We start from the raw sequence: 461,373 nt of genomic DNA, 5'->3' as shown, positions 1-461,373 counted from the left end.
ACTGGCCTCGCATATGCCTCGCCGCGCGTCGAGCCCGTCGGCGCCCAGGAAGACCTTGTCCGCGGTGAGCCGGGACAGGGCGAGTTCGGCGAGCGGGCCGACGAAGCCCTGGCTGACGTGGCGCAGCGTCCCCGCGAGCGTGATCAGCTCGATGCCGTCCACCTCGGCCAGCGCGCGCAGCGCGGTCAGTCCACTGGTGATGACGGTGAGTTCGGTGCGGGCGCGCAGATGGTGGGCGAGCCGGCCGGTGGTGGTGCCCGCGTCCAGGATGACGGTGTCGCCCTGCCCGATCCGGGCGGCCGCCCACCGGCCGATGCGGTCCTTCTCGGCCACCGCGAGCCCGCTGCGCTGCCCGAGCGTCGGCTCGGCGGTGTGTCCCGCGCTCATGGCGCCGCCGTAGGTGCGGGCGATGGTGCCCTGCTCGGTGAGCAGGGCGAGGTCCCGGCGGATGGTGGAGGGGGTCACCTCCAGTGAGCGCGCCAGCTCCTCGACGACGACCGTGCCATCGGTCCGGATCGTGCGGGCGATCAGTTCCCGGCGGTCAGCGGCGCGCAGTCGCCGCTGACCCTCCCCGTTGGATGTCATTTTCGCCTGCCATCCTCTCCGCGACTCCCCGCGACTCTGCGTGACTGGGGGAGCACCCTATCAGTCTGCGCATTCCGCGCTGTTTCGTCGCGGGTATGGGCCAGACTCTTGCGTGTTACGTGCAAGCATGCGAGCGTTCCGCTCACAACACGCATGTAACGGGAGGGTCCATGAAGGCGGAGAGTGTGCCGGTCGACGTCGGAGCGGGCAGCGAACCCGCGTCCGACGATCCGTACGCACTGCGGGCGCGCGACGTCCTGGAGCCGCCGAGCGACCTCAAGGGCACCGTCAAGCGCCTCGGGCCCGGCATGATCCTCTCCGCGGCGGTGGTCGGCTCCGGTGAACTGATCACCACCACCTCGCTCGGCGCCAAGGCCGGATTCGTCCTGCTGTGGCTGGTGATCGCGAGCGCGCTGGTCAAGGTGTGGGTGCAGATGGAGCTGGCCCGCTGGACCATCCTCACCGGCAAGACCGCGCTGGCCGGGTACAGCCAGGTCGCGCCCCGAGTCGGCCGGGTCGGCTGGATCAACGTGCTGTGGATCCTGATGGACTTCGCCAAGATGCTCCAGCGCGGCGGCATGATCGGCGGCGCGGCGGCGGCGTTCAGCATCCTCGCCCCGATCGGCGGCGACCCGCTGGGCCGCACCTCGCTCACGGCGTGGACCGTCATCGTGATCGTCTCCGTCGTCGCCCTGATGTACACCAACCGCTACGGGCTGGTGGAGAAGGCCGGGTTCATCACCGTCGTGATCTTCACGCTCTCCACGGTCGCCCTCGCCGTGGGACTGCCCTGGACCGAGTTCCCCTACAGTGGCGCGGACCTGGGCTCCGGGCTGACCCTCTCCATCCCGGCCGGCACCCTCGGCTTCGCCGTCGCCATGTTCGGCATCACCGGGGTCGGCGCCGATGAGATGACCACGTACACCTACTGGTGTCTGGAGAAGGGCTACGCGCGCTGGACCGGCCCGGACGACGGCACCGAGGCGCGGGCCAAGCGCGCCGAGGGCTGGATCCGGGTCATGCGGACCGACGCCCTCGTCTCCTGGCTCATCTGCACCCTGTGCACGCTGTCCTTCTACGTCATCGGCGCGGCCATCCTGCACCGGCAGGGCCTGGTGCCCGAGGGCAACGAGATGATCAGCACCCTGTCCCGGATGTACACCGACACCCTCGGCCCCTGGGGCAAGTCCCTCTTCCTGGCCGGTGCCATCGCCGTCCTCTACTCGACGATCATCGCCTCCACCGCGAGCGTGCCCCGGCTGTGGACCAACACCCTCGGCCTGCTCGGCCTGCTCGACTGGAAGAACGTCACCACCCGCAAGCGCGCCATCCGCGTGCTCACCGTCGTACTGCCGCCGCTGTGGGCCGCCAGCTTCCTCTACATCCAGGAGCCGGTGCTGATGGTGCAGGCCGGGGGGATCGCGGGCGGCGTCTTCCTGGTCGCGGTCGTCATCGCCGTATGGCATCTGCGCGCCACCGAGGTGGCCCCGCGCTTCCGCCGCAATCCCGCGCTGAACTGCGCACTCGTGCTGAGCAGCGCGGCCATCGGCGCACTCGGAATCTATTCGGTCCTCGATGTCTTCGGCCTCGGGATGGGGAGTTGAGCCAGACCATGGGACACGACGTCCTGGTGACCACGCCGAGCTTCGGCCAGCACTCCCGGGCCCCCTGGGAGGTGTTCGAGCAGGCCGGTGTCCCGGTGCGCACCGCGCGCGCCGCGCATCCGCTGGCGCAGGCGCAGCTGATCGACGAGGCGGCGGGCGCGGACGCCCTCGTCGTCGGGCTCGACCCCGTGACGGCGGCCGTCCTCGACGCGGCCCCCGGGCTGAAGGTCATCGCCAAGCACGGGGTCGGCGTCGACAACATCGACCTCACCGCGGCCGCCGCGCGCGGTGTACGGGTGGTCAACGCGCCCGGCACCAACACCACCGCCGTCGCCGACATGGCCGTGGCCCTGCTGCTGGCCGCCGTACGCCGGATCGTGCCCGCCCACGCCTCCGTCACCGGCGGCCGCTGGGACCGCTTCTTCGGTCCCGAACTGGCCGGTCGCACGCTCGGCATCGTCGGCTTCGGCCGGATCGGGCAGGCCGTCGCCCGGCGCGCCCGGGGCTTCGACATGGAGATCGTCGCCTACGACCCGCATCTGCCGGAGGGCGTTTTCGCCGAGCAGGGCGTACGCTCCGTACCCCTGGACGACCTGCTCGCCCTGAGCGACGCCGTCACCCTGCATCTGCCCATGCCCTCCGGCGGGCCCCTGCTGGGCCGTGCCCGGCTGGAAGCCATGAAACCCGGCTCCTGCGTGATCAACACCGCGCGGGGCGGGCTCGTCGACGAGGGCGCCCTCGCCGAACTGCTCCACAGCGGACACATCGCGGCGGCCGGAATCGACGTGTTCGCCACCGAGCCCCCCGCCGGAAACCCGCTGCTCACCGCGCCGAACACGGTGCTCACCCCGCACTGCTCGGCCTTCACCCACCAGGCGAACGCCGCGATGGGCAGCGCCGTGGCCGCGGACGTGGTGCGGGTGCTGCGCGGCGAGGACCCGGTGAACCCCGTGGTGTGACGTTCCTTCCCTACGCCCCCTATCGACCCGACCAGAGAAATCGAGAGAAGCTCCAGACCATGAACACTTCCCCCGCCGACTTCGCATCCCGGCTCCGCGCACGTGAGCGGATCCTCGGCTACTGGGTCGTCCTCGACAACCCCGTCGGCACCGAGCGGCTGGCCGGGCTCGGCTACGACTACATCTGCGTCGACGCCCAGCACGGTCTGCTCGACTACAAGGGCACGCTCGGAGCGATGACCGCCATCGACGCCCGCGGCACCGCCGCCGGAATGGTGCGCGTCCCCGCCAACGACGGCTTCTGGATCGGCCAGGCCCTGGACGCGGGCGCCCGCGGCGTCATCGTCCCCCTGGTCAACACCGCCGAGCAGGCCGCCGCCGCGGTGAGCGCCTGCCGCTACCCCCCGCTCGGCGTCCGCAGCTACGGCCCGATGCGCTCCGGCCTGCGCGTCGGCCCCGTCCCGGCCGAGGCGAACGAGCAGGTCGCCTGCGTCGTGATGATCGAAACGGCGGAGGCGCTGGGCAACACGGAGGAGATCTGCGCGACGGAGGGGCTGGACGGCGTCTACATCGGCCCGTCCGACCTCACGATCGCCCTCGGCGGCCGCACCTCCACGGACACCTCGGTGGCGGAACGGTTCGACGCGGCCCTGGCGAAGGTCGCGCAGGCCGCGGAGGCGGCCGGGATCGCGGCCGGAATCCACTGCCCGGACGGCGCCACGGCCGCCAAGCGGCTGGCCCAGGGCTTCACGTTCGCCACGGTCAGCTGCGACCTGGTCCACCTGGAACAGGCCGCGGCGGCCCACCTCCGCGACGCCACCGCCTGACCCCGACCGGGGCCCCCGCCGGGGCTACGGCTCGACGCCGGGGCTACGGCTCGACCCGCAAGGGCGGGGAAGCCAGGCCCCGGGCCCGGGGGAGCAGCACCGTCCGCAGGGCGACGGCGGGGGAGAGCAGACGGGACGGCGGCGCGGCCAGGTGGGTGATGTCGCGGAACGCGGCGCCGACCACGGGGTCGACGGCCGCCCGGTCCGCCAGCCGTCCGAAGTACCAGGTCTGCACCCGCTCGGCGGCGCCCGGCGGCGTGGTGTCCGAGCCCGCCGCGTACGGGCGGTCCGCGCCGATGGCGGTCAGCCAGGCGGTGTCGCCCGCCCGGGCGACGGCGCGCTGGGCGGCGGCCGCGAGGCCGGGGCGCACCCCGCCGTCGGCCAGGGCGCCACGCAGCGCCAGCCCGCTCAGCGCGGCGACGGACATCCCCTGCCCGTAGATTGGGTTGAACGTACAGGCGGCGTCCGCGACCACGACGAACCCCTCCGGTACCCCGCCCGGCGCGTCGTAGTGGCGGCGGCGGTTGGAGGTGTCGCGGAAGCCGTACGGCGGGGACACCGGCTCGCAGGTGCGCAGGTGCTCGTACAACTCGGGCGCGCCGAGGGCCTGTACGAAATCGAGCACGGCAGGCCCCTCGGTCGGCGGATGATGTCCGCGCACACCGGCGAGGGTCAGCAGCCAGTTGCCGCCCTCGACCGGGGACCAGGCCGCGCCACGGGGGCAGCCGGGGCGCGGCTGGATGACCACGGACATGTCCAGCGGCTCGGCGGGTCGGAACATCTGCGTGGAGTAGCCGATTCCGGCGTCGACGATCTCCTCGCGCGGTGCTCGGCGGCCCAGTTCGTCCAGCCACCTCGGGGTCCGCGAGCCGCGCCCCGAGGCGTCGACGACCAGATCGGCGGAGAGCTCCCGCTCGGCGCGCCCGGTGTCGCGCGAGCGCAGCCGCACGCCGGTCACCCGGTCCGCGCCGCCGAGCAGTCCGATGGCCTCGGTGGCCTGCAGCACCTCCACCCGGGTCCCGGAGCCCGCGGCCCGGGCCAGCACGCTCGTCCGTACGGTGGTGTCGAAGAGCGGACGGGTGCAGCTGATCATGGTGTGTCTGCCCTCGTGGAACCGGCGGTGCCAGCCGTTGGAGGCCCGGGTGATCACATCGCGCGGCGCCTCCAGCAGCCGCGCGCCCGCCGCCCGCAGCTCCGACGTCGCTCCGGGGAGCAGCTCTTCCAGGGCCCGGCAGCCGCCGCTGAGGAAGACATGCAGATGGCGCCCCTGGGGGACGCCCTTGCGGAAGACGGGCTGCTCCGGGTAGCGATCGCGCTCCACGATGGTGACCGTGTCCGCGTGGCCGATGAGCGCGGCGGCGGCCAGGGTTCCCGCCAGGCCGCCACCCACCACTAACGCGTCGCCCCTGCCCATCCGCCGCCTCCCGTCCACCGTGATCGTCGCGGCCCAAGCCTGGTGGTACCGGACCTGGGCCGTCAACCACACACGGTTACGGCTCGACCACGATCTTGCGGCCCTGGCCGGAGCGGAACTGCTCCAGCGCCTCGGGATACTCGGCGAGCGGCATCCGGTGGCTGATGAAGATCTTCGGGTCGAGGACACCGGAGGCGAAGAGCCCGGCAGCGCGTTCGTAGCTGTGCAGCACCGCCATGGAGCCGGTGATGGTGATCTCCTGGTTGTAGATCTTGTACGGCTCGATGGTGGCCCGGGTCGCGTAGTCGGAGACCCCGAACTGCAGGAAGGTGCCCGCCTTGGCGACCCGGCCGAGACCGTCCTGGATGGCGGCCTGGTTGCCGGTGGCGTCGATGACCACGTCCCAGCCGCGCGACTGGTCGAGTTCGTCGGCCGAGGCCGCGGCCCGGGAGCAGCCGAGGGTCTTGGCGGTGGACAGCCGCTCGGGGTTGACGTCGAGGACGTCGACGCTGGTGGCGCCGGTCCGCTTGGCCAGCTCCAGCATCATCAGCCCCATGGTGCCGGAGCCGTAGATGAGCACTTCGGCGCCCAGATTGCCATGGAGAACGTCGTAGCCGCGCACCGCGCAGGACAGCGGCTCGATCAGGGCCGCGTCGCCGACGTCCACGTGCTCGGGGAGCCGTACGCAGTTGGCCACCGGCGCGACGGCGAACTCGGCGGCGCCGCCGGGGACGCTGACTCCGATGGCGTTCCAGTTGTCGCACAGGTTGCCCCGGCCGATGCGGCAGTAGCGGCATTCGTGGCAGTGCAGGGAGGGGTCGACGGCGACGCGGTCGCCGACCGCCACCTCGGTGACGTCCTTGCCGATGCCCACGACCTCCCCGGCGAACTCATGGCCGGGCACGATCGGCAGGGTGGGCGCGAACTCCCCCTGCAGGATGTGCAGATCGGTTCCGCACAGCCCACAGGCCGCCACGTCGACGACGACCTCGCGGGGCCCCGGGGCCGGATCGGCGACCGTGGCGACGGTGACCTTGCCGGGTGCTTCGATGACGGCGGCCCTCATTTGACTGCTCCTAGCGACAGGCCCTGGACGAGTTTGTCCTGGGCGGCGAACCCCGCGGCCAGCACCGGCAGGGAGATGACGATCGACGCGGCGCACACCTGGGCCAGGAACAGCCCCTGGCTGGTGACGAAGCCGGTCAGGAAGGCCGGTGCGGTCTGGGCGACCACGCCGGTGAGCACCTGGGCGAACAGCATTTCGTTCCAGCTGAAGATGAAGCAGATCAGCGAGGTGGCGGCGATGCCCGGGCCCGCGATCGGGGCCACCACCCGGGCCAGGATGGTCGGCAGCCGGGCCCCGTCCATCTGCGCGGCCTCGATGATGGACACCGGGATGTCGGCGAGGAAGGACTGCATCATCCACACGGCGATCGGCAGATTCATCGACGTGTAGAGGATGACGAGCAGCCACACGTTGTCCAGGAAGCCGGTGTTCTTCGCGAACAGATACACCGGCAGCAGCCCGGCCACCACCGGCAGCATCTTGGTGGACAGGAAGAAGAACATCACGTCGGTCCACTTGCGGACCCGCCGGATCGACAGCGCGTACGCGGCCGGAAGCGCCAGCACCAGCACGAAGAGAGTGGAGAAGAGGGACGTGCCCAGCGAGTTGAGCAGCGCGGGCCAGGGGCTGGCCCCGCCGTCCACGCCGAAGAACGCCTTGTAGCCGTCGAGGGTCAACGGGGCGGCCGGCGAGGGCGGATTGGTGGCGGCGTCGCTCTCGGAGTGGAACGAGGTGAGCAGCATCCACAGGACCGGCAGGACGAACAGGATGCCGATGAACCAGGCCAGCAGGGCGAGCGCGGTACCGCGGCGCCGGGCCCGCCGGGCGGCCGGCGGAACCGCGGTGATGGCCGCGGGGGCGGTCAGGGTGGTCATGCGCGGGACACCTCCTCACGGAAGAGGGACGACACCACGCGCAGCGCGAAGGTGGCGATGATGATCGTGCCGATCACGACCAGCACACCCGCCGCCGATGCCAGCCCGTACTCGTGGGCGTTGTAGAAGGTTTCGTAGATGGTGTAGGGCAGGTTGGCGGTGTCGAGACCGCCGCGGGTCAGGGTGAACACGGCGTCGAAGTTCTGCACGATGTAGATCGACCCGAGCAGGGTGCCCAGCTCCAGATAGCGCCGCAGATGGGGCAGGGTCAGAAAGCGGAAGATCTGCCAGTTGCCCGCGCCGTCCAGCCGGGCCGCCTCGATCATGTCCAGCGGCCGGCTCTGCAGCCCGGCCAGCAGGATGAGCATCATGAACGGTGTCCACTGCCAGATCAGCGACGCCTCCACGGCCATCAGCGGCATATCGCTGAGCCATTCCGGCTGGGGCCCGCCCAGCCAGTTCAGGACGCCGTTGAACAGCCCGTACTCGGGGTTGTACAGCGCATGCTTCCACAGCAGCGCCGAGGCCACCGGCACCAGCAGGAACGGCGCGATGAGCATCGTGCGGACGAGCCCCCGGCCGCGGAACTTGCGGTCCAGCAGCAGCGCCAGCGCCAGCCCCAGCACCACGCTGATGATGACCACGGTGGCGGTCAGCAGCACGGTGGTGAGGATCGACTCGCGCAGCGCGGCGTCGCTCGCCACCGTCTTGTAGTTCTCCAGCCCCGCGAATTCACGCTTGTCGGGGCGGAAGGAGTTCCAGTCGAAGAGGGAGATCACCAGCGTCGCCACGAACGGCAGCTGGGTGACCACGATCAGGAAGATCAGCGCGGGCATCAGCGGTGCCCGGGTGGCCCACTCCCTGGCCCGGTTCCTCGGCGGCCGGCCGCTGTTGGGGGACGCGGCGGCCACGGTCGGTGGGCGCTCGCCGCGAACGGGGACCGCCGTTGTCGGATTACTCATCTCGGTACTCCTCGCCCACCTTCTCGGCCAGCTTCTGCGACGTCTTCAATGCTTCGTCGACGGATTGCTTCCCGGCGATGGCGGCGCTGATCTCCTGGGCGACCTTGGTGCCGAGATCCGCGAATTCGGGGATGTCGACGAACTGGATGCCCATGGTCGGCCGCTCCTGCACCCCGGGGTCGCGCGGCTTGGCGCTGGTGATGGCCTTCCGGGTGACCTCGGAGAAGGCGCCGGCGGAATCGCGGTAGTCCTGATTGGCGTAGGTCGAGGCCCGTTTGCCCGCGGGCACGTTGGACCAGCCGAACGTCTTGCCGACCAGGTTCTCGTACTTCTTGCTGGAGGCCCAGGAGATGAACTTCCACGCCTTGTCGGAGTTGCGCGAGGCCTTCTGGATGCCCCACGCCCAGGTGTAGAGCCAGCCCGAGCTCTCGGTCTTCTCCACCGGCGCCTGGACATAGCCGATCTTGCCCTTGACGGGGGACTTGGCGCCCTCCAGCGACCCGGCGGCCGAGGTGGCGTCGTACCACATGGCGCTCTTGCCCTGGGTGAGGTTGTTGAGGCACTCGGCGAAGCCGGACTGGGAGGCACCGGCCTCACCGTGCTTGCGCACCAGGTCGACATAGAACTTGGTCGCCTTGACGAACTCCGGCGAGGTCAGCCGGGCCTTCCAGTCCTTGGTGAACCAGGTGCCGCCGAAGGTGTTGACGACCGTGGTGAGCGGGGCCATCAGCTCGCCCCAGCCGGGCAGCCCGCGCAGACAGATGCCGTTCATGCCCTTGCGGGCGCCGTCGGCCTTGGCCGCGAGATCCGCCACCTGCTTCCAGGTGGGCCGCTCGGGCATCTTCAGATGCTTCTCGGCGAAAATATCCTTGCGGTACATCAGAAACGACGACTCGCCGTAGAAGGGCTCCCCGTACAACTGGCCGTCACCGGCGGTCAGGGACTCTCGCATCGGCGGAAGAATGTCCTTCTGGTCGAACGCCTTGTCCTTGGCGACATGGTCGTCCAGCGGCATCAGCCAGCTGTTCTCGGCGTAGAACGGCACCTCGAAATTGCTGATGGTGGCGACGTCGTACTGCCCGGCCTGATTGGAGAAGTCCTGACTGATCTTGTCGCGGACATCGTTCTCCGGCAGCACCGTGAACTTGACCTTGATGCCCGTTTCCTTGGTGAAATGCTTCGCGGTCAGCTTCTGCAAATCCATCATCTGCGGGTTGTTCACCATCAGCACATTGATGGTGTTGCCGCCGGAGCTGCCGCCGCCCATACCGGCGCACCCCGCGAGGAGCGCGCCCGCGGCCAGGGCCACGACCGGTATCCGGGCAGCACGAAGTGTCAGGACTGGCATAACGGGTCCAATCGGAGGGACGTGGGAGAGGGAGACGTGGGGACGGGAAGGGGGACGGTGGGGTCAGACCCGGAGGATCTGCGGGCCCAGCAGCGAATACCGATGGGCTTCGGTCACGGGCAGCCCGGTGTCGGTCACGATCGTCTCGAAGTCGGACACGTCGGCGAACCGGCAGAAGCTGACCGCCCCGAACTTGGTGTGCACCCCGGAGAACACCTTGCGCCGGGACACCCGGACCACCTGCGCCTTGACCTGGCTGACCGCCGGATCAGGGGTGGTGAGCCCGTACTGCCGGGAGATGCCGTTGGCGCCGATGAACGCCAGATCGATGACGAAGCCGGACAGCATGTGCGTGGCCCAGTGGTCGACGGTGGCCATCGTGCCGCCGCGGACCCGGCCGCCCAGGAGCAGCACCGTGGTGTTCTCGCGGCCGGCGAGCCCGCTCGCGGTCGCGAGGGACGCGGTGATCACGGTGAGCGGCCGGTCCCGGGGCAGGGCCTCGGCGATCAGCTGCGGGGTGAAGCCCTCGTCGATGTAGACCGTCTCGGCATCGCCCAGCAGCTCGGCGGCCGCGGTCGCGATCCGCGACTTCTCCGGGACGTGCATGGTGGTGCGGAACGCGAGGGTGGTCTCGAAACCGGCGCTCTCCACGGGGTACGCGCCGCCATGGGTGCGCCGGACCAGACCGTGCTGCTCCAGCACCCGCAGATCGCGGCGCACCGTCTCCTTGGACACTCCGAGGTCCGCCGCGAGCTTGCCGACGTCGACGACCCCGGCACGCCGCGCCATGTCGAGGATCCCCCGACGGCGTTCCTCCGCGTCCACACCGCATCACCTGCTTCTTCTTCGGGCTTGGCGAGAAGTTTTACAAGCACGCAACCGGGGTGGCCAGGCTTGGCACGGGACAGATCATGACCGGATGTGCCCGTTTCACGAACGTTATCTCAGCAGGTCGGATCCGGTAAGCGGGCACGCGGCGAGGAACGCGGACGCCTGAATCGGCGCGGGGCGGGCCCGTTTCGTGCCCGCTTTCGAAAAGTTGGCCGAAACGGAGCCCGTTCGGGCGCGATCAGGGTCTAGGGAAAGCCCGTTCGGACATGTGCTACGCCGTCGCCGGCAGCCCCGAGGCGTCGAGAATCCGGCTCGCCACATGGACCGAGTCGACCAGCGGATGCAGCGCGAGGGCGCGCAGGGCCGCGCTCCGGGCGGCGGCGGTGCCACCGGCCCCGGCCGCGCCGGTCGCCTCAGCCGCCTCGATCGTCGAGCGCTCGACCGCCTTCAGCGACAGCATCAGCCCCAGCTGGTCCGGAGCCACCGCACCGGTGGCCAGAGGGCGCGCCCCGCACGCGTCCACCAGACAGGGCACCTCCACCACCGCGTCCGCGTCCAGCCCGGGGACGGCCGTGCGGTTGGCGACGTTGAGGATCATCGTGGTGCGCTCGTCGCGGGCGATGGCCCGCATCATGGCCAGCGCGATCCGCTCGTAACCCCCGCCGTCCAGATCGCAGGAGTCGCGCTCCCAGCCGCCGGTGGCCTCCCGGCTCTCGGCCAGGTACGTCACCTCGCGCTCCAGCCGGGTCCGCTCCCAGGCCGCGAACGCCCCGCCGTCGGCGGTGCGGGCCGTCTCGTAGAACCGGGCCTGCTGCTCGCGCAGGAACTCCCCCCGGGTGGCCGGGGCCAGCAGGATGGAGGCCACCGCCTCGCGGTTGAAGTAGTAGTAGTGCAGATATTCGTTGGGCAGCGCGCCCAGGGTCCGCAGCCACTCCGCCCCGAACAGCTTGCCCTCCTCGAAGGACTCCAGCGCTCCGGCGTCGGCCAGCAGCTCGGGCATCCGGTCCCGGCCGTCCACCACCACGCCCCGCAGCCAGCCGAGGTGGTTCAGGCCCACGTAGTCGTAGACGGCCCGGTCCGGATCCGCGCCCAGGGCCCGCGCCGCCCGGCGGCACAGCCCGGCCGGCGAGTCGCAGATGCCGATGACGCGGTCGCCCAGTACCCGCCGCATCGCCTCGGTGACCATGCCCGCGGGGTTGGTGAAGTTGATGACCCAGGCGTCCGGGGCCACGGCGGCGATCCGCTCGGCGATGCGCGTCGCCACCGGCAGGGTGCGCAGCCCGTACAGCACCCCGCCCGCGCCGACGGTCTCCTGCCCGAGGACGCCCTCGCCGAGCGGGATCCGCTCATCGCGGGCACGGCCCTCCAGACCGCCGACCCGGATCGCGGAGAACACGAAGTCGCTGCCGCGCAGCGCGTCGTCGAGGTCGGTGGTGGCCCGCACCACGGGGGCGGCGGGGCGGTCCTTCGCCTGCTCGGCCAGGACCGCGCCGATGGCGTCCAGCCGGTGCCGGTCGGTGTCGTACAGCACCAGCTCGGTGCAGCGCCCGGCGGCGTCCCCGGTGTCCTCCAGCAGGGCCCGGTACACCAGCGGCATCCGGAAACCGCCGCCACCCAGCACAGTCAGCCTCATACGGTCACTACCTCCACATCGGCCTCGCGGAACACATCGAGCGTCGCCGGATCGGCGGTCTTGTTGGTGATCAGGGTGTCGATCTCCCGCGGGCCGCAGACCCGGGCCAGCCCGGTGTCGCCCGGGAACTTGCCCGCCGTGACCAGCAGCACCACCTCCCGGGCCGAGGCGAGCATGGCCCGCTTGACGGGCACCTCCACATGCGTGCTGTCCAGCACGCTGCCGTCGGACAGCACCCCGCTCGCGCCCAGGAAGAGCCGGCCCACCCGCAGCTGCCGGATGTTGGACTCGGTGAGGAAGCCGACCACGGAACGGTAGTTGGCGCGCACCTGCCCGCCGAGGAGGATAAGCGTCACCTCGGGGTCGTCGCGCAGCTCGTCGTAGATCGCCAGATTGCTGGTCACGATGGTGATCGGACGGCCGCGCAGCAGCCTGGCCAGGTGCAGGGTCGTGGTGCCGATGTCGAGCAGCAGCACATCGCCGTCCACGACCAGCTCCGCCGCGCGCCGGGCCACGGCCGCCTTCTCCTCCGGTTCGTCGACCGCCACCTCGCCGAACGGGCGCTCCTCGTCCGGGGTGGGCGCGGCCACCGCGCCGCCGTAGACCCGCGTCAGCCGGCCGGCCCGGCCCAGTTCGGCGAGGTCCCGGCGGGCCGTGGCCTCGCTGATCTCCAGACGCTTGGCGATCTCCCCGATCGGCAGTACGCCCTGCTCGCCGAGGATGCTCAGCAGCTTCTCGTGGCGGGTCTCTCGCAGCATGGTGGCAACGTACTCCAGGTGAGCGAGTCTGCGCGACTATGACCGACCTCTTGCACAACGCCTCTCCGAGGTGCATGGTGTCGCTCATCCGACGTCATGACGAACAAGGAAAGGCGCGCCGGTGAGCCCCACGTCCGCAGCCCCCGGTCCGATACAGCCGATCGACCCGCTCGCCGCGCTGCGCACCCCGGGCGACCCCGAGCACGACGTCTACCTCACCGGCACCGTCTTCCTGGACATCATCTTCACCGGCCTCGACCACGCCCCGGTGCGCGGCACCGAGTCCTGGGCCCGCGGCATGGGCTCCAGCCCCGGCGGCATCGCCAACATGGCCACCGCGCTGGCCCGGCTCGGCCTGCACACCACCCTCGCCGCGGCCTTCGGCGCCGACGTCTACGGGGACTACTGCTGGGAGAGCCTGGCGCACGCCGAGGGCGTCGACCTCACCCACTCCCGGCGCGTCCCCGGCTGGCACTCACCGGTCACCGTGTCCATGGCCTACGAGGGCGAGCGCACCATGGTCACCCACGAGCACCCCGCGCCGCCGCCCGCCACCCGGGCCGCGCCGCCCCGCTCCCGGGCCTGTGTGACCGCCTACGAGCCGGGCCGCCAGGAGGACTGGGTGCGCCAGGCGCACGCCCAGGGAGCCAAGATCTTCGGCGATGTCGGCTGGGACGAGTCCGGCCGCTGGGACCTCGCCGCCCTGCCCGACCTGCCGTACACCCACGCCTTCCTGCCCAACGCCACCGAGGCACAGCGCTACACCCGCACCGACACGCCCGAGCGGGCGGCGCGCGCCCTGGCCGAGCTGGTGCCGATCGCGGTGGTCACCCGGGGCGCCGGGGGCGCGGTCGGCATCGACTCCCTCACCGGGGAGAGCGCCGAGGTGCCGGGCCTCGCGGTGGAAGCGCTCGACCCCACCGGAGCGGGCGACGTGTTCATCGCCGGTTTCATGACCGGAACGCTCGCGGGCTGGCCGCTCGCCGACCGGCTCGCCTTCGCCAACCTCACCGCCGCCCTCTCCGTCCAGCACTTCGGCGGCTCGCTCGCCGCGCCCGGCTGGGCCGAGGTGGCCGCGTGGTGGGACCGTACGGCCCAATCGGCGGACCGCGAGCTGGTGGCGCGCTACCGCTTCCTGGACGGCCTGATCCCGGCCGGGGTGCGCGACTGGCCCCGGCTGCGGGCCCTGCCCACCATCGGCTTCCGGGCGGCCGACGCCCGCGGGGCCTGACGCCCGTACGACGCGTACTTGCCGCACGACGCCCGCCGCACGACGCCCGCCCGAAGGAGAACCGCATGGGATGTCCCCGCAGCGGGGCGCGCCACCGGCCCCCACCACGCGCCTTACCCGTCGCCCTCGCCCTCGGCGCCACCCTGCTCGCCGCGGGCTGTGTGCCCGGCACCGACGGCTCGGGGGCCGCCGGATCCGGGACCGGCGCGGCCACCGCCGTACCCGACCCGGGATCGGCCGGAAAGACCACGCTGACCGTGTGGGACCAGGAGATCCGCGGCGGCACGAACGGCGAAATCACCCAGCTGAACCGGGAGTTCGAGAAGAAGTACCCCAATGTGCGGATCAAGCGGGTGGCGCGGAGCTTCACCGATCTGAAGACCACGCTCAAGCTCGCCGTCTCCGGCAACAACCCGCCCGACGTCATCCAGGCCAACCAGGGCTACCCGGACATGGTGTCCTTCGTCCGCGCCGGGCTGCTCGCCCCGCTCGACAACTACGCCGGGATCTACGACTGGAACACCCGCTACCCGAACACCCTCCTGGGCCTCAACCGGGTCTCCGTCGACGGCACCGATTTCGGCCGCGGACGGCTCTACGGCATCTCCCAGACCGGCGAGTTCGTCGGCCTCTACTACAACAAGGACCTGCTGCGGAAGGCGGGCCTGAAACCGCCGAAGACCTGGGGAGAGTTCACCGAGGGGCTCGCCCGGCTCAAGGAGCGGGGCGAACTGCCCGTCCAGTTCGGCAACCTCGACAAGTATCCCGCGATCCACACCTTCGGGGTGCTCCAGGACCAGTACGCCGCCGCCGCGGTCCGGGACACCGTCCTCGGCCGCGGTACCGGCTTCGGCACCGCGGCCACCAAGGAGGCTGCCGCGACCCTCACCGACTGGATGAGGCGCGGCTATCTGCCGAAGGGCGCCAACGGCCTCGGATACGACGACGCGGCCAAGAAGTTCGCCTCCGGCGACGGCGCATACCTGATGACCGGCACCTGGCTGCTGGCCGACCTCAAGAAGACGATGGGGGACAAGCTCGGCCTCATGCCCCCGCCGCCCGCGAAGCCCGGCGGCGCCCCCGTCACCACCGGCGGGCAGGGCCTCGCCTGGTCCATCACCTCCCGCTCCCGCCACCCCGAAGTGGCCGCCGCCTACCTCGACTTCCTCACCAGCGCCCACGCCTCGGACGTCATGACCCGGCACGGAGTGCTGCCCGCCGTCCCCGGCCCGGCCGCGGCCAAGGTCGCCCCGGACACCGTCGACGGCCAGATGATCGACGGCTGGAAGCGGCTCAGCGCAGCCGACGGCCTCGTCCCGTACCTCGACTACGCCACCCCCACCTTCTACGACACTCTCTCGGCCGCCCTCCAGGGCGTCGTCAGCGGCAAGACCTCCCCGGACGACCTGGCCGCAACCCTGCAGCGGGACTACGGCGCCTTCCTGCGCACACAGCGGCAACGCCACGCGGCGGCGACGCGATGAAGACCACCGCCCTGACCAGGCAATACCGCCGCCGGGCGCCCGGTGAGCCGCGCGCCGTCGGCTACCTCTACATCCTGCCCGCGCTGCTCGTGTACGCCGTCTTCCTGCTCTACCCCTTCGGGCAGTCGGTGTGGCTGTCGTTTCTCCACTGGGACGGGCTGACCGCCGCCACCCCGGCCGGTTTCGACAACTACCGCGACCTGTTCGGCGACCCCGCGCTGCGCGCCCCGTTCGCCCACGCCCTGCTGCTGCTCGTGTTCTACTCGGCCCTGCCGGTGGCCATGGGGCTGCTGCTGGCGGCCGCGATGTCCCGGGTGCGGATCCACGGCATGACCTTCTTCCGCACCGTCCTGTTCCTGCCGCAGGTCCTGGCGCTCATCGTGGTCGCGGTGGCCTGGCGGTCCATCCTCGCCCCCGACGGACTGCTCAACGACACCCTGCGCGCGGTCGGTCTCGGCTCGCTCGCCCGCCCCTGGCTCGGCGACTACACCTGGGCGCTGCCCGCCGTCGGGGTCATCGGGACCTGGGTGGGCACCGGGCTGTGCATGGTGCTCTTCCTCGCCGGGGTCCAGCGCGTCCCGCGCGAGCTGTACGAGGCGGCGCGGATGGACGGCGCCGGGCCGGTCCGGGAGTTCTTCGCCGTCACCCTCCCGGCCTTGCGGCCGCACCTCGCGGTGGCGCTGACCCTGACCATCATCGCGGGCCTGCGCAACTTCGACCTCATCTACGTCACGACCAGCGGCGGCCCCGGGAACGCCACCTCCGTACCCGCCTACGAGGTGTATCACCGGGCCTTCGAGACCAACCAGGTCGGCTCGGCCGCCGCCGTCGGCGTGGCCCTCACGGTCCTGATCTTCACCCTGACCGTCACGGTCTCCCGGCTCGTGGAAGGGCGGCGGGCATGACCACACGCCTGGAACGCGGCGTCACCTACGCGCTCCTCACCCTGTTCGCCGTCCTCTCGCTCGTCCCGGTGGTCGGTATCCTCGCCACCGCCTTCGGCTCGCAGGGCTCCCTGGACACCGGGTTCTCAGCTCCGTGGGACGGGCTCCACTGGGGCAACTTCGCCGATGCCTGGAGCCGCGGCCACTTCGGCACCTACCTCGGCAACTCGGTCCTGGTCACCACGGTCGTGGTCGCGGCCACCACCGTGCTGGCCGTGCTCGCCGCGTACGCCTTCGGAGTGATGCGCTTCCCCGGCTCCACCCTGCTGTTCTACCTCTTCGTGATCGGGCTGACCCTGCCCCAGGAGGCTCTGGTCGTCCCGCTCTACTTCGATCTGCGGTACGCCGGACTCACCGACACCTACTGGGCGTTGATCCTGCCGCAGACCGCCCAGTCGCTGGCGTTCGGCGTGTTCTGGATGCGGACGTACTTCCGGGGCAGCGCACGGGCGGTGATCGAGGCGGCCCGGCTCGACGGGGCGAACAGCTGGACCACGCTGTGGCGGGTGCTCGTCCCGATGGGCCGCCCGGCGATCTCCACCATGGTCGTCATCACCTTCATGTGGACGTGGAACGAGTTCCTGATGGCGCTGGTGATGGTCAGCGACGAGGCCCATCGCACCGTCCCTCTCGGCCTCGCCTTCTTCCAGGGGCAGCACAGCGCGGACGCGGCGCTGCTCGCGGCGGCGTCGGTGCTGATCGCGCTGCCGGTGGTGGTCGTCTACGTGGCGCTCCAGCGCCGGTTCATCGAGGGCATGCTGGGCGGCGCGGTCAAGGAGTAGCAGCCGTCGCGGGCGTACGGCTGACCGGGAGGCCCAGCCCGGCGACGGCGCGGGCGAAGACGACGGCGTCGTGGATCGCCGCCCCGCCCGTGTCGTTGTTGAAGTACGCGTAGACGTCGGCCTCGCCGGGCCAGGTGTCACGCACCCGGCGCGCCCACGTGGCGAGCGCCCGGCGGCCGTAGCGCGGCGCGGGCTCGGCCCGGCCGCCGTGGAACCGTACGTACCCCCACGCCGCGGTCCGCCACAGCGGGGCGGCCGGGCGCGAGCCCACGTCCGCCCAGCACAGCGCGGCGCCGTGGCGCTCCAGCAGCGCCCGGATCTCCTCGGTCCACCAGGAGTCATGGCGCGGCTCGACCGCCACCCGGGTACCGGCCGGGAAGCAGGCCAGACAGATGTCCAGCAGGCCGGGGTCGGCCCGCAGGGTCGGCGGGAGCTGGAGGAGGACCGGGCCCAGCCGGTCGCCGAGACCTTCCGCGTGGGACATCAGCCGCGCGATTGGCTCCTTCGGGTCGCGCAGCCGCTTGATGTGGGTGAGATAGCGGCTGGCCTTGAGCGCCATCACGAACCCGCCGGGTGTGCGGTCCCGCCAGGCGGCGAACTGATCGTGCTCGGGAAGCCGATAGAACGCGTTATTGCTCTCGACCGTGGTGAAGCCCCTGGCGTACTCCTCCAGCCACAGCCGCTGCGGGCAGCCCGCGGGGTAGAGGACACCGCGCCAGTCCTTGTACTGCCACCCCGAGGTGCCGATCAGGACGCCCATGCGCGCTCAGGCCTCGCCCGGATGCCACGTCGGCCACTGCCCGGGCCGGTCGGCCCAGTGGACCTGATCCGGGTCGTCGAGGTCGATGCCGGGGAAGACCTGCCGGACGCGCGGCGCGAACTCTTCCTTCTCGAGGGGTTCGCACCCCACCCCCCGAATCCGCACCCGACGGTAGCGGCTGTCGGAGTCGAATGATTCAACGTAGACGGGGTAACCGGAATCGTCCCGTTTTGTGGCGTGCTCCATGCCTCCAGGGTGCCGGAGCCGCCGCCGGTTTGCGGCCCGCGGCATTGTCCGCTTGATTCGAAGGAGAGGAACCCGTGCCGGGGGTGAGCGATGATCTTCACTGACCGGGTGGACGCCGGACGGCGCCTCGCCGAGCGGCTGAGGCCGCTGGCCGAAGAGAAGCCCGTGGTGCTGGGGCTGCCGAGGGGCGGCGTGCCGGTGGCCTTCGAGGTGGCCCGGGCGCTGAACGCCCCGCTGGACGTGATCATCGTCCGTAAGCTCGGCGTCCCCTTCCACCGGGAGCTGGGCTTCGGCGCCATCGGCGAGGGCGGGGTGCGGGTCGTCCACGAGGCGATCATCCGGATGAGCCGGGCGGACGAGGAAGAGATCGCCGACGTCGAGCGGACCGAGCAGGCCGAGCTGACCCGGCAGGCCCGGCGGTTCCGCGGCGACCGGCCGCGGATCCCGGTGGAGGGCCGTACGGCGATCATCGTGGACGACGGGATCGCGACCGGCGCCACCGCACGCGCCGCCTGCCGGGTCGCGCGCGCCCAGGGCGCGGCCCGGGCCGTCCTGGCCGTCCCGGTGGCGCCGCCGGACGCGGTCGCGTCGCTGCGCGAGGACGCGGACGAGGTGGTGTGCCTCTCCACGCCCCCGGACTTCTCCGCCGTCGGCGAGTGGTACGAGGACTTCTCCCAGACCGGCGACGCCGAGGTGGTGGACCTGCTGACCAGGTCGACTGGACAGCGGGGGGAGGCGCATCCTGGAAGGTGACGCAGGAGGTGATCGTGATGGAGACGATCGTGGGATGCGACATCCAGATGGAATTCCGTGAGATCGGTCCGCTGACCGAAGCCGTCATCCGGCTGCGGATGCACGACGGCACCGAGATGCTCGCCCAGGGCCGCGCGAACCGCAACCCCGACGACCCGGCACAGCCGCGGGTCGGCGAGGAGATCGCGGCGGCGAGGGCGCTGAGCAACCTGGCCCACCGGCTGATCGGCAAGGCGGGCGGCGACATCGAGGAAGTCACCCACAGCAAGGCACACCTGGTGATGTGACCGATGGCCCCCGGTGGCTTCCCGGTCACCGGGGCCCGGGTGGAGCGAGGGTGAGGAATTGCCGGGGAATGCGATCAATGTCCCGGAGACATAAGGGCGTCCAAGCGGGGAAGGGGGAGCCGAAAGAGAGCGGATACGACCCCGGGAGGTCGCTCATGGCGCAACGGAACGACACGACGACGCCCAAGCCCCGGAGGTCCCGGCCATGGTGCTTATGCGCACTGGCCGTCGGCGCGCTGGCCGTGGTGACGGCCTGTGGCGCCGACACCGGGGACCAGCGGTCCGGGCCGCCCGGCTCCTCCGGCGCACCGGACGGCGGTGAGCCGGCCGCCTCGTCCGTCACCCAGTCGGCGGCGTCCCGGTCGGCGGCGCACACCGGGCGCGCGGCGCCGGTGACGTCCGCCTCGCATCCCGACCCGACGCGCGCCGTGACGCGCCCCGCGTCCTCGGCGGCGGTGGCGCACACCACCGCGTCGCGCCCGGGCGCCCAGCGCGTTTGCCCCACCGAGCGCCTCAAGCTTTCCCTCGGGCGCAAGGACGTGGGCGCGGGCAATGTCTACATGCCGCTGGTGCTCACCAACACGTCCACCGCCACCTGCACGCTCACCGGCTTCCCCGGGGTCTCGCTGCTGGACTCCGCGGGCTCCGCGATCGGCGACCCCGCCGCCCGGCGCGGCGCGTCGCGCTCCACGGTCTCCCTGCCGCCCGGCGGCAGCGCCTCCGCGATGCTGCACACCCTCAACGAGGGCACGGCCGACAAGCCCTGCTGGCGCACCCCCGCCCGGATCCGGGCCTACCCGCCGGACTCCTACACCTCCATGACGGTGCCGGCGCGCTCCTTCCGCGTCTGCGGCGGCGTGTTCGAGGTCGAGTCGATCCACTCCGGAAAGGGCGCCTGACGGCCCCGAAAGCGCACCTGACAGTGGCATACCGAGCCCCCCGGCGGGCGCGCCGGATGTGTCCGAAAATCTTGACAAGCCGGGCGTCCGCTGGCCGTGTTCACCCTTTCGCAATCAATAGGGGTAGGTCACCATAGGGATGCCTCACGTGAGCCGGTGTGGAACGTCCTTAAGGAGGGCGGTGTCATGGAGCGAGTCGCGACCGAGGTCGAGACGGCGCTGCTGGACCTTTCGGGAGCGACACTGGAAGACCTCGACCGGGACGAAGGGATCGCCGCGGTGGCTCTGCGGCTGATCGGTGCCGTCCAAAACCCGGCGACGGCAGCCAATTCCGCCAATGCGGGACAGAATTGCGTGAGTTGACCGACTCCCGCCATCACTTATCGGCGGAGTGCTTCACCGAATTGGCCGCGGGTTCGGGAAGCGCGGCATCGGTTGCCGAGCTGAGATCCGGTCAGCGCAGCCGCGCGATGCTGCTGTTGCGGGCGCTGGTCGACGTGGCCGCCGCACATCCCGACCTCCCCGGCCCGCTGCCCCCCGTCGACGACGCCTGGCGACTGCTGATACGCGCCGAGCGCCGCTCCCCGGCCGCCGTGGAGCGGCTGTTGCTGCATCCGCAGACCGGGGTGTGGCTCAGCCGGTGCCTGCGGCTGTTGCGCGGCCGGGAAGCGGCGGACGCGCCGCTGTGGAGCGAGACCGGCTATCTGTACGCGGTGGCGGCCTCGGCCGCCCTCCTCGCGGGCATCGACTTCCGCATCGCGGTCGTGGTGCGCGACGGCGGGGTGATGCTGCCCGCGCTGGGATTCGCTCTCCTGCCGGACCCTGCCACGGACCTCGCCGAGGTCGTGGGCACGGGGGAGGGGGCGGTGGTGGTGGCCGGGCCGCACACGGTGCCGCTGCCCGGTTCCGGCTTCGCGGGGGACGCCCCGGGGTGGTACGGCCTCCGGCGGTTGCACGGTGACCACCAGGGGCACATCTGCTCGCCGTTCCTCGACGATGTCGACCCCTATCGCGACTTCTTCCGCCGCAGACCGCCGGACCGGCTCTCCGAGGACGCGTGGGAACGCTGGCAGGAACGTTTCGCGGGCGCCTGGCGGCTGCTCGCCGAGCAGCGCAACGTGGACCCGTCGGGGGTCGCCGCCTGCGTCGCCTCCGTGGTCCCCGTACCGTACGCGGCCCAGCCCGACCCGTTCAGCGCCTCGTCCCCGGAGGCCTACGGCTGCGTCCTGATCAACGCCCCCGTGGCCGAGCCGGACCTGGCCGCCGCGCTGGTGCACGAGGCCCAGCACATCAAGCTCAGCGCCCTGATGGACCTGGTGCCCCTGATCGAGGGCGGCCGGGAGGAGGTCCACCACGCGCCGTGGCGGCCGGATCCGAGGCCGCTGCGCGGACTGCTCCAGGGGGTGTACGCGTTCCTGGGCGTGACCGGCTTCTGGCAGGACCGCCGGCACCGGGCCGAGGACGGGCCCGCCAAGGACACCGCCGCGTTCGAGTTCGCCCTCCGCCGGGTGCAGACCTCCCACGGGCTGGAGACGCTGCGCACCCACGCCGAGCTGACGCCCCTGGGCCGGAGCTTCCTCGATCAGGCGGCGGAGCGGCTGGCCGGCTGGCTCGCGGAGCCGGTCCCGCCCGTGCCGCGGCGGCTGGCGGAGGACCTGGTCGTCGACCACCGGCTTGTGTACCGCATGCGCCATCTGCGGCCCGAACCCGCGCGGCTCGCCCGGTGGGCGCGGGCCTGGCGGACGCGCGGGGCGCCGCCCCGGGAGCTGCCCCCCGCCTCGGTCGAGCCCGCCCTCGCGGAGGCGGTGGCGCGGACGGCGCTCGCCAGGCTCCGGTTCGCCGAACCGGAACGGCTCCGGGACCGGAAGGGCGGCGACGACGCCCCGGACGGGGCCGACCTCGCCTGGGTCATGGGCGACCGGGCGGCCGCGCTGCGCGGCTACCGCGGGCGGCTGGCCCGGGCCCCGGACGACATCGCCGCCTGGGCCGGGCTGGCCCTCACTCTGCCGGACGGCGCGGCCAGGGCGGCGCTGCTCCGCGCTCCCGAAGTGGCCCTCGCCGTCCACCGCGCGCTCCGGGACACCGGCGGCGCGGCGCCCGATCCGGTCGCTCTTGCCACCTGGATCGGGACGGCGGCCTCTCTTTGAGCCTGGGCGGTCAGAAGGGGATCGCCTCCACATCGCAGTCCGCGCGGATGCCCCGGGCCGCCGCGACCGTGGCCGGGTGGCCGGGGGTCAGGACGGTGCGCATCCGGGCCAGGGAGTCGTTGTGCAGCTCCTCGGCCGACCGCCCCTCGCCCAGCGCCCGCAGATCCCCGGACAGGTTGACCGCGCAGGCCAGCGTGGTGGGGTGGTCATCGCCCAGCCGTGACCGGCAGGCCGCGAGCGTTTTGGTGTCCAGCTCCCGGGCCTCCTGGTAGTCCGCCAGCGTGTAGTGATCGCTGGCCAGGTTGATCGCGCAGGCCAGGGTGATCGGGTGGTCCGTCCCCAGCGCCTCGACCAGCACGGGCATCGTCTCCTTGTTGAGCGTGAGCGCGGCCTCGGTCTCGCCCAGCAGCCGCAGGGTGACGGCCAGGTCGATGGCCGCGCTCAGCGTCACCGGGTGCCGCGGCCCCAGGGCGGACCGCATGTCGTCCACGCACTTGGCGCCCAGCTCGCGGGCGCCGTCGAGGTCGGCGGTCTGGCGCAGATCCATGGACAGGTTGAGCGAGGTCGCCGCGATGTGGAGGTTGGGCTCGCTGTAGCGCAGCTGGTACCGCTCCAGGACCTCCCGGGTGATCTCCAGCGCGCCCTCGTGGTCACCCGCCTTGCGGCGCGCGACGGCGAGATTGCGCAGGGCGTACACGCCGATCGGCGCGTTCTGCGGAAGCAGTTGACGGACCCGGGCGCAGGTCTGCTCCAGCATGGTGCGGGCGGCGATGTAGTCGCCGCTCTCCCGGACGTCGATCGAGAGATTGGCCTCCAGCAGGATCGTCAGCAGCGAGTCCTCGCCGAGGACGACCTCGGCGAGGTCGCGGGCATTCTGGTCCACCTCCCGGGCGCGCGCGAAGTCACCGGCCGAGCGCAGCGCCAGGGCGTAGTCGTTGGCGGCGGCGATGGTGTACGGATCCTCGTCGCCGAACAGCCGCAGGGTCCGCCGCCAGCGGTCCTCCTCCAGCTCCAGCGAGTGCGTGTAGTCGCCCTGGTAGCGGGCGTCGCTGGCAACGGCTCCGAGGGTGACCAGCGTGTTCTCGTGGTCGTCGCCCTCGCTGGCGCGCTGCAGTTCGAGCGTCCGGCTGTTCAGCTCCCGGGCCTGCCCGAAGCGGCCGAGCAGGCGGAGGACATGGCCGAGCGTGCGGGAGATGGCCAGCGTCTCCGGGTTGTCCTCGCCGAGCGAGGTCCGCCACTTCTCCCGTACCCGGCTGCCGAGTTCGAGCGCGCCCTCGTGGTCGCCCCAGACGTGGAGGAACCGGACCAGGTTCCGCACCATCTGGCGCACCCATTTGTCGTCGCAGTCCATCGCGCGGGACGCCCGGACGTGCGACAGCAGGTCCGCGTAGCGTCCCCAGTTGGCGGGCGAGACGTCATTGGGGTCGCCGTAGGCGAGCAGCACATGGGCGCTGTGCCGCATGTCGGCCTGCTGCTGCGGGGACATCTGGCCGATCAGCACCGCCTGCACCAGCCGGTGCAGTTCGATGGTGTTGCTGCGGTGATTGATCTTGATCAGGGCGTAGCGGTTGATCTCCCGGATCGCATGGCCGAGTTTGATCGGATCCTGGAGCACTTCCGACAGCTCGGGGGAGAGGGAGACACCCCGGATGCCCGAGAAGAGCCGCCGGGAGATCGGCTCGGGGGCGAAGAAGGAGCACATCTGCAGCAGTTGGAGGGCGCCCGGGTGGTGCTCGGCGAGCCGGCGCAGCGACATGTTCCAGGCGGCGGCGACCGGTTCGGGATAGTCGACCGGGACCCCGGCGGCCAGCAGCTCGTTGCGCCGGGTGCTGACATCCGCCCGCTCGTCCTCGAAGACCTGGAGGTACTCGTCGACCGGCATCCCCGTCTCCGAGAGCCACGCCGCCGCCTGCTCGATCGCCAGCGGCAGATCCCCCAGGGTCTCGGCGATCCGGTCGGCCTGCTCGTGCGGCAGCTCCGGCCCCCGCCGCAGCAGCAGTTGGATGCTCTCCTCGCGCTCGAAGACATCCACCTCGACGGTACGGGCGGCCCGCGACCACTGGGCGTTCCGCGACGTCACCAGGATCCGGCCGGGCCCGCCCGCGGGGAAGAACGGCCGGACCGTCTCCAGCTCCTCCGCGTTGTCGAAGACCAGGAGCCAGTTGCGGCAGGGGCGCCCGGTGCGCAGCGCGTCCAGCACGCTGGGCACGGCCGTGTTCGCCTCCATGCCCGCCTGCAGCCCGAGCCGGTCGGCGAGCTGCACCAGCGCCTGGCGGATCTGCTCCGGGCGCTCCGCCGGGATCCACCACACCGCGTCGTAGTCCGCGGCGTGCTGATGCACGTACTCCAGGGCGATCTGGGACTTTCCGACCCCGCCGAGACCGTGCAGCGCTTCGGGAAGCACGGCGGCCGTTCCCTCGCTGCGCAGCCGCTCGTGCAGCGTGTCGAGCAGCGCTCGCCGTCCGGTGAAGTTGTTGTTCCGGGGCGGCACATTGCCCCAGATGGCCGGGGGATCCCCGGCGCGGCGCTCCTCCACGGCGGGCAGGGACCGGGCAGCGGTCACGGACACGAAGGTTCCTCTCGAATGCTCCCCCGCCGTACCCGGCGTGCCGTGCGCCGGCGGGGGTGGTGAATCGTCGGCTTGGGACGACGGACGGGGTCGGGGAGTCATGGAGTCGGTCACGGCAACCTCGGGTACCACATTTCCCCAGTGGGGTACGTCTTCAAAGGGCTCCGGGCGGCTTTCGCCCGTGCGGGGGAGCGCTTGGCGCGCGAGGACAAGGGCGCGAAAGGAGCGCGCGCCTTCGAGATAGGGCCCGGAAAGGGCCTGGTAGACCTGTTCCTGAAGGCGTATGTACGGCATCAGGCGCTCGGTGTCGGGCAGGTCCCGCACCGGCCCCGAGGGGTGGTTGAGCAGATCGCGCAGCAGATGCAGCGGCTTCCAGCGGCGGCCCAGCCGGTCCAGCACGCTGCGCAGGGTGTACAGCGACTCGTCCCGTAATCCGGCGGACAGCAGCAGTTCCCGCACCCCGTCGTGGAACTCGTAGCCGATTCCGGTCTCGTCCAGCGGGTCGGCGGTGCCGACCTTGCGTAACAGCCCGCCCAGCAGGATTTCGGCCAGATCGCCGGGGCTGCCCTCCGGCTGGTGGATCCCCTGCACGAACTCCATCACGGGAATGTTCAGGGGGGCCGCCGCCAGCCGCGCCGCCAGCCGGAAGGCGCTCGGCGAGGCGGTGGAGCGGAAGCGGAAGACCCGGTCCCAGGCGCTGGGTTCGGGCTCCGGATCCCAGGGCTCGGCCGGCGCCCCGGGCAGCAGCGCCAGCGTGTCATGGCCCCGCTCCGACGGACGGCCCACCAGCCGCGCCCAGTTGCCCAGCCAGCGCGCGTCCAGCTCCAGCACCGGCACCGGGGGTTCGCCGCCCGGCCAGGAACCGCCGCCGCTCCGCCGCCAGGTGCCGTTGGGCGCGCCGGGCTCGGGGACCCGTACCCGGACCCGCTCCGGCGCGATGCCCGTGTGGTGCCAGCGGCCCTGACGCAGCACATGGAGAACGGCGACCGACGCGCGCCGGGCCCAGCGCCCCAGGGCGCGCTGCGCGCTCTCATCCCCCCAGGCCGCGCCGATGCCGTCGGTGAGCACCAGCACCGCCCGCTTCCCGCGCGGGGACATGCCGTCCACCGGGGAGTCGTGGTGGTCCACGGTCAGCGGGTGATCGGTGTTCATCCGGTGCACCCGGACGCCCCGGAAGGCACCCGTCCGCTCCAGCACGGTGACCAGCCGCGCCGCCGTGCGCCGCCACACCACCATCGAGCTGCCGCAGTCCAGCACCAGGACCGCGTCCATCCAGCGCTCCTGGACGGGCGCGCACTCCGGCAGCCACAGCCCGTCGCGGGCGGCCCGCTCGGCCGTGGCCTCCTCGTCGACCTCCAGCTCGACCGGCGAGGGCGCGGTGCGCTTGAGGGGGCGCAGCGCCCGGGAGACGGCGCGCTCGGCGACCAGCGGCCCGGCGGCGGTCAGCCGGGGCGCGGGCACCATGACGTCGGTGACCAGCGCCGGTTCCGTCCCGTCCGGGTCCTCCGGCGCGTCGGGCACGTCGACGAGTTCCACGGGCTGCGGCGCCGAGACGGCCGGTTCGGGCGCGGGCGCAGGCCGCTGCCCGCTGTCCTCCTCCGGCGGCTCGGGGGGCCGGTCGTCGGCGGGCGGCGGAGTGTCGCCTCGCGGGGGCGCGGGGAGCGGGCCGGACGCCGGCCGACCGGGTCCGCGGTCCGTTTCGGCCTTGCAGACGGCCAGCCAGAAGGCATCGGCGATCTGCTGCCAGTCGAGGTCCCGTGGGCCGTGCTCACCGGACCCGCCGCCTGGGTCCTGTGTCATGTCGAGCCTGCGGCGTCCAGCCGGTGCCAGACGGCGCGCAGTAGCTCCTCCCACTCGGGCCCCGGGGTCTCGGAACGGGCCGTCACCAGATACACCGCGTTGAGCAACTGGTCGGCGGCGAGCCCGCCTTCGTGCCGGCTGCGCTCCAGGAACATGTCGATGAGTTCCCGGGCGCGCGGGTCGTCCGCTCTGCCCAGGTGCGCGGCCACGATCGCGGCGAGCCGGTCGGCGTCCGGGTCGGGCAGCCGCAGCTGGAGACAGCGGCGCAGGAAGGCGGGCGGGAACTCCCGCTCCCCGTTGCTGGTGATGACGACGATGGGGAAGGCGCGGCAGCGCACCCGGCCCGAGGCGATGACGGTGCTGCGGTCGGGGTCGTCGGTGAGGACCGATACGGCCGGGCGCCGCCTGCGGATGCGCACCAGCTCGGGGATGGAGTACTCGCCGGCCTCGAAGATGTCGAGGAGGTCATTGGGCAGATCGATGTCGCTCTTGTCGAATTCGTCGATGAGCAGGACGCGGGGGAGGCGGTGCGGCAGCATCGCCGTGCCCAGCGGGCCGAGTTGGAGGAAGTCGCCGATGTCCTCCGGTCCGGGTTCGTGTCCGTCCTCCTCAGCCGTCTGTCCGGCCGCCGCGGCGTGCACACGGCCGACGGCATCGTAGCCGTAGAGACCCGACCGCAGGGTGGAACGCGTGGTGATCGGCCAGCGCAGCACCCGGCCCAGGCCCAGCTCCCGGCTGATGCGGTACGCCAGCGTCGACTTGCCCGTGCCCGGGCGGCCGGTCACCAGCAGCGGACGCCGCAGGATGAGCGCGGCGTTCACCACGTCCGCCTCCTCCGCCTCCGACCGCAGGCCGAGCGGAGTCGCGCCGAGCCGCCGGGCGGTGTCCTGCACGTCCTCCGGCGGCGCCGGGGGCTCGGTCGGCGGCTCGTCCGGGTCGGATAACGCGCCGGTCGTGCCGTCACCGTCGTAGCCGTCCACCGGACCGGCCGAGACGCCGCCGAAGGTGCGCCAGGGCGGCGGGGGCGGAAGGATGTCCTCCAGGCTGACGTCGTGCAGCGGGCGCCCGGTGCCCTGGTAGATCCACCAGGGGCGCGGTATGCCGGCCGGCAGGGGACCGGAGGCGGAGCCCTCGCCGCCCGGGATCCGCCCGTTGTGCCGCCGTGCAGGCTCTGCGTCGCTCATCGACTGCCCAACCCCTCGTCCGGCCCCGTCATGCGTCCCTGCGTCTCCACGGGCCGGGTCGGGTCGTCCCAGACGAGCACCACATGCTGCCCCGGGTGATGCTCCCGCTCCGCGGAGTCGATCGTATGGGCGTCCAGACGTAACTTTGTCACGGCTTCGCGGAGCCGTGCCAGGTCCCCGCTGGCCTCGTCCGATTTTTGTCTCAAGTACTGGACGAACGCCGGATCCCGGGTGGGCCGGCGATCCCACGCCACCAGCGGGATTCCCGCCCGCCAGGCCGCCAGCGCCTCGTACGAACCCTCACCGGCGCCGCCCGGCGGCGAGTTGAGGATCAGCGCGACGACATGCGGATCCGCCTGGAGCCGGGCCAGCAGCGCGGCCGGATCGCCGGAGCGCGGACTGTCCGGATCCTGGCCCTCGACGACGAGCTGTCTGGCGAGTTCGGGCCGCCCGGAGAAGAGCTGCCAGCGGTGGTTCCACGGGCGGTGCCAGCGTCTGGTCTGGCTCCGCTCCAGACTCCGCACCACCACCGGATAGTCCATGCACAGCGGAGTGGCCATCGTGCTGTCCAGCTCCTTGCGCCACAGGTGCACCGGCAGATTCAGATCGTCGGGGCCCAGCAGGAACTCCAGATGGATGCACCGGGCGTCCTCCCACTCCTCCTCCGCCGCGTACACCAGCTCCTGCACGGCCCGTTCGGCGGTGGCGGCGGTGACCTGGGTGACCGGGCCGCGGACCGGATGCCAGCCGCTGGGGTCGTAGCTGTGCCAGGACGACAGCTCGTAACGGCCCGGCTCCTCCTGCGGCAGCAGCCGGATCACCAGGTACGCGTCGTCCGGCTCGGCCGGGGCGGCATGCCCCACCTGCTGGCGCAGTGATCTCAGCTGCGAGGTCAGGTCCAGCTCCCGCGCCTGCTCATCGGCCCACGCCCGCAGCGCGTCGGCCCTCCGCAGCGGCTGGGCCGACGCCGCCAGATACTCCACCAGGGCGAGCCCCGGCGGCAGCCCGTCCGGCCGCGCGTTCATCCGGCTCAGCTCCTCGAAGGCGTGCCAGGGGCCGCTGACCGCCGGGACGTCCTGCAGCGGACCCGCCGCGGCCCGGCACAACTGGCCCAGGTGCCCGAACTCCAGATCCTCCAGCAGCGACCGCAGCCCACCGGCGGCCGGGGACGGCAGCACCGGACGGGCCGTCATCTGCTCCACGACCGAATCGAGGCGGTCCATGGCGTCCGTGCCCGGCGCCATCACCGCGAGCGAGGCGCGCAGCGCGCGCATCATCCGCACGTTCTCCAGGCACTCCCGGGCCAGCTCCACCAGGAAGTAGTCGGTGACGCGATGGCCGCGCACCGGGACGGACGTGGTCTCCATTTCCATCGCGACCAGGTCCAGACACAGTGCGCGCGAATCCGGATCCGTCAGACAGCGGAACTCCTTCAAAGCCGACACCAAATGATTGACCGATCTGAGGCCGCCTTCCCGCGTGGCCGCCATGCCGTGCCTCCCCCGTACCCGCATCACCGGTCCCCGCCGCCGATGATCCCGCCGGAGACCCTGCCACAGGCAAGCGCCGCCCGCGCGGACTCCGGACAACTTGTATGCCCCGCACGCCCCCCGCGACACCCTTCCCGCCCCCCGGGAGACCTCAGGCCAGGCCCAATTCCTCGACGCGGCGGCCGAGTTCGGCCGCCGCCGGGGCGTCGGGGGCCAGGACGTCCACCACGGACACCAGCTCGCCCAGGGCCCGGTGCGCCTCGCAGGTACGCAGCAGGGCCAGGGCCTCGGCGCGGCTCGCCGACTGCCGGGCTACCGCGGTGCCGACGGTGGGCAGCTCGTCGAGCAGCTGCTGCCAGCCGGTGGGGGAGGACAGACCGGGTACCTCCAGCAACAGGTCCGCGAGACCGCCGAGTTCCTGGATGGTGAGCTTGGCCCGGCGCCGGGCGGGCGCGCCGGGCGCCGCCTCCGCGCCGGGGAGCCGCCCGATCAGTTCGAAGGCGAAGGCGGCCGCGTGCCGGGAGGCGACCGGCTGCCAGTGCTCGTCGTGCGCCACGCCCTTGTCGCCCAGCAGATCGGAGACGCCCCGGATCACCAGCGCGTCGAGGTGCTGGTTGACGTACGCGCCCGCGAGGAAGCCGAAGCCCTCCATGTCGACCGCGATCGCGTCCCCGGCGACGGCCGCGAGCCGGAGGCCGACATCGGAGCGCTCGTGCCCCACCACCCGGCCGCCGGCCGCGATCGGCTTGACGTGGGCGCGCGGGCGCGGCGCGCCGCCGCCGGGCAGGATCCGCCGCTGCCAGTCGTCGGCCGCGGCGACGCTCCGGGCCAGCTGCACCAGTCCGTAGGCGGGCTGATGGGTCTTCTGCCGGGGCAGAAACCCGGACTCGGTGTCCTTGCCGGTCTCGTAGTCGTACACCGCGTCGGCGGCCACCACATCGCCGAGCGCGACATCCTTGACGCCGCCCGCCACGCCGACGAACAGCACGGCCCGCGGCGCGAAGAGCGCCGCCGCCCGCTCGACCAGCGCCGCCGCGCCCGGGTTCCCCGGACCCGTCATATGGATCGCCACCCGCCGCCCGCCGGGCCGGGCCGCGGAGCGGTGGACGCCCGTCTCGAACAGGGAGCCGCGCTCCGCCCGGACCGGACGCGGATCGTCCAGATGCGCCCGTACGGCCCGGTACTCGATCTCCAGCGCGGTCAGGACGACGACGTCCGCCCGCCCCGTTCCCCCGGTGTCGCCAGCCCCCACGGTTCCCCCTCGAACGACATGAACACGACCGTGCTGAAAACCCTACTGGCCGTCAGCTCCCCGGCTGGAGCTGATCCACGCCCAGGGCGCGCAGCTTGCGGTACAGGGTGGCCCGGCCGATGCCCAGGGACTCGGCCGCGCGTGCCTTGTTGCCGCCGTGGCGGCGCAGCGCCTCCAGGATCGCGGTGCGCTCGGCCCGCTCCATCCCGCTGAGCCGCCGTGCGGCGGGCGGCACCCGCAGGCCCGGCGGCAGCTCCGCGCGCCGCACCGGGCCGGTGGCGCGGCGGTGCTCGGCCACCTCCCGTACCACCTGGGACAGTTCGGCGACGTTGCCCGGCCAGTCGTGCTGTTCCAGGGCCCGGCGCGCGTCCAGGCTCCACGACAGCGGCGGGCGGCCGGGGGAGGGGCGCCCGGCGAGCCCCGGCAGCAGTACGGGGATGTCCTCGACGCGCTCACGCAGCGGCGGCAGGGCGACGGAACGGGCCGTGAGCAGGTCCAGCAGCCGCCGCAGACACGGGCCGACCATGGTCCCTGGGGTGTGCGTCGCCGTCAGCGGCACCTCGGGCCGCCGCGCCAGCAGCGAGAGCAGCGCGGCCACATCGGGCTGGTCCAGCCGCTCGGCGTGCAGCAGGAGCAGCGGGGGCGCGCCGTCACCCTCCGCCAGGGCGTGGCACCAGCGCGGTACGGCACCGGGCGCGCCCTCGGCGGCGTCCACCACCAGGGGCGCGGTGGCGCCGCGCCAGGCGAACAGGGCGCGGGCGAGCGAGGACTTGCCGACGCCCGCCTCCCCGGTCAGCAGCAGCGGCTCCGCGCTCACGGCCAGCCCGGTCGCCCGCGCGACGGCCACCCGCCACGGCCCCGACGTACCGGCCAGCCCCGGCAGCCGCTCCCGGCCGACGCCGTCCTGCCCCGCCGTACGATCCGTCCGCGCCGGACCGGCCGCCGGACCAGGGCGGGCCACCGCCACCGCGCCGATGACCTGGCCGTCGCCCTCGCGTACGACCGGCGTCATACGGACGACGAGCCCGGCCCCGTCCGGCACCGGGAACTCCCGCGGCCGCCGCCCGTCCGCCGCCCCCGCGTCCAGCAGCAGCGCCGTGGCCCGGCGCTCCAGCCGGGCCAGCGTCTCGTCCGACAGCAGCCGCGCCGCCCCGGGGCTGACGATGCGGCTGCCGCCGTCGAGCGCCACCACCGCGCGCCCCTCCGGTGCCTCCCGCAGATACGCGTCCAGCAGCAGCCGCTCCGGGGGCCGGGCCCGGCCCAGCAGCTCCGACTCGACCGCGAACGCGGTGGCCTCGGCGAGCGCCGCGCCCGGATGGGGCGCGCGGTCCTCGCGCAAGGGGGCCAGCGCCGTGACGGTCCCGGCCGGGCGGTCCGCCCCCGGCTCGTACACCGGAACGCTGACCGCCGACAGCCCCTGCCACAGGTCCAGGACGTGCTCCGGCCCGTGCACCTCCGCCCGTCGCCCGAGGCGTAGCGCGAGCACCGCGCTGTTGTGCCCCACCGCCCGCTCGGACAGATCGCGACCTGCCGCCGGTGCGGGACCGCCGCCCGACCACAGCACCCGGCAGCGGGAGTCGGCGAGTACCAGCGCCGTGTCGCCGCCGGCCAGGGCGGGCAGGACACGGTCGAGCACCGGACACGCGGTGGCCAGCAGCGGGGAGTGTGCGGGTACGGGGGCCGGTGGCGGCGTCAGATCCCGCCGTACGCCCAGGAACCGGGCCCGCCGCCACGCCTCGGCCAGCTCGTCGGGGATGTCCTCGCCCGGCGGCCGCCCGGCGAGGAACCGCTCCCGGGCCCGTCGTACCAGGGCGAGAGCCGGGGCGGCCGGGGTGTCGTCGATGCTCGTCACAGGGACCTCACCGTATACGGGCCGGGTGTCTCGTATTGAGACACCTCCGGCGTCCCCTCCTGGACCAAGATCATCAAAACTGGCCGGGATCGGCGAAGGACCGGCCACCAGGAGAGGAGCCTCACCCAGTGGACACCGTCGAGACCGACGTACTGGTCGTCGGCAGCGGCCCGGCCGGAGCCGCGACGGCGCTCGCCCTGAGCACCTACGGCGTGCCCAACATGATGGTCACCCGGTACGGCCGCCTCGCGGACACGCCCCGCGCGCACATCACCAACCAGCGCACCATGGAGGTGCTGCGCGACCTCGGCGTCGAGGAGCGGGTGCGGGACCGGGCCACCCCGCAGCACCTCATGGGGAACACCGTCTTCTGCACCAGCCTCGCGGGCGAGGAGCTGGGGCGGCTGCGCTCCTGGGGCAACGACCCGCGGGTCCAGGCCGAACACGAACTGGCCGGCCCCAGCCCCATGTGCGACATGCCGCAGCACCTCATGGAACCCGTCCTGGTGGACGCCGCCGTCGCCCGGGGCACCGCGCTGCGCTTCGACACCGAATACCTCGCACACGAGCAGGACGACGAGGGCGTGACCGCGACCGTACGGGACCGGCTGCGCGGCGACACCTACCGCGTCCGGTCCCGCTACCTGGTCGGCGCGGACGGCGGGCGCAGCCGCGTCGCCGAGAACGCCGGGCTGCCCACCGTCGGGCGGATGGGCGTCGCGGGCAGCCTCAACATCGTCTTCGAGGCGGACCTGACCGCCCTCACCGCCCACCGCCCCTCCACGCTCTACTGGGTGCTCGCCCCCGGCGCCACCGTCGGCGGTATCGGCGCCGGGCTGGTGCGCTGCGTACGCCCCTGGACCGAGTGGATGGTGGTGTGGGGGTACGACCTGGAGGCCGGTCCGCCGGACCTCACCGAGGAGTTCGCGCTGTCGGTGGTGCGCCGCCTGCTCGGCGACGACGAGATCCCGGTCCGTATCACCTCGACCTCGGCCTGGACCGTCAACCACCTGTACGCGGAAGACTACGCCGACCGGCGGGTGCTGTGCGCGGGCGACGCCGTCCACCGCCATCCGCCGTCCAACGGCCTGGGCTCCAACACCTCCATCCAGGACGCGTACAACCTCGCCTGGAAGCTCCGCCACGTCCTCGACGGCACCGCCGCTCCTGCCCTCCTGGACAGCTACTCCGCCGAGCGGGCCCCGGTCGGACGGCAGATCGTCGAACGCGCCAACAAGAGCATCGGCGAGACCGCGCCGGTCTTCGAGGCGCTGAACGTGCTGTCCACCGCCGACCCCGAGCAGATGTGGCGCAACGTCGCCGCCCGCAAGGACGCCACCGCCGAGGCGGAGAAGCAGCGGCAGCGGCTGCGGGAGGCCATCGCCGCCAAGGTGTACGAGTTCAACGCGCACGGTGTGGAGATGAACCAGCGGTACGCCTCGGCCGCCGTCGTCCCCGACGGCACCCCCGACCCCGGCTTCGTCCGCGACCCGGAGCTGTACCACCAGCCCTCCACCCGGCCCGGCGCCAAGCTGCCGCACGCCTGGGTCACCCGCGGCCGTGACCGGTTCTCCACCCTGGACCTCGGCGGCCACGGCCGGTTCACCCTCTTCACCGGCATCGGCGGGGACGGCTGGCGGCAGGCGGCCGAGGCCGCGGGCCGCGCACTGGGCATCGAGGTCGCCACCGTCGTCATCGGGCCCGGTCAGGAGTACGAGGACCCGTACGGTGACTGGGCCGCACTGCGCGAAATCGGCGACGGCGGCGCCCTGCTGGCCCGCCCCGACAACTACATCGGCTTCCGCCACGCCACGGCCTCGCCGGACGCGGCGGGCTTGCTGACCGGTGCGCTGAGGCAGATCCTCGGACATGCGCGCCCCGCACACCAGGAGGCCCACTGACGGTACGCGGCACACCCGGCGTACGAAGCGAAGGGGAGAGGCATGGCCACCGACTTCACCGAGGACACCGCGACCGAAGCCGTCATCGACAGCTTCGCCGCCACCCCCGACCCACGGCTGCACACTCTCCTCACCTCCCTGGCCCGACATCTGCACAACTTCGTGCGCGAGACCGAACCCACCCCCGAGGAGTGGGAGGCGGCGATCGGCTTCCTCACCGAGACCGGTCGTCACTGCACCGACACCCGGCAGGAATTCATCCTGCTCTCCGATGTCCTCGGGATCTCCACGCTGGTCGAGACGATCAACGGGCGCGGGGCGGAGGGGGCCACCGAACCCACCATTCTCGGCCCCTTCCACCTGACCGGATCGCCGCGCCGTGACCTCGGTGACACCATCGATCTCGTGGGCACCGGCGAGCCCTGCGTCGTCACCGGCCGGGTGACCGGCACCGACGGCACCCCGCTGCCCGGGGCCGTTCTCGACGTCTGGCAGGCCAGCGACCAGGGCTTCTACGATGTGCAGCAGCCCGGCGTCCAGCCGGAGGGCAACGGGCGCGGGCTGTTCACCGCCGACGCCGAGGGCCGCTTCTGGTTCCGCACCTGCGTACCGAGTCCGTACCCCATCCCCACCGACGGGCCGGTCGGCGCCCTGCTGCGCGCCACCGGCCGGCATCCGTACCGGCCCGCGCACATCCACGTCATCGCCGAGGCCGCCGGGCACGCCACTCTGACCACCCATGTCTTCGTGGCGGGCAGTCCGTATGTGGAGTCGGACGCGGTGTTCGCCGTCAAACGGAGCCTGGTGCAGGACTTCACCCTGGTCGACGACCCCGCCCTCGCCACCCGCTACGGTGTCAGCACCCCCTTTCGTCGCGCCGACTTCGACCTCGTACTGTCGCGTGCCGCCTCATGAGCGGTGTGTACGAGGCCGAGGCCGTCGGCCGATACAACCGCCCCTGATGGGTGACGTCCCCCAGCGCCCCTCATCATGGGGAGCCCCCGTTACCGAGAGAAACCTTAGAGAGATGACTGCAACACCCCTCGCACTGCTCCGGCGCATGCGAACCAAGCGCCCGAACCGTGGATCGGGTCTCCGCCTCCCCATGCCCGTCGGTGCCGGTGCCTTCAGCTGCGAGGTCCTGGACCCCGTCGGCCAGCCGCTGGGCGGTGTCGAGGTCACCATCACCGCGACCCGCGGCGCGGGCAAGCAGGCGATCAAGGCCACCACCGACCCGCACGGGCTGTTCGTCGCCACGCTGGAGCCGGGCGAGTACTCGGTGCTGCTCACCGGCAGCGGCCTGGAGCCCCATCGCCTCACCACCGAGGTCAGGCCGGGCGTATGCGCCGACCCCGAGCGCATCCCGATGCAGCCCTCGCAGCAGCTCGAACTCCCGCCGCCCGGCACCTGGCTGTTCGACCCCCCGCACACCGCCATCCGCTTCATCGCCCGCCATGTCGGCATGGCCAACGTGCACGGCCGCTTCACCCGCTTCCGCGGCGGCATCCATGTCGCCGAGCGCATCGAGGACTCCCGCATCGAGGTCCTCATCGACGCCTCCAGCATCTCCACCGGCAACAACACCCGGGACAACCACCTGCGCTCGGCCGACTTCCTCGACGTCGAGAACTACCCGGACATCCACTTCGTCAGCAACCGCTTCACCTGGCGCAGCGGTGCGAAGTGGAACATCCAGGGCCCCCTGACGATGCACGGCGTCAGCCGCTCCGTCACCCTCGACACCACCTACCTCGGCGCGGTCAACGGCGGATACGACCAGGAACTGCGCTGCGCGGCCCGCGCCACCGCCGAACTCCACCGCGAGGATTACACCCTCAACTGGCGGAACATGCTCGCCCGCGGCATCGCGGTCGTCGGACCGACGGTCAAGCTGGAACTCGACATCCAGGCGATGTACCGCAACCACGAAACCCCGACCCCGCCGGAGTAGACCCTCGGCGGCTTCGACGGGGCGCGCCACATTGGCGCGCCCCGTCGCCGTATCGCGCGCTGAGCCTTCTCCCGGCCGAGGGGGCGCGCGGGGTCAGCCCTGGCCGTGCTCGGTCCACGGACGGAGTTTCTCCGGGTTGCGCACCGCCCAGATGTGGGTGATGCGGCCGCCGTCGAGGCTGAACGCCGCCACGGTCACGGTGACGCCGGAGTGCTGGGCGACCAGTCCGGGCCGGCCGTTGACCGTCCGCTCCAGGAGCGTCAGCCCAGAGGCCTTGCCGGCGATGTGGGCCAGGTACTGGGCGATGCGCTCGCTGCCCTCGATCGGGCGAAGGGCGGTGCTGGCCAGTCCGCCACCGTCGGCGATCATCGTGGCGTCGGGGTCGAGGAGGCCGACGAGGGCTCCGATGTCCCCGGCCTCCCACGCCTCCTTGAAATGCCGCACCAGACCGGCCTGCCCGGCCGTCGGCGCCGCCGGACCCCGCGCGGCGCGGATACGCCGCCGGGCCGAGGACGCCAGCTGCCGGCAGGCCGCCGGCGTACGGCCGACGATCTCGGCGACCTCGGCGAACGGGTAGCGGAAGACGTCGTGAAGGATGAACGCCACGCGTTCGGCCGGGGTCATCGACTCGAGTACGACGAGGAAGGCCATGTTCACCGACTCGTCCAGGGCGACCCGCTCGGCGGGGTCGGCCCTGCCGCCACCCGCCGACCCACTGATCCACTCCGCACGGTCGGGCAGCGGCTCGGGTATCCATTCGCCGACGTAGCGCTCGCGCCGGACCCGGGCCGAGCCCAGCAGGTCCAGGCAGATACGGCCGGCCACCGTCGTCAGCCAGGCGCCGGGCGACTCGATGGCCTCCCGCTGCCGCCGCGACATCGCGTACCAGCGGGCGTAGGTCTCCTGCACGGCGTCCTCGGCCTCGGTCAGCGAACCGAGCAGCCGGTAGGCGATATTGATCAGCCGGCGCCGCTCGCCGACGATCGCGCCCAGGTCCGGCTCGGACCGGTCATGCCCTGGCTCGGGTGGGGTGTCCATGGCCGCGACCGCTCCCTGATTCCACTCGTCCGCTTCCGCCTCGCCGCTTCGGTCCGCCTCCGCTCCCGGCGCTTCGCCTCACATTTCGCGGGCCCGCGTCGTCGGACTACCGGGACATTACCGATCAACGCCGCGAGGCGGAGAAGGGAATCGCGCCATGGCCACCGGACAGACGACGGCAGAACAGCGCAGCCTCACGTTCCTGCGGGTTGCGATCGCCCTGCAGACCCTGGCCATCTTCTTCCAGGCGGTCACCGCCGGACTGCTGCTGTCCTCGTCCCACGGCGAGGTGCTGCACAGCGCCGGAGCGCGCGTGATGTACGGCGCGTCGATGCTGTACGTGCTCGCCGCGATCCTGGCGTGGCGGCCGGGCGGCGGGTCGCCACGCCCCATCCTGTACGCGTCCGGCTTTCTCGTGCTCGCTTCGGCGCAGGTGGTGCTGGGCATCGCACACGTGCCCTCGCTCCATGTCCCCCTGGGCGTGCTGATGTTCGGCCTGAGCGTACTGGCGCTGGGCCAGGCGCTGTCCGCCCGGTTGCCGGAGCGCTCCGGCGGGGCGGGCAGGCGCGCGTAGTCCCCAGGAAACGTGACGGCGCCCGCAGGGCATAGATTGGGCGCACCGGCTGACGACGAAGGTGGTATCCGCGATGAGTCTGTACGACATTCCCCTGCGCACCCTGTCCGGCGAGCCGACCACGCTCGGCGCGCATCAGGGTGCCGCGGTGCTGGTGGTCAACGTGGCGTCCAAGTGCGGGCTGACGCCGCAGTACGAGGGGCTGGAGCGGTTGCAGCAGCGGTACGCCGGGCGCGGCTTCACCGTGCTGGGGGTCCCGTGCAACCAGTTCGCGGGGCAGGAGCCGGGGACGGCGGAGGAGATCGAGACGTTCTGCTCGACCACGTACGGTGTCTCCTTCCCGCTGCTGGAGAAGACGGACGTCAACGGTGAGCAGCGGCATCCGCTCTACGCCGAGCTGACCCGGACGCCGGACGCGGCGGGGGAGGCCGGGGACGTGCAGTGGAACTTCGAGAAGTTCCTGGTCTCGCCGCAGGGCGAGGTGGTCGGCCGGTTCCGGCCGCGGACCGAGCCGGAGGCGGCGGAGGTCGTCGAGGCGATCGAGGCCCAGCTGCCGCGCTGACGTCGGAGAGGCCACCGGCCGGCGCCCGCTGCGACGCTCGCGCGTCGCAGAGGGCGCCGGCCGGCGGCTCACCCATGACGCCGAGCGCTCAGCGTTCGGCGGCGAATGCGGCCAGCCAGGCGAGGGGGGCGTTCCAGTTGATGGCCACCTCGTTGGTGGAGTACGAGCCGATGTCGTCGATGTAGCACTTCGCGGGCGCGCACCCCGCCAGCTTCTCCTGGGCCACCGGGTCCTGCAGTGCCGCGTTCGGGCCGCCCGCGAAGGAGCCCGCGGGCGGGTGCGGGAGGGAGGCGTCGTACTGGTGGGCCCAGAACCGGTGGTGCTGGTTGGCGGAGGCGTGGTCGCCGTAGCCGGTGACGTAGGACTGGCCGAGGGCGTTGCGGCCGAGGAGGTAGTCCAGGGCCTCCAGGGCGCCGGTGCGGTAGCGGGGTTGCTTGGTGAGTTCGTAGGCGATGGCGATGACGCTCGCGTTGTTGGCCACCTGGCTGTTGGAGCCCCAGACGTAGCCGTCGGTGGGCAGGGGGACGGCGTATCCCTGGCGGCTCATGGTGGCCAGGTAGCCGTCGGCGGCGGTGACCACGGAGGCGCGGACGCGGGCGAGGTCGGTGGCGGGCAGGTTGTTCGGGACGGTGGCCAGGGTGATGCGGCCGAGGGCGGCGGTGTCGGGCCAGGCGAACCCGCCCGCGGTGAACACGTCGCCGGCGGTGTGGAAGGGCGAGGAGGTCACCGCGTCCCGGTACCGGCTCTCCTTGGTGGTGGCGTACAGCTCGGCGGCCGCCCAGTAGAACTCGTCGCCGACCCGGGTGTCCCCGTAGGCGCCGCCGCCGGTGCTGTCGGAGTCCGGTGCGAGCAGGTCGGGGTGGGCCTGGGCGGCGGTCCAGGCGCGGCGCGCCGAGGCGAGGCAGCGGGCGGCGAAGACCGCGTCGTAGGGGGCGTAGACGCGTGCGCACTGCGCCGCGGCGGCCGCCAGGTTGAGGGTGGCGGCGGTGGACGGCGGGTGGAGTTCGCGCGGCTGGGAGTCCTGTTCGGGGCGGGTCGGCAGCCCGGTCCAGGCCGCGTCATGCACCTTGTGGAAGGCCATGCCCGCGAGGGGTTTCCCGTCCGGGACCTGCATCCGCATCAGGAACTCCAGCTCCCAGCGCGCCTCGTCGAGGACGTCGGGCACCTTGTTGCCCCGCTCCGGCACGCGCAGGGTGGAGTCGCCGAGCGCCGCGGCGTGCCCGGCCCGCTTGGCGCGCTCGAAGGAGTTCACCAGCTGCCAGGTCGCGATGCCTCCGTTGACCACGTATTTGCCCTGGTCACCGGCGTCGTACCAGCCGCCGCGGACATCTCGCGCGTAGTCGCACACCCCGGGCTGGCAGGGCACGCTGGTGTCGCCCGTGTTGGGCGCGACACCCAGGTGCCCGGCCGGGCGCGCGTACGCCGCGCCGGCGAGCCGGGCCTCGATGGGGGTGCCGCTGCGCTGCTGGTAGAAGAAGGACATCGCGTCCGCGCGCAGCCCGTCGTACAGGCCCGCGCGGATGTCGAACGGATCGCTGGTCCGCCCGTCCACGGTGAGGGTGTAGCCGGTGCCGGTTCCCCGGTACGAGGAGAAGTCCACCAGCTGGGTGGAGTCGCCGGAGGCGGCGTCGGCGCCGCCCGCGGTGGTGGTGCCGGAGGCGGCCGTCGTGCCGGACGCGTCGCGCAGTTGCCAGGGCAGGGCGGTGGTGCTCGCGCTGACGACGGTGGCGCGCTTGGGGCCGTCCGGCAGATAGCCGAGCTGGTTGACGTGGACGGCCGAGGGCGCGGCCACGGCCGCCTGGGTGGTGGGCGCGGCGGCGAACAGCAGCGCTCCGGCCAGCAGGGCGGCGGCCGAGCGTGGGAGAGGGGACTTGGGCATGGTGGAGGGCCTTCCTGTGGGGAAGTTGGTGGTCTAGGAGTGGTAGACCGTGGCTTCTCTGGACGTCGAGCCGATGCCGTTCGCACCCTTGAAGATCCGCTGTCCCCAGCCGGTGAGCGCCGCGGCGTTGAATCCGGTGGCCATGTCGAGGTATTCGACACCGCCGCTGTTGCCGCTCCAGGACCAGCCCAGATAGCCGACGCCAAGCGCTTGGGCGTTCGCCATGATGGCGTCCTCATCGGGGTTGCCGTCGGAGTGGTTGTGGCCGAACTCGCCGACGACGAGCGGCAGTTGGGCGTTGGCGAAGCGGGTGAGGTAGTCCTTGACCTCGGCGGCGGTGTCGAAGACTCCGTACATGTGGACGGAGAACACGGTGTTGCGGTCCGGGTCGGCGGCCAGGACCGAAGCCGCGTTGTCGCGCATGGTGAAGCCCCAGTCCTGGCCCCAGTTGGGGGCGTCGGCCATCAGGGCGTGATGGATTCCGGCGGTGCGCAGTTTCCGGATGGCGGCCTTGGTGTCGGCGGTCCACGCGGTGGCGCCTGTGTTGCCGTACGGCTCGTTGCCGAGGTTGACCACGACGTAGCTCTCCTGGCCCGCGAGGGCGGCGCGCACGCTGATCCAGTAGTCGGCGGCGCGGGAGAGGGTGATGGCGCCGCCCTGCTCGCCGTAGCCGGTGGTGTCATGGGCTTCGAGCACGCAGATGAGCCGGTCGCGTTTGCACTGCGCGACGACGTTCGCCACATCGGCGGTGTCGTTCTTGGCCCAGCGGTCCCCGGTGGACAGCACCACCCGCACGGTGTTGGCGCCCAGCGCCTTGATGTCCGAGAGGGCCTGGGGGGTCCGGGAGGCGTACCAGGTGTGGGCGTGGTTGACGCCGCGCATGACGAAGGGGCTGCCGTTGCCTTCGACCAGCTTGCCGCCCGCGACATGCAATCCGCCCGCGACGGGTAATCCCGCGGCGGCGCGGGCGGGTGGCGCGAGGGAGGGCAGGGACAGCAGCAGGGCGGCGAGGGCGGCGAACACGACGGCCACGACGCGGGGGGTGGCACCGCCGGGGGCGGTCGTACGCATGGGCGACTCCTGGTGGGGGAGCGGTCGGGCCCGGGCGATTGCCCCGAGCATGACAACGATGTCTGAGAAGCCGTGAACGGATTGGGAGCGCTCCCAAGTTATGTAGCCAGGGCGCCGCGGCGCGTCAAGGGCTGAGGGACCGAACGGGCGTACCGGCCCACGGCTCCGTCTGCCCGTCCTGTCACATCCGCCGCGGCCCGTACGTCAGTGTTCTGATGACATCCGACGACGAGAGAGGGCCGATGGGCGGAAACGCGTTCCTGGCGGAGAGCTTCGAGGCACACCGCGGCCATCTGAGGGCGGTGGCCTACCGCATGCTGGGCTCGCTCAGCGAGGCCGACGACGCCGTTCAGGAGGCCTGGCTGCGGCTCAGCCGCTCCGACACCAGCGAGGTGGCGAACCTGGGCGGATGGCTGACGACGGTCGTCGGCCGGGTGTGCCTCGACATGCTGCGCTCGCGCACCGCACGGCGCGAAGAACCCCTCGGGGCGCATGTGCCGGACCCGGTCCTCAGCGGTACGGGCGGGGTCGACCCGGAGGACCAGGCGCTGCTCGCCGACTCGGTCGGCCTCGCCCTGCTGGTCGTCCTCGACGCCCTGGCTCCCGCCGAGCGGCTGGCATTCGTCCTGCACGACCTGTTCGGCGTGCCGTTCGACGAGATCGCGGCCATCGTCGACCGCACCCCGGCCGCGGCCCGTCAGCTCGCCAGCCGCGCCCGCCGCCGGGTCCGGGGCGCGGCGCCCCTGCCCGACCCGGACCTGGCCCGGCAGCGCGCAGTGGTCGACGCCTTCCTCGCCGCCGCGCGCGAGGGCGACTTCGACGGGCTCATCGCCGTGCTCGACCCGGACGTCGTGCTGCGCACCGACTTCGGCGCCGCCGCCCCCGTCGCGTTCCGCGAGGTGCGCGGCGCGGAGGGCGTGGCCAACCAGGCGCTCACCTTCGCCCGCGTCGGCGGCGAGGATTCCCGCCCACGGCCCGTGCTGGTCAACGGGGCCGTCGGGGTGGTCGGGACGCGCGCGGGCAGGCCGGCCTCGGTGCTGGGCTTCACGGTCACGGACGGGAAGATCGCCGCGATCGACATCCTCGCCGATCCGGAGCGGCTGGCCCGGCTCGACCTGACCGTCCTGGACTGAGGGCGCCGGGGCGCCCCCGCCCGACCGGCCGGGGCACCCTCGAGCGGCGGCCGGGGGCGCGACTCAGGCCGCCGCTGACCGCCGCTACCGCCCCAGGATCCGGTCGACGTCGGCCATCTGCCCGGCGGTGAGCGGTCCCTTCGCGATCGCGCCCGCGTTCTCCTCGGCCTGGGCGACCGTGCGGAAGCCAGGGATGGGGATCGTCCGCGGGTCGCGGGCCCAGATCCAGGCGAGGGCGCCCTGCGCGAGGGTACGGCCGTCGCTGGTGAGGATGGACCGCAGGGCGTCGACCCGCCGGAGCCAGGCCGGGTCGGCCCCGGCGTTCGCGGTGAACCCCGGCAGCCAGGCGGGCGGCGCGTTGCGGATGTCCCCGCTCTCCAGGGCGCGTCCGGCGGTGTGCTTGCCGGTGAGCAGGCCCATGGCGAGCGGGCTGCGGTTGATGCTGGCGAGGCCGGACTCCGCGCAGAGGGCGAGGAGCCCGGGCGCGTCCTGGAGGACGTTCAGGCGGTGCTGGACGGCCGCGCAGTGCGGGCCCTCGGCGAAGACGGCGGCCCGGGCGGGGTCGTCGGTGCTCCAGGCGTACGCGCGGATCAGTCCCTCGCGTACGAACTCCTCACACGTCTCGCGCAGCCGGGCGGCGCGTTCCGGGCCGGCGTCGGAGATGTGGAGCTGGTACAGGTCGATGTGGTCGGTGTCCAGGCGCCGCAGGGAGGCGGTCAGGGCCCGGCGCGCGTGCTCGGGGGAGTCGTCCTGTCCGAGGCGGGTCCGGGTCCGCTCGTCGAAGACGTTGCCCCACTTCGTGGCGATGACGACATCGGCGCGGTGCTTGCCGAGGGCGCGGCCGAGTACGCGTTCGCTGTGGCCGGTGCCGTACGCGTCGGCGGTGTCGAAGAAGGTGACGCCGAGGTCGAGGGCGCGCCGGATCGCGCGCACGGACTCGTCGTCATCGACCCTGCCCCAGCCCAGTGGCTGCCCGTCGGTGGACTGCCACTCACCGCCGATCGCCCAGCAGCCGAAGCCGAGGGCGCTCACCTCGATGCCGCCGCGGCCCAGTGTTCTGTTGTGCGCCATGGTCTCCATGGCTGTGGACTGTAGGAGTTGGAGCGCGCTCCAAGGCAAGCCCCGGGCGTGGAGCGCGCTCCAGGGCAAGCCCCGCGCGGACGGGAGTCAGCCGTGCAGGGCGAGCGTGTGGCGGGCCGTGGCCGCCATCGCCTCGTCCACCATCCGCCCCTCGAACCGCACGGCCCCGGCCCCGCGCGCCTGGGCCTCCTCCACCGCCGCGATCAGCCGGGCGCAGCGGGCCAGCTCGTCGGGGCCGGGGGAGAACGCCTCGTTGACGACCGGCACATGGGAGGGGTGGATCACCGCCATCCCCTCGTATCCCAGGGCGCGGTTCTGCTCGGCGAAGCGGCGCAGCCCGTCGAGGTCCGCGATGTCGGTCCACAGCCCGGTCACCGGGTGGGGGCGGTCCGCGGCGCGCGCGTCGAGCAGTACCCGGGCGCGCAGTTCGCGTGTCTCCTCGCCCTCCGGGCTCCAGCGGTAGCCCACGGCGCGCTCCACGTCCCCGCCGGGGCCGGTGAGCGCGCCCAGGTGGGCGACGCGGTCGGCGGCGCGGCCGATGGCGTAGGCCTCGCGCAGTCCGCGCGCCGTCTCCAGCAGGGGGACGAGCGCGAAGTGGCCCTCGGGCAGGCCGTGGTGGTGCTCGCACCACGCCAGCATCCGGTCGGCGGCCGTCACGTCGTCGGCGTGGGCGACCTTGGGCAGCACGATGCCGTAGAGGCCGGGGCGGGCCACGGCGCGCAGTTCGTCGGCGGCCTGCCAGCCCGCCGCGCGGTCGAGGGAGTTGACGCGGACGAACAGCCGCATCCGGCCGGTGGCGGCTTGCGCCGCCGCCTCGTCGATGGCGCGGGTCACCGCGTCGAGCGCCGCCGCTTTGCCGTCGTCGGGGACCGCGTCCTCCAGGTCGAGGATCGCGGCGTCGGCGCCCGCCGCCCGGGCCTTGGGCAGCCAGTCGGTTCTGCTGCCCGGGACGAACAGCAGGGAGCGCAGGGGGACCCGGGCGGGGGCACACGGTTCAGATGACACCGTCGTCCTCCAGTTTCGCCAGCCGCTTGTCGTCGATGCCGAGCCACTGCCCGTAGACCACGGCGTTGTCCTCGCCGAGCGCCGGGCCGGTGCGCCACACGGCGCCGGGGGCCTGGCGGAAGTGCGGGATGACCGCCTGCATCCGGACCGGGCCGAGGTCGGGGTCGTCGACGGTGATGATGTCCTCGCGCTCGGCGTAGACGGGGTCGGCCGCGATGTCGGCGGCGGTGAAGACGCGGGAGGCCACCACCTCGGCGCGTTCGAACTCCGCCAGGCATTCGGCCGAGGGACGCCCGGCGATCCATTCGCGCAGCGCCGTGTCCAGCCGGTCGCGGCCCGCGTGCTGCTGCTCGACGGTGGCGAACTCGGCGTCCGGCAGGCCGAGCAGACGGACCACGTTGCGCACCGAGCGGGTGGTGGCGGAGGTGACGGTGAGCCAGTCGCCGTCCGCGCTGCGGTAGGTGTTGATGACGGCGGCGGGCGCGACCGCGAGCTGGTTGCCCGCCCGCTCGGGGGCCGTGCCGAGCTGGTCGTACGCGATGATCTGCCACTCCACGAGGCGGTAGAGGGGTTCGAAGAGGGCCAGGTCGATCCACTCGCCGTCGAAGTCCGGGTCGGTGTTACGGCGGTGCAGCGCGGCGAGCACCGCGAACGCCCCCATCAGACCGGTGACGGCGTCGCCGTGCGAGAAGCCGGTGTGCACGGGCGGGCCGTCGGGGAAGCCGGTGAGGTGGACGACCCCGCTGCGGGCCTCGCCCATCTTGCCGAAGCCGGGGGCGTCCGCGCGGGAGGAGGTGGCGCCGAAGCCGGAGATCTGGAGCAGGATGGCCCGCGGGTTGAGCGCGTGGACGGCCTCCCAGTCCAGCCCCCAGGCCCGCAGCCGCCCGGCGCGCAGCGTCACGATCACCACATCGGCCCAGGCGACCAGTTCCCGGGCGACTTCCCGGCCCGTCTCGTGGTGCAGATCGAGCGTCACGGAGCGCTTGTTGCGGCCCGCGACCTTGAACCAGAGCGGGACCCCGTCCCGGCGCGGCCCCATGGCCCGGGCGGCGTCCCCGTCGCCCGGCGGCTCGACGTGTACGACGTCGGCCCCCTGGTCGGCGAGCATGCCCCCGGCGAGCGGGCCCGCCACGACATGGGCGAACTCCACCACCTTGAGTCCCGCGAGCTGTCCCTGCCGTGTGCTGGTGTGGTCCTCCATGCGGTTCAGGCTGCGGGCTGGGGGATATGCGGGTCCAGCATTGAACGGGCATCAATTCATGCGGATGTCGCAATAACGAACAGGATGCCCAGCCAGGGACCAGCCGGCCGGGGATCAGTCCGCCTCCTCCCACACCACCCCGTCCGGGAGCCCCTGGCCTGCCGCCCGGCACGCCTCCAGCTCCTCCAGGAAGCGCCCCGCTCCCGGCGGGAGCGCCCGGTGCGCCGGGAGGACCACGTACAGGCGGCGCTCCAGCACCGGGGTGACCAGCGGGCGGCGGACCACGGGGCCCGGCGGGATCAGGGGGTGGACCAGGGCGGGGAGGGCGGAGACGCCGAGACCCGCCGCCACCAGACCGCCCACCGTGGCCACGCTCGACGCCTCGGCAGCCGGGGCCGCGTCCCGGCCCGCCCGGGCGAAGGCGGCGTCCGTCATGCGGCGGACGCTGGAGTCCGTACCGACCGCGAGGAACGGTTCGCGGCCGAGCTGGTCCCAGGTGACCTCCTCCCGCTCGGCGAGCGGATGGTGTTCGGGGAGCACCGCGTGGAAGCGGTCGCGCACCAGGGGCCGCAGCCGGATGCCGCCGGTCGCCTGGTGGCGGGGGACCGTGCTCACGGCGAAGTCGGCGTCGCCGTCCACGACCCGCTGGAGCACCGAGCGTTCCAGGCCGTCCAGGAGCCGTACGGTCATCTCGGGGCGCCGGGCGCGGAAGGCGGAGATGACCGGGGGCAGGAGGACGGCCGCCACCGAGGGGAGGGCGGCCAGTGACACCGCGCCGCGCTCGCCCGCCACATAGCGGCCCAGCTGGGCGAGGCCCGCCCGGTGCGCGGCGAGGATCTGGTCGGCGATCCGCAGCGCCTCCGCCCCGGCCGGGGTGAGTTCGACGTTGCGGGTGTCGCGTTCCAGCAGCCGCATGCCGAGGGTGCGTTCCAGATCGGCGACCGCACGGCTCAGGGAGGACTGGGACACATGCAGTTCGGCGGCGGCCGCGGTGAAGCTCACCGCGCGGGCGACCGCGGTGTACGCCGTGAGCTGGCGCAGGGTGACGTCCATGGTCGGCGAGCGTATGCGCGACCGCCGTCCGGGGGAACTGTTGCGCAGAACGCATGGATAGATCTGTGTTCGATGCTGGACGCGGATCTTTCGCCGCTCCGACACTCATCGGCAACACCTGACCGGACGAGGAAGCGAGCGGCCCATGCTGGCAGCCCTGGGATTCTGCACGATCGGCGGCTTCCTGCTGCTCACCATGTTCAAACGGGTCTCGGTGCTGGTCGCCCTCGTGCTGACACCGGTGGTCACCGCGGTGGCCGGCGGCTACGGGGACGAAGTCGGCCCGATGGCGCTCGACGGGCTGTCCCAGGTCGCCCCCACTGGCATCATGATCGCCTTCGCGGTGCTCTACTTCAGCCTGATGATCGACGCGGGCCTCTTCGAACCGCTGATCCGCGCCATCCTGCGCATCGCGAAGAACGACCCGGTCAGGGTCGCCGTCGGCACCGCCGTCCTGACGATGTGCGTCGGACTCGACGGCGACGGCGCCTCGACCTTCCTCATCACCATCTCCGCCCTGCTGCCCGTCTACCGGCGGCTCGGCATGAGCCGGCTCGTGCTGGCCGGGGTCGTCGCGCTCGGCGCGGGCGTCATGAACATGATCCCCTGGGGCGGGCCGACCGCGCGGGCCGGCGCCGCCCTCAAGCTCGACACCTCCGACGTGATCACCCCGCTGCTGCCCGCCTTCGCCGCGGGCATCTGCTGGGTGCTGCTCGCCTCGTACGCCATCGGCCGCCGCGAACGCACGCGCCTCGGCACGCTCGGCCGGGAGCCCGGCCCGGAGCCGATCCCGGAGCCGACTGCGGCGACGGCCACCGGCGACGGCCCGGGCACGCCCCGGGTGGCGGCGCGGGCGGGCACCGCGCTCACCGTCTTCAACTTGGCTCTCACCCTGGCCCTGCTGACCTGCCTGGTGCTGGAGGCCATGCCGCTGCCGGTGCTGTTCGTGCTCGCGTTCGCCATCGCGCTGCTGGTCAACCACCCGCGCTGGGAGGACCAGCAGGCCCTGCTGGAGAAGCACGGCAACAGCGTCGTCCTCGTCACCACCATGATCTTCGCCGCCGGTGTGTTCACCGGCATCCTCACCGGCACCGGCATGATCGGGAAGATGGCCCACGCGATCGTCGAGGTCATCCCCGACGGCCTCGGCGGGCATCTGCCCGCGCTGGTGGCCGTCACCAGCATGCCGCTCAGCCTCGTGTTCACCCCCGACGCCTACTACTTCGGCATCCTGCCCGTGCTCGCCGGGACCGCCGACTCCTTCGGCACCGACCCGGCCGAGGTCGCCCGCGCCGCCGTCCTCGGCCAGATGACCACCGGCTTCCCGCTCTCCCCGCTCACCGCCGCGACGTTCATCCTGCTCGGCATGAGCGGCGTGCAGCTCGGCGAGCACCAGCGGTTCATCTTCCGCTGGGCGTTCGGCACGACGCTGGTGATGACCGCGGTCGCCATGGCGACGGGCGCGGTGCCGCTGTGATCCCCCGCTCCGCGTGGGCGACCGTGACGCCCCGAGGAGGAGCCTCCGCGATGCCATCCGTACGCCACCGGCGTAACGCCACCCTGCTGCTGACCACGGCCCTGGCCGCGGCGTCCCTCGCCCCCGCCACCGCCGTCGCGGACGCGGCCCCACTGCCCGGATTCCACCACCTCACCTCCGTCCGCTACGACGGCACCGGCGACGATCTGCTCACCGCCGGGCTCGGCTTCGAGGGCTTGCGCGGCCCGCTGCCCGCCCCCGCCGACCCCGACCGGCCCACCACCGCCGAGCTGCGCCGCCAGGCCATCTGGGCGTCCGCCGGGATGTCGGCCGGCTCCGGCGGCGGACTCGGGCGGCTGTACGGGGCCAACATCGACCGGGGCCGCCCGCTGCCCGGCGACGGCCGGATCGCGGGCACCGAGTACCGGGCGGTGGCGGGGCGCGGCGCGGACAGCGTGAGCTTCGTCGTCCAGGTGCCGGACACCTTCGACCGCGCCCGGCCCTGCGTGGTGGCCGCGCCCGCGACCGGACTCGGCGGCGTCTACAGCATGGTCGGCACGGCCGGGGCCTGGGGCCTGCACCGCGGGTGCGCCGTCGCCTACACCGACAAGGGCATGGGCCCGGCCTTCGACGACCTGCACTCCGGCACGGTCATGGCCTACGACGGCACGACCGGGCCGCGTACGGAACTTGACGACCGCAGCGCCTTCGACGCCGGGCTGACCGACGCCGAGCGGGCCCGGTTCGACGCCGCGCGCCCGTATCGCGTGGCCTACAAGATGGCGCACTCCCGGACCGATCCGCAGGCCACATGGGGGCGCGATGTACTGCGCTCGGTGCGGCTCGCGCTCGCCGTCCTGAACCGCGACCGGGCAAGCGGCGCGCCCCGCGGCGGCTACACCGCGGCCACCACCACGGTCCTGGCCACCGGCGTCTCCAACGGCGGCGGCGCGGCCGTCGCGGCGGGCGAGGACGACCGAACCGGGCTCGTCGACGCCGTCGTCGCCTCCGAACCGCAGATGAACCTCGCCCCGCTGAACGGCATCCGGGTGCGCCAGGGCGGGCGCGCCGTCCCCGCGGCCGGTCTGCCGCTGATCCGGTACAACTCCCTGGCCTCGCTGCTCCAGCCGTGCGCCGCCCTCACCGAACCCTCCGCGCCGGGCTATGCCACCCTGGACGTCCCCGCGGCGCGCCGCCGGTGCGCGGCGCTGGTCGGCGACGACCCCCGGCTCATCACGCGCCGCGACGCGCGGCGGGCGGGGGAGGACGGGCTGCCACGGCTCGCCGCACGGGCCCTGGTACGCGCCGGATACCAGCCGCAGTCCGGGTACTTGCAGCTGTCGCACTACGATCCGCAGACCCCGGCCTCGTACGCGATGAGCTACGCGCGCGCCTCCGTGGACGACGCGCTGTGCGGATACGGATGGGCGCGCACCGACGACTCCGGCACCCCGGTGCCCTACCGCCGCTCCGAGCTGGCCGCCGCCTTCGGCACCAGCCCGGGCCGGGCGCCCGCCCCGGGGACGCTGATCGACGAGAACGCGCCCGGCGGGCCCGTCGCCGACAGCAAGTCCCGTGGCGCGGACGGCCGTCACGACTACAACCTGCGCGGCGAGCGCTGCGTGTACGGGCTCGCCTTCCCGCAGCCGGGCGCCACCGATGGACGGGGCTGGGCGGCGCGGCTGGCCGCCGGGCTCGACGCCACGCGCCGCAGCGGCGATCTGCACGGCAAACCGGCGCTCATCGTGCACGGCCGGGACGACACCAGGGTGCCCGTGAACCACAGCTCCCGGCCGTATCTGGGGCTCAACGCGCGTACGCAGCACGGGACTTCCACGGTCAGCTACGTCGAGGTCACGCACGCCCACCACAGTGACGCCCAGACGCCGGGGCTGGACAACCGGTACGTCCCGCTCGGGTACTACTACCAGCAGGCGCTGGACGTGATGTGGCAGCGGCTGCGGGGGCGGGGCGGGGAACTGCCGCCCAGCCAGGTGGTGCGGACGGTGCCACGGGGCGGCGAACCGGGACACGCCCCCGAGCTGACCCCCGCCAACGTGCCCGCGATCGCGGCCGATCCGGCGGCGGGGGACCGGGTGCGGGTGGTGCGGGACACCGTACGCGTGCCGTAGGACGGGGCCGGTGGTCCGTCACGCCTCCGGCGGCGTGGGGGACCACACCCCGGCGGCGGTCCCGTCGCGCACGTGCCGCTCGTAGACGGCCACCTTGGTGTGGATGACCTCCAGGCAGGCGCCGAGTTCGCCGATCCTGGCCCGTACGTTCTCCTCGTGCTCACGGAGCAGTTCGAGCCGCTCGGGCTCATTGCCCGGGCCGAGGCGGACCAGTTCGGCGAATCTGCGGATCGTCGCGATCGGCATACCGGAGGCGCGCAGCCGGTCGCACAGCGCGAGCCAGTCCACATCCGCCTGTGCGTAGAGCCGCTGCCCGCCACCGGAACGGGGGATCTCCCGCAGGAACAGCCCCTCGCGCTCGAAGAACCGCAGCGCGTGCACACTCAACCCGGTCGCCTTGGCGACAGCGCCGATACTCAAGCCGTTGCTCATCGGCGAACCATACCTTGACCTAGCGCGCGCTCCAGCTTTTAGCGTCCTGTGCATGATCACGAAACAGCGTGGGCTCCCCTCCGGATTCGGCGCCCACAGCACCGCCACCGACGTTCTCGCCGGGATCGACCTCACCGGCGCCACGGCCCTGGTCACCGGCGGATACTCCGGGCTCGGCCTGGAAACCACCCGCGCGCTGGCCCGCGCCGGGGCGCGCGTCATCGTCCCGGCCCGGCGGCCCGACACCGCCGGGGAAGCCCTGCGGGACATTCCCGGGGCGGAACCCGGCGCGCTCGATCTGGGCGACCTGGAGAGCGTGCGCGCGTTCTCCGACCGCTTCCTCGACACCGGGCGCAGCCTCGACATCGTCATCAACGGCGCCGGTGTGATGGCGTGTCCGGAGACCCGCGTCGGCCCCGGCTGGGAAGCCCACTTCGCCATCAACCACCTCGGGCACTTCGCGCTCGTGGGCCGCCTCCGCCCCGCGCTGGCCCCCGGCGCCCGGGTGGTGTCCGTGGCGTCGTCCGGCCACTTCCTGAGCGACATCCGCTGGGCGGACCCGCACTTCCGCACCGGCTACGACCGCTGGCTCGCCTACGCCCAGTCCAAGACCGCCAACGCCCTCTTCGCCCTGCACCTGGACCGTCTCGGCGCCGACAGCGGTCTGCACGCCTATGCCGTGCACCCCGGCAGCATCCTCACCCCGCTCCAGCGCCACATCCCGCGCGACGAATGGCCCGGGCTGGGCTGGGTGACGCCGGACGGCGAGCCCGCCGACGGCTTCAAGACGCCGCCGCAGGGCGCGGCGACGGCCGTCTGGGCCGCGACCTCCCCGCTGCTCGGCGCCCACGGCGGCGCGTACTGCCAGGACTGCGACATCGCCGAGCCGGCCACCACCGACGACATGCTCGTCGGCGGGGTGAAGCCCTGGGCCACCGACCCCCATGCCGCCTCGCGGCTGTGGGAGCTGTCCAGCGAACTCACCGGCGTGGATGCGTTCTGAGTCCGGCCCGGATTACGGAGTGAGTGCTCACTCATTGACGGAGTGAGCACTCACTCCGTACCCTTCGGAGGTATGACAGAGACCTCTCCCACGCCGCCCCGGCGCCGCGCACCCGCCATGGACCCCGATCAGCGCCGCAAGATGATCATCGCTGCGGCGCTTCCCCTGGTCGTCGAATACGGCGCCGCCGTGACCACCGCGAAGATCGCCCGGGCCGCGGGCATCGGGGAGGGCACGATCTTCCGTGTCTTCCCCGACAAGGACACCCTGATCGCCGCCTGCGTGGCCGAGGCCACGCGCCCCGACGACGCCGTCGCGCACCTGGAGGCGATCGACCTGGACCAGCCGCTGAGCGCCAGGCTGACCGAGGCGGCCGAGGTGATGCGCGGGCACATGGCCCGTATCGGCGCCGTCGTCGGGGCCCTCGCCGCGACCGGCCGGCTGGAGCGCGGGGCACCCCGCCGGCCGGGCGAGGGCGGCGAGCTGCCGGACCGTGAGGCGGGGCTCGCCGCACCGCGCGCGGCCCTGGCCGCCCTGCTGGAGCCGGACCGGGAGACCCTGCGGCTCGCCCCCGAACGGCTCGCGGACTCCTTCCAGTTGCTGCTCATGTTCGCCGGGCGGCCGGGCGTGCGCGACCCGCTGACCACCGACGAACTGGTGGACCTCTTCCTGCACGGCGCGCTCGCCGGGCCGGGGGAGGCCCGGTGACCGCGTCCGACGGATACGCGCACCTCACCTCCCGCCGCCGGACCCTGATCACCCTGGCCCTGCTGGGGTGCGCCTTCCTGGCCATGCTCGACGGCACCGTGGTCGGCACCGCCCTGCCCCGCATCACCGAGCAGATCGGCGGCGGCGACAGCTGGTACGTCTGGCTCGTCACCGCCTACCTGCTGACCTCCTCGATCAGCGTCCCCGTCTACGGCCGCTTCTCCGACCTGTACGGCCGCCGCCGACTGCTGCTGGGCGGACTCGCCCTGTTCCTGGCGGGCTCACTCGCCTGCGGCCTGGCCGGTTCGATGGAAGCGCTGATCATCTGCCGCGCCGGTCAGGGACTGGGCGCCGGGGCCCTGCTCACCCTCGGCATGGCCCTGATCCGTGACCTCAACCCGCCCTCCCGCACGGAGGGACTGATCCGCATGCAGACGGCGATGGGCACGATGATGGTGCTCGGCCTGGTCGGCGGCCCGATCGTCGGCGGTGCGCTGGCCGACCACGCGGGCTGGCGATGGGCCTTCTGGCTCAACCTCCCCATCGGCCTGGCCGCCGCGGCCGTCCTCGGCCTGGTGCTGCCGGACCGCCGCCCCGCCGGGGCGCCGTCCGGACGGCTCGACATCGCGGGGGTCCTCCTCCTCACGGCCGGTCTCTCCCTGACCCTGACCGGCCTGAGCCTGAAGGGCACTCCCGACGGCGGACGCGTCCCGTCGTGGACGGATCCCATCGTGGCGGGGTGTCTGCTCGGCGGGCCGGCGCTGCTCGCCCTGCTCGTTCCCGTCGAGCGCCGCGCGTCCGTACCCGTGCTGCCGCTCCGGCTCTTCCGGCACCGCGCCTACAGCGCCCTGCTGACCGGCGGGTTCTTCTTCCAGGCCGCCGCGATGCCGGTCGGGATCCTGCTGCCGCTGTACTACCAGCAGGTCCGGGGCCACTCCGCGACCACCTCCGGGCTGCTGCTCCTTCCCCTGATGGCCGGCATGGCGCTGAGCAACCGGCTCACCGCCGCCGCCATCCTGCGCAGCGGCCGCCCCAAACCGGCGCTCCTGACCGGGGCCGGGCTGCTCACCGCCGGGACCGCCGCGTTCTTCGCCCTGGACGGGGCGACACCGACGGCCCTGATCTGCGGCTGGCTGCTGATCGCCGGGCTCGGCACGGGACCCGCGATGGGCGGCATCACCCTCGCGACCCAGAACTCCGTACCCGCCGCCGACATGGGCACCGCGACCGCGGGCTCGGCCCTCGCCAAGCAGATCGGCGGCACCTTCGGGCTGGCCTGCGCACAGTCCCTGATGGGCTCTCACGGCACGGCCACGGCGAGCGCTTCGGCGATCGGCTCCACGGTCGCCTGGTGCGGGGCGGTCGCAGGAGTCCTCGCCCTCGCGGCGGTTTTCGCGATGCGCGACATCACCGTCCCCACCCCACGGGGCCGCGGACTCACGCCTGCCCCGCGAGCCGGTGACCAGGCGGCGGCGATGCCCGCCCGGAGCTGAGTTCGTGTCAGCGGCCGGACGGCGGTGCGCGGTGGGGCTCTATCATCGTCACTCCGCCCCTGGCCGCCGACGTCAGTGTGGTCAGGGCCTCGGGGACGGCGTCCAGCCCTATGACGTCGGTGACCAGCAGATCCGGCCGCAGCGTCCCGGCATCGACCATCTCCATCATCGGCCCGTAGGCGTGGGCGGCCATGCCGTGGCTGCCCAGCAGCTGGAGTTCGAGCGCGATGACCCGGTCCATCGGGAGCATCGGGTTTCCGGCGGCGGGCGGCAGCAGGCCGATCTGGACGTGCCGGCCGTGGCGGCGGAGGCTGCTCACGGAGGCCGCGCAGGTACGGGGCGAGCCCAGCGCGTCCACGGAGAGATGGGCGCCGCCGCCCGTCGCGTCCGCGACGGCCTCGGCCACCGAGCCCAGGGTGGAGGACGCGTCCACGCAGACCGCCGCGCCGAAGCGGGAGGCCAGGGCGAGCGCCCGGGCGGAGATGTCGACCGCGACGACCCGCGCCCCGCAGGCCGCCGCGATCATGACGGCGGACAGTCCGACCCCGCCGCATCCGTGCACCGCGACCCATTCGCCCGGGGCGACCCGGCCCTGGGTCACCACCGCGCGGAAGGCGGTCGCGAAGCGGCAGCCGAGCGAGGCGGCGGTGGTGAAGGGCAGTTCGTTGCGGATGCCGACGAGGTTGACGTCGGCGTTCTCGACCGCCACGTACTCGGCGAACGACCCCCAGTGGGTGAAGCCCGGCTGCGTCTGCCGCTCGCACACCTGCTGGGCGCCGTCCGCGCACGCGGCGCAGCGTCCGCAGGCGCAGACGAAGGGCACGGTGACCCGGCGGCCGGGGCGCCAGTTCAGGACCTCGGGGCCGATCTCCTCGACCGCGCCCGCCAGTTCATGGCCGGGGACGTGCGGCAGCCGGATGTCCGCGTCGTGGCCCATCCAGCCGTGCCAGTCGCTGCGGCACAGCCCGGTGGCCTCGACGCGGATCACCACGCCGCGAGGGGAGGGGGTGGGATCGTCGACGGTCCGTACCTCGGGCCTGCGCCCGAAGTCGTCGAACACCACAGCACGCATGAACCCGCTCCCTCGCTCGAACTCCCGGTGGGGTCGCCCGAACCTACACCACGGTGCTCAGCGCTTGTCGCGCTGTCCGTCGGCGAGCTGCCGGGACGTCTGCCCGGCCCCGGCCCCGCGCTGGGCGCGCTCGGCGAGGGTCGGGAAGAGGCCGCCGAGGGCGCTGCCGAAGCGCAGCTCCAGCGGGGCCACGTTCACCTCGGCCCGGTTCCGTTCGATCCCGCGGAGCGTGGCCGCCGCCACCCGGCCGGTGGTGATGGTGCGCACTCCGGGCGGCGTGGAGGCGCCGGAGTCGGCGAACATCCCGGCGTCGCCGACGAACCCGGGCTGCACCAGCGTGACCCCGACGCCCGTGCCGTGCAGGTCCTGCCGCAGCCCGAGCGCGAACCCGCGCAGCCCGAACTTGGCCGCGTTGTAGAGCGCGGCGCCGGGGGACGCGGTACGGCCCGACAGCGAGCCGATCATGACCAGCTGGCCCGAGCCCGCGGCCACCATCCGCGGTGCCATCAGCCGGGACAGCAGCAGCGGGGCGCGCAGATTGACGTCGAGGGCGCGGTCGAGGTGGTCGGTGTCGTAGCCGAGGACGTCACCGCTGGAGGGCAGCGCGGCGTTGGCGATGAGGACGCGGGTGTCCGCCGCCTCCGCCTCCTCGACGAGCCGCTCCAGATCGGACCGGTCGGCCAGGTCGGCCACGATCGCACGGGCGCCGAGCCGCTCGGCCAGCGGCCGCAGCACCTCCTCGCGGCGCCCGGTGAGCAGCAGCTTGGCGCCCCTGGCGGCGAGGGCCCGGGCGAGGGTCTGCCCGATGCCCCCGGTCGCTCCGGTGAGCAGGACGGTGGTGCCGCTGATCCGCATGCGTTCTCCTCCGGCGACGCTGACGTGGTGGGCGACGGCGGCACGCACCATCGCCCACGCCGAACCGTACCCGCCGGTAGACCTTCACGCGCCTCCGGGATCCATGCCGCTGGCCCGGGCTATCGCCTCGACCTCGCGGCGGTCGCGCTCCTGCTGGTCGCCGAACTCGACGACCAACTGCAGCCCGTGCGGCCCCAGCAGACTGGTCAGCTCGGCCAGCTCCCGTCCGAGAGCGGGGGTGAACAGATCCCGGTCGAGCGCGGTGAACGGCACGTCGATACCGGTGGCGCCACCCGAGGACCGGCCCACGATGGCCTCGTTGACGCCGTGCAGTATACGCAGCAGCAGATCGTACGACGCCGGGTCGAGACGCGACTGAAGCTCGGCCAGGTGAAGCGCGAACTGCTTGGCGCGCTCCAGGAATTGCTCTTCGTCCATCCCACCATCGTGACGAAACTCCTCGCCCGGTGCCCCGCGAACCGGGGATTCTGCGGTCAAGGCTGATGATCACGGGTGATCGTGCTGCCGAGCCCGTACACTCGGCGCGCGTTGTCCGCGCCGAGGAGCGCCGCCACCCGCCCGGCGTCGCCGCCCGACCAGGCGCCCTCGCGCACCCACTGGGTCAGCAGCCCGGACAGCGCCTCCCGGAAGAGCCGGGCGCCCACCACGTACAGCTCGGGCAGCCCGTAGGCGTCGGTGGAGAAGAGCACCTTGCCGAACGGGGCCAGCTCCAGCATCTCGGCGAGCACCGCCCCGGCCCGCGCCCCGGTGTGGGTCAGGGACAGGCCGACGTCGGCGTAGACATGCGGGAAGACGGCGGCGAGGTAGGCCGCGCCGCGGTGGTACGGATAGCCGTGCAGCAGGATCAGCGAGCAGCCGGTGGGGCGCACCGCGCGGATGAAGTCGGTGAGCGCGAGCGGATCGCAGCGGTCCAGCCGCAGATCCGGATCGCCGAAGCCGGTGTGCAGCTGGAGCGGCAGCCCGGTGTGGGCCGCGGACCACAGCAGATGGCGCAGCAGTACGGGGTCGGTCACCCGGGCGGCGGGCGCGCCGCCCTCGGCACGGTGGGCGAGCCAGCGCTCGGCCGCGGTGTGCACGGCGGCGGGGGCGGGCGGGTCGGGCTCGAAGTGGAGGCCGTAGCGGTAGGCGGCCACCGATTTGAAGCCCGCGGCGGTACGGGCGGCCTCCCGGATCCCGTCGGCGAGCCCGGTCAGGAAGTCGTCGGCGCCGCGCGAGGTGTCGGCGGTCCGCTCCGCGAGGTGTTCCAGCCGGACGATCTCGTGCGCGGTGCCCCCGGCCGCCGCGGCCAGCTCGTCCGGGGCGGTGAGGTCGCCGGGGAGGCCGGTGTCGACGAGGAATTCGGTGATCCCGGCGGCACTCAGCAGCCGCCGGTTGACCTCCCCCGCCCCCAGCTCCCGCCGCCGGGCGAGGTAGCGGGCGGGCGGGCAGTGCGGTTCCAGATCGAGCAGCGGCGGGCACCAGCGGCGCAGCGCGAAGCCGAGCTGGCTGTCGAAGAAGGTGGTGCCGAGCGCGGCGGGCGCGTCGGACTCGGTCAGGAACGCCTCGAACGCGGCGGCGTCCAGTTCGCGGCGGGCCACCCCATGACAGTGGTGGTCCACCAGCGGCGGCAGAGACGGCCCGGTCGGCGCCGTCCCCTCGGCGGAGTGCATCGTTCAGTACCGTCCCCGGGTCGCGGCCGCGATCTCCTGCGGGGTGGCCTTCTCGAACAGCGCCGCCTCGGCGCGGCGTACGGCGGCGATCGACTCGAAGAGCGGATCGCCCAGCGCCTCGCGCAGTACGCCCGAGTCCTCGAAGTGTTCCAGCGCGGTGAGCAGCGAGGTGGGCAGCCGCGGCTCCCGGCCCGTCCGCGCCGGGTCGCCGGAGACCGGTGGCGGCAGGGTGAGCCCGGCGTCGAGCCCGGCCAGTCCGGCGGCGATGACCGCGCCCGTCACCAGATAGGGGTTGGCGGCCGGGTCGAAGCATTTGATCTCGGCGTTGGCCGCGCCCGGGTCGTCCGGGGCGCCGGTGATGAAGCGCAGCGCGGCCTCGCGGTTCTCCAGCCCCCAGCACTGGTACGCCCCGGCCCAGCGGGAGGGCTCCAGGCGCAGATAGCTCGCGGGGGAGGGGGCGCCGATGGCGAGCAGGGCGGGCAGGGCGCGCAGCACTCCGGAGAGGAACGCCTCGCTGGTCGCGGTCATGCCATGCGGTCCGTCCCCGTCCCGGCACAGATTGCGGTCGCCCTGCCACAGACTCAGGTGCAGATGGCCGCCGTTGCCGACCGTGCCCGCCTCGGCCACCGGGCCGAACAGCGGGGTCAGCCCGTGCCGGGCCGACACCCCGCGAATCGTCTCGCGGACGAGGACGGCGAGATCGGCGGCGCCCACCGGGTCCGAGGGCGCCACGGACACCTCGAACTGCCCGGCCGCGTACTCCGGATGCAGTTGCAGCACCTCCACGCCCTGGGTGTGCAGCGTGCCGAGCACGTCGGCGAGGTAGCCGGAGAGGTCCACCAGGCGCGCCATGCCATAGGCCGGGCCCGCACCGGCGTAGCGCGGGCTCGGGGTGGCGCCGTACGAGGCGGAGTCGTACGGGGTGACGTCGTACGGGCCCGGGCCGGGCGTGTCGCGGGCGGGTCGCGGGGCGCCGGTGCCGCCCGTGGTGACGACCCACTCCGTCTCGAACCCCATGCGCAGCGCGATCCCCCGCCCGTGCGCCCGCTCGGTCATCCGGCGGGCGAACAGCCGCTGGCAGGCGGGGTGTTCCAGGCCGGACTGGGTGTAGCGGTCGGCCGGTGCCCACGCCCAGCCGGGCTGGGCGGCCAGCACGGTGAGCCGGCCGAGATCGGGGAAGAGCCGCAGATCGCCGTCGGGGCCGCCGATATGAGGGCTCGTCGTCATGGAGTCGTCCACGAGGTACACGTCGAACACGGGGGACATGCCGACGCCACGCCGCGCGCCATGGGCGAGCCGCCCGGTGGGCACGGACTTCACCCGGGTGAGTCCCGCGTTGTCCACCCAGGTCAGCGCGATGCCATGGATGCCCTGCGCGGTGAGCCGGTCGGCCTCCTGCCGCGCCCGTGCCTGTGCCTGTTCACGATCGCCCGTCCCCATGGGCTGCCTCCTCCGCCGCGGCCTGTACGCCGAGACTATTGCCTGCGGAGGGCATTATGGTGACGGATTGTCCCGATCGCATACGGGGTGTGACGGTGGGATATGCCTTCCCCATAACCGTCGCGAACGTCCGGGTCCGCCTCAGCGCCCCAGGTGCCCGGTGATGTCGCGCAGGACGACACGCGCGGCGGTCGGCCCGGCGTTGAGGTACCAGGGGTCGTCGTCCACGGTGACGGTGTGTCCGGCGCGTACCGCGTCCAGCTTCTTCCACAGCGGATTGGAGAGATAGGCGCCCGCGTCCGTCTCCCCGGGCCGACCCTGGACGGAGTAGAAGATCCAGTCGCCGTCCATCTCGGGGATCCGCTCACCGCTGAGGTCCTGGGAGATGTCGTCGAACGTCTGCGACGCGGGGCGGCCGAGCCCCATGTCGTCGGCGATGGTGCCGGTGAAGGACGTCGCGCCGAACATCCGGACCCGGTCCGGGGTGAACCGCACCATGGACAGCTCGGTGTCCTTCCCGCCCAGCTTCCCGCCCTGCCGCGCGGCGTCCTTCTCGAAGCGGCTGACGATCGTGCGCGCCCGGTCGCGCTCGCCGACCGCGTCCGCGACGGTCAGCAGGTCCTTCTTCCAGTTGACGCCGCGTCCCTTGGTGACGACGGTCGGGGCGATGGCCGACAGGGTGGGGTAGAGGTCGCCCTGGGTGCTGTTGACCAGGATCAGATCGGGCTCGGCGGCTGCCAGCTTCTCCAGGGCGGGGGAGGAGCGGGTGCCGATGTCCGTCATCTTCGCGAGCGCCTTCGCCCGGCCGGGGAAGGCGTCGCGCAGATAGTCCGGGACCAGGCCCGCGTTGTCGGCGCGGGTGGTGGCGGCGGGCACGAGGCCGAGGGTGAGCAGATCGTCGAGCTGTCCGGTGCTGATGACCGCGATGCGCTTCGGCTTCGCCTCGACCGGTGTGCTGCCGAGTGCATGGGTGACGGTGCGCGGGAAGCTGCCGTCCGCCTGCCGGGCGCCCGGCCGTCGCTCGGACGCCGAGGACGAGTCCGCGGACTGTGCGGGGCCGCAGCCGGTGAGGACGGCCGTGGCCAGGGCGGCGGCGAGCAGGGGGAACAGGCGGTGGGTGCGCACGAACGACTCCAGAGGCTTAGGTCAGGCTTACCTTACCGTGCCCCGGTGGATGTGCTCAGAGCCCCCTCACGGGGCCGGTGCTCTCCCGCCGGTGTTCTCCTGGAGGATGTCGGTCAGGCAGGCGAGATACATCTCGATGGCCTGGGCGGGCTCCCGCACCCGCTTCCCCGACAGTTTCCCGATCTTCTCCAGCCGGTACAGGAGCGTGTTCCGGTGGATGTGCAACCCTTCCGCGGCCCGCACCAGATGAAAGCCGCCCTCCGCCCAGCCGATCAGCGTCTCCCGCAGCGTCGGCCAGTCCGGCTGCCCGCGCAGATCCCCCAGCACGGCATCGGCGAACCGCGCCCGCCCATGGCGGGGAACGGATCCCAGCAGATGCGGTATCCGCAGCTCGGAGGCGGTGAAGACGCGGCCGCCGGGGGAGACGGCCGGTCCGGTGCGCAGCGCGGTGGCCGCGCCCCGGTAGGAGTGGTGCATCCCGGTGGTGCCCGTGCCGGGCTCGCCGACGGCCATCCGCCCGTCCAGGCCGTGGCGCTCGCGCAGCAGCGACAGCAACTGGTCGCAGGCGTCGGCGAGCCGTCCCGGGGCCATGCGCCCACCGTGCGCGGCGGCCAGCACGACGTACCGCCCCGCCGCCTGCTCGCCCGCCACGTCCTGCCGGTCCCGGAACACCTCCCGTACGGTCCGCAGCACCGTGATCCGGGACACCGCCGCGCCCTCGCCGCCCGCGCGCACCTCCAGCAGCAGCGCGGCCCGCGCCGCGCCGGGGGCCAGGCCCAGCTCCACCGCCCGGGCGTCCACCGCCCCGGCGTCGACCACCTCCGGGTCGTAGAGCGCGACATCCCGTACGAAGTCGTCGACCGCCCGCTCATGGAGCATGCGCGAGCGCAGCAGCGCCGCCTCCTCCAGCAGGATCTCGGCCTGCCGCCGCACCACCAGGCCGAAGCGGTCCACCTCCGCCGGCTCCCCGGTCAGACAGACCGTGCCGATCACCTCCTCCCCGACGGTGATCGGCAGGCTCATCCCGTGCCGCACCCCGCGCATCCGGCTCGCCTGCCCCGCGGTGTGGGTCGCGGGCCGCCCGGTGCGCAGCACCTCGAGCGACGCCTCGTGGACGGTGCCCACGCGCGAGAGGTCGCCACAGCCGATGACGACCGCCCCGGGGTCGGTGATCAGCACGTTGAAACCGGTGATCCGGCCGATGTCATGGGCGATCTCCTGAGCCAGCTGCGGGGTCAGGACGGGGTGGCCGCTCAGAGGGTCCATGGGCGGATCGTACAAGCGAACCCCTCAAGCGGTGGATCAGTTCGTGCGACTCCTACGATGACCCCGCGACCCGCACTGCCTACCGTCTTCCGTCATCAGCACCGGGCGCCTCGCGACCGCCCGGCCATCCGTCCTCCTCCCCAGGAGCACGCCCTTATCGGAGACGGCCCATGAGCACCGCTTCACTCGAAAAGTCCCGTCCCACCCGCACCCACTGGCTCATCACGCTCTACGCGGGCGGCGGCGAGTTCTGCGACGGCTACATCCTCAGCATCATCGGCGTCGCGCTGCCGCTCCTCACCGCCGACTACCACCTCACCTCCTTCGACGCCGGGGTCGTCGGCTCCGCCTCCCTGGTCGGCATGTTCGCGGGCGGCCTGGTCTTCGGCTATGTCACCGACCGGGTCGGACGGCAGAAGGTCTACCTCTTCGACATCGCCGCGTTCATCGTGCTGTCCGCGGCCCAGTTCTTCGTCACCGACCCATGGCAGCTCACCGTGCTGCGCTTCCTCATGGGCATCGCCATCGGCGCGGACTTCGCCATCGCGGGCACCATCGCCTCCGAGTTCGCACCCCGCAACTCCCGGGGCCCGCTGCTGGTCATCATGGTGACGATGTGGTCGGTCGGCGCCGCCGTCGCGTACGTCATCGGCTGGGCGATGATGTCCTCCGGCCACGACGACTGGCGCTGGATGCTCGCCAGCAGCGCCATCCCCGCCGCGCTCATCCTCCTGCTGCGCTTCGGCACCCCCGAGTCCCCGCGCTGGCTGCTCAGCAAGGGGCGTACCGACGAGGCCCAGGCCGTGCTGAAGCAGATGCTGGGCCCGGGCGCGAGCCTGGCCGACCTGGAGGCGGACACCGCCTCGCGCACCCGCTACGGCGACATCTTCCGCGGCGCCTATCTGCGCAGGACCGTCTTCGTCAGCGTCTTCTGGGCCTGCCAGCTCCTGCCCATCTACGCCATCACCACCTACGAACCCACCATCCTGGCCTCGTTCGGACTGGCCGACGGCAACGATTCCTACCTCGGCGCGGTCGTGGTGCAGATCTTCTTCGTCCTCGGCTCGCTGTCCGGCATCCTGGTGGTCAACAAGGGGCGGCGCACCCTGCTGCTGTGGAGCTTCGGCCTCTCCGCCATCCCCCTGCTCTGCCTCGCCGCCTTCGCCCACCCGTCGCCGGCCGTCGTGGTGGTCCTCTTCGCCGCCTTCGGCGTGGCGTGCTTCTCCAGCCAGTGCCTGCAGGCCATCTATCCCTCCGAGCTGTTCCCGACCGGGGTGCGCGCCACCGCCAACGGCTTCGCCACCGGCATCAGCCGGGTCGGCGCCGCCATCGGCACCTGGGGAGCGCCCGTCGTCCTCGCCCACAGCACCCGGCTGGCGATGCTCCTCGGCGCGGTCATCTGCGCCATCGGCTGGGCCGCCTCCTACGTACTCGCGCCGGAGACCAGCGGGCTGACCCTCGCCGACGCCAGCGCGGCGGACCGCGACGGCGACCCGCGCGGCCGCTCCCGCCTCCGCCGCGACACCGCCGCCCCGACCACACCGCGGTCCGCGGTGAAGGAGACGTCATGACCGCCCCCGGCACAGCGCCCTCCTCGGTCACGATCGTCGGCGGCGGAGTCATCGGCCTGATGTGCGCCCACTACCTCGGCGCCGCCGGGTTGCGGGTCACCGTCCTGGAACGCGACCGGCTGGGCAGCGGCGCCTCCCGCGGCAACGCCGGGGAGGTCTGCCCCGACCTGGTGGAACCGCTCGCCGCCCCCGGCGTCATCGGCACCGCGCTGCGCGGGCTGCACCGCCCGGACAGCGCCCTGGCCGTGCATCCGTCGACCAGCGCCGAACTGCTGCGCTTCCTCGTCCGCTTCGGGCTGCGGGCCACCGCACGCCACTACGACCGCGGGGCGAGCGCGCTCGGCGCGCTCGCGAAGGGCACCTTCGGGCTCTTCGAGGAACTGGAGGCGCTCGGCGTGGACGGGGAGGCGCACAAGGACGGGTTCCTGTTCGCCTTCCCGTCCCGCGAGTACGCCGCCAAGGCGCTCACCGCCTTCCGCCGGCTGGACGCGCCGATCGCCGCGAGCGGGCTGCTCACGGGGGCCGCCCTCGCGGGCACCGAGCCCGCGCTCACCGAGGGCGCCCGGGCGGGGTTCGTGGTGGACGGCCAGTGGTCGCTGGACCCCGGGCTCTTCGTGGACCGGCTCGCCGAGCGGCTGCGCCGCCAGGGCGTCGAACTGATCGAGGGCGCCCGGGTGTCGGCCGTCACGGACCGGGCCGGGCGCGCCGAGGTGCGGACCTCGGCGGGGACGTACCGGAGCGACGCGGTGGTCGTCGCCGCGGGCATCTGGTCCCGTCAGCTGGTCCGCGGGCTGGGCGTGGACATCGACCTGGTGGCGGGCAAGGGCTACAGCTTCTCGGTGGCGGCCGAGCCCCCGCCGTCCCGGCTGGTCCACCTCGGCGCGGCCAAGGTGGTGCTCACGCCGATGGGCAAGCGGGTCCGGGTCGCCGGGACGATGGAGTTCGAGCGCGACCCCGACCGGTTCCGGCGGCGGCGCGTCGAGGCCATCGTGGCGGCCGCACGCCCGTATCTGCGCCACGCCGACTGGGACGACCTCCAGGAGGAGTGGGTGGGCCCGCGCCCGATGACCCCCGACGGGCTAGCGCTGATCGGTCCCGTGCCCGGCCACTCCCGGGTGCTGCTGGCGACCGGCCACAACATGCTCGGCCTGATGCTCGCCCCCGCCACCGGCCGTCTGGTGGCCGGGTTGCTGACGGGGGATGCGGATCCGGCCGTTTCCTCCGCGTTTGATCCAAAAAGGCGGGTTCGCCGCTATCCTTGGCGTGTACATGGCATTCAGCCCGTCAAGAGGAGAGTCCAGTGATGAGACGCAGGACCGTACTCGCGAGCGCGTTAGGCATCGGCGGCGGCCTTCTGCTGCCGGGAACCGGGGTGGCCCACGCGGCCCGTACGGACTGGTCGCGGGCGGTGGTGGAGTCCACCATGGCCCGCTACCCGGACCCGGTCTCGCTGGGCGGCTGGGGCTACACCCGGGGGCTGTTCCTGCTGGGGGCCTACCGCGTCTACCAGCGGGTGGGGGAGCCCTCGTACCTGGCGTACATCAAGGCTTGGGTGGACAACTTCGTGGACGCCGAAGGCCATATGAGCCGCACCTTCGACAACCTCGACGCCATGCAGTCCGGCAACCTGCTGCTGATGCTCCACCGGGAGACCGGCGACGCACGCTACCGGACCGCCGCCGACCAGATCCGCGACCGTATCACCAGCTATCCGCGCACCGCGGACGGCGGCATGTGGCACGCCACCGGCAAGACCAACGAGCTGTGGGGCGACGGGGTCTTCATGGCCCAGCCGTTCCTGCTGCGGTACGGCATCGCCTACGGGGACAGGGCTTACGCGTACGACGAGGTCCCCCGGAACCTCTCGGTGTACTTCCGCCACCTGAAGGCGTCGAACGGGCTGATCTACCACGCCTACGACGCGGACGGCGACGCCCCCTGGAACCCGGACGCCACCACCGGCACCTCCGCCCACTTCTGGGCCCGGGCCATCGGCTGGACCGCGATGACCCACATCGAGGTGCTGGAGATGCTGCCCGCCGGCCATCCGCGCCGCGCCGAACTCATCGGCAACGTACGGCACTTGGCCAAGGGGTTCCTGCGCTACCAGGACCGGGCGACCGGCCGCTGGTTCCAGGTCGTCGACAAGGCGAGCGAGCCCGGCAACTGGACCGAGACCTCCGCCTCCAGCATGTACACCCTGATGCTGCACGCCGCCCTGGGCCACGGCTGGATCCGCGGCGACGGCTACGCGGCGGCGGCGCGCCGGGGCTACCAGGGCGTCCTGGACAAGGTGACGGTGGACGAGGACGGGCGGACCAGCATCACCGACATCAGCGAGGGAACCAACGTCGGTGATCTGGCGTACTACCTCGGCCGCAAGCGCAACACGAACGACCTGCACGGGCTGGGCGCCTTCCTGCTGATGAACGAGCGGATCGCGTAACGACGCGCGCGTGCGGCCGCGCTCCGCGGAGCGCGGCCGCACACAGCGGCACGGCGGCCTACTTCAGGTCGACCTGGAAGACCTTGTCCGCGCCGTCCGGCTCCCCGCCGTTGTTGTCGGCGTTCGTCGTGGACAGCCACAGCGTGTTCTTGCCGGGCACCGTCTCGACGGTGCGCAGCCGCCCGTAGGAGTTGGTGTAGTACGCCTTCGGGGTGCCCGCGCTCGTGCCGTCGACCGGGATGCGCCACAGCCGCTCGCCCTTCAGCGCGGCCATGTACAGCGCGCCGTCGGCGTAGGTGACCCCGCTGGGGGACGCGTCGCCGACCGACCACTGACGCTTGGGGCTGGTCATCCCGGAGGTGGAGCAGCTGCCCTCGCAGGTGGGCCAGCCGTAGTTCTTGCCCGCCTCGATGAGGTTCAGCTCGTCGTACTTGCTGTTGCCCAGCTCCGCCTCCCACAGCCGGCCCTGCGGGTCCCAGGTGAGGCCCTGCGGGTTGCGGTGGCCGAGCGAGTAGACGAGGGTGCCGAACGGGTTGCCGGGGGCGGGCTTGCCGTCGGCGGTCATCCGAAGGATCTTGCCGTTGAGCGAGTCCTTGTCCTGGGCGAGGTCGGGGGTCTGGGCCTCCCCGGTGGTGGCGTACAGATAGCCGTCCGGGCCGAACTTGAGGCGCCCGCCGTTGTGGTACTTGTTCTTCTTGATGCCGGTGACGAGCGCCTTGTATCCGCTCAGTGAGGTGCCGTCGTAGGTCATGCGGGCGATCCGGTTGCCGTCGGACGCCGTATGCATGAGATAGACGTAGTGATCGGTGTTCCAGTTCGGGGAGACGGCGAGGCCCATCAGCCCGCCCTCGCCGCCGGTGGTCACCACATTGGGAACCGTGCCCACCTGGGTCTTGGTGCCCGACTGGGTGAGCTTGAAGACTTTGAACGAGTCCCGCTCGGTGATGAGCGCCGAGCCGTCCGGCAGCCAGCTCAGCCCCCAGGGGATCGACCAGCCCGACGAGACGGTCGTGAGGGCCGAAGGGGCCGAAGAAGCCGAATCGGCGGCGGCCGGTGCGGCGTTGCCCGTGCCCGCCTGGGTGAGCAGCAGCCCGGCGGTGAGCGCGGTGGTGGCGGCCGCGGCCACCAGGGTGTTCCGACAGCTCTTCATCGCGTTTCCTCCTACTGGAGCTTGTACGCCTTGAAGTTCCGGGTGAGCAGATAGGTGGTCTGCAGGCCGCTGCTGTTCAGGCTGCGGTAGATGCCCCACTTGGGCCGCAGGTAGTTCTTGCCGCGCCACAGGTCCAGGCCGGTGCGCTTGTGCGAGGCGACCTTCCTGCCGTCGGCGGTGGTCACCGACCAGTCGGCGTACGCGCCCGAGTCGGCCGCCTTGACCTCGACCGACACATCGCTCCACGTGCCCTGCAGCGGCGCCATGTCGGCGGCCCCGGCCTCGGTCAGGTTGTCGTCGTCGTCCGAGGTCCGCATCTCGACTTTCGGGCCGTCACCGTGCTGGTGCAGCGACATGGTGAACAGCGGGGCCGCCACGTCTCCGACCTTGATCTGCATGATGTGGGTGAAGCCCGTCGTCGCGTCGAGGGTGTCCGGCACGTACATCTGGTACTGGATCCGCCAGGTCTCGTTCTTCAGGATCTTGACGGCGGAGCCGTCCTGCTTCATGCCCCGGACCTCGTTGCGCTGGCGGTCGGTGCTGGTGTCGACGTCCTTGGGGTAGTGGATGTCGGTGCGGAAACCGCCCTGGTAGGGGTAGATGTGGGTGGTGCCGGGGTGGGAATCGGCGCGGTCGTCCTCGGCGCCCTCGAAGGCGCTGGCGACACTGGCTCCGGCCGCGGGGTGCCACTTCAGGCTCCAGGACGCGGCGGGGGCCTGCGGAGCGCGCTCGGTGCCGTAGGCGACCGCGGCCGGGGCGATCAGTGCCGCGGTGGCCGCGAGGGTGAGGGCGGTGCGCGGTAAGAGCGGTGGGCGCTCCATCAAGGATTCTCCTGTCTGATCCTTGTTCATCAACTTCTTTGGGCGTGACGGCGCATCGCGGAAGGTAGGAGGTATGGCGCGATGAGTCAAGGAATGGTGTGGACCAAGGAGGCGCCCTGATGGGGGATCGGCGCTGAAATACCGTCACCCACCTGCGTATTCCGCTTAGTTGGTCGAGATATACGTGGCATGTCCATCCAGATAGGTCGGAGGAATTCGGCGCATGCTTCTTGACCGGACACCGACAGGGCGGTGACGCTGCAACAGCACCGCACCCGACCGCAGCCCTGGTGAGGAACCCCATGGATCACAGACCGCGCCGGCGCCTCGGCGCCTGGCTGGCCGCCGTCCTGCTGGCCATCGGCACGCTCTCCCTGGCCGGTCCGGCCCCCGCCCGGGCCGATGTGGTCAACCCCCGGCAGCAGTGGCTGCGCGACGCGCAGGCGGGTCTCTTCCTGCACTGGGGCATGCGCACCTCACCCGGCTACACCAGCTGCTCCGCCTGGGAGAAGGCGGTGACCGACGGCGGCTGGAGCGCCGGCTACTGGGTGAACGAGGCCAAGAAGCTGCACGCCAAGTACCTCGTCCTCGCCTCCTTCCACAGCCGGCTGGGATACGCGCGCGCCTGGCCCTCCGCCATCCCGGGCAGCTGCTCCACCAAGCGGGACTTCCTGGGCGAGCTGATCGACGCGGCGGGCAAGCAGGGGCTGAAGGTCATGCTCTACATGACCGACGATCCGCAGTGGCACGACGAGGGCGGCCACGAATGGCTCGACTCGGCGGCGTACTCCGCCCACAAGGGCAGGGATGTCGACCTGACCACGCGCGACGGGTTCGGTGAGTACTCGTACGACAACTTCGTCGAGGTGATGAAGAACTACCCGAAGCTGTCCGGGTTCTGGATCGACAACGACAACGACTACTGGCTCGACCACGGCCTCTACGAGAAGATCCGTGCCGACCGCCCGGGGTGGCTGCTGAGCAACAACAACGAGGACACGCCGATCATGGACACGGTCAGCAATGAGCAGAAGACCGGCATGACCCCGGCGTACGACTACCCGCAGGCCATCTGGACCCCGCAGCCGCGGCTCACCGAGGCCTGCTTCAAGCTGCCCAGCAGCGGCGCCTGGTGGTACAGCGGCACCGACTCGGCGGTGGACACCGGGCTCACCCTCGGCCGGCTGATCAGCAACTCCGGATCCTCCGTGAAGTCGCTGATGGCCGAAACAGCCCAGGTGAACGGGAAGTTCCCCAGCAAACAGGAAGCCTTCAACAACGTCGCGAAGAGCTACCTCGACACGATCTGGGGCTCGCTGAACGGCACCGAGGGCGGCGGCTACGCGTACGGCGGGCTCCAGCCCGGCTCCTGGAACGACGGGGCGCACGGGGTGACCACGGTCAGCAGGACCGACCCCGACCAGCACTACCTCCACGTCCTCAGCAAGCCGTCCGGCTCCACGCTGACCGTGCGGGACAACGGCTACCGGGTGTCCGGCGTCACCGACTTCCGCACCGGAAAGAAGCTGGCCTTCAGCCAGGGCGAGGGCAAACTCACCATCTCCGGCATCACCGGCTGGGACCCGTACGACACCGTCCTGAGCGTCCGCACCGACGGCAGGCAGGGGATCGTGCCGGCCGGCTCCATGACCGCGAGCGCCGGCGCCTCGGCGAGCGGCCACCCGGCCTCCGCCGTCCTCGACGGCGATCCGCAGACCTACTGGGACAACAACACCAAGCTGCCCGCCACGGTCACCTTCGATCTGCGCTCGGCCAGAAGCATCCGGTATCTGGCCGTCAACCAGCGGGAGTGGTCGGTCGCCTACGCCCGGTCCGACACCGAACAGTCCGCCCGGATCCGCGACTACCAGGTGCAGGTCTCCAGCGACGGCACCACCTGGGGCAGCCCGGTCAAGACCGGAACCCTGCCCAGCGCCCGCGGTGTGCAGTTCATCGACCTCCCCGCGGCCACCAAGCGCTACGTCCGGCTCACCGTCAACAGCACCTGGGCCGCCGCCACCGACACCAAGCGCTACCAGAAACTGCTGATCGACGAGGTGCGCATCGGATCCGGCTACCCGAAGGGCACCTCATGACGCGATCGGCGCGGTTACGGTTCGCCGCCATCACGGCGGCCGGAGCCTGCCTGCTCGCCGCGGCTCCCCTGACGGCCACCGCCCAGCCCCGACCCGCCCACCGTACGTACGACGTGCGCGACTACGGCGCCACGGGGGATGGGACGACCCTGGACGACGACGCCATCGACCGGGCGATCGACGCGGCCGCCGCCGGTCCCGGCCGCGGCACCGTGCTCTTCCCGCCCGGCACCTACAAGTCCCGCACGGTCCACCTCAAGAGCGACATCACCCTGCACTTCACCAAGGGCGCGACGCTGCTCGCCGCCGCGGGCGGCATGGACGACGCCGAGCCCAACCCCTGGGACGCGTACCAGGACTTCGGCCACAGCCACTTCCGCAACGCGCTGCTGACGGGCGAGAACATCCACCACCTCGCCATCACCGGCTCCGGCACCCTCGACGGCGAGGGCCTGGGCACCAGCAACACCCTGGACCCGGGCGTCGGCGACAAGATCCTCTCCCTCAAGCGCTGCGCCGGCCTGGACATCAAGGACGTCACCTTCACCCGGGGCGGCCACTTCGCGCTGCTGCTCAACGGCTGCGACGGGGTACGGATGACCCGCACCAAGGTGCTCACCAGCACCGACCGGGACGCCGTCAACCTCATCAACAGCCGCCACGTCGACATCGGCCACTCCCGCATCGAGGGCCGGGACGACGGTGTCGTCCTCAAGAGCGACTACGCGCTGGGCCGGACCTACACCAGCCATGACATCCGCGTCCATGACTCCGATGTGCTGTCCACGGAGAACAACGCCCTCCAGTTCGGCTCGGAGACCTGCGGCGACTTCCGCGACATCCGCTTCGACCGGCTCCGGATCGGCGGCGGGGGCAAGGCGGCCATCGGCATCGTCTCCATGGACGGCGCCGACATCAGCGACGTCCGCTACTCGGACATCACCATGACCAAGGGCGCCACCCCCGTCTTCATCAAGATCGGTGACCGTAAGCGCTGCCCGGGAGCCCCGCCCGCCGGACGGATCCACGACATCGCCTTCACCGATGTCACCGGCACCGGGCTGACCCACCCGGTCACCGGCGTCGACTACACCAGCACCATCACCGGAGCGCCCGGCGCGGACGTGGAGGACATCACCTTCGACCGGGTGCGGCTCACCGTGCCCGGCGGCCACCCCGCCTCCGACGCCGAGCTCGTCCCCGGCGAATACCTCACCGACTACGTCCCCAAGACCTACGGAGTGCGCCCCTCCTACGGCTGGTGGATCCGGCACGCCAAGAACATCACCTTCACCAACAGCGCCGTGCGGACCGACTCGGGCGACGACCGGCCCGCGTTCATCGCGGACGACGGGGCAGCCATCACCCTGGACCGGGTCACCGCCCAGCGCGGCACCGCCAGCCCGTACGACGTGGGCTTCAGCGGCGTCACCGGCCCCGTGGTCCGGCACAGCACCACCACCGACGGCGAGGCGCTGCGGATCAGGACCACCGGCTGACCGCGCCCGCCCCGCCCCTGGCACCTCCTCAGGACCGACCCACCCATCGGAAACCGGAAGGCAGGTCAGCACCATGAACGAGACCGTGCGGCAGAACCCCACCACGGCGGACCGGACACCGCCCGCCCCGGAACGGACCGCCTGGCAGACCCCCGACTACGTGGTCGTCGAGACCGCGCTGGAGGTCACCGCCTACTCACTGAACGCCCGCTGACGGCAGCCGCCATGCGCGTGCGTGTGCTCGGCACCGCGGCGGGCGGCGGCGTACCCCAGTGGAACTGCGCGTGCCCCGGATGCTCCGGGGCACGCGCCCACCCGGAGCGGCGCCGCCGCCACGCCTCGCTCGCCGTACGGGCCGCCGAAGGCCGCTGGTACCTCGTCAACGCCACCCCCGACCTCGGCGAGCAGGTCGAGGACTGCCCCGAACTCCACCCCGGGCCCGAACCGCGCCACACCCCACTGGCCGGGGTCATCCTCACCGACGCCGAACTCGACCACACCCTCGGCATCGCCCGGCTGCGCGAGGCCGACGGCGTGGAACTGCACACCACCGCCCCGGTGCGCCGGGCCCTGCTGACCGGACTCCACCTCGGCGATGTGCTCACCCCCTACACCCGCCTCGACTGGCACGAGCTGCCGGCGGAAGGCCCCCGCCCGGCCGCCGCGGACGCCGAATTCACCATCGGCGCCGTCCCCGTCTCCGCCAAACGCCCGCGCTACGCCACCGAGCTGGGCGGAGCGGACGACGACGCCTGGGTCGTCGCCCTGCACTTACGGGACCGCGCCACCGGCCGCTCCCTCCTCTACGCCCCCGCCCTCGCCGCCTGGCCCGACACCTTCCAGCGGGCCGCCGAGGAGGCCGACTGCGTCATCGTCGACGGCACCTTCTGGGACGACGAGGAGCCCCGGCGCAGCGGCTTCGGCTCCCGCACCGCCACCGCCATGGGCCATCTGCCGATCGACGGACCCGGCGGCACGGCGCGGCGGCTCGCCGCACTGAACGCCCGCACCCTGTACACGCACCTCAACAACACCAACCCCCTCAACGACCCGGCCGCGCCCCAGCACGCGGTGCTCGCCGGACGGGGCATCGAGGTGGCCGCCGACGGGATGGTGATCGAGTTATGACCCGGAGCCTCGAGGAGCGGCTGCGCGCCGTCGCCGAGGAGCGCTACCACGACCGGCACCCCTTCAACCTCCGCATGCACGCGGGCGAACTCACCCCCGCCGAACTGCGCCGCTGGATCCTCAACCGCTTCCACTACCAGCGCCACATCCCCGTCAAGGACGCGCTCATCACCGCCAAGCTGGACACCCCGCGGCTGCGCCGGATGTGGCTGCGCCGGATCCGGGACCACGACGGCGCGGCCGACGGCGAGGGCGGCATCGAGCGGTGGCTGCGGCTCGGAGAGGCCGCGGGCATCGGCCGGGAACGGCTGCTGACCGGCGCCGAAGTGCTGCCCGGGGTACGGCTCGCGGTCGACGGCTACGTCAACTTCTGCCGTCTGGGCACCCCGCTGGAGGCCGTCGCCGCCTCGCTGACCGAACTGTCCGCCCCCGGCATCATGCGCACCCGCATCGAGGCGTTCGAACGCCACTACCCGTGGATCGAGCGCGACGGGCTGCGCTACTTCCGCGACCGGGTCGGCCAGGGCAGCCGGGACAGCGCCGAAGCCCTCGACCTCGTCCTCACCTGGGCCTGCACCCCCGAGGACGAGGAGCGGGCGGTCGCGGCGCTGACCTTCAAATGCGAGGTGCTGTGGTCCCTGCTGGACGTGGTCGAGCACGCCGACACCAAGGACACTTCGGGAGACACCGCGGGGGACGCGGGGGAGGGGACATGACGGCCCCGGCCGCCTGGCGGCCCGCCCTGGCCCCCGCGGTGCGCCTGCGCCACGACCGGGTGCGCGAGGTGGACCTGCTGGTGCTGCCCGAGCGCGTCGTGGTCCTGCGCGGCACCGCCGGGACCGTGCTGCGGCTGTGCGACGGTGACCGCGACCTCGACACCATCGTGGCCGAACTCTCCGAGCGCTTCCCCGGCGCCCCCGTGGCCACCGACGTCCCCGCGTTCCTGGGCCGGATGCACGAGGAGGGCTGGATACGGTGACCACCCACCCCCGGGGGAGCGCTCACCCCCGCCCCTGGGCGCTGCTCGCCGAGCTGACCCACGGCTGCCCGCTGCACTGCCCCTACTGCTCCAACCCGCTCCAGCTGGTGCGCCGCTCCCGGGAGTTGACCGGTGAGGAGTGGGAGCGGGTGCTGCGCCAGGCGGCCGGGCTGGGCGTCGTCCACACCCATCTGTCCGGCGGCGAGCCGCTGCTGCGCCGGGACCTGGAGGCGATCGTCGCCGCCGCCGTGTCCGCCGGGCTCTACACCCAGCTCGTCACCAGCGGCGTGGGACTGGACGAGGCCCGGCTGACGGCGCTGACCGGGGCCGGGCTGCACAGCGTCCAGCTCTCCGTCCAGCACGCCGACCCCGAAGCCTCCGACCGGATCGCCGGACACCGCTCGTTCGCCGCCAAGGAACGGGCCGCCGCGCTGGTACGGGAGGCGGGCCTGCCGCTGGGCGTCAACGTGGTCCTGCACCGCGACAACCTCGACGCGCTGGACGCGCTGATCGACCTGGCCGTGGCCTGGGGAGCCGACCGCGTCGAACTGGCCAACACCCAGTTCTACGGCTGGGCCCTGCGCAACCGCGCCGCCCTGCTGCCCACCCGCGACCAGCTCGCCCGGGCCCGGGAGGTCGTCGCACGCCGGCGCGAAGAGCTCGGCGGCCGCACCGAGCTGGTGTGGGTCCTCCCGGACTACTTCGAGGGCGTCGCCAAGCCCTGCATGGGCGGCTGGGGCGCGGTCTCGCTGACCGTCGCGCCCGACGGCACCGTCCTGCCCTGCCCCGCGGCGGCCGCCCTGCCCGGCCTGGACCCGCCGAACGTCCGCGACCACGCGCTGGAGTGGATCTGGGACCACTCCGCCGCCTTCAACCGCTACCGCGGAGAGGAGTGGATGGCCGAACCGTGCCGTAGCTGCTCCCACCGCGCCGAGGATTTCGGCGGCTGCCGCTGCCAGGCGTACGCGCTCACCGGGGACGCGGCCCGCACCGACCCGGCCTGCGTCCACTCGCCCGATCATGGCCTGATCCGCTCGCTGACCGGCCCCGCTCCGGCCATGGAACCCCCGCTCCGGGGCTATACCTACCGCGGGTACAGGAGGGGGTGAGACCGCGCGGGTTTGGCAGGGCCGTCCCCGCTTCCGTACAGTTCGGCCGTTACCCAGGGAAAACAGAACGAGGAAGCGGCAGCGGCGATGACGGTGACTGACGACGGCCGGGCCGAGCGGACGGAGGCCGGGCACACCGGCGCCGTGCCCACGGAGCCGGGGGAGCCCGGGACCCACGCGGAGCCCGGCATCGACCCCGGGCGCCTGGCGACCTGCCTGAGCGTCCTGGAGGAACTGGACCGGCTGCCCGTCGACCACCCCGACGCCATCACGGTGCGCCGGGCCACCGCCGGCATCTACCGCACCGTCAAGCAGCGCAGGCGCCAGGAGCGGCGGGCTGCCAAGACCGCCAACGACAAGACGGTGACCGAGGCCACCGCCACCGGCGCCGCCGACCGCATCGACGACGAGACGCTGGGCCGGGCCCTCAGCAGTTCCGTCACCACCGAGATCGCGGGCATCCTGGCGCGCCCCCGCTCCTGCTACGTGTGCAAGACCCGCTACGTCGAGGTCGACGCGTTCTACCACCAGCTCTGCCGCGACTGCGCCGCCGAGAACCGGGCCCGCCGCGACGCCCGCACCGACCTCACCGGCCGCCGGGCGCTGCTCACCGGCGGCCGCGCCAAGATCGGCATGTACATCGCGCTGCGGCTGCTGCGAGACGGCGCCCACACCACCGTCACCACCCGCTTCCCGAACGACGCGATCCGCCGCTTCACGGCGATGCCGGACAGCGCCGAGTGGCTGCACCGGCTGAAGATCGTCGGTATCGATCTGCGCGACCCCGCCCAGGTCATCGCGCTGGCCGACGAGATGTCCGCCGCCGGGCCGCTGGACATCCTGATCAACAACGCCGCGCAGACCGTGCGCCGCACCCCGCAGGCGTACGCGGAGCTGATAGCGGGCGAGTCGGCGCCGCTGCCCGCCGGGGAGCTGCCCGAGTCCGTCGTCCTCGGCGCCTTCGGCAGCGGTTCCCAGACGGCGCTGCCCGGACCGCGCACCGAGCGGGACGGCGCGCTGACCGCCCAGGACCTCACCGCCCTCGCCCTCACCAGCGGCTCCGCCTCGCCCGCCCGGATCGAGGCGGGCACCGCGATCGACGCGGGCGGGCTGGTTCCGGACCTGGACGCCACCAACACCTGGATCCAGCGGGTCCACGAGGTGGACCCGGTCGAGATGCTGGAGGTGCAGCTGTGCAACGAAACGGCGCCCTTCATCCTGGTCAGCCGACTGCGCCCGGCGATGGCCGCCGCGTCCGCCCGGCGCAAGTACGTGGTCAACGTGTCCGCGATGGAGGGCAAGTTCGGCCGCGGCTACAAGGGCGCGGGCCATCCGCACACCAACATGGCCAAGGCCTCGCTCAACATGCTCACCCGCACCAGCGCCCGTGAGATGTTCGAGACCGACGCCATCCTCATGACCAGCGTCGACACCGGATGGATCACCGACGAGCGGCCGCACCCGGACAAGATGCGGCTCGCCGCCGACGGCTTCCACGCCCCGCTCGACCTGGTGGACGGCGCGGCCCGGGTCTACGACCCGATCGTCCGCGGCGAGCAGGGCGAGGACCTGTTCGGCTGCTTCCTCAAGGACTACGCGCCGACCACCTGGTAGGCGGAAGCCGCCCGGCAGGTCCGGGCGGGCGGAAGCCGCCCGGCAGGTCCGGGCGGCCCGTCAGGCCTTCGCGCCCGTCCCGCCCGCCGCGGGCAGACGGCGGCGGAAGGCGCGCTTCCAGCGGCGGACCGTACGGCGGTAGCGGGCCCGCAGCCGGATCCGGGTGCGCTCCCAGGAGCGCGCGAACCGGCTCGACGCCAGCTCCTCGAAAAGCCGCTCGTAGCGCTCGGCGATCGGCTCCGGGTCGTACGTCCGCGCGCTCTCCAGCGCCGCCGCGGCCATCGCGCGGCGGCCCGGCTCGTCGTCGATCAGGTCCCGCAGCGCCTGCGCCAGCGCCTGCTTGTCGCCCACGGGCACGAGCCGCCCCGTGACCCCGTCCTCGATGATCTCGGCGGGGCCGAGCGGGCAGTCCGTGCTCACCACCGGCACCCCGCAGCGCATCGCCTCCACGATCGTCATCCCGAACGACTCGGCGTCCGAGGCGACCGCGACGATCGACGCCTTCGCGAACTCCTCCTCGATCGGCGAGTACGGCCCCATCAGCTCGGCGCTCCCGGTCAGCCCCAGCTCCTCGATGCGCTCCTGCAGCTGCTCCTTCTGGGCACCGCCGCCGTAGATCCGCAGCCGCCAGTCCGGATGCTTGGGCGAGACCTCGGCGAAGGCGTCGATCAGCAGGTCGAAGCGCTTGCCGCGGACCAGCCGGCCGGCCGCCGCGATCACCGGCGCGGTGCCCTCGGAGGGCTCGGCCGCCGGTTCGGGGACGCTGTTCGGGATCGCCAGGGTCCGCGCCCCCGGCAGCGGCATCTTCGCCCGGTACACCGCCGCGTCCGCCTCCGTCGTGGTGACCACGGCGTCCAGCGTGCGGTAGAACGGCGTCAGCTCGGCCCGCAGCTTCTTGCTGTGCGCCTCGTACCGCAGGTGCTCCTGCGCGATGCGCAGCGCCTTGCGCGGGCCGAAACGGGCCAGGTACACATTGACGCCCGGCCGGGTGCCGATGATCACGTCGGCGTCGCAGCCCTCCAGATACCGGGCGACCCGCAGGTCCATCAGCCGGTTGTACTGGTGGTTCCGCTTCTCGTGGACGGGAAAGTCCCGAGTGGGCTCGGCGAACAGCGGATCTTGCGCGTCCAGGCCGCCGGGACGCGTGTCGACCAGCGGCACCAGCCGCACCCGCGGATCGAGCGTGAAGCGCGGCGTCGCGCGGTGGCGCATCATCGACGCGATCTCCACCTCGTGGCGCTCCGCGAGCGCCGCGGCGAGATTCAGCGTGGTGCGTATCGTTCCGCCGATCCCATAGGCGTTGTGCAGCAGGAATACGATCTTCATGCGGTGTCTCTCCGGCCGGTGGCAACACCGGGGCGCGATCCCCCCGGGACGTACTGGGTACCCTGTCCCGGCTCGGTAAGCCGGTCGCGTGAGAAAGGTGAGAGCCGGGTAAGAACCGCAGCTCCGAGGGGGCGAGGGCGATCGCTCCCGGGCGGTCTTGGCAGACTCGTCCTGTGACCAACACCGTGCTGCTCGCCGAGGACGACCGTGCCATCCGCAATGCGCTGGAGCGCGCCCTGATCCTGGAGGGATACCGGGTCACCGCGGTGTCCGACGGCGTCGAGGCCCTGGCGGCCATCCACCGCGAGCACCCGGACGTGATCGTGCTGGACGTGATGATGCCGGGCGTGGACGGCGTCCAGGTGTGCCGGGTGCTGCGCGCCGAGGGCGACCGCACCCCCATCCTCATGCTCACCGCGCGGGTGGAGACCGCCGACCGGATCGAGGGGCTGGACGCGGGCGCCGACGACTACGTGGCCAAGCCGTTCGAGGTCGAGGAGGTCTTCGCCCGGCTGCGCGCGCTGCTGCGCCGCGTCGCCCCCATACCGGAGCCCGCGGCGGACGACGCCGCCTACGACGCCACCCTCGCGGTCGCCGACCTCCGGCTCGACCCCTCGGCGCGCCGGGTGTGGCGGAGCGGTACGGAGCTGGAGCTGACCCGCACCGAATTCGACCTCCTGGAGTTGCTGGCCCGTAACGCGGGCATCGTCCTCGACCATGCCACGATCTACTCTCGCATCTGGGGCTATGACTTCGGCCCCGGATCGAAGAACCTGGCCGTGTACATCGGCTATCTGCGCCGCAAGGTCGACCAGGCCGGGCGCGCCCCGCTCATCCACACGGTGCGCGGCGTCGGCTACACCCTGCGGGAGGAGTGAACGGTGCGCTTCCGCCCCCGCCGTCGGCCGCGGCCCAGCCTGCACACCACCTTCGCGCTTTCCTTCGCGGCGCTCGCGTCCGTGGTCACCCTCCTGGTGGGCTTCCTCAGCTACGACGCCGCGGCCGGGCTGGTGCGGGTCGACCAGAAGTCCGCGTTCACCGACGTCGTCCGCGATCTGCGCACCCAGGTCCGGGGCCAGAAGGTGGTCCTGCGGCAGTACCCCTCCGAGGTCCCGGTGCCCTACGGGCTGCGCGACGACCTGCGCCGGATCAGCCGCATGGACGTCCAGGTGCTGGGCGGCCGGGGCAGCGTCTACGACGAGGGCAAGCCCCCGCTGCCGGTCGGCGACGAGGACCGGGAGACCGCCGCGGACACCACCCCGGGCACCATGAGGCAGCGCAACATCTCCATCGGCGAGGACCAGTACCGGATGGCCACCGTCGCGCTCGGCGACGGCCGCGGCGCCGTCCAGGTGGCCCAGCAGATCAGCGACACCGAGGATCTGCTGCAGGAGCTGCAGAAGCGCACCGCGCTGTTCGTCGTCGCGATCATCATGGCCGCCGGGGTGGCCGGCTGGTGGCTCGCCGGACGCATCACCCGGCGGCTGGTACGGCTCACCCGGGTCGCCGAAAGCGTGGCGGCCACCGGACGGATGGAGGTGGCGGTCCCGGTCGCCGGGGACGACGAGGTGGGCCGGCTGGGCCGGGCCTTCGACGGCATGCTCGGCCGGCTCGCCCGCTCCAAGGACGACCAGCGGCGCCTCGTCCAGGACGCCGGACACGAACTGCGCACCCCGCTCACCTCGCTGCGCACCAACATCTCGCTGCTGAGCCGCTTCGAGCAACTGCCGCCCGCCGCGCGCGAGGAGCTGCTGGCCGATCTGGCGGGGGAGACCCGGGAGCTGACCGACCTCGTCAACGAGCTGGTGGATCTCGCGGCCGGCCAGCGGGACGACGAACCGCGCACCGAGGTGTCCCTCGACGAGGTCGCCACCAAGGCCGCGACCCTCGCCCGCCGCCGCACCGGCCGCGAGATCACGGTACGGGCGGAGGGCGACACCCTCGTCGAGGGCCACCCCGGCGCCCTGCTGCGCGCGGTCTCCAACCTGGTGGAGAACGCCGCCAAGTTCGACCGGGAGGGCACCGGGCCCGTCGAGGTCGTGGTGACCGGGCACCGCGTCGAAGTACGCGACCGGGGCCCCGGCATCGCCGAGGAGGACCGGACGCGGATCTTCGACCGCTTCTACCGCGCCCCCGGCGCGCGCAGCCTGCCCGGCTCCGGGCTGGGGCTCGCCATCGTGCACGAGGTCGCCCTCGCGCACGGTGGCACGGTCTTCGCCCGCCCCCGCCCCGGCGGCGGCGCGGTGCTCGGCTTCACCGTCGACGGCCCGGAGGAGCCGTAACGGCACCACCCGCTACGGCTTGCGGGCCACTCCGGCCCACATGTTGATGTCCGCGCTGCGGATCTCGTCCGGGCGGTCGCCGGGGCCCGGCTTCCAGTCGTGCGGCTCCGAGACGCCCGGCTCGACGAGCTCCAGGCCGTCGAAGAACGCCTCGACCTCGCTCCTGCTGCGGGTCGTGAAGGATATGCCGCTCTCCTTGTACACGGCGATCACCTTCTGCCACTTCTCCGCGTGGAAGTCGGCCGTGGAGTGCGTCAGCATCAGATAGCTGCCCGGGGCGAGCGCGCCCATCAGCTCCGCCACGATCTCGTACGGCTTCTCCTCCTCCGGAATGAAGTGGAAGAGCGCGTTCACCGACAGCGCGATCGGCTCGCTCAGATCGAGCGTCTCGTTCAGCTCGGTCGCCGACATGATCCGCCGCGGATCGCGCACATCGGCCTGGACGTACGCGGTGCGCCCCTCGGGTGTGCCGCGCAGCAGGGCCTGGGCGTAGGCGAGGACGATGGGGTCGTTGTCGGTGTAGACGACCCGGGCGTCCGGGGCCACGCTCTGCGCGACCTGGTGCAGGTTCGGCTCGGTGGGGATGCCGGTGCCGATGTCCAGGAACTGCCGGATACCCGCCTCGGCGGCCAGCCAGCGCGTCGCCCGGTGGATGAAGCCGCGGTTGATCGTGGCGTTGAGCTTGACGGTCGGGTAGACCGACAGGACCTTGCCGGCGGCCTCCGCGTCGACCTCGTAGTGGTCCTTGCCGTTGAGATAGAAGTCGTACATCCGAGCCGGGTGCGGCTTGGTGGTGTCGATCTGCTGGTCCGGGGCGAGTCCGTAGTCGGTCACGCCGCCCTCCGTTCCGGTGCGGTACCCGCCGAGGTGGTCAGGTTGGGGTCGGGTCGGGTGAGAAGGAAATCCGCGGCGCCGGCCTTGGCGCCCTGGATGAACCTCTCCATTTCATGGTGGGTGTAGATCAGGGCAGGGCCGTCGGGGTCCGTCGACTGCCGCAGGGCGATCCGCCCGTCGTGCAGCCTCAGGGCCTCCACGCACGCACCGCCGTTGGGGCCGCTCCAGGGCTTGCGCCAGCCTTCCGTCGCCAGGCGGGTGGCCGGCATGCCGTTGTAGACGTCTTCTACCTGATCCACAGTCACAGCTCCTTGCGAATCTCACGGAGAAAGGTCTCCGTGCGGCGCGCCGGTGTGGCCTGGGTGCCCATCCGGTCGAGTGCCTCCAGATAGGCCGCCACATCGGTGCGCTGGTCGAGATAGCCGGCGCCGGTCAGGCCCTCGGCGTAGACGATGTCCGGCAGCTCCGGGATCTGGAACCGGAACAGCTGGAAGGGACCGCCCATGCCCGGATGCGGCCCGGAGGCGAACGGGACGACCTGCAGGGTCACGTTCGGCATCTGGACGGTCTCGATGAGGTGGTCGATCTGGGCGCGCATGATCTGCGGCCCGCCGATGTGCAGACGGAGCACCGTCTCGTCCATGACGGCCCACAGATGCGGCCCGTCGGGTCTGGACAGCAGCTCCTGACGCTCCATCCGCAGGGCGACCCGGCGGTCGATCTCCTGGTCGGTGCCCTGCGGAAAGCCGATGCGCAGCAGTGTCCGGGCGTAGTCCTCCGTCTGCAGCAGGCCGGGCACGAAGTGCGGTTCGTACGCGCGGATCCGGCTGGCGGCGCCCTCCAGGCTCACATAGAGGCTGAACCAGTCCGGCAGCACATCGCGGAACCGGTGCCACCAGCCGGGCTGGTTGGCCTCCTCCACGAGCCCGAGGAAGGACTCCACCTCGTCCTGTCCGACGCCGTAGGTCTGGAGAAGCTTCTCGACGTACGGGAGCTTCAGGCCGACTTCGGCCTTCTCCATCCGGCGCACCGTGGTCTGGTTGACGTGCAGCGCCTTGGCGGCCGCGTCATAGCTGACTCCGGCCCGCTCACGGAGGTGCCGCAGCCGCATGCCGAGGACCATCTGCCCGACGGTCGGGGCAGACCGCGCTTCACCCACGTCGTTCCTCCTCGGACGGTGTGTTGTGCGACTCAGTGTGCCATGCTCGCCATGGGCGGCACAGACTGCGTCGGTCATTCTGCATTTTGCAGAACGCGTCTTGCCAACTGATGCTCGCAGGAACGATAGTGGCGTCAGTGACGGGTCCCAACGTGGGTGCCCTGTCGCGTACTTATGGCATTCACGTACGGCATTCACGCCCCCACAGGTAGACGGACGGAAGGCACATGGCCGTGGCATTGCGTCAACGCTCGACGATGGCCCCTCACATGAGCTCCGCCGGTGTCGACACGGTCCTCCGTCAGGAGACCTTGCAGCTGCCCGCCCGGGGCGCCTCGGTCGGCGCCGCGCGCCGGCTCGTCCGGAGCCTGGTGCCCGGCTGGGGCTTCGACGAGGACGTGTGCGGCGCGGCGGAGCTGGTGATGTCCGAGCTCTTCACCAACGCCCTCGTGCACACCGCGAGCGAGCAGATCCTGTGCGTACTGCGCGCCCAGGAGCGGCGCTCGCTGTACGTCGAGGTCGCCGACCAGGGCGGCGGCCCGCTCGGCCCCATGCCCCGGGAGGCGGGCGTGGAGGACGAGAGCGGCCGCGGCCTGGCGCTCGTCCGCGCCCTGACCGAGGCGTGGGGCGACCGGCCGGGGGCGGCCGGCGGCCGCGTGGTGTGGGCCCAGCTCAGCGCGATGGCCCGCTGACCGGTCACGTTCGGCGCTCCTGCCCACCACACCGCGGCGGTTAGCATCGCCGCGTGCACACCGTCCCACGCCGCCTGCTGCTGGCGCTCGCCGCGGGCGGGCTCGCCGGCTGTTCGGACCCCGGGCCCTCCGCCCGGGTGCGGCTGGCCACCGGCCCCCGGGGCGGGCCGTACGCCACCTTCGGCAGCAGACTGGCCACCGAGGCGCACCGGGCCCACCACGGGCTCACCGTGCGGGTGCTCACCACCGCCGCGAGCGTGGAGAACCTGCGCATGCTCGGCGACGGCCGGGCCGACACCGCGCTCACCCTCGCCGACAGCGCTGCCGACGCCGCCGCGGGGCGCGGCACCTTCCGGCGGCGGATGCCGGTCGCGGCCCTCGCCCGGCTGTACCTCAACTATCTGCACCTGGTCGTGCCCGCCGACTCCACGATCGAGCACCCCGCCCAGCTGGCCGGGCGCACGGTCTCCCTCGGCGCCGCCGAGTCCGGCACCTCGACGACCGCCGGACGGGTGCTCGCGACGGCCGGGGTACGCGACGTCCGCGCGGTACGCCTCGGGCTCGGCGAATCCGCCGACGCGCTCCTCAGGCGGGACGTGGACGCCTTCTTCTGGTCCGGCGGCGCCCCCACCTGGGCCATCGCCCGGCTCGCCCGACGCCGCCCGCTCCGCCTGATCCCCCTCGGCGGGCTCGCCCGCGCGCTGCGCGGCGCGCACGGCCCCGTCTACGAGGAGGTCTCGATCCCGGCCGGTGTGTACGGGACGCGGGGGCCGACCCCGACCGTGGGCACGCCCAGCTATCTCGTATGCCGCTCCGGGCTCGCGGACGGCACGGCCCGCGCGCTCACCGGGGTGCTCTTCGAGCGCCGCGACCGGCTGGCGGTGCCGGACGCGCCGGGCAGCCGCCTGGACGAGCGCTACGCCATCGGCACCGGCACGGTCCCCCTCCACCCGGGCGCGGCCGCGTACTACCGCGCCGCCTACGGCTGACCGGGCAGCCGCAGCTCCACCACCAGGCCCCGGGGCTCGGCGGAGCGGAGGGTCAGCTCGGCGCCGCAGGAGCGGGCCAGTTCGGCGGCGATGGCGAGGCCCAGACCGCTGCCGGGGACGTTCCCGTGGTCCGGTGCGCGCCAGAAGCGTCCCGGGGCCGCCGCCAGCTGGTCGGGAGTGAGCCCGGGGCCGTCGTCGGCGATCCGCAGCGCTCCGGCGGCGTCGAGCGAGACGGTGACCGTGCCGCCGGACGGCACGAACTTGGCCGAGTTGTCCAGCGCGATGTCCGCGATCCGGGCGGCCGGGGCGGGCAGCGGCGGGGCGTCCGGGCCCGCCGCTTCGACGTCCACCACCAGGGTCAGCCCGCGCGCCGCGTACACCTCGCGCCAGGTGCCGAGCCGCGCGGCGAGCGCCGTGGGCGGGACCGGCTCGGGGGCGGCCGTCCCGGCCTCCACCCGGGCCAGCTCCAGCAGGTCTTCCAGCAGCTCGGCCAGCCGGTCCACTTCGGCGAGCGCCTCGGCGTAGTCGCCGGTCCCGGATTTCCGCAGATGCGGCTCCAGGTTCTCCAGCCGCAGCGACAGCACGGTCAGCGGGGTGCGCAGCTCGTGCGAGGCGTCCGCGACGAAGGCGCGCTGCCGCTCCAGGGCGGTGGAGACCGCGTCGGCCATGGCGTTGAACCGCCGCTCCAGCAGCCGCAGCTCGGCGGGCCCGTGGCCGCCGTCGCGCACCCGGGCGTCCATCCGGCCCTCGGCGATGGCCCGGGTGGTGACGTCCAGTTCGGTCACCGGCCGCAGAATCCACCGCGCGAGGCGGCGCGCGGCGATCAGGGCGCAGGCCACCGCGATCAGCGAGCCGCCCGCGACCGCCGCCCACATCAGGGCCACCTCGCGCCGGGCGGTGGCCGTGGCCACCCGCATGAGCACCACGCCGGAGACCTGGGCGTCCCGGCCGACCGGCTCGGCGATCACCACTGCCTTGGGGCCGAACGGGGTGACCAGGGGCAGGCTGCCGGTGGTACGGCCGGACAGCGCCCGCTCGGCGGGCCCGCGCTCCCAGGCCCCGCCGCCCGCGACCCGCTCGCCGTCCCGGCCGCGGATCTCCACCGCGGTGCCGTACAGCTGGTGGTAGCGGGCGACCTCCTGGACGAGCCCGGTGGTGTACCCGTCCCGGATGGCCTGGTCGGCGAGTTCGGCGAGGCGGGTCGCGTCGGCGCGCCGCTCCAGCAGCAGCTGCCCGGTGCGGTGCGAGGAGTACGCGCGGGCGAAGGGCACCGCGAGCGCGGCCACCAGGCACGCGATGAGCACGGTGTAGACCGTCAGGATCCTCAGGTGCATCCGCCGGTTCCCAGCCGGTATCCGGTGCCGCGCAGCGTTTCCACCAGCTCCGGACGGCCGGTCTTGGAACGGATTCCGGCGATGTGGACATCGAGAGAGCGGGACGCCGACAGCAGCAGGTCGCCCCAGACCGCGTCCAGGATCTCCTCGCGGCTGCGGACGACACCGGGTTCGCGGGCGAGCAGCGCCAGCACGTCGAACTCCCGGCGGGTGAGGGAGACGGGACGGCCGTCCACCTCCAGCTGCCGGGTGGCCAGGTCGATGCGTACGCCGCCGACCGCGACCACCGGGCCCGCCGCCGTGAGCGGCCGGGTTCCGCGCCGTACGACGGCCTCCATGCGCGCGATCAGCTCGGCCGTGCGGAACGGTTTGACCAGGTAGTCGTCGGCGCCGCCGCGCAAGGACCGGACCACGTCCCGCTCGGCGGACCGGGCGGTGACCACGATGACCGGGACGGCGGAGGCGCGGCGCAGCCTGCGCAGCGCCTCCAGCCCGTCCATGTCGGGCAGCCCCAGGTCGAGCAGGACGAAGTCGGCGCCGTCCTTGAGCCGGAGCGCGTCGTCGGCGCGCCCGGCGCGGACGACCTGGTGCCCCAGCCGGTCGAGCGCGGAGGTCAGCGCGGCCGCCAGCCGGTCGTCGTCTTCGACCAGGAGAACGTGCATGGCACCTAAGAATATGCGGCCGCCCGAAGGCTCAGACAGCGCTCTTCCGCAGGCCCTCGGCGGCATGTTCCCCGGCCGCTTCGCGGGTGAGGGCGGTGTCCCGGGTCTCGCGCATGGTGAGGTAGACGACGAGCGAGACGGCGGCGCAGCCGGAGACGTACCAGTAGAAGCCGGACTCCGCACCGGCGTTCTTGAACCACAGCGCGACGTACTCCGCCGTGCCGCCGAACAGCGCGTTGGCCAGCGCGTACGGCAGTGCCACGCCGAGCGCCCGGACATGGGTGGGGAACAGCTCGGCCTTCACCACCGCGTTGATGGAGGTGTAGCCGGTGATGATGACCAGTGCCGCGAGCGAGAGCAGCAGCGCGCCGAGGAAGGTGTCGGTGTGCGAGAGCGCGGTCATGATGGGCACGGTGCCGAGCATCGAGCCGATGCCGAAGGTGATCAGCAGCGGCCGGCGGCCGATCCGGTCCGACAGCGATCCGGCCACCGGCTGGAGCAGCATGAACAGGAACAGCGCGCAGAAGCTGACCAGCGACGCGTCGTTCTTGCTCAACCCGGCTGTGTTCGACAGGTATTTGGTGAGATAGGTGGTGTACGTGTAGTACGCGACCGTGCCGCCCATGGTCAGCGCGATGACCAGCGCCGCCTCCTTGCGGTGGCGCAGCAGCTGGCGGAGGGTCCCGCGCTCGGCCCCCTGGTCGGCGCCCTCCTCCTCGGTGTACGCCTCGGTCTCCAGCAGATTGCGCCGCAGCCAGAAGACCACCGCGGCGCCCACGGCGCCCACGATGAACGGGATGCGCCAGCCGTAGGAGTGCAGCGCGTCGTCGGACATGGTGTGCTGGAGCACGATCTGCAGTCCGAGGCCGATGAGCTGGCCGAGGGTCATGGACACGTACTGGAAGCTGGAGACGAAACCACGGCGGCCGGGCTGGGACGCCTCGGTGAGATAGGTGGCGCTGGCCGCGTACTCGCCGCCGACCGAGAGGCCCTGGAGCAGCCGGGCCACCAGCAGCACGAACGCGCCGAAGTAGCCCACCTGGTCGTAGGTCGGCGCGATGGCGATGAGCAGCGCGCTGGCCGACATCAGCGTCACGGTGAGGGTGAGGGCCGCCTTGCGCCCGCGCCGGTCCGCGTACCGGCCCAGCAGCCAGCCCCCGATCGGGCGCATGAAGAATCCGACGGCGAAGATGCCCGCGGTGTTGAGGAGTTGCGCGGTGTCATTGCCCTTGGGGAAGAAGGAACCGGCGAAGTAGGTGGCGAAGCTGGCGTAGACGAACCAGTCGAACCATTCGACGAGATTGCCGATCGAGCCGCCGAGCACGGCTCGCCAGGGGGTACGGGGGTGTTGTGCAGAGCCGGTGTCGCTCACTGGGCCTCCAGATACGTGCGGTAACGGGCCGGCCGCCAGTGGGGCGGTCGCCGCGCAACGCAGCGTCGGTGCGGACAGGGGGCGGCGTACAGCCTCCGGACCGAGAGCTAACGTCCGGTTAACACACCGTCCCGCGCCGGACCTTTCCCCGCCGGGCTCCGTCCCGAACCGTTGACGTCTTCTGGGGGCCGCGGGATTGTGGTGGCTCCTGTTTGCTTGTGTTCGAAGTTTCGGACTTCGGGAGGCGGCCATGCGTGGCGTGTCAGCACCGGGCGAGTCGTACGGACGCAGGAGATTCCTCAGCGGGGCCGCCGCCGTCGGCGGGGCCGCGGCCCTGGCCGGGTGGCCCCGCCCGGCGGCCGCCGCACCGGCGGCGACCTGGGAGGACGTGATCAACGGCTCCTTCGGGAGCTACGGCGCCTTCGAGGCGGAGTGGAACTACCTCTACCCGTGGGGCTCCGACCACAACGGCAGCGCCCGGATGTACGGCAGCACCACCGACCACAACCACATCACCCTCGCCTCCGGGGTGCTCACCCTGAAGGCCACCCGCATCACCTGGGACGAGGGCACCAGCGGCTCGTCCCCGCATCTGCCGATCCGCTACCACTCGGGCGCGGTGCACGCGAAGAACCAGATCGTGGTGACCGACCAGTTCCCCGACTACGAGGTCAAGGGCGAGTTCCAGGCGCCGAGCGCGGCCGGGACCTGGCCCGCCTTCTGGCTGACCGGCGTCAACAGCTGGCCGCCGGAGAGCGACATCCTGGAGTTCAAGGGCAACTCCAACAACTGGTTCAACACCTTCCGCAGCTCCTCCGACGTCTCCAGCACGATCGTCGGAGTCTCGGGCCCCGGGAACTGGCACACCTACCGCGCCTGGATCACCAAGGTGAACGGCACCGACGTGGACATCCACTACTACCTGGACGGCACCTGGAAGGCCGTCCACCGAGGCGCCGGTTTCGTCGGCAAGCCGCTGTGGCTCATCATCAACCTCCAGATGGAGGGCTCCTCGGGCTCCTCCGGCCCCGGCGGCGACACGTACTACCGGGCCAAGAACGTCTACGTCGGCCGGAACCGCACCCGCTGAGGCGCTATCCGTGGATCTGGAGCACCGCCTCGCCGCGGTCGGGGGTGCGCCTGCGGACCGGGTGCCGGGGCCGGGGGATCCGGCGGGTCAGCCGGGGCGGGGCCTCGGGGGCCCGGGGGGCGGGCGGCTGATCGTCGGGGCCGTCGTCCTCCGGCCGCCGCACGGCGCCCGCCCCGGTCTCCGCGCTGTGCACCGTCAGCATCACCAGCCCCGCGGTCGCCACCAGCGCCGCGAGCACCGCCAGCAGCGTGCCCGGAGTGCCGTGCCGGAAGTGCTCGCCCAGCGCGGTGATGCCCACGACCGTCGCCACCACGGGGTTGACCACCGTGGCCGTCGCGAGCGGCGCGGCCAGCCCGGCCCTGTGGTACGACGCCTGGGACAGCAGCACCCCGCCCCCGGCCAGCAGCCCGATCATGACGAGGCTGGGCAGGGCGTCGGCCCAGGAGCCCCAGCTCCCCTCCACGGCGACGTTCTTGACGAACACCGAGGCAATGCCGAAGGCGGTCCCCGCGGCGGTGGCCAGCAGCCCCCCGCGCAGCCCGCCCGGCGGCAGCCGGCGCGCGACCAGCACCAGCGCCGCGACGAAGGAGAGCGTGACCACGGTCACCGTGATCCGCTCCCCGTCCGACAGGGCCTGGGCCCGCGACGTACCGGTCAGCGACAGCAGCCCGGCCAGCCCCGCGGTGGCCAGCAGCGCGCCCCGCCAGCCCGCCGCGCCGACCGGGCGCCGTACGAACACCGCCGCCATCGGCAGCGCGAAGACGATGGTGAGCGCCCCCAGCGGCTGCACCACGCTCAGCGGACCGTAGGCCAGCGCGAGCACGTGGAGGACCGCACCGGCCCCGTTCAGGACCACCGCGGCCCACCAGCGCCCGCGCCGCAGCGGCCCGGTGGCGCCCAGCGGCGTGGTCGCCGCGACATGCTCCTGGAGGATGGCCCCGGCGGCGTAGCAGACCGACGAGCCCAGGGCCAGCAGCACCGACAGCGCGAGCGAGGTCACGTCGAGGCCCCCTGGGCCGATCCACTTCCGTCCATGCCCTCATCCTTGAGGGTCGGACCCCGCTCCGTCGTCGTCCTTGAGCACAGACTTGCTCGTACTACTTGCGTAGTACGGCACGCCACCACTTCGCCTTGGCGGCGGCTGTGCGGGCCCGCTGCAGCAGTTCGTTCTGCGGCTGGGCGGGCCGGTAGACGGTGAGCGCCCCGGGCTGCTTGTCGATCAGCAGCGCATCCGCGGGCTCCGCCGCGACCTCACCGTCGTAGGCGCGGGTGTCCCGGGCGTGCAGCCCGGACAGCCGCAGCTGCCGCATCCGGCGGGTCGTATAGACGCGCGAGCGCCCGAGGGTGCCGGTCAGCGCCGAGAACAGCAGCCGGGTCCGGGCCAGCGGCTGGTCCCCGTCGATGGCCCGGACGTCGAGCAGCCCGTCGTCGAGCTGCTGGCGGTACGCGGGCGCGAACCCCTCGGGGGAGTAGCCGCCGTTGCCGACGAACAGCACCCACAGCCGCCGCTGGTGCCCGTTGACCTCGATCTCCATGGGGGTGGCCGTGCGCAGCACCCGGCCGAGCGCGACGGCGGCCGCCGGCCACTTGCCCAGCCGGCCCTGCAGGCTTTCGCGGATCCGCACCAGCTCGGGGTAGAAGCCGAGGCTGAAGGTGTTGACGAAGTGGCTGGTCCCCTTGCCCCCGGCGATCGGGGTGGCCCGGGCGAGGTCCACGGCGACCGCGTCGCCCTCGGTCACCGCGTGCGCGGTGTCCTCGAAGTTCGGTACGCCGATGTCCAGCGCGAAGTGGTCGAGGGTGCCGCCGGGGAACACGGCGAGCGGCAGCCCGCGCTCGGCGGCGAGCGCGGCCGCCGCGTTGACGCTGCCGTCCCCGCCGCAGATCCCCAGCGCCCCGGCCCGCTCGCTGGCCCGGCGGGCGGCATGGCCGAGCAGCGTCATGAAGTCGTCGTCGGGCCCGCACTCCATGATCTCGGCCGCGGGCAGCAGCACCTCCAACTGCTCGGCGTCGGTGAACCCGCCCGCGCCCGCGGCGTTGCCCGCGCTGTGGTTGACGAGCACCACCAGCCCCTCGCCCTTGGGCATGGCGGGCGCCGAGACCCGCGGCCGGGCCTGCGCCGGGGTCTCCGGCCGCGGCGGCCACCAGCGGCAGGTCAGCGCGGCGGCCCCGACCCCCAGGGCGACCCCGGCCGCCACATCGCTCGGGTAGTGGACGCCCACATAGACCCGCGAGGCGGCGACCGCGGCGGCGAGCGGGGCGACCAGGGTGCCGTACCGGGACGATTCGATGGCGACCCCGGTCGCGAAGGCGGCCGCCGAGGCGGAGTGCCCGGAGGGGAAGGAGCTGGTCCAGGGCTGCCGGCGCAGCCGCCGGACCAGCGGCACGGCGTCCATCACCGGGCGGCGGCGCTCCACGGTCCACTTCACCACCAGGTTCGACGCCATCGAGGCGGCCGCGAGCGAGCCGATGCCCCGCAGCGCCGACCGCCGCGCGGTGCGGCCGCCCACCGTCGCGAGCACGGCGGCCGTGCCGAACCACAGCTTGCCGTGGTCGGCGGCCCGGCTCAGCCGGGGCAGGAGGGGATGAGCGCCCCGCAGCCGGCTGGCCGCGACCCGCGCGAACAGCTGCCGGTCGATGTCACTGATCGGTCCCATGTCTCATGGGTAACCCGGAATGGCCGGGGCACGCCTCACCGGCACGCGCTGTGATCCATCCCCTCCCGGTTCCGCGCGGTGCGGGGGCGGGCCCGCCCCCGCACCGGGTGACGGGGCGTCAGGAAGCGGGGAGCCCCCAGCGCGGCGCCGCCTCGTTCGGCTCGACCGGCCCGACCGTCATGTCCGGGTGATCGCCGCGCGCCGTGATCACCGCCTCGCGCCCCTTGCCCAGCGCGATCCGGATCGTCCCCGCGCCGACACGCTCGTACGACAGCCGCCGCCCGCGCTCGTCGTGCACCTCGATGCTCCCGGGCAGGGAATGCCGTACGACACAGGGCGCGCCCGCCTCGCTGCGCAGCCGCACCCAGCGGGTCACCCCGCCTTCGCGCGCCGCGCTCAGCAGGAACGCGCCCTGGGTGCGGAAGTCGTGCACCATGACATCGCGCCAGGCGGCGGGCAGCGCGGGGAACACCCGGATCACCCCGCCCCAGCTCTGGCACACCATGTCGTGCAGCGACTGCGCGGCCGACAGCGGGGTCTCGATGACCGGACCCGACTCCTTGTACATGGTGTTCGGCTGGATGAAGCGGGTCATCAGCTCACCCAGATACTTCAGCGCGTCCTCGCCGCGCCCCATCTGAGCGGACATCGAGGCGGCGCCGGTGAAGGTGTAGCCCTGCAGCGCGCCCTCGAAGCCGACCCAGTGGTTGAGGGACTTCTCGATCAGCTCCCGCTGGTCGGGGTCCTCCCAGGTCACCTCGTACAGCGGATAGACGGCGAGCATGTGGGAGTAGTGGCGGTGGGACTTGGCGAACGGGACCCCCGCGCCGATCATGAAGCCGTTCTCGTCGACCGGATACGGGGTGAGCTTCGTCAGCACCTCCCGCCAGCGCGGGGCCGACGGATCGTCGACGCCGAGGATCTTCGCCGAGTCCAGCAGTGTGGCGCAGCCCCAGCGCAGCAGCATCAGGTCGTAGTTGCAGTCCGGGGCGTTCACCCCGTACTCGGGCGAGAAGGTGGCTGGCAGATGCAGCTTGCCGTCGCTGCCGGGGGTGAGGAAGTGCAGGTAGTACGCGACGGACTTGCGCAGGAGCGGGAAGACCACGTCCCGGAGGATCGTGATGTCCATGGTGTGGCGGTAGGTGAGCCACACGTTGTGCAGCGCCCAGGTGAGGTTGCCGACCTCGGGGGTGGGCGGATCCTGGCCGGGGATGCCGACGGCGAAGCCGCCGTTCGCCACGGCGCCGCCGTTGACCAGGTGGATGTCGGTGGTGCGCGGGATGCCCGCCGAGTCCTTGCGGTAGGGGGTGTCGAGCTGGTTGGAGAGGTTGTCGCGGAACTCGCTCAGGGCGCGGGTCACGGCGTCCAGCTCCAGGTGGTTGGAGCCGTGGATCAGCCAGTACTCCAGCTGCACATTGAGGTTCCACCAGGTGGCGGGCCACGGCGTGGGCTCCAGCCACGGCCCGCAGGTGGCCATCACGGGCGCGTCGGCGCGGGCGGCCGAGGCCACCTTGTACAGCTGGATCCAGTAGAAGCGCTGGAGGCGGGCGTCGGGGAGCGAGAGGAAGCTCTTGCGGTAGTACGCGTGCCACCAGGTGCGGTGGGTGGCCGCCAGCACGTCGTACGGCAGCGCCGAGGCGGCCCGGACGGTCTTCAGCGCGCGGTCGCGGGCGGTGGTGCGGGGGTGGGACTGCGCGACCGTGACGTAGAGGGTGCGGCGCCGGGAGCGGGTGCGCTCGCGCCAGGCCGTCACATGCTGCCCACCCGCGAGCAGCGGCTGTACGGCGGCCCGGATGCCGTGGTGCTCCTCCACGGTGGCCGGGGGATTGCCGGTGTAGCCGTCGGGAACCGGCTTGAACGCGACGCGCGGGCTGATGGCCTCGGCCGGGTGGAACACCCAGCGGAACTCCGTCTCGCCACGGGTGGGGGTGACCTCGATCGCCATGACCGAGCGGGAGTTGTGGACCAGCGCGCGCAGGGTCAGCGTGCCCCGGTCGGTGGTGATCGTGCCGGTCAGCTCCGCGTCGCGCAGGCGCAGCCGCCAGTCGACGGCCGTGATCGTGCCGACCGGCTCCAGGGTGAAGTGGCCGATCGGAAGCCGGGCGAGCCCGAAGAGCGAGCCGAACTCGGGCCGGTGGTCCTGCACTTCGGTGTGCTGGACGTTGAACCGGACGGCGCCCGGGGTGTCCGGATCGGCGTAGATGCCGGAGCCCAGCCGGGCGTTGCCGAGGTACGGGCCCTCGTACCAGGTCCGGGGCATCTTCTGCCAGACCATGTCGGCGTCGTCCAGGACGGTGGTCCAGGGGTCGGGGGAGCTCTGCCGGGCGGCGTCCGGGGCCGTGGCGGTGGCCGCGTGGGCGACGGTGACCGGCGCGGTGAGCCCGAGGGTTCCGGTGGCCAGGGCGCCACCGACGACGGTCCTTCTGGTGGGTGCGGGTGACATGACACTCCAGGGTTTCGAGATCCAGCCGTCCGGCGTTCGGGGACCGGGGGAGCCCTTGTCCCAGGCACGGTCACGTACATGCCTGAAGTTCCTCGGGCTGAACCCCTCGGCATGATGCAGCCCTTCCGGAGGAACCGGAACCCCTCGCGCACCAGAAACATCGGATGGGAGGCCCGAGATGACGCGTCGAAATACCTCTACCGGCCTGCCGGAGCGGCAATACCTCGGATCTCCTCGCCCCTGGTGCCGCCCACCCCGCGACTGTCCACCCAGTGAGACGGCTCACCGCGCCGCGAAGACCACCCAGACCGGGCCCTGAGCGAACGTCATCCGGTCACCGTCCGTGGTCGTGAAGGTGGTGCCGCCCCCCGCCCCCGGCCGCGACCAGCGCGTCTCGTACGCCTTGCCGTCACGCAGCACCAGCGCGGTGCCCGACCCGACCGTCTCGGTGAAGGGCGTGACGCTGCCGAGCACATCGTGGAAGCGCGAGGCGCGGACCGTCGTGTACTGCACCACGACCGTGGCGGCGCCCAGCCGTCCGCCGTCGGTGGTGCGGGCCGGAGCGCCGTCCATCGCCACCAGCCACCGGTTGCCGGTGGCGGACCAGGTGAAGGTGAAGCCCGCGGACGGATAGCGCACCGTCTGCCGCTTCCTGGGCTCTCCGCCCGGCGGAGCGGCACCGAAACGGAAGCCGATGTCCGAGGCGTCCGAGGCGTGCGGAGCCGCCCGCAGCACGGCCTCGGGGCGCACGTACAGGTTGTGCGGCGCGGGGTGCTCCGTACCGCGGAAGTAGGCGCGGGGCGCCGTACCGGGCGGCAGCGGGTACAGCGGCGCGGCGTCCACGGTGGACCGCAGCCGGGACTGGACGCCCGAGTACGCGAGCGCCGGGCGCCCGAACTGGCGCAGCAGTTCCAGATCGCTCTCGCGGGCGCTGCGCACCGGCCCCACCGTGGCGGGCAGCCGGCCGGAGAAGACCGCGAGCAGCCGGCTCAACCCGCCCTCCACCTGCTCGACATAGACGAGGTCGGCCACGCCGAGGCCGGTCTGGGGGCGGGCCTGGCCGGTGTTGTCGATCTTCACGGCGAGCACGGGCGCGGGCCTCGCGGACTGCCCGGTGAAGGGGGACCGGCCGCGCTCCGCGGTCCGGGGGCCCGCCCCGCCGCGGCAACCACTCAGCGTGGCGAGCACGAGGAGCGCCGCGAGCATCAGGACCGCGGGCCGGGCGCCCCATGGGCTCCTCGCCCGTTCGGCTGACACAAGCCCCACCCCCTCCCCTCCCAGCTCACCACGGATGGCGGCCGGTGGCCACTTGGCGGGGAGCATTCGGCCGGGGTCCTCGTTGTTTGTCCAGTCCTTGGGAATCGACGGGCGGAGCCTTCAAGTGCTCGTTAACCTGACGACAGATCCGGTTCAGCCGACCACGAAGGAGTGTGCGGTGACCCTCGAGCAGACGATGAGCGACGAGTCACACACGGAGAACGGCGGGAGGCGGGCGGAGCCGCCGGAAGTGGGCAGTCTGGAGGTGTGGGCGCGTTCCGCGCCGATCCGTCTCGCCGGCTACGAGGACGACCTGGCCGAGCCGCACATTCTCCAGAGCGTGGACTGAGCGGCACCACCGTCGCTTCCCTGCCGAATGATGGGAACGGCCGCCGGTCCGTACGACGCTGTTCGTGACCGGCGACTGCTCCGGTTCGGCCGTTGTCCGCTGGCAGCAAGCGGACATCGGGGCCGCCGCCCGGCTGCTCGGCCGGCAGCCCCGCTGCTCCTTCACCGGCTCGCCGACCGGTCTGTGGGTGGCGAGCCACGGATCCGCCCGAAATGCCCGCCCGGTGACGGCCCATCAGAGCCATCCGCCCATAACCTCGTACGTCCCCCGGCGCACCCCCGACGGGTTCGGGAGCGGGCCGCTGGTGTGCGACGTGCCCGGCGAGCGGGCCGGACAGGTGGGGCGCACCGCCCGGGGGCGCGGCCCGTCCGCTCCCGGCGAGTTGGGGGAGACGCCACGATGACGCGCGGCGCGCGACGGCGGCGCCGTCCGCCGCACCGCCGCTGATCCTGCCCGATGCCGGTGGCGGCACCCCGCTCCCTGCCGGGCCGGGACAACGGCCGAGGGGGCGAACGCCGGCCGGACATCCGGCGACAGGGGATCGACGCGTAGGAGCGCGACCTGACGGGCCGTTACCGCGATCGCACCGGCTCGACGCGGCAGCGGCTGGGCCCGAACCCCCGGCGTCACCCCTGCTGACCGCCGCTGTGCGGCCCCCGAGATCGCGCGTGTCAAGGCTCAAGCGGCGCGGTGCGGCGATTGGCAACTTGCTGCCGAAGGGGAAGCGGCGGGGCTCGGACGCGGTTTGCTGATTCAAGCAGAGGCACGGCCCGCGGCGGTGAACGGGGGGGACCAAGAACGAGGTGGCCCTGGACGGGGGTCGGGGCCGCCCGTGGCGCAGGCGGCGTCGGGGAGATTCAGCCCCGGCGCCGCCTCCCGGCCACTGATCTGGACCGATGGCACTCTCTAAGGTCGGGAGCCATGCAGAACACCGCTGACACTGCTGACACCGCCAACACCGCCGCGCTGCTCGAAGATCCGTATCCGGCCCTGGCCGCGCTCCGGGAGGCGGGCCCGGTCCACCGGATCGCCGGCGCCGACGGCCGCCCCGCCTGGCTGGTCACCCGCTACGACGATGTGCGGCGGGCGTTCGCCGACCCACGCCTGTCGGTGGACAAGCGCCACGCCGCGCCGGGCAACTTCAGTGGCTTCTCCCTGCCGCCCGCGCTGGACGCGAACCTGCTCAACATGGACCCGCCGGACCACACCCGGGTGCGCCGCCTCGTGGCCAAGGCGTTCACCCCAGGCCGGGTCGAGAAGCTGCGCGCACCGGTCCGCCGGGTCGCCGGTGAACTGCTCGATGCGATCGAGGCGGAGGGCCGTGCGGATCTACTCGCCACGTACGCCGGACAGCTGCCCATCATCGTCATCTGCGATCTGCTCGGCGTCCCGGAGGGCGACCGCCGCGACTTCCGCGCCTGGAGCGACGCGCTGATCACCCCCGACCCGGCGCGGCCACAGGCCGCGAAGGAGGCCGTCGGCGCCATGCTGCGCTTCTACACCGGCCTCATCGCGAAGAAGCGCGCCGAACCCGGCGACGATCTGCTGTCCGACCTGATCAGGGTGCGCGACGAGGAGACGGAAGGCGGGGACGACCGGCTCAGCGAGGACGAGCTGACCTCGCTGGCCTTCCTCATCCTCCTCGCGGGATACGAGAACACGGTCCACCTCATCGCCAACTCCGTGCTCTCCCTGCTCGACCACCCCGGTCTGCTCGAGGAACTGCGCGCGGACCCCGCCCGCATCCCGGCCGCCTTCGACGAGCTGGCCCGCTACGAGGCCCCGGCCCCGCTCGCGATCCGCCGCTTCCCCCGGGAGGACATCGAGATCGGCGGCGTCACGATCCCCGCCGGGGAGACGGTGCTGCTCTCCATCGCCTCGGCACACCGCGATCCGGCCCACTTCCAGGACCCGGACGCACTCAATCCGCATATTGGCCGATCCGGGCACCTTGCCCTCGGCCACGGCATCCACTACTGCCTCGGCGCACCGCTGGCCCGGATGGAGACCGACATCGCTCTGGCCACGCTGTTGTCCCGTTTTCCGGGGCTGCGGCTGGACGTGCCCAGGGAGGAGCTGCAATGGCGGCCTTCGATCCGCGCACGTGGCCTGATCTCGCTCCCCGTGGCCTGGTGAACGAAGAAGCGAACAGATTTTTGATGCATAACCCCTGCCGGATGCGGTAAAAAGGTCATCGAGCCCGCCCGGTGTGCATCCCCCGTCGCACCGGGCGGGCCTCTGCGTGAGAGCACTTCTCCCGTGGTCGTGAGCACGCCGTGAGCATGCCGCGAGCACCCGGACACCGGCCTCCGTGACCGCGCCCTCGCCTGGTGCCGCGGCAACCCCTACGGCCCCCATAAACACCGGACTTACCGGCGGGTAATCGGTCGGAATCGGGCATCCTGCGCCGAGAGTAAGCTCACAGCTCTACCCTCTGCTGCGCCTTTAGCCGAGCCCATTAGCCTCACTTTCATGACGGTCCTGCCCGACGGGCTTCCCCTAGCCGATGAATTCCCGGATGTGACGCGAGACGAATGGCATCGCCTCGTGGAAGGCGTGCTGCGCAAAACCGGCGCGTCGGATGCCACGGGCGTACAGGCCGAAGAGGCCCTCGCGACCGAGATCGAGGACGGGATCACCGTCCGCCCCCTCTACACCTCCCAGGACGCCCCCCAGGACCCCGGCCACTCCGGCTACCCGGGCTTCGCCCCGTATCTCCGCGGCGCGCGCCCCGCGGGGTCCGCCGTCTCCGGCTGGGACGTACGCCCCCTGCACGCCCACCCGGACCCGGGCTCCACCAACCGGGCCGTGCTCGCGGATCTGGAGAACGGCGCCGGGTCGGTGTGGCTGACCGTCGGCGGGGGAGGGGTGCCCGTCGACGCGCTGCCCGAGGCCCTGGCGGGCGTCTACCTCGACCTCGCGCCCGTCGTCCTCGACGCGGGCGCGGACTTCGAGGCCGCGGCGCGCGCCCTGCTGCGGCTGTACGCCGACCGTCAGGTGCCGCCGCACGCGGCGCTCGGCAACCTGGGCGCCGACCCGCTGGGCCTGGTGGCCCGCACCGGCCGGGACGCGGACCTGCCCGCCCACCTCGCGGCCGCCGCCGAGCTGGCGGTCGCCTGCTACCGCGACCACCGCGGCGTCCGGGCCCTCACCGTGGACGCGCTGCCGTACCACGAGGCGGGCGGCGGGGTGGCCCAGGAGCTGGGCTGTTCGCTGGCCGCCGGAGTGGCGTATCTGCGCGCGCTGACCGCGGCCGGGATGACGGTCGAGGCGGCCTGCGCCGAGCTGGAGTTCCGCTACGCGGCCACCGCCGACCAGTTCACCACCATCGCCAAGCTGCGCGCCGCCAGGCGGCTGTGGGCGCGGGTGGCCGAGGCGTGCGGGGCGGCGACGGGCGCACCGGAGTGCGCCCAGCGCCAGCACGCCGTCACCTCGCCGGTGATGATGACCCGGCGCGACCCCTGGGTGAACATGCTCCGCACCACCGTGGCGAGCCTGGCCGCCGGGGTCGGCGGCGCCGACGCGGTCACGGTGCTGCCGTTCGACAGCGCGATCGGCCTGCCGGACGACTTCGCCCGCCGTATCGCCCGCAACACCTCCACGATCCTGCTGGAGGAGTCGGGGCTGGCCCGGGTGATCGACCCGGCCGGCGGCTCCTGGTACGTCGAGTCGCTGACCGAGGACATCTGCCGCGCCGCGTGGGCCTGGTTCCAGGAGATCGAGCGGGCCGGGGGACTGGCCGCCGCCCTCGCTTCCGGGCTGGTGCGCGACCGGCTGGCCGTCACCTGGGAGCGCCGCTCGCGCGACCTCGCCCGCCGCAAGGAGCCGATCACCGGCGTGAGCGAGTTCCCGAACCTGGCCGAGCCGCCGGTCGAGCGCGCGGCCGCGCCCGAGCGGCCCGGCGGCGGGCTGCCGCGGGTGCGCCGCGACGAGGCGTACGAGGCGCTGCGCGCCCGCTCCGACGCGCATGCGGCCGACCGGGGCGCCCGGCCGAAGGTGTTCCTGGCCGCACTGGGGCCCGCCGCCGTGCACACCGCCCGCGCCTCCTTCGCCACCAACCTCTTCCAGGCGGGCGGCATCGAGACCGTGCAGGAACCGGTCACGGTCGACGCGGAGTCGGTGGCCGAGGCGTTCGCCGCGAGCGGTGCCACGGTGGCCTGCCTGGCTTCCGTCGACAAGGTGTACGCGGAGCAGGCGGCGGCCGTGGCGACGCGGCTGAAGGCCGCCGGGGCGGCCCGGGTCCTGCTGGCCGGGCGGCCTGGGACACTGCAGGACGAGTACGAGCGGGCCGGGGTGGACGGGTTCGTCCACGTCGGCTGCGACGCGGTCGAGGTGCTGTCCTCGGCTCTGGACATCATGGGGGTGCGGTGATGGGCGGCAGTCCGGTGGAAGCGGGCAGGATCCCGGATTTCTCGGCCGTCGAGTTCGACGGACCGGCCGACGAGCAGGTGCCCGGCAGCGGTGCCGGTTCCGCCGCCTGGGCCGCCGCGGTGCAGGACAGCGTCGGCAAGGGTGTCGAGGACCTGGTGTGGGACACCCCCGAGGGCATCGGCGTCAAGCCGCTGTACACCGCCGAGGACCTGGACGGGCTGGACTTCCTGGGCACCTACCCGGGCGTGGCGCCGTATCTGCGCGGCCCGTACCCGACGATGTACGTCAACCAGCCCTGGACGATCCGGCAGTACGCGGGCTTCTCCACCGCCGAGGAGTCCAACGCGTTCTACCGCCGCAACCTCGCGGCCGGGCAGAAGGGCCTGTCGGTCGCCTTCGACCTGCCCACCCACCGCGGCTACGACAGCGACCACCCCCGGGTCACCGGGGACGTCGGCATGGCGGGCGTGGCCATCGACTCGATCTACGACATGCGGCAGCTCTTCGACGGCATCCCGCTGGACCGGATGTCGGTGTCGATGACGATGAACGGCGCGGTGCTGCCCATCCTCGCGCTCTACATCGTGGCCGCCGAGGAGCAGGGCGTACCGCCCGAGAAGCTGGCCGGGACCATTCAGAACGACATCCTCAAGGAGTTCATGGTCCGCAACACCTACATCTATCCGCCGCAGCCGTCGATGCGGATCATCTCCGACATCTTCGCCTTCACCTCGCAGCGGATGCCGCGCTACAACTCCATCTCCATCTCCGGCTACCACATCCAGGAGGCCGGGGCCACGGCCGACCTGGAGCTGGCGTACACCCTCGCCGACGGGGTGGAGTACCTGCGGGCCGGGCTCGACGCCGGGATGGACGTGGACGCGTTCGCGCCGCGGCTGTCGTTCTTCTGGGCGATCGGCATGAACTTCTTCATGGAGATCGCCAAGCTGCGGGCGGCGCGGCTGCTGTGGGCCAAGCTGGTCAAGCAGTTCGACCCGAAGAACCCCAAGTCGCTGTCGCTGCGCACCCATTCGCAGACCTCCGGCTGGTCGCTGACCGCGCAGGACGTCTTCAACAACGTGACCCGTACGTGTGTCGAGGCCATGGCCGCCACCCAGGGCCACACCCAGTCGCTGCACACCAACGCCCTCGACGAGGCACTCGCCCTGCCCACCGACTTCTCCGCCCGGATCGCGCGCAACACCCAGCTGCTGATCCAGCAGGAGTCGGGCACCACGCGGGTGATCGACCCGTGGGGCGGCAGCGCCTACGTCGAGAGGCTGACCCACGACCTCGCGCGGCGCGCCTGGCAGCACATCGAGGAGGTCGAGGCCGCGGGTGGCATGGCCAAGGCCATCGACGCGGGCATTCCGAAGATGCGCGTCGAGGAGGCCGCGGCCCGCACCCAGGCGCGGATCGACTCGGGCCGCCAGCCGGTGATCGGGGTCAACAAGTACCGCGTCGACAGCGACGAGCGGATCGAGGTCCGAGCGGTCGACAACTCCTCGGTGCGCGCCCAGCAGCTCGAGAAGCTGCGGCGGCTGCGCGCCGAGCGCGACGAGACCGTCTGCCAGGACGCGCTGCGCGCGCTCACCGCCGCCGCCGAATCCGGCCCCGGCCGCGGTATGGAGGGCAATCTGCTCGCGCTCGCCGTGGACGCCGCCCGCGCCAAGGCCACCGTCGGGGAGATCTCCGACGCGCTGGAGAAGGTCTATGGCCGCCACTCCGGCCAGATCCGTACGATCTCCGGTGTGTACCGAGACGAGGCCGGGCCGTCGTCCGGCGTGGACCGCACCCGCGCGCTGGTGGAGAAGTTCGAGAGCGCCGAGGGCCGCCGCCCCCGCATCCTGATCGCCAAGATGGGCCAGGACGGGCACGACCGCGGCCAGAAGGTGATCGCGACCGCCTTCGCCGACCTGGGCTTCGACGTCGACGTCGGCCCGCTGTTCCAGACGCCGGAGGAGGTCGCCCGGCAGGCGGTGGAGGCCGATGTGCACATCGTCGGCGTCTCGTCGCTGGCCGCCGGACACCTCACGCTGGTGCCCGCGCTGCGCGAGCAGCTGGCCGAGGCGGGCCGCGAGGACATCACCGTCGTCGTCGGGGGCGTCATCCCGCCGCAGGACGTCCAGACCCTGCACGAGGCCGGTGCCGCCGCCGTCTTCCTGCCGGGCACGGTCATCCCGGACGCCGCCCACGACCTGGTGCGGAAGCTGGCCGCCGACCTCGGCCACGAGCTGTAGGCCATGCCGCGCACGATCGACATCGAGGAGTACGCCAAGGGCGTGCTCGACGGCAAGCGCGCGTACATCGCCCGCGCCATCACCCTCGTCGAGTCCACCCGGGCCGACCACCGCGACCTCGCCCAGCGGCTGCTGATCGAGCTGCTGCCGCACACCGGAGGGGCGCGGCGGGTCGGCATCAGCGGGGTGCCCGGGGTGGGCAAGTCGACCTTCATCGACGCCCTGGGCACCATGCTCACCGGGCTCGGCCACCGGGTCGCGGTGCTCGCCGTCGACCCGTCATCCAGCCGCACCGGCGGCTCCATCCTGGGCGACAAGACCCGGATGGAGCGGCTGGCCGTCGACCCCAACGCCTTCGTACGGCCCTCGCCGAGCGCCGGGACGCTCGGCGGAGTCGCCCGCGCCACCCGGGAGTCCATGGTGGTGATGGAGGCCGCGGGCTACGACGTGCTGCTGGTGGAGACCGTCGGCGTGGGCCAGTCCGAGACGGCGGTCGCGGGCATGGTCGACACCTTCCTGTTGCTCTCCCTGGCCCGCACCGGAGACCAGCTGCAGGGCATCAAGAAGGGCGTCCTGGAGCTGGCCGACGTCGTCACCATCAACAAGGCGGACGGTCCGCACGCCCGGGACGCCAAGTCCGCCGCCCGCGAACTGGCGGGCGCCCTGCGGCTGTTGCAGCCCCCGGACGCCCCGTGGAACCCGCCGGTGCTCACCTGCTCGGCGCGCGAGAACACCGGGCTCGACGTGGTGTGGGAGCGGCTGGAGCAGCACCGCCGGGTGCTGGAGGCCACCGGCGCGCTGGAGGCCAAGCGCCGCGACCAGCAGGTCGGCTGGACCTGGTCCATGGTCCGCGACCAGCTGCTCGCCCGGCTGCACGCCCACCCCGAGGTGCGCCGGCTCGCGCCCGGCCTCGAACAGGAGGTCCGCGACGGCACGCTGACGGCGACGCTGGCGGCGGACCGGCTGCTGGAGGCGTTCCGTACACCGGCCGAAGGCTGAGTGGCGACCGTGGGACGGGCCGCCGAGGGACGGGCCGCCGAGGTGGGGCCGTTCTTCGCGCTGCGCACCGGCTCCGGTGACCCGGGGGCGGAGGGGTACGAGCGGATCGGCGCGGCCTACCGGCTGACGGGCGAGGGCGCCGCCGCGCCCGCGCTGCGCGGCCGGGTGGAGGCGGTCGCCGCGAGCCTGGGCACCGACGAGCCGAGGGTCGCGGCCTCCCTCACCTTCCAGGGCCTCGCCGCCCGCGTATGGTCTCTCGCGCTGGGCCCCGCGGCCCTCTCCAGCGCGGTGTACGACCTCCGCCCCGACCGGCTGTGGTGGAACCCCGCGCGCACCGCCCCCGACGACCTGTGGTGGCCCGGCACGCCACCGGTGAAGGGCGAACCCGGCGGGCTCGCCGGGCAACTCGCCGATTCCGCGTACGCGCACCTGACGCCGCTGCACCACGCCGTCAGCCGCGCGTACCGGGTCTCGGACCGGCTGCTGTGGGGCAACGCCGCCTCGGCGCTGGTGGGTTCGCTGCGGGTGCTGCACGACTGGTGCCGGGCGCGGGGCCTGGACGAGGCGGCGGAGCGGGCGATGGCCGTGGCCCGCGCCCAGTTCGCGTACCCGCCGCTGCGCGACACCGGCCAACTGGCCACCGCCCCGCCCGCCTTCCGGCGCCGCACCTGCTGCCTGTACTACCGGGTGCCGGGCGGCGGCCTGTGCGGCGACTGCGTGCTGCGGCGGTGACCGCGTACCGCGGCGGGCGGCGGCCCGGATACGGTGTGTACATGCCGAAGAACGAGAACGTGTTCTCATCCTGGCGGGCGTGGCGCCGCCGCGCCACGTCCCGGCTGGTGCACCGCGGATGGCGCGCCGTGCAGCGCGCGGGCGCGGTGACCGCCGAGCGGCCCGGCCCGTACCGCTTCGGCCGCATCGGCGTCGGCACCCGGCTTGCGTTCCCCCAGGGCACCGTCTTCGGCGAGCCGTGGATCGAACTCGGCGACCACTGCGTCATCGGCGAGCAGGTCACGCTCACCGTCGGCATGATGCCCGGCCTCGACCTCGGCCCCGGCCCCATCCTGCGGCTCGGCAACGGCGTGGTTCTGGGCCGCGGCAGCCACGTCATCGCCTCCCGGGACGTGGTCTTCGGCGACGACGTGTTCTGCGGCCCGTACATCTACGTGACCAGCGACAACCATTCCTACGACGACCCCCACCAGCCCATCGGCCGCCAGTGGCCGCGCTCCGCCCCCGTCGAGATCGGCTCCGGGAGCTGGCTGGGCGCGGGCGCGGTGATCCTGCCCGGGGCGCGGCTGGGCCGCAACGTCGTCGTCGCGGCCGGCGCGGTCGTACGGGGCGAGGTGCCCGACCACGCCGTGGTCGCCGGGGCGCCCGCCCGCGTCATCCGGCGCTGGGCCCCCGAGGACGGCTGGCAGCCGCCGCTGCGGACGCCCGCGCCCGAGCCGATACCGGCCGGCATGACGGTGGAGGAGCTGCTGGCGCTCGCCGAGGCGGAGCCGGACGCGGGGGCGTCGTAGCAGGTCAGTAGAGTGCGGGCCGGGGCCGAGCCCCAGCCGCCACCGAACCACGAGGAACCCAGTGAGCCCACCACCCACCCCCCTGACCGTCATCGGCATCGGCGCCGACGGATGGGACGGGCTCGCCCCGGCCGGCCGTGAGGCGCTGCGCACTGCGGAGGTCGTCATCGGCGGACCGCGCCAACTCGACCTGCTGCCACCGGACTGCGCCGCCGAACGCGTCCCCTGGCCGTCCCCGCTGCGCCCCGCCGTCCCCGGGCTGCTCGCCGCGCACACCGGGCGCGAGGTGTGCGTGCTGGCGAGCGGCGACCCCATGTTCTTCGGCGTCGGACGCACCCTCACCGAACTGCTGGGCCCCGGCGCGCTGCGGGTACTGCCGCATCCGTCGTCCGTCTCGTACGCCTGCGCGCGGCTGGGCTGGGCACAGGAGACCACCGAGGTGATCAGCCTCGTCGGCCGCCCCCTCGCCGCCCTCTCCCGCGCCCTGTACCCGGGCCGCCGGCTGCTCGTCCTCAGCGCCGGTGCCGGGACCCCGGCCGAGGTCGCCGGGCTGCTGCGGGACCGCGGCTTCGGTCCGACCCGGATGCGGGTCCTGGAACAGCTGGGCGGCGCGCGGGAACACGCCGTCGAGGGCACCGCCGAGGCATGGCCCCACCCGCCCGGAGACCCCCTCAACGTCATCGCCCTCGACTGTGCCCCGGCGCCGGACGCCCCGCGCCTGTCCGCCGTCCCCGGGCTGCCGGACGCCGCGTACGAACACGACGGCCAGCTGACCAAACGCCACATCCGCGCCGCCACCCTCGCCGCCCTCGCCCCCGCCCCGGGCGAACTGCTGTGGGACGTCGGCGGCGGCTCCGGCTCCATCGCCGTGGAATGGATGCGCGCCCACCCCGCCTGCCGCGCCGTCTCCGTCGAACGCGATCCGGTACGCGCGACACGCATCACCCGCAACGCCACCACCCTCGGCGTCCCCGCCCTGCGCGTCGTCACCGGCGCCGCCCCGGCCGCCCTCACCGGCCTGCCCACCCCCGACGCCGTCTTCGTCGGCGGCGGCGCCACCACCCCCGGCCTCCTGGAGGCCTGCTGGACTGCCCTCCCCCCGGGCGGCCGCCTCGTGGTCAATACCGTGACCCTCGAATCCGAAGCCCTGCTCACCACCTGGTACACCCGCCACGGCGGCGACCTCACCCGCCTCGCCGTCTCCCACGCCGCCCCCGTGGGCGGCTTCACCGGCTGGCGCCAGGCGATGCCGGTCACCCAGTGGTCCACCACCAAAGCCCCAGTCCCAGGAGAGACACGATGACGGTGTACTTCATCGGCGCGGGCCCCGGCGCCGCCGATCTCATCACCCTGCGCGGCGCGCGCACCCTCGCCCGCTGCCGGGTGTGCCTCTACGCGGGCAGCCTCGTCCCCCGCGAACTGCTGGCCGAATGCCCGCCGGACGCGCGGCTCGTCGACACCGCCGGGCTCGATCTCGACCAGATCACCGCCGAGTTCGCCGCCGCCCACGAGGCGGGCCACGACGTGGCACGCCTCCATTCCGGCGATCCGTCGGTCTTCAGCGCCGTCGCCGAGCAGATGCGGCGCCTCGACGCGGCCGGGATCCCGTACGAGGTCGTCCCAGGCGTCCCGGCCTTCGCCGCCGCGGCCGCGGCGCTGGGCCGGGAGCTGACCGTGCCGACCGTCGGCCAGACCGTCATCCTCACCCGCGTCGCCCAGCAGGCCACCCCCATGCCCGACGGTGAGGACCTCGCCACCCTCGGCCGCAGCCGCGCCCTGCTCGTCCTGCACCTCGCCGCCCGCTACGTGGACCGCATGGTCGACGAACTCCTCCCGCACTACGGCCCCGACTGCCCGGCCGCCGTGGTCGCCATGGCCAGCCGCCCCGACGAACTGGTACTGCGCGGCACCCTGGCGGACATCGCGGACCAGGTGAAGGCGGCCGGAGTGGTGCGTACGGCCGTCATCATGGTGGGCCGCACCCTGGCCGCCGAACACTTCCGCGACAGCCACCTCTACTCCCCGGCCCGCCCCCGGCCCCCACAGGACACTCCCGCCCCCTGAGCGCCCGCGGCCGCCGCCCGCCGAATTCCTCCTGCGCCGGGCCGCGCCCGCTGCCGGGAGGGCGGCGCGGCGGGGTGACCGCCTTCGCGCCGGAAGGGGCGCCGCGCCTGGCGGAATACCGCGTCGCGCGACGGGACCGCGCCTCGTGCCAGGTAGGCGCCGCGCTTCATGCCTGCGCGGGCCCCACGGCTCGTGTCGGTGGCCGCATGGCCGGGGTGCCGCGCCCTGTGCACCCCGTGGGTGCCGCACCGCGCGGGGGCGCGGGGGGTGCTGCCGCAGGGCGGCGTGCGCATCCCACCCGGGCACGCCCCGGCCCGCGCGGGGCGGGGGAGCGCTGCCGCGCGGCGGCATACGCACCGCACCGCACCCGCCGGTGCGTCAGGCGTCCCGTGGGCCGCGGGGGGCGGCGTGGCCCACGACGGTGCCCGCGCGGTCGATGCAGATCACGTCGACCGCGACCGGGGCCCCGCGCAGCACCCCGAGGGCGACCTCCCGTGCCGCCGCCGCGACCAGGTCGCCGAGGGGGACGCCCCGGGCCGCGCACAGCTGCACCGTCTCCAGGCCGGTGTTGGCCGCCGCGACCGCCGTCGCCAGTTCCTCGTCCGCGCCGCCCCGGCGGGCCAGCTCCGCGAGGAAGCCCTTGTCGACCTGGGAGCGGGAGGAGTGCAGGTCCAGGTGGCCCGCCGCGAGTTTGGAGAGCTTGGCGAAGCCGCCCGCGATCGTCAGCCGCTCCACCGGGTGGCGGCGCAGATACTTGAGCACGGCGCCCGCGAAGTCGCCCATGTCCAGCAGGGCGTCCTGCGGCAGTCCGTGCGTGGCCACCGCCACCTTCTCGGACGTCGACCCCGTGCACCCCGCCACATGACGCCGGCCCGCCGCCCGGGCGACGTCCACGCCGCGCCGGATGCTGTCGATCCACGCCGAGCAGGAGTACGGCACCACGATGCCGGTCGTGCCCAGGATGGAGAGCCCGCCGAGGATGCCCAGCCGGGGGTTCCACGTGCTGCGGGCGATCTCCTCGCCGTGGTCCACCGAGATCTCGATCTCGACGTCCCCGCCGCCGCCGTGGCGGGCGGCGACGGAGGCGATGTGCTCGCTCATCATCTGGCGCGGCACGGGGTTGACGGCCGGTTCGCCCACCGCGAGCGGCAGGCCGGGCCGGGTGACGGTGCCAACACCCGGTCCGGCCCGGAACACCACGCCGCCGCCCGGCGGCAGGGCCCGTACGGTCGCCCGTATCAGCGCGCCGTGCGTGACGTCGGGATCGTCCCCGGCGTCCTTCACGACCGCCGCCATGGCCCGGTCCGCCCCCAGTTCCTCGGCCGCCAGCGCGAACGCGGGCCGCTGTCCCTTGGGCAGCGCGATCGTCACCGGATCGGGGAAGTCGCCGGTCAGCAGCGCGGTGTACGCGGCCGTCGTCGCGGCGGTCGCGCACGCCCCGGTGGTCCACCCGTGCCGCAGCCCGGTCCGCTCCAGCTGTGCCCCGCGGCCCCCGCTCACCCCGGCCTCCGCCTCAGCCATGGGCCACCGGCCGCGCATACGATGACGGGCGCACGGACGACGAAAGGCATCCGATGAACAGCGCACCGGCGCGCCATGTGCTCATCCTGGGCGGCACCACCGAGGCCCGCCGACTCGCCGCGGAGCTGGACGGCGATCCCGCCCTGCGCGTCACCAGCTCCCTCGCGGGCCGGGTCGCCGAACCGCGGCTGCCCGCCGGGCAGGTGCGGATCGGCGGGTTCGGGGGCCCCGAGGGCATGGCCCGCTGGCTCCGCGAGCACCAGGTGGACGCGCTCATCGACGCCACCCATCCTTTCGCCGACACGATCAGTCACAACGCGGCCCGTGCGGCCGCCGCCGTCCATGTTCCCCTGCTGGTCCTGCGCCGCCCCGGCTGGGTGGCGGGCCCGGGCGACCGCTGGCACCCGGCGGCCTCGCTGGAGGAGGCCGCGCGGCTGCTGCCGGACCTGGGGGAGCGGGTCTTCCTCACCACGGGCCGCATGGGGCTGGCCGCCTTCGCCCACCTCACCGCGCCCTCTTTCCTGGTCCGCTCGGTCGACGCCCCGCAGCCACCGTTCCCGCCTCGCATGGAGGTGATCCTCGACCGTGGTCCGTTCACCCTCGAGGGAGAGGCCGAGCTGCTGTGCCGCCACCGCATCGACGTCCTGGTCACCAAGGACAGCGGCGCGGGCGCCACGGCCCCCAAGCTGACCGCGGCCCGCGACGCCGGGATCCCCGTGGTCGTCGTCCAGCGCCCCCCGGCCCCGCGGGACGTCCCGGTGGTGCGGACCCCCGCGGAGGCCGTCGCCTGGCTCCATACGGCGCTGGGGCGTCACACCTCCGGATAACGCCGCGGGGTCCAGACGATCTCCGTGCCGTCGCCACGGCGGACCGTACGCGTCTGGGAGGAGCCGATCAGCAGGATCGTGCGCATGTCCACCTCGGCCGGGTCGAGGTCGGCCAGGCGGACGATGCGGACGCACTCCTCGGGGCCGCCGATGTCACGGCCCAGGACGACGGGGGTATCCGGCGCGCGGTGTTCCAGGAGGAGTTCGCGGGCCTTGCCGACCTGCCAGATCCGGCTGCGGGAGCCGGGGTTGTAGAGGGCGAGGACCAGGTCGGCGGCGGCCGCGGCGTGCAGGCGCCCGGCGATGACCTCCCAGGGCTTGAGCCGGTCCGACAGGGAGACGACGGCGTAGTCGTGGCCGAGCGGCGCACCGGCGCGGGCGGCGGCGGCGTGGGCCGCGGTCATGCCGGGCAGCACCCGCACCGGGACATCGCGGTACGGATCCTCGGACGCGGCCTCCAGAACGGCGGTGGCCATGGCGAACACGCCGGGGTCACCCGAGGAGACGACGGCGACACGCCGACCGCGCCGGGCGAGGTCGAGGGCGAACTCGGCGCGCTCGGCCTCGACCTTGTTGTCGGAGGGATGGCGCCGCTGTCCGGGTCGTACGGGGACCCGGTCCAGGTAGGTGGTGTAGCCGACCAGGTCCTCGGCGGCGGCCAGTTCACCCCGGGCCTCGGGGGTGAGCCACAGCGGACCGGCCGGGCCGAGGCCCACCACCACGACCTCGCCCGGGCGCCCGGACCCGGCGGCGGCCGGGGCGGCCGGTGTGCCGATACGGCTCGGCAGCACCGCCACCGAGAAGTACGGCACCGACGACGGGTCGACCTCGTCCAGCGGCCCGGTGCGCTCCGCGCTCATCGTGGCGCGCTCCACGTACCGCGCGTCGGCGAGCCGCCCCGAACGCTCCAGGGCGCGCCGCACGGTCGGGAAGGTGCGGCCGAGCTTCATGACCGCCGCCGCGTCGGTCGTCGCGAGGCGCGCCGTCAGCTCCTCCTCGGGCAGCGTGCCCGGGAGGACCGTCAGCACCTCCTCGCCCTCCACCAGCGGTGCGCCGAGCCGGGCGGCCGCCGCGCTCACCGAGGTCACGCCGGGGATCACCTCGGTGGGGTAGCGGTCGGCGAGCCGCTTGTGCATGTGCATGTACGAGCCGTAGAAGAGCGGATCGCCCTCGGCCAGCACCGCGACCGTGCGCCCCGCGTCCAGGTGCGCGGCGAGCCGCGCCGCCGCCTCCGCGTAGAACTCCTCCATCGCGCCCCGGTAGCCGCCCGGATGGTCGGTGCCCTCCGTGGTGACCGGGTAGACCAGCCGCTCCTCGATGTGGTCGGGCCGCAGATGCCGCTCGGCGATGGAGCGGGCGATGCTGCGGCCGTGCCGGGCGCTGTGGTACGCCACGACATCGGCCCCGGCGATGACCTCCACCGCCCGTACCGTCATCAGGGAAGGGTCACCGGGGCCGAGGCCCACGCCGTACAGCCGTCCCTTCACCGCGGGCGTCGCCTGTCGCTGCTGCTCGCTCACTCTTCCTCGCTCGCTATCGCGTTGATCGCGGCCGCGGCGATGGCGCTGCCGCCGCGTCGGCCGCGCACCACCAGATGGTGGGGCGCCGACGGATGTCCGGCCAGCGCCTCCTTGGACTCGGCGGCGCCGATGAACCCGACCGGTACGCCGATGACGGCGGCCGGGCGCGGCGCGCCCTGTTCGAGCATTTCCAGCAGACGGAACAGCGCGGTGGGCGCGTTGCCGACCGCCACGACCGAACCCTCCAGCCGGCCCCGCCACAACTCCAGCGCGGCGGCGCTGCGCGTCGTCCCCATGCGCCGCGCCAACTCCGGTACGGCGGGGTCGGACAGCGTGCACACCACGTCGTTGTCGGCGGGCAGCCGCCTGCGGGTGACGCCGCTGGCGACCATCTGGGCGTCGCAGAGCACGGGCGCCCCGGCACGCAGCGCCTCCCGGGCCCGGGCGACCACCTCGGGCGTATACGCGAGGTCCTTGACCAGGTCGACCATGCCGCACGCGTGGATCATCCGCACCACGACCCGGCTGACGTCGGCGGGGAGGCCGTCCAGGTCCGCCTCGGCGCGGATGGTGGCAAAGGAGGCGCGGTAGATGGCCGCCCCGTCCTTCTCGTAGTCGAACACTGTGTCCTCGATCATGTCGTTGATCATGCTGTTCCGCGGGCCGTCGCCACGGCGTCGGCCAATCGCTCTGCCGTTACGTCTGTCGCGTCGCCACCGGTCACGCCGGTCGCGCCGTCGGGCTCCCGCATGTCGCGTACGGTGAGCCGGTAATCCGTGCCGGAGATGGCCAGCGCGTCCACCCAGCGGCCGCCGGGGTGGCCGCAGCGCCGCTCGCAGCCGGAGAAGTACACCGGCACCGGCGGCGGCGCGTCGGGGGAGCGGGGAGCGCCCGCCCGGGGAGCGTCCGCCACCGCGCGCGCCGCGTGGGCGCGCACATCGGCCAGGGACTTGGCGCAGCCCGGCCGTCCCGTGCACGCGCCGACCCCGGCCCACGGGGAGTCCGGATCGGTCACCAGCCCCGCGTCGGCCACCTCCCGCGAGGCGGCCGCCGCGCCGTCCGCGGTGAACCCCGGGAGCACCACGCCGCGCCAGGGTGTCACACGCAGTTCGCCCGACCCGCCCCGGGAGGCGAGCCCGGCGAGTAGCCGCCACCGCGCCGCGCCGACCCGGCCCAGGGGTACGAGGACGGACACGGCGTGGCGCCCGTCCGGCCCGGACACGACGCCCGGTGCGGGCGGCGCGCCGGGCGCGTCAACCGGCCCGCTCTGTCCGGTACGTACGGCTTCGACGCCCTCGTCCGCGAGCCGCGCCGCCAGGCCGTCGGCGGTCACGGCGTGTCGCGTGGGCAGTTCGCGCGCCCGCCACGCCCGTGTGCCGCTCGCCCGGGCCCTGGTCAGGAACTCCACGGCGGCCAGCGCGGCGGCGCACGGCGCGTCCCGCCCTCGCACCTCAAGACCGACCCCCGACATACCGGAGCCCACCCGCAGCACCGCCCCGCCGTCCGGCGTTGCGATCAATGTCACATCCGCGCCCAATGCGGCCACATCGCCCCGGCCGTCGTCCATCGCGAACAGGAAACGACCCGACAAGCCGGACAACTCATCCCACGCCCCGGCGCACAGCGCGGCGTCCAACTCCCTGGCCCACGCGGTGACTTCGCCGTGTCCGGCGCCGTCGAGGCCGCTCAGCGGGGACGCCACGATGTTGCGCACCCGGTCGTACCGGTCGGAGGGAAGCAGTCCGGCGTCCCGCAACGCGGCCGCCAGATCGCCGCCGCACGCCGCGTCCAGGCCGCGGAGCTGGAGATTGCCCCGCGAGGTGAGGTCCAGACGGCCGTCGCCCAGCTCCTCGCTCGCCCGCGCCAGCGCCAGCGCCTGACCTGCCGTCAGCAGGCCGCCGGGTATCCGGACGCGCGCCAGGGAGCCGTCGTCCGCCGGGTGCAGCCGCAGCGCGCCGGGGCAGGCGTCATCGCGTCCGCGCGCCCGCCGCGAGGGCGCTTCGACGGGCGCTTCGTTCGCAGGTGGGACGGTTGCCGGGGGGAGGGACATGGCGGCGAGCATACCGACGTCCGGTCGGCCCTCACCGTCCCGTGCCAGGTCAGCAACGCCTACTATGCTCTGCGGCGGGCCGTCTGGCCCGCTGGACGCATTAGACGGCGTCAAGACGCACAAGACGGCGTCTGGGGGAGGAAACCGGTGCGAATCCGGTGCGGTCCCGCCACTGTGAACACGGCAGCCTGCCGTGCGAGCCAGGAACTCCCGCCGTCTTCCAACCCGCCCGGGGCGCGGACCCCGAGGAAGGCGCTGAGCCATGATCCTGCTGCTGTCGACGTCCGACACCGACCTGCTCAGTGCCCGCGCGGCCACGGGCCCGGTGCCGTACCGCCTCGCCAACCCGGCGCGGCTCCCGCTCGACGATCTGCCCGGCCTCCTCGACGGCGTCGAACTCGTCGTCGTGCGGCTGCTCGGTGGCATCCGCGCCTGGGAGGACGGCCTCGAGACCCTGCTCGCGGGCGACCTCCCCGTCGTCGTGCTCACCGGTGAACAGGCGCCCGACGCCCAGCTCATGGAGGCGTCCACGGTCCCGGTGGGAATCGCCGCCGAGGCCCATGCCTACCTCGCGCACGGCGGCCCCGCCAACCTGGACCAGCTGGCGCGCTTCCTGTCCGACACCGTGCTGCTCACCGGCCACGGCTTCGAACCGCCCGCCACCGCCCCCACCTGGGGGCCGCTGGAGCGGACCGCGCGCGAGGGCGTCACCGGCCCGACGATCGCCGTGCTCTACTACCGGGCCCACCACATGAGCGGCAACACCGCCTTCGTGGAGGCGCTGTGCCAGGCCGTCGAGGACGCCGGAGGACGGCCGCTGCCGCTGTTCGTCGCCTCCCTCCGGGCCCCCGAACCCGAGCTGATCGAGGCGCTCGGCGCGGCCGACGCCGTCGTCACCACCGTGCTCGCCGCGGGCGGCACCCGCCCCGCCGAGGCGTCGGCGGGCGGCGACGACGAGGCGTGGGACGCGGGCGCGCTCGCCGCGCTCGACGTCCCCGTGCTGCAGGCGCTGTGCCTGACCTCGCCGCGCAGCGCGTGGGAGGAGAACGACGAGGGCCTGTCGCCGCTGGACGCCGCGACCCAGGTCGCCGTGCCGGAGTTCGACGGGCGGCTGATCACCGTGCCGTTCTCCTTCAAGGAGGTCGACGAGGACGGCCTGCCGGTCTACGCCGCCGACCCCGAGCGCGCCGCGCGTGTCGCCGGAATCGCCGTACGACACGCCCGGCTCCGGCACATACCGGCGGCCGACAAGCGCCTCGCGCTCGTCCTGTCCGCCTACCCCACCAAGCACTCCCGGATCGGCAACGCGGTCGGCCTCGACACCCCCGCCAGCGCCGTCGCCCTGCTGCGGCGGCTGCGCGCCGAAGGGTACGACCTCGGCCCCGAAGAGGGCCCCGGAGCGCTCCCGGGCCTCGCCTCCGGCGTCGGCGACGAACTGATCTACGCCCTCATCGAGGCGGGCGGCCACGACCAGGACTGGCTCACCGAGGAGCAGCTGGCCAAGAACCCGGTCCGCGTCCCCGCCGCCGACTACCGCCGCTGGTACGCCACGCTGCCGCGGGAGCTGCGCGACGCGGTCGAGGAGCACTGGGGTCCGCCGCCCGGCGAGATGTTCGTGGACACCAGCCGCGACCCCGAGGGCGAGATCGTCCTCGCCGCGCTGCGCCACGGCAACCTCCTGGTCGTCATCCAGCCGCCGCGCGGCTTCGGCGAGAACCCCATCGCCATCTACCACGACCCCGATCTGCCGCCCTCGCACCACTACCTGGCCGCCTACCGCTGGATGGCGACCCCGCAGGCCGACGGCGGCTTCGGCGCCGACGCCATGGTGCACCTGGGCAAGCACGGCAACCTGGAGTGGCTGCCGGGCAAGAACGCGGGCCTGTCCGCCGCCTGCGGCCCCGACGCCGCGCTCGGCGACCTGCCGCTGATCTACCCCTTCCTGGTCAACGACCCCGGCGAGGGCACCCAGGCCAAGCGCCGCGTCCACGCCACCCTGGTCGACCACCTCGTACCGCCGATGGCACGCGCCGACTCCTACGGCGACATCGCCCGGCTGGAACAGCTGCTGGACGAGTACGCCGCCATCTCCGCGATGGACCCGGCCAAGCTCCCCGCCATCCGCGCCCAGATCTGGACCCTGATCCAGGCCGCCCGGCTCGACCACGACCTGGGGCTCGAGGAGCGGCCCGACGACGAGGGCTTCGACGACTTCCTGCTGCACGTCGACGGCTGGCTGTGCGAGGTCAAGGACGCCCAGATCCGCGACGGTCTGCACGTGCTCGGCGGCGCGCCGACCGGCCCCGAGCGGGTCAACCTCGTCCTGGCCATCCTGCGCGCCCGCCAGATCTGGGGCGGTACGTCGGCGCTCCCCGGGCTGCGCGAGGCGCTGGGCCTGGACGAGTCGGCCGCCACCCGCTCGGGCGCGGACGAGGCCGAGGAGCGCGCCCGCGCCCTCGTCCAGGCGATGGAGGACGCGGACTGGGCCCCGGAGGCCGCCGAGAAGGCCGCCCTGGACCTGCCCGAGGAGCGGCGGGCCGCCGTCACCGCGATCCTGGAGTTCGCCGCCGGCGAGGTCGTGCCGCGCCTCGCCGCGACGACCGACGAGATCGACCACGCCGTGCACGCCCTGAACGGCGGCTTCGTGCCCGCAGGGCCGTCCGGATCGCCGCTGCGCGGACTGGTCAACGTCCTGCCGACCGGCCGTAACTTCTACTCCGTCGACCCCAAGGCCGTGCCCAGCCGGCTGGCCTGGGAGACCGGCCAGGCGCTCGCCGACTCGCTGCTGGAGCGCTACCGCGCCGACAACGACGGCCAGTACCCGCGGTCGGTCGGCCTGTCGCTGTGGGGCACGAGCGCCATGCGCACCTCCGGGGACGACGTGGCCGAGGCGCTGGCGCTGATGGGCATCCGCCCGGTGTGGGACGACGCCTCGCGGCGTGTGACCGGACTCGAACCCGTGCCCGCCGGCCAGCTGGGCCGCCCGCGCGTCGACGTCACCCTGCGCATCAGCGGTTTCTTCCGCGACGCCTTCCCGCACGTCGTCGGGCTGCTGGACGACGCCGTACGGCTCGCCGCGTCCCTCGACGAGGCCGACGACGTCAACTACGTACGCGCCCACACCCGCGCCGACCTCGCCGAGCACGGCGACGAGCGCCGCGCCACCACCCGCATCTTCGGCTCCCGGCCGGGGACGTACGGCGCGGGGCTGCTCCAGCTCATCGACAGCCGCGACTGGCGCACCGACGCCGACCTCGCCGAGGTCTACACGGTGTGGGGCGGCTACGCCTACGGCCGCGGTCTCGAGGGCCGCCCGGCGCGCGAGGAGATGGAGAGCGCGTACCGCAGGATCGCGGTCGCGGCGAAGAACACCGACACGCGCGAGCACGACATCGCCGACTCGGACGACTACTTCCAGTACCACGGCGGCATGGTCGCCACCGTGCGCGCGCTGAAGGGCACCGCCCCGGCCGCGTACATCGGCGACTCCACCCGCCCCGAGACGGTGCGCACCCGCACCCTGCACGAGGAGACCTCGCGGGTCTTCCGGGCCCGGGTGGTCAACCCGCGCTGGATCGAGGCGATGCGCCGGCACGGCTACAAGGGCGCCTTCGAGCTCGCCGCCACCGTCGACTACCTCTTCGGCTACGACGCCACCACCGGCGTGGTCGCCGACTGGATGTACGACAAGCTCGCCCAGACCTATCTGCTCGACCCGGAGAACCGCGCGTTCCTGGAGGAGGCCAACCCCTGGGCGCTGCACGGCATGGCCGAGCGGCTGCTGGAGGCCGAGAGCCGCGGTCTGTGGGAGGAGCCGGACCCGGAGGTGCTGGAGCGGGTACGGGAGCTGTTCCTGGAGACGGAGGGCGGCCTGGAGGGCGGGGACGACTGAGGTCCCCCAGGAAGCAGGACAGGCGGCGGCTCAGCCGGAGGACGGCCGGGCCGCCGCCCGGATCCGGTCCGGCCAGGGCGGACAGTTGATCAGTTCGGTCCACTCGCGGTCGTACGCCCCGGGCACCGCCCGCCCCGCGGACGACCAGCGCTCCACCAGCGCCGCGTAGATCGGTACGCAGCTCGACTGGTGCAGCGTCTGGTGAACCGTTCCGCCGCCTTCGGTGCTCCGGTCCAGCGCTCTGCTCGGCTGCGAGAGAGAACGGCGTCGCATCGTCGTCGTCATGTTCGGCCAACGCGCCGCGCCCCGCGGGGTCACCTCCTTCGCGCCGACCTCACCCGCACCGGCGTGGCCTCGTACACATCAGCGGACCCGCGATCGCCTGCCCGGGTGACGTCCGCTCCGCAACCCGGTGCGCCGCGTATTTCCCCGGCCTGACAATGAAAAGCGTTGCCGAATCCATAAGGCAATGCCACCTGATAACCGTGTCCATTGCAGCCTTTGGAGAATTCCCCGAAGTGCTGTTCAATTGCCGCTGTCCATAAGCGATCCGAGGAGGAGCGGGTGGGAGCCCATACGCACGGACACGGTGAGGGTCATGGCGGGCACACGCACGGTGTGGCGGAGAACGCCGACCGCCGGTGGCTGTCCATCGCTCTCGCGCTGATCACCGGATTTATGCTGGTGGAAGTCGTGATCGGAGTGATCGCGCGGTCGGTGGCGCTGCTTTCCGACGCGGCGCACATGCTCACCGACGCTGCCTCGATCGTCCTCGCGCTCATCGCGATCCGGCTTTCGGCCCGGCCCGCCCGGGGCGGCTATACGTATGGGCTCAAGCGGTCGGAAATCCTTTCCGCGCAGGCCAATGGGCTTTCCCTGCTGCTACTCGGCGCATACCTCGGCTATGAGTCGGTGGAGCGGCTGATCGACCCGCCCGAGGTGACCGGTGGACTGGTGCTGGCCGTGGCGCTCGCCGGGATCGTGGTGAACATCGCGGCGGCGTGGTGCATGTCGAAGGCGAACCGCGCCTCACTGAATATCGAAGGCGCCTTCCAGCATGTGCTGAACGACCTCTACGCCTTCATCGCCACCGCGATCGCCGGGCTGGTGGTGGTGACCACCGGCTTCGCCCGGGCCGACGCGATCGCCGGACTCATCGTGGTCGCTCTCATGATCAAGGCGGGGGTGGAGCTGCTGCGGGCCTCCGGGCGCGTCCTGCTGGAGGCGGCTCCCGCCGGGGTCGAGCCCGACGAGATCGGAAGCCTGCTGGCCTCCCACGCCGAGGTGGCCGAGGTGCACGATCTGCACGTCTGGCAGATCACCTCGGGCGAGGTCTCGCTGTCCGCCCATGTCCTGGTCGCGGCGGAGGGCGACTGCCACGCGGTGCGGGAAGGGCTGGAGGAGGTGCTGCGCGAGGAGTACGGCATCACCCACACCACGCTCCAGGTGGACCACCTCGACACCATGAAGCCCCGGCCCCGTACGGACGGGGAGGAGCACCGCCGCGCGGACGAAGCGCTCGTCGAGCACTGCCTGACCGCCCACGGCCCGGTCCACCGGGCGGAGGCGCACGACCACTGAGCACGACCACTGAGCACGACCACTGGCGGGGCCGCCGCGTGACAGGGCCCGGGGGCGGCTTCCGCACCCGGGCCCAGCGGCGTCACCGCCGTGCGCGGAACCTCAGCCGACGGTGCCCGTGACGGCCGGGACCGCCGCCGAGACGGTCAGCTCCCGCTCCGCCGCGCGCTCCAGCTCGGTCTGCCGGGCGGCCTCCCGGGCGGCGAAGGGGCACTGCCAGTCGGGCGGCTTGGGACGGCCCGAGTACCGGCGGGCCTCGGACAGCTCCTCGTACTCGTACAGGTTGGGATTGATATCCCCCTGCAGCTGGATGTCCTGCTTGCGGATCTTCTCCGCGAGCCGGTCCCACATCCCGGCGCCCTTGATCCGGTCGAACTGCTCATGGGAGTTGAAGGCCAGCATCGGGAAGGGCGGCCTGCGGCCGAACCGGCGGTGGGTCTCATGCAGGCCGATCACGAAGAAGGGATGGCCGGCCACGCTGAACGCGAACTCGGGGGACTGCGGATCGGACGAATAGCCCTCCGCCCAATGATGGAAATCCGCGTCCTGCTCATGGAGCAGTTGCAGCTGCTGCCAGAGGAGCTCTTCGAATCGCAGCTCATCGACCCCGCGCGGTTGCTCGAAGGTCGCGATGAAACTGGTGAATGTCCGGGCGCTCCAGTCCGCCGAACTCACGAACTCCGCCAGATCGAGCGCCAGCAGCCGGGCGGAATCCTCGCCCCCCAGCAGGTCATAGTGGCGGTGAGTGATGCCTCCCCGGCGCCAGGCGGAACGCCCCGCCAGGCACGCGAACCGTTCCCCGAGGATGAACTCCTCGACGTCACCACGCGCATCCACCGTCATGGCCAGCCTTTCTTCCACCTACGTGCCTCCTCGCAGGGGTCATCTCCTTCACACATCCGAAAGCGCCCACCCCTCACCGGCGGTACCCGGAAGGACCGAGTCCGCTGGAGGACGGGGAAGGTCACTTGGTGATTGTGACGGGCCGAGGCCGATCAACGAAATTCGTGGCGAGCTTCGTACCGAAGAAATCGCCCACGGCGGGATGTTCGTCGCGAACGGTCGCCGGATAACGGTCGTATCAGGCGGCGGCCGGACCGGTCGACGGCTTGAACACGACGGTCAGAAGCGACTTCGCGAGCTGCGCGAGCAGCGCTTCCAGGGCCATGCGGGCCAGCTTGGCCAGGACGGTCGTCAGGATGTCGGCCACGGGTTACCTCACTGGACGGAACAGATCTTCATGGAGGCGGCCGCCGGAAGTGAGGCATCCGCTTCCATTTCCGGAGCCTGGCCCGAGCGGGCAAGCGGGTCACGCACGCAGGGTAAAAATCGGGTGAACTCGGGTGAACGACGACAAGTTCCCGATGCGGGGCCGGGCCCCAGGCCGCGTCCCTAGACCGCGCAGGGAACCCGCCGGGAGAACAGCAGCCGCGGTGCGGCGGCGGCGCCCAGGGTCGCACCGGCCGAGCACACGCCCACCACCGTCCAGGCCACCGGCCCCAGCGGCGTACAGCCGAAGAAGTGGCTGACGACCGGCGTCTCGACCACCGCGAACAGGACGGCCGCCGACGCCACGCCGGTGACCAGCACCAGTGGGCTGTGCCAGTCGGTGATGAACGTCTGGCCCAGCTGGGTGCCGACCAGCGCGGCGAGCCCCATGGTGCTCGCCCGCCGGTCCCGGCCCGTCATCCGCCCGCACGTCCACGCCGCCGCGGCGCCCAGCGCGGTGGCGGTGCCGCGCACGGCCAGGATGCTGCCCAGGTCGGGGCCGAGCAGGGCGGGGGAGGGGCCGCCGGCCAGCGGATCCTCCCCGTCCGTGCCCTCCCGGGTCCGGGCCAGGGCGACCGCGAGCGCGGGCAGCATGTCGGTGAGCAGGTTGACCAGCAGCAGCTGACGGGTGCCGAGCGGCGCCCGGCCCGCCGCCGCCGCGCCCAGCACGGTGAAGGCGACCTCGCCCGCGTTGCCGCCGACCAGGATCGCCACCGCGTCCCGCACACTGCGCCACAGCGCCCGGCCCTCCCGCAGCGCGTCGAGGATCCGGGTCGGGTCCGGATCGGTGAGGATCAGGTCCGCCGCGGCCCGGGCCGAGGTCGAGCCGTGGGCCGAGAGGCCGATGCCCACGTCCGCGAGGCGGATCGCGGCCGCGTCGTTGACCCCGTCCCCGGTCATGGCCACCACCCGCCCGGCCTGCCGCAGCGCCTGGACGATACGGACCTTGTGCTCGGGGGAGACCCGGGCGAAGACGGTGGTCCGGGAGATCCGCTCGACCCGCTCCTTCTCCGGCAGGGTGTCCAGCTCCGCGCCGGTGAGCACCGGGCCGGAGTCGGGGATGCCCAGCTCGCGGGCGATGGCGGCGGCCGTGGTCGGATGATCGCCGGTGATCATCTTGATGCTCACCCCGGCGTCGGTCAGCCGCTTGACGGTCTCCGCGGCCCCTGGCCGCGTGGTGTCGGCGATGGCGATGAAGCCGAGCAGGGTCAGCCCCCGGGCCAGCTCGGCCAGGGTCGCCCCCGGCGTGTCGGGCGTGTCGGCCGTATCGGGCAGGGCCTCGGCCACCGCCAGGACCCGCAGCCCGTCGGAGGCCAGCGAGTGCAGCAGGCGCTCGGTGGAGCGCAGCCGCTCGGGGGTCAGCGGTACGGCGCCGTCCGCCGCCACCGGCCCCAGGGCGGAGGTGCACCGGGCGAGCACGATCTCGGGCGCCCCCTTGACGGCGAGTCGCGGCCGGCCGGACTCGGTGCCCAGACACGCCGAGAAGCCGCGGCTGGCCTCGAACAGCAGCTCGGACACCGGCCGCCAGGCGTCGTCCCCGTCGCAGTGCGCGGCCGCCGCGTCGACCACGGCCTGGTCGGTGGCGTGGGCGAGCGCCCGGCCGCCGTCGGGGCCGGGGCAGGCCCGGGCCGCGGTGCGCAGCAGCCGACGGCCCAGGACTCCGCCGATCGGCAGGTCGTGGTCATACGCCGCCACCCGGGCCACGGACAGCCGCCCCTCGGTCAGCGTGCCGGTCTTGTCGAAGCACACCGTGTCGACCCGGCCCAGCGCCTCCAGCACCCGGGGCGAGCGGGTCAGCACCCCGCGGTGCGACAGGCGGCGCGCCGCTGCGGACTGCGCCACGGTGGCCACCAGCGGCAGCCCCTCGGGCACGGCGGCCACCGCGACGGCCACCCCGGTGGCCAGCGCCTCGCGCACCGGCGTGCCGTGCAGCAGCCCCAGCAGGGTGACGGCGGCGCCGCCGAGCCCGGTGGCGGGCAGCGCGACCCTGGTCAGCGCGGCGAGCCGGCCCTCGATGCCGAGCGGAGTCACGGCGTGCCCGGCCAGTGCGGCGGCGCGCCCCGCCTCGGTCTGCGACCCGGCGGCCACGACCACCGCGCAGCCGGTCCCGGCCAGCACGGTGCAGCCCTGGTAGAGCATGCAGGAACGGTCCGCCAGATCGGCGCCGGGCGTGGCGGCGGGGTCCTTGGGGACCGGCCCCGACTCGCCGGTCAGCCCCGCCTCGTCCAGCTCCAGCCGGTCGCTCACCAGCAGCCGGGCGTCGGCCGGTACGACGTCCGAGGGCCGCAGCGCGATGATGTCGCCGACCGTCAGGTCCTCGGCGGGCACGCGCCGTGCCGGGGCTGCCACCAGCCCGGCGAAGAACGCCTCGCGGTCCATCGCCATCCCGTCCGCCGGGGACATCGCGGGCGCCCAGTCGACCAGCCGGGCGTGCCGCTGCTCGCTCAGCAGCAGGCCCCGCAGCGAGCGGTCGGCCCGCAGCCGTTGCGCGCCGCTGATCACCGCGTTGCCCGCCATGACGCCGATGACCAGGAGGGAGTCCACTCCGGACCCCACCGCAGCGGACGCCGCGGCGCCCAGGGCCAGCACCGGGGTCAGGGGATCGCGCAGTTCCTCGCGCACCGCGCCGACCAGCGCCGCGGCGTCCCGGGCCAGCGCGCCGACGGGGGAGGCGGCGGCGCCCGCGGCCCCGGCCCGTACGACCAGCTCCGCGGCCTTGCGCACCGGGCGCGTCCCGGCCGCCCACACCGGGCGTGTCACCGCCTCGGCCTCCTTGCCCTGCGACACGCCGGAGGCCGGCGGCTCCGCCCGGTGCTCCTGGAACGCGCGGGTCACGCTCAGCGTCTCCCGCGCCCCCAGCATGTGCCAGTTGCCGCGCACCCGCTCCGCCGGAAGCGGACGGCGCTGTACCCGGTGCGCCGCGCGCATCCCCCCGAGCACGGCCAGGAAGGCCGCGCTGTACACCGGGGAGGTGGCGAACCCGACCGCCGTGGGCCGGGTGCCCGCGGCGGCGATCAGCGCGCCGAGCGCGGAGCCGCCCATCGACAGCCGGGCCGACCGGTGGCTGACCCCGCGCGCGTCCTCCAGCGCCCGCAGCACCCGCCACGCCTGGGCGAGCCCGGGGCCGCAGAGCAGATCCGCCGACCAGCACACCCGCGCCTCGCCGCGCCGTACGACGCCGATGCCGAGGTCGGCCGCGCCCAGCGCCTCGTCCTCCTCGGCGCTGATCAGCAGCACCCCGTGGCCGTCGCTCTGCAACCGGCGCACCCGGTCCGGCAGCGCCATGCCGCGGGCGAGCAGTTCGTCCGCCCACGGGGCGATCTCCTCCGCGCTGGCGTGTTCGGTGAGCAGCAGACGGTCCGCACCGGCGCGGGCGGCGGCCACCACGGCGTCGGCCAGCGGGTCGAGTTCGCAGCCGATGCGGACCCGCGCCTGCCGCCGGCCGTGCGGGTCGCACAGGTCCACGGTCATCGCCGACGGGCTCGACGGGTGGGCCGCGGGGACGTCGTCCGGCCGCTCCAGCCGCCAGGACCCGCGGGACCAGGGCCCCTCGCCGGAGAGTTCCGGCAACGCGCGGCGGTCCAGGACGGACTGCGCGGCGCTCCACGCCCCGGCCTCGTCCAGGTCGCCGACGGTGACCACCGACAGCAGCCGCGGTCGCCGGGTGCACAGCACCCGCGAGTCGATCAGGACCGCCGAGATCCGGTCCAGCAGCCGCAGCGCGGCGCCGTCCATGGGCACCACGCCCCCGCGTGCCAGGGCGTCGCCCAGCCGGGCGGCGAACGCCTCCCGGCCCATGGCGGCGGCCCTCGGCACGGTGGCCAGGATCGCCTCCGCGGCCCGCGCCGGATCCCGCCTCCAGGCCAGCAGCCCGCCCGCCCCCATCAGGGACGCCAGCGAGGTGCGGTCGACACACGTCTCGACCGGCCCGGCGGGCAGCGGCGCCGGGCGGGCAGCGGGGGGATGCGAGCGCGGCGGCAGCCCGTCGGAGCCCGGCACCAGATCCGGTTCGCGGCGCCGCCATACGGCCTGCCGGCCGCGGATCTCGGCGAGTTGCAGGACGCGTTGCACCGCGTCCAGGGCCAGCGGGGCCTCACCCCTGGTCAGCGCGTGCACCGCCGCGCCCGACACGCCGATCAGCAGGGTGGTGTGGGCGTGGCCGAGCCGGGACTCCAGCAGACCGCGCAGCCGCGGCTGGATCTCGGCCAGCACCACCGGGAGCCGCAGCGCGGGGGTGAGCGCGGGCAGCAGCGTCACGCGCCGGACCGTCGCCGTCAGCAGGCCCACGCAGTCGGCGACGAGGGCGGTGGCGGCCAGCGTGGCGGGGGCGGTGTCGTACGGCGGAATCGGGCGCTCGCCCGGGAAGGTGTCCGTGTCGCTCCCGTGCGCCTTCTCGATGTGCTCGATCAGCTGGAGCACCTCGTCGGCGTCGAGATGGTCCTCGTCGTAGTCGACCAGCACCTGGCCCACGACCGCGTTCACCTCGGCCCAGTTGACGCCGTGCAGACGGCGCAGCGCGGCCGTCAGCTGTCCGGCCAGCCGGTCGTGCGCCTCCCCGTGTCCGGTGAGCCCGCGCACCTCCACATGCGCCCGGCCCGGCCGCGCCCACACCCTGCGGCGGGTGCGCCGCTCGCCGGTGTCCCGCAGGACGTCGGCGGCGTCCGCGAGGAGCGGTCGCAGGGCGCTGACGCCGCGAACCGGCAGGGCGATGAGATCGGACAGCATCGCGAATGGCAGCACCGGCCGCGCTCCCTCGGTCGCCGGAAAACCCAAATGACAGTATGTTTACCTAATTACCCGGAAAAGTAACAAAAGGGGCGGCCAGAAGGAGGAAGGCGTGAGCGCAGCCACGACATCCAAGACGACCGACACCCGGAAGACGGGCCGCAACACCGCGAAGAACGGCGGCCGCACCGTCACCTTCACCGTCCCGCGCGCCGCGATGGCCACGGCGAACGCCGCCGCGATGCCGATCAGGACCGCGCGCCGGGTGCTGCCCGCCAAGGGCGGGCTCCCGCTCTACGTCGGCCTCGGCGCGATGGGCATCGCGGGCGTACTGGAATGGCCGATCGCGGTGGGCGTCGGCCTCGGCTACGCCGTCCTGCGCAACCCGCCGCCGGGTTCCGAGACGCCGAACGCGAAGGGCGCGGCCGCGTAACGCCGTTGCCCCCGCCGTCAGGCCCCCCTCGTCACCGGCCCGGCGGGTGCACCTCCTCCAGCCGGACCGGCGGCAGGAACTCGCCGATCAGGGTGCGATGCCACCACCCGCCGCCGGCGCGCCGCTCCCGCCGGGTGGTGAAGCGGTAGAGGTACAGCCGGGCCCGGATGTGGGTGGGCGGCGCGTCCGGGAAGGGGGAGGCGCGCAGCAGCTTCAGCGTGGCCCGGTCGTTCACCAGCAGCTTGCCGACGAGCGGGGTGAACCAGGACCCGGCGTACGCCGAGGAGATCCCGGCGAACCACATCATCCAGTCCAGCCGCAGGTGGTACGGCGCGAACTGACGCGGCATCCTGCGCACATCGCCCGGCTTGCCCCGGAACTCGTACTCCTTCCACACGGTGTCCGGGGTGAGCACGGGTTCGTCGGTGCCCTCGATCACCACCTCCTGCCGGCTGCGGTTGACGCTGCCGAAGGCGCCGTAGGTGTTGACCAGATGGAGCGGATTGAAGGAGTAGTTCATCAGCTGGCGGCCCGAGAGGAGATTGCGGGCGGGCCAGTAGCTGAGCACCGCGACGAAGACGAAGGCCGCCGCCACCAGGACCTCGTACCAGACCGGGGGAGCGGGAAGCGGGGGCGGCGCCGGCAGCGGCAGCACCTCGGCGGCCATCCGCCCGTCGACCGCGGCGAGGGCCAGCAGGATCGTCACCCAGTTCAGCCAGGAGAAGTTGCCGGAGGCCACCAGCCACAGCTGGGTGACCACGATGACGCCCGCGGCCACGCTCGCGGCGGGCTGCGGGGTGAACAGCGCCAGCGGGACGACGAGCTGCGCCACATGGTTGGCGGCCGTCTCGACCCGGTGCAGGCGCTTCGGCAGATGGTGGAAGTACCAGCTCAGCGGGTTCGGCATCGGCTGGGTCTCATGGTGGTAGTACAGGCAGGTCAGATCGCGCCAGCAGCGGTCCCCGCGCAGCTTGATGAGCCCGGCGCCGAACTCCAGCCGGAACAGCAGCCAGCGCAGCAGCCACAGCATCAGCACCGGCGGCGCGGTCCGCTCGTTCCCCAGGAACACGGCCAGGAACCCGGCCTCCAGCAGCAGCGACTCCCAGCCGAAGCCGTACCACACCTGCCCCACGTTGACGATGGACAGATACAGCAGCCACAGCACCAGCCACGCCGCCATCGCGGCCCACAGCGGCACGTCGTCGGCGGCCCCCGCCAGCACGGCGGCGGCCAGCGCGGCACCGAGCCAGGCCAGGGCGGTGAAGAAGCGGTCGGAGTAGTGCAGATGGAACAGGCTGGGCGAGCGGCGGAACGGCACCCGCGCGAGGAACCGGGGCGCCGGGGTGAGCCCCCGTTCGCCGATCAGGGCCCGGGCCTGGGTGGCCGCCGTCAGGAAGGCGATCAGGTAGACGGCGGCCAGTCCTCGCTGGAGGACCAGCCGGCTCAGCCAGTAGCCGGACGACGTGAACCACTCCATAAGGGCTGCTCCCTGGGCCTGTTGCCGCCGAGGCCTGCGGCTATCCGTACCACCTCCGGCGAGTGCCCGCAGCGCGGCGGGGCATTCGGGCCCGGCGGGGCCGCTGAACCGGTTCAGACCCGGCGGGCCGGAGGCGGCGCCGTGCTGGCACGGGGGGTGAGGGCCGGGGTGGGGGCCTGATGGGCGCGGGGCTCGGCCCGGTCCAGGACGTCGAACAGCCGGCGCGCCACCTCCGCCCCGAAGCCGGACACATCGTGGCTCATGGCCGACAGCGTCGGATGCGTCAGGCGGCACAGCTGGGAGTCGTCCCACGCCAGCAGCGACACATCGGCCGGGACCGTGAGCCCCATCTCGGCCGCCACCGAAAGACCGGCCACCGCCATGATGTCGTTGTCGTAGATGATGGCCGTCGGCCGGTCGCCCGAGGCCAGCAGGGCGCGGGTGGCCCGCGCCCCCTCCTCGCCGGAGAAGTCCGTGGTCACCGTGCGCCCCAACCCGAGCCCCAACTCGCCCAAGGTGGCCTCGAAGGCCGCCGTGCGCACGGTGCTGTGGCCGAGCGCGGGCGCGCCGCCGACCCGGGCGATCCGCCGGTGGCCTAGGGCCGCCAGATAGCGCACCGCCTCGCCCACCGCGGTGGCGTCGTCGGTCCACACCGAGGTGAGTCCGCCCGCAAGGGACGGGTGCCCGGCGGCGACGGCGGGCAGCCCGAGCCGCCGCAGCGCGGGAACGCGCGGATCGCCGTCGCGCAGGTCGACCAGGATCGAGCCGCCCACCTGGCGCCCGCGCCACCACGCCTCCTGGACCTCGATCTCCTCCGCCACGTCCCGCACCAGCCGCAGCAGCAGCGAGCAGGACCGCTCGACCAGCACGCTCTCGATGCCCGACACGAACTCCATGAACCAGGGTTCGAGCCCCAGCGTCCGGGCCGGGCGGGCGATGGCCAGCCCGACCGTGTCCACCCGGGAGCCGGCCAGCGAGCGGGCGGAGAGATGGGGAGCCCAGCCCAGTTCGCGGGCGGCCGCGAAGATACGGTCCCGGGTGGCCGGGGAGACGCCGGGCCGGTCGTTGAAGGCGAGGGACACCGCGCCCTTGGAGACCCCGGCGCGCGCGGCCACGTCCCGTATGGTGACGCGCCGCCCCCGGCCCGCCCCGGCCTCGCCGTCCATAACCGCTCCCCCGTGTCCGGCCCGCGTGAACCGGCACACGATATCGCGGTGGTGAACCGGTCCAGCGGGTCGCGGCGGCCTTCAGGGAGCGGGCACCTCAGGGGCCTCGCGGACGTCGGCGTCGACGAGACGGAGCCGCCGGAGCGTCCCGCGCAGCGCGGCCAGGCCGGGCAGCCCCGGTGGCACCGGCAGCCGGTGCCACGGCACATAGCGGTCGACCAGGCCGAGGGCCAGGCGCGCCCCGGCCCGCACCGGCACCCCGAGGACCGTGTCGCGCGGCGGCGGCGCGGCGCCGGCGCACAGCCCGAGCCGATGCGCGGCGGCCGTCTCGTACGCCGCCTTACGGGCCCGGTTGAGGTTGCCCAGCGGCCGGAACTCCTCCGTGGTGTGCCACGGGTTGAACGCCAGCTGCTCGACCCGGCGGGCCGCCGCCCGGGCCTCGGCGGTGTCGAGAGCCTGGCGGGGTACGGTCAGCAGCGCCACCGGGACGACCGGGGCGTCGCTCTCCCGCCACTCCACCGAGCCGTCCTCGACCGGGGTGCGGCGCTCGTCCGCGTAGCGCTGCACACACAGCTCGAAGCACACGTCGCCGGTGGCCAGCCGCATCGTCAGTTCATGGCGGAGGTAGTCCGGGTCGGAGCTGTCGGGAAGCGGCGCGGGGGTACCGCCCGGGGCCGGGCGCAGCTGGTAGCGCACGGGCCCGGCCGCGCCCCACAGGATCGCGCCCCGGCTCCAGAAGGTCTCGCGGGCCAGCGAGCCGACCGCGTAGCGGGTCGCGGTGTGCACATTGCGGCGCATCCGGTCGGCGGCTCCCCAGCCCACGGCCAGCGGCAGCCTGACGAAGAGCCCGAACGCCCGCTCGACCGTGGTGTCCGCGCCCGCCGTCGCCTTGGCGAAGGCCACGAACTCGCGCGCGTCCGCGGCATGGGACACCGGGAAGCTGGTGGCCAGCAGATCGTGGCTCTCCCCGGGGCGGGCCTGGACCCGCACCGCCATCCCGCGCAGATCGGGAGTGGCGTCATGGCGCTCGGTGCCGCTCTCGTTGGACAGCCGCACCACGGCCGGGTATTCGGCGCCCGGCCGGGCGTATCCCACGCACAGCTCGGGCGGAAGGCTGTCGTGGAAGCGCAGCCGCGCGTTCTCCACGCCGAGCGCCGCTTTCGCGTGGAACGTGCGCAGCAGCTGGGCGCCGCCCGACGCCCGCTGGTGCGCCCGCTGGACGCTCATCAGCTCGCGTGCCAGCTTCTCGAAGAGCAGCCGCTCGGCCTCGGGGCTGCCCCCTTCGTACGCCTCATGAGCCTCGTACGGCTCGTACTGCGGTACGGACCGCTCACGCTGTCCGGTCTCGGGCATGGGACTCTCCGTACGGGACGAATGAGGCATCAAGGATCAAAAGCGTCAAGCAGACAAGAGAGACAGTAGGGGAGGAGACCGCACCCCGCAGCCCGGAGTGGTACGAGGGTGGGGCGCGGGCGGCCGGACGCGCCCCGGGCGGTGCTGCGGCACACTGGTGGCATGCCGGAGCTGCCCGAGGTGGAGGCCCTCACCGGGATCCTGGCCGACCGCGCGGTGGGCCGGGAGATCGCCCGCGTCCTGCCCGTCGCGGTGAGCGTGCTGAAGACGTACGACCCGCCGCTGACCGCCCTCGAAGGCCGCACCGTCACGCAGGCCGGCCGCCACGGCAAGTTCCTCGACCTGGCCACCGACGGCCCCCATCTGGTCATCCATCTCGCCCGCGCGGGCTGGCTGCGCTGGAAGGACGGGCTGCCCGAGGCCCCGCCGCGCCCCGGCCGTGGCCCGCTGGCGCTGCGGCTGCTGCTCTCCGGGCCGGAGCGCTCCGGTTTCGACCTCACCGAGGCGGGCTCCCGCAAGGGGCTGGCCGTGTACTGCGTGGGCGACCCCGCCGAGGTGCCGGGCATCGCCCGCCTGGGCCCCGACCCGCTCGAAGACTCCTTCACCCAAGAGGCGTTCGCCGGGCTGCTGCGCGGCGTACGCCACCGGATCAAGGGCGTGCTCCGCGACCAGAGCGTCATCGCCGGGATCGGGAACGCCTACTCCGACGAGATCCTGCACGCCGCCCGGATGTCGCCCTACCGGCTCGCCTCGGACCTCTCCGAGGAGGAGATCGCCGTCCTGTACGAGGTGATGGGCGCCACCCTGCGGGACGCCGTCGAACGCTCCCGGGGGCTCGCGGCCGGGGACCTCAAGGCGGAGAAGCGCAGCGGGATGCGGGTGCACGGCCGCACCGGAGAGCCCTGCCCGGTGTGCGGCGACACCGTCCGCGAGGTGTCCTTCAAGGACTCCTCGCTCCAGTACTGCCCCACCTGCCAGACCGGCGGCAAACCGCTCGCCGACCGCCGGATGTCCCGGCTGCTCAAGTAGCCGCCCCCGCACACCGCCGTACCGGCCTTGGCGAACCCGCCCCGGGACCCGCGTGCGGGCCCTATGGTGCTGTCACCTTTTCCCGACCCTCTGTCACGGAGCACCATGACCAAGGCCCTGATCATCGGTGGCGGCATCGCCGGTACGGTCACCGCGATGGCCCTGCACAAGGCGGGCATCGACGCGGTCGTCTACGAGGCGTACCCTCCCGGCGCCACCGACACGGGCGGTGCGTTCCTGCTCGTCGCGAACAACGGCCTGGAGGCGCTGCGCACCATCGACGCCCATGGGCCGGTCCTGGAGCACGCCTTCCCGGCCACCCGCGTCGAATTCATCAGCAACACCGGCAAACGGCTGGGCGACAAGCCGATGGCCGGCGCGGAGGACGGCGGGCTCGGGGCGGTCACGATCAGACGCGCCACCCTGGCCCGGGTGCTGCGCGAGGAAGCGGTGCGCCGCGGAGTGCGCATCGAGCACGGCAAGCGGCTGCTGGCCGCCCAGACCGGCCCGGACGGCACGATCGTGGGATCCTTCGCGGACGGCGGCCGGGCCGTGGGCGACGTCCTCGTCGGCGCCGACGGAATCCACTCCCTCATCCGCCGGACCATCGACGCGGGCGCGCCCCGGCCCCGCTACACCGGACAGCACACGGTGTGCGGCTACACCCGCGACGCCGCCGAACCGCCCGCCCCGGAGACCTACCGGATGGTCTTCGGCAAGCAGGCGTTCTTCGGCTGCACCACCGCGCCCGACGGCGAGGTGTGGTGGTTCAGCAACGCCCCGGCGGCCGAACTGTCCAAGGCGGAGCTGGCCGCCGTCACCCCCGGGCAGTGGCGGGAGCGGCTGACGGAACTGTTCGCCGAGGACCACACCCCGGCCGCCGACATCGTCCGCGCCACCGGCGAGAGCATCGTCGCCACCGCCGCGTACGACCTCGTCTCCACCCCCGTCTGGTCCGAGGAGGGCATGGTCATCGTGGGGGACGCGGCGCACGCGTGCGCGCCCAACGCCGCCCAGGGCGCCTCGCTGGCCATCGAGGACGGTGTGGTGCTCGCCAAGTGCCTGCGCGATCTGCCCGGCCCGCGGTCGGCGCTCGCCGCGTACGAGGGGCTGCGCCGCGAACGGGTCGAGAAGGTGGCCGCGAACAGCGCGGGCCTGGCCCGCCGCAACGCCCCCGGGCCCGTCAAGCGGGCCCTGCGGGACGCCACGATGCCCCGCAGGCTCGACCGGGCGGGCACCACCGGCGACGACTGGCAGACCGGCTACCGCATCGACTGGGACGAACCGGTCCGGTCATAGCCCCCGCGGCAGCCCCCGGCGCGGGCGGCGGGATTGTCCACCGGGCCGAGGCCGGCCGCCACCCCAGGTTTGACCTCGGCCCACACGGGCACTTGGAGCGCTCTGCCCTCCGTACGCCCGGGAGTCCGTGTGAGCCCAGTACGCATCGTGATCGTGGGGGCCGGTTTCGCCGGTTACCAGGCCGCCCGTACGCTGTCCCGCGCTCTGCGCCGCACGGCGGAAATCGTCCTGATCAACCCCAACGACTACTTTCTGTACCTGCCGCTGCTCCCCGAGGTGGCCGCCGGGGTCCTGGAACCCCGACGGGTTTCGGTGTCCCTCACCGGCACCCTGCCGCACGTCCGGCTGGTGCTGGGCAACGTCGACTCCGTCGACCTCACCGGCCGCCGGGTGGCCTGGACCGACCCCGAGGGCGTGCGCGGCGAGATGAGCTACGACCGGCTCGTCCTGGCGGTGGGCAGCGTCAACAAGCTGCTGCCGATCCCGGGCGTGGCCGAGCACGCCCACGGCTTCCGCGGCATGCCGGAGGCCCTGTACCTGCGGGACCACGTCACCCGCCAGCTCGAGATGGCGGCCAACACCCGGGACCCCCGGGAGCGGGCCGCGCGCAAGACCTTCGTGGTGGTGGGCGCCGGATACACCGGCACCGAAGTGGCCGCCCACGGCGTGCTGTTCACCGACTCGCTCGCCCGGCGGAACGCAGCGCTGCGCGGCGAGTCCCGGCCCCGCTGGATGCTGCTCGACGTGGCCAAGAGGGTGCTGCCCAGCCTCGACGAACGGCTCTCCCGCACCGCCGGCCGGGTGCTGCGGCGGCGCGGTGTGCACGTCCGGATGGGCACCTCGGTCAAGGAGGCCACCTCCGAGGGAGTGCTTCTGGACGACGGCGAGTTCATCGACACCCGGTCGCTGATCTGGTGCGTCGGCGTACGCCCCGACCCGCTGGTGGAGGACCTCGGGCTGGCGACCGAGCACGGGCGGCTGCGGGTCGACCAGTATCTGGCCGTCCCCGGCCATCCGGAGGTGCTGGCCTGCGGGGACGCCGCCGCGGTGCCGGATCTGACCCGGCCGGGCGAGTTCACGCCGATGACCGCGCAGCACGCGCAGCGCCAGGGCAAGGTGGCCGCCCACAACATCCTCGCCTCCTTCGGACGCGGCACCCCGCGCCCGTACAAACACCACGACCTGGGGTTCACGGTCGATCTCGGCGGGGTACAAGCGGCCGCGGACCCACTGCACATCCCGCTGGCCGGCCCCGCGGCCAACGCGGTCACCCGCGGCTACCACCTGATGGCGATGCCCGGCAACCGGATCCGGGTGGCCGCCGACTGGCTGCTGGACGCGGCGCTGCCGCCGCAGGCGGTCCAGTTCGGCCTGGTGCCGTCCTGGTCGGTGCCGCTGGACACCGAGTCGCCCGAGGTCGCGCGGCACGGCCGTGGCGGCGGCTGAACAGGCGGGACAGGCTGAACAGGCGGAACAGGCTGAATCAGGCGGAAAGCCCGGGCGGCCGAACGCCGGAAGGCCGAGCCGCCGGAAGAACCTGGAAGGAGAACAATGCGACACGAACAGCTCAGCGAGCTCGGGCAGCAGCTGCGGGTGGACTCCGTGCGGTCCTCGGCCGCCGCCGGGTCCGGCCACCCCACCTCGTCGATGTCGGCGGCGGACCTGATGGCCGTCCTCATGGGCAACCATCTGCGCTATGACTTCGAAAAGCCGGAGCACCCGGGCAACGACCACCTGATCTTCTCCAAGGGGCACGCCTCCCCGCTGCTGTACTCGCTCTACAAGGCGGCCGGGGCGCTCAAGGACGAGGAACTGCTCACCTTCCGCAAGCTCGGCAGCCGGCTGGAGGGCCACCCCACCCCCGAACTGCCCTGGGTGGACGTGGCCACCGGATCGCTCGGCCAGGGGCTGCCCTTCGGCGTCGGCATGGCGCTGGCCGGAAAGCGGCTCGACCACGTCTCCAGCCGGGTCTGGGTGCTGTGCGGGGACAGCGAGATGGCCGAGGGCTCGGTCTGGGAGGCGTTCGAGCACGCGGGCCACGAACGGCTCGACAACCTCACCGCCATCATCGACGTCAACCGGCTCGGCCAGCGCGGGCCCACCCGCCACCAGTGGGACCTCGACGCCTACGCCCGCCGCATCCGTGCCTTCGACTGGCACACCATCGAGGTCGACGGGCACGACATCGCCGCGATCGACCGCGCCTACGGCGAGGCGACGTCGACCGTCGGCCGCCCCACCGCCATCATCGCCCGCACCCAGAAGGGCCGCGGCGTCGCCTCCGCGGAGAACCACGAGGGCATGCACGGCAAGCCGCTGAAGGACCCCGAGGAGGCCATCGCCGAACTCGGCGGCGTACGGAACATGGCGGTACCGGTGCTCGGCCCGCCCGCGGAGAAGCCCACCCGGCCCGCCTCGGAAGGCCCGCTGAGCCTGCCGCGCTTCAACACCGGCGACACCGTCCCCACCCGCGACGCGTTCGGCGAGGCGCTGGCCGCCGTCGGCACCGCCCGCGGCGATGTGGTGGCCCTCGACGGCGAGGTGGGCGACTCGACCCGGCTGGAGTACTTCCACAAGGAACACCCCGAGCGCTACTTCGAGTTCTACATCGCCGAACAGCAGATGGTGGCCGCCGCGGTGGGCATGCAGACGCGCGGCTGGACCCCGTACGCCTGCACCTTCGCCGCCTTCCTCACCCGCGCCTACGACTTCGTCCGGATGGCCTCCGTCAGCCGCGCCGACCTCAACCTGGTCGGCTCGCACGCCGGGGTCGCCATCGGCCAGGACGGGCCCTCGCAGATGGGTCTGGAGGACCTGGCGGCGATGAGGGCCGTGCACGGCAGCACCGTGCTCTACCCGTGCGACGCCAACCAGACCGCCCAGCTGACCGCGACCATGGCCGAGCTGTCGGGCATCCGCTACCTGCGCACCTCGCGCGGCGGAACGCCCGTCATCTACCCGTCCTCCGAGCGCTTCCCCATCGGCGGGTCCAAGATCCTGCGCGCCACCGAGAGCGACCGCGTCACCCTCGTCGCGGCCGGGGTCACCGTCCACGAGGCCATCGCCGCCGCCGACCGGCTCGCCCAGGACGGCATCTCCGCCCGCGTCATCGACCTGTACTCGCTCAAGCCGGTCGACGCCGAGGCGCTGCGCACCGCCGCCGAGGTGACGGGCCGTCTGATCACCGTCGAGGACCACCACCCCGAGGGCGGTGTGGGCGACGCGGTCCAGGGCGCCTTCGCCGACGGCGGCCCGGCGCCGCGCATCGTGCGGCTCGCCGTACGGAACATGCCGATGTCCGGCACCCCGGCCGAGCAGCTGAACCAGGCCGGGATCGACGCCGAGGCGATCACCGCGGCGGCCCGCGAACTCGTGGCCGCCTGAGGCGACTTCAGCCGATGAGGGAGATCTGAGCCGAGCACACCCCGACAGACCCCAGAACATCTCCATGTGACGAAGTCCCTCTCGTCACCCGTGGGCCCCTCCCGTACGCTGCTGCCCAGTTCTGATGGCAGCGGCAGGGGTGGGGTCGGATGGGCAACCTGGGGGGATCCGCGTCCGGCAGGGCGCGGCACACGCGAACGGTGGCGGTCGCCGCGGCGGCCGCCGCACTGTGTCTGACGGCATCGGCGGGCGCGAGCCCGGCCGCCGCGGCCGAGCCGTCGTACGCCGCCACCACGGGGGTGGGCGTGCACAACGCGTACGAGAAGGCGAAGTATCCGTACTTCGCCGACGCGCTCGACTCCGGTGCCTCCCTGCTCGAACTCGACGTGTGGACCAACGTGTTCGGCGCCGGGTGGCGGGTCTCGCACAGCAACCCGCTCGGCAACGACAACAACTGCGAGAACGCCGCCACCCCCGCCGAACTGCGCACCAAGGCCCGCAACCAGAGCCTGGCGGGCTGCCTCGCCGACATGAGGGCCTGGCACGACGCCCACCCCGGCCACCGTCCCATCGTCATCAAGACGGAGCTGAAGGACGGTTTCTACGACAAGAGCGGCCGCGGCCCCGACGACCTCGACGCGCTCCTCGGCGCCACCCTCGGCGACGCGCTGCTGCGCCCCGCTGACGTGGTGGGCGACCACACCGACCTGGACGAGGCGGTACGGGCCGGGGCCTGGCCGTCCCGGTCCGCGCTCGCGGGCAAGTTCATCGTCGAGCTGATCCCCGGCACCGTCGAGGAGAACAACCCGCTCGACACCCTGTGGACCGACCGCGAGTACGCCACTCGTCTGCGCGATCTCGCCGCCGCCGGAAACCTCCGCCAGGCGGCCGCCTTCCCCGCCGTCCACACCGCCGCCGCCGGCGACCCGCGCACCCGCTACCAGGACGCCGCGATCCGCCCGTGGTTCGTGTTCTTCGACGGCGACGCCTCCGCGTACGTCACCCGGAACATCGACACCGCCTGGTACGACGCCCGCCACTACATCCTGATCATGACCGACGCGCAGAACGTCGCGCCCGCCATCGACGGCACCCACCCCACCGAGGCCCAGGCCCGGGCGCGGGTGAACGACCTCGCCGCGCGGCACGCCAGCCTCGCGACCGCCGACTGGTATCCGCTGCCGTCCGTGCTGTCCGCCGTCGTCCCCCGTGGCTGAATCAGCCGGGCAGATCTCCGGAGCCGGAGTCGGTCTCCTCCAGCCGGAATCCGACCTTCAGCCCTACCTGGTAGTGCGCGATCCGGCCGTCCTCGATATGCCCGCGGACGGCGCCGACCTCGAACCAGTCGAGATTGCGCAGCGTCTTCGAGGCGCGGCTGATGCCGCTGCGGATCGCGTCGTCGACGCTCTCGGTGGACGAGCCGACGATCTCCGTCACCCGGTAGGTATGGGACATGGCAGTCTCCCCGGTCCTGGGGTGGTCCGATGGTTCCTCTCCCCACGGTGCCTCACCGCGCCCCGGTCCGCGAGCCGGAGGCGGCCGCCGCGCCCGGCGGGCTACGGCACCACCGTGACCGGCCAGCGCCCCGCCTTGACCAGCCGGACCGCCACCGAGCCGACGATGCGGTGCCCCGCCTGCTCGGACGCGCCGACCACCACCGCGTCGGCCTTCAGCTCGTCCGCCGCCGTCACCAGGCCGTTGTACGGATCGCCGCGGAAGGTGTGGAACTCCCAGCGCACCTCGAAGACGCCGCGCAGCCGCTCGGTCGCCTCGCGCACCTCCCGCAGCAGCTCCTCGGCCACCTCTCCCGTGGTGTCCGCCACGGAGGCGCCCAGCGCCGCACCGGCCGCCATCACGGGCTGGATGTACACCAGGGCGAGCAGCGCGTTCTGGCGTCTGGCCAGCCCCGCGGCGTACGCGACGGCACGCCAGGACGAGTCGGAGCCGTCGACACCGGCCACGATAACCTTCGGACCGTCAGTTCCGCGCTCGAAGGACGCGGGAAGTTTGTCCACCACATCTGCGAGGCTAGCGCCAGGGAGAAACGGGTGATCATCCGACCCGTCCCGCGGCGCGACCACGCCGTGACCGCAACATGACCGCCGACCGTACGACAGGAGAAACAATGGGCGGCACGCACCGGGGCGAACTACTCGCCATCAGTGACCTGCACGTGGCCTACGAGGAGAACCGGTCGATCGTGGAGCGGCTGCGGCCCGGCTCCGAGGACGACTGGCTGATCGTCGCCGGGGACGTCGGCGAGGTCTTCGCCGACATCGAATGGGCGCTGGGGCTGCTGAGCGAGCGCTTCGCCAAGGTCATCTGGTCGCCGGGCAACCATGAGCTGTGGACCCACCCCAAGGACCCGGTGAAGGCCCGGGGCGTGGCGCGCTACGGGGCGCTGGTGGAGATGTGCCGGAGCAAGGGCGTCGTCACGCCCGAGGACCCGTACCCGGTGTGGGAGGGCATCGGCGGGCCGCTCACCATCGCCCCGCTGTTCCTGCTCTACGACTACACCTTCCGCCTCGACGGCCTCACCACGAAGGAGGCCGCCCTCGCCCACGCCCACGACGAGGGCGTGATCTGCACCGACGAGCACGTCCTGCACCCGGACCCCTACCCCACCCGCGACGCCTGGTGCCGCGCCCGGGTCGCCGAGACCGAGGCCCGGCTCGCGGCCTGCGACCCCGCGCTGAAGACGGTGCTCATCAACCACTGGCCGATGACCCGGCTGCCCACCCGCGTGCTGCGCTACCCCGACTTCGCCCTGTGGTGCGGCACCGAGTTGACCGCCGACTGGCACGTCCGGTTCCGCGCCGAGACCGTCGTCTACGGGCATCTGCACATCCCGCGGACCACGGTGGAGGACGGGGTGAAGTTCCAGGAGGTCTCGGTCGGCTACCCGCGCGAGTGGAAGGCCCACGGCCGGCTGCCCGAGGACCCGCTGCGCCGGGTGCTCCCGGTGCCCGTGTCCTGACCCGGGCCGCCGACCGGCGGGGACGGGGTCACAGACTTCCTCGTACGCCGGGGAACAGGTCGGTGAAGGGCGTCGTCGCGTCGCCGACCGACCGTCCGAAGGGCTCGTCGAAGTCCCACACCAGGTAGAGCAGGAAGATGATGAGGGCGGTGAACATCACCGCCAGCATCAGTTCCCGTGGCGAGCGGCGGATCTGCAGGGTGAAGACCAGCCCGATCACCAGCGCCGCGCCGAACAGCAGCCCGAACCAGACCACCTCGGGCATCGTCGGCCCCGCGCTCTGCTGGCGGGCGCCCCGCGCGTCGTCGACGGCGGCCACCTGGTCCACGAGCGGCTGGTAGGCCTGCGCCTGGAGGTCGCTGTGCGGCTTGGCCATGGTGACGTCGTGCCGCAGCCTGGCCAGCAGGTCGGTGCCCCGGTCGGTCAGTTCGCCCTGGTCGACCATCACCTTCCACTCCCGGGACACCACATGGCGCACATACGCGTCGACGTCGTCGCGGATGCGGTCGCGCACCGGCTGGGGGTAGACGCTCACCCGCTCGGTCACCTCGTGCAGCGCCTGGGCCTCCGTCCGCACCCCGTCCTGGGCGGCGCCGCGGGTCTCCCAGACCCCGGCGATGGCCAGGCCCAGCACGATCGCGTAGACCACGCCGATCATCATGATCATGTAGTCGAGGACATCGGGGGTCTCGCTCGGATCGTCGTCCTCGCCGAGCCGGCGGGCGTTGAGGATCGCGAGGACGACGACGACCGAGCAGATCCCGGCCGTCAGAAGAGTCAGAATCAGCCATTCGGGCATGGGTAACCTCCGGTACGAAAAGGCCGGGACGGCCGGCGGTGGGCGCGGGTCAGCCGCGGCGGCTGCCGCGCGAGCCGGAGCGCGAGCGCGAGCGGGGACGGAGCGCGGCGGCCGCGAGGACCGCGGGCGCGGTGAGCAGCAGGGTGAACGTGACCAAGGAGGTCCCGCCGTCGGGTTGGTGGTGCGCGGGCTTGTGATACGCGCGCACCTCGACGCGGCGGGTCCCGCTCGGCGCGGGAGCCGGCTCGGCGGACGGTGCCGGTGGTTCCGGGGGCCGGGTCGGCGGAGCGACCGGAAGCGGCGCCGCGGGGCGCCGCGTGGACGGCGCGGGCGCGGGGGCGGGCTCTGCCGGCCGGGTGGGCGCGGGGGCGCGCGGCGGCGTGGGGCGCGGCGCCGGGGTGGCCGAAGGCGAGGCGCTGGGCCTGGGCGTCGGCGAAGGGGTCGGCGTGGGGCTGGGTGTGGGTGTCGGCGTGGGCGTAGGTGTCGGAGTGGGCGTGGGTGTAGGTGTCGGAGTGGGCGTAGGCGTCGGTGTGGGCTTGGGCGGCGGGCACCAGCCGTAGCGGAATCCGAGCCGGCCCCGCCACGCCGCCACCGACGCCCTGACGCACCCACAAAAGCCCGGGCCGATCTGGACCCGCACCCGCAGCCTCACCCCCGCACGCGGTCCATGGTCCGCACCCCCGTCCCCCGTCGCCGCCCCGCCCCGGACGTCGATCGTCCGCCGCGGGGCGGTGGTGGCGGCCCCCCGGCCGTCACCGTCCCCGTCGGCCACGGCTGTCGCCCCCGTCGAGGCGAGCAGCAGGGCCGTCGTGAGGACCCCCGCCCGCCATGCGCCATGCCATCGATTCACGAGGAAATATTCGGCTGAACGGACCGCCGTCAGCCCTATGCCCCCGATGATTCGCCCGAATAGGGGAAATAATAAGGAGATTTCCGGGAGTGAGGTTTACGCCCGCAGGTCCTTGGGCCGGGCCCGGTCCAGGATCGGGCCGGTGTCCGTCCCCGGCGGCAGGGTGCCGAAGGCGTGCCCCCAGTCCCCGTCGAGCCGGGAGGCGCAGAACGCGTCGGCGACCGCCGGGTGGCTGTACCGCACCAGCAGGCTGCCCTGCAGGACCAGGGTCATCTGCTCGGCGAGGCGGCGCGCGAGCAGTTGCGCCCGCTGCGGATCGGCGAGCTGCGGCAGCAGCGCACGCAGCCGGGCCACGGCCGCGTCCAGCCGTGCGTCGGCCCCGGCGGCGGCGTCCACCTCGGCGAGGAAGGCGTCCAGCGCGCCCGTCTCCCGGCCGAGGGCGCGCAGCACGTCCAGGGCGGCGACGTTCCCCGAGCCCTCCCAGATCGACTGCAGCGGCGCCTCCCGGTACAGCCGCGGCATGCCGGAGTCCTCCACATAGCCGTTGCCGCCCAGGCACTCCAGGGCCTCGGCGGCGTGGGTGGCGCCGCGCTTGCACACCCAGTACTTGCTGACCGCGAGTCCCAGCCGGCGCAGCGCCGCCTCGCCGCCGTCCCCGGCCTCGGCGCGGTCCAGGGCCGCCGCCAGCCGCATCGCGAGCGTGGTCGCCGCCTCCGACTCGACCGCCAGATCGGCCAGGACGTTGCGCATCAGGGGCTGGTCGATCAGCTCGGCGCCGAAGGCCCGGCGGTGCTCGCAGTGGTGCAGCGCCTGCCGCAGACCGGCGCGCATGCCCGCCGCCGAGCCGATCACGCAGTCCAGCCGGGTCACGTTGACCATCTCGACGATGGTCCGCACCCCGCGCCCCGGTTCGCCGATCCGCCAGGCCACGGCGCGGTCGTACTCGATCTCGGAGGAGGCGTTGGAGCGGTTGCCCAGCTTGTTCTTGAGCCGCTGGAGGTACAGGGCGTTGCGGGTGCCGTCCGGCAGGACGCGCGGCACCAGGAAGCAGGTCAGTCCCTCGGGGGCCTGCGCCAGCGTCAGGAACACATCGCTCATCGGCGCGGACGTGAACCACTTGTGGCCGGTGAGCAGGTACGTGCCGTCGTCCGCGGCCGCGGGGGTGGCCTCGGTGGTGTTGGCGCGTACGTCCGAGCCGCCCTGCTTCTCCGTCATCGACATGCCCGCGATCAGCCCGCGCTTGGTGAGCGGCGCGCGCAGGCCGAAGTCGTAGGTGCGGGCGGTCAGCAGCGGCTCGTACGCGGCGGCCAGCTCCGGTTCGGCGCGCAGCGCCGGGACCGCGGCGTACGTCATGGAGATCGGGCAGCCGTGGCCGGGCTCGGCCTGGGCGAAGGCGTAGAACGTGGCCGCGCGCGCCAGGTGCCGCCCGGGGCGGGTCTCGGCCCAGGCCGCCGCGTGCTGGCCGCTCTCCACGGCCGCGGTCATCAGCTGGTGGTAGGCGGGGTGGTATTCGACCTCGTCGATCCGGTGCCCGTAGCGGTCGTGGGTGTGCAGCACCGGCGGGTGCTCCTCCGCCATCCGGGCCCAGTCCTGCACCTCGGCGGAACCGGCCCGGGCGCCCACCTCCCGCACCCGCGGCTCGGCCCATTCGGCGCCGTCCCGGCGCAGGGCCTCCAGCAGGGCGGGGTCGTCGGCCGTGCTGAAACCGGCGAGGGGCGGAGCCTGGTTGAGGACTTCGTGCGTCGCGCTCATGGAAAAGGTCTCCTGGGGTCGCCGCGGATGCCGGGCCTTGCGGACGTAGGGTCTCTTACACTTCCAGTATGCGTGATGTAAATCTGTAATGGTAGGTGGAAGGCGGTGATGGATAGGGTTCCGCACAGTTATGGACGACACCGGAACGCTCACGCTGCGCCCCCTGACGGCGCGCTCGATCGTGCTCAGCACCCTGCTGGGCCACCATCCGCCGGAGCTGCCCGCCCGCGCGCTCGTCCGCGTCGGCGCGCTGTTCGGTACGGCCGAGGGGACGGTACGGGTCGCGCTCACCCGGATGGTGGCCGCCGGTGACCTCGAACAGCACGGCGGCGCCTACCGGCTCACCGATCGGCTGCTCGCCCGCCAGGCCCGCCAGGACGAAAGCCGCGCGCCCCGCACCCGGCGCTGGGACGGCACCTGGGAGATCGCCGTCGTCACCCCCGACCGGCGCCCCGCCCCCGAGCGCGCCGCGCTCCGCCAGGCGATGGCCGCGCTGCGGCTCGCCGAACTCCGCGAGGGCACCTGGCTGCGCCCCGCCAACCTCGTACGCCCCCGCCCGCCCGTGGTCGCCGAGCAGTGCGGCTGCTTCACCGCCACCCCGGAGGACGACCCGGCCGCCCTCGCGGCCCGGCTCTGGGACCTGCCGGACTGGGCCGGCCGCGCCCGCCGCCTCGCCGACGCCCTGGACGCGGCGCGGAGCCCGGCCGGCCGCTTCACGGTGGCGGCGGCGGTGCTGCGGCATCTGCTGACGGACCCGGTGCTGCCGGACGAGCTGCTGCCGCGGGGGTGGCCGGGCGCCGGCCTGCGGGGCAGGTACGACGCGTTCGAGCGGGACTTCCGCGGGGAGCTGCGCCAGTACACCACCCCTTGACGATGGTGGCTACGCCGAACCGCGCAGCACCAGCTCCACGTCCAGCACCACCGCCGGTTCGATCGCCTCCCCGCCCGCCAGCCGCAGCAGCTGACGCGCCAGCCGCCGCCCGATCTCCGCGATCGGCTGCCGCACCGTCGTCAGCGGCGGGTCCGCGTACCGCGCCGCCTGCACATCGTCGAAGCCCACCACCGCCACGTCCTCCGGCACCCGCCGCCCGGCCTGCCGCAGGGCCCGCAGCACCCCGAGGCCCATGAGGTCGGAGGCCACGAAGACGGCGTCCAGTTCCGGCTGCCGCCCCAGCAGCTCCCGCATCGCGACCGCGCCCGACTCCTGCGTGAAGTCCCCGGCCGCCACCAGCGGTTCCCGCCCCGCCTCGCCCAGCGCCGTCCGGTAGCCGGTCAGCCGGTCGATACCGGCCACCATGTCCTGCGGGCCCGCGACCGTGGCGACGCGGGCGCGGCCGGAGCGGAGCAGATGCGTCACGGCCAGGGCCGCGCCCCCGGCGTTGTCGACGCCCACGTACGGCAGCGCCGCCGGGCCCAGCAGCCGTTCGTTGCAGACCACCGGAATGCCCATGCGGGCCAGCGCGGCGGGCAGCGGATCGGCGCCGTGCACGGAGGCGACCATGACGCCGTCGACGTGGCGCGCCAGGGCGAAGCGCTCGATGCGGTTCCGGCTGGCGGGGGAGCGGGCCATCATCAGCACCAGTTGCTTGTCCGCGTCCTCCAGCTCCTGGCCGACACCGCGCACCACGCCGGGGAAGAACTGGTCGTCCGAGAAGACCCGGCCCGGCTCCTCGGGCAGGACGAGCGCGAACGAGTCGGTGCGCTGGGTGACCAGGCTGCGGGCCGCCTGGTTGGGGACGTACCCCAGCTCCTCGACGGCCCGCAGCACCGCCGCCCGGCTGTCCTCGGCGACCCTGGTCGAGCCGTTGACGACGCGGGAGACCGTGGCGCGCGAGACACCCGCGTGCCGGGCCACGCTCTCCAGGGTGGGCCGGGGCCGGTGCATCCGGGCTACCTCGCTGTTCGCTTCGCCGCCTTCTGTTCGTCGGTACAGCATGGATCAGGACGCGGACCGGATGACACTCCTCCGGCGGCAGGAGGCGAGCGGCCTCAGGACGCGAGCACCCGGGCGCGGCAGACCGAGGGCGAGCCCCAGGCGCCCCGCAGGGCGCGGGCCTTGCGGATCCACAGCGACAGGTCGTACTCGTCCGTGTAGCCGATCGCGCCGTGCAGCTGGAGGGCGGTGCGCGCCGCCGCGTACGCCGCGTCGCCCGCCGCCACCTTGGCGGCGGCGACCTCGGCCCCGGCCCCCGGGCCGCCCGCCGCGAGGGCGACGGCGGCCCCGTGGAGCAGCGGGCGGGCGAACTCCAGCCCGATGAGCACATCCGCCAACTGGTGCTGCACCGCCTGGAACGAGCCGATCGCGCGGCCGAACTGGGTGCGCTGCTTGACGTACGCCACGGTCCGGTCCAGCAGCGCCAGCCCGGCGCCGAGTGACTGCGCGGCCGTGGCGAAGGCGGCCCAGTCCGCGGCGCGCGCGGCGGCCGCGGCGACGGCCGCGCCCCGCGCCAGCGGCTCGCCCCCGGGCAGCGGCGGGGCGAGGCGCCGGGCGGGGTCGAGTGAGGTCCGCACCGGGCCGTGCCCCGGGGCCAGCCACAACTCCTCGCCGCGCACGGCCAGGACGGCGTCGGCGGCGTCCGCGTCCAGGGCGTACGGACCGCCGTCGGCCATCGCCACGGTGACCATGGCCTGTCCGGAGGCGATACGGGGCAGCCAGTCCCCGGCCGCGGGGGACGCCGTCAGCAGCACCGCCGCCGCGGCCGTCTCGGCCCACGGCCCCGGCACGGCGTGCCGCCCCAGCTCGACGCAGGCCACGGCCAGCTCCACCGGCAGCGGCCCCACCCCCTCGTACGCCTCCGGCACGGCGAGCGCGGTCACCCCGGCCTCGGCGAGCCGCCCCCACAGCGCCCGCCCGGGCGCGTGCTCCCCGCGCGCCCACGCCCGCACCGCGCCGGGGGTGTCCGCGGCGCCGAGCATCCGGTCGAGGGTTCGGCCGAACTCGCTCTGCGCCTGGTCCAGCAGGAATCTCATGCGCGGTCGCCCTTCGTCTTCCGTCGCGGTGTCGCCGGGAGTCGTGTTCTGGCCGTACGCGGGGTCCGTGAGGGGGACCGCTCACCGCCTGCCCTTCGGCAGGCCGAGCAGCCGCTCCGCCACGATGTCCCGCTGGATCTCGTTCGTCCCGGCGTAGATCGGCCCCGCCAGCGCGAAGACATAGCCCTCCGCCCAGCCGTCCTCCGCCAGCTCACCGCACGGCCCCAGCAGATCCAGGGCCGTTTCGTGGAGGCTGATGTCCAGCTCCGACCAGAACACCTTGTTGAGGCTCGACTCGGCCCCGAGCGCTTCCCCGGCGGCCAGGCGCGAGGCGCCCGCGTAGGCGAAGAGTTCATACGCGCGGGCGCGGATCACCGCGTCGGCCACCCGGTCCCGCAGGGCCGCGGCGGCCTCGCCCGTCTCCTCCCCGGCGGCGACACGTGTCCGCCACAGGGCGGCCAGACGGCGGGCGGCGGCGGTGAAACGGCCGGGGCTGCGGAGGGTCAGCCCGCGCTCGTTGCCCGCGGTGCTCATCGCGACCCGCCAGCCCTGCCCCGGTTCGCCGATGACGTCCTCGTCGGGCACGAACACCTCGTCCAGGAAGAGTTCGGCGAAGGCGGGCTTGCCGTCGAGGCGGCCGATGGGGCGTACGGTCACGCCCGGCGCGTCCAGCGGGAACATCAGATACGTCAGCCCGCGGTGGGGCGGGGCCCCGGGCTCGCGGTGGCTGCGGAACAGCCCGAAGGCCCGGTCGGCGAAGGCCGCCCGGGAGGACCAGGTCTTCTGGCCGGTCAGCAGCCAGCCGCCGTCCGCGCGCCGGGCGGTGGAGCGCAGCGAGGCGAGGTCGGAGCCCGCCTCCGGCTCGGACCACGCCTGCGCCCAGATCACCTCGCCGCGCGCCATCGGCGGCAGGATCCGGGCGCGCTGCCCGGCGGTTCCGTGGTCGAAGAGAGTGGGGGCCAGCAGGCTGATGCCGTTCTGGCTCACCCGGCCGGGCGCGCCCGCCGCGTAGTACTCCTCCTCGAACAGCAGCCACTCCAGCACCGACGCGCCGCGCCCGCCGTACTCCTCGGGCCAGGTCACCGCCGACCAGCGGCCGGATGCCAGGGTCCGCTCCCAGGCGCGATGGGCGGCGAACCCCTCGGCGGTCTCCAGGGACGGCAGCGGAGCGGCGGGCACATGGGCCGCGAGCCACCGCCGGGCCTCGGCCCGGAACGCCTCCTGCCGCTCGGTCAGGTCGAGATCCATCGGGCCCCCGGCTCCTTCCCTAACAAGTGTTTGGTAGGTTACCGTGGCGCCGTGATGGACAACAAGCCGTCGTACGTCCCCGGCCACGGCCTGCTCACCGGCCGCACGGCCGTCATCACGGCCGCGGCGGGCGCCGGGATCGGCGGCGCCACGGCCCGCCGGTTCCTGGAGGAGGGCGCCCGGATCGTCATCGGCGACGTCCACGCACGCCGCCTCGAGGAGACGGTCGCCGCCCTCGCCGAGGAGTTCGGAGCGGATCGTGTCGCCGGGCTGACCTGCGATGTCACCGAGGAGGACGAGGTGGCGGCGCTGTTCGACCTCGCCGAGGAGCGGCACGGACGGCTGGATGTCGTGGTCAACAACGCCGGTCTCGGCGGCACCGCCGAACTCACCGAGATGACCGACGAGCAGTGGCACAGGGTCATCGACGTCACCCTGGGCGGCACCTTCCGCTGCACCCGCGCCGCCCTCCGCCGCATGAAGGCCCGTCCGGCAGGCGGATCCGGGACCGTCGTCAACAACGCGTCGGTCGTCGGCTGGCGCGCCCAGGCCGGACAGGCCCACTACGCCGCCGCCAAGGCCGGGGTCATGGCGCTCACCCGCTGCGCCGCCGTCGAGGCCGCCGCGTACGGGGTGCGGGTCAACGCCGTGGCGCCGAGCCTGGCCATGCATCCGCACCTGGTGAAGGTCACCACGCCCGAGCTGCTGGCCGAGCTGACCGAGCGCGAGGCGTTCGGCCGCTACGCCGAGCCCTGGGAGGTCGCCAACGTGATCGTCTTCCTGGCCAGCGGCTATGCGTCGTACATGACCGGCGAGACGGTGTCCGTCAGCAGTCGGCACCCATGAGCCCGGAACCCGTGAGCCCGGCAGCGGTGAGGCGAGAATGGGAACGTGCCGAAAATCAGCGGGAACAGCAAGAAGACCACCGTGAGCCCGTCCCCCGAGCGGCGCCGCGAACTGCTCTCGACGGCGGCCGAGGTGTTCGCCGCCCAGGGCTACAACGCGACCACCGTCCGCCGGATCGCGGACGAGGCGGGGATGCTCGCGGGCAGCCTGTACTACCACTTCGACTCCAAGGAGTCGATGGTCGACGAGATCCTCTCCACCTTCCTCGACGAGCTGTGGGCGGGGTACGAGGACGTGCTGCGGGCCGGGCTCGGCCCCAGGGAGACCATCGAGGCGCTGGTCACCGAGTCCTTCCAGGAGATCGACCGGCACCGGGCCGCCGTCGCGATCTACCAGAAGGAGTCCCGGCAGCTCGCCGCCCTGCCCCGCTTCGGCTATCTCACCGACTCGCAGCGCAGGTTCGAACAGGCCTGGCTGGGCACGCTGGAGCGCGGCGTGGCCGACGGGGCGTTCCGCACCGACCTCGACATCCGGCTGGCCTACCGCTTCCTGCGCGACACCGTCTGGGTCGCCGCGTCCTGGTACCGGCCCGGCGGACAGCACAGCCCCGAGGAGATCGCCCGCCAGTACGTGTCGATGGTCCTGGACGGCATCACCCCACGAGACTGAAGGAGCAGCAGCCATGGCCGAGGCATTCATCGTCGAAGCGGTACGGACCCCCGTCGGCCGCCGCAAGGGCGGGCTGGCGTCCGTCCACCCGGCCGACCTCGGCGCGCACGTCCTGCGCGCGCTGATGGAGCGCTCGGGCGCCGACCCGGCCGCCGTCGAGGACGTGGTCTTCGGCTGCCTGGACACCGTCGGCCCGCAGTCCGGGGACATCGCCCGCACCTGCTGGCTGGCCGCCGGGCTGCCCGAGGAGGTGCCGGGCGTGACCGTCGACCGGCAGTGCGGCTCCTCCCAGCAGGCCCTGCACTTCGCGGCGCAGGCAGTGCTCTCCGGCACCCAGGACCTGGTGGTCGCGGGCGGCGTGCAGAACATGTCGCAGGTGCCGATCGCCTTCGCCAGCCGCCAGGCGGCCGAGCCGCTGGGGCTGACCGAGGGGCCGTTCGCGGGCTCGGAGGGCTGGCGGGCGCGGTACGGCGACCGGCCGGTCAGCCAGTTCCACGGGGCCGAGATGATCGCCGAGAAGTGGGGGATCGGCCGCCCGGAGATGGAGGAGTTCGCGCTCCGTTCCCACCGGCGCGCGATCCGCGCCATCGACGAGGGCCGCTTCGACCGTGAAGTCGTCCCGTACGGGGATGTCCGCGCGGACGAGGGGCCGCGCCGGGACACCAGCCTGGAGAAGATGGCCGCGCTCGCCCCGCTCATGGAGGGCGGCCGGCTCACCGCCGCGCTCTCCTCCCAGGTCTCCGACGGCGCCGCCGCGCTGCTGGTCGCCTCCGAACGGGCCGTACGCGAACACGGCTTGACCCCGCGCGCCCGGATCCACCATCTGTCGGTGCGCGGTGAGGACCCGATCCGCATGCTGTCCGCGCCCATCCCGGCCACCGCGTACGCGCTGAAGAAGACCGGCATGACCATCGCCGACATCGACCTGGTGGAGATCAACGAGGCGTTCGCACCGGTCGTGCTGGCCTGGCTGCGGGAGAGCGGCGCCGACCCGGAACGGGTCAACGTCAACGGCGGCGCGATCGCGCTGGGCCACCCGCTGGGCGCGACGGGCGCCAAGCTGATGACGACCCTGCTGCACGAACTGGAGCGCACGGGCGGGCGTTACGGGCTTCAGACCATGTGCGAAGGGGGCGGCCAGGCCAACGTGACCATCGTCGAGAGGCTGTGAGGGCGCCGTGGGGTGCGGCGATCGGACGCTTCCGCCTGGCGGCCCCCTGCGGCCCCGCGCATGATGGCCGCATGGCGTGCGGATCGACCAGTCTCGGGAACGGCGAGGCCACCTGGTTCTGCTGTGGCAACGCCTGGGGCCCGTGTGCCGCCGCGGGCGGCGGCGCCTGCGGCACGTGCAAGTCCAGTTCCCTGCAGGCCGCCTGGCCCAACGCGTCGAAGGCGTGCTGGGACATCACCCGGCCGGATCTGTGCGGCGAGGACCTGCCGCGGCGCGGCTGCGGCTCGGCCATCAAGGTGCGCCACCTGTGCTCCGGGGCGTCCGTCTGCGTCACCGTCAGCGACTGCGGTCCGCGCACCCGGAGCTTCTGCGGCGAGTCCAGCTGCTGCGACGGCGTCTGCCGCAGCAACCGCGTCATCGACCTGACCCCCGCCGCCTTCTCCGCCATCGGCAGCCTCAGCTCCGGCACCCTGCCGGTCTCCCTCTACGAGTGAGCGGGGCCATGAGCGCGCACCGGATCTCCGACCCCCTCGACCGCCGCCGCTTCCTCACCGCCGCCGCACTGCGCGGCGTGACCGTCGTCGGGACGGGCGTCATCGGGGCGACCGCGCTGGGCGCCGTGGACGCCGACGCCGTCTTCGCCGCGCCCCTGCGCGAGCCCCTGGACCCTGCGGTCCCCACCAGCGCCTTCGTGGAGGGGCGGATCACCTCCGTCGACGGCGGTGTGCTGGAGGTGGCGGGTTCCTACGGCGACCACGCCCGGGTCCGGCTCACAGGCGCCACCAGCGTCTGGAAGGTACGTCCCACCACCGCCGCGTCGATCGAGACCGGCGACGGGCTCTACGCACGCGGCGTCCCGATGCCCGACGGCACGGTCGCCGCCGACGCGGTGTGGGTGAACATCGTGAACCTCCACACCACCATCCGCGGCATCGAGAAGACCCGGCTGCACCTCGCGCACGGATCGCACGAGATCGTCGGCAACCTCCTCCCGGACACCTCCAGCGCCTCGTACTCCGGCGCCGCCCCCACCGCCGACCTCTCCGGGCTGCGGATCGGGCAGGGCGCCCAGGTGCTGGGCGCCTGGCGGCCGTCCGACGACTCCGTGGACATCGTGCGGGTGGCGGTCGGGCCGGGCGCGGGGCGCCGCCGGTGAGCGCCGCCGCCCTCGATCTCGCCGCGCCGCTGCTCGCCGGGGTGCTGGGGACGGCCGGGGCGGGCAAGCTCGTCGGCCACGGCACGGCCCGGCCGGCGCACCGGACCGCGCTGGCCCGGCTGCTGCGCGGCGGCCGCCGCGCGGCGCTCGCGCTGCGCGCCCTCGGCGCCCTCGAACTCCTGCTGTCCGCCGCGCTGCTGGTGCTGTCACCGTCGGTGGCCGCGGGCGGGACGGCCGCCGCGCTCGGCGCCGGTTTCCTCGGCTACCTCGGGTACGCGCGGGCGGCCGCGCCCGGGGCCTCGTGCGGCTGTACGGCGCGGGACGACGGGCCGGTGGGGGCCAGGGCCTTCGCCCGGGCCGCCGTGGTGGCGGCGGGCGGTGTCGCCGTGGCGCTGGCCCGGCACCCCTGGTGGGTCACGGCCCCGCGGCACCCGGCCGCCACCGGGTGCTGCGCCCTCGCGGCGGCGGCCGGGCTGCTGGCTCTCCGCGCCGACCGCCGGTGGCGGATGCCGTGGCGCAGGCTGCGCCTGCGCCTCACCGGACACCCGCTGGCCGGAATCCCGAACGGGCCGCGGGTGCCGGTGGCCGCGACGGTCGAGCTGCTGGAACGCTCGCTGGCCTGGCAGAGCACCGCGCCCCTGGTGCGGTCGGCGCTGCTGGACCACTGGGACGAGGGCGGCTGGCGCATCCTCCAGTACGCCGGGCTCCACGCGCCCGGCGGCACGGCGCGACCGCTGGTGGTGCTCTTCGCGCTGGACGCGGGGGCGAGCCGGGACGCGGTACGGGAGCCCGCGGTGCGGGTGAGCGTCCTCGACGCCGACACCGGCGAACCGGTGGCGGCGGGCGACCGGGCAGGACACCCCCTACGGCGTTGACGCGGCCAGCAGCGCCGTGTCGTCGTCCACCCGGCCCGGTATGTCCAGCAGCCCCAGCGCCCGGTCGATGATCGCCTGCGGGTCGGCGAGGACGGGCGGGGCGAGCCCGTCGCAGGCGCGCCGCAGCGCCGCCAGGCCGTCGTCGAGGGGTAGCCGGTTGTTCTCCACCAGCCCGTCGGTGAACAGCAGCAGCCCCGCGCCGCGCGGCAGCCGTGTCTCGTGGCCGACCAAGGGCTCGTGCGCCAGGCCCAGCGGGGCGTTGGGACAGACGTCGAGGAAGCTCGTCGTCCCGTCCGCCACCAGCAGCGGCGGCAGATGGCCACTGGCCGCGTACCGCAGCCGCCGGGTGCGCGGCTCGTACACCGCGTACAGGCACGTCGCGAAGTGGTCGACCTCCAGGGAGCGCAGATAGGCGTCCAGCTTCCCCAGCAGCACACCGGGGGAGGCGCGGTCCAGGGCGAAGCCGCGAAGGGTGGAGCGCAACCGGCCCATCACGGTGGCGGCGTCCACGTCATGTCCCATCACATCGCCGATCGTCAGCCCCATCTCGCCGTCGGGCAGCGCGATGACGTCGTACCAGTCGCCGCCGATCTCGGCGCCGCTGGCGCTCGCCTCGTAGTAGGAGGCGGTGCGCAGCCCCGGCACCTGCGGGAGGGCCTGCGGCAGCAGGGCGCGCTGGAGGGTCATCGCGAGATGGCGCTCGTTGCGGAAGCGGGCCGCGTTGTCGTAGGCGAGGGCCAGACGGCCCGCCACGCCCTGCAGATACTGCCGGTCGGCCATGGTGTACGCGCCCTCGCGCCGGGCGATGGCCAGGGCGCCCAGCATCCGGCCGTGCGCGAGCAGGGGTACGGCGAGCAGGGTGCCGCCGGTGGCGGGCGCCTCGGGGGCGGCGCCCGCGAGCAGGGTGTCGGCGAGGGCCCGGTCCAGGCGGTCGTCCGGCGCCACGGGCTCCCCGGCGGCGTACACGGGCCGCTCGGCGCGGGGGTCGGCGAGGCGGACGCGTATCTCGTCGGCCAGGGCCGGGATGAGCAGCCGCCGGGCGGTGTCCAGGACCTGCGGCGGATCGAGGGTGTCGGACAGCAGCAGGCTCGCCCGGGAGAGCGAGGTGAGCATGTCCGCCTGCCGCCGGCTGTCGCTGAGCACCCGCTCGCGCAGCCGGGACAGCTCCAGGTTGGCGCCGACCCGGGCGAGGAGCTGACGTGCCGAGAAGGGCTTGGCGAGGTAGTCGTCGGCGCCCGCGCCCAGCCCCCGCACCGTGGACTCCTCCCCGGCCCGTGCCGTCAGCATGATGATCGGCAGCCGGGTGGTCCGGGGGTCGGCGCGCAGCGCCCGCACCAGCCCGAAGCCGTCCAGGCGCGGCATCATCACATCGGTCAGCACCAGATCGACGGAGTGCTCCAGGGCGGTGTCCAGCGCGGCGCGCCCGTCGGCCGCGAGGAGGACGTCGTGGTCGCGGCCGAGGAGATCGCCGAGATAGGACCGTACGTCGGCGTTGTCGTCGGCGACCAGCAGCCGGGACCGCCGGGCCGGGGCGGGCTCCGGTTCCGCTTCCAGGGTCTGCGCTTCCAGGGGCTCGGGCGGGGCGGTGTCGAGCCAGTTGCGCGCCTCCTGGGCGTAGGGGGCGGCGCGCTCGGCCTCGTCCGTGGCGCTCCGTACGGACGGCGCCTCGCGCGTGATGTCCTCCAGATGCGCGGTGCCGAACGGAACCTCCACCGTGAACTCGGTGCCCCGGTCCGGGACGCTGGCCACCGAGATGGTGCCCGAGTGCAGCTCGACCAGGTCCTTCACCAGCGCCAGCCCGATGCCGCTGCCCTCGTACGACCGGGAGCGTGCCCCGCGCACCCGGTGGAAGCGCTCGAAGAGGTGGGGCAGCTCCTCCCGTGTGATACCGGTGCCGGTGTCGCTCACGGTGAGCCGGGCGTGGCGGCCGGCGGCGGCCGTCCGGACCGTGACCCCGCCGGTGAAGGTGAACTTCAGCGCGTTGCTGATCAGATTGAGGACGATCTTCTCCCACATCTCCCGGTCGATGTGCACCGGCTCGGGCAGCGGCGGGCAGTCCACCTCCAGGGTCAGCCCGGCCAGGTCGAAGGAGGTGCGGAAGATGGCCGCCAGTTCGGCGGTGGCCCGGGACAGATCCACCGGTTCGAAGGCGCCCTTGAGCCCTCCGGCCTCCACCCGGGAGACATCCAGCAGGGTGTTGACCAGCTTCAGCAGCCGCAGCGCGCTGCGCTCGGCCAGCTCCAGCTGGGACCGCCGCGCGGGGCGGTCCTCGTCGGCCAGCGCCTGCTGGACCGGGCCGAGGATCAGGGTGAGCGGCGTACGGAACTCATGGCTGATGTTGGAGAAGAACACCGTCTTGGCCTGGTCCAGCTCGGCCAGCGTCTCCGCGCGCCGCCGCTGCTCCTGCTGGGTGAGGGCCGCCGACAGGGCCGCCCCGACGGTGGCCGCCAGCACCTCGAAGAAGTCCTGGTAGGGAGCGGTGGCGGGCAGCTGCGGATTGACGCCCATCACCAGCACGCCCTCCACCGCGCCCGAGCGGACCAGCGGATGGGCCAGCGCCTCCTGCCCGGGCATCGAGAACAGCGCGCCCGGCAGCCGGGCCGGTGCCGCGTCGCCCACGACGGCCGCCAGCCGCGCCGCCAGGCCCGTCGCCTCCCCGCTCCGGTCCGGCGACAGCTCCCGGATCGCCTCGACGGCCCGCTCCGGGACGGCGGCGGACGCGGCGAGCCGGAGCCCGGCGGGGGCGGTCACGAGGTAGAAGGCGGTGAACGGGACGTCGTCCCGGTGGATGTCCAGCATCTCCGCGACGGTCCGGGCGACGCTCTGCGGGGTGCGCAGCCCGGCGGCCCGCGCGCCGAGCCCCGCCAGCAGCCGCAGCCGCCGCTCGCTGAGCACCCGCGCCGTGGTCTCGGTGACGACGCACAGCACCCCGCCCACCGTGCCGTCCTCCAGCAGCAGCGGCTGGAAGGAGATGTCGAAGTAGGACTGCTCCAGGAAACCCCGGCGCTGGATGACGAAGGGCCGGTCGGTCACCAAAGAGGGCTTGCGGCTCTCCCACACGCTCTCGAAGAGCGGAGCGGCGGACAGCTCCCAGTTCTCGGGGAAGACGTCCCGGCCGAACCGGCCCAGCGCCCCCGGATGCTTGGAGCCGATGATGGCCATGTAGCCCTCGTTGTACAGCATCGTGTAGTCGGGGCCCCAGAAGAGGGCCATCGGCTGCTCGCTGAACAACACGATGCGCAACGCCTCGACCAGCCGCGGAGGCCAGGCGTCAGTGGCGCCGAGGGGTGTCGCCGACCAGTCGATCGCGCTCATCATCCTGCCGAGCGCACCGCCCTCGGCGAACAGCTCTCCGGCAGGCGTCTGCTGGTTCCCGGGCCCGTTCATCGCGGCAGCTTCCCTCTCACATTCTGGCACAGGACCGCCGCCGGGCCAGTGGGCCGCCGACACCGTGGGTTGCACGGGCATCCGCACTGAGTACGCTGGACGATGCGCTACGTACTGGGGCATATCGCATGATTCGGTGGCGGGGGAGTGGGAGTGGTATGTCCGAGCAGTTGCCCGACTCCTCCCACCGCCGCTCGCGGTTCCGGCGGCTGCACCGCACGTTCCACCGGTCCCCGGCCGGACGGGGGTGGCGCAGGGGGAGCGAATTCGAGCTGATGCACCGGGCGTTGGGGTTCGCCGCGCTCGGCTTCCTCACGCTGGTGCCGCTGCTGATCGTGGTCGCCGCGGCCGATCCGGTGAACCGGCACGGCTTCGCCCAGTGGCTGGCCGAAGGGCTCGGGGTGTCCGCCACCTCACGGGACGAGGTCCTGGACCTGTTCGCCCCGCCGAGGCGGTCGCTGGAGACCACCACCGCGTTCGGTCTGGCCACGCTGGCCCTCTTCGGGCTGACCTTCTGCGGGGCGGTGCAGACCGGCTACGAGAAGGTGTGGGAGCTGCCCCCGGGCCGCTGGCACACCGTGTGGCGCCATCTGGTCTGGCTCATCGTGCTCATCGGCTACCTCCTGCTGTCGTCCCACCTCGGCGCCGGACCCGTCCGGCTGGCGGTCGCCGTCGTCGGCACGGTGCTCTTCTTCTGGTGGTCGCAGCGGCTGCTGCTCGGCGGGCGGATCAGCTGGGGCGCCCTGCTGCCGGGCGCCCTCGCCACCGGCGTCGGGCTGTGGGGGCTGCGGGTCTTCTCCCGGCTGGTGTTCTCGCCGCTGATCGCCTCCAGCGCGGTGTCCTACGGCCCGGTGGGCACCGTGCTGGTCGTGCAGTCCTGGCTGGTCGGCGTCGGCTTCGTGGTCTTCGGCGGGGCGCTCGTCGGCCGGTTGCTGCACGAGGAGTATCTGCGGCTGGTGACCTGGCGCCGCACACGACGGCGCCTGGAGCGCTCCGGCGGTGCCTGACCTCGCCGGAGGCGGCGACACGGGGGCGAAAACGCGTCGCCCGCGAATGGTCACGCCTGGCATGCTGGCGGTGTGAACGGACCGGAGATCCAGCTCAGCCTCGCCCCTGAACTGTGGCTTTTCGCCGCCCCCGAACGGCGCCGGGACCGCACGGCCGTCACCACCGACGGCGCCTCCACCCTCGGCCATGTCGTCGAGTCGTTCGGGGTCCCGCTCACCGAGGTCGGCCGGCTGCTCGTCGACGGCCGGGAGACCGCGGTCTCGCATGTGCCGGGGGCGGGGGAGTCCGTGGAGGTGCACCCGGTCGTCCGGCCGCAGCGGGTCCCGGGCGCCCCGCTGCGCTTCCTGCTCGACGTCCATCTGGGCACCCTCGCGCGCCGCCTGCGGCTGCTGGGCGTGGACGCGGCGTACGAGAGCGAGGACATCGGCGACCCCGCGCTCGCCGCCCGCTCCGCGGCCCAGCGCCGGGTGCTGCTCTCGCGCGACCGGGGGCTGCTGCGGCGGCGCGAGCTGTGGGCCGGGGCGTATGTCTACAGCGACCGGCCCGATGAACAACTGCGCGACGTCCTGGGCCGCTTCGCCCCCTCCCTCGCCCCGTGGACCCGCTGCACGGCGTGCAACGGCGCCCTGGAGGACGCCCACAAGGACACGGTCCGCGAGCGGCTGGAGCACGGCACGCGGAGCACGTACGAGGTGTTCGCCCGCTGCGCCGCCTGCGAGCGCGTCTACTGGCGCGGCGCCCACCACTCCCGGCTGGAGGCGATCGTGGCGGCCGCGGTGGAGGAGTTCGGCGCCCCGGCTCCCTGAGCCCGGGCGGCGCCGCTGGAGGAGACGGAGCGCCACCCCAGGAGCCGGAGCCAGGAGCCGGAGCTAGGACTCCGAGCGCCACCCCGGCTCGGCGCCCGTCGCCCGCTCGACGAGGATCATCGCCGCGTCATCGGCCAGCCGCCCCTCGGCGTGGTGGACCAGCGCGTGGCGCAGCCCATCCAGGTATTCGGTCGGGGTGGCGCCCTCCACGGTCTCCATGACCTGCGGCAGCGGGAAGAACTCGTTGCAGTGGTTACGCGCCTCCAGCACCCCGTCGGTGTGCAGCAGCAGCCGGTCGCCGACGGCGAACGGGAAGGTCTCGAGGCCGATCGGGGGCGGGGTCAGGAACTCGTCCAGGCCGAGCGGCGGCAGCGGGCGCACCGGGCCCAGCGTCCGCACCTTGCGGTCGTGCAGCACCAGCGGCGGGGGATGGCCCCGGTTGATCAGCTGGACCATGGCCGTGTCGGGCACCACCTGGGCGAGCACCACGGTGACGAACTGCTCGGCCCGCTCGTCCCAGTCCTGGAGCCGGGACCGGTCCAGCAGGTCGTATTCGCGGCCCAGTGCCGCCGCGCACCGCCGCATCACCTCGATCAGATCGTGTTCGTAGTGCACGGCCTCCCGGAAGGCGCCCAGGACCGCCGCGGCGGACCGCACCGCGGCCAGCCCCTTGCCGCGTACGTCGCCGACGATCAGCCGCACTCCGTAGCGGGTGCCCACCGCCTCGTACAGATCGCCGCCGATCTGCGCCCCGTGCTCGGCGGCCATGTACACGCTGGCGGTGCGCACCCCGCCCATCCGGGCGGGCAGCGGCCGCAGCACCACGTTCTGGGACACCTCGGCGATCCGGCGGACCTGGCTCAGCTCCCGGTCCCTGCGCTCCCGGATGGCGCTGCTCGCCACGCTCGCCACGGACACCACGAGCAGCGCCAGCAGATTCGCGTACACCTGCTGGGTGCCCCAGGCGTGGTTGTGGGTGGCGGTGAGGGCGCTGATCCCCGCGGCCAGCAGCACCACGCCCCCGGTGCCGGCCGGGCCCATGGTCACCGCGGCCAGCGCCGGGGCAGGGGTGAGCAGGGGGCCGGTGTAGATCACATGCGCGGGGGTCAGCTCGATGGTGACGACCGTCGCCATGACCACGAACGGCAGGCACCGCGCGATCGCGAAAAGCGTCTGATTGCGATCGCTCGCCCTCGACTCGGAGCGGATGAATCGCATAACCAGGTACTTTATCCGACCAGGGTAAAGATGTGGATATCCGCACCTTTCCTCCCCTCCGAGCCGTCCTCCGGAGTCCGGCGTAATCTGGCGATATGCCCGAGCTGCCGGACGTCGAGGGCTTCCGCCGCACCCTGGTCTCCTGCGCGCAGGGACACCGGATCGAGCGTGTCGAGGTGTTCGATCCCGGGGTGCTGCGCGGGGTCACCGCAGAGCGGCTGAAGCGCGAGCTGGAGGGCCGCCGGTTCGCCGCCCCGCGGCGTCACGGCAAATGGCTGATCGCCCCGGTCGGGGGTCCCGCCCTCATCCTGCACTTCGGGATGACCGGGGGGCTGGTGTGCCGTTCCGAGGACGATCCGCCCGAGCGGTTCGGCCGGGTCGTCTTCACGCTCGACGACGGCCATCAGCTTCGCTACCACGATCAGCGCAAGCTGCGGGGCCTGTGGCTCGCCGCCACCGACGCCGACGTGGACCGGATCCTCGGCGAGCAGGGCCCGGACGCGCTCTCGCTGGGCCGGGGCGAGCTGGACACGCTGCTGGAAGGGCGGCGCGGACGGGTCAAGGCCACGCTGACCGACCAGTCCGTCGTCGCCGGGCTCGGCAATCTGCTGGGCGACGAGATCCTGTGGCGGGCGCGGGTCCATCCGAAGAGCCGGACGGGCGATCTGGGCCCGGACGAGCGGCGGCGGCTGCACACGGCGCTGCGCGGGGTGCTGCGCACCTCGGTGCGGGCGGGGCAGGTGCCGCCCCGGCCGTCCTGGCTCACCGGTCACCGTGACGACCCGGATCCGCACTGCCCGCGCTGCGGCCGCCCGCTGCGCCGCGGAAAGATCGCCGGGCGGACCAGTACCTGGTGCCCGCGGTGTCAGCCGGAACGCTCCTGACCGGGCCGCCGCTCAGGGCGGCCGAGGGGGTGGCCGACGGAACCCCCGATCTCGCCGGCCACCGGAAACGTCATCCGACGCGATATCACTTCATGGCCGGGTCACTTGACGAAGTCCGGGCGGACCCGGGCCGGCCAGGTGCCAACGGTCAGCATGCCCGCCGCGTACGCGCGGGAGACCAGGGCCGCCCGGTTGGGCGCCTTCATCTTCCGCAGCATCGATCCCACGTGGTACTCGACGCCCTGCCGGCTGAGGTAGAGCTTGGCGGCCATCTGCACGGTCGAGGCACCGGTGGCCACGCCCTCCAGTATCTGCGCCTCCAGTGGCGACAGCAGATTGCGGCTCTGGGCCGCGGTGTCCTCCTCGGCCTTCTCGTCATCCGGCTTGACCAGGACGACGATCGCCGACAGCGTGTCGGACGGGCCCTGGATGGCCGTGCCGGTCAGCTCGCCCGAGAACACCCGCCCTCCCGAGCGGTAGCCGACCACGCGCTCCGTGAAGCGGGTGCGCCGCCCGTCGTGCAGCCGCAGGAAGTGCTCCCGCAGGACGGCGGGTGCGCTGGGGTCGAGCAGGTCGAACAGGTTGCGCCCGCACAGCTCCGCCGACGTTCCGCCGAAGTGCCGGAAGAAGTCCTCGTCTCCGGCGAGAACTTGGAGGTCGAGGGCCAGGGTGGCCATACCGGCGGCGTGGCGTCCGGTCACGGCGCGGGCCCGGTTCCGGTCATGGGTTAAGTCCGATGATGCCTGCCTGGGCAGGCGGCGGGCGCCCTGAGTGGTGTGGGGGTGAGCCATGGAGAGTACCGCTTTCTGTTGTCTCAACAACGGCATGGTCGTGCGCAAACCGGAAAAAGCTGAGGTCACGGCCCTGCCACCAGCCTCCGGACCGGCGCTGGAAGCGGACCGTGCGACGGTTCCAGTGACGGGTGTTAGATGCGCTTCATGGTATATACCAACGTTTCGGCTGCTTGCCGCTGCCCGTTTGTGGTCAACTTCTGCCCGTTTCTTGCCCGTGTGCCCTGGTGGAATGGTCAAAGGCGCCACTGAATGGGGAAAGCGGGCATCGCTCGCGCATCGTGAAGTCTCGGTGATTCCCTAGTCTGTCCCACATCACCTTGTCGCGGACACCGGCGATTCCGGCCCGGATCACCCGGCGGGCCGGGGTCGCCCCCGGTACGTGGGCACGCTGGCGCCGCCCGGGGGCGGCTCGTCCTCGGCGCGCCGCGCCGGACGGGCCCCCGGGCGGCCAGGGGTCGCTGTCGGTGTTGGGGGGAGTTCGGGGCGGGTCCGCCGTGGTCAGGCCTTGCGGGTCTCGGACGGTGGCGCCATGACCCCGCCGCGCCGCAGCACCGCGTAGCCGACCCCGACGCCCACGGCCACCGGCCATTCGATCACCTCGGCGACGCCCAGCACCCCGAGCCCCGCGTACAGCGGGAGGCCGCCCTTGGCGGGCAGCACCCGGCGGGCCGCCGCGATCGGCATCAGCGCCACGTTCGCGGCGCTCTTCGCCGCGCGGCCGACGCGTTCACCGTCGACGCGGTCGAGATGGGCCGCGCTCGCGGCGCGGTCGAGCCGCGTCGCCTGCGCCACGTGTCCGAGGCTGGGGACCGTCACCGTGAACCGGTGGTCACCCTTCTGGGGGGTGGGCTTCGCGGACTTCGCCGCCTTCGCCGTCTTCGACCTCTGTGTGCTCTGCGCTGCCTTCGTCTTCCCCGACTGCGCGGACTTGGAGGCGGCCGCGGTCTTCGACGGGGCCCGGCCCTTCGATGTGGCCTGGCTCCGGGCCGACTTGCCGGCGCTGCGCGCCGACGACCGTGCCGTCGCGGAAGTGCTGCGCTTGCGGGGGCTGGTGGGAGTGGTCACTGGTCTCACGTCCACACATGATTGACATTCGGAATCTTCTTCCTATTTCAGGGTAATCGGAATCAACCGGACAGGCCGCTCCACACGGAAACCGCGCCGCGGACGCCGACACACCGGAGGTCTCACCGATGACGACGCTGCCTGAGCTGCACTTGACGAAACCCCCGATGCTGGAGCCCCTCACCCACGGAGTGGCCGCACGGGTACGCGACGCCGCCGGCGCGGTCGGGCGGCTGGTCCACCCGCCCAGCCGCGGGGTGTGGTCGTACCCGGGCCGCTACTACATCGAAGTGCACGGTGTGCACGGGATCGGCGGGGAGCAGGTGGCGAACCGGGTGGAACAGGCCCTCGAAAAGCATCCGGGCGTGCTGTGGGCGCGGGTGAACGCGCCCTCCGAGCGGGTCGTCGTCGCCGTCACGAAACCGCCCCCGCGCGAACTGGAACTCGTCGCCCTGATCGAGCGCGCGGAGACCCACGGTCCCGCCGCCCCCGCCGAGGAGTTCGACGCATGGGCCCCCGAACCTCGCCACCCCTCGGGCGGGCCCCGGGAGGCCCAGTCGCTCACCGTGGTCGCCGCGGACGTCCTCGGCCTGAGCGTCGCCACCGCCCTGCGGCTGGTCCCCTGGCTGCGGCTCCCGGCCGAGGTGAGCGCGTCCGTATCCGCCATCCAGAACCACCCCCGGCTGCGCCGGCTGGCCCTGGCCATCACCCGCGGCGAGCCCACCGAGGCGGCCCTGCCCGTCCTGAGCGCGCTGACCCAGGGCGTGGCCACCAGCGGCGGCGGGCTCGCACTCGACCTCGCCCAGCGCCTGGGCCTGTGGCGGGAGGCCAGGGCCGAGGGCGAGGCATGGGCGGCGATGGAGCCGCATCTGGTGCACGGGCCCCAGGACGTGGCCGCCGAGCCCATCGTGGTGGAGCGGCCCGGCCCCACCCCCAGGGACAGCATGGAGCGGTTCGCGGAGCGCTCCATGGCCACCGGGGCGGCGGTCGGCGCGCTGACCGCCCCGTTCGCCGGACCGCGCCGCGGGCTGGCCGTCGCGTTCTCGTCCATACCGAAGGCGCCCGGCGCCGGGCGCGAGGGGTTCGCCACCAGCCTCGGCCGGTTCCTGGCCCTGCGCGGCGTCCTGGCCATGGACCGCAGCGCCCTGCGGCGGCTCGGCCAGGTCGACACCGTGGTGCTCGACGAGGCGGCGCTGCGCGGCGACCGATACGAACCCATCGACCTGGAACTCCTCGGCGGCGCCGATCCCGAGCAGGTCGCGATGCGGCTCTTCGACCTCTTCGACCCGGACGCGCCCCTGGAGGTCCGGCGCGACAACGGATGGGTGCTGGGGCCGCTGGACCGGCTCGAGCTGACCGGCCGCACCGGCCGGCAGACCGCGGCCAGGCTGCGCCGCAAGGGCAGCGAGCGGACCCTCGGCCTGGCCCGGGGACAGCGGCTCCAGGCGGTCGCCGGGCTCGCCGCCCAGGCGGTCCCGGGCGCCGAGGCGGTGGCCGCGGCCGCCCGCCGGGCGGGCGCGCGCATCGTCCTGGCCACCGACCGGCCGCTCCCGACGGCCTTCACCTTCGCCGACGCGGTGGCACCGGCGGGCCGCCGCCTGGTGGCCTCCGTACGCGCTCTCCAGGCCGACGGCGCGGTTGTGATGCTGCTGTCCGGGAACCGCCGGGCCCTGGGCGCGTCCGACTGCGGCGTCGGGATCCACCACGAGGGCGAGCCCCCCGCCTGGGGCGCCCATCTGCTCGTCGGCGCCGACCTGGACTCCGCCGGAATCATCGTGGACGCGGTCGGCGTGGCCGCCCAGGTGGACCGCGAGAGCGCCCTGCTGTCGGCCGGCGGCAGCGGCATCGGCGCGGTCGCCGCCCTCAAGGCCCCCCGGGACCAGGCCACCGCGCGCGGCGCGGCGGCCGGCACCACCGCCGGGGCCATCGCGTTCGGGCTCGGCAACTGGCGCGCCCGGCAGCTGCTCTCCCGCCCGCTGGTGCCCCCGGTGACCACCACCCCCTGGCATCTGATGCCCGTACCCCGAGTGCTGGAGCGCCTGTCCTCCGACCCCGGCCAGGGGCTGACCCCGGAGCAGGCCGCCACCCGGGCGGGCAAGGCGCCCACCCGCACCGGAGAACCGACCGGAACCAGCCTCCCGGCGGCGTTCATCGAGGAGCTGGCCAACCCGCTCACCCCGGTCCTGGCCGCCGGGGCCGCGCTCGCCGCCGCCGTCGGGTCGCGCACCGACGCCGCGCTCGTCGCGGCCATCACCGCCACCTCGGCGCTCGTCGGCGGCTTCCAGCGGGTCAGGACCGAACGGGCGCTCGCGGAGCTGTTCGCCAAGTCCGCGGTCGGCGCCCGGGTGCGCCGCGGCGGCACCGAACGCCTGGTCACCGCCGGGGACCTGGTCCTCGGGGACATCATCGCGCTGGGCCCGGAGGACGTCGTACCGGCCGACTGCCGGGTACTGGAGGCGGACGGCCTGGAGGTCGACGAGTCCTCGCTGACCGGCGAATCCCTGCCGGTGCCCAAGAACCCGGCGCCGGTGGTCGCCGCGCAGATCACCCAGCGCAGCTCGATGCTCTACGAGGGCACCACCGTCTCCGCCGGACGGGCGCAGGCCATCGTCGTGGCCACCGGCCCGTCCACCGAGGTCGGCCGCAGCCTGGCCACCGCCCGCCGCGCCGCGCCCGTCACCGGCGTCGAGGCGCGGCTCAGCACGCTCACCCGCTCCAGCGTCCCCATCGCGCTCGGCTCCGCCGCCGCCGTGTCCGGGGCCGGGCTGCTGCACGGCCTCCCGCTGACCGAGAACCTGGCCTCGGCGGTCAACCTCGCCGTCGCCTCCGTACCCGAGGGCCTGCCGTTCCTCGTCAACGCGGCCCAGCTGGCCGCCGCCCGGCGGCTGGCCGACCTCGGCGCCCTGGTCCGCAACCCGCGCACCATCGAAGCGCTCGGCCGCGCCGACGTGCTGTGCTTCGACAAGACCGGCACCCTCACCGAGGGCACCCTCCAGCTCGCGGCGGTCAGCGACGGCGGCGGCCCGCAGCCCGCCGGCCGGCTCGACTCCCCGCGCAAGGACGTGCTCGCGGCCGCCCTGCGGGCCACCCCGCCCGCCCGCCAGGCCGAGCCCATGGCCCACCAGACCGACCGCGCGGTCATGGCGGGCGCGCGCCGCGCCGGGGTCGCGGTACGCCGGGGCGCACCGCGCTGGCGGCGCACCGACGCGCTGCCCTTCGAGCCCTCCCGCGCCTATCACGCCACCGCCGGAGCCACCGTGCGCGGCACCCTGCTGAGCGTCAAGGGAGCCCCGGAGAGCGTGCTGGAGCGCTGCGTCCGCAGGCAGGCGCCCGACGGGGCGGCGACCACCGCCCTGGACGACGGGGGCATCGCCGAACTGACCGCGGCCGCCGAGGAACTGGCCGGCGCCGGGCGCCGGGTCCTCGCCGTGGCCGAACGCCCCATGCGGGCCGGGGAACAGCTCACCGACGAGTCGGTGCGGGACCTGGTCTTCCGCGGGTTCATCGCACTGGCCGACCCGGTGCGTACCAGCGCGGCCCCCGCGACCGCGCGGCTGCGCGAGGCGGGCGTGCACACCGTGATGCTCACCGGCGACCACCCGGCCACCGCCGAGTCCATCGCGTCCACCGTCATCGAGGCCACCGAGCTGAAGGTGTGCACCGGGCCCGACCTGGACGAGATGGCCGACGCCGAGCTGGACGAACTGCTCCCCACCGTGGACGTCATCGCCCGCTGCAGCCCCCACCACAAGGTCCGCATCGTGCAGGCGTACCAGCGCCTCGGCCGGGTCGTGGCGATGACCGGCGACGGCGCGAACGACGCCCCCGCGATCCGGCTCGCGGACATCGGGATCGCCCTGGGACGGCGCGGCACCCCGGCCGCGACCGCCGCCGCGGACCTCGTCGTCAGCGACGACCGCCTGGAGACGATCGTGTCGGCCCTCATGGAGGGGCGGGCGATGTGGGCCTCGGTCCGGGCCGCGCTCGCCATCCTCATCGGCGGCAACCTCGGCGAGGTCACCTTCAGCGTGCTCGCCTCCGCCATCGTGGGCAGCACCCCGCTGACCGCCCGGCAGATCATGCTCGTCAACCTGCTGACCGACCTCGCGCCCGCGCTGGCCATCGCGGTGCGCGAACCCACCGGCCACACCGGCGAGCGGCTGCTCAAGGAGGGCCCCAGCCGTTCCCTGGGCACCGCGCTGAACCGGGAGATGATGCTGCGCGGCATCATCACGGCCGCCGGTGCGGGCGTGGCGTGGACGGGCGCGCTGCTCACCGGCCGCAAGCGCCGGGCCAGTACGGTGGCGCTCGTCGCCCTGGTCGGTACGCAGCTGGCGCAGACCCTGGCCACCGGGGGCCTGGACCGGCATGTGCTGATCGCCGGGCTCGGCTCGGCCGCCGTCCTCGCCGGGATCATCCAGACGCCGGGCGTGAGCCAGTTCTTCGACTGCACCCCGCTCGGCCCGCTCGCCTGGGGGATCACCCTCGGCTCCATCGCCGCGGCCACCGTCATCGGCTCGGTCATGACCCCGCTGGCCCGCGGCGCGGTGGCCCAGGAGTCCTGAGCGGGCGTCCCAGTGGCTATGAGGGGCGATAGGCGCGCAGGAAGAAGCGCACACTGCCGGAGACCAGTGCGCCGATCTCCTCGTCGGCGACCTCGACCGTGCCGAACAGCGAGCGGTTGTTCACCCGGCCGGTCACCAGGAGGCCGAAGTACTCCGCGGCCTCGGCCGGATCCGTGATCTCCAGCAGCCCGGCGTCGGCATACCGCGCCAGGCGGTCCGCGATGACCTGCTGCACCAAGCCGACCGATCCCGCCCGGCGCCGCAGTTCGGGGAAGTGCCCGGCCTCTGCGGTGATCAGCCGGACCAGTGCCGCGCGCACCGGGGAGCGCAGCACCGAGGTCGCGAACTCGGTGCCGAACGCGATCAGGGCCGCCTCCATGGCGTCGGCCCCCTCCGCCGCGCCGGGCCGGTCCAGGGTCCGGCCGACCAGCGCGGAGAACTCGCCCTCCTGGGCCGCCTCGGTCTCCTCGATGGCGGACAGGAACAGCCGCTCCTTGTCCCCGAAGTAGTCGTAGACGGTGCGCTTGGACACCCGCGCCTCGGCAGCGATCGCGTCCATGCCCGCGCGTGCGTACCCCTCGCGGACGAAAACCCCGAGGGCGGCCCGCACGATCGCGGCGCGCTTGTCGGGGGAGCCCTGGCGCAGGCCGGGGCGGAGGGGTGCGGAAGGCGGCATGGGTGCTCCTTCAAGGCGAATGGCCGAATCGAATGGGGTACTACACCGTGCAGTGTACAGATCTACACTGCACGGTGTAGTTTCCTCGTCATGGCCGACGAACCCTCCATGACCGACACCGCACCCCACACCGCCCCTCCGCCCGACCGGCTCGATCCCGCGCTGCTCAAACTCGCCGCGATCGTGGTCGTCGGCGCCCTGACCTCGATGCTCGACATGACCATGGTCACCGTCGCGCTTGCCGGGCTGGCCCGTGACTTCGACGCCCCGGTGGCCCTCATCCAGTGGGTCAGTACGGCGTATCTGCTGGCCATCGCCGTGACCGTGCCCGTCACCGGATGGGCCGTCGAGCGCTTCGGCGCCAAGGCCATGTGGCTGTTCGCGCTGATCGTCTTCGGTGCCGGATCCGCGCTGTGCGGCGCCGCCTGGTCCGCGGGCAGCCTGATCGCCTTCCGGGTGCTCCAGGGCCTCGGCGGCGGCATGATCGTGCCGCTGAGCATGACGATCCTGGCCCAGGCCGCCGGGGACGGGCGGCGTGGACGCGTGATGAGCATCGCGGCCGTGCCCGCGCAACTCGCCCCGATCGCCGGTCCGCCGCTCGGCGGGATCCTGGTCGAGGGCCCCGGCTGGCGGTGGATCTTCCTTGCCAATGTGCCGGTCTGCGCGCTCGCGCTGCTGCTGGCCTGGCGCGGCATCCCCCGCGCCGCGCGCTCCGCCGCCGCGCGCCCGCTGGACGTGGCCGGTGTCGCCCTGCTGTCACCCGCGCTCGCCGTGCTCACCTACGGGCTCTACCGCACCAGCGGCTGGTTCCTCGGCGCGGGGGCGGTGCTGCTCGCCGCCTTCGTCGCACACGCGCTGCGCACCCGCGTCACCCCGGTCCTGGACCCGCGGCTGTTCAGGGGGCGGTCCTTCGCCGCGGCCGCGGCGCTCGGCTTCCTCTCCCGGATGTCGGTGTTCGGCGCCATGCTCCTGATGCCGCTCTACTACCAGCAAGTGCGGGGCCACGGCGCGCTCGCCGCCGGGCTGCTGCTGGTGCCGCAAAGCCTCGGCACCCTGCTCGCGCTGCCCCTGGTGGGCAAGGCGACCGACCGGGCGGGCGCCCGACCGGTCGTCCTCGCCGGGGTCGCCGTCACCGTCCCCGCCGCCCTCCTGTGCGCCCAGGTGGGTCCGCGGACCAGTGAGGTCCTGCTGTCCGCCGCCCTGCTGCTGTGGGGCGTCGGCATGGCCGCCGCCTCGGTGCCGGTGATGGCCGCCGCGTACCACGGGATGGAGCCGACGGCCATTCCGCGGGCGACGAGCGCCCTCACCGCCGTCCAGACCGTCGGCGCCTCGGTGGGCGCCGCGGTGCTGGCCGTGATCCTCCAGCACCGGCTCGACAGCCGTCCTGCCGCCCCGGCCGCGGCATTCGGCGACACCTTCTGGTGGGTCGCGGCCTTCGCCGCGCTGGCGTTCCTGCCCGCCCTGCTGCTGCCCAGGATTCCGCGACCCTCTTGCGGTGACGCGTCTGTTCGATAGTGTTGATTGTCCCGGTTTGGGGCGAGGGGGCGGGTCCGTGTGGGAGGAGTGCCTGATGCCGAGACGCGAGAGATATGAGCTGATTTTCGCCGATCCGGTCGCCCTGGAGCCGGAGGCCGAGGACATCGTGATGGTGCACCGTACGGACTCCAGCGGGCCGGGGGGACACCCGGTCTACGCGGACGACACCGGCATCGTGCGGGCCGAGATCAGCGATCGCGAAGAGGTGCGGATGATCGCCAGCGGTGGGCACCAGGTGCACGCCTCGATGGTCCGCGCCCGGCCGGTGGCCTGACCGGATTCCGTGAGATCTTCGCAGATCAGGGGCTTTGTCGGTGCGGCACGCTAACTTTCCTCCCATGGGAGTCCGCAGAAGCAGAAACGTCGAGGTGTGTCGATGAGTGATGTCGCGGCAGTGGACGGCACGGCCGGTGCCGAACTCCGGCTGGAGCCGTACCGGGTGCAGCTGACCGGTTACTGCTACCGGATGCTGGGCTCGGCGTTCGAGGCGGAGGACGCGGTCCAGGAGACGATGGTCCGCGCCTGGAAGGGCCTGGACCGCTTCGAGGGCCGGTCGGCGCTGCGCTCGTGGCTGTACCGCATCGCCACCAACGTCTGTCTGGACATGCTGAACGGGAGCAAGCGCCGGGCCCGCCCGATGGACCTCACCGCCGTCTCCTCGGCGACCCCTGCCACGCTCACCGCGCAGCCGGAGGCCACCTGGGTCGGGCCGGTGCCCGACGGGCAGGTGCTGGCCGACGGTGGGGATCCCGCCGAGGTCGCCGCCCAGCGGGACGCGGTGCGGCTGGCGTTCGTGGCCGCGCTCCAGCACCTGGCGCCGCGCCAGCGCGCGGTGCTCATCCTGCGGGAGGTGCTGGCCTGGAAGGCGTCCGAGGTCGCCGAGCTGCTGGACACCACGGTCGCCTCGGTCAACAGCGCGCTGCAGCGCGCCCGGGCCACGCTCGCCGCGAGCGAGATCAGCGACACCGATCCGGTCAAGCCGCTGGACGAGGAGCAGCGCGCCCTCCTCGCCCGCTACGTGGACGCCTTCGAGCGCTACGACCTGGACTCCCTCACCTCGCTCCTGCACGAGGACGCCACGCTGTCCATGCCGCCCTACGAACTGTGGCTGCGCGGCCACGACGACATCCGCACCTGGCTGCTGGGGCACGGCATCGGCTGCCGGGGCTCCCGGCTGGTCCCTACCGTGGCGAACGGGGCGCCCGCCTTCGGCCAGTACCGGCCGGGCGGACCGGGCGGCTCCCATGAGCCCTGGGCGCTCCAGGTCCTGGAGATATCAGCCGGGCGGATCACCGGGCTCAACTCCTTCCTGGACACCGAGCGGCTGTTCCCCCTGTTCGGCCTCCCTCCCCGGCTCGATCCGTAACGCGGCGCCCAGCCCTGCCCGGGTGAGCACCTCGGCCAGCTCGCCGCCGGTGTTCCGCAGCCGCATCTCCCGCCCCAGGCGGCGGGCGGTCAGCCGCAGCCTGGCCAGGGTCTCGACCATGGCAAGCCCCGGCCGGTGCGCCGCGACCACGTCCACGGTGACGGGACCGGGCGCGCTGCGCCGCACCAGTTCGCGCAGCCGTTCACACAGCCGCTCCACCTCGGCGCGGGTCTCCGGCGGCCGGTCGAGGACCAGAACGGCCGGGGGAAGCGCGGGCGGGCTCTCGGGCTCGGGACCGGCCAACGTCCACCTCCTGTTGTGGGGGCGCGCGATAGCTCGCGCGCTCATCAGAAGGGACCCTCGGGACCAGGAAAAGTCATCGCGCCGTCGGCGCCGGCCGCGCGGGGGAGCGGGTGCCTGCGGCCGCCGGACCCAGGGGTCCGGCGGCCGGTGCGCGGCGGAATGGGGCGGGCGGTCAGTTGTTCTGGACGAACTGCTTGGCCAGGCCGTCGCCGACCGAGACCGCCTTGTCGTGGTTCTCGATGGGGGACACCGAGGAGTTCTTGAAGAGGATGTAGGTCACGCCCGACTCGGCGCCGCCCGTCTCCGGGTCGGGGTCGATGCCGAGCGCGTTGGCCGTGGCGTAGGACGCCTCGCCGATGATCTTGGTCGGGCCGGTGTCGCCGACCACCGCGTACTCGACCTTGTTGTTGTAGATCACGGCGACCACACCGCCGCCCTTGATGCCGGACTTGGAGTAGTCCCACGTGGAACTCTTGCTGGGCACCACCACATAGGGCAGCTTGTCGGCGATCAGGGGCTTTCCGTTCGACTGGTGGAAGGCCGTGTCGTCCTGGAACCACGGGTCGGTGTCCTCGTTGCACTTGGAGGTCACCTGGCCGTCGCAGTCGACGTCCATGTCCGCCTTCCAGAAGACCGCGCCACTGGCGTCGCAGACCGGCACGGTCGCCGATGTCTCGTCGTCGGTGCGGTACTTGCCGCTGGATATCTGCGAACAGTTCTTGACCTTGGCGAGTAACTGCGCGGCCGTGACGGAGCCTTCTTTGACCGAGGCGGAGCCGGGGGCGGGGGCAGCCGCGGGGCCCCGGGTGGTGGCCTGGGCGCCTGCCGTGAGGGAGCCGGCCAGCAGCCCGGCGCCGGCCAGTACGAACGCGAGTCGTGTGCGCATGGGACACCCCTCTGTTAGGAACCTTTCCTAACCTCCTCCGCATCGTTGCGAGTTGATTCGGTCATGTCAACACCGCGGTCATGTCAACGCTGCGGTCACCTCAACAGCGCGAGCGCGCGGCCTCAGCGCGGTACGGCGCGCACCAGGGCCAGCAGACGGGTCACCTCGCGGGCCACCGCCTCGCGCCCCGCCGTGACATAGCGGCGCGGGTCGATCACCTCCGGGTGGTCGGCGAGATGGTCGCGGATCGCCCGGGTGTAGGCCACGTTGAGGTGGGTGGCGATGTTGACCTTCGTCAGACCCGCCGCGACCGCGCGGGTCAGATCGGCCTCGGGCACCCCGGAGGAGCCGTGCAGCACCAGCGGCACGGGCACGGCCGCGCGCAGCGCCGCGACCAGCTCCAGGTCCACCACCGCCTCCTTGACCACCATGGCGTGCGAGGTGCCCACCGCGACCGCGAGGGCGTCCACGCCCGTCGCCGCGACATAGGCGGCGGCCTCGGCCGGATCGGTCCGGGCGCCGGGGGAGTGCACCCCGTCCTTGCCGCCCACCTCGCCCAGCTCCGCCTCGACCCACACCCCGGCGGCGTGGCAGTCGGTGGCCACCGCCGCGGTGGCGGCCACATTGGCGTCGTAATCGCGTGCCGAGGCATCGAACATCACGGACCCGAAGCCGAGCCCGAGCGCTTCCCGCACCAGCCCGGGCTCGGTGGCATGGTCCAGATGCACCGCGACCGGGACCCGCGCAGCGTGGGCCACCTCGACGGTCGCCCGGCCGATCGCGGCCAGTGCGCCGTGATACCGCACCGCGTTCTCGCTGATCTGCAGGATGACCGGTGCCCCGGCCGCCTCCGCCCCGGCCACGATCGCCTGGGCGTGCTCGATCTGGATCACATTGAACGCCCCCGCGCCGAGCCCGCCCCGCACGGCCGGTCCGACGATCTCAGCGGTGGTCACCAGCGGCATGGCCCGTCCCCTCCCTTCGCTCGCTCCGCCCGCTCAACCGAGGATCACCGAGCGGGTGAGGTTGCGGGGCTGGTCGGGGTCGAGGCCGCGCGCCGCCGCGATCGCCACCGCGAGCCGCTGCACCAGCACCAGTTCGGCCAGCGGATCCCGGCCGTATCCGACGAGCCGGCCACCGGGCCCGGTGACCTCCTCCTCCGCCAGCCCGGACGGCCCTTCGCCGAGCCACCACACCACACTGCGCGGGCCGGTGACGCTGATCGGCCCGTGCCGGTACTCCATCACCGGATACGCCTCGGTCCACGCGCCCGCCGCCTCGCGCATCTTGAGCGCGGCCTCCTGCGCGACGCCGTACGTCCAGCCGCGCCCGAGGAAGGTGAACTGGCCCGCCTCCGCGAGCCCGTCGGGCAGCGGCGCGGCGAGCGCCGCCCCGCCGTCCTCGACGAGACCCTCCAGACCATGCCCCAAATGAGCGCGCAGCAGCGCCAGTTCACTGGTCGCCCAGCGCGTCTGCACCACCGACCGCTCATCCGCGAAGTCGAGCACGACCGCCGCGTCCGCCAGGCCGGTGACCGGGGAGCCGGGGACCGCGGTGATGACGGAGGTCGGCACCCCGCCCCGGAGCCGGCCGAGCAGATCCAGTACCTCGGTCGTGGTGCCCGATCGCGACAGCGCGAGCACCCGGTCGTAGGCGCGCCCGGTCGGCATCTCCGACGCCGGGAACGCGTCCGTCTCGCCCTGGCCCCCGGCCTCCCGCAGCGCCGCGTACGCCTGGGCGATGAACCACGAGGTGCCGCAGCCGACGACGGCGACCCGCTCACCGGCCCGGGGCAGCGCCTCGCGCACCGGCCCGTCCGGATCCCGGGCCAGTTCGATGGCGCGGGCCCAGCAGCCGGGCTGGCTCGCGATCTCGGTCTCGGTGTGGCTCATATGGCTCCCCGGTCCGATGGGTGCGAATGCTCGAAGGTGCTTCGTACAGCCTGATAATGCGCATGATCTTGCAGATAAGTCCAGGGCGCGCACAACCGGGGTAGGGTGAACCGCGACGGTACGACGGGGGTCGAGGAGACGGCGTGAAACGGCCCGAGCGCTGGAACGCCCTGCTGGAACTGCTGGCCAGGGACGGCAGGATCGAGGTCGAGGAGGCCGCCGCCGAGCTGGCGGTGTCCGCCGCCACCATCCGGCGGGACCTGGACGAACTCGCTCAGCAGCAGATGCTCAACCGCACCCGCGGCGGTGCGGTCGCGCACAACCTGTCGTACGACCTTCCGCTGCGCTACAAGACCGCCCGGCGCGCCTCGGAGAAGCAGCGGATCGGCGCCGCCGTCGCCCGCATGGTCGAGCCCGGGGCGGTCGTCGGCCTCAACGGCGGGACCACCACCACCGAAATAGCCCGCGCCATCGCCACCCGCGGCGAACTGTCCGGCTCCGAGGGCGGCGGCCCGGCCGTCACCGTCGTGACGAACGCCCTGAACATCGCCCATGAGCTGGCGGTGCGCCCGCACATCAAGATCGTGCTCACCGGCGGGGTGGCCCGTCCGCAGTCGTTCGAGCTGATGGGGCCGCTGGCCACCGGGGTGCTGGGCGAGGTCTCCCTCGATCTGGCCATCCTCGGCGTGGACGCGCTGGACCCCGAGCGGGGCGCGGCCGCCCACCACGAGGGCGAGGCCAGCATCAACCACCTCATGGCCCGGCGCGCGGCCCGGGTGGTCGTCGCGGCCGACAGTTCCAAGCTGGGCCGGCGGGCGTTCGCCCGGATCTGCACGCTGGACGAGATCGAGGTGCTGGTCACGGACACCGGCGCCACCGAGGAGGCGATCGCCCCGTACACCGAGGCCGGTGTCCGCGTCATCCGGGCCTGAAGCCGGGCCTGAAGCCGGGCCTGGAGCCGGGCCCGAAGCCGGGTCTGGCGGACCCGGGCCTCATGTCTTCAGGTCCTCACGTCTCACTTCTTCATGGCCGCGAGCAGCGCGGCCACCCGCTCCACCGCGAAGGCGTAGCCCTGGATGCCACATCCGGCGATCACGCCACTGGCGAGCGCGGAGACATAGGAGTGCTGCCGGAACGGCTCACGCTGGTGGATGTTGGAGATGTGCACCTCCAGGATCGGCATGTCGTCGCAGATCGCCAGCGCGTCACGCAGGGCCACCGAGGTGTGGGAGTAACCGGCCGGGTTGATGATGACGGCCGCGTGCCGCTCCCGGGCCTCCTGGATCCAGTCGATCAGCTGCCCCTCGTGGTTGCTCTGCCGGCAGTCGGTGGTGAGCCCGTGCGGGGCGGCCGTCTCGGCGACCAGCTTCTCGATGTCGGCCAGGCTGTCGGTGCCGTAGATCTCCGGCTGGCGACGGCCGAGGAGGTTCAGGTTCGGCCCGTTGAGAACCAAGATCGTGGAACGGTCGCGCACGGGGGTGTTGGCCATGGCGTTGGGGTCCTTCCGTGGTCGTCATCGGCGGGTGCGGGGCGTCCGGCGGTCGCGCCGCTCCGCGGAGCATCGTAGATCGCCTGCCCGGAGACCGTTGGCGGCCGGGGCCGGAGGGGGCAGAGTGGCTTCGGGCATGTGCCCATGGACCATGACCGACCACGACGGTGGATGAAGGGAGATCGCCGATGCGCGTGGCGCTGCACTCGGTCCTCAAGGAGGGCCAGGAATCGGGCTACGAACGGGAGCACGCCACGGTTCCGGCGGATCTGCTGGAGTCGCTGGGCCGGGCCGGGATCACCGACTGGCGGATCTGGCGCAGCGGACGCCATCTCTTCCACCTCGTGGACTGCGAGGACTTCGCCGCGGCGATGGCGGCGCTGGACGAGGACCCGGTCAACCACCGCTGGCAGGAGTTCATCGGCGCCTACGTCGATCACTTCGAGACCACGGAGGGTTCCCCGGTCGGGGGATCGGCGCAGATGGCCCTGGGGGAGGTGTGGCAACTGCGCGTCCAGGCGGCCGGGGCCGCCGGTGGCGCCGGTGCGGGTGGCGACGCGGACTGAGGGCGCGGAACCGGCGGACCCTACCGCTCCGGATCGATCGGCGCAGCCATTCATCACACTGTGAGTCATGGTGAGAACGGAGTAAACGCCTCCCGTACTGCTTGGTGGCCCTGCGCGGGGGCGTGGCGGAAATGCAACAGGCGCTCCGCACACGCCCCGCGCCCCCCTACTGGAGGTCAGTGTTGAGCCACCACCGACGTGTGAACAAGCGGACCCTCGCCGTTTCCGGAGCTGCTGTCGTCGCGCTCGGAGCAGCCGCCCTTCTGCTGCCCAATGCCAATGCGAGCCAGGACAAGACGACGGACGTGAAGACCTTCTCGTCCCCGTCGGCAGTGAAACTCGCGAGGAGCCTCGCCTCTGACCTCGGTGACAACGGCGCTGGCTGGTACTTCAACAACGACACGAGCCAACTGGTCATGAACGTCATGACCGAGGACGCGGCGAAGACCGTGGAAGCCCAGGGCGCCGTCGCCAAGATCGTGCAGAACAGCATGTCCGAGCTGAAGGCCGCCACCAAGACGCTGAGCACCGACGCCTCGGTGGCCGGTACCGCCTGGTCCATCGACCCGGTGACGAACAAGGTCCGGGTGACCGCGGACAAGACCGTGACCGGCGCCAAGTGGGACACGCTGACCAAGGCCACGGACGCGATGGACGGCATGGTGACCGTCCAGCGGACGAAGGGCGAGTTCAAGAGGTTCGACGGCGGTGACGAGGCCCAGCCGGGCGCCAACGGCGGCGCCGCGGGCGCCGGTGACGCGGCGGGCGACGCCGCCGGGGACGCCGGGGCCGGTGGTGCTGGAGACGCCGGTGCCGGTGGCGCCGGGGCCGGTGGTGCCGGAGACGCGGGTGCCGGTGGGGCCGGGGACGCCGCGGGCGGTGCCGGGGACGCTGGTGCCGGTGGCGCGGGCGGTGGCGCAGCGGCCGGTGGTGTCGTCGGCGGCGATGCCATCTTCGGCGGTGGCGCCCGCTGCTCCCTCGGCTTCAACGTCTCCGTCGACGGAGCACCCGGCTTCCTGACCGCGGGCCACTGCGGCAATGAGTCCGAGACCTGGACCGCGGACCAGGCGGGTGCGCAGGCGCTGGGCACGGTCCAGGACACCAAGTTCCCCGAGACCGACTTCGCGCTGGTGATGTACGACGACGCGACTACCCAGCCGGAGAGCGCGGTCAAGCTCGCCGACGGCACCAACCAGGCGATCGGCCGGGCCGTCGAGGCCAGCGTGGGCCTCAAGGTGCAGCGCTCCGGCAGCACGACGGGTGTCAGCGACGGCGAGGTCACGGGCCTCAACGCCACGGTGAACTACGGCGGTGGCGACATCGTCAACGGCCTCATCCAGACGAACGTGTGCGCGGAGCCGGGCGACAGCGGCGGCGCGATGTTCGCCGGGGACGCGGCGGTCGGCCTCACGTCCGGCGGCAGCGGCGACTGCACCCAGGGCGGCGAGACCTTCTTCCAGCCGGTGACCGGTGCTCTGGAGGCCACGGGCGCCGTGATCGGCGCCGGTGACGGCGGCGCGGGCGACGCCGGTGGCGCAGGTGCCGCGAACGCCGGTGCGGGCGCCGAGGGTGCTGCCAATGCCGGTGCGGGCGCCGAGGGTGCCGCGAACGCGGGTGCGGGGGGTGACGCCGCCGCTAACGCCGGTGCGGGTGCCGAGGGTGCCGCTGACGCCGGTGCGGCCAACGCGGGCGCGGGCGCCGGTACGGGCGACCAGAGCGGCGCCGGAGCCGGTGACGCCGCCAGTGGGGCCGGGGTCAACTGACCCGGTCCACTCCATGAACGAGGCCCCGGGCGCCCTCCTGCCCCAGTGCCCGGGGTCTCACCTCCTCACCGCACGCCCTGATCAGCCGCCCTCCGGAGCGGGGTCCAGCGGAGTGGCGGGCGGCGGCAGCAACCCGGCCGCCTCCGCCGCCGCGCCGAGCACATCGTGCAGCATGGCCGGGGTGAGGCGGCCGGTGAAGGTGTTCCGCTGGCTCACGTGATAACAGCCGAACACCCGTAGCGGAGCGCCCCCGTCGGCGGCCTCCAATGCGATCCGCGCGCCGTGCCCGAAGGCGGGCCGCGGCCGGGGCACGGTCCATCCGGCGGTGGCCAGCACGGGCAGGGCGGCCTGCCAGCCGAAGGCCCCGAGCACCACCACCGAGCGCAGGGTCGGCCGCAGCAGACGCAGTTCCCGCTCCAGCCACGGGCGGCAGGTGTCCCGCTCCCCGGGGGTGGGGCGGTTGGCGGGCGGGGCGCAGTGCACCGGCGAGGTGACCCGGACCCCGCGCAGCGCGAGGCCGTCGCCGCGGTGGGTGGCGGTGGGCTGGTTGGCCAGGCCGATCGTGTGCAGGGCCGCGTACAGGAAGTCGCCGGAGCGGTCGCCGGTGAACATCCGGCCGGTGCGGTTGCCGCCGTGCGCCGCCGGGGCGAGACCCACGACGGCGAGCGCCGCGTCCGGCGGGCCGAATCCGGGCACCGGCCGGGCCCAGTAGTCCCAGTCGGCGAAGGCGGCCTGTTTGGTACGGCCCACCTCCTCCCGCCACGCGACCAGCCGCGGGCAGGCGCGGCACCGGCTCACCCGCTCGTCCAGCTCGTCGAGGGTACGGGCGCCGGGCGCCCGGCGGGCGGGCTCGGCGCGGGCCGGTTCGGCAGGACAATCGCGTGGCGTCATACGTCGCGCGGGTGCCCCGCGCCCTTGCGCAGGAAACGCCGCAGCCGGGTCAGCGGCCAGGCGTTGATGACATCGTCGGTGGTCAGCCAGCCGCGCTGGGCCATGCCCACCCCGTACCGCGGATTGGCGAGGTCCAGCGTCGAGTGCGCGTCGCTGTCGATGGCGAACACCACGCCGTGCTCCTTCGCCCGCAGGATGTTCTCGTCCGACAGGTCCAGCCGGTTCGGATGCGCGTTGATCTCCAGCGCGGTGCCGGTACGGGCACACGCGGCGAACACCGCGTCCAGGTCGGCGTCGACGCCGGGCCGTTTGCCGAGGATCCGGGTCGTCGGATGGCCGATGATGTTGACGTGCGGGTTCTCGCAGGCCCGCAGGAACCGCCGGGTCATGGTGTCCCGGTCCTGGCCGAACTGCGTGTGCACCGACGCCACGCACAGATCGAAGCCCTCGAGGAAGTCGTCGGGCCAGTCGACCTCTCCCTCGGCGTCGATGTTCAGCTCCACACCGTGCAGCAGCCGCATGTCCCGGCGGCCGCGCCCACGGTCCATGGCGCGCAGCCGCTCCCGCTGGGCGAGGATCTTCTCCTTCGTCATCTGCTGCATGTACAGCTTCGGCGCGTGGTCGGTGACGGCGTAGTACGCGTAGCCGCGCCGCTCCGCCGTGGCGATCATGTTCTCCAGCGGTTCGAGGCCATCGGTGAGATCGGTGTGGGTATGCAGATCGCCGCGCAGATCGGATTCGGCGATGAGCAGGGGCAGTTGGCCCTCCAGCGCGGCCTTCACCTCGCCGCGGTCCTCGCGCAGGGTCGGCGGGATCCAGTCCATGCCGAGCCGCGCGTACACGTCCTCCTCGCTGCGGGAGGCGATCTTCTTTCCGCTCTTGGTCTCGAAGAGGCCGTACTCGGAGAGCTTGAGGCCGTGGCGCACCGCGATCGCGCGGACGCGGATGTTGTGGGCCTTGGAGCCGGTGAAGTACAGCAGCCCAGCGCCCCAGGAGTCGAGCGGCAGCACCCGCAGGTCCACCTGGAGCCCCTTGGTGGTGCGGATGGACGTCTTCTTCTCGCCGTGCGCGATGACCTCGGTGGTGTACGGGAGCGCGGTGAACGCGTCCATGAACGGGGCCGATTCGGCCGCCGCCACCAGGATGTCCACATCGCCCACGGTCTCCCGCATCCGGCGCAGCGACCCGGCGTACGCCACCCGCTCGCAGCCGCGCACCCGGGCCAGCGCGGCCACGATGTCGTCGGCGAGGTCCATGGCGTCGTCGAGCGGGACCCGGCCGCCCGCGGCCCGCAGCAGCCCGATGCCGTGCAGGATGTTCTCCTCGGACTTCGGGCCGAAGCCCTTGAGGTCGCGCAGCCGGTGTTCCTCGATCGCGGTGGCCAGCTGCTCGACCGAGGCGATGTCCAGCTCCTCGTACAGCACCATGGCCTTCTTCGGCCCGAGCGCCGGGATCGCGGTCAGCTCCCGCACCCCGGCCGGGATCGCGGCGCGCGCCTGCTCGACGGCGGGCACATGTCCGGTGCGCAGATACTCGACGACCTTGTCGGCGATCGACTTGCCGACGTTGGGGATCTCCCGCAGTCCCTTCACATCGAGCCCCGCCACATCGGCGGGATGGCCGCCGATCGACCGTGCGGCCTTCTCGTAGGCGCGTGCCTTGAACGCGTCCCCGCCCGTGATCAGGAGGAGATCGGCGTACTCACGCAGGAGGGCTTCGACCTCCTCGTTGGAGCGAGCCATGGAACAGATTCTAGTCGCCGTACGGCCGGACGGCGCTGGCGATCCCGTGGACCTGGAGGGATCCTTGGTTCGTGAAGCGCCCCACGCGGCCGATGAGGCGCGGCGATCCGGACGCCCGTCCGGGTCGTGTGTTTCCCCGGTTTGGGGGAGGTCATGGACGTTGGATTCCTGAAGCCGTTGTTCGATCGCCCCGGCCCGTGGGCGTGCGTCTACCTCGATACCTCGCGTGCGACGGAGGACGCCCCCACCCGGCGCCGGCTGCGGGAGCGGTTCGTGGCCGGTCAGCTGACCACCCAGGGCGCCGACCCCCGCACCCGTGAGGCGCTGGTGAGCAGACTGGCCGGTCAGCGGGCGGCCACCGCGTCCGCCGGGCGGGCGCTGTTCGCGGCGGACGGCGAGGTGGTGCTCGACGTGCCGCTGGCCGCGTCCCCGGGCGATGTCGTGACGTCCTGGTCGCCACTGCCCCGGGTGGCGCCGCTGGCGTCGCTGCGCGGCGAGTGGCCGTCGTGCCTGGTGGCATACGTCGACCGGACGGGCGCCGATCTGGAGCTGCGCGACGAGGGCGGGGCCCGCCCGGTGTGCCGCGCCACGGGCGGGGCGCCACGGGGCCGCGGCCACCGCTCGGTGCCCGCCGACCGGTACGAGTGGCACTACCGCAACCGGGTCGAGAACGACTGGGAGCACACCGCGGACCTCGTCGCCGAGGAGCTGGTACGGCAGTGGCCGGACAGCGGGGCGCCGCTGCTGGTCCTGGCGGGCGATCCGCGCGAGCGCAGGGCGGTGCGCGACCGGCTGCCCGAGCCGCTGCGGGACCGGGCGGTGGTGGCGCGGCACGGCAGCCGGGCGCCCGGATCCGCCCGGGAGCTCTTGGAGGCGGAGATCGACCACGCCCGCGCGGACCACGCCCGCGCCCATCTGGAAGCCGTACTGGATCTCTTCCGCGCCGGGCGCGGCCGCCCCGGCGGGCACATCGCGAGCGGCCACGACGGCTCCGCGCCGAGCGGGGCGGCGGAGGGGGTGCCCGCGGTGGTGGAGGCGTTGCGCAGCCATCAGGCGGCCACCCTGCTGCTGGGGCAGGCGGGCGGCGACATGCGCCATGAGGTGTGGGTCGGCCCCGGCGCCGATCAGGTGGCGGTGCAGCGGGCCCAGGTGCGGGCGCTGGGTGTGAGCACGCCCGAGCCGGCGCGCGCGGACGACGCGCTGATGCGGTCCGCGGCGGTGGCCGACACCGAGGTGCTGCTGGTGCCCGAGGGCGTGGCAGGACCGGCCGGGGGACTGGGCGCGGTGCTGCGCTGGCACGGACAGGGCTGAGCGCCGGCAGGAGCCCCTTACCGCATCTGACAGCGTGTCGAAAGCTCATCGCGTCGAAAGCTCATCGTGTCGAAAGTTGCTTTCTCGGCGAGTCAGACACATGGGGTAAGTTCACGCTTTTGTATGCTTTCTCCAGCGCGTCGTTCCCCCCTGTCGGACAGTCACTGTCCGTACGGTCACGAAAGGGGCTCCATATGCAGACGATGGAGGTTCGCCCACCGGTACCCAGCCGTTCCCGTAGTAGATGGCGTCGATACGGTCGGCTCGCCGCCGCGAATTTCGTGCGCGGCGCGTCGTACGCATCCGGCACCGCGGCCATCGGTCTGATGGCGTGGTGGGTGCAGACCCACTAGCCCCCAGGTTGGTTGTCGCGACAGCCGCTCGGGGCGGCTGTCGCGGCGGTTCACGGCTGCGGATGGGGCTGATGACGGAAGCGGAAGCCGTGATGTGCCTTGCGGGGGGCGTGGCCTCCGAGCCGGGCCCGCAGCTGGATCCCGTGAATGACCTCGATGATGCCCAGAACGAGCAGCCAGACGCCGGTCACCAGGGTGAGCGCGGCGATGGAGCCGAAGGGCGACACGATCAGCACGATTCCGGCCAGGGCCATGATGACACCGAGGAAGATCTGCCAGCCGCGGGCGGGGATTCCCGCGTCCTGGACGGCCATGACGGTGTGCATGACACCCCGCAGCAGCCAGGCGAATCCGATCCACAGCGCGAGCAGCAGGATCGACTGGGCCGGACCCCGGAAGCAGATCAGGCCGAGGAACACGCTCACCGCGCCGCTGACGAAGCTGAGGACGCGCATCGACCCCGGGATGTGCGCCCCGAAGGCCGCGACCAGCTGAAAGATGCCGCTGATCAGCAGATAGACACCGAACAGGGCGCCGACCACCGCCAGGGTGGCCGCGGGCCACACCAGCACCAGCAGCCCCAGCACGATCGCGACCAGACCCGCGGTCAGCAGCATCTGCCACGCGGCATCCGACAGGGTGCCCAGCAGGCCGGCGAAGGGGCGGTCAGGACCGGCGGCGCGCTCATCGCGCCGGTCGGCGTCGCGCGAGTTGTCCGAGGGGAACGTCATCGTCGTCCACCTCCTTGAGGGAACAGTGACACCACCATCGTCGCTCCACCCGCGCCTTATCGCCTGATGGTGGCGCGTGGACCCGGCCGATGTGCCCTTCACACATCATCGTGGCGCCTGCGGCAGTGCCATCGTGGTGCGGTCAGCCGCCCGTCGCGAAGCCGGGGAAGAGGGTCATTCCGCCGTCCACGTACAGCGTGGTGCCCACGACGTAGTCGCACAGGTCGGAGGCGAGGACGACCGCAGCGCTCGCGATGTCCCGCGGCTCGCCGATCCTGCCGTAGGGGATCAGCTCCAGCAGCGCGTTCCGGGCGTCCTCGGTGTCCCAGGCATCGCGGTTGATCGGGGTCTTGATGGCCCCCGGCGCGACCGCGTTCACCCTGATCTTCTGCGGCGCCAGTTCCTGGGCCATGGTCTGCATCATCATCGACACGCCGCCCTTGGACGACGCGTAGTTCACATGACCGGCCCAGGGGATGATCTGGTGGACCGAGCTCATGCAGATGATCTTCCCGGCCGCCCGCGACACCTCGGGAACGACACCGCGCCGCTGGAATTCCCTGACCGCCTCCCTGGCGCACAGGAACTGACCGGTGAGGTTGACGGAGAGCACCTTCTCCCAGTCCGACAGGGTCATCTCCACCGTCGGGGCGTCACGCTGGAGGCCCGCGTTGGCGACCAGGATGTCGATCGTGCCGAGCCGGTCGACCATGGTGGACACCATCTCGACCACCTGGTCCTCCCGCGACACATCCGCCTGGTGGGCGTAGGCGCGCACTCCGTGGCCCTCGATCTCCTTCACGACGGCCTCGGCGGCAGGGCGGTCGGAGACGTAGTTGACGACGACATCGGCGCCGGCGCGCCCCAGGGCGATGGCGGTCGCCTTGCCGATGCCCGAGCTGGCCCCCGTCACCAGCGCCTTCTGGCCCGTAAGAAGCTTGAGGTCGGACACCGAGGGCGGGCCTTGGGGGGTGGTCATGGGTGTTCTCCTTCGCTGGGTCCGCAGGTCGCGCGCCCCGACCCTGCCAGCCCGGGGCGGATCCCGGCGCTCTCCACGGCGCCACGGTCACCCGCTGAGGCGATGCACATCGTTCCAGCGGCGCAACGCGGGGAGCGGCGGGAGGTACGTTCGTTCAGCTTGCGACCGGCTCGGCCATGGCCTGGGCGCGCAGCGTCGAGCAGGTGCGGTTGATGAGCCGGGAGACATGCATCTGGGAGATGCCCAGCTGCTCGGCGATCCGGCTCTGGGTCATGTCGCAGAAGAACCGCATGTAGAGGATCTGGCGCTCCCGGTCGGGCAGCCGCCGGAGCCCGGGGCGCACCGCCTCGCGTTCCACCACCCGGTCGTACGCGGGCTCCTGGCCGCCGAGCGTGTCCGCCAGTGAGTAGCCGTCGTCCGCGCCGGTCAGCTGGGCGTCGAGGGACAGCGGGGTGAAGCTGCCCATGGCCTCCATGCCGACGCGCACCTCCTTCTCGCCGAGGCCGGTGCGCTCGGCGATGGCCTCGGTGGGCACCGTGGCGTCGTCGAGGGAGTGCGACAGCTCCCGGTGCGCGACCCGCACCCGGTTGCGCAGTTCCTGGACCCGGCGCGGGACGTGCAGCACCCACAGGTGGTCCCGGAAGTGGCGCTTGATCTCGCCGACGATGGTGGGCACCGCGAAACCCGCGAACGCCGTGCCGTGTTCGGGGTCGTACCGCTTGACGGCCTTCACCAGGCCGAGCGCGGCCACCTGCTCCAGGTCCTCCAAGGACTCGCCCCGGTTGCGGTACTGGCGGGCCAGTCGCCGGGCCATCGGCATCCACGCCTCCGCCACCCGCTGCCGCAGCGCTTCCTTTTCGGGGCCGTCGGGGAGGCGGGCCATCTCGTGGAACTCGGCGCTGGTGTCGGGGGCGTCGTCGTGCGGGTGCTTCGAGGAGCCGGATTGGGGACGTGTCCTGTGCTGCGCTGCGGTCGTCATGTCACACACCTCCTGCAGTGGGATGACGGGTCGCCTGGGACCGTGGTCGCTGCCATGCGGGAGCGCGCAGGAGACGGGCCGGAGGGCCGCGTCCTGGAGCGGTCAGAGCGCTCCCGCGGTGCGTGCCTCCGGTCCGAAGCACGTTCAATCGCCTGCCCTGGGCCTCCAGGGGTAAACCCCACGGGTCCCGGGCTCAGCCCAGCAGCGCCGCCACCGTGATGAGTACCGGCGCGGCCAGCACCGTGGACAGCAGGATGGATTCGCGGGCCAGGATGGTGCTCGTGTCGTAGCGCACGGCGTAGGTGAAGAGGTTCTGCGCCGAGGGGAGCGCGGAGGTGACGACGGCCGCGAAGAGGGCGGGGCCGCCGAGCCGGAAGACACCGGCCGCGATGGCCCATGCCACCACCGGCTGGCCGAAGGACTTCAGCGCCACCGACAGCAGCACCGGGCCGCGCTCCTCGCCGCGCCCGGGCAGCTCACTGCCCGGCAGCGAGATCCCGAAGGCGAGCAGCACGGCGGGTACGGCCATGCCGCCCATCAGCGAGAACGGTTCCATGACGGGCCCGGGCACCCGCCACCCCGAGGCGGCCACCGCGACCCCGGACAGCGAGCCGATGACGATGGGGTTGCGGAAGGGGGTGGTCAGCCGGCGCAGCATCGAGGGCGGGTGTTCCCCGGGGCGGCTGAGGTCGATGACGGTGAGCGCGATCGGGGTCATCACCAGCTGCTGGAACAGCAGCACCGGGGCGACGAGGGACGCGTCGCCGAGGACGTACACGGCGATCGGGATGCCGAGGTTGCCCGCGTTCACATAACTCGCGCACAGGGCGCCGATCGTGGTGCGGCCCACGCTCCACTTGCGTACCGCGCCGACCGCGACGAACGCGCCCGCCACCACGAAGGTGCTCAGGGCCGTGACGAGCAGCGGGGTCGAGACGACGACGGACAGGTCGGCGCGGGCGAGCGTGGAGAACAGCAACGCGGGGGAGGCGACGTTGAAGGAGAGCCTGGTCAGGACCTCGCGCCCCGACCCGCCCAGCGCTCCTCGGCGGCCGAGCACATAGCCGGTGACGATGATGCTCGCGATGACGCCGAAGCCGGTGATCACACCGCCCACGGGACCTCCGCCCGGCCGGGTTTCCGGTGGGACGCGAGGTGCCGCGGGGCGGGGCGGGGTCTCGGGACGCGGGGCGAGGGACGGGGCGCGGCGGTCATGAGCGGTGTCTTCCCGGGCTGGAGTTGTCAGCATGCACCCTACAAGTAACCCGGGGCGCGCTGTGCAGAAGACCGGACGCTGTCCCACTATGTGATCGTCAGGATGCGTTCACCCTTCGCCAGTGAGCTGTTGCCCGCGAAGATCTGGATCTCTCCCTTCTCCACCGTGAACGTGCCGTCCCGGTCATGGGTCCAGAAGCCCAGATCCTCGGCGCCCAGCCGGAAGCGGACGGTGGTGGACTTGCCGGCGCCGAGGGTGATCCGGCGGAAGCCGCACAGCCGTCGCACCGGTTGTACGAGACTGGCCACCGGGTCGCGCAGATACACCTGCACCACCTCGTCCCCCTCGCGCTCCCCGGTGTTGCGCACCGCGACCGCCACCTCCACGGTGTCGCCCTTGCGCAGCGCGTCGGCCGTGATGCGGCTGACGGACAGCTTCGGCTCGCCGATGTCGAAGGTGGTGTAGCCGAGGCCGTGGCCGAAGGCGAACTGCGGGCCGTCGGCGAGGTCGAGGTACTTGGAGGTGTACTTGTTGTCCGGGTCGTAGGGGCGCCCGGTGTTCTCGTGGTTGTAGTAGAGGGGAATCTGCCCAACCGAGCGCGGGAAGGACACGGGCAGCTTGCCGCCGGGGTTCACGGTGCCGAACAGGACGTCCGCGATGGCGTTTCCGCCCTCGATGCCCGGATGCCACGCCTGGAGCACGGCGGGCGCCGAGTCCAGCCAGCCGCCCATCGTCAGCGGGCGGCCGCTGACCTGGACCACGACGAAGGGTGTGCCGGTGTCCGCGATCGCCGCGATCAGCTTCTCCTGCTGTCCGGGCAGGCTGATGTCGCTGCGCACGGCCGCTTCCCCGCTGAGCGCCGAGGCCTCCCCGACCACGACGATCGCCACCTCGGCCGCCCTGGCGACCGCGGCGGCCTTGGCGATGCCACCGGTGTCCTCACCCGCCGGGTCCACGCCGCGGGCGTGGCCGACCCGGGCCTTCGGCGCGGCGTCCTTGACCGCGTCCAGGACGGTGACCGGGGGGAACGCGTCCGCCCAGGGCCCGGCCCAGGAGCCGCGCAGGTCGGTGGAGTCGGCGAACGGCCCGACGACGGCGATGGAGGAGACCGACGGGCTGAGCGGGAGCAGCGCCGTCTTCTCCTTCCCGGCCGGGGTGTTCTTGAGCAGCACCATGGTGCGCGCGGCCGTCTCGCGGGCCGCCGCCCGGGACGCCTTCGTGGGCTCCTCGATCGCCGCGTCCTCGTCCGCGTAGGGGTGTTCGAAGAGCCCGAGCCGGAACTTGAGCCGCAGCACGCGGGCCACCGCGTCGTCCAGCCGGGCGGCGGTGATCGCGCCGCTGCGCAGCAGCCGCTTGCCGTGGTCGGCGAGGGTGGTGCTGACCATCTCCATGTCGACCCCGGCGTTCAGCGCCAGCCGTCCGGCGTCGGCGTGGTCGGCGGCGAAGCCGTGGACCGTCATTTCCTGAACGCCGTTGTAGTCGCTGACGACGACGCCGCCGAACTCCCACTCCTCCTTGAGGATGTCGGTGAGGGTGTGCCGGTTGCCGTGGGCGGGGACGCCGCTGATGGTGTTGAAGCTCGCCATGACGGTGGCCAGCCCGGCGTCCACGGCCGCGAGGAAGGGCCCGAGGTAGAGGTTGCGCAGCCGGGCCTCGGAGACGTCCACCGTGTTGTAGTCGCGCCCGCCCTCGGCGCCGCCGTACGCCACGAAGTGCTTGGCGCACGCCGCGAGCCGGTCCTTCGCGCTCAGGTCCTCGCCCTGGTAGCCGCGGGTCTTGGCGGCGGCGAACGCGGCCGTCAGATGCGGGTCCTCGCCGCTGCCCTCGGAGATCCGCCCCCAGCGCGGTTCGTGGGTGACGTCCATCATGGGGGAGAAGGCCCAGTGCACCCCGTTGGAGCGGGCCTCCTTCGCCGACACCTCGGCGTCCCGTTCGGCCACCGCCGGGTCGAAGCTCGCGGCCTGGGCCAGCGGGATGGGGAAGGTGGTCCACATGCCATGGATGACATCGAGCCCGAACACCAGCGGGATGCCCAGGCGTGACTCCTCGACGGCCATCCGCTGGAGCGCGTTGGTGGTCTTCGCGCCGTAGATGTTGAGGACGGAGCCGAGCCGTCCCTGGCGGGCCGCCTTCTCCGCCTCGGCGGTCTGTCCGCCGCCGGGTCCGGTGTCGCCGGTCCAGGCGAGCTGCTGGAGCTGGCCCAGCTTCTCCTCGACCGTCATCCGCCCCAACAGGGCCTGGACCTCGGCCTCGTACGGGGCGGGCTCCGCCGCCGGCCGCTCGCCCGGGCCCGGCCGCTCGCGGGCGTGGGCGGTGCCGGTGGCGGCCTTGCCCGCGATGGCCGTACCACCGGCCGCGGCGAGCACCGTTCGTCTGCGCACACCATTCATGTTCTTCGCTCCTTGAAGAGTCTTGAAGAGTTCTGAGGGTGTTCCGGGTGTCCGACGGGTTTGATCTTTAAAAAGTTGAACCGAAGCTACGGAGTCGCCCCGAGGGCGTCAAGGGTGCGCCCATTGACAGGCGTGGTGCGGGCTCCCATACTCACCGCCACGGTTAACCGTGAACGGTTAACCAGTGTCCTGGGCAACGAGGCCCCGAGCAGGAGAACCACATGACCTCACGCCACGCGTCCGTCCAACTCCGCCGCACCGTGCTGTCGAGCTTCATCGGCAACACCATCGAGTTCTATGACTTCCTGCTCTACGGCCTCGCCAGCGCGCTGGTGTTCGGCGATCTCTTCTTCCCGAGTCTGAGCCCGTTCGCGGGCACCCTCGCCTCGTTCGCCACCTTCGGCATCGGCTTCATCGCCCGCCCGCTCGGCGGCTTCGTCTTCGGCCACCTCGGCGACACCATCGGCCGGAAGACCACGCTGGTCACAACGTTGTGCGGGATGGGCGCCGCCACCTTCGCCGTCGGTCTTCTGCCAACGTACGACACCATCGGGATCTGGGCACCGGTGCTGCTCGTGGCGCTGCGCTTCATCCAGGGCTTCATGGTCGGCGGCGAATGGGGCGGCGCCATGCTGATGGTCGTCGAGAACGCCCCGGCACACCGCCGCGGCTTCTTCAGCGCCTGGCCCAACACCGGCGGCTTCTCCGGACAGCTGCTGGCCACCGGAATGTTCGCGCTGATGGGCCTCCTGCCCGACGGGCAATTCCAGTCCTGGGGCTGGCGCGTGCCGTTCCTGTGTAGCGCGGTGCTGGTGGGCGTAGGGCTTTGGATGCGCGGGCGGCTCGGCGAGTCCGAGGTGTTCGAGCAGGTCAAGCACGAGGAGGGCAAGGCCAAGGCGCCACTGCTGGACGTGCTGCGCCATGACTGGCGGAGCGTGCTGCTGATCATGTCGCTGCGGTTCAGCGAAAGCGTGCCGTTCTTCCTGCTGACCGTGTTCGCGGTGTCCTACGGACCGGAACACCTCGGCATCCCGAAGGCCACCCTGACCACCGCCATCATGATCGCCTCGGTGCTCGCCTTCCCCGCCCACGGCTTCTTCGGCGCGCTGTCCGACAAGGTGGGCCGCCGCCCGGTCTACGTCTACGGCGGCCTGGCCGCCGCGGCGCTGGCCTTCCCGGCGTTCTGGCTGCTGAAGTCCGGCTCAGCGGTGCTGATCGTGCTGGCGTACTGCCTGGTCATCAACCTCGCCCACAACGCCTGCAACGCCGTCCAACCCGCTCTGTTCACCGAGCTGTTCGGCTCCAAGGTCCGCTACAGCGGCGCCTCGGTCGGCGCCCAGCTCGGCGCGATCGTGGCCGGTGGCCTCACCCCGTTCATCGCCACCGCGCTCACCGGCGGCGGCGACAACTGGGTCCCGGTGGCCGCCTACGCGAGCGCCGTCGCCCTGATCTCGGCGGCCGCCGCGTACTTCTTCACCCCCGAGACCTCCCGCCGCGACCTGGTCGACACCAGCTCCGCGATGGCGGCCGGATCCGAACCCGCGCCCGCGCCGGACACCACGCCCGCCGAGGCACCGGAGACCGGTGCGGTCGCGTGACCACACCTGGCAGCGGCACGGCATCGCCTTCGCCACCGTTTCCGGAGCGGCCCTTGGGGAGGAATAATGAGTCAACGGTTAACGGTTGACTGAAGACGTTCCGCCCCCAGAAGGAGCCCGTCGGTGCCCATCACCTCGCTACAGCAGCAGTCCCTCGGCGATCTGGTCGCCCACGAGCTGCGCGTCCTCATCATCTCAGGGCGGCAGCGCCCCGGCACCCATCTTGTCGAGGGCGCCCTCGCCGAGCAGTACGACGTCAGCCGCGGCCCGGTCCGCGACGCGCTGCGGCAGCTGGAGGCCGAGGGGCTGGTCGAATCCCGGCGCCGCGGGGTCTTCGTCACCGGGCTCACCGAGGACGACGTCGACGAGCTGTACACGCTGCGGGAATCCCTGGAGACCCTGGCCCTCACCCTCGCCATCGGCCGGGCCGAACCCGGCGACTGGGACCGCGCCCAGGGCTTCGTCGACCGGATGCGGGACGCCGCCGACCGCTCCGCGCCCAGCGACTTCGCCCTCGCCGACCTGGAGTTCCACTCCCAGTTCTACCTGCTGTCCGGGCACCGCCGGCTGGTCGCCGTCTGGGAGCAGTACCGCCCCACCTTCGGCGTCGTCCTCGACGTCACCAACGCCCAGGACGTCGATCTGCACCCCTCCGCCGAGGCCCATGTCGACCTGCTGGAGACCGTGCGCGGTGGCGATACCGGGACCGCCGTCACCACCCTGCGGGAACATCTCCTCGGCGCCAAGAACCGGCTCCGCTCGGCGCTGCGCGCCGCCCGGGCCGCCAACGACGGCTGACCGGCGGGCCAACGACGGCTGACCGGCGGTCGGCGGCGCCGGGACCTTCAGTGCCCGCGCTCGTCCATGCCCGTCATCAGGGCCTGGTGGCTGGCGCGCACATGCTCGCGCATCACCCGCTCGGCACCGTCGCCGTCCTTGGCCTGGATCAGGCTGAGGACGCGGTGATGCTCGGAGTCCGACTCGATGAGCCGCCCGGGGCGGGACAGCGAGGTGCGCACCAGCCGGGCGTAGGCGAGCTGGTTCATCAGGGTGCGGTAGTGCCCCTCCAGCTTGCTGTTGTCCGCGCCCCTGACGATCAGATCGTGGAACTCGTGGACCAGCGCCGCGTACCGCTCCGCGTCGCCGTCCTGAACGGCCTGGTCGGCCGCCCGCATGCTGGCCTCCAACTGCTCCACCTCCGGCACGTTCCCGCGGAAGGCGAGCAGCCGGGCGGCGGCGCCCTCGAACAGCTCCTTCATCTGGAACAGCTCGGTCAGCTCACGGCGCGACGGTACGGCGACGAACGTGCCGACCCGCGGCCGGACTTCCACCAGACCCTCTATCTGGAGCTGTTTGAGGGCCTCGCGGATGGGCGTCCGGCTGACCCCGAAGGTCTCGGACAGCGCCATCTCGGACAGGCTGGAGCGGGGCGGCAGTTCGCCACTGATGATCATCTGCCGCAGCTCTTCGGCAACCCTCGCCTGCATGCTGGTCTGCTGAAGCCGCTTGCCTGTGGGTCGTTGCATGGCACGTGACAGTAGGCGGGGCGCTCTCTCCCCGTCAACCGAGGACAGGCTCGTGTGGTCTGCCATACAAGAGCGCTCCCGCCTGGACGTGTCGTCACGGCCCCATGCCGTCATGACCTGAGGATGAACGGATCCCCGGCCGGTTCCTCGCTGGTGTTGATCCACACGCTCTTCAGCCGGGTGTACTCCCGGATGACCTCCGTGCCGTGCTCGGTACCCATGCCGCTGCTCTTGAAGCCCGCCCGGGGCGACATCGGCGACATCGAGCGGTAGGTGTTGGCCCACACCGTGCCCGCCTCCAGCCGGGACGCCATCCGGTGCACCCGGTTCACATCCCGGGTCCACACCCCCGCCGCGAGGCCGTAGGCCGAGTTGTTGGCGATCGAAAGGGCCTCGTCCTCGGACTCGAAGGGCAGGACGGTGGCCACCGGCCCGAAGATCTCCTCCTGGCAGATCCGCAGTGTGTTGTCGACGCCGGTGAACACGGTGGGGGAGTAGAAGTAGCCGTTCAGCCCGGTGTCCGGCCGGGCCCCGCCGCACACCACCTTTCCGCCCTCGGAGCGGCCCAGCTCGACGTAACCCTCGACCTTCTCCAGCTGCTCGGCGATGGCCAGCGGGCCCAGCTCGGTGGCGTCGTCGAGCGGGTCGCCGATCGCGATGGTCGCGGCCCGGGCCGCCACCTGCTCCAGGATCTCGTCGTACACCTCGCGGTGCACCAGCACCCGGCTGCCCGCCACACAGGTCTGGCCCGCGGCGGCGAACACCCCGGCGATCACGCCCATGGCGGCCGAGCCGAGGTCGGCGTCCGGAAAGATGATGTTGGGGGATTTGCCGCCCAGCTCCAGGGTGCAGCGGATCAGCCGGTCGGCGCAGGTACGGGCGATCCGGCGGCCGGTTTCGGTGGAGCCGGTGAAGCTCACCTTGGCCACGTCCCGGTGCTCGGTGAGCGGGCCGCCCGCGGTGGCGCCGAAGCCGGTGACCACGTTGACCACGCCCGGCGGGAAGCCCGCCTCCGCGAAGAGCGGGGCGAGCGCCAGCAGCGAGGCCGAGGTGTGCTCCGACGGCTTGATGACCATCGTGTTGCCGGCGGCCAGCGCCGGGGCGAGCTTGGTGGCGGTGAGCAGCAGCGGGGAGTTCCAGGGGGTGATGGCACCGACCACGCCCACCGGTTCGCGCAACGTGTAGTTGAGCAGTTCGCGGCTCGCGCCCGGGATGACATCGCCCTGGATCTTGTCGGCGAGCCCCGCGTAGTAATAGAAGTACTCGGGCAGGCCCGCGAGTTGGGCCCGCATCTCGCGCAGCAGCTTCCCGTTGTCCAGGGATTCGGTGCGGGCCAGCTCCTCGGCGTGTTCGCCGATCAGATCGCCGAGGTCGCGCAGCAGCCGGCCGCGCCGGGTCTGGCTCAGATCCCGCCAGCGCGGATCCTCGAAGGCGGCCCGGGCGGCGCCCACCGCGCGCTCCACATCGGGGGCGGTGCCGTTCGCCGCCTCGTACCAGGGCTCGGCGGTGGCCGGGTTGACGCTGGCGAAGTAGCCGCCGTCGGCGGGGGCGGTCCACTCGCCCGCGATGTAGTGGTCGTGGCGCGGCAGGCGGTTCATGAGCTGTGGCACTCCTGATGTCCGGTGTGGGTGAGGATCGCGTCGGCCAGTTGCTCCGGGCACTCCAGCGGCAGCAGATGGCGGGCCCGGGGCACGATCACCGCCCGGCCGCCGGGGATCCGCCGCGCGAGCCGGTGCGACATGGCCGGGGTGGAGCCGGGGTCGTCCTGCCCGGTCACCGCGAGGGTGGGGGCGGTGATCCGGGGCAGCCGCGGCCACAGCCCGGCGTCGGCGGTCGCGAAGACGTCGTAACAGGCGAGGTAGGAGACGGGGTCGTTGGCCAGCAGCGTGTCCAGCACCCGCTGCGCCAGGAGGGGCTCCTGGGCCCGCCAGCCGGGCGAGAACCAGCGGTCGACCGCCGCCCACGCGGACGCCCCGAAGTCCCGGGCCGCCGCCTCCCGCCGCCGAGCCACCGCCGCGCGCTCGTCCTCCGACCGCCCCGCCACCGAGCTGACGAGCGTCAGCGAGGCGGTGAGGTCCGGCCGGTCCAGGCCGAGCTGCTGGGCGACCAGGGCGCCGAGCGAGAAGCCGACGACATGGGCCGGCCCGCTCAGCAGGGCCGCCACGTCCGCGGCCAGCTCGGCGACCGACAGCCCGGGGGCCGCGGCCGGGGAGGCGCCGTGGCCGCGCAGATCGACCAGCGTCACCCGGTGCCGGGCCGTGAGCGCGGGCAGACACCGCTCCCACATGCTCCGGTCGAGCCCGACGCCGTGCAGCAGGACGAGGCCGGGCCCGGCGCCGTGCGTCTCGTGCGCCAGCGCGACCGGTGTGGTGGAGCGCGTCCCGGACGGACGGGCGGGGCCGCCCGTCCGGGGCGCGTGCATACCGCTGCCCGTGCCCATGGCGCTCACTGCTCCGTGGTGAGCGGGGCCAGCCGGGCCTGGGGGCGGCCCTGGGCGGCGGCCGCGAGCCCGATGACGATCTCGTCGGCGCGCGGTCCGTCCGCCACCCGCACCTCGATGCTCTGGTGGTGCGAGCGGATCGTGGCGTCGGTGATGTGCTTGAGCGGGATGTCGAAGACCGTGCCCGCGGCCGCGCGCTTCTCCACGGCCGGCAGCAGGGTGGTCGCCTTCGCCGCCTTGCGGAAGTGGTCGCCGAACTTGAGCGTGTGGATCAGCCCGGAGCCGTGCTCGATCTCCCCGTCCAGGCCCACGATGGCGGCCTTTCCGTACGCCTCGACCGGCGCGCCCAGCGCCTCGACCACCCGCGGCGCCAGCAGCTCGCCGAGCTTCGGCGCCACCTCGTCGATGCCCGGCAGCAGATCCGTCACATAGCCCTGCCCGGCCCAGGGGTTCTCGATGATGGCGAGCACCACCGCGGTACGGGCCGGCGGATCCACCGGACGGCCGCCCTCGCTGTGGATGTCCTCGGTGAAGGTGATGATCTTGCGGACGTTCACTGCACGGTCTCCATGTTTTTCGGGGCTGCCGGGTCTGCCGGGTCTTCCAGGTCGGCGAGGCGGATGACGGGATCGGTGGCCCGGTCCCCGATCCGCGCGTTGGGGCGGGGGCCGGACGCGCCGGCCGCGATGACGACGATCTCGTCGGGCCGGGGCGCGTCGGGGATGCGGATCTGGCACGTCTGGTAGTGCGAGCGGGTCGCGGCCGCCGTCTTGTGCCACAGCGGCACGGTCAGCGGCTCACCCGCCGGAAGCCGGTCGTCGCTGAACACGATGATCGAGGTGCCCTCGGTCAGCTCCCGCAGGACATTGCCGAAGAACGGGGTGTGGATCAGCGCCCCGCCGTGTTCGATCTCCCCGTTCAGTCCGACGATCGCGGCCTTGCCGAACGCCTCGACGCGCTCCACGCCGCCCAGCGCCTCGCTCACCCGGTCGGTGAGCATCCGCGCGAGCCCCGGGGCGATCCGCTCGACCTCGGGCTGCAGATCGGCGACCAGGCCCAGGCCCGCCCATGGGTTACGGATCACCGCCGCGGCCGCCACCCGGCGCACGGAGACGGCCACCGGCCGCCCCAGCTCCAGCAGCACCTCGTCGGTGACGCTGACGACCTTGCGCAGGCCCAGGTCAGCCATGGTTGCCGCCATCGGTGAACCGCGGCATGACCTTCTCCGCGAACAGCTCCAGGCTGCGCATCGCCTTGCGGTGCTCCAGGCCGGGGTGGGTGGTCCACAGCAGCAGATGCTCCAGGCCCACCTCCTCCCGCAGCTCGGAGATCTTCTCGGAGACGTACTCGGGGGTGCCGACCAGGAGATTGCGCTCGGCCAGGAAGTCGAAGGACAGCTCGTGGGCGTCGGTCAGTTCCTCGCCCGCCTCCATCAGGTTGCCCAGCCCCCGGAAGTGCATGATCCACCGGTAGGTGGTCATCAGTGCTTCCTCGAAGTCGGCGCGCGCCTGCTCCATGGTGTCGGCCACGTACACGTCCCGTACCAGGCCGATGCCCTCGCCGAGCGCGTACTCACGGCCCGACGCCTGGCTCGCGGTGGAGCGGTACAGCTCGAAGCGCTCCTTGAGTGCCGAGACCGGCGGCAGCCAGAACATCCCCTGGACCCCGTCGGCCGCGGCCGCCTTGATCGACCGCGGGCTGTCGATGACCTGCCACAGCGGCGGATGGGGGCGCTGCAGCGGGAACGGCGTCACCTGCATCTTGGTGATGACCCCGTCCTCCATGTAGTCCGGGGTGGCGGGGGAGAGCGGATGGTTCCACTTCACCCCGGGGGCGGGGAACTCGTAGAAGCGGCCCTGGTGCGAGAAGAACTCGCCGCTCCAGGCCTTGCGCAGGATTTCCACGGTCTCGTCGTACAGCGCGCGGTTCTGCTCCTGGTCGCGCGGATCGGCGAGTGCGTTCAGGTTGAGCGCCTCGCGCCCGTACAGCCCGCGGCCGAGGCCCACCTCGACCCGGCCGCCGGAGAGCTGGTCGAGCATCGCGATGTCCTCGGCGAGCCGCAGCGGATGCCAGAAGGTGGCGATGTTCGCCGCCTGGCCGATCCTGATGTTCTCGGTACGGGCGGCGATGTCGGCGCCCATCAGGACCGGGTTCGGGGTGATCTCGATGGCCTCGTGGCCGAAGTGGTGCTCGGTGTACCAGGTGGACCAGAAGCCCGCGCGGTCCGCGGCGACCGCGAACTCCCGTGCCTCGTCCATGACTTCGGCGTAGGAGCCGAGCCGGCCCGGTGCTCCGAGGTTGTGGAATATCGAGAATCGCATGCAGCGTCCGTCCTGTTCTTCCGGGTCGCGCTGTGCCATGGCAGGGAGGCTAGGAGTCCGGTTGAGGCCCGTCAAGGGTTAACGCCCAGGCAACAACTTTGACCTGTGTATTTGGTGCGAGAGCGGTTCTTTCCCGGCTCATTTGTCCCAAGGTGTTGACAGCGGCTGGCGCCGTTCTTAGCGTCCTCTGCCATACAAGAGCCGAATGAGGGATCTGTCATGACGCACACTCTTGACCGCACCGCCCGCATCCGCTCCGCCTGGCAGGCCGCCTGGGATCAGGGCCGGATGGAGGCGTTCGACGAGCTGCTGAGTCCCGGCTACGTCCGGCGGCGCGGCCCGGCCGCGGCGCCCCAGGACCGCGAGCAGTTCAAGAACTCCGTACGCGCCATCCGCGAGGCGTTCCCCGATCTGCACACCGAGATCGAGGAGATCGTCGAGGACGGCGAGGAGCTGGCGATCCGCTGGCGCAGCACCGGCAGCCACACCGGCGACTTCCTCGGCGTGCCGCCCACCGGCCGCCCGGTCGAGGTCTCCGGCGCCACCTTCACCCACTTCGACAACGGTGTGATCGCCGAGGAATGGGTGACCTGGGACCCCCGTCAGCTGCTGGAGGCGCTGGGTATCATCACCACCACCCAGGAGGCCGCCGTCGACGCCGACCTGGTGCGCGGGGTGCACCGCAAGTTCATCACCGGCGTGACCGTGGTGACCACCGACGACGCCGGTACGCCCAGGGGCCTGGCCGTCAACGCGTTCTCCAGCATCTCACTGGACCCGCCCATGGTGCTGGTCTGCGTGCAGCGCAGCTCCACCACCCACCCCGCGCTGCACCGGTCCACTCATCTGGGCATCAACATCCTCGCCGCCGGTCAGCTGGACGTCGCCAAGGTCTTCGCGTCCAAGTCCGACGACAAGTTCGCCGGACTGTCCTGGACCCCGGGCGACTCCGGCGTCCCCCTGATCGACGGATCCTGCGCCCAGCTGGAGGTGGAGATCGGCGAGCGGCTGGAAGCGGGCAGCCACACCGTCTTCACCGGCCGGGTCGTCGCGGCCCGTCACGAGGACCTGGCACCTCTGGTCTACAGTGGTGGCGGGTTTTTCGATATCTCGAACACAGCGCCTTTGCCGTGGTGAGACGCCTGCGGCCGCGCCTGGACCCACCCTTCCCTCCGCACACCGCCACCCCCTCACGCCCTGATGCCCCCTGACGCCCAGATCTCCTCCCTGTCCCCAGGAGCACGCCCATGACCCACAACGATGTGGCGCCGGTCTACGGCAGCGCGGTCACCAAAGTCGAACCCTTCGGGGTGGATCACATCCCCGACAACGAGCGGCACGGCAAGCCCAGCTCACAGTTCTTCGTCTGGTTCGCCGCCGGTCTCAACTTCCCCATCATCCTGCTCGGATTCAGCGCGATCAGCCTGGGCCTCAGCTTCACCGGAGCGGTCGCCGCGATCGTCGTCGGGGCCGGGGTCGGCTCGGTGCTGATGGCCGTGATGTCCAAGATGGGCGTACGGCTCGGGGTGCCGCAGCAGATCCAGGCGCGCGGGCCGCTGGGCTTCTTCGGCAACTTCCTGCCGGTGGCGTACATCAATGTGTTCGCCGGGGTCGGCTGGGCCTCGGTCACCGTGATCCTCGGTGGCAAGGCGATCGCGGAGCTGACCCATCTGCCGTACTGGCTCTGCGGGTTGCTGCTCACCGCGATCGAGCTGGTGGTGTCCATCTACGGCTACAACATGATCAATTTCCTTCAGCGTGTGCTCACGTATGTGCTCACCCCGCTGTTCGCGATGATCACGATCGTGGCCCTGGTACGCGGCGCGGGCACCTTCGAGGCCAACCCGAAGGCGTCCGGCTACATCGGCGACACCGGCGGCTGGATCACCTTCTGCGGCTGGTTCCTCTCCTTCCTGGTCGCCTGGGCGCCGTTCGCGTCCGACTACTCGCGCTATCTGCCGGACACCCCGAAGATGGTGAACCGCACCGCCTGGTACACCGGGTTCGGCAACTTCGTCACCATCTGCTGGCTCGGCATCCTGGGCGTCCTGGTCGGCTCGAACGCCAACAGCAGCGACTCCATCACCGCCCTCCACGAACTGGCCGGGCCGTTCGCCATACCCGCGCTCATCGCGGTCGGCCTCTCGGCGCTCGCCCAGAACTTCCTCAACGTCTACGGCGGCGCGATCTCCGTCCAGACCCTGAAGGTGCCGGTCACCCGGACCCAGGCGGTCACCGTCATCTGTCTGCTGGCATATGTCATCAGCCTGTGGGGCGAGTCGGGGATCGAGCAGAAGTTCTCGGTGTTCCTCAACCTCACCGCGTACTTCATCGCCCCCTTCGCCACCGTGCTGCTCCTGGACTACCGGCTGGGCGGCCGCTCCGACCCGGCGCGGATCGCCGAACTGTACGACCGCGGACGGGTGCTCTCCTGGGGCTTCGTCGCCTGGGCGGGCGGCGTGGTGGCGTCCGTCCCCTTCTGGGAGTCCAAGCTGTACACGGGGGCGTTCGCCTCGGCGTACCCGGGCGCCGGTGACCTGAGCATGTACGTCGCCGCCGGCGCATCCCTGGTGCTGTACCTGCTGACGTACCGGCTGAAGCCGCTGTGGGTGCGCGCCGCTGCGGACACCCCGGCCGGGCCGCCCGCGGAACCCGCGGCGGCGGCCAGGCACTGACCGGGCCCCTTCGGCGGCGGGCGGCATCGCGACGGCGGTGCCGCCCGCTCTATTGCACTGGTCGTTCCAAAACGTGTTACGGTCCTCGCATGGCCCGGCCGAGGATGTTCGACGAGGAGCGGGCCCTGGACGCGGCGATGCGCGCCTTCTGGGCGAACGGCTACGAGGCCACCTCGACCCAGGATCTGTGCGCGGCCACCGGACTGGGCCGCAGCAGTATCTACAACACCTTCCACAGCAAACACGACCTGTTCCAGCGGGCGCTGGCCCGTTACATCGACATCAAGACCACTGCCCAGATCGAGTTGTTGGAGAACGAGGGGCGGCCGGTCGTGGAGCGGATCCGTGCTTTCCTCGCCACCATCATCGACAGCGAATTCGAGGAGCGGCTGCACGGTCACAGCCTCGGGTGCCTGACCGTCAACACCACGGTGGAGCTCGCCGGGCGCGATCCGGAGACCGCCGCGATGCTGGAGCGGGACCTGGAGCGCCGGCTGGCCGCTCTCGGTGTCGCCCTGCGTGGCGGTCAGCGCGACGGTGACATCACATCCGCCCGTGACGCGGAGTCGCTGGCCCGCTTCGTCAACGCGGTGACCGGTGGCATGCGGGTCGCGGCCCGGGGTGGCGCCGACCGTGCCCAGTTGGAGTCCATCGCCTCGACGGCCATGGACGCCTTGATGCCGTGACGTGCTGACCCGCTGAGCCCTGCCCGGCCCAGAAGGGCCTTTTTCATGCCCAAGTTTTGCAATGAGCGATCCAAAACCTGTGAGGAGCACCATGCCCCGTGCCATCTATGTGCTGGCCCTCGGCATCTTCGCCATGGTCACCAGTGAGTTCGCCGTAGCCGGCCTGATGCCGCAGATGGCCCGAGGGCTGGACGTCACCATCCCGCAGGTCGGCTATCTCATCACGGCTTTCGCGGTCGCCATGGCCGTCGGAGGGCCACTGCTGACCGTCGCGCTGCTGAGGACACCTCAGAAGACCGCGCTGATGGTGGTGTTCGCCGTCTTCCTGGTGGGCAACGTGCTGGCCGCCACCGCACCCGGATACGGGGTCATGATGCTCGCGCGCGTCATCACCGGCACCGCCTCCCAGGCGTTCTTCGGAGTGGCCATCTCGATGTGCGCGCAACTCACCCGCCCCGAGAAACGTGGCCGAGCCATCGGCGTGGCCATGAACGGACTGATGCTCGGCACTCTGCTGGGGCTGCCGGTGTCCACCCTGATCGGTGAACACCTCGGCTGGCGCGCCGCCTTCTGGGCCATCTCGGTCCTGGCCGTCGCCGCGGCGCTGTGCACGCTCGCCGGGGTGCCCCGAGTGGAACGCGCCGAGGGCGGCGGGACCTTCCGGCAGGAGCTGGCCGTATTCCGCAACCGCCGGCTGTGGCTCGCGCTCTCCACCAGCACCCTCATCATCGGCGCCACGTTCTCCGCGTTCAGCTACTTCAACCCGATCCTCACCAAGGTCACCGGATTCGGTGCCGGAACCGTCCCGCTGCTGCTCATCGCCTACGGGGCCGCCACCGTGGTGGGCAACAGCATCGTCGGACGCCTCGCCGACCGGCACACCCCGCACGTCCTGCTGGGCGGGCTGATCCTCAACGCGTGCTTCCTCCTCGGCTTCGCCCTGCTGGCCCATCTCAGCGTTCCCGCCGTGGTGTTCATGATGGGCATCGGCCTGGTCGGCGTCACCATGAACCCCGCGATGGTCACCCGGGTGCAGCGCACCGGCAACGCCGGGCCGCTGGTGAACACCGTCCACACGTCCTTCATCACCCTCGGCATCATCATCGGCTCCTCGGCCGGCGGGCTGGCCATCGACGCCTTCGGGCTGCGGGCCCCGGTCTGGTTCGGCGCCGCGCTGGCGGCGATCGGTATCTTCACGGTCGTACCCGAACTCACCGCCCGCGCGGCCGCACCCCGGCGCGGCGTCGCGTGCGCGCCGTGCGAGCCCGTCGCATAGCCCCCGAGGCCGTCAGGCGTCCGGGCGACGGGGACCGCCGTCAGCCGCCGCGGAAGGCGCACCGCCCATGACCACCGCGCGAGTACGCCGGGTCGACGTGCCACAGGTGCTGCCGGCCGGCGGGGACTTCGGGAAGTGCGACTACGCCTCGGCGTTCGAGCTGACGGCACCCCGGGCCCGGACCCGGACCCCCGAGCAGTGGGCGCGGGCCACATTCGAGGGCGCCCCGGCGCTTGTGGGGTGGCTCCTGGTGCGCGGACGGCCCCTCGCCCCGGGACTCCGCCTGGGTCCGAGGACATCGTCGGCCCACGTCCTGGGCTGGTCCGTCCCGGAATCCGGGGCCGACTCGGTCACCCTGGAGGCGCGCTCCCGGCTGGTCGCCGCGCGCGACGTCGTGGTCGTGGACGACGCGAGGGTCGTGTGGGGCACCTCCGTGCGCTTCCACGGGCACGTCGGCCGCGCGGTGTGGGCCGTGGCCGCACCGGTCCACCACCTGGCGGTTCCCCTCCTCCTGGGGCGGGCGAGCCGGCGGGTGAGCGTGGCCCGTCGGCTCACGCGGGGCGGCCCAGCTCCTTGCGGAACAGGTCCAGCACATTGCCGCCGAGGATCTGGTGGACCGCGGCCTCGGAGAAGCCCCTGCCCATCAGTGCCTCGGTTACCAGAGGGAGGCCGCGGGGCCCTTCCAGCCCGGGGACGACCAGCTCGGCGTACTCCAGGTCCTCGCAGCACGGCGGGCTGACATCGGCGCTGACCTCCTTGATGAAGTCCGGCCCCAGACCCACCCGGTCCGGCCCGGCGACCTTCGCGACATGGGCGATGTGGTCGGCCAGCCGGTCCACCGTCCGCTCGGCCGGGTCGGTGGCCAGGAACTCGCCGAGGAAGTTCACGCACACCATGCCACCGGTGGCCACGATGCCGCGGATCTGCTCATCGGTGAGATTGCGGTGATGGTCGAGCAGCGCACGCGCCGACGAATGGGTGGCCAGCACCGGGCGGGTGGCCAGCTCCAGCACATGGGCGACGCCCGAGGCGCTGAGGTGCGAGACGTCGAAGAGGATGCCCAGGCGCTCCATCTCCCGCAGCGCCTCGACCCCGGCCGCCGTCAGCCGGCTGCCGGTGGCGTCCTCGCCGCTGCCGTCGGCCAGCGCGGTGCGCCCCCAGTGGGCGATGGACGCGACCCGCACCCCCAGGCGGTGGACGGTCGGGATCAGCTCCACGTCGGCGTCGATGCCGGGGGCGCTCTCCAGCGCCAGCACCAGCGCGATCCTGCCCTCCGCCAGCGCGGCGTCGATGTCGGACCCGTCCAGGCACAGCCGGACCTCGTCCGGATTGCCCTCGGCCAGGGTGTGGGCGCACTCGATCATGCGCAGGGTCTCCCGCAGGGCGCCCTCGGGCCGGAACTGGTCATCGATGAAGACCGGCAGCACCTGGAGGTCCACGCCGCCGTCGCGCAGCTGGGGCAGCCACCGCTCCCGGAAGAAGGCCGCCCAGCGCCGCGGCGGGCGGGCGGCGACGGCGATCAGCAGATCGTTGTGGGCGTCGGCGACGACCGCGCGGTGATGGAGTTCGCGGGACACGTGCGGCATTCCTCCATGTTCCAGGGGGCGTTACGGGGTGGGGCACCCCGAACCTAGCGATGCCGTGGCGGTACGGGAAGCGGAATACGGCCGGAATCCCGGACCACTGATCCTTTGCGTCCGGGACCAGTGTTCCCCGCGCGTACCGGACCGCTGTTTCCCGCGCCCCGGGCGGGGCACCCGGGGAGGCCGGAGGTGGCCGATGGCGGACGGCGACGAGACCGCGGCCCGGCCCGGGAACGGCGCCGCGCCGCCACCGGGCGGACGGGCGCGCGGCACCGGCGACGGCGGCCTGACGGCGATCGCCGTCGCGCTCACCGTGGCCACCGGCGCGATGGACGCGATCAGCTTCCTCGCCCTCGGCGGCGTCTTCACCAGCGTCATGACGGCCAACCTCTCGCTCCTCGGCATCTCGGCGGGCGCCCAGGACCCGGACCGGGCCCGGGACGCCGCCGTCGCGGTGACCGGTTTCATCGCGGGCGCCCTGCTCAGCGCCCGTATCGTCCGGGGCGAGCGGGCCGCCGGGCGCACCCGCTGGGCCCTCGGCGTGGAGGTGCTCGCGCTCGGCGGGCTGTGGGCGGGGTGGGCCACCGCGGGCGGCCACCCGGGCGGGGGCGTGCGGCTGGGGCTGCTCGCGGTGGCGGCGTTCGCCATGGGCGGCCAGAGCGGTCTGGTGCGCGCCATCGGGCCGCCCGGGATGTCCACCACGTACCTCACCGGCACCCTGACCGGTCTGCTGGTCGACGTGGCCCGCGACGGCCGGGTGCGCTGGATCAGCGTGGCGCTGCTCGCCGCCCTCGTCGTGGGCGCGGCGCTCGGCGCCCTGCTGGTCACCCATGCCGCTCCGGCCGCGCCCGCCCTCCCGGCCGGGCTGGTCGCGCTGGTCCTGGTGGTGTCCTTCACCTCGCACCGGGGTCGCGGCGGACATATCCGGCAGTGAACAGCATTTGGGATACTGGGAGGCGTATCGGGAGGTGGTTCGAGATGACCCGCGCAGTCGGTATCGACCTGGGGACGACGAACTCCGTGGTCTCGGTCCTCGAGGGCGGCGAGCCCACCGTCATCACCAACACCGAAGGCGCCCGGACCACCCCGTCGGTGGTCGCCTTCGCGAAGAACGGCGAGGTGCTGGTCGGCGAGGTCGCCAAGCGCCAGGCAGTGACCAACGTGGACCGCACCGCCCGGTCGGTCAAGCGCCACATGGGGGAGGACCGCTGGCGCTTCCCCGCCACCGGCGAGGTGGACGGCAAGCGCTACACCGCCCAGGAGATCTCCGCGCGGGTGCTGCAGAAGCTCAAGCGCGACGCGGAGGGGTACCTCGGCGAGGACGTCACGGACGCCGTCATCACCGTCCCCGCGTACTTCAACGACAGCCAGCGCACCGCCACCAAGGAGGCGGGCGAGATCGCCGGGCTGAAGGTGCTGCGCATCATCAACGAGCCCACGGCGGCCGCCCTCGCGTACGGGCTGGACCGGGAGAACGACCAGCGGATCCTGGTCTTCGACCTCGGCGGCGGCACCTTCGACGTCTCGCTGCTGGAGATCGGCGAGGGGGTCGTGGAGGTCAAGGCCACCAACGGGGACACCCAACTGGGCGGCGACGACTGGGACCAGCGCGTCGTCGACCACCTGGTGACGCGGTTCAAGAACCACTACGGGGTCGATCTGTCCAAGGACAAGATGGCGGTGCAGCGGCTGCGCGAGGCCGCCGAGAAGGCCAAGATCGAACTGTCCGCGGCGACCGAGACCGCGATCAACCTGCCCTACATCACGGCCTCCGCCGAGGGCCCGCTGCACCTGGACGAGAAGCTCACCCGCTCCCAGTTCCAGCAGCTGACCGAGGACCTGCTGGAGCGCTGCAAGGCCCCCTTCCACCAGGCGATCAAGGACGCCGGGGTCAAGACCTCCGACATCGACCATGTGATCATGGTCGGCGGCTCGACCCGGATGCCCGCGGTGACCGGCCTGGTCAAGGAGCTGACCGGCAAGGACCCGCACAAGGGCGTCAACCCGGACGAGGTCGTGGCCATCGGCGCGTCCCTCCAGGCCGGTGTCCTCAAGGGTGAGGTCAAGGACGTCCTGCTGCTGGACGTCACCCCGCTGTCCCTCGGCATCGAGACCAAGGGCGGCATCATGACCAAGCTGATCGAGCGCAACACGACGATCCCCACCAAGCGCTCGGAGGTCTTCACCACGGCCGAGGACAATCAGCCGTCGGTGCAGATCCAGGTGTTCCAGGGCGAGCGCGAGATCGCCGCGTACAACAAGAAGCTCGGGATGTTCGAGCTGACCGGGCTGCCGCCGGCCCCGCGCGGGGTGCCGCAGATCGAGGTGGCCTTCGACATCGACGCGAACGGCATCATGCACGTCTCCGCCAAGGACCTGGGCACCGGCAAGGAGCAGCGGATGACGGTCACCGGCGGCTCGGCGCTGCCGAAGGACGACATCGACCGCATGATGCGCGAGGCCGAGCAGTACGCGGAGGAGGACCACAAGCGCCGCGAGGCCGCCGAGACCCGCAACCAGGCCGAATCCCTCGTCTACCAGACCGAGAAGCTGCTGCGCGACCAGGCCGGGAAAGTGCCGCAGGACGTGCGGGAGGAGGCCGAGACGGCGGTCGCTGAGCTGAAGGAGACGCTGAAGGGCGAGGACACCGCCGCGATCCGGGACGCCACCGACAAGGCCGCCACCGTCGGGCAGAAGATCGGCACCGCCCTCTACGCACAGGCACAGCAGCAGTCCGGGACCCCGGGCGGCGGAAGCGGCGACGGGAGCCAGGACCAGTCGCACGCGGACGGCGACGAGGTCGTGGACGCGGAGATCGTGGACGACGAGAAGCCCAAAGGCAGCACCGGCTGACCGCGCCGGAAGGTGTGCCCAGGCCATGGCGCGGGGCCGGAATGCGAGGAGAATGGCGGGTGACGTCGAGACCCCCGGGGATGTGTCCGTGAGCAACGGGACCGGCGACACCGGCTACGGGAACATACGGCTCGACCGCAGCGGTCAGGCCGAGGCGTTCGACGCCATCGGCGACCGCTACGACGAGGCGTTCCCGCACAAGGAAGGCCAGCTCGCCGCGGGCGAGTGGCTGATCGGCGTGCTCCCGCGCGGATCCCGGGTGCTCGATCTGGGCTGCGGCACCGGGCTGCCCACCGCGCGCCAGCTGACCGGCGCGGGGCTCCGGGTCACCGGCGTCGACCTGTCCGCCGGAATGGTGCGGCTCGCCCCGTCCTATGTCCCCGGCGCCGACTTCCACCAGGCGGACATCGCCGATCTGCGCCGCGGAGGCCCGGTCGATCTCGGCCGGTTCGACGCGGTCACGGCGTTCTTCTCGCTGCTGATGCTGCCCCGCGCCGAGATCCCGCTCGCGCTGGGCACCATCCGCCGCCTGCTGCTCCCCGGCGGGCTGTTCGCCCTGTCGATGGTGGAAGCAGATGTGGACGACTTCTCGATCCCGTTCCTCCGCTCCACCATCCGGGTCACCGGCTATCTGCGGGACGATCTGCGCGAGGTCATCGAAGCGGCCCGCTTCGAGATCGTCGGCGAGTCGTCCTACAGCTACGCACCGGCCTCCTCGGACGTCCCGCCCGAGGAGCAGATCTTCCTCCGGTGCCGACGAGGCGGCTGAGGAGACCGCGTCCGTGACGAACGCACAGCTGATGGCGCACCTCACTCCCCAGGAAGGCCCGGACCGGACGGCGGCCGGGCCGTGGGGCCCGCCGCATGGTCCCGCCGGTCCCCGCCGCCGCGGTCCGGCCCGGTCCCGCCGGGCGTGGCGCATCTGCGGGAGGAGGAGGCGGCGTACGGCACCGGGCCGCAGACCGACCGGCTGCGCTACCTCGACACCGCCACCCGGCGGATCGCCCGCGGCATGGACCTGGACGAGACGCTGCACGAGCTGTGCCGGACCGCCGTGCCCGCCTTCACCGACGCGGCCGTGGTGCGTCCGCGTGACCCGCTGCCCGCCGGGGACGAGGAGCCGCCCGGCCCGCTCGTACTGCGCCCGCACGCGGCCGGACCGGAAGCCTCGCCGGAAGCCCCGCCGGAAGGCGGGCCCGGAGCCCCCGACGGGCCGGGCGGTCCCCGCGCCCCCACGCCGGGCGGCGCGCCCCGGACGACCGTGCCGCCGCCCGGGCTCGCCCGGCCTCACCGTCACCGGCCGGCTCGCCGATCTGCTGGCCACCGGGCGTCCCGCGTTCGGGGGCGTCCCCGGAATCGCCGCCGCGCTCGCCGAGCTGCTGAGCCCCGCGGTGGGCGGTCCCGGCCCGGTGCCTCCCGGCCGACGGCTGATCATCGCCCCGCTGGCCGTGGCCAGGTGCTGCGGATCCCGCCCGGCCCGCCGGTCGGCGTCGGCGGCGTCGGGAGACGGTGGAGGTTTTCGCGCCCACCGGGGCCACCCTGCTGCTGTACACCGACGGTCTCGTGGAGTCCCGCGACACCGATGTGGCCACCGGGGCCGAGCGGCTGCGCGACCGGCTGCACTCCACCGCCCAGGTGCTCGACCCCCCGCCGCTGGAGCTGTTGTGCGACGCGGCGGTGGGCGGCGCAGGGCCCCGGGACCGGGACGACGACATCCCGTCGTACAACGTCGCCTACTGGTTCCTGGCTCCCAAGCCGCAGACCGCGGGCCGGGCGCCCGCCCGGGCGACGAGGGCGGCCGCGGGCTGTTCCTGGTCAACCAGCTCTCCGGGCGCCGGGGCGCGACCCGGCTGAGCACCGGCAAGCTGGTGTGGTTCGAACAGCGGCTGCCCCGGGACCTCCGCATCGAGATCCCGGAGGACTGAGGCTCCTCATCACCGGCGGAAGATCTCCAGCCGGGACGGCGCCGGACGGTCCGGCGGCGGCAGGACGAGGGGCCGCCGTCCCGGGGTGATCGAGCCCAGGACCGCCGGGTGCCGGGCGCCGGTGCAGCTCGGTACCGTGCCCGCCAGGCCGTGGGCGGTCAGGAAGCCCAGGACGGCGAAGGCGTACGCCTCCTTGGCCGCCGCCGGAAGCCCGAGCTCGTCGGAGACCCGCAGGGCGATGGTGCCGAGGTCGCGGCGGAGCGCGGCCATCAGGCCGGGGTTGCGGATGCCGCCGCCGGAGGCGATCACCTCGGTGGCGTGGACGGAGCGCGCCGCGTCGGCCACGGTGCGGGCGGTCAGCTCGGTGACGGTGGCGACGACATCGTGGTCCGCGACGGGGCCGGTGGCCGCCAGCGCGGCCCGCAGATAGGGGAGATGGAACAGTTCCTTGCCGGTCGTCTTGGGCGGCGGCAGCGCGTAGTACGGCTCGGCCAGCAGCCGCTCCAGCAGCCCGGGGTGCACGGTGCCGCGCGCCGCGAGGGCGCCGTCCGCGTCGTGGTCGAGCCGGCCGCCCGTCAGATCCCGGACCGCCGCGTCGATCAGGGCGTTCGCGGGGCCGGTGTCGAAGGCCAGCGGCTCACCGGCCCGGGGGACCACGGTGAGATTGGCGATCCCGCCCAGGTTCAGGGCGGCGCACACCCCGGGCCGCCCGCGCAGCCACAGCGTGTCGACCAGGCTGACCAGCGGGGCTCCCTGGCCGCCGGCGGCCACGTCCCGGCCGCGCAGATCGGAGACGACGGGGACGCCGGTGGTCTCGGCGATCCAGGCGGGCTGCCCGAGCTGCAGCGTGCCGTGCACCCGGCCGTCCTCGGCCCAGTGGTACACGGTCTGGCCGTGCGAGCTGATCAGATCGGCCCGCCCGTCGCACAGCTCCCGGTCGGCGCGGACGGCGAGCCGGGCGAAGGCCTGGCCGATACGGGTGTCCAGCGCGCACACCTCCGCCATGGTGGTCGCCGCCGGTGGCAGCGCGGCGGCCAGCGCAGCGCGCAACGTGTCCGGATAGGCGGCGCTGAGCAGGCCCAGCGGGGCGAGCACCAGGGTGTCGCCGTCGAGGGCCAGATCGGCGGCCGCCGCGTCCACCGCGTCGTGGGATGTGCCCGACATCAGTCCGATCACGCGCACGGGGTCTCCTCCTCGGTCTCGTCGCGGGGGGTGGGCCGCTCCTCGTCCCGCAGCGTGCCCCGGTGGGCGTCGCCGCGCAGGGTGGCCAGGGCGATCAGGCTGAGGGCGCCGGTCGCGGCCACGTAGTAGGCGGGGATGTCCGCCTCGCCGGTCCGTTTGATCGCCTCGGTGATGATCAGCCCGGCGCACCCTGAGAACACGGCGTTCGACAGCGCGTACGCCAGCCCGAGTCCCGTGTACCGGACCCGGGTCGGGAACATCTCGGCGAGCATCGCCGGGCCGGGGCCCGCCAGCAGCCCGACCACCGCGCCCGCCACGAAGACGGCCACGCCCTGGACGAGGGCCGGACTGCCCGGGTCCTGCAGGAGGTTGAGCAGCGGGAAGGCGAGCACGGTGACCAGGGCGGCACCGGTCAGCATGACCGGGCGCCGCCCGATCCGGTCGCTGAGCAGCCCCGCGGGGAGGATGGCGGCCGCGAACCCGGCGTTGGCCACCACGGTGGCGATCAGCGCCTGCTGGAACGTGGCGTCCAGGGTGGCCTGCAGATACGAGGGCATGACGACCAGGAAGGTGTACCCGGCCGCGGCCCAGCCCATGATGCGCCCGGCACCCAGTACGACGGCCCGGGCCACCTCATGGCGGGAGGCGACCGGGCCGGCCGGCGTGCTCGCCGCGTTCGCCCCGCGGAACGACGGGGTCTCCTCCAGCCGCAGCCGCAGCCACAGCGCGGCCAGCCCGATCGGCAGGGCCAGCAGGAACGGCAGCCGCCAGCCCCAGTCGTTCAGGGCCTCCTCGCTCAGCGCGGTGGCCAGGACGGCGGCCGTCCCGGCACCCGCGAGCAGCCCCAGCGCGACGGTGAACGACTGCCACGCCCCGTACAGCCCGCGGCGCCCCGGCGGAGCGAACTCCGTCATGATCGACACCGCGCCGCCGAACTCCCCGCCCGCGGACAGTCCTTGCAGGATCCGCACCAGGGTCAGCAGCCACGGGGCGGCGGCGCCGACCGTGTCGTACGTGGGGAGCAGGCCGATGAGCGTGGTGGCGCCGGTCATCAGCAGCAGCACCAGGATCAGGGTCGGGCGCCGCCCGATCCGGTCGCCGGCGCGGCCGAAGACGGCGGCGCCGATGGGCCGGAAGAAGAACGCGAGCCCGAACGAGGCGTAGGTCTTGACCAGGCCCTCGAGGGCGCTGCCGCCCTCGGGGGTGAAGAAGTTCGCGGCGATGACCGTCGCGAAGAAGCCGTAGACACCGAACTCGTACCACTCGATGAGGTTGCCGACCGAACCCGCCACGAGGGCGCGGCGCGTGGCCGGACCGGGGAGAGAAGCGCTCACATCCGCATCACGTACCCGCCGGGGGCGGGTGCGTACCGGAAGACATCCCCTACCGGAGCGGGCCGGTCAGCGGCTGCTCGGCCCAGATGGTCTTGCGGTCCGCCGAGTACCGGGTCCCCCAGCGCTGGCTGAGCTGGGCGATGAGGAACAGGCCGCGGCCGCCCTCGTCCTTCCACCCGGCCCGGCGCAGATGCGGGGCGGCCGCGCTGCTGTCGGAGACCTCGCAGATCAGCGACTGGTTTCTGACCAGCCGCAGCTGGATCGGGCCGCGGGCGTGCACGATCGCGTTGGTGAGCAGCTCGGTGACCACGACCTGCGTGGTGGCCACGAGATGGTCCAGCCGCCACCGTGCCAGCTGGTGCGCCACCCGGGCCCGGGCCGGGGCGACGACGGCGGGCTCGGCGGGCAGGTCCCAGGCGGCGCAGAGGTCGTCGCTCAGCGCCCGGGTACGGGCCACCAGCAGCGCCACGTCGTCGGCGGGGTGCCCCGGGATCAGCCGGGAGACGACGGTGTCGCACACCGCGTCCGGCGACAGATCGCCGCACCCGTCGTCCAGGGCGCGGCGCAGCCGGTCGAGCCCGGCGTCGATGTCGTGGTCGCGCGACTCCACCAGGCCGTCGGTGTAGAACACCAGCAGGCTGCGGTCGGGCAGTTCGGCCTCGGTGGCCTCGAACGGCAGCCCGCCCACGCCCAGCGGCGGCCCGTTCGCGGACTCCAGGAACCGGGCGCGCCCGCCGGGGGTGATGACGGCCGGCGGGGGATGGCCGGCCCGGGCGAAGGCGAGGCGCCGGGTGATGGGGTCGTAGACCGCGTACACGCAGGTGGCGCCGAAGGCCCAGGCGTCGATGGCGGGTTCGGAGGCGAAACCGGCCGCGGGGTCCGTGGCGTCGCCGGACTCCTGGCCCTCGGCGGCCTGTTCGTCGACCAGCCGCCGCACCTGGTCGTCGACGTGGGCGAGCAGTTCGCCGGGGGGAAGGTCGAGATCGGCCAGGGTGCGGACGGCGGTGCGCAGCCGCCCCATGGTGACGGCGGCCTTCATCCCGTGGCCGACCACGTCCCCCACGACGAGCGCCACCCGGGCCCCGGACAGCGGGATCACATCGAACCAGTCGCCGCCCACCCCCAGCCGGCTGCCGGCCGGCAGATAGCGCGACCGGGCCTCCACGGCCGCCTGGTCGGGCAGCCGCTGGGGGAGCAGGCTGCGCTGGAGGGCGAGGGCGGTGCCGCGTTCGCGGGTGTAGCGGCGGGCGTTGTCGATGCAGACCGCGGCGCGGGCCACGATCTCGTCGGCCAGCAGCAGATCGTCCTGTTCGAAGGGGTCGGGGCGCTGCCGCCGCAGGAAGACGGCCACCCCGAGGGTGCTGCCGCGCGCCCGTACCGGCACCACCATCCAGGAGTGGATGCCCCACCGCTGGATGCCCTCGGCCCGCAGGGGATCGCCGTCGAGCCAGCCGGGGTCCGGCCCCGGGCCGTTCACCGTCTCCAGGACGGAGGTGCCGGTGGCCAGGGCGCGGGCGAAGGGGGAGTCCGGGGCGGACGCGTGGACGTCCACGTCCTCCACGTCCGCCACCGCCTCCGGAATGCCGGGCACGATGGACTGGTGCGCGGCGCGCCGGAACACCGTCTCGCTGCCCACCGCCCCGGTGGGCGGCTCGTCGCCCTCGAAGACCGAGTCGATCAGGTCGACGCAGGCGAAGTCGGCGAGCCGGGGCACCGCCACGTCCGCCAGCTCCTGGGCCGTCTGCAGCAGGTCCAGGGTGGAGCCGATGCGGACGCTGGCGTCGTTCAGCACCGCGAGCCGCTCCCGGGCGCGGTGCCGCTCGGTGATGTCGAGCACCGCGTGGCAGACGGCGAAGACCTCGCCGGAGCGGTCCTTGAGCGGGAAGACCGAATTGGACCAGACGCGCTCCCGGCCCGGGTCGGAGGGCGCCCGGCCCCGCACCTCGACGTCGGCGACCGCGACGCCCTGGCGGAGCACCCGGTCTTGCATCTCCTCGATTCCGGAGGTGTCCACCTGCGAGACGGTCTCGCCGAGGGTGCGCCCGAGGCGCTGCTCGTCCTGGACGCCGCTGAGCCGCCGCAGCGCGGCGTTCTGCATCAGGCAGCGGCACTCGGTGTCGTAGACGCTCATCGCGACCGGTGACGCCAGGCCCAGGCCGTCCAGGAGCGCGCGGCCGATGTCCTGGCGCCGCACCGACTCCTCGCGGGTGGCCTGCAGCAGCCAGTGGGGGTGCCCGTCGCCCGGGGACCACGGCTGGGCCCACAGGACGGTGGGAATCCGGTGGCCGTCGCGGTGGCGCAGCACCGCGGGCCCGCCCCCGGCGGCGCTGTACGCGTCGAAGCGGGGCGGCCCCGGGCCGCCGGGGGCGAACAGCTCGGCCACCGGGCGTCCCACCACGTCCTCGGCCCGGTATCCGAGGAGGTTCCGCGCGCCGAGGCTCCAGCCGGTCAGCACGCCCCGCTCGTCCACCACACAGGTGGCCTCCGCGATCAGCTCGGGGAGGTGGTGGGGCCATCCACGGAAGGTGCTGTCGCCCATCGCATGCGCTCTCGCCTCGTTCCGGCACGTGCAGCGAATTTTACTCCGCCCGGTTCGCGGGACCCCTTGGCGGCAGTCATTAATTCATATTTAATATCGGCCGTGAGCTCTTCTTCCCCCGCTCAGGGACCCGGGTGCGTGATCGTCACCGGCGCCGCCGGCGGCATCGGCGAGGCAACCGCCCGCCGACTGGCCGCGGACGGTGCCGGGGTGGTGATCGCCGATGTGCTGCGCGAGGAGGGCGAGGGCGTCGCCCGGGACATCCGCGCCGACGGCGGCCGGGCCGTCTTCCAGTACTGCGACGTGGCCGACGAGGCCTCCTGGGATGCGGCGGTGCGCACCGCGACCGGGAGTTACGGACCGGTGTCCGGGCTGGTCAGCAACGCCACCACGGTACGGATCGGGCCCGCCGACGCGATCGGCCTCGACGAGTGGAACCGGCAGCTGTCGGTCGGCCTCACCGCCGCCTTCCTGGGCTTCCGCGCCTGCCTCCCCGGCCTGCGGGCCACCCGGGGGAGCGCGGTCCTGGTGTCGTCCGTGCACGCCCTCGTCGGGCTGCCCGGACGCCCCGCCTACGCGGCCGGCAAGGCCGGGCTCACCGGGCTGACCCGCCAGCTGGCGGTCGAGTACGGCCCCGGGGTGCGGGTCAACGCCGTCCTGCCGGGCCCCGTCCTCACCCGCGCCTGGGCCGGGATCAGCGAGGAGGACCGGCGCAACAGCGCCGAGCAGACCGCGGCCCGCCGCCTCGGACGCCCGGAGGAGGTGGCCGGGGCCATCGCCTTCCTGCTCGGCGGCGACGCCTCGTTCGTCACCGGCGCCTCGCTGGTGGTCGACGGCGGGTGGAGCGTGCTGAAAACCAGTTCCTGAGGAGCGATTTGTGATCATCACCCGTGTGGAGACCTTCGCCGTCCCGCCGCGCTGGCTGCTGTGCCGCGTGGAGACCGACGAGGGCGTCGTCGGCTGGGGCGAGCCGGTGGTCGAGGGCCGCGCCGCCACCGTCCGCACCGCCGTCCACGAGCTGTCCGAACTCCTCGTCGGCAAGGACCCCGCGCGGATCGAGGACCACTGGCAGCTGATGACCAAGGGCTCCTTCTACCGCGGCGGCCCGGTGCTCTCCAGCGCCGTCGCCGGGCTCGACCAGGCGCTGTGGGACATCGCGGGCAAGACCCTCGGCGTGCCCGTCCACGTCCTGCTCGGCGGCCCGGTACGGGACCGGGTCCGCGCCTACAGCTGGGTCGGCGGCGACGAGCCCGCCGCGATCGGCGAGGCGGTCGCCGCCCAGGTCGAGGCGGGATTCACCGCCGTCAAGATGAACGCCTCCGGGCGGATGAACCGGCTGCCCACCGTCTCCGACATCGACGCCGTCGTGGCCCGCGCCGCCGCCGCGCGCGAGGCCCTGGGGCCGGACCGGGACTTCGCGGTCGACTTCCACGGCCGCTTCACCGCCGCGGGCGCCCGCAAAATGCTGCCCCATCTGGCCCCGTACGACCCGCTGTTCGCCGAGGAGCCGGTCCTCCCCGAGTACACCCATCTGCTCGGCGATCTCGTCGCCTCCTCGCCCGTTCCCATCGCCACCGGGGAACGGCTCTACTCGCGCACCGACGCGCTGCCCGCGCTGCAGGCCGGGGTGGCCGTGCTGCAGCCCGACCTCTCGCACGCCGGGGGCATCTCCGAGGTGCGGCGCATCGCCTCGCTCGCCGAGGTCTTCGACATCCCCCTCGCCCCGCACTGCCCGCTGGGCCCGGTCTCGCTCGCCGCGAGCCTCCAGATCGCCTTCGCGACCCCCAACTTCCTGATCCAGGAACAGAGCATCGGCATCCACTACAACGACGGCGCCGAAGTCCTCGACTACGTGGTCGACCCCGAGGTGTTCCGCTTCCACGAAGGCCACATCAACCGGCCGACCGCCCCCGGCCTCGGCATCGAGGTCGACGAGCGGGCCGTACGCGCCGCCGACGGAACCACCCCCGACTGGCGCGGCCCGATCTGGCGCCACCCGGACGGCTCGTTCGCCGAGTGGTGAGCGAGCCCGGGAAGGAGCACGCGCTCAGCCGCGCAGTATGGCGTTGCACTCCCGCTGCAGCGCGATGTCCTGCCACATCGGGTGCTGTGGCGCGGCGTTGGAGCACACCACCGCGCCCCACGCCCCGACCCGCGCCGCCTCGGCCACGGCGCGGCGGCAGAACCCGGCCCCCACCGGGCCCTCCTCGAACGTGCCGTGCAGCGGGGTGTAGCCGATCCAGCCCTCGCCGAAGACCAGCGGCACACCCGTCTCCGCCGCCCAGTCCGCGGCCGCCTCGATCCAGGTGACCAGCTTCTGCTCCATCGCCAGCCGGTGCGTCGCGTAGCGCTCGTACAGCCAGGCGTCCCACTTGACCGGATCGCACCAGTCGTGGACGTAGATCTCCCGCGGCCCGACCGTGGTGGCCGCCAGCCGCCACCGGTCGCGCTCCGGCGGCACCCAGTCCGCCAGATCGGGCGCGCCGGGGCGCAGCAGCTCCCGGCGGGCCCGCGGCTGGGGGAAGGGCCGGGCGCGGTCGCGGATCGCGAAGGTGTCGATCAGCTCGCCGAGCACCCCGTAGACGTACGGATGGAACACGGCGACGTCGATGTCCCGGGGCACCCCGCGCAGCGAACCCACCGGCACCATGGCGTAGTTGACGGTGACCGGCCGGTTCGGGTGGCGCTCCCTGAACCGGGCGAGACCGCGCTCCAGGCGCGGGCGCAGCGCGACGACCCGGTCCTCGCCCCGCAGCCCGTCGGTGAGCCGGGTCCCCTGCACCTCGTTGTGCAGTTCGGTGAAGGCGATCCGGTCCTCCAGGCCGTGCAGGACGATGAAGTCGATCAGATCGGCCAGCGCGTCCGCGAGCGCCTCGGCGCGCCGCTCGGGATCGACCGCCATCAGGGCGTCGAACCAGGCGCGGTCCTCGGCGAACGACGGGCTCTGCTGGTACTCCCAGCTGGAGAGGATGACGTAGCAGTCGTGCCGGAGCGCCGCCTCGAACAGCGCCCGCAGATGGGCGCGCCCGTCGATCTCGGCGACCGCGCCCACGTCGTACCAGCGCATCCGCTGCCCGTAGTCGCCGCCCAGCGGGCGCAGCCGCAGCCGGCTGGTGTCGAGTCCCGAGCCGAAGAGCAGATACGGCATCGCGCAGATGCGTACCGTGTTGTACCCGCGGGCGACGGCGTCCTCGAAGGCGCGGTCCAGATCGGCGAAGGGCTCGCCCGGGCCGGTACGGGTGTACCAGCTGAAGTCCCACAGCGAGATGGTCAGCGTGGCCGGGAGATGGGCGTGCGGCGACTGCGTCACAGGGGGCTCCCCGCGGTCGGCGTGCTCGTCGGTGAGGTCGGTTCATCGTCCGGGCGGGCCTGGGGGGTGTCAAGATGTATTCATAAATAATGCCCAGCGGTCGAGTGTTGACGAGGAGAAGCCCATGGCGTCCTATTCCGGCCGCGGTGTGCACGGCCAAGTGGTCCAGCGGCTGGGCGCCCGCATCGTCGGCGGCCACTGGGCCGAGGGCGACGTCCTGGACGTACGGGCCCTCGGCGACGAACTGGACGTCAGCCTCACCGTGATGCGCGAATCCCTGAAGGTGCTGGCCGGAAAGGGGCTCATCGACGCCCGGCAGAAGCGCGGCACCTACGTCCGCCCCCGCTCCGCCTGGAACCTCCTGGACGCCGATGTGATCCGCTGGCGCATGGCGGGCGGCGACGGCGAGCGGCTGATGCGCGACCTCACCGATGTGCGCTCCGTCGTGGAGCCCGCCGCCGCCCATCGGGCCGCGCTGCGCCGCAGCGACGCCGACCTGACCGCGCTGGAGGCGGCGCTGACCGCGATGGAACGCGCCCGGGGCGACCTGCCTGCCGAGGCGGATGCCGACGCCGCCTTCCACCGGGCGCTGCTCGCCGCCACCGGCAACGAACTCCTCGCCCGGTTCGATCTGATCCTGGAGCCCGGGCTGCGCGAGCGCGACCGGCTGGTGCACGCGCGCGGCGACGCCGACGACCCGGTGCCCAGCCACCGCCGGGTGCTGGACGCGGTGCGCGACCGGGACGCCCCGCGCGCGGAGCTGGCCATGCTCGATCTGCTCGCCAAGGCCGCCGAGGACGTCGGCGCGGCCGCGTCCCTGCCACCCGGCGACTAGGGGTGTCTTGCCGATCATGCCGGGCTCCGGCGACAAGACACTCCCCAGGAAGCCCCCGGGGGTCAGACCACCCAGCCGTATCCGGGCCGGGGCTTGCGCGGCGCCGGTGGCTCCTCGCTCTCGATGTCGTGCTCGGCGGCCCGCAGCAGCTGCTGCCCGAGATCGCTGAGGGCCCGGCCCGCCGCCAGCTCGTCGCCGATCACCGGGATGTCCCGGTCCTCCGGGTTGCACCGCGCCGTGCCCCGGCCGGTGAGCGCCGCGGCGCCGGTGTCCAGCTCGACGCGCGCCTTCGTCCTGCCCTCGTCGTCCTCGAAGACGTAGAGGTGGACCTTCCACTCCACTGTGTGCGGCATCGTCTGCTCCTCACCTCGCGTGCGGACCCGCGGTGGGGCGGCGAGGCGGCCGGAGCCACCGAAGAGCGGTCAGCGACGGTTCCTGCCGGACCACGCGGGTTCCACCACTTTCCACTCTGCATCCCATCGCGCGTACCGGCGGCGGTCCAGCACCTGCCGGACCCGGGCCCGCCCCGCGAACGCCGCGCCGGCCACGGCCGCGGCGGTCAGCATGCCGGTGAACCAGCCCATCGTCCGCGCGGTCGAGGGGGAGGTGGGCGGCTGGGCGAGATCCCCGTCCGGACCCACCCACACCCGTACCTCCGTACCCGCGTCCGCACCGCCGGGCACCGTGGCCACCCCGGTGTGCCGGGCGCCGTCGTCGCCCGTCCAGTCGACCTTCGCCATCCTCAGGTCGGTGGCCTCCGACTGGCCCGGCCCGCCGGGAGGGGACTCGGCGAGCCGCGCGGTGATCTGGTGCCGCGCCATGGCCTGGTCGTGTACGACGCGCATCTGCGACGCGTACGCGGCGTTCCCCGCGCTGATCGCGGCCATCGGCAGGCCGAGCACGAGGACCAGCAGGAAGAGCACGGTGAACCAGGACTGGACCCGGTCCGTCCGCCTGCGCAGCGGGTTGCGCCCCCGGGCCGGACGGCCCAGCAGGGGCGGATGGGGCCCGGAGGTGCCCCGCGGTCCGTGGGTGTTCATGGGTCTTAGGCCTCCAGCGTGTGCTGACGTCGTCGCGCGGCGCGCCATGCGCCGGGGTGCCCCATGGCGCGCCACGCGGCGGCAGGGGGTCAGGTGCGAGGGGCGGGCTGATAGGCGCCGGGCACCATCCGGGCGCTGATCGCTGTGCGGTTGTACGCGTTGATGATGACCGCGGCCCAGATCAACGCCGCCACCTGCGGTTCGTCGAACACCTCGCACGCGGCCCGGTGGACCTCGTCCGGGACGTGGCCGTCGCTGACGTCGGTCACCGCCTCGGTCAGGGCGAGCGCGGCCCGCTCGCGCTCGGTGAAGAACGGCGTCTCCCGCCAGGCGCTCAGGGCGTAGATGCGCTGTTCGGTCTCGCCCTGGGCCCGGGCGTCCTTGGTATGCATGTCCAGGCAGAACGCGCACCCGTTGAGCTGGGAGGCGCGGATTCTGACCAGTTCCAGCAGCTCGGGCTCGACCTTCGCCTCCGCCGCCGCCTCGACGGCCGCGGCGTGCAGGGCGCCCATCGCGGCGGACACCTTCGGGGCCAGCTTCTTCAGCTCCAGCCGGGCGGTGGTGGCCTGGGGGCCGGGTGCGGTCGCGGTCATCGGTGAGCTCCGTTCGTCGGCATGAGGACATCGGCACAGCTGTCGAGCCAGCTCTGCCAGGAAGCGGCGCGCAGGGCCGGTCCCGCGCGCAGCGGACGGCCGAGCCACGCGGTCACGGGCCGGATCCCGTGCAACGCGTTGACCAGCCACACCTCGCGCCCGTCCAGCTCCTGGACGGGACACCGGCGGTGTTCGGTACGGACTCCCAGCTCCGCCGCGCGCTCCTGGATCAGGGTCGCGGTGACGCCCGCCAGCAGCGGCAGGTCCGGCGGTGGCAGGCACAGCACGTCGTCCTCCCACCACAGGACGTTCGCCGTCGTCCCCTCCAGCACCAGCCCCGAGGGCGTGGTGAGCATCAGCTCCTGGGCGCCGCGCTGGGCGGCCCGGTGGCGCAGATGTGCCAGCAGGGACAGATCCGGTCCCTTGCGGCGCGGATGGACGCGCGGGTCGAACTCCTCGGTCAGGCAGACGGCCACATTGGCCGTCCGGGGCGGTGCGGGCCGTATCCGCAGACAGAGCCGGGCCGGTTCCGGACCGGCCAGCTCGACCCGCGGGAACCAGCGGCCGGTGCGCGGCAGCGCCGCCACCGCGTCCCGCCAGAAACTCTCGATCCGGGCCGGGGAGTCGCCCGTCGCCTCGGCGCACGCGGCGGCGAACCGCCGGTGGTGGTGGTCGAGCGCCCGTGCCCGCCCCTCGTCGACCAGCCAGGAGTCGGCGGCCAGCAGCGCGCTGTCGGGCACCGGGCGGGAGGGCATCAGCCCGCCGTCCTCGCGCCACATCAGCGTCCACTGCTGCTGTTCCGGGCGCTGCCCATGGCCGGTGTCCCGGACCGTGCCGGTATGCCGGGCCGCCGTCACCATGTCCGTGTCCGTGTTCACGCCTTCGTTCCCCTCCACCGTCAGTACTTCCGCGCCGCGTCGGCCATCGGGCCGGTGCGGGGGCCGTACGGGGCATGCTCCAGCCACGCACCGCACCGGGGGACCACCGGGGCCAGCGCGGCCGCCGCGCGCTGGGTCACCCGCCCCCAGCGGCGGGGCCGCATATGGTCCAGGGCCGCCCCCGCTGCCACGCTGTTGAACAGCGCGGCACGACGGCGGGTGGAAGCGAACTCGCCGATGGCCACGGGTGCCCGCGACGGGTCGGAGCATGCCACCGATATGGCGTCGGCCGCCGCGACCGCGTCCGCGATCCCGCTGTTCATCCCGCGCGCCCCGAAGGGCGGGAACAGATGGGCCGCCTCACCCGCCAGCAGCACCCGGCCGGTCGGATCGGTGAACGCCGAGGCGACCTTGCGCAGGAAGTGGTAGCGGGACACCCACAGCACCTGGTGCGCGCAGTCCTCGCCCACCAGCCGGGGCAGCCAGCGGCGCACCGCCCGCTCGGTGTCGTACATGCCCGGCGGGTCGTCCGCCCGGCACTGCAGGTCGATCTGGAAGCCGCCGGTGAACGGCACCCGCAGTACGGTGCGGCCGCCGGTGCCGGGGTGCTCGTAGTGGAAGACCCGCTCGACCGGCATCACGGCGCCCGCCGGGTCCGCCACGTCCACCACCACGTGATAGCCCTCGGAACGGGTGCCCTCCAGCGGGATGCCCAGTGCCTTGCGCACCCCGGAGCGGGCCCCGTCGGCGGCGATCACATGGCCGGCCGTCCAGCCGTCGCCGTCCGCCGCGGTCACCTCCACCCCGGTGCCGGTGGCCTCGACCCCCGTCACCTCGGCGTCGAAGCGGAAGTCCACGCCCGCCTCCAGGCACGCCTCGTACAGGAACCGCTCGGTGTCCACCTGGCGCAGGCTCGCGAAGGCGGGCAGCTTCTCCTCACCGTCGCTGCCGTCCGGGTTCTCCGGATAGGTCTGTGAGAACACCTGGCGCCCGCGGTAGAGGGTGCGCCGGGTCCGCCAGGTCGTGCCGTACGCCGCGACACGCTGTCCGAGCCCGGGGCGGGCCCGCTCCAGCAGCCGCAGCGACTGCCGGTGCACGAACAGCGCCCGGCTCCCGGGCCGGACCCGGTCCTTCGCCCCCGACTCCAGCACGGTGACCGGCAGTCCGCGGGCCCGCAGCGCGAGCGCCGCCGTCATCCCGACCGGCCCGGCGCCGACCACCAGGACCGGCCGTTCGATCGCCGCCGGGTCAGCCATGGGCCCGGGCGGTGGACAGCGTGGGCAGTTCGCCCTCGGCCAGCAGCCGGCTGATCTCCAGCCGCTTGATCTTCCAGGTGCCGGTGCGGGGCAGGTCCTCGAAGCGGCACTGCACCGGATCGGCCAGCGGCGGCAGGTCGGACGTGGCCAGCCGCCAGCGGCCGGTGTCCAGCGGCTGGTCCCCGCGGGTGCACACCACCGGCACCGGCTCCAGGTCGGGACCGTGCACGATGATCACCTCACGGAGTTCGGCGACCCGGGAGAGCAGCTCGTCCTCGACCTCCAGATTGGAGTCCACCGCGGCGTTCTGGTCGACCTCGCGGTCCAGCAGGTACAGTGCGCCCCAGCGGTCGCGGTAGCCCATGTCGCCCATCCGCCACCAGCCCCGGTCCACCTGGCGGGCGTACTGGTCGGGGGCGCCGAGATAGGTGAGGATCCGGCCGCGGGTGCGGGCCTCGATGGCCCCCGGCGCGCCGGGTGGACACTTCCGGCCCCGCTCGTCCACCACCCGGATCCGGGTGAACCCGGGGATGCCGGTGCCCACCCGCCGCCCCTGCACCCGGTCCGCGCCGCGCCGGGTGTACCAGCCGAAGGCGATCGGCCCCGTCTCGCTCTGCCCGTACAGCTGCACCAGCCGCGGGTCGCGGCGGCGGGACGCGCCGAGCAGCCGCTGCACGGTGCGCGGATGGATGGCGTCGAAGGTGGAGCCGTACGCCCGTACGTTGGCCAGCGGCTGTCCGGGCGCGTCGGCCAGGTCCTCCCACAGCACGAAGGTGTTGGGGTGGGTCTCCACGATGCCGGGCCGGTATTTCGCCAGCAGGGGAGCGGCATGGGCCGGGTCGGGGTCGAGGAGCAGCAGCAGCGGGCTGCCGAAGTGCAGCAGCACGCCCAGCAGATGGTAGAAGCGGGAGTGCACGAACGACATGTGCAGCGCGGCGGACTCGCCGCGGGTGGCCCGGCCCAGCGCCTGCTGCGGTACCAGCCGGTTCCACATGGTGTGCGCGCAGTGCACCGCCAGCTTGGGGATGCCGGTGGTGCCCGAGCTGTGCGTGATCAGCGAGGGTTCGCGGGGGTGGAGCCGGATGGGCGCGCGGCGCGGCACCCCGGCGTACTTGGCGAGCGGGACCGCGTGCCCGTTCCCGGGAGCCTCGTCCACGGTGAGCACGCCACGGGCGAGTCCGGTGTCCAGACCGCTCAGGGTGGATTCGAGCGTGGCCCGGTCGGTGATCAGCCAGGGCGCGTGCAGCCGGTCGAGCAGCACCGCGGCCACGCCGCCGTCCAGCGAGGGCGACAGCAGCGCGGGCACCGCGCCGATCCGGGAGGCGGCGCAGGCCAGCAGCACGATGTCGACGTTGTCGCTCTTGTGGATCGCCACGTGCTCGCTCGGCCGCACCCCCGCCGACCACAGCCGGGCGGCCAGATCGTCGACCAGATCCGCCAGATCGGTGTACCCGAGGTCCGTACCGGCCTCCGGCGCGACGTCCAGCGGCCGGTCGAGCGTCACCCGGACCCTGCCGTGGCGGGCCGCGGCCTCCTGGAACATCAGCCCGAGGTAGAACCCGCGCTCGGGGAGTAGCCGCTCCAACATATGCAGTACCTACCGTTCGGAATCGTTCACGAGGGTGCGCGCGGGGGCGAGGTGAGGGTCGGCGGGGCCGCGGCCGGTCACCAGGCACCGCTCCGTACGACATGGCGCCGCAGCTTGCCGGTCTGCGTCCGGGGCAGGGACGCCACCACCCGCACCGTGCGCGGCGCCTTGAACGCGGCGAGCCGCTTCCGGGCCAGCGCGATCAGATCGGCCGACAGGGCCTGTTCGTCGACCGCCCGGCCACCGGCCACGGGCGCGGCCGGCACCACGAAGGCGTGCAGCCGGGTCGCGCCGCGGCTGTCGGGGACGGCGGCCACCGCCACCTCCCGTACGGACGGGTGGCGCCGCAGCACCTCCTCGACCTCCAGCGGGGACACGGTGATCCCGCCGACCATCTCCAGGTCGTCGACCCGGCCCAGGTGCTGGTACGTGCCGTCCGGGTTGCGCCGGGCCCGGTCCCGGGTGGCGAGCCAGCCGTCGTCCGCCGGCCGGACGGAGGCCACCGTCGGCCCGCGCACCCACAACTCGCCCTCGACCGCCGCGTCGGCGGTGGCCTCCACCACCGTGCCGCCGCTGTCCCGCAGCTCCAGTTCGAAGCGCGGCACCGGGCGGCCCAGGGTGCCGGGGGCGTTGTCCCAGACGGTGTTCGCGCAGAAGGCGTGGCCCGCCTCGGTGGAGCCGATCTGCTCCAGAACCGGGGCGCCCAGCATCTCGGCGACCCGTTCCCCCAGCCCGCGGGGCAGGCTCTCGCCCGCGCTGACGGCCGCGCGCACCGAGGCGAAGCAGGGCGTGTGGCCGGTGCCGCGCTCGTCCACCAGGGCGGCGTACGCGGACGGCACCGAGTACAGCAGGGTCACCCGGTGCCGGGCCACCAGATCGTCGGTGAGGCCGGGGCCGGGGCGCTGCGCGCTCAGCACCGCGGACGACCCCGAGAACAGCGGGAAGACGAAGGCGTTCCCGAACCCGTAGGCGTAGAACAGCTTGGACACCGAGAACGTCACGTCGTCCGGGCCGATGTCCACCACCTCCCGCCCCACCAGGTCGTAGTACGCAGCCACATGGCCGTGGGTGTGGGTCACCGCCTTCGGGCGGCCGGTGGTCCCCGAGGTGTACTGGACGTACAGCGGGGCGTCGGCCGTCACCGGCTCGGCCTCCCGCGCCGCGGCCGCGGCGTCGATGCCGTCCGGGTTCGTCAAGGCCGACAGCTGGTCCGCGCCGAGCCAGCGGGCGGTGTCGAAGTGGCCCTGGAGATCGGGCCCCGAGACACACAGCGCGGCCCGCGAGTCCTCGGCCATGAAGCGGTGGTCGTCGGCGGTGAGCCCCGGGTTGACCAGCACCGCCGTCGCGCCCAGCCGGGCGACGGCCAGGAACGTGGCCACCCACATGATGCCGTCGGGCAGCGCCATCAGCACCCGGTCCCCGGCCCCCACCCCGCGCCCGGCCAGCACGGTGGCGGCGCGCGCGGCACGGTCGTGGACCTCGCCATGGGTCCAGATCCGGTGCGCCTCCAGGAAGGCGGGGCGGCCGGACCAGCCGCACCGGTCGGCGAGTGCCGCCAGATGCGCGGCCACGTTGGCGGACACCGACGGTACGAAGACCGACGGGCCGGACAGCGGAAGCCCCGCCGGGCCCAGGAGGGCGGGATCTGCGAGAGCGGGATCCGAGAGGGCGGAGTCCGGGAGAGTGGTCACCGTTCCAGCTCCTTCGCGGGGGAGTCCGGCAGCGACGGGGCCGCCGCCACCAGCAGGTCGTCCAGCTCACCGGCGGGCCGCTGTTCCGAGTCGTCGTACGCGCGCATCGTCGCCGCGGTCTTCAGCAGCATCTCCTCGTACTCCTCGGCCGGATCGGAGTCGAGGACGATGGCGCCGCCCGCCCCGATGTGCATCCGGCCGCCGGTGAACACCGCGGTGCGGATCACGATGCTGAGGTCGGCCGCGCCGTTGCAGCTGAGGAAGCCGAGGGCGCCCGAGTACACGCCGCGGGCCTCGGTCTCCAGCGCGTCGATGATCTCCATGGTGCGCAGCTTGGGGGCGCCGGTCATCGAGCCGCCGGGGAAGCAGGCCCGTACGCAGTCCACGGTGCTGGTGTCCTGGCGCAGCCGGCCGCGCACGGTGGACACCAGCTGGTGCACGGTGGCGTACGACTCGGTGTTCATCAGCCGCGGCACGTAGACACTGCCCGGCTTGCACACCCGCCCCAGGTCGTTGCGGAGCAGGTCGACGATCATCAGGTTCTCGGCCCGGGGCTTGGCGCTGGTGGCGAGGGCGGCCAGCGCCCGGGCGTCCTTGTCGGCGTCCCCGGAACGCGGCGCCGTGCCCTTGATCGGCTTGGCCTCGGCGATGCCGTCCGGGGTGACGCGCAGGAAGCGCTCGGGGGAGGCGCACGCCACGTCCGTGTCGCCGAACCGCAGATAGGCGGCGTACGGGGCCGGGTTGCAGCGGCGCAGCGTCCGGTAGAAGGTGTACGAGTCGCTGGGGGCGGGCAGCCACGCGGAGTTGGTGAGGCAGACCTCGTAGCTCACCCCGGACCGCAGCTCGCGCAGACTCGCCTCGATCGAGGCCAGGTACTTCTCCCGGTCCCGCACCAGCCAGGGTTCGACGGCGGCCGTGGTGGTGAGCGGCGGCGGCGCGGGCAGGGGCTCGGTTCGCGCCGGGACCCCGGTGAGCACGGTCACGGTCGCGTCCAGCCACTCCTTGGCCTCGCGGTGGCCGTCGGCGGTGTCCTCGCTGAGGCAGCAGATGTAGGTGACGCCCTCCTGGTGGTCGACCGCGACGAAGCGGTCGGCGAACAGCCAGCAGGCGTCCGGGGTGGCGGCCTCGTGGCGGCCCGGGGCGCCGCAGTCGGCCTTCATCTCGTAGCCGAGGTAGCCGACATAGCCGCCGGTGAAGTCGAAGGGCAGGTCGGGGGCGTGGACCCGGCGGGCGGCCAGCTCCCGCTCGAGATAGTCGAAGACGCTGCCCTCGTAGGTGGCGGCGGGCCGCCCGGGGCGCTCGATCTCGCACACCTGGGTGGCGGTGTCGTAACGCACGAACTCGGCCAGCGGCCCCTGTCCGTCGCCGAGGAAGGAGAAGCGCGCCTCGCCGGACTGGGTCCGCGAGCTGTCCAGCCAGAACGCGCGCGGCGCGTCCGCGTACAGCCGGGTGAAGGCCGCCTCGGTGTCGGTCGCGTCGGCCAGCCAGCGGGCGTGCAGCCGGTAGGAGCGGGCCTGCGCGCCGTCCGCGGCCGGGACGCTCGCCGCCACCGGCTTCTTCGGGCGCGGGGCGCGGGGCTTGCGGGGCTCGTCGGGGGAGGCGGTGGACGTCACGGACTCGCCGTTGGCGTGCTCGATCGTCAGATCGCGGAAGTTGCTGAACATCCGGTGGCCGTATCCGGTGAGCACCGACTCCGGGTGGAACTGCACGCCCCACAGCGGGCGGGCCCGGTGCCGCAGTCCCATCAGGACGCCGTCCTCGGACCAGGCGATGCCCTGCAGGCCGAGCGGCAGCGGTTCGGCCACGCACAGCGAGTGGTAGCGGACGGCCGTGAAGTCCTGGGGAATGCCACGGAAGATGCCACGCCCGCCGTGCTTGATCCGGGAGAGATGGCCGTGCCGCGGCTCGGGGGCGGGCACCACCCGGGCCTGGGCGCCGAGCGCGATGCCCTGGTGGCCCAGGCACACGCCCAGCACCGGAATCGTGGCCCGCTCGATCAGCCGGGCGGCGCCGGCGAAGTCACGGGCGTCGGCCGGATGTCCGGGGCCGGGGGAGACCACGATGTTGTCGAACTCGGAGAGGTCGATGTCCGCGCATTCGGGCGCGTCATTGAGAAGCACCTCCGGTTCCTCACCGTTGACCTCGGTGAGCAGATGGAAGAGGTTGTACGTGTACGAGTCGTAATTATCGACGAGGAGCGTCCTCAGCGATTCCATCCGGATTTGCCTCCTTGCTTCGGGCCGTCCATCGCCATGCGCCTGTGACGTCCTCGGATCGACTGAAGCGGCGGGTAGAGCCACTTCTTGAGGAGTCGCTGCAGGCGCGGCATGACGAGCCAGGTCACCATCGCGGTCACGCCAAGACACAGAGCCAGGGTCCGCAGCAGGAAATTGGTGCCGTCGAGGAACGGGATCACCAGCACGTTGAACATGAGAACCGGAGGGAACACCGCGCCCAGGTTCACCAGCCAGAGTTTCCATTTGGGGGGCGGCGGCAGTGGCCGCACCGGACCCTTCAACCAGTTCTGCAGTCCCGAGGTGCGCTGGGTTCCCTTTTCTTGTACGAAGGGTCCGGCCCGAGTCGCCAACCGGGCGCGCTCGAGCGAGGATTCCCATCCCTGTGCGGATACTTCCCTGTCGAATCGGTAGATGACGTGCCATTCCGAGGACAGCTGGCCGGAGCCCATCACGCCGCCCCCCAGGTATCCCGGAAGACGTGCCGCGGCATTGAGCATCTCAATCGCCCAGCCATAGAACTCGGTTTCGCGGCCGGGGTCCACCCGGTATGCGGCCGTCACCGTGACCGGTTCCGTGTCCACTCCAGCCGCAACTCCTTCCCGCACCCTGCACGCTCGCCTTCTCAACCCATGCTGACCTGCAAGGACTTCATGCTCTTCGCCAGCTCTTCCCGGCGAGTTGACAGGAAGTGTTCCACATCGGGAGATCCGCAACAGTCGAATGCTCAACAACGTACATAAAAGGGCCGTGACCTGCGCGTTATCTACGCTTCGAAGGCTCCGGCCGGGGTGCGAAAAAGAATCTCGGAGACGGATTGAACACAACGAAGCGCCGGGCCGTATGGAACGTAATGCGGCCCGGCGCTTCAATCCTCGGCTCGCGTCAGCCGAGTACCTTCTGCAGTGACGCCAGCGACGCCTCCAGCTCCTCCCGCGTGATGGTCAGCGGGGGTGCCAGCCGGATCGTCGAACCGTGGGTGTCCTTGACCAGAACGCCCTCGCCCAGCAGCCGTTCACCGATCTCGCGCCCGGAGCCCAGCGCGGGGTCCACATCGACCCCGGCCCACAGACCGCGGCAGCGGTGCGCCGTCACGCCCTTGCCGTGCAGCGCGCTCAGCCCGGCGTCCAGCACCCGCCCCAGCCGGGCGGCGCGGTCCTGGAACTCCCCGGTGCTCAGCAGCTCGACCACGGCCGAGCCGACGGCGGCGGCCAGCGGATTGCCGCCGAAGGTGGAGCCGTGCTCGCCGGGGCGCAGCACGCCCATCACCGCGCGGTCGGCGACCACGGCGGAGACCGGCACGATGCCGCCGCCCAGCGCCTTGCCGAGGAGCAGCACATCCGGCCGCACCGCCTCGTGGTCGACCGCGAGGGTGGTGCCGGTGCGGCCCAGACCGGACTGGATCTCGTCGGCGATGAACAGCGCCCCGGCCCGCCGGGTGAGTTCACGCACCCCCAGCAGATAGCCGTCGTCCGGAATCAGTACGCCCGCCTCGCCCTGGATCGGCTCGATCAGCACGGCGGCCGTGGTCTCGTCGACCGCCGCCTCCAGCGCGGCGAGATCGTTGTACGGGACGACGCGGAAGCCCGGGGCGAACGGGCCGAACCCCTCGCGGGCCACCGGGTCGCCGGAGAACCCCACGATCGTCGTCGTGCGGCCGTGGAAGTTGCCGTCGGCCACCACGATCGTCGCCTGGTCCGGGGCGACGCCCTTGACCTCGTACGCCCATTTGCGGGCCAGCTTGATGCCGCTTTCCACCGCCTCCGCGCCGGTGTTCATCGGCAGCACCATCTCCAGGCCGGTGAGCCGCGCGAGCCCCTCGGCGAATCCGGCGAGCTTGTCGTTGTGGAAGGCGCGTGAGGTGAGGGTGAGCCGGTCGAGCTGGCGGTGGGCGGCCTCGACGAGCGCCGGGTGGCGGTGGCCGAAGTTGAGGGCCGAGTAGCCCGCCAGCATGTCGAGGTAGCGGCGGCCCTCGACGTCCCACACCCAGACGCCCTCGGCGCGGGACACGACCACGGGCAGCGGATGGTAGTTGTGGGCGAGCGAGGACTCCTCGGCGCGGATCAGCTCACCGGAGGAGCGCGCGGGACGGGCGTCGGCGTGCGGGGCGGTGCGTGCGGGTGCGGTCATCAGCGGATCTCCTGAGTGCAGCACTTGATGCCCCCGCCGGCCTTGTGCAGCTCCGACAGGTCGACGGGGACGGGGACGTAACCGCGGTCGGTGAGCCGGCCGATGAGGCCGGTCGCGCGCGGGGCGACGAACACATGACGGCCGTCGGAGACGGAGTTGAGCCCGAAGGCCATGGCGTCGTCCCGGGTGGCGATCAGCGCTTCCGGGAAAAGGCGCTCCAGGACCTCACGGCTGCCCGGGGAGAACGCCCCCGGGTAGTAGGCGATGTTCTCGTCGTCGAGCGTGAACAGGGCGGTGTCCAGGTGGTAGAAGTACGGGTCCACCAGCAGCAGGCTGATCACCGGCACCCCGAAGAACTCCTGCACCTCCTGGTGGGCGGCGCGCGTCGTACGGAATCCGGTGCCGGCCAGGACGAACCGGCCGGCGGGCACGAGGTCGCCCTCGCCCTCGCACACCGCCTCCGGCGGGTGCACCTCGAATCCGGCCGCCTTGAACCAGGAGGTGTAGGCGAGCTGTTCGGGCCGGCGCTGGGGCGCGTGGAACCGGGAGCCGAAGACCCGGCCCTCCAGCACCAGGGCCGAGTTCGCCGCGAACACCATGTCCGGCAGGCCCGGCACCGGCTCGGCGGTCTCCACCCGGTGGCCATGGTCGCGGTAGACGCGGATCAGCGTCTCCCACTGGGTGCGGGCGAGCACGGTGTCGACCACGGTGTCCTCGCGCATCCAGGGATTGATGGCGTACCGGACGTCGAAATATCTGGGGGGACAGGTCAGATAGCGCCGGGGGCGCGGCACACGGGTCTGGGGCACGGAGCAGTCCTCTCGCTTCCGCGGGCGACCGGGGAATGATTCAACGGTAGAAAGCGGACGAGAGGGGACACAAGAAAGGAAAATTGCGCGATGGTGCAGGGATGTTGCGTCTCGGACCGGTTCAGCGATCGTTCATTGCGTCCAGCACGCCGGACGGTGCGGCGGCGGGGCTGGCGCCTGCTTCGGCGCTGCCCGCGATCAGATGCGACAGCACCATGTAGCTGATGGTCTTGCGGATGAAGGGCTCGGTCCGGATGCGCTCCAGCACCTCCTCGAAGTGCTCCACATCGGTGGCCATCACGTGCAGCAGGGCGTCGGCGCCCCCGGTCACCGTCATGGCCGCGGTGATCTCCGGGTAGCTGCGCACCACTTCCGCCAGCCGCCGCGGCGGGGCCGCGCTGTCGCAGTACACCTCCACGTACGCCTCGGTCCGCCAGCCCAGGGCGGCGGGGCGCACGGTCGTGGTGAAGCCGGTGATCACGTCGTTCTCCCGCATCCGGTCGACCCGCCGCTTGACCGCGGACGCCGACAGCCCGACCGTGGCGCCGATCTCCGTGAAGCTCGCCCTGGCGTTCGCCACCAGGGCCGCGACGATCTTGCGGTCCAGGTCGTCGAACGGTGCGGACTGGTTCGCCATGAGGGGTCCTTTCGGCGGCCGGTGATGAACAGTCGAAATGACGTACCGATGAGATGCCCGCGAACCGCTGCGCTTTCCGCGGCTTCCCCCCGCTTTCCCCCGTTTTCGGAAAGCTTCCGCAAGAGGGGGGCGTGCGCGGGGACACGAGGCCCGATAGCGGAGCCGTGGCGTGCCCCGGGCGCCGGGCGTACGAATCCGGGCACCGTACCTTCCGTATCCACCTTGTTGATACGGCACAACCTTCCGACGGTCCTTACCGCGGCGTAGCGTCTTCTATTCCATAATCGTTTCCGAACGATGATCAGGTGGCCGTCATGACAACTATTATCAGCTTCAGGAGAGCGCGGTGAAAAGACCGCGGGACGCGGTGGTCACCGGTGTCGGTTTCTGCCTGCCGGGTGACGCCGGGCCCGTATTCACCGCGGGACAGGTATGGGATATCGCCTCCCACGGCCGCTCCGTCCTCGTACAGCGGGACATCGCCTACGGTGCGGTGAACCTCACCCCAGAGCATTTCGCGGAACGGCTCCCCGAAATCCCCGAGTTCTTCTCCCGCCACTACACCAACGCCCACCGCTTCGGCCTGGTGTCCCTGGTCGAGGCCTGCGCCGACGCCGAACTCGACCTCCAGGCCGGGGACGTGAGCGAGGCGGCCCTCCTCGTCGGCCGCGGCGGAGTGGACACCAACGTCGGTGTGTACCTCTCGCTGCTGAACACCCAGTCCGACGAGGCCACCGCGCTCGACGGCGTGGAGATGTTCGTCGCCGCCGCACTCGGCGCGACCCCCTCCGACGTCGCGGTCGTCCAGGCCGCGGTGGCCCGCTCCACCGGCCCCTGCTACACGGTGGCCTGCGGCTGCTCGTCCGCCGCCGTGCAGATCGGCAACGCCCGCCGGCTGATCGCCACCGGCGAGGTCGAGATGGCCGCCGTCACCGGAGTCGACGTGTTCGACATCGGCCTGATCCAGCACGGCCAGCGGCTGCAAGTGGGCGCGCAGCGCGCCCATGAGGCGATGGACGCCGCCGCCATGCCCGACCTTCTCGCCTCCTTCGAATCCCTCATGCGCCCCTACGACCGGCGCGCCGACTGCATCAACCACGGCGAGGGATCCGCCACCGTGATCCTGGAGAGCCGGGAACACGCCCTGCGCCGCGGCGCACACCTCTACGGCCAGGTGCTCGCCACCGCCATGACCCGCGACGGCCTCGACAACCCCCTCGCCACCGACGCGGGCGGCGCCCAGCTCGTCCGGGCCGTCCGCGCCTGCCTCGGCGACCGGTGGCGGATCGACCAGGTCCCGTACGTCAACGGCGCCTGCGACGGCGGCGCGGCCGTCACCGCCCTGGAGGTCAACACCATCCGGGAGCTGTACGGCCCCGACAGCCCCGTGCTGATGAGCACCCAGGAGGCCTGCTTCGGCCACCACGGATCGCCCATCGGCTGCGTCGGCGCCGCCCTGACCCTGATGATGATGGAACAGGGCGAGGTGTGCCCCACCGCCAACTGCGAGGAGCCGGCCGACGGCCTGCCCTTCGACCCGGTCCCCGGCACCCGCACCCGCCCCCTCGACTTCGACTACGCCCTGAGCTTCAACTACCAGATCGGTGGCGTGAAGCACGCGATGCTGCTGGGCGGCCCGGACGCCACGTAGGGGGTCCGCTAAAGCCCCGCCGGGCCCGCGACGCCCGGCACGCGCCCCCGGCCACCGCTGGGAGGTGCCCCCCGCGAGGACGACCCTCCGCCTCGCGATCGCACGCGCCCCCGGCCTCCACCCCACAGGCCGAACACCCCCACGGAGACCTCGATGCGTCAGAACCCCCCTGCCTCCGGCCGCCCGCCCACCCGCATAGCGGTGGTCGGCATGGGCTGCCGGCTCCCCGGTGACATCGACTCGCCCGCCGCACTGTGGCACCTGCTCGCCGAGGGACGGGACGCCGTCGCCGCGCCCCCCGCCGAGCGCACCGCCCTGTGGGGGCCACCGCCCTCCACCGGCCCCGCGGACGGCTCCGGCCTGCCCGCCGTCGGCGGCTATCTGCGCGAAGTGTCCGGCTTCGACGCCGACTTCTTCGGCGTCTCCGGCCGCGAGGCCGACGTCCTGGACCCGCAGCACCGGCTGCTGCTGGAAGTGGCCTGGGAGGCCCTGGAGCACGCCGGAACACCGCCGGACCGGCTCACCGGCACCGCCACCGGCGTCTTCACCGGCCTCAGCTACAACGACTACGCCGACCGCCTCGACCGGCACACCCAGGAACAGCAGGGCTCGGCCCTGTCCAACGCGCACTGCGTCGCCGCCGGCCGGATCTCCTACCTCCTCGGCCTCCAGGGACCCTGCCTGGCCCTGGACACCGCCTGCTCGTCCTCCCTGGTCGCCGTGCACCTCGCGGCCCAGGCGCTGCGCGCGGGCGAATGCGATCTGGCCCTCGCGGGCGGCGTCACCCTGATGTTCGAACCCCGGGTCACCCGCTCCTTCGACCGGATGGGCATGCTCTCCCACACCGGCCACTGCCACGCCTTCGACGCCGCCGCCGACGGGTTCGTACGCGGCGAGGGCTGCGGCATCGTCGTCCTCAAACGCCTCCCCGACGCCATCCGCGACCGGGACCGCGTCCTCGCCGTCCTGCGCGGCTCCGCCGTCAACCAGGACGGCCACTCCGACGGGCTCGCCGCGCCCTCGCCCACCGCCCAGCGCGCCCTGTACGAGGAGGCGCTGGCCCGCGCCGGGATCGACGCCCGCGACGTCGGCATGATCGAGACCCACGGCACCGGCACCCCGGTCGGCGACCCCGTCGAATTCACCAGCCTCGCCGAGGTGTACGGCACCGGCCGCGACCGCTGCGCCCTGGCGTCGGTCAAAACCAACCTCGGCCACCTCGAACCCGCCGCCGGGGTCACCGGCCTCATCAAGGCCGTCCTCTGCCTGAACCAGGGCCTCATCCCGCCCAATCTGCACTTCACCCGCTGGAACCCGGCCATCGACGCCGACGCCACCCGCTTCTTCGTCCCCCGGGAACTCACCCCCTGGCCCGTGCGCACCGGCCCCCGCCTCGCGGCCGTCTCCTCCTTCGGGTTCTCCGGGACCAACGCCCACGTGGTGCTGGAACAGCCGCCCGCCACCCCCGCCCGTCCCCGCGCGCGGCGGCCACGCCCCACCACCGCCGACGGCCCGCACATCGTCCTCCTCCCGGCCGGGTCCCCCGCCGCGCTGCCGGTCGCGGCGCGGCGCATGGCCGACTGGCTGGAGGGCGACGGCGCGGCCGTACCGCTGCGCGACATCGCCCACACCCTGGCCCTGCGCCGGGCCGCGGGCCGCGGCCGGCTCGGCGTCACCGCCACCAGCCACGGCGAACTCGGCGAAGCCTTCCGGGCGTTCGCCGACGGCCGGGCCCACCCCGCGGTGGTGACCGGCGCCGTGGGCGCCGAGGTGTCCCGGCGGCCGGTGTGGGTGTTCTCCGGACAGGGCTCGCAGTGGCCCGGCATGGGACGCGGACTGCTGGAGCGCGAACCCGCCTTCGCCGCCGCGCTCGCCGAGGCCGATGAACTCATCGCCGCCGAGACCGGGTTCTCGGTGCTCGACATCATCCGCGCGAGCGAGCCGGTGACCGGCTGCGCCCGCGTCCAGCCCGTGCTGTTCGCCCTCCAGACCGCCCTCGCCGCCACCTGGCGCGCCCACGGCGTCGAACCGGCAGGTGTCATCGGCCACTCCATGGGCGAGGTCGCGGCCGCCGTGGTGGCCGGGGCGCTCTCCCTGGCCGACGGCGTCAAGGTCATCTGCCGCCGCTCCGCGCTGCTCACCCGCATCGCCGGAAACGGCGCCATGGCCACCGTGGGCCTGCCCGCCGACGAGGTGCAGAGGCGACTGGACGGCGCCGCCGCCTCAGGCGCCGTCACCGTCGCCGTCATGGCCGCGCCCGGCTCCACCGTCGTGGCCGGGGACACCGCACGCGTGGAACGCCTCGTCGCCGACTGGGAGGCCCGCGGCGTCCCCGCCGCCCTGGTCGCCGTCGACGTCGCCTCGCACTCCCCGCAGGTCGACCCGCTGCTCCCCGCACTGCGCACCGTCCTCGCCGATCTGAACCCCCGGCGGCCGGACATCCCCTTCTACACCACCGTCCTCGACGACCCGCACGACCTCCCCGCCTTCGACGCCGACTACTGGTGCGCCAACCTGCGCCGCCCGGTGCGCTTCGCCGCCGCCGTCACCGCCGCCGCGGCCGACCGCCATCTGGTGTACACGGAGATCTCCCCGCACCCCGTGGTCACCCACCCCGTCGCCCGGACCCTCGCCGGACTGAGCCGGGACCCGGTCGTGCTGCCCACCCTGCGCCGCGGCGAGGACGAGTCCACCACCTTCCGTACCCAGCTCGCCGCCCTCCACTGCGCGGGCGTCCCCGTCGACTGGACACAGCTGTACGGGGACGGCGACCTCGCCGACGTCCCCGCCATCACCTTCGACCGCACCCCTCACTGGGCCACCCCCGCCCTCCCCGCGCCCACCGCGGACACCACCGGCGGGCACGCCGGCGAACTGCCCGGCAGCCACACCGAAGTGCCAGGCGAACCGCTGCGCCACTCCTGGCGCGCGAGCACCGGCACCGCCACCCTGCCCTGGCTGGACGACCACCGGGTGCACGGCACCGCCGTCCTGCCCGGCGCCGCCTACTACGCCCTCGCGCTCACCACCGCCTGCCAGGTCTTCGACGCCGCCCCCACCGAGGTCGAGGTCACCGATCTGCGCTTCCACGAACTGCTGACCATCGCCGACCACACCGACCTCAGCACCACGGTGACCGTGGCCGCCGCAGACCGCGCCACCTGCGAGATCTTCGGACGCGACGACGACGGCACCTGGATCAGACAGGCCGGTGCCGTACTGCGCCGCCTCACCGCGCCCCCGCGGCCCCGCCCCGCCTCCGTACGCACCCTGGCCCTGCGCCACCCCGTCCCCGTCGAACCGGCCGCCCTGTACGCCGACCTGCGGGCCCGGGGCATCGAACACGGCCCGGCCTTCAACGGCATCACCGAGGCGCACACCTCCCGCCACGGCAACAGCTTCTGGGCCCGGGTACGGATCCCCGAGGCCGCCCGCACCCCCGGACACACCTTGCGCATCCACCCCGTCCTGGTCGACCTGTGCGCCCAGCTCCTGGTCGCCGGGCTGCTCGAGGACGCCGACCAGGGGCTGGTGCTGCCCGTCGGGATCCAGACCGCCCGCGTCCTCGGCGACCCCGCCACCGCCGTCTACTGCCACGCCCGCCTGACGGCCGAGAGCACCGCCGGGGCCCTCGTCGGCCACATCCGGCTGCTCGACGGGGAAGGCCGCCCGGTCCTCGCCATCGACGGCCTGCGGATCGTCCGCAGCGCCGCCCAGCAGACCACCGAGGTCGACCAGTGGTTCCTGGAGGTCGGCTGGAAACCCGCCGCGCTGCCCGCCCCGGACGACGGACGGCCGCCCGGCCACTGGCTCGTCGTCGGCGAGGGCGACGGCACCGCGCACACCACCGCGGAGGCGCTGCGCGCCGCCGGAGCCACCACCCGGGTCTGGGACCCGCCCCTGGACGACACACCGCTCGACGCCCTGCGCGACGGCCTCACCACCCGGCTGACCGGTCCCGGCGCCCTGCCGCGAGGCGTCGTCCTCCTGTGCGCCACCTCGCCGGGCACCGGGGACGCACCGACGGAAGCCACCTGCGACGACGCCCTGCGCCGCACCCGGCGGCTGCTCGCCACCGCGCAGGCCCTCGCCGCCGGTCCCGCCGGTTCCGGTGGCCCGGCCGACCCGCCGCGCCTGTACGCCGTCACCCGCGGCGCCCGGGCCGTGGCACCCGAGGACGTACCCGACCCGGCGCAGAGCGCCCTGCGCGGACTGGTGCGGGTGCTCGCCTACGAACACCCCGAACTGCGCGCCACCCTGGTCGACACCGACCCGGCCGCACCGCTCGGGCTCGTCCCCGAACTCCTCGCCGACGCCGCGGAGGACGAGATCGCCCTCCGCGGCGGAACACGCCACACCGCCCGGCTCGCCTACGCGCCGCTGACCGACACCGAACGCACCACGGCCGCCGCCCGCACCGTACGCTGCGGCACGGACGGCTTCCGGCTGCGGGCCGGACGCCTCGGCGACCTCGGCACCCTGGAACTCGCCACCGCCGGGCGGCGCCCGCCCGGCCCCGGCGAGGCCGAACTGCGCGTGCTGGCCGCGGGCATGAACTTCCGCGACGTCCTCACCGCCATGGGACTGCTCCCCGGCGACAGCGACGTCCGCTACCGGCTCGGCTTCGAATGCGCCGGTGAGGTGACCGCGGTCGGCCCCGGCGTCGACCACGTCCGCGTCGGCGACCGGGTCGTCGCGGCCGACGCGCGCGGCGGCGCCTTCGGCTCCTTCACCGTCGTACCCGCCGACTGCACCGGCCCCATCCCGGACGGCCTCGACCCGGCCACCGCCGCCGGACTGCCGCTGGCGTTCCTCACCGCCTGGTACGCGCTGCGCCACATCGGCCGGCTCACGGCGGGCGAGCGGGTACTGATCCACTCCGCCACCGGCGGCACCGGACTGGCCGCCATCGCCGTCGCCCGGCTGCTCGGCGCCGAGGTGCTGGCCACCGCGGGCAGCGAGGACAAGCGCCGCTATCTGCACTCCATGGGCATCACCCATGTCATGGACTCCCGTTCGCTCGACTTCCGCGACGAGATCAGGGAGGCCACCGGTGGCGAGGGCGTCGACGTCGTCCTCAACTCCCTGTCCGGCGCGGCCATCCGGGCCGGGCTGGAGTCGCTGCGCCCGTTCGGCCGCTTCATCGAACTCGGCGTCCGGGACATCCTCTCCGACGCCCCGCTCGGACTGTCGCCCCTGCGCCACAACATCACCTTCAGCACGGTCGACCTCGTGGAACTCCAGACCTCCCGCCCCGCGGTGTTCGCCGCCATGCTGCGTGAGGTGCTCGACGAGTTCGCCGCCGGGCGCCTCAAGCCCCTGCGGTGCACCACCTATCCGCTGGCCGATGTCACCGAGGCGTTCCGGCAGATGGCGGGCGCCCGCCACCTCGGCAAACTGGTGCTGACCCTCCCGCAGCGGGGGGAGATCAGCGCCGTCCTGCCCGACGGGCCGGCCCCGGTGCGCGAGGGCGGCACCTATCTGATCACCGGGGGCCTGCGCGGTCTGGGCCTGGCCACCGCCCGCTGGCTGGCCGCCCAGGGCGCGGGCCACCTCGTGCTCAACGGCCGTACCGCGCCCGCGGGCGCCGACGCGCAGACGCTCGGTGAACTGTCGGCCACCGGCACCCGGGTCACCGTCATCCTCGGCGACATCGCCCGCCCCGGCACCGCCGACCGGCTGGTGGCCGCCGCCACCGCGGACGGGGCACGGCTCGACGGCGTGGTCCACTGCGCCATGGTCCTCGACGACGCGGCGGTCACCAACATCCGCGAGGACCAGCTGCGGCGGGTGTGGACACCCAAGGTCACCGGGGCGTGGCGGCTGCACCGGGCCACCGCCGGGATGCGGCTCGACTGGTTCGCGGTGTTCTCCTCCATGGCCTCGCTGCTCGGCAACCCCGGGCAGGGCGCCTACGCCGCCGCGAACGCCTGGCTGGACGGCTTCGCCGCCTGGCGATCCGTCCAGGGCCTGCGCACCCTGGCCGTGAACTGGGGCCCGTGGGGCGAAACCGGCGTCGCCACCGGCTTCGCCGACCGCGGCTATCGGACCATCCCCACCGACCAGGGGCTCCGCGCGCTCGGCACCCTGCTGGCGTACGGGCGGGTGCACACCGGTGTCATCCCCGGCGAGCCCAGCGGCTGGATCCCGGCCACCGGGCGCCACTCGTCCCTGTTCGGCCTGCTCCTTCCCGGCGAGGAACACCCCGCCGACGCCCAGGAGAACACCGACGACATCCGGGCCCGGCTGACCGCCGTCCCGCCCGGACTCGCCCGGCGCGCCGCCCTGGAGGCGTATCTGACCGACCACATCCGGGTCGTCCTGCGGCTGAGCAGCACCACCCTCGACCCGCAGACCCCGCTGCGGTCCCTCGGGTTCGACTCGCTGCTCGCCATGGAGCTGCGGGTACGCCTGGAAACCGGCCTGAACATCAAGCTCGCCGGGAACTTCGTCTGGCAGCACCCGACCGTGGCGGCCCTCGCCGTCGGCCTCGCCCAGCACATGGGCCTGGAACTGACCGCTCAGCAGGAACGATTGAGCGCGTAGCGGTCGCGGACCCCGCGCTGCCGGTCACCGCCCCGCGGGAAAGGCCGCGCGCCGGCCGCAGCCGACCGTGACCAGGGCTATGAGCGCGAGAGCGATCATCACAGCGGGGAGCACCGATGCGCCGGCGCCGTCCACGATGACGGCGCCGAGCGCGCCGCCCGCGAAGATCGCCAGATTGAAGGACGTGGTGAGCAGCGCGTTCGCCACGTCGCCGTTCTCGCCCGCGGCTTCCCCCATGGCCGTCTGCAGGTGGGTCGCCGCGCCGCCGAAGGCGATGCCCCACAGCACGATCGCGAGGACCCCGGCCACCGTGGACCCCCGCGCCCCGAGGAAGACCACGCCGGAGACGGCGAACAGGGCCACGCTCACCAGGGTGAGCCGACGGAGCGCACGGTCGATGAACACACCGGTGATCCAGATCCCGCCGAGGGCCGCCGCACCGAACACGACGAGTGCGAGGTCGGGCCGGAGCCCGAGACGGGCCTGCCGCAGATAGGGAGCGATGTAGGTGTAGAGGAGGTTGTGCGCCAGCATCCAGACGAAGACGGTGACGAGGATGGTCGCCACGCCCGGAATGCCCAGCACCCGGATGAGCGGAGCCCGGGTCTGCGCTCGCTGTCCCGCGACATCGGGCACCAGGAGCCGGGCGAAGACGAGGACGGCGGCGGTGAGCAGGGACATCGCGACGAAGGCCCATCGCCATCCGAGCGCGGAGCCGAGCCACGCGCCCAGCGGCGTCCCGACGGAGAGCGCCACCGGTGTCCCGGTCATGGCGATGGCGAGGGCGCGTCCCGCGTGCTGCGGCGCGGCGATGCGCCGCGCGTATCCGGCGAGCATGCCCCACAGCAGCCCGGAGAAGGCTCCCGCGACGAACCGGGCGCCGAGCGCGACGGGGAGCGAGGGGGACAGGGCGGTGACGGTGTTCGCGACCAGGAAGCCGAGCAGCCCGGCGAGGAGGAGCGGCTTTCGCCGGGCCCCGCGCGTCAGCAGGATCGCGGGGATGGCCGCGAGGACCGTACCGATCGCGTAGGCGCTCACCAACTGGCCCGCCCCGCCCTCGGAAACCCCGAGTCCGTCGGCGAGGTGCGGGAGCAGCCCGGCGGGCAGCGTCTCCGTCATGATCACGATGAAGCCGGTGCAGGCCATCACGGTCAGCGCCGGAACGGGTAGCGCCTCGTGTGATCGGGTGGCGGGCGGGGTGGGGGACGTCATGGTCATCGGGGAGGACTCCTCCATTGATTATGGATTGATCGATCCGATATTGACGACGCGTGACGTCATCCGTCAAACTGGACCGGTCGTTCCGTAAATGGAGGAGATCTGCCGTGTCACCCGTCGGCCGCCCCCGGGTCTTCGACCTCGAAGCCGTTCTCGACGCCGCGATGCTGCTGTTCTGGGAGCAGGGCTACGAAGCGACGTCACTGGCGCAGCTGCGCGAGGCCACCGGGTTGTCCTCCGCCAGCCTGTACGGCGCCTTCGGCTCGAAGGACGGGCTGTTCGAACGCGCCGTGGAGCACTACGTCTCCGGGCCGGGCAGCATCACCGACGTCGCCGCCGACGAGGCGCTGAGCCCCCGGGACGCCGTCGCGCGTCTCCTGCACGGATCGATCGACATGCAGACCGATCCGTCGCACCCCCGCGGATGTCTCATCGCCCTCTCCGGCACGCTCGGCGCGCCGGAGGCGGGGGAGGCGGCGCGGAAGGCCGTGGCGGCGCGGCGGGGGGTGGACCGGGCGCGCATCAGGGAGTGCGTCGTACGGGGCATCGGCGCGGGCCACCTCGCCGAGGACACCGACGTGGACGGCGCCACGGCGATGATCCACGGCTTTCTGCTCGGTGTCTCGACCCAGGTGCGCGACGGTGTGCCCGCGCGCGATCTGCACGCCGCGGCCGACGCGCTGCTCGCCACCTGGGACGCGACGGGCCGCCGCTGACGCCTCGGGGGCTCCGAGGCGCCGGGGCGGCCGTTCGTGGTCGAGGCGTCGCGCAGGTCAGCGAGCCGTCCAGCCGCCGTCCACATACAGCTCCGAGCCGGTGACGAAGCTGTTCATGCCGAGCCAGACGCCGGTCTGGGTGACCGCGACGACCCGGTCACCAGTGCCACTCGCCCGTCCAGCCGTGTGCCCATGCTCATACCGGCACCACCTCCGCCGTGGCCACCGGCTTTCCGGTGACAAACGATTCATTCGCGGCCAGGCCGGTGACCAGCGCCAGCGCCCCGTCCGCCTCGGTGGCCCGCTGCTTCGACGCGTCGGAGCCGTCCGTGGTGGCGGACGTCCCGGTGGCCGCCGCCGGGTCCAGGGGGTTCAGGGGTCCGTACAGCGCCGTCAGCATGCGCTCGTCCCCGCCGCCGTGTCCCGCGTGGTCGAACGCGGGCAGCTCCACCTCCCGCGGCTGCTCCCACAGCGGGCGCAGCACCACCCGGGGACCGCCCGCGTTGGCGAGCGCCTCGTCGCCGTGGATGGTGCCCCGGCCGGAGGCGGTGCCCAGCACGGGCGGCTGCCAGCGGCTCTCCTCCACCTCCAGCTCCAGCCGGCCGCGGGTGCCGTTGAACATCACCCGGTACCCCTCCCACGGGGAGTAGGCCGTCAGGTGGTACGTCATGGTGGCGCCGGTGTCGTAGCGCACCAGCAGCGACATGTCGTCCTCGATGGTGATGTCGTCACCGAACACATTGCGGTCCCGGTGGTAGCCGTCCGCCCCCTCGGCGTCGAGGTAGAGCGAGCGCAGCGCGTCGTTGTCGGCCAGCTCCAGCGCGAACGGGTCGTCCTGGGCGGCGGCCGCGCCGTGGGCCCGCTCGTACTCGCGGCGGTAGCCGCTGCGCTCGCCCGCCTCGCGGCCGTAGAAGCCGAGCCTGCCGTAGCCGAAGACTTCCTGCGGCCGGGCCCCCAGCCACCAGTTGACCAGGTCGAAGTGGTGGCTGGACTTGTGCACCATCAGCCCGCCGCTGTGCTGTTTCTCGCGGTGCCAGCGGCGGAAGTAGTCGGCGCCGTGCCGGGTGTCCAGCAGCCATTCGAAGTGCACCGACAGCACCTCGCCGATGGCGCCCGCGGACAGCTGACGGTGGACTTCCTCGTGCACCGGGTTGAAGCGGTAGTTGAAGGCCACCGCCAGATGGTTGCCGGTCTCCTCGACGGTTTCGAGGATGCGGCGGCACTTGGCGGCGTCGGTGGTCATCGGCTTCTCGGTGACCACCCGGCAACCGGCCCGCAGCGCGGGCACGATGTAGGCGTCGTGCAGCGCGTCCACGCAGGTCACGACCACTTCCTGGATGTCGTCCGCACGCAGCCGGCGCTCGAACTCCTCCGGGCCCCAGGCCGCCGCCTCCGGCTCACCGGCCTCCTTCAGCAGCCGCTGGTGGTGGGCGATGCGCACCGGGTTGGGGTCACACAGCGCGGCGACCCGCAGCCCGGGGCGGCGGGCCAGCGCCGTGGTGAACATCTGCGCACGGGATCCGGTGCCCACCACCACGGCCCGGGAGGGAGTGTTGCCGACGGTCATGCGTCCTCCATAGGAAGTCGATCAACGCGTGCGCAGGATAGGCCGATCCGGGGCCCACCACCACGGGTCCGACACCATGCGGACAGCCGCCCCCGGCCGCCGCGGTGAGCGCGTAGCACTGCTGGAGGAACACCCCGCTCGGCTCAGCCGCGGCCCCGAGGGGACGGGGCGGCGGCCACCGGGCGCAGCGTGGCCGCCGCCTGCTGGTCCGGCGGCTGCTGCACCGCGACCCCGTCGGCGGCGCGCCGCGCGAGGCCCAGTTGGGAGATGGCGTTGACCATCCGCACCCCCGTCCCGGTGCCGATCAGCTGCCACCGCTGGGTGCGGGCCGTGGCGGAACACGTCTGCGTGGTCACCGTCGCGCCCGCCTCCAGCGGGGCGCCCAGGTAACGGGCTCCCATCACCATATCCAGGCAGTAGGCGGTGGTTGTGCCCGCCCGCACGGCGCGGAGCGTGTAGTAGCCGTCCGCGGTGGCCGACAGCCGCCACGCCGCACCGCCGTCGTCCCCGAACCGCGCGGTGGCGCCCTCGCCGCCGCCCGTGGTGGTCAGCCGGGTCGCGGAGCCGGGCAGCGTGAGGGCGTACGCACCGTCCTTCACCGGCAGCCGTACGGTGTTCTCCCAGCCGGGCGCGTGGCCGATGTCCCGGGCGAGCGCGTCGAATCCGTCGTACGTGGCGGCCGGTTTCGGGCTGCCCCAGGTGGCCTGGGCGAGGAAGCGCAGCGGCATAAACGCCTCCGTCTCGACCTCGTTCTCGGTCTGGGCCGCCGCCGAGTCCGGCCACATGGTGATCTTCGCCCCGCTGACGCCCGGCTGGGGACCGCTCAGCGTCTCGCCCTCGAAGCGCAGCGGTGTCCAGTCGCTCTCGTACAGCTCCCGCGTCTTCATGGGGGAGCCGCCGCGGATGAGATAGAGCGCGTAGGCCGAGTTCATCACCTGATGGCCCTGGGCGAGCAGGGCGGAGGGCGGCTGCTCGGGTTCGGCGGTCCAGTGCTCGACCCGGATGTCCTTGTTCACGGGGACGGTGTTGTCGCCCGTCAGCCCGTCGTTCCAGATCCGCAGGGTCCGCCCGCCGGCGCGCACATGGTCGTCCACGCGGTTGACGAAGTCCACGAACGCGTCCTGCGGAGTGGCCCCGGCGCCGTACTTCGCCTTGGCGTACGCGGCGATCTGCGGGTAGGCGGCGTAGTCGGAGCCCAGCATGTATTCGTCCGCGCCCATGTGCCAGTACGGGGTGTCCCATACGGTCAGCGCCTCGTCCAGCAGCCCGGTGTAGAACGAGAACGCCTCGGGCCGGGTGATGTCCAGCCGCGACGGCGACCGGGTTCCCTTCGTGTCCGTGAGCTGGAGTTCGGGGTGGTTCTGCAGGTACGGGTCGATGTGCCCGGGGGAGTTGATCTCCGGTACGAGCGTGATGTGGTACTTCCGGGCCATCGCCGACAGCCGCCGCACCTCGTCCTTGGTGTAGTAGCCCCAGAACTTCGTCTTCGGGTAGTCGTCGCTGGCCACCTTCGCCTCGATCCACAGCTGGTTCAGCTTCAGATACGCCATCTCGCGCATCAGCCGCTCGAACCAGTCCAGGGAGACGTGGATGTAGCAGGCGCACACCCCCACCCCGCGCTCGGCGTAGCGCGGCACATCGACCGTCCTGCCGTGCGGCAGCTCGCGCCCGCCGCCCAGCATCTGCAGCACGGTCCGGGTCCCCAGGAACGCCCCGGCGGCCGTGCCCCCGGTGATCCGTACGGTGTCGCCGACGACCAGTTCGTACCCCTCGGCGCCCAGATCCTTACGGGACGCGTCCACACCCAGCACCACATCGCCCGCCGCGCCGTCCCCGCCGGTCACCACGGACAGCCGTAGCCCCGTCGCATCGGCCACGTCGTCGGCGAACGTCGCGGCGTCACCGCGCAGCTCCGCCGTCCGCGCGACCACCGCCGCCGTGGCGGGCAGCCGCAGCGTGCCCTCCTGCCCGGTCCACCGCACCGGCGCCGGGATCACCCCCGGTACGGCCGCGGCGCGCCCGGCGGCCGTCGCCGGGCCGGACAACGCGGCCGGTATCAGCAGGGCCAGCGCCGCCAGGACGACGGCCCCCACCGTGGCCCTCATCCGGATACGGCGTCCGTGAGGCCGCGTCCGGCTGTGATGCCGCGTCCGGCTGTGATGAGGGGTCCGTCTGTGATGAGGGGTCGACAACGGCACTCGCCTCCATGCTCACCGGGCCGCTGCCCGCGGGCGGCGGCCATGATCGGACAACAAGTGGTGCGGGTGCCGGACGGCCACGGGAGTCACGGCCCGGCGGCAGGGTCCTTCCCCTCCCTCCCGCCTTCTGAACCCCTACGCAAAGCCACCGAGGATCACCGGCGCGTGACGGGAACGTATGAACCGCCCGGTCCGGGGTACTGTCTCACTCCAGCCGCTCACGTCCCGGCGCCGTAAGGTGTTAGGAATAGGGGGTGATCGGATTTTTCGGTCGATCGAAGCCCTCCCCGGCGGTCCGGCCGCGGGGACGCTTGCGCTCCCTGCTCGGCGTGCGCAGCATCGCCGGACAGGTGTTTGCCGTACAGGCGGTCGTCGTCGTCCTGCTCATCGCCGTGGCGACGCTGGCCCTCGTACTGCAGGCGCGCAACGACAGCGAGCAGGAGGCCGTCAACCGCTCCACCGCCGTGGCCCAGGCCTTCGCCGGCTCTCCGGGCACCGCGGAGGCCATGACGGCCCGCAACCCGACCGCCGTGCTCCAGCCCCGGACCGAGCAGGTCCGTAAGCGGGCGGGCCTGGACTTCGTCGTCGCGGCGAACACCAAGGGCGTCCGCTACACCCATCCGCTGCCGCAGCAGATCGGCAAGCAGCTCGTCGCCGACTACAAGCCCGCGCTCCGCGGCAAGGTCGTCACGGAGACCGTGCAGGGCCCCCTCGGCAAGGAAGTGCAGGCCACGGTCCCGATCCGAAAGGCCGACGGCACGGTCGTCGGCGTGATCTGCGCCGGGATGACCGCCCACGACGTCAGCGGCCGCGTCACCCGCCAGATGCCGCTGGTCCTCGGCGCGGCCGGAGGCGCGCTCGCCCTCGCCACCGCCGGTACCGCCCTGGTGGGCCGACGGCTGCGGCGCCAGACCCACGGCCTGGGCCCGGCCCAGATGACCCGTATGTACGAGCACCACGACGCGGTGCTGCACTCCGTGCGCGAGGGTGTGCTCATCGTCGACGGTCACGGCCACCTCGTCCTCGTCAACGACGAGGCGCGCCGGCTGCTCGACCTGCCCCCGGACGCCGAGGGCCGCCACGTCGGCGACCTGGGGCTCGAACCGCGTACCGCCGCGCTGCTGTCCTCCGGCCGCGTGGCCACCGACGAGGTGCATCTCGCGGGGGAACGGCTGCTGGCCGTCAACCAGCGCTCCACCCAGTGGAACGGCGGCCTCCCCGGCAGCGTCGCCACCCTCCGCGACACCACCGAACTGCGTGCGCTGTCCGGCCAGGCCGAGGTGGCGGAGAAGCGGCTGCGGCTGCTGTACGACTCGGGCGCGAAGATCGGCACCACGCTCGACGTCGCCCGCACCACCGAGGAGCTGACCCGGTTCGCGGTGCCGTGGTTCGCCGACTTCGCCACCGTCGACCTGGTGGACCCGGTACTGCGCGGCGACGAGCCGGTGGGCGACACCATGTGCCGTACGGCCACCTTCGGCATCCGCAACGACCACCCGCTGTGGCGGGTCGGCAAGCGGACGACCTATGTGCACGGCGCACCGCAGGCGCTCGGCTTCGGCGCCGGGCGGCCGGTGCTCGACGCCGACATCCGGGACTTCGCCGGATGGCAGGAGCAGGACCCCGAACAGGCCGTCCGGATCGTCGAATACGGCATCCACTCGATGATCACCATTCCGCTGCGCGCCCGCGACGTCACCCTGGGCATCGCCACCTTCTGGCGTTCCGAGAAGTCCGAACCCTTCGACCAGGAGGACGTGGCACTCACCGAGGAGCTGGTCGCCCGCGCCGCCGTCGCCATCGACAACGCCCGCCGCTACACCCGCGAGCACTCCATGGCCGTCACCCTCCAGCGCAGCCTGCTGCCGCAGGGCCTGCCCGAGCAGGACGCCCTGGAGGTGGCGCACCGCTACCTGCCCGCCCAGGCCGGTGTCGGCGGCGACTGGTTCGACGTCATCCCGCTGCCCGGCGCCCGGGTCGCCCTGGTCGTCGGCGACGTCGTCGGCCACGGGCTGCACGCCGCCGCCACCATGGGGCGGCTGCGTACCGCCGTGCACAACTTCTCCGCCCTGGACCTGCCACCGGACGAAATCCTCAGCCACCTCGACGAGCTGGTCACCCGCTTCGACCAGGACCAGGTCACCGCGGACACCGACGCCGCGCCGATCAGCGGCGCCACCTGCCTGTACGCGATCTACGACCCGGTCTCCGGCCGCTGCACCATGGCCCGGGCAGGCCACCCGGGCCCTGCCCTGACCTACCCCGACGGCACCGTCACCTTCCCCGAGGTCCCCCTCGCCCCGCCGCTCGGCCTCGGCGGCGAGCCCATCGAGACGACCGAGATGCTGCTCCCCGAGGGAAGCCGGCTGGCCTTGTACACCGACGGGCTGGTCGAGGACCGCGACCGCGACCGGGACTCCGGTCTCCGCCTGCTGCGCAGCACGCTGGAGGGCCATCCCGGGCGCGGCCCCGAGGAGATCTGCCGGGCCGTCTTCAAGGCGATGACGTCCTCGCAGCCGAGGGACGATGTCGCCCTCCTCGTCGCCCGCACCCACCTCCTGGACCCGGACTCCGTCGCCGAGTGGGACGTCCCCTCCGACCCGGCCGCCGTCGCCGGAGTCCGCGCCGAGGCGGCCCGCCGACTGGCCGGATGGGGGCTCGAGGAGAGCGGCTTCACCACCGAACTCATCCTCAGCGAGCTGATCACCAACGCCATCCGCTACGGCTCCGGCCCCATCAACGTGCGCCTCGTCCGCGACCGCAGCCTCATCTGCGAGGTCTCCGACGGCAGCAGCACCTCCCCGCACCTGCGCCGTGCCGCCTCCACCGACGAGGGCGGCCGGGGTCTGTTCCTGGTGGCCCAGTTCGCCCAGCGCTGGGGCACCCGGTACACCCCCACCGGCAAGATCATCTGGGCCGAGCAGCCCCTCACCGCCGCCGCCCCCGGTCCCGAGCCCACCGAAGAGGACCTGCTCGCCCAGTGGGGCGACCTGGACGACGTCTCGACATAGCCGGCCGCTGCGCGCGGCCGTCGGCGATATGTGCGCCGGAAGTCCGCCCCTGTGTATAACGGGGGCGGGAGGCGTTCCATGTCCGAGTTGTTCGACGCGATCGACGCACTGATCGCGGGCCAGTCCCCGCTGCCGCCACCGGCCGAGCGGGAGCGGCTGCGCACGGCACACGGCCTGAGCCAGGAGCAGGTCGCCAAGGCGCTGAAGGTGCGCCGTGCGACGGTGGTCAACTGGGAGAGCGGAAAGACCGAACCCAGGCCGCCGCAGCGCGAGGCGTACGCCCACTTCCTGAGCGAACTGGCCAAGCTGTACCCGGCCCCCGCCCCGACACCGGCCCAGGCCCCCGCCCCCGATGCGCGGCGCCCCGCGCCTCCCGCGCCCCCGGCCGCCCCCGTATCTCCCCCCGCGGCACCGGCGGTTCCGCCACCCGCAGAGGAGACCGGGCCGCCCGCCGGAGAACCCGCGGCGCCCCGCCACCCCGCCCCGCGCCGGGCACCCCGGCAGACCACCGGGCGACCCGCACCGCACAAGACCCCCGCCACCACCCCGGCCGGCACCGAACCCCGCTTCGCCAACGGCCCCCTGGCCGTCGTGGACGGCGACGGATCCGCGTACTGCACCGGCGGCCTGATCCTGGACTGCCCGCTGAAGGACATCCCGGCCCTGGTCACCTGGGCCCTGTCCGAGGCCCGGTTGGGCGCCCCCCGGCTGCACCGCAACGGCAAGGACGCCGACCCCCTGCTCGTCCTCACCGCGTCCGCCGCCGAACGCCTCGGACTGCCCGCCGAACTGACCGACCGCCGGAACCTGCGACTGCCCGAGGACCACAAGGTGGTCAAGCAGATCACCAGGGCCAAGTGGCAGCTCACCCGCCGTGGCTTCGGCCCCTGGGCCTGGGTCTACCGCCCGGCGCAGGGCAGTCGGCGCCACTGCGTCCAGTTCGCGGTCCTCCCCTGGGGCGCGCTGGACTCCCGGGCCTGGGGGAGCGCCGACCGGTTCGCCCCGGCCGAACTGGCGCGCGTACTCGGCGACTACGCCACCCGCGTCATCACCCCGCGCGGCACCACCGCCGTCACCGGTCTTGAGCTGATGACCGCCCTGCGCCCGCCCACCCGCGCCGTGAAGGACGAGGCCACCGGCACCTGGGCGTCCGGCCCGCAGCCCGGTTCGCTCACCGAGCCGGTCGACCCGGCGCCACCGGAGGCGCCGGACGAGCACCCCGTCGTCGCCCAGCTGTACCCGCGCGGCCACCGGCGCACCCCGGCCGAGATCCTGGACGAGGAGGCGTACGACTGGATCCGTGACCCCGAGCTGCTCACCGACGCCGAATGCGCGCACTCCCACGCCGTGGGCATCGACGTCAACATGGCCTTCGCCGCCGCCGCCAACCGCCTCAACCTCGGGCTCGGGGCGCCCGAACACCGCACGGCGCCCGCCTTCGACAAGGCGCTGCCCGGCAGCTGGCTGGTCGACCTGTCCCACATCGACCTCGACCCGCGCCTCCCGAACCCCTTCACCCCGCACGGCAACCGCCCCGAGGGACCCGCCTGGTACGCCACGCCGACCGTCGCGTACGCCGTGGAACTCGGCCACGAGGTCCGGCCCGTCGAGGCGTGGATCCGCCCCGAGACCGGCCCCTACCTGGACGCCTGGTACACCCGGCTGCGCGACGCCTACATGGCCACCATGGAGCGGCTCGGCGTGGTCTCCGGCATGAGCCCGCCGGACTTCCTCGCCGCCATGGAGCGGCACAAGCAGGCCGACCCCGGGCAGGCCGCCGTCCTGTCCGCCATCAAGTCCACCGTCAAGGGCGGCATCGGCAAGCTCCGCGAACGGCCCCAGGGCGCCCGCTACCGCCCCGGCGAACGCTGGCCCGCCCTGGAACGCCCCACCTGGCGCCCCGACATCCGCGCCGCCGTCATCTCCACCGCCCGGGTCAACATGCACCGCAAGATGCGCAAGCTCGCGGACACCGGGCTCTTCCCCGTAGCCGTCCTCTCGGACTGCGTCGTCTACCTCTCCGACGGCCCGAGCCCGCTGGACTTCCTGCCGCACACCCCCGACGGCAAGCCCCTTCCCGGCGGATTCCGCCTCGGGGTCTCACCCGGCATGGTCAAGCACGAGGGCACCCAGGAGTTCCTGTGGGCGGCCCAGCTCCTCGACGAGGGCCACAATCCCGCCCGCCACATCAAGGGCACCGACGCCGCGATCGACGGGGAGTAGGCGAGCACGATGGGCATCATGGGCGACAGCCTCGACAAGGCCACGGAGGCCACCTTCACCCGCCCCATCCCGAAATCCGCCCCCGCGCAGATGCGTTTCCTGGTGAAGCGGGAGAAGGGCTCCACCAAGGCGGTCGCGCGGCGGCTCGGGGTGTCCCAGCGCACCGTCGAGCGGTATCTCACGGGCCAGTTCAGGCACCCCCGCAAGGACCTCGCCGCCCGCCTCGCCGACCAGGTGCGCAAGGACTGGCAGCCCCGGGTACGCGCCCGGGCCAGGCAGCAGGCCGCCACCGCCACCGGCATCGTCATCGAGACCCGGGCCCGCTTCGGTTTCACGGCCGCCCCCGGCTCCACCGACGACGGCCGCGTCCGCCTGATCACCCAGCATCTGCCCCCGGCCTACGCGGCCCGCCTCTTCGAAGCGCAGTCCGCCGGCGCCACCGAACAGCAGCTCCGGGACATCGCCGCGGAAGGATTCCAGGAGATCTACTTCAAGGACAGCGGCCGCCGCGCGGACGGTCTCCTGGTGGAGTTCACCGACATCGACTACGTGGAGATGGACTTCTGACGCCCCCCTGAGCTGCTGGGTCACCATCAGGTTCCTGAGTCACCGAAAAGTGCGTTCTTCCATGTCAGCGGCCGCTCTCCTACGGTTCCCCGGTAACCACAAGAGACCGCGGAACCCCCTGACGAGGAGAGCTGACAGCATGGCCGTCACCCTGGTGAATCCCCCCGAGCTGCCCATCATCGACGTCTACCGGCAGGTGTCGATCGCATCCGGGTCGAAACTGGTCTTCATCGCCGGACAGGTCGCCTGGGACGCCGAGGGGACCACGGTCGGCGAGGGCGACCTCGCAGCCCAGGTCGAGCAGTGCTACCTCAACGTCGCCGCCGCCCTCGCCGGGGCCGGCGGCACCTTCGACGACGTGGCGAAGCTGAACGTCCACGTCGTCGACTGGACCCCCGACAAGATGCCCACCCTCCTGGAGGGGATCTCCCGGGCGGCCGCGAAACTGGGGGTCACCCCGGTGCCGCCCGCCACGCTGCTGGGTGTCGCGGCACTCGACGTACCCGAGCATCTCGTCGAGATCGAAGCCACCGCGGTCCTCGACTGAGCGGCCTGTCGGCGATCCGTCGCCGGTCCGTCGCCGATATGTCGGTGGCCGCTGGGATCTTCGACGGCAGGGCGCTCACCCCGAGCGCCCGCCCGCACGGCCTCCGGGCCGTGCGGGCCCTCTGCCGCAAGGGAGCTTGCCGCCATGCCGTCCGTGTCCTCCACCCCACTCTGGGATGTCCACCGGCTGCCGCGCGCCGATGGGCGCGTTGTCCTGGTCACCGGCGGCAACGCGGGCATCGGGTACTTCATCGCGGAGCAGCTGTCCGCGACCGGGGCCACCGTCGTGCTGGGCAGCCGCAGTCCGGTGAAGGCCGAGGCCGCCATGGCCGCGATCCGGGAGCGGGTCCCCGGTGCGCGGGTGCGTGCCCTGCGGCTGGACCTCGCCGACCTCGCCTCGCTCGAAACCGCCGTGGACGCCCTGGAGTCGCCACACCTCGACGCGGTGGTGCACAACGCCGGGGTCGCCCTCGACGACCCGCCGCGCCGCGAGACGGGGGAGGGTCATGAGCTGATGTTCGGCACCAACCATCTCGGGCACTTCGCGCTCACCGGGTGGCTGATGCCGATGCTGTCGGCCGCACCGGCGGGCCGCGTCGTGACGGTGGGCAGCTTCGCGGCGAAGACCGAACGGCTCGACCTGGACGACCCGCAGTCCCGGCAGGACTACCGCCCCAAGCGCACCTACGGCCGGTCCAAGCTGGCGCAGATGCACTTCGGCCTCGAACTCGACCGGCGCCTGCGCGCCGTCGGCAGCCCGGTGGCGAGCGTGGTGGTCCACCCCGGCGGCGCCCTCGACTCCCTCACCCCCTCGCGGCCGCCCGTCCATGTGCCCACCCTCGGCGCCCGGTTGCGCGGGGCGCCCGCCGGTGTCCTCCTCCAGGGCAAGCACGCCGGGGCGTGGTCCGCGGTGCGGGCGGTGCTCGATCCCGCCGTGCGCGGCGGGCAGTTGTGGGGGCCGGGCGTCTTCAGCCTGCGCGGCAGGCCCCGGCCGGAACCGGTATGGGCCCATCTCACCGACACCGCCGTCGCGGCGCGGCTGTGGGAGCTGAGCCGCACCATGACCGGTGTCGTCCCCGTCCCCGTCCCCGGATAGCCCCGGGGAAGGTGCCGGCCGCGCCGGTGGAGATCCCGCGCGCCCGCCCGCGCCACCTCGTCAACGGCCTCCGCCGCTGGTCAGGGCGCCACCCGGGCCACCGCGCCCGTCTCGAGGGCCACCCAGAGCGCCCCGTCCGGCCCGACCGCGATGCCGTGGGGTTCCGATGACGGCGAGGGCAGGTCGTACTCGGAGACCGCGCCGTCCGCCGTGATGCGGCCGACGCGGTTGGCGCCCCATTCGGTGAACCAGCACTCTCCGGCGGACACCGCGACGATGGCGTGCGGCTTGGCCGTACGGTCGGGGAGCGGGAACTCCTCGATCGCGCCGTCCACCGCGATCCGGCCGATCCGGCCCGCCGCGATCTCGACGAACCACAGGGCATCGCCGTCACAGGTGATTCCCACCGGCCCGGCGCCGGCGGTGGGCAGCGGATGGAGGGTGACATCACCGGCCACGGAGATCCGGCCGATGGCGTTCGCCTGGTTGAGGGTGAACCACAGCGCCCCGTCCGGACCCGCCGTGATCGCCGAAGGGAACGCGCCCTCGACCGGCAGGGTGAACTCGGTGATCGCGCCGTCGACGCCGACGCGGCCGATGCGGTCGGTGTTCATTTCGGTGAACCACAGGGCGCCGTCCGGTCCGGTGGCGATGCCGAACGGCGCGCTCCCGGGTGTCGGTACGGCGTGGGCCCCGGACCGGCCGTCCGTCGTGATACGGCCGATCCGGTGGTCCTGGGACCGCGCGAACCACAACGCCCCGTCGGGCCCGGCGGCGATGATCGTCGGCCGGCAGGTGCGCGCGTCCAGATCGTACGTGGTGAGGCCACCGTCGAGGGTGAGCCGCGCGATCTGGCCGCTGTGCACGAGGGTGACCCACAGCGCGCCGTCAGGGCCGGTGGCGAGCGCGTACGGGCCCGACCGCTCGTCCGCCACGGGGAACACCCGGACGGAGGGCGAAGCGGAATGCGGCACAAAGGCTCCTTCCGAAGCGGCGGCGTTCACCCAACGCACCCTGCCCGTCGGGACGGGGCGTGCGCAACTGCTTTCCGCACCCCGTGCCTTAGCATCGTTACTGAGCAGTAGAGCGCCGCAACCGGAAGAGGAATCACAGTGCACAGCCCGGTCAAGCATGACGTCGTCGAGGTCAACGGAGTGCGGTTGCACATCGCGGAGCAGGGGGAGGGGCCGCTGGTCCTGCTGCTGCACGGCTTTCCGGAGAGCTGGTACTCCTGGCGCCACCAGTTCGGCCCGCTGGCCGAGGCCGGATACCGCGTCGTCGCCCCCGACCAGCGCGGCTACGCTCGCAGTGAGCAGCCCGAGGACATCGCCTCCTACAGCCTGCTCCACCTCGCCGGTGATGTGATCGGGCTGATCCGCGCCCTCGGCGAGGAGCAGGCGGTCGTCGTCGGACACGACTGGGGCGCGCCGGTGGCCTGGATCACCGCGATGCTGCGCCCCGATGTCGTACGGGCCGTGGCCGGGCTGAGCGTCCCGCCCGCGCTGCCCACCGGAATGGCCCCGCCCTCGGCCACCCGGACGTACTACGGCGAGGGCTTCTACCAGAACTACTTCCAGCAACCGGGCATCGCCGACGCCGAGTTGGGGCAGGACATCGCGTCGTCCCTCCGCCGGATCCTGTACAGCGGCTCCGGCGACAACCCCAGGACCGAGCGGCCCCGGCCGTGGGTCGTCCCCGAGGGCAGGACCCTGCTGGACACCGTGCCCGAACCGGAGCAGCTGCCCGGGTGGCTCACCGAAGCGGACATCGAGGTCTTCGCCCGCGACTACGCCGAACACGGCACCCGGGCCTTCACCGGCCCCCTCAACTGGTACCGCAACATCGAACGCAATCAGGAACTCCTCGCCCCCTTCCGGGGCCGCGGCATCGAGGTGCCCGCGCTGTACATGGTGGGCGACCGCGACCTGGTCACCTCCTTCCGCGGCGTGAACACCCTGCGCGCCTCGCTGCGCCGGATCGTCCCCCGGCTGCACGACGAGGTGACCCTGCACGGCTGCGGCCACTGGACCCAGCAGGAGCGCCCCGACGAAGTCAACGCCGCCCTGCGGGACTTCCTTGCCCACGTGGACGGCCGCGGCTGACCGCAGCGGCGGGGCCGGGGAAGGTCAGCGAGCCCTCCAGGAGTCCGGTGAGCCGCTTCGTCGGCAGGAACCGGAAGTACGCGTCACGCATGGGCCTGCGAAAGGGGTTCTCCGCCTGCTCGATCGCACTGATCGACCGGGCCGCCGTCACGACGTCGCTGGTCCGCTGACGGCGCTCGTCCTCGTAATCCCGCAGCGCCCGGAGGGGGTCGGCGGTTCTGGCCAGATGCCGCGAGAGCACCACCGCGTCCTCTATCGCCATGCCCGAGCCCTGGCCGAGGCTGGGAAGCATGGGGTGCGCGGCATCGCCGAGCAGTGTCACCGGACCCCGGCCCCAGCGGTCGAGGAAGACGCGGTCGTGGGACGGGGCCGTCAGGATCGATTCTTCGGGCGTCTGCCGGATCGCGTGCTGCACTTCCTCCGCCCAGCCCGCATAAGCGAGTTCGATGCCGGCCTTGCCGCCTTTCCAGTCATGCGCGCGTTCGGCGGGCATGTTCTTCGTCCCCCACCAGTAGAGGGTGCCGCCGCCCATGTCGACCAGCCCGAATCGCTGACCGCTGCCCCAGTAGTGGGTCACCGAACCGGTGGTGAAACGCGGATGGCTGAACGGCACCAGGGCCAGCCAGCAGACGTATCCGCCGTACCGCGCATCCTCGGGGCCGACGAGCCGGCGCCGTACCACCGAGTTGAAGCCGTCCGCGCCGATGAGGAGGTCACCGCGGGTCTCGGTCCCGTCCGAGAACCGGACCGTCACCCCGGGCCCCCCGTGCGGCCCCTCGGTGCTGAAGCCCTCCGCGGTCGCGCCGAGCCTGATCGGGATCCCGTCGGCGGCGTTCAGCAGGGCCTGCTGGAGCGTGGACCGTGTGATGAGAACGCTCGGTACGCCCAGCCGCCCGATGATCTCAGGGAACGGGAACTCCCTGATCAGCCGTCCACGCGCGGTCCTGACGCGGTAGGACTGCAGGATCTGCCCATGCTTGTCGAGTCCCAGGTCCAGGTCGATGGAGTCCAGGGCGGCGAGGGCGTTGCTCATCACCGAAAGTCCTGACCCTGCGGCCCTGAGCTCGTTGGCCCGCTCGTGGACCTCGACGTCGAGCCCGGCCTTGCGCAGCGCGATGGCCGCCGTCAGGCCGCCGATCCCCGCGCCGACAATGATCGCCTTGCGGCGCCGGTGGCAGGTCATGCGTCACTCTCCCCTCAGGTCGCTGTCATCGGTGTGCCGCTGCTGGGGCGTGGACCCCGGGCCCGCGCCACGAGGTGGGGCGATCAGCTCACCGACGGTGCGGGCCACGCGGATGACGTGCGGCTCCTCCATGATCGTGAGGTGGTCGCCCGGTACGTCGATCACGGTCAGTTCCCCGCTGGTCCGCTCCCGCCAGCCGTTCGCCGGATCCCGGTGCATGCTGCCGATGGTCTCGTGCATCGATTCCAGGACATCGGGCAGCGGTTCAGCGGCGTGAATCAACGTCATGTCCTGGTGGACCGTTCCGGGCCGGTACGCGTAAGCCGCCCGCCAGTTGGTTTCGTACACATGGAACAGCCGTCGCACGACCGCGCCGGAGCTGCCCGCCGGCAGCACCCCTTCCGCGACCGCGAGAGCGGCGATGAAGTCGAACTGCTCGGCCAGTGTCGTCAGCCCGGCGGGCAGGACCTCCTGGGGCGAGTCACCGCCGCGGCGCAGCCACAACAACTCCCAGAAGAACCACGTGAGCAGGGCGTCGGACCGGACGGGAAGCCGTCTTCCCGGCGCGAGAGCCGTGGTGTCGAGCAGCACCAGGTGCGCCACCTCCTCGCCCGCCGCCCGGATCTGCCGGGCCATCTCGAAGGCCACGAATCCGCCGAAGGACCAGCCGCCGATCGTGTACGGGCCCCGGGGCCGCAGCCGGCGGATGGCGGCGACGTAGCCGGCCGCGATCTCCTCGACCCCGCCGCGCAGTGGCTCCGTCCCCGGGTCCACTCCCGCGGCCTGGAGCGCGTACAGCGGCTGGTCGGCGGGCAGGTACCGCGCGAAGCGCACGTAGCACAGCACGTTGCCGCCCATGGGATGGACGAGGAAGAGCGGAGGCCGGCTGCCGCCGGTGCGGATGGGTACGAGCGGGTCGAAGGCCGCGCTGGCCCCTCTCGACCGCAGTCGTTCGGCGAGTTGGGCCATGGTGGGCGCCGAGATGAGCTCGGACAGGGGAAGGCCGGTGCCGTAACGCTGCTCGATGAGGACGACGAGACGCATGGCGGTGAGCGAGGTGGCGCCCAGGTCGAAGATGTTGTCGTGCACGCCCACGGCGGGCCGCTGCAGCAGCTCGCCGACGATCTCCACCAGGGCCCGCTCGTAGCCGTCCCGTGGCGGCGCCGCACCGCCTGTCGCCCCGGTGGTTCCCACCGTCAGGGGGAGACGTCGCAGGGCCGCGTCGTCCCGTTTGCCGCTCGGCGTCAGCGGCAGCGCCGGCAGCCACTCGAAGTGCGAGGGCACCATGTATTCCGGAAGGACGGCGCGGAGCTGCTTGCCGAGCTGTGCCGTGTCGGTGTGCTCCCGGTCGCCCACGAGGAAGGCGGCGAGGAACGTGTCGTCGCCCTCACGGCGCCTCGCCACCACCGCCGTCTCGGCCAGGCCCGGGTGGTGAGAGGAGGCGAACCGGGCGATGGCCAGCTCCACTTCCGCCGGTTCCACCCGGAAGCCGCGCACCTTGACCTGTGTGTCCGCCCGGCCGGTGCACACCATCGCGCCGTCGGCCAGGGCGAAGCCGAGGTCGCCGGTGCGGTACAGACGGCGGCCGGGCCCGCCCGAGGGGTGAGGGACGAACCGCTCCCCGGTCAGCGCGGACTGGTTCAGATACCCGTCGGCCAGGCAGGCGCCACCGAGGTGGATCTCGCCCGTGACCCCCGCGGGCACCGGACGCATCCGGGAGTCGAGGATGAGCACCTCGGCGCCGTCGACAGGGGTGCCGATCGGCGGCAGGGACGGCCAGTGGTCCGGGTCGCCGGACAGGGTGTGGCTGGTCACGACGTGCGACTCGGTGGGGCCGTACTGATTCTCCAGCAGGGCCCCGGGCAGCCCGGCGCACAGTCGGCGGATCTCCGGGGTGACGCGCAACTGCTCGCCGGACGAGATCAGCGCCCTGAGGGCGCCGGGGACCAGCCCCAGGGCGGCGGAGGCCTCGGCGAGCTGCTGGAGCGCCACGTACGGCAGATACAGCCGCTGCACCCGCTCCCGTTCGAGCAGCCGCAGGAGAGCGGGCATGTCGCGCCGCTCGGCCTCGGACAGCAGCACCAGGGTGCCGCCGCCGCACAGGGTGGAGAAGATCTCCTGGAAGGAGACGTCGAAACTCATCGGCGCGTACTGCGCGGTGATGCCGCCGGGTACGCCGCTGGGCGCGCCGTTCTGCCAGGCGATCAGCCGAGCCAGTGAGCGATGCGGCATCGCCACGCCCTTCGGCCGTCCGCTGGAACCGGAGGTGAACAGGACGTACGCGGTGTGTTCGGGTGCGATCGCGGGGACGGGCGGCGCGTCGGTGCCGGGTCCGCCACCGCTCCCGTCGAGTACCTCCTCCGGAGTCAGCGTCGCGGCCGCGCCGGACACCAACTGGTGGTACGCAGGCTGGGCGATGACCCTGAAGGGCCGGGCCTGTTCCAGCATGGCGCCGAGCCGTTCCGGCGGGTAGGCGGTGTCCAGCGGGAGCGCCGCCGCCCCGGCCTTGAGTACGCCCAGGAGCACGGCGACCGTCTCCGGTGAACGGTCCATGGCGATGCCGACGCTCTCTCCTGGCGCGGCGCCCAGGGCGAGCAGGCGACGCGCCACCCGGTCGGACGCCCGGCCGAGTTCGGCATACGTCCAGCGCTGTTCCCCGAAGCCCAGGGCGATCGCGTCCGGTGTGCGGGTGGTCTGCTCTCGTATGGCCCGTACGACATCCGTCGGCGTCGTTTCCGCCCGTTCGGCGAGTACGGGCGGAGAGGCGGGCAAGCCGCAGCCGGGCGCCTCGTCCGGGTGATGCAGGAGCCGTGAGAGGAGGCCGGTGAAGGTGTCCGTGTACAGCTCGGCCTGAGACGGGGTGAAGACGCTGCCCTGGTAGTCCAGGCGCAGCCACAGACGCCCGTCCGCCGGGTCGGTGAGGGCGTTGACCAGCAGGGTGAAGTTCGTTTCCTCCCAGGTCAGGAAGGAGCGCAGCCGCACCCCCGGAAGCGCGAACACCTCGGCGAGCTGACGGAAGTGGACGTAGTTGAAGGCGGTGTCCAGGACGGTGCCGCCCAGGTCCTCCTGGATGGCGCTGAGCGGATAGCGCCGGTGCGCGTGGCTCTGCTGTTCCTGCGAGAAGGCCTCGCGGACGACGTCGAGCCCACTGTCCCGGGCGGTGTTCAGCCGGATGGGCAGGGTGTTGAGGAACAGGCCCGCGATGCGCTCCGCGCCCTCCGTCTCGGGGCGGCCGTGGGTGATCAGCCCGGTGGTGATGTCCTCGGTCCCGCTGAACCGGCTGAGTGTCAGGCAATGCGCCGCGAACAGCACGGACTTCACCGGAACCGCGTGCCGCCGGGCGAAGTCCCGGATCGCGTGGGTCAGGTCGGCGGACAGACTCTCCCGGCGCGTGATCAGCTCGTCGCCGCGCGGGGCCTCATGAGGGCGGAACGCGGTCGGCCGCGGCGGCGACGCGCCTTCGAGACGGTCGCGCCAGTAGGTGCGCGTCGACGCGGACGCGAGCGCGGCGCGTTCCGCCGCCACGTGCCCGGCAGGGGAGGGAAGCTTGTGGTCCGCCACCGGCCCGGTGTCCAGCCCCATGGTGCTCAGGTAGTCCTGCAGCAGCTCGCGCACGAGGTTGGCGACGCTGCCGCCGTCCAGGAGGGCGTGGTGGAAGCTGAGGACCATCTCGACGGTGTCCGGCAGGACGTACAGGCGGAAGTGGTACAGGGGCGCCCGCAGGAAGTCGTAACGGTGGAAGCGCCGCTCCTCTATGTGCCGGGCGATCTCCGCCGGTTCCGTGTCCCCGCCGGCGCCGCGCAGGTCGTGCACCGCGAGCCCGCCGGACACATGCGGGGCGACGAGCTGCAGCGGCTCGGAGAAGCCGCCGAGGTCGAAGGAGGAGCGCAGAGCCGGGTGGCGGGCCACGAGGCGGTCGAAGGCCCGGGTGAACAGCGCCTCGTTCCACGGCATTTCGAAGGAGTAGCGGAAGACGTCGTGGTACACGGCGGTGCGCTCCTGGGCGCGGCTGTGGTACAGCAGACCGAGCTGGAGCCGGGAGAGCGGATAGGCGTCCTCGTACCCTTCCAGCCGGGCCCGGTCGACGCGGGAGACCAGGGCGAACGGCTCGTCCGCGGCGCCGTCGGAGGGTTTGCGGCCGCTGGTGGCCACCGCGGCCAGTCCGGCGACCGTGGGGTTCCGGGTCAGGTCGGTGAGGGAGAAGAGCAGCCCCTCCTTCGCGGCCGCGGCCTGCACCCGCAGCATGAGCAGGGAGTCGCCGCCGAGGGCGAAGTAGTCGTCGTACACGCCGATGTCACCGGCCTCGAGCAGCTCGCCCCAGATGCGCGCCAGGGTCCGCTCGGCCGCGTCGCGCGGCGGTGTCTTCCCGCGCGGCCCCGTCCCGGCAGCCGGGAGGGACAGCAGGGCGCGCCGGTCGGCCTTGCCGTTGGGGGTGAGCGGCACCGCGTCGATCCGCACGAAGTTCGCGGGGATCATGAAGTCGGGTAGCCGCGAGGCCAGATGGACCCGGAGCTCACCGGGCTCCAGCTCGGCGTTCGCGACGTAGCAGCCGGTCAGATACGTGCCGCGGGACGCGGACCGCTGGTCCACGACCACCGCGTCCCGCACGCCCGGCGCCGCTGCCAGCGCCCTCTCCACCTCGCCCAGCTCCACGCGGTTGCCGCGTATCTTCACCTGTCCGTCGATCCGGCCCAGGTACTCCAGGGTGCCGTCGGCGAGCCGGCGGGCGAGGTCACCGGTGCGGTAGAGCCGGTTCCCGGTCCCGGACGGGCCGTGGGCCCCGGCCAGGCCGCGGGTCCCGAAGGGGTCACGGACGAACTTCTCGGCGGTCAGCTCGGGGCGGCCCAGATAGCCGCGGGCCACCCCGACGCCGCCGACGCACAGCTCACCGGGCACCCCGGGCGGCTGTGGCCGGTCGTGGCCGTCCAGGACGTACAGGGCGGTGTTGTCGATGGGCCGGCCGATCGGCACCCGGGTGACCGGCATGCCGGGATCGCTCGGGCAGTCGTGGTACGAGACGTCCACGGTGGCTTCGGTCGGCCCGTACAGGTTGACCAGCCGGGGCCCGGGGCCGGAGCCGGAGGCGAAGACGTGGTTGAACTGCTCGACGCGCGCGGGGGGCAGCGCCTCGCCGCTGCAGAAGACGTGACGCAGCGAGGCGGCGTCCGCCCGTGCCCCCGCGTCGTCGCTCAGCAGGTCGAGGAAGGGGCCCAGCATCGAGGGCACGAAGTGCAGCACGCTGACCCGCTGGTCGCGCACGGTCCGCAGGATGGTGCGCGGGTCCTTCTCACCTCCGGGCGGCAGCAGCGCCACAGTGGCGCCTTCGATCGCCCACCAGAACAGTTCCCACACCGACACGTCGAAGGAGATCGGGGTCTTGTGCAGCAGCACGTCCCCCTCGCCCACCGGGTAGCGGCGCTGCATCCAGGCGAGCCGGTTGACGACGGAGTGGTGTTCGACCATCACGCCCTTGGGCCGTCCGGTGGAGCCCGAGGTGTAGATGACATAGGCGAGGTCGCGGGAGGTGGCGGCCGGTTCCAGCGGCCCTCGCGGGCCGTGGAGCAGTTCGGCCACGCGCAGCACCGGAATGGCTGTGTCCACCTCGGGGCGTGGGGTGCCGGCATCCATGAGGACGGCGGCGGCGCGGCTGTCGCGCAGCATGAAGGCGATGCGGTCGGCGGGGTAGCCGGGGTCCACGGGCACATAGGCGCCACCGGACTTGAGGACGCCGAGCAGGGCGACGAGCGACTCCGGCCCGCGCTCGCTCAGCACGGCGACCCGGTCGTCCGGCCGGATGCCCCTGGCGCGCAGTGCCCGGGCGACCTGGTTGGCGCGGGCGTCCAGTTCGGCGTAGGTGAGCCGCCGGCCCGAGCCATGGATGACCGCGATCCGGTCGGGGGTCCGGGCCGCCTGTTCTTCGATCAGCGCGTGCACGGTGCGGTCGGCCGGGTAGGGGACGGCCGGTCCCTGCGCCTGGCGGATCAGCTGTGCCCGCGCGGTGCTGTCGAGCAGCGGAAGTGCGGTGGCGGGCCGGTCGGGCATGTCCAGGCCGCTCACGAGGAGAGCGCGCACCTGCCGGGCGACCGCGGCGATGGGGAGGTCCGCGTCGAAGACATCGCCCGCGTACTCCAGGTCGATCCGCAGATCGGAGTCGTCCTCCGGGGCCTGGACGACGACGTAGAGGGCGTCCTGCGGGTGCCGGGCAGCGAACATCAGCAGGTCCCGGCCGATGCCCGGCGGCACCGGGGCCCGGGGGAAGCGCAGATAGGTGAGCGTGATGTCGAACGGCTGGCGCGAGGGTCCGCCGCCCGGCGGGGCCGGCAGGGAGCGGACCAGGTCCCCGAGGGTGAGCCGCTGGTGCGGCCGCGTCTCCTCGATCGTCGTCCCGATCTCGGCGGCCAGCTCGTGCAGCGTCGCCCCGGGGCGTATCGCCACCGGCAACGGGAGGTTGTTCGCGAGCTGGGCGACGACTCCGCGCTCCGCCGCGGTGCGGCGGTTGAGGAACGGCATGCCGAGCACGATGCCGTCGGTGCGGTGGATACGGGCGGCGTACGTGGCGAACGCCGCGGCGAGGTAGGCGAAGGGTGAGCTGCCGCCCTTGCGTAAGCGCTTCACCAGGGCGGCGTCGAGGGTGAACGTGTACCGGCCGCTCGGTGGCCGCCGGTCGTACCGGGTGCTCCTCGGGCCGGCGGGGGGCGTGCTCCGTGGGAAGAGGGCGGGACTCGCGCGTGTCAGGGCCGCACCGTGGTGGACGAGGTCCCGCTCGTGGTCCTCGGATTTCTGGTAGTCGGCGTCCGCCGCGACGGTATCGGCGTAGGCGGTGCCGGCGTAGGCGGTGTCGGCGTAGGCGGTGCCGGGATCCGGGGACGGCTGTCGCCGTCCGTTCGTCAGCAGGGCGTATTCCGTCCACATCTCGGTGCTGACCAGGTTGAGCGACCAGCCGTCCACGATCAGATGGTGGGCCTTGAGCAGCAGATGGACGACCTCGTCGCTCTCGCGCAGCAGGAGGGCGGTGAAGAGGCGGGAGCCGGTCGGCACGAACGGCTCGGCGATGAGTCGATCACGCCAGGTTTCGAAGGCGACGGCCGGTTCGGGCCCGTCCGAGAGATCGACCTGGTCGACCCATGAGCACTCGTCACGCCTCTCGATCCACTGGTAGGGGACTCCCTCGTCTTCGCCGAAGCGCACGCTGAAGGCTTCGTGCCGGCGCAGCACCCGCGTGAGGCTCGTGCGCAGCCCCTCGGTATCCACGGGGCCGGTGAGTCGTTCATGGAGGACGATATTGAATTGCGGGTCGCCCGGGTTCTGGGCCTCGGCGGTCCAGATTTCGCGCTGATTCAACGTCAGCGGCATGCGATTCACATTTCCCACGGACTTCCTCCTTCGCTTTCCGGCCGGTCGGGTTCGCCGGGATCGGCATGGATGGAATGTCGGCTGGGGCGCACGGCACGGCCACGGTCCCGGGACGGCGCCGGCCCGTGCGGGGGGCACGTGGCGGGGCCGCGGCCGGATGGTTGCGGGGAGATGGTATGCGCCGGGGCGGAGTGCGAGAACGCCAAGTCCAGGGACCTTGTGGGTACCGTAAGGGGGACACCGAAGTGCTGACGGGGGGCCACCACAGCCTTTGCCGGGAGCTATTGCCGGTGTGCCTCCCCGTGCTCTGTACTTCTCGGTGTGATTCCGCGCGCTGAACGTTCGCGACCATCAATCCTGTCGTGAGTGGCAATCCCCTGCACAGGAAGGTGTAAATGGCTATGAGCGGTGCCTATTTACGTGGCCTCAAGGGGTCGCTGACCGGAAATCCCGACGCCCGGCTGGTCTTTCTCTGCAATTTTGAGGTCGAGCACGCGTGGGCGCGCAATTACGTCGGACTGCCGATACCGCGACTGGCATCGGCTCCCGCCACCGTGCACCGCATGGAGGAACTCGGCGCCCTGCTGGCCGGAAGCGGCGACGTGATCTGCCTGGGCGAGGCGCTCGACCCCGGCTTCAAGCAGTACGCCACCGAACTCGGCTTCCAGCTGCCGGCCGAGCTCGTCGTCCCCCAGGGCGAGCCCGGCGCCAGCACCGGCGAACGCATTCTGGCCTCGCCCGAGACGCTGCGGCGCCTGGCCGACCTGGCCGACGGCCGGACCTATCTGATGCCGATGGGCACCTCCGCCACCGAGCAGAAGATCTCCGAGTCGACCGGCCTGCCGCTGGCCGCCCCGGACAGCGACACGATGGAGCGGCTCAACGGGAAGATCTACGGACGGCGTCTGGTCGAGGAACTGGGAATCCGTCCGGTGCCCGGCGAGTGCTGCGAGACGGTGGACGAGCTCACGGCGGCGGTCCGGCGCGGCCTCGACGAGGGGCAGCCGCTCATCGTCAAGGAGTCGTACGGGGTCTCCGGCAAGGGACTGATCGTGCTGGACACGCCCGCCAAGGCCGAACGTCTGCTGCGGATGGTCCGGCAGCGGACGGCCCGTACCGGTTCCCGCGCCATCCACGTGGTGGTCGAGAGGTTCCTGGACAAGAAGTGCGATCTGAACTACCAGTTCACCATCGACCGCGCGGGAGGGACCCACCTCGACTTCGTCAAGGAGGCACAGACCGCGGGGGGCGTACACCTCGGCCATGTGATGCCGACCCGCCTCGGCGCGGCCCATCTGGCGGAGCTGGAGGACACGGCGGCCCGGGTCGGGAAGCGGCTGCACGCGGACGGACTGTTCGGCGTGGTCGGGGTGGACGCCATCCTCGGCGCGGACGACACGCTCTACCCCGTGCTGGAGATCAATGCCCGGTTGAACATGTCCAGTTACCAGGGGCCGGTCACCGAGCGGTTCCTCTCCTCCGGTGCCGCACTGGCCAAGCACTACACGCTGGACCTCGAGGCCCCGGTCCGGTTCCACGAGATCGAGTCGGTCCTCGGCCCGCTGACACCGCGCGGACCGGGCGGCACCGGTGTCGTGGTCACCTGCTTCGGAACGGTCAACGCCGAGGCCCACCGGCGGCCCCCGTTCGAAGGCCGCCTCTACACCCTGCTGTTCGCCCAGGACCGCGATGCCCTGACCGCCCTCGACGCCGAGGTGCGCGACGCGCTCGGCGCCGTGCCGACGATAGAAGAAATCCGGTGAATGCGATGGAGTTCGAGATTCAGGGCGTGCCGGTATCCGAGCTGGCCCGCGAGTACGGCACCCCGCTGTACGTCTACGACACTGAGGTCCTGCGCACCAACTACCAGCGGCTGCGTGAGAACCTGCACCCGGCGGTCGATGTCTTCTTCTCCCTCAAGGCGAACCCGAACATCAGCATCTGCTCCTACCTCGGCTCGCTGGGGGCCGGCGCCGAGGTGTCCTCGCTGACGGAGCTGATCACGGCGCAGCGCGCCGGCGTCGCCCCGGAGAACATCATCTTCCTCGGCCCGGGCAAGACCACCAAGGAACTGCGCGCCTGCCTCGAGGCGGGTCTGCACGCCGTCGTGTGCGAGTCGCTGGAGGAACTGGAGGCGCTCGACGCCCTGGCCGTCGAGGCCGGCCTGACCGACGTACCGGTGCTGCTGCGGATGAACCCCGACTTCCAGACCAAGGGAGGGGGGCTCTCGATGGGGGGCAAGCCACGGCAGTTCGGCGTGGACCTGTCGGTGCTGCGGCAGTCGGCCGCGAGCCTGGTCCGGACCCTCCGGGCGGCGCGGGTGATCGGAATCCACGCGTACATGGGGACCCGCATCCTCGACTACTCCGACGTCGTCAACAACACCACCAACATCCTCTCCATCGCCGAGGAACTGTGCGAGGAGCTGGGCGTCCCGCTGCGGACCGTGGACTTCGGCGGCGGTCTGGGCGTGCCGTATTTCGACAACGAGAAGGAGCTCGATCTCAACGCCCTGCACGGCGAGGTCAACGCGGTGATCGAGCAGTTCGTCGAACGGCACCCGCAGACCCGGATGATCATGGAGTTGGGCCGCTATCTCACCGCGGTGGCCGGCACCTACGTGGTGCGTGTGCTCTACGTCAAGGAGTCGATGGGGGAGCGCTTCGCGGTCGCCGACGGCGGCACCAACCACCACATGGCCGCGGTCGGCGTGGGCAGCTTCGTCAAGCGCAACTTCCCCATCCGGTCGCTCACCCGCTACCACGACCCGGCGACCGCCCCCATCACGGTCACCGGACCGCTGTGCACCCCCAACGACGTGATCGGCAAGCGGGTGGCGCTGCCCCCCGTCTCGCCCGGCGACCTGCTGGGGGTCGAGCGGTCCGGCGCGTACGGGCCGACCGCCTCGCCCGTGCTCTTCCTCAGCCACGGCTACCCGGCCGAGGTCCTGGTCCACAACGGGACGCCGCACCTCATCGCCCGCCGTGACACCCCCGCGGACCTGCTGAACCGGCAGCACCTGGTCCGCTTCTAACCACACCCCTCCCGACCCGAACGGAGTTCCCATGGACCGCACCGAACTCGTCCAGCAGATCGAGTCCGCGCTGAGCGAGGCTCTCGAACGCCCGGTCGACGGCCTGTCGGAGGACGTCCGGCTGTTCGACGACATGCACCTGGACTCCACCTCCGTACTCGAGGTCCTCATGACGCTGGAGGACTCGGTCGGGGTGGAGGTCGACCCCGAGCAGCTGGAGATGACGGACTTCGCCACCGTCGGCAGCTTCACCGACTACCTGCTCCGGCAGATGCCGTCCGCGGCGGCCTGAGCCGCCGGCCAGCCGGGGTTCTCCCAGGCCCGGCCAGCCGGGCCTGGGAGCCCGCGTGACGTTCTCGACCTCAGAACTCTTCCAGGAAGGATCTTGATGGCCGGCAGCACACTGGCGGTACGGCAGGGGGCGGCGGTCCTCGCCCCGCCCCGTACCGTACGTCCCGAGTTCTCCATCATGGCGGAGTACGACCGCGACCTCCTCACGTCCTTCGGCCAGAGCCCGGACGCGGCGGCGGCCGGGGACCGGCCTGTGGTCACCCACGCCGACCTGGTCCAGCGGTTGCTCGACGGCGATCCGCTCGGAACCGTGGAGCCGGACCTCGTGATGGTCTCCTACGCTCTGCCCGACGTGCATCCCTTCACCACCACCTCCACCCAGCTGAACCGGGTGTTCGGCAACCGCGCGTCGAGCTTCTCGATCGCCGAGCAGGGACTGGCGGCGCCCTTCTCGGCGCTTCGCGTCGCTGCCGCGTACTGCCGGCTCGGCCACTGCGACCAAGCCGTGCTGGCGGTGCTGGAGCAGTCCACACTGCCCAACCACGACCCGCTGGTGGACGGCGCGGACCTGGTCGACTCCGGTGCGCTGCTGCTGCTGCAGTCCGGCCACGAGGGGCCGGGGCTGAACGTGCACGACGTGTGGACCCAAACCGGACCGGCCGACTGCGCCCGCCGGCTCGCCGAGGTGACCGCCCCGGCCCGGGCCGGCACGGCGCTGGTCGTCGAAGGCACCCGGGGCGGGCACGACACCCTGCCGGACGGCGTGGAGGTCCACCGGCACACCGAGCGGACCTACTGCACGAGCGTCTGGCTGGAGCTGGCCCAGAACCCCCAGTGGGCCGAGCAGTACGCCACGGTCGTCCTGCACGACACCGACCCGCGCTCGGGAACCTGCTCGGCGGCGGTCCTGCACGGCGCCGCGCACCCGGAGCCCTCGCCGTGAGCAGAGCCACGACGGGGACCGGTCCCCCCTTCGTCGGGGTCGACCTGCTCCGCATCGGCGAACTCGACCGGCTGGCGCGCCGCGGCTGGTTCCGGCACCTGTTGTATTCGGCCCCGGAACGCCGGGAGGCCGAATCCCTGGCGCCCAGCCGGCGCCGGGAGTTCCTGGCCGGCCGGTTCGCCGCGAAGGAGGCGGTGCTCAAAGCGCTGGGCGTCGGACTGCTCGCCGGCGTCCCGGCCTGGCAGGTCGACATCGGCCGGACCGAGGACGGCGCCCCTCGGGTGCGGCTGACCGGCGCCGCCGCGCGCCGTGCCGCCGATATCGGCCTGGACCGGATCGCTGTGTCGATCTCACACAAGGAAGACCTGGTCATCGCCGTCGCGGTGGGCTGGTCGGCGGCCATGCCGGAGCGCGCCGACGCCGCCACGCAGCGGGAGGTGGAGCAGGCGTTCGACGCCGTGTTCGCGCAGACGACGAGGGCTGGCGGCGGCGTTCTCACGAAGAGGAGGGCATTCAGTGCCGACTGATCCGACCGATCCGTCCACGGTGATGCTGCGAGTGCGCATCGGAGCCGAGGAGGCGCACTACGGCGGCGACCTCGTGGACGGAGCCCGCATGCTCCGCCTCTTCGGTGACGTCGTCACCGAGATCGCCATCCGCACCGACGGGGACGAGGGACTGCTGTCCCACTACACCGAGGTGACCTTCACCGCTCCCGTCCACGCCGGTGACTTCATCGAGGTGACCGGGCGGCTGACCAAGGAAAGCCGGCTGCGCCGGGTCGTCGAGCTGGAGGCCCGCAAGGTCATCGAGGCCCGCTACGAGGAGGGCCACAGCACAGCCGCGGTCCTCGACGAGCCGGTGGTCGTCTGCCGTGCCGTGGGGGTCGTGGTGGTGCCGGTGCACAAGGCCCGCCGGCGCGCGCTGACCGCCTGAGCCGGCCCCACCACGCGGCTCGGCGCCACGCAGCTTCAGGAAGTACGGACCACACACAGGAGGACAACGGCGTGACCTTCTCGACCGCCTACACGCCCCGGCCGGGCAACGGACCGCAGGGATCCCTCGACGACCAGCCGACCACCCTGGAGGCATGGGGTGCCTACGTACCGTCCCGCTCGGTCTCCCTGGAGGACGTCGGCGGCCCGCTGGGGCTGACACGGGCGCAGATGAAAGTGCTGCGCCGCGTCTACGGCGTCCGCGACATGCGGCTGGACCCCGAACAGTCGCTCTTCGACCTCCTCCTGCCGGCCGCCCGCGCGGCCCTGAAGGAGGTGACCGACCCGAGCACGGTGAAGTACCTGCTGTACGGACACGCCACCCAGGAGGTCACCCCCTCCACCATGGACGCCGCCGACGTCCTGCGTACCTCGCTCGGACTCCATGACGCGCAGGCGTTCGGGCTCAGCCAGCAGAACTGCGCGATCGGGCTGGCGGCCATCGACATGGCCGGCGCCCTGCTGGCGATGGACGGTGACCCGGCGGCGCGGGCCCTGGTCGTCACCGGTGAGAAACCCTTCGCGAAGCTGAACCAGGACTACCACTCCCTCGGTTCGGTGATGGGTGAGGCCGCCAGCGCCTGCCTGGTCGCCCGCGGGGGCCGGGGAGACCGGGTGCGCTCCTACGTCACCCGCGCCCGGGGCGAGTTCGCCGACGGCATCCTGATGGACCAGGAGACCCGTGAGAGGGCCAACAACGCACACGATCCGGAGGTCTGCGGTGTCATCCGCGAGGCGGTCGCCCAGGCCGGCCTCGAACTCGACGACATCCACCGGTTCGTGCACTACAACTCGCTGATGATCGAGGTCTCCACCGAACTGGGCGTGGACCGCGACCGGTTCTTCACCGACAACCTCCCGAAGTACAGCCACTGCTACGCCTCCGACGTCATGGTCAATTACACGACGATGCGGGACACCGGACAGCTGGAGCCCGGTCGGCACTACCTGTTCACCGCCACCGGGCTAGGCGCCACGTACTCGGCCATGGTCGTCACCCACGCGCCCGAAGGGGACCGCTGACACCGTCCGGCGGAACCGCCGCGCCCCGGATTTCACCTCGGGCTTGCCCGTTCCCGTGGGAGGATGCACGTGCAAAACCTCGAAAAGATCCCTGAAACACCCCGCAGCGGACCACGTCCCCGAGCGGGTTCCCTGCACTGGGCCTGGATCGTGGCCGGTGTCTCGTTCCTGGTCCTGATCGGTACGTCCGGCTTCCGTTCCCTGCCCTCGGTGGTCCTGACCCCGCTCCACGAGGAGATGGGCTGGTCCTACGGCACGATCTCCTTCGCGATCTCGCTGAATCTGGTGATCGTCGGCCTGGCGGCGCCGTACGCGGCGGCGCTGATGGAACGGCTCAGCATCCGCAGTGTGCTCTCCGGCGCGCTGGTGCTGATCGCACTCGGCACCGGGCTGCCCGCGTGGATGACGGCGCCGTGGCAACTGGTGCTGCTGTGGGGCGTGCTGGTGGGAGCCGGCTGCGGCGCGATCTCCCTGGCCTTCGTCGCCACTCTCACCGAGCGGTGGTTCGTCAAGCGCCGCGGCATCGTCTCCGGGGTTCTCACCGCCGGAAGCACCGCCGGCCAGCTGGTCTTCCTGCCGCTGCTGGGACGGCTGAGCGACAACTCGAGCTGGCGCACGGCGTCGATCGTGGTGGCGCTCGGCTCCTTGGTCGCGGTGCCCTTCGTCATCTTCCTGCTCCGGGACCACCCGCGGGAGATGGGCCTGACCGCGTACGGGGCCGAGGAGGCGGCGGAGGGTGAACCGGGCGCGGAGCCGGCGGCACCGGAGGCGGCGCCCGCGGCCACGAGCGCGTTCGGGGTGCTGCGGAAGGCGGCCCGTACCCAGGATTTCTGGCTGCTGGCCGGCACCTTCGGCATCTGCGGCGTCACGACGTCCGGCTTCATACAGACCGACTTCATCCCGGCCGCGCACGACCACGGGATGACCACGACGGCCGCCGCCGGGCTGCTCGGCATCGCCGGGGTCTTCGACATCGTCGGGACCACCTTCTCGGGCTGGCTGACGGACCGGTACGACTCCCGCTATCTGCTCCTGGTGTACTACACCCTGCGAGGGCTGTCCCTGCTGATGCTGCCGTGGCTGTTCGCCGACACGGTGACGCCCGGCATGCTGGTCTTCACCATCTTCTACGGCATGGACTGGATCGCCACCGTGCCGCCGACCATCCGGCTGTGCCAGGAGTCCTTCGGCTCGTCGGCCGGTGTGGTCTTCGGCTGGCTGTGGACCGCGCACCAGCTCGGCGGGGCGCTCGCGACCGCCGTGGGCGGGGTGATCCGTGACAACTTCGGCAGCTACACGATCGTCTGGTTCACGGGCGCCACGGTGTGCCTGGCCGCGGGGGCGATGTCCCTGGCGATCCGTCCGTCCAACCCCCTCGCGCGCGACGGGGTCCGGCTGTGATGGCCGGGCCCGAAGCTTCCGACCGGGCGGCCCCCGCGCGGATGCCCCGATGGCTGCGGATCAGCTGGATCCTCCTGGTCGTCCTGGCCCTGCCCGCGGCCTCGGCCTCCGCGCTGCCCACCCGGGACCCGGCCCCGTCGGCGCCTTCCGCCGCATCGTGCTCCGGGGAGCGTCCGGAGGACGGCTGGGCGCCGTCATCGACCGCCATCGACGCGCAGGACAGCTACCACGCCTTCGTGGGCAACGGCTATCTCGGGCAGCGCATCCCCCCCAACGGCACCGGGTACTGGGCCGGCGAGCAGCGAACCGGCTGGCCCCTGTACACGCCGCGTTACGACGGCTCGTACGTCTCGGGCCTGTACGCCCACAACCCGGCGACCACCGACGACCGGCAGGTCATCGCCGCCCTCCCCACCTGGACCGGGCTGACCGTCGGCGTCGGTGCCGAAGCCTTCACCTCGGCCACTCCGGCCGACCGGATCTCCCACTACCGGCAGACCGTCCTCCAGCGGTGCGGCCTGGTCCGCACCTCGCTGACCTGGACCACGGCCGACGGACGCGCCACCGACCTGGTCTACGAGGTGTTCGCCGCCCGCGACCGGGAGCATACGGCCGCGGTACGGGTGCGGATGACCCCGCATTGGAGCGGTGACGCCACCGTCACCGACCTCATCGACGGCCGCGGTGCCCGGATGCTGTCGGCGACCGGCGGCGGACGCGAGCACGGCCGCACCATGACCGTGGGATTCCGCTCCGACGGCACCGGGACCCGCGGCGCCATCGCCTCCACCCTCACCACAGGACCCGGCGTACACCCCCGCGACACCCGCCCGGCCGAGACGGGCCGGAGCCTGACGAACCGGCAGTCCGTCGGCTTCCCGGTCCGCGGCGCGCACACGTACACGCTCACCAAATACGTCGGCGTCGACACCGCCTTGACCGCTGGTGCGCCGCTCAGGGCGGCGGTGGCGGCCTCCCGGCAGGCCGCCGAGCGGGGCTGGCCGGCCCTGTTCGCCACCCACACGGCGGCTTGGGCCGCGCTCTGGAGCAGCGACATCGCGGTCGCCGGGCAGCCCGGCCTCCAGGCATGGATCCGCTCCTCGGAGTACGCGATGCTGTCCAACGTCCGCGCCGGCTCCCGCAACAGCGTCGCGCCGACCGGACTGACCAGCGACAACTACGCGGGCCAGGTGTTCTGGGACGCCGACACCTGGATGTTCCCCGCGCTGCTCGCGAACCAGCCGCGGCTGGCCAGATCCATCGTGGACTACCGCTACCGCACCCGCACGGCGGCCCGCGCCAATGCCGAGCGGCTCGGCTATCCCGGTCTGTTCTACTCATGGACCAGCGGCGGCCAGGGCGACCTCGAAGAGTGTCACAGCTGGGGCCCGCCGCCGCACTGCCTCATGCAGATCCACCTCCAGAGCGATATCGCCATGGCCGTCTGGCAGTACTACCAGGCGACCGGCGACCGCGACTGGCTGCGGAAACGTGGGTGGCCGGTGCTGAAGGGCATCGCCGAGTTCTGGACCGGACGGGTCACCAAAAACGCCGACGGCAGCTACTCGATCGAGAACGTGGCCGGCCCCGACGAGTACAGCAACGGCGTCACCGACGGGGCCTTCACCAACGCCGGCGCGGCCACGGCGCTGCGCGAGGCGACCCGGGCGGCACGGGTGCTCGGACACGACCCGCCCGCCGACTGGACGCGGATCGCCGACCGGCTGCGCATTCCGTACGACGGCGAGCGGCAGGTCTTCGAGCAGTACGCGGGCTACGACGGCTCGAAGATCAAGCAGGCGGACACCGCCATGCTGATGTACCCGCTGCGGTGGCCCATGACCCGCGAGCAGGCGGCCCGCACCTTGGACTACTACGCCGTACGCACCGACCCTGAAGGCCCCGCGATGACGGACGCGATCCACGCGATCGACGCCGCGGCCATCGGCGAGCCGGGGTGCTCGACGTACACCTATCTGATGCGCTCGATCGAACCGTTCGTCCGCGGGCCCTTCCACCAGTTCTCCGAGGCGCGCGGCGCCAAGGCCGGAGCGGACGACCCACTGGCGGGCGCGCCCGCGCACAACTTCCTCACCGGGGCGGGTGGCTTCCTCCAGACGTTCACCTACGGCCTGGCCGGACTGCGGTGGGAGGACGACCGGGTGCGACTGGATCCGGTGCTCCCCCCGCAGATGAAGGAGGGGGTGCGGCTGAAGGGGCTGCACTGGCGGGGCCGCACGTTCGATGTCGCCATAGGTCCCGACCGCACGACCGTTCGGCTGACCGGTGGCACACCGTTCGAGGTCGAGACCGCCGAGGGCACCCGGACGGTCGCCATGGCCGCCCCGGCCGTGCTGGAGACCCGGCGCCCGGACCTCGAGGCCACGGCCAACGTCGCCCGGTGCGCCACGGCGACGGCCACCTCCGGACAGCCGGGCATGGACGCCCGGGCGGCGGTGGACGGCAGCACCGCCACGTCTTGGGTCCCGGCCGGGGCGGCCGGCAGCCTCACCGTCGACCTGGGACGCGCACGCCGGGTGACCCGCATCTCGCCGGAGTGGACATCCACCGCGCCCGAGTCGTCCACCGTGCAGGTTTCGGCCGACGGCCGGCATTGGAGTCCGGCCGAGAACTCCGCCTCTTCCGGCGTGCTCCGGCACTCCGCGCTCGTCCGCTACGTACGGCTCACGCTCAAGGCGGCCGACCGTGGTGACCCTCCCGGCCTCGCGGAGCTGACGGTAAGTCAGGCGTCCGCGAAGCGACCCCCCGGCGGCCGGTGACGGACGCACGGAACCCGGGCCCCGGCCGCACCCCCTGCGGCCGGGGCCCGGGTTCGGCGCGGCCGCCGTCAGGGCACCGGCAGCGCACGGTCCTGCCGGGCCGGGGTGGCCGACTGGGCCAGCGCGAAGGCCAGTTCCGGCCTGCCGGAGATCTCCAGCTTGCGATAGGCACTGGTCAGATGGATCTCGACGGTGCGCCGGGTGACGAAGAGGGCCTCGGAGATCTCGCGGTTGCTGCGGCCCTGGGCTGCCAGCTCCGCCACCCGGCGCTCGCTGGGGGTGAGCCGCCGCGCGTCCGATGCCTTGGCCGCCCGAAGTCTGCCTCCGACCAGTGGCAGAGCGCCGCGGACGCGGTCGGCCAGGCAGCTCGCGGAGCACTCCTCCGCCACCACCAGAGCCCGTTGCAGGGAGGATCGTGCCGCGTCCCGTCGTGCGAGGCGCTGGCAGGCGGCACCGAACTCGTTCAGCGTGTAGGCGAGTTCCACCCGCGCCGGTGAGTGCTCCAGCATGTCGACGGCCTGGGAGAGGAGCTCGAGTCCCCGCTTGCCGCCGGTCACCGTGCCCAGAGTGCGCAGGCTGATGCCGATCGCCTTGTGGGTGCCCCATCTGCGCGACAGATCCAGATCGCGGTCGGCCATGTCGATCGCCGAGGCCCGGTCGCCGGTGGCGGCATACGCCAGGGCGGCGTAGGAGCGCCACCGAGTGATCGCCGGAGTGATCACTGGGCCGGCCTCCTGGTACCGGCCGCACTCCAGCAGGGATGCCAGGGCGGCACCCGCGTCACCTTGCTCCAGCCGCAGCCGCCCGTGGGCGAGCAGATAGGCGGACCTGGCCCAGGCATCGCTGACGAGGCTGTCGGTCGGGTGTGCCTGCAGGATGTCGTGCGCGATATCGGTGGCCCCCAGGTCCAGCAGCAGGTTGGCCACGACCGCGAACGACGGTAGGGCGGGACGTTCCGGGGTTTCCCGCCCGACCACGTCGAGCAGGTCACTCGCGTGGCCGAGCCCCTCCTGCACATGACCGGAGTGCCAGGCCACCGTGCCCAGCCCGAAGCTCGCCAGGGCGGACAGGCGCCGTGAGCCACGCCGTGCGGCGTGGTCGGCCATCCGCTGGAGCCAGCCGGCCGCCATCTCCGGGTGGTCGGCGGCGACGAGGCCGAGGAGGAGTGGCGGGAAGAACCAGAGCATGGCCCCGTCGAGCTCCATCCCACCCCGCAGGGCGCGGCCCGCCAGGGAACGGGCGTGCTCGGCGGTGCCGTGACCTGCCTGAACGTGCAGGGCGCACACCGCCAGCCAAGCCCGCTCGCCGGGGGTGTCGCCGCGCACGTGACGACTCGACCGCGCCTTCACCAGCTCCGTGCCGATCGACGCGGAGGAGCCGTCCTGCCACGCGGCCAGGACCAGTTGCGCTTCCAGCCGCAACCGCCACTCGCCGTGCTCGGGCGACTCCCCGAGCTCGGCCAGTCCCTGCCGCAGCGCCGTCACCGCCTCATGGGTGCGCCGGGTGGTGCACAACGCCGCGGCCAGCCCGCTGACCGCGGCGGCCCGCCCGCAGGGGTCCTGACGCAGCAGCAGTTCCTGCTGGAAGTGGTAGGCGGAAGCCGTGGGATTGTCCAGCAACTCGATCGTCGCGAGTTCCGCCCGAAGGCACACCTCCACCTGCGGGGCCGGGGACTCCGTCAGGGCTTGCCGCAGGTAGCGGGCCGAAATGGCCGGGGCGCCGCGGGCCGCGGCCCTCCGCGCCGCGTCTCGTAGCACCGCGATGCGCCACTCGTCTCCGGTGGGCTGGGTGAGCATCAGGTGGCGGGCGACCTCCTCACTGCATTCGCCGTGGTCGCGCAGCAGCCGGGCGGCGCGCATGTGCTCCTCGGCCAGCTTTTCCGGAGCCATGGCACGGAAGAGGGCGGACCGTATCTGCGGCTGGGTGAACCGCGGATGCTCCTCCTCGGTCAGGACGCCCATGCAGCGCATCTCCCGCACCGCCTCCTGCGCGCGGAAGGGATCGAGACCGGCCAGCGCGGCCACGACGGGAAGCTGTGTACCGTCACCGAGTACCGCCAGCGCCCGGCTCATCGCCATGACCGCTTTGGACTGCCGGGCCAGGCGTATGGCGATGGTCTTTTCCAGTACGTGTTCGTTGAGTTCGGCCACGCGGCCGGCCTGAGCCGCGCACGGTCGCACCCCGTTCTTCACCAGGACCCGCAGCAACTCGTTGAGCAGCAGGGGATTACCCTCGCACGCCTCGTGGCATGCCGCGCAGAACTGCTCGTCGGCGCGTCTGCCCATCCGGTCCTGGACGAGCCGGCGCACGCTGCCGGGGCTGAGCGGGGAGAGTTCCAGGGTGATGACGCCCGGCTGGAGAGCGAGTTCGTCCAGCAGGGGCGCGGCTTCCTGTCCGTTGCCGCACCGCCGGGTCGTCACCAGCATCAGCGGAAGGCCGTCGATGCGGCCCGCCAGGGAGTGCATCCAGCGCAGCGACGCCTGATCGGCCCAGGTGGCGTCATCCAGGACGAGGGCCAATGGGCCCATCTCGCAGGCGTTGACGACCAGCTCGTACAGGCTCTCGCCGATCTGGCACGACACCTCGGCCTGGTCCCCGCACGCCCGGCCCTCCTCACCGGGCGGGGTGGACAGGGCGGACAGGGTCCGGGCCGCCGCGCTCTCCTGCAGGGCACGCCGGTCCGATTCGGAGAGCGCGGCCAGAAGGGAGTCGAACAACTGCCGTGCCGCCGACCACGGCCGGCCTTCTTGCGACTCGCTGCCACACACACGCGCCACCAGCAGACCACGGTCGCGCGCACCGGCGATCCAGGCGTTCAGCAGCGAGGTCTTGCCGATGCCTCCCGCACCCTCGATGCATACCACCGAACTGACACGGTCGGGTAAACGCTCGGTGAGTCGTCCTAAGACGGCGAGTTCTTCCCGCCGGTCGAGAAGCTCGTACTGAAGAGCTGCGGTGCCGGACGAATGCGGTACCGGGCAAGACTTCTCCGCTGAATCCGTGTTCGTGAGGGGAGTGAGCAAGGGTAGATCCTTTCTTGAAAGTCTAGTGTGGTCACTAGTATTCCGAGGTACGGCCATGCGGAATTCGGCTGGGTCTGCGCGGCAGGGCATGGCTGATGGCTACACGCCGCACGGGTGGAAAGCGATGCACCGCTGTAACAACTACGTGAACATCTACCGTTCAGCGCCACCGCAATTCTTGGAAGGGCGGGTCGGCAGGGAGTGCAGCGCTTCAAGCGTGCACCTTGCCGTCAGTGCCGCATTCGTCGAATGGCCTGGCCAGGGTGGTCGTTGTAGCCGGGGGTGAGTCAGCATCGGTCAAATGCACCTCCCCTGATTTGTCCAAGATAATGAGGGGTCTATGGGGAATCAAGAAGGCCTTTGGCGGGCAGGTGCTCGCCGCGGCACCCGGCCTGGTCGGCATTCGCCGAAGGAGTGGCCGCCCTTCCTGTCGCGCCTTCCTGCGGAGGGCTCGCGCCGAAACCTCGTCCGTGCAGGTCAATAGACACAGCTTGCGCATCGGGAGATTCCCCCGAACTGAGCCGCGGCGGAATTCGAGAGGCACGGTGTGGCATATCTCACCGTGAAGCCTGGTGTGCGGCCGCCCGCCCGCGGATGGCCCAGGTCGCGATACCCGGCACGCTCCGGTTCATCCCGGATGGATCGGCCACCAGGCCGAGCAGCGGCCCGGACGCGTCGGACCCGGCGCCCGATCAGCTTCCTTTCACAGCCGCAGATGCGACGCCCCGTTGAGATCCAGGACCGTCCCCGACGCCCACGTGGCCTCCGCCGACGCCAGATACACCACCGCGGCCGCCACCTCCTCCGGCGTGCCGACCCTGCCGAACGGACTCTGCCCCCGCAGCGCGTCCCCCGATTCCCCGGCCAGCCGTCCCGCCACCCGCTCGGTGGCGGTGAACCCGGGCGCCACCGACGTGACCGCGATCCCGTGCGGCGCCAGCGCGACCGCCAGCGACTGGCCGAGCGCGTGCAGCGCGGCCTTGCTCGCCCCGTAGGCCGGATGGTCCGGCTCGCCACGGAACGCCCCGCGCGAGCCGATGTGCACGATCCGGCCGGGCGCACCACGGTCGATGAGGTGCCGGGCCACGCAGTAGCTCAGGTGCGCCGCCCCGAGCAGATTCACCTCGACCATCTGCCGCCAGACCCGCTGCCACTCCGCGTACGAAACGTCGGCCACCCGGTGCGCGTTGTCCTCCGAGGTGGCCACGGCGGCATTGTTGACCAGCACATCGACCCCGCCCAGCGCCTCCTCGGCGGTGTCGGCGATCCGCTCCGCCGCGGCCGGATCACCGAGATCGCCACCGATGACCACATGTCCCTCGCCCGGCAGCGCCGCCCGGGTCTCCTCGGCGTCCGCCCCCCGCGCCCCGTAGTGCACGGCCACCCGGTCGCCACGCTCCGCGAACGCCCGCGCGACCGCCCGCCCGATGCCCCGGGACGCCCCGGTGACCAGAACGCCCCTGCCCGAAGGACCCGGCACGGCACATCACTTCCCTTGCGGTGGTGGGTACGAAGGTGCCATCAGGCTAGCCACCGAGCAGTTCGGCGATCCGCTCGTGGGGGACCGCCTCGCCGGACGCGAACGACCAGCGCGCGTCCCCGGTCTTGTCCACCAGCTTCGCGCGGACACCTTCGGCGAAGTCCGGCTCACGGACGAGCCGGGCCGCCACCGCCAGGTCCCGCCGCAGGCACTGGGCGAGGCTGTCGCGCTCGCCCAGGCGCAGCATCTCGTCGGTCAGCCGGAGGCTCAGCGGCGACGCGGCCGCGAGTGAGCCGAGCGTCGTCTCCGCCCACGCCGAACCGTCCGCCCGGAGGCGGTCGCCCACCTCGGACAGGGTGCCGGGCGCGAACGCCGCGGCGATGCGGCCGCCGATGTCGTCCAGTTCGGACGGCGGTGGGGTACGGGCGTACTTGGCGAGCGCGTCGTCCAGTTCGGCCGTGTCCAGAGCGGCGGTGAACTCGGGAAGGTCCGCAGAGGACACGAAGTGGGTCGCCAGCCCGGCCTTGACCGCGTCGGCCCCGCTCAGCCGCGCGCCGGTCAGCCCCAGGTAGCGGCCGAGCGCACCGCCGAGCCGGGGCAGGAAGGAACAGGCACCGACATCGGGAAAGAAGCCGATGAGGGTTTCCGGCATCGCGAACACCGATCGCTCGGTGGCCACACGCACCGCGCCGTGCACGGAGATGCCGAGGCCACCGCCCATGGCGACCCCGTCGATCAGCGCCACATACGGCTTGGGATACTCGGCGATCTCCTGGTTGAGGGCGTACTCCTCGCGGAAGAACCGCGTCGTGGCGGCGAAGTCGCCACGCAGCGCCGCCTCCCGGATCGCCCGGATGTCTCCTCCCGCGCAGAACGCCCGCGGTGTGCCGCTGCGGACGACGACCGCGCGGACACCGGGGTCGCCGCGCCACCGGTCCAGCGCGCCGCGCATGGCGAGCACGGTGCCGGTGTCGAGCGCGTTGAGCGCGGACGGGCGGTCGAGCACCAGATGCGCCACGCCTTCGCGCACCGAGGTTTCGACAGTCGTCATGAGTGCCTCTTCAGAAGTCGGTCGGCAGGGTCCCTGACCAGCGTGAGCATCGCGCCCGGACCGGCCCGGAGCCCTCACGGTAGACACGGCGGCCACCGCTCAGGACGTCGGCCCCCGCCACCGGGCCGGTTCAGTCGAATCCGCCGATGACGTTCTGGTCCCGGTCGATGACCGATCCGGTGACCACACCGCTGTGCTCGGAGAGCAGGAAGACCATGAAGTCCGCGATCTCGTCGGCCTGGCCCAGCCTTCCCATCGGCTGCGCCGCGGCGGCCTTATCCCGCCGGCCCCGCCTTGGCGGCGGAGTACGGCGCCGATCGGGTGCCGGTGTCCGCCGCGAGCTGCGCGCCGACCTCGTCCCGGCGCCCGGTGAAGACGGCGGTCGCGCCCTCGCGCACGGCCGCCCGCACGATCCCCGCTCCCACGCCCTGGCTGCCGCCGTTGACCAGGACGATCCTGCCCTCGAGCAGATTCGCCGCCCGGCCGCAGAAAGACGTCCAGGCCGGCCCGTGCGGGCCGGCCTGGACGCTATAGCAGGAGACGGATCAGGCGAGGTCGAACCGGTCGAGGTCCATCACCTTGGTCCACGCCGCGACGAAGTCGTTCACGAACTTCTTCTTCGCGTCATCGCTCGCGTAGACCTCCGCGAGCGCACGCAGCTCGGAGTTCGACCCGAAGACCAGGTCGGCACGGGTGCCGGTCCACTTGACCTCGCCCGTGGCGGCGTCGCGGCCCTCGAACGTGTCCTGGGCCTCGGACGTCGACTTCCACTGCGTGCCCATGTCGAGCAGGTTGACGAAGAAGTCGTTGGTCAGCGTGCCCGGGGTGTCGGTGAAGACACCGTGCGCGGACTGGGCGTGGTTGGCGCCCAGGACGCGGAGGCCACCGACGAGGACCGTGAGCTCCGGCGCGCTCAGGGTCAGCAGGTTCGCCCGGTCGATCAGCAGGTACTCGGCCGGCAGCCGGTTGCCCTTCCCGACGTAGTTGCGGAACCCGTCGGCCTTCGGCTCCAGCGCGGCGAACGACTCGGCGTCGGTGTGCTCCTCGGTCGCGTCGACACGGCCCGGGGTGAAGGGCACCTCGATGTCGTGACCGGCGTCCTTGGCCGCCTTCTCCACGGCCGCCGAACCGCCGAGCACGATCAGGTCGGCCAGGGAGACCTTCTTGGCACCGGAGTTGAACTCCCGCTGGATGGTCTCGAGGGTGCGCAGCACCGTCGCGAGCTCGTCGGGGTTGTTGACCTCCCACCCGCGCTGCGGCTCCAGGCGGATGCGCGCGCCGTTGGCGCCGCCGCGCTTGTCGCTGCCGCGGAAGGTCGAGGCCGACGCCCACGCGGTGCTGACGAGCTGCGAGACGCTCAGGCCCGAGTCGAGCAGCTTGGCCTTGAGCGCGGCGATGTCCGCGGCGTCGATGACCTCGCCCTCGGCCTCCGGCAGCGGGTCCTGCCACAGCAGGGTCTCCTGCGGGACCTCAGGGCCGAGGAGGAGCGACTTCGGACCCATGTCGCGGTGGGTCAGCTTGTACCAGGCCCGGGCGAAGGCGTCCGCGAACTCCTCGGGGTTCTCGTGGAAGCGGCGGGAGATCGGCTCGTAGATCGGGTCGAAGCGCAGCGCCAGGTCCGTGGTGAGCATGTTCGGGGCGATCTTCTTCGACGCGTCGTGGGCGTGCGGCGCCGTGCCCTCGCCCGCGCCGTCCTTCGGCCGCCACTGGTTGGCGCCGGCCGGGCTCTTGGTCAGCTCCCACTCGTAGCCGAAGAGGACCTCGAAGAAGTTGTTGTCCCACTGGGTGGGCGTGGTGGTCCAGGTGACCTCCAGGCCGGAGGTGATGGCGTCCGCGCCCTTGCCGGTGCCGTAGGTGCTCCTCCAGCCCAGGCCCTGCTCCTCGAGGGTGGCGGCCTCGGGGTCGGCGCCGACGCTCTCCGCCGGGCCAGCGCCGTGGGTCTTGCCGAAGGTGTGACCGCCCGCGATCAGGGCGACCGTCTCCTCGTCGTTCATCGCCATCCGGCGGAACGTCTCGCGGATGTCCCGGGCCGCGGCGAGCGGGTCGGGGTTGCCGTTGGGGCCCTCCGGGTTGACGTAGATGAGACCCATCTGCACCGCGCCGAGGGGGTCCTCCAGCTCCCGGTCACCGGTGTAGCGCTCGTCGCCGAGCCAGGTGGTCTCGGGGCCCCAGTACACGTCCTCGTCGGGCTCCCAGACGTCCGCGCGGCCGCCGCCGAAGCCGAAGGTCTCGAAGCCCATCGACTCCAGGGCGACGTTGCCGGTGAGGATCATGAGGTCGGCCCACGACAGGCTCTGGCCGTACTTCTTCTTGACCGGCCACAGCAGACGGCGGGCCTTGTCGAGGTTGCCGTTGTCCGGCCAGCTGTTGAGCGGCGCGAAGCGCTGCTGGCCGGTGCCGCCACCGCCGCGGCCGTCGCTGATCCGGTAGGTGCCCGCGCTGTGCCAGGCCATCCGGATCATGAACGGGCCGTAGTGGCCGAAGTCGGCCGGCCACCAGTCCTGCGAGGTCGTCAGCACCTCAGCGATGTCCCGCTTCACGGCCGCGAGGTCGAGGCTCTTGAACGCCTCGGCGTAGTCGAAGTCCTCGCCGAGGGGGTCGGCCACGGCAGGGTTCTTGGCCAGGATCTTCAGATTGAGCCGCTCCGGCCACCACTGGCGGTTTCCGCCGCCCTGCGTCGGATGCGGGGCACGCCCGTGCGCGACCGGGCAGCCACCTTCGCCCTCACCCTCCGTCTTGGGGTCTACGACGATTGCTTCATGGTTCTCAGACATGGGAATCCTTCCGGACCAGGCGGATCAGGCGCCCAGAACTGCGGGCGGTGGAACAGTCGGGGCACGGGCCCCACGTCTCCGTCTCCTGCCGAAAATGGAGTCTTCCTGTCCCTTGGCTATCGCCGGAACCGATCCTACGATGGACAGAATCTAAGTCAATAAGCACGCCAAACCCAGATCCCATCAGAGTCCCGGACGCCCATGGGTAAAATCGGGGCATCCCACCGAACGTGAATAGGTGAGCCTGTATGAGTGACCTGCTGCGGCGACTGCGAGGACGTGGCTGGCGGATGACCTCCCAGCGGCGTGTCGTCGCGGAGGTCCTGGACGGGGACCACGTGCATCTCACCGCCGACGAGGTGCACGCCCGCGCGGCGGAGCGGCTGCCCGAGATCTCCCGGGCGACCGTCTACAACACCCTGGGCGAGCTGGTCTCCCTCCGCGAGGTCACCGAGGTCTCCACCGACGGCCGCGCCAAGCGGTACGACCCCAACGCGCACCACCCCCATCAGCACCTGGTGTGCTCCGGCTGCGGCACCATCCGCGACGTCCACCCCACCGGCGACCCGCTGTCCGCCCTCCCGGCGGAGGAGCGGTTCGGCTTCACGGTGTCCGAGGCCGAGGTCACCTACCGCGGCCTGTGCCCGTCCTGCGCCTAGACGGCCGCGTACGCCGCATCCCGCGCGGTCAGGAGGGGCAGGCGTCCCCGGGGCCGTCGCGGTAGGTGCGGTACAGGGTGCGGGGGCGCTCTTCGTCGGTGCGGGCGGGGGCCGGGTACTCGACGACGGGGACCGGCTTGCAGACGGCCCACTGGTCGTTCTTGCCCGGGCCCTCGAAGCCGTAGGTGCCTCCCGCGCCGATCAGGCAGGAATCGCAGGAGTCGCCGGAGATGCTCGGGATGATGAGGGTGTTGTAGACGTCGTCCTTCGTGGGGATGCTCGGGGACTTCGGGGCCCGCCGGCCGCCCTCGTTGATTTCGGTGTAGGTGCGGTCCACGGCGTTGGCGAGCAGGGTGAAGGCGTCGTGGTACATGACGGCGTAGCCGTCGTTGAGCTGCTCGGTGTCGAGCTTGTGCGGCTTCTTCAGCTCGTCGAAGCGGTCGAGGAAGCGGCCGAGCGCCTTGCCGGGCTTGTGCTTCCCGCTCCACCAGGCGGGGTCGACGCAGGACGCGTCCACGATCGTCGCCCGGGCGTCGTCCAGCCGCCGCGTGGGCGCGTCGGCGGTGAGGGTGGGTTCCAGGCCGATGCCCACCTTGAGGATGCGCAGCTTCGTGGTGCGGCCGCAGTCGCCCTCCTGGGCCAGGCGTTCGACGAACGCGGGCAGGTCCTGGTCGCGGCCCGCGAAGAAGACGGTGTCGGACTTCTCGTTGCAGATCTTCTGCACGGCGTCGGTGAACCGCTGGGGGATGCCCTTGTCGGTTCCGGAGGTGCCGGTGAAGTTCGAGTTGTGGTGGGTCAGGCCGTACGCGTCGCCGAAGTGCCGTTCGAAGACGCTGCGCAGGTTCTGCGAGTAGACGTCCTCGGCGCGGTTGTCCCAGACCAGGAAGCCCCGGTGCTTCCCCGGCTTCTCGGCCAGGTAGCGCCCCAGGGCGCGGGCGAACTGGTCGTTGTTGGCCGAGGTCTTGAAGAAGTACGGCGCGTTCATGGTGGCCGCGGTGATGACGGGGCCGACCGTGGGGATGCTGTGCTTGCTGAGCGCGGCGATCGCCCTGCGCGTGTCCGGCGTACTGCTGGGGATGCCGGTCACGCCGACCAGCGGCGCGCGGGTGTCCTTGGACAGTTCGGCGAGGCGCGCGACGACGGGCTCCCACTGGTCGAGGTTGCGGCCGTCGGGGGCGAGCAGCAGCTGGTAGTGCGGGCCGCCGAAGCGGTTGGCCTGCCGCTGCGCGGCGAGGGCACCGGCGAGCCCGCGGCGGATCATGTCCGTGGTCATGGCGCTGTGCTCGTCCGCGGTGAAGGGCATCATCAGCGCGATGCGCACGTACGGGATCCTGGGTCCGCTCGACGGGGACTCCGCGTTCCGCTCCACCCGGGCGTTCTCGTCCGCGACCGCCTGGACCAGGGACTTGATGCCCGGGTCCGCCTCGAAGGCGTTCGCGGTGACGCCTATGCAGTCCCCGTCGATGTCGCGCAGGTCGTCACCGCATCTGCCGGGGCCCCGCGCCATGCCGACGATGACGGTGATCGCGACGGCGGCCAGGGCGCCGAGTCCGAAGACGGCCAGCCATTCGACCGGACCCCACTCGCGGGGATGACGACGGAACAGACGCAGCAGCATGCTTCCTCACTGACCGGTGATGGGGAAGGGGCGCTTCTTCCGCGCCGCCGCGGGCCAGCTGCGGGCGGCCTGGCCCAGGACGGCGTGCCAGGACGGGTGCCGCGGTGAGAGGTAGGCCAGCTCTTCGCCGACGGCCTTGCACATGTCGGGGTCGGGTTCGGCGTGCGGTTCGGACACATGCCACAGGGCGTGCAGCAGCCGGTTGACGCAGCGCTCGATCTCGTGCAGCCCCGCATACCGGCCGTCGTGAGCGCCGAGGGCGACCTGCATGCGTTCGTCGGTCCACTCCCCGGCGGGCGGGGTGGGCGCGGTGGCGGCGTACCGCAGGCACAGCAGCCAGTGCGCGGCGGCGTGTTCGTCCTGCTCCGACTGGAACTCCTCCGCCAGCATGGCCACCACGGCCTCGGCGTTCCCGGCGGCGAGCGTGTGCCGCAGGGCGTCCGCCTCCCCGCTCTCACCGCGCTGGGCGTGGTGCATCCGCAGGAAGCGGTGGATGTCCTGCCAGCCACGGCCGTCCTCGGCCGCCCGCGAGGTGCGGCGCGCCTCGTGCACCAGCAGGGTCCGCAGCAGGGGATCGGTGACCAGCGGCTCGTCCGGCGGGGTGAGTTGCTGCCACTGCTGCTCTTCGAGGTAGTCGGTGGCGGAGTTGGCGGGCAGCTGATCGGGACCCTGGAGGCGCAGATGGTCGGCCAGGGCCTCGGCCGCGGTGCTGTCGCGGGCGAGCGACAGGAGGGTCAGCCGGTCGCGCTGGCGCCGGTCCGGAAGCAGCCGCTCCAGGAGCGCCTCGGTGACCGGGCGCCCGTCCCCGGCCCGCAGCTGCAGAAGGTCCCGCGGGCCCACGCTGCCGCCCTTCTCGGTGGCGTCCAGTACCGCCCCGCACAGCACGGTGGTCACGGCGGGATGCCCGCCGGTGAGGGAGTGCACGGCCGAGGCCAGATAGGGGTGGAGCGGCGGGGCGGGCCGGTCCGGCACCAGCATCGGCAGGATGTCGTCCCGGCTCAGCGGGGTGAGGGGGACGGCGAGCAGCCCGGCGGAGGGGCTGAGGCCCTTGCGCTCCCAGCCGGAGGACTTCACCAGGTCGGGAAGGTTGCGGCGGACCGCGGCGGACGCGTCCTCCGGCAGACCGCCGAGCCGGGTGGCCACGACGACCAGCTCCTCGTGGTCGGGGCGCGCAGGGCTAGCCCGGTGCTCCAGGAGCAGATCGAGGAAGGCCTGCCCCGGCGGGTGGTGTACGTCGTCGAGCAGGACGAGCGGCCAAGGCTCCCGGTTCCACCGCTGCAGCCTGCCGTAGGAGGCGGCCACATCGTGCAGGAAGGCGGCCATCAGACTCTGCTCGGCCGCGTGCCGGTAGTCGCCGCCCTGTTGGAACCACTGCCCGAGCAGCACCAGCGGGTCCTGGCCTTCCGCGCCCCGGGGGAAGCGCCGCCGGTACCACTCCTGGGCCGCGGCCGGCTGGTGCCGCTCGGCGTACTCGGCCACCACGGCGGCGGTGACCGCGTCCCGGCGGGAGGGGTCCGACAGGTCCCACGGATCCGCCGGGTCCGCCTGGCCGGACTCCGCGCCGGTGTCCGCCTCGCGGGTGTCCAGACGGCCTTCGACGGCGGTGGCCCAGGCGTGCCGCAGCGTGTTCTCGTCCCCGCCGGTGAGGCGGCAGGCGAGCAGCAGCCGGGCGAACCGCAGACACGCCGCGTCCCGCTGCTCGGCGTTGCCGTGGTGCCAGCCGGAGACGGCGAACAGGCCCGGCACCAGGACGGGGAAGCGGCGGCGCAGGCCCGGCGCGAGTCCGCACACCAGCTCCGCCAGGATCTCGACCAGGGTGGCGGCGGTGGGCGTCCCGCCGTCGGCCGGGGCCGGCCGGAGGCCGACGGTTTCGGTGGCGACGACCCGTACGTGGGCGAGCGGCAGCCGGTCCCGGTAGCGCGCGGCCAGTTCCGCGAGGACGGCGCTGCGCCCGATGCCGTGGTATCCCGTCACCAGCACGACGGGCAGATCGCCCTGGTGCTCCCGGGGCGTACGGGACCGCTCGTCGAGGGTCAGGCCCGTGAGCCGGGGGACGAGCGAGCGCAGCAGGGGGTCCCGGCCATAGAGCGGTGACCCTTCCGATACGCGCATCTGGCTGTGTCCCGCCTTCGTTGCCCAACGTGCTCAACGCTGCCGGCGGCCACAACTTTAGGAGGCGGGCGGCACCGCTCCCCCGAGACATCAGCCGCTGACATCCGTACCAACTACGCCTGTAAACAGAGAATTTACCCGTCGCGGGGGCATCACACCAGGTGAAGGCGGAATCGCGTACGCGATGGCCCCCGATGGAGCCCTGGTGTCGAACACGAGTGCGGCGTGGCGCCGGGTGTCAGGGGTGCGGATAGATATCCAGTTCGACACTGTCGGGAAGCGAGTCCGCCCCGCGGATCTCGCCGGGGTAGACGAGCCGTACCCGGCGCAGCCGGGGCAGCCCGGCGAGGGAGGCGAGATCGAGCTCCGCGACCTGCGACAGATGGACCTCCTCCAGCCCCGGGAGGCGCCGGGCGATCCGCCGCAGCGGAACCGCGTCACCCGCCCTGGCCCACACATCCAGGTGGGTGACCTGGGGGATCTCGGTGCGCGGGGCGAACAGCAGCATGCTCAGCTGTTGCGGGGAGAGCGTCAGCTTGCGCAGATTCGGCAGCTCGGCGACGAGGGAGCCCCACTCGTCCGGCGTCAGCCGCTCGCTGGCGTCCTGCAGCCGCAGTTCCTCAAGCCCCCGGCACGCCACGATGCCCGCGAGCTGGGCCGCCGCCGACGGCAGCGCCAGCAGCCGCAGCCCGGCGGCGCGCGGCAGGTCGGACAGACCGCGCCAGGGCACCTCCGGCCCGACGAGAAGCCCCTCCAGCAGGGGGCAGTCGGCCAGCTTCAGCAGGGTCTCGAACTGGGGGAGGTCCCGCAGCTCCAGCCTGCGCAGCCGCGGCAGCCGGGTCAGCGGCGCCGGGTCCTTGACGTTCCGGCATCCCTGCAGGGCGAGCGTCTCCAGCTCGGGGTAGGCGGCGAGCAGGCCGAGATCCTCCAGCTGGAGGGTGTTGCGCAGGCGCAGCTCGCGCAGCCGCCGCGGGTCGAGCGCGGCGCGGATCTCGTCGGGGCCGAAATCCCCGTGCAGCCCCACGCGTTGATACCCGGACATGGTGCGCAGCGCCTCCAGCTCGGCGTGCGAGCGCACCGTGACGATCTCCTCGGGGGCGATGTCGAGGAGGGGGCGCACGATCTCCTCGGCGTACGCCGTCGTGTCGAACCGGTCCCAGTGGGCGAGGAGCTGAGCGCGCACCGCGGGCTGGCCGGTGCGCAGGAACTCCCGGAGCCTGGGGATGGCCGCGTCCCCGCCGATCTGGCATATCGCGTGGACGGTGGCCAGCTCCTCGTCGCCCTCCAGGTCCTTCGCGGCGGGCAGCAGGCCGAGCAGCAGCGGGCCCGTCTGCGCCAGTGACCTTGCCTCCCGCAGACTGCGCGGCGGGAGCAGCCGAGCGGCCCGGTCCTCGATCGCTTCGCGCACCGTCGGCTCCAGGCGGGTGGCCTGTTCGAGGGAGGCGAGTGCGAGGAGCCGTAAACGCGCTCGTACCGCCGCGTCCTGCTCCCGGTCGCCCCGTTCGCGAAGGCGGGTCAGCAGATCGGCGCGCTCCTGGTGGCGGGCCTGTGCGACGGCCATCTGAACCACGTCCTCCCACTGGTCCAAGTGCGCGTTGTTCACCAGCATGCCCATGTCGCGCTCTTCCAGTACGGCCCTGGCGCCCAGGAAATCCTGAAAAGTCCGGTGAATGAAGTTCACCGCACCCGTGGCGGGTTCCCGCAACAGACCGGAACGCTCCAGCAGATACTGCAAAGCTTCCTCCGCCGTCCCCACTTCCGCCAGACGGGGCACCGAGGGCTGCAGCCGCCGCACCACGTCCACCGCGTCCGGCCGGTCCAGCTGCGTCCGCTCGTTGCGGATCAGCCAGTACGCCAGCTTCTGCAGCGGTTCCGTCGCCGACCGCTGGTCCAGCGCCGGGCGGCTGCGGCCGTACACCTCGCGCTCCAGATCGCGCCGCTCCAGGAGCATCGAGAGCGCCGCCTCGTACAGGGCGGCGCGGCCCTGGGGCAGAAAGCCGCGGCGCTCCCGGTGCAGGGCGCAGATCAGGCCGCACATCAGCGGGTTGGTCGCCAGCCGGCTCAGCTCGGGGCTGCTGCGCAGCGACAGCGTCAGCGTCTCGCCCAGCTCCTGCGAGGCCCCGGCCGCCGCGTGCCAGCGCCGGATGAACTGCTTCATGTCGGCGGGCCGCATCGCGGCGAGCGTGAACTCCTGGAAGCCGTCGCGCGCCAGCCAGCCCCGCTCCAGGGCCGAGGGGCGGGAGGTGAGCAGCCACAGATTGCCGGGGAAGACGGCGAGCAGCTTCTTGAGCCAGGCTCGAGTGCGGGTCCGGTCTTCCTTCGGGATCTCGTCGGCCCCGTCGATCAGGAGCACGCCGCGCCCGTGCTGCAGCACCCGCGCCGCCCATCCGTCCGGTTCGGTGCCCACCAGCGGGCAGCCGATCCAGCGCAGAAAGTCCTCGGGCATGGGCAGTTCGGCGTCCTTGCGCGCCAGGGTGCGCAGCGGCAGGACGAACGGGACGCGTCCGAACAGCTGCGTCAGCCCGCCAGGAACCCGGTCCTGCTGCGCGGTGGCGAGGGCCAGCCACTGCACCAGGGTCGTCTTGCCGGTGCCCGCGACCCCGTGCAGGAGCACCCGCTCATGGCGGGCGAAGACCCCCTCGGCCGGGCCCGCGGCCCGCTCGGCCTCCGCCTCCCGGTCGGCGCCCGGCTCGCCGTTCACCACCGGAACCGGATCGGTCCCCTCGCGGTACGGCCTGGCCTCCAGACTCAGATACGCGGTCTCCAGCGGCCAGTCCTGGCCGTCCGGTTCGCGCAGGTCGACGCCGTAGATCGTGAGCCTGCCGTGGGACTCGACGACGTAGCGCGCGTACTCCTCCTCGAACTCCGCGTCCTGGCGGCTGATGTCGGGCAGCCGCCGCAGGATCCTGTCCAATTTCTCGCTCTGCTCCCGGATCTCGCGGCTCTGCTCGATCTGGGCTCGGGCCGCGAAACCGGGCCGCTGGCTGAAGAAGCGCATGAGGTGCACGCACGCCGTCTCCAGGAGCCGGTCGTGGAAGCGGGCGGCGTCGTCGCTGAGGAGCCTGCGGGTGTCGGGGCCCGCGCTCCGGGACAGCTCGGCGGCCAGCCGCTCGGGGCCGAGCGCGAAGGCGTGGACGTCGTCCATGTCGAGATCGCCGAGCGCGTGCAGGGTGCGGGTCAGCGCCTGCCCGACGGAGTCGTGCTCGTCGGGGCCGATCGGCGGATCGTGCGGCCCGGCGGCCCGTACGGCGCGGCGGACCAGCTCCCGGGCGAGCTTGTGCAGATCGTCCTCGGTCAGGGTGCGGTGCTCCTTGGCGAAGGACACCAGCCGGCGGATCGGGACCGGGCGCTCGCCGAACTCGGCCGCCGGCGCGCTCGCGGGCGGCACCAGCAGTCGTTTGACCACCGGCACGACCACTGCCGATGCGATCCGGAGCCCCACCGTGCCGCCGTCCACAGCAGCCCCTCCCTCACCAGCGCCGACGCGCTTCCCCCGCCGGGCCCATGCCCCTCGAACCCCGCTCACCATAGCCGCGGACGGCCTTCTTGAGGCAGGGCGCGCGGGCGCCGGGCTCGCGCCAGGCACCGTCGCGCCCGTCGTGTTCGCTTGTGTCCGTTCACGGCCGGCGGTCCGTCGCGTCCGCTCAGGATACGTAGTCGGCCTTCTTCGCCGCGGCGACCACGCCCCGGCCGTCCGCCGCGCCGAGCAGTCCTGCGGCCACCCAGGCGTCCACGGTGGACCGGACCTGCTCGATCAGCGCGCCCTTGCTCCGGTACGGGGCGGCGGCCCAGATCGCGTCGAGGAGAGTGGTGCCGTCGTCCCGGGCCGGGTTGGCGATGCCGGAGTCGTGGCCGCCGAAGACCACCGTCGGCTCGGACCGGCGGAAGTAGGCGTGCGTCGGCTCCTCGGTGCCTTCGGAGAACGGGGCGAACTCGACGCCGTCGAGGGTGTAGTGGAGCGGCCTGCCAGGTACGGGGGTGAGCGTGGGCAGCAGATCGCCGGAGAGGGCGGCGTTGCGGTAGAGGCCGAGGTTGAGGAAGTCCGTGCGCGCGTCGCGCGCCACCAGGTTGACCGGACCGTAGAACAGGGTCTGTACGCCGGGGTCGTCGAGCGCCTTCTCCACCCGCAGCCGGAACGGGATGAGCACCCGGACGGTGTCCCCGTCGCGCCAGGTGCGGGACACCGAGGCGTAACCGCCGGGGGACCAAGGCCCCTTCACCGTCTTGCCGTTGACGGTCACCCGGAAGCCGCTCGTCGCCCACGCGGGCACGCGCAGGCGCAGGTCGAAGCGGGCGGTGCGGCCCCGGATGACGAGCGTGGAGCTCTGCTGACTCGGATAGCCGGTGGACTGGGTGACGGTGATGCCCTTCTCGGCCCAGGTGAGGGTGGACGGGCTGTACAGGTTGACGTACAGGGCGGTGCCGTCGGCTCGCCTGAAGTACACGGAGTCCTGGTACTTGGTGGCGCTCTCCATGCCGGTGCCCTCGCAGCAGGTCGTGCCCGCCTTGGGGGTGTAGTCGCGCACATGACCCGGCACCAGGCCGATGAAGTACGTGACGAGCGGCTTCTCCGCGTCGGCCTTGTCCTGCTTGGAGCCGAGGACCTGGTTGTACAGAGCGCGCTCGTAGTAGTCCATGTACGACGGCTTCTGCTCGTGGAAGAACAGCATCCTGCTCAGCTTGAGCATGTTGTAGGCGCAGCAGGTCTCGGCGGTGGTGTCGCTGAGGGTCTTGGCGATGGCGCCGCGCGCGCCCCAGAACTCCCGGTTGCTGGTGCCGCCGATCCCGTACATCCGGGTCGGCACGACCATGTCCCAGAAGTTCTTGGCCGCGGTGAGATAGCGCTCCTCCCGCGTCTCGTCGTACAGCCGGACCAGACCGGTGAAGATCGGGATGTGCTGGTTGGCGTGCAGCCCGTCCAGGGTGTCGTTGCCGGCGGCGCAGGCGTCGATGAGCTTGTCGAGGTCGAACAGGCGGGCCAGCGCGAGGTGCTGGGCCTTGCCGCTGATCGCGTACAGATCGCAGATCGCCTCGACGATCCCGCCGAACTCACCGCTGGAGAAGATGCCCCACATCCGCTGCAGGGTGCTCCGGGGCAGCTTGGACAGCCGGGAGTACATCCAGTCGCACATGCCCGTCGCGAGGTCCAGGGCCCGCGCGTCGTCCGTGGCGAGATGGGCGTCGAGCAGCCCGCGCAGGATCTTATGGGCGGTGTAGTACGGCGCCCACACCACGGTGTAGTCGCCGCTCGTCATCGACTCCAGGGTGATGAACTGCGTCTCCGGATACGCCGCGAGGAACCCGGGGTGGCTCGGCCCTCCCCAGGTGCGGCGCAGGGTGGCGTGCCGGTCGTGGCCCGAGGAGTCGGCGAAGGTGCCGCCGGTGGTCTCCTCGAAGGTGTAGGCGGCCAGGTCTCCGGCCCCGGCGGACGACTCGGCGGCGGGGTGGTCCTGGAGCTCGGCGATCTGGTCCGCGGTCAGGGCCCGTGACCAGAGGCCGACCTCGTCGAAGGCACCCGCGAACACCGGATCGGCGGAGTAGTGGGAGCGGCCGAGCCAGTGGTCGCGCAGGGTGCCCAGGGCGGCCGGGGTGAGGGTCATCGCGGTGTTCTTCGCGACCGCGGCGCCGTTGACGTAGAGGATTCCGGTGCCGTCCGCGATCGTCACCGCCACATGGCTCCACTCGCCCAGGGGCAGGGGCGCCGTGCCCTCCAGGCTCTGCTCGCCGCCCGCTCCCGAGGTGGTGATGGCGAAGCGGGGATTGCCCTTCGCGTTGCGGGCGGTGAGGTAGAGGTAGCGGGTGGTGTCGTCGCCGAAGTCGAGGATGCGGGTCCAGGCGGCGTCGTGGGTGGGCTTCACCCGGGCCGCGAGGGTGACGGCCGTGGCGCCGCCGAGCACCGTGTCCGGCAGGTCGACGTATCTGTAGGACCCCCGGACGTTCTCCGCTGCGGCGCCGAACCTGCCCGGCACGCTGAGCACCGCCGGATCGTGCCGCAGCGCCTCGCGGACCTCGTCCAGGGCCCCGACCATATGGCGGATCTTGTCGGCGTACACCTTCTCGCCGGTGCCGGTGCAGGCCTGGGAGAGCATGGTGAGGAAATGGCCCGTGAAGTGGCCGCGGAGGTTTCCATTGGCCTCGCCGTCCAGCCCCTCCCAGCCGCCCGGTGCCACCGCGCCACGGGTGGAGAGGCCCGCGTTGGCCCGGAAGACCTGGAGCAGCCGGTCCACGTCGTAGCCTCGGCCGTAGTCCAGCATCAGTTGGCGCTTGGCGGTGAAGACGCTTGTCCGGAGCGCCACGTCCTCGGGACGGAACGGCCGCAGTGTCCAGGCGGCCGGCACCCCGGCCCCGGACCCGGGCGCGGCCCCGGCCGCGGCGCCAGGAGCCGCGGCCGCCCGGCCGGTGGCGAGCGAGGTCAGCGCCGGGGCCGCCGCGACGAGGGCTGCGGCGCGGAGGACGGCTCGTCTGGCGGGTGCGGATGCCATGGGTGGCCTCGTTTCAGGGGGCGGACGGAATTGCGTTCGACATATCAGACGTCGTTCGGAAATCCGACCAGAAAGTAGAACGCTGGTCAGGACACGTCAATAGCTGGGACGAGAGTTGCGCGAGCCTCAATGGGGCGCGGGAGTGACCTGGGAGTGTTGTCGTACGGTCGCTGGGTCCGCGGGCCGCGCGCGCGTCAGATACTGCGGCACCGGTGCCGTATCCTCACCGGTGTCGCGGACCAGCCCGTAACGGACGACGCCCGCGCCCCCGTCGGGCGGAGTGGCCACGTCCTCGGCCACCTGGTCCCAACTGGACGCCTGGGCGAAGAGGTTGTAGTCGGCGCCCCGTTCGTTCTGGTGCAGAGTGACGCTGCCGTCCAGCCAGAAGTACTCGTTCTGCCACATCTGCTGGGCCCCGGCGGGCAGCACGGTGGTGCCGGTGGCGGGGCCGCCCATCCAGGTCGTACCGTCCGCCGAACCCGGCTGTACGTCGTCCAGCCGCCGACCGCCGCCCGAGGCCACATGGAAGAGCCTGCCGCGCAGACCGGTCCACGTCGGCATGACGAGCGCGCCGGGGCGCTGACCGGGCAGCACCTGCCAGCGCACCCGGACGTAGCCGCGCCCCGTGAACGTGACCTCCTCGCCCCGGTGGGTCAGCCCGGTCGGCGGTGCGCCGGTCAGTGCCACCGTGCCGTCGGCGCGCCGTGGCAGCGCCGCGGGCCGGGCGGTGGCCGCGGGGGCGCGGTCGGCCGTGTCGACGACCGTGCCGTACAGCTGCTCCTCCGGGTGCGAGGGCGACGGCGCCGGGGAGGCCGGAGGCGCGGACGACGGCGGGCGGGCCGTGCTCGCGGTGGTGGGCGGTGCGGTCCGTGGCGCGGGCTCGTCCGGCGCTTGCGTCACGACGTACGCGCCGCCCGCGGCGATGGCCGCCCCGGCCGTCACCGCCACCGCGGGCTTGGCCAGCGCGCCGAGCACCTTGGCCGACCAGCCCGCCGGAGCCGCGGCCGAAGCGGTAGCCGCCGAGGCCGTGGCGGTGGCCGCGGTGGCCGCAGCCGCCGTCTTGCCGCCCAGTGCCGTCGCGAGCGTGAAGCCGACCGGCAGCGGCACCAGCGCGATGCCCACGAGCAGCCGCTCGGCGGGTACAGCATCGTCGCGCACTCCGGAACAGCGCGCACATCCCCGGACGTGCCGGGCCAGCCGCTTGCGCCACACCGAATCGGGCCGTCCGTCCCAGCCGTCGGTCGTCTCGCGCAGGTCAGGGCACGCGGAGTCGAGCGCCCGGACGATGCTCCGCGCGGTCTCCAGCCGCGCCTTCATCCGCTGGACCCGCACGGCGGCGTGCTGCCGGCTGATGCCGACGGCCGCCGCCAGCTCGCGCCGGGTGAGGTCGCCCGCGACCTCCAGCCACCACAGCGACAGCAGTCCCCGGTCCTCGTCGGCGAGCCAGCGCACCGCCTCCGCCACCTCCCGCCGCTGCCCCTCCAACTGGAGCCGCAACACGGTCAGTTCGGCGAAATCCGGTGCGCCATGGGCGTCGTCGGGGAGTGTGTCGGCGGTCTTCCGCCGCGCCCGGTCGCGTATCTGGCGCATGGCGATGGCGACCAGCCAGGAACGGAAGCCGTCCGGATCGCGCAGCGAGCCCAGGCCGTGGACGGCGCGCAGCATGGTTTCCTGCACCACGTCGTCCACGTCCGCGTGGCCGTTCAGGGCCCGTCCGACGATGTTGTAGACGAGCGGCAGCCAGCCCTCGACCAGCTCGTCCAGGGCACGCCGGTCCCCGTTCTGCGCCGCCACGATGGTGGCGCGCCACTGCCGCCCGTCCACACTGCGCCCGCCCACAACCTGCCCTTCCGCTGGCCCTTCTCGTACGAGGCGATCACTTCGCGTAGAGGAGCGTCCCGAAGCCGAGCTGATCGAAGCCTCCGCTGTTCGGCCCGTAGTCGCCCCCTCCGCCCTCGACGCCCACCTTCTCAGCCATCGCCGTGATGAAGGGTACGGAGAGTCCGCGGCGGCGTGCGTAGTGGTAGTGCAAGACCGCCCAGACCGGACGAATCTGCCCGCGCCCCGCGTCGGATATCACCGTCTGTGACCGCTGCGCGCACTTCTGGCCGGTGCCCCAGGTGTAGGTGGTGAAGGGCACGTCCCGTCCGAGGTTGTACGTGGCCACGTACTGGGCGGCCTTCATGAACCGGTTGTCGTCGTAGCCGTACAGGTCGACACCCTGATTCCAGGCCATCTCGCAGATCGCGCCCATCTGCCCCATGCCCATCATGGTGTGACCCTGGTCGCGGCCGCTCTCCTGCCACTGGGCGAGCCCCCGGCCCTCGTACACGAAGGGGATGGCATGCCGGATGGAGCCGTTGCCCTCGCCGGACTTCATGTACGTCACGGCGCGGTCGAACGCCGTGGCGTCGTCGCAGAGGATGCCGATCGCCATGAGAGACGCGGTGTTGCACAGGTCCCAGTTGGCCCAGTAGTTGGTGACGCAGGCGTCGTTGTGGCGGGTGAGGAAGTCCTCGTTGAGCGGCTGGAATACGTGCTTCATCATCGTCCGGAAGCGGGCGAGGTCGAAGCCGTCGTAGCCGCGCATCAGCTCGGCGGCGTTCGCGAACTGGTAGCCGTAGAGACCGGCGGCCAGGAAGCGGTCGGCGTTGCCAGTGATCTCCTTCAGCGTGGCCGACCAGGCGTTGAGGATTGCCACGGCGGTGTCGCCGTTCGCCTTGGTGCCGCCGATCTTCCAGCGCAGGGCGTTCTGATAGGCGGCGTGGACGTCGTGGTACAGGGTGGGGTAGTTCTGGCCGGTGCCACCGCGGACGACCGTGGCCTGCGGCCTCGGCTGCCACGTGCTCGCCGAGTGCCGATTGGCGGTGAGTCTCTTCCAGCCCGCCAGCCACGGGTCGTCGCCCGCCGCCACCCGCACCTTGGCGCGGTGCAGATCCCCGGCGCTGTGCAGCGCCCCGGGGTGCGCGAACCCCGCCGGGGCGGCCTCCGCGCCACCTCCGGCGAGCGCGGCGACCCCGCCGCCGAGCGCCCCGGCCGCCACGAGGCCACCGCCGAGGGTGAACAGGCCTCTGCGGCTGAGGCGGTGCTTGTTGTCGTGCGGCATGCGGCTCAACTCCTGAACGGGAATGACAGGGGACGCCCAGGAGACGGAGCCACACGACCGCCGATAACACTTTTTCCTGCCTCAACCCAGTGCCGTGTACACCGCGTCGATCAGGGCCGTCTTCCGGGGATCGTCGACGATGTGCGGACCCATGCGGTTCATCGCATAGCCGAGGCTGACCTGCGCTTCGGGGTCGGCGTGGCCGCAGGAGCCGCCGAAGCCGTCGTGGCCGAAGGCGCGCGGGTTCGGACCGTAGGAGCCGTTGGGACCGCTCAGCCACACACCGAGCCCGGCCTCCATGTCGTGGGGGAGACCATGCCCCAGGATCAGGTCGCGGCACGCCCCCTGCCCCTCACGGGCCCGCTCGACGGCCTCGGGCGAGAGCACACGGTGGTCCCCGGCCAGGCCATGGCGGGCGTAGATGCCGTAGAGGGTGGCGATCGCACGGGCCGTCCCGTGGCCGTTTGCGGCCGGGATCTGGGCGGCCCGCCACCGAGGAGTATTGGCCTTGGCGGCCCCGACGAGCGGGTTGGCCAGCGCGGCGATCGCGACGGGCTCCAACTGGGCGAACACCGCGGCCTGTTCACTGGACGCGGCGGCGGGCGGATGCACCAGCTCCGCCACCCGCCCGGCCTCCTTCTCCGGCAGACCGATGCCGAAATCGATCCCCAGCGGCCCGGTGATCTCCCGGCGCAGAAACTCGCCGGGCATGACACCGGTGATGCGCCGGATGACCTCGCCGACCAAGTGGCCGTACGTGATGGCGTGGTATCCGGATTGCGTTCCGGGCTCCCACCACGGCTCGGTGGCGGCCAGCCGGGCGCAGGTCTTCTCCCAGTCGCACAGATCGGCCACGGTGTGCTTCTCCCGCAGCCCGGCCAGACCCGCCCGGTGGGAGAGCAGATGGCGCACCGGCAGGCTGTCCTTCCCGGCCGCCGCGAACTCCGGCCAGTACGAGGCCACCGGGGCATCGAAGTCCAGCAGCCCCCGGTCCGCGAGCAGATGCGCGCACAGCGCCGTCACACCCTTGGTGGTGGACCACACGTTCACCACGGTGTCCCGCTCCCACGCCCGTTCGCGCCCGGCGTCCGCCCAGCCACCCCACAGATCCACCACGGTCCGCCCGCCGACCTGGACGGTCACCGCCGCGCCCAGCTCCTCGCGCTCGGAGAAGTTGGCCGCGAACGCGTCACGCACGGCGGCGAATCCTGGGTCGCAGTGGCCTTCGATGTGCGGTGCGGGCGGCACGGACGGCTGCGTCATGGTCCACTCCCAACAGGTGTGTTCGGCGGACTTGCAACATACCGACTGGTTGGACCGGCGGAAACCCGACCGATCCTCCGGCGTCCGTGCCCCGCCGTGGGGCAAGGTCGCATCGGCGGACCCGCCACAGACACGGAGGCCCCATGACCACGCGGCCCACCCCCGCACTCCGGTGCACCGGAACGGCAGCCCTCATCGTCAACAGCCGTGGACAGTATCTGCTGCATCTCCGCGACGCGCACAAACCGATCCCCGACCCGGGCACCTGGTCCCTCCCCGGCGGCGGCCCGGAAGGGGCCGAGACCCTGGAGGAGGCGATCGCGCGCGAAATCCAGGAGGAGACCGGGCTCACCATCGACGACCTCACCCCCTTCACGGTCGTCGAATGCGGCGAGCGGGACGGCGTCACCAGGGGACGCAATCAGGTCTACCTGGGGCACTGGGACGGCGACCCCGCGCGTCTGCCGGTGACCGAGGGCATCATGTTCGCCTTCTTCGACGCCGCGACCACCGCGTGGCTGACGATGCCGCCCTGGGCTGCCGAGGTGATTGCCCGTCATCAGGCGGACGGCGCCGTGACCCCGCCGCAGTCGCACACGCGTCACGGCGCGCGGACCGTGAAGAACGTCATCGGCGTGCACCTGTATCTGGAGCGCGACGGCCAAGTCCTGCTCGGGCTGCGCCATCCCGATGCGGCGTTCGCACCGTTGGAACACCATGGCCTGGCCGGACACTGCGAGCAGGAGTCCGCCATCGCCTGCCTCATCCGGGAGGCGAAGGAGGAAGCGGGGCTGCTGATCGACGCCGATGACGTCGAGTTCGTACACGCCGTCCACCTCGTCGATACGTCCGGCACGCAGCCGCATGCAGATGTTCTTCCGCGCCCGGCGGTGGACGGGCGAGCCCGAAGTCCTGGAGCCGGACAAGTGCGTCAGCTGGGGCTGGTGGCCGGCCGACGCACTGCCGGAGCCGACCGTTGCCTACACCCGGGCCGCGATCGAAGGCATCCGCCACGAGCGCCTCTACACCGAGATGGGCTGGACCTGACCGACCCTCCACCCCCTGAGGAGCGATCCATTGGGACACACACGGCAGGATGAATGGGACACGCACTACGCCGACGGAAAGACATTCCGGCGCCTGGGGGACACCGAGCGCGCACTGCTGGCCGCGCACGTGCCCGCCCCCGCCGAGGGCGGCCGAGCCCTCGACGTGGGCTGTGGCCTGGGCGAGCTGGCCGCGCATCTGGCATCGGTGGGCTACACCGTCGACGCCGTCGACTGGTCCGACAGCGCCCTCGCCCGGGCCGGTACCACTCACCCGGCGGGCGTGCGGTGGTTACGCCTGGACATCGAGCGGGACGACCTCGCCCCGCTGCGCCAGGACGGCTACGACCTGATCACGCTCCGGCTGGTCTACCCCTTCTTCCGTAACCGCTCCCGGGCCATGGACGCCCTCGCCCGTCGGCTGCGGGAAGGCGGAGCGATCGTGGTGGTCACACCGCTCGCAGCGACGACGCCCGAGGAGCGTCGGGACATCGCGCTGGACGAAACGGAGATCGGCCTGCTGAGCAGCGGATGGAAGCGGGTGGATCGGTTCGACGCGGAGGGGCTGGCCATGCTGATCCTGCGGGGCCGGGTTCAACCGGAGGGTTGAGGGTTGTCCGCCCCCGGCCGTGAACCGTCGGCCGGGGGGCGAGGAAAAGTCTCCGGGATGACTTCAACGAAACCCTTGAAGTCATGGATACCCAAGACATCGAACCGCCCGAGGCGGAGTCTGCCGTTGATGCCCCCGTACCGCGGCGGCGGTGGTGGACCCTGCCGGCGGTGAGCGCGGCCCAACTGCTCGTGGTGCTGGACGGGACGGTCGTGAACATCGCCCTGCCCTCCGCGCAGAGCGCGCTCGGGATGTCCGACGCGAACCGGCAATGGGCGATCACCGCGTATGCCCTCGCCTTCGGCGGACTGCTGCTGATCGGCGGCAGGGTCAGTGGCGCGCTCGGCCACCGGCGCGCGTTCGTCATCGGCCTGACCGGCTTCGCCGCGTCGTCCGCGCTGGGCGGGGCCGCCGTCAACCCCGGGATGCTCTTCGGGGCCCGGGCCCTGCAGGGTGTTTTCGCCGCCCTGCTCGCACCCGCCGGGTTGTCGTTGCTGACCACGACGTTCACGGAGCCGCACGAACGCGGCCGGGCGTTCGGCGTGTTCACCGCGGTCGGTGCCGCCGGGTCGGCCATCGGCCTGATCGCCGGGGGCCTGCTGACCGAGTACGCCGGCTGGCGCTGGTGCCTGTACATCAACGTCCCCGTCGCCCTGTTGGCCGTGCTCGGTACGGCCTTCGTGCCGCCGGGCCGCCCGGTCCGCGACGGCGGGCGGCTCGACGTCGCGGGCGCACTGCTCAGCACCACCGGCTTCGCCGCGGTGGTCTATGCCTTCAACGAAGCCGAACCGCTCGGCTGGGGCGCGCCGAAGGTGCTGGTGCTGCTGGCCGGTGGTGTCCTGCTGCTGGCCGTGTTCGCCACCGTCGAGGTCCGCGCACCCCACCCGCTGCTGCCGATGCGTGTGTTCCTGCACCGGGCCCGCGCCGGTGCGTTCCTCTCGATCACCCTGATGTTCGTCGCGATGTTCGGCTTCTACCTGTTCATGAGCTACTACACCCAAGCCCTCCTCGGCTATTCGCCGGTCCGGGCGGGCCTGACGCTGATCATCAACGCCCTGGCCGCCCTGCTCGGCTCCACCCTGATCGCCGGGAGACTGCACGGACGCGTCGCACCCGCGGCGCTGATCCTGCCCGGCCTGATCGCCGCGGCCGCCGGGATGTTCGTCCTGACCCGTTTGACGCCGCAGAGCACGGACATCCTGCCGCTCTACCTGGCACCCGCCCTGGTGCTCACCGGGCTCGGCCTCGGCTGCGTCATGCCCCCGACCGCCGCCCTGGCCACAGCGGACATGCCCCCGCACGACGTCGGCGCCGCATCGGCCGCCTACAACGCCTCGCAGCAACTGGGAGCCGCACTCGGCACCGCGCTGCTCAACACCATCGCGGCCAGTGCCACGGCGTCCCACCTGGCGTCGGCACGCGACGCCACACCGATCGCGGCATCCACGCACGGCTACACCACCGCCCTGACGGTCGGCTTCGCCATCCTCCTCGCCGCCGCGTGCGTCGCCGCACCGCTGACCATGACCCGCCCCGTACGAAAGACCGGAACCGTGGCCCAGGCTGCTGCTCGGTCGTCACACCGTGGGTCTGAGAAGGCCGGCGGCGACCAGCCCGGCCAGGCCCAGGTCCATGTCGGTGAGCCGACCGCTCAGGATGTGGGCCACGTACTGGTCCCGCGGCAGCGTGATCGGCTCGACGAACTCCTCGGCATCCGGCGTGGGGTCCGCGACTTTGCGGCAATCGCGGGCCAGTGCCGCGTACCGCACGTGGGTGGCGTAGGAGGCCAGATAGGTGGTCGCGACGACCTGGAGCGAGCCGGCCTCGTACCCCGTCTCCTCCAGCAACTCGCGCGCCGCACCGGCCACGACCTCCTCGCCATCGGTGACCAGACCGCCGGGTAGTTCCGCCAGTACCGTGCCCGGCCCGGGCCGGTACTGGCGCACCAGGAGGCCCTGCCCGTCCTCCGTCAGCGCGACCACTGCGACGGTGCGCGGGCCCACCAGAATGTCCCAGTCGGACTCCCGGCCGTCGGGCTGAACGTAGGTGCGGCATCGCACTTTCAGGTATCCGGCCGACCGAGGGCGCTCGCTCTTCAGCGTCCACACCAAGGGGTTGGGCTCTGCGGCAGTCACGTTCGGCATCCTATGCGCCGCATGGTGTCACCGCCCTCGTAGACGTCTCCGGGGCGATGCCGCACCGCCCGGCGTCAGGGGAGTGGTTCGACCTCCAGATAGCGGTGGCGGCCGCGGCCGCGGTACTCCAGGGCCTCCCAGCCCAGCCCGCGCAGCACCCGGGCGCAGTTGCCCAGCTGCTCTCCCGCCGCGTACGCGGCGCCACTTCCCGTGGGCCCCAGCCATTCGACCCGCACCACCCCCGCCCGCTCGGCCTCGGCGCAGCGGTAGCCCGTCGCCAGCCGGTGGCCGTCGGCGCCGACCGCCGAGGGGGGAATGCCCGCCGCCTCCAGGGCGATGGCCACGGCCCGTACCGGCTGGTGCCGCTCCCAGGCGGCGGGCGTGGCGAGAGGGTCGTCGCTGTCGGTGTTCATCAGCCGACGGATCTCCAGCAGGCTGTCGAACGCCGCCCGCACCGCCGCCGTCCGCTTCCGGGGGTCCGTCTCGATGGGCGCTTCATCGCCCGTGGCCGCGTCGAACCGTGCCGTCACCCGCCACCTCCAGGTCGAAGCCCTCTCGTGGGATCAGCGCTCGGCGGTACGCGCGACGCGGAATCCCACGTCGTCCACCCGGAAGGTCGGGTGACTGCGGCGGCGTACGGAGGCCCGGCAGCTCCAGTGTTCATCGAACCAGCCGCCGCCACGGAGCACTCGGTAGGTGCCGTAGACCTCGGCGTCGTAGAGGTCCCAGCACCACTCCCAGACATTGCCGAGCATGTCGTGGAGGTCCCACGCGTTGGGCTGTTTGCCGCCCACGTCATGGGGTCGTTCCCCCGAATTGCCGCGGTGCCAGGCGATGTCGTCGAGCGGCCCGTAGCGCGGTCCGGCGGTACCGGCACGGCAGGCGTGCTCCCACTCGGCTTCCGTCGGCAGCCGGTACCCCTCCGCGGACGGGTCCCACTCCATGTCCTCACCATCGGCAGGGAGGCGGTACGCGGGCGTGAACCCGTGCCGCTCCGACAGGGCGTTGCAGAAGACGACCGCGTCCCGCCACGACACGCCCTCGACGGGCGCCGCGTCCGCCTGGGCGTTGCTCGGCCGTGCGCCGGTGACCTGGGCGTACAGCGCCTGGGTGACCGGGTACGCGCCGAGCTGGTACGGCGCCAGCTCGACCGGCCAACTGCGCCGGGTCCGCCGGTCCGACAGCGTCACCTGCCCCGGCGGTATGGCGATCATCTCGTGCCCCGCACTCGTGTTCACGGACAGACGATACCCGGGTGGACGTCGACGGCTGGATTCCCTATTTTTCCTACTGGATTAATAGGGAATTATGGCAGGCGGCCCTTGCCGAAGGAAGAGGAGCAGGCGTGACGGTGGTGGATGCGGTTACGGAAACACCCGACCGCGCGCGTTGGCTGCAGGTCGCCCATGAGGCGGCGGACGACCTGGCCATCGACGCGGTGGTCCGCGACCAGGCCGGGAAGACACCCTTCGACGAGGTCGCGCGGCTTCGGGAGGCCGGTCTCCTGTCGTTGCTGATACCCGCCGAGAGCGGGGGCGGCGGGGCGGACTGGCCCACGGCACACGCCGTCATACGGACGATCGCCGCGGCCGACGGCGCGATCGGCCAAGTGCTCGGCTGCCACTACCTGCTGTCCTCCAGCGCGCGGTTCTTCGGCAGGCCCGGCCTCGCCGCCCGCGTCGAGCGGGAGTCCGCGGCCGGTCAGTGGTGCTGGGGCGGCGGGCTGGCCTCCGTGGAGCCGCGTCTGACGCTCACCCCGGGGCGGGGCGGCTATGTGCTGAACGGACGCCAGGGGTACGCCACCGGCGTCCTGGTCGCCGACCGGCTCGCGGTGCGCGCGGACCATTCCGAGACGGGGGAGCCGCTGGCCGTGCTCGTCGACGCGACCCGCCCCGGCGTGGTGGCCGGCGGCGACGGCGGGGAGACCTTCGGCCAGCGGCTGGCGGCCGGCGGGAGCGTGGAGTTCGACGCGGTGGCGGTCGAGAGCGACGCGGTGCTCGGCCCGCTCTCCTCGGACGACGGCACCCTGTCGCCCTTCGCCGGGCTGTCCGCGCCGACCGGGCGGCTGGTCTCGGCCCAGATCTGTCTGGGGATCGCCCAGGGAGTGCTCGCCGAGGCCCGCGAGTACACCAGGGCCGTGGACGTGCCCTGGCAGCCGGACGGGCCGTCGTACAGCTCGCCCCGTAATCCGTACGTGCTGACCACCTACGGCGAGCTGACCGTCGCCACGTTCTCCGCGTCCGCGCTCGCCGACCAGGCGCTGGAAGCGCTGGACCGCGGGCTGGCGCGCGGAGAGGACCTCACCGACGACGAGTGCGCCGAGATCACCATGCTGGCGGCGGCGGCCGAGGCGGCCGCCGCCGGTGCCGCGCAGGACGTCACGGCCCGCGCGCTGGACGTCCTCGGCGCCCGCTCCGCCGCCTCGGCGTACGGATTCGACCGGTTCTGGCGCAACGTACGGACCCACACCCTCTGCGTTCCGGTCGCTCCCCGGCTCCAGGAGGTGGGGGACTACTTCCTCCGCGGCGAGCACCCTCCGTTCGCCCTGCCCTTCTGATCGCCACGCGACCCGGTGGCGGATAATCACCGCATGCGGATCTCTGCGAAGGCGGACTATGCGGTGCGGGCGGCTCTGGAGCTGGCGGTGGCGGTGGACGGTGTCTCCGTCAAGGCCGAGGCGATCGCCGCGTCGCAGGGCGTTCCGCACAAGTTCCTCGAGGGGATCCTGGGCGATCTGCGCCGCGGCGGGCTGGTGGCCAGCCAGCGCGGCGGGAACGGCGGCTACCGGCTGGCCCGCCCCGCCGACGAGATCACGATCGCCGATGTGATCCGCGTGGTCGACGGGCCCCTGGTGTCCGTACGGGGCGTACGGCCGCCCGAACTGTCCTACCACGGCCCGGCGGAGTCGTTGCTGCCGCTGTGGATCGCGGTGCGGGCCAATGTCCGCAAGATCCTCGGTGAGGTCACCCTCGCCCAGGTCGCCGCGGCCGAGCTGCCCGAGGGGGTCCTGGACCTCGCCGAGGATCCCGAGGCGTGGACGAACCCGTAGCTCCGTAACCAGGACGTGGGACACCCCTTGACGGGACTCGCGAGGCGCTCGACACTCCTCAGGAGGGGATTCCTAGCGGATAGGTGGGGAATGATGAGGCCTGGGCAGGCGGCCGCCGAGCGAGCGGTCCGCGCGCATCGGCCCTCTCCCCTTCTGACCTCCCGCCGCCACATCGACCTGCTGCGCGTCTGCAGCGCCGCGAGTCTCCCGTCCTGAGCCGGCAGGCCCTCGCGGGCACCTGACACCGTCGTCCTGCGGCACCGCGAGCGATCACCGCCACGCGCCCACCGAGAGCCGCCCGCCGAGGGCCCCCGCCACGGGCTGCCCGCCGAGGGCCGTTCACCGCCGGTCGCTCACCGTACGTCTCACCGCCAGCGAAGAACCCGACCTGGGGAGAAACGTGTCCGTCACACCTGGGAAAGCCGCGCCGTCCTCGCCGTCCGTCGCATCGTTCCGGGGCAGGATCGGCCGGGACGCGCGCAGCGGACACTACGCCGTGCCGCGCCGCTACCGCCTCCATCTGGCGTTGTCCTGCCGGCACTGTCTGCGGATCGCCATCACCCATAGCCTGCTCGGCCTCGACGACACCCTCCCGGTGACCCTGCTGCCCGCCGTGCCCGACGGACCGGACGGCGGGCATTCCGCGCTGCGTCTGATGTACGAGGCCAGCGCGCACCGTTACGCCGGGCCGACCGCGGCACCGGTGCTCAGCGACGACTGGTCGGGCAGGATCGTCAGCACCCACACCCCCGACATCCTGCGCGACCTGGACCGCCGTTTCGGCAGCGGGAGCTCCGACCGCCCCGTTCTCCACCCGTGCGGCGCGGAGCGCGAGATGGAGGCGATCGCACGCCTCTGCGAGCGCGGCATCGACGACGCCGTCCAGCGCGCCGGACAGCCCGGCGCCGACGACGCGGCGCGCGATACCGCGCTCGGTACCGTGTTCGGCGCGCTGGACGCGCTGGAGCGACGGCTCGCGGTCCGGAAGCACGTCCTGGGCGAGGAACTGACCGCCTCCGACGTGCAGGTGTGGGTGACCCTGCTGTGGCTCGACACCGTGCACCGGCAGCATCTGGACGCCGCCGCGGTGCACCGCATCACGGACCACCCGCACCTGTGGGCCTACGCGCGGCGGCTGGCCGCCCACCCGGCGTTCGGCCGCCACCTCGATCTGGACGGCATCGCCCGTCGGCACCACGCGCACTGCCAGGGCCTGGAGGCCGCCGGAGCGGCGGTCCAGATCCTGGACTGGGCCACGCACGCGCGGCTCAGGACCCCCGCCGAACCCGGCTGACGGCCGGCTGCCCGCGCAGGCGTTGCAGGGGAGTGGGCGGCAGCGTGCGGGCGGCCCCGCGCGCGTAGTGCCGCTCCACGTAGAACTGCCCGGCGCTCAGGACCGTGGTGACGGCGATGTACCAGAGGGTGGCCACCATCAGCAGCGGGATGACCTGGTAGGTCTGGTTGTAGACCAGCTGCACCGAGTACAGCAGGTCGTGCACGGCCAGGACGCTGACGATGCTGGTGCCCTTGAGGGTGCCGATCAGCATGTTGCCCGCTGTCGGCACGATGGAGCGCATCGCCTGAGGCACCACGATCCGGCGCAGGGTGCGCCACCGGCCCAGGCCGAGCGCCTGGGCCGCCTGGGTCTGGCCGGCATCCACGGACACGATGCCACCGCGTACCACCTCGGCGGCGTAGGCGGCCTCGTGCAGGGTCAGGCCGATGACGGCGGTGAGGGCGGGGCCGAGCAGGTTGACGGTCTTGACGGTGACGAACTGGGGGCCGAAGGGGACGCCGACACCGAGCGTCGGGTAGAGCGCGCCGATGTTGAACCAGAACAGCAACTGGACCAGCAGCGGTGTGGAACGGAAGATCCACACATAGCCCCAACTCAGCGTCGCCAGCACCGGGTTGGCGGACAACCGCATCACGGCCAGCAGGGTGCCCAGCAGAAAACCGAGCACCATGACCACCGCGGTCAGCCACAGGGTCAGCAGCAGCCCGTCGAGCACGGCGGTGGTGGTGAAGTAGCGCCCGACGACGTCCCATTGGAAGGCGGGGTTACGGACGACGGAGTTGGCCACCATCGCGAACACCAGCAGCGCGACGGCCGCCGCGAACCACCGGCCGAGGTGGCGGCGCGGCACGATCCGCGGCAGGTCGCCGGAGCCGCACCGCTTGCGCGTGGTGGAGGGGGATACGGACACGGGATCGGGGGCGGTGACATCGGAAGGCGTGGCCATCTGAGGGTCCTCGGGGGGAAGGATCGCGGGCGTGGGCGGGTGCACCCCGGTGGCATGCGGCCGGGGTGGGGCTTCATCACGCTCGCCGCGTCCCTCAACGCGGCCGGAGGGGCCGCCGCGCGGGGGCGGAGCCGATCCAGGGGGTGATGGTATGTGCCGACCGCGTAGCGCTGTCAATGTGGCCGGGGAGGTGGCGGGAAAGCCGGCCCCCACCGGTCCGTCATCCGGGCACCGGTTGACGCGACGCCATGTGTCCTGCTCAATTAGTCTCATGAATGCCCAGCCGCGCTTGGTCTCCCGCGACCACATCGACTTCGGTCGTGTGTGGTCCGCCATGTGTTGCGCCTGACTGGGCAGCGGGCTGTCTGATCGGCCCTTCCCTCCCTCGGTGACCCCGTCGCGGGCCGAGTTCTTCCTCCGCGCGACCGCCGTACCCGGGCTCTGACCCGGCGTACGAACGGTCCCGCGGCCCCGGACACGCGCTGCCTTCGCACCTTCCGGCCTCATCACGCCTGTCTGATTCACCCGTGCTCTCCGCAAACCACATTCGCTGATCCGCCGTCACCCACGGCCGGAACAACGGGTGTTCCGCCCTTCCCGCGTGGCCCTTTGTGCCCATCCCGAGAGGCTCTTCGCATGCCCGTGGAATTCCTCGGCATCGCCGCCACCCATGACGGCTCCGAGACCACCCCGCGCTCCGGCGCCGCCTTCGACAAGGAGTACACCCTCCGGCTCGCCCGGGCACACGAGGACCACGGCTGGGACCGGGTGCTCTTCGCCTACGGCTCCGGATCGCCGGACCCCGCCCCGGCCGCCGCGTACATCGCGAGCAGGCTGGACCGCCTTCAGATCCTGCTCGCCCACCGGCCCAACGTCTCGTATCCGACGTACGCCGCGAAGACCTTCGCCACTCTCGACCAGCTCAGCGAGGGCCGGTTGACGGTGCACTTCATCACCGGTGGCAACGACCATGAGCAGGGCCGGGAGGGCGACACCCTCACCAAGGACCAGCGCTATGAGCGCACCCGCGAGTACATCCGGATCGTCAAGAAGATCTGGACGGCTCGCGAGCCCTTCGACCACGAGGGGGAGTACTACCGCTTCCACGACTTCGTCAGCGATGTCCTCCCCGTCCAGCAGCCCAGGCCCCGGGTCTCCTTCGGCGGTTCCTCCCCGGCGGCCTACGCGGCCGGGGGAGCGGAGGCCGACATCTACTGCCTGTGGGGCGAGCCTCTGGAGAAGACCGCGGAACAGATCGAGGCGGTGAAAGCGGCCGCACGGGCCGCGGGCCGCACCGACGTCCCGCGCATCCAGGCGGCCTTCCGGCCGATCATCGCCCCTACCGAGGAACTGGCCTGGGAGAAGGCCCACCGCACGGTCGGCGCGATCCGGGCGCGGCGTGAGCAGGGGCTCGTACGGCACCACCGCGACAGCGCCCCGGAGAACACCGGCTCCCAGCGGCTGATCGCCATCGCGGAGCAGGGGGAGCGGTACGACCGCGCGCTGTGGACCCCGACCGCCGCCGCCACCGGCGGCGCGGGCAACTCCAACGCCCTGGTCGGCACCCCCGAGACGGTGGCTCAGGCGCTGCTGGACTACTACGACCTGGGCGTCGACATCCTCTCCGCCCGGGGCTATGACCTGCTGGGCGACGCCATCGACTTCGGGCGGCACGTCATCCCGATCGTCCGCGAGGAGGTCGCCAAGCGCGACGCCGAGCGCGCGGCGCGCGGCCCGCAGTCCCTCGCGGCGGTGCGCGCATGACCACAGCCGCGCAGCGGCCCGCCACCGGGCTGACCGTCGTCCCCGTCGAGGTCGGCGACCCGCGCGTGGCGCCGCTGTTGCGGGAACTGGGCGACGAGTACTCCACCCGCTACGGCAAGGACGCGCACGCCGAACTCGCCCGGTATCCCGACGAGGAGTTCACCCCCGCACACGGCGGCGTGCTGCTCCTGCTGCTGGAGCACGGGGAGCCGGTCGCGGGCGGCGCCTTCCGCCGCTACGACGACACCACGGCCGAACTGAAACGCATCTGGACCCACTCCGCCCACCGCCGACGCGGCCTCGCCCGCCGGGTCGTGGCCGAACTGGAGCGCACGGCAGCGGCCCGCGGCTACCGGCGCGTCTACCTGACCACCGGGCCGCGCCAGCCCGAGGCCCGCGGCCTGTACCTGGCCACGGGCTACACACCGCTGTTCGACACCGGGGCCGACCCGGAGACCATCGGCCCGCTCCCGTTCGAGAAACACCTCACCACCGACGCACAGACCCGAAAGGCTCCCGCCCCGTGAACCACTCCCGCGCGAGACTGCGCCTTCGTCCGGCCGCCGCCGTAACCGTCTCCGCGCTGGCGCTGGCCGGCTGCGGTTCCGGCGACCCCGGTGGCACGGCGGCGGCGGGCGCCGCGTCCCCCGCACCGACCGCCAATCCGGTGGCCTCGGTGCACAAGGCCGACTCCATCGCCGCCCTGCTGCCCGCCGACGTCAGGAAGTCGGGCACGCTGCGGATCGGCAGCTCGGTGGGGGGACCGCCGGGCGCGTACTACCCGCAGGGGACGGGCGGGAAGCCCGTGGGCCAGGACATCGACCTCGCGAACGCGGTGGCCAAGGTCCTCGGCGTCGAGCTGCAACGCCAGGACGCCTCGTTCGAGACGATCCTGCCCGCTCTCGGCAGCGGCAAGTACGACGTGGGGACCGGCAACTTCGGCGTCACCGCCGAGCGGCTGAAGACCATCGACTTCGCCACCTACATCAACGACGGCCAGGGCTTCGCGGTGAAGAAGGGCAACACCGCGCTCGGCGGCAAGGTCACCGATCTCACCAAACTGTGCGGCCTGACCATCGGCACCGGGGCGGGCACCACCTTCGAGGCGACCCTCGAAGCGCAGAAGAAGGTGTGCGCGAAGGCGGGCAAGAAGCCGTACGAGGTGAAGGTGTTCTCCGAGAACGGCGCCCTCCTCACCGCGCTCCAGCAGGGCCGGATCGACGTGGAGATGTCCACCATCAACGGCCTCCGCCACCAGGCGGCACAGAAGGCCGCGCAGACCAGCTTCCTCGGCGAGTACCACCGGCTCGACGTGGGCTTCGCCTTCAAGAAGGGCTCCCGGCTTCCCCGGGCCTTCCAGGCCGCCGTCAATGAGCTGATCAAGGACGGGACCTACGCCCGGATCCTCGACAAGTGGGGCACCAAGGCCTCCGCGATCGAGACCTCGCGGATCAACCCGCCCGAACACACCCCGTAGAACCGGAACAACCTCGCCGGACCGAATCGCGTCTAGATCAGCAACGGACGCGCGGCGGACAACTCGGCGAGGGTTGTTTCCGCCCCTCTATGCACTCAGTGTATAGAGGGAGTGGACAGAAAGGTGGCGCGCGCTTCCGTAGAACGAAGACGGAAAGGCACCCATGTACGACAAGGCGTTCGCCCCGGAGTACCAGGGCTCCCTCACCACCCTGTCCGTGAACTCGTCGCTGGTCGACGTACTGGCCGCGGGCACCGAGCAGTTGCGGGCGGCCGAGCGCAGCGGCTGCCCTCGGGAGACGGCGCGCGTGGGGCTGGCGGTGGCCGAGGCCAACCGCAGGCTGGGGAATGTGTCGGATGCCGACCGCGAGTGGAAGGCCAGCTATCGGGCGGCCCGTACGGCGGGGGACGCCGGGGCGATGGCGTGGGCGCTGTGGAGTGGTGGCACGCTCGCCCGGCAGCGGGGCGCGCTGGCGCTGGCGTGGCGCCTGCTCGGGTTCGCGGCCGAACTCGGCGAACAGGGAGGGGACATCCTCGCCCGTGGCTACTCGCTCGCCGGATTGGCGGAGACGGGTCGCATCCAGGGGGATTACGAGGCCGTGGGCGCGCTGCACGAGCAACTTCTCGCCGAGGCGCGGGAGCGCGGCGAGGCACGGCACACCGTATGGGCGCTGGAGGGGATCGCCCAGATGCATCGCAACACCGGGTCGTACGACACGGCGTACGCGATGTTCGAGGAGTCCGCGGCGATCGCCGCGCAGGCCGAGGACCGGCGCGGACATGCCTGGGCGCTGCGCGGCTTGGCCGACATCGTCTCCGTGCGCGACGGCGACGCGGACCGTGCGCTGGACCTGCTCGCCGAGGCGGAGGTGACGTGTCGCGAGATGAACCTGATGAGCGCGCTGGCCTACAACCACAAGATGCGCGGCAATGTACTCTATCGCGCGGGTCGTTGCGCGGAGGCGCGTGACGTCTACCAGCAGGCACTGACCGAGTTCCGCGCCATGAGCGAGCCGCGCGGCGAGGCCCTCGCCCGGCTGGGGCTCGTCAAGTCCCTGGCCCGGCTCGGGCGTGACCGCGCCCACACAGCCGCCGATCTGGCCGAGCTGGCCGCTGTACTGGACCGGATCGGGCTGCGGCACGCCCGCCGGATGGTGGACCGCGCGCGGGTGGAATTCGGCATCGCGTAAGCGAGGAGCCGGCCCGGGCGGTGCGTGTGCGTGTGCGTGTGCGTGAGGAGGGGCCTCCCCACGCACACGGCGCTTACACGGACGCCTGGTCGTTGTCCTTCATCGAACCCCAGCCGTGCCACCGCTCGACCTCGATCCAGGCGCTGGTACGGGCGCGGTCCCGGTCCGGGTAGGGCCCGCCGATGTAGTGGTGGGCGATGCGGTCGATGTCGGCCAGGCCCTCGTCCTCGCGCATCTCCACGACACGTCCGATGAGCGTGACATGGGTGTACCAGTCGTCCTTGTCCAGGACGGTGAGGGTCACCCGCGGATCGCGGCGCAGGTGCTTCAGCCGTACCCGGCCGTCGTCCAGGTTGACCAGGACGCGGCCGTCCTCCCACGCGTACCAGGTGGGAGTGGACACGGGGGTGCCGTCCGAGCGCACGGTGGCCATGACGGCCGGATTGGGGTGGCGCAGCAGGGCGTCGGCCTCGGGCGGCAGCGGCGGCTTGGACATGAGAACTCCTTGCTGACGGGTGGCGGGGCGAGCTGTCGGACATGGCGGGCCCCGCACTGCCCGGATGGTACGTGACCGGGCGCGCCCGGGCCCAGGAGACGCAGTCGGTGCTCGCTGTCCGAAGGGCCGGTGGTCGGGCAGGGGTTGTCGATCACGCGTCGCGCGCCCCCTCGCCGGCGCGGGGGCGCGCAACGCGCAGCGCGTCCCGCGTCGGAGAGCGTCAGCCGACCGCGCCCTCGATGAGCCGGTGGGCGGCCGCGTCGGTGCGGGCGACGTCCTGGGTGACCAGGCGGTCCTGGCACAATCCGCGCAGGCCGGAGACCAGGAGCGTGGCCCGGGCCCGTGCCTGCCGCGGCGGATGGCCCAGCCGGACGTACGCGGCGGCGATGGGGCCGATCATGATTTCGACGGTTTCCGCGGCGAGGCTGCCGTACTGCTCCGGCTCGGTGGTGGCCAGGCTGAGCAGCTGCAGCAGCATGCGGATCGGCCCGGCCTGCTCCCCGGTGGTGATCGCTTCCCACAGAGTATGGGCGGCCCGGTGCAGGGCGGCGGTGTCGTGGACATCGTCGAACATCCTGTGGGCGTCCGGCCGGCTGGCGGCCAGTGCCTGCGCCAACAGATTCTCGCGACTGCCGAAGTAGTACAGAAGCATGCGCTTGGTGGTGCCGATCGCCTCGGCGAGCGGACTCAGCGACATCTGGGCGAGGCCGTGGTGCTGGAGGTAATGCGTGACCTGCTCCAGCAACTCGGCGCGCTTCTCGGCGTTGACGGGACGAGGCACGCTTTGACTGTACCGGTCGGTACACGTACGGTGCAAAGACGTAAGTGTGCCGATCGGTACGTTAACCAGCGTGGCGGCCAGGTGCGAGGGACGAAGAAGGGGCGCCATGAGAGGCCGGACCGATCGACCAGTGGGCATATCCGTGGCCAGGACCCTGGCCGAGGCCATGTGGTTCCCGGCGGCGCTCTTCCTCGGCTTCCTGTTCTGCTTCGCCCCCGCCCTGCACGCGCCTCAACCGCACCATGCGAAGGTCGTGGTCGCCGGAGGCGCCCAGGGGGCCAAGGCCGGGGCAGCTTTGCGGGGGCAGCACCCGGGTGGGTTCGATGTCACCACCGTGACCCGCGCTGGGGAGGCCCGCCAGGCGGTGCTGGACCGGGACGCGGTGGCGGGCTACGTCGCCGGAGGGCGGCATCCCGTGCTGTACGTGGCCAAGGCCAACGGGGTGTCCCTCGCGCAGACGTTGACCAGGAACTTCTCCCACATCACGGCCGAGCACGAACAGAGGCTCATTGTCGAGGACGTGGCGCCCACGGTGAGCAAGGATCTGACGGGCACGACCCTGGTCTATTTCGGGACCGCCTGGAGCGTCCCCGGTTACCTGCTCGCGACGACCCTGCTGCGTGCGGTGACCTTCAACCGTCGCAGGAAGCTGATGACGATCGCGGGTGTCGCAGTCCTCTTCAGCCTCGTCGGTTTCCTCGTCGGCACAGGGCTGGGCTACCTCCCCGGTAATCCCTCGGCGCCGGCGATCGCCTTTCTGCTCACCACGGCGGTGGCCACGTTCGCCTCCGGCTTGGCGCCGTTCGTCAGGCAGTACTTCCCCGCGGTGGGCATGGGTCTGTTCATCGTGCTGAGCATTCCGACCAGCGGTGTGGTCCCCGCCCCGCTGCTGCCCCCGTTCTTCCAGCGCGTGCACGCCGTCATGCCTCTCGCCAACGCGGTGGATGCGCTCAGGGGGGTCCTGTACTTCGACGGGGCGGGGGTGCTCGAGCCCGTCCTCGTGCTGGGCGCGTGGATCACGGCGGGTGTCGTCCTGATGGGTTTCGATGCCTGGCTGCAGCATCGCAAAGCCGCTCGAAAGGACGGGGGAGGCGAGCAGGAGGAGGTTGTGGAGCCACCGGTGGACGACCCGTCCCTGGAGACGCCGACCCCTACCGCGCTTCCGGTCCACCCTCACCACTTCGGCGAGCCGGTGCCGACGCTGCAGGGCACCGTTCGCGACGGCGCGCGGCAGCCCGTCCGCCATGCCGCGGTGACCGTCATGGACGCCGGAGGACGGCAGCTGGTGCGTAGCACGACGAACGCGCGGGGCGAGTACGCCGTGACCGGTCTGTCAGAGGGGTATCTCAGCATCGTGGTCTCGTCCCCGGGCCGGAAGTCGGGCGTTCACCGGAGGCTGCTGCGATCCGGTGCGGTCGTCCAGGTCGACTTCACCATGCACGACCGGCCCCAGGGGGCGTCGCCCCGCAGGCTGTCCCGACGCCACTGAGGTTCTCGATCCGGGGCCACGCCGCGGTGGGCGGGCGAAGCCCTCGATCCCGCGCTCTGCGTATGCGCGAACAGGGGCCGCCCGCCGGTTCCGGCGGGTCGGTCATCCGACGGCGCTTCGAAGCGCCTCGACCTCGGCGTCGAGCGCGGCCTCGCGGGCGACGATCTCCTCCACGGCCTTGAGGGCTTCCTCCGCTCGGTGCGGCGGGATGACGATGACGCCGTCGCCGTCGGCGGCGACGATGTCGCCCGGGTGCACCACGACACCGCCGATGGCGACGGCTTCGCCGATCGTGCCCGGGCCGTTCTTGAAGGGGCCGGCGGGAGTCAGCCCGCGGGCGAACACCGGGACCCGGAGTTGTTCGATGATCGCGGCGTCGCGCACATAGCCGTCGACGACCGCGCCGGCGGCCCCGTGCACGGCGAACCGCTGCGCGAGGTTGTCGCCGATGATCGCGCGGCCGTCGTAGCCGAAGGCGTTGATGACGAGGATGTCGTCGGGACGGATGTGTTCGAGCGCCGCGATCACGGCTTTGTTGTCGCCCGCGACGGTGAGGACCGGGAGTGCTGTGCCGACGGCCTTGGCGCCGCCCCAGATGGGGGCGATGCCTCCGTCGACGATGTTCAGCCGGTCGAGGGCGTCGCCGAGGTTGGCCACGGAGTGGGCGCGGAACCGTTCGAGCACATGCTCGTCGACGCGTTCCCACGCCGTGTTCACGCGGACGTTGTCCTGGGGCATCGCGGTTCCTTGGGGTGGTGGGGGCGGGGGAGGGCGGCGTCCGGTTCGGCGGATGTGCGGTGCGCTGCGGATGGCCGAGAAAGTGCGAAAGCTTTCGCGTTTTTGGTGGGAGCCAGTGTGCATCGATCCGGGGCGCGACACAAGGGGTGGCCGATAATGACCGAAACCGGCCGCGTCGAACGCCATGAGGCCGTGGAATCCGGCGTCAAGTAGCCGCAAGAGTCGCATGATCCAAGGCGAGAAGGGCAATGGAAGCGCGAGGTTAACGGGAGGCGACATCTTTCCTTGACCACCCAAGAATGCGAATCTATTCTCATTCGCGATTCAAGTCGCAACTTGGCTCCGGCGCTGTTCCGCTGCCCTCTCCGTCGCCTGGTCCGGCCCATCGTGTGAGCGACACCCGGACGACGCCGAAGCCGCCCAACTCCCCTGAGACGCCGTCATCGGCTTCCCCTCACGATCCACCCCGCATGGGTGCACCTCGACGCAGGAGTGATCGCCGGCGGCGACCACGCTCAGCGCGCGATCCTCAGGACACCGTCCCCGGAGTCCGCGACACCGAAAGTGAACGCGTATGACAACGTCAGATCGGCTCGACGTCCCAGCAGACCGTCACGAGGCATCGCCGGAGACGCCCGGCGCGGCAGCGGTCGACGTCGTCGCCGCCAACCGCAAGGTCGTCCGGAAGGCCACCGTCGCGGGTGCCGTGGGCTCCTTCGTCGAGTGGTACGACTACGGCATCTACGGCCTGCTCGTCACCTACCTCGCGATCAACATCATGGGAGAGGCCGACGCCGGGAACCTCTTCCTCACCAACGTCGGCTTCCTGGTCAGCTTCGTCGCCCGCCCGTTCGGCAGCGTGATCTGCGGATACCTCGGGGACAAGATCGGGCGCAAGGGGCTTCTCGCGACCCTGCTGGTCCTGATCTCCGCCGCCACCGCGGCCATCGGCCTCATCCCCTCCCACGCCGTCATAGGCGTGGCCGCGCCCGCCCTCCTCGTGCTCCTCCGGGTGCTGCAAGGCTTCTCCGCGGGCGGCGAGGTGGCCGGTGCCATGTCCTTCGTCGGCGAGTACGCGCCGGACTCCCGCCGCAACTGCATGATGAGCTTCATCGCGGTCGGCTCGTTCGTCGCCCTGATGTTCGGCAGCGCCTTCTCCGCCGTCCTCATCACAACCCTCGGCGACGCCTCGATGACCTCCTGGGCGTGGCGGGTGCCGTTCCTGCTGGCCGTCCCGCTCGGCTACGTCGGTTTCTACATCCGCCGCCAGCTGGAGGAGACCCCGCACTTCAAGGCGCTGCGCGAACAGAACACCGTCGCGCGCAACCCGCTCAGGGAGGCCTTCACCTCCCGGCGCCACCTGAAGGCGATCGCCCTCACGATCTTCCTCCCCGCCCTCAACGGCCCCGGCTACTACCTGCTCTTCGTCTACATGCCGACCTACTTGAAGACCTCGCTGGGCGCGCACAACTTCTCGATGCTGCGGGCGCTCACCGTCACCTCGTTCAGCCTGGTCGCCATCGTCATCTGCATCCCGCTCATGGCCCGTCTGTCGGACCGGATCGGCCGCAAGCCCGTACTCGCCGGCTCCGCCGTCGCCAGCGCCGCCGTCTCGTATCCGATGTTCCGGCTCATCACCACCGGGGACTTCGGGCTCGCCTGCGTCGGCACCGTCGTCCTCGCCATCGCCTTCTCCGGGCATGCCGCCGTTGTGCACACCATGCTCGCCGAGATGTTCCCGACCACCGTGCGCTACTCCGCCTACAGCATCGGGTTCAGCGTCTCGACGATCATCTTCGGCGGCAGCGCCCCGCTGGTCATGACCGAGCTGATCCAGTCGACCGGCTCCAACCTCGTCCCGGCCTACGCCTCCGTCATCACCGCCCTGATCACCCTGGTCACGGTCGCCTTCCTGCGCGAGACCAAGGGCCAGCCCCTCGCCGCCCGCTGAATCCCCCCACCAGGAGAGACACCATGGGAATCAACTCCGTAGCCGTCGTCGCCGACCTCGGCGAGAGCTTCGGCAACTACACGATCGGCGACGACGGCGCCCTGCTCGGCCTCGTCACCTCATCGAACATCGCCTGCGGCTTCCACGCCGGTGACCCGCGCATCATGGACCGGACCGTCGCCGACTGCGTCGAGCGCGGCATCGAACTGGGGGCCCACCCCGGCTACCCCGACCTGGTCGGCTTCGGACGCCGGCTCATCGAGGCGACCGAGGAGGAGATCCGTACCGACGTCCTCTACCAGCTCGGCGCCCTCGACGCCTTCGCGCGGGTGCACGGCGGCACCATCAGCCATGTCGCCCCGCACGGCCGGATGGGCTCGATCGCGCAGACCGACGCCAAGCACGCCCGCGCCATCACCGACGCGATCGCCGCGTACAACACCGACTACATCGTCATCTGCCAGCGTGGTCTGCTCGCGGAGGAGTCGCGCAAGCGTGGCCTGGAGGTCGGCTACGTGTTCCTCGCCGACCGCGGCTACGGGGATGACGGCATGCCCGTTCCGCGCTCCCACGAGGGAGGCCTCATTCACGACCCCGAGCTGATCGGCGAGCGCTCGGTCCAGGTCGTGCGGGAGGGCACCGTGTGCTCGGTCAACGGAAACGTGGTCCCGCTCGGCCACGACGCCGACGTCCTGCTCCTGCACGGCGACCACCCGTCCGTCCTCGCGAACGGCACGGCGCTGCGCACCGCGGTCGACGCCGCGGGCATCCGCGTCACCGGCCTGCGCGAGGTCCTGGCGCAGAAGACGGAGGTCGCGCTCGCCGGCTGAGGGCGGGGCGCACCAGGCGATGACGACAGCACAGTACGGCGCCATCTCCGCCGAGCCCTTCGGGGACTCGGCGGTGATGGTGACCATCCCTCATGCCGACCAAGCCATCCGACGGGCCGGGATCGTGGCGTTCCGCGACCGGTTCCTGGCGCACCGCCCGCACGGTGTGCTCGACGTCGTCTCCGGGCTCGAATCCCTGCTCATCGAGTTCGACCCGCTGCGGACCGCGTATCCGCACGTGGAATACGCGGCCCGTCTGGTGGCGCGGTGGGCGCCGTCGCCCGCGGACGGCCCGGCCCGCTCGCGTCAGGTACGGACGTTCGCGATCCCCGTCGTCTTCGACGAGGACACCGGCCCCGATCTGGTGTCCGTCGCCGAGGAACTCGGCCTGTCCGTCGCCGATGTCGTCGAGGCCATCGCCGGGTCCACCTTCACCATCTGCCTCCTGGGGGCGGCCATGGCTCCGATGATGGACGGGCTCAAGGTGCCGCGGCCGGTGCGCAGACGGGCCGAGCCCCGCACGGACGTCGCCCCCGGTGCCGTCATGATCGCCGGGACCAACGCGATCATCCAGCCCTTCCCCGGTCCGACCGGCTGGCGGGTGATCGGGCGTACGCCGCACACCATCGTCGACATCTCCCGCCCGGACCCCGTGTCGTTCGGCCCCGGTGACGTCGTGCGCTTCGTCCCCGTCACGCGGGACGAGGCCGAGGCGCTGGACGCCGGCTTCCTGCTGCCGACGGAGGTGGCCGTATGAAGACCGTGACGCTCGACGTCACCAGCACCGGGTGGATCACCACGTTCCAGGACCTCGGCCGGTGCGGTACGGAGCAGCGCGGCGTTCCCACCGGGGGAGCGGCCGACCAGCATTCGGCGGCCGTGGCGAATCTCCTCGTGGGCAACTCCCGTGGCGCGACCCTGATCGAGAACCTCGGCGGTGAGCTGGCCGTCGTGCCCGACGCGGACGTGCTGCTCACCGTGACCGGCGCGCCCGCCCGGGTCACCGTCGCGGGCGCGCCCGCCGACAGCTGGTCACCGCTGGTCGTGCCCGCGGGCCACGAGGTGCGGATCGTTGTGGACATGAGCCGGGGAGCCCGCACCTATCTGGCGGTGAACGGAACGCTGAGCACCGAGACCCTGCTGGACAGCGCGGCGCCGGACGCCCGGATGGGATTCGGGCAGGCCGTGGTCCGGGGCTCGTCCGTCCTGCTGGAGACGGCGTTCCGGGGGTTCGGGAACCGGCTGTTCGGGGCGCCGCTGTTCCGGCTTCCCGTGCCCGTCCCGCGCTTCGACGACGGCCCCTGGGTCGTCGACGTCGTCCCCAGCCCCGGCATCGGGACGATCGCCGGGATCCGCGAGGTGATCGAGGAGGCGACCTACGTCGTCACCCCCCGCTCCGACCACGTCGGGCTCAGGCTGCACGGGCCGGTGCTTCATCCGGACACCGGGACCGAGATCGTGTCGCACGGCGTGCCCATCGGGGCGCTGCAGATCCCGCACGCGGACGAGCTGATCGTCCTCGGCCGCTATCGGAGCCTGACCGCCGGCTATCCCATCGTCGGTGTCGCGTCACGGGCGTCCCTGTCCCTGCTCGGGCAGGCCGGGCCGGGGCGCGAACTGAGGTTCCGCTGGATCGACCGCGAGACCTCGCTGCGTCGCTTCGCGCGCCGTGAATCCGAGACCCGTGCGCTTGCCCGTGCGGCTGCGGAAGCGTTCGGCGCACTCGGCTTCGCCGCACCCTTGTCCCGAGTAAACTGAGAATCTATTCTCATATGCAGCGTGAATCTCATATCACTGAATGTCATATCGCACATGGAGGAGGAACCGGTGACGACATCGCCCCGCACGACCGCGCTCATCACAGGCGCCGGCAGCGGAATGGGGCTCGAAACCGCGCGGCTGCTCGCCCGGGACGGTGCCGCCGTCGTACTGCTCGGCCGCAGACAGGAGGCGCTCGACACGGTCGCCGCCACCATCCGCGCCGAAGGCGGGACCGCTCTCGCCCTCGCCGCGGACATCACCCGCGCGGACGAGGTGACCCATGTCCTGGAGCGGGTGCGGAGCGAACTCGGCCCGGTCGACATCCTCGTCAACAACGCGGGCAGCGCCTCGTCCGTCCTCAACCCGCAGTGGCTCCCGCACGACGAGTGGCGCCAGGTCCTCGATGTGAACCTCACCGCGGTCTTCCAGCTCACCCAGGCCGTCCTGCCCGACATGCTCGACCGCGGCACCGGGACCATCGTCACCGTCTCCTCGCTCGCCGCCGTCAACCCCAACCTGCTCGGCGGAGCCGCCTACGGCGCGGCCAAGGCCGGCGTGCGCAACTTCATGACGTTCCTGCACAACACCTTCCGCAACCAAGGGCTCCGAGCGATCACCGTGCTGCCGGGCGAAGCGGACACCCCCATCCTCGACAACCGCGCCCGGCCCCCGGCGCCGGAGGAGCGCGCCAACATGGTGCAGCCCGAGGACGTGGCCGAGGCCATCCGCCTGGCCGTCGCCCTTCCCCAGCGTGTTGTCCTCCAAGAGATCGTCGTCGCCCCCACCCGGCAGCGCGACGTCTCCGCCGACCTCGAGATCAGCCGTCGGGCGGGTGCGCCGGCCGACCCCGCACCGCAGGCCTGACAACCCCGCCACCAGGAGGAACGTATGCCGCCCACCCTCACCACGCAGCCGCCCCTGTACGACGCCGCCGACGCCGTCGCCCGCATCGCGGCCGCCTCCCGCCGGACGCAGCAACCGCAGTCCCGCGGGGACCTCGTCTCCCTCGCGATGGGCGAACCCGACTTCGACACACCCCGGAAGGTGACCGAGGCGGCCCACGCCTCGCTGCGCTCGGCACGCACCCACTACTCACCGCTGCTCGGCGAACCGGCCCTGCGCGAGGCCCTCGCCGCCAAGCTCACCGCCACCGCGGGGACACCGGCGTCCGCCGCCGACGTCCTGATCACCCAGGGGGGCACCGCCGGGCTCGCCGCGTCGATCCTCGGCATCGTCAACCCCGGTGACAAGGTGGTCGTCCCCGACCCCACCTACTCGCTCTACGGCGACCTGGTCGCGATGGCCGGAGGCACCGTCGTCCCCGTCCCGCTCGCGCCGGACCTGCACTGGGACCTCGACCGGCTCGCCGACGCCCTCACCGGCGCCAAGCTCTTCGTCTTCTGCAACCCGGTCAACCCGACCGGCATCGTGCACGGCCGCGAGGAACTCGAAACGCTCGCCGGCCTGCTCGACGGCACTCCCACCATCGTCATCTCCGACGAGGCGTACTCCGACCTCGACTACACCGGGCGGCCCTTCACCTCGGCGACCTCGATCGACGGTCTGCGCGAGCGGACCGTCTACTGCCAGACCTTCTCCAAGAGCTACGCGATGACCGGCTGGCGCGTCGGCTACCTCTGGGGACCGTCGCAGCTCATCCAGGCATCCGCGCGCGTCCACAACACCTTCAACGGCTCCGTCAACACCGTCATCCAGGACGCCGCGCTCGTCGCGGTGGAGAGCTGCGACGAAGACGTCGCCCGGATGCGCGCCGCGTATGAACAGCGCCGCGAGATCATGCGCGCCGAACTGGCCGCGATTCCCGGCCTGACCCTCAGCGCACCGGAAGGGGCCTTCTACCAGTTCCCTCGCTACGACCTCGACCTGCCCTCCGTGGAGGTCGTCGCAGCGCTGCGGTCGCACGGCGTCGCCGTCCGGCCGGGGAGCGAGTTCGGGGCGTGCGGCGAGAAGCATCTGCGACTGTCGTACGCCGCCGGCCCGCAGTCCATCGTCGAGGGTGTCCGCAGGCTGGCCGACGGTCTCGCGGCGCTGCGATGAACCCGGCCCCGAACGCGACGAGGAGTCGCCCCATGCGCAGTGACACCGAGCGCAACCGCAGGCACCTCATCAAGGCGGCCGCGCGGCTGTTCGAGAACTCGCCGACGCCCGTCAGCCTCGCCGAGATCGCCAAGCACGCCGAGGTGTCCACGGCGACGGCCTACCGCCACTTCTCCTCCGTCGAAGAGATCCTGCACGCCTTCCGCGCCCAAGTGGGCACCCAGCTACGGGACTTCAGCGCCCGGCAGACCAGCCGGGGCATGGCGAGGCTCGACGCCGTGTCACGGCACTGGGTGTCCCTCGTCCTCGAACACGGCGGCGCGATGGCGCAGATGCGCTCGCACCGCGGCTACCTCGAGCGTCTGCGCGAAAACACCGGCTACCTCACCCCGCAGGCCGAAGCACTCGCCGAGCCACTGCGGCAGACCACGCGGGAGCTCGGCCTCGGAGATCTCGGCGACGAAGCCCTGTACCTGTGGAACGCGTTGTTCGACCCACGCGACATCCTCGACCTCATCAAGAGCGGACACACCGAGGACGAAGCCGCCACACGCCTGGTGGCAGCCCTGCGCGGTGCGCTGATCGGGTGGTCGGCGGCGGACCAGCCACAGCGCGCCTGACAACGGCGGTGCCGGCCGAATGGGCTGCCCGGCGGCTCCCCGGGTGTCCCAGGAGTCTCGAGCGACTCCTTGGTCGCCGTTTCTGATGGTGGCACACCGCGCATGACCGGCAGGGCCGTTGGTACGAGGAGGTGGGAACCTGTGTTTGAGGCAGCGACTCCGCGGAATCGGAGTCGCCGGAAGCGCCCCCATCCGCCAACGCTGTCGTTATGGCAGCTTCCGTCCACCAAGGGCCCCACGGCGCCCGTGCCGCCACCCAGTTCGGAGTTCCGGAAGTGCTTTTCGACGTCACCCGCAGCGACCTCGTCGACATCTTCGGCGAGGACCGGATCGCGACCGTGCCCGCCACCGCCTTCCCGCCCGCCACCGCGGACACCGAGGGCGCCCGCCTCCTGCAGACCGTCGGCGTCCCCACGGGGACGCTCCTGCTGCGTCCGCCCGACGAGCACGACGGCCTGCTGCCCCTCGTCCAGGACGTCGTCTGCATCGAGGACTTCGAGGACTTCGAGGACTTCGAGGACGCCGCGGAGGGCGCGGCTGACTGGCCCGTCATCGGCTGGCTGCTCAACGCGCATCTCGCCCTCGACCCCGTGTCCGGGAAGGTGTACGCCGTCGACCCCGACGAGGAGACGGTGATCGAGCTCCACGCGGACGTCTCCTCCCTCGTCCAGGTCACCCTCCGGCTCCAGCGCCTGCTCGAGGAGTTCACCTTCAGCGGCGACGAGGACGAGGAGGAAGCCGACTTCGAGCGCCTGGACGGTGAGGTCGATCGCATTCGTGAGGAGACGAGCAGCATCGACCCGCTCCCTTTCCAGGACGACGAGACCGTCTGGTCGGTAGTGGGCGATGAGATCGCCATGGGTCAGCGCTTCAAGGGCAACAGCCCGGTAGCCCGCTCGCTCTACGGGTGATCGCGGGTCGATGTCGCCCACGCACCGCGCGGGCTGCGCGGTGCGCAGACAGCCTTCCTGTGGTAAGCGCCCCGGGCCATCCGTTCGGTTCGATCGGGGCTGGGGTCAGCCCATGGAGATGGCGGCGTTCATCTCCCACATGAGTACCTCGGCGCCGTCGGGGCCGCCGGTGACGCGCTGGCCCTCGGCGCCGGTGATCCGGACCGCGTCGCCGGTGGCCAGTGCTCCCGCGCCCTCCAGTTCGGCGCTGCCACGCGCAACAAAGAGGTGGACGAAGGGTGCGGCCGCGATCTCCAGGGTCTCGGCGGGGCGGATGCGAGCGACGTGCAGGGCGGCATGCTTCTGCCGGATGCCGATCGCGCGCTGGTTGCCGTGCCCGGGCATGCCGGAGGCGAGGGTGGTCCAGCCGCCGAGGGCGAGTTCGTCGTTGATGTCGAGCTGCTCGTAGCCGGGGCGGATACCGGACTCGTCGGGGATGGTCCACATCTGGATGAAGTGGACGGGGTCGTGGTGCTCGGGCCGGCCGGTCAGGGTCCAGGAGTCGTTCTTCTCGCTGTGAAGGATGCCGGTGCCGGCGCTCATCCGCTGGGCGAGGCCGGGGTAGATCACCCCGTTGTGGCCCTCGGAGTCCTGGTGGACGAGGCTGCCGTCGAGGACCCAGGTGATGATCTCCATGTCCCGGTGGGGGTGGGTCTCGAAGCCGGTGCCGGGGGCGACGACATCGTCGTTGGAGACCAGCAGAAGCCCGAAATGAGTGTTTCTGGGGTCCCGGTGGTGTGAGAAGGAGAAGGAGTGGTGGGAGTCGAGCCAGCCGGCGCGGGTATGGAAGCGCTCGTTGGCGCGCCGGATGTCGAGGGGGAGGGCCATGGTGCCGTCCTTCCTGTTCGTACGGCCGGAGGTGCCGACCCGGGCATGTAGTTGAACGTTATACAAAACAGTGGGCAGGGTTATTCCCGTCACTCCATGGGTGTGATCGCCCTGCCGATGATTTACGGTTCAACTGGTGTTCGATCGGCGGGCATGGACCCCACGCATGGCATCTGACATGGGCATCTTCAGCCGCAATCGAACGAATGACACCAACGGAACGGAGACCGCAGCCGTGAGCACCCCGATCAAGGTAGCTGTCGTCTACTACTCCTCCACCGGAACGATCGCCGCGGTCGGCCAGCACATCGCCCAGTGCGCGGAGAAGGCCGGCGCCGAGGTCCGCCTGCTCAAGGCGGCCGAACTGGCCCCGCAGGACGCGATCGACTCCAACGCCGCCTGGGCGGCCAACGCCGCCGCCACCGCCAACATCCCGGAGGCCACCCCGGCCGACATCGAATGGGCCGACGCCGTGATCTTCGGTTCGCCCACCCGCTTCGGCAACATCGCCTCGCAGCTGAAGCAGTTCATCGACACTCTCGGCGGCCTGTGGGGCCAGGGCAAGCTCGCCGACAAGGTCTACAGCGGTTTCACCTCCTCCGCCACGACCCACGGCGGTCAGGAGTCCACCCTGCTCGCCCTGTACAACTCCTTCCACCACTTCGGCGGCATCGTCGTCGCCCCCGGTTACACCGACCCCGCCAAGTTCGCCGACGGCAATCCCTACGGCACCTCCCACGTCGACGCACAGGGCGACAACCCCGTCGACCAGACCACCCGCGAGGCCGCCCGGGTCCAGGCCGAGCGCATCGTGCGCATCGCCACCGCCCTCAAGGCCGGCCTCGCCGCCGCCTGAGCCAGTCATCCTGCGGAGTGCACCCCCGGCCGAACTTACCGGGTGCGGCGGCCGCCCGGGACGGTGGCCACCAGGCCGCAATCGCGCAGGCAGGCCAGGTGGTTGGACGGCCGGGTCCGCGAGACGCCGAGCGGGTCGGCGAGGTCAACCGTTACGGCGGCTCCCAAGCAGCGCTAGCCATCGCGGCCGACCAGGCCCGCCTCCCAGGCCGCGAGCGCTGCCTCCACGCGGTTGCGCACTCCCAGCTTGCCCAGGATTGCGCTGACGTGTGCTTTCACGGTGCCCTCCACCAGGTGCAGGCGGGAGGCGATCTCGGCGTTGGACAGCCCCGAGCCGAGCAATGTGAGGACGGAGTGCTCGCGCTCGGTGAGCTGTTCGACCGGGTGGCGGGGCGGCATCGTGCCGGTCATGCGACCCGTGCGCAGCCCACTGATCACCCGGGTGGCGACTCTCGGTGACCGGCCCGAACGGGCGGGAAAGTCGACCACCATGCGGATGATCCTCGGTCTGGACCATCCTTCCGAGGGCGAGGCGCTCATCGACGGCAGGCCGTACTCCGCGTTCCGCCACCCGATCTGTGAGGTGGGAACGCTCCTTGACGCGAAGGCGCTGCACCCGGCGCGCTCCGCGCGCAGCCACCTCCTCGCACAGGCCCGCAGCAATGGCATCCCCGTGAGGCGCGCGGACGAGGTGCTGGAGACGGTGGGGCTGGCCAAGGTGGCGCGTCGCCCAGCCGGGGCCTTCTCCCTCGGTATGCACCAGCGGCTCGGGATTGCCGGGGCACTTCTCGGTGATCCGAAGGTGCTCATCCTCGACGAGCCGGTCAACGGTCTCGACCCCGACGGGGTGCGCTGGGTGCGCGAACTCGTGCGGGCGCAAGCGGACGGAGGCCGGACGGTCTTCCTCTCCAGCCATCTCATGAGCGAGATGCAACTGACCGCCGACCGGCTCGTCGTCATCGGGAAGGGCAAGCTGCTCGCGGACCAGCCCATGGCGGAGCTCCTGGCGAGAAGCTCCGAGGCTGCGGTACGCGTGCACGCCCCCGATCCCGAAGAGCTGCGCGTACTCGTCGACCATCTGGCGCGGCGCGCCTCTGTGCGCGTCGAATCGGCCGGCGACGGTGCGATCGTCGTCAAGGGCGGCAGCGCCGGAGAGGTCGGTGACCTCGCTCACCGGCTGGGGTGTCTGGCGGCGGGCACGGCGATCACTGCCGTCTTCACCTTCTACTACGGCTCCATCGCGCGCATCAACGACAAGCCGCCGCAGCCCGTCGGCAACGCACCGGTGATGTCCTTGCTCGTCGTCCAGTTCGCCGTCATCGTCCTGGCGATGGTCACGGTGGCGAGCGAGTATGCGACGAGCAGCGTGCGCACCTCACTGCTGTGGGTGCCGGTCCGGCACCGGGTGCAGCTCGCCAAGGCGCTCGTGTGCGCGGCTGTGGCCTTCGCCGCCGGAGTCTTCTTCGGTCTGCTGGGCATGGCCGTGGCGTGGGTGCCCTTCGGCGGCCACGCCACGTTCGAGCTCACGAAGGCCGTATCCCAGCCGCTGGCGATGGGCGTGTACTGTGCGCTGATCGCGGCCATGACGGTAGGGGTGTCGTTCGCGCTGAGGGCTTCGGCGGGAGCGCTGACGGTCCTCTTCGTCCTGATCTCGGCCGTGCCCAGCCTGCTCACGGGGCTGGGCGGCGACGTGCTGCTGGCGATCAACGACTACCTGCCGCAGACCGCCGGCACGTACCTCATGCGGGGCGACGGCGGCGCCCCGTACCCGACGGTGGTGGCAGCCGTGATCGTGGCGTCGTGGACGGTCGCCGCGCATCTGCTCGGCCGGTTCGTACTGCGACGCCATGACGCGTGACGCCCGCTTCACCGGTCGACGGGGGCCGGAAGCAGCCCGTCGGCGATCAGCCCGGCGAGGACGGCCTCGCCCAGGGCGTGGACGGCGGATTGTGGCCGGACCATGACCGTGAACTCCTTGATCCGGCCGGCGTCGTCGAAGTGCAGCAGATCGATGCCGTGGATGTCCTTGCCGCCTGCGACGGCCCGGAAGAGCAGAACCACCGAGGAGGAGGCGCTGCCGTCGGCGCTCGTCTCGGCGGTGCCGTCGTGGCGGCCGATGTAGCGAAAGTTCTCGAAGGTACGCAGCAGAACTCCGAAGAGGCCGAGCACCATGGGTTTTCCTTCGAAGGGGGTGAACTTCACGGGGCTGTAGAGGCGGATGTCGTCGGTGAACAGGTCCTCCAAGGCTGCCAGGTCGCGGTTGTCGACGGCGGCGCGGAACCGTGCGGCTGTGGTCATGACTCTCACTCCATACTCATGAATATGACTAGTCAGATTCATGAGTATGATGAGGCGGGTCCGGGGACGGACGCAAGAGGGACAGACGCAAGGGGAGGAGAGCCGATGGCGTTGCGGCACGCGGTTCTCGCGGCGCTACTCGACGAGGAGTTGAGCGGGTACCAGCTGGTCAAGGCGTTCGACCTCGGTGTGGCGAACTTCTGGCACGCGCAGCCGCAGCAGGTGTACGCGGAGCTGACGCGACTGGAGAAGGACGGTCTGATCACGGGCCGCGAAGTGGTTCAGGACACCCGGCCCAACAAGCGCCTGTTCCAGGTCACCGACGCCGGCCTGGCCGAGCTCGACCGCTTCACGGCCACCGCCGCCAAACCGTCCTTCCTGCGGGACGACTTGGTCGTCAAGGTCCAGGCCGCCGACCACGTCGACGTCCAGACGCTGATCGCACGGCTGACCGAGCGCGCGACCCTCGCCCAGGCCAAGATCGACCTGTTCGGCAAGCTCCTGCGCGGCATGCGGGGCGACCGCACCGAAGAGGAGTTCCTGCGCCACGGCGAGCGCATCGGCCCCTACCTCACCTGCCTGCGCGGCCTGGCCTTCGAGCAGGGCAACCACGACTGGTGCGAACGCACGGTCGCCATCCTTCGGGAGAGAGGGGGCACCGATGCCCCACGTTGAACCGCATTACCTGCGCTATGTCGCCCTGGGCGACAGCCAGACCGAGGGCGTCGGCGACGGCGACGACACCGTAGGACTGCGCGGGTTCGCCGACCGGCTCGCCGAACACCTCGCCCACCACAACCCCGCGGTGACGTACGCCAATCTGGGCGTACGGGGGCGCCTGGCCCGCGACGTCCACGCGGAGCAACTCGCCCCCGCTCTCGCACTCCGGCCCGACCTGGCCACCGTCGTCGCCGGGGTCAACGATCTGCTGCGGCCAGGGTTCGACGCCGATGAGGTCGCGGGCCACCTGGAGGCGATGTTCGCCGCGCTGACCGCTCAGGGAGCCCGCGTCGCCACCCTCACCTTCCCCGACCCCGCGCGCATCGCGCCGCTCGCCCGGCCACTCACCTCCCGCGCCACGGCCCTCAACGCGCGCATCCGTCGCGCGGCCCGTCGCCACGGAGTCACCGTCGCCGAGACCGGCCACCACCCGGTGGTCACCGACCCCCGCCTGTGGAGCCCCGACCGGCTTCACGCCAGCCCCCTCGGCCACCAGCGGATCGCCGCTGCCCTCGCCCATGCCATCGCCCTCCCGAACAGCAACGACGACTGGACACACCCCCTGCCCCCTCCCGTCACGCCTTCCCCCACCGGATGGAGGGCCACCGCCGCGGAACTGCGCTGGGCCGCCGCCTTCCTCGGCCCCTGGATCGGCCGGCGCCTACGCGGCCGCTCAACCGGTGACGGCCGCACCGCCAAACGCCCACACCTGCTCCCCGTACAGACGTCCCTCGGCACCGGCTGCGGCGAGGAACGGTGAGCGGATCCAGATCGAGAGCGAGCGCGATCGCTCAGACGGCGCCCGGCACGCCCGGCAACACGTCCTTGGCCACCAGCCGGCCGTCCGACCAGCAGAGCCTGTACACGTCCACCTGCTCCAGGAGGTTGATGTTGGACCGGTAGAACTCGCAGGTGGAGCCGGCGGGCATGGGCTCAGCCCTCATGCGGTCGGACGGGTAGCGGAACGACTCGGGGGGCAACGCCGCCGCGTAGCCGTCTCGTTCGGCGCCGACCTTGAGTGCCGCGAAGTCCGCAGGCCGCAGCACGCAGGTGGACAGCTGGTAGCCGAGCAGTACGGCAGACATGAGCTGCACCACGCGGTACGCCGCCCGGTCGACCAGCGGCGGTAGAGCGCCCTCACCGTCTCGGCGCAGCTCCACCGTGACACCCGACTCCCGCACGCGCCCGACGAGTTGCTCCAGCGATTCCACCGAGGCGGCAACAGGCCCGTGCGTCGGCACCGGCTCAGGTGCCCGCTCCGCGCGGGGCTCTCGCGCAGCACCCCGATGGCGTCCCGTAGATGGCCGACCGCGTCCGAGACCATCACCCGCAGCTCGGCGAGGTCCTTCCGGTCCTGGCCCGACAGGGTCGGAGACAGTTCCAGAGCGCCCGCGCGCAAGCCGATGAGGCTGAGCTCGTGCCCGAGGGAGTCGTGCATCTCGGCAGCGATCCTGGTCCGCTCCCTCAGGCGCGCCTGCTCGGCGACATGGCCCTGCCGCCTCTCCATGCTGTGCGCGCGTTGCCAGCCGCCGCGCACCAGGGCCTGCCGGGCGTGCCAGTAGCGGCCGATCAGCCAGGGCAGCACCATGGCCGCAGGCAGCAGCGTCACGGCGTAGAACCAGTGAACGGCGCCCGCCCGCAGTACGGCGCACAGCCCGAGGTCCACCGCCATGCAGCTGCCGAACACACGCGCAGGGCGGCTCTGGTGTCGAGGGACCTGGTGGCGAGCAGACAGGACAGGACGGCCAGCGACAGCAGGTAGGCGTTCGCCGGTGTGTCAGGTGAGGCCAGGCCCAGCGCGCACAGTCCGTTGACGAGGAACACGGCGCCGCTGGGCCGCCTGCGGCTGCCCGGGACCGCCACCGCCAGCACCAAGGCCGGCAGCAACAGCCCCGTCGCCAGGGACGACCGGGCCCGGTCCGCGTACCAGAGGACGCCCACCGCCATCAGCACCGCCCACAGAAGCGCGTCCGCCCCGGCAGGCCGTGCCGCCGCCCAAGCGGCTCGCGCGGTCACCTGCGCGTCGTCATCGTCAACACCACCCGTACGACCGATCACCCGTGGAGGCTACCGAGGGCCCGTGGGGCCGGATCCCACGATGGTCTGTGCGGAGCGAATCCCGGCGCAAGAAATAATGTGCCAAGCACGTGACTGGTCTGACCCTCGGCGCCACGGCGTCAAGGTCCGGGTACGGGGCGGGCCGTGAAGGTTCAGAGGTGCGGTCCGGTGTGGCGGGGAGGGTGCCGAGGAGCCGGACTTCTTGTGGCCTGGACGTATCATCGGCAGATGATCCGACGTGGGCTGGTACTCGGCAGCGGTGGTGTGGCGGGAATCGCGTGGCAGACGGGCCTGTTGGCCGGCCTTCTCGAGGGGAACGTCGACGTCCTGGACGCGGACGTGATCGTCGGTACGTCGGCGGGGGCGACGGTGGCCGCGCAGATCACCAGTGGCACTCCGCTCAGGGAATTACTCGACCGCCAGGTCGATCCAGCGCTCCAGGCACCTGAACTGCTGTCCGTCCTCGACACCGAGGAGCGGATGGACCTGTTTCTCGAAGCCCACGATGGCGCCGCGGACGCCCTTGACGTACGACGCCGGATCGGCGCCATGGCGCTGGCGGCGCCGACCGTCGCGGAAGCCGAGCGGCGGGCGGTGATCGAGGCCCGGCTGCCCTCGCACTGCTGGCCGCGGTCGGAGTTGAAGATCGTGGCGGTGGACGCGGAAACCGGGGCGGAGCGGGTGTTCGACTCGGCTGCGGGCGTTGACCTCGTGGACGCGGTGGCGGCGAGCTGTGCGGCGCCAGGAGCCTGGCCGCCGGTCGCGATCGACGGGAGGCGCTACATCGACGGCGAGATCCGCACAAGGGAGAACGCCGACCTCGCCGCGGGGTGCGACCAGATCCTTGTGCTTCAGGTCATGGCCGTTCCCGGCAACACCGACCTCGACGATCAGGTCGCCGTGTTGCGTGAGCGAGGATCGGAAGTCTCGGTGATCCGCCCGGACGACGTCGCGGCATCGGCGATCGGCCCGGATCTGCTCGACCCCTCGGTGCGGGAGTCCGCTGCCCGTGCCGGCCACGCCCAGGGCCTGGCCGCGGCGTTGGCAGTGGCCGGTTTCTGGCGCTAGTCAGCACCGGTGGCGGCGGTGGCCCGGTCGCGGGCCGCTGTCCGCGTCACCCTTGGCGTCCTCCGCTTCGGTCAAGTGCTGTATTCGGCCAGCGAAGTGGCCGACGTATGGGTGTTACTGAATCATGGTGAGGAGTGCGGACCACGCCCGCCGGGACGGGGGCCGGTCGGCCGTGGCGGTCGCCCGCCCCGATCGAGCCGTCGGTGGCTTGGATTTCCCGGCCTCGCGCCGCTTGGCAGGACCGAATCCCCGGCTTTTCAATCATGGCTGAATCTCTGCAGCCAGAAAACTGTGACGCTTTGGCCATGGCTGGATTCATGATCGCCATACTTCTTCGAAGATTTACGGGACGGGTTACTCAGGCTTGACAAGTGCATGACGTAGCAAACAATATGATCAGCGTGCTAGTTGATCTCCTCATCAGCTGCCGTCGACATGTAGGGGTTTGCGCGAGTTCACCATCCGCTTGGTGACCCTGTCTGCCTGGAGTCGATATAAGAGGGGAAAGCCGATGGAACCATGGTTCGACATGGCGCGCGCCGTGCCATCGGAGTGGCCCCGTACCTACTGCTTTGCCCATGCGGGTGGCAGGGCGCAGGCGTTCATCGAGTGGCAGGAGGCATTGGCTGGAGTGACCGCCCTGGTCGCGGTCACTCTGCCCGAGCGCACCGAAATCGAGACGGTCTGCGATCAGGTCGCCGAGCGGATCGCCGCGCACCACACCGGTCCGTTTCTGTTGTTCGGCCACAGCCTTGGCGCACTGGTCGCCTTCGAGGTGGGCCGCAGGCTCGGCGATCGCCCCGCGCACCTGATCGCTTCCGGCTGTGTCGCGCCGGCCCTGCACCCCACGGCGCGGATGGTCGAGGTGGCGGGGCTCGACGGACAGAGCCTCACCGAGGCGTTGGCACTCTACGGGGGATTGCGGCCGGAGATCGTTGCCGATCCGGAGCTGCAGGAATTCATCCTGCCCGACGTCCGGGCTGATTTCATCATGGTCTCGGGGTATCGATATCGCCCCGCTCCCGCACTGCCGTTCGGGATCTCGTTGATCAATGGAGCCGATGATCCGCTGGTCCATCGTGATGATCTGGCGGACTGGTCTTCCGAGTGTGTCGTCAAGCCCGAGACGCACTGGTCCGAGGGCGGTCATTTCTATTTCGAGCGACATCCGGAAGCGGTCACCGACGTAATCCGCCGCGTGGTGGAAGAGCTACCCGTCGAACTGATTTAGATCCGGGTGGCGACCGGGAAAGGAAGGCATGATCGACCGACAGAGCAAGGCCGTCGTGTTCGCCGAACTGCACCGAACGGGCCCCTTCGTGGTGCCGAATCCATGGGACGCCGGAACCGCTCGATTGCTCTCCGGCCTCGGCTTCTCCGCGCTCGCCACGACCAGCGCCGGCCTCGCCTTCAGCATGGGCCGCCCCGACGGCGCCCGGCTGGTCGGCAGGGACGAGGCATTGGCCAACGCGAGGTCGATCGTCGAGGCAACTCACCTGCCGGTGACCGCCGACCTGGAGGATGGGTACGGCGACAGCCCTGAGGACGTCGCCGAGACGATCCGGCGGGCCGCCGAGGTGGGTCTGGTCGGCGGGTCGATCGAGGACTCGACAGGCGACACGGGCGAGGGGGTCCGCGCGTTCGGGGACGCGGTCGACCGCGTCGCCGCCGCGGTCGAGGCTGCCCGGGCGCAGCCGTTTCCCTTCACCCTGACCGCCCGGGCCGACAACTTCTTCCGCGGACGCCCGGACCTCCACGACACCATCCGCCGACTGCAGGCGTTCGCCGAGACCGGCGCAGACGTGCTCTACGCGCCGGCGCTCCCGGACCTCGAGGCGGTCAAGGCCGTCTGTTCCTCGCTCGACAAGCCGGTCAACGTGCTCGCCGCCGGTCCCGTTCTCGACCGGTCGGTCGCTGAGTTGGGCGCCCTCGGCGTCTGCCGGATCAGCCTCGGCTCGGCGCTGCCGCGGGTCGCGCTGACCGCGGTGCGCGACGCGGCGGCCGAACTCGCGGGGTCCGGCACATTCGGCTTCGCCAAGTACGCGCTCGGCTACGCCGAATCCAACACTCTCCTGGGCGGCTCATGACTTCTGCTCACCTCACCGCGCCCGCCTACCTGCTCGGCGAGATCGAGCTCGACCACCACGCGATCCCCGGCTTCGACGCGCGCGCTCGCGAGTACGGCATGCAGCCCGACGCGCGGCTGTGGGGCTGGGGCAAGGTCCACCGTACCGAGAAGCCGCTGGAGGACCTGATCGTCGAGACCGGGAAGGCGATCGTCGGCTCCGCGGAAGTGGATTTCCTGGTGCTGTGCTCGACGCGGTTCCCCGGCGACGCGCACACCCACGGCGCTTTCATGGAAACGATCATGAGCGGCCTCGGCCTGGACTGCGCCTTCGTCGGCCTGACCCTCAACCGGTGCACCAATCTGGTGACCGGGCTCGGCGTGGCCGAGGCCTTCGTCCGGTCCGGCATCTACCGCAACGTCCTGGTGATCACCGCGGACCGCTGCGCCACGGAGTCCGCCCGCATGGAGAACTTCGCCCTCTTCAGCGATGGCGCCGCCGGCTGCCTGGTCACCGCGCGGCCGGGCGACTACGAGATCCTGGGCTCGGCCCGAGCACAGGACACCCGGGCACTGGACTGGGGCAACGAAATCAGCGCGGACTTGTCGCGACAGGTCAACGACACCCTCCTCACCCGACACGGACTCACCCCGAGCGATCTGGCCGGCGTGGTGCACAGCAATCTCTTCATCCCGATCGTCGTGATGAAAGAACGCCTGGCCGGCTTCACGCCCGCGCAGCTCGACACCACCAACACCGCCCGGACCGGCCACTGCTTCGCCGCCGACCCGCTGATCAATCTCGTCGACCGCCGCACCGAGCCGGGTGGGCACTACCTGCTCGCCACGAGCGTCCCAGGTTCCCGCGCCGCCATGCTGCTGCACCGTCCCGCCTCTGCCACGAGCTGAACAGCCTGAGGACAGTGTCCGGAGGTTTCCATGTCCGCTTTCGCCTTGCCCGACACGTTCGTCGTAGCGCCCCTGTCCACATCCGAGTTCGATCCGGCCACCGCCGCGACGGCCGACGAGGTGATCGCCGAGGGCCCCGAGGCCGTCTACCGCCGGCTGGTCGGCGACCAGGAGTCCGAGGTGGTGTTCCTCCTCGCCCGCCATGTCCTGAACGGCTTCCTCGGTGCCCCGGGAACGCCGGACGCCCACGAAGCACAAGACGCCCAGGACACCGGTGAGCGGACCGCCGACGGCATCGCCGAACGGACGGCCCGCATGCGCTGCCGCATCACCGAGTTGCTGCGCCCGCTGCGCGATGCCGATCCCCGCGTGCGCGGCGCCGTACTGGCCCAGCGCGCACCGCTGGCACTGATCGGGGGCTGCTGGCTCGACGCCGTCTCCCAGCCGGTCACCCAGCCCGGCCTGGTCGTCAATCAGTTGGTGCGCCACCAGTTCGTCTGGCGCGGCGGCGGCAACCCCCGGCGTGGGCTGCAGCAACTGCGGGGCCAGGCGCTGGAAGCCATGGAGGTGTTCCTGCCGGACGTCATGGCGCCGGACTTCCTGCGCCAGGCGGAAGCCCGGCCCCTCACGGCGTGGCACGGCGCCTACTACCTCGGTCTGGCCAGGATGCCCGCGACGTACCTGCCCGAGGTCGTCGGCACCCACTACGTCATGGCCGCGCTCGGCGTCGATGAGCTGCTGCTCGGTACGCGGCCCATGCTCGCCGAAGCGGATCTGCGGGCCACCCTCGCCGACTACCTCGCGCTCGCCCCGCCGCCGGTCAGGAGCAGGCTGTACGCCGCTGTCGCCCGCACCCTGGCGATGGAAGCGGACCACGCGCGCCTGCTCGCCGGCGTCGCCGAGTGGCATGCGGGTCTCTCCCTGGACGCGCGGGTCGCGCGGATCGTGGCCCGGCACGCACCGTTCGCGGGCAAGCAGCACCGCGACGTCCGCGTCGGCGGCAAGCCGCTCACCGAGCGGTTCCACGACCCCGACTTCGACCTGGCCGGGTTCATCGCCGACTTACGGGCTTCACCCCAGCTGAAGCCCCGTGACGGCGGGTGCCGGTTCCTGCGGGCCATCAAGTTCGGCGGCCCCATGTTCGGCATCTTCGACGCGCACGAGGCGGCGACCTTCCAGCAGTGGGCCGAGGCGATCGCCGCTGGAGACCCGCCCGCCATCGAACTCACCCCGAACACGGCCGGTGACCACCATGCGGATGCGCTCGCAGAGGCGATCGCCGCGCCCCCACCCGAGGTGGAGTTCCGCACCGTCACCCGCGGCGACGACCGCGCGTTCCTGCACCGCCTCGTCAACATCGAGAACTATCCCAACACCCTGGCCGTCGCCCGCTCGAACGCCGAGGAAGGACTCGCCCGCGCCGAGATCCTGTTCGAGCATGGCGGCGACGGCGTCCTCACCGACGCGAGCTGGTTCGAGTACTCGCCCGCGGCGCTGAACGAGCGCGTCGACCGCATCTACTGGGACAAGCTGGTCGACTCGTACCGGCCGCTGAGCGAGATCCCGGACCGCGAGGAGGTGATCTTCGGTCAGAAAACCTTCAGCCTCGGCAGCATGATCGACGGTGCGTGGGCCCACCGGATCGGCGCGACGGGCCGCTACACCCGCCGCAGCGACGGCATGCTCTACTCGATCTACGCCGACGAGATGGGCCGCGGTGACATCACCAAGAACCACATCACCCTGATCTACCAGGTGCTCTCCAGCCTGGGCATCGAGGTGCCGCACATCCGCGACACGGCGTTTCTCGATCAGGACGAACTGCCCGATCACCTCTACGGGTTCTCTCTGTTCCAGCTCAGCCTCGCCCTGTTCCCGGACTCGTTCTACGACGAGATCCTCGGCTACAACCTGGGCATCGAGATGTTCGGGCTCGGCACCATGCGCATGCACGAGATGGAGAAGCTGCGCCGCTACGGATTCGACGTCGCCTACGAGGAGGCGCATCTCTCCATCGACAACCTCTCCGCAGGCCATGCGCGGCAGTCGGCCGAGATCATCATCGCGTATCTGCACGACGTGGCCAAGCTGTCCGGAGCCGACGCGGTGCCGCCGCACTGGCGGCGCGTATGGCGCGGCTATGCCTCGTTCGCGTACTTCATCGAGCACGAACTGGTGGCCGGTCTCGCCCGGCACGAATCGGTCGAGGTGGTCATCTGATGGCCTTGACCGACTCCCCGAGCACCTTCGACACCCGGATCCTCGCGCTGCCCCTGTACGAGGACCACCATCGCGATCTGGCCCAGCGCCTGGGGACGTGGTGTGAGGAGCACCAGGAGCTGCTCGCCGGTGACGGCGAGCCGGAAGCGGCCGGCCCGCGCATCCTGCGCGCGCTCGGCGACGCGGGCTGGCTGGCGTTCCTCGACGGCGGTCCCGATGACTACCGCGCGCTGTGCCTGGCCCGGGAGGCCCTGGCGTACCGCGGGGATCTCGCCGACTACGCGTTCTCCATTCAGGCCCTGGCGGCCACCCCGATCCGCCGTTTCGGGACCGATGATCAGCGCCGCCGGTATCTGCCGGGGCTGGCCGCGGGCACGCTGTGCGGCGCCTTCGCGGTGTCCGAGGAGTCGGCGGGTTCGGATGTCGCCGCGATCGGTCTCGACGCACGCGAGACCGAGGACGGCTGGGTGCTCAACGGCGGCAAGGCGTGGATCGCCAACGCGGGGGTCGCCGACGTGTATACGGTGATCGCCCGCACCGGTCCCGGTCCGGGCGCGCTCGGGCTCACCGCGTTCCTGGTGCCCGCGACCACACCCGGCCTGCGCGTCGAGCCGGTTCCGATGATCGCCCCGCGCGCGTTCGGCCACCTGGTCCTCGACCACTGCCCGCTGCCGCGTGAGGCGTTGCTCGGCGTGCGGGGCGGCGGGTTTCCCGTCGCGATAGAGGTCCTCGACCGGTTCCGGATGACCGTCGGCGCCGCCGCGCTCGGCTTCGCCCGCCGGGCCGCCGACGCGGCGGTGGCCAGGGCGCGGGACCGGCCGATGCTGGGCGGGAAGCTGTTCGACCTGCCCACGGTGCGCGCCGCCTGCGCCGATATGGAGGTCAAGCTGGACGCGGCCGCGCTGCTCGTGGCCCGGTCGGCCTGGGACATCGACCAGGGCGGCCCTCGATACGCCAGGCATTCGGCGGTGGCCAAGCTCTACGCCACCGAGGCCGCGCAGGAGATCGTCGACAGTGCGGTGCAGATCTTCGGCGCGGCCGGGCTGGTACGCGACAGCCTGCTGGAGCGGCTGTACCGGCAGATCCGGTCGCTGCGGATCTACGAGGGGGCGTCGGAAGTGCAGCAGGCGGTCATCGCGTCGGCGATCGATCCGGACCGGACACGTCGAGGGGGATCATGACGCAGCCACTTCCCGCGACGCCCGGTGCGGCGGCCACCCACCCCGATCCGTATCCGTACTACGCCAACCTGGTGGCCCACCGGCCGTTCGGCTACGACACCGGCAGCGGGCTGTGGGTGGCGGCCGGCGCGTCGGCGGTGTCCGAGGTGCTCGCGGACCCGGCCTGCCAGGTCCGGCCGAGTACCGAGCCGGTGCCGGGCGGCATTCTCGGCACCCCCGCCGGTGATGTGTTCGGCGAGCTGGTCCGGATGACCGACGGTGCCCCGCAGGTCCGGCGCAAGCGCGTCCTGCGCATGGCGCTCGACACCGTCGCTGAGGAGCAGGTCGCCGCGCTGGCCGCCGAGCAGGCGGGCCGGGCAGCCGACTGGACGGACCTCCAATTCGGTGTGCCCGGGCGCGTCGTGGCCGCGCTGCTCGGCCTCGACGAGGGCATCTCGGCCGAAGCGGCCCGGCTCATCGGCGATTTCGTCCGGTGCGTTCCCGCCTCGGCCACCGCCGAGGACCAGGCCGCCGCGGCGGCCGCGGCGGCACGGCTGCTGGACCTGCTCGCCCCTCAACTGTGCGCCCGAAGTGGCGGCCTGATCGGCGAGCTGGTCCGCTTGGCCGCCCGCGACGACCGGACAAGGACCGCCGCGCTGCTTGCCAACGTGATCGGCCTGCTGTCGCAGACCTACGAGGCCACGGCGGGCCTGGTCGGCAACACCCTGCTCGCGCTGGCGCGCCACGGACGGCCACCGGAGGACCTGCCGGCCTTCGTCTCCGAGGTGGCCCGGCACGACGCGCCCATCCAGAACACGCGCCGGTTCGTGGCGACCGCGACCACCATCGCCGGCCAGGAGGTCCCGGCGGGTGCGGCGATCCTGCTGCTGCTCGCCGCCGCCAACCGTGACCCGCTGGCCAACCCCGATCCCCACGTGTTCCGTCCCGGCCGGACGGATCCACAGGTCTTCACCTTCGGCCGGGGTGCCCACACGTGTCCCGGCCGTGCCGTGGCCACCGCGATCACCGTCGGCGTGGCCACCGCGGTGACCGCGGTGCCCTCCCACGAGGGCTACCGCCCCTCGCCCAACGCCCGCATCCCCGTCCTGAAAGGGCAGCTCGTATGACCCGAATACGGCTCAGGCCCGAGACGCGCGGCATCGTCATGCAGTCCTCGACCGGAAACGGGGGCGTCGAACTATGACCGACAAACATTTCGGTCTCCTCGGTATCGGTGTCGGTCCGGCCAATCTCAGCCTGGCCGCCCTGCTGTATCCGCACCGGGAGCTGCCCAGTCTGTTCCTCGACCGCAAGGAATCCTTCGGCTGGCACGACGGCCAGCAGATGCCGGGCAGTTCGCTGCAGGTGTCGGTGCTGAAGGATCTCGTCAGCCTGGCTGATCCGACCAGCAAGTTCTCGTTCATGAACTATCTGCACGACCAGGGACGCATCTATCACTTCCTCAACGCCCAGTTCGACGCCGTGCCGCGGCAGGAGTTCCGCAACTACCTGGAGTGGGCGAGCTGGCGCATGAAGAACGTCGTGTTCGGTGAGGAAGTGCGGTCGGTCGATTTCGACGGCGTGTTCCAGGTGCGCACCGACGAGCGGGTACTCACCGCGGACAACATCTCCGTCGGCGTCGGCAGTCAGCCGTGGATTCCGCCGACCGGTCAGCTCTGGAAGGCGCCCAGCCAGTTCCATGTGTGCGACTTCGTCGACAAGGCCGTCGGTCTCGGTGGCAAGCGCGTCGTGGTCGTGGGGGGCGGGCAGTCGGGCGCCGAGGCGTTCCTCGACCTCATCTCCCGTGAGAGGGGCGAACTGCCCAGCCGTGTCTCGTGGTTCTCCCGGCGCCGCAACTTCCTGCCGATCGACGACTCACCGTTCACCAACGACTTCTACATGCCGTGCTATTCGGAGTACTTCTACGGCCTGGAGCGGGCGACCCGTAAACGGATCAGCGAGGAGAACGTCCTCTCCAGCGACGGCATCTCCGAGTCGACGCTGCGCGCGATCTACCAGCGGACCTACCACCACCGGTTCATCGCCCGCTCGCCCGGCCTGATCAGGCTGTACCCGAACCGGGAGATCACCGGGGTGGCCCGGGCCGGTACCGGGTGGGAGCTGACGGCGGTCAACAAGGACGGGCCCGGCGAACCCCAGCACGTGACGACCGACGTGATCATCTGGTCGACCGGTTTCCGCAGCAGACTGCTGGAACTGCTGGCCCCCCTGGCGCACCGGCTCGTCTGCGAGGACGGCGAGTACGAAGTCGACCGCGCCTATGCCCTGCGCTGGGACGGGCCCGAGGACCGCAACATCTTCATCCAGAACGGGGCCCCCGCCCAGCGTGGCCTCGCCGACAAGAATCTGAGCCTGCTGGCGTGGCGGAGCCAGCGCATCGTCGACCGTCTGCGCGGGGTGCAGCGGGAGGAACAGCTCTCCTCCTTCGTCGAGTGGGCGGACGAGGGCAGTGAGGACGGCGGGCTGCGAGAGAGGGTGTGAGGATGGACCTGGGCACCGTTGCGGTGGTCGGCGGGGGCATCATCGGGTCCCTGACGGCCAGGGAGATCGTCCACCGGCACCCGGCGAGCAGGGTGCTGCTCATCGACCGGGACTTCGTGGGCTGCGGCGCCAGCAGGCGTTCGGCCGGGCTGCACTTCCCGCGCGGGAAGAACGAGCGGGTGCGCCGGATGTCGGAACACAGCCAGAGGTTCTACGAGCGGCTCAAGGCCGGCCAGCCCGCGTCGCCGATCCATCCGGTCGGCATGTCGGTGGTGTCGCGGGCCGACCACGGCGACCTGGAGAGGATCTACGCGGACCTGGTCCGCCGCGACGATTCCCCGAGCGAGCTGGACGCCTGCGGCGCCGAGGTCCGTGTGCCGCCGGGTACGTCGGTGTGGGATGTCGGCGGCGCGAACTACGCCGATGTGCACCGTCTGGTCCAGGCGCTGGTCACCGGTCTGCGTCCGCGCGTCGACGTGCGGGAGGCAGTCCGTGTCACCGCGGTCGAACCCGGCGACGCCGGTGTCGGGCTCGCGCTCAGCACGGGCGACCGGCTGTTCGCCGATCGCGTGGTGCTCGCGCCGGGACCGTGGCTGGACGCGCCCGCATGGGCCGATCTGGTCGCGCCGCTGGGTGCCCGCGTCAAGAAGATCGTCGCCCTGCACATCGACCAGCACGTGGACGAGAGCGACCGGGCGGTCGTCTTCCACGACGAGGACGCATTCCTGCTTCCCCTCGCCTACCGAGGGCACTGGCTGTTCAGCTACACGTGCCAGGACTGGGACGTCGACCCCGACGAGGTCGGCGCCGACCTCGTCGAGCACGACGTGGAGCGGGCCCGTGAATGCCTGAGCCGCTACGCGCCGTCGCTCGCGCCGCGCTGCACCTCCGGGCGCGTGTTCTGCGACGCCTTCAGCGCTTCCGGAGAGCCGCTGGTGCGCCGACTCGACCCGGGCGGCCGGGTGGTCTTCGCGGGCGCGGCCAACGGATCCGGCTATCGCCTCGCCCCAGCCATCGCGGCTGAGGCCGTCCAGTTGTTCGACATGAGCGTGAAAGGGAGTTTGCGATGAGGATCGACACCTTCGACCCCGCGGCGCTCAGTGATGCCTTCGGCATCGACATGAGCACGATTGATCTTCCCGGCGTCGTCAATCTGGGTGCGGGCTGGGGCCGGGTGGCGCCGGGCAGGCGCTCCGAGGCGCACCAGCACGACGAGATCGAGATGTTCGTCATCGTGTCGGGCAGCGGCGAGGTCGTGGTGGACGGCGCGCGACATCCGGTGGCGCCGGGCACGGTCATCAAGTTCGACCCGTTCGAGACGCATGTGCTCGACAACACCGGCGATGTCGATGTCGTGTTCGTGACGTGCTACTGGCGTGAGCCCCGGCACGCCGGCGAGGTGGCCGTGCGCACCGGCCGGCGGCGCTTCGCGCAACGGCCCGTGTTCGTCTTCTCCACCCCGCCGACCCCCAACGGCGACCTGCACCTCGGGCATCTGTCCGGTCCGTATCTCGGCGCGGACGCCTTCGTCCGGTTCCAGCGGATGAACGGAGTCCGCGCGTGGCACCTGACCGGCAGCGACGACCACCAGAGCTATGTGATCGCCAAGGCCGAGCAGGATCAGAGCACACCCGAGCAGGTCGCCGCGCACTACGGTGCCGAGATCGCCAGAACGCTCGAGCTGATGGACATCCGGCCCGACCAGTTCACCGTGACCAGTACGGACCCCGAGTACCGTGAGGGCCTGCGCGACTTCTTCGCGGCGCTGGAGGCGTCGGGCAAGGTGACCCGGCAGGAACTGCCCGCGCTCTTCGACCGGGAGACCGGCCAGTACCTCTATGAGGTCGACGTGTCCGGCACCTGCCCCTCCTGCGCGGCCGGGACCAACGGCAACATCTGCGAGGAGTGCGGTGAGCCCAACAACGCCGCCGACCTCGTCGACGCGCGCAGCCGCGTTTCGGGCTCGGTCCGCAGGGGCAGCCTGGCCCGGCTCACCCTGCCGTTGCACGAGTTCCGCGAGGTCGTCGCCGCGCACCACCGACTCGGCCGGTTGCCCGCGCGACTGCGGGAACTGGCCGAGCGGGTGTTCGCACGGAAGACCTTCGAACTGCCGCTGAGTCACGCCTCCCGGTGGGGGGTCGCGCCACGCGGCGTCGACGATCAGGTGATCTGGGTGTGGCCGGAGATGTCGTACGGCTTCCTGCACGGCATCGCCGCACTCGGCGCCCGGATCGGCGAGACGTGGCACGCGGACAAGCCGGAGCAGGACTGGAAGATCGTGCACTTCTTCGGCTACGACAACAGCTTCTACCACTCGATCCTCTACCCGGTGCTGTACCGGCTCGCGTTCCCGGACTGGGAGCCCGACATCGACTACCACGTCAACGAGTTCTATCTGCTGGACAACCAGAAGTTCTCCACCAGCAGGCGGCACGCGGTGTGGGGCAAGGAGATCCTCGCGCGGGAGACCGCGGACGCGGTGCGGTTCTATCTGTCCCGCACCCGCGCGGAGGGGGAGCGCACCAATTTCGACCGGGAGGCCTACCTCGCGACCGTCGGGGACGTGCTGATCGACGGGTGGCAGGGCTGGCTCGACGACCTCGGCCGCCGGCTGCGCACGCACTACGACGGCGTGGTTCCGGACGCCGGTATCTGGACCCCCGAACACACCGCGTTCTACGCCCGGCTCGGCGGACGCCTTGCGGCCGTGACCGCGCACCTCGGGCAGGACGGGTTCTCCCTGCGGGCGGCCACCGCCGAACTGGAGGGCATCGTCACCGACGCGCGGGCGTTCGCCGAGCGCGAGAGGCTGCTCGCCGGCGCGTCCGGATGGCAGTCGGAGAACCGTACGGCGATGGCGCTGGAACTGGCCGCGGCCCGGCTGCTGTCGAGGGTCGCCACGCCGGTCATGCCGCGCTTCGCCGTTCGCCTCGCCGCCCTGCTCGGCGAGGAGGAGGCGGCCTGGCCGTCCACGGTGGACCTGGTACCGGCAGGGACCCGTGTGGACCTCACCGGCCAGGTCTTCTTCGCCGCCGAACCGTCCGCCGCCGAACCGCCCGACTCCGCACCGCGGGAAGCCGCGCCGGACTCGCTGCCCTGGTTCGCCGACATCGTCCGGACCACCCTTGGGCTGCCCGCGGAGGCGGTGGTGGCGGACAGGACGCTGCTGGAGCTGGGCGCCTCCTCGTTGCAGGCGGTCGCGGTGCAGTACCAGATCCTGGAGCGACTGGATCTCGATGTGCCGGTGTCGGAGCTGCTCTCCGAGCAGAACGTGGACGCGCTGAGCCGGAAGCTGGCCCAGGCGGTGGCCGCGTGACCAGTTACCTGACGGTCTTGGAAGAGATCAGCGCCCGTGGCCTGAGCATCGTTACCGCCGGTGAGGATCTGCGGCTCCAGGGGCCGCGCGAGCGCGTGGACGCCGAACTGGTCGGCCGGATCAAGGCCGTCAAGGCCGAGCTCATCGCCCACCTCACCCCGGACCCCGGGTATGCGCTGACCCCGTTGCAGCAGGGCTATCTGGCCGGCCGGGACGAGGTGTTCGAGCTGGGCAACGTGGCCAGCTACGTCTACCACGAGATCGAGGGCCACTGGGACGTCGACCGGCTCGAGGCCGCGCTCAACTCGGTGGTCGCCCGGCACGACTGCCTGCGCACCCGGTTCACGTCGGCGCAGACCCAGGTCCAGGCACCGCGGGTCGAGGTCCGGATCAACCGGGTCGACCTGCGGAACGACGACGGCACCGGCCTGGCCGCGCAACGCGCGCGCTGGACGCACCGGATGCTGCCGACCGACCGGGCGCCGCTCCTGGCGGCCGAGGTGTCGCTGCTGGCCGAGGACAGGATGGTCCTGCACGTCGGTCATGACGGGCTGGTCATGGACGGGATCAGCATGTTCCTGTTCTTCCGCGACTGGTGGGAGCGGTACGGCGGAGAGCGGCAACCGGCCGACGAGGAGGCCTCGTTCCAGGCCTACGTGCCCGGGCTCGAGGCCGCCCGCACCCGCAAGCCCTACGCCCGGTCCAAGGCGTACTGGCTGGAGCGGCTGGACGGCGGAAGCCTGTGGGGGCATCCCGAACTGCCACTGGCGAAGAGCCCGTCCGAGATCACCACACCACGGTTCTCGCAGCGTGTCGTCCGGGTGCCGTCGGCGCGGTGGGCAGCACTCAAGGAGCACGCCGCCGAGGCCGGTATCACCCCGTCCGGCCTGCTGTTCGCCGCGTACGCCGAAACCCTCGCGTGCTGGGGCGCGGGCCGCCGGTTCACCCTGACCACCACGGTGGCCAACCGGCCGCCGATCCACCCGCGCATCCTGGAGTCGATCGGGCAGTACAGCGACCCGATGCTCGTCGCGGTCGAGCTGGACCGCGATGTCCCGTTCGCCGAGCGGGCCAAGGCGGTGCAGGAGCGGCTGCGGACCGACCTCGACAACCGGCACTTCTCCGGAATCGAGGTGCTGCGGGAACTGGGCCTGCGCAGCGGTGGGCAGCCGCGCATGCCCTTCACCTTCAACAGCGCCATCGGCTATCCGCTCGCGGACGTGGACGGCTCCGCGCTGGAGCTGTTCGGACCCGAGGTGTACACGATCAGCCAGACACCGCAGACCTGGCTCAACGTGTTCGCCATGGAGCAGCACGGTGGTGTCGTCGTCCAGCTCGACGGCGTCGACGAACTGTTCCCGGACGGCCTGCTGGACGATCTGGCACAGGGGTACCAGCGCCTGCTCGACCTGCTCACCGACAAGAGCCAGTGGCACCATCACGTGTTCGACCTGCTGCCCGCCGCACAGCGCGAGCGCAGGCACGCCGCGAACGACACCGACCGGCCGCTTCCCCAAGAGCTGCTGCAGCAACCCTTCCTGGCCGCCGCACGGCGCAGTCCGCAAGCCCCCGCGGTGATCACCTCGGCCGGTGAGCTGAGCTATGCCGAGCTGTGCCGGCGGGCCCGCGCCACCGCGGACCGGCTGCGCGCCAACGGAGTCGGCCGCGACACACTCGTCGGCCTCGTGATGGCCCGGGGCTCGGAGCAGATCGTCGGGATCATGGCCACTCTCCTGGCGGGCGCGGCCTATCTGCCGGTCGACGCGGACCTGCCCGCACGCAGGCAGCAGGAACTCCTCGACACCGGAGAGGTGCGCTGCGTCCTCACCAACACCGGCTGGAGCGACCCCGAAGGGCGGCGCACGGTCCTGGCGCTGGACTGCTCCACCGAACCCGACGACACCGCGGCCGACGAGACGGTGGAGGTCCCGGTCTCCGGAGCGGACCCCGACGACCTCGCCTATGTGCTGCCCACCTCGGGCACGACCGGCACGCCGAAGGGCGTCATGGTCAGCCACCGCAGCGTGGCCAACGTCGTCGCGGACTGCACCCGCCGGTTCGGCGTCGGCCCGGGCGACCGGCTGTTCGCGGTCAGCGCGTTCAGCTTCGACCTGTCCGTCTACGACGTGTTCGGCGCGCTGTCCGTCGGTGCCGCGCTCGTGCTGCCCGACCACGACAAGGCCGCGGACCCGGGGCACTGGCTGGAGATGTGCGCGCGGGGCGGGGTCACGGTGTGGAACTCGGTGCCGCAGGTCGTGGCGCTGCTGCACGAACAGGCCCTCGCCGACGGCCTCTCCGCCCTCGCCGAACTGCGCCTGGTGATGATGAGCGGCGACCGCATCCCGCCGGAGCTCCCGGCGGCCCTGCGGACGAGCCTGCCCGGGCTCGACGTCGTCTCGCTCGGCGGGCCGACCGAGACGACGGTCTGGAACGTCGTCCACCCGATCGGCCCGGACGAGGACGGCTCGCGGAACATCCCGTACGGGCGGCCGAACGACAACAACAAGGTGTACGTGCTCGACGAGGACGGACAGGACCTGCCGGACTGGGTGACCGGCGAGATCTTCGCCTCGGGGACCGGCCTGGCCCGCGGGTACTGGAAGGACGAGCGGGCGACCGACGAGAAGTTCTTCGTCGACCGGCGCCGGGGCGTACGGCTCTACCGGACCGGTGACCTCGGCCGCTACCTGCCGTCCGGGGAGATCGACATCCTCGGCCGCGCGGACTTCCAGATCAAGGTCAACGGCTACCGCGTCGAAGCGGGTGAGGTGGAGAGCCGGCTGGTCGCGCTGCCCGGTGTGCGCCAGGCGGTGGTGGCCCGTCGGCCGGGCAGCCGGGGCGACCGGCTGGTCGCGCATCTGGTGCCGAGCGACCAGGATCCGCCGGTGCCGGGCGGCGAGCGGCGCCTGGAGGACGAGTTGCGTACGGCGCTGCGCGGGCAACTGCCCGAATACATGGTTCCGTCCGTTGTGGTGTGGCACGACAGCCTGCCACTGACCGCCAACGGCAAGGTCGACCGATCGCGACTGGCCACGGAGGACCTGCCCGGGGCCGAGACCACCCCGTCCGGCGGCGCCGCGCCGGCGGACGGCATCGAGCGGGAGCTCGCGGAGCTGTGGGCCGGTGTCCTCAAAGTACCCGACGTGGACGTCCTGACCCCGCTGACCGAGGTCGGCGCCGACTCGCTCGCGTCGGCCCGCATCCTGGCCGGTGTGCGCAAGCGCTACAAGGTCACCATCCCGTTGTCGGAGTTGGTCCGGGTGAACACCGTACGGGCGATGGCCGCCCGGATCCAGGAGGCTTCATGAGCGTGATCAACCAGCTGGTCGGCGGCCCACCGCGGCCGGGCAACCGGCTGTCCGTCGCCCGCCTCGGCACGACCGAGTCATGGGATCTCACCGAGGTCTGGGAAGAGGCCGGCCGGGTCGCCGCGTACCTGTCCAACCTCGGCGTCGGGCCGGGGGACCGGATCGGCATCCTCGCGGCGAACTCGCTGGAGTGGGTGCTGCTCGATCTGGCCGCGCTGCGCATCAAGGCGGTGACCGCGGGATTCGACCCCGGAAAGTTCGACGCCTCCGGGGCTGAACTCGCCGACCGCTACGGCCTCACGGTGCTGTTCACCGACCAGGACGAGACCGCCGACCGGGTGCGCCCGATCGCCGACGTGCGCGGGCTCCCACCATCGGAAGCGGACCTGCCCACGGTGGTGTGGGAGCCCGGCGAGGCACCCGCGCTGAAGTTCACCTCGGGCAGCAGCGGCCCGGCCAAGTCGCTGCTGGCGAGCGTCGGAAGCATCGACAGCTCGCTCGCCGGGGTGCAGGAGATGTTCGCACACGGCCCCGGTGACGACATCTTCGTATTCCTGCCGCTTTCGCTGTTGCAGCAGCGGTACTGGGTGTACTCGGCGCTCGTGTTCGGGCACGACGTCACCATCAGCACCTACGAGGCCGCGTTCGCCACGCTGCGCACCGCGCGGCCGACGGTGGTGATGGGCGTGCCCGGCTTCTTCGAGACGGCGCGCGCCCACCTGGAGGCCACGGCCGCCCGCACCGGGGTCTCACCGGCCGAGGCGGCGGTGCGGATGTTCGGCGACCGGATCCGCTATTTGTGGACGGGATCCGCACCGGCGAATCCGGCCACACTGCGCTTCTTCACCGAGGCCGGCCTGCCGATCTTCGAAGGCTACGGGCTCAACGAGACCTGCGTCGTGACGAAGAACCACCCCGGCGCGCACCGGCCCGGCAGCGTCGGCCAAGTCCTGCCGGGCAAGAAGGTCCTCATCGACGTGGACGGCGTGATCAACGTCCACAGCGAGCACCCCGTGGCCACCCGCTACGAGCATGCGGAGCCCGGAGACTCGGAAGCGATGTTCAAGCCCGGGGGCGTCGTGCGCACGGGCGACCTCGGCCACCTCGACGAAGACGGCTATCTGTTCGTGTACGGACGGGCCGACGACGTGATCGTGCTGGACAACGGCAAGAAGATCGTCGTCCGGCCGATCGAGGAACGTCTCAAGGCCTGTCCGGTGATCGAGGACTGCGTCGTGACCAACCCGTCGCAGCGCCAGCTCGTCGCCATCGTCTCGCCTGCGGCGCACCCGGCGAACACCGAGGTGATCGCGGCGGCGCTGCGGGAGGCCAACGCCGCCCTCGACCACGACCAGCGGATCGCCAAGGCCGTCCTGGCGGAGCGGTTCACCGTCGACAACGGGTTGCTCAGCTCCCAGTTCAAGCCCCGCCGCAAGCAGATCGAGGCACGCTACCACCGCCTCGTCATCGACCCCGAGGAGGGAATCCGTGCCTGACACCGTAGAGACGACGGCCCGCGCCGCGCTGGCCGAGGTCCTGCCACAGGACCCGCTGCCGGAGACCATCGACCCCGACGCGGAGTTCGACCACCTCGGCCTCACGTCACTGAACAAGGTGCTGTTCCTGACCGCGGTCTGCGACCGGACCCAGGTCGGCCTGCACCACTTCACCGAGCACGACCTCGCCGCGATGCGCACGCTACGGCAGGTCACCGAGGCGCTGTCCAAGCATGCGGGGGTGAGCTGAGATGAGCTGGTCCGAGCGCGCGGCGACCGTACTGGACGACGGAGTCGTCCGTCTGCGGCCCCTCACCGAAGCCGACCGGGAGCCGATCCGGTCGGTGGCGATGGATCCGGCCATCTGGCGCTACTTCGTGGCCCTGGTCAGCGACGAGGCGTCCTTCAAGACCTTCTTCGACACGATGATCGCCGACCACGGAGCCGGCCGGCGGGTCGTCTTCCACATCACTGATCTGGCCACCGGCCGCACCGCCGGGTCGATGTCCTACGGCAACCTGTCCGAGCCGGACGGCCGGCTGGAGATCGGCTGGTCCTGGCTCGGCCGGGACTTCCGCGGTACCGGGCTCAACCGCCACGCCAAATCGCTGCTGCTGCACAACGCCTTCGAGCGGCTCGGCGCCGAGCGCGTGGAGTTCAAGACCGACCGGCGCAACGAACAGGCCCGCCGCGCCCTGCGCAACATCGGCGCGACCGAGGAGGGAATCCTGCGCAGCTTCAATCCGATGCCGGACGGCACCCGCCGCGACGCCGTGTACTACAGCATCCTGCGCGGCGAATGGCCGTCGGTGCGCGACCGGCTCACGGCCACGGCGGACGCGGCGTGACGACCGCCGCGAAGTTGGCGCACATCGTCGCCCAGGGCGAACCGTACGACCTCGGATTCGCGCACGGCAGCGCGCTGAGGAAGCGGTTGCGCGACTTCCTGGACGACGGCGTCGCCCGGCTCAACCACCTGCTGCCCACGGCCGTTTCGATGGCCGGCCTGGCCGGTGACATCGCCGCCCACCGGGCGGTGATCACCCGGTCGACGCCCCGGCTGGCCGACGAGATCGCCGGGCTCGCGGCCGGTGCCGGGCTGACCCTCGACGAGGCGACGCTGCTGCAGTTGCGCCGCGAGGTCGTGGGCTACCAACGGATCCCCACCAGGGGTGACTGCACCGTCTACGCGCGGCCGGGGGTGCTGGCGCAGACCGTGGACCTGAACGGGAATCTGGACGACCAGATCGCGGTGCTCGACGTCGGCCACGGCGGCCGGAGGGCCCTCGTACTGAGCTTCGCCGGGCTGCTCGGCTACCTGGGCGTCAACTCCTGTGGGCTCGCGGTCGGTCTGAACCTGGTGCTCGGCGGCCGATGGGGTCCGGGGCTGCCGCCGTACCTGGCCATTCGTCACCTGCTGGACACCGCGACCTCGGTGGAGTCGGCCATCGCCACCCTGCGCTCCCTGCCCTTCGCCAGCTCCCGCGCGATCGTGCTCGCCGACGCCACCGGGACCGCCTGCGTGGAGGTCATCGGCGACGAGTACCGTGTGACGAGGGCGCGGGAGTCGGTGCACACCAACCATTTCCTCGACCCGGACTTCGCCGGCCGGGACGAGCTGAACGTCTTCGCGCGCAACTCCTCGCTGCGCCGCTTCGAGACGGCCGCGTCCGGTCTGCGGGCCCTGCCCGCGAACGCGGATCCCGACGAGCACTTTTCGGTGTTGTCCCGGCCGCCGATCTGTGTGGCCGACGACGGCGACATCCGCCGGGAACGCACCGTCGCCGCCGTTGTCCTCGACGCGCGGAACGGAGCACTGCATCTGCGGCCGGGCGATCCCCGGCTGTCGGCAACCCAGTCTTTCGCCCTCTGATCCGTCCCACCGGCTCGACCTGGAGGTAAGCCCGTGGAAGACCTGCCCATCCGCGCGACTCCGGACGATCTCGCCAGCGTGAACCTTGGAGACCCGCAGACATTCGCGGATTACGACCTGAGTGACTACTGGCGCACGCTGCGGGCGACCCAGCCGCTCTACTGGCATCCGGCGGTCGGGGACGCTCCCGGCTTCTGGGTGCTCAGCCGGTACGCCGACATCGTCTCCCTCTACCGGGACAACGCCACCTTCACCTCGGAGCGCGGCAACGTCCTGATCACGCTGCTCGGCGAGGGTGACTCGGCGGCCGGAAAGATGGTCCCGGTGACCGACGGGCAGCGGCACAAGGAGCTGCGCAATGTGCTGCTGAAGGCGTTCTCGCCGCGCGTGCTGAGCCGGATAGGCGAGAGCGTCCGCCAGACCACCCGGACGCTGCTGGCAGCGGCGGTCGACCGTGGCGCATGCGACTTCGCGCTGGATGTCGCGAGCAAGATCCCGATGGCCACGATCTGCGATCTGCTCGGGGTTCCGGACGAGGACCACGACTACATGCTCACCCTGACCAAATCCGCGATCAGCTCGGACGACCAGGGGGAGTACTCCGAGGCGGCCGACGCCGCCCGCAACAACATCCTCCAGTACTTCCTCGACCTGGTGGAAGATCGCCGGGCCGCGCCGCAGGAGGACGTGGTCAGCGTGCTGGCCAGTAGCACGATCGACGGCGAGTACCTCAGCGAGGACGAGATCGTGCTCAACTGCTACAGCCTGATCCTCGGCGGGGACGCGACCAGCCGCCTGGCAATGATCGACTCCGTGCACAGCTTCGGCGCCAATCCGGATCAGTGGGCGGCGTTCAAGCGCGGCGACGTGTCCGTCAAGTCGGCCACGGAGGAGGTGTTGCGCTGGGCCTCACCGACCATGCACTTCGGCCGTACCGCGGTGCGGGACACGCACATTCTCGGCACCCGCATCAAGGAGGGTGATGTGGTCACCGTGTGGAATGTCTCGGCGAACCGTGACGAGAGCGTCTTCGCCGACCCGGACCGGTTCCTCATCGACCGGTCGCCGAACAAGCACATCGCGTTCGGGCACGGTCCGCACTTCTGTGTCGGCTCGTATCTGGCAAGGCTGGAGATCTCCGAAATGCTGCTCGCGCTGCGCGACTTCACCAGCGGCTTCGAGATCGTCGGGCCGGTCAGGCGGATCTACTCCAACCTCCTCACCGGGATCAGCAGCCTGCCGGTGCGTTTCGAACGGGTGTCGGCCGATGTGGAGGAATTGGTGCTCTGAAACGCCGCTGCCGGGTGCTGCTGACCCATCCGGACGCCCGTTCCCGGTCCCGCCGCGGTCGGCGGCAGGACCGGGAACGGCTCGAATCAGGGGTTCCAGTGGGGCGGCTGCTGGAACACCTCCTGGAACGAGTCCTGCCGGCCCTCCGCCGCCGTGCCCGCCGACGCGAGGAGAAGACCGAGTCCGGCCAGCGCGAGCAGGGGCGTCAGCAGGGTGTCACCCGCGATGCCGACGACAAGTGCGAGGGTCAGGACGCGCACGGCGAAGGCCCGCAGAAGCCGAGCGGCGTCGGATGATGAAGGGTCCACGTTTCTCTCCTCACTGCTCCCAGCGCCACGACGCCGGACGCGCCATGGGTTCGATCGGTACGAGGCAGGCGGATCGTCATTCACCGGGTCCGTCGTGAGAGAACCCCGGCGGATCGGGGACGCTGCCGATATGCCGCCCGGCGTCCATCCGGACCAGGCCGCCGGACACCGGCGCGGTGCCGAGGTCACTGCCCCCGTCCTCGTGGCGCAGTACCCAGTCATCGAGGTCGAGCGCCGCTTCCAGCGGTTCCCTGGCCATGTAGGCCCGCCACCAGCTCACCTCGCCGAGGGCACCGGCGGGGCCGGCCCCCTCGGGGGACAGCAGTTCCTCCCGGAAGCGCGCCTCGGCCGTCGCGAAGCGTCCCCGCGCGGTGTGGGGCGCTACGTCCAGGACATCCCCGATGCGTTGCCAGCTCGCGCCGCCCAGTCGCTCGAACACGGCGGCGGCTTCGAAGAACCGATGCGCGGCCCCGAGCACTCGGGCGGCGTCGGCCAGCGTGGCGCCCGGGGAATGGACGGTGCCATCGGGATGCAGCTCGTGCTCGCCGATCGGGACGGCGGCGCGAGCGAGGTCGGCCAGTTCGCATGCCTCGTAGGCCATCACCAGTCGCGCTCGCGTCGCATCCGTGTACGGTGCGGCGGCTTCAGTGTCGCCTTCGGTCATGTCAGTCAGCCTCAGCTCCGACGATTGAGGGAAGATCACCACGGCTCCCCCGAGTGGTCAGCCGCGTAAGAAATACAGGACGGTCATGGTCACCGCGGTGGTCAGGATGATGCTCCGCAGCAGCCAGGCGGAGAGTCGGCGTCCGAGGTGGGCGCCGGCGAAGCCGCCGGTCACCGCGCCGGCCAGCATGGCGGTGAGAACAAGCGGATTGCTCAGTGCGTCCGATGCGATGAGGAACAGCACGGTCGCGCTGAGATAGATGGCCGCGAGCTGGGCGATCCGCATCGGGTTGCTGACCGCGGTGTCGAGGCCGAGGCCGATGCTCCACACGGCCAGCATCATGATGCCTACGGCACCGCCGAAGTATCCGCCGTACAGGGCGAGGAGGAACTGGCCGATCAGTACGGTGCGGGGACTCATGCCGACAGGGCGGCCCAGGGCGGCGCTTAACGCACCGGAGAGGCGGCGCCCGAAGGCGAGGATCACCGTGGCGAAGGCGAGCAGCCACGGCACCGCGGCGTCGAACGACGCCGCCGGCAGCGTCAGCAGCAGACCGGCGCCGAGCCCGCCCCCGACCACACTGATCGTTGTCAGGGCTCTTATGGACGTCGCCCCGACCGGGGTGAGTTCGCGTCGATAGACCCACGCGCTGGCCACCGCCCCGGGTACGAGAGCCACGGTCGAGGACGCGTTCGCCGTCACGGGGGACAGGCCCGCCGCGACCAGAGCGGGCAGCGCCACGAACGTGCCGCCACCGCCGATGGCGTTCAATACTCCGGCGGCCCCGCCGGCCAGCAGGACAAGCAACATCTCGGACACGTGCCAAGCGTCACCCGTGACCGGTGAGCGCACAATGCGTAATCGGCGAACGCAGCATAAGGCTGTGCCATAGGCTCACACGGTGCGCTATGACCTGGACGACCTACGGCTCTTCCTCGACATCGTGGACGAGGGGTCGATCACGGCGGGTGCTCGCCGGATGCACCTGAGCCTGCCCTCGGCCAGCGCCAGGGTGCGCTCGCTGGAGCACCACGCCGGCGTGGCACTGCTGATCCGGGGCCGGCGGGGAGTGAGACCCACCCCCGCGGGGACGACACTGGCCCGCCACGCACGCGACGTTCTCGCCCAGACCGCGCGCCTCGAAAGCGCCGTGGCGAGCTACACCCGGTCCCCTGCCGCTCCACTGACCCTGCTGGGCGGGGGTTCCGCGATGCATCGACTCGTGCCGCAGGCCCTGGTCTCATTCCTCCGTGCGCACCCGGACGTTGACGTCACGGTTTCCGAGAGCCGCACCCCACAGACCGTGCGGATGCTCGCCGACGGCGAGGCGGACCTGGGGGTCGTTCTCGACGACGAGGCCCGCGACTGCGGCCTCGAGATGGAGCCCCTCGGCGACGACTCCCTCGTTGTGATCGGCCAGGCCGGCGGGATTCTCGCCGGGCGCACCGCGTTGGCCTACAGCGAGGTCGCCGAACACCCTATGGTCGGACTCAACGCCGACTCCTCGCTGCGGCGCTGGATCGAGAAGCACCTCGGCCCGCACGCTCCGGTCGTGCGATACCGCACCAGCGTCGCCAGCCTCAACATTCTCGTCGCCCTCGCGGCCGCCGGCGTCGGGCTCGCCGTCGTGCCGCGCCGCGCCATCGACCCCAACCAACTACTCGACGTGTGTCACCTGCAGGATGCCTGGTCACGCCGCCGGCATCTGCTGGCCTGGGGCGCCAAGACGCGGACCGCCTCGACGGCCACCGCGGCGCTTGCCGAACACCTGCGGCGCGCGGCACTGTCCGAGCCGACTTCCCGCAACGGACACCCAGAACCCGGCAAGTAGCCGGCTGACCGAACATCGGACACGTTCTTGCTCGTCCAGATCGGCCGCACCGCCGCGTCACAGTGACCTGTCATGGACAAGGAGATGAACACGATCCACATATGAGTATTGACATGTTCACGACCTCTCTCTATGGTCCAGGCCAATCCTGCGCCACCGCGTCCCCCATCGAGCATGGAAGAGGTCATCGGATGGCACGAACCAGAACCGCCCTGCTCGGCGTGCTCGCCCTGCTGGCCGGACTGCTGAGCCTTCAGCTCACCGGACCGGCCCCCCGCGCGACCGCCGCGCCGACCACGTTCACTCACCCCGGAGTGCTGGTGAGCCGGGGGCAACTCGACTACGCCCGGGCGAAGGTGCAGGCCGGCCAGCAGCCCTGGAAGGCCGCCTACGACGACATGATGGACAGCTCCTACGCCTCACTGTCGCGTAACCCCAAGCCCCGCGCCGTCGTGGAATGCGGATCGTCCTCCAACCCCAACTACGGCTGTACCGACGAGCGTCAGGACGCCATCGCGGCCTACACCGACGCGCTCGCCTGGTACTTCACCCGGGACAGCCGCTACGCCAAGAAGGCGATCGAGATCATGGACGCCTGGTCCGCGACCATCACCGATCACACCAACACCAACGCCCCGCTGCAGACCGGCTGGGCCGGATCCACCTGGCCGCGCGCCGCCGAGATCATCAAGTACACCTACGACGGCGGCTGGTCGGGCGCCGGCCGCTTCGCGACCATGCTGCGCGACGTCTACCTCCCCGAGGTGATCAGCGGCGCCGAGACCAAGAACGGCAACTGGCAACTGGTCATGACCGAGGCCGCGATCGGCATTTCCGTCTTCATCGAGGACCGCACCAGCTACGACAAGGCCGTCAGCACCTACCTCGCCCGCGTCCCGGCGTACGTCTACCTGACCAGTGACGGCGATCTGCCCAAGCCGCCCGCGGGCAGCAGCATCGACACCGAGGCCGAGATCGTCAAGTACTGGCAGGGCCAGAGCACCTTCGCCGACGGCCTCGCCCAGGAGACCTGCCGCGACTTCGGGCACACCGGCTGGGGCCTCGCCTCCATCGCGGACATCGCCGAGACCAGCCGCATCCAGGGCCAGGACCTCTACCCGAAGATCCAGGACCGGCTGCGCTACGCCCTGGGCTTCCACACCTCCTACGAGAACGGCGCCACCGTGCCGTCCTGGCTGTGCGGGGGCTCGGTCAAGAAGGGCCTCGACGAGGTCACCGAGGTCGGCTTCAACGCCCTCCACAACCGCCTCGGCATCGCCATGTCCAACACCCAGAAGTACACCGAGGCGCACCGGCCGTCCGGCACCGACAACTACTTCAGCGCCTGGACGACCCTCACCCACGCGGACAACCCGTCCTGACCGTCCACGTGACGCGCCCGACCGCTCCACCTCAGCCGTCCAGCGGAAAGTGGCACAGGCCCTCGTGCGGGTCCCGGCCCGGGTTCGCCGTGGCGTCGCGGGTGACGGCCGGGGGAGCGGTCTCGGCGCAGCGGGGCTCGCTCTTCCAGCAGCGGGTCCGGAACCGGCAGCCCGAGGGGATGCCGTACGGGGAGGGGATCTCCCCGTGCAGGGGAATCTCCTCCCCGGGCGCCGCGCCGGACACATCGAGCCGGGGAGCGGCCGACATCAGGGCGGCGGTGTAAGGGTGCAGCGGCCGGTCGAAGACGTCGTCGGCGCGGCCGTGTTCGATGACCTTGCCCAGGTACATCACCGCCACCCGGTCGGAGATGTAGCGGACCACGGACAGGTCATGGGAGATGAACACATAGGAAACGCCGAGCCGCGTCCGCAACTCGGAGAGCACATTGAGGACTTGGGCCTGCACCGACAGGTCCAGCGCGGACACGGGCTCGTCGCACACGATGAGGTCGGGTTCGAGGGCCAGCGCGCGGGCGATGCCGATGCGCTGCCGCTGCCCGCCGGAGAACTCGTTCGGGTAGCGGTGGGCGTCGCTCTCGCGCAGTCCGACGAGGGACAGCAGCCGGGCGATCCGGCGGTCCCGCTCGCGCGCCGTGGGCACGATGTCGCGGTGGGTGCGCCACGGCTCGCCGATGAGATCGGCCGCGGACATGCGGGCGTTGAGCGAGGCGAACGGGTCCTGGAACACCATCTGCACCCGGCGCCGCCACGCCAGCAGCTCCCGGCCCTTCAGTGTGAACGGGTCGGTGCCGTCGAAGCGCACCGTTCCCGCGTCCGGCCGCTCCAGCCCGAGCACCACCCTGGCCAGGGTCGACTTTCCGCATCCGGACTCGCCCACCAGACCGAGGGTCTCCCCGCGCCCCACCCGGAGGTCGACTCCGTCCACCGCGGTCAGCCTGCGGCGGCCGTGGCCGAACGACTTCGTCACGCCGCGGACGTCGAGCAGCGGCGTTCCAGGGCTCTCGGACACTTTCCCGGACGCATTCTCAGCCACGGTCCAGCTCCTCGGAGAAGTGGCAGGCGGCCGAGCGCGAGGCGGCCACCGGCTCCAGGGGCGGGCGCTCCCGGACGCAGCGCTCAGCGGCCAGCGGGCATCTGGCCTGGAAGACACAGCCGGACGGCACCGCGCTCAGCTCGGGCGGGCTGCCCGGTACGGCGGGCAGCGGGCGGCCCCTGACGGCGTGTTCGGGCACGGAACTGAGGAGCGCCTTGGTGTAGGGGTGGCGAGGGCGGGCGAAGACGTCCCGCACCGGGCCGGTCTCGACCACGGTGCCCGCGTACATCACCACGACGTCATCCGCGTGCCGGGCGACCACCGCCAGGTCGTGGGTGATCAGCACGAGCGCCATGTCCCGCTCGGTCTGCAGATCCCGCAGCAGCCGCATGATCTGCGCCTGTACGGTGACGTCGAGCGCGGTCGTCGGCTCGTCGGCGATCAGCACATCGGGGTCCAGGGCGACGGCCATCGCGATCAGCAGCCGCTGACGCATGCCGCCGGAGAACTGATGCGGATACGAGCGGGCCCGCAGCCGGGGCTCGGGGATGCCGACGCGTGTCATCAGCTCCACCGCCTTCTGCGCGGCCTGGCGCCGCGACAGCCCGCGATGGATGCGGAACGGCTCGGCGAGCTGCCGGCCGACCGGCTGCACCGGGTTGAGCGCGGCCAGCGCGTCCTGGAAGACGATCGACAGCACGGGACCGGCCAGCTTTCTGCGCTCGGCCCGGCCGAGCCGCACCACATCGGTGCCGGAGACCCGCACGGCTCCGCCCGTCACCTCGGCCACCGGGTCGAGCAGCCCGGCGATGGACAGCGCGGTCATCGACTTCCCGCAGCCGGACTCGCCGAGAAGCGCCAGGGTGCGCCCCTTGTGCACACCGAAGCTGACGCCGTCCACGGCGCGGACCGTGCCGGAGGGGGTGTGCAGATCGACGCGGAGCCCGTCGACCTCGAGCACGGGACGGCCGGTCGCGGCGGGCGCGGGCAGGGCGGACGGGTTCACGCGATCATCTCCGGGGGTACGGCGGCCCGGTTGCCGCGCCGCTTCCGGGGCAGCGTCAGCCGCCACCGCTGTCCGGGGTCCGTGGCCAGGCGCACCCAGGCGGCGAGCACCGTGGCCGACACGGTGGTGAGCATGATGGCGAGCCCCGGCAGCACGGCGATCCACCAGGCGGTCCGGAGGTACTGCCGCCCCTGGGCCACCATCAGCCCCCAGCTCACCTCGGGCGGCTGGATGCCGATACCGAGGAAACTCAACGACGACTCGGTCAGCATGACGAAGCAGAAGTCGAGCGTGGCCACGGTCAGCAGTGTCGGCAGCGCGATCGGCAGCAGGTGCCGGTAGATGATGGCCGAGCCGGGCGTGCCGAAGGTCCGGGCCGCGTCGACGAACAGCCGGCTTCTCAGCTCTGCCGACTCCGCGCGGGCGGTGCGCAGATAGACGGGGACGCGGGCGACGGCGAGGATCAGCACGATGTTCATCGCGCTGGGCGCGAAGACGTACAGCACGACCACCGCGATCAGCAGGGACGGAAAGCTGAGGATGACATCGGCAACGCGCATCGCGACGTTCTCGCGCACGCCTCCGTGATACCCGGCCCACAGCCCCAGGGCGGAGCCGATCAGCAGCGAGCACAGCACGGCGGGCACCGCGATGGACAGCGTCGTCCCGGCGGCGTCCACCAGCCGGGCCAGCACGCTGCGTCCGAGGACGTCCGTGCCGAGCAGCCCGGAGAGGCCGTGGTCGAGGGAGGGCGGACGCAGCGAGGCGCGCAGGTCCTGCCGTACCGCCCGGTCGCCGAGGAACAGGCGCCCGAACAGTGCGACGAGGAACACCAGGGCCAGGACGACGGCCGCGGCGGCCGCCGTCCGGTCCCTGCCGAGCAGAAGCCACCAGCGGGGCGGACGGGAGCGCGACGAGGGAGTGGCCGCGTCGGAGGGTGAACGGCCGTCGGGGGCGGGCATGGTGGCTCCTTCGCTCACGCCGGTACCGCCTGGCGCACTCGGGGGTCGATCAGCGCGTGGCAGACGTCGACGAGGATGTTCAGCGCGAAGATCGTCACGGCGGTGAGCAGGACGGCGGCCTGCAACACCGCGAAGTCGCGCTGCAGAATCGAGTCGATCATGAGCTTGCCGATCCCGGGCCAGCCGAAGATCGTCTCCACCACCACGGCGCCGTTGACGAGGCCGACGGCGAGATCCCCGGCGACGGTCAGCACGGGCGTGACGGCGTTGCGCAGGGCATGCCCGAACACCACGCGCGTGGCATCGGCACCCTTGCTGCGGGCGACCTTGACATAGGGCGCGGACAGCGCGCCGACCATGCTGCCGCGGACCACCTGCACGAGCACTCCGAAGGGGCGGATCAGCAAGGTGGCCAGCGGCAGCACCCACACCTCAGGACCGCCCAGGGTGCCGGAGGTCGGCAGCCAGCCCAGCCCCACTCCGAAGACCAGCACACCCATGATCGCGAACCAGAAGTCGGGAATGCTGGCCGCGGTCATCGACAGCAGACCGGCGAGCCGGTCGACGGCCGACTGGGGCCGGTAGGCGGCCAGGCTTCCGACCAGCAGGGCGCCGAGGACCGCCAGCAGCATGGTCATGCCCGCGAGCTGGAGGGTCACGGGAAACGCCTCCAGCACCATCGAGTCGGCGGACTCCCCGGTGCGCAGCGATGTCCCGAAGTCGAGCCGCGCGGCATTGCCGAGGTAGTCCCACAGCTGCACCGGGATGGAGTCGTCGAAGCCGTGGGCGGCGGAGAAGTCCGCGCGCTGCTCGGGGGTGGCGCTCAGCGGGAGGTAGAGGTCGACGGGGTTGCCGGTCAGGCGGGCCAGGCAGAACACGCCCAGTACCACGAACACCAGGGGGATGGCGCTGGAGATGATGCGCTTGCGCAGGAAGGACGCCATGTCAGGGGTTCCCCGCCTTCCGTGCCTTCACCGGCCGCACCCCGGCCAGCCGCATCTCGTCCCCGGTGGCGGAGTCCGGGCGGTATCGCACCGAGGGCGACAGACCGAGGAGCCCGCGCATATGCGCCAGATAGGCGTACTGCGCGACCTTCTCGTTCTGGTAGGCGAGCACCTCGGCGAAGGCCTTCTGCCGGGCCTTGCCGGACAGCGCGTTCGCCGCGGCGATGCGGCGGTCGAGGCGCGGGGTGCCGAAGGTGGACTGGGGGCCGTCGCTCAGCAGGTACTGGCTGGTGGTGAAGGCCGCGTCCCCGGCCTGGTTGCCGTGCATGATCAGCAGTGCGATCGGCCCGACGCCGCGGGGGAGCGGGCGCAATTGGTACTGGAGGTGGGTGGCGGTGTCCGCCATCCGGATCCGCACGTTCAGCCCGATGCGCGCCATCTGGTACTGCAGCGCCTCGGCCACCTCCGCGATCCCGGCGAACTGGCCGTTGCGCGCGACGAGGGTGATCCGCCGGTGGACGGGGACGCCGTCGGCGGCCGCCTGCCCGACCAGCGCGCGGGCCGCGGCCACCCGGTACGGGGTGGTGGCCAGGTCGTCGTTGTGGCCCACCACACCGGGCGGGACGAGTTGTGCGGCGGGCTTGGCGAGCCCCCCGAGCAGGGCGTCCACGATGCCCGTGCGGTCGATGGCCATGCCGATTGCCTTGCGCACCCGGATGTCGTCCAGCGGTGCCTCACGGCCGTCCAGCCGCAGGGCGGTCGTCTCGTTGTTGGGGTAGGCGACGGTGGTGTCCTTGGACGCGTCCACGGGGTCCAGCGCCGTCGCGATGTCGGCCTCACCCTTGTCGATCATCGCGGCCCGGACACTGGCGTCGCTGCGCCAGACATATCTGGCGCGGGGATAGGCGGGGGCCTTGCCCCAGTAACTTTCGTTGCGGGCAAGAGAGATCGACACGCCGGTCTCCCATTTTCTGACGGCGTAGGGGCCGGTCCCGATCGGTATGCGCACCTTGGCCCGGGTGTCGGTGGTGCGCGGCACGATCTCGATGAAGCTCAGCCGCAGCGGGAGGATGGGATCGGCCTTTTCGGTGGTGACGGTCAGCCGGGTGGGGCTGACCGCGCGCACGCGGAGCTTCTCGTCGCCGAAGACATAGCCGTCCACGTTGCAGGCGAGATCCGAGTTGACGGCGCGTTCGATGGAGAAGGCGGCGTCCTGAGCGGTGAACGGCCGCCCGTTCTGGAAGGTCACGCCCGAGCGGATGCCGAAGGTCCACGTCGTGGGCTTGGTCTGCTGCCAGCCGGTCGCCAGCAGCGGTTCCAGCTTGCCCGAGGTCGGGTCCCGTTCAACCAGTGGTTCGGTGACGTTCGAGCGGACGACGACTCCGGTCGCGGTCAACGAGGACTCACAGGGCTCCAGCGTCGGGGGTTCCTGAGTGAGAACCACCCGCAGTGTGCCGCCGCCGGCGCTCCCGGCATCACCCGCGGCGTCACTGTTCGCCACGGCACACGCGCTGGTCAGCAGCATGGCCCCCGAGAGCGCGAGGGTGAGCGCGGGGCGCGCCCGGCCCCGCCTCGGCCGCCGGTTGGAGCGTACGGAGGATCTCATCCCGGGCGACCTCCGAGGGTGCTGACGCGGTGCCGCGGGAGACGCGACACTCGACCTGGCCGTCTACACTTGCGTACTCGGTCTGCATTTATAAACGCCGAAGCTAAGGCGGAGGTGGCGGGGCGTCAAGAGATCTGACAAAAGGCGCCGTTGGACGAACTCCCGGGCCCCGGCAGGCCGCTTCCCGGCGTGCCGGTGCGCCGGTGTGAAGTGTGGTGTGTGAAGGGGGTGTGATCGGTGGACCCTGCCTGCTCAGCGGGGTGGCCGATGACCTTAGACTGCCCTCGTCTTCAAGTCGATCAGGAGCACCACATGCAACGCCGCCTCGCCCCCGCCCTCGCTCTCGTGGCCGTGACCGCCCTTGCACTCACCGGGTGCGCGCAGGACTTCGACAAAGGCCCGGAGGGGAAGGTCACCGAGAAGGTCAAGGACGGGAAGAAGTTCTATCTGGTCGTCGATCCCGCCAAGGGGGGCGCGGAGAAGAAGTTCCGGGTCAGCAAGTACGACTACCACGACTGCAACCGGGGCTCGAAGTACCCCAAGTGCATCGACGATTAGTCCTATTCGAACCGCGCGGTGTCGCCCGCTCCCCGGCGTACGATCTGGGCCTCACCGTCGGAGAAGTCGATGACCGTGGTCGGCTCGGTGCCGCAGTCTCCCGAGTCGACCACGGCGTCCACCACGTGGTCGAGCCGTTCCTTGATCTCCCAGCCCTGGGTCATCGGCTCGTCCTCGCCGGGCAGCAACAGGGTGCTGGACAGCAGCGGCTCACCGAGGGCGGCGAGCAGCGCCTGGGTGACGGCGTGGTCCGGAATCCGCACCCCGACCGTCTTCTTCTTCGGGTGCGGCAGCTGCCGCGGCACCTCCTTGGTCGCCGGGAGGATGAAGGTGTAGCTGCCGGGCGTCGCCGCCTTGATCGCCCGGAACACATCCTTGTCGATGTGCACGAACTGACCCAGCTGCGAGAAGTCCTGGCACACCAGGGTGAAGTGGTGACGGTCGTCGAGATTCCGGATCGACCGGATCCGGCTGATGCCGTCGCGGTTGCCCATCTGGCAGCCCAGTGCGAAACAGGAGTCCGTCGGGTAGGCGACCAGCGCGCCGGAACGGATCCTGTCGGCCACGTTGCCGATGGTGCGCGCTTGGGGATTGTCGGGGTGAACATCGAAGTACTTCGCCATCCGCCGAGCGTAGTCGATCGTCCGGATCCTGCGCAGAGTGATGATCTGGAAAGGTCGCGGGGAGGGCGGTACCTCACCGCGCTGTGAAAACACCGTTACGAGGAGAGAAACATGGCGAAGATCCTTTTTGTGATGACCGGTGCCGACGCGTGGACGCTGGCGGACGGCAGCACCCACCGCACGGGTTTCTGGGCGGAAGAGGCCGTCGTCCCGCTGGAGGCCTTCAAGGCCGCGGGGCATGAGGTCACGGTGGCCACTCCGGGCGGTGTGGTGTCGCCGGTCGACCCCGTCAGCCTGGCCCCGGATGCCGCCGGTGGCGCCGAGGAGGCCGCGCGGCTCACCAAGGTGGTGGAGACCGCCGCCGAGTTGCACCGGCCCGCCGTCCTGGCCGATGTGCGGCTCGAGGACTTCGACGCGGTGTACGTTCCCGGCGGCCACGGCCCCATGGAGGACCTCGCCGTCGACGCCGACTCCGGGCGCCTCCTGACGCAGGCGGTGGACCGGGGACTGCCGGTGGGCGTGGTGTGCCACGGCCCGGCCGCGCTGCTGGCGGCGGTCAAGGAGGACGGCACCAACGCGTACGCCGGTTACCGGATCACCGCGTTCACGAACACCGAGGAGCAGCTGGCCGGCACCGCCGGCAACGCCAAGTGGCTGCTGCAGGACCGGCTGACCGAGGCCGGGCTCACCGTCGAGCCCGGCGAGGCGTGGGCGCCGCACGTCGAGGTCGACCGCAACGTCGTCACCGGCCAGAACCCCGCCTCCTCCGGCCCCCTCGCCACCGAGCTGCTCAAGAAGCTCGGCTAGGGGCATCCGGTGGCGGGCAGCCTCTGCTCGCACCAGATGGTCTTCCCGGCCGTGGTCTGGCGCGTTCCCCAGTGGTGGCTGAGCCGGGCGACGAGCACCAGGCCACGGCCGCCCTCGTCGTAGGCGCGGGCTGCGGCGCAGATGGGGGGGTGCTGCTGGCGTCGGACACCTCGCAGATCAGCTTGCGGCCGCGGATCAGCCGCAGATGGATCGGCGTGGCGCCGTAGCGGACGGCATGGGTGACCAGCTCGCTGACCAGCAGCTCGGTGATGAAGGGCAGATCCCACAGCCCCCCGCGTCGAGCTGTTCGACGGCCGGCTTCCGGGCCTGCATGACCACGGCCGGGTCGGCGGTGATGTCCCAGCCGGCGACCCGGTCGGGGGTCAGGGCGTGCGTACGGGCGAGCAGCAGGGTGATGTCGTCCGCCGGGCGGTCCGCCGCCAGCGCGCACAGGACGGTGTCGCAGGCCGCGTCCATGGAAGTGTCCGGCACCGGCACCGGCACCGGCAGCGCGTCGCACAGCTTCGTCAGCCCCGCGTCGATATCGCGGTCGCTGGAGCGCACCAGGCCGTCGGAGTACAGGGCGAGGACGCTGCCCGCGGGCAGCTCCAGCTCGGTGGTCTCGAACGAGGGGCCGCCCACTCCGAGCGGCGGGCCGGTGAAGCCGCGCACCAGATCGGCCCCGCCGTCGGGGGAGACGAGGGCGGGCAGCGGGTGTCCGGCCGACGCGAGCGCGCAGTGCCGGGAGACCGGATCGTGGACCGCGTACAGACAGGTCGCTCCCACCTCGCCGGTGGTCGCCTGGTCCGCGCCGGTGTCCATGGTCTCTTCGGCGGTGGTGTCCTGCTCGTCATCGGTGAGATGGATGACCAGGTCGTCGAGGTAGGTGAGAAGCTCGTCGGGCGGCAGGTCCACATCGGCCAGGGTGCGCACGGCGGTGCGCAGCCGCCCCATGGTGGCGCAGGCGTTGATGCCGTGGCCGACCACGTCCCCGACGACGAGCGCGACGCGGCTGCCGGAGAGCGGAATCACATCGAACCAGTCGCCGCCCACCCCGGCCCGCGAGTCCGCCGGCAGATAGCGCGAGGCCACATCGACTGCCCCGCCAGAAGCAGACCGTCCCCAGTATGCTGCCCCGCGCCCGCAGCGGAGCGGTGATCAGCGAGCGCATGCCGTAGTCCAGCACCGCCCCGGCGGGGTCGGGGACCAGCGTCTGCCCGTCGGTGCGGGCCGGCAGATCGGGTTCGATCCTCGGCCGCCCGCTGGGCGAACCACGGGCCCGCGGCCCGGACAGGGCCAGCCCGGGCGGCCCGCCCACGGGGAGCAGCGGATGGTTCTCGCGGGCCCCGGCCAGGACGCACACCGCCAGATCGACGGTGATGTCGGCGAACCGGTCCACCGCCACCTGCGCCAGCTCCTGGGCGGTCCGCTGCGCGTCGAGGGTGGCGCCGATGGCCGTACCGGCGTCATGCAGCAGCTTGAGGCGGCCGTGCGCCGCCTGCGCCTGATCCCGCTGGTTGAGGGCGCGGACCGCCAGTTCCGAGACGGCGAGACCGATGACGAGCAGCAGAGCGGCCGTCCAGCCCTCCTGGGCGCCGGCGACGGACAGCGCCCCCACGGGCGGATCAGGAAGAAGTCGAACCAGACGGTGGCCGACAGCGCCGCGATCACCCCGGCGCTCCGGTGGCCCAGGGCGGCTACGGCGACCACCACCGCCACCAGTACCAGAGCCGCGTCGGTCCGCGGGAAGGCGGTACGGAACGGCACCAGCGCCAGCGATACGATCAGTGGCCCCACCAGGTCCTGGACGTCCCCACGCACGCCGCGCCCACGTCTTCCAGACCACGTACGGGGCTTGTTCGGGCCGGACCGCCATACGCCGGGGCATGAGCCCCGGCGTATGGCGGGAAGTCAGGTGGTGGCCAGCAGCAAGTCCTCTCCGCTTGACGGGCGAAGGCCGTCGGTGCGGTCGGCGAAGTAGCGCTCGGCGTGCGATGCCCCCGACACGTGGCGCGCGTCCCGGAAGCCCGCTTCGCGGGCCAGGGCCAGCATCTCCTGCGGGGTGTAGAAGCTGAGGAACGGCGTTCCGGAGGCTCGCGCGCCCTCCTCGCTCGCCCGCAGGCCGGGCCGGTCGGCGTCCTCGACGAGTTCGATCGGCAGCAGGAACGTCATGGCGAGCGTCGACCCGGGGGCGAGCCCGGCGATCCGGCGCAGGGTGGCGGTGGTGGCGTCCCTGGTGAGGTACATGCTGACGCCGGTGGAGACGATGACCGCCGGCTGCCCGGGATCAAAACCGGCGGCGGCCAGCCGCTCCAGCCACGATCCGCCCGCTTCGAAGTCGAACGGCACCAGGTGCAGCCATTCCGGGATGCCATAGCCGAGTTCGGCGAGGCGGCGGCGCTTCCAGGCCTGGGGGCCCGGCTGGTCGACCTCGAAGATCCGCAGCCGGGAGGCGATCTCCGGCTCGCGCTGGGCGAAGGTGTCCAGGCCGGCGCCCAGGATGACGTACTGGGCGACGCCGCGCCCGGCCTGCTCGGTGATCAGGTCCTCGATGAAACGGGCCCGGGCCACCATGGCCGCCCGGAACCCGCTGGTGGTGTGCGGGTCCATGTCCGGCCGGTCCCGCCAGTCCTCGCCGGGCGCCACCAGCCGCAGCCCGACCTCGTCCTCGACCACGTGCGGGGGCGCGTCGACCCGTACGTGCATGGCCCGCCAGAGCGCGGTCCGCACCGCGGTGCTGTCGGGCGCCTCGATGTGTTCGTCCGCCATGGTGTTTTCCCTTCACCCCGGCCTTCGTGGGTCAGCTGCCCGCGGGAGCCTGGAGGCTCCACAGGCGCCCGTCGGGGTCGCGGACGGTCATCTCCCTGGTCCCGTAGTGCGTGTTCTCGAACGGGGTGACCACCTCGACGGCAGCCGCATCGGGCCGGAACGCGTCCGCGTCCGGCACCTTCAGCACCATCCGCGTCTCGGGCTCCTGGTCCTCGGAAACCTCGGCGATGAACACGTAGGGCCCGTCGCCGTTGCGGAGCCGGCCGGAGTTGTGGTCCGTCGCGAACTCCAGCTCGTAGCCGAGGGTTTGGAAGAACCTCGCCGCCTTGCCCCAGTTGTGCGTCGTCAGAAACACGGCCTCGATGCCTTCGGTTGCCATATCAGCTCTCCTGCTCGGTCGATTGCTGTCCGGACGACCCATCGGCGTCGTCGAGGTAGGCGCGCAGCGCGTCGGCGACCAGCGCCGACAACGACATGCCCGACTCGATGGCGCGGTACTTGACCTGCTTGATCAGCCCGATCGGCAGGTACACGTTGAACTGTTTGACGTCCTCATCACCCACGTGTCGATGCTAGCATCCTAGCAAGCTAGGCAACCATGATGTGGCGGTGACGTGAGGTCCTTCACAATGGAGGGTGGCGTGTGACGTGACGAGCTGGGTAAGCGCGCCATGATCACGGCGTGAGACACCGATGTGATCGGCACAGGTAGAGCATCGTTGGAAGGAGGGCGACATGTCGTCGAAGCGACGTCGCAAGAAGAAGGCCCGTCGTAAGAACGGCGCCAACCACGGTAGCCGCCCCCAGTCCTGATCTGAGGCGCTCTGCCGAGTGGCAATGAGGGGCTCCCCGCGCGCATGGCGTACGGGGAGCCCCTCGTTTCGCGTGCGGCGGGTCAGGCGGGCTCGGCCACGGTGCCGCGCACGACGAGTTGCGGGCTGAGGACGACCTCGCGGGGCTCGGTGCGGCCCTGGTCGAGGCGTTCGACGGCGGCGGCCACCGCCTGCCGGGCCTGCTGCTCGGCGTTCTGGCTGACCGTGGTCAGGTTGAAGCAGCTCAGCCGGGAGAGGGTGTCGTCGTCGTATCCGGCCACGGACACCTCACCGGGGACGGCGACACCGGCGCGGGAGAGGGCGGCCAGGACGCCGATGGCGCACTGGTCGTTGAAGGCGACCACGGCGGTGGGAAGGGCGGGGCCGTCGAGGAGGTGGCGGGCGGCGCGCTCGCCGGCCGCCTCGGTGTTCTCGCCGCGCAGGATCCTGATGTGCGTGTCCAGGCCGTGGCGGCGCATGGCGGTGCGGTAGCCGCGGCGCCGGTCGGTGGCGATGACGCCCCTGCCGCCGTCGACGTAGGTGATGGCCCGGTGGCCGAGCCCCGCCAGGTGGTCGACGATCTGGCCGACACCGTCGTCGTCCGCGGTGCGGACCACATCCAGCTGCTCGTCGGTGATCCGGCGGCCGACGACGATCACGGGGGCCTTGCGGTCGAGGGCGGCGAGCGTGTCGGCGGGGGAGGTCGGGCCGAGGAGTATCAGGGCCTCGCTGCGGAAGGCCAGCAGGGTCTCGACGGCGGTGTGCTCGTCACGGGTCCGGGTCAGGGTGCTGAGGACGAGGTCGTAGCCGACCTCCTCGGCGGCCGTGTGCAGATAGTCGACCACTTCGGCGTGGTAGGGGCTGTGGACGTCGACCATGACGCCGAGCAGCCGGGTGCGCCTGCTGGCCAGCAGGCTGGCGGTGCGATCCGCCTGGTAGCCCAGCTCGGCGGCGGCCTTCAGGACGCGTTGCCGGGTGCGCTCACTGGGGCCGGACACCCCGCGCAGCACCAGGGAGACGGACGCGGTGGACACGCCTACGCGGGCGGCCACGTCCTCGAGCCGGGGGCGCCTGTTCGCGCCGTTCTGGCGCCGCTCGGAATCGGCATCGTCCACCTGTACCTCCCGGACAGCGATCTCCTCGCACCACGCCCTTGACACGCTTTGGAAACGAGTCGATAGTACCAGCACTTAAAGCGCTTTAATCGCTCCTGACCACTTCTGGTCATCCCTGCGAAGCCGGCTCGCGAGCGTGCGTACGACATCGCACGGCGCGCGGCTTCCGCCTGCTCTCCCTCCCGCCCCCTTTCAGATGCACAGTGAGGTGCACGAGCCATGAACCGTGTTTGTCTTTCCCGCTCCCGAAGAGCCGTCCCCATCGTGGCCGTGGCCGTCTCGGCCGCCCTGACGCTCGCGGGCTGTTCCGGCTCCGGCGGGAAGAAGGCCGAAGAGGCGGGCAGCGACGTGTCCGCGGGCAAGGCCTCCACTCCCCGCATGACGATCGCGATGGTCACCCACGCGCCCGCCGGTGACACCTTCTGGGACACCATCCGCAAGGGCGCCCAGGCAGCCGCCGCCAAGGACAACGTCAAGCTCGTCTACTCCAGCGACGAGACCGCGGGCGACCAGGCCAACCTGGTGCGGAACGCGATCGACCAGAAGGTCGACGGCATCGCCGTCACCCTCGCCAAGCCGGACGCCCTGAAGGCCGTGGTCGCCAAGGCCGAGAAGGCCGGTATCCCGGTGGTCGGCTTCAACGCCGGGCTGTCGGTGTGGAAGAAGCAAGGTCTGCTGTCGTTCTTCGGCCAGGACGAGTCCGTCTCCGGGCAGGCCCTCGGCAGCAAGATCAACACCATCGGCGCCCAGCACGCCCTGTGCGTCATCCAGGCTCAGGGGGACATCAACCTCCAAGAGCGCTGTGCCGGGGTGAAGAAGACCTTCCACGGCAAGACCGACATCCTCTACGTCAACGGCACCGACATGCCCTCGGTGAAGTCGACCATCAACGCCAAACTCGGGCAGGACAAGTCCATCGACGAAGTGGTCACGCTCGGCGCGCCGTTCGCGCTCACGGCCGCGCAGGCGGCGTCCGACGCGGGCAGTAAGGCGAAGGTGGCGACCTTCGACCTCAACAAGGACCTCATCTCCGCCGTCGAGAAGGGCAGTGTCCAGTTTGCCGTGGACCAACAGCCCTATCTGCAGGGCTACTTGGCGGTCGACTCGCTGTGGAGCTACAAGAACAACGGCAACTACAGCGGCGGCGGCGAGCAGCCCGTGCTGACCGGCCCGGCCTTCGTCGACAAGGGCAACGTCGACACCGTCGCCAAGTTCGCCGCGAAGGGCAACCGCTGAACAGGGCGGCCGCGACTGCCGGGCCGCGGCCGCCGCGCTGCGCAACAGCGTAGCGACAACCTATTGACATGACATTTGCGCGAGGGCATCGTACTCGCCGAAGCCGGCTTAAAGCGCTTTAACCCCGACCCTAGGAGGTGGCCATGGACGTCAGGGACGACACGCCCCAGGCCCCCACACAGAGCAACGCGGTCACGGACCACGCATCGCCGCAGGTCTACCGAAGACTGCGGGTCATCACCATCATCGCCACGTTCGGCGGACTCCTCTTCGGCTACGACACCGGCGTCATCTCCGGCGCGCTCCCCTTCATGGCCCTGTCGGCCGGGCAGGGCGGGCTCGGACTCACCCCCCTGACCGAGGGGATCGTCGCGTCCTCCCTCGTGGCGGGCGCCGCGTTCGGCGCGCTGTACGGCGGGCGCCTCTCCGACCGCTACGGGCGCAAGCGGGCGATCCTCGGGCTCGCCGTGCTGTTCTTCATCGGCGCGCTGGGTACCGCGCTCGCACCGGACCTGGTCGTGATGGTCCTGTTCCGGATCCTGCTCGGGCTCGCCGTCGGCGGCGCGTCCGCCACGGTGCCGGTCTTCATCGCCGAGCTGGCCCCCGCCGCACACCGCGGCCGTCTGGTGACCCAGAACGAGCTGATGATCGTGACCGGCCAGCTTCTGGCCTACACCTCGAACGCGGTCATCGCGAAGACCATGGGCGAAGGCGGCGTCTGGCGCTGGATGCTCGCGCTGGCCACGATTCCGGCCGTGCTGCTGTGGATCGGCATGCTGTTCGTGCCCGAGTCGCCGCGCTGGCTCGCCTCCCGGGGCCGCTTCGACGACGCCGCCCGCACCCTGGGCCTCATCCGGGATCCGCAGGTGGTCGAGCCGGAGTTCGCCGAGATCAAGCGGCGCGTCATGGCCGACGCCCATGAACCGAAGGCGAGTTGGGGCGATCTGCGCACCCCGTGGGTGCGGCGTCTGGTGATATTCGGTTTCGCGCTCGCCACGCTGACCCAGCTCACCGGCGTCAACTCCATCATGTACTTCGCGCCCACGATCCTGCTGGACACCGGGCTCGGCACACAGGCCGCGCTGACGGCCACCATCGCCAACGGCGTCGTCGCGGTGCTCGCCGTGTCCACCGGCATGTGGCTGCTGGGCCGGTACGGGCGGCGCCCGATGCTGCTGACCGGACAGATCGGCGTCACCGTGTCGCTGGTGCTGATCGCCTTCTGCTTCCTGGCCCTGCCCGATTCGGCCGCCCGCAGCTACCTCGTCCTGGCGTCCATGCTGATGTTCCTGCTGTTCATGCAGGGGTGCGTCGCGACCGTCTTCTGGCTGATGCTCTCCGAGATCTTCCCACTCCGGCTGCGCGGTTTCGCGATGGGCATGGCCGTGTTCGGCACCTGGACGGCCAACTTCGTGGTGACGCTGGTCTTCCCGCCACTGATCGCCGCCGTCGGCGGTGCCACGTTCCTGCTCTTCGCGGCGGTCAACGTCGCCACCATCTTCTCCTACCTGCGCACCGTCCCCGAGACGCGAGGCCGCTCGATGGAAGCCATCGAGGCCCACTTCCGCGGCCAGTCCGCCACCTGACCACCCACTCCACAGTGACCTGACCAACCCCCACCATGCTGAGAGGCACATTCATGGCCACGTCCGGCAAGCCCCTTTCCGTCGCGGTGATCGGGGCCGGCATGGCCGGCCGCACCCACGCCGCCGGTTACCGCAACGTCAACACGGTCTTCGCGGCCGGCCTGCCGCCGGTCCGTCTGGCCGCGATAGCCGACGCCAATGTCGCACTCGGCGAGGACGCCGCCCGCCGGTACGGCTACGAGAAGGCGCTCCCCAGCTGGGAGGCCGTGGCCGAGGACCCGACGATCGACGCCGTCAGCATCGTCGTCGGCAACGATCTGCACCGCCCGATCGCCGAGGCCCTGGTCGCCGCGGGCAAGCACGTGCTGTGCGAGAAGCCCCTGGCCGGATCGCTCGAGGACGCCCGCGCGATGGCCGAGCTGGAGCGCACCGCCGATGTCGTGACGGCCGTCGGGTACACCTTCCGGCGCTCTCCCGCCATCTCCGCGGTCCGCGACCACGTCCAGCGCGGTGACTTGGGCGACCTCACCCTGTTCAGCGGCCGCTACTGGTGTGACTACGCCACCGACCCGAACGGGCCGCTGAGCTGGCGCTTCAAGGGCGGCCCCGGCTCCGGCGCCCTCGGGGACATCGGCGCCCACGTCATCGACACCGCCGAGTACATCGCCGGTCCCATCGCCGCGGTCTCCGGCGCCTCGCTGTCGACGCAGATCCCCAAGCGCCCGCTGCCGCTGGGCGCGGTCGTCGGACACAACGCCGCCCCCGTCTCGGATGAGTTCGGCGAGGTCGAGAACGAGGACACCGCGTCCTTCACCGCGCGCTTCGAGTCCGGTCTCGTGGGCACCTTCTCACTGTCGCGCACCGCCTTCGGCCTGCCCAACGGACTCGGCTTCGACATCGTGGGGCTCGGCGGGCGGGCGGCGTTCGACCAGCACCGGCCCGCCGAGTACCTCTTCGACGACGCCCAGCCGGACGCCCGTACGCGCGGTGCGCGCCACATCATCGCCGGGCCGCAGATGCCGTACTTCAAGGGCGGCTATCCGATGGAGGCGCCGGGCGTGGGCGGCGGCAACGCCGAGATGTTCACCTACCAGGCGCGGGCCTTCCTCGACCAGGTCGCGGGCGTCTCCGACCCGCTGCCGGCCTGCGCCACCTTCGCCGACGGGCTGCGGACCATGGAGATCATCCGGGCCGTCGTCGAGTCCTCGCACAACGGCGGCGCCGCCGTCACCATCCCGGCCACCTCCTGACCACCCCCGTACGAAGGAGAAACCCATGGCTCTCAAGCTCGGCGCCTACACCGCCTGTCTGCACGACCGTACGCTCACCGAGGCCCTCGGCATCCTCAAGGAGAACGGGCTGACCTCCGTGGAGGTCAACACCGGTGGCTTCATCCCCGCCCCGCACTGCCCGGTGGACCTGCTGCTGTCCTCGGCCACCGCACGGGACGAGTACCTGGCCACCTTCGCCGACCGGGGGATGGAGCTGACCGGACTCAACTGCAACGGCAATCCGCTCAACCCGCTCCCCGGCGTCGGCCCGAAACACGCCGACGACCTGCGCCGCACCATCCGGCTGGCGGGCCTGCTCGGTGTGAAGCACGTGGTGACCATGTCCGGCACACCGGGTTCCGACCCCGACGCCAAGTACCCGTCCTGGGTCGTGAACCCGTGGGACGGCGTCTACATGGACGTCCTGGACTACCAGTGGGGCGTGGCGGTGGAGTTCTGGAAGGAGATCGACGCGCTGGCCCGGGAGAACGGCGTCCGGGTGGCCGTCGAGATGCACCCGCACAACCTGGTGTTCTCCCCGGTCACCCTGAAGCGGCTGGTCGACGAGACCGGCGCAACCAACGTCGGCGCGGAGATGGACCCCTCGCATCTGATGTGGCAGGGCATGGACATCGTGGCCTCCATCAAGTGGCTCGGCCCGCTGGTGTTCCACGCCGCGGCGAAGGACGCGACGCTCTGCCCCGGCGCCGACATCCGTGGCGTACTGGACTCGTCGTTCACCCGCGTGCCCGCCGACGCCCCCGGCAAGGTGCCCACCGGCTACGGCTTCTGGTGCAACGCCTGGCCGGAGAACCCGGCGTGGAAGTTCGTCGCCGTCGGCCTCGGACACGACACCGCCTACTGGACCGAGTTCCTGCGCGCCCTCGCGGAGGTCGACCCGGACATGGCCGTGAACATCGAGCACGAGGACGCCGCCTACTCCCAGACCGAGGGGCTCGCCCTGGCCGCCAAGAACCTGCACAGCGCGGCGGCCGGTCTCTGACCCACCGCCGCGCACGTGGCCCCGTACCCCGCGGAAGTGGGTACGGGGCCACGGCTCGTCCCGGGGCGGGTCAGGGGTGGCTGGTCAGGTACCCGCCCATGGAGGTGAAGTACTCGGTGGCGGCCATCTCGTGGCCCTCCTCGGTCCGCACGCGCGTGATGGCCAGGCCGTGGTTGCGGCCGGTGCGGGCGTCGGCTCCGGCGACGATCACCACGCCGTCACCCTCGCGGTAGAAGATGCGGCCGGGAGTGCCGCCGTACCGGCCCTGGGACACGACCGCGGCCAGGACCTCGAGGCGCTTGCCCTGGTGGAAGGCGTAGGTGCTGGGGTACGGCTCGGACTGGGCGCGGACCAGGCGTTCGAGATCCTCCGCCGGCCAGGTCCAGTCGATGCGGATGTCCTCGACGGACCGCTTGTGGAAGAAGGTCGCCCGGGACCGGTCCTGCTGGGTGAACTCCGTCTGCCCGGCGGCGATGAGGTCGAGCGCGCCGATCGTGACCGGGGCGATGAGGTCGACGGTCTTGTGGAAGAGATCGGTGGTGGTGTCCGTCGGCCCGACCGGGACCGCCTCCTGCCGGACGATGTCCCCGGCGTCGAGCTCCTCGTTCATCATGTGCGCGGTGACGCCCACTTCGGACTCGCCGTTGATGAGGGCCCAGATCAGCGGCGAGAACCCGGCGTACTTCGGCAGCAGCGAATCGTGGACGTTGAGCGTGCCGCGACGCGGCAGGCCGAAGATGCGCGGGGGGATCCACGTCCGCCAGTTGTTCGCCACGATGATGTCCGGGTCGGCCTCCTTGAGGCGTGCGAACAACTCCTCGTCGTCGGGGCGGTTGCGGATCAGCACCGGGACGCCGTGCTCCTCGGCGAGGTCGGCGACGGAGTCGCTCCAGATCTTCTCGTACGCGTGCTCGCTCTTGGGGTGCGTCACGACCAGTACCACGTCATGTTCGGAGTCCAGGAGGGCTCGCAGGGTTCGGTGCCCCCAGGTCTGGTAACCGAACATGACGACCCGCATGGGGTTCCTCCTCGCAGCAGGGGATGACCGGGGGCAAGTAAAGCAAGGCTTACCTTATTGCGCAACGACCTTCTGTGTTGCGTCAGTTGATGTCAGCGGGCCATCCGATTCCCTGTGGTGGCCTATCGACAGCCTCACTGGTTTAGCTTAGGCTCACCTAAATTCTTGGCGTGCCGCTTCGTCGGCGTGCCCCCTCTCGCCACCTTCCGCACGCCTGAAAGGCGATTGCCCCGCACGATGGGAGTGACATGTCACAGGTTCTTCCTGGTGACGCATTGCCGGTCCACGACTTACCGGTCCACGACCTCATTGGCATCGGCTTCGGGCCGTCCAATGTGGCCATGGCGATCGCACTCGGCGAGCACAACGCACGCGCCGGGGGACAGGAGGCGGTCAGCGCTCGCTTCTTCGAGCAGCAGCCGCGCTTCGGCTGGCACCGTGGCATGCTCATCGACGACGCGACCATGCAGGTGTCCTTCCTCAAGGACCTGGTGACGCTGCGGAACCCGGCCAGCGAGTTCAGCTTCCTCTGCTACCTGCAGAGCAAGGGGCGGCTGATCGACTTCATCAACCACAAGAACCTCTTCCCACTGCGGGTGGAGTTCCACGACTACTTCGAGTGGGCCGCGGCCAAGGTCGAGGACATGGTCTCCTACGGCCACGAGGTCGTCGGCGTCGCGCCCGTCGTGCGCGGTGGGGCCGTGGAGTACGTGGACGTGACGGTCCGGTCGGGGGAGGGGCTGGAGGTCCACCGGGCCCGCAACCTCGTCATCGGCACCGGGCTGCGCCCCTTCATGCCGGAGGGCGTGGAACGCGGGGACCGCGTCTGGCACACCTCCGAACTGCTGGCGAAGGCCGACGAACTGGAGGGCACCTCGCCCTCCCGGTTCATCGTCGTGGGCGCCGGGCAGAGCGCCGCCGAGAACGTGGCCTATCTGCACCGCCGCTTCCCCGGGGCCGAGGTGTGCGCGGTCTTCTCCCGCTACGGCTACAGCCCCGCCGACGACAGCGGTTTCGCCAACCGGATCTTCGACCCGGCGGCGGTCGACGACTACTTCGCCGCGCCCGAGGACGTCAAACGCCGGCTGATGGACTACCACGGCAACACCAACTACTCCGTGGTGGACATCGACCTGATCGACGACCTGTACCGGCAGACGTACCGGGAGAAGGTACTCGGCGCCGAGCGGCTGCGCTTCCTCAACGTGTCCCGGCTCACCGACGTCAAGGAGACACCCGCCCAGGTCCGTGCCACCGTGAGGTCCCTCGTCACCGGTGAGGAGACCTTCCTCGACGCGGATGCCGTGGTCTTCGCCACCGGTTACAGCCCCGTCGACCCCATCGGACTGCTCGGCGAGGTCGCCGGCCACTGCCTCCGCGACGACGAGGGCCTGGTCCGCGTCGAGCGTGACTACCGCATCGCGACGGACCCCGGCCTGCGCTGCGGCATCTATCTGCAGGGCGGCACGGAGCACACCCACGGCATCACCTCGTCTCTGCTGTCCAACACCGCGATCAGGGTCGGCGAGATCCTGGACTCGCTCCTCGCCCGGGGCGTCCAGTCCGCGTCCGCCGAGGCCCGGCCGGCCGCCGACGAAGTCGGCAGCACGGCGCGTTGAGGATGACGTACTGAGACATGGGCACGACTGTGATGGAGCGCCCCGTAGCAGGGGGCGCGGCAGAGACCCGCCGGCGGCGGGGGGTGGGGCTGGGCGCACTGGTGGTGGTCCTGGTGGCCGTGGCGGCGGTGTCGCTGGCCGTCGGTGCGCGCGCGCTGAGCCCCGCCGAGGTGTGGCACGGGTTGTTCGCCGGGCCGGACTCCGACCAGCGGCTCACTGGGATCAGGCTCATCGTGCGGACGGTGCGGGTGCCCCGCACGGTGCTCGCGATCGTGGCGGGCGTCGCCCTCGGGGTCGGCGGGGCGCTGATCCAGGGGTACACGCGGAACCCGATCGCGGACACGGGCCTGCTGGGGGTGAATGCCGGCGCCTCGTTCGCCGTGGTGTCGGTGATCGCCGTGTTCGGGTTCGCCGACCCGTTCCAGTACGTCTGGTTCGCCTTCCTGGGGGCGGCGGTCGCCGGTGTCGTGGTGTTCGGGCTGGCGAGCATCGGCCGGGGCGCCGGGAATTCGCTGACGCTCGCACTGGCCGGGCAGGGGATCACGGTGTTCCTGGCGGCGATGACGACGGCGGTCGCTCTGGCGGACCAGAAGTCGCTGAACGCGCTGCGGTTCTGGAACGCGGGTTCCGTGGCCGGTGTCGGATTCGACGTCATCTGGCCGGTGGCTGCGTTCATCGCTGTCGGGCTGGTGCTGGCCCTGATCACGCTGCCCGCCATCAACCTGCTCAACCTGGGGGACGACGTGGCGCGGGGGCTGGGCGTGAACATCGCGCTGAACCGGACCATCGGCATCGTCGCGATCACCCTGCTGGCGGGCGCGGCGACGGCGGCGTGCGGACCCATCGCGTTTCTCGGGCTCATGGTGGCCCATGTGGCCCGGTACCTGACCGGGCCGGACTATCGCTGGCTGGTGCCGTACGCGGGCCTGCTCGGCGCCGTCGTCCTGCTGGTCTGCGACATCGTGGGGCGTTTGGTGGTGCGGCCGGGCGAGTTGGACGCGGGCGTGGTGGTGGCCCTCCTGGGCGCCCCGTTCTTCGCGGCTCTGGTGTGGCGCGGAAAGTTCAAGGACACATGAGCGGAACAGACGTGAAGCGCACGGTTGCGAAGCCATCGGTGGTCGCGCCGGGGGTGCGGCTCGGCCGGCTGTCGTTCGTGTGGCGGCCCTGGCTCGTAGGCGTCACCCTGCTGCTGGCGGCGGCGGCCTTCCTGGTGTTCTGCCTGTCCATCGGCGTCGGGGAGTTCCCCATCGGCCTGTCCCGGGTGGTCGCCACGGTCCTCGGCGGGGGCGAGCGGGTCGACCGGTTCGTCATCATGGACCTGCGGATGCCGCGGGCCCTGGCCGGGCTCGTCGTGGGGATCGCGTTGGGGGTGTCCGGGGCGATCACGCAGTCCGTCGCGCGCAATCCGCTGGCCAGCCCGGACATTCTGGGAATCACCGGGGGCGCCGGTGTGGTCTCGGTGTTCCTGGTGACGGTGTCGGGCGGGGCCGGCGCGGCGGTCGTCAGCGCCGTGGGCCTGTCCGTGGCGGCGCTCGCGGGCGGTCTCGGCACGGGGCTGCTGGTGTACTTCCTGGCGTGGCGGCGCGGGATCGACGGCTTCCGGCTCATCCTCATCGGCATCTCGGTGAGCGCCGCGATGGAGGCGATCACGACGTGGCTGCTGGCCACGGCCGACATCAAGGATGTGGCCCGGGCTCAGGCGTGGCTGGTCGGCTCGCTGGACAACCGCTCGTGGGGCGAGGTCCGGATGGGCGTGTGGTGCACGCTCGTCCTTGTGGTCGTCGTGTCCTGTGCGGCGTTCCAGTTCAAGCCGATGCACCTGGGCGACGAGGTCGCCGCGGGCCTGGGCGTCCGGTACTCGATGGTGCGGGCCGTCCTGCTGCTGTGCGCGGTGCTGCTGGCCGGTGTGGCGGTGAGCGTGGCGGGCCCGGTCCCGTTCGTCGCGCTGGTGGCGCCGCAGGTGGCGATGCGTCTGGTCCGGTGCCCGACGCCGCCGATGGTGGCCTCCGGCATGGTGGGGGCGCTGCTGCTGACCGGAGCGGATCTGATCGCGCGCACCGCGCTGCCGATCTCGCTCCCGGTGGGCGTGGTCACCGCCGTGATCGGCGGCCCCTTCCTCGTCTGTCTGCTGGTGCGGGCGAACCTCAGGTAGATGGCAATGAATTGGGCGAACGTGAAGACAGGGGGGCTTGTGAGCGCCGAGTGCGTCACCGGGACAGAGACCGGCACCGAGACCGAATCGGGGGTCCAGGACCTTTCACGGCTGGCGGCCCGAGGCGTCACCGTCGGGTACGGCGGCCGGAACGTCATCGACGACCTGGATGTGGCGATCCCGCCGGGCGTGATCACCACGATCATCGGGCCCAACGGCTGTGGGAAATCCACGCTTCTGCGCACCCTGACGCGGCTGCTGAAGCCCGCCAGGGGGACCGTCGTGCTGGACGGCGAGGACATCGTCAAGCTCAGGACCCGGGACGTGGCGAAGAAGCTGGGCCTGCTGCCGCAGGCGCCGGTCGCGCCGGAGGGGCTGATGGTGGCCGACCTGGTCGCCAGGGGGCGGCATCCGCACCAGAGCTGGCTGCGGCAGTGGTCCTCGGACGACGCGGACGCCGTGGAGCGCGCGCTGGCCATGACCGGGGTGTCGGATCTGGCCGACCGCCAGGTCGACTCGCTGTCCGGCGGGCAGCGTCAGCGTGTCTGGATCTCGATGACCCTGGCCCAGGGCACCGATCTGCTGCTCCTCGACGAGCCGACCACGTACCTGGATCTGGCGCACGCCATCGATGTGCTCGACCTGGTGGACGATCTGCACGAGTCGGGGTGCACCGTGGTCATGGTGCTGCACGACCTCAATCTGGCCACGCGGTACAGCGACAACCTCGTGGTGATGCGGGCGGGTTCGATCCTGGCGCAGGGGCACCCCCGTGACGTGATCACCGCCGAGCTGCTGGACGAGGCGTTCGGGCTGCGCGCCACGGTCGTTGACGATCCGGTGGGCGACCGGCCGCTCATCGTGCCGATCGGGCGCACCCACGTCCGGCTGGATCAGGTCCCGGTCAGGTCCCGGCCAGGTCACGGCCAAGAAATATCCAAGTAAGGCTAGGCTGGCCTCACTTGGGCGAGATAAGGTTTGCCTGCCCTTAGCCAGGGGCGTAACGGCGGCGCGACAGCAAGGGATTCCGGATGCTCCTCCAGAGAACGACGCGTATGACCCGAGGGCGGCGGTTAGCGGCGGCACTCTCCGCCGCTGCCCTCGGCATCGGCCTCCTCGCCGGATGTGGCGCGGACTCGGCGGACACGACGGGCGACGACGCCCGGGCCGCCGCCTCCGGCGCCTTCCCGGTCACCGTGGAGCACGCGTTCGGATCCACGAAGATCGCCGAGGCGCCCAAGCGGGTCGTCTCCCTCGGCTATACGGACGACCAGGCCATGCTGGCGCTCGGCGTCAAGCCGGTCGGCATGGTCGACCAGTATCCGAACCCGGCGGGCAAGGAGCCCGACATCAACACCCAGTGGCCCTGGGTGAAGGACAAGTGGGGCGGCACCCGGCCCGAGGTCGTCATGAAGAACGGCGACACCGGTCCCGACTACGAGAAGATCGCCTCCCTGCGGCCGGACCTGATCGTGGCGGTCTACTCCGAGATCGACAAGGCCGCCTACGACAAGCTGTCCCGGATCGCCCCGACCGTGGGCCGTACCAAGGGCGAGAAGGAGCCGTTCAGCGCCCTCTGGCAGGACAACGCCGCGCAGATCGCCAAGGCGCTGGGCAAGGAGGACGAGGGCGCCAAGCTGGTGCGGGGCATTCAGGACAAGCTCGACGCGGCCAAGAAGGCGCATCCGGAGTTCGCCGGGCAGAGCGCCGTCGCGCTGTCCTGGTACAAGAACTCGGTGGCGCCGTTCACCTCCACCGATGTGCGCGGACGGCTGGTGACGGGCATCGGCTTCACTTACCGGACCAAGGTCGACAAGGTCGCGGACGGGAAGTTCTTCACCGTCCTCTCGCCCGAGCGCGTCGACCTGGCCGACGCCGACCGCGTCTTCGTCATCAACGACACGGCGGACCAGCGGGCGCTGAAGAAGTTCAAGCTGTTCACCAACCTGGACGCCGTGCAGAAGGGCAAGGTGTCGTACCTGCTGGACAGTGAGGGCCCGGCCGTCGGCGCGGCCATGTCCCAGAGCACCCTGCTGTCCCTGCCGTACGCGATCGACCAGCTCGTCACGTCGGCCGGCCAGGGGTGAGCGTCACCGACGCCCCTGTCGCCCCGGCCACCCTGCGCACGGCCACCGGACGCGTGGCCACCCGATGGGTCGCGGCGCACTGCCGCGAGGTGCCGTGGCTGACGGCCGCCACCGTGTTCACCACCGTGGCCGGGGCGGCGCTCCAAGTGCTCCCGGTGCTTCTGCTCGGCCGGGTGGTCGACGGGGTGGCCGAGGGTGAACCGCGGTCGGCCCTGGTCACGATCGGGGTGCTGATGGGGGCCGCCGCGCTGCTCGGCGCGGCGGCCACCGCGGTGTCGACCTATCTGATCGGCCGGCTGGGCGCGGATCTGCTCGCGCGGCTGCGGGAAGGCGCCGTCCGCGCGGTGCTGGGGATGCCGAGCGCCCGGATCGAGCAGGTCGGCCGGGGCGATGTGCTCTCCAGGGTCGGCGACGATGTGGCCGTGCTGTCCAAGGGCATCCGTACGGCCGTCCCCACGGTGTTCTCGGCGGGCGTGCTGGTCCTCATCGCCACGGTCGGCATGTTCGGACTGGACTGGCGGCTCGGCCTCGCGGGCGCCGGTGCGCTGCCCGCGTACGCGCTGGCCCTGCGCTGGTACCTTCCCCGGTCCGCCCCGCTCTACCAGGAGCAGCGGGCGGCCCAGGCCGACCGTGCGCAGGCGCTGATCAGCGGCCTGAACGGGATCGACACGGTCCGGGCGTACCGCCTGGAGGACGCCTTCCGCGAGAAGGTCACCCGCGAGTCGTGGCGGGTGCGCGATCTCGGTATCGAGGTGTTCCGCTTCTTCGGCCGGTTCGTCGGCCGGGAGAACCGCGCCGAGTTCATCGGGCTGGTCCTGATCATCGTGGTGGGATACGCGCTGCTGGAGGCCGATGCCGCCAGCCTGGGCGAGGTGTCGTCGGCCCCGCTGATGTTCCACCGGTTGTTCACGCCGCTGGGCTCCATCATGTTCACCTTCGACGAGGCGCAGAAGTCGGGCGCGAGCCTGACCCGGCTGGTCGGGGTGGTGGGGGAGGCCGCGGAGCACCGGCTGGTGGGCGACGCGGCCGTCGCGCCGGCGGACGCCGTGCCGCACCCGGTGACGGTGACGGGGCTGACGTATCGCTATCCCGGCGCCGAGGACCCGGTCCTCCGGGATGTCAGCCTGACCATCCCGGCCGGGGGTTCGCTCGCGCTGGTGGGGGCGACGGGCGCGGGCAAGACGACCCTGGCCGCGCTGATCGCGGGCATCGGGACCCCGCAGGCCGGGTCGGTGCACATCGGGCCGACCGACCTCGCCGCTCTGGACGAGGCCGGGGCGCGGGCCCTGGTGAGCATCCTGACGCAGGACACGCACGTGTTCTCCGGCCCGCTCGCCGACGACCTGCGGCTCGCCGCGCCGGAAGCGACCGACGCCGAGCTGATGGACGCGTTGCGCACGGTCGGCGCCGAAGGGTGGGTCGACGCGCTGCCCGACGGGCTGCACACCATGGTCGGCGAGGGCGGCGAGCGGCTGGACGTCACCAAGGTCGCCCAGATCGCCCTGGCCCGGCTGGTGCTGGCCCGGTCGCCGGTGGTGGTGCTCGACGAGTCGACCGCGGAGGCGGGCAGCGAGGGCGCCGCCGAACTGGAGCGGGCCGTGCTGGCCGCGTGCGCGGGCCGGACCACGTTGTTCGTGGCGCACCGGCTGACCCAGGCGATGGCGGCGGACCGGATCGCCGTGCTGGACGCGGGACGCGTCGTGGAGCAGGGGACGCACGAGGAGTTGGTGGCCCTGGGCGGCCGGTACGCGCGGCTGTGGCGCGCCTGGCGAGAAGGCAGCTAGGCACGCCCTGACGCAGATGAGGTTTTCATGACGTGGGTTCATGGCGTGGCTTCATGGCGTGGTGTTCGTGACGTGGTGTTCGTGACGTGGTGTTCGTGACGTGGAAGGAATGCTGAGTCTTCGATGATGGAACCGAGCGCTCGTCGCGTACTGCTCTCTCCCGCGCGCCTTTCCGGCGTACGCCGGCGGACCGGTGACTTCTCCGACAGGACCATCGCCGAAGCGTGCGCCATCGGACTGTCGTACTGGGCGACGGGCCGGAGCCCCGACGGCATCGACCTCACCCCCGCCACCCTGTTCGCCGATGTCCTCGGCTGGGTCGACAACGGCGGTGCCGCGCCCGGCGGTTGGGATGTCGACGCGGACGGCCGCGGCATCACCCTCCCCGAAGGCGTCGTACCGGCCGAAGCGCAGCTCGCGCTGGACGACCTGGCCGACTTCCCCGACCGCCCCCTCGGCACCATCGGCCCGTCCGGCGTGGCGGCGCGGCTCGCCGCCCTGGCCGAGTGGAACGACACCCACGCCGACCGGGTCCGCCCGACCATCGTGGAGATGTTCCGCGAGCAGGCGCGCACCCGGCCGGACGCCGTCGCCATCGTCGACGAGCACCGGTCGCTGACCTACCGTGAGGCAGCCGAACGGTCGGGCCAGCTGGCCCACCATCTCATCGAGCGCGGACTCGGCACCGAACAGGTCGTCGGTATCTCCCTCGGCCGCTCGGCCGAGATGGTGATCGGGCTGCTCGGCGTGCTCCAGGCGGGGTGCGCGTTCGTACCGCTCGATCCGCGATGGCCCGCCGCGCGCCGGGCCGTCGTCATCGACGACGCCCAGGTCGTGGTGCAGCTCAACGACTCGGGCGAGCACGACCGGGGTGAACCGCACGCCGTGGCCGTCGACCTCGGCGACTGGGATTATGGTTCCTGCCCCGCGCAAGAACCCGGGGTCACCGTCCCCGGCGACGCCCTGGCCTACGTGATCTTCACCTCCGGTTCGACCGGGCGGCCCAAGGGCGCGATGATCCGGCACGAAGCCATCAGCGAGCGCCTGCTGTGGCAGGGCCACGAGATCCTGGGCTTCGGCCATGACGACGCGTCGCTGTTCAAGGCGCCGTTGTCCTTCGACATCTCCATCAACGAGATCTTCCTGCCGCTGGTGCACGGCGGCAGGCTGGTGGTCCTGCGGCCCGGCGGCGAACGCGACCCCCACCATCTGCTGAGCGTGATCGCCGAGCAGCGCGTCACCTTCACCTACCTGGTGTCGTCCATGCTGGACGTGCTGCTGGAGCTCGCGGGCGACTCCGGAGGGCTGGCCAGCCTGCGGCACGTGTGGTGCGGCGGCGAGGTGCTGACCCCGGAGCTGTACGAGCGGTTCCGCACCCGGCTCGACATTCCGCTCTACCACGGCTACGGCCCGGCCGAGACGACGATCGGTGTCTCACACGTCGTCTACCGCGGCGCGGCGGAACGCCTGTCGACTTCGATCGGCAAGGCCAACCCCAACACCCAGCTGTATGTGCTGGACGACGAACTGCGTCCGGTCCCGGTCGGGGTCGGCGGCGAACTGTACGTGGGAGGCTTCCTCCTGGGGCGCGGATACATCGGCGCGCCCGGCCTGACGGCGTCCCGGTTCGTGGCGAACCCCTTCGCGGGGGACGGGTCCCGGCTGTACCGGACCGGTGACCTCGCGCGGTTCGCCCCGGACGGGTCCCTGGACTTCCTCGGCCGGGCCGACAACCAGATCAAGATCCGCGGAATGCGGCTGGAGATCGAGGACGTCGAGGTCGGCCTCGCGGAGCACCCCCGGGTACGCCACACCTGTGTCGTCGCGAAGAAGAACGCGGCGGGCGGCACCCACCTGGTGGGATACGTCATCCCGGCCTCCGGGAGCGAGGACCTGCGCGCGGACGAGGTCAAGGCGTGGGCCGCCGAGCACATGGTGGAGTACATGGTGCCCGCCCACATCGTCGTGATGAAGGAGTTCCCGCTCACCGCGAACGGCAAGCTCGACCGCCGCGCGCTGCCGGAACCCGTGGTCGGGAAAGGCTCGCTCGTTCCGCCCGCCACCGAGAACGAGCGCGTGGTGTGCGCGGCGGTCGCCAAGGTGCTGCGGCTGGACGCGGTCGGTGTCGACCAGGACTTCTTCCAGCTCGGCGGGGACAGCCTGCTGGCCATCTCGCTGCTGACCGCGGTGCGCGACGCGGGCCTCCACCTCACGACCGGGCAGATCTTCACCCACAGCACCGTGGGGGCGCTGGCGGCGGTGGCGAGCCGTGAGGACACCGCCACCGCGGACCACGCCGATGTCGCCACCGGTTCGGTCGTGGGATCGCCCATCGTGCGGTGGCTCGGCGAGACCACGGACGCGATCGACGGATTCGTGCAGTCGGTCGTGGTGAACACCCCGGCGGACCTGACCGCCGACGCCCTCGACGCCATCCTCACCGCCGTGGTCGGGCGGCACGACATGCTGCGCGCCAGGCTGGTGCGCGGCGACCGCTGGAGCTTCGACATCCCGGCGGCGGACCGAGCCGTCGCCGGATGGCAGGAGAGCGACCGGCCGCTCGAGGAGTGCGTCGCGCTCGCCACCGGCGGGCTGGACCCGGCGGGCGGCGTGATGCTGCGGGCCGTCTGGCGACGCCGGGCACGGCAGCTGGTCCTGGTCGTGCACCACGTGGTGATCGACGGCGTGTCCTGGCGTGTCCTGATGGACGACCTGGACACGGCGTGGCGGCAGTTCGCCTCGGGCGCGCCGATCGCGTTGCCCCCGGTGGGCACGTCGTTCCGGCGCTGGACGCAGCTGCTGGCACAGGCCGCGTTCGAGGCGGACCGTGCCCACTACCGGCGTCCCCTGCCGGGCCCGGACGGGCCCGTGGGCAGGCGCGCGCTCACCGACGCCGACACCGTCGCGCGGGAGCGGGTGCGGACCGTCTCGGTCGGCCCCGAGGTCACGGCCGCGCTGCTGGGCGAGATACCCGCGAAGTTCCACACGGGCGTGGGCGACGTGCTGCTGACCGCGCTCGCCGTCACCCTCGCCCGATGGCGCCGCGACCTCGGACAGGAGCAGACGTTCGCGCACATCGAGCTGGAGGGCCACGGCCGCGAAGGACGGTTCGTGGCGGACGCCGCCGGATTCGAACCGGAGCTGTCGCGGACCGTGGGCTGGTTCACCACCCTGTTCCCGGTGACCGTGGACCCCGGACCGGCAGCCGATTTCACCGCCCCCGCCTATCTGGCCGCCGCGCTCAAGGCGGTCAAGGAAGACCTGGCCCGCGTGCCGGGGAACGGACTGTCCTACGGCGCCCTGCGGTATCTGCACGGCGCCGAGTTCGACGCACCCGCACCGCAGGTGTTGTTCAACTACCTGGGCCGCTTCGACGCGGGCGCCTCCGGCGACTGGCAACTCTGTGCTCCCACCGGCCAGTTGGGCGAAAAGCGCGACCCAGGGATGCGCCTGCCGCGCGTCCTGGAGTTCAACGCGATCACCGAACCCGCCGCGACCGGCGCGTACGAACTCGTCACCGCCATCTCCTGGCCGGACGGCGTGTTCACCGACGAGGACATCGAGACTCTCGGCGCGTACTTCCGTGCGGCCCTGACCGGGCTGGCCGCGCTCGACCGGGGCGGCCACTCGCCGAGTGACTTCGCCCAGGTGCCGCTGACGCAGGCCGACGTCGACACCCTGGATGGTCCGGCGCTGCGTGACATCCTGCCGCTGACCCCGTTGCAGGAGGGCCTGTACTTCCACTCCGTCTTCGACGACGACTCCGCGGGCGCCTACGTCGAGCAGCAGCTGCTGACCCTGGACGGCGAGGTGGACGCCGACCGGCTCTCGTCGGCGGCCACCCGGTTGCTCACCCTTTACCCGAACCTCGCCGCGCGGTTCACCGCCCTCGCCGACGGCCGCGTGGTCTCGGTGCTGGAGAGCGGTGTGGAGGCGCCCTTCACCACACTGGACCGCCCCGGCATCACCGACGACGAGATCCGCGCCGTGGCCGAGCGGGACCGCCGCGCCGGGTTCGACCTGGCCACCGGCCCGCTGATGCGGTACACCCTCATCCGCGGGGGCCCCGGCCGCGACGTTCTGGTGCAGACCGTGCACCACATCGTCGCCGACGGCTGGTCGGTGCCCCCGATGCTCCGTACCCTGCTCGCCGAATACCACGCGCCCGGGTCCGGGTACCCGCTCGGCGGCTTCCCCGGCTACGTACGCCGGCTCGCGAGACGCGACCACGACGAGAGCGACCGGGTGTGGCGCGATCAGCTCGCCGGGCTGCCCGGTCCCTCGCTGGTCGCCGAGGGGCACACCCCGTCCGACCGGTTCGCCGACACCGCCGTGGTGCCGGCGGAGGACATCGACGCGGCCGCCCGCGCGGCCGGTGTGCCGCTGAGCGTGGCCGTGCACAGCGCCTGGGCGGTGACGCTGGGCGGCATCCTGCACGGCAGGGATGTGGTGTTCGGGTCCACGGTGTCCGGGCGGGACGCGGAGGTGCCCGGCATCGAGGACATGGTGGGGCTGTTCATCAACACCATCCCCGTGCGCGCCCGGTGGACCGGTGCCACCACGGCGCGCGAACTGCTCGCCTCGGTGCGGGAACACCAGAGCGCGGTGCTGCCGCACCAGCATGTCTCGCTGGCCAGGATCGGCCGCCGGGCCGGGGCGGGCACGCTGTTCGACACCCTGGTGGTGTTCGACGTGGCGACCGACGTGGACGGGCTGCGGCGGCCCGGCGACACGCTCGTCATCACCGGCATCGTCAACGAGGGCGCCCCGCACTACCCGTTGACGCTGGTGGTCGAGCGCGCGCTCGACGGCCGCCCGCGCTTCAACCTGATCTACGACGGCGCACTGCTGCGGGAGGCGACCGCCCGGGCCATCCTGCGCACCTTCACCCAGGCCCTCACCGGCCTGCTCACCCGCCCGGACACCCCCGTCGACGCCCTGGCGCCGGAGGATGCCCGGCGTGCCCCGTCGCCCATCACCCCGACCACCCTGGGCGCGCTGTTCGACGCCGCCGCCCGCCGGGACCCGGCCGCCACCGCCGTCACCTGGTGCGGTCTCGACGGCGGCGCCCGCTCACTGACCTACGGCGAACTGGCGCACGCCAAGGACGAGCTGGCCTCGACGTTGCGCGCGGCCGGGGTCGGGCCGGGCCGGCGGGTCGCCGTCGCCGTCCCGCGCTCCGTCGAGCAGGTCGTGGCGCTGGTCGCGATCGTCGGCGCGGGCGGCGCGTACGTACCGCTGGACCTGGCGTACCCGGACGAACGGCTGGAGTACATCCTCGCCGACGCCGCTCCGGACGTCGTTCTCGTGGACCGTGAGCAGCGGGGCCGCTTCACGCGGCTGCTGGCCCGGGCGGGCGTACCGGCCCGCGTGCTCGTACCGGGGGAGGAGCCGCCGCGGACCACCACCGAGCCCGGTCCGGAGGCCGACTGGCACGACCCCGCGTACGTGATCTACACGTCCGGATCGACCGGCAGGCCCAAGGGCGTGGTGGTCCCGCACTCCAGCGTGGTGTCGCTGCTCGTGAACACCCGGCCCGGCATGGCCTTCGGCCCGCACGACGTCTGGGTCCAGTTCCACTCCTTCTCCTTCGACTTCGCGGTCTGGGAGCTGTGGGGCGCGCTGGCGCACGGTGGTGAGCTGCTGGTGCCGGAGTACGGGCTGACCCGCTCGCCGGTGGACTTCCACCGGCTGGTGCGTGAGCGCGGGGTGACCGTGCTCAACCAGACGCCGTCGGCGTTCTACCAGTTCATCGAGGCCGACCGGCATGCCGGTGAGCCGTTGCCCGCACTGCGCCGGATCATCTTCGGCGGCGAGCCGCTGGACCCCGGGCGGCTGCGCGGCTGGGTCGAGCGGCACGGCACCGGATCGCCCGAGCTGGTCAACATGTACGGCATCACCGAGACCACCGTCCATGTCACCCACCGGGTGCTGACCGACGAGGACTTCCGTCCCGGTGGCGACACCAGCCCGATCGGCGGTCCGATCCCGGGCCTGGTCACCTATCTGCTCGACGACCGGCTCCGGCCGGTGCCGCCGGGCCGGGTGGGCGCCATCTATGTCGCGGGGGACCAGGTGTCGCTCGGCTATCTGGGCAGACCGGGGCTCACCGCAAGCCGGTTCGTGGCCAACCCGTTCGCGGGCGACGGCTCCCGCATGTACCACACGGGCGACCTCGCCGTCCGCACCCTCGACGGCGAGCTGGAGTTCACCGGCCGCGCCGACGATCAGGTGCAACTCAAGGGTTTCCGTATCGAGTTGGGCGAGGTGGAGGCCGCGATCAGGGAACTCGACGGTGTGGTCGACGTGGCCGTCACCATGGCGGACGGCGGCGACCACCTGGTCGCGCACATCGTGGGCCGGGTGCCCGGCGACCTCACCGACCCGCTGTCCGCGAAGCTGCCCGCGCACATGGTGCCGGGCCGCGTACTGCCGGTGGACGCGCTGCCGCTGACGGTCAACGGCAAGCTGGACCGTAAGGCCCTGACCGAGCGCGCCGCACAGCACGACACCCCGGCGGCTTCGAGCGGCGACGCGCTCACCGCACTGGCCGGCATCTTCGCCGACACACTGCCCGGAACCGCTGTGGACGGTGACACCGACTTCTTCCGGGCCGGGGGCGACAGCATCGTCGCCATCACCGTGATCAACCGGGCCAGGGCGCTCGGCCTGCCGATCGCGCCACGGGACGTGTTCCTGTTCAGGACACCGCGCGCGCTCGCCGAGCACCTGGCGACGCGTACAGCGCGGACCGCCCCGGCGCCCGCGCCCGCCCGCCGCGCGGACGGCCCGCTGACGCCGACGCCCATCATCCTGCGCCAGCGGGAGCTGGGCGGGACACTCGCCCGCTTCGCCCAGGCCAGAACGCTGGTGGCCCCGGAGGGCAGCGGGATCGCCGACGCCGAGCGCGCCGCGAACGCCGTCGTGGCCGCGCACCCGGTCCTTCGGCTGCGGCTGCGCGTCGAGCAGGGGGTGTGGGCCCTGCGCACCGAGCCCATCCGCGAGATCACCGTCGTGGCGCGGGATGCCACCGACGCGACGGCCGTGGCGAACGAGGCCGCCGCACGGCTCGACCCCGAGTCCGGGAACGTGGTCGCGTTCGCATGGCTGGAGGCGAGCCGGACCCTCGTGGTCACCGTGCACCACCTCGCCGTCGACTCGGTGTCCTGGCTGGTCCTGCTGGACGACCTGGCCACCGCCCTGCGCGGCGAGCCCCTGGCGCCGCCGACCACGCCGTACGCCGAGTACGCCGACGCGCTGGCGTCGCGGTCCGCCCACGCGATCGACGACCTCGGGCACTGGGTCGGCACGCTCCGGGCGCCCGAACTGCTGCCGACAGTGGGGGAGTTGCGTGAGACCACCGTCGTGCTCGCGCCCGACGTGAGCGACCGCGTGACGCGCAGCGCGCCCGCCGCGCTCGGCGTCGGCCTCACCGAGCTGCTGTGCGGCGCCCTGCGCACCGCGCTCACCCATGTCCAGTCCTCGCCCACCGATCTCGCGATCGACCTGGAGCGGCACGGCCGGGTCCCGGCGCTGGAACACCACGACTACACCCGCACGGTCGGCTGGTTCACCTCCATCGCGCCCGTACGGCTCAGCCCGCACACCGACCCCGTCGCGGCGGCGCACGAGGCCGCCGAGCGCCAGCCGGACGAGCGCGGACACGTCGCGTACGGGCAGCTCCGATACCTCAACCCGCAGACGGCCCCGCTGCTCACCCGCCACCCCCAGGTGCTGTTCAACTACCTCGGCCGGGGCGGTGAGTCCCAGGCGCCGCGCCTCACCGGCGGCGGCCAGGGCAGCTCGTACGCCGTCGAGGTCAACGCCTGGACCGACGCGGCCACCGGAAGCCTCCACGCGCACTTCACCCTCGGCGAGGGCGTCCCGGACGAGATCACCGAGCACTGGCGGAGCGCACTGCGACGCGTCGCGGACGCCTCCGCGACGGCCGAGCGCACGGCACCGGTCACCCCGCTCCAGCGGGGCCTGTTCTTCCAGGCCCAGATGGCGGGCCCGGCCGGGCACTACGTCGCGCAGAGCTGGTTCACCTTCGACCGGTGCCTGGACCCCGACGCGCTGGCCGAGGCGATGGCGCGGGTGATCGCGCGGTACCCGGTCGTGGCCGCCGGATTCGCCACCGACGACGACGGCAACCCGGTCCAGGTCCTCAGGGCGGGCCGACGCGTCGATGTCCGCACGATCGCGCTCGCCACGGACGCGGACGTCGACGCCCTGCGCGCCCGGGACCGCGACACGGGATTCGATGTGGCGGAGCCGCCACTGATCCGGCTGACCGTGGTGCGGCTGCCCGACGACCGCGACGGGCTGCTGCTCAGCTACCACCTGCTGCTGTGGGACGGCTGGTCCCGCGAGATCGTGCTGCGGGACCTGTTCGACGCCTACCGGGCCGTTCTCGCGGGCGAACCACTCGACGCCACCCCCGCCACGCCGAGCTTCGAGAACCACGCGCGGGCGCTCGCCGCCAGGGACTCCGCCGTATCGGAGCGCTTCTGGGCCGAGCACCTGACCGGCCTCCCCGGCCCGACGCTGCTCGCCGGACCGGCGCCATCCCTGTCCGACGACCTGCCGGACACGCTCGTGCACACACTCTCCGCCGACCAGTCGGACCTGCTGCGGGCAGCGGCCAGGGCGCACGGCGTCACGCTGAACTCGGTGCTGACCGGCGCGTTCGGCCTCCTGCTGGGCGCCCATACGGGCCGCAGCGACGCCGTGTTCGGCGTGACCGTCTCCGGCCGGGAGGGCGAGGGTCTGGACCGCGTCGTCGGCGTGCTGCTCAACACCGTGCCGATGTGGACGCGGGCCCGCCCGGAGGACACGGTCGGCTCGTATCTGTCGGCCGTCCAGGCGGCCAGGGTCGAGGCGATGGACCACGAACACCTGGGGCTCGGCGAGATCCAGCGGGCCAGTGGGCACGACACCCTGTTCGACAACCTGTTCGTGCTGCAGAACTTCCTGGACATGGACGCGTTCGCCGAGATGAACGCCAGGCACGGCATCACATCGGTGAAGGCCGACGACTCCACCCACTACCCGTTCACCTGGGTCATCACGCCCGGCGACCGGCTCACGGTCAAGCTGGAGTACCGCGACAAGGACACCGGGCACGCCCGCCGTCTCCTCGGCGACTACCTGCGCGTGCTCGACGACGTGGCCCGCTCCACCGGACCGGTCGGTGCGCTGCCGGGCCTGGGCCCGTGGCCCTCGCGGGGGGCGCGTACGGACATCGGCACGGACACCGTGGTCGACCGGTTCGACCGGGCGGCGGACCGCGACCCGCAACGGGTGGCGCTCGTCGCCCACGGTTCGACGCTGACGTTCGCCCAGCTCAGGGACCGCAGCCGCGAGGTGGCGGGGGCGCTCGCCCGGCGTGGCATCGGCCCCGAGCGGACCGTGGGCCTCGCGGTCCCGCGCTCCCTCGACTCGATCGTGGCGCTGTTCGCCGTGCTGCGCGTCGGCGCCGCGTATGTGCCGCTGGAGCTGGACCACCCGGACGAGCGGATCGCCGCCATCGTCGCGGACGCCCGCCCCGATGTGATCCTCACCGTGAGCGCCGTATCGCCCCGGCTCACCGGCGACCTGATCGAGCTGGACCGCCCGTTGCCCGACGCCGAGCCGTGGGTGACGTACGCGCCGGACGATCCGGACCGGCTGCGGCACCCCGCGTACACGATCTACACCTCCGGCTCGACCGGCACCCCCAAGGGCGTGGTGACCGAGTACGCCGGGCTCACCAACATGCTGATCAACCACCAGCGCCGGATCTTCGAACCGGTGCTGGCGGAACACGGCCACCGGACCTTCCGGATCGCGCACACCGTGTCGTTCGCCTTCGACATGTCGTGGGAGGAGTTGCTGTGGCTCGCCGACGGCCACGAGGTGCACATCTGCGACGAGGAACTGCGCCGCGACGCGCCCCGGCTGGTCGAGTACTGCCTGGCGCACGGCATCGACGTGATCAACGTGACCCCGACCTACGCGCAGCAACTGGTGGCCGAGGGACTGCTCGACGACCCGGCCCGGCGGCCGGCGCTGGTGCTGCTGGGCGGCGAGGCCGTCACCCCGGCGCTGTGGCAGCGGCTCGCCGGGACCGAGGGGACGGTCGGCTACAACCTCTACGGGCCCACCGAGTACACCATCAACACCCTCGGCGTCGGCACCTTCGAATGCCAGGACCCGGTGGTGGGGGTGGCGATCGACAACACCGATGTGTATGTGCTGGATCCGTGGCTGCGGCCGCTGCCGGACGGAGTGCCCGGCGAGCTGTACGTGGCGGGCATCGGCATCGCGCGCGGCTATCTCGGGCAGCCCGCCCGGAGCGCGCACCGCTTCGTGGCGTGCCCGTTCGGCGAACCCGGCGCGCGCATGTACCGCACCGGGGACCTGGTGGTCCGCCGCCCCGACGGCAACCTGATGTACCTGGGCCGCACCGACCGGCAGGTCAAGATCCGGGGGCACCGGGTCGAACTCGGCGAGGTCGAGGCCGCGTTCGCGGCACACCCGGCGGTGCGGTTCGTCGCCGCGGTCGCCCAGCCCGACCCGCAGGCCGACGGAGCGTACCGGCTGGCCGCCTATCTGGTGCTGGACGGCGCCGAGTTGGCGACGGTCGCCGCCGAGGTGGGCGCCGGGCTGCCGGACTTCCTGCACCCGACGCACTACGCGCGGGTCGACAGCATCCCGCTGACGGTGAACGGGAAGGCCGACACCAAGGCGTTGCCGGAGGCCAAGCCGCTGGGCGCGCTGACCACGGCGGGGGAGCGGGGGCCTGCCACGGAAACCGAGACGCTGGTGTGCGAGTTCTTCGCCGAGGCACTGGATCTGGACGACGACGAGGTGAGCGCGGTGAGCGACTTCGTGTCCCTGGGCGGGCACTCCATGCTGGCGGTGCGGCTGATCGGGCTGCTCCGCCGCGAGTACGGTCCTGTGATCACCATCCGGGATCTGTTCACCCTCCGCACCCCGGAAGCGATGGCCCGCCACCTCGACAGCGCGGATTCCCGATGACGACATCCGACACCCAGCGGCCCCGCCCGGGGTCCGGCATCCTCCGCACCGCGCTGCGCCGCAACCTCGGCGCCATGGCCTGGGGCACCGTCCTCATGGGCCTGTACCAGGCGGGTGAGACGGCGTTTCCCATCGCGCTCGGCCTGATCGTCGAGCACACGATGCGCGACCGCGGCCTCGGCGCGCTCGGCCTGTCGATCGCCGCGCTGGCGGTGATCATCACGACGGTGTCGCTGTCGTGGCGGTTCGGGATGCGCGTCCTGCAGAAGGCCAACACCACCGAGGCGCACCACTGGCGGGTGAAGGTCGCGGGCTGTGGACTCCAGCCGGTGGCAAGGGACGTGGACCTCAAGTCCGGCGAGGTGCTGACCATCGCCACCGAGGACGCCGACCAGACCGCCGACATCATCGAGGTGGTGCCGCTGCTGATCAGCTCGCTGGTCGCGGTGCTGGTAGCGGCGGTCGCGCTGGGCCTGGCCGACGTCCGGCTCGGCCTGCTGGTGATCGTGGGGACCGTCGCGATCCTGTCGGTGCTCAGCGTGCTGTCCAAGCGGATCGGCTCCAGCACCCGCGAACAGCAGGCCCGGGTGGCGCGGGCGGGCGCGAAGGTCGCCGACCTGATCACCGGCCTGCGCCCGCTGCACGGCTTCGGCGGCAACCACGCGGCGTTCCGGTCCTACCGCGAGGTCAGCACGGAGGCGAAACACCAGGCGATCACGGTCGCCAAGGTCAACGGTGTGTACGCGGGCACCGCGCTGGCCCTCAACGCGGTCCTCGCCGCCGCCGTGACCCTGACGGCGGGCTCGCTGGCGTGGAGCGGCCGGATCACCATCGGGGAACTCGTCATGGCCGTGGGGCTGGCGCAGTTCATCATGGAACCGCTCAAACTGTTCTCGGAGATGCCCAAGTACGTGATGATGGCGCGCGCGTCGGCCGAGCGGATGGCGCTGGTGCTGTCCGCGCCCCCGGTGACGACCCCGGGGCCGGGCCGTCCGGACGCGGGCGGAGACCTGGAGGTCGACTGCGTCCGGTACGGGACCCTGCGCAGGCTCAAGTTCCAGGTGGCCGCCGGCGAGTTCGTGGCGATCGCCGCCTACCAGCCGCGCGCGGCGGCCGACCTCGCGTCGATCCTGGCCGTGCGCGTCCCGCCCGGCGCGTACGAGGGAGCGGTGCGGGTCGGCGGGCAGGAGCTGGCGGACCTGTCGATCGAGGCGGTCCGCGCGTGCGTGCTGGTGAACCCGTACGACGGGGAGATCTTCGCGGGCACCCTCCGTACGAACATCGACCCGTCGGGCACCAGCCGGACGGTGCCCGAGGCCGTCGAGGCGTCCATGCTGACCGACGTCGTCGCCCTCCACCGCGAAGGACTCGACTACGGTGTCCGCGACCGTGGCGCGAACCTCTCCGGGGGGCAGCGCCAGCGGCTGTCCCTGGCCCGCGCCCTCGCCGCCGACACCGACGTCCTCGTCCTGCACGACCCGACGACAGCCGTCGACGCGGTCACCGAGCAGCTCATCGCGCGCAACGTCGCGAAGGCGCGCCGGGGCCGCACCACCATCGTGATCACCAGCAGTCCGGCCCTCCTGGACGCCGCGGACCGGGTCCTCGTCCTGGACGACGGCGTCATCACCGCCGAGGGCACCCACCGCAACCTCCTCGCCACCGACGAGGGCTACTGCGCGGCGGTGGCCCGGTGAACCGGGCCGCTAGCCCAGTGTCCAGGCGACATCCCTGAGCAGGGCATGCCGCCAGCCCGCCCGGTCGTGGCCGGACGCCGACCGCGAGACCCGTACGGTCGCGCCGGCCCGCTCGGCCAGGGTCTCGGTCAGCTCGCAGTGGGGCAGCATCCGTGTCTCGTGTTCCCCCACGTCGAACGCGACCCGCAGGCCGGACAGGTCGGGGCGCTCCCGCAGGCGCGCGGCGAGGGTGCCGCCGACCGGGCCGCCCAAGGGGTCCGGCAGGTCCGTGGCGCCTGGGCTCCACCAGAACGACCCCGACTGGCAGGCGACGCGGGACACCAGGTCCGGGAACTCCAGCGCCGCGTACATCGCGCTCAGCCCGCCCAGGCTCTGCCCGGCGACCACCAGCCGGTCCGGGTCGGCGGGTGCGCCGGATTCCGCCACCAGCGGCAGCAGTTCGTCCCGGATCGCCTCCCACAGCGCGGTCCCGCACGCGAACTCGGCCTCCCGGTCTTTGGCCGGAAGGAAGACGAGCGTCACGGCGGGCATCTCGCCACTGGCGTGGGCCGAGTCGAACGCGGTCATGGCCGGGTGCAGATACAGCCAGTCGTCCCCGTCGAGCAGCAGGACCACGGGCCCGCCGCCGCCCACCGGATGGACGCGCACGGTGCGCCGCCCGCCGAGCCGTTCACTGCTCCAGCGGATCCGGGCGCGGGGGAGGGGGAGCACGTCCGCGTCGCCGATGACGGGCCAGTGCGGCTGGGCCGGGGCGTCCGGGGTCGCGGCGATGGACCGGTCGCCGCCGGCACCGGCCGGGTTGAACGGGTCGGCGTGAGCTTCGTCGCCCACGAGGAACTGGTAGGTCACCCGCAGCCGCGCGGGCATGCGCACCTCGGCGTACCAGCAGTCCGTGTCGCCCCACCGGCGCAAGGGGACGGGCTCCGACCAGCTCTCGAAGACGACGGTCGCCGGGGACCCGCGCCACAGGAACAAGGTCGTCCAACCGCCGTCGTCGGCCGGTATCGAGGCGGCTGTCCCCGCCGCGTCCCAGAACGCGTCGGTGCCGGGTGTGCCGGGCAGTCCGAACGCGACGAAGGCGTTCCCGATGTCGGCCGTGCCCAGGCGCATGAACGTCTCCTTGTGAGAAGGAAGGGACGCGGATAAGCCTCCGTCAATTAGGTCAGCCTAGCCTAAGCGTGCTGCTCGCTGGTCTCCGGTTCGTGCCGTGGCTCGCTGAGCTGCTCGCGCAGGTAGTTCCAGACCACCGCGATCAGCGCGGCAACCGGTACGGCGAGCAGACTGCCCACGATGCCCGCCAGGCTGCCGCCCAGCGTCACCGCCAGCAGGACCACCGCCGCGTGCAGGCCGAGCCCACGGCTCTGGATCATGGGCTGGAACACGTTGCCCTCGAGCTGCTGCACCACGACGATGATCGCCAGCGCGATCAGCGCGTCCGTCACGCCGTTGGACACCAGCGCGATGAGCACCGCGACCGCGCCCGCGAACAGGGCACCCACGATCGGCACGAACGCGGAGACGAAGGTCAGGACCGCCAGCGGGAGAACCAGGGGCACCCCCAGAGCCCACAGTCCGAGACCGATGAGGACGGCGTCGAGCAAGCCGACCAGGGCCTGGGAGCGCACGAAGGTGCCCAGCGTGTCCCAACCGCGCGCGGCCACGACGGGGATGTCGGTGGCGAGCCGGCCGGGTAGTTGGCGGGTGAGCCACGGCAGGAAACGCGGGCCGTCCTTGAGGAAGAAGAACATCAGGAAGAGCGCCAGAACGGCGGTGACCACACCGTCGATCACGGTGCTCAGCCCCGTGACCACCGTGGTGATCATGCTTCCGGCGCCGCTTTGTATGCGGGCGGCCGCGGCGTCGGAGGCCTCGGAGATCTGGGCATCGCCGATGTTCAGCGGTGGCCCGGCGGCCCACTGGCGCACCTCGTGGATGCCTGCGGCCACGCCGTCGGTCAGTTGGCCGGCCTGGGATGCCACCGGTACCGCGATCAGCGCCACGGTGCCCGCGGCGACCAGCAGGAACAGCACGGTCACGGCCGAGGCGGCCAGGGCCGGAGGCCACCCGCGCCCGCGCAGGAAACGGGCCGGGGGCCACGTCAGCGTGGTAAGGAGCAGGCCGACTATGAGTGGCCACACGACCGACCACATGCGGCCCAGAAGCCATAGGAGCACCGCGGCCATCACCAGGACCAGCAGCGACTCAAGGGAAATACGCGCCGACACGCGGAGCGCGGCGCGGGTTCTCGTCGAATTCAACATGGCAGGCATGGGACCACCGGTACCCTCTTCACGCTTCGCTATCGCTGCTGTTCAACGGCGCGTTCTTCCTCCCGGGCCCGGACAGCCCGGGGGTGTGGAAGCAGCGTACCGGGGCAGTCGGCAGTGACGATCTTGACGCCGATACACGAAGGGGACTGCCGCCCATGACCACGTCCGGCCGTCGGCCACGTAACGGTCGCCAGTACACCTTCAGCCTGCGCAATCTGTCGGTCTGCTTCGGGCTGATCGCCATTGTTCTCCTCGCGGCGGGCACCGCCGTGAAAGCCGGTGCCCGGACGGCCGAGGACCATCCTGTCGCCGCCGTGGCCCTGGGGCTGGCGGCGCTTTCGGCCGCCGTGGCGATCCGCCGCCGGGCCGGCCGACGCGCGTCCCCGGCCCCTTCGGCGCGGCGCGGCGACGTGCTGACGCCGGAGGCCGTCGCCCCTGATGCCCCGGAGGAAGTCCCCCTCGGGGAGGCCGACTTCGAGGCGATGACTCCCGGGGAGTTCGAGCAGGCGGTGGCAGACCTGTGCGAACGGGACGGTTGCCAGGTCATCGGCGCGACCGGTGGCGCGGGTGACCTGGGAGCGGACGTCCTCGCCACCACCCCCGGCGGGCAGCGCCTGGTCATCCAGTGCAAGCGGTACGACGCGGCCCACAAGGTGGGCTCGCAGGACGTCCAGCGCTTCGGCGGCACCTGCTTCGCCGTCCACGACGCCCGGATCGCAGCGGTGGTCACCACCAGCGAGTTCACCGGGCCCGCCGTCGAGTACGCCGCTCAGTGCGGAATCCTGTGCGTCGACGGACAGGAGCTCGCCACCTGGGCGAGCACGGGCCCGGCTCCCTGGGCGGAGTGACGAAACAGCGCCGCCCTTACAGGTGGTCGCGGGGGAGCGTCTCGTTCCAGGTGCGGGAGAACACGCGCCGGTCGTTCTCGCAGCCGTCCAAGGTGGCGTCGACGAAGAGGTCCGTCTCGCTGGAGCGCAGCACGGTGTGGGTGACGACGCGTACGTCCCAGTCATCGCGCCGGAAGCGCATGGTCCAGGTGGACTCGCCGGTGACCGAGGTGAAGTCGTCCGCGACGGCCGTGTAGCGCTCGTGGGCGCGGCGGCCGACATCGAGGCCGGTGTCCTCGTAGCGCACCGTGCCGGCGTCCTTGACGATTTCCAGCGCGGAGCGGTAGCCGACCAGATCGCGTGTGACGTCCCACCGCATCTCCGGCGGGGGCACCTGCGTGGTGGCGACGGGCGGTGTGCCCTCCGGTTCGCCGAACGGGCGCTCGGGGGCCTCGTCGGGCTCATGGGTTCCGCGCACCGGCAGGGTGAGGGTGCTGGAGCCCTCGTACACGGTCAGCAGGACCGGCCGCGGCGGGGGCCAGGGTTCGGCGGCATCCACCCCAAGCGCAAGGTTTCCCACCGCGCCACCTGGGTCATCGGCATCGTGGCCGCCGTCCTGGCGGGCCTGCTGCCCATCAACGCCGTCGCCGACCTCACCAACATCGGTGTGCTGCTGGCCTTCGTGGTGGTCTGCGCGGCCGTCCTGGTCCTGCGCTACACCAAGCCCCACCTCAAGCGGGGCTTCCGCTGTCCGGGCATGCCCGTGGTGCCGGTCCTCGGGATGGTGTTCTCCGTCTGGCTCATGTCGTTCCTGCACTGGGAGACCTGGGTGCGGATGGGGGCCGGCTCGTCGCGGGCCTGCTCATCTACGCGCTGTACGGCTACCGCCGCACCCGGAGCGTCATGCCGGGCGGCTCGGTGGATCTCGACGCCCTCGACGCCATGACGGAATCCGACGAGCCCGAGCCCGAGCCCGAGCCGGGCCGGGACCCCGCCCCGGTAGCGCGCATCACGGCGCGGGCTCCTCGACCGCGTGCAGATACGGCTCGCCGGCGGGCACCGCGCGCCGCAGGGTGTCCAGCACCGTGCCGAGGAGGGGATTGGTGTTCTCACCGCGGTGCAGGGCCATCACCTGGCGGTGCGCGGACCGCTGGGTGAGCCGGGTGGCCTGGATCGCCTCGCTGGGCGCGTGGCCGAGCGCCGGGACGACCGCCACGCCGAGCCCCGTGGACACCAACTCCCGTACGACGTCGTAGTTGTTGCTCCGGAACGCGACCTCCGCGTCGAATCCCGCGGCCGCGCACAGCCGGACCAGCGAGAGGGCCCCGGCTGTGCCCTCCGCGCTGGTGATCCAGCGTGCCGCGGCCAGTTGGGGAAGGCTCGCCCCCAGCCGGCTGTCCGCGGCCCGCAGCAGGACCAGGTCCTCACGCAGCAAGGGGTGGCGGGTCAGCCCGTCGGGCCACTGCCGGGGGCTGAGCCCGTACTCGTAGACCAGGGCGATGTCCAGGTCACCGCTGCTGAGCAGGGCGATCAGGTCCTCCGGTTCGCCCTCCTCCAGCTGGATCCGCGCCCGGGGGTGGGTTCCGGCGAGCGCCGACAGCGCGGCGGGCACCAGCCGGACGCTCGCCGTCGGGAAGCTGCCCAGCCTCAGCCGCCCGGTGACACCGGTGGCCAGCTCCCGTACCTGCTGGTCCAGATCGTCCAGGGCGGCCAGGGCCCTGCCGCTGAGATCGACCAGCCGGTGGGCCGCGGCGGTCGGACGGATCCCGTGCGCCTCCCGCTCGAAAAGGACCAGACCGGTGTCCTTCTCCAGGGCCGAGATCTGCTGCGAGATCGCGGAGGCGGTGTAGCCGAGGTCGCGGGCCGCGACGGCGAACGAGCCGCTGCCGACGACGGCCTTCAGCGTGAGGAGATGCAAAGGCTTGAGCAACGCGGCTCCCCGGGGACGTGGAGCGGGCGGGGCGGGAACACCATGAGCGTAAGGAACACTTGCCCTCCTCCGTCAAGACTATCGCCCTGCTGGGCCTTGTGAAGGGTCCGCGCCCGACGACATCGTGGGACGGCCGGGGCGGACCCGACCGGTGAGTGTTCCACGTGACCGGTGAGCACAGAAGGAGCGAGCGCGGTGAGCACGACAGCACCAGGCATCGGCGGTGCCGACCCGGCGGCGGTGACCGACGCCCTCGCCCGCGCGGACTGCGGGGAGGTGTACGGCGACGCCGGACGCCGCGCGCAGTACGCGGCCCACGCCTCCAACTATCGGCAGGTCCCGCTGGCCGTGGTCTTCCCCCGGACGCGGCGCCACGTCCTCGCCGCGCTCTCCACCTGCCGCCGCCTGGGCGTGCCCGACACCGCCCGTGGCGCGGGCACCAGCACCTCCGGCCAGACCGTCGGCCCGGGCGTGGTGCTCGACTTCGCTGCACCCTGGGCGGAATGATCGGCAACAACGCGTGCGGGACCCACTCAGTGGCCTGGGGCCGCACCGCCGACAACGTCGGGTTCGAACGCGGCCACTACGACGTATCGGTGGCCGCGGGCGAGCAGGTCCTGCTCCCGGCCGTACGGGCGGCCGCGCCCGGCACGCACATCCTCGCCGACGGATTCAGCTGCCGTACGCAGATCGCCCAGCGCACATACCGCACCGGCACCCATCTCGCCCAGCTCATCGCCCGCGCCCTCCCGCCCGTCGGCGGGCCGTGAGTCCGCCGCCGCACGAGACGTCGTTTCAGTTCCAGCGGTCGGGGTCGGCGGCGTTCCAGTCGGCCGCCCAGGACTCGGGGGGCTCGGCGAGCAACTGGCCGTGGCCGAGCCACTCGTGCAGCTCGTCGTACGAGCGCAGGGTGGAGGGGTCGATGCGCCGGCGAAGCATGTGCGGGCGCAACTGCGCGGGATCGGTGACCCCCATCGACGCCATGATCTGCAGCGCGCTCGCCACCGTCGCCTCCTGCAGGCGCCGCACCCGGGGCGTCTTGTCGCCGACGTCGAGGGCGCGGGCCCGCCGGGGGTCCTGGGTGGTGACGCCGGTGGGGCAGGTGTTCGTATGGCACCGCTGGGCCTGGATGCAGCCCACGGCGAACATCATCGCCCGCGCGGCGTTGCCGTAGTCGGCGCCCTGCACCATGCGCTTGACCAGGTCGGTACCGGTGGCGATCTTGCCGCTCGCGCCGATCTTGACCCGGTCACGCAGCCCCGTGCCGACGAGGGCGTTGTGCACGGTGAGCAGCCCCTCGGTGAGCGGGGCGCCGATGTGGTCGGCGAATTCCAGCGGCGCGGCGCCGGTGCCGCCCTCGGCCCCGTCCACGACGATGAAGTCGGGGGCCGTCCCCTCCTCCCGCATGGCCTTGCACACGGCGAGGAATTCCCGGCGCGAGCCCACGCAGAGCTTGAACCCGGCCGGTTTGCCGCCGGACAGCTCCCGCATCCGGGTGATGAAGCGGACGAGTTCGCGCGGGGTGGAGAACGCCCGGTGGTACGGGGGGGAGATGACCGTCCGGCCTTCGGGCACCTCCCGCACCCGCGCGATCTCGGCGTTGACCTTGGCTCCCGGCAGGACCCCGCCGATGCCCGGCTTGGCCCCCTGCGAGAGCTTGAGCGACACGCACTTCACCTGGTCGTGCGCGGCCTTGTCGGCGAACTCGCCGGGGTCGAAGTCGCCGTCCCGGGTGCGGCAGCCGAAGTATCCGGTGCCGATCTCCCAGATGAGGTCGCCACCCGGCCGCAGGTGGTACTCCGACAGGCCGCCCTCGCCGGTGTCATGGGCGAAACCCCCGGTCGCCGCGCCCCCGTTCAGGGCGAGGATCGCGTTCGCCGAGAGCGAGCCGAAGCTCATCGCCGACACGTTCAGCAGCGCCATGTCGTAGGGGCGGGCGCAGTCGGGCCCGCCGACGCGCACCCGCGGCGCCGTCTTGGGCACCGGGCAGGGAGCCATCGACGGCACCAGGAACTCGTAGCCGGGCTGGTACACGTCCCGTTCGGTGCCGAACGGCTCCTCGGCGTCGGTGCCCTTCGCCCGCTCGTAGACGATACTGCGGACGTCCCGGTCGAAGGGGCGACCGTCGAAGTTCCGCTCGATGAAGTACTGCTGGAGTTCGGGGCGCATCCGCTCCATGAGGAAGCGGGCGTGGCCCAGAACGGGATAGTTGCGCAGCACCGAGTGCCGGCGCTGCAGCAGGTCCCAGGAACCCAGCAGGCCCAGCAGGGCGAGCGGTACGGCGGCCGGCCACCACCAGGGCGAGATCCCCACCGCGGCCACGCCCGACGCAAGGGCCGCGACCACCATCAGGACGACGATTCCGATGCGTGTCATCCTCGGCTGGTTGCCCGGCGGCCGTACTCCATGCCCGCGGCGCGGTCAAGAGATCTCCAAGCCCGCTGTCGGCGGACTCGGGACCATCAGGGGATTCGCCGGTCCCGGGCCATGGGTATGTGTCTCCGGGAAGTCGCGCACCGGGCACCGCATCCGCCCCGCCGTTCACTCCGCTCCACGTGTCACCGTCGTGCACCGCCGCCGCCACGCCACGCCATGCCACGCCACGGAGGAGAAGTTCCATGCGCCGAAGCTCCCGCCCTCTGGCCGCCGTGATCGCGTTCCTCACCTTCCTCGGGCTGCTGCTGCCCACCGGCGCCACCGCCGCCACCGCCGCCACCGGCGTGCGGTCCGGTCCGATGCCGTCCGTCGTCCCGCGTCCGCAGGCGATGGCCCGGCTGGGCCCGGACATCAGGGTGCCCGCCGAGGTGCGCGTGGTCTACGGCGACGGGGTGGACCGGCCCACACGCGAACTCGTCGCCTCGGTGCTGCGCCGGGCGGGGGCGCAGCGCCTGCGGGGCGGCTCCGGGCCGGGGCTGACGGTGACCGTCGGGCGGCTCGCCGAGGCCCGGGTGGCGAAGGCGCTGCGGGCCGCCGGGGGCCGGGCGCCCGGGGAGCTGCCCGCGGAGGGGTACGCGCTCGCCGCGAGGGGCACCGCGGTGGCGCTCGCGGGCGCGGACGCCGACGGGACGTACTACGCGGCGCAGACGCTGCGCCAGCTGGTCACCGGCGCCCGGAGGATCGCCTCGGTATCGGTCGTGGACCATCCGCTGATGCCGCTGCGCGGGGTGATCGAGGGGTTCTACGGAAGCCCGTGGACCCACGCCGAGCGCATGGACCAGCTGGCGTTCTACGGGGACGTCAAGATGAACACGTACATCTACGCGCCCAAGGACGACCCGTACCACCGGGAGAAGTGGCGCGAGCCGTACCCGGCCGACCGGCTCGCCCAGCTCGGCGAGCTGGTCCGGCAGGCCGCCGCCCACCATGTGCGGTTCACCTTCGCGCTCTCGCCCGGCAACTCCCTCTGCTACAGCGATCCCGCCGAGTTCACGGCGCTGCGGACCAAGCTGGGGGCGATGTACGACCTCGGGGTGCGCAGCTTCTCGGTGCCGCTGGACGACATCAGCTATACCCGGTGGAACTGCGATGCCGACCGCGCCGCCTACGGCGAGCCCTCGCAACGGGCCGCGGGCGAGGCGCAGGCCGATCTGCTGAACCGGGTCCAGAAGGAGTTCCTGGACGCCCGCGAGGCCACCGCGCCGCTCCAGACGGTGCCGACCGAGTACGGCGACGTCACCGACACCGCGTACAAGCAGGCCCTGCGCGAGCGGCTGGACCCGCGCGTCGAGGTCATGTGGACCGGCACCGACGTGGTGCCGCCGCGGATCACCGTGGCCGACGCCGCCCGGGCCGCCGCCGTATGGGGGCGCAAGGTGTTCGTCTGGGACAACTACCCCGTCAACGACTACGGCCAGGCCGAGGGGCGGCTGCTGCTCGCCCCGTACGACGCCCGCGAGGCCGGTCTGCACCAGCAGCTCTCCGGGCTGGTCCTCAACCCGATGAACCAGGCCGCCGCCAGCAAGGTCGCCCTCTTCGGCGGGGCGGCCTTCGCCTGGAACGACACCGCGTACGACCCGGACCGCACCTGGCGGGCCGCCGCCGCGTACCTGGCGGGCGGCGAACCGGAGGCGGCCACCGTCTCCGCGCTGCTGTCCTTCTTCGACACCCAGCACCTCGCGCCCACCTTCGGCGCCGAACCCTGGCAGCCCCAGGCGCCCGAACTGGCCGCCCGGCTGGCCCGGTTCCGTACCGACTGGGACGCCGGACGGCGGCGGGCGGCACTGGCCGCTCTGCGCCCCTCCGCGGCGCGGCTGGCCACGGCGCCGGCCATCATCAGGGCGGGCGTGGCCGACCGCGGCTTCGTGGCGGACTGCGCGCCGTGGCTGGACGGGCTGGCGCTGTGGGGCCGCGCGTTCGAACGCACCCTGGACGCGCTGGGCGCCCGGCTCGACGGCGACACCCGGAAGGCCGAGCAGTGGTTCGCCGAGGCGTCGTCGCTGGCCGGGCAGGCCGGGCGGATCCGCACGATCCCCGGGGAGACCCGCCCCGAGGGCCCGGTCCGCGTCGCGGACGGCGTGCTCGACACCTTCCTGGCGGCCGCGCCCGGACTCGGCGGGTCCCCTGGGTGAGGTGAAGGCTCCGATGGGTGGGAGCGGGCCGGGCACGGCCGGTGGCCGTGCCTGGACTCGGCCCATGGAGATCACCGACCTCGCCGCGCTCGCCCGCGACCTCGCCCCCGCCGGAGCGCTGCGGGCCTCCGTCAATCTCGGCAACCCCGTCCTCGCCCAGGGCACCCCGGACGCGCCGCGCGGGGTCACCGTCGATCTCGCCGGTGAGATAGCCCGGCGCATCCGCCTGCCCGTGGAGTTCCTGTGCTTCGACGCGGCCCGCAAGTCCTACGAGGCCATGGCCGCCGGCCGCGCCGACCTGTGCTTCCTCGCCGTCGAACCGGCCCGTGAGGCGGAGATCGCGTTCACCGCCCCGTATGTGCACATCGAAGGGATGTACGCCGTCCCGGCCGAGTCCACGCTGCGGACACCGGAAGACGTGGACCACGAGGGCGTCCGTATCGGTGTGAAGCAGGGCTCCGCCTACGACCTGTACCTGACGCGCACCCTGCGGCACGCCACCGTGGTCCGGGGCGCGGAGGGGGTGGACGTCTTCCACGCCGGGGAACTGGAGGCCGCGGCCGGAATCCGGCAGCCCCTCACCGCGCACGTCGCCGAACGGCCCGGGCTGCGCCTGGTCGAGCCCGCGTTCATGACCATCCGGCAGGCCGTCGGGACGACGAGGACGCGGCGTCCGGAGACGGTGCGGTTCCTGAGCGAGACGGTGGCTCACCTGACGGCGTCCGGGTTCGTCGCCCGGGCGCTGAGCCGGTCCGGACAGAACCCGTCCCTGGCCGCGCCCACGGAGCCGTGACCGGACCGCCCGTCACGTCACGTCGGCGACGGGCGATGGGCGATCATTGGGGGAGTACCGACAAGGAGATGCGGATGGCGCTGTGGGACCGCCTCAGGGACTCGATCCAGGCGATGCAGGCTCAGCTCACGGCGAGAAAGCAGGAGTTGCGGAGCGGGGCGTTCCGGGATGCCAGCATGGCGATGTGCGCCCTGGTCGCGGCGGCCGACGGCACGATCGACCCATCCGAACGACAGCGCGTCGCCCAGCTCATCGCCACCAACGACGTGCTCCAGAACTTCCCCTCGGACGACCTCCACCGCCGCTTCGAGGACCACCTCGACGAGCTGAGCGCCGATTTCGCCCTCGGCAAGGTCAGCGCCATGCGGGAGATCGGCAAGGCGAAGAGGAAGCCCGCCGAGGCACGGGCCGTCATCCAGATCGGCATCGTCATCGGCTGCGCCGACGGCTACTTCGACGAAAGCGAACGGGCCGTCGTCCGCGACGTCTGCTCGGCCCTGGACATCCCGCTGGCCGAATTCGACCTCCACCGGGCCCTCCGCGTGCCCCGCCAGTACCGGGCCCCGGACGGCCCCGAGGCCGCCCTGCCCGGCGACGACCTCCAGGTCTTTCTCAAGGCGCTGGCGAGCGGAACCCGACAGCGGGTCTTCTCGCACTTCGCCGACGGGGAGGAGCTGACCGTCGGCGAGATCGCCGAACGTGCCGGGCTCGGCCCGTCGACCGCCTCCGAACACCTCGCGGTCCTCCGGCGTGGCGGCCTGCTCCAGTCGACGCGCAGCGGCAAGCTGGTCCGCTACCGCGCCGACCGGGAGGGCATCAGCGAACTGCTCGGGCAGCTCCAGTCCTACCTTCTCGCCCCGTCCGAAGCGCGGGACCGCCGATGACCCCGGCCGCGCCGGGGAAGCGGCACGCGCCGCTCCCGCGTGGCACGGGCCCGCTCACCGCGGGGTGAGGCTGGTGGGGCGGGTGCGCAGGACGGCCTCGACGGAGGAGAGGGCGAGGCGAACCGCGCCCGTGATCACGGCTTCGTCGCCGAGGGCCGACAGCTGCCAGCGCGGCGGGTCCAGGAGGAGGCCGCCGGCGTGCCGCTGGGCGGCGTCGAGGAGGAGTTCGGCGGCGGGCAGCAGGCCCGGATCGCCGAACGGGCCGGTGCCGAGCACGACCAGCGCCGGGTCGAGCGCGAGCAGGACGGAGGCGATGCCGTCGGCCAGCCGCTGCCCGTAGGACGCGACGGCCCGGGCCGCGTCCGGGTCGCCCGCGGCCGCGTTCCGCACGGTGTCCGAGGCCTGCGGTGGCAGGCCCGGGCGCGGGGGAGCGGGCTCGCCGGGGGGCGTTGCGGGGAAGACCGTTGCGGGGAAGGCCGTTGCCGGGGAGGCCGGGGAAGCGGATGAAGCCGATCTCACCGGCCGCCCCGTGGCGGCCCCGCAGCAGCCGCCCGCCGGTGATCACACCCGCGCCGAGCCGCTCGCCCAGCAGCACGAAGATCAATGCGAAGGGGCCCGGCCGTTTCCCCGCGGGCCGGGCCCCGCCACATCCCCGTCGGCTCCGGTCAGCGCCCGCCGGTGTCGTCCGGGTCGTCCTCACCTGCCTCCAGCAGACCCGCCGCCGCGCCCACGACGCGCGGATCGGCGGTGCCGACGACCTCCTCGTCCTTGTCGGCGTAGTCGAAACGGGCGAGCACACTGCGCATGGCCTCGACCCGGGCCCGTTTCTTGTCGTTGCTCTTGACCACCGTCCAGGGCGCGTAATCCGTGTCCGTCTCGCGGAACATGGCGACCTTCGCGGCGGTGTAGTCGTCCCAGCGGTCCAGCGAGGCGAGGTCCATCGGGCTGAGCTTCCACTGCCGTACGGGGTCCACCTGGCGGATCGTGAAGCGCGTGCGCTGCTCGCCCTGGGACACCGAGAACCAGAACTTCACCAGGTCCACGCCGTCGTCCACGAGCATCCGCTCGAACATCGGCACCTGGCGCATGAAGCGCTGGTACTCGTCCTCCGCGCAGAAGCCCATGACCCGCTCGACACCGGCCCGGTTGTACCAGGAGCGGTCGAAGAGCACGATCTCGCCCGCGGTCGGCAGATGCTCCACGTACCGCTGGAAGTACCACTGGCCACGCTCGCGCTCGGTCGGCTTCTCCAGCGCGACGACGCGTGCGCCGCGCGGGTTGAGATGCTCGATGAAGCGCTTGATCGTGCCGCCCTTGCCCGCCGCGTCCCGGCCCTCGAAGACGATGACGAGCCGGCGTCCGGTCTCCTTGATCCAGCGCTGCAGCTTCAGCAGTTCGATCTGCTGGAGCCGCTTGTGCCACTCGTACTCCGGGCGCTCCATGCGCTGCGCGTACGGATAGTTCTCCCGCCACGTGTCGACCGGGCTTCCGTCCGGCCGGATGAGCACAGGGTCGTCGTGATCGGTGTAGTCGACCCGCAGGTCGGCCAGCTCGGACAGCAGGGGCGATGTCTTCATCCGGTCCTCCTTCCCCGTCAGTGGAACTGCGGCACGATCAGATAGATTCCGTACGCCACCACCGCCGCGCACGCCACGAAGCACAGCCCGGCCTGGGTGAGGCCGAGGGCGGAGCCGGTGCCGTTCCCCTCACGGGCCGCCTCGACGCGGGCGAGGCCCAGGACGCCGAGGGCGAAGACGGTGACCACGGCGACGGTGACACCGACGCTCACGGCGGTGACCTGGCCGAGTGCGCTCCAGTCGAGATGCATGGTTTTCAACTCTCCGTGATGCGAGGGGACTCAGGCGGCCGTGCCGACCGCGGCCGGCGGCTCGGTGCGGAGGGTGACCTCGTGCGCGTCGTTGACGTTCTTGGCGTCCACGGGGTTACGGCGCGACAGGAGCACGATGCCCCCGGCGAGGGCCGCGCCGACCAGGGCCACGACCGCCGCGCCGATGTTGCCGCCGTTGGTGACCACGCTCGCGGAGACGCCACCGACCACCGCGGCGGCGGGCAGCGTGACCATCCAGGCGATGACCATGCGGCCCGCGACGCCCCAGCGCACCTCCGCCAGCCGACGGCCCAGCCCCGCGCCGAGGATGCTGCCGGAGGCGACCTGGGTGGTGGACAGGGCGAAGCCGAGGTGGGCGGAGGTGAGGATGACGGTGGTGGAGGCGGTCTCGGCGGCGAAGCCCTGCGGCGACTGGATCTCGGTGAGGCCCTTGCCCATGGTGCGGATGATCCGCCAGCCGCCCAGGTAGGTGCCGAGGCCGATGGCGAGCCCCGCGGAGGCGATCACCCACAGCGGCGGACCGGCGTCATGGCCGAGCGCGCCCGCCGAGATCAGGGTGAGGGTGATGACCCCCATGGTCTTCTGCGCGTCGTTCGTGCCGTGGGCGAGAGAGACCAGCGAGGCAGAGGCGATCTGGCCGATCCGGAAGCCCTTGGTCACCGACTTCTTACGGGCCCGGTCGGTGAGCCGGTACGCGAGGTAGGTGGCCAGCAGCGCGGCGACACCGGCCACGAGCGGCGAGGCCACCGCCGGGATCAGCACCTTCTCGATGACCTTGTCGAAGTGCACGCCATGGGCGCCCGCCCCGACCCACACGGCCCCGATCAGCCCGCCGAACAGGGCGTGCGACGAGCTCGACGGCAGCCCGACCAGCCAGGTCAGCAGATTCCAGAGGATGGCCCCGACCAGCCCCGCGAAGATCATCCCTGGGGTGACCAGGGAGTCGTCGACGATGCCGCCGGAGATGGTCTTGGCGACCTCGGTGGACAGGAAGGCCCCGACGATGTTGAGGACCCCACTCACCAGAACCGCCGTTCTGGGGGTGAGCGCGCCGGTGGCGATGGAGGTCGCCATCGCGTTCGCCGTGTCGTGGAATCCGTTGGTGAAGTCGAAGGCGAGGGCCGTGACGATGACGACCGCCACCAGGAAGGTGATGTGGTCCATTCCTGTATGCAAACAAGCGCAGGCCAATGCCCGGCGAACTCGAGGCAAAGGTAGTACAAGGGCCGCGCACAGGCCGTGGCGTGGCAGGGGCGGGGCACACGGCTGTGCGGTCCATGATCCACCCGCTGTTCACCCAGCACGACACCTCACCGGCGACCGGCCTTTCCCAACGTCCTGCCCTACACGGTCGGCACGCCCGCGGTGTTCGGCTTCGCCGGGTGGAACGGCCGCTCACTGAACGGCCCACCACCGCACCGCTGTTCGGCGTCAGCCGGTGACCGTGGCGCATGCCCCGTCGCCCCGCTCGGGCAGGGCGGCCGCGGCGGTGTGCAGGAGGGCGAGGGCCTGGGGGAGGAACGGGTTGGGGTCGCTGGTGCGGCGCGTGGCGTAGACCCGGCGGGTGTGCGTCGGGTCGGTGAGCCGGACGAGGTGGGTGCCGGAGGCGTCGGGGGAGGCGGAGGTGTCCACGATGGCGAGTTCCGGTGCGATCGCCACCCCCAGGCCCTGCCGGACCAGTTCGTAGGGCAGGTTGTAGTCGTTCGTACGGAAGAGCACCTCCGGCAGAAAGCCACCGGCCGCGCAGATGTGGCGCAGACAGCGGGCGGCGTCGGTGTCCTCGTGGTAGCTGATCCAGCGCTCGTCCCGCAGATCGGCCAGGCGGATGTGGCGCCGCCCGGCGAGGGGGTGTCCCGCGGGCAGGAGCACGTAGAGCGGCTCTTCCCGTACCAGCGTGTGGTCGAGGCCATCGGGCCGGCTGTGCGGCACCACGCCGTACTCGAAGATCACGGCCAGGTCGAGCCGCCCCTCCACCACCGCGGGCACGGTGACCTGCGGGTCGCCCTCCTCGTAGCGGACGTCGACCTCGGGCCGGTCCCGGAGGAACCCCGTCAGCACCGTCGGCACCAGCCGGAAGCCCGCGGACCAGAAGCTGCCCAGCCGCAGCCGCCCCCGCTCGGCGGCGGCGTAGGCGCGCATCTCGTTCTCCGTCGCCGACAGGTCGGCCAGCAGCCGGCCCGCGCGCCGGGCGAGCTGGAGCCCGGCCGGAGTGGGGCGCACGCTGCGCGGTGAGCGCTCGAAGAGCGCGACGCCCAGGGCGCGCTCGATCGTGGAGATCTGCTGGGAGACGGCGGAGGGCGTGTAGCCGAGGCGCTGGGCGGCCGAACGGAACGAGCCCGCGGCGACCACCTCGCATATCGCCTGAAGCTGCGGCGGAGTCAGCATCAGACGAACTTAACACTCCGCGTGGAAACGTTCACTCTCCCTGATCTTGCCCGGGCCACCGCCATCGCGCAGATTGGGCGTCCACCAGCCCCGTACCGGTCCCCCGACCAGCAGCCCAGAAGGGAGGCACCGTGCCCGGAAGGCAGGCGCGAGCCCGCGCCACTGCACTTCCCCTCGCACTCGCGGCACTGCTCACGCCGGCCGTGACGGCGTGCGGCGGCACCACGACCGTCAACCAGTCCAAGGTGCCCGAGCAGCGCGTCGACCCCGCACTCCGTGCCCTGCTCCCGCGGGACATCCGCGACAAGGGATCCCTCACCTCGGCTGTCGGCAACGACTACCCGCCACTGTCCCTCCTGGACATCGACAACAAGACCGTCATCGGCGCCGAACCCGACCTCATCCGCGCGGTCGGCCAGGTCCTCGGCCTCCGCGTCCACCTGGTGCAGGCGAACTTCGACAGCATCATCGGCGGGGTCAGGTCCCACCGCTACGACGTGGCGATCCAGGCCATGCTCGACAAGAAGGAACGTCAGTCGCAGGTCACGTTCGTCGACTACATGAAGACCAGCAGCTCGATCCTCGCCTCCGAGAAGGCCGCCGGGAACATCCGCTCACTCGGCAGCCTGTGCGGCGGCCAGGTCGCCGTCGAGCAGGGCACCTCGCAGGTGGACGACGTGGCGGCGCAGGCGAAGAAGTGTGCCGCGGACGGCAAACCCGAGCTGGAGAAACTGGTCTTCCCCGACTCCGTCGGCTGCTTCCAGGCCCTGTCCACGGGCCGCGCCGACGCGTTCGTCGGCGGCACCCCCACCGTCGTCTACCAGGCCGAGATGTCGCACGGCAGGTTCCGCACGGCCGGCGAGCCGTACCGCTTCCTGCCCTACGGAATCCTGATCAACAAGGAGGAGCGGACCTTGGTACGGGCTGTCCGCGGTGCCCTGCAGAAACTCATCGACAACGGCACCTACGCGAAGATCCTCAAGCAGTGGAACATCGCCTCCGGGGCCCTGAAGCGCGCCACGGTGAACGGGGGAGCGGCATGACCGAGACCCTCACCCGGGCGGACTCCGGCGGCACCGGCTCCGGACCCGCCGCCGAAACCCTGCGCGCCGTCCCCGTGCGCCGCCCGGGGCTGCGCGTGGCCGCGGTCGCCGTGACCTTCCTGATGGTCTTCCTCCTGGAGGGCTGGATCACCAACCCCCGTATGCAGTGGGGGACCGTCGGCGAATTCCTCTTCTCGCCGGTGATCATGGAGGGGCTGCGGACCACCCTGCTGCTGACCGTCCTCGCCATGGCGGTCGGCATCGTCGGCGGGGTTGTCCTCGCCGTCCTGCGGATGTCCGCCAACCCGATCCTGTCCCGGCTGAGCTGGTGCTACATCTGGCTCTTCCGCGGCACCCCGCTGCTGGTCCAGCTCCTCTTCTGGTACTTCCTCTCCGCGATCGTCCCCACCATCGGCCTCGGCATCCCCTGGGGACCGACGTTCATACAGGCCGAGACCAACGTCCTCATCACCCAGCTCACCGCCGCCGTCCTCGGCCTCGGGCTGCACGAGGCCGCGTACATGGCCGAGATCGTCCGCGCGGGCATCACCTCCGTCGATGACGGCCAGAGCGAGGCCGCCCAGGCGCTGGGCATGTCCCGCGGGCAGACCCTGCGCCGCATCGTGCTGCCGCAGGCGCTGCGCACCATCATCCCGCCCACCGGCAACCAGGCGATCTCCATGCTGAAGACCACCTCGCTGGTGTTCGCCATCGCCGTGCCCGAGCTGCTGACCTCCATCCAGGGCATCTACTCGCGCAACTTCCAGCAGGTGCCGCTGCTGGTCGTCGCCTGCTTCTGGTACCTGGTGGCCACCTCCGTACTCAACATCGGCCAGTACTACCTGGAACGGCGCTTCGGCCGCGGCACCAGCCGCACCCTGCCGCCCACCCCGCTCCAGCGGTTGCGCGCCGCAACCCGGAAACACCATGAGGAGAGCGCACGTTGACACCCGCCGTGATCAGCGCCGAGAGCGTGCACAAGAGCTTCGGCCGCACCGACGTCCTCAAGGGCATCGACCTGACCGTCGCCCCCGGCGAGGTGATGTGCCTGGTGGGCCCCTCCGGGTCCGGCAAGTCCACCTTCCTGCGCTGCGTCAACCACCTGGAGACCATCGACCGGGGACGCCTGTACGTCCGCGGTGAACTCGTCGGCTACGAAGAGCGCGACGGCAAGCTCCACGAACTGAGCGAGAAGGCCGTCTCGCGGCGCCGCCGCGGCATCGGCATGGTCTTCCAGCGCTTCAACCTCTTTCCGCACATGACCGCGCTGGAAAACGTCATCGAGGCACCCGTCCAGGTCGCGAAGGAACCGAAGGAACGGGCCCGGAGGCGTGGCGCGGAACTGCTGGACCGCGTCGGCCTCGCCGACAAGACCCACAGCTACCCCGCCCAGCTCTCCGGCGGCCAGCAGCAGCGCGTGGCCATCGCCCGCGCCCTGGCCATGGAGCCGGAACTGATGCTGTTCGACGAACCCACCTCCGCGCTCGACCCCGAACTCGTCGGAGAAGTACTGGAGGTGATGCGCGCACTCGCCGACGACGGCATGACCATGGTCGTCGTCACCCACGAGATGGGCTTCGCCCGGGAGGTCGGCGACTCGCTGGTGTTCATGGACGACGGCGCCGTCATCGAAACCGGCCCGCCCGCGGACGTGCTGAGCGACCCGCGCCACGAACGCACCCGCGCGTTCCTCAGCAAGGTGCTCTGACCACCCGGCACGCTCCCTTTCCCCGACTGCCACCGAAGGAGTCTCCATGACCCGTGCCCTCGTCATCGGCGCCGGAGTGATCGGCGCCGCCACCGCCCACCGCCTCGCCGAGGCGGGTGTCGGCGTCACCGTGCTCGACGCCGGCGGCCCCACCCCGGGCACCTCGAGCGCCACCTTCTCCATCGACGTCACCCACCTGAAGACCCCCCACTCCTACTTCCTGCTCAACCAGCGCAGCGCCGCGCTCCACCGCGAACTGGAGCAGGACATCCACGCCCGCACCGGAGCCCCCGGCTGGCGCCACCCCGCACCGCTCGTCCAGTGGGGCCACACCGAGGACGAACAGCGCACCCTCCGTACGCGCGCCGAGCGCCTCGCCGAGTGGGGCCACCCCTGCCGCACCGCCGACCCCGCCGAACTGCGCACCCTCGTACCCGCCGTCGACCCCGCCTCCTGCCGCGCCACCGAACTCGTCGTGCACGACGAGGCCACCTGGTACGACGCGCCCCTCCTCGCGCGCACCCTCCTCGACCGGGCCGCGGCCCTGGGCGCCGACATCCGCTACGACACCCCCGTCACCGCCCTGCTGCGGGACGGGACCCGGATACGCGGCGCCGAGGCGCGCGGCCGGCGCTTCGAGGCCGACCACGTCGTCAACTGCGCGGGACCCGGCGCCGGACGCATCGCCGAACTGGCCGGGACACGGCTGCCGCTGCGCCAGATCCCCGGCCTGGTGGGCGAGTCCGTCCCCCTCGCCGAGCCACTGCGCGCCATCGTCGCCACCCCCGGCGTCGACCTGCGCCCCGCCCCGGGCAACCGGGTCTGCGCCATCTCCTGGCCGGTCGACGCCCTCCTCGACCCGACCCCGGCCACCCAGGTGCCGCCCGAAGCGGACCTCCTCAGCCGGTGCGCCGCCGTCCTGCCCGCCTTCCGTGCCCTGGGAGGCACCCGGGTCGGTGTCCGCCCCGTACCCGAGGACGGCCTCCCCCTGGTCGGCCCGCATCCCCACGCGCCCGGCCTTTACACCATCGCCACCCACAGCGGTGTCACCCTCGCCCCGCTCCTCGCCGCCCTCGCCGCCGAAGAACTCACCACCGCCACCCCCGCACCCGAGCTGGCCCCCTACCGCCCCGATCGCGACACCTCACAGCCCATCCGCGACGAAAGCCTGGCCGTGATGAGCGGCCACCGCGCCGAAGCCGGTTGACGGCCCCACCGGCCTGCGGGCCGTTCAGGCCGGCAGGCGAGTAGGGGCCGGTCGCTGTCCGTTCCTTCCGAACCGGGCGATCGCCTCCAGGATCGCGTCCCGCATCGCGGGGCTGCCCGTATGCCCCGAGTCGTCGATCACCTTCAGCTCCGCGTCCGGCCACGCCTTGGCCAGCTCCCACGCGCTCTTCAGGGGGCTGCCCAGGTCGAGCCGGCCGTGGATCAGCACCGCCGGGATCCCCGCCAGCCGGTGCGCGTCACGCAGCAGTTGTCCGTCCTCCAGCCAGGCGTCGTGGGCGAAGTAGTGCGCGCAGATCCGTACGAAGGCCATCAGCGCGTCGTCGGGTTTGTCGCTGTAGTAGCCCGGGCTGCCGAGCACCTCGTGGGCGATGACCGCGTCCTCCCAGGCGCACCAGTCCCGCGCCGCCTTGGCCCGGACCGCCTCGTCGGGGCTGTTCACCAGCCGGTCGTAGGCGGCCACCAGATCGCCCGCGCGGTCCGGCTCCGGCAGGGCGTCGCGGAACGCCTGCCAGGGGCCGGGCAGCAGGCGTCCGACGCCGCGGTAGAGCCAGTCGGTCTCCTCCGGCCGGGTCATGGTGACGCCCGCGATGACGATCTCGGAGACCCGCTCGGGGTACCGCTCCGCGTAGGCCAGGATCAGCGTCGAGCCCCACGAGCCGCCGTGGAGGAGCCAGCGCTGGATGCCCAAGTGCTCGCGCAGGCGCTCCATGTCGGCGATGAGGTGGTGGGTGGTGTTGTGCGCGAGGCCGACCGCCGGGTCCGAGGCATGAGGACGGCTCCGACCGCAGCCACGCTGGTCGAACAGGACGACCCGGTAGACCTCGGGGTCGAACATCGTGTAGCTGCTGCGGCTCCCACCACTGCCGGGGCCGCCATGCACGCACAGCGCCGCCTTTCCCCCGGGGTTTCCGCCGGTCTCCCAGTAGATCCGGTTTCCGTCGCCGACGTCGAGGAGTCCGTGCGCGTCCGGTTCGGCGGGCGGGAAGGGCTGGGCCATGGCGGTCTCCTTCTGACGGCGCGGCGAACAACCCCGCGAGGCTAGCCGACGGCTGCGACGGACCTCGCGTGGTTTTACGCCGACAGGGACACCGGCGCCCGCGCGCTATCCCTCGGCGGGAGGGGCGGTGCTCTGCCGTACGACCAGCTGCGGAGTGGGGGCCTGCACGGAGCGGGGCGCGGGGCGCTCGGCCATGACGCGGAGCAGTTCGGTGGCCGTGAGCGTGCCGAGCGCGAAGGTGTCGCGCGTGAGCGCGGTGAGCGAGGGGTGCGCCATGGTGGTGAGTACGGAATCGTCGAAGGACACCACGGAGACCTCGCCGGGAACCGGGATGCCCATCTCGGTGGCCACGCCGAGTCCGGCGACCGCCATCACGTCGTTGTCGTAGACGATCGCCGTGTGGCGGGGGTCGGCTTCGAGCAGGCGGCGGGTCGCCGACGCGCCCTGGGCGTCGGAGTAGTCGGTGGCGACGGACGTCACGTCGATGCCGGTGGACTCGCGTACGTCGTCGATGGCCCGCAGACGGCGCTGTGTGTGCTGGTAGGCCGGAGTGCCGCTGACGTGGCCGACGCGCCGGTGTCCGAGGGCGACCAGATGGCGCAGGATGCTCACCGTGGCGGCGTGGTCGTCCACCCAGACGCTGGTCAGCGGCATGGGGTTGCCGTGGCTTCCCAGCACCACGGCGGGGATGCCCAGATCGGCGACGAGTTGTGGCCGGACGTCGTCGACCGCGAGGTCGAGCAGGACGAGGCCGTCCACCCGGTGCTCGGCGGCCCAGCGCCGGTAGACCGCCACCTGGGTCTCGGTGTCCTCGACGATGAGTAACTGCGTGGCGATTCCCCGGTTGGACAGGCAGGACTGCAGGCCGGAGAGGAACTGGGCGAAGAAGGGCTCGACACCGAGCGTGCGGGCGGGGCGGGCGATGACCATGCCGACCACGTCGTTGGCCGCGCCCTTGAGCGCCCGGGCGGCCAGGTGCGGACGCCAGTTGAGCTCGTTCGCGACATCGAGGATGCGCTTGCGGGTCGCGTCGCTCAGCCCGGGGCGCCCGTTGACCGCGATGGACACCGCCGCGACGGAGACGCCCGCGAGCCGCGCGATGTCGGTGCTGCGCAGCCGGGGTGGCGAATCCTCGGCGCGCGGACGGCCGGGGGAGCCCGAGCCCGCCCCGGCTCCTGACGAGGCACGGTTCTTCGGTGGCATCGACCCTCCATCGTGACCCACGTCGACTTTACGCAACCGTGATGATCCGCCGCGGTGACTGGTGAACTGAAACGTATTAATCTGCGGCCACTCGCGATTCTACTAAAACGTATTAGACGACCTGTTGCTCCTCCTCTGCGGTGAGGACCACACATGCACCGTCACTTCGGCAGGACACTTGAGCGGCTTGACCGCGTACGTCGTGAGCGCATCCTTCCCCGGCTCCACAGCCGCCTGGGGGACGTCGAGATCGAGGCATGGACGGTCGGGGACGACGGCGAGCCGGTGAGCCCCCGTCATGCCCTCGGGCTGATGACGGAGCCTCAGCGCGGCCGCCCCGACTACCGTCCCTTCGCCCTGGGGGAGGCATGGGGGCCCGCGTGGTCCACGACCTGGTTCCGCGTCAGCGGCCGGGTCGAGCCCCGGACCCCCGGACCGGTCGACCTGCTGCTCGACCTGGGCTGGTTCGACCACTCCGTCGGCGGCCACTGCGAAGGCCTGGTCTTCACCCCGGACGGCACCATCGTCAAAGGTCTGCACCCGCGGCAGACCGCGATCCGGCTCGGCGACGGGAACACCGGCCCCGGACTGCTCGGCCCGGACGGCCGGTTCGTGCTCTACGTGGAGGCCGCGGCGAACCCCCTGCTGCTGGGCCTGCCGCCCTTCGTCGCCACCGAGCACGGCGAGAAGGGCGCCCGGGAACCGTTCGAGCAGTTCCGGTTACGGCGCGCGGAGACCGCCGTGTTCTCGCCCGAGGTGCACGCCCTCCTGTCCGACCTGGACGTCCTCGGCGGCTTGGCCGCCGAACTCACCGAGGACGAGCCGCGGCACTGGCGCCTGCTGTACGGCATCGAGCGCGCCCTCGACACCTACGACGCGGCGGACCCCGAAGCGAGCGCCCGCCGGGCACGCGCCCACCTCGCGCCACTGCTCGCCGCACCCGCGCACGCCTCCGCCCACCGGATCACCGCGGTGGGACACGCGCACATGGACTCGGCGTGGCTGTGGCCGCTCCGTGAGACGGTACGCAAACTCGCCCGGACCGTCTCCAACGCCCTCGCCCTGCTGGACGCCCACCCGGATCTCGTCTACACCATGTCGGCGGCGCAGCACTTCGCCTGGCTCGAGGAGCACTATCCGGACCTCTTCGCGCGGGTGCGGCACCACGTCGAGCGCGGGCGGCTGGTACCCGTAGGCGGCATGTGGGTGGAGCCGGACGGTGTCATCCCCACCGGCGAGTCCATGGTCCGCCAACTCACCTACGGCAAACGGTACTTCCTGAGCCGTTTCGGTATCGAGACGCGGGAGGTGTGGCTGCCCGACTCCTTCGGCTACTCGGGAGTGCTGCCACAACTGGCCCGCCGGGCCGGGGCCCGCTGGTTCCTGACCCAGAAGATCTCCTGGAACGACACCACGACCTTCCCGCACCACTCCTTCTGGTGGGAAGGCATCGACGGCACCCGGATCTTCACCCACTTCCCGCCCGCGGAGACCTACGCCGCCGAGGTCACCGCCCGCGAACTGCGCCACGCGGTCACCACCTTCAAGGACAAGGCCATCGCCTCCCACTCGCTGCTGCCCTACGGCTACGGCGACGGCGGCGGTGGCCCCACCCCGGAGATGGCCGAACGGCTGCGCCGCTTCGCCGACCTGGAAGGCGCGCCACGCGTGGTGTCCCGCACCCCGGCCGAGTTCTTCGAGGACGCCGAGGCGGAGCTGCGCGAGGCCGAGTCGGTCGCACGGCCACTGGCGCCCGTCCACAGCGGTGAGCTGTACCTCGAACTGCACCGGGGCACCCTGACGTCCCAGGTGGCGATGAAGCGGCACAACCGGCGCTGTGAATCGCTGCTCCGGGCGGCCGAGTACCTCGGCGCGGCGGCCACGGTCCTGCGGGGTGCGCCCTATCCGCGCCAGAGCCTGGACGAGATCTGGCGCTGCGTGCTCCTGCACCAGTTCCACGACATCCTGCCGGGCACCTCGATCAGCTGGGTGCACCGCGAGGCCCGCGACACCTACCGGGCGACGGAGGCCCGGCTGCGCGGGCTCATCGAACAGGCGGCCAAGGAGCTGAGCGCTCCGACCCCTGGCCGGACGGCGGGCCTGCTCCCCCCGTTCGTCCCGGCACGTCCCGCCGGCGCTGACCCCGTCCGCGTCACCGACGGGGAAGCCGGTGCCACCGTTCTGGACGACGGCCTGCTGCGGGTCGTCGTCGACGCCGAGGGCCACATCACCTCGCTCCACGACCTGCGCGGTGGCCGGGAGGTGGTACCGCCCGGCGGACGCGCGGGCGTACTGCAGCTGTTCCGTGACGAGCCGGTGCGGTGGGACGCGTGGGACGTGGACCGCCACACCTTACGGAACTTCCAGGTGGTCGACGATGTCACCAGCCGGACGGTGGTCCACGACGGACCCGACGCCGGGGTCGAGGTCGTCCGGCGCTTCGGCGCGTCGACGGCCACGCTGACCATGTGGCTGAGAGCGGGCACCGGCCGGTTCGAGACGGAGTGCGCGGTCGACTGGCAGGAGCGTGAGCGCCTGCTCAAGGTCGCCCTGCCGGTCCACGTCATGGCGCGAACGGCACGGTTCGAGACGCAGTACGGATACGTCGAGCGGCCGCTCCTGGTGAACACCGCGGAGCAGGACGCGATGTTCGAGGCCGCCATGCACCGGTACGTCCAGGTGGCCGACGGCGACTACGGCGTGGCCATCCTCAACGACACCATGTACGGCGCCGACGCGCGGGCCGACCGCGACACCACCGTCGTCCGGCTGTCGCTGCTGAGGGGCAGCCGCTTCCCCGACCCCGACGCCGACGCGGGAACCCACCACTTCCGCTGGGCGCTGCTCCCCGGGGCGGATGTGCCCGCCACGGTCGAGGCCGCCTCCCTGTTCAACGCGCCCGACATCCCGCCGCTCCCGCCACTGCCACCCCTGGTGGGAATCGAGCTGCTGCGAGGACACGCGATCGTCGACTGGATCAAACTCGCCGACGACGGTTCGGGGGACCTCGTCGTGCGGGTCTACGAAACGCGGGGAAGCCGGGCGCGGGCCCTGCTCCGCCCCTGCGCGGAACTCGGCGCGGACGCCGTCGTCACGGAGACCGACCTGCTGGAACGCGAACTCGCGCCCGAGGCGCCCGAAGCATCCGGGGCGCCCGAGGTGTCCGGGGCGCCCGGCGACGACCTGCCCACCGCCCTGCCCCGGACACCGGCCGGTACGCGCCGTCCCGCCGACGGCGCGGCCCTGGACCTCGGTCCCTTCCAGGTGGCGACCCTGCGGATCGCCCCCCGACACGCATGCGCCACCACACACCCCGGACGAGGAGAAGACGAATGACGCCAGCGGGAAGACGGGCCGCGCGCATCGCGGGACTCGCTGCCGGATCGCTGATGCTGTCCGCCTGCGTCATGGGCGGCGGCGGGACGACGAAGGCATCGGACGGAAAGGTGTCCGGCAAGATCACCTTCCAGACCTGGAACCTGAAGAACGACAAGTTCACCGCCTACTTCAACGGCCTCATCGCCTCGTTCGAGAAGGCCCACCCGGGCACCGACATCAAGTGGGTCGACCAGCCCGCGGAGGGCTACCAGGACAAACTGTCGGCCGACGCCGCGGCCGGATCCCTCCCCGACGTCGTCGACATGGGGCCGGAGGCCGCCTACACCCTGGCCAAGGCGGGGGTCCTGCTCGACCTGAACAAGGCCGACCCGAAGGCCAAGGGCCGTTACGCCGACAAGGCCTGGGAGGCCATGACGTTCAAGGGCCTGGACGGCGGCACGTACGGCTACCCGTGGTATCTGAACACCGGGCCATCCTTCTTCAACAAGGCCCTGTTCACCAAGTGCGGTCTGAACCCCGGCAAGCTGCCCGCCACCTACGACGAGCTGTTCGACCAGGCGGAAACCATGGCCGAGAAGTGTTCGGACACGATGATGATCGCCCGGATGCCCGCCATCGAGACCTTCGGCGAGTACGGCGTGCCGCTCATGGACGCCCGCGGGACCAAATTCTCCTACAACAACGCCAAGGGCGTGGAGTACGTCGAGCGGTTCCGCAAGCTCTACGCCAAGAAGGGGATCGGCGAAGAAGCGCTGAACAACCTCCAGACGAAGGAGGTGGAGGAGTTCAAGGCGGGCCGCCTGGCCTACCTGCCCGGCAGCTCCTACACGCTGGACGACCTGAAGACCACCGCACCCGATGTGTACAAGAACCTGGGCATCGGCCCGCGCATCAGCAACAGCGCCCCCAACATGTACCTGGAGTCCCTGGTCGTCAACGCGGCGACCAAGAACCAGTCCCTGGCCACCGCCTTCGCCACGTACGTGACGAACTCCGCCAACCAGCTCACCTTCGCCAAGAAGGCCTCGGTCTTCCCCTCGTCCGCCGGGACGCTGGACGACGCGTACTTCACCAAGGACGACGGGAGCCCGGCCACCAAGGTGCGGCGGGAGAGCGCCGCCCAGGTGAGGAAGGCGGCCGTGTGGTGGCCGCCCGCGTTCTCCGGGGCGGCCGACAGCCAGACCCTGCGGGAGCAGATCGCCCAGGCGCTGCTGGGCAAGAAGTCCGTGAAGGCGGCACTGGACGCCTCCGTCCGGTACTCCAACGAGCGCCTGAAAGCGGACAAGTGACCATCTCCCTTCAGCGTGGGACCTCCCTGAAGCGGGCCGAGCGCGCCGATCGCCCGTCCCGCCGCCGGGGGACCGTCCTGGCCACGCACCGCTGGAGCGTGACCCCGTGGCTGTTCCTGCTGCCGGGACTGACCGTCATCGTGCTGATGGTCCTGGTGCCGTTCGCGAACACACTGGGGCTGTCGTTCACGGACTCGACCCTGCTGCGGCAGGGCGAGTTCGTCGGCTGGGACAACTTCCGCCGCATGTTCGCCGACGAGCGCTTCACCACCGCCCTGCTGAACTCCACGCTCTACACCGTGTGCGTGGTGCCCTGCATGGTGGTCCTCCCGCTCGTCCTGGCCACCCTGGTGAGCAGCGCGGGGCGGCTGACCGGCTTCTTCCGCACCACCATGTACCTGCCCGTGGTCATGTCGCCCGTGGTCGTCGGCCTGATCTGGACGAACATGCTCGACAAACGAGGCCTGGTCAACGCCCTGTTCTCCACGCTCGACGCGGTGGCCGAGCCCGTCCCGTTCCTCACCGACCGATGGCTGCTGCTCTCCAGCGCCATGTTCGTCACCCTGTGGACCGGCCTGGGCTACTACATGGTCATCTACCTCGCCGCCCTGGCCAACATCGACCGGAGCCTGTACGACGCGGCGGCGATGGACGGCGCCGGCGCGGTCCGCAGTTTCCTGGCCGTCACGGTCCCGGGCGTGCGTTCCACGATGACACTCATCGCCGTGCTGTCCTCCGTGGCGGCCTTCCGCGTGTTCGGCGAGGTGTACGTCCTCACCGGCGGCACCGGGGGAGTGGGCGGCGGCGATCTCACCATGACCATGCTGATCCAGCGCGAGGGGACCGGGCTGCAGGCGCGCACCGGCTACGCGGGCGCGATCAGTCTCTTCATGTTCGTGATCCTCGGCGGGATGCTGCTCGCGCAACTCGCCCTGCAGCGCAAGAGGAGTTCCTGATGGCCCGGCTCTCTCCGCGCACCCGCACCGTCGCCGCCCGGCGGAGGAGGGCTTCGCCGGGCTCCGCGGCACGCTACCTGATCCTCCTGCTCATGGCCGTGCTCCTGGCGGGACCGCTGGTGTGGCAGCTCTCGCTGTCCCTCAAGGGCGCGGGTGAACCCCTCTACACACGGCCGCCCCGGCTGATCCCCCAACACCCCACGCTCGACCACTTCGCCACGGTGCTCGACCGCATTCCCGTACCGCGCTATCTGCTGAACTCCCTGGCGGTGGCGGCCATGGCCGTGGTGGGCAACGTCGTCGGAGCCACCTGCGCCGGGTACGCGCTCGGCAAGCTGCGCTTCCGCGGCCGGGGCGTGGCCACCGCGATCTGCGTCGCCGCCCTGCTGGTCCCGTCCGAGACCGTCCTGATCGCGCAATTCCTCACCGTCAGGGCCACCGGGCTGGTGAACACGCTGTTCGGGGTCGCCCTGCCGACCCTGGTGGCGGCCCTGAACGTGCTGCTCATGCGCAACGCCTTCCGCAACCTTCCCGGCGAGCTGGAAGAGGCCGCCGTCGTCGACGGCGCCAACGCCTGGCAGCGCTTCATCCGGATCTCCGTACCGCAGGTCAAAGGCGTGATCGCGGTGGTGGCCATCTTCGCCTTCGTCGGCTCGTGGAACGACTTCCTCTGGCCCCTCATCGTCCTGTCGGACGAACAGAACTACACCCTCACCGTCGGCCTGAACCGGTTGCGCGGCACCTTCTACGACGACCCGCGCCTCATCGCGGCCGGCACCATCATCGCCCTGGTCCCCATCGTGGCGTTCTTCGCCGTCCTGCAGCGCCACTTCTTCCGCGGGCTGGAAGCCGGCGGCCTGAAAGGTTGAGATGCTGAGGTTTGGAGTCAACTACACGCCCTCCCAGGACTGGTTCTACTCCTGGCTGGCCCCGGACCCGAAGAACACCCGCCGCGACATGAAGGCCCTGGCGGGCCTGGGAATCGACCACGTGCGCATCCTGCCGCTGTGGCCCGTGGTGCAGCCGAACCGCACCCTGATCCGCCACCGCGCCCTCCAGGACATCCGCACGGTCGTGCACATCGCCGGTGAGGCCGGTCTCGACGCCAGCGTCGACGTCCTCCAGGGCCATCTGTCCGGCTTCGACTTCGTGCCCAGCTGGCTGACCGACTGGCACCGGCGCAGCATGTTCAGCGACCCCGACGCCATCGCCGCCCAGGCCCGGCTGGTCGAGGCGTTCGACGAGCAGCTGCACGATCTGCCGAACTTCCTCGGGCTGACCCTGGGCAACGAGGTCAACCAGTTCACCTCCGCGGTGCACCCGAACCCGATGGCCGCCACCCCGCACCAGGTGACCGCCTGGCTCGACGCCCTGCACGGCACCGGGCCACGCGACCCCCGCCACTTCCGGCTCAACGCCGAATACGACGCCGTCTGGTACGCCGACGGCCACGCCTTCGTCCCGGCCCACTCAGCACGGCACGGCCAGATGAGCGTCGTCCACTCGTGGATCTTCAACGGCACGGCGCAGGGCTACGGCGCCATGTCCCACGAGTCCGTCCACCACGCCGCCTACCTCATCGAGCTGTCCCGCGCCTTCGCCGTCGACACCGCCCGCCCGGTGTGGCTCCAGGAGGTCGGCGCCCCACTCAACCACCTCACCGAGGACCAGGCGCCCGACTTCCTCGAACGGACCGTACGGGCGGCGGCCGACAGCGAGGCGCTGTGGGGCATCACCTGGTGGTGCTCACACGACGTGGACCGCCGGCTCGGAGACTTCCCGGACCTCGAGCACAGCCTCGGCCTCATCGGCGCCGATGGCGCGGTGAAGCCGATCGGCCACCGCTTCGCCGCACTCGCCGCGGAACTCCGCGGCCGACCACGCCCCTCGCCCCGGCGGGAAGCCGTCGTGGTCCCGGTCGACGGCGAGGACGTCCCCGTATCCCGCGCCGAACTGTCCCCGGGCGGCGGCGTGTTCGAGACATGGATGCGACGCGCCCGCGCCGGAGCACGTCCCGCCCTTGTCACGTCCGCGTCCGCCGCCGACCCGGGCGCGCTGGGCGCCCGTGGCGTCACCTCCCTCGTCCACGCCGAACCGACCGGGCGCACCTTCTACACCTCGGTCAGCGACGCGGACGTACTCAACCGGACACGCACGCATGCCGAACACTGAACACGCTCCCGTCACCGCCCCCGCCACCGTCGAACGCCTCCTCACCGAGCTGACACCGCGGGAGAAGGCCGGCCAGCTCAACCAGCGCCTGTACGGCTGGCAGGCCGTCGAACGCGCCCCTCGGGGCGGTTTCCGGCTCACCCGCCGGGCCCGCGCCGAGATCGACCGCTGGGGCGGCCTCGGCGCCCTGTACGGGCTGTTCCGCGCCGACGCCTGGTCGGGCCGCTCCTGGCACGACGGCATCCGGCCCGAGGAGCGGGCCGAGGTCGCGGCCCTGGTCCAGGAGGAAGTGGCCCGGGCGGGCCGCCACCGCATCGGCGTGCTCCTCTCGGAAGAGGCACCCCACGGCCACCAGGCCCTCGGCGGAACGCTGCTGCCCACCAACCTGGCCGTCGCCGCGGGCTGGGACCCGGATCTGCTGACCGAGGCGGCGGCGGCCGTCGCCGCCGAGCTGGCGGCGAGCGGGGTGCATCTGGCGCTGGTCTCGGCGCTCGACCTCCTGCGCGACCCGCGCTGGGGGCGGGCCGAGGAGTGCTTCGGGGAGGACCCGCTGCTCGCCGCCGAACTCACCCGCGCCGTGGTGACCGGGATGCAGGGCGGGCACGGCGGTGCGCCCGGCGCGGGCGGCGTCGCCGTCGTGCTCAAACACCTGGCGGCCCAGGGCGAGGCGGTCGGCGGGCGCAACGGCCAGTCCTCCGTCATCGGCCCCCGTGACCTGCGCGAACTCCATCTGCCGAGTGTCCGGGCAGCGGTCGAGGCGGGGGCGCTGGGCTTCATGGCCGCCTACAACGACATCGACGGCGTGCCCTGCTGCGCCAACCGCGATCTGCTCACCGGCTTCCTGCGCGCCGAGTGCGGGTTCGACGGCGTCGTCATGGCGGACGGCCGGGCCGTGGACCGCCTGACCGCGATGACCGGAAGCCCGGAGGCCGCGGCCGTGGCCGCCCTCGAGGCCGGTGTGGACCTCTCGCTGTGGGACGAGTCCTTCGCCCTGCTGGAAACCGCCGCGGCCCGGGACACCCGCGTGGCCGAGCTGGTCGACGCCGCCTGCCGCCGGGTGCTCACCCTCAAACACCGCCTGGGCCTGCTGCCGGAAACCCCCGGCCCGCCCCGGCCCGCACCCGACCGCGAGCGGCTCACCCTGGCCGTGCACACGACGGACCGGCTGTCCCGGCGCCTGGCCCGCCAGTCCCTGGTCCTGCTGCACAACCCGGACCAGCTGCTGCCGCTGGCCCCGCAATCCCTCACCAAGGTGGTGCTCGCCGGGCCCAACGCCCACGACGTCACCGCGATGCTGGGCGACTACGTGCCGCCGCTCCCCGCGTCATCGGCCGTCTCCCTGGAACACGCGCTGCGTCAGGCGCTGCCCCACACCGAGATCGTGTGCCCGCCGGGCCCGCCCTCCCGGGCCGACCTGTGCAGCGCCGACGTCGTGATCCTCGCCCTCGGCGGGACGAGCCACCGCGCCTACGACGACGACTTCGCCGACAACGGGGCCGTCGCGGGCCACGCCGCTGTGGCGACATCCGGAGAGGGCGTCGACCTCGCGGACGTGTCCCTGCCCGGCGGCCAGGACGACCTGGTCACCGCCGTACGCGCCCGCTCCGCCTGCCCCGTCGTCGCGGTGGTCATCGCGGGCAGACCACATGTCCTCACCACCGTGACGGACCACGCGGACGCCGTGCTGTGGGCGGGCTACCCCGGTCCCCACGGCGCCACTGCCCTCACCGACGCGCTCCTCGGCGGCCACGAACCCGTCGGCCTGCTGCCGTTCACCGCGCCCCGCCACTCCGGAGCCATACCCGTGCGGTACAACGACCGCCACGCGGCCACCGACGTCTACCGGGACGCGCCGGACCCGGTGCTGTTCCCCTTCGGGCACGGCCTGCGCTACGGGACCGTCGCCTTCGGCCACCTCACCGCCGACGTGGCCGAGCGCTCCGTACGCGTCGAAGTCGGCCTCACCAACCCCGCCCCCACCGAGGCCGAGGTCATCGTCCCCCTGTTCGGCCACCGCACCGGCGGGGCGGTGCTGCCCCGGCGACGCGAACTCCTCGCCTTCCGCCGGGCCACCGTCCCGCCGCGCGGCCACATCACCGTCGCCTGGGAGCTGCCCGCCGAGCGCTGCTTCACCGAGGGCGCCACCGCACGGGCCCGCACAGAGCTGTACGTGAGCGATCTGCGCACCACGATCCGCCCCCACCAGTGAAGCGAGGACATGGCATGGCACGACAACGGCGACACCACGGCGGCAGAAGACGGACCCCGGCCCGGATACGCACCGGGGCTCTGGCAGCGGCGCTGGCCCTGACCCTGGGCGCCGGCAGCGCCCTGGCGAGCGACACCCTCCCCTGGCCGGGGGAGAGCGCCGTCGGAGCCCACCAGCCCTACCAGCACGGCTACTCCTCCACCGACCTGCTGCGGTGGAACCCCGCCGACGACACCGACGCCGAGCTGCTGCGCGCCAAGGTGCCCCTCCAGGCCCGCATAGCCCCCAACGCGGCGACCCAGCGCACACCGGCGCTTCCGGCCGACACCCAGATGCTCACCCTCGCCGGCGACTACGGCAACGCGTTCTTCGAAAGCCACCCGTACACCAACGAGTTCAGTCAGTACCTCTTCAACTACTGGCAGTACGCCGACGTGTACGCGTCCTGGCACGGCATGCCCACCGAGGGCGTGCCCGTCGATTACTACGACCCCGACCTCGACTGGAAGGAGAAGTGGTTCGAGTTCGGGGCGGTCAACCTCCCCAACCCCGGCTACACCAACGCCGCGCACGCCAACGGCGTGCGGTCGCTGGGCTGTGTCTTCTTCTCCCCGAACGACCGGGGCGACCAGGCGTACACCGAACTGCTCCAGCGGGACGCCGACGGCACCTTCCCCGCCGCCGCCAAGCTCATCGAAGTCGCCACGTACTACGGTTTCGACGGCTACTTCATCAACCAGGAGGACACGGTCGCCCCGGCCGACATCCCCACCTACAAGAAGTTCCTCAAGCAGCTGCGCGACGGCGGCATGTATGTGCAGTGGTACGACTCCATCGACAACTCCACCGGCAGGATCTCGTACCAGAACGAGTTCAACTCGGTGAACGGCCCGTTCGTCCGGGACAACGCCCAGGGCGACGTGTCCGACTCCATCTTCCTCAATTACTGGTGGAACAAGACCAAGCTCACCCGGTCGAAGACCTACGCGAAGGGCCTGGGCCTCGACCCGCGCAAGAGCGTCTTCGCCGGTGTCGAGGCGGGCATGTACCAGTTCGACCAGCCGTACGACCTCGACAACAACCTCGACACCGACGGCGCCCCCATGAACGGCATCGCCACGCTCGGCGCCGACTTCGTCTCCTCCGACTACGCCAAGAAGACCGACGACACGGCCCAGTCGGCCGTCTTCGACCGGGAACGCCGCTGGTGGACCGGCTCGTCCCAGGGGGCCACCACACCCGAGGGCAACTGGAAGGGCATCTCGAAATACATCGCCGAGCGCTCCGTCATCAAGGGCAGCACCTTCGCGACGTCCTTCAACACCGGACACGGCCTGTCGACGTGGAGCGACGGCAAGCTCTCAGGCGACGCGGAGTGGGGCAACATCAACCTCCAGGACATCCCGGTGACCTGGCAGTGGTGGATCGACGCCGCACGCTCGCCCCTCAAGGCCGACTTCGACTACGGCCCCGGGTACACGCCCGCCGACCGCTTCTCGTACCAGAAGATCGGCGCCTACAACGGCGGCAGCTCCCTGGCACTCAGCGGCACGCTCGACAGCGACAACACCGTACGCCTCTACAAGACCGATCTGAGCGTCAAGCCGGCCTCGACTCTCGACCTGACCTACAACAAGCCCTCGGCGGACGACGACTCCCAGCTGCGGCTGGCGCTGGTGCTCGCCTCCGACCCGGACAAGGTGGTGCAGGTGCCCCTGTCCGGCACCGGCAAGCGCACCAGCGACTGGGCCACCGTCTCCGCCGATCTGTCGAAGTACGCCGGTGAGCGCATCGCCTCCCTCGGCCTCGTCGTCGCAGCGGGGGCCCAGCCGATCAAGAACTACCAGGTCAACGTGGGCGCCCTGGCGCTGCACGACGGCGTCGACCGCACCCCGGCGACACCGAAGAAGCTGCGCATCGACCAGTTGCTGCCCGGCAGCGATGAACTGTTCCTGTCCTGGCAGCGCAGCGACTACGACACGGTGCGCCGCTACGACGTCTACCTCGACGACACCTACCTCGGTGGCATCTACGACGACGTCTACTACGTCAAGCGGTTCACCGCCACCTCGGGGAAGCTGGGGCTCGTGGCGGTCGGCCCCGACGGCACCCGGAGCAAGCCCGCGACCGTCTCGTTCGACCTGTCCACCGCACCGGCCGACGTGACCGCCAAGGCGGCCCCCGACGGCACCCTGAAGGCGACCTGGTCCCCGAGGCAGACCGGTGAGCCGGTCACCGTGGCCGTCCGCGCCCTCGACACGTCCAAGCCCTACACCAAGGAGGTCACGGTGCCGGGCAAGCGGTCGAGCGTGACCCTGACCGGCGTACCGGTCAACGGAGACAAGTACCTCCTCACCGTGAAGACCGCCGACGGCACGGCCACCGGCGTACGTGGCACCTTCGCCGACAGCGACATCAGCCCCTACCCCAAGTCCGCCGTGAAGGTCGCGGGGAACACCTTCACCTTCTCCCGCCCCACCCTCCCGGACTGGCACACGCTGACCGTCCTCGAAGACGGTCAGCCGAAGTCGTTCGCCACGACCTACGGTTCGGGCAGCAAACCGTACATCGTCCGCGGCCGCACCACCCGTGCGGCGATGACCGTGACCATGTCCAGCCCGAACAGCAAGGTCGTGGCGGTGCTGGAGGACTACGCCGGGAACAAAACCACCACGGTGCTGCGCGGCGGCTGACCGTCGGACCAGCTGCCCGATGGCGGGGCAGAGCACCGCCCCGCCCACGGCGCCGAGAACGAGCGCCGTGGCGTTGCCCCCGTAGGTCAGGACCGTGGCCGGTGCCACCGATGCTCGCCCACTCGTTGGCGTCCCGTAGGCGATGGGCTCCCCGGCCCATCGCTTCTTCGCCCGCAGCGCCCACCAGCCGACGGTGGCTCCGGCGAGCAGGCCGAGCGAGGCGATCCAGGGTGCTCAAAGGCTGGTGCTCTGAGGGGAGAAGCGCGGTCCACGGTGGGGTCAGCGCACCGCGGGGGTGCCGCCGGTGTAGCCGAGCAGCGGGTCGTACAGGTCGACGCGGCGGTCGCGGGGCAGGTCGTTGAGTTCGCTCCAGACGACCGCCGAGCGGGAGGCGACGACGTCCAGGTCGGCGTAGAGGACCTCTTCCTTCTCCGCATCGGCGATGCCGGCGATCGGCCAGCCGTTCACACCGGTGATCAGTGAGCAACCGAGAAACCTGCCGCCTCGTTCCTCGCCCACGCGGTTCGCGGCGACGATCGGGACACTGTTGACGTGGGAGGCGCCCATGGTGAGGTAGCCGGCCATGCAGTTGCCTGCTTCGTCGAACAGCGGCGGTGGCGTCCACACCCAGTTGTTCACCGAGCAGATGAGGTCGGCGCCCTGCGCGGTGAGGATCCGGGCCACCTCGGGGAACCAGATGTCCCAGCAGATGAGGAGACCGATTCTGCCGATCCTGGTCTCGAAGACGGGATAGGACGACCCAGGGGTGAAGATCAGCTTCTCCCGGTTCCACAGATGCGACTTGCGGTACGCGCCGATGAACCCCTCGGGGCCGATCAGGACGGCCGAGTCGTAGAGGTGGACGCCGTCGCTTTCCGCGATGCCCGCCACGATGTAGACATCGAGCCGGGCGGCGAGTTCAGCCCACTTCGCGCAGGTGGGACCGTCCGGGACGGGCTCGGCGTGGGCGTAGGCCTCTTCCCGGGTGTCGAAGGAGTAGCCGGTCGTGGCCAGCTCGGGCAGCACGATCAGCCGGGCGCCGTGACCGGCGCACTCCTCGATCTGCTCGATGGTGGCGGCGACGTTGTTCGCCTTGTTCCCCAGTCCGACCCGCGGGTCGGACTGGACGGCGGCGACGCGGAGCGGGCTCACGGCCGGGTGGGTGGCCGAGCGGGAGGTTTCCGTCATGGGGACTCCTTGTGGTGGGTATCGCTTCGGGCTGGATGGGTCAAGGGCTCCAGGGCCACGTGGCCGACGCCGTCGTCATCGCTTCGGATGACGCGTCGGACCGCTCGGGTTCGGTGGCGAAAGCGGAGAGGATCTGTTCGTGTGTGCGCCCGGACGCGATGAGTGCGGCGAGCAGGATCCGCGCCTGGCTGGGACGTAGATGGCCCGAGGGGACGGCGCCGGCGGCGGCCCGCCGTACACCGGTGTGACGACACCGGCCGCCACCCGCGACGAGAGGACGACGTGCACTCCGGCGTGTGTGCAGCGTTCGACCGTCGGTGACCATGCCCACGGGACCGTGGTCGGCGTCGAGAAACGCGGAGCGCGTGCCGTTGTGCACCTTGCGGGTCCCTCGCGCCGCGTGCAGGACGCCCGCGAAGGTCGTCGTGGCAGAGGTCGACCGGCATCGCCGACTCCTCGAGGGTGTCCGTGCCGTGTGTCACCACCACACCGCAGGTGTCGATGTCGGCCAGTGCCCCCTTCACCAGGCGGTTGATCTCGTCCATCTGCTCGAAGCCGATGGCGTAGCTGTTCTGGTTCATCGCCTCGACGACCCGCTCTTGCGCAATCGTTTGCGCCAATCGATTGTGCTAATCTAGCCGGGGTCATATCGGGTGGCAAGGGGTCGGCTGCAGATCTCTCCGGCGGTCTTGCCCGGAGAGGGAGGGGGATGCGTGTCCGGGCCAGCCAGGGGTGATCTTCCCCATCTGGACAAGGCTGGGCGGCCGACTCTGGCGACCGTTGCCGCCCTCGCCGGTGTCCATACATCGACGGCCTCGCGCGCGCTCTCCAGTTCACTGCCGAGCGGTGTTCGTGTCGGCTCCGCCGACACGGTCGAACGCATCCGCAGGATCGCCGGGGAGCTGGGCTTCTCCCGCAACCTCCACGCGGCCGGGCTGCGGACACAGCGCACATCGCTGGCCGGTGTGCTCGTACCGCGTCTCACCGACTTCGTGCTCGCGGCGATCTACGAAGGCATCGACGAAGAGGCGCGCCGCCGCGACTATCAGACCTTCGTGGCCAACACCAACGACGACGAGACGGAGCGCGCCTCCAAGCTCGACATGCTGCTGGCCCGCCACGTCGACGGGATCGTCCTCGGCGACGCGCGCATCGACCATGACGAGGTCATCGCGCAACTCCAGGCGCGCCGCGTGCCGTTCGTCCTGGTCAGCAGGCGGTCTCAGCGCCATCCCAGCGTGACCTGCGACGACTACGCGGGCGGCCGCCTGGCGGCACGGCACCTCCTGGAACTGGGCCACCGCAGGGTCGCGGTCATCGCCGGTGAGCAGTACGCCAGCACCGCCCTCGACCGCGTACGAGGATTCGCCGACGCCTTTTCCGAAGCCGGTCACCCCTTGGTTCCCGAACTCATCGTCCCGTCGCGCTTCGACGTCGCGGGAGGGCACCGCGCGTGCCGGCAGATCCTCGACACGCCCGGCGAGGCGCCCACCGGCATCTTCGCGGTCAACGACTTCGCCGCGATCGGCGCGCTCGGAACACTCCGGGCGGCGGGCATGACCGCGGGCGGAGACATGGCGGTGATCGGATACAACGACATCTCGCTGGCCGGTGAACTGCCCTTGCCGTTGAGTTCGGTCAGATCGCCACTGCACGAGATGGGAACGGAAGCCATGAGCCTCCTGCTCGCGGGGATCGCTGGAGGGGAGATGGCGTCAAAGGCTCTTGAGCCCAGCCTGGTGGCCCGCGAAAGCACGGTGGGGCCCGGTGCGGCCGGCTGACATGGACGGAAACGATCCGCACATTCATGCCGGGCGGCCCGGCTCGACCATCAGTGCCGTCCTGGCGAAGCAGGCCGCGGACAGGCGTCGCGACCTCGCGAAGCGGTTTTCTGCCACGGAGGGCTGAGCCGTACTCGGGGGCGGTAGCGGACTTTAAGAATCCGATTCCGGGGAAGCATAAAAAGCGGTCGTCAAGGCGCTGCCACTCCCGACCTCCTGTGCGCTTTTGTGTGACGGTCGGCATTCGCTGCCCAGTTCGATGACCTGGGAGGACTGGCGGCTGCGGTCGACCGGGGGGCCCTCGATCACGTCCTCCTTTCCCTTCCGCCCCTGGCGAACCGCTGGCCTCTCACCCGAATACGTCGACAAGTTCAAATTCCGCCAAGCGCGTGTGGGAGACTTTTAGGACTTTGCCAATGCATTACCTCTCGAAATAAACAGCGAATCGTTTCTCCGTATCTACGATCGCAGGCTATGACCGACACTCCTGGCGGTAACTCCGCCACTCGTGCACGTTGGCAGACGTGTCTTCGGCTCGCCCGCGAACTCCTCCTCATCGGGCCGGAGAACGAGGATCTCAAGCTCGGCTATCTGCGGACTCTGATCGACACGGGTGACCTCGGCGCCACCCCGCACCCGCGCAAGAAGATCCTCATCATCGGCGCCGGAATCACCGGCCTCGTCGCCGGCCGTCTGCTCAAGGACGCCGGTCACGACGTCACCATCCTGGAGGCCAACGCCAGCCGTGTCGGCGGACGCATCAAGACCTTCCGCGCCACCAAGCACCAACAGCCGTTCGACGACTCCGCCCAGTACGCCGAGGCCGGGGCCATGCGGCTGCCCGACTTCCATCCGCTCGTCCTCGCCCTCGTCGACAAGCTCGGGCTCGGGCGCCGGCAGTTCTACAACGTGGACATCGACCCCTCCACCGGCAGCGGCCCCGGCGTCGCGGTGCCCCCGGTGACGTACACGTCCTTCACCGGCCACACCTGGACCCACGGCGAGGCCGACACGGGCTTCCGCGAACCCGACAAGCGCGGCAACTCCTGGATCCGCGCCAACCGCGTCCAGGTGCGGCGTGCCGACTACAACACCGCCCCCGAACGGATCAACGAGGGCTTCCACCTCACCGACGACGAGGTACGCGCCCCCGTCGTGAAGATGGCCGACGACGCGCTGGAGTACGTACGCGACTACTACTCCGACATCGTCGACGGGCGGCGCGTCAACAAGCCGTTCGACCAGTGGGTCGAGGGCTGGGCCCGGGTGATCCGCGACTTCGACGGCTACTCCATGGGCGGCTTCCTGCGCGACTGCGGCGGGCTCAGCGACGAGGCGATCGAGGCCGTCGGAACGCTGGAGAACATGTCCTCGCGGCTGCACCTCTCCTTCTTCCACAGCTTCCTGAGCCGCAGCGACATCAACCCCGGCGTCCGCTACTGGGAGATACCCGGCGGCAGTTGGCGCCTGCCCCACGCCCTCCACCAGGGCCTGCGCGACGAGGTGAAGCCCGGCCACCGCATGATCCGCCTCGAATACCACGACCCCAGCCGCGATGCCGCCCCCGAGGGCACCGACGCCGTCGGACCCGACGGGTGGGGCGTGGCCGTGCAGACCGTCGCCGAGAACGACCCGCAGGCCCCGCCGCGCCGGTGGACCGCGGACCTGGCGATCGTCACCATCCCGTTCTCCGCCCTGCGCTTCGTGGAGATCGTCCCCTCGATGTCGTACAAGAAGCGCCGCGCCATCATCGAGACCCACTACGACCAGGCCACCAAGGTGCTGCTGGAGTTCAGCCACCGGTGGTGGGAGTTCACCGAGCAGGACTGGCGCAACGAGCTGGAGAGCATCGCCCCCGGCCTCTACGAGCACTACCAGCTGAACGGCGAACGGGACGCCGGAGCCGCCCCCGCCACCCTGCTCGCCGAGGCCGGTGCCGACCTGCTCGGCGCCGCGGTCAAGGACAGCAGCGTCACCGAGGACATGCGGCGGCTCAACAGCACCATGCCGCTGCGCGGCCCCGCCGTCCGCCCCGCCTCCCACTGCTTCGGAGGGGGCTCCGCCACCGACAACCCCAACCGGTTCATGTACTACCCCTCGCACCGCGTCGAGGGCAGCACCGGCGGCGTGGTGCTCGCCTCGTACTCCTGGTCCGACGACGCCGCGCGCTGGGACTCCATGCGCAGCGATGAGCGCTACGTCTACGCCCTGCGCAACCTCCAGGCCCTGCACGGCCGCCGCATCGAGGTGTTCTTCACCGGCCGGGGCGCCACCAAGAGCTGGGCCCGCGACCCGTACGCGTTCGGAGAGGCCGCCATCTACACCGCGCACCAGATGACCAGCTTCCACCTGGACGTCTCCCGCCCCGAAGGCCCCGTCCACTTCGCCGGGGAGCACACCTCCCTCAAGCACGCCTGGATCGAGGGCGCCCTGGAGAGCGCCGTCCGCGCCGCCACCGCCGTCCACCAGGCCCCACGGGTCACCACCCCGGGCCCGGACCAGGAGGGCCGCTCATGACCGCGATCCTCCCCGAGTGCACGGTCGCCCGCTATCTGGCCCGCCGCCTGGCCGAGTTGGGCATGACCCATCTGTTCGGCGTCCCCGGCAATCACCTGGGCCCGTTCCTCACCACCCTGCGGGACGAGGGCGACGTCGAGTGGGTCGGCACCCCCACCGAGGGCGGCGCGGGCCAGGCCGCCGACGCCTACGCCCGCGTCCACGGCATCGGCGCGGCCGCGGTCACCTACAGCGTCGGCGCGTTCAACCTGCTGGGCGCCTGCGGCGGCGCCTACGTCGAGCACATCCCGCTCGTCGCCATCAACGCCTGCCCGCCCTACGAGCAGTGGCAGAACTACCGCGCCCTCGGCATGCTCACCTCCCATATGAGCCCCCGCCGGGAGAGCAACCTGGACGTCTACCGGCAGGTCACCGTGGAAGCGCAGGTCATCTCCAACCCGGGCCTCGCCCCCGGCCAGATCGACGCCGCGCTCACCGCCTGCCTGTCCGAGCGCAGGCCCGTCTACCTGGAGGTCATGGAGGATCTGTGGGACGAGCCCTGCGCCGCCGCCGAGCAGCCCCTCGTCCGCCGTGAGCGGCCGTTCAGCACCCGCAACCAGACCATGCTGGACAGCGCGGTGGACGCCGTCCTCACCCTGATCGACGAACACCCCGGCCCGGACGGCAGGCCCCGCCCGATCGTGTGGGCCGGTGAGGAGATCGACCGGTTCCGCCTCGGCGACCAGCTCACCGACCTGACCGACGCGACCGGAGTGCCCTTCTGCACCACCGTCGGCGCCAAGGCCGTCGTCGACGAGGACCTGCGGCAGTTCCACGGCGTCTACAACGGAGACGCCAGCCACCCGGATGTGCACTGGATCTTCAAGGACTGGGCCACCTGCCGGATCGGCCTGGGCGCCTGGTCCACGTCGAAGAACCTCGGCGGCGATCAGTGCGTCGGCACCGACTGGGTGATGGCCGCCCAGGGCGGCGTCGGCGTCGGCACCCGCTACTTCCCCGACGTCCAGCTCGAGCGGCTGCTGCCCGCCCTCCAGGACGCGCTGGTGAAGCGCTTCGGATCCGGAGGCCTGGCCGCCGACTACTACGCCGAGGCCCACGCCCACCATGGCGCGCCCGGCGACCGCCCCGCCAGCCTCCGTAACCACCGCGCCACCCTCCGCACCAGCGGTTCGCGGTCCCGGCACGACGAACGGCTCACCTACGACGGCGTGTTCGACCGGATCAACCACTTCCTGGGCCATGAGACACAAGCGGACTGGACGGTCGTCTCCGATGCCGCGTTCTCCCTCATCGGCTCGATGAACCTGAGCCTGCCCGCGGGCGGGTTCCTGTCACAGATCAGCTGGCTGTCCATCGGCTGGTCCGTCGGCGCGGCCACCGGCGCCGCGCTCGCCCCCGGGCGCGAGCACGCCCGCCCGATGGTGTTCGTCGGAGACGGCGCCTTCCAGGAAACCTGCCAGGAGATCTCCACCCACACCAGGCTCGGGCTGCGGTCGGTGGTGTTCGTCATGGACAACGGGCACTTCTACGGCATCGAGCAGATGCTGGTGCACCCCTCCTACTACGCCGACGACGCCACCGACGACGCGGACTTCTACAACGTCCTCCACCCGTGGCACTACGACCGCCTCGCGGAGGTCTTCTCCGGCAAGAAGACCCCGGCGAACGGAATCAGCATCGCGCACACCTCGGAGCTGGACGAGCTGCTGGCCCGCCTCGCCGACCCCACCGACCCGCTCAACGCCGGACCACTGCTGGTCCGCGTCCGCCTGCACCGGCACGACTACCCGCGGGCGATGGCGTACAAGGTGCAACAGAAAAGGGGTTAGGAACATGTCCGAGTTCATCAACGTGATGATCGCGTTCGACGCGTTCACCATCGCCCAGCGCTACCCCAACGCGTCGCGGAACCCCGACGCGCCGACCCAGGTCGACCACGACTTGATCTACATGACGACGCGTCACGACCGCGTCGTCGGCACCTCGGGAGCCGAGCTGAACTTCCGGGCCAATCCCCGGGACATCATCAGGTGGCGCGAGACGACCTTGTCGCTCAACAGCGAATACTGCGCCTTGCTGTACCGGTACGTGAGCAGCGATCCACTCATCAGCAAGCCGCGGATCGTGATAGGCGACGGCACCTATCCGATGCCGAAGGACGGGGCCGTCGATCAGCCGGACTTCGTCACCCAGGACTACCAGGACCACTACTGGGAGGCGGACGTCCGCAAGGTCGGCCGGGTCACATACCGCTTCTACTTCCAGCTCCTGGACAGCGACCAGCATCCGGTGGGGTACTTCCAATGGGACCCGTTCATCACCATCGACAAACGCTCCTGACGGCCACCACCGCGGTCGGATAGCAGCGGCGGGACCGGGCCCCGGCCCGGCCCCGCCGTCTGCTGCGTACGCGGTGTCCTTCGTCAGCGGATCCCGGACCAGACCTGAGGTACGTCCGCCCGTCTCTGCTCTCGGCAGAGGCGGGCGCCGCTCCGAGGGGCGGCCTGCCACGCTGGGGCCATGGTGAACGACATCCGGATCCGTCGGCTCGACCTCGGCTGTTTCATCCGTCCGTCCTCGGAGACGGGCGGCCCGCACCCGCGGGTCGAGCCGGTTCTCGGCTATCTGGTGCGGCACGAGCGGGGTCTGCTCCTCTTCGACACGGGCATCGGCGCCGGCAGCCCCGAGACCGATGCCCACTACCGGCCCCGCCGCCGCGCCCTCCCGGCCGCGCTGGCGGCGGCCGGTGCCACCCCCGCCGACATCACCCTCGTGGTGAACCGCCAGTTTCTTGTGGAAGGGCGAAAGGGGCGCGTCATCCACTTTGTTTCCTGCGTTTGCGGTCATCACAGCCTCCGGGAGCGGTTCCCGGACGGGCCCGTGGAAGGGCCGTCCGGTCCAGGTCGGGGTTGATGTCGTGTCGTCGGTGCCGGAGGTCCGGTCACCGCCCTGGCGTGGGCGGCCCGGGCCGGACACACCGCGGTCCGAGGTGGCGACCTCACGGTTTCCTGGGGACGCCGGCAGCGTGGCCGCCGGATGGCAACGAAGTATGTGAAGGCCAAGGGCGGCCAACAATGCCCGCGGCATCCGACCCGGCACCGGGGTGCCTGCGAATCAGAAGTTCGGCTACGGTTGCCGCCATGGTCGGCCGCCCCCGCGACGCCGTGATCCTCACCGAGGACGAACGGGCCGCACTGCAGACGTGGACCCGCAGCCGCAGCTGCTCGCAGGCCCGGGCGCTACGGGCGCGGATCGTGCTGGCCTGCGAGGACGAGCCCACCAATACCGGTGTGGCCACGCGTCTCGGCGTCTCCCGCGACATGGTCGGCAAGTGGCGTGCCCGCTTCCTCGCCGACCGGCTGGCGGGTCTGGACGAGCAACCCCGGCCCGGGCGGCCTCCCGTGGCGGACGACGACACCGTGGCCCACGCCCTCGTCCGCACCCTCACCCCGCCACCGCCCGGCGCCGGACAGACCTGGTCGACCCGTTCCATGGCCGCCGAAACCGGCCTGAGCCAGAGCACCGTGAGCCGGATCTGGCGGGCCTACCGCGTCCAGCCGGGGGCCGGCGCCACGGCCGGGCCACGCCGGGCCTGGTCCCTGCCGGGCCGCGCCGAGGAGGTGGTCGGTCTGTTCATCGCGCCACCGGTGTGCGTGCTCGCCGTGACCACCCGGACGGGACGGGGCCGGGCCGTACGCGCCTCCGCGGCGACCACCCCGGCCACCTCCGCGGCCCGGCTCTTCGGCCAGGACCGGGACGTGCCCCACGTACTGGCCGTGGCCTGCGCCTTCGCGGCGCTGCGCGGTGAGCGGCACGCGGCGGACACGCCCTGGACGGACCACGTGGCCCTGCGCGCGTTCCTGGAGCGGGTGGCGCCGACGGCGGACACCGGGGGAGTGGTGCACGTGATGGCGTACGGCCTGCCGGCGGAAGGCCGCGGCGCCACCGAACCGCCGGACGCGGCCGTGTCCTCCCGGCTGCGCTGGCACCACGTACCCGGCCCGGAGGCGTGGACCGACGAAGCCGGGCGCCTCTTCGCCGCCGGCGCCCAGCTCCCTCGCGAGGCCGCGCCCGGTGTGCCCCGCCTCCGTGACGCGCTGCTGACCTGGTCCACCACCTGGACCCCGTCAGCGGCGCCCTTCACCCGGATCGCCGTGCCGCGCCCGGCCTACGAGGCCCGGGCCATCTGCGGCCCTGACAACGACTCGAACGCCCAGGACGCGTGCGCATCCGGCCACGCCGCCATCCCGGCGGAGACCCCGGTCACATCCCCCGACGCGCCGCCCGGAGCCCCCATCACCACCGACCCCGCCGTCGGGCTGCTGCGCGACGCCCTGCTCGCCGGTCCCCTCCGGTCCGGTGACCGCGTCCGGGAAGCGCCGCTCGCGAGCCGCCTCGGCCTCTCGCGCCGGGCCGTCCGCGCGGGGCTGCGGGCGCTGGCCGAGGAGGGCATGCTCGACCTGCTCCCGGGCGGCGCGACCGCCGTCCCCGCCGTCACGGCGAAGGACGTCCTGGACCTCTACGCCCTGCGCGCCAGCCTGGGCGCGCTGCTCATCCGGCGCGTCGCCATGCTCGGGCCCGGCCGCCTCGCCCCGGCCGCGGCCGCCCTGGCGGAGGTCCGCGCCGCCGCCCGGGACGGCGACCACGCGCGGGTGCGCGAAGTCGACTTGTGGTTCCAGGACGCCCTCGCCCGCACCGCGGACCTCCCGCAGGCGGCCCGGACCTTCGAACGCCTCACGGCCCGGCTGCGCATTGTTCGTCACGGTGCTGGACATGGACTACAGCCAGGCGTGCGACACCATCACCGACGAAGACACCGTCGTCTACGAGGCGTTGCGCGACGCCGATGGCAACGAGGCGGCCCGCCTGTGGCGGGTCAAGATCGAACGCTGTGTCCGCTTCATGATCGCCCAGCTCCCCGAGGACGACGCCGCCCCGCATCTGTGGACCACCCTGGCGGGCCGGCCCCGCCTGCGCCGGGACGATCCCCGGGATGCCGCGCACTGACGGGCACTGACGCGCACGGTACGTCGGCCGATGCCCGCGGCGTCGTCTCAGATCGCGTCGCGAATGGCCCGTTCGAAGCCCTCGACGTGATCGCGGGCGAGCTGTGCCGCCTTCTCCGGGTCACCGGCCACGATCGCCTCGATCAGCGGTCCGTGCTCTTCGACGTGGCCCGCCATGTCGGACAGCCGGTCGATGAACAGACACCAGATGCGGGTGGCCAGGTTGTCGTGGCGGACGAGGGTGTCCTCCAGGTACGGGTTGTGCGTGGCGGCGTAGATGGCGCGGTGGACCTGCAGGTCCAGGCGCATCAGCTCATCGGCTCCGTGCCGGCCGGCGTCCACGCTCTCCAGCTCCCGTAGCGCGGCCGTCAGGGCCTCGCGGTCCGCGGCCGTGGCGCGCCGCGCGGCCTGGGCGGCGGCCAGGGGTTCCAGCTCCTGGCGCACCTCGGAGATATGGGCCAGATCGGTGATGTTGACCTCGGTGGCGAAGGTGCCGCGCCGGGGGTAGGTCGTGATCAGGCGCTCGTACTGGAGCCGCTTGAGCGCCTCGCGCACCGGCGTCCGTCCGACGCCGAGGGAGTGCGCCAGCTGGTCCTCGTTGATCGGCGCGCCCGGGCGGATCTCGAGCATCACGAGCCGGTCGCGGATGGCGCGGTAGGCGCGCTCGGCGAGGGACAGCTCCTCGCCCCTCGGCTCGGTCGCCACGTGCGGCATGAAACCCCCTTGACCTGTCCAGCGAGCTCCCATACCTTACCGCAGAGGCTGATATATCAGTTGCCCATTAGTTGGCTCTCAGGATGGTGCACAGATGGCAACGAACCCGTCGATCACCACGGTCACCTCCGCTCTCTCCCTCCCGCTCAGCGAACTCGACCCGGATGTCGCCACCGCGGTGGACGCCGAGCTGCACCGTCAGCAGTCGACCCTGGAGATGATCGCCTCGGAGAACTTCGCTCCGTCCGCGGTCATGGAGGCCCAGGGCTCGGTCCTGACCAACAAGTACGCCGAGGGCTACCCGGGCCGCCGCTACTACGGCGGATGCGAGCACGTCGACGTCATCGAGCGGCTGGCCATCGCCCGGGTGAAGCAGCTCTTCGGCGCGGAGGCCGCCAACGTCCAGCCGCACTCCGGCGCCCAGGCCAACGCGGCGGCGATGTTCGCGCTGCTCGATCCCGGCGACACGATCCTCGGCCTGGACCTGGCGCATGGCGGTCATCTGACCCACGGCATGCGCATCAACTACTCCGGCAAGCTGTACGACGTCGTGCCGTACCACGTGCGCGAGTCCGACATGCGCGTCGACATGGACGAGGTCGAGCAGCTCGCTCTCGCGCACCGGCCCAAGATGATCGTCGCCGGATGGTCGGCCTACCCCCGCCGGCTGGACTTCGCCGCGTTCCGCCGCATCGCGGACGCGGTGGGCGCGTATCTGATGGTGGACATGGCGCACTTCGCCGGGCTGGTGGCCGCGGGCCTCCACCCGAGCCCGGTGCCGTACGCCGACGTCGTGACGACCACCACGCACAAGACGCTCGGCGGCCCGCGCGGCGGTGTGATCCTCAGCCGCGCCGACCTGGCCAAAAAAATCAACTCCGCGGTCTTCCCCGGCCAGCAGGGCGGCCCGCTGGAACACGTCGTCGCGGCGAAGGCGGTGGCCTTCAAGGTGGCGGCGGGCGAGGAGTTCACCGAGCGACAGCAGCGCACCCTGGCCGGTGCCCGCATCCTCGCCGGACGGCTGCTGGCCGACGATGTGGCGGAGGCCGGGATCACGGTGCTGACCGGTGGCACGGAAGTCCATCTGGTCCTCGTGGACCTGCGCGGCTCCGCGCTCGACGGGCAGCAGGCCGAGGACCGGCTGCACCGCGTCGGTATCACCGTCAACCGCAACGCGGTGCCGTTCGACCCGCGTCCGCCGATGGTCTCCTCGGGGCTGCGGATCGGCACCCCGGCGCTGGCCGCCCGCGGCTTCGGCGAGACGGAGTTCCGGGAGGTGGCCGACATCATCGCCCAGGCCCTGAAGGACGAGCGGTTCGGTGACGAGCAGGCGGGCCTGCTGCGCGACCGGGTCGACAAGCTCGCCACCGCGTTCCCCCTCTACCCCCACCTGAACATCCCCAGCTGAACGGAGACGCGGCATGACCACCCAGCCGCTGCCGGAGCACCCGGACTTCCTCTGGCGCAACCCCGAGCCGCGCTCCTCCTACGACGTCATCATCGTCGGCGCGGGAGGCCACGGCCTGGCCACCGCCTACTACCTCGCCGAGAACCACGGCATCACCAACGTGGCCGTCCTGGAGAAGGGCTGGCTGGCCGGCGGCAACATGGCGCGCAACACCACCATCATCCGCTCGAACTACCTGTGGGACGAGAGCTCGGCGATCTACGAGCACGCGCTGGGGCTGTGGGAGCGGTGGCCGGGGGAGCTGGACTACGACTTCCTGTTCAGCCAGCGCGGCGTCCTCAACCTCGCACACACCCTGCAGGACGTCCGCGACAGCGTGCGCCGCGTGGGCGCCAACCGCCTCAACGGTGTCGACGCCGAATGGCTGGAGCCGGAGCAGGTCACCGAGGTCTGCCCCATCCTCAACGTCTCGCCCCGCACCCGGTATCCGGTCCTCGGCGCCACCTTCCAGCCCCGGGCCGGGATCGCCAAGCACGACCACGTCGCCTGGGCGCTGGCCCGGCGGGCCGACGAGCTGGGCGTGGATCTGATCCAGGGCTGCGAGGTCACCGGCTTCCTCAAGGACGGCGACCGGGCCGTGGGCGTGGAGACCAACCGCGGCCGCATCCTCGCCGGCCGGGTCGGCCTCGCGGCGGCCGGGCACAGCAGCGTCCTGGCCGAGCTGGCCGGTTTCCGGCTGCCGGTGCAGTCGCATCCGCTGCAGGCGCTGGTCTCCGAGCTGCACGAGCCGGTGCACCCCACCGTGGTGATGTCGAACCATGTGCACGTCTACGTCTCCCAGGCGCACAAGGGCGAGCTGGTGCTCGGCGCGGGCGTCGACGCGTACAACGGCTACGGGCAGCGCGGCTCGTTCCATGTGATCGAGCACCAGATGGCGGCCGCCGTCGAGCTGTTCCCCGTCTTTGCCCGGGCGCATGTGCTGCGCACCTGGGGCGGCATCGTCGACGTCACCCCGGACGCCTCCCCGATCATCGGTGCCACCCCCGTGGAGAACCTGTACGTCAACTGCGGCTGGGGCACCGGTGGCTTCAAGGCCACCCCGGCCGCCGGGTGGACCTTCGCGCACACCATCGCCACGGGCGAGCCGCATCCGCTGAACGCCCCGTTCGCCCTCGAACGCTTCACGACGGGCGCACTGATCGACGAACACGGCGCCGCGGCCGTGGCCCACTGAGGAGAGACCCCGTGCTGCTGATCACCTGCCCATGGTGCGGTCCTCGCGACGAGGCCGAATACCACTACGGGGGCCAGGCCCACGTCCCCTACCCCGGAAACACCGCGGACCTCACCGACGAGCAGTGGGCCGCGTACGTCTTCTACCGCGACAACCCCAAGGGGCCCTTCGCCGAGCGGTGGATGCACAGCACCGGATGCCGCCGCTGGTTCAACCTCCTGCGCGACACCGCGAGTTACGAAGTACTGGCCGCCTACCGGCTCGACGAGCCCCGCCCCGAACTGCCGCAGGCCGGAGGGAACCGATGACCGACCAGCCATTCCGGCTCCCGGACGGGGGCCGTGTCGACCGCGGCACCGTGCTGCGGTTCACCGTCGACGGCCGTGAGATGACCGGCCACCCCGGAGACACCGTCGCCTCGGCGATGCTGGCCAACGGGGTCGTGGAGGTCGCCCCGTCGATCTACCGGGGCCGCCCGCGCGGCATCGTCACCGCGGGCGCCGAGGAGCCCAACGCCCTGGTGCAGATCGACGGCCCGTGCTCGGAGGGCATGCTGCCCGCGACGACGGCCGAGCTGTACGACGGCCTGTCCGCCACCACGCTGTCCGGGATGGGGCGGCTCGACCCGGCCCCCGACCCCGCCGTCTACGACAAGAAGTACGTCCACACCGATGTCCTCGTCGTCGGCGCCGGACCCGCCGGGCTCGCCGCCGCCACCGCCGCCGCGGGCTCCGGCGCCCGTGTGATCCTCCTCGACGAGCGGCCCGAACCGGGCGGTTCGCTGCTCTCCGGGCGCACCGAGACGGTCGGCGAGCAGACCGCCCTCGCCTGGGCCGCCGAGGTCCGCGCGGCGCTCGACGCCGCCCCCGAGGTCGTCGTCCTGCCGCGCACCGCGGCGTTCGGCGCCTACGACGACAACTATGTGCTGGCCCTGCAGCGGCGCACCGATCACCTCGGCGCCGACACCCCCGAGCCGTCGAGAGGCGTCTCGCGGCAGCGGCTGTGGCACATCCGGGCCCGCCAAGTGGTCCTGGCGACCGGCGCCCACGAGCGTCCCCTGGTCTTCGCTGGCAACGACCGCCCCGGGGTGATGCTCGCCGCGGCCGTGCGCTCGTACCTCAACCGGTACGCCGTGGCCCCGGGCTCGCGGGCCGTGGTGAGCACCACCAACGACAGCGCCTACGACACGGTCGCCGATCTGCACGCCGCCGGGATCGACATCGCCGCCGTGGTGGACGCCCGCCCCGAACTGTCCCACCGGGCCGCCGAGGTCGCCGTGGCCACCGGGGCGCGGGTGCTGACGGGCAGCGCGGTGGTCGACACCACGGGCGGGAGCCGCCTCACCGGCGTCACCGTCCGGGCCCTCGACGGCCACGGCGGGCTCACCGGCGCCCCCGAGTCGTTCGACTGCGACCTGCTGGCCGTCTCGGGCGGATGGAGCCCGGTGGTGCATCTGCACAGCCAGCGCCAGGGCCGGGTGCGCTGGGACGAGGAGCCGGCCGCCTTCGTGCCCGACGGCGCCGTACGCGACCAGCAGGTCGTCGGCGCGGCCCGCGGGACGTACGGCCTCGACGGCTGCCTGGCCGAAGGGGCGCGGGCGGGCGCCCGGGCCGCGACGGACGCCGGATTCCCGGTTGCCGTGCCCGCACCGCCGTCCGGCGATGCCCGCGGCTCAGGCCCGGTGCGCGCCCTGTGGCTCGTCCCCGCCTCCGAGGGCGAACCCGCCACCTGGGACACCCACTTCGTCGACCTGCAGCGCGATGTCCCGGTCGCCGACGTCTGGCGGTCGGTCGGCGCCGGTATGCGCGGCGTCGAGCACGTCAAGCGCTACACCTCGCTCGGCACGGCGAACGACCAGGGCAAGACGTCCGGCGTCAACGCGATCGGTGTCATCGCCGAAGCGCTCGGCGCGGGCGCGTCACCCGGCGAGATCGGCACCACGGCCTACCGGGCGCCGTACACGCCGGTGGGCTTCGCCGCCCTCGCCGGGCGTGAGCGCGGCGAGCTGTTCGATCCGGAGCGCACGACCTCCGTCCACGGCTGGCACCTCGCGCACGGCGCGGTGTTCGAGGACGTCGGGCAGTGGAAGCGCCCCCGGTACTACCCCCGGCCCGGTGAGGACATGGACACGGCCGTGGCCCGCGAGTGCCGCGCGGCCCGTGAAGGGGTGGCGTTCATGGACGCCACCACCCTCGGCAAGATCGAGATCTGGGGCGCGGACGCGGGCGAGTTCCTGGGGCGTATCTACACCAACGGCTTCAAGAAGCTGAAGCCCGGCATGGCCCGCTACGGCGTGATGTGCAAGCCCGACGGCATGATCTTCGACGACGGGGTGACGCTGCGCCTGGAGGACAACCGCTACTTCATGACCACCACGACCGGCGGCGCCGCCGGGGTCCTGGACTGGCTGGAGGAGTGGCTGCAGACCGAGTGGCCCGACCTCGACGTCCACTGCACCTCGGTGACCGAGCAGTGGACGACGATCGCCGTCGTCGGCCCCCGCTCCCGCGAGGTCGTCGCCCACCTCGCGCCGGACGTCGACCTGTCCGCCGAGGCGTTCCCCTTCATGGCCTTCCGCGAGACCACCCTGGCCTCCGGCGTCCCGGCCCGCATCTGCCGGATCTCCTTCTCCGGTGAACTCGCCTACGAGATCAACGTCTCCGCGTGGTACGGCCGGGCGGTCTGGGAGGAGGTGTACGCGATCGGCCGACCGTACGACATCACCCCGTACGGGACCGAGACCATGCACGTCCTGCGGGCCGAGAAGGGTTACATCATCGTCGGCCAGGACACCGACGGCACCGTCACCCCGCAGGACGCGGGCATGTCCTGGGTGGTCTCCAAGCAGAAGGACTTCATCGGAAAGCGGTCCTACTCCCGCGCCGACACCTCCCGCACCGACCGCAAGCAGCTGGTCGGCCTGCTGCCGAGCGACCGCAGGACCCGGCTGCCCGAAGGCGCCCAGCTCGTCGCGCCGGACGTGCCCATCACCCCCGAGGCCGGGCCGGTGCCCATGCTCGGCCACGTCACCTCCAGCTACCACAGCCCGGCCCTCGGCCGCCCCTTCGCCCTCGCCCTCGTCGCCGACGGGCGGGCCAGGATCGGCCAGACCCTGCTCGCCCCGGTGGGCGAGGACCTGGTGCCCGTCGAGGTGGCCGACTGTGCCCTGTACGACCCCGAAGGGACCAAGCGAGATGGCTGAGCCGACCGAGCCGACGACCGACGCGGGCGCGGGCCCGGTGGCACTGCGCACCAGCCCCCTGGCCCACCTGGAGGAGCGGATGCGCGCCGCCGCCGTCACCGGCGCGCGGGGCGTCACGCTCAGCGAGCGGCCGTTCGTCGCCATGGTGAACCTGCGCGTCGCCCCCGCCTCCGAGACGGCCGGCCGCGTCGAGAAGACCCTGGGCGTGCCGCTCCCGCGCCGGTGCGGCGACACCACCGCCTCCGGTCCCCACAAGGTCCTGTGGCTCGGCCCCGACGAGTGGCTGGTGGTGTCCCGGGCCGACGGACACGCCGTGGCCGCCGAGTTGCGGGAAGCACTCGCGGGCGACCCGGGGTCGGCCGTGGACGTCTCGGCGAACCGCACCACGCTGGAGCTGCGCGGCCCGGCCGCCCGGCAGGTGCTGGAGAAGGGCTGCCCCCTGGACCTCCACCCCCGGGCCTTCGGCCCCGGCCAGGCGGTCTCGACCACGGTGGGACCTGTCGCGGTGCTGCTCTGGCAGGTCGACGACGCGCCGACGTACCGGCTGCTGCCGCGGTCCTCGTTCGCCGACTACCTGGCGCGCTGGCTCATCGACGCGATGGGCGAGTACCACGGCCCGGAGCTGCCGTAAGGACGCGGCCGGGGGACGCGGTCGGGGATGCAGTCGGGGGACGCGGTCGGGGATGCGGTCACACCCTGACCGCATCCCCTGCGATCGTGGTCCCGCACCCGACAGCGACCGGAACCGAAGGAAGCCGATGACCGTTCTCGACAACCGGGCGCTGGGCCGCGCGACGCTGGCCCGGCAACTGCTGCTCGACCGCGCCGACCTACCGGTCCTCGACGCCGTCGCGCACCTCGGCGGGCTGCAGGCGCAGGAGCCGCAGGAACCGTTCACCGGTCTCTGGTCGCGGCTGCGCGCGTTCGACCCGGCGGCGCTGGACGGTTTGCTGACCGGGCGGAGCGTGGTGCGGACCCACCTGATGCGCCGCACCGTTCATCTCCTCACCGCCGACGACGTCCTGGCGTGGCGAGCGCGCCACGACACCATGCTGCGTCAGCGGGCGATGGCCGCCTACCGCCGCGAGATGGAGGGGGTCGACCTCGACGAACTCGCCGCCGCGGCCCGCGCGGTGCTGGCCGACGGCGAGCCCCGCTCGATGGCCGAGGTCGCGCGGGTACTCGCCGACCGCTGGCCCGCGCCGAGCCCGAGGGCCCTGGGCGAGATGGCGATCGCCGCCCTCGTCCCGGTCGTGCAGCTGCCGCCGCGCGGGCTGTGGCGCGCGAAGTCAGGGGTGCGCAACACCCCGCTGTCCCGCTGGCTGGGCCGCGAGATCGACCCGCCCGCCGCTGAGGGAACCGACCCGGTCGGCGAGGCGCTGGTACGCCGCTACCTGGCCGCGTTCGGCCCCGCAGCCTCGGCCGACCTGCGCGCCTGGTGCGGCCTCGCCGGACTGCCCGCCGCGGTGGCCGCCCTCCGCGCGGAGCTGGTCACCTTCCGCGACGCGCGCGGCCGCGAACTGCTCGACCTGCCCGACGCGCCACGCCCCGACCCCGACACCCCCGCCCCGGTGCGGTTCCTCCCGGCGTTCGACAACGCGATCCTCGGCTACCACGACCGAAGCCGCATCATCGACGACGCCCACCGCGGCCTGTCCGTCACAGGCGCCCGCGTCCTCCTGGTGGACGGCCGGGTCGCCGCGACCTGGACGGTCGACGCGGGCACCGTGACCGTCACCCCGCTGCGCGGTTTCTCCCGAGCCGAACACACGGCCGTCACCGAGGAGGGCCAGGCCCTGGCATCGTTCCTGTCCGACAAGGAAAGCGATCGCGTACGGATCGCCGCGTAAGGCCCGGTGCGGCATTTCCGCGAGCCTCATCCCGGGGTGCAGGCCTCGGCGATCGACAGGCTGTTCTCGTAGAGGTGGTGCCGGGTGATGCGGCCGTCCTCGACGGTGAGACGCAGCGCGAACGGGCCCTCGAAGGACTTTCCCGTCGCGCGAACGGTCCCCGAAAGGTGCCCTGCCAGCACAGCGTCGGTGCCGTCGACCAGGAAGGTGTCAACGGAGGCGCGCGCGTCCTCGGGCACGATGTGCTCCATCAGCTCCGTGAACTGGGCGGCGCATTCGGCAGCAGTGGACCGCGGGCGGATCCATGGCACTGTGGGGTTCTCGGCGAGCAGCCAGTCGACCTCCTCGGCGAAGAGCCCGGCGAGCCGCCGGGTGTCCACGGCCGCCCGGGCGGCGAGGAACTCCTGCACCACGGCGCGGGTGGCCTCGGCGACGGATGCGGCGGTGGCTGAACTCGCCGTGGCGTCAGTGGCCTTGATGGACATGGCGCTCTCCTCGAGGTTGCGGCCAGATGCCGGCGTGATGTTCGGCCGGTGCCATTGATCCTGCTGGGGGAGGGGAGAGGCGTCGATTACCTCAGGCGTAATGAGTGGCGCGGGATCCGAACGCGGTTCCGGTGGCATCCTCAACGGCTTACGATGACGGGCATGGTCTGCGGCGTGATGTTCGACTTCTCCGGAACGTTGATGCGCAGCGAGTCGGTCGAGGAGTGGCTCGGCGCGGTCCTGGCGGACACCGCCGTCTCCGTGGACGGCGAGGAGTTCGCCGACTGGGTGCGGCGGCTGACGGAGTGCGGAGCGCTGCCGGGCGGGCCGGCGCCCCGGCGGATTCCCGCGCGCCTCGAAAGGCTGTGGCGCGAACGGGACCTGAGCGCCGATCAGCACCGGGCGGCCTACAGCGGGTTGATCGCGGAGGCCGGGCTGCCGAGGGCGGAGCTGATACAGGCGCTCTACGACCGTCACAAGGCGCCCGCCGCCTGGCGGCCCTACCCCGACGCCGAGGCGACGTTGCGCGAACTGCGCCGCCGCGGGATCCCGGTGGCCGTGGTCAGCAACATCGGCTGGGATCTGCGGCCCGTCTTCCGGGCCCATGGGCTGGATGGGCTGGTGGACGCCTATGTGCTCTCCTTCGAGCTGGGGGCGCGGAAGCCCGACCCCGCCATCTTCCGCGCCGCATGCGACGCGCTCGGCCTGGCACCCTCCGACGTGCTGATGGTCGGTGACAACCGCGCCGCGGACGGCGGTGCGGAGGCGTTGGGGTGCCCGGTGCGCTTCGTCGACCATCTGCCGGTCGACCAACGCCCGGCAGGGCTCGCGCCCATCCTGGAGCTGCTGGGCTGAGGCCGAGGAGCGCTCGCTCCGCACTTGCTTACTTAAGTTAGGTATCTGTAGCATCGCGGTCGCCCCGAAAAAAGATACCTAAGGTAGGTAGATATAGCGGGGTCGTTCCACGGAAGGAGCCCCCGATGAACCACTCCGCGCACCGCAAGGTCCTCATCTCCGGCGCGAGCATCGCCGGTCCGTCCCTCGCCTACTGGCTCAACCGCTACGGCTTCGAGGTCACCGTCGTCGAGAAGGCATCCACGATCCGCAGCGGCGGCTATCCCATCGACATCCGCGGCACGGCCCGGGACGTCGCGGACCGCATGGAACTGCTTCCGCGACTGCGCGAAGCACACGTCGATACCAGCAAGCTCTCCTTCGTCGACGCCGACGGAAGCCTCGTCGGCTCCGTCCGCCCCGAAGCCATCACCGGCGGCACGGAGGGCCTGGACCTCGAAGTGCGGCGCGGCGACCTGGCGGACGCCCTCTACGACCCGGTCCGCGACCAGGCCGAGTTCATGTTCAACGACTCCATCGCCACCCTGGACGACCGCGGGGACCGCGTCGAGGTCACCTTCGACAGCGGCGCCCACCGCACCTTCGACCTGGTCATCGGCGCGGACGGGCTGCACTCCCACACCCGCCGTCTGGTCTTCGGCCCCGAGGAGCAGTTCCACCGCTACCTCGGCCACACCTTCGCGGGCTTCACACTCCCCAACGACCTCGGCCTCGCACACGAGGCAGTCATCTGGAACGCCCCCGGCAGGGCGGCCGTCCTCTACGCCCACGAACCCAGCGACCCCGTGCACGGGTTCCTGGTCTTCAGGCGGGAGGAGCCGCCCTTCGACGCCTTCCGCGACCCCGGGGCCCAGCGCGACCTCGTCGCCTCCACGTTCCCCGAGCGCACCTGGCACATCCCGCGCCTGGTGGCCGCCATGCGCGAGGCCGACGACCTGTTCTTCGACATCGTCAGCCAGATCCACATGCCCACCTGGGCACGCGGCCGCGTGGCCCTCGTCGGCGACGCCGCCCACGCCACCTCGTTCCTCTCCGGCCAGGGCTCCAGTGTCGCCCTCGTCAGCGCGTACATCCTGGCCGGGGAACTGGCCACCCACGCCGACCACACGGACGCCTTCGCCGCCTACGAGCGGACGGCGCGCTCCTTCGCCGAGCAGAACCAGGCCCTCGCCACCTCGGGCGGCACCGTCATGATTCCCGGCACCCGGGACATGCTCGACGCCCGCAACGAGGCCCTGCGCAACCCTGCCGCGCTGACGGGAGCCGAGTTCCGCGCCGTCAACACCGGCCTGGTCCTGCCCGACTACGGCCACGCCGAATGACGGGCCACCAGGCCCGCTACAGGCCGTCCCGTACCATCGCGGCGACGATGTTGACGTGCCGGTCGGCGGCGGTCTGGGAGAACTCGTTGTCGTAGTTCAGGCCGTACGGCCAGAAGTGGCCGCCTCCGGCGGACAGCGTGGCACTGGCGCCGTCGTACTGCCTGACCAGCCGGGTGGCCTCCGCGCCACGCCACGTTCCGCCGCTGGTGAGCGAGGCCCAACGGCCGCTCGTGCCGACGCCGATCGTGTGCGCGATCTCGTGCAGTGCGGTGCGTTCGGTCATGTAGGAGCGGTTGCCGAAGCGGATGGTCCCGTTGATGTTGCCGTCCGCGGTGGGAACACCCGGGTCGTACTGCACGGTGATGTTCTTGCCCAGGTCACTGAGGTTGTTGTAGCGGGCCACCGCGGCGTTCATGGCCGCGGTGATGCGGTTGTACGCGTCCTGCTGGTCCGGGGTGGGGTTGGAGGCCCTCTGCAGCGTCCAGGTGATGGTCGCCAACTGGGCCTGCGTCGACCGCTGTTGAGCGGCCGGTGCCTTCGTTGACCCGGCCGCCTGCGCCGCGACCGGCGCGCCCACCGTGAAGGTGACGGCCGCCAGGGCGGCGGCCATGGCCCGGCGTCTGCGGGTGGGTAACGTCATGTTCGTACTCCTCGTCGTCCGTGCGTTGCTGTGCGGGGGCGTTCGACTTTGTGCGGGTATTACGACAAGGCACGGGTGACGAGGTGTCAAGGTGTCGCGCAGCGCGCCGTGAGGCCGCCGTCCACCGGCAAGCACACGCCGTTGACGTACGCCGCCTCGTCGGAGGCGAGGAAGACGGCTGCCGCCGCGACATCCCAGGGGCTGCCCATACGCCCGGTCGGGCTCGCCGCGTGGCGGGCCGCGAGCGCGGCCTCGGGGTCATCCGCACCGGCCACGATCTGCCGGGCCACCAGCGGGGTGTCGATCAGCCCCGGAAGGACGGCGTTGACGCGGATGCCCTCGGCGGCATAACGCAGCGCGAGGGCGACCGTGAGCTGGTCGACCGCCGCCTTCGCCGCGCTGTAGCTGGGGTACGGGTAGCCGGTGTCGCGGATCGCGGCGATCGACGACACGTTGACGACCGCTCCGCCGCCCGCCGCCACCATCCGCGGCAGCACGTGCTTGCAGGTCAGGAAGACACCGTCGATGTTGACCGCGAGGGCGGACCGCCACGCGGCGAGATCGAGCTCGGTGACATCGCCCAAGCGGGCCACGCCGACGTTGTTGTGCAGCACCGTCGGCGTGCCGAAGGCGCGTTCGGCCGCCGCGACGGCGTCGGCCACCTGCTCCTCGACCGTCACGTCGGCCGTCAGCGCCAGCGCCTCACCGCCCTCGGCCACGATCGCCTCGGCCGTACGGCGTGCCTGGTCGGCGTCGATGTCGATGGCCGCGACACGCGCGCCCTCCCGGGCGAACGCGAGCGCGGCCGCCTTGCCGTTGCTCACTCCGCCACCGCTGGAGCCGGCCCCGAAGACGAGTGCGGTGCGGTCGGCCAGTCGTCGTCCCCTGCGCATGGCCCGATCCTGGGGCGCCGAGGCGCGCCCGAACCACCGACGGCCGTCGCAAACCTGCCGTACCGGATCCTCGATCTGTAGAAAACGCCAGGTCATAGCCCTTCACCTGGCCGCGAACATGCGTAATGATCTTCCAGGGACAGCGGCAGCGTCCGGTGGGAGGGAGCGCACGATGCTCGGAGGCCGACTCCAGGAGGTCGTGGACGAGGTGGCGGAGCGCATAGGCCGTTCCGTCGCGGTCAACGATCCACGCGTTCACATCCTCTGCGCCAGCCGCCACTTCGGAGACGAGGACCGGGTGCGGGTGCGCGCCGTACTGCAGCGCGACGCGGGGAGCGCCGCCGCCGGTCACATCCTCGCCCAGGGCGTCGACCGCTGGACCGAACCCGGCGTCATCCCACCGCGCGCAGACCTCGGCATGCGGGCACGGCTGTGCGCACCGATCCGGTGGCGGCACCAACTGCTGGGCCTGCTCATCGTCATCGACCCCGACGGCTCCCTTCCCGGCTCCAGCATCGACGCCGTCACCGCCGCCACCCACACCCTCGCGCCCCTGATGTACCAGGACTTCGCCGCGGGCGACACCGAACGCATGGCCCGCGAAGGAGCGCTGCGCCAACTGCTGAGCCCGTCGGCCACCGCGCGCGGAACCGGACGGGACGCCCTCGCACGCGCCGGATGGCTGCCGTCGTCCCGCTACGCCACCGTCACCGTCGCGCGGATCGCCGGCGACCCGCCTGCGATGCGCGCCGGAGCGGTGGAGGTGGCGCTTCGGACGGGGCTGGAGCGGGTGGCGGCCGACAGGTCGTGGCGCACCGAGTTCTGCCTCACCGGCCCGCAGGGCGTCCTGCTGACCTTCTCCGACCGCCCCATGCGTCAAGAGCCGCTCCGCGCCCGCGCGTCGGCCCTCCTCGACCAGGCGCGGTCGGTGCTGGCCGGGACGGCGGAGTGCGTCGCGGGGATCGGCGAGACCGTGGAAGGCGGCGCCGAAGCGGCGTGGATGTCGTACGAGCAGGCCATCGGTGCCGCCCGGGCGGCCGGTGTGCGGCCCGGCGGCGAGGGCATCGTCCAGTGGGAACAACTGGGCGCGCTGGCACCGCTGTCGCTGCTCCCGCCGGACCGCCTGACCCCCGCGCTGCTGCCCGGACCGCTGCGTACCCTCCTCGCCCGGGACCCGTCGGGCCGTCTCACCGAAACCCTCACCGCCTACCTCGACCACGGAGGTTCGGCCCCGCGCACCGCGCACGCCCTCCACCTCCACCGCACCTCGCTCTACTACCGGTTGCAGCGGATCACGGAACTCACCGGGCTCGACCTGGCCGACGGCGACCACCGGCTCGCCCTCCACCTGGGGCTCCGTCTCCACGCGCTGATGCGTGCGACCGACCACGGGTGAGCCACGGCCCTCGCTCGCATTTCGACAAAGAGAGGAAAGCATCCGGCTGATTCCCGACAGGCAACGGTGGCGTGCCCCGCCGCCGCACCCCATACTCCGACCGCAGTCCAAGGTCATTCGGGAGCCGCCGCCATGTCCACCATCGCCCCACCCGCCGTCCGTACGGTGTCCACCGCGCGGATCGCGGTCGCCAGTTTCGTCGGAACGGCCATCGAGTTCTACGACTTCTACATCTACGGGACCGCCGCCGCGCTGGTCCTGGGCAAACTCTTCTTCCCCACCTTCTCCGCGCTCGCGGGCACCCTGGCCGCGTTCGCCACCTTCGGTGTCGGCTTCGTCGCCCGCCCGATCGGCGCAGTGATCTTCGGCCACTTCGGGGACCGCACCGGCCGCAAGACGATGCTGGTCACCTCCCTCCTCGTCATGGGGACGGGAACGGTCGCCATCGGACTGCTGCCCACCTACCGGGACGTCGGGATCGCGGCACCGGTACTGCTGGTGCTGTGCCGGTTCCTGCAAGGCGTGGGACTGGGCGGCGAGTGGGGCGGCGCGGTGCTGCTGGCCACCGAGTACGCGCCCCGCGACAAGCGAGGGCTGTGGTCGAGCTTCCCGCAGATGGGCCCCGCCATCGGCTTCATCGCCGCGGGCGGCTCGTTCCTGCTGCTGGGCCGGGTGATGGACGACGCGGCCTTCGAGTCCTGGGGGTGGCGGATCCCCTTCCTCGCCAGCGCGCTGCTGGTGGTCGTCGGCTTCTACATCCGGATGCGGATCGCCGAAACACCGGTGTTCCGGAAGGCGCTGGAACAGCATGAGCGGGCCAAAGCGCCCATCGTCGACGTGGTCCGCCGTCAGGGCACCACCCTGACCCTGGCGACCTGCGCGTTCATCCTCGCGCACACGCTCTTCTACACCATCACCACCTTCGCGCTCTCGTACGGCACCACGGTCCTGGACCTCGACAAGGACATGCTGCTGCTGTGCGCGATGGCCGCGGCGCTCGTCCTGGGCCTGGCCACCCCGCTGCTGGCCGTCCTGTCCGACCGGGTCGGCCGCCGCAATGTCTGCCTGAGCGCGGGGGTGCTGGCCGCGCTGTGGGCGTACCCGATGTTCGCCTTGATCAACACGGGTGAGCCCCTGCTGATCGGGCTCGCGATGTCCGTCGGGATGCTCGCCTTCGCCGCCCTGTACGGCCCGATGGGCGCCTTCCTCCCCGAGATGTTCGCCACCCGCTACCGCTACACCGGCGCTTCCGTGGCCTACAACGCGAGCGGCATCGTCGGCGGTGGCATCACGCCCTTGCTCGCCACCCAGCTCGTCGCCTCCACCGGCTCGTCGGTGCCGGTGTCCGGCTACATCGTGGTGGTCGCCCTGGTCTCCGCGCTGTGCGTGTGGTTCCTGAAGGAGACCCACACCAGTGACCTGGGCGACGACCCCTTGCGGCCGCACGCCGGCGGATGACCGGTGACCGGCCGAACTGCCGGGTCAGCCGGGGATGCCCTCGGCCATCAGCTGGAGCCGCCCGGCGAACTCGGTGAGCCCGGCCCGGTCGACGTTGCCGAAGCTGACCCGGAACACCTGGCGGTCGTCGGGCAGGAAGGCGGTGCCCGGGATGACGAGCGTGTCGTAGCGGGTGATGAGGTCGCGCACGACGTCGTCGGTGCCGCGCCCGGCGAAGGGGTGGCGGACCCAGCCGAAGAACCCTCCGCGGCTCAGCAGCTCGAAACCGCCCGGCCGGTCGGCCATCACGGTCTCCAGCCGGCGCCGCTTGTCCGTCACCTCGTCCGCGCGCGCACGCCGCCACTCCTGGGCCGAGGTCAGCCCGGCCCAGGCGGCCTCCTGTCCTACGCGCGGCGGGCAGATCGCCACGCAGTCGAGCAACTTCATCACCTCGCGGTTCAGCTCCGGCGAAGCGACGACCGCGCCCACCCGGTAGCCGGGGATGGCGAGGTCCTTGGAGAAGCTGTGCAGGCTCACCAGGGTCCCCGCCCAGTCCGGCTCGGCGAACAGCTCGTGTGCCGGTTGCTCGGTGTCGCGGAACGAGCGGTAGGTCTCGTCCACGATCAGCGCGATGTCGTGCCGCTTCGCCACCGCGTAGAAACCGGCGAGCACGTCCGGCGGAAGGGTGACACCGCTCGGGTTGCCCGGGGTGACCAGCACGATCGCCTTGGTGCGCGGTGTGATGAGCGCTTCGGCAGCCTCCGGGGTCGGCACGAGATCCGGGCCGGGCTCCAGGTAGCGCGGCACGACGCCGTTCATGCGCAGCCACATGTCGTAGTTGAAGTAGTACGGCAGGACTTCGATGACCTCGTCGCCCGGCTCGGTGAGCGCCTGGGCGACGAGACAGAACGCCTGGTTGCATCCCGCGGTGACCACCATCTGGTCGGCCCCCACCGGGCTCCGGTACCCCCGGCTGAGGTCGGCGGCGAACGCCTCCCTCAGCCGGGGCAGCCCGGGCGCCGGGACGTAGGCAGCACCGTTCGGCTCGTGCGCGACCGTGGCGACGTGCTCGATCATCTCGGCCGCGGGCGGGTAACTCGGCGCGGCCTGGGCCAGGTCGAGCAGCGCCCGCTCGCCGCTGCGGCCCGCCAGCAGGGCGTATGTCGCACCCATCGGCGAATCGATTTCGCGCACGGTTCGCGGGCTGAGTCGCACGTCGGTACTCCCTCACAGGCTGGTCGGCCGCTGTCGTCTCCCCGCGATGCTATCGACATTCCTCGCGCGTCAGCCGGGCCTCAGCCGGGCCTCAACCGGGCCTCAGCCGTGGTCGGCCTGGAAGCAGAGCCGGTCGCTCAGCTCCCACAGCCGCCGTGCCGAATCCGGGCCGACGGCGTGCGGCATCACGCCCGTCGTGGGCCCGATGCCGCGCCCGGCGACGGCCTCGGGGTCGTCCAGTGGCGCGATGTCGTTGTCCATCAGGAACACCCCGCCGATGTCGGCCAGCAGCGGGCTGGTCGCCGCGAACACGCTGGTGCCGGCGCCCTGTTGCGGTGTCTTCTGGTCACGGTCGGGGTCGATGACCGGTTGCCCCGCATCGTCGATCAGGCCGATGGGGCGCGGTTCGTCCTCGCCCAGCCAGGACGCCGGCCGGGTGGTGACGATCTGGCCCGGGTGCAGGGAGTGGCCCCGGATGCCGTCGTCGGCCCATCGGCGGTCCAGCTCCCCGGCGAACAGGACGTTGGCGGTCTTGGACCGGCCGTAGGCGAGCATTACACCGCTTCGTAGCCGCGGGATCACGCACCAGCTCGCGGCTCATGATGCCCGCGTTGTTGATCAGGCTGGCATCCGGCGCCTCCATGGCCTGCTCCTTCCTGCTGAGCCACCGTGCCGGAGGCCGGGACACCGGCGGTGCCCCGCTGGCGTCCGCGGTCGCGTGGGCGGCCGTACTGACCGTGCCCCTCGGGGTGTGGGAGAACGGCACGGCGCTCCTGGCACCCCGGGCCCTGGCCATCGGCCTGGGGGCCGCCGTGCTGTCCGCGGTGCTGCCGTACTCGCTCGAACTCGCGGCGCTGCGCCGCCTTCCGGCACGGGCGGTCGCCGTCCTGGCCGGCCTCGAACCCGCGACGGCGGGCCTGGCCGGGACGGTCGTGCCGGCCGAGCACCTGCGGCCCGAGCAGTGGGTGGCGCTCGGCTGCGTCGGTGCGGCGAGTGCCGGGACGGTGGCGCGGGGGAGCCCGGGGCGCCGGTCCGGAAGGTCAGGCGCCGGCCCGGACCGGCCCGGCGAGGACCCGCCGGTGGGAGGCGGCCGTCGGCGGCCACCCCCACGGGGGTCATCCGGCCGGGGGTGAGGTGTCGACGCCCAGCAGGGACAGGAAGGCGGAGGCCGCGGGGGACGGGGTGAACCGGCTCCAGGCGAGGCGCTCCACCCGTACCGGCCCATCGGTGACCGGCACGCTCCGCAGGCCGGGCAGTTCGGCGGCGAACGGCGCGGGCAGCAGGGCGATGCCCAAGCCGTGGCGGACCATCCGGGCCACGAGTTCGACGCCGGACACCTCGAAGGCGACCTCGCGCCGCAGGCCGGCCGCCGCGAACGCCTCGTCCGACTGGGCGCGGGCGGCACTGCCGGCGGCGAAGTCCACGAACACCTCCTCGGCGAGGAGACGGAGGTCCACCTCCTGTGCCGTGGCCAGCGGGTGGCCCGGCGCGACCACGGCGACGTGCTGCCCGTTGGCGAGCTCCCGGTCACGGACGCCCTGCGGCCGGAATCCGGGCTGTACGCCGAGGAACGCCGCGTCCAGTCTGCCGTCGCGCACCTGCTCGACGAGTCCTTCGCTGGAGTCGACCCGCAGACTGATCCGCACCTGGGGGTAGCGCAGGCGGTAGTCCCGCAGCACGGCCGGGAGGTCGACGGCCGCCACGGTGGAGATCGAGCCGACGGCCAGCTTGCCCCGGATCTCGCCGGTGGCCGCCGCCACCTCCGCCCGGGCCCGCTCGGCCGCTTCCAGGGCCTGGCGGGCGGCGGGCAGGAACGCCTCTCCGGCGGTGGTCAGCCGCACCCGGCGGCTGGTCCGCTCGAACAGCCGGGCGCCCAATTCCTTCTCCAGCCGGGCCACTTGGTGACTGAGCGCGGACTGGACGATATGGCACCGCTCGGCGGCGCGGGTGAAGCTCGCGGTCTCCGCCACCGCGAGGACGTAGCGCATCTGCTGGAGGTCCATTGATTCATCGTGAAACACGATGGATCGCATGACAAGCATGTGTTGGACCGATGGATCCCTGCTCGGCGATGCTGGAGCACCGACCGGCGCCCCGGCGCCCCGACCCCAGGGAGACAACCCATGCGCGTGATCGCCTTCGACCACCTCGTCCTGAACGTCGCCGACACCGAGCGCTCGCTCGCCTTCTACACCGGTCCGCTGGGCCTGGAACCGGTGCGCCTGGAGGAGTGGAGGGCGGGCAAGGTCTCCTTCCCGTCCGTACGGGTGAGCCCCACCACCATCATCGACCTCGTCCAGGCGCCCGACGGGCGGCCGGAAGGCTCCAACGTCGACCACATCTGTTTGGTCGTCGAGCCGACCGACTGGCAGCAGGTCATCGACTCCGGCGTCTTCACGGTGCTGGACGGCCCCGGTGAGCGCTTCGGTGCCCGGGGCACCGCGGTTTCCCTCTATGTGGCGGACCCGGACGGCAACACCGTGGAACTGCGCTGGTACCCGCAGGACGCCTGAGGTGTATTTCACGAGTGCCATTGGTCGGACCACTGGGCGCGTTTGCTTTCCCTGAATCGGGCGCTGCCATGATCCCTTAGAGGGCTTTATCCCGACGTTTTCATGGTCACAAATTGGCGCGCCGAGGTGCGGGTTATTCGGCTTGTTCTTGTCGCCTCGGTGTGCCCGCCAAAAAAATGATCATGCATCGTGAAGCGGGACACGTCAGGTCATATGGTTCTCATTCAGGCGACGTCGGCCGAGTTCGCGCCCCGTCTCATTGCCGTACGGGATGGCCAGAAAGTCTTCTTGACCCTCATTCCGCCGCGTTCGAAACTCCCAGTGGCACTCATGCATCAAGGGCCGCAAGCGACGTGCCGGGTCTCGCGATACCGATTTCGCGGGGGGCGTGCGACGGGGGAACTGGTGGAGAAAGTGTGTGCATGACGGCACCATGCTCGCGCTTTCTTCACTTCCTCTCCTCATCTCTTGGTGCGCGCAGAGAATGGAGGGGGAATGCCGACACAAGCGGGCTATCCCGGCGTCTACGTCGAAGAACTTCCCAGCAGCGTACGTACCGTCGCCTCGGTCACCACATCGGTGACCGCATTCGTAGGGCACACCCGCCGGGGTCCGTTGAACACCCCCGTGCGGATCACCAGCTTCGCCGATTTCGAACGCCGATTCGGCGGCCTCACCTCGCAGAGCGCGGTCGGCTACGCCGTGCACCAGTTCTTCGGTAACGGCGGCACCGTCGCCGTCGTCGTCCGGGTGGCCAAGGCGGGCACCGGCAAGGCGGCCCGCGTCACGCTCCACTCCACCGAGGGGCACAGCGAATGCCCCGTGCTCGAGGTGCACGCCAAGGAGCCCGGGGTATGGGGTTCCGGTCTGCGGCTGGCCATCGACTACGACACGAGGCGCCCGGAGGAGACCTTCAACCTCCATGTCCTCGACGCGCGCGGCACCGCCCGCGAGACCTTCTCGGGCCTGTCCATGGACGCGGGCCACGGCCGCTACGTCGAGACGGTCGTAGGCTCCGGCTCCGGCCTGATCCGCGTCAAGGCCGTCGGCGAGGGCCGCCCCGACCCGTCCGGCACCGTGTCCAAGCGGTTCGCCGACGAACTCCCCGACCTCAACGTCGAACTGACCGTCAAGATCGGCGACGTCGAGCGCGAGTTCACGCTCCACGACCCGGACTGCGACGGCGAGGCGCCCCGCGACGTCACCGAACTCGCCCTGCTCCTGGAGCACAAGCTTCGCGCGCTGCCCGACGCGCCGGGCCGGCACGCCTACGCGGGAGTGCAGGTCACCGCCTTCGGTCGCCGTCTCCAGGTCGTCGCCGGGTCCGTCGACCCCGACGACGTCGTGCGCTTCCTGGGGGAGTGCGCGAACGACCTCGGCCTCGAAGCCTCCGTCAATCCGCCCGTCTTCCCGCTCGCGGGCGGTGAGGACGGCGGCCTGCCCGGCCCGGGCGACCTCATCGGCGGCGAGGCCCGCAAGACCGGCCTCCAGGCGCTGCGTGACATCGAGGACGTCAACCTGCTGTCGCTGCCGGAGCTCGCCTCGTACGAGTCCGTCGACGACATGGTCACCGTCATCTCGGCGGCCCAGCGGCTCTGCCAGGAACGCCGGATCTTCCTGCTCGTCGACTCGCCCTCGGCCTGGGGCAGCGTGGACGCCGCGCGCGCCGGGATCGCCGCGTTCGAACCCGTGCGCGGCAACCACGCCGGTCTGTACTTCCCGCACCTGCAGCTCACCGACCCGCTCACCGGCCGGCTGCGCTCCTTCCCGCCGTCCGGCGCGCTCGCCGGCGTCATCGCCCGTACGGACGGCGAGCGCGGCGTCTGGAAGGCCCCGGCCGGCACCGAGGCGCGGCTCGCCGGGGTGCGCTCGCTCACCGTCAAGCTGACCGACCGCGAGAACGGGCTGCTCAACCCCCTCGGCATCAACTGCCTGCGCACCTTCCCCCTGGTGGGCCCGCTGGTGTGGGGCGCGCGCACGCTGGAGGGCTCGGACGCGTCCGACAGCGAGTGGAAGTACGTACCGGTCCGGCGGCTCGCCCTGCACATCGAGGAGAGCCTGCGCCGCGGACTGCAGTGGGTCGTCTTCGAGCCCAACAACGAGCAGCTGTGGCAGCAGATCAGGCTGAACGCGTCGGCATATCTGCACACCCTCTTCGAGAAGGGCGCCTTCAAGGGCACCACCCCGCGCCAGGCCTATTTCGTCAAGTGCGACAAGGACACGACGACCGACGAGGACATCGCGGGCGGCATCGTCAACGTCGTGGTCGGCATCGCGCCTGTCAAGCCCGCGGAGTTCGTGATCGTCAAGATCCAGCAGATGGCCGGACAGTTCGAGATTTAGGAATGTGATGGCAGAGTTTCAGATCAACGCCCATCGCTTCGACCCGTACAAGAACTTCAAGTTTCTGGTCCTCTGGGACGGTCGTACGGTCGCTGGCATCAGCAAGATCAGCCCGCTGAAGCGCACCACCGAGGTGGTCAAACACCGGCACGGCGGCGACCCCAGCTCACCCCGGAAGTCCCCGGGCCGCTCCGAATTCGAGGGAGTGACCCTGGAGCGCGGCGTCACCCACGATCCCGAATTCGACCGCTGGGCCAACAAGGTGTGGCAGGTCGGCGCCGGGCTCGGCTCCGAGGTCTCACTCGCCGACTTCCGCAAGGACATCGTGGTCCAGGTCCTCAACGAGGCGGGCCAGGTCGCCGTCTCGCACAAGCTCTACCGGGCCTGGCCCAGCGAATACCAGGTGCTGGGCGAGCTGGACGCCAACGCCAACGCGGTCGCCATTCAGAGTCTCAAGCTCGAATGCGAGGGCTGGGAACGGGATTACGAGGTTCCGGAACCGGAGGAGCCGTCCTTCACCCACCCCGCTTAGGGCGACAACGGGAACGAAGCGGAACCTTACGGAACGGAACCGAACGGAATCGAACGGAACGGAAACGGGCTTGAGGGATGGTGGACACGGGGACCGGGCCCGCTGAGCTGCTGGCCATCTGGGAGGCGGGCCTGACGCACCACGGCCAGGGCCGCGCCCTGCTGCTGCACCGGGCGGCCCGCCCGGAGTCCGGAACCGACGCCTTGCGGTCGGTTCCGGTGGGGGAGCGGGAGGCGGATCTCTTCGCCCTGCGCCGCGCGCTGTTCGGCGAGCGGATGCAGACGCGCGTGGAGTGCGGCGCGTGCGGCGAGGCGATGGAGTTCGACCTCGACGCGCGCGACCTGGCGGCGGTCGGGCCGGAGCAGCCGGACGGGCCCCTTCGCGTGACGGACGGCGAGTGGGTGGTGGAGTTCCGGCCGCCCACCGTCGCCGACATCGAGGCGGCGGCCGGCGCCGGGTCCGAGGCCCCGCACGACCTCCTGGCCCGCTGCACCGTCTCGGCCGTACGGGCAGGGCGGCCGGTCCCCGCCGACCGGCTGCCGTCCGCCCTGCCCGGCTCCCTGCGGCGGCGGCTCGCCGAAGCCGCGGCGGCCGCCGACCCGGCCGCCGACGTGACGCTGAACGTGGCCTGCCCCGAGTGCGGCGAGGCCACCCGGGCGGAGCTGGACATCGCCTCCTACCTCTGGACCGAACTCGACTCCTGGGCACGGGACCTGCTGCTCGACGTCCACCTGCTCGCCACCGCGTACGGCTGGAGCGAGCCGGAGATCCTGGCGCTCAGCCCGCTGCGGCGCCGCTACTACCTGGAGCTCTGCGCAGATGGCTGACTACTTCGACCGGCTGATCGCGCGCCACGCCCCCGCCGCCGCTCACGGCTCGGCGACGCCGCGCGTACGGCCCCGGCTGCCCGGGCCGTTCGAACGGATCGAGGCGCTACGGGCCCCCGAACCGCTCTTCGACGAGCCCGCGCCGCGCTTTGCCGCACCGCCCCCTTCCGTACCCGCGCCGGAGGGGCAGATCGTGCGGGAGATCAGGACCGACCGCGAGACCGTCGTACGCCACACCGGGCCCGCCCCGCGCGCCGAGGGGGCCCGCCCCGCCGAAGCCGAGACCCCCGCCCCGCTGCTGCGCCCCGCCACCCCGCTCGCCCCCGGGCCGCGCCCCGCGCCCCCGGGCGCCCCGCGCCCCGAGCGGCGGTCCGCCGCACCCGGCGGCGCCCCCGACGGGCCACGGCGCGCCGCTGCCCCCACCGCCCACCCCATGGGCCCGGCAGCCGCCCGCCCGTCCCTCGGCGCACCGCTGCCGACACGCCCCGCCGACGCCGGGCCGGACCGCGCCGCCGCCCGCTCGGCCGCCGCCGGACGGCGTCGGCCCAAGACCGCCGAGCGCGTCGTCCACGTACAGATCGGGCGACTCGAGGTCAGCGCCGCCGACCCGTCCGGCCCCCGCCCGGCCCCCCGCCCCGAGCGGGCCGGCCGGCGCGAGCCCGCCCTCAGCCTGGACGACTACCTGGCGCGCGGCGAGAAGAGGGACTGACGACACATGAGCAACGGACTCGCCTTCGCGACGGTCACCAAGGCCCTGGCGCTGCTGATCGCGAACAACCTGAGCCCCGAGATCGACATGGCGGTCACGGTCGATACGAAGAAGCCCCCGGCCGAACCGCCCCTCGACCCGACGATCAACGTCTTCCTCTACCAGGTCACGCCGAACGGGTCCATGCGCCACAACGACCTGCCGACCCGCGCCTCCGACGGCACGCTGCTCAAACGTCCGGCGGCGGCGATGGACCTGCACTACCTCATCAGCGCCTACGGGGACGAGGCCGAGCTGGTCGGGCAGCGCCTGATCGGGTGCGTGGTGCGCACGCTGCACGAGATCCCCGTCCTGCCGAAGGAAAGCATCGAGGAGGCGGCCCGGGTCCCGTATCTGGAGGGCAGCGACCTGGCCGAGTCGGTGCAGCGGGTGCGCTTCACACCCACGCAGATGGACGTGGACGAGACCTCGAAGCTCTGGGGCATGCTCTACCAGACGCCGTACAGCCTCTCGGTCTGCTACCAGGGCGCGTTGGTCCTGATCGAGGGCCGCGAGAAGCCGGTCCCGGCCAAGCCGGTGGAACGGCACACGGTGCGGGTGGCCCCGTTCGGTGCCCCGGGCGCGCCGGAGCCGCCGGGGCCCCTGGCGGAGGCGGGGCCGGGGGCGGGCTCGGCTGACGGGTCCGCCGAGTCCCCTGCCCCTCCACGCCCGTCTGCCCCCGCGGAGGGCGAGGCTTCGGCCGCCGAGCAGGACCGGGCGGACACCGCCGCCGAGGCCGGAGCCCGGCTGCCCGCGAAGAAGCGCACCGCACCGAAGACCGGCGGCGCCAAGTCCGCTGCCTCACCCGCCCGCACGCGCAAGGCGACCGGCCGTGGCAGGCCGCGCGGCGGCGGGCAGAGCGGATCAGGCGGCTCAGGGGGTGCGTCGGGCGACGCGGGCGGCTCGGACGGACCGAGCGCGGCCGGGTCGTCCGACAGCAAGGAGAGCTGAGGCGCGGTGCGACGAGGGACGGGGGCAGGGGAGGGCATGGGCACGACGCACGACACCCGCGCGACGGGCACGGCGGACGCCGCCGTGGACGACGGCCTGGCGCTGGCCGCCGCCGTCCAGGCCGTCCTGGCCCGCGTAGACGCCCACGCCCGCCGCGCCGCCGCCGGGACCGGAGGCGGCGGGGAGACGACCGCTACGGGCACCCCGGACGCGCCGCACGCCACCGCCACACCCCGCCAGGCCCCGGACCCCGCCGCCGCGACGCCGCCCGAACACCGGCAGCCCAAGGGCGCGGAGGGAGCCGACGCCCCCGCCGTACCGGCCCCCGGCGCGGCGTCTCCCGCCACGCCACCCACGCCCAGCACCCTGGACGCGCTCGTCACCTGCTTCAGCCTCAGCCCCTTCGAGCGCGACATCATCCTGCTGGCCGCCGCCGCCGAGCTGGAGCCGACCGCCGCCGCCCGCTGCGCGGCCGCGAGCGGCGACCCGGCGCGCACGTACCCCACCTTCTCCCTCGCCCTCGCCGCCCTCCCCGCGCCCCACTGGAGCGCGCTCACCCCCGTCGCCCCGCTGCGCCGCTGGCGGCTCGTGGAGCTGGAGGACGACACCCGGCTGACCACCACCCGGCTCCGCCTCGACGAGCGCATCCTGCACTTCCTCGCCGGATCCCCCTACCTCGACGCCCGCCTGCACGGCCTGCTGCGCCGCGCCCCTGCCCCCCGGGCACTGCCCGCCTCCTACGACCGTGCCGCGAGCCGCGTCGCCGCCGGATGGGCCGAGTCCCGGCCCGACGCCCCGCTCCGCGTCGAGCTGGTCGGCGCCGACCTGCGCAGCCGTACGGACATCGCCGCGGCCGCCGCCCACCGCTCCGGGCTCGGCCTGTACGCGATGGCCGCCGACGACGTCCCGACCGACCCGGCCGAACGCGACCGCCTGGCCCGCCTCTGGCAGCGGGAGGCGATCCTGCTGCCCGCCGCCCTCCTCCTCGAAACCGGCGACCTGGACCGCGAACAGGCCGCCGCCACCGACGCGTTCCTCGCCACCGCCGCCGTCCCCCTCGTCGTCTCCAGCCAGGACCCGCGCCAGACCGACCAGCCACGCGGCGAGCGGGTCACCGTTCCCCGGCTCGGCGACGAGGAGCAGTACGGCCTCTGGGCCGACGCCTTCGCCGACGTACCCGAGGTCGAGGAGGCCCACCTCCGTTCCCTGGTCGCCCAGTTCCAGCTGCCGCCGCACGTCATCCGCTCCGCCGCCGCGTCCGTACGGCGCGACCTCCCCGACGAGGACGAGCGAGACGCCACCGAACTCGCCTGGCGCGCCGGGCTCACCGAGGCCCGGATCGGCCTCGACGAACTGGGCCGCCGTATCGAACCGGAGGCGGCCTGGGGCGACCTGGTGCTGGCCGAACGGCAGCTGCGGATCCTGCGCGAGATCGTCGCCCACGTACGGCAGCGTGGCACCGTCTACCAGGAGTGGGGCTTCGCCGAGACCCTGCGCCGCGGCCTCGGCGTCACCGCCCTCTTCGCGGGCGGCTCCGGCACCGGCAAGACCCTCGCAGCCGAGGTGATGGCCAAGGAGCTGGGGCTGGACCTGTTCATCATCGATCTCTCCCAGGTCGTCAGCAAATACATCGGCGAGACCGAGAAGAACCTCCGCAAGGTCTTCGACGCCGCCGAACGCGGCGGCGCGCTGCTCCTCTTCGACGAGGCGGACGCCCTCTTCGGCAAGCGCAGCGAGGTCAAGGACAGCCACGACCGCTACGCCAACCTGGAGGTCAGCTATCTGCTGATGCGGATGGAGGCCTACCGGGGTCTGGCGATCCTCACGACCAACATGAAGAAGGCCCTCGACCCGGCCTTCATGCGCCGCATCCGCTTCGTCGTCGACTTCCCCTTCCCCGGCGAGACCGAACGCGCCGAGATCTGGCGCCGCGTCCTCCCCGCCCGGGCCCCCATGAAGGACATCGACGCGGGACGCCTCGCCCAACTCACCGTCGCGGGCGGCTCGATCCGCAACATCGCCCTCTCCGGAGCCTTCCTCGCCGCGGAGGAGGGCGACCGCCTCCAGATGCGCCACATGCTGGCGGCGGCCCGTACGGAGTACCTGAAGCTGGACCGTTCGCTCACGCCCTCGGAGGTCCACGGATGGGTCTGAAAGAGGAGCCGCGCACTGTACGGGTGGACATAGCCGAACTGGCCCTGTCCGGCTTCGGCCCGGGGGTCGACCCGGACCGGGTCGAGGCGGCCTTCCGAACGGAACTGACCCGCCTCGTGCAGGAACGCGGCGTCCCCCTGGCCATGACCGGAAGCGACCGCGCCTTCGACACCCTGTCCGACCTCCCTCCACTCCCCGCCACCACCTCCCCGTCCCGGCTGGGCGAGGCGCTGGCCCGAGCCGTGCACGCGGGTCTGTCCGGAAGGGGGCGGGAGAGGACATGAGCAACGCACCGTCCACCATCCGGGACGACCGCTCATCGCAGTCCGCCAAGCGCCGCAAGCGCAAGGAACGGGCCGGCAAGGCCCGTACGCCCGAGCCCAAGGACATCGTCAGCGGCGCGGGCCAGCCCCTCGACCCGAGCGTCCGCCGCGACCTCGAAGAGCAGCTCGGCCACGACCTCAGCCGAGTACGCCTCCACACCGACCGCGACGCGGGCCACCTCACCGAGCTGCTGGGCGCGGACGCGGTGGCAGTCGGCCAGGACATCTTCTTCCGCGAGGACACCTACCGCCCCGGCACGACCGAAGGCCAACGCCTCCTGGCCCACGAACTCCTCCACACCGTCCAGAACCCCCACGGCCTCGGCACCCTCCGCGCGGGCCGCGACCTGGGCGCGGTGAGCCTCCCGCAGCAATCCATCGAACGCGAGGCGGAGGGCGCGGCGCAGGAACTCGTACGTAACGGTCAGCCGGAAACGTACGTGGAACCCCAGGAGTCCGCCACCCCGGGCTGGCTCCGCTACGCCACGGTCGACGCGGACCGCAACCGCATGGAGAAGCTCGACCCGGCCACCCTGGTCGACCGCCTCGCCAACAACGTCATCCGCTCCCTGCGCGGCGATCCGGAAGACCGCTCGAAGCGCACCCGTATGCAACTGGCGCGGATGTCCGACGAGGTGCAGGACGCGGTCCTCGACCGCCTGGAGACCAGGCTCCTCAGCTCGGAGCACGAGCGGGTGCTCGACTTCGTCGACGAGGTCGGGGCGGACGGCAACCTGGAGCGGGAATCTCTGGACGCGCCGACGGTGGAGCCGGATCAGGCCGAGGAGCTGCTGTTCGAGCGCCAGACGGAGCGGCGGAGGGCCGAAGAGAAGCGCGAGGAAGAGCGGCGGATCCCCCCGGCGCCGGGCCCGGAGGAAGACCAGGCCACCGAGGAGGGCGCCCCGGGCAGTACCCCGCGCAACGGACCGCAGCCAAAACGGCAGGCCGGGGACCAGAAGCAGAAGCCGGGCACCGGCGCCGACGCGCGTAGGGACGGGAACTCTCCGCCCGGTGGGCAATCCGGCGGACCGGCCCCCGCCACTTCGGCGGCACCGGCCGCCGCGTCCCAACCCCAGTCCCAGCAGCAGTCCTCCTCGCCCTCGGAAGGGAGGTCCGAGGGCTCCGACAAGGACAAGGAAGGGAGCGGAGGAAAGGAAGAGCAGGAGGAGCAGGGCGTCGCGACGCTGAGCGAGGACGAGTCGGCGGCCAAGAACCGTCCGGGCGCGGTCGACGCGCTCGTGGCGGGCCGGCAGCTTAAGGAGGAGGACAAGCGGGGGTCGGAAAAACAGCCCACGGGTTCGCCGACGGCATCCGGTCAGGACACCCAGCCGCCCGGCCCGGTCTCCACCCTCGGCGGCGTACGGGCGCAGGATCTCGGCGGCCCGGAGGAGCGGGTCGAGGAAGATCCGTTCGGCTCAGGCAGCGAGTCGGAAGTCGATGTCGGGGGCGAGGAGAAGAGCGCCTGGGACATCAAGCTCCAGCCGGAGGACTTCCTGCCGGAGCAGGACCTCGATGTGTCCGGCGTCCCCACCGCGGACAAGCTCGACCCCGCCTCGTCGGCCACCCCGCCGGTCCCCTCGTTCCCCGCCCCACCGGTGACCAACGCCGACAAGGTGCAAGCCGAGCGGGACGCGGAGGACGCCGAGGACGAGGCGGCGGAGGCCGAACCCGAGGAGGACGCCGCCGACTCGGCCACCGATACCGAACCGTCGACCGAGCCGGACGAAGGTCCGGAGGGAGACGGCGGCCCCGACGGTCTCGCCCTGGAACAGGCGGCCGAGAGTCGGACTGGACCGGCCACGACACGGGACCCGAAGAGCGGAGCCGACCCCAAGGACGGGCCGGTCGTCGCCCAGATGACCGTGCAGGAGGCGACGGGCACGTCCGAAGGCGGCAGCGAGGCGCAGGAACAGGCCGCGAAAGAGGAGAAGGGCACCTCTGCCGCAGGCGACCGGACGGGCGGTGCGCAGGAGCAGGCCTCCCAGCAGGCGGCGGGCGGTCAGGCGGCGGGGCAGGAGCCCGCGGCCAAGGAGGAGCAGAAGAAGACGGACGCGGCACCCGCGGGCAAGAGCGAGCCGACGGCCGACGCACAGTCCCCCTCACCCGCACGGGACACCCAGGTCACGGGCGGGTCCAACGCGGATACGCCGGGTGGGGCGAGCAGCGGGGCGCAGAACGAGCCCAGCATGCCGGCGGAGCGTACGGAGGCACCGGCTGCGGAGCCGGCGCCGTCCGCCCCGGAACCCAAGAAGAGCGCCGCCCCCGCGCCCGCGCCCGCGCCGCCGAAGGAGACACCGGCAGCCAAGCCCGCGTCGGGAGCGAAGCCCACAACGCCCAAGTCGGCACCGACCCCCAAGACACCGCCCGGCGGTGGTGGCGGCGCGGGTGGAGGCGGCGGCAAGGCGTCCACCCCGGCCAAGGGCAAGAAGAAGGGCTCCGCACCGGCCCCCAACCTCTCCCAGGTCTCCCCGGAAGCGGGCCTGTCCACCGCCTCGAAACTCAAGCCCCATGTGGCCCTCCAGGCCATGACCGGCGTGAGCGGTTCGGTGGACCGCACCGTCGGTGACGAACACAAGGCGCTCACTGCCGCCCCACCGTCGATGCAGCGCCCGGCGGGCGCACCGCAGACCCTCCAGGGCAAGCCGACGACCGACGCCCCGGGCCAGTACTCGCAGGATCCGGCCCAGAAGTCCGAGGCGCCGGAGAAGGAAGACGCCAAGGTCACGGGCGCCAAGGAGCCCGAGGGCCAGATCGAGGCGGAGAAGGCCGAGGAGCCCGGCGGCTGGGACACGTTCAAGATGGCCCTGGGCTTCGGCGTCGGCAAGCTCCTGAGCTGGGTCGGTTTCAAGGTGGACGCGCAGGAACTGGCCGCCAAGTTCGCCGGGCTGCCGACCAAGGACGAGGCGCTGAAGCAGGCCCAGGCGGGTAACGCACCGGGCGTACAGATGCAGGGAGCCGCCGACCAGACGGCCGGTGAGCAGGGTTCCGCCGTCGACACCAAGGGCCAGGAAACCGTCGCCGCGGGTCGCGATGATGCCGGCCGTCGCATGGGCGAGGACCAGGTCTACCCCGACGCTCCCAAGGAGCAGATGGAGGCGAAGGTCCCCGGTCAGAAGGGCGGCGGGG

371 protein-coding genes, 14 pseudogenes and 1 riboswitch (2 of these 386 running past the window's edge) are annotated in these 461,373 nt (G+C 72.2%); of the genes and pseudogenes, 212 read left to right on the top strand and 173 right to left on the bottom strand.

Going from position 1 to position 461,373, the window contains the following annotated elements:
* On the bottom strand, positions 1-585 hold the 5' portion of the coding sequence (locus tag ACFZCY_RS15835) for a DeoR family transcriptional regulator (protein WP_391173014.1). The gene continues 207 nt to the left of window position 1, outside the view; only the first 585 of its 792 coding nucleotides appear in the window; its start codon is at positions 583-585; its stop codon lies beyond the left edge, outside the window.
* A gap of 170 nt (positions 586-755) precedes the next feature.
* Here ACFZCY_RS15835 and ACFZCY_RS15830 point away from each other — a divergent pair, with 170 nt between their 5' ends.
* The 3 genes from ACFZCY_RS15830 to ACFZCY_RS15820 are packed head-to-tail and all read left to right on the top strand — an operon-like array spanning position 756 to position 3,975.
* Complete coding sequence (locus ACFZCY_RS15830; protein WP_391173010.1) at positions 756-2,189, top strand: Nramp family divalent metal transporter; 1,434 nt, start codon at positions 756-758, stop codon at positions 2,187-2,189.
* An 8-nt stretch (positions 2,190-2,197) separates the two neighbouring features.
* Entirely contained in the window at positions 2,198-3,148 is a 951-nt protein-coding gene (locus tag ACFZCY_RS15825) for an NAD(P)-dependent oxidoreductase (RefSeq protein WP_391173007.1), read from the top strand.
* A gap of 59 nt (positions 3,149-3,207) precedes the next feature.
* A complete protein-coding gene (locus ACFZCY_RS15820) occupies positions 3,208-3,975 on the top strand; it encodes an aldolase/citrate lyase family protein (protein WP_391173005.1) in 768 nt (255 codons plus the stop codon).
* Positions 3,976-4,018: 43 nt separating this feature from the next.
* Here the strand turns inward: ACFZCY_RS15820 and ACFZCY_RS15815 are convergent, their stop codons facing one another.
* The 8 genes from ACFZCY_RS15815 to ACFZCY_RS15780 all read right to left on the bottom strand — a co-directional run bounded on the left by ACFZCY_RS15815 (position 4,019) and on the right by ACFZCY_RS15780 (position 12,862).
* Positions 4,019-5,389 carry an NAD(P)/FAD-dependent oxidoreductase gene (locus tag ACFZCY_RS15815; RefSeq protein WP_391173670.1) on the bottom strand — a complete coding sequence of 457 codons (1,371 nt, stop codon included), beginning with the start codon at positions 5,387-5,389 and terminating at the stop codon, positions 4,019-4,021.
* Between the two features lie 76 nt (positions 5,390-5,465).
* The gene (locus ACFZCY_RS15810; protein WP_391173001.1) at positions 5,466-6,455 is read right to left on the bottom strand and encodes an alcohol dehydrogenase catalytic domain-containing protein; all 990 of its coding nucleotides are present in this window, start codon (positions 6,453-6,455) and stop codon (positions 5,466-5,468) included.
* A complete protein-coding gene (locus tag ACFZCY_RS15805; protein WP_391172998.1) occupies positions 6,452-7,330 on the bottom strand; it encodes an ABC transporter permease subunit in 879 nt (292 codons plus the stop codon). The genes ACFZCY_RS15810 and ACFZCY_RS15805 overlap by 4 nt, the downstream gene beginning before the upstream one ends.
* A complete protein-coding gene (locus ACFZCY_RS15800) occupies positions 7,327-8,292 on the bottom strand; it encodes an ABC transporter permease subunit (RefSeq protein ID WP_391172995.1) in 966 nt (321 codons plus the stop codon). Before ACFZCY_RS15800 ends, ACFZCY_RS15805 begins: the two co-directional genes overlap by 4 nt.
* Complete coding sequence (locus ACFZCY_RS15795) at positions 8,285-9,640, bottom strand: extracellular solute-binding protein (RefSeq protein WP_391172992.1); 1,356 nt, start codon at positions 9,638-9,640, stop codon at positions 8,285-8,287. The genes ACFZCY_RS15800 and ACFZCY_RS15795 overlap by 8 nt, the downstream gene beginning before the upstream one ends.
* Before the next feature lie 63 nt (positions 9,641-9,703).
* A complete protein-coding gene (locus ACFZCY_RS15790; protein WP_361487705.1) occupies positions 9,704-10,465 on the bottom strand; it encodes a DeoR/GlpR family DNA-binding transcription regulator in 762 nt (253 codons plus the stop codon).
* A gap of 277 nt (positions 10,466-10,742) precedes the next feature.
* Complete coding sequence (locus ACFZCY_RS15785) at positions 10,743-12,104, bottom strand: 6-phospho-beta-glucosidase (protein WP_391172987.1); 1,362 nt, start codon at positions 12,102-12,104, stop codon at positions 10,743-10,745.
* Entirely contained in the window at positions 12,101-12,862 is a 762-nt protein-coding gene (locus ACFZCY_RS15780) for a DeoR family transcriptional regulator (protein ID WP_391172984.1), read from the bottom strand. Before ACFZCY_RS15780 ends, ACFZCY_RS15785 begins: the two co-directional genes overlap by 4 nt.
* A gap of 121 nt (positions 12,863-12,983) precedes the next feature.
* On the opposite strand from ACFZCY_RS15780, the gene ACFZCY_RS15775 reads away from it, so the two are divergent.
* The 4 genes from ACFZCY_RS15775 (at position 12,984) to ACFZCY_RS15760 (ending at position 17,303) form a co-directional block, all read left to right on the top strand.
* Positions 12,984-14,093: a PfkB family carbohydrate kinase gene (locus ACFZCY_RS15775; protein ID WP_391172982.1), complete on the top strand. Its 1,110-nt coding sequence runs from the start codon at positions 12,984-12,986 to the stop codon at positions 14,091-14,093.
* Positions 14,094-14,158: 65 nt separating this feature from the next.
* Entirely contained in the window at positions 14,159-15,577 is a 1,419-nt protein-coding gene (locus ACFZCY_RS15770; protein ID WP_391172979.1) for an extracellular solute-binding protein, read from the top strand.
* Positions 15,574-16,482, top strand: coding sequence for an ABC transporter permease subunit (locus ACFZCY_RS15765; protein WP_391172976.1), 909 nt, complete (start codon positions 15,574-15,576; stop codon positions 16,480-16,482). The genes ACFZCY_RS15770 and ACFZCY_RS15765 overlap by 4 nt, the downstream gene beginning before the upstream one ends.
* A complete protein-coding gene (locus ACFZCY_RS15760; protein ID WP_391172972.1) occupies positions 16,479-17,303 on the top strand; it encodes an ABC transporter permease subunit in 825 nt (274 codons plus the stop codon). The genes ACFZCY_RS15765 and ACFZCY_RS15760 overlap by 4 nt, the downstream gene beginning before the upstream one ends.
* Here ACFZCY_RS15760 and ACFZCY_RS15755 read toward each other — a convergent pair.
* Both ACFZCY_RS15755 and ACFZCY_RS15750 read right to left on the bottom strand, forming a co-directional pair.
* Positions 17,293-18,063, bottom strand: a complete 771-nt coding sequence (locus tag ACFZCY_RS15755) for a DUF72 domain-containing protein (RefSeq protein WP_391172969.1) — start codon at positions 18,061-18,063, stop codon at positions 17,293-17,295. The genes ACFZCY_RS15760 and ACFZCY_RS15755 overlap by 11 nt on opposite strands.
* 6 nt (positions 18,064-18,069) lie before the next feature.
* Positions 18,070-18,309, bottom strand: coding sequence for a hypothetical protein (locus ACFZCY_RS15750; protein WP_391172966.1), 240 nt, complete (start codon positions 18,307-18,309; stop codon positions 18,070-18,072).
* Between the two features lie 90 nt (positions 18,310-18,399).
* Between ACFZCY_RS15750 and ACFZCY_RS15745 the strand changes: the two are divergent.
* From ACFZCY_RS15745 to ACFZCY_RS15725, 5 genes and pseudogenes are all read left to right on the top strand, one after another.
* Positions 18,400-19,041, top strand: a pseudogene (locus ACFZCY_RS15745) (phosphoribosyltransferase); the annotation flags it as partial.
* Positions 19,042-19,058: 17 nt separating this feature from the next.
* On the top strand, positions 19,059-19,349 hold the full coding sequence (locus ACFZCY_RS15740) for a dsRBD fold-containing protein (protein ID WP_391172963.1): 291 nt from the start codon (positions 19,059-19,061) through the stop codon (positions 19,347-19,349).
* 155 nt (positions 19,350-19,504) lie between these two features.
* Complete coding sequence (locus ACFZCY_RS15735; RefSeq protein ID WP_391172960.1) at positions 19,505-20,248, top strand: DUF4232 domain-containing protein; 744 nt, start codon at positions 19,505-19,507, stop codon at positions 20,246-20,248.
* A gap of 186 nt (positions 20,249-20,434) precedes the next feature.
* Positions 20,435-20,611: a hypothetical protein gene (locus tag ACFZCY_RS15730; protein WP_391172957.1), complete on the top strand. Its 177-nt coding sequence runs from the start codon at positions 20,435-20,437 to the stop codon at positions 20,609-20,611.
* A complete protein-coding gene (locus ACFZCY_RS15725) occupies positions 20,608-22,395 on the top strand; it encodes an aKG-HExxH-type peptide beta-hydroxylase (protein WP_391172954.1) in 1,788 nt (595 codons plus the stop codon). The genes ACFZCY_RS15730 and ACFZCY_RS15725 overlap by 4 nt, the downstream gene beginning before the upstream one ends.
* A gap of 10 nt (positions 22,396-22,405) precedes the next feature.
* On the opposite strand, the gene fxsT is transcribed toward ACFZCY_RS15725, so the two are convergent.
* The 5 genes from fxsT to ACFZCY_RS15700 form a co-directional block, all read right to left on the bottom strand.
* Positions 22,406-26,764 (bottom strand): FxSxx-COOH system tetratricopeptide repeat protein, encoded by a 4,359-nt coding sequence (gene fxsT / locus ACFZCY_RS15720; protein WP_391172951.1) that lies wholly within the window; start codon positions 26,762-26,764, stop codon positions 22,406-22,408.
* Positions 26,761-27,948, bottom strand: a complete 1,188-nt coding sequence (locus tag ACFZCY_RS15715) for an AAA family ATPase (RefSeq protein ID WP_391172948.1) — start codon at positions 27,946-27,948, stop codon at positions 26,761-26,763. The genes fxsT and ACFZCY_RS15715 overlap by 4 nt, the downstream gene beginning before the upstream one ends.
* The gene (locus ACFZCY_RS15710) at positions 27,945-29,393 is read right to left on the bottom strand and encodes a hypothetical protein (RefSeq protein WP_391172945.1); all 1,449 of its coding nucleotides are present in this window, start codon (positions 29,391-29,393) and stop codon (positions 27,945-27,947) included. Before ACFZCY_RS15710 ends, ACFZCY_RS15715 begins: the two co-directional genes overlap by 4 nt.
* A 196-nt stretch (positions 29,394-29,589) precedes the next feature.
* Positions 29,590-30,690: a hypothetical protein gene (locus ACFZCY_RS15705; protein WP_391172942.1), complete on the bottom strand. Its 1,101-nt coding sequence runs from the start codon at positions 30,688-30,690 to the stop codon at positions 29,590-29,592.
* A gap of 52 nt (positions 30,691-30,742) precedes the next feature.
* Positions 30,743-32,542: a helix-turn-helix domain-containing protein gene (locus ACFZCY_RS15700; RefSeq protein WP_391172939.1), complete on the bottom strand. Its 1,800-nt coding sequence runs from the start codon at positions 32,540-32,542 to the stop codon at positions 30,743-30,745.
* A gap of 128 nt (positions 32,543-32,670) precedes the next feature.
* On the opposite strand from ACFZCY_RS15700, the gene ACFZCY_RS15695 reads away from it, so the two are divergent.
* The 3 genes from ACFZCY_RS15695 to ACFZCY_RS15685 all read left to right on the top strand — a co-directional run bounded on the left by ACFZCY_RS15695 (position 32,671) and on the right by ACFZCY_RS15685 (position 36,394).
* The gene (locus tag ACFZCY_RS15695) at positions 32,671-34,443 is read left to right on the top strand and encodes an FAD-dependent monooxygenase (protein WP_391172936.1); all 1,773 of its coding nucleotides are present in this window, start codon (positions 32,671-32,673) and stop codon (positions 34,441-34,443) included.
* A gap of 42 nt (positions 34,444-34,485) precedes the next feature.
* Positions 34,486-35,358: a dioxygenase gene (locus ACFZCY_RS15690; protein WP_391172932.1), complete on the top strand. Its 873-nt coding sequence runs from the start codon at positions 34,486-34,488 to the stop codon at positions 35,356-35,358.
* 112 nt (positions 35,359-35,470) lie between these two features.
* The gene (locus ACFZCY_RS15685; protein ID WP_391172929.1) at positions 35,471-36,394 is read left to right on the top strand and encodes a YceI family protein; all 924 of its coding nucleotides are present in this window, start codon (positions 35,471-35,473) and stop codon (positions 36,392-36,394) included.
* Between the two features lie 93 nt (positions 36,395-36,487).
* Here the strand turns inward: ACFZCY_RS15685 and sigJ (ACFZCY_RS15680) are convergent, their stop codons facing one another.
* Positions 36,488-37,432, bottom strand: a complete 945-nt coding sequence (gene sigJ / locus ACFZCY_RS15680; RefSeq protein WP_391172926.1) for an RNA polymerase sigma factor SigJ — start codon at positions 37,430-37,432, stop codon at positions 36,488-36,490.
* Positions 37,433-37,589: 157 nt separating this feature from the next.
* On the opposite strand from sigJ (ACFZCY_RS15680), the gene ACFZCY_RS15675 reads away from it, so the two are divergent.
* Positions 37,590-38,006 (top strand): hypothetical protein, encoded by a 417-nt coding sequence (locus tag ACFZCY_RS15675; RefSeq protein ID WP_391172923.1) that lies wholly within the window; start codon positions 37,590-37,592, stop codon positions 38,004-38,006.
* Positions 38,007-38,079: 73 nt separating this feature from the next.
* Complete coding sequence (locus tag ACFZCY_RS15670; RefSeq protein WP_391172920.1) at positions 38,080-38,568, top strand: glutathione peroxidase; 489 nt, start codon at positions 38,080-38,082, stop codon at positions 38,566-38,568.
* A gap of 88 nt (positions 38,569-38,656) precedes the next feature.
* On the opposite strand, the gene ACFZCY_RS15665 is transcribed toward ACFZCY_RS15670, so the two are convergent.
* A complete protein-coding gene (locus tag ACFZCY_RS15665) occupies positions 38,657-40,447 on the bottom strand; it encodes a glycoside hydrolase family 9 protein (protein WP_391172917.1) in 1,791 nt (596 codons plus the stop codon).
* Positions 40,448-40,480: 33 nt separating this feature from the next.
* Positions 40,481-41,518: a cellulase family glycosylhydrolase gene (locus tag ACFZCY_RS15660; protein WP_391172914.1), complete on the bottom strand. Its 1,038-nt coding sequence runs from the start codon at positions 41,516-41,518 to the stop codon at positions 40,481-40,483.
* 242 nt (positions 41,519-41,760) lie between these two features.
* Between ACFZCY_RS15660 and sigJ (ACFZCY_RS15655) the strand changes: the two genes are divergently transcribed.
* On the top strand, positions 41,761-42,651 hold the full coding sequence (gene sigJ, locus ACFZCY_RS15655; RefSeq protein WP_391173667.1) for an RNA polymerase sigma factor SigJ: 891 nt from the start codon (positions 41,761-41,763) through the stop codon (positions 42,649-42,651).
* 84 nt (positions 42,652-42,735) lie between these two features.
* On the opposite strand, the gene ACFZCY_RS15650 is transcribed toward sigJ (ACFZCY_RS15655), so the two are convergent.
* The 4 genes from ACFZCY_RS15650 to ACFZCY_RS15635 form a co-directional block, all read right to left on the bottom strand.
* Positions 42,736-43,731, bottom strand: a complete 996-nt coding sequence (locus ACFZCY_RS15650; RefSeq protein WP_391172911.1) for an aldo/keto reductase — start codon at positions 43,729-43,731, stop codon at positions 42,736-42,738.
* A gap of 87 nt (positions 43,732-43,818) precedes the next feature.
* Complete coding sequence (locus tag ACFZCY_RS15645; protein WP_391172907.1) at positions 43,819-44,736, bottom strand: aldolase/citrate lyase family protein; 918 nt, start codon at positions 44,734-44,736, stop codon at positions 43,819-43,821.
* Entirely contained in the window at positions 44,726-45,937 is a 1,212-nt protein-coding gene (locus ACFZCY_RS15640; RefSeq protein ID WP_391172904.1) for a CoA transferase, read from the bottom strand. Before ACFZCY_RS15640 ends, ACFZCY_RS15645 begins: the two co-directional genes overlap by 11 nt.
* A gap of 114 nt (positions 45,938-46,051) precedes the next feature.
* The gene (locus tag ACFZCY_RS15635) at positions 46,052-46,990 is read right to left on the bottom strand and encodes a LysR substrate-binding domain-containing protein (RefSeq protein ID WP_391172901.1); all 939 of its coding nucleotides are present in this window, start codon (positions 46,988-46,990) and stop codon (positions 46,052-46,054) included.
* A gap of 145 nt (positions 46,991-47,135) precedes the next feature.
* Between ACFZCY_RS15635 and ACFZCY_RS15630 the strand changes: the two genes are divergently transcribed.
* The gene (locus ACFZCY_RS15630) at positions 47,136-48,467 is read left to right on the top strand and encodes a citrate:proton symporter (protein ID WP_391172898.1); all 1,332 of its coding nucleotides are present in this window, start codon (positions 47,136-47,138) and stop codon (positions 48,465-48,467) included.
* Between the two features lie 50 nt (positions 48,468-48,517).
* Complete coding sequence (locus ACFZCY_RS15625; protein ID WP_391172895.1) at positions 48,518-50,599, top strand: 3-hydroxybutyrate oligomer hydrolase family protein; 2,082 nt, start codon at positions 48,518-48,520, stop codon at positions 50,597-50,599.
* An 18-nt stretch (positions 50,600-50,617) separates the two neighbouring features.
* Here the strand turns inward: ACFZCY_RS15625 and ACFZCY_RS15620 are convergent, their stop codons facing one another.
* Complete coding sequence (locus ACFZCY_RS15620) at positions 50,618-51,031, bottom strand: MerR family transcriptional regulator (protein WP_391172893.1); 414 nt, start codon at positions 51,029-51,031, stop codon at positions 50,618-50,620.
* A gap of 52 nt (positions 51,032-51,083) precedes the next feature.
* Between ACFZCY_RS15620 and ACFZCY_RS15615 the strand changes: the two genes are divergently transcribed.
* The 3 genes from ACFZCY_RS15615 to ACFZCY_RS15605 all read left to right on the top strand — a co-directional run bounded on the left by ACFZCY_RS15615 (position 51,084) and on the right by ACFZCY_RS15605 (position 54,235).
* Positions 51,084-52,034, top strand: a complete 951-nt coding sequence (locus ACFZCY_RS15615; RefSeq protein WP_391172890.1) for an oxidoreductase — start codon at positions 51,084-51,086, stop codon at positions 52,032-52,034.
* 72 nt (positions 52,035-52,106) lie between these two features.
* Positions 52,107-52,742, top strand: a complete 636-nt coding sequence (locus ACFZCY_RS15610) for a TetR family transcriptional regulator (protein ID WP_391172887.1) — start codon at positions 52,107-52,109, stop codon at positions 52,740-52,742.
* Positions 52,739-54,235, top strand: coding sequence for an MFS transporter (locus ACFZCY_RS15605; protein WP_391172884.1), 1,497 nt, complete (start codon positions 52,739-52,741; stop codon positions 54,233-54,235). Before ACFZCY_RS15610 ends, ACFZCY_RS15605 begins: the two co-directional genes overlap by 4 nt.
* 7 nt (positions 54,236-54,242) lie before the next feature.
* On the opposite strand, the gene ACFZCY_RS15600 is transcribed toward ACFZCY_RS15605, so the two are convergent.
* The 7 genes from ACFZCY_RS15600 to ACFZCY_RS15570 all read right to left on the bottom strand — a co-directional run bounded on the left by ACFZCY_RS15600 (position 54,243) and on the right by ACFZCY_RS15570 (position 61,663).
* Positions 54,243-55,307, bottom strand: coding sequence for a zinc-binding dehydrogenase (locus tag ACFZCY_RS15600; RefSeq protein WP_391172882.1), 1,065 nt, complete (start codon positions 55,305-55,307; stop codon positions 54,243-54,245).
* A gap of 57 nt (positions 55,308-55,364) precedes the next feature.
* A complete protein-coding gene (locus ACFZCY_RS15595) occupies positions 55,365-56,162 on the bottom strand; it encodes an SDR family NAD(P)-dependent oxidoreductase (protein ID WP_391172879.1) in 798 nt (265 codons plus the stop codon).
* Positions 56,163-56,246: 84 nt separating this feature from the next.
* Positions 56,247-56,600, bottom strand: coding sequence for a hypothetical protein (locus ACFZCY_RS15590; RefSeq protein ID WP_391172877.1), 354 nt, complete (start codon positions 56,598-56,600; stop codon positions 56,247-56,249).
* Between the two features lie 56 nt (positions 56,601-56,656).
* On the bottom strand, positions 56,657-57,832 hold the full coding sequence (locus ACFZCY_RS15585) for an amidohydrolase family protein (protein WP_391172875.1): 1,176 nt from the start codon (positions 57,830-57,832) through the stop codon (positions 56,657-56,659).
* A 3-nt stretch (positions 57,833-57,835) separates the two neighbouring features.
* Positions 57,836-59,272, bottom strand: coding sequence for a glutamine synthetase (locus tag ACFZCY_RS15580; RefSeq protein ID WP_391172873.1), 1,437 nt, complete (start codon positions 59,270-59,272; stop codon positions 57,836-57,838).
* A 141-nt stretch (positions 59,273-59,413) separates the two neighbouring features.
* A complete protein-coding gene (locus tag ACFZCY_RS15575) occupies positions 59,414-60,397 on the bottom strand; it encodes an ABC transporter substrate-binding protein (RefSeq protein ID WP_391172871.1) in 984 nt (327 codons plus the stop codon).
* Positions 60,398-60,463: 66 nt separating this feature from the next.
* A complete protein-coding gene (locus ACFZCY_RS15570) occupies positions 60,464-61,663 on the bottom strand; it encodes a sugar diacid recognition domain-containing protein (protein ID WP_391172869.1) in 1,200 nt (399 codons plus the stop codon).
* A gap of 170 nt (positions 61,664-61,833) precedes the next feature.
* Here ACFZCY_RS15570 and ACFZCY_RS15565 point away from each other — a divergent pair, with 170 nt between their 5' ends.
* From ACFZCY_RS15565 to ACFZCY_RS15555, 3 genes are read left to right on the top strand one after another with little or no spacing between them, the layout of a single operon-like run.
* Entirely contained in the window at positions 61,834-63,234 is a 1,401-nt protein-coding gene (locus tag ACFZCY_RS15565) for an MFS transporter (protein WP_391172867.1), read from the top strand.
* Positions 63,231-64,538 (top strand): FAD-dependent oxidoreductase, encoded by a 1,308-nt coding sequence (locus tag ACFZCY_RS15560; RefSeq protein ID WP_391172865.1) that lies wholly within the window; start codon positions 63,231-63,233, stop codon positions 64,536-64,538. The genes ACFZCY_RS15565 and ACFZCY_RS15560 overlap by 4 nt, the downstream gene beginning before the upstream one ends.
* A complete protein-coding gene (locus ACFZCY_RS15555) occupies positions 64,538-65,680 on the top strand; it encodes a glycoside hydrolase family 88 protein (protein ID WP_391172863.1) in 1,143 nt (380 codons plus the stop codon). Before ACFZCY_RS15560 ends, ACFZCY_RS15555 begins: the two co-directional genes overlap by 1 nt.
* A gap of 58 nt (positions 65,681-65,738) precedes the next feature.
* Here the strand turns inward: ACFZCY_RS15555 and ACFZCY_RS15550 are convergent, their stop codons facing one another.
* On the bottom strand, positions 65,739-66,830 hold the full coding sequence (locus ACFZCY_RS15550; protein WP_391172861.1) for a PQQ-dependent sugar dehydrogenase: 1,092 nt from the start codon (positions 66,828-66,830) through the stop codon (positions 65,739-65,741).
* An 11-nt stretch (positions 66,831-66,841) separates the two neighbouring features.
* The gene (locus ACFZCY_RS15545; RefSeq protein WP_391172859.1) at positions 66,842-67,651 is read right to left on the bottom strand and encodes a hypothetical protein; all 810 of its coding nucleotides are present in this window, start codon (positions 67,649-67,651) and stop codon (positions 66,842-66,844) included.
* A gap of 302 nt (positions 67,652-67,953) precedes the next feature.
* Between ACFZCY_RS15545 and ACFZCY_RS15540 the strand changes: the two genes are divergently transcribed.
* The 8 genes from ACFZCY_RS15540 to ACFZCY_RS15505 all read left to right on the top strand — a co-directional run bounded on the left by ACFZCY_RS15540 (position 67,954) and on the right by ACFZCY_RS15505 (position 76,076).
* Positions 67,954-69,747 carry a discoidin domain-containing protein gene (locus ACFZCY_RS15540; RefSeq protein WP_391172857.1) on the top strand — a complete coding sequence of 598 codons (1,794 nt, stop codon included), beginning with the start codon at positions 67,954-67,956 and terminating at the stop codon, positions 69,745-69,747.
* On the top strand, positions 69,744-71,246 hold the full coding sequence (locus tag ACFZCY_RS15535; RefSeq protein ID WP_391172855.1) for a glycosyl hydrolase family 28 protein: 1,503 nt from the start codon (positions 69,744-69,746) through the stop codon (positions 71,244-71,246). Before ACFZCY_RS15540 ends, ACFZCY_RS15535 begins: the two co-directional genes overlap by 4 nt.
* Positions 71,247-71,319: 73 nt before the next feature.
* Entirely contained in the window at positions 71,320-71,460 is a 141-nt protein-coding gene (gene pqqA / locus ACFZCY_RS15530) for a pyrroloquinoline quinone precursor peptide PqqA (protein ID WP_391172853.1), read from the top strand.
* A gap of 11 nt (positions 71,461-71,471) precedes the next feature.
* The gene (gene pqqB, locus ACFZCY_RS15525) at positions 71,472-72,374 is read left to right on the top strand and encodes a pyrroloquinoline quinone biosynthesis protein PqqB (protein WP_391172851.1); all 903 of its coding nucleotides are present in this window, start codon (positions 71,472-71,474) and stop codon (positions 72,372-72,374) included.
* On the top strand, positions 72,371-73,090 hold the full coding sequence (gene pqqC / locus ACFZCY_RS15520; protein ID WP_391172849.1) for a pyrroloquinoline-quinone synthase PqqC: 720 nt from the start codon (positions 72,371-72,373) through the stop codon (positions 73,088-73,090). The genes pqqB and pqqC overlap by 4 nt, the downstream gene beginning before the upstream one ends.
* On the top strand, positions 73,087-73,353 hold the full coding sequence (gene pqqD / locus ACFZCY_RS15515; protein ID WP_391172846.1) for a pyrroloquinoline quinone biosynthesis peptide chaperone PqqD: 267 nt from the start codon (positions 73,087-73,089) through the stop codon (positions 73,351-73,353). Before pqqC ends, pqqD begins: the two co-directional genes overlap by 4 nt.
* Positions 73,341-74,462, top strand: coding sequence for a pyrroloquinoline quinone biosynthesis protein PqqE (pqqE, locus tag ACFZCY_RS15510; protein ID WP_391173665.1), 1,122 nt, complete (start codon positions 73,341-73,343; stop codon positions 74,460-74,462). The genes pqqD and pqqE overlap by 13 nt, the downstream gene beginning before the upstream one ends.
* A gap of 87 nt (positions 74,463-74,549) precedes the next feature.
* Complete coding sequence (locus ACFZCY_RS15505) at positions 74,550-76,076, top strand: SDR family NAD(P)-dependent oxidoreductase (RefSeq protein WP_391172844.1); 1,527 nt, start codon at positions 74,550-74,552, stop codon at positions 76,074-76,076.
* 60 nt (positions 76,077-76,136) lie between these two features.
* On the opposite strand, the gene ACFZCY_RS15500 is transcribed toward ACFZCY_RS15505, so the two are convergent.
* Entirely contained in the window at positions 76,137-77,402 is a 1,266-nt protein-coding gene (locus ACFZCY_RS15500; protein ID WP_391172841.1) for a glycosyltransferase, read from the bottom strand.
* 173 nt (positions 77,403-77,575) lie between these two features.
* On the opposite strand from ACFZCY_RS15500, the gene ACFZCY_RS15495 reads away from it, so the two are divergent.
* Complete coding sequence (locus tag ACFZCY_RS15495; RefSeq protein WP_391172839.1) at positions 77,576-78,280, top strand: response regulator; 705 nt, start codon at positions 77,576-77,578, stop codon at positions 78,278-78,280.
* Between the two features lie 3 nt (positions 78,281-78,283).
* Positions 78,284-79,684 carry an ATP-binding protein gene (locus tag ACFZCY_RS15490; RefSeq protein ID WP_391172836.1) on the top strand — a complete coding sequence of 467 codons (1,401 nt, stop codon included), beginning with the start codon at positions 78,284-78,286 and terminating at the stop codon, positions 79,682-79,684.
* 12 nt (positions 79,685-79,696) lie between these two features.
* Here the strand turns inward: ACFZCY_RS15490 and ACFZCY_RS15485 are convergent, their stop codons facing one another.
* The 3 genes from ACFZCY_RS15485 to ACFZCY_RS15475 are packed head-to-tail and all read right to left on the bottom strand — an operon-like array spanning position 79,697 to position 81,677.
* Positions 79,697-80,518, bottom strand: coding sequence for an SAM-dependent methyltransferase (locus ACFZCY_RS15485; protein WP_391172834.1), 822 nt, complete (start codon positions 80,516-80,518; stop codon positions 79,697-79,699).
* Complete coding sequence (locus ACFZCY_RS15480) at positions 80,515-80,817, bottom strand: DUF397 domain-containing protein (protein ID WP_391172832.1); 303 nt, start codon at positions 80,815-80,817, stop codon at positions 80,515-80,517. Before ACFZCY_RS15480 ends, ACFZCY_RS15485 begins: the two co-directional genes overlap by 4 nt.
* A gap of 2 nt (positions 80,818-80,819) precedes the next feature.
* A complete protein-coding gene (locus ACFZCY_RS15475; protein ID WP_391172830.1) occupies positions 80,820-81,677 on the bottom strand; it encodes a Scr1 family TA system antitoxin-like transcriptional regulator in 858 nt (285 codons plus the stop codon).
* A gap of 269 nt (positions 81,678-81,946) precedes the next feature.
* Between ACFZCY_RS15475 and ACFZCY_RS15470 the strand changes: the two genes are divergently transcribed.
* The gene (locus tag ACFZCY_RS15470; RefSeq protein WP_391172828.1) at positions 81,947-82,369 is read left to right on the top strand and encodes an ATP-binding protein; all 423 of its coding nucleotides are present in this window, start codon (positions 81,947-81,949) and stop codon (positions 82,367-82,369) included.
* A 53-nt stretch (positions 82,370-82,422) separates the two neighbouring features.
* Positions 82,423-83,358 (top strand): TAXI family TRAP transporter solute-binding subunit, encoded by a 936-nt coding sequence (locus tag ACFZCY_RS15465; protein ID WP_391172826.1) that lies wholly within the window; start codon positions 82,423-82,425, stop codon positions 83,356-83,358.
* Here the strand turns inward: ACFZCY_RS15465 and ACFZCY_RS15460 are convergent.
* From ACFZCY_RS15460 to ACFZCY_RS15450, 3 genes are read right to left on the bottom strand one after another with little or no spacing between them, the layout of a single operon-like run.
* Positions 83,349-84,692: an ATP-binding protein gene (locus tag ACFZCY_RS15460; protein WP_391172824.1), complete on the bottom strand. Its 1,344-nt coding sequence runs from the start codon at positions 84,690-84,692 to the stop codon at positions 83,349-83,351. The two genes, ACFZCY_RS15465 and ACFZCY_RS15460, sit on opposite strands and share 10 nt — an antisense overlap.
* Positions 84,683-85,354: a response regulator gene (locus tag ACFZCY_RS15455; RefSeq protein WP_391172822.1), complete on the bottom strand. Its 672-nt coding sequence runs from the start codon at positions 85,352-85,354 to the stop codon at positions 84,683-84,685. Before ACFZCY_RS15455 ends, ACFZCY_RS15460 begins: the two co-directional genes overlap by 10 nt.
* Positions 85,355-85,385: 31 nt before the next feature.
* Positions 85,386-86,726 (bottom strand): MFS transporter, encoded by a 1,341-nt coding sequence (locus ACFZCY_RS15450; protein ID WP_391172820.1) that lies wholly within the window; start codon positions 86,724-86,726, stop codon positions 85,386-85,388.
* 250 nt (positions 86,727-86,976) lie between these two features.
* Between ACFZCY_RS15450 and ACFZCY_RS15445 the strand changes: the two genes are divergently transcribed.
* A complete protein-coding gene (locus tag ACFZCY_RS15445; protein ID WP_391172818.1) occupies positions 86,977-87,816 on the top strand; it encodes a glycoside hydrolase in 840 nt (279 codons plus the stop codon).
* Between the two features lie 4 nt (positions 87,817-87,820).
* On the opposite strand, the gene ACFZCY_RS15440 is transcribed toward ACFZCY_RS15445, so the two are convergent.
* The 4 genes from ACFZCY_RS15440 to ACFZCY_RS15425 form a co-directional block, all read right to left on the bottom strand.
* The gene (locus ACFZCY_RS15440; RefSeq protein ID WP_391172815.1) at positions 87,821-88,816 is read right to left on the bottom strand and encodes a DMT family transporter; all 996 of its coding nucleotides are present in this window, start codon (positions 88,814-88,816) and stop codon (positions 87,821-87,823) included.
* Positions 88,817-88,913: 97 nt separating this feature from the next.
* Positions 88,914-90,470, bottom strand: a complete 1,557-nt coding sequence (locus ACFZCY_RS15435) for a phosphatase PAP2 family protein (RefSeq protein ID WP_391172813.1) — start codon at positions 90,468-90,470, stop codon at positions 88,914-88,916.
* A gap of 118 nt (positions 90,471-90,588) precedes the next feature.
* Positions 90,589-92,913 carry a glycoside hydrolase family 95-like protein gene (locus ACFZCY_RS15430; RefSeq protein ID WP_391172811.1) on the bottom strand — a complete coding sequence of 775 codons (2,325 nt, stop codon included), beginning with the start codon at positions 92,911-92,913 and terminating at the stop codon, positions 90,589-90,591.
* Between the two features lie 282 nt (positions 92,914-93,195).
* The gene (locus tag ACFZCY_RS15425) at positions 93,196-94,119 is read right to left on the bottom strand and encodes a DUF3048 domain-containing protein (protein ID WP_391173661.1); all 924 of its coding nucleotides are present in this window, start codon (positions 94,117-94,119) and stop codon (positions 93,196-93,198) included.
* A 229-nt stretch (positions 94,120-94,348) separates the two neighbouring features.
* On the opposite strand from ACFZCY_RS15425, the gene ACFZCY_RS15420 reads away from it, so the two are divergent.
* The 10 genes from ACFZCY_RS15420 (at position 94,349) to cobM (ending at position 105,716) form a co-directional block, all read left to right on the top strand.
* Positions 94,349-94,519, top strand: a complete 171-nt coding sequence (locus ACFZCY_RS15420) for a hypothetical protein (protein ID WP_391173707.1) — start codon at positions 94,349-94,351, stop codon at positions 94,517-94,519.
* Positions 94,520-94,583: 64 nt separating this feature from the next.
* A complete protein-coding gene (locus ACFZCY_RS15415; protein WP_391172809.1) occupies positions 94,584-94,922 on the top strand; it encodes a hypothetical protein in 339 nt (112 codons plus the stop codon).
* 518 nt (positions 94,923-95,440) lie between these two features.
* Positions 95,441-96,655, top strand: a complete 1,215-nt coding sequence (locus ACFZCY_RS15410; protein WP_391172807.1) for a cytochrome P450 — start codon at positions 95,441-95,443, stop codon at positions 96,653-96,655.
* Positions 96,656-96,991: 336 nt separating this feature from the next.
* Positions 96,992-98,890, top strand: coding sequence for a methylmalonyl-CoA mutase family protein (locus ACFZCY_RS15405; protein ID WP_391172805.1), 1,899 nt, complete (start codon positions 96,992-96,994; stop codon positions 98,888-98,890).
* The gene (scpA, locus tag ACFZCY_RS15400; RefSeq protein WP_391172803.1) at positions 98,890-101,130 is read left to right on the top strand and encodes a methylmalonyl-CoA mutase; all 2,241 of its coding nucleotides are present in this window, start codon (positions 98,890-98,892) and stop codon (positions 101,128-101,130) included. The genes ACFZCY_RS15405 and scpA overlap by 1 nt, the downstream gene beginning before the upstream one ends.
* Before the next feature lie 3 nt (positions 101,131-101,133).
* Positions 101,134-102,129 carry a methylmalonyl Co-A mutase-associated GTPase MeaB gene (gene meaB, locus ACFZCY_RS15395; protein ID WP_391172801.1) on the top strand — a complete coding sequence of 332 codons (996 nt, stop codon included), beginning with the start codon at positions 101,134-101,136 and terminating at the stop codon, positions 102,127-102,129.
* The gene (locus ACFZCY_RS15390) at positions 102,130-102,861 is read left to right on the top strand and encodes a (2Fe-2S)-binding protein (protein WP_391172798.1); all 732 of its coding nucleotides are present in this window, start codon (positions 102,130-102,132) and stop codon (positions 102,859-102,861) included.
* Between the two features lie 41 nt (positions 102,862-102,902).
* Positions 102,903-103,652: a DapH/DapD/GlmU-related protein gene (locus tag ACFZCY_RS15385; protein WP_391172796.1), complete on the top strand. Its 750-nt coding sequence runs from the start codon at positions 102,903-102,905 to the stop codon at positions 103,650-103,652.
* A 61-nt stretch (positions 103,653-103,713) separates the two neighbouring features.
* Positions 103,714-104,955: a precorrin-6y C5,15-methyltransferase (decarboxylating) subunit CbiE gene (cbiE, locus tag ACFZCY_RS15380; RefSeq protein WP_391172794.1), complete on the top strand. Its 1,242-nt coding sequence runs from the start codon at positions 103,714-103,716 to the stop codon at positions 104,953-104,955.
* Positions 104,952-105,716 (top strand): precorrin-4 C(11)-methyltransferase, encoded by a 765-nt coding sequence (cobM, locus tag ACFZCY_RS15375; RefSeq protein ID WP_391172792.1) that lies wholly within the window; start codon positions 104,952-104,954, stop codon positions 105,714-105,716. The genes cbiE and cobM overlap by 4 nt, the downstream gene beginning before the upstream one ends.
* Positions 105,717-106,094: 378 nt before the next feature.
* On the opposite strand, the gene ACFZCY_RS15370 is transcribed toward cobM, so the two are convergent.
* On the bottom strand, positions 106,095-107,237 hold the full coding sequence (locus tag ACFZCY_RS15370; protein ID WP_391172790.1) for a cobalt-precorrin-5B (C(1))-methyltransferase: 1,143 nt from the start codon (positions 107,235-107,237) through the stop codon (positions 106,095-106,097).
* Between the two features lie 53 nt (positions 107,238-107,290).
* On the opposite strand from ACFZCY_RS15370, the gene ACFZCY_RS15365 reads away from it, so the two are divergent.
* Complete coding sequence (locus ACFZCY_RS15365; protein ID WP_391172788.1) at positions 107,291-108,064, top strand: cobalt-precorrin-6A reductase; 774 nt, start codon at positions 107,291-107,293, stop codon at positions 108,062-108,064.
* Here the strand turns inward: ACFZCY_RS15365 and ACFZCY_RS15360 are convergent.
* From ACFZCY_RS15360 to cobG, 3 genes are read right to left on the bottom strand one after another with little or no spacing between them, the layout of a single operon-like run.
* Complete coding sequence (locus ACFZCY_RS15360) at positions 108,049-109,584, bottom strand: precorrin-2 C(20)-methyltransferase (protein ID WP_391172786.1); 1,536 nt, start codon at positions 109,582-109,584, stop codon at positions 108,049-108,051. The two genes, ACFZCY_RS15365 and ACFZCY_RS15360, sit on opposite strands and share 16 nt — an antisense overlap.
* The gene (locus tag ACFZCY_RS15355) at positions 109,581-110,222 is read right to left on the bottom strand and encodes a precorrin-8X methylmutase (RefSeq protein WP_391172784.1); all 642 of its coding nucleotides are present in this window, start codon (positions 110,220-110,222) and stop codon (positions 109,581-109,583) included. Before ACFZCY_RS15355 ends, ACFZCY_RS15360 begins: the two co-directional genes overlap by 4 nt.
* Positions 110,223-110,230: 8 nt before the next feature.
* Positions 110,231-111,634, bottom strand: a complete 1,404-nt coding sequence (cobG, locus tag ACFZCY_RS15350) for a precorrin-3B synthase (protein ID WP_391172781.1) — start codon at positions 111,632-111,634, stop codon at positions 110,231-110,233.
* Between the two features lie 90 nt (positions 111,635-111,724).
* Positions 111,725-111,865, top strand: a riboswitch (cobalamin riboswitch).
* A gap of 31 nt (positions 111,866-111,896) precedes the next feature.
* Between cobG and cobN the strand changes: the two genes are divergently transcribed.
* Entirely contained in the window at positions 111,897-115,526 is a 3,630-nt protein-coding gene (gene cobN / locus ACFZCY_RS15345; RefSeq protein WP_391172779.1) for a cobaltochelatase subunit CobN, read from the top strand.
* A 30-nt stretch (positions 115,527-115,556) separates the two neighbouring features.
* On the opposite strand, the gene ACFZCY_RS15340 is transcribed toward cobN, so the two are convergent.
* Complete coding sequence (locus tag ACFZCY_RS15340; RefSeq protein ID WP_391172777.1) at positions 115,557-115,799, bottom strand: hypothetical protein; 243 nt, start codon at positions 115,797-115,799, stop codon at positions 115,557-115,559.
* A 291-nt stretch (positions 115,800-116,090) separates the two neighbouring features.
* Here ACFZCY_RS15340 and ACFZCY_RS15335 point away from each other — a divergent pair, with 291 nt between their 5' ends.
* Positions 116,091-117,107, top strand: coding sequence for a cation diffusion facilitator family transporter (locus ACFZCY_RS15335; RefSeq protein WP_391172775.1), 1,017 nt, complete (start codon positions 116,091-116,093; stop codon positions 117,105-117,107).
* Positions 117,108-117,209: 102 nt separating this feature from the next.
* On the opposite strand, the gene gntA is transcribed toward ACFZCY_RS15335, so the two are convergent.
* The 3 genes from gntA to ACFZCY_RS15320 form a co-directional block, all read right to left on the bottom strand.
* On the bottom strand, positions 117,210-117,968 hold the full coding sequence (gene gntA, locus ACFZCY_RS15330; protein WP_391172773.1) for a guanitoxin biosynthesis heme-dependent pre-guanitoxin N-hydroxylase GntA: 759 nt from the start codon (positions 117,966-117,968) through the stop codon (positions 117,210-117,212).
* 220 nt (positions 117,969-118,188) lie between these two features.
* Positions 118,189-118,317 carry a hypothetical protein gene (locus ACFZCY_RS15325; protein WP_391172771.1) on the bottom strand — a complete coding sequence of 43 codons (129 nt, stop codon included), beginning with the start codon at positions 118,315-118,317 and terminating at the stop codon, positions 118,189-118,191.
* A gap of 182 nt (positions 118,318-118,499) precedes the next feature.
* Positions 118,500-123,116 carry an HAD-IC family P-type ATPase gene (locus tag ACFZCY_RS15320; protein WP_391172769.1) on the bottom strand — a complete coding sequence of 1,539 codons (4,617 nt, stop codon included), beginning with the start codon at positions 123,114-123,116 and terminating at the stop codon, positions 118,500-118,502.
* Positions 123,117-123,213: 97 nt separating this feature from the next.
* Here ACFZCY_RS15320 and ACFZCY_RS15315 point away from each other — a divergent pair, with 97 nt between their 5' ends.
* Positions 123,214-123,534 (top strand): hypothetical protein, encoded by a 321-nt coding sequence (locus tag ACFZCY_RS15315; RefSeq protein WP_391172767.1) that lies wholly within the window; start codon positions 123,214-123,216, stop codon positions 123,532-123,534.
* Positions 123,535-123,565: 31 nt separating this feature from the next.
* Here ACFZCY_RS15315 and ACFZCY_RS15310 read toward each other — a convergent pair whose 3' ends face one another.
* The 3 genes from ACFZCY_RS15310 to ACFZCY_RS15300 all read right to left on the bottom strand — a co-directional run bounded on the left by ACFZCY_RS15310 (position 123,566) and on the right by ACFZCY_RS15300 (position 127,530).
* Complete coding sequence (locus ACFZCY_RS15310) at positions 123,566-125,011, bottom strand: lipase maturation factor family protein (protein ID WP_391172765.1); 1,446 nt, start codon at positions 125,009-125,011, stop codon at positions 123,566-123,568.
* Between the two features lie 113 nt (positions 125,012-125,124).
* Complete coding sequence (locus ACFZCY_RS15305) at positions 125,125-126,177, bottom strand: substrate-binding domain-containing protein (protein WP_391172763.1); 1,053 nt, start codon at positions 126,175-126,177, stop codon at positions 125,125-125,127.
* 81 nt (positions 126,178-126,258) lie between these two features.
* The gene (locus ACFZCY_RS15300; protein WP_391172761.1) at positions 126,259-127,530 is read right to left on the bottom strand and encodes a hypothetical protein; all 1,272 of its coding nucleotides are present in this window, start codon (positions 127,528-127,530) and stop codon (positions 126,259-126,261) included.
* A gap of 162 nt (positions 127,531-127,692) precedes the next feature.
* On the opposite strand from ACFZCY_RS15300, the gene ACFZCY_RS15295 reads away from it, so the two are divergent.
* The 5 genes from ACFZCY_RS15295 to ACFZCY_RS15275 all read left to right on the top strand — a co-directional run bounded on the left by ACFZCY_RS15295 (position 127,693) and on the right by ACFZCY_RS15275 (position 134,459).
* Complete coding sequence (locus ACFZCY_RS15295) at positions 127,693-128,559, top strand: DNA-formamidopyrimidine glycosylase family protein (protein WP_391172759.1); 867 nt, start codon at positions 127,693-127,695, stop codon at positions 128,557-128,559.
* A 105-nt stretch (positions 128,560-128,664) separates the two neighbouring features.
* On the top strand, positions 128,665-129,858 hold the full coding sequence (locus ACFZCY_RS15290) for an FAD-dependent monooxygenase (protein ID WP_391172757.1): 1,194 nt from the start codon (positions 128,665-128,667) through the stop codon (positions 129,856-129,858).
* A gap of 129 nt (positions 129,859-129,987) precedes the next feature.
* On the top strand, positions 129,988-131,304 hold the full coding sequence (locus ACFZCY_RS15285) for an FAD-dependent oxidoreductase (RefSeq protein WP_391172755.1): 1,317 nt from the start codon (positions 129,988-129,990) through the stop codon (positions 131,302-131,304).
* A gap of 105 nt (positions 131,305-131,409) precedes the next feature.
* Entirely contained in the window at positions 131,410-133,242 is a 1,833-nt protein-coding gene (locus ACFZCY_RS15280; protein ID WP_391172753.1) for a transketolase, read from the top strand.
* Positions 133,243-133,391: 149 nt separating this feature from the next.
* A complete protein-coding gene (locus ACFZCY_RS15275) occupies positions 133,392-134,459 on the top strand; it encodes a Ca2+-dependent phosphoinositide-specific phospholipase C (protein WP_391172751.1) in 1,068 nt (355 codons plus the stop codon).
* A 1-nt stretch (position 134,460) separates the two neighbouring features.
* Here ACFZCY_RS15275 and ACFZCY_RS15270 read toward each other — a convergent pair whose 3' ends face one another.
* Positions 134,461-134,697 (bottom strand): dodecin, encoded by a 237-nt coding sequence (locus ACFZCY_RS15270; RefSeq protein ID WP_361473092.1) that lies wholly within the window; start codon positions 134,695-134,697, stop codon positions 134,461-134,463.
* A 101-nt stretch (positions 134,698-134,798) separates the two neighbouring features.
* Positions 134,799-135,260 (bottom strand): universal stress protein, encoded by a 462-nt coding sequence (locus ACFZCY_RS15265; RefSeq protein WP_391172748.1) that lies wholly within the window; start codon positions 135,258-135,260, stop codon positions 134,799-134,801.
* Positions 135,261-135,367: 107 nt separating this feature from the next.
* On the opposite strand from ACFZCY_RS15265, the gene ACFZCY_RS15260 reads away from it, so the two are divergent.
* Complete coding sequence (locus ACFZCY_RS15260; protein ID WP_391172746.1) at positions 135,368-136,219, top strand: metallophosphoesterase; 852 nt, start codon at positions 135,368-135,370, stop codon at positions 136,217-136,219.
* Positions 136,220-136,247: 28 nt separating this feature from the next.
* Here the strand turns inward: ACFZCY_RS15260 and ACFZCY_RS15255 are convergent, their stop codons facing one another.
* Both ACFZCY_RS15255 and ACFZCY_RS15250 read right to left on the bottom strand, forming a co-directional pair.
* Complete coding sequence (locus ACFZCY_RS15255) at positions 136,248-137,018, bottom strand: DUF4239 domain-containing protein (RefSeq protein WP_391172744.1); 771 nt, start codon at positions 137,016-137,018, stop codon at positions 136,248-136,250.
* A 946-nt stretch (positions 137,019-137,964) separates the two neighbouring features.
* Positions 137,965-139,620 carry an acyl-CoA dehydrogenase family protein gene (locus tag ACFZCY_RS15250; protein ID WP_391172742.1) on the bottom strand — a complete coding sequence of 552 codons (1,656 nt, stop codon included), beginning with the start codon at positions 139,618-139,620 and terminating at the stop codon, positions 137,965-137,967.
* A gap of 130 nt (positions 139,621-139,750) precedes the next feature.
* On the opposite strand from ACFZCY_RS15250, the gene ACFZCY_RS15245 reads away from it, so the two are divergent.
* A complete protein-coding gene (locus tag ACFZCY_RS15245; protein ID WP_391172740.1) occupies positions 139,751-140,491 on the top strand; it encodes a PaaX family transcriptional regulator C-terminal domain-containing protein in 741 nt (246 codons plus the stop codon).
* Between the two features lie 9 nt (positions 140,492-140,500).
* Here the strand turns inward: ACFZCY_RS15245 and ACFZCY_RS15240 are convergent, their stop codons facing one another.
* The 3 genes from ACFZCY_RS15240 to ACFZCY_RS15230 all read right to left on the bottom strand — a co-directional run bounded on the left by ACFZCY_RS15240 (position 140,501) and on the right by ACFZCY_RS15230 (position 143,838).
* Entirely contained in the window at positions 140,501-141,505 is a 1,005-nt protein-coding gene (locus ACFZCY_RS15240) for a substrate-binding domain-containing protein (RefSeq protein WP_391172738.1), read from the bottom strand.
* Between the two features lie 104 nt (positions 141,506-141,609).
* Positions 141,610-142,590, bottom strand: coding sequence for an acyl-CoA dehydrogenase family protein (locus ACFZCY_RS15235; RefSeq protein WP_391172736.1), 981 nt, complete (start codon positions 142,588-142,590; stop codon positions 141,610-141,612).
* Positions 142,591-142,671: 81 nt separating this feature from the next.
* The gene (locus tag ACFZCY_RS15230; protein ID WP_391172734.1) at positions 142,672-143,838 is read right to left on the bottom strand and encodes an acyl-CoA dehydrogenase family protein; all 1,167 of its coding nucleotides are present in this window, start codon (positions 143,836-143,838) and stop codon (positions 142,672-142,674) included.
* 54 nt (positions 143,839-143,892) lie between these two features.
* Here ACFZCY_RS15230 and ACFZCY_RS15225 point away from each other — a divergent pair, with 54 nt between their 5' ends.
* The 6 genes from ACFZCY_RS15225 to ACFZCY_RS15200 all read left to right on the top strand — a co-directional run bounded on the left by ACFZCY_RS15225 (position 143,893) and on the right by ACFZCY_RS15200 (position 148,555).
* Positions 143,893-144,684 (top strand): SDR family oxidoreductase, encoded by a 792-nt coding sequence (locus ACFZCY_RS15225; protein ID WP_391173658.1) that lies wholly within the window; start codon positions 143,893-143,895, stop codon positions 144,682-144,684.
* A gap of 81 nt (positions 144,685-144,765) precedes the next feature.
* Positions 144,766-145,353 carry a TetR family transcriptional regulator gene (locus ACFZCY_RS15220; protein ID WP_391173655.1) on the top strand — a complete coding sequence of 196 codons (588 nt, stop codon included), beginning with the start codon at positions 144,766-144,768 and terminating at the stop codon, positions 145,351-145,353.
* 13 nt (positions 145,354-145,366) lie between these two features.
* Positions 145,367-146,524 carry an acetyl-CoA C-acetyltransferase gene (locus ACFZCY_RS15215; protein WP_391172732.1) on the top strand — a complete coding sequence of 386 codons (1,158 nt, stop codon included), beginning with the start codon at positions 145,367-145,369 and terminating at the stop codon, positions 146,522-146,524.
* Positions 146,525-146,595: 71 nt separating this feature from the next.
* Entirely contained in the window at positions 146,596-147,018 is a 423-nt protein-coding gene (locus tag ACFZCY_RS15210; protein ID WP_391172730.1) for an RlpA-like double-psi beta-barrel domain-containing protein, read from the top strand.
* A gap of 8 nt (positions 147,019-147,026) precedes the next feature.
* Positions 147,027-147,680, top strand: a complete 654-nt coding sequence (locus ACFZCY_RS15205) for a cell wall protein (protein ID WP_391172728.1) — start codon at positions 147,027-147,029, stop codon at positions 147,678-147,680.
* Complete coding sequence (locus ACFZCY_RS15200; protein ID WP_391172726.1) at positions 147,677-148,555, top strand: MauE/DoxX family redox-associated membrane protein; 879 nt, start codon at positions 147,677-147,679, stop codon at positions 148,553-148,555. Before ACFZCY_RS15205 ends, ACFZCY_RS15200 begins: the two co-directional genes overlap by 4 nt.
* On the opposite strand, the gene ACFZCY_RS15195 is transcribed toward ACFZCY_RS15200, so the two are convergent.
* Complete coding sequence (locus ACFZCY_RS15195; protein WP_391172724.1) at positions 148,544-151,942, bottom strand: SpoIIE family protein phosphatase; 3,399 nt, start codon at positions 151,940-151,942, stop codon at positions 148,544-148,546. The genes ACFZCY_RS15200 and ACFZCY_RS15195 overlap by 12 nt on opposite strands.
* A gap of 158 nt (positions 151,943-152,100) precedes the next feature.
* On the opposite strand from ACFZCY_RS15195, the gene ACFZCY_RS15190 reads away from it, so the two are divergent.
* Both ACFZCY_RS15190 and ACFZCY_RS15185 read left to right on the top strand, forming a co-directional pair.
* On the top strand, positions 152,101-152,949 hold the full coding sequence (locus ACFZCY_RS15190) for a ribonuclease BN (protein WP_391172722.1): 849 nt from the start codon (positions 152,101-152,103) through the stop codon (positions 152,947-152,949).
* 72 nt (positions 152,950-153,021) lie between these two features.
* Positions 153,022-153,756 carry a Mut7-C RNAse domain-containing protein gene (locus ACFZCY_RS15185; protein ID WP_391172719.1) on the top strand — a complete coding sequence of 245 codons (735 nt, stop codon included), beginning with the start codon at positions 153,022-153,024 and terminating at the stop codon, positions 153,754-153,756.
* A gap of 63 nt (positions 153,757-153,819) precedes the next feature.
* On the opposite strand, the gene ACFZCY_RS15180 is transcribed toward ACFZCY_RS15185, so the two are convergent.
* Entirely contained in the window at positions 153,820-154,974 is a 1,155-nt protein-coding gene (locus tag ACFZCY_RS15180) for a SpoIIE family protein phosphatase (protein WP_391172717.1), read from the bottom strand.
* Between the two features lie 95 nt (positions 154,975-155,069).
* Here ACFZCY_RS15180 and ACFZCY_RS15175 point away from each other — a divergent pair, with 95 nt between their 5' ends.
* Positions 155,070-155,858 (top strand): DNA-formamidopyrimidine glycosylase family protein, encoded by a 789-nt coding sequence (locus ACFZCY_RS15175; protein WP_391172715.1) that lies wholly within the window; start codon positions 155,070-155,072, stop codon positions 155,856-155,858.
* A 101-nt stretch (positions 155,859-155,959) separates the two neighbouring features.
* Here ACFZCY_RS15175 and ACFZCY_RS15170 read toward each other — a convergent pair whose 3' ends face one another.
* Positions 155,960-156,559, bottom strand: a complete 600-nt coding sequence (locus ACFZCY_RS15170; protein WP_391172713.1) for a LuxR C-terminal-related transcriptional regulator — start codon at positions 156,557-156,559, stop codon at positions 155,960-155,962.
* A gap of 591 nt (positions 156,560-157,150) precedes the next feature.
* Complete coding sequence (locus ACFZCY_RS15165) at positions 157,151-157,444, bottom strand: hypothetical protein (protein WP_391172711.1); 294 nt, start codon at positions 157,442-157,444, stop codon at positions 157,151-157,153.
* Between the two features lie 25 nt (positions 157,445-157,469).
* On the opposite strand from ACFZCY_RS15165, the gene ACFZCY_RS15160 reads away from it, so the two are divergent.
* Together ACFZCY_RS15160 and ACFZCY_RS15155 are read left to right on the top strand one after the other, a co-directional pair.
* Positions 157,470-157,742, top strand: a complete 273-nt coding sequence (locus ACFZCY_RS15160) for a hypothetical protein (protein WP_391172709.1) — start codon at positions 157,470-157,472, stop codon at positions 157,740-157,742.
* A gap of 103 nt (positions 157,743-157,845) precedes the next feature.
* Positions 157,846-162,282: an HAD-IC family P-type ATPase gene (locus ACFZCY_RS15155; protein WP_391172707.1), complete on the top strand. Its 4,437-nt coding sequence runs from the start codon at positions 157,846-157,848 to the stop codon at positions 162,280-162,282.
* Positions 162,283-162,298: 16 nt separating this feature from the next.
* On the opposite strand, the gene ACFZCY_RS15150 is transcribed toward ACFZCY_RS15155, so the two are convergent.
* Positions 162,299-162,958 carry a TetR/AcrR family transcriptional regulator C-terminal domain-containing protein gene (locus tag ACFZCY_RS15150; RefSeq protein ID WP_391172705.1) on the bottom strand — a complete coding sequence of 220 codons (660 nt, stop codon included), beginning with the start codon at positions 162,956-162,958 and terminating at the stop codon, positions 162,299-162,301.
* Between the two features lie 90 nt (positions 162,959-163,048).
* Between ACFZCY_RS15150 and ACFZCY_RS15145 the strand changes: the two genes are divergently transcribed.
* The 3 genes from ACFZCY_RS15145 (at position 163,049) to ACFZCY_RS15135 (ending at position 165,860) form a co-directional block, all read left to right on the top strand.
* Entirely contained in the window at positions 163,049-164,473 is a 1,425-nt protein-coding gene (locus ACFZCY_RS15145; RefSeq protein WP_391172703.1) for a DHA2 family efflux MFS transporter permease subunit, read from the top strand.
* Between the two features lie 55 nt (positions 164,474-164,528).
* Positions 164,529-164,768: a DUF6296 family protein gene (locus ACFZCY_RS15140; protein WP_391172701.1), complete on the top strand. Its 240-nt coding sequence runs from the start codon at positions 164,529-164,531 to the stop codon at positions 164,766-164,768.
* Between the two features lie 102 nt (positions 164,769-164,870).
* Positions 164,871-165,860, top strand: coding sequence for an RNA polymerase subunit sigma-70 (locus tag ACFZCY_RS15135; RefSeq protein WP_391172699.1), 990 nt, complete (start codon positions 164,871-164,873; stop codon positions 165,858-165,860).
* Here ACFZCY_RS15135 and ACFZCY_RS15130 read toward each other — a convergent pair.
* The 4 genes from ACFZCY_RS15130 to ACFZCY_RS15115 form a co-directional block, all read right to left on the bottom strand.
* Entirely contained in the window at positions 165,771-166,163 is a 393-nt protein-coding gene (locus tag ACFZCY_RS15130) for an STAS domain-containing protein (RefSeq protein ID WP_391172697.1), read from the bottom strand. The genes ACFZCY_RS15135 and ACFZCY_RS15130 overlap by 90 nt on opposite strands.
* 172 nt (positions 166,164-166,335) lie before the next feature.
* Positions 166,336-167,049 (bottom strand): glycoside hydrolase family 75 protein, encoded by a 714-nt coding sequence (locus ACFZCY_RS15125; protein ID WP_391172695.1) that lies wholly within the window; start codon positions 167,047-167,049, stop codon positions 166,336-166,338.
* Positions 167,050-167,171: 122 nt separating this feature from the next.
* Entirely contained in the window at positions 167,172-168,014 is an 843-nt protein-coding gene (locus ACFZCY_RS15120; RefSeq protein WP_391172693.1) for a ketose-bisphosphate aldolase, read from the bottom strand.
* A 33-nt stretch (positions 168,015-168,047) separates the two neighbouring features.
* Entirely contained in the window at positions 168,048-168,941 is an 894-nt protein-coding gene (locus ACFZCY_RS15115) for an SIS domain-containing protein (RefSeq protein ID WP_391172691.1), read from the bottom strand.
* Positions 168,942-169,084: 143 nt separating this feature from the next.
* Here ACFZCY_RS15115 and ACFZCY_RS15110 point away from each other — a divergent pair, with 143 nt between their 5' ends.
* Positions 169,085-169,873 (top strand): DeoR family transcriptional regulator, encoded by a 789-nt coding sequence (locus tag ACFZCY_RS15110; RefSeq protein WP_391172689.1) that lies wholly within the window; start codon positions 169,085-169,087, stop codon positions 169,871-169,873.
* 83 nt (positions 169,874-169,956) lie between these two features.
* Here the strand turns inward: ACFZCY_RS15110 and aroQ are convergent, their stop codons facing one another.
* Entirely contained in the window at positions 169,957-170,430 is a 474-nt protein-coding gene (aroQ, locus tag ACFZCY_RS15105; protein WP_361473009.1) for a type II 3-dehydroquinate dehydratase, read from the bottom strand.
* Positions 170,431-170,618: 188 nt separating this feature from the next.
* Between aroQ and ACFZCY_RS15100 the strand changes: the two genes are divergently transcribed.
* Positions 170,619-170,996, top strand: a complete 378-nt coding sequence (locus ACFZCY_RS15100) for an L-rhamnose mutarotase (RefSeq protein ID WP_391172686.1) — start codon at positions 170,619-170,621, stop codon at positions 170,994-170,996.
* Positions 170,997-171,127: 131 nt separating this feature from the next.
* Positions 171,128-172,759 (top strand): alpha-lytic protease prodomain-containing protein, encoded by a 1,632-nt coding sequence (locus ACFZCY_RS15095; protein WP_391172684.1) that lies wholly within the window; start codon positions 171,128-171,130, stop codon positions 172,757-172,759.
* A gap of 81 nt (positions 172,760-172,840) precedes the next feature.
* Here the strand turns inward: ACFZCY_RS15095 and ACFZCY_RS15090 are convergent, their stop codons facing one another.
* Positions 172,841-173,650 carry a uracil-DNA glycosylase family protein gene (locus ACFZCY_RS15090; protein ID WP_391172682.1) on the bottom strand — a complete coding sequence of 270 codons (810 nt, stop codon included), beginning with the start codon at positions 173,648-173,650 and terminating at the stop codon, positions 172,841-172,843.
* Complete coding sequence (gene polX / locus ACFZCY_RS15085) at positions 173,647-175,392, bottom strand: DNA polymerase/3'-5' exonuclease PolX (protein WP_391172679.1); 1,746 nt, start codon at positions 175,390-175,392, stop codon at positions 173,647-173,649. Before polX ends, ACFZCY_RS15090 begins: the two co-directional genes overlap by 4 nt.
* Before the next feature lie 153 nt (positions 175,393-175,545).
* On the opposite strand from polX, the gene ACFZCY_RS15080 reads away from it, so the two are divergent.
* Entirely contained in the window at positions 175,546-176,703 is a 1,158-nt protein-coding gene (locus ACFZCY_RS15080; protein WP_391172677.1) for a hypothetical protein, read from the top strand.
* 403 nt (positions 176,704-177,106) lie between these two features.
* Here the strand turns inward: ACFZCY_RS15080 and ACFZCY_RS15075 are convergent, their stop codons facing one another.
* The 5 genes from ACFZCY_RS15075 to ACFZCY_RS15055 all read right to left on the bottom strand — a co-directional run bounded on the left by ACFZCY_RS15075 (position 177,107) and on the right by ACFZCY_RS15055 (position 183,351).
* Entirely contained in the window at positions 177,107-177,787 is a 681-nt protein-coding gene (locus ACFZCY_RS15075) for a DUF308 domain-containing protein (RefSeq protein WP_391172675.1), read from the bottom strand.
* A 142-nt stretch (positions 177,788-177,929) separates the two neighbouring features.
* The gene (locus ACFZCY_RS15070; protein ID WP_391172673.1) at positions 177,930-178,766 is read right to left on the bottom strand and encodes a glucose 1-dehydrogenase; all 837 of its coding nucleotides are present in this window, start codon (positions 178,764-178,766) and stop codon (positions 177,930-177,932) included.
* Positions 178,767-178,920: 154 nt separating this feature from the next.
* The gene (locus tag ACFZCY_RS15065) at positions 178,921-179,745 is read right to left on the bottom strand and encodes a SigB/SigF/SigG family RNA polymerase sigma factor (protein ID WP_391172671.1); all 825 of its coding nucleotides are present in this window, start codon (positions 179,743-179,745) and stop codon (positions 178,921-178,923) included.
* A 193-nt stretch (positions 179,746-179,938) separates the two neighbouring features.
* Positions 179,939-180,862 carry an AEC family transporter gene (locus ACFZCY_RS15060; RefSeq protein WP_391172669.1) on the bottom strand — a complete coding sequence of 308 codons (924 nt, stop codon included), beginning with the start codon at positions 180,860-180,862 and terminating at the stop codon, positions 179,939-179,941.
* Positions 180,863-181,047: 185 nt separating this feature from the next.
* Positions 181,048-183,351 (bottom strand): glycoside hydrolase family 3 N-terminal domain-containing protein, encoded by a 2,304-nt coding sequence (locus ACFZCY_RS15055; protein WP_391172667.1) that lies wholly within the window; start codon positions 183,349-183,351, stop codon positions 181,048-181,050.
* A 221-nt stretch (positions 183,352-183,572) separates the two neighbouring features.
* On the opposite strand from ACFZCY_RS15055, the gene ACFZCY_RS15050 reads away from it, so the two are divergent.
* On the top strand, positions 183,573-184,949 hold the full coding sequence (locus tag ACFZCY_RS15050; RefSeq protein ID WP_391172664.1) for an MFS transporter: 1,377 nt from the start codon (positions 183,573-183,575) through the stop codon (positions 184,947-184,949).
* Positions 184,950-185,072: 123 nt separating this feature from the next.
* A complete protein-coding gene (locus tag ACFZCY_RS15045) occupies positions 185,073-185,747 on the top strand; it encodes an FCD domain-containing protein (protein WP_391172662.1) in 675 nt (224 codons plus the stop codon).
* 47 nt (positions 185,748-185,794) lie between these two features.
* On the opposite strand, the gene ACFZCY_RS15040 is transcribed toward ACFZCY_RS15045, so the two are convergent.
* The 6 genes from ACFZCY_RS15040 to ACFZCY_RS15015 all read right to left on the bottom strand — a co-directional run bounded on the left by ACFZCY_RS15040 (position 185,795) and on the right by ACFZCY_RS15015 (position 191,236).
* Positions 185,795-186,475: an FCD domain-containing protein gene (locus ACFZCY_RS15040; RefSeq protein ID WP_391172660.1), complete on the bottom strand. Its 681-nt coding sequence runs from the start codon at positions 186,473-186,475 to the stop codon at positions 185,795-185,797.
* Positions 186,476-186,585: 110 nt separating this feature from the next.
* Positions 186,586-188,073 carry an aldehyde dehydrogenase family protein gene (locus tag ACFZCY_RS15035; RefSeq protein ID WP_391172658.1) on the bottom strand — a complete coding sequence of 496 codons (1,488 nt, stop codon included), beginning with the start codon at positions 188,071-188,073 and terminating at the stop codon, positions 186,586-186,588.
* Complete coding sequence (locus ACFZCY_RS15030) at positions 188,070-188,915, bottom strand: alpha/beta fold hydrolase (RefSeq protein WP_391172656.1); 846 nt, start codon at positions 188,913-188,915, stop codon at positions 188,070-188,072. Before ACFZCY_RS15030 ends, ACFZCY_RS15035 begins: the two co-directional genes overlap by 4 nt.
* Before the next feature lie 5 nt (positions 188,916-188,920).
* Complete coding sequence (locus ACFZCY_RS15025; protein WP_391172654.1) at positions 188,921-189,472, bottom strand: amino acid synthesis family protein; 552 nt, start codon at positions 189,470-189,472, stop codon at positions 188,921-188,923.
* Complete coding sequence (locus ACFZCY_RS15020; RefSeq protein WP_391172652.1) at positions 189,469-190,104, bottom strand: amino acid synthesis family protein; 636 nt, start codon at positions 190,102-190,104, stop codon at positions 189,469-189,471. The genes ACFZCY_RS15025 and ACFZCY_RS15020 overlap by 4 nt, the downstream gene beginning before the upstream one ends.
* Positions 190,097-191,236, bottom strand: a complete 1,140-nt coding sequence (locus tag ACFZCY_RS15015; protein WP_391172650.1) for an LLM class flavin-dependent oxidoreductase — start codon at positions 191,234-191,236, stop codon at positions 190,097-190,099. Before ACFZCY_RS15015 ends, ACFZCY_RS15020 begins: the two co-directional genes overlap by 8 nt.
* Positions 191,237-191,455: 219 nt before the next feature.
* Here ACFZCY_RS15015 and ACFZCY_RS15010 point away from each other — a divergent pair, with 219 nt between their 5' ends.
* From ACFZCY_RS15010 to ACFZCY_RS14995, 4 genes are all read left to right on the top strand, one after another.
* Positions 191,456-192,373, top strand: a complete 918-nt coding sequence (locus tag ACFZCY_RS15010; RefSeq protein WP_361472961.1) for a flavin reductase — start codon at positions 191,456-191,458, stop codon at positions 192,371-192,373.
* 110 nt (positions 192,374-192,483) lie between these two features.
* Positions 192,484-193,911 carry a cytosine permease gene (locus tag ACFZCY_RS15005; protein WP_391172647.1) on the top strand — a complete coding sequence of 476 codons (1,428 nt, stop codon included), beginning with the start codon at positions 192,484-192,486 and terminating at the stop codon, positions 193,909-193,911.
* A gap of 89 nt (positions 193,912-194,000) precedes the next feature.
* Positions 194,001-194,597 (top strand): TetR family transcriptional regulator, encoded by a 597-nt coding sequence (locus tag ACFZCY_RS15000; RefSeq protein WP_391172645.1) that lies wholly within the window; start codon positions 194,001-194,003, stop codon positions 194,595-194,597.
* A 91-nt stretch (positions 194,598-194,688) separates the two neighbouring features.
* The gene (locus ACFZCY_RS14995; RefSeq protein ID WP_391172643.1) at positions 194,689-195,873 is read left to right on the top strand and encodes an MFS transporter; all 1,185 of its coding nucleotides are present in this window, start codon (positions 194,689-194,691) and stop codon (positions 195,871-195,873) included.
* A gap of 551 nt (positions 195,874-196,424) precedes the next feature.
* On the opposite strand, the gene ACFZCY_RS14990 is transcribed toward ACFZCY_RS14995, so the two are convergent.
* Positions 196,425-197,459: a membrane dipeptidase gene (locus ACFZCY_RS14990; RefSeq protein ID WP_391172641.1), complete on the bottom strand. Its 1,035-nt coding sequence runs from the start codon at positions 197,457-197,459 to the stop codon at positions 196,425-196,427.
* 193 nt (positions 197,460-197,652) lie between these two features.
* Here ACFZCY_RS14990 and ACFZCY_RS14985 point away from each other — a divergent pair, with 193 nt between their 5' ends.
* From ACFZCY_RS14985 to ACFZCY_RS14970, 4 genes are all read left to right on the top strand, one after another.
* Entirely contained in the window at positions 197,653-198,390 is a 738-nt protein-coding gene (locus ACFZCY_RS14985) for a DUF1275 family protein (protein ID WP_391172639.1), read from the top strand.
* A 44-nt stretch (positions 198,391-198,434) separates the two neighbouring features.
* Positions 198,435-200,309: a molecular chaperone DnaK gene (gene dnaK, locus ACFZCY_RS14980; protein WP_391172637.1), complete on the top strand. Its 1,875-nt coding sequence runs from the start codon at positions 198,435-198,437 to the stop codon at positions 200,307-200,309.
* Positions 200,310-200,391: 82 nt separating this feature from the next.
* Positions 200,392-201,078, top strand: coding sequence for a methyltransferase domain-containing protein (locus tag ACFZCY_RS14975; protein WP_391173652.1), 687 nt, complete (start codon positions 200,392-200,394; stop codon positions 201,076-201,078).
* Positions 201,079-201,818: 740 nt separating this feature from the next.
* Positions 201,819-202,163: a SpoIIE family protein phosphatase gene (locus ACFZCY_RS14970; protein WP_391172635.1), complete on the top strand. Its 345-nt coding sequence runs from the start codon at positions 201,819-201,821 to the stop codon at positions 202,161-202,163.
* Between the two features lie 80 nt (positions 202,164-202,243).
* Here ACFZCY_RS14970 and ACFZCY_RS14965 read toward each other — a convergent pair whose 3' ends face one another.
* The 3 genes from ACFZCY_RS14965 to ACFZCY_RS14955 are packed head-to-tail and all read right to left on the bottom strand — an operon-like array spanning position 202,244 to position 207,289.
* The gene (locus ACFZCY_RS14965; protein WP_391172633.1) at positions 202,244-203,416 is read right to left on the bottom strand and encodes an anhydro-N-acetylmuramic acid kinase; all 1,173 of its coding nucleotides are present in this window, start codon (positions 203,414-203,416) and stop codon (positions 202,244-202,246) included.
* Positions 203,407-204,750: an MFS transporter gene (locus ACFZCY_RS14960; protein WP_391172631.1), complete on the bottom strand. Its 1,344-nt coding sequence runs from the start codon at positions 204,748-204,750 to the stop codon at positions 203,407-203,409. The genes ACFZCY_RS14965 and ACFZCY_RS14960 overlap by 10 nt, the downstream gene beginning before the upstream one ends.
* 49 nt (positions 204,751-204,799) lie before the next feature.
* Positions 204,800-207,289, bottom strand: coding sequence for a SpoIIE family protein phosphatase (locus tag ACFZCY_RS14955; protein ID WP_391172629.1), 2,490 nt, complete (start codon positions 207,287-207,289; stop codon positions 204,800-204,802).
* Positions 207,290-207,427: 138 nt separating this feature from the next.
* On the opposite strand from ACFZCY_RS14955, the gene ACFZCY_RS14950 reads away from it, so the two are divergent.
* Both ACFZCY_RS14950 and dgoD read left to right on the top strand, forming a co-directional pair.
* The gene (locus ACFZCY_RS14950) at positions 207,428-208,156 is read left to right on the top strand and encodes an SDR family oxidoreductase (RefSeq protein WP_391172627.1); all 729 of its coding nucleotides are present in this window, start codon (positions 207,428-207,430) and stop codon (positions 208,154-208,156) included.
* A 10-nt stretch (positions 208,157-208,166) separates the two neighbouring features.
* Complete coding sequence (dgoD, locus tag ACFZCY_RS14945; RefSeq protein ID WP_391172625.1) at positions 208,167-209,312, top strand: galactonate dehydratase; 1,146 nt, start codon at positions 208,167-208,169, stop codon at positions 209,310-209,312.
* 24 nt (positions 209,313-209,336) lie between these two features.
* Here the strand turns inward: dgoD and ACFZCY_RS14940 are convergent, their stop codons facing one another.
* A complete protein-coding gene (locus tag ACFZCY_RS14940) occupies positions 209,337-210,599 on the bottom strand; it encodes a cellulase-like family protein (protein WP_391172623.1) in 1,263 nt (420 codons plus the stop codon).
* Between the two features lie 124 nt (positions 210,600-210,723).
* Here ACFZCY_RS14940 and ACFZCY_RS14935 point away from each other — a divergent pair, with 124 nt between their 5' ends.
* Positions 210,724-211,434 carry an FCD domain-containing protein gene (locus tag ACFZCY_RS14935; protein ID WP_391172621.1) on the top strand — a complete coding sequence of 237 codons (711 nt, stop codon included), beginning with the start codon at positions 210,724-210,726 and terminating at the stop codon, positions 211,432-211,434.
* Positions 211,435-211,496: 62 nt separating this feature from the next.
* Here ACFZCY_RS14935 and ACFZCY_RS14930 read toward each other — a convergent pair whose 3' ends face one another.
* The 12 genes from ACFZCY_RS14930 to ACFZCY_RS14875 form a co-directional block, all read right to left on the bottom strand.
* Positions 211,497-211,787 (bottom strand): dsRBD fold-containing protein, encoded by a 291-nt coding sequence (locus tag ACFZCY_RS14930; RefSeq protein WP_391172619.1) that lies wholly within the window; start codon positions 211,785-211,787, stop codon positions 211,497-211,499.
* A gap of 69 nt (positions 211,788-211,856) precedes the next feature.
* On the bottom strand, positions 211,857-212,474 hold the full coding sequence (locus tag ACFZCY_RS14925; RefSeq protein ID WP_391172617.1) for a hypothetical protein: 618 nt from the start codon (positions 212,472-212,474) through the stop codon (positions 211,857-211,859).
* Positions 212,475-212,563: 89 nt separating this feature from the next.
* The gene (locus ACFZCY_RS14920; protein WP_391172615.1) at positions 212,564-213,067 is read right to left on the bottom strand and encodes a carboxymuconolactone decarboxylase family protein; all 504 of its coding nucleotides are present in this window, start codon (positions 213,065-213,067) and stop codon (positions 212,564-212,566) included.
* Positions 213,064-213,846 carry an aminotransferase class IV gene (locus tag ACFZCY_RS14915; RefSeq protein ID WP_391173649.1) on the bottom strand — a complete coding sequence of 261 codons (783 nt, stop codon included), beginning with the start codon at positions 213,844-213,846 and terminating at the stop codon, positions 213,064-213,066. Before ACFZCY_RS14915 ends, ACFZCY_RS14920 begins: the two co-directional genes overlap by 4 nt.
* Positions 213,847-213,965: 119 nt before the next feature.
* A complete protein-coding gene (locus ACFZCY_RS14910; RefSeq protein ID WP_391172613.1) occupies positions 213,966-215,201 on the bottom strand; it encodes an FAD-dependent oxidoreductase in 1,236 nt (411 codons plus the stop codon).
* Positions 215,194-216,789 carry an AMP-binding protein gene (locus ACFZCY_RS14905; RefSeq protein ID WP_391172611.1) on the bottom strand — a complete coding sequence of 532 codons (1,596 nt, stop codon included), beginning with the start codon at positions 216,787-216,789 and terminating at the stop codon, positions 215,194-215,196. Before ACFZCY_RS14905 ends, ACFZCY_RS14910 begins: the two co-directional genes overlap by 8 nt.
* Before the next feature lie 77 nt (positions 216,790-216,866).
* Positions 216,867-218,372: an AMP-binding protein gene (locus ACFZCY_RS14900; RefSeq protein ID WP_391173646.1), complete on the bottom strand. Its 1,506-nt coding sequence runs from the start codon at positions 218,370-218,372 to the stop codon at positions 216,867-216,869.
* A gap of 104 nt (positions 218,373-218,476) precedes the next feature.
* A complete protein-coding gene (gene pabB, locus ACFZCY_RS14895; RefSeq protein WP_391172608.1) occupies positions 218,477-220,696 on the bottom strand; it encodes an aminodeoxychorismate synthase component I in 2,220 nt (739 codons plus the stop codon).
* Complete coding sequence (locus ACFZCY_RS14890) at positions 220,684-221,298, bottom strand: hypothetical protein (RefSeq protein ID WP_391172606.1); 615 nt, start codon at positions 221,296-221,298, stop codon at positions 220,684-220,686. Before ACFZCY_RS14890 ends, pabB begins: the two co-directional genes overlap by 13 nt.
* Positions 221,299-221,599: 301 nt before the next feature.
* Positions 221,600-222,844, bottom strand: a complete 1,245-nt coding sequence (rocD, locus tag ACFZCY_RS14885) for an ornithine--oxo-acid transaminase (RefSeq protein WP_391172604.1) — start codon at positions 222,842-222,844, stop codon at positions 221,600-221,602.
* On the bottom strand, positions 222,844-223,653 hold the full coding sequence (ddaH, locus tag ACFZCY_RS14880) for a dimethylargininase (RefSeq protein WP_391172602.1): 810 nt from the start codon (positions 223,651-223,653) through the stop codon (positions 222,844-222,846). Before ddaH ends, rocD begins: the two co-directional genes overlap by 1 nt.
* A 121-nt stretch (positions 223,654-223,774) precedes the next feature.
* Positions 223,775-224,290 (bottom strand): AsnC family transcriptional regulator, encoded by a 516-nt coding sequence (locus tag ACFZCY_RS14875; protein WP_391172600.1) that lies wholly within the window; start codon positions 224,288-224,290, stop codon positions 223,775-223,777.
* Positions 224,291-224,636: 346 nt separating this feature from the next.
* Here ACFZCY_RS14875 and ACFZCY_RS14870 point away from each other — a divergent pair, with 346 nt between their 5' ends.
* The gene (locus tag ACFZCY_RS14870; protein WP_391172598.1) at positions 224,637-225,941 is read left to right on the top strand and encodes a beta-ketoacyl synthase N-terminal-like domain-containing protein; all 1,305 of its coding nucleotides are present in this window, start codon (positions 224,637-224,639) and stop codon (positions 225,939-225,941) included.
* A gap of 153 nt (positions 225,942-226,094) precedes the next feature.
* Positions 226,095-232,487, top strand: a complete 6,393-nt coding sequence (locus tag ACFZCY_RS14865; protein WP_391172596.1) for an SDR family NAD(P)-dependent oxidoreductase — start codon at positions 226,095-226,097, stop codon at positions 232,485-232,487.
* Between the two features lie 24 nt (positions 232,488-232,511).
* On the opposite strand, the gene ACFZCY_RS14860 is transcribed toward ACFZCY_RS14865, so the two are convergent.
* Positions 232,512-233,705 carry an MFS transporter gene (locus tag ACFZCY_RS14860; RefSeq protein ID WP_391172594.1) on the bottom strand — a complete coding sequence of 398 codons (1,194 nt, stop codon included), beginning with the start codon at positions 233,703-233,705 and terminating at the stop codon, positions 232,512-232,514.
* Between the two features lie 107 nt (positions 233,706-233,812).
* Here ACFZCY_RS14860 and ACFZCY_RS14855 point away from each other — a divergent pair, with 107 nt between their 5' ends.
* A complete protein-coding gene (locus tag ACFZCY_RS14855; RefSeq protein ID WP_391172592.1) occupies positions 233,813-234,421 on the top strand; it encodes a TetR family transcriptional regulator in 609 nt (202 codons plus the stop codon).
* A 196-nt stretch (positions 234,422-234,617) separates the two neighbouring features.
* On the opposite strand, the gene ACFZCY_RS14850 is transcribed toward ACFZCY_RS14855, so the two are convergent.
* Together ACFZCY_RS14850 and ACFZCY_RS14845 are read right to left on the bottom strand one after the other, a co-directional pair.
* Positions 234,618-235,988 carry a Gfo/Idh/MocA family oxidoreductase gene (locus ACFZCY_RS14850; RefSeq protein WP_391172590.1) on the bottom strand — a complete coding sequence of 457 codons (1,371 nt, stop codon included), beginning with the start codon at positions 235,986-235,988 and terminating at the stop codon, positions 234,618-234,620.
* Between the two features lie 143 nt (positions 235,989-236,131).
* Complete coding sequence (locus ACFZCY_RS14845) at positions 236,132-238,093, bottom strand: family 20 glycosylhydrolase (protein WP_391172588.1); 1,962 nt, start codon at positions 238,091-238,093, stop codon at positions 236,132-236,134.
* A 404-nt stretch (positions 238,094-238,497) separates the two neighbouring features.
* On the opposite strand from ACFZCY_RS14845, the gene ACFZCY_RS14840 reads away from it, so the two are divergent.
* From ACFZCY_RS14840 to ACFZCY_RS14820, 5 genes are all read left to right on the top strand, one after another.
* A complete protein-coding gene (locus ACFZCY_RS14840; protein ID WP_391172586.1) occupies positions 238,498-241,197 on the top strand; it encodes a SpoIIE family protein phosphatase in 2,700 nt (899 codons plus the stop codon).
* A 78-nt stretch (positions 241,198-241,275) separates the two neighbouring features.
* On the top strand, positions 241,276-243,420 hold the full coding sequence (tap, locus tag ACFZCY_RS14835; RefSeq protein ID WP_391172584.1) for a telomere-associated protein Tap: 2,145 nt from the start codon (positions 241,276-241,278) through the stop codon (positions 243,418-243,420).
* A 9-nt stretch (positions 243,421-243,429) separates the two neighbouring features.
* Complete coding sequence (gene tpg, locus ACFZCY_RS14830) at positions 243,430-243,987, top strand: telomere-protecting terminal protein Tpg (RefSeq protein ID WP_391172582.1); 558 nt, start codon at positions 243,430-243,432, stop codon at positions 243,985-243,987.
* 139 nt (positions 243,988-244,126) lie between these two features.
* Entirely contained in the window at positions 244,127-244,534 is a 408-nt protein-coding gene (locus ACFZCY_RS14825) for a Rid family hydrolase (protein ID WP_391172580.1), read from the top strand.
* A 144-nt stretch (positions 244,535-244,678) separates the two neighbouring features.
* A complete protein-coding gene (locus ACFZCY_RS14820; protein ID WP_391172577.1) occupies positions 244,679-245,629 on the top strand; it encodes an SDR family NAD(P)-dependent oxidoreductase in 951 nt (316 codons plus the stop codon).
* A gap of 80 nt (positions 245,630-245,709) precedes the next feature.
* Here the strand turns inward: ACFZCY_RS14820 and ACFZCY_RS14815 are convergent, their stop codons facing one another.
* Positions 245,710-246,603, bottom strand: a complete 894-nt coding sequence (locus tag ACFZCY_RS14815; RefSeq protein ID WP_391172575.1) for a virginiamycin B lyase — start codon at positions 246,601-246,603, stop codon at positions 245,710-245,712.
* 138 nt (positions 246,604-246,741) lie between these two features.
* Here ACFZCY_RS14815 and ACFZCY_RS14810 point away from each other — a divergent pair, with 138 nt between their 5' ends.
* Entirely contained in the window at positions 246,742-247,731 is a 990-nt protein-coding gene (locus tag ACFZCY_RS14810; RefSeq protein WP_391172573.1) for an alpha/beta fold hydrolase, read from the top strand.
* On the opposite strand, the gene ACFZCY_RS14805 is transcribed toward ACFZCY_RS14810, so the two are convergent.
* Both ACFZCY_RS14805 and ACFZCY_RS14800 read right to left on the bottom strand, forming a co-directional pair.
* A complete protein-coding gene (locus tag ACFZCY_RS14805; RefSeq protein WP_391172571.1) occupies positions 247,682-248,914 on the bottom strand; it encodes an FAD-dependent monooxygenase in 1,233 nt (410 codons plus the stop codon). The two genes, ACFZCY_RS14810 and ACFZCY_RS14805, sit on opposite strands and share 50 nt — an antisense overlap.
* A 3-nt stretch (positions 248,915-248,917) precedes the next feature.
* Positions 248,918-256,267, bottom strand: a complete 7,350-nt coding sequence (locus tag ACFZCY_RS14800) for an amino acid adenylation domain-containing protein (RefSeq protein ID WP_391173643.1) — start codon at positions 256,265-256,267, stop codon at positions 248,918-248,920.
* A gap of 401 nt (positions 256,268-256,668) precedes the next feature.
* Here ACFZCY_RS14800 and ACFZCY_RS14795 point away from each other — a divergent pair, with 401 nt between their 5' ends.
* The 9 genes from ACFZCY_RS14795 (at position 256,669) to ACFZCY_RS14755 (ending at position 266,734) form a co-directional block, all read left to right on the top strand.
* Positions 256,669-258,030, top strand: a complete 1,362-nt coding sequence (locus ACFZCY_RS14795; protein ID WP_391172568.1) for an ATP-grasp domain-containing protein — start codon at positions 256,669-256,671, stop codon at positions 258,028-258,030.
* Positions 258,031-258,035: 5 nt separating this feature from the next.
* Positions 258,036-259,301 (top strand): diaminopimelate decarboxylase, encoded by a 1,266-nt coding sequence (gene lysA, locus ACFZCY_RS14790; RefSeq protein ID WP_391172566.1) that lies wholly within the window; start codon positions 258,036-258,038, stop codon positions 259,299-259,301.
* A 31-nt stretch (positions 259,302-259,332) separates the two neighbouring features.
* On the top strand, positions 259,333-259,593 hold the full coding sequence (locus ACFZCY_RS14785) for a phosphopantetheine-binding protein (protein WP_361472852.1): 261 nt from the start codon (positions 259,333-259,335) through the stop codon (positions 259,591-259,593).
* A gap of 96 nt (positions 259,594-259,689) precedes the next feature.
* Complete coding sequence (locus ACFZCY_RS14780; RefSeq protein WP_391172564.1) at positions 259,690-260,535, top strand: hypothetical protein; 846 nt, start codon at positions 259,690-259,692, stop codon at positions 260,533-260,535.
* Positions 260,532-261,062: a 4'-phosphopantetheinyl transferase superfamily protein gene (locus ACFZCY_RS14775; protein ID WP_391172562.1), complete on the top strand. Its 531-nt coding sequence runs from the start codon at positions 260,532-260,534 to the stop codon at positions 261,060-261,062. The genes ACFZCY_RS14780 and ACFZCY_RS14775 overlap by 4 nt, the downstream gene beginning before the upstream one ends.
* Positions 261,052-261,471, top strand: coding sequence for a 3-aminobutyryl-CoA ammonia lyase (locus tag ACFZCY_RS14770; protein ID WP_361472843.1), 420 nt, complete (start codon positions 261,052-261,054; stop codon positions 261,469-261,471). The genes ACFZCY_RS14775 and ACFZCY_RS14770 overlap by 11 nt, the downstream gene beginning before the upstream one ends.
* A gap of 71 nt (positions 261,472-261,542) precedes the next feature.
* Positions 261,543-262,553, top strand: a complete 1,011-nt coding sequence (locus ACFZCY_RS14765) for a 3-oxoacyl-[acyl-carrier-protein] synthase III C-terminal domain-containing protein (RefSeq protein WP_391172559.1) — start codon at positions 261,543-261,545, stop codon at positions 262,551-262,553.
* Between the two features lie 63 nt (positions 262,554-262,616).
* The gene (locus tag ACFZCY_RS14760; protein WP_391172557.1) at positions 262,617-263,954 is read left to right on the top strand and encodes an MFS transporter; all 1,338 of its coding nucleotides are present in this window, start codon (positions 262,617-262,619) and stop codon (positions 263,952-263,954) included.
* A complete protein-coding gene (locus tag ACFZCY_RS14755; RefSeq protein ID WP_391172554.1) occupies positions 263,954-266,734 on the top strand; it encodes a discoidin domain-containing protein in 2,781 nt (926 codons plus the stop codon). The genes ACFZCY_RS14760 and ACFZCY_RS14755 overlap by 1 nt, the downstream gene beginning before the upstream one ends.
* A gap of 68 nt (positions 266,735-266,802) precedes the next feature.
* Here the strand turns inward: ACFZCY_RS14755 and ACFZCY_RS14750 are convergent, their stop codons facing one another.
* From ACFZCY_RS14750 to katG, 5 genes and pseudogenes are all read right to left on the bottom strand, one after another.
* The gene (locus ACFZCY_RS14750; RefSeq protein ID WP_391173640.1) at positions 266,803-269,814 is read right to left on the bottom strand and encodes an AAA family ATPase; all 3,012 of its coding nucleotides are present in this window, start codon (positions 269,812-269,814) and stop codon (positions 266,803-266,805) included.
* Positions 269,815-270,460: 646 nt separating this feature from the next.
* Positions 270,461-271,237, bottom strand: a complete 777-nt coding sequence (locus tag ACFZCY_RS14745; RefSeq protein ID WP_391172552.1) for an SDR family oxidoreductase — start codon at positions 271,235-271,237, stop codon at positions 270,461-270,463.
* 46 nt (positions 271,238-271,283) lie between these two features.
* The gene (locus tag ACFZCY_RS14740) at positions 271,284-272,288 is read right to left on the bottom strand and encodes a 3-hydroxyisobutyryl-CoA hydrolase (RefSeq protein ID WP_391172550.1); all 1,005 of its coding nucleotides are present in this window, start codon (positions 272,286-272,288) and stop codon (positions 271,284-271,286) included.
* 130 nt (positions 272,289-272,418) lie between these two features.
* Positions 272,419-272,758, bottom strand: a pseudogene (locus ACFZCY_RS14735) (SDR family oxidoreductase).
* Between the two features lie 75 nt (positions 272,759-272,833).
* Positions 272,834-275,062 carry a catalase/peroxidase HPI gene (gene katG, locus ACFZCY_RS14730; RefSeq protein ID WP_391172548.1) on the bottom strand — a complete coding sequence of 743 codons (2,229 nt, stop codon included), beginning with the start codon at positions 275,060-275,062 and terminating at the stop codon, positions 272,834-272,836.
* 248 nt (positions 275,063-275,310) lie between these two features.
* Here katG and ACFZCY_RS14725 point away from each other — a divergent pair, with 248 nt between their 5' ends.
* Positions 275,311-275,721, top strand: coding sequence for a transcriptional repressor (locus tag ACFZCY_RS14725; protein ID WP_391172546.1), 411 nt, complete (start codon positions 275,311-275,313; stop codon positions 275,719-275,721).
* A 28-nt stretch (positions 275,722-275,749) separates the two neighbouring features.
* On the opposite strand, the gene ACFZCY_RS14720 is transcribed toward ACFZCY_RS14725, so the two are convergent.
* From ACFZCY_RS14720 to ACFZCY_RS14690, 7 genes are all read right to left on the bottom strand, one after another.
* A complete protein-coding gene (locus tag ACFZCY_RS14720) occupies positions 275,750-277,339 on the bottom strand; it encodes an ABC transporter substrate-binding protein (RefSeq protein WP_391172543.1) in 1,590 nt (529 codons plus the stop codon).
* A gap of 6 nt (positions 277,340-277,345) precedes the next feature.
* Positions 277,346-279,451, bottom strand: a complete 2,106-nt coding sequence (locus tag ACFZCY_RS14715; protein WP_391172541.1) for an ATP-binding protein — start codon at positions 279,449-279,451, stop codon at positions 277,346-277,348.
* Positions 279,452-279,689: 238 nt separating this feature from the next.
* Positions 279,690-282,908 (bottom strand): NACHT domain-containing protein, encoded by a 3,219-nt coding sequence (locus ACFZCY_RS14710; protein ID WP_391172539.1) that lies wholly within the window; start codon positions 282,906-282,908, stop codon positions 279,690-279,692.
* A gap of 187 nt (positions 282,909-283,095) precedes the next feature.
* The gene (locus ACFZCY_RS14705; RefSeq protein ID WP_391172537.1) at positions 283,096-285,933 is read right to left on the bottom strand and encodes a beta-L-arabinofuranosidase domain-containing protein; all 2,838 of its coding nucleotides are present in this window, start codon (positions 285,931-285,933) and stop codon (positions 283,096-283,098) included.
* Between the two features lie 126 nt (positions 285,934-286,059).
* On the bottom strand, positions 286,060-287,772 hold the full coding sequence (locus tag ACFZCY_RS14700; RefSeq protein WP_391172534.1) for a sigma-70 family RNA polymerase sigma factor: 1,713 nt from the start codon (positions 287,770-287,772) through the stop codon (positions 286,060-286,062).
* Positions 287,773-287,809: 37 nt separating this feature from the next.
* Entirely contained in the window at positions 287,810-289,039 is a 1,230-nt protein-coding gene (locus tag ACFZCY_RS14695; protein WP_391172532.1) for an alginate lyase family protein, read from the bottom strand.
* Positions 289,040-289,120: 81 nt separating this feature from the next.
* Complete coding sequence (locus tag ACFZCY_RS14690; protein WP_391172530.1) at positions 289,121-290,302, bottom strand: serine hydrolase; 1,182 nt, start codon at positions 290,300-290,302, stop codon at positions 289,121-289,123.
* Between the two features lie 143 nt (positions 290,303-290,445).
* On the opposite strand from ACFZCY_RS14690, the gene ACFZCY_RS14685 reads away from it, so the two are divergent.
* From ACFZCY_RS14685 to ACFZCY_RS14675, 3 genes and pseudogenes are all read left to right on the top strand, one after another.
* Positions 290,446-291,402, top strand: coding sequence for an NUDIX domain-containing protein (locus ACFZCY_RS14685; protein WP_391172528.1), 957 nt, complete (start codon positions 290,446-290,448; stop codon positions 291,400-291,402).
* Positions 291,380-291,958 carry a methyltransferase domain-containing protein gene (locus ACFZCY_RS14680; protein WP_391172526.1) on the top strand — a complete coding sequence of 193 codons (579 nt, stop codon included), beginning with the start codon at positions 291,380-291,382 and terminating at the stop codon, positions 291,956-291,958. Before ACFZCY_RS14685 ends, ACFZCY_RS14680 begins: the two co-directional genes overlap by 23 nt.
* Positions 291,959-292,041: 83 nt before the next feature.
* A pseudogene (locus ACFZCY_RS14675) lies at positions 292,042-293,502 on the top strand (MFS transporter); the annotation flags it as partial.
* Between the two features lie 33 nt (positions 293,503-293,535).
* Here ACFZCY_RS14675 and ACFZCY_RS14670 read toward each other — a convergent pair.
* The 3 genes from ACFZCY_RS14670 to ACFZCY_RS14660 form a co-directional block, all read right to left on the bottom strand.
* On the bottom strand, positions 293,536-294,102 hold the full coding sequence (locus ACFZCY_RS14670; protein ID WP_391172524.1) for an NUDIX domain-containing protein: 567 nt from the start codon (positions 294,100-294,102) through the stop codon (positions 293,536-293,538).
* A 65-nt stretch (positions 294,103-294,167) separates the two neighbouring features.
* Complete coding sequence (locus tag ACFZCY_RS14665; RefSeq protein WP_391172522.1) at positions 294,168-294,623, bottom strand: hypothetical protein; 456 nt, start codon at positions 294,621-294,623, stop codon at positions 294,168-294,170.
* 33 nt (positions 294,624-294,656) lie between these two features.
* Entirely contained in the window at positions 294,657-295,307 is a 651-nt protein-coding gene (locus ACFZCY_RS14660; RefSeq protein ID WP_391173637.1) for an SUMF1/EgtB/PvdO family nonheme iron enzyme, read from the bottom strand.
* A gap of 131 nt (positions 295,308-295,438) precedes the next feature.
* On the opposite strand from ACFZCY_RS14660, the gene ACFZCY_RS14655 reads away from it, so the two are divergent.
* The 3 genes from ACFZCY_RS14655 to ACFZCY_RS14645 all read left to right on the top strand — a co-directional run bounded on the left by ACFZCY_RS14655 (position 295,439) and on the right by ACFZCY_RS14645 (position 298,436).
* On the top strand, positions 295,439-296,650 hold the full coding sequence (locus ACFZCY_RS14655; RefSeq protein ID WP_391172520.1) for an acyl-CoA dehydrogenase family protein: 1,212 nt from the start codon (positions 295,439-295,441) through the stop codon (positions 296,648-296,650).
* Between the two features lie 33 nt (positions 296,651-296,683).
* Positions 296,684-297,142, top strand: coding sequence for an Rrf2 family transcriptional regulator (locus ACFZCY_RS14650; RefSeq protein ID WP_391172518.1), 459 nt, complete (start codon positions 296,684-296,686; stop codon positions 297,140-297,142).
* A gap of 400 nt (positions 297,143-297,542) precedes the next feature.
* Positions 297,543-298,436 (top strand): glutathione S-transferase C-terminal domain-containing protein, encoded by an 894-nt coding sequence (locus tag ACFZCY_RS14645; protein ID WP_391172516.1) that lies wholly within the window; start codon positions 297,543-297,545, stop codon positions 298,434-298,436.
* On the opposite strand, the gene ACFZCY_RS14640 is transcribed toward ACFZCY_RS14645, so the two are convergent.
* Positions 298,411-299,385: an ABC transporter permease subunit gene (locus ACFZCY_RS14640; protein WP_391172514.1), complete on the bottom strand. Its 975-nt coding sequence runs from the start codon at positions 299,383-299,385 to the stop codon at positions 298,411-298,413. The two genes, ACFZCY_RS14645 and ACFZCY_RS14640, sit on opposite strands and share 26 nt — an antisense overlap.
* A 636-nt stretch (positions 299,386-300,021) precedes the next feature.
* Here ACFZCY_RS14640 and ACFZCY_RS14635 point away from each other — a divergent pair.
* From ACFZCY_RS14635 to ACFZCY_RS14620, 4 genes are all read left to right on the top strand, one after another.
* Positions 300,022-301,149: an LLM class flavin-dependent oxidoreductase gene (locus ACFZCY_RS14635; RefSeq protein WP_391172512.1), complete on the top strand. Its 1,128-nt coding sequence runs from the start codon at positions 300,022-300,024 to the stop codon at positions 301,147-301,149.
* On the top strand, positions 301,146-301,676 hold the full coding sequence (locus ACFZCY_RS14630) for a GNAT family N-acetyltransferase (protein ID WP_391172510.1): 531 nt from the start codon (positions 301,146-301,148) through the stop codon (positions 301,674-301,676). The genes ACFZCY_RS14635 and ACFZCY_RS14630 overlap by 4 nt, the downstream gene beginning before the upstream one ends.
* Positions 301,673-302,626, top strand: a complete 954-nt coding sequence (locus tag ACFZCY_RS14625) for a transporter substrate-binding domain-containing protein (RefSeq protein WP_391172508.1) — start codon at positions 301,673-301,675, stop codon at positions 302,624-302,626. Before ACFZCY_RS14630 ends, ACFZCY_RS14625 begins: the two co-directional genes overlap by 4 nt.
* A gap of 163 nt (positions 302,627-302,789) precedes the next feature.
* Positions 302,790-303,815: a tetratricopeptide repeat protein gene (locus ACFZCY_RS14620; RefSeq protein WP_391172506.1), complete on the top strand. Its 1,026-nt coding sequence runs from the start codon at positions 302,790-302,792 to the stop codon at positions 303,813-303,815.
* A 73-nt stretch (positions 303,816-303,888) separates the two neighbouring features.
* Here ACFZCY_RS14620 and ACFZCY_RS14615 read toward each other — a convergent pair whose 3' ends face one another.
* Together ACFZCY_RS14615 and ACFZCY_RS14610 are read right to left on the bottom strand one after the other, a co-directional pair.
* A complete protein-coding gene (locus ACFZCY_RS14615; protein ID WP_391172504.1) occupies positions 303,889-304,311 on the bottom strand; it encodes a TIGR03618 family F420-dependent PPOX class oxidoreductase in 423 nt (140 codons plus the stop codon).
* A gap of 220 nt (positions 304,312-304,531) precedes the next feature.
* On the bottom strand, positions 304,532-305,092 hold the full coding sequence (locus tag ACFZCY_RS14610; RefSeq protein WP_391172502.1) for a TetR family transcriptional regulator: 561 nt from the start codon (positions 305,090-305,092) through the stop codon (positions 304,532-304,534).
* 142 nt (positions 305,093-305,234) lie between these two features.
* Between ACFZCY_RS14610 and ACFZCY_RS14605 the strand changes: the two genes are divergently transcribed.
* Positions 305,235-306,581: a carboxypeptidase regulatory-like domain-containing protein gene (locus ACFZCY_RS14605; RefSeq protein WP_391172500.1), complete on the top strand. Its 1,347-nt coding sequence runs from the start codon at positions 305,235-305,237 to the stop codon at positions 306,579-306,581.
* Between the two features lie 102 nt (positions 306,582-306,683).
* On the opposite strand, the gene ACFZCY_RS14600 is transcribed toward ACFZCY_RS14605, so the two are convergent.
* On the bottom strand, positions 306,684-307,319 hold the full coding sequence (locus ACFZCY_RS14600; protein WP_391172497.1) for an RraA family protein: 636 nt from the start codon (positions 307,317-307,319) through the stop codon (positions 306,684-306,686).
* A gap of 574 nt (positions 307,320-307,893) precedes the next feature.
* On the opposite strand from ACFZCY_RS14600, the gene ACFZCY_RS14595 reads away from it, so the two are divergent.
* From ACFZCY_RS14595 to ACFZCY_RS14560, 8 genes are all read left to right on the top strand, one after another.
* Positions 307,894-309,270 (top strand): MFS transporter, encoded by a 1,377-nt coding sequence (locus ACFZCY_RS14595; RefSeq protein WP_391172495.1) that lies wholly within the window; start codon positions 307,894-307,896, stop codon positions 309,268-309,270.
* A gap of 23 nt (positions 309,271-309,293) precedes the next feature.
* The gene (locus ACFZCY_RS14590) at positions 309,294-310,100 is read left to right on the top strand and encodes a 5-oxoprolinase subunit PxpA (protein WP_391172493.1); all 807 of its coding nucleotides are present in this window, start codon (positions 309,294-309,296) and stop codon (positions 310,098-310,100) included.
* A gap of 19 nt (positions 310,101-310,119) precedes the next feature.
* On the top strand, positions 310,120-310,857 hold the full coding sequence (locus tag ACFZCY_RS14585) for a carboxyltransferase domain-containing protein (protein ID WP_391172491.1): 738 nt from the start codon (positions 310,120-310,122) through the stop codon (positions 310,855-310,857).
* Complete coding sequence (locus ACFZCY_RS14580) at positions 310,854-311,858, top strand: biotin-dependent carboxyltransferase family protein (RefSeq protein WP_391172489.1); 1,005 nt, start codon at positions 310,854-310,856, stop codon at positions 311,856-311,858. Before ACFZCY_RS14585 ends, ACFZCY_RS14580 begins: the two co-directional genes overlap by 4 nt.
* Positions 311,859-311,927: 69 nt before the next feature.
* Positions 311,928-312,725 (top strand): SDR family NAD(P)-dependent oxidoreductase, encoded by a 798-nt coding sequence (locus ACFZCY_RS14575; RefSeq protein WP_391172487.1) that lies wholly within the window; start codon positions 311,928-311,930, stop codon positions 312,723-312,725.
* Positions 312,726-312,749: 24 nt separating this feature from the next.
* A complete protein-coding gene (locus tag ACFZCY_RS14570; protein WP_391172485.1) occupies positions 312,750-313,919 on the top strand; it encodes an aminotransferase class I/II-fold pyridoxal phosphate-dependent enzyme in 1,170 nt (389 codons plus the stop codon).
* Between the two features lie 32 nt (positions 313,920-313,951).
* On the top strand, positions 313,952-314,539 hold the full coding sequence (locus ACFZCY_RS14565; protein WP_391172483.1) for a TetR family transcriptional regulator: 588 nt from the start codon (positions 313,952-313,954) through the stop codon (positions 314,537-314,539).
* Between the two features lie 275 nt (positions 314,540-314,814).
* On the top strand, positions 314,815-315,450 hold the full coding sequence (locus ACFZCY_RS14560) for an SUKH-4 family immunity protein (protein ID WP_391173634.1): 636 nt from the start codon (positions 314,815-314,817) through the stop codon (positions 315,448-315,450).
* A gap of 105 nt (positions 315,451-315,555) precedes the next feature.
* Here ACFZCY_RS14560 and ACFZCY_RS14555 read toward each other — a convergent pair whose 3' ends face one another.
* The gene (locus tag ACFZCY_RS14555; RefSeq protein WP_391172481.1) at positions 315,556-316,317 is read right to left on the bottom strand and encodes a pirin family protein; all 762 of its coding nucleotides are present in this window, start codon (positions 316,315-316,317) and stop codon (positions 315,556-315,558) included.
* 235 nt (positions 316,318-316,552) lie between these two features.
* Between ACFZCY_RS14555 and wrbA the strand changes: the two genes are divergently transcribed.
* Positions 316,553-317,173: an NAD(P)H:quinone oxidoreductase gene (gene wrbA, locus ACFZCY_RS14550; protein WP_391172479.1), complete on the top strand. Its 621-nt coding sequence runs from the start codon at positions 316,553-316,555 to the stop codon at positions 317,171-317,173.
* Between the two features lie 38 nt (positions 317,174-317,211).
* On the opposite strand, the pseudogene ACFZCY_RS14545 reads toward wrbA, so the two are convergent.
* Positions 317,212-317,331, bottom strand: a pseudogene (locus tag ACFZCY_RS14545) (ArsR family transcriptional regulator); the annotation flags it as partial.
* Positions 317,332-317,346: 15 nt separating this feature from the next.
* Positions 317,347-317,631: pseudogene (locus tag ACFZCY_RS14540) on the bottom strand (response regulator transcription factor); the annotation flags it as partial.
* Between the two features lie 4 nt (positions 317,632-317,635).
* Here ACFZCY_RS14540 and ACFZCY_RS14535 point away from each other — a divergent pair.
* Positions 317,636-318,355 (top strand): annotated as a pseudogene (locus ACFZCY_RS14535) (ATP-binding cassette domain-containing protein); the annotation flags it as partial.
* A gap of 683 nt (positions 318,356-319,038) precedes the next feature.
* On the opposite strand, the gene ACFZCY_RS14530 reads toward ACFZCY_RS14535, so the two are convergent.
* Positions 319,039-319,470, bottom strand: a complete 432-nt coding sequence (locus tag ACFZCY_RS14530) for a nuclear transport factor 2 family protein (RefSeq protein ID WP_391172477.1) — start codon at positions 319,468-319,470, stop codon at positions 319,039-319,041.
* A gap of 105 nt (positions 319,471-319,575) precedes the next feature.
* Between ACFZCY_RS14530 and ACFZCY_RS14525 the strand changes: the two genes are divergently transcribed.
* Together ACFZCY_RS14525 and ACFZCY_RS14520 are read left to right on the top strand one after the other, a co-directional pair.
* Positions 319,576-320,145, top strand: a complete 570-nt coding sequence (locus tag ACFZCY_RS14525) for a helix-turn-helix transcriptional regulator (RefSeq protein ID WP_391172475.1) — start codon at positions 319,576-319,578, stop codon at positions 320,143-320,145.
* Positions 320,132-320,950 carry a GDSL-type esterase/lipase family protein gene (locus tag ACFZCY_RS14520; protein ID WP_391172472.1) on the top strand — a complete coding sequence of 273 codons (819 nt, stop codon included), beginning with the start codon at positions 320,132-320,134 and terminating at the stop codon, positions 320,948-320,950. Before ACFZCY_RS14525 ends, ACFZCY_RS14520 begins: the two co-directional genes overlap by 14 nt.
* 31 nt (positions 320,951-320,981) lie before the next feature.
* Here the strand turns inward: ACFZCY_RS14520 and ACFZCY_RS14515 are convergent, their stop codons facing one another.
* The 3 genes and pseudogenes from ACFZCY_RS14515 to ACFZCY_RS14505 all read right to left on the bottom strand — a co-directional run bounded on the left by ACFZCY_RS14515 (position 320,982) and on the right by ACFZCY_RS14505 (position 322,248).
* The gene (locus tag ACFZCY_RS14515; protein WP_391173704.1) at positions 320,982-321,431 is read right to left on the bottom strand and encodes a hypothetical protein; all 450 of its coding nucleotides are present in this window, start codon (positions 321,429-321,431) and stop codon (positions 320,982-320,984) included.
* Between the two features lie 86 nt (positions 321,432-321,517).
* A pseudogene (locus ACFZCY_RS14510) lies at positions 321,518-321,628 on the bottom strand (hypothetical protein); the annotation flags it as partial.
* Between the two features lie 167 nt (positions 321,629-321,795).
* On the bottom strand, positions 321,796-322,248 hold the full coding sequence (locus ACFZCY_RS14505) for a hypothetical protein (RefSeq protein WP_391172470.1): 453 nt from the start codon (positions 322,246-322,248) through the stop codon (positions 321,796-321,798).
* 228 nt (positions 322,249-322,476) lie between these two features.
* Here ACFZCY_RS14505 and ACFZCY_RS14500 point away from each other — a divergent pair, with 228 nt between their 5' ends.
* From ACFZCY_RS14500 to ACFZCY_RS14425, 16 genes are all read left to right on the top strand, one after another.
* The gene (locus tag ACFZCY_RS14500; protein ID WP_391172468.1) at positions 322,477-323,316 is read left to right on the top strand and encodes a patatin-like phospholipase family protein; all 840 of its coding nucleotides are present in this window, start codon (positions 322,477-322,479) and stop codon (positions 323,314-323,316) included.
* A 511-nt stretch (positions 323,317-323,827) separates the two neighbouring features.
* Entirely contained in the window at positions 323,828-324,547 is a 720-nt protein-coding gene (locus ACFZCY_RS14495) for an alpha/beta fold hydrolase (protein WP_391172467.1), read from the top strand.
* 28 nt (positions 324,548-324,575) lie between these two features.
* A complete protein-coding gene (locus ACFZCY_RS14490) occupies positions 324,576-325,403 on the top strand; it encodes an isocitrate lyase/phosphoenolpyruvate mutase family protein (RefSeq protein ID WP_391172465.1) in 828 nt (275 codons plus the stop codon).
* Positions 325,400-326,290 carry a 3-oxoacyl-ACP synthase gene (locus ACFZCY_RS14485; protein ID WP_391172463.1) on the top strand — a complete coding sequence of 297 codons (891 nt, stop codon included), beginning with the start codon at positions 325,400-325,402 and terminating at the stop codon, positions 326,288-326,290. The genes ACFZCY_RS14490 and ACFZCY_RS14485 overlap by 4 nt, the downstream gene beginning before the upstream one ends.
* A gap of 30 nt (positions 326,291-326,320) precedes the next feature.
* Entirely contained in the window at positions 326,321-328,510 is a 2,190-nt protein-coding gene (locus ACFZCY_RS14480) for an iron-containing redox enzyme family protein (protein ID WP_391172461.1), read from the top strand.
* Entirely contained in the window at positions 328,510-329,691 is a 1,182-nt protein-coding gene (locus ACFZCY_RS14475) for an acyl-CoA dehydrogenase family protein (protein ID WP_391172459.1), read from the top strand. Before ACFZCY_RS14480 ends, ACFZCY_RS14475 begins: the two co-directional genes overlap by 1 nt.
* Positions 329,688-330,797, top strand: a complete 1,110-nt coding sequence (locus ACFZCY_RS14470) for a cytochrome P450 (RefSeq protein ID WP_391172457.1) — start codon at positions 329,688-329,690, stop codon at positions 330,795-330,797. Before ACFZCY_RS14475 ends, ACFZCY_RS14470 begins: the two co-directional genes overlap by 4 nt.
* Before the next feature lie 73 nt (positions 330,798-330,870).
* Positions 330,871-332,172: a SidA/IucD/PvdA family monooxygenase gene (locus tag ACFZCY_RS14465; protein WP_391172455.1), complete on the top strand. Its 1,302-nt coding sequence runs from the start codon at positions 330,871-330,873 to the stop codon at positions 332,170-332,172.
* Positions 332,173-332,174: 2 nt separating this feature from the next.
* The gene (locus ACFZCY_RS14460; RefSeq protein WP_391172453.1) at positions 332,175-333,242 is read left to right on the top strand and encodes an FAD-dependent oxidoreductase; all 1,068 of its coding nucleotides are present in this window, start codon (positions 332,175-332,177) and stop codon (positions 333,240-333,242) included.
* Positions 333,239-335,488 carry a class I tRNA ligase family protein gene (locus tag ACFZCY_RS14455; protein ID WP_391172451.1) on the top strand — a complete coding sequence of 750 codons (2,250 nt, stop codon included), beginning with the start codon at positions 333,239-333,241 and terminating at the stop codon, positions 335,486-335,488. The genes ACFZCY_RS14460 and ACFZCY_RS14455 overlap by 4 nt, the downstream gene beginning before the upstream one ends.
* A complete protein-coding gene (locus ACFZCY_RS14450; RefSeq protein ID WP_391172449.1) occupies positions 335,485-338,796 on the top strand; it encodes an amino acid adenylation domain-containing protein in 3,312 nt (1,103 codons plus the stop codon). Before ACFZCY_RS14455 ends, ACFZCY_RS14450 begins: the two co-directional genes overlap by 4 nt.
* Complete coding sequence (locus tag ACFZCY_RS14445; RefSeq protein WP_391172447.1) at positions 338,793-340,292, top strand: AMP-binding protein; 1,500 nt, start codon at positions 338,793-338,795, stop codon at positions 340,290-340,292. Before ACFZCY_RS14450 ends, ACFZCY_RS14445 begins: the two co-directional genes overlap by 4 nt.
* The gene (locus ACFZCY_RS14440) at positions 340,285-340,542 is read left to right on the top strand and encodes a phosphopantetheine-binding protein (protein WP_391172445.1); all 258 of its coding nucleotides are present in this window, start codon (positions 340,285-340,287) and stop codon (positions 340,540-340,542) included. The genes ACFZCY_RS14445 and ACFZCY_RS14440 overlap by 8 nt, the downstream gene beginning before the upstream one ends.
* Before the next feature lies 1 nt (position 340,543).
* Positions 340,544-341,140: a GNAT family N-acetyltransferase gene (locus ACFZCY_RS14435; protein ID WP_391172443.1), complete on the top strand. Its 597-nt coding sequence runs from the start codon at positions 340,544-340,546 to the stop codon at positions 341,138-341,140.
* A complete protein-coding gene (locus ACFZCY_RS14430; protein WP_391172440.1) occupies positions 341,137-342,165 on the top strand; it encodes a C45 family autoproteolytic acyltransferase/hydolase in 1,029 nt (342 codons plus the stop codon). Before ACFZCY_RS14435 ends, ACFZCY_RS14430 begins: the two co-directional genes overlap by 4 nt.
* 33 nt (positions 342,166-342,198) lie before the next feature.
* Positions 342,199-343,455, top strand: coding sequence for a cytochrome P450 (locus ACFZCY_RS14425; protein WP_391172438.1), 1,257 nt, complete (start codon positions 342,199-342,201; stop codon positions 343,453-343,455).
* An 86-nt stretch (positions 343,456-343,541) separates the two neighbouring features.
* Here ACFZCY_RS14425 and ACFZCY_RS14420 read toward each other — a convergent pair whose 3' ends face one another.
* The 3 genes from ACFZCY_RS14420 to ACFZCY_RS14410 all read right to left on the bottom strand — a co-directional run bounded on the left by ACFZCY_RS14420 (position 343,542) and on the right by ACFZCY_RS14410 (position 345,246).
* On the bottom strand, positions 343,542-343,763 hold the full coding sequence (locus ACFZCY_RS14420; protein WP_391172436.1) for a hypothetical protein: 222 nt from the start codon (positions 343,761-343,763) through the stop codon (positions 343,542-343,544).
* Positions 343,764-343,839: 76 nt separating this feature from the next.
* Positions 343,840-344,427 carry a hypothetical protein gene (locus ACFZCY_RS14415; protein ID WP_391172434.1) on the bottom strand — a complete coding sequence of 196 codons (588 nt, stop codon included), beginning with the start codon at positions 344,425-344,427 and terminating at the stop codon, positions 343,840-343,842.
* A 57-nt stretch (positions 344,428-344,484) separates the two neighbouring features.
* The gene (locus tag ACFZCY_RS14410) at positions 344,485-345,246 is read right to left on the bottom strand and encodes a TSUP family transporter (RefSeq protein ID WP_391172432.1); all 762 of its coding nucleotides are present in this window, start codon (positions 345,244-345,246) and stop codon (positions 344,485-344,487) included.
* An 82-nt stretch (positions 345,247-345,328) separates the two neighbouring features.
* Between ACFZCY_RS14410 and ACFZCY_RS14405 the strand changes: the two genes are divergently transcribed.
* Both ACFZCY_RS14405 and ACFZCY_RS14400 read left to right on the top strand, forming a co-directional pair.
* Positions 345,329-346,258, top strand: coding sequence for a LysR substrate-binding domain-containing protein (locus ACFZCY_RS14405; protein WP_391172430.1), 930 nt, complete (start codon positions 345,329-345,331; stop codon positions 346,256-346,258).
* A 191-nt stretch (positions 346,259-346,449) separates the two neighbouring features.
* Positions 346,450-347,640: an alginate lyase family protein gene (locus tag ACFZCY_RS14400; RefSeq protein ID WP_391172428.1), complete on the top strand. Its 1,191-nt coding sequence runs from the start codon at positions 346,450-346,452 to the stop codon at positions 347,638-347,640.
* 31 nt (positions 347,641-347,671) lie between these two features.
* Here the strand turns inward: ACFZCY_RS14400 and ACFZCY_RS14395 are convergent, their stop codons facing one another.
* From ACFZCY_RS14395 to ACFZCY_RS14375, 5 genes are read right to left on the bottom strand one after another with little or no spacing between them, the layout of a single operon-like run.
* Positions 347,672-348,694, bottom strand: coding sequence for an oligopeptide/dipeptide ABC transporter ATP-binding protein (locus tag ACFZCY_RS14395; RefSeq protein ID WP_391172425.1), 1,023 nt, complete (start codon positions 348,692-348,694; stop codon positions 347,672-347,674).
* Entirely contained in the window at positions 348,687-349,700 is a 1,014-nt protein-coding gene (locus ACFZCY_RS14390; RefSeq protein ID WP_391172423.1) for an oligopeptide/dipeptide ABC transporter ATP-binding protein, read from the bottom strand. The genes ACFZCY_RS14395 and ACFZCY_RS14390 overlap by 8 nt, the downstream gene beginning before the upstream one ends.
* Complete coding sequence (locus ACFZCY_RS14385; RefSeq protein WP_391172421.1) at positions 349,697-350,662, bottom strand: ABC transporter permease subunit; 966 nt, start codon at positions 350,660-350,662, stop codon at positions 349,697-349,699. The genes ACFZCY_RS14390 and ACFZCY_RS14385 overlap by 4 nt, the downstream gene beginning before the upstream one ends.
* A 14-nt stretch (positions 350,663-350,676) precedes the next feature.
* Positions 350,677-351,606, bottom strand: a complete 930-nt coding sequence (locus tag ACFZCY_RS14380) for an ABC transporter permease subunit (protein WP_391172419.1) — start codon at positions 351,604-351,606, stop codon at positions 350,677-350,679.
* 1 nt (position 351,607) lies between these two features.
* Entirely contained in the window at positions 351,608-353,212 is a 1,605-nt protein-coding gene (locus ACFZCY_RS14375) for an ABC transporter substrate-binding protein (protein WP_391172417.1), read from the bottom strand.
* 312 nt (positions 353,213-353,524) lie between these two features.
* Here ACFZCY_RS14375 and ACFZCY_RS14370 point away from each other — a divergent pair, with 312 nt between their 5' ends.
* On the top strand, positions 353,525-353,770 hold the full coding sequence (locus ACFZCY_RS14370) for a hypothetical protein (RefSeq protein WP_361472722.1): 246 nt from the start codon (positions 353,525-353,527) through the stop codon (positions 353,768-353,770).
* A gap of 2 nt (positions 353,771-353,772) precedes the next feature.
* Here the strand turns inward: ACFZCY_RS14370 and ACFZCY_RS14365 are convergent, their stop codons facing one another.
* Complete coding sequence (locus ACFZCY_RS14365; RefSeq protein WP_391172415.1) at positions 353,773-354,393, bottom strand: L-threonylcarbamoyladenylate synthase; 621 nt, start codon at positions 354,391-354,393, stop codon at positions 353,773-353,775.
* Positions 354,394-354,504: 111 nt separating this feature from the next.
* Between ACFZCY_RS14365 and ACFZCY_RS14360 the strand changes: the two genes are divergently transcribed.
* On the top strand, positions 354,505-355,200 hold the full coding sequence (locus ACFZCY_RS14360) for a DJ-1/PfpI family protein (protein ID WP_391172413.1): 696 nt from the start codon (positions 354,505-354,507) through the stop codon (positions 355,198-355,200).
* A gap of 195 nt (positions 355,201-355,395) precedes the next feature.
* Here the strand turns inward: ACFZCY_RS14360 and ACFZCY_RS14355 are convergent, their stop codons facing one another.
* From ACFZCY_RS14355 to ACFZCY_RS14335, 5 genes are all read right to left on the bottom strand, one after another.
* Positions 355,396-356,292, bottom strand: coding sequence for a SpoIIE family protein phosphatase (locus ACFZCY_RS14355; RefSeq protein ID WP_391172411.1), 897 nt, complete (start codon positions 356,290-356,292; stop codon positions 355,396-355,398).
* A gap of 66 nt (positions 356,293-356,358) precedes the next feature.
* Positions 356,359-356,967, bottom strand: a complete 609-nt coding sequence (locus ACFZCY_RS14350; protein ID WP_391173631.1) for a DUF4118 domain-containing protein — start codon at positions 356,965-356,967, stop codon at positions 356,359-356,361.
* Positions 356,968-357,111: 144 nt separating this feature from the next.
* Entirely contained in the window at positions 357,112-357,969 is an 858-nt protein-coding gene (locus ACFZCY_RS14345; RefSeq protein WP_391172408.1) for an SAM-dependent methyltransferase, read from the bottom strand.
* A 31-nt stretch (positions 357,970-358,000) separates the two neighbouring features.
* Positions 358,001-358,348: a VOC family protein gene (locus tag ACFZCY_RS14340; protein WP_391172406.1), complete on the bottom strand. Its 348-nt coding sequence runs from the start codon at positions 358,346-358,348 to the stop codon at positions 358,001-358,003.
* 1 nt (position 358,349) lies between these two features.
* The gene (locus ACFZCY_RS14335) at positions 358,350-358,532 is read right to left on the bottom strand and encodes a CopG family transcriptional regulator (RefSeq protein WP_391172404.1); all 183 of its coding nucleotides are present in this window, start codon (positions 358,530-358,532) and stop codon (positions 358,350-358,352) included.
* 172 nt (positions 358,533-358,704) lie between these two features.
* Here ACFZCY_RS14335 and ACFZCY_RS14330 point away from each other — a divergent pair, with 172 nt between their 5' ends.
* Complete coding sequence (locus ACFZCY_RS14330) at positions 358,705-358,782, top strand: 50S ribosomal protein bL37 (protein WP_370443954.1); 78 nt, start codon at positions 358,705-358,707, stop codon at positions 358,780-358,782.
* An 82-nt stretch (positions 358,783-358,864) separates the two neighbouring features.
* Here the strand turns inward: ACFZCY_RS14330 and ACFZCY_RS14325 are convergent, their stop codons facing one another.
* Complete coding sequence (locus ACFZCY_RS14325; RefSeq protein WP_391172402.1) at positions 358,865-359,896, bottom strand: substrate-binding domain-containing protein; 1,032 nt, start codon at positions 359,894-359,896, stop codon at positions 358,865-358,867.
* Positions 359,897-360,115: 219 nt separating this feature from the next.
* Between ACFZCY_RS14325 and ACFZCY_RS14320 the strand changes: the two genes are divergently transcribed.
* The 4 genes from ACFZCY_RS14320 (at position 360,116) to ACFZCY_RS14305 (ending at position 364,992) form a co-directional block, all read left to right on the top strand.
* On the top strand, positions 360,116-361,132 hold the full coding sequence (locus ACFZCY_RS14320) for a substrate-binding domain-containing protein (RefSeq protein WP_391172400.1): 1,017 nt from the start codon (positions 360,116-360,118) through the stop codon (positions 361,130-361,132).
* A gap of 143 nt (positions 361,133-361,275) precedes the next feature.
* Entirely contained in the window at positions 361,276-362,718 is a 1,443-nt protein-coding gene (locus ACFZCY_RS14315) for a sugar porter family MFS transporter (RefSeq protein ID WP_391172398.1), read from the top strand.
* A gap of 53 nt (positions 362,719-362,771) precedes the next feature.
* Positions 362,772-363,968, top strand: coding sequence for a Gfo/Idh/MocA family oxidoreductase (locus tag ACFZCY_RS14310; protein ID WP_391173628.1), 1,197 nt, complete (start codon positions 362,772-362,774; stop codon positions 363,966-363,968).
* A 25-nt stretch (positions 363,969-363,993) separates the two neighbouring features.
* The gene (locus tag ACFZCY_RS14305; protein ID WP_391172396.1) at positions 363,994-364,992 is read left to right on the top strand and encodes a TIM barrel protein; all 999 of its coding nucleotides are present in this window, start codon (positions 363,994-363,996) and stop codon (positions 364,990-364,992) included.
* Between the two features lie 70 nt (positions 364,993-365,062).
* Here the strand turns inward: ACFZCY_RS14305 and ACFZCY_RS14300 are convergent, their stop codons facing one another.
* Positions 365,063-366,010, bottom strand: a complete 948-nt coding sequence (locus ACFZCY_RS14300) for a formyltransferase family protein (RefSeq protein ID WP_391172394.1) — start codon at positions 366,008-366,010, stop codon at positions 365,063-365,065.
* A gap of 248 nt (positions 366,011-366,258) precedes the next feature.
* On the opposite strand from ACFZCY_RS14300, the gene ACFZCY_RS14295 reads away from it, so the two are divergent.
* The 8 genes from ACFZCY_RS14295 (at position 366,259) to ACFZCY_RS14260 (ending at position 386,371) form a co-directional block, all read left to right on the top strand.
* Complete coding sequence (locus tag ACFZCY_RS14295) at positions 366,259-367,629, top strand: SidA/IucD/PvdA family monooxygenase (RefSeq protein ID WP_391172392.1); 1,371 nt, start codon at positions 366,259-366,261, stop codon at positions 367,627-367,629.
* A gap of 17 nt (positions 367,630-367,646) precedes the next feature.
* The gene (locus ACFZCY_RS14290) at positions 367,647-368,705 is read left to right on the top strand and encodes an iron chelate uptake ABC transporter family permease subunit (protein ID WP_391172390.1); all 1,059 of its coding nucleotides are present in this window, start codon (positions 367,647-367,649) and stop codon (positions 368,703-368,705) included.
* Positions 368,702-369,781, top strand: coding sequence for an iron chelate uptake ABC transporter family permease subunit (locus ACFZCY_RS14285; protein WP_391172388.1), 1,080 nt, complete (start codon positions 368,702-368,704; stop codon positions 369,779-369,781). Before ACFZCY_RS14290 ends, ACFZCY_RS14285 begins: the two co-directional genes overlap by 4 nt.
* Positions 369,782-369,820: 39 nt before the next feature.
* On the top strand, positions 369,821-370,726 hold the full coding sequence (locus ACFZCY_RS14280; protein WP_391172386.1) for an ATP-binding cassette domain-containing protein: 906 nt from the start codon (positions 369,821-369,823) through the stop codon (positions 370,724-370,726).
* Positions 370,727-370,812: 86 nt separating this feature from the next.
* The gene (locus ACFZCY_RS14275; RefSeq protein ID WP_391172384.1) at positions 370,813-371,868 is read left to right on the top strand and encodes an ABC transporter substrate-binding protein; all 1,056 of its coding nucleotides are present in this window, start codon (positions 370,813-370,815) and stop codon (positions 371,866-371,868) included.
* Positions 371,865-373,652, top strand: coding sequence for an ABC transporter transmembrane domain-containing protein (locus ACFZCY_RS14270; protein ID WP_391172381.1), 1,788 nt, complete (start codon positions 371,865-371,867; stop codon positions 373,650-373,652). The genes ACFZCY_RS14275 and ACFZCY_RS14270 overlap by 4 nt, the downstream gene beginning before the upstream one ends.
* 123 nt (positions 373,653-373,775) lie before the next feature.
* Positions 373,776-384,674: an amino acid adenylation domain-containing protein gene (locus tag ACFZCY_RS14265; protein ID WP_391172379.1), complete on the top strand. Its 10,899-nt coding sequence runs from the start codon at positions 373,776-373,778 to the stop codon at positions 384,672-384,674.
* The gene (locus tag ACFZCY_RS14260; RefSeq protein WP_391172377.1) at positions 384,671-386,371 is read left to right on the top strand and encodes an ABC transporter transmembrane domain-containing protein; all 1,701 of its coding nucleotides are present in this window, start codon (positions 384,671-384,673) and stop codon (positions 386,369-386,371) included. The genes ACFZCY_RS14265 and ACFZCY_RS14260 overlap by 4 nt, the downstream gene beginning before the upstream one ends.
* 9 nt (positions 386,372-386,380) lie before the next feature.
* On the opposite strand, the gene ACFZCY_RS14255 is transcribed toward ACFZCY_RS14260, so the two are convergent.
* Positions 386,381-387,481, bottom strand: a complete 1,101-nt coding sequence (locus ACFZCY_RS14255; RefSeq protein ID WP_391172375.1) for an alpha/beta fold hydrolase — start codon at positions 387,479-387,481, stop codon at positions 386,381-386,383.
* Between the two features lie 62 nt (positions 387,482-387,543).
* Positions 387,544-388,641: an AI-2E family transporter gene (locus tag ACFZCY_RS14250; RefSeq protein ID WP_391172373.1), complete on the bottom strand. Its 1,098-nt coding sequence runs from the start codon at positions 388,639-388,641 to the stop codon at positions 387,544-387,546.
* Between the two features lie 155 nt (positions 388,642-388,796).
* On the opposite strand from ACFZCY_RS14250, the gene ACFZCY_RS14245 reads away from it, so the two are divergent.
* Positions 388,797-389,489: a restriction endonuclease gene (locus ACFZCY_RS14245; protein ID WP_391172371.1), complete on the top strand. Its 693-nt coding sequence runs from the start codon at positions 388,797-388,799 to the stop codon at positions 389,487-389,489.
* 16 nt (positions 389,490-389,505) lie between these two features.
* On the opposite strand, the pseudogene ACFZCY_RS14240 reads toward ACFZCY_RS14245, so the two are convergent.
* A pseudogene (locus ACFZCY_RS14240) lies at positions 389,506-390,009 on the bottom strand (peptidase S15); the annotation flags it as partial.
* Positions 390,010-390,072: 63 nt separating this feature from the next.
* On the opposite strand from ACFZCY_RS14240, the gene ACFZCY_RS14235 reads away from it, so the two are divergent.
* Positions 390,073-390,414, top strand: a complete 342-nt coding sequence (locus tag ACFZCY_RS14235) for an amino acid permease (protein ID WP_391172369.1) — start codon at positions 390,073-390,075, stop codon at positions 390,412-390,414.
* A 63-nt stretch (positions 390,415-390,477) separates the two neighbouring features.
* On the opposite strand, the gene ACFZCY_RS14230 is transcribed toward ACFZCY_RS14235, so the two are convergent.
* Positions 390,478-391,398, bottom strand: coding sequence for a LysR substrate-binding domain-containing protein (locus tag ACFZCY_RS14230; protein ID WP_391172367.1), 921 nt, complete (start codon positions 391,396-391,398; stop codon positions 390,478-390,480).
* A gap of 195 nt (positions 391,399-391,593) precedes the next feature.
* Here ACFZCY_RS14230 and ACFZCY_RS14225 point away from each other — a divergent pair.
* Positions 391,594-392,168: pseudogene (locus ACFZCY_RS14225) on the top strand (FAD-binding protein).
* A 25-nt stretch (positions 392,169-392,193) separates the two neighbouring features.
* Here ACFZCY_RS14225 and ACFZCY_RS14220 read toward each other — a convergent pair.
* Complete coding sequence (locus ACFZCY_RS14220) at positions 392,194-393,774, bottom strand: glutamate synthase-related protein (protein ID WP_391172365.1); 1,581 nt, start codon at positions 393,772-393,774, stop codon at positions 392,194-392,196.
* A 242-nt stretch (positions 393,775-394,016) separates the two neighbouring features.
* Between ACFZCY_RS14220 and ACFZCY_RS14215 the strand changes: the two genes are divergently transcribed.
* The 4 genes and pseudogenes from ACFZCY_RS14215 (at position 394,017) to ACFZCY_RS14200 (ending at position 397,643) form a co-directional block, all read left to right on the top strand.
* Entirely contained in the window at positions 394,017-395,966 is a 1,950-nt protein-coding gene (locus ACFZCY_RS14215) for a beta-N-acetylglucosaminidase domain-containing protein (protein WP_391172363.1), read from the top strand.
* Positions 395,967-396,030: 64 nt separating this feature from the next.
* Positions 396,031-396,759: a transporter substrate-binding domain-containing protein gene (locus ACFZCY_RS14210; RefSeq protein WP_391172361.1), complete on the top strand. Its 729-nt coding sequence runs from the start codon at positions 396,031-396,033 to the stop codon at positions 396,757-396,759.
* A 74-nt stretch (positions 396,760-396,833) separates the two neighbouring features.
* Positions 396,834-397,286 (top strand): annotated as a pseudogene (locus ACFZCY_RS14205) (tellurite resistance TerB family protein); the annotation flags it as partial.
* A gap of 15 nt (positions 397,287-397,301) precedes the next feature.
* Positions 397,302-397,643, top strand: coding sequence for a metalloregulator ArsR/SmtB family transcription factor (locus ACFZCY_RS14200; RefSeq protein ID WP_391173624.1), 342 nt, complete (start codon positions 397,302-397,304; stop codon positions 397,641-397,643).
* A gap of 54 nt (positions 397,644-397,697) precedes the next feature.
* Here the strand turns inward: ACFZCY_RS14200 and ACFZCY_RS14195 are convergent, their stop codons facing one another.
* The 6 genes and pseudogenes from ACFZCY_RS14195 to ACFZCY_RS14170 form a co-directional block, all read right to left on the bottom strand.
* Complete coding sequence (locus ACFZCY_RS14195) at positions 397,698-398,033, bottom strand: ROK family protein (protein ID WP_391172359.1); 336 nt, start codon at positions 398,031-398,033, stop codon at positions 397,698-397,700.
* Positions 398,034-398,151: 118 nt separating this feature from the next.
* Positions 398,152-398,238 (bottom strand): annotated as a pseudogene (locus ACFZCY_RS14190) (hypothetical protein); the annotation flags it as partial.
* A 70-nt stretch (positions 398,239-398,308) separates the two neighbouring features.
* Positions 398,309-399,220 (bottom strand): polyphosphate kinase 2, encoded by a 912-nt coding sequence (gene ppk2 / locus ACFZCY_RS14185; RefSeq protein ID WP_391172357.1) that lies wholly within the window; start codon positions 399,218-399,220, stop codon positions 398,309-398,311.
* Positions 399,221-399,237: 17 nt separating this feature from the next.
* Positions 399,238-399,471: a hypothetical protein gene (locus ACFZCY_RS14180; RefSeq protein WP_391172355.1), complete on the bottom strand. Its 234-nt coding sequence runs from the start codon at positions 399,469-399,471 to the stop codon at positions 399,238-399,240.
* Positions 399,472-399,501: 30 nt separating this feature from the next.
* Positions 399,502-400,656, bottom strand: a complete 1,155-nt coding sequence (locus ACFZCY_RS14175; protein ID WP_391172353.1) for an inorganic phosphate transporter — start codon at positions 400,654-400,656, stop codon at positions 399,502-399,504.
* 267 nt (positions 400,657-400,923) lie between these two features.
* Positions 400,924-401,877, bottom strand: coding sequence for a LysR substrate-binding domain-containing protein (locus tag ACFZCY_RS14170; protein WP_391172351.1), 954 nt, complete (start codon positions 401,875-401,877; stop codon positions 400,924-400,926).
* A gap of 131 nt (positions 401,878-402,008) precedes the next feature.
* Here ACFZCY_RS14170 and ACFZCY_RS14165 point away from each other — a divergent pair, with 131 nt between their 5' ends.
* From ACFZCY_RS14165 to ACFZCY_RS14150, 4 genes are read left to right on the top strand one after another with little or no spacing between them, the layout of a single operon-like run.
* Positions 402,009-402,920, top strand: a complete 912-nt coding sequence (locus tag ACFZCY_RS14165; RefSeq protein ID WP_391172349.1) for a transporter substrate-binding domain-containing protein — start codon at positions 402,009-402,011, stop codon at positions 402,918-402,920.
* Entirely contained in the window at positions 402,917-403,867 is a 951-nt protein-coding gene (locus tag ACFZCY_RS14160) for an ABC transporter permease subunit (RefSeq protein WP_391172347.1), read from the top strand. The genes ACFZCY_RS14165 and ACFZCY_RS14160 overlap by 4 nt, the downstream gene beginning before the upstream one ends.
* A gap of 8 nt (positions 403,868-403,875) precedes the next feature.
* A complete protein-coding gene (locus ACFZCY_RS14155) occupies positions 403,876-404,628 on the top strand; it encodes an ATP-binding cassette domain-containing protein (protein ID WP_391173621.1) in 753 nt (250 codons plus the stop codon).
* Between the two features lie 46 nt (positions 404,629-404,674).
* Entirely contained in the window at positions 404,675-405,835 is a 1,161-nt protein-coding gene (locus ACFZCY_RS14150) for an FAD-dependent oxidoreductase (RefSeq protein ID WP_391172345.1), read from the top strand.
* A gap of 24 nt (positions 405,836-405,859) precedes the next feature.
* Here the strand turns inward: ACFZCY_RS14150 and pip are convergent, their stop codons facing one another.
* Together pip and ACFZCY_RS14140 are read right to left on the bottom strand one after the other, a co-directional pair.
* On the bottom strand, positions 405,860-406,852 hold the full coding sequence (gene pip, locus ACFZCY_RS14145) for a prolyl aminopeptidase (RefSeq protein ID WP_391172343.1): 993 nt from the start codon (positions 406,850-406,852) through the stop codon (positions 405,860-405,862).
* 105 nt (positions 406,853-406,957) lie between these two features.
* Entirely contained in the window at positions 406,958-408,055 is a 1,098-nt protein-coding gene (locus ACFZCY_RS14140; protein WP_391172341.1) for a substrate-binding domain-containing protein, read from the bottom strand.
* Positions 408,056-408,208: 153 nt separating this feature from the next.
* Between ACFZCY_RS14140 and ACFZCY_RS14135 the strand changes: the two genes are divergently transcribed.
* The 7 genes from ACFZCY_RS14135 to ACFZCY_RS14105 are packed head-to-tail and all read left to right on the top strand — an operon-like array spanning position 408,209 to position 420,713.
* On the top strand, positions 408,209-411,391 hold the full coding sequence (locus tag ACFZCY_RS14135) for a glycoside hydrolase family 38 C-terminal domain-containing protein (RefSeq protein WP_391172340.1): 3,183 nt from the start codon (positions 408,209-408,211) through the stop codon (positions 411,389-411,391).
* Entirely contained in the window at positions 411,388-412,683 is a 1,296-nt protein-coding gene (locus tag ACFZCY_RS14130) for an extracellular solute-binding protein (RefSeq protein ID WP_391172339.1), read from the top strand. The genes ACFZCY_RS14135 and ACFZCY_RS14130 overlap by 4 nt, the downstream gene beginning before the upstream one ends.
* The gene (locus ACFZCY_RS14125; RefSeq protein WP_391172336.1) at positions 412,680-413,639 is read left to right on the top strand and encodes an ABC transporter permease subunit; all 960 of its coding nucleotides are present in this window, start codon (positions 412,680-412,682) and stop codon (positions 413,637-413,639) included. The genes ACFZCY_RS14130 and ACFZCY_RS14125 overlap by 4 nt, the downstream gene beginning before the upstream one ends.
* A complete protein-coding gene (locus tag ACFZCY_RS14120; protein ID WP_391172334.1) occupies positions 413,639-414,508 on the top strand; it encodes an ABC transporter permease subunit in 870 nt (289 codons plus the stop codon). The genes ACFZCY_RS14125 and ACFZCY_RS14120 overlap by 1 nt, the downstream gene beginning before the upstream one ends.
* Before the next feature lies 1 nt (position 414,509).
* Positions 414,510-415,811 (top strand): glycosyl hydrolase, encoded by a 1,302-nt coding sequence (locus ACFZCY_RS14115; RefSeq protein ID WP_391172332.1) that lies wholly within the window; start codon positions 414,510-414,512, stop codon positions 415,809-415,811.
* The gene (locus ACFZCY_RS14110) at positions 415,798-418,020 is read left to right on the top strand and encodes a glycoside hydrolase family 3 N-terminal domain-containing protein (RefSeq protein WP_391172330.1); all 2,223 of its coding nucleotides are present in this window, start codon (positions 415,798-415,800) and stop codon (positions 418,018-418,020) included. Before ACFZCY_RS14115 ends, ACFZCY_RS14110 begins: the two co-directional genes overlap by 14 nt.
* A 14-nt stretch (positions 418,021-418,034) precedes the next feature.
* Complete coding sequence (locus ACFZCY_RS14105; RefSeq protein WP_391172328.1) at positions 418,035-420,713, top strand: endo-beta-N-acetylglucosaminidase; 2,679 nt, start codon at positions 418,035-418,037, stop codon at positions 420,711-420,713.
* A 279-nt stretch (positions 420,714-420,992) separates the two neighbouring features.
* On the opposite strand, the gene ACFZCY_RS14100 is transcribed toward ACFZCY_RS14105, so the two are convergent.
* Both ACFZCY_RS14100 and ACFZCY_RS14095 read right to left on the bottom strand, forming a co-directional pair.
* On the bottom strand, positions 420,993-421,901 hold the full coding sequence (locus tag ACFZCY_RS14100) for a nitrilase-related carbon-nitrogen hydrolase (protein ID WP_391172326.1): 909 nt from the start codon (positions 421,899-421,901) through the stop codon (positions 420,993-420,995).
* Positions 421,898-422,521 carry an asparaginase domain-containing protein gene (locus ACFZCY_RS14095; RefSeq protein WP_391172324.1) on the bottom strand — a complete coding sequence of 208 codons (624 nt, stop codon included), beginning with the start codon at positions 422,519-422,521 and terminating at the stop codon, positions 421,898-421,900. Before ACFZCY_RS14095 ends, ACFZCY_RS14100 begins: the two co-directional genes overlap by 4 nt.
* 93 nt (positions 422,522-422,614) lie before the next feature.
* On the opposite strand from ACFZCY_RS14095, the gene ACFZCY_RS14090 reads away from it, so the two are divergent.
* The 6 genes and pseudogenes from ACFZCY_RS14090 to ACFZCY_RS14065 all read left to right on the top strand — a co-directional run.
* Complete coding sequence (locus ACFZCY_RS14090) at positions 422,615-423,682, top strand: substrate-binding domain-containing protein (RefSeq protein ID WP_391172322.1); 1,068 nt, start codon at positions 422,615-422,617, stop codon at positions 423,680-423,682.
* 474 nt (positions 423,683-424,156) lie between these two features.
* A complete protein-coding gene (locus ACFZCY_RS14085; protein ID WP_391172320.1) occupies positions 424,157-426,199 on the top strand; it encodes an FAD-dependent oxidoreductase in 2,043 nt (680 codons plus the stop codon).
* Positions 426,196-428,028, top strand: a complete 1,833-nt coding sequence (locus ACFZCY_RS14080; RefSeq protein ID WP_391172318.1) for a thiamine pyrophosphate-binding protein — start codon at positions 426,196-426,198, stop codon at positions 428,026-428,028. Before ACFZCY_RS14085 ends, ACFZCY_RS14080 begins: the two co-directional genes overlap by 4 nt.
* A 4-nt stretch (positions 428,029-428,032) precedes the next feature.
* Complete coding sequence (locus ACFZCY_RS14075; RefSeq protein WP_361472610.1) at positions 428,033-428,539, top strand: inclusion body family protein; 507 nt, start codon at positions 428,033-428,035, stop codon at positions 428,537-428,539.
* A gap of 180 nt (positions 428,540-428,719) precedes the next feature.
* Positions 428,720-428,980, top strand: a pseudogene (locus tag ACFZCY_RS14070) (N-acyl homoserine lactonase family protein); the annotation flags it as partial.
* 131 nt (positions 428,981-429,111) lie between these two features.
* A pseudogene (locus ACFZCY_RS14065) lies at positions 429,112-429,726 on the top strand (helix-turn-helix domain-containing protein); the annotation flags it as partial.
* Between the two features lie 17 nt (positions 429,727-429,743).
* Here the strand turns inward: ACFZCY_RS14065 and ACFZCY_RS14060 are convergent.
* Positions 429,744-430,088, bottom strand: coding sequence for a hypothetical protein (locus tag ACFZCY_RS14060; RefSeq protein ID WP_391173701.1), 345 nt, complete (start codon positions 430,086-430,088; stop codon positions 429,744-429,746).
* A 19-nt stretch (positions 430,089-430,107) separates the two neighbouring features.
* Here ACFZCY_RS14060 and ACFZCY_RS14055 point away from each other — a divergent pair.
* Both ACFZCY_RS14055 and ACFZCY_RS14050 read left to right on the top strand, forming a co-directional pair.
* A pseudogene (locus ACFZCY_RS14055) lies at positions 430,108-430,962 on the top strand (GntR family transcriptional regulator); the annotation flags it as partial.
* 10 nt (positions 430,963-430,972) lie between these two features.
* Positions 430,973-431,206: a hypothetical protein gene (locus tag ACFZCY_RS14050; protein WP_391173698.1), complete on the top strand. Its 234-nt coding sequence runs from the start codon at positions 430,973-430,975 to the stop codon at positions 431,204-431,206.
* A gap of 47 nt (positions 431,207-431,253) precedes the next feature.
* Here the strand turns inward: ACFZCY_RS14050 and ACFZCY_RS14045 are convergent, their stop codons facing one another.
* Positions 431,254-431,919, bottom strand: coding sequence for an FCD domain-containing protein (locus ACFZCY_RS14045; RefSeq protein ID WP_391172315.1), 666 nt, complete (start codon positions 431,917-431,919; stop codon positions 431,254-431,256).
* A 94-nt stretch (positions 431,920-432,013) separates the two neighbouring features.
* On the opposite strand from ACFZCY_RS14045, the gene glyA reads away from it, so the two are divergent.
* The 6 genes from glyA (at position 432,014) to ACFZCY_RS14015 (ending at position 439,613) form a co-directional block, all read left to right on the top strand.
* Positions 432,014-433,327 (top strand): serine hydroxymethyltransferase, encoded by a 1,314-nt coding sequence (gene glyA / locus ACFZCY_RS14040; protein ID WP_391172313.1) that lies wholly within the window; start codon positions 432,014-432,016, stop codon positions 433,325-433,327.
* Between the two features lie 13 nt (positions 433,328-433,340).
* Positions 433,341-434,561, top strand: a complete 1,221-nt coding sequence (locus ACFZCY_RS14035) for a sarcosine oxidase subunit beta family protein (RefSeq protein ID WP_391172311.1) — start codon at positions 433,341-433,343, stop codon at positions 434,559-434,561.
* An 11-nt stretch (positions 434,562-434,572) separates the two neighbouring features.
* Positions 434,573-434,869, top strand: a complete 297-nt coding sequence (locus ACFZCY_RS14030; RefSeq protein ID WP_391172309.1) for a sarcosine oxidase subunit delta family protein — start codon at positions 434,573-434,575, stop codon at positions 434,867-434,869.
* Positions 434,866-437,763 (top strand): sarcosine oxidase subunit alpha family protein, encoded by a 2,898-nt coding sequence (locus ACFZCY_RS14025; protein ID WP_391172307.1) that lies wholly within the window; start codon positions 434,866-434,868, stop codon positions 437,761-437,763. Before ACFZCY_RS14030 ends, ACFZCY_RS14025 begins: the two co-directional genes overlap by 4 nt.
* Positions 437,756-438,394 (top strand): sarcosine oxidase subunit gamma family protein, encoded by a 639-nt coding sequence (locus ACFZCY_RS14020; protein WP_391172305.1) that lies wholly within the window; start codon positions 437,756-437,758, stop codon positions 438,392-438,394. The genes ACFZCY_RS14025 and ACFZCY_RS14020 overlap by 8 nt, the downstream gene beginning before the upstream one ends.
* 127 nt (positions 438,395-438,521) lie before the next feature.
* Positions 438,522-439,613: a DNA glycosylase AlkZ-like family protein gene (locus ACFZCY_RS14015; protein WP_391172303.1), complete on the top strand. Its 1,092-nt coding sequence runs from the start codon at positions 438,522-438,524 to the stop codon at positions 439,611-439,613.
* A 26-nt stretch (positions 439,614-439,639) separates the two neighbouring features.
* Here the strand turns inward: ACFZCY_RS14015 and ACFZCY_RS14010 are convergent, their stop codons facing one another.
* Entirely contained in the window at positions 439,640-440,098 is a 459-nt protein-coding gene (locus ACFZCY_RS14010) for a nuclear transport factor 2 family protein (protein ID WP_391172301.1), read from the bottom strand.
* A 162-nt stretch (positions 440,099-440,260) separates the two neighbouring features.
* Here ACFZCY_RS14010 and ACFZCY_RS14005 point away from each other — a divergent pair, with 162 nt between their 5' ends.
* Positions 440,261-440,953, top strand: a complete 693-nt coding sequence (locus ACFZCY_RS14005) for an HAD-IA family hydrolase (RefSeq protein ID WP_391172299.1) — start codon at positions 440,261-440,263, stop codon at positions 440,951-440,953.
* Positions 440,954-441,078: 125 nt separating this feature from the next.
* The gene (locus ACFZCY_RS14000; RefSeq protein ID WP_391172297.1) at positions 441,079-442,275 is read left to right on the top strand and encodes an FAD-dependent monooxygenase; all 1,197 of its coding nucleotides are present in this window, start codon (positions 441,079-441,081) and stop codon (positions 442,273-442,275) included.
* 16 nt (positions 442,276-442,291) lie between these two features.
* On the opposite strand, the gene ACFZCY_RS13995 is transcribed toward ACFZCY_RS14000, so the two are convergent.
* Together ACFZCY_RS13995 and ACFZCY_RS13990 are read right to left on the bottom strand one after the other, a co-directional pair.
* On the bottom strand, positions 442,292-442,915 hold the full coding sequence (locus tag ACFZCY_RS13995; RefSeq protein ID WP_391172295.1) for a hypothetical protein: 624 nt from the start codon (positions 442,913-442,915) through the stop codon (positions 442,292-442,294).
* A gap of 86 nt (positions 442,916-443,001) precedes the next feature.
* Entirely contained in the window at positions 443,002-443,808 is an 807-nt protein-coding gene (locus tag ACFZCY_RS13990; RefSeq protein WP_391172293.1) for an SDR family oxidoreductase, read from the bottom strand.
* Between the two features lie 172 nt (positions 443,809-443,980).
* Here ACFZCY_RS13990 and ACFZCY_RS13985 point away from each other — a divergent pair, with 172 nt between their 5' ends.
* Positions 443,981-445,204 carry a helix-turn-helix domain-containing protein gene (locus ACFZCY_RS13985; RefSeq protein WP_391172291.1) on the top strand — a complete coding sequence of 408 codons (1,224 nt, stop codon included), beginning with the start codon at positions 443,981-443,983 and terminating at the stop codon, positions 445,202-445,204.
* Positions 445,205-445,336: 132 nt separating this feature from the next.
* Positions 445,337-446,662, top strand: a complete 1,326-nt coding sequence (locus tag ACFZCY_RS13980) for an MFS transporter (RefSeq protein WP_391172289.1) — start codon at positions 445,337-445,339, stop codon at positions 446,660-446,662.
* 24 nt (positions 446,663-446,686) lie between these two features.
* On the opposite strand, the gene ACFZCY_RS13975 is transcribed toward ACFZCY_RS13980, so the two are convergent.
* On the bottom strand, positions 446,687-447,856 hold the full coding sequence (locus ACFZCY_RS13975) for an aminotransferase (RefSeq protein ID WP_391172287.1): 1,170 nt from the start codon (positions 447,854-447,856) through the stop codon (positions 446,687-446,689).
* Positions 447,857-447,958: 102 nt separating this feature from the next.
* On the bottom strand, positions 447,959-448,411 hold the full coding sequence (locus tag ACFZCY_RS13970; RefSeq protein WP_391172285.1) for a hypothetical protein: 453 nt from the start codon (positions 448,409-448,411) through the stop codon (positions 447,959-447,961).
* Between the two features lie 56 nt (positions 448,412-448,467).
* Between ACFZCY_RS13970 and ACFZCY_RS13965 the strand changes: the two genes are divergently transcribed.
* Positions 448,468-448,989 carry an EamA family transporter gene (locus ACFZCY_RS13965; protein WP_391172283.1) on the top strand — a complete coding sequence of 174 codons (522 nt, stop codon included), beginning with the start codon at positions 448,468-448,470 and terminating at the stop codon, positions 448,987-448,989.
* On the opposite strand, the gene ACFZCY_RS13960 is transcribed toward ACFZCY_RS13965, so the two are convergent.
* The gene (locus ACFZCY_RS13960) at positions 448,972-449,859 is read right to left on the bottom strand and encodes a LysR substrate-binding domain-containing protein (RefSeq protein ID WP_391172281.1); all 888 of its coding nucleotides are present in this window, start codon (positions 449,857-449,859) and stop codon (positions 448,972-448,974) included. The genes ACFZCY_RS13965 and ACFZCY_RS13960 overlap by 18 nt on opposite strands.
* Positions 449,860-449,979: 120 nt before the next feature.
* Between ACFZCY_RS13960 and ACFZCY_RS13955 the strand changes: the two genes are divergently transcribed.
* The 9 genes from ACFZCY_RS13955 to ACFZCY_RS13915 all read left to right on the top strand — a co-directional run.
* Positions 449,980-450,369, top strand: coding sequence for a VOC family protein (locus tag ACFZCY_RS13955; protein WP_391172279.1), 390 nt, complete (start codon positions 449,980-449,982; stop codon positions 450,367-450,369).
* A gap of 495 nt (positions 450,370-450,864) precedes the next feature.
* Positions 450,865-452,712 (top strand): phage tail sheath C-terminal domain-containing protein, encoded by a 1,848-nt coding sequence (locus tag ACFZCY_RS13950; RefSeq protein WP_391172277.1) that lies wholly within the window; start codon positions 450,865-450,867, stop codon positions 452,710-452,712.
* 7 nt (positions 452,713-452,719) lie between these two features.
* Entirely contained in the window at positions 452,720-453,244 is a 525-nt protein-coding gene (locus ACFZCY_RS13945) for a phage tail protein (protein ID WP_055554563.1), read from the top strand.
* A gap of 77 nt (positions 453,245-453,321) precedes the next feature.
* A complete protein-coding gene (locus ACFZCY_RS13940; RefSeq protein ID WP_391172274.1) occupies positions 453,322-454,071 on the top strand; it encodes a hypothetical protein in 750 nt (249 codons plus the stop codon).
* Positions 454,064-454,780, top strand: a complete 717-nt coding sequence (locus tag ACFZCY_RS13935) for a hypothetical protein (protein ID WP_391172272.1) — start codon at positions 454,064-454,066, stop codon at positions 454,778-454,780. The genes ACFZCY_RS13940 and ACFZCY_RS13935 overlap by 8 nt, the downstream gene beginning before the upstream one ends.
* 6 nt (positions 454,781-454,786) lie before the next feature.
* Positions 454,787-455,770 carry a Pvc16 family protein gene (locus tag ACFZCY_RS13930; RefSeq protein WP_391172269.1) on the top strand — a complete coding sequence of 328 codons (984 nt, stop codon included), beginning with the start codon at positions 454,787-454,789 and terminating at the stop codon, positions 455,768-455,770.
* 36 nt (positions 455,771-455,806) lie between these two features.
* Positions 455,807-457,924 carry an AAA family ATPase gene (locus ACFZCY_RS13925; protein WP_391172267.1) on the top strand — a complete coding sequence of 706 codons (2,118 nt, stop codon included), beginning with the start codon at positions 455,807-455,809 and terminating at the stop codon, positions 457,922-457,924.
* Entirely contained in the window at positions 457,915-458,208 is a 294-nt protein-coding gene (locus ACFZCY_RS13920; RefSeq protein ID WP_391172265.1) for a hypothetical protein, read from the top strand. The genes ACFZCY_RS13925 and ACFZCY_RS13920 overlap by 10 nt, the downstream gene beginning before the upstream one ends.
* A protein-coding gene (locus ACFZCY_RS13915) for a DUF4157 domain-containing protein (RefSeq protein ID WP_391172263.1) crosses the window boundary here: on the top strand, positions 458,205-461,373 show its 5' end (the start). 3,371 nt of this gene lie beyond the right edge of the window; 3,169 of the gene's 6,540 nt are visible here — the first part of the coding sequence; it begins with the start codon at positions 458,205-458,207; its stop codon lies off the right edge, out of view. The genes ACFZCY_RS13920 and ACFZCY_RS13915 overlap by 4 nt, the downstream gene beginning before the upstream one ends.

The organism is Streptomyces sp. NPDC007983 (genome assembly GCF_042958345.1).
Lineage (GTDB): Bacteria > Actinomycetota > Actinomycetes > Streptomycetales > Streptomycetaceae > Streptomyces.
Note: the sequence above shows the minus strand (reverse complement) of the source record. Positions and strands in the feature narration are given on the sequence as shown.

What these genes read in the sequence shown, in the direction of transcription:
- ACFZCY_RS14050 (WP_391173698.1), top strand. Translation starts at nt 430,973, where the DNA reads ATGGACTACAGCCAGGCGTGCGACACCATCACCGACGAAGACACCGTC.
- ACFZCY_RS15800 (WP_391172995.1), bottom strand. Translation starts at nt 8,292, where the DNA reads ATGAGTAATCCGACAACGGCGGTCCCCGTTCGCGGCGAGCGCCCACCG.
- ACFZCY_RS14630 (WP_391172510.1), top strand. Translation starts at nt 301,146, where the DNA reads ATGACCACAGCCGCGCAGCGGCCCGCCACCGGGCTGACCGTCGTCCCC.
- ACFZCY_RS14265 (WP_391172379.1), top strand. Translation starts at nt 373,776, where the DNA reads ATGATGGAACCGAGCGCTCGTCGCGTACTGCTCTCTCCCGCGCGCCTT.
- ACFZCY_RS15505 (WP_391172844.1), top strand. Translation starts at nt 74,550, where the DNA reads ATGACGGTGACTGACGACGGCCGGGCCGAGCGGACGGAGGCCGGGCAC.
- ACFZCY_RS14120 (WP_391172334.1), top strand. Translation starts at nt 413,639, where the DNA reads ATGGCCCGGCTCTCTCCGCGCACCCGCACCGTCGCCGCCCGGCGGAGG.
- ACFZCY_RS14320 (WP_391172400.1), top strand. Translation starts at nt 360,116, where the DNA reads ATGAACCGTGTTTGTCTTTCCCGCTCCCGAAGAGCCGTCCCCATCGTG.
- ACFZCY_RS15290 (WP_391172757.1), top strand. Translation starts at nt 128,665, where the DNA reads ATGACCAAGGCCCTGATCATCGGTGGCGGCATCGCCGGTACGGTCACC.
- sigJ (WP_391172926.1), bottom strand. Translation starts at nt 37,432, where the DNA reads ATGGACACCCCACCCGAGCCAGGGCATGACCGGTCCGAGCCGGACCTG.
- ACFZCY_RS14635 (WP_391172512.1), top strand. Translation starts at nt 300,022, where the DNA reads ATGCCCGTGGAATTCCTCGGCATCGCCGCCACCCATGACGGCTCCGAG.
- ACFZCY_RS14585 (WP_391172491.1), top strand. Translation starts at nt 310,120, where the DNA reads ATGACGACAGCACAGTACGGCGCCATCTCCGCCGAGCCCTTCGGGGAC.
- ACFZCY_RS14340 (WP_391172406.1), bottom strand. Translation starts at nt 358,348, where the DNA reads ATGGCAACCGAAGGCATCGAGGCCGTGTTTCTGACGACGCACAACTGG.
- ACFZCY_RS14755 (WP_391172554.1), top strand. Translation starts at nt 263,954, where the DNA reads ATGGCCGGGCCCGAAGCTTCCGACCGGGCGGCCCCCGCGCGGATGCCC.
- aroQ (WP_361473009.1), bottom strand. Translation starts at nt 170,430, where the DNA reads ATGGCCAACACCCCCGTGCGCGACCGTTCCACGATCTTGGTTCTCAAC.
- ACFZCY_RS13960 (WP_391172281.1), bottom strand. Translation starts at nt 449,859, where the DNA reads ATGGACCTCCAGCAGATGCGCTACGTCCTCGCGGTGGCGGAGACCGCG.
- ACFZCY_RS15150 (WP_391172705.1), bottom strand. Translation starts at nt 162,958, where the DNA reads ATGCCGCCTTCCGCACCCCTCCGCCCCGGCCTGCGCCAGGGCTCCCCC.
- ACFZCY_RS14385 (WP_391172421.1), bottom strand. Translation starts at nt 350,662, where the DNA reads ATGCCCGCCCCCGACGGCCGTTCACCCTCCGACGCGGCCACTCCCTCG.
- ACFZCY_RS14750 (WP_391173640.1), bottom strand. Translation starts at nt 269,814, where the DNA reads ATGGCCGTACCTCGGAATACTAGTGACCACACTAGACTTTCAAGAAAG.
- ACFZCY_RS15355 (WP_391172784.1), bottom strand. Translation starts at nt 110,222, where the DNA reads ATGATCGAGGACACAGTGTTCGACTACGAGAAGGACGGGGCGGCCATC.
- ACFZCY_RS15770 (WP_391172979.1), top strand. Translation starts at nt 14,159, where the DNA reads ATGGGATGTCCCCGCAGCGGGGCGCGCCACCGGCCCCCACCACGCGCC.
- ACFZCY_RS15195 (WP_391172724.1), bottom strand. Translation starts at nt 151,942, where the DNA reads ATGAACGGGCCCGGGAACCAGCAGACGCCTGCCGGAGAGCTGTTCGCC.
- ACFZCY_RS13945 (WP_055554563.1), top strand. Translation starts at nt 452,720, where the DNA reads ATGGCAGAGTTTCAGATCAACGCCCATCGCTTCGACCCGTACAAGAAC.
- ACFZCY_RS15055 (WP_391172667.1), bottom strand. Translation starts at nt 183,351, where the DNA reads ATGAATGGTGTGCGCAGACGAACGGTGCTCGCCGCGGCCGGTGGTACG.
- pqqC (WP_391172849.1), top strand. Translation starts at nt 72,371, where the DNA reads ATGACCCGGAGCCTCGAGGAGCGGCTGCGCGCCGTCGCCGAGGAGCGC.
- ACFZCY_RS15565 (WP_391172867.1), top strand. Translation starts at nt 61,834, where the DNA reads ATGAGCACCGCTTCACTCGAAAAGTCCCGTCCCACCCGCACCCACTGG.
- ACFZCY_RS15675 (WP_391172923.1), top strand. Translation starts at nt 37,590, where the DNA reads ATGGCCACCGGACAGACGACGGCAGAACAGCGCAGCCTCACGTTCCTG.
- ACFZCY_RS14695 (WP_391172532.1), bottom strand. Translation starts at nt 289,039, where the DNA reads ATGCCGCACGACAACAAGCACCGCCTCAGCCGCAGAGGCCTGTTCACC.
- ACFZCY_RS14780 (WP_391172564.1), top strand. Translation starts at nt 259,690, where the DNA reads ATGGCCGGCAGCACACTGGCGGTACGGCAGGGGGCGGCGGTCCTCGCC.
- katG (WP_391172548.1), bottom strand. Translation starts at nt 275,062, where the DNA reads ATGTCTGAGAACCATGAAGCAATCGTCGTAGACCCCAAGACGGAGGGT.
- ACFZCY_RS14300 (WP_391172394.1), bottom strand. Translation starts at nt 366,010, where the DNA reads ATGCGGGTCGTCATGTTCGGTTACCAGACCTGGGGGCACCGAACCCTG.
- ACFZCY_RS14930 (WP_391172619.1), bottom strand. Translation starts at nt 211,787, where the DNA reads ATGCCGCACACAGTGGAGTGGAAGGTCCACCTCTACGTCTTCGAGGAC.
- ACFZCY_RS15090 (WP_391172682.1), bottom strand. Translation starts at nt 173,650, where the DNA reads ATGACGCCACGCGATTGTCCTGCCGAACCGGCCCGCGCCGAGCCCGCC.
- ACFZCY_RS15270 (WP_361473092.1), bottom strand. Translation starts at nt 134,697, where the DNA reads ATGTCCCATACCTACCGGGTGACGGAGATCGTCGGCTCGTCCACCGAG.
- ACFZCY_RS14285 (WP_391172388.1), top strand. Translation starts at nt 368,702, where the DNA reads ATGAGCGGAACAGACGTGAAGCGCACGGTTGCGAAGCCATCGGTGGTC.
- ACFZCY_RS14000 (WP_391172297.1), top strand. Translation starts at nt 441,079, where the DNA reads ATGAACCACTCCGCGCACCGCAAGGTCCTCATCTCCGGCGCGAGCATC.
- ACFZCY_RS14115 (WP_391172332.1), top strand. Translation starts at nt 414,510, where the DNA reads ATGCTGAGGTTTGGAGTCAACTACACGCCCTCCCAGGACTGGTTCTAC.
- ACFZCY_RS15005 (WP_391172647.1), top strand. Translation starts at nt 192,484, where the DNA reads ATGACCCACAACGATGTGGCGCCGGTCTACGGCAGCGCGGTCACCAAA.
- ACFZCY_RS14305 (WP_391172396.1), top strand. Translation starts at nt 363,994, where the DNA reads ATGGCTCTCAAGCTCGGCGCCTACACCGCCTGTCTGCACGACCGTACG.
- ACFZCY_RS15825 (WP_391173007.1), top strand. Translation starts at nt 2,198, where the DNA reads ATGGGACACGACGTCCTGGTGACCACGCCGAGCTTCGGCCAGCACTCC.
- ACFZCY_RS14490 (WP_391172465.1), top strand. Translation starts at nt 324,576, where the DNA reads ATGATCGACCGACAGAGCAAGGCCGTCGTGTTCGCCGAACTGCACCGA.
- ACFZCY_RS15010 (WP_361472961.1), top strand. Translation starts at nt 191,456, where the DNA reads ATGACGCACACTCTTGACCGCACCGCCCGCATCCGCTCCGCCTGGCAG.
- ACFZCY_RS15280 (WP_391172753.1), top strand. Translation starts at nt 131,410, where the DNA reads ATGCGACACGAACAGCTCAGCGAGCTCGGGCAGCAGCTGCGGGTGGAC.
- ACFZCY_RS15585 (WP_391172875.1), bottom strand. Translation starts at nt 57,832, where the DNA reads ATGCACTCCGCCGAGGGGACGGCGCCGACCGGGCCGTCTCTGCCGCCG.
- ACFZCY_RS15180 (WP_391172717.1), bottom strand. Translation starts at nt 154,974, where the DNA reads ATGCGATTCATCCGCTCCGAGTCGAGGGCGAGCGATCGCAATCAGACG.
- ACFZCY_RS14310 (WP_391173628.1), top strand. Translation starts at nt 362,772, where the DNA reads ATGGCCACGTCCGGCAAGCCCCTTTCCGTCGCGGTGATCGGGGCCGGC.
- ACFZCY_RS14615 (WP_391172504.1), bottom strand. Translation starts at nt 304,311, where the DNA reads ATGTCCAAGCCGCCGCTGCCGCCCGAGGCCGACGCCCTGCTGCGCCAC.
- cobM (WP_391172792.1), top strand. Translation starts at nt 104,952, where the DNA reads ATGACGGTGTACTTCATCGGCGCGGGCCCCGGCGCCGCCGATCTCATC.
- ACFZCY_RS14715 (WP_391172541.1), bottom strand. Translation starts at nt 279,451, where the DNA reads ATGCGCGTATCGGAAGGGTCACCGCTCTATGGCCGGGACCCCCTGCTG.
- ACFZCY_RS15540 (WP_391172857.1), top strand. Translation starts at nt 67,954, where the DNA reads ATGGATCACAGACCGCGCCGGCGCCTCGGCGCCTGGCTGGCCGCCGTC.
- ACFZCY_RS15000 (WP_391172645.1), top strand. Translation starts at nt 194,001, where the DNA reads ATGGCCCGGCCGAGGATGTTCGACGAGGAGCGGGCCCTGGACGCGGCG.
- ACFZCY_RS15830 (WP_391173010.1), top strand. Translation starts at nt 756, where the DNA reads ATGAAGGCGGAGAGTGTGCCGGTCGACGTCGGAGCGGGCAGCGAACCC.
- ACFZCY_RS14360 (WP_391172413.1), top strand. Translation starts at nt 354,505, where the DNA reads ATGGCGAAGATCCTTTTTGTGATGACCGGTGCCGACGCGTGGACGCTG.
- ACFZCY_RS14465 (WP_391172455.1), top strand. Translation starts at nt 330,871, where the DNA reads ATGACCGACAAACATTTCGGTCTCCTCGGTATCGGTGTCGGTCCGGCC.
- ACFZCY_RS14020 (WP_391172305.1), top strand. Translation starts at nt 437,756, where the DNA reads ATGGCTGAGCCGACCGAGCCGACGACCGACGCGGGCGCGGGCCCGGTG.
- ACFZCY_RS15590 (WP_391172877.1), bottom strand. Translation starts at nt 56,600, where the DNA reads ATGGACGAAGAGCAATTCCTGGAGCGCGCCAAGCAGTTCGCGCTTCAC.
- ACFZCY_RS14085 (WP_391172320.1), top strand. Translation starts at nt 424,157, where the DNA reads ATGACCGACACTCCTGGCGGTAACTCCGCCACTCGTGCACGTTGGCAG.
- ACFZCY_RS15715 (WP_391172948.1), bottom strand. Translation starts at nt 27,948, where the DNA reads ATGAGCGACGCAGAGCCTGCACGGCGGCACAACGGGCGGATCCCGGGC.
- ACFZCY_RS13990 (WP_391172293.1), bottom strand. Translation starts at nt 443,808, where the DNA reads ATGCGCAGGGGACGACGACTGGCCGACCGCACCGCACTCGTCTTCGGG.
- ACFZCY_RS14495 (WP_391172467.1), top strand. Translation starts at nt 323,828, where the DNA reads ATGGAACCATGGTTCGACATGGCGCGCGCCGTGCCATCGGAGTGGCCC.
- ACFZCY_RS14985 (WP_391172639.1), top strand. Translation starts at nt 197,653, where the DNA reads ATGGCGGACGGCGACGAGACCGCGGCCCGGCCCGGGAACGGCGCCGCG.
- tpg (WP_391172582.1), top strand. Translation starts at nt 243,430, where the DNA reads ATGGGCATCATGGGCGACAGCCTCGACAAGGCCACGGAGGCCACCTTC.
- ACFZCY_RS14345 (WP_391172408.1), bottom strand. Translation starts at nt 357,969, where the DNA reads ATGGCGGACGAACACATCGAGGCGCCCGACAGCACCGCGGTGCGGACC.
- ACFZCY_RS13955 (WP_391172279.1), top strand. Translation starts at nt 449,980, where the DNA reads ATGCGCGTGATCGCCTTCGACCACCTCGTCCTGAACGTCGCCGACACC.
- ACFZCY_RS14210 (WP_391172361.1), top strand. Translation starts at nt 396,031, where the DNA reads ATGGAGATCACCGACCTCGCCGCGCTCGCCCGCGACCTCGCCCCCGCC.
- ACFZCY_RS15685 (WP_391172929.1), top strand. Translation starts at nt 35,471, where the DNA reads ATGACTGCAACACCCCTCGCACTGCTCCGGCGCATGCGAACCAAGCGC.
- ACFZCY_RS15310 (WP_391172765.1), bottom strand. Translation starts at nt 125,011, where the DNA reads ATGGAGTGGTTCACGTCGTCCGGCTACTGGCTGAGCCGGCTGGTCCTC.
- ACFZCY_RS13925 (WP_391172267.1), top strand. Translation starts at nt 455,807, where the DNA reads ATGGGCACGACGCACGACACCCGCGCGACGGGCACGGCGGACGCCGCC.
- tap (WP_391172584.1), top strand. Translation starts at nt 241,276, where the DNA reads ATGTCCGAGTTGTTCGACGCGATCGACGCACTGATCGCGGGCCAGTCC.
- ACFZCY_RS14460 (WP_391172453.1), top strand. Translation starts at nt 332,175, where the DNA reads ATGGACCTGGGCACCGTTGCGGTGGTCGGCGGGGGCATCATCGGGTCC.
- ACFZCY_RS14245 (WP_391172371.1), top strand. Translation starts at nt 388,797, where the DNA reads ATGACCACGTCCGGCCGTCGGCCACGTAACGGTCGCCAGTACACCTTC.
- ACFZCY_RS14860 (WP_391172594.1), bottom strand. Translation starts at nt 233,705, where the DNA reads ATGACCATGACGTCCCCCACCCCGCCCGCCACCCGATCACACGAGGCG.
- meaB (WP_391172801.1), top strand. Translation starts at nt 101,134, where the DNA reads ATGCCGCGCACGATCGACATCGAGGAGTACGCCAAGGGCGTGCTCGAC.
- ACFZCY_RS14005 (WP_391172299.1), top strand. Translation starts at nt 440,261, where the DNA reads ATGGTCTGCGGCGTGATGTTCGACTTCTCCGGAACGTTGATGCGCAGC.
- pqqB (WP_391172851.1), top strand. Translation starts at nt 71,472, where the DNA reads ATGCGCGTGCGTGTGCTCGGCACCGCGGCGGGCGGCGGCGTACCCCAG.
- ACFZCY_RS15660 (WP_391172914.1), bottom strand. Translation starts at nt 41,518, where the DNA reads ATGCGTACGACCGCCCCCGGCGGTGCCACCCCCCGCGTCGTGGCCGTC.
- ACFZCY_RS14290 (WP_391172390.1), top strand. Translation starts at nt 367,647, where the DNA reads ATGGGCACGACTGTGATGGAGCGCCCCGTAGCAGGGGGCGCGGCAGAG.
- ACFZCY_RS14865 (WP_391172596.1), top strand. Translation starts at nt 226,095, where the DNA reads ATGCGTCAGAACCCCCCTGCCTCCGGCCGCCCGCCCACCCGCATAGCG.
- ACFZCY_RS15145 (WP_391172703.1), top strand. Translation starts at nt 163,049, where the DNA reads ATGGCCGACGAACCCTCCATGACCGACACCGCACCCCACACCGCCCCT.
- ACFZCY_RS14415 (WP_391172434.1), bottom strand. Translation starts at nt 344,427, where the DNA reads ATGACCGAAGGCGACACTGAAGCCGCCGCACCGTACACGGATGCGACG.
- ACFZCY_RS15610 (WP_391172887.1), top strand. Translation starts at nt 52,107, where the DNA reads ATGACAGAGACCTCTCCCACGCCGCCCCGGCGCCGCGCACCCGCCATG.
- ACFZCY_RS15035 (WP_391172658.1), bottom strand. Translation starts at nt 188,073, where the DNA reads ATGAACCGCCTGCCGCGCCACGACCACTACATCGCGGGCGAGTGGACC.
- ACFZCY_RS15210 (WP_391172730.1), top strand. Translation starts at nt 146,596, where the DNA reads ATGGCGTGCGGATCGACCAGTCTCGGGAACGGCGAGGCCACCTGGTTC.
- ACFZCY_RS14760 (WP_391172557.1), top strand. Translation starts at nt 262,617, where the DNA reads ATGCACGTGCAAAACCTCGAAAAGATCCCTGAAACACCCCGCAGCGGA.
- ACFZCY_RS15135 (WP_391172699.1), top strand. Translation starts at nt 164,871, where the DNA reads ATGAGTGATGTCGCGGCAGTGGACGGCACGGCCGGTGCCGAACTCCGG.
- ACFZCY_RS14445 (WP_391172447.1), top strand. Translation starts at nt 338,793, where the DNA reads ATGAGCGTGATCAACCAGCTGGTCGGCGGCCCACCGCGGCCGGGCAAC.
- ACFZCY_RS14660 (WP_391173637.1), bottom strand. Translation starts at nt 295,307, where the DNA reads ATGATCGCCATACCGCCGGGGCAGGTGACGCTGTCGGACCGGCGGACC.
- ACFZCY_RS15535 (WP_391172855.1), top strand. Translation starts at nt 69,744, where the DNA reads ATGACGCGATCGGCGCGGTTACGGTTCGCCGCCATCACGGCGGCCGGA.
- ACFZCY_RS14250 (WP_391172373.1), bottom strand. Translation starts at nt 388,641, where the DNA reads ATGCCTGCCATGTTGAATTCGACGAGAACCCGCGCCGCGCTCCGCGTG.
- ACFZCY_RS14150 (WP_391172345.1), top strand. Translation starts at nt 404,675, where the DNA reads ATGACCCGTGCCCTCGTCATCGGCGCCGGAGTGATCGGCGCCGCCACC.
- pabB (WP_391172608.1), bottom strand. Translation starts at nt 220,696, where the DNA reads ATGGAATCGCTGAGGACGCTCCTCGTCGATAATTACGACTCGTACACG.
- ACFZCY_RS15670 (WP_391172920.1), top strand. Translation starts at nt 38,080, where the DNA reads ATGAGTCTGTACGACATTCCCCTGCGCACCCTGTCCGGCGAGCCGACC.
- ACFZCY_RS15805 (WP_391172998.1), bottom strand. Translation starts at nt 7,330, where the DNA reads ATGACCACCCTGACCGCCCCCGCGGCCATCACCGCGGTTCCGCCGGCC.
- ACFZCY_RS13920 (WP_391172265.1), top strand. Translation starts at nt 457,915, where the DNA reads ATGGGTCTGAAAGAGGAGCCGCGCACTGTACGGGTGGACATAGCCGAA.
- ACFZCY_RS14075 (WP_361472610.1), top strand. Translation starts at nt 428,033, where the DNA reads ATGTCCGAGTTCATCAACGTGATGATCGCGTTCGACGCGTTCACCATC.
- ACFZCY_RS14175 (WP_391172353.1), bottom strand. Translation starts at nt 400,656, where the DNA reads ATGGACCACATCACCTTCCTGGTGGCGGTCGTCATCGTCACGGCCCTC.
- ACFZCY_RS14220 (WP_391172365.1), bottom strand. Translation starts at nt 393,774, where the DNA reads ATGACACGCATCGGAATCGTCGTCCTGATGGTGGTCGCGGCCCTTGCG.
- ACFZCY_RS14470 (WP_391172457.1), top strand. Translation starts at nt 329,688, where the DNA reads ATGACGCAGCCACTTCCCGCGACGCCCGGTGCGGCGGCCACCCACCCC.
- ACFZCY_RS15690 (WP_391172932.1), top strand. Translation starts at nt 34,486, where the DNA reads ATGGCCACCGACTTCACCGAGGACACCGCGACCGAAGCCGTCATCGAC.
- ACFZCY_RS14160 (WP_391172347.1), top strand. Translation starts at nt 402,917, where the DNA reads ATGACCGAGACCCTCACCCGGGCGGACTCCGGCGGCACCGGCTCCGGA.
- ACFZCY_RS14650 (WP_391172518.1), top strand. Translation starts at nt 296,684, where the DNA reads ATGCGGATCTCTGCGAAGGCGGACTATGCGGTGCGGGCGGCTCTGGAG.
- ACFZCY_RS15050 (WP_391172664.1), top strand. Translation starts at nt 183,573, where the DNA reads ATGACCTCACGCCACGCGTCCGTCCAACTCCGCCGCACCGTGCTGTCG.
- glyA (WP_391172313.1), top strand. Translation starts at nt 432,014, where the DNA reads ATGGCAACGAACCCGTCGATCACCACGGTCACCTCCGCTCTCTCCCTC.
- ACFZCY_RS14080 (WP_391172318.1), top strand. Translation starts at nt 426,196, where the DNA reads ATGACCGCGATCCTCCCCGAGTGCACGGTCGCCCGCTATCTGGCCCGC.
- ACFZCY_RS15810 (WP_391173001.1), bottom strand. Translation starts at nt 6,455, where the DNA reads ATGAGGGCCGCCGTCATCGAAGCACCCGGCAAGGTCACCGTCGCCACG.
- ACFZCY_RS15545 (WP_391172859.1), bottom strand. Translation starts at nt 67,651, where the DNA reads ATGGAGCGCCCACCGCTCTTACCGCGCACCGCCCTCACCCTCGCGGCC.
- ACFZCY_RS15580 (WP_391172873.1), bottom strand. Translation starts at nt 59,272, where the DNA reads ATGGGGACGGGCGATCGTGAACAGGCACAGGCACGGGCGCGGCAGGAG.
- ACFZCY_RS14685 (WP_391172528.1), top strand. Translation starts at nt 290,446, where the DNA reads ATGACCACGCGGCCCACCCCCGCACTCCGGTGCACCGGAACGGCAGCC.
- ACFZCY_RS15550 (WP_391172861.1), bottom strand. Translation starts at nt 66,830, where the DNA reads ATGAAGAGCTGTCGGAACACCCTGGTGGCCGCGGCCGCCACCACCGCG.
- ACFZCY_RS14995 (WP_391172643.1), top strand. Translation starts at nt 194,689, where the DNA reads ATGCCCCGTGCCATCTATGTGCTGGCCCTCGGCATCTTCGCCATGGTC.
- ACFZCY_RS14920 (WP_391172615.1), bottom strand. Translation starts at nt 213,067, where the DNA reads ATGACCGCGACCGCACCCGGCCCCCAGGCCACCACCGCCCGGCTGGAG.
- ACFZCY_RS14500 (WP_391172468.1), top strand. Translation starts at nt 322,477, where the DNA reads ATGATCCGACGTGGGCTGGTACTCGGCAGCGGTGGTGTGGCGGGAATC.
- ACFZCY_RS15780 (WP_391172984.1), bottom strand. Translation starts at nt 12,862, where the DNA reads ATGCTGCGAGAGACCCGCCACGAGAAGCTGCTGAGCATCCTCGGCGAG.
- fxsT (WP_391172951.1), bottom strand. Translation starts at nt 26,764, where the DNA reads ATGACACAGGACCCAGGCGGCGGGTCCGGTGAGCACGGCCCACGGGAC.
- ACFZCY_RS13970 (WP_391172285.1), bottom strand. Translation starts at nt 448,411, where the DNA reads ATGCTCGCCTACGGCCGGTCCAAGACCGCCAACGTCCTGTTCGCCGGG.
- ACFZCY_RS14910 (WP_391172613.1), bottom strand. Translation starts at nt 215,201, where the DNA reads ATGGCTGACCCGGCGGCGATCGAACGGCCGGTCCTGGTGGTCGGCGCC.
- ACFZCY_RS15230 (WP_391172734.1), bottom strand. Translation starts at nt 143,838, where the DNA reads ATGGATCTCGACCTGACCGAGCGGCAGGAGGCGTTCCGGGCCGAGGCC.
- ACFZCY_RS15040 (WP_391172660.1), bottom strand. Translation starts at nt 186,475, where the DNA reads ATGCAACGACCCACAGGCAAGCGGCTTCAGCAGACCAGCATGCAGGCG.
- scpA (WP_391172803.1), top strand. Translation starts at nt 98,890, where the DNA reads ATGGGCGGCAGTCCGGTGGAAGCGGGCAGGATCCCGGATTTCTCGGCC.
- ACFZCY_RS15215 (WP_391172732.1), top strand. Translation starts at nt 145,367, where the DNA reads ATGGCCGAGGCATTCATCGTCGAAGCGGTACGGACCCCCGTCGGCCGC.
- ACFZCY_RS14260 (WP_391172377.1), top strand. Translation starts at nt 384,671, where the DNA reads ATGACGACATCCGACACCCAGCGGCCCCGCCCGGGGTCCGGCATCCTC.
- ACFZCY_RS14690 (WP_391172530.1), bottom strand. Translation starts at nt 290,302, where the DNA reads ATGACGCAGCCGTCCGTGCCGCCCGCACCGCACATCGAAGGCCACTGC.
- cobG (WP_391172781.1), bottom strand. Translation starts at nt 111,634, where the DNA reads ATGTCCCTCCCCCCGGCAACCGTCCCACCTGCGAACGAAGCGCCCGTC.
- ACFZCY_RS15630 (WP_391172898.1), top strand. Translation starts at nt 47,136, where the DNA reads ATGCTGGCAGCCCTGGGATTCTGCACGATCGGCGGCTTCCTGCTGCTC.
- ACFZCY_RS15295 (WP_391172759.1), top strand. Translation starts at nt 127,693, where the DNA reads ATGCCGGAGCTGCCCGAGGTGGAGGCCCTCACCGGGATCCTGGCCGAC.
- ACFZCY_RS14380 (WP_391172419.1), bottom strand. Translation starts at nt 351,606, where the DNA reads ATGGCGTCCTTCCTGCGCAAGCGCATCATCTCCAGCGCCATCCCCCTG.
- ACFZCY_RS15620 (WP_391172893.1), bottom strand. Translation starts at nt 51,031, where the DNA reads ATGAGCAACGGCTTGAGTATCGGCGCTGTCGCCAAGGCGACCGGGTTG.
- ACFZCY_RS15435 (WP_391172813.1), bottom strand. Translation starts at nt 90,470, where the DNA reads ATGGGACCGATCAGTGACATCGACCGGCAGCTGTTCGCGCGGGTCGCG.
- ACFZCY_RS13935 (WP_391172272.1), top strand. Translation starts at nt 454,064, where the DNA reads ATGGCTGACTACTTCGACCGGCTGATCGCGCGCCACGCCCCCGCCGCC.
- ACFZCY_RS15260 (WP_391172746.1), top strand. Translation starts at nt 135,368, where the DNA reads ATGGGCGGCACGCACCGGGGCGAACTACTCGCCATCAGTGACCTGCAC.
- ACFZCY_RS15250 (WP_391172742.1), bottom strand. Translation starts at nt 139,620, where the DNA reads ATGAGCGCGACGCACGAAGTCCTCAACCAGGCTCCGCCCCTCGCCGGT.
- ACFZCY_RS15190 (WP_391172722.1), top strand. Translation starts at nt 152,101, where the DNA reads ATGTCCGAGCAGTTGCCCGACTCCTCCCACCGCCGCTCGCGGTTCCGG.
- ACFZCY_RS15815 (WP_391173670.1), bottom strand. Translation starts at nt 5,389, where the DNA reads ATGGGCAGGGGCGACGCGTTAGTGGTGGGTGGCGGCCTGGCGGGAACC.
- ACFZCY_RS14565 (WP_391172483.1), top strand. Translation starts at nt 313,952, where the DNA reads ATGCGCAGTGACACCGAGCGCAACCGCAGGCACCTCATCAAGGCGGCC.
- ACFZCY_RS15735 (WP_391172960.1), top strand. Translation starts at nt 19,505, where the DNA reads ATGGCGCAACGGAACGACACGACGACGCCCAAGCCCCGGAGGTCCCGG.
- ACFZCY_RS15750 (WP_391172966.1), bottom strand. Translation starts at nt 18,309, where the DNA reads ATGGAGCACGCCACAAAACGGGACGATTCCGGTTACCCCGTCTACGTT.
- ACFZCY_RS14915 (WP_391173649.1), bottom strand. Translation starts at nt 213,846, where the DNA reads ATGTGGCGCGAGGACGGCGGGCTGATGCCCTCCCGCCCGGTGCCCGAC.
- ACFZCY_RS14705 (WP_391172537.1), bottom strand. Translation starts at nt 285,933, where the DNA reads ATGGCATCCGCACCCGCCAGACGAGCCGTCCTCCGCGCCGCAGCCCTC.
- ACFZCY_RS15470 (WP_391172828.1), top strand. Translation starts at nt 81,947, where the DNA reads ATGAGCTCCGCCGGTGTCGACACGGTCCTCCGTCAGGAGACCTTGCAG.
- ACFZCY_RS14135 (WP_391172340.1), top strand. Translation starts at nt 408,209, where the DNA reads ATGCACCGTCACTTCGGCAGGACACTTGAGCGGCTTGACCGCGTACGT.
- ACFZCY_RS15765 (WP_391172976.1), top strand. Translation starts at nt 15,574, where the DNA reads ATGAAGACCACCGCCCTGACCAGGCAATACCGCCGCCGGGCGCCCGGT.
- ACFZCY_RS14925 (WP_391172617.1), bottom strand. Translation starts at nt 212,474, where the DNA reads ATGAACACCCACGGACCGCGGGGCACCTCCGGGCCCCATCCGCCCCTG.
- ACFZCY_RS14275 (WP_391172384.1), top strand. Translation starts at nt 370,813, where the DNA reads ATGCTCCTCCAGAGAACGACGCGTATGACCCGAGGGCGGCGGTTAGCG.
- ACFZCY_RS15445 (WP_391172818.1), top strand. Translation starts at nt 86,977, where the DNA reads ATGCGTGGCGTGTCAGCACCGGGCGAGTCGTACGGACGCAGGAGATTC.
- ACFZCY_RS15030 (WP_391172656.1), bottom strand. Translation starts at nt 188,915, where the DNA reads ATGGGCACGGGCAGCGGTATGCACGCGCCCCGGACGGGCGGCCCCGCC.
- ACFZCY_RS15205 (WP_391172728.1), top strand. Translation starts at nt 147,027, where the DNA reads ATGAGCGCGCACCGGATCTCCGACCCCCTCGACCGCCGCCGCTTCCTC.
- ACFZCY_RS15100 (WP_391172686.1), top strand. Translation starts at nt 170,619, where the DNA reads ATGCGCGTGGCGCTGCACTCGGTCCTCAAGGAGGGCCAGGAATCGGGC.
- ACFZCY_RS14720 (WP_391172543.1), bottom strand. Translation starts at nt 277,339, where the DNA reads ATGCTGCTGCGTCTGTTCCGTCGTCATCCCCGCGAGTGGGGTCCGGTC.
- ACFZCY_RS15455 (WP_391172822.1), bottom strand. Translation starts at nt 85,354, where the DNA reads ATGCACGTTCTCCTGGTCGAAGACGACGACCGGCTGGCGGCCGCGCTG.
- ACFZCY_RS13950 (WP_391172277.1), top strand. Translation starts at nt 450,865, where the DNA reads ATGCCGACACAAGCGGGCTATCCCGGCGTCTACGTCGAAGAACTTCCC.
- ACFZCY_RS14845 (WP_391172588.1), bottom strand. Translation starts at nt 238,093, where the DNA reads ATGAGGGCCACGGTGGGGGCCGTCGTCCTGGCGGCGCTGGCCCTGCTG.
- ACFZCY_RS15430 (WP_391172811.1), bottom strand. Translation starts at nt 92,913, where the DNA reads ATGTCACCCGCACCCACCAGAAGGACCGTCGTCGGTGGCGCCCTGGCC.
- cobN (WP_391172779.1), top strand. Translation starts at nt 111,897, where the DNA reads ATGATCCTGCTGCTGTCGACGTCCGACACCGACCTGCTCAGTGCCCGC.
- ACFZCY_RS15500 (WP_391172841.1), bottom strand. Translation starts at nt 77,402, where the DNA reads ATGAAGATCGTATTCCTGCTGCACAACGCCTATGGGATCGGCGGAACG.
- ACFZCY_RS14620 (WP_391172506.1), top strand. Translation starts at nt 302,790, where the DNA reads ATGTACGACAAGGCGTTCGCCCCGGAGTACCAGGGCTCCCTCACCACC.
- ACFZCY_RS15255 (WP_391172744.1), bottom strand. Translation starts at nt 137,018, where the DNA reads ATGCCCGAATGGCTGATTCTGACTCTTCTGACGGCCGGGATCTGCTCG.
- ACFZCY_RS14740 (WP_391172550.1), bottom strand. Translation starts at nt 272,288, where the DNA reads ATGACGACTGTCGAAACCTCGGTGCGCGAAGGCGTGGCGCATCTGGTG.
- ACFZCY_RS14130 (WP_391172339.1), top strand. Translation starts at nt 411,388, where the DNA reads ATGACGCCAGCGGGAAGACGGGCCGCGCGCATCGCGGGACTCGCTGCC.
- ACFZCY_RS15820 (WP_391173005.1), top strand. Translation starts at nt 3,208, where the DNA reads ATGAACACTTCCCCCGCCGACTTCGCATCCCGGCTCCGCGCACGTGAG.
- lysA (WP_391172566.1), top strand. Translation starts at nt 258,036, where the DNA reads ATGGAGTTCGAGATTCAGGGCGTGCCGGTATCCGAGCTGGCCCGCGAG.
- ACFZCY_RS14010 (WP_391172301.1), bottom strand. Translation starts at nt 440,098, where the DNA reads ATGTCCATCAAGGCCACTGACGCCACGGCGAGTTCAGCCACCGCCGCA.
- ACFZCY_RS14105 (WP_391172328.1), top strand. Translation starts at nt 418,035, where the DNA reads ATGGCACGACAACGGCGACACCACGGCGGCAGAAGACGGACCCCGGCC.
- ACFZCY_RS14875 (WP_391172600.1), bottom strand. Translation starts at nt 224,290, where the DNA reads ATGGCGAACCAGTCCGCACCGTTCGACGACCTGGACCGCAAGATCGTC.
- ACFZCY_RS15140 (WP_391172701.1), top strand. Translation starts at nt 164,529, where the DNA reads ATGCCGAGACGCGAGAGATATGAGCTGATTTTCGCCGATCCGGTCGCC.
- ACFZCY_RS14595 (WP_391172495.1), top strand. Translation starts at nt 307,894, where the DNA reads ATGACAACGTCAGATCGGCTCGACGTCCCAGCAGACCGTCACGAGGCA.
- ACFZCY_RS14170 (WP_391172351.1), bottom strand. Translation starts at nt 401,877, where the DNA reads ATGCTGACTCCGCCGCAGCTTCAGGCGATATGCGAGGTGGTCGCCGCG.
- ACFZCY_RS14800 (WP_391173643.1), bottom strand. Translation starts at nt 256,267, where the DNA reads ATGCCGCTGACGTTGAATCAGCGCGAAATCTGGACCGCCGAGGCCCAG.
- ACFZCY_RS15625 (WP_391172895.1), top strand. Translation starts at nt 48,518, where the DNA reads ATGCCATCCGTACGCCACCGGCGTAACGCCACCCTGCTGCTGACCACG.
- ACFZCY_RS15785 (WP_391172987.1), bottom strand. Translation starts at nt 12,104, where the DNA reads ATGAGGCTGACTGTGCTGGGTGGCGGCGGTTTCCGGATGCCGCTGGTG.
- ACFZCY_RS14315 (WP_391172398.1), top strand. Translation starts at nt 361,276, where the DNA reads ATGGACGTCAGGGACGACACGCCCCAGGCCCCCACACAGAGCAACGCG.
- ACFZCY_RS15300 (WP_391172761.1), bottom strand. Translation starts at nt 127,530, where the DNA reads ATGCCCGAGACCGGACAGCGTGAGCGGTCCGTACCGCAGTACGAGCCG.
- ACFZCY_RS14365 (WP_391172415.1), bottom strand. Translation starts at nt 354,393, where the DNA reads ATGGCGAAGTACTTCGATGTTCACCCCGACAATCCCCAAGCGCGCACC.
- dnaK (WP_391172637.1), top strand. Translation starts at nt 198,435, where the DNA reads ATGACCCGCGCAGTCGGTATCGACCTGGGGACGACGAACTCCGTGGTC.
- ACFZCY_RS13995 (WP_391172295.1), bottom strand. Translation starts at nt 442,915, where the DNA reads ATGACGTTACCCACCCGCAGACGCCGGGCCATGGCCGCCGCCCTGGCG.
- ACFZCY_RS15070 (WP_391172673.1), bottom strand. Translation starts at nt 178,766, where the DNA reads ATGACCACCCCCCAAGGCCCGCCCTCGGTGTCCGACCTCAAGCTTCTT.
- ACFZCY_RS14570 (WP_391172485.1), top strand. Translation starts at nt 312,750, where the DNA reads ATGCCGCCCACCCTCACCACGCAGCCGCCCCTGTACGACGCCGCCGAC.
- ACFZCY_RS14935 (WP_391172621.1), top strand. Translation starts at nt 210,724, where the DNA reads ATGGCGTCCTATTCCGGCCGCGGTGTGCACGGCCAAGTGGTCCAGCGG.
- ACFZCY_RS15275 (WP_391172751.1), top strand. Translation starts at nt 133,392, where the DNA reads ATGGGCAACCTGGGGGGATCCGCGTCCGGCAGGGCGCGGCACACGCGA.
- ACFZCY_RS14520 (WP_391172472.1), top strand. Translation starts at nt 320,132, where the DNA reads ATGCCCCACGTTGAACCGCATTACCTGCGCTATGTCGCCCTGGGCGAC.
- ACFZCY_RS14485 (WP_391172463.1), top strand. Translation starts at nt 325,400, where the DNA reads ATGACTTCTGCTCACCTCACCGCGCCCGCCTACCTGCTCGGCGAGATC.
- ACFZCY_RS15665 (WP_391172917.1), bottom strand. Translation starts at nt 40,447, where the DNA reads ATGCCCAAGTCCCCTCTCCCACGCTCGGCCGCCGCCCTGCTGGCCGGA.
- ACFZCY_RS14555 (WP_391172481.1), bottom strand. Translation starts at nt 316,317, where the DNA reads ATGGCCCTCCCCCTCGACATCCGGCGCGCCAACGAGCGCTTCCATACC.
- ACFZCY_RS15755 (WP_391172969.1), bottom strand. Translation starts at nt 18,063, where the DNA reads ATGGGCGTCCTGATCGGCACCTCGGGGTGGCAGTACAAGGACTGGCGC.
- ACFZCY_RS14825 (WP_391172580.1), top strand. Translation starts at nt 244,127, where the DNA reads ATGGCCGTCACCCTGGTGAATCCCCCCGAGCTGCCCATCATCGACGTC.
- ACFZCY_RS14100 (WP_391172326.1), bottom strand. Translation starts at nt 421,901, where the DNA reads ATGACGGAAACCTCCCGCTCGGCCACCCACCCGGCCGTGAGCCCGCTC.
- ACFZCY_RS14180 (WP_391172355.1), bottom strand. Translation starts at nt 399,471, where the DNA reads ATGCATCTCGACTGGAGCGCACTCGGCCAGGTCACCGCCGTGAGCGTC.
- ACFZCY_RS13980 (WP_391172289.1), top strand. Translation starts at nt 445,337, where the DNA reads ATGTCCACCATCGCCCCACCCGCCGTCCGTACGGTGTCCACCGCGCGG.
- ACFZCY_RS14110 (WP_391172330.1), top strand. Translation starts at nt 415,798, where the DNA reads ATGCCGAACACTGAACACGCTCCCGTCACCGCCCCCGCCACCGTCGAA.
- ACFZCY_RS15175 (WP_391172715.1), top strand. Translation starts at nt 155,070, where the DNA reads ATGCCCGAGCTGCCGGACGTCGAGGGCTTCCGCCGCACCCTGGTCTCC.
- ACFZCY_RS14795 (WP_391172568.1), top strand. Translation starts at nt 256,669, where the DNA reads ATGAGCGGTGCCTATTTACGTGGCCTCAAGGGGTCGCTGACCGGAAAT.
- ACFZCY_RS14640 (WP_391172514.1), bottom strand. Translation starts at nt 299,385, where the DNA reads ATGGCCACGCCTTCCGATGTCACCGCCCCCGATCCCGTGTCCGTATCC.
- ACFZCY_RS14525 (WP_391172475.1), top strand. Translation starts at nt 319,576, where the DNA reads ATGGCGTTGCGGCACGCGGTTCTCGCGGCGCTACTCGACGAGGAGTTG.
- pqqD (WP_391172846.1), top strand. Translation starts at nt 73,087, where the DNA reads ATGACGGCCCCGGCCGCCTGGCGGCCCGCCCTGGCCCCCGCGGTGCGC.
- ACFZCY_RS15555 (WP_391172863.1), top strand. Translation starts at nt 64,538, where the DNA reads ATGAGACGCAGGACCGTACTCGCGAGCGCGTTAGGCATCGGCGGCGGC.
- pqqA (WP_391172853.1), top strand. Translation starts at nt 71,320, where the DNA reads ATGAACGAGACCGTGCGGCAGAACCCCACCACGGCGGACCGGACACCG.
- ACFZCY_RS15080 (WP_391172677.1), top strand. Translation starts at nt 175,546, where the DNA reads ATGGACGTTGGATTCCTGAAGCCGTTGTTCGATCGCCCCGGCCCGTGG.
- ACFZCY_RS15015 (WP_391172650.1), bottom strand. Translation starts at nt 191,236, where the DNA reads ATGCGATTCTCGATATTCCACAACCTCGGAGCACCGGGCCGGCTCGGC.
- rocD (WP_391172604.1), bottom strand. Translation starts at nt 222,844, where the DNA reads ATGACCGCACCCGCACGCACCGCCCCGCACGCCGACGCCCGTCCCGCG.
- ACFZCY_RS15020 (WP_391172652.1), bottom strand. Translation starts at nt 190,104, where the DNA reads ATGGCTGACCTGGGCCTGCGCAAGGTCGTCAGCGTCACCGACGAGGTG.
- ACFZCY_RS15240 (WP_391172738.1), bottom strand. Translation starts at nt 141,505, where the DNA reads ATGCACCGGCCCCGGCCCACCCTGGAGAGCGTGGCCCGGCACGCGGGT.
- ACFZCY_RS13930 (WP_391172269.1), top strand. Translation starts at nt 454,787, where the DNA reads ATGAGCAACGGACTCGCCTTCGCGACGGTCACCAAGGCCCTGGCGCTG.
- ACFZCY_RS15120 (WP_391172693.1), bottom strand. Translation starts at nt 168,014, where the DNA reads ATGCCGCTGGTGACCACCGCTGAGATCGTCGGACCGGCCGTGCGGGGC.
- ACFZCY_RS15410 (WP_391172807.1), top strand. Translation starts at nt 95,441, where the DNA reads ATGCAGAACACCGCTGACACTGCTGACACCGCCAACACCGCCGCGCTG.
- ACFZCY_RS15760 (WP_391172972.1), top strand. Translation starts at nt 16,479, where the DNA reads ATGACCACACGCCTGGAACGCGGCGTCACCTACGCGCTCCTCACCCTG.
- ACFZCY_RS14140 (WP_391172341.1), bottom strand. Translation starts at nt 408,055, where the DNA reads ATGCCACCGAAGAACCGTGCCTCGTCAGGAGCCGGGGCGGGCTCGGGC.
- polX (WP_391172679.1), bottom strand. Translation starts at nt 175,392, where the DNA reads ATGGCTCGCTCCAACGAGGAGGTCGAAGCCCTCCTGCGTGAGTACGCC.
- ACFZCY_RS14400 (WP_391172428.1), top strand. Translation starts at nt 346,450, where the DNA reads ATGGCACGAACCAGAACCGCCCTGCTCGGCGTGCTCGCCCTGCTGGCC.
- ACFZCY_RS15125 (WP_391172695.1), bottom strand. Translation starts at nt 167,049, where the DNA reads ATGCGCACACGACTCGCGTTCGTACTGGCCGGCGCCGGGCTGCTGGCC.
- ACFZCY_RS14955 (WP_391172629.1), bottom strand. Translation starts at nt 207,289, where the DNA reads ATGGGCGACAGCACCTTCCGTGGATGGCCCCACCACCTCCCCGAGCTG.
- ACFZCY_RS14805 (WP_391172571.1), bottom strand. Translation starts at nt 248,914, where the DNA reads ATGACCTGCCACCGGCGCCGCAAGGCGATCATTGTCGGCGCGGGGATC.
- ACFZCY_RS15600 (WP_391172882.1), bottom strand. Translation starts at nt 55,307, where the DNA reads ATGCGTGCTGTGGTGTTCGACGACTTCGGGCGCAGGCCCGAGGTACGG.
- ACFZCY_RS14375 (WP_391172417.1), bottom strand. Translation starts at nt 353,212, where the DNA reads ATGAGATCCTCCGTACGCTCCAACCGGCGGCCGAGGCGGGGCCGGGCG.
- ACFZCY_RS15650 (WP_391172911.1), bottom strand. Translation starts at nt 43,731, where the DNA reads ATGGAGACCATGGCGCACAACAGAACACTGGGCCGCGGCGGCATCGAG.
- ACFZCY_RS15370 (WP_391172790.1), bottom strand. Translation starts at nt 107,237, where the DNA reads ATGGCTGAGGCGGAGGCCGGGGTGAGCGGGGGCCGCGGGGCACAGCTG.
- ACFZCY_RS14725 (WP_391172546.1), top strand. Translation starts at nt 275,311, where the DNA reads ATGAGTGACCTGCTGCGGCGACTGCGAGGACGTGGCTGGCGGATGACC.
- ACFZCY_RS14025 (WP_391172307.1), top strand. Translation starts at nt 434,866, where the DNA reads ATGACCGACCAGCCATTCCGGCTCCCGGACGGGGGCCGTGTCGACCGC.
- ACFZCY_RS14590 (WP_391172493.1), top strand. Translation starts at nt 309,294, where the DNA reads ATGGGAATCAACTCCGTAGCCGTCGTCGCCGACCTCGGCGAGAGCTTC.
- ACFZCY_RS15365 (WP_391172788.1), top strand. Translation starts at nt 107,291, where the DNA reads ATGAACAGCGCACCGGCGCGCCATGTGCTCATCCTGGGCGGCACCACC.
- ACFZCY_RS14990 (WP_391172641.1), bottom strand. Translation starts at nt 197,459, where the DNA reads ATGCCGCACGTGTCCCGCGAACTCCATCACCGCGCGGTCGTCGCCGAC.
- ACFZCY_RS15640 (WP_391172904.1), bottom strand. Translation starts at nt 45,937, where the DNA reads ATGGAGGACCACACCAGCACACGGCAGGGACAGCTCGCGGGACTCAAG.
- ACFZCY_RS15305 (WP_391172763.1), bottom strand. Translation starts at nt 126,177, where the DNA reads ATGGACGGCGAGGCCGGGGCGGGCCGGGGGCGGCGCGTCACCATACGG.
- ACFZCY_RS14455 (WP_391172451.1), top strand. Translation starts at nt 333,239, where the DNA reads ATGAGGATCGACACCTTCGACCCCGCGGCGCTCAGTGATGCCTTCGGC.
- ACFZCY_RS14330 (WP_370443954.1), top strand. Translation starts at nt 358,705, where the DNA reads ATGTCGTCGAAGCGACGTCGCAAGAAGAAGGCCCGTCGTAAGAACGGC.
- ACFZCY_RS14295 (WP_391172392.1), top strand. Translation starts at nt 366,259, where the DNA reads ATGTCACAGGTTCTTCCTGGTGACGCATTGCCGGTCCACGACTTACCG.
- ACFZCY_RS15115 (WP_391172691.1), bottom strand. Translation starts at nt 168,941, where the DNA reads ATGAGCCACACCGAGACCGAGATCGCGAGCCAGCCCGGCTGCTGGGCC.
- ACFZCY_RS15225 (WP_391173658.1), top strand. Translation starts at nt 143,893, where the DNA reads ATGGACAACAAGCCGTCGTACGTCCCCGGCCACGGCCTGCTCACCGGC.
- ACFZCY_RS14530 (WP_391172477.1), bottom strand. Translation starts at nt 319,470, where the DNA reads ATGACCACAGCCGCACGGTTCCGCGCCGCCGTCGACAACCGCGACCTG.
- ACFZCY_RS14035 (WP_391172311.1), top strand. Translation starts at nt 433,341, where the DNA reads ATGACCACCCAGCCGCTGCCGGAGCACCCGGACTTCCTCTGGCGCAAC.
- ACFZCY_RS14045 (WP_391172315.1), bottom strand. Translation starts at nt 431,919, where the DNA reads ATGCCGCACGTGGCGACCGAGCCGAGGGGCGAGGAGCTGTCCCTCGCC.
- ACFZCY_RS14475 (WP_391172459.1), top strand. Translation starts at nt 328,510, where the DNA reads ATGGCCTTGACCGACTCCCCGAGCACCTTCGACACCCGGATCCTCGCG.
- ACFZCY_RS14600 (WP_391172497.1), bottom strand. Translation starts at nt 307,319, where the DNA reads ATGCCCCAGGACAACGTCCGCGTGAACACGGCGTGGGAACGCGTCGAC.
- ACFZCY_RS15155 (WP_391172707.1), top strand. Translation starts at nt 157,846, where the DNA reads ATGACGACGCTGCCTGAGCTGCACTTGACGAAACCCCCGATGCTGGAG.
- ACFZCY_RS14850 (WP_391172590.1), bottom strand. Translation starts at nt 235,988, where the DNA reads ATGACCGTCGGCAACACTCCCTCCCGGGCCGTGGTGGTGGGCACCGGA.
- ACFZCY_RS15095 (WP_391172684.1), top strand. Translation starts at nt 171,128, where the DNA reads ATGCAACAGGCGCTCCGCACACGCCCCGCGCCCCCCTACTGGAGGTCA.
- ACFZCY_RS15460 (WP_391172824.1), bottom strand. Translation starts at nt 84,692, where the DNA reads ATGCACCTGAGGATCCTGACGGTCTACACCGTGCTCATCGCGTGCCTG.
- ACFZCY_RS14820 (WP_391172577.1), top strand. Translation starts at nt 244,679, where the DNA reads ATGCCGTCCGTGTCCTCCACCCCACTCTGGGATGTCCACCGGCTGCCG.
- ACFZCY_RS15730 (WP_391172957.1), top strand. Translation starts at nt 20,435, where the DNA reads ATGGAGCGAGTCGCGACCGAGGTCGAGACGGCGCTGCTGGACCTTTCG.
- ACFZCY_RS14580 (WP_391172489.1), top strand. Translation starts at nt 310,854, where the DNA reads ATGAAGACCGTGACGCTCGACGTCACCAGCACCGGGTGGATCACCACG.
- ACFZCY_RS14480 (WP_391172461.1), top strand. Translation starts at nt 326,321, where the DNA reads ATGTCCGCTTTCGCCTTGCCCGACACGTTCGTCGTAGCGCCCCTGTCC.
- ACFZCY_RS14435 (WP_391172443.1), top strand. Translation starts at nt 340,544, where the DNA reads ATGAGCTGGTCCGAGCGCGCGGCGACCGTACTGGACGACGGAGTCGTC.
- ACFZCY_RS14215 (WP_391172363.1), top strand. Translation starts at nt 394,017, where the DNA reads ATGCGCCGAAGCTCCCGCCCTCTGGCCGCCGTGATCGCGTTCCTCACC.
- ACFZCY_RS14785 (WP_361472852.1), top strand. Translation starts at nt 259,333, where the DNA reads ATGGACCGCACCGAACTCGTCCAGCAGATCGAGTCCGCGCTGAGCGAG.
- ACFZCY_RS15245 (WP_391172740.1), top strand. Translation starts at nt 139,751, where the DNA reads ATGGACGACACCGGAACGCTCACGCTGCGCCCCCTGACGGCGCGCTCG.
- ACFZCY_RS15795 (WP_391172992.1), bottom strand. Translation starts at nt 9,640, where the DNA reads ATGCCAGTCCTGACACTTCGTGCTGCCCGGATACCGGTCGTGGCCCTG.
- ACFZCY_RS15075 (WP_391172675.1), bottom strand. Translation starts at nt 177,787, where the DNA reads ATGACGTTCCCCTCGGACAACTCGCGCGACGCCGACCGGCGCGATGAG.
- ACFZCY_RS15065 (WP_391172671.1), bottom strand. Translation starts at nt 179,745, where the DNA reads ATGACGACCGCAGCGCAGCACAGGACACGTCCCCAATCCGGCTCCTCG.
- ACFZCY_RS14370 (WP_361472722.1), top strand. Translation starts at nt 353,525, where the DNA reads ATGCAACGCCGCCTCGCCCCCGCCCTCGCTCTCGTGGCCGTGACCGCC.
- ACFZCY_RS15235 (WP_391172736.1), bottom strand. Translation starts at nt 142,590, where the DNA reads ATGAGATTCCTGCTGGACCAGGCGCAGAGCGAGTTCGGCCGAACCCTC.
- ACFZCY_RS15560 (WP_391172865.1), top strand. Translation starts at nt 63,231, where the DNA reads ATGACCGCCCCCGGCACAGCGCCCTCCTCGGTCACGATCGTCGGCGGC.
- pip (WP_391172343.1), bottom strand. Translation starts at nt 406,852, where the DNA reads ATGGCCCAGCCCTTCCCGCCCGCCGAACCGGACGCGCACGGACTCCTC.
- ACFZCY_RS15595 (WP_391172879.1), bottom strand. Translation starts at nt 56,162, where the DNA reads ATGCGGATCAGCGGCACCACCGTCCTGCTCACCGGAGCGACCGGGGGC.
- ACFZCY_RS15615 (WP_391172890.1), top strand. Translation starts at nt 51,084, where the DNA reads ATGATCACGAAACAGCGTGGGCTCCCCTCCGGATTCGGCGCCCACAGC.
- ACFZCY_RS14670 (WP_391172524.1), bottom strand. Translation starts at nt 294,102, where the DNA reads ATGCCGAACGTGACTGCCGCAGAGCCCAACCCCTTGGTGTGGACGCTG.
- ACFZCY_RS15425 (WP_391173661.1), bottom strand. Translation starts at nt 94,119, where the DNA reads ATGCTCGCGGCGCTCCTCGTGCTCGCCACGCTGAGTGGTTGCCGCGGC.
- ACFZCY_RS15385 (WP_391172796.1), top strand. Translation starts at nt 102,903, where the DNA reads ATGCCGAAGAACGAGAACGTGTTCTCATCCTGGCGGGCGTGGCGCCGC.
- ACFZCY_RS15405 (WP_391172805.1), top strand. Translation starts at nt 96,992, where the DNA reads ATGACGGTCCTGCCCGACGGGCTTCCCCTAGCCGATGAATTCCCGGAT.
- sigJ (WP_391173667.1), top strand. Translation starts at nt 41,761, where the DNA reads ATGGGCGGAAACGCGTTCCTGGCGGAGAGCTTCGAGGCACACCGCGGC.
- ACFZCY_RS14255 (WP_391172375.1), bottom strand. Translation starts at nt 387,481, where the DNA reads ATGCGCCTGGGCACGGCCGACATCGGGAACGCCTTCGTCGCGTTCGGA.
- ppk2 (WP_391172357.1), bottom strand. Translation starts at nt 399,220, where the DNA reads ATGAAGACATCGCCCCTGCTGTCCGAGCTGGCCGACCTGCGGGTCGAC.
- ACFZCY_RS14015 (WP_391172303.1), top strand. Translation starts at nt 438,522, where the DNA reads ATGACCGTTCTCGACAACCGGGCGCTGGGCCGCGCGACGCTGGCCCGG.
- ACFZCY_RS14905 (WP_391172611.1), bottom strand. Translation starts at nt 216,789, where the DNA reads ATGTTGGAGCGGCTACTCCCCGAGCGCGGGTTCTACCTCGGGCTGATG.
- ACFZCY_RS15635 (WP_391172901.1), bottom strand. Translation starts at nt 46,990, where the DNA reads ATGGACGTCACCCTGCGCCAGCTCACGGCGTACACCGCGGTCGCCCGC.
- ACFZCY_RS13985 (WP_391172291.1), top strand. Translation starts at nt 443,981, where the DNA reads ATGCTCGGAGGCCGACTCCAGGAGGTCGTGGACGAGGTGGCGGAGCGC.
- ACFZCY_RS13940 (WP_391172274.1), top strand. Translation starts at nt 453,322, where the DNA reads ATGGTGGACACGGGGACCGGGCCCGCTGAGCTGCTGGCCATCTGGGAG.
- ACFZCY_RS15570 (WP_391172869.1), bottom strand. Translation starts at nt 61,663, where the DNA reads ATGGACCCTCTGAGCGGCCACCCCGTCCTGACCCCGCAGCTGGCTCAG.
- ACFZCY_RS15340 (WP_391172777.1), bottom strand. Translation starts at nt 115,799, where the DNA reads ATGCGACGCCGTTCTCTCTCGCAGCCGAGCAGAGCGCTGGACCGGAGC.